The organism is Variovorax sp. EL159 (assembly GCF_900100965.1).
GTDB lineage: Bacteria > Pseudomonadota > Gammaproteobacteria > Burkholderiales > Burkholderiaceae_C > Variovorax.
Map to the genome: position 1 here is coordinate 1 of NZ_FMUJ01000008.1, position 346,201 is coordinate 346,201.

At 66.8% G+C, this 346,201-nt stretch carries 306 protein-coding genes, 2 tRNA genes, 1 rRNA gene and 2 riboswitches; of the genes, 176 read left to right on the forward strand and 133 right to left on the reverse strand.

The annotated features are described in order from the left end of the window. Positions 1-159: 159 nt before the first annotated feature. Positions 160-272 (forward strand): 5S ribosomal RNA (rrf, locus tag BLQ28_RS27485). A gap of 205 nt (positions 273-477) precedes the next feature. Here the strand turns inward: rrf and BLQ28_RS27490 are convergent. The 5 genes from BLQ28_RS27490 to hppD form a co-directional block, all read right to left on the reverse strand. Continuing rightward, positions 478-1,410: an MBL fold metallo-hydrolase gene (locus BLQ28_RS27490; RefSeq protein WP_093246510.1), complete on the reverse strand. Its 933-nt coding sequence runs from the start codon at positions 1,408-1,410 to the stop codon at positions 478-480. Further along, the gene (locus BLQ28_RS27495; RefSeq protein WP_093246511.1) at positions 1,411-3,102 is read right to left on the reverse strand and encodes an AMP-binding protein; all 1,692 of its coding nucleotides are present in this window, start codon (positions 3,100-3,102) and stop codon (positions 1,411-1,413) included. A 128-nt stretch (positions 3,103-3,230) separates the two neighbouring features. After that, positions 3,231-4,106, reverse strand: coding sequence for a phenylalanine 4-monooxygenase (phhA, locus tag BLQ28_RS27500; RefSeq protein ID WP_093246512.1), 876 nt, complete (start codon positions 4,104-4,106; stop codon positions 3,231-3,233). A gap of 15 nt (positions 4,107-4,121) precedes the next feature. After that, positions 4,122-4,922 (reverse strand): transporter substrate-binding domain-containing protein, encoded by an 801-nt coding sequence (locus BLQ28_RS27505; RefSeq protein WP_093246513.1) that lies wholly within the window; start codon positions 4,920-4,922, stop codon positions 4,122-4,124. A 29-nt stretch (positions 4,923-4,951) separates the two neighbouring features. Further along, the gene (gene hppD, locus BLQ28_RS27510; protein WP_093246514.1) at positions 4,952-6,079 is read right to left on the reverse strand and encodes a 4-hydroxyphenylpyruvate dioxygenase; all 1,128 of its coding nucleotides are present in this window, start codon (positions 6,077-6,079) and stop codon (positions 4,952-4,954) included. Between the two features lie 147 nt (positions 6,080-6,226). Here hppD and BLQ28_RS27515 point away from each other — a divergent pair, with 147 nt between their 5' ends. From BLQ28_RS27515 to lnt, 4 genes are all read left to right on the forward strand, one after another. Continuing rightward, positions 6,227-6,700, forward strand: a complete 474-nt coding sequence (locus tag BLQ28_RS27515; RefSeq protein ID WP_093246515.1) for an Lrp/AsnC family transcriptional regulator — start codon at positions 6,227-6,229, stop codon at positions 6,698-6,700. A 109-nt stretch (positions 6,701-6,809) separates the two neighbouring features. Beyond that, the gene (locus BLQ28_RS27520) at positions 6,810-7,538 is read left to right on the forward strand and encodes a GNAT family N-acetyltransferase (RefSeq protein WP_093246516.1); all 729 of its coding nucleotides are present in this window, start codon (positions 6,810-6,812) and stop codon (positions 7,536-7,538) included. Positions 7,539-7,725: 187 nt separating this feature from the next. Next, positions 7,726-8,604 carry an HlyC/CorC family transporter gene (locus BLQ28_RS27525; RefSeq protein WP_093246517.1) on the forward strand — a complete coding sequence of 293 codons (879 nt, stop codon included), beginning with the start codon at positions 7,726-7,728 and terminating at the stop codon, positions 8,602-8,604. 104 nt (positions 8,605-8,708) lie between these two features. Then, on the forward strand, positions 8,709-10,190 hold the full coding sequence (lnt, locus tag BLQ28_RS27530; protein ID WP_256327484.1) for an apolipoprotein N-acyltransferase: 1,482 nt from the start codon (positions 8,709-8,711) through the stop codon (positions 10,188-10,190). Between the two features lie 24 nt (positions 10,191-10,214). Here the strand turns inward: lnt and BLQ28_RS27535 are convergent, their stop codons facing one another. The 7 genes from BLQ28_RS27535 to BLQ28_RS27565 form a co-directional block, all read right to left on the reverse strand. Beyond that, positions 10,215-11,588, reverse strand: a complete 1,374-nt coding sequence (locus BLQ28_RS27535; RefSeq protein WP_093246518.1) for an FAD-binding oxidoreductase — start codon at positions 11,586-11,588, stop codon at positions 10,215-10,217. An 8-nt stretch (positions 11,589-11,596) separates the two neighbouring features. Further along, positions 11,597-12,400 (reverse strand): ABC transporter permease, encoded by an 804-nt coding sequence (locus tag BLQ28_RS27540; RefSeq protein ID WP_093246519.1) that lies wholly within the window; start codon positions 12,398-12,400, stop codon positions 11,597-11,599. After that, complete coding sequence (locus tag BLQ28_RS27545) at positions 12,397-13,236, reverse strand: ABC transporter ATP-binding protein (RefSeq protein WP_093246520.1); 840 nt, start codon at positions 13,234-13,236, stop codon at positions 12,397-12,399. Before BLQ28_RS27545 ends, BLQ28_RS27540 begins: the two co-directional genes overlap by 4 nt. Before the next feature lie 61 nt (positions 13,237-13,297). After that, the gene (locus BLQ28_RS27550) at positions 13,298-14,284 is read right to left on the reverse strand and encodes an ABC transporter substrate-binding protein (RefSeq protein ID WP_093246521.1); all 987 of its coding nucleotides are present in this window, start codon (positions 14,282-14,284) and stop codon (positions 13,298-13,300) included. A gap of 78 nt (positions 14,285-14,362) precedes the next feature. After that, the gene (locus BLQ28_RS27555; protein ID WP_093246522.1) at positions 14,363-15,226 is read right to left on the reverse strand and encodes a creatininase family protein; all 864 of its coding nucleotides are present in this window, start codon (positions 15,224-15,226) and stop codon (positions 14,363-14,365) included. Positions 15,227-15,270: 44 nt separating this feature from the next. Next, entirely contained in the window at positions 15,271-16,572 is a 1,302-nt protein-coding gene (locus BLQ28_RS27560; RefSeq protein ID WP_093246523.1) for an amidohydrolase family protein, read from the reverse strand. A 61-nt stretch (positions 16,573-16,633) separates the two neighbouring features. After that, positions 16,634-17,221: an NAD(P)H-dependent oxidoreductase gene (locus tag BLQ28_RS27565; protein WP_093246524.1), complete on the reverse strand. Its 588-nt coding sequence runs from the start codon at positions 17,219-17,221 to the stop codon at positions 16,634-16,636. Positions 17,222-17,460: 239 nt separating this feature from the next. Between BLQ28_RS27565 and BLQ28_RS27570 the strand changes: the two genes are divergently transcribed. From BLQ28_RS27570 to BLQ28_RS27590, 6 genes are all read left to right on the forward strand, one after another. Then, positions 17,461-18,093, forward strand: coding sequence for a hypothetical protein (locus BLQ28_RS27570; protein ID WP_093246525.1), 633 nt, complete (start codon positions 17,461-17,463; stop codon positions 18,091-18,093). A gap of 68 nt (positions 18,094-18,161) precedes the next feature. Further along, positions 18,162-18,791, forward strand: coding sequence for a hypothetical protein (locus tag BLQ28_RS27575; RefSeq protein ID WP_143012585.1), 630 nt, complete (start codon positions 18,162-18,164; stop codon positions 18,789-18,791). Continuing rightward, positions 18,788-19,258, forward strand: a complete 471-nt coding sequence (locus BLQ28_RS27580) for a hypothetical protein (protein WP_093246527.1) — start codon at positions 18,788-18,790, stop codon at positions 19,256-19,258. The genes BLQ28_RS27575 and BLQ28_RS27580 overlap by 4 nt, the downstream gene beginning before the upstream one ends. Continuing rightward, the gene (locus BLQ28_RS33095) at positions 19,255-20,088 is read left to right on the forward strand and encodes a COG1470 family protein (protein WP_176801241.1); all 834 of its coding nucleotides are present in this window, start codon (positions 19,255-19,257) and stop codon (positions 20,086-20,088) included. The genes BLQ28_RS27580 and BLQ28_RS33095 overlap by 4 nt, the downstream gene beginning before the upstream one ends. Continuing rightward, a complete protein-coding gene (locus BLQ28_RS27585; RefSeq protein WP_176801242.1) occupies positions 20,085-22,202 on the forward strand; it encodes an SdrD B-like domain-containing protein in 2,118 nt (705 codons plus the stop codon). Before BLQ28_RS33095 ends, BLQ28_RS27585 begins: the two co-directional genes overlap by 4 nt. A gap of 116 nt (positions 22,203-22,318) precedes the next feature. Beyond that, on the forward strand, positions 22,319-22,654 hold the full coding sequence (locus tag BLQ28_RS27590; protein WP_143012586.1) for a hypothetical protein: 336 nt from the start codon (positions 22,319-22,321) through the stop codon (positions 22,652-22,654). Between the two features lie 37 nt (positions 22,655-22,691). Here BLQ28_RS27590 and BLQ28_RS27595 read toward each other — a convergent pair whose 3' ends face one another. Beyond that, a complete protein-coding gene (locus tag BLQ28_RS27595) occupies positions 22,692-23,369 on the reverse strand; it encodes a TetR/AcrR family transcriptional regulator (RefSeq protein ID WP_176801243.1) in 678 nt (225 codons plus the stop codon). Between the two features lie 193 nt (positions 23,370-23,562). Between BLQ28_RS27595 and BLQ28_RS27600 the strand changes: the two genes are divergently transcribed. After that, positions 23,563-24,633, forward strand: coding sequence for an asparaginase (locus tag BLQ28_RS27600; RefSeq protein ID WP_093246531.1), 1,071 nt, complete (start codon positions 23,563-23,565; stop codon positions 24,631-24,633). 88 nt (positions 24,634-24,721) lie between these two features. Here BLQ28_RS27600 and BLQ28_RS27605 read toward each other — a convergent pair whose 3' ends face one another. Beyond that, positions 24,722-25,534, reverse strand: coding sequence for a phosphatase PAP2 family protein (locus BLQ28_RS27605; RefSeq protein WP_093246532.1), 813 nt, complete (start codon positions 25,532-25,534; stop codon positions 24,722-24,724). Between the two features lie 170 nt (positions 25,535-25,704). On the opposite strand from BLQ28_RS27605, the gene glyQ reads away from it, so the two are divergent. The 6 genes from glyQ (at position 25,705) to BLQ28_RS27635 (ending at position 31,823) form a co-directional block, all read left to right on the forward strand. Then, positions 25,705-26,628, forward strand: coding sequence for a glycine--tRNA ligase subunit alpha (gene glyQ, locus BLQ28_RS27610; protein ID WP_093246533.1), 924 nt, complete (start codon positions 25,705-25,707; stop codon positions 26,626-26,628). Between the two features lie 22 nt (positions 26,629-26,650). Beyond that, a complete protein-coding gene (locus BLQ28_RS27615) occupies positions 26,651-27,202 on the forward strand; it encodes a metal-dependent hydrolase (RefSeq protein ID WP_093246534.1) in 552 nt (183 codons plus the stop codon). 98 nt (positions 27,203-27,300) lie between these two features. After that, the gene (glyS, locus tag BLQ28_RS27620) at positions 27,301-29,433 is read left to right on the forward strand and encodes a glycine--tRNA ligase subunit beta (RefSeq protein WP_093246535.1); all 2,133 of its coding nucleotides are present in this window, start codon (positions 27,301-27,303) and stop codon (positions 29,431-29,433) included. A gap of 25 nt (positions 29,434-29,458) precedes the next feature. Then, positions 29,459-30,052: a D-glycero-beta-D-manno-heptose 1,7-bisphosphate 7-phosphatase gene (gene gmhB, locus BLQ28_RS27625; RefSeq protein ID WP_093246536.1), complete on the forward strand. Its 594-nt coding sequence runs from the start codon at positions 29,459-29,461 to the stop codon at positions 30,050-30,052. Then, positions 30,052-30,837, forward strand: coding sequence for a lysophospholipid acyltransferase family protein (locus tag BLQ28_RS27630; protein WP_093246537.1), 786 nt, complete (start codon positions 30,052-30,054; stop codon positions 30,835-30,837). Before gmhB ends, BLQ28_RS27630 begins: the two co-directional genes overlap by 1 nt. Before the next feature lie 14 nt (positions 30,838-30,851). After that, positions 30,852-31,823: a M48 family metallopeptidase gene (locus tag BLQ28_RS27635; protein ID WP_256327485.1), complete on the forward strand. Its 972-nt coding sequence runs from the start codon at positions 30,852-30,854 to the stop codon at positions 31,821-31,823. 16 nt (positions 31,824-31,839) lie between these two features. On the opposite strand, the gene BLQ28_RS27640 is transcribed toward BLQ28_RS27635, so the two are convergent. The 4 genes from BLQ28_RS27640 to BLQ28_RS27655 all read right to left on the reverse strand — a co-directional run bounded on the left by BLQ28_RS27640 (position 31,840) and on the right by BLQ28_RS27655 (position 36,003). Continuing rightward, complete coding sequence (locus BLQ28_RS27640) at positions 31,840-32,610, reverse strand: SDR family oxidoreductase (RefSeq protein WP_093246538.1); 771 nt, start codon at positions 32,608-32,610, stop codon at positions 31,840-31,842. 73 nt (positions 32,611-32,683) lie between these two features. After that, positions 32,684-33,595, reverse strand: coding sequence for a pseudouridine synthase (locus BLQ28_RS27645; RefSeq protein WP_093246539.1), 912 nt, complete (start codon positions 33,593-33,595; stop codon positions 32,684-32,686). After that, positions 33,592-34,902, reverse strand: a complete 1,311-nt coding sequence (locus BLQ28_RS27650; RefSeq protein ID WP_093246540.1) for a leucine-rich repeat-containing protein kinase family protein — start codon at positions 34,900-34,902, stop codon at positions 33,592-33,594. Before BLQ28_RS27650 ends, BLQ28_RS27645 begins: the two co-directional genes overlap by 4 nt. A 30-nt stretch (positions 34,903-34,932) precedes the next feature. Further along, entirely contained in the window at positions 34,933-36,003 is a 1,071-nt protein-coding gene (locus BLQ28_RS27655; protein WP_093246541.1) for an MBL fold metallo-hydrolase, read from the reverse strand. Between the two features lie 118 nt (positions 36,004-36,121). Here BLQ28_RS27655 and BLQ28_RS27660 point away from each other — a divergent pair, with 118 nt between their 5' ends. The 8 genes from BLQ28_RS27660 (at position 36,122) to iaaH (ending at position 46,233) form a co-directional block, all read left to right on the forward strand. After that, positions 36,122-36,520 carry a MerR family transcriptional regulator gene (locus BLQ28_RS27660; RefSeq protein ID WP_093246542.1) on the forward strand — a complete coding sequence of 133 codons (399 nt, stop codon included), beginning with the start codon at positions 36,122-36,124 and terminating at the stop codon, positions 36,518-36,520. Between the two features lie 40 nt (positions 36,521-36,560). Next, positions 36,561-37,289 (forward strand): carbonate dehydratase, encoded by a 729-nt coding sequence (can, locus tag BLQ28_RS27665; protein WP_093246543.1) that lies wholly within the window; start codon positions 36,561-36,563, stop codon positions 37,287-37,289. Positions 37,290-37,293: 4 nt separating this feature from the next. Then, positions 37,294-39,114 (forward strand): bifunctional isocitrate dehydrogenase kinase/phosphatase, encoded by a 1,821-nt coding sequence (gene aceK / locus BLQ28_RS27670; protein WP_093246544.1) that lies wholly within the window; start codon positions 37,294-37,296, stop codon positions 39,112-39,114. An 80-nt stretch (positions 39,115-39,194) separates the two neighbouring features. Beyond that, positions 39,195-40,379 carry an acetyl-CoA C-acyltransferase gene (locus BLQ28_RS27675; protein ID WP_093246545.1) on the forward strand — a complete coding sequence of 395 codons (1,185 nt, stop codon included), beginning with the start codon at positions 39,195-39,197 and terminating at the stop codon, positions 40,377-40,379. A gap of 90 nt (positions 40,380-40,469) precedes the next feature. Continuing rightward, a complete protein-coding gene (locus tag BLQ28_RS27680; protein WP_093246546.1) occupies positions 40,470-41,720 on the forward strand; it encodes a glutamate carboxypeptidase in 1,251 nt (416 codons plus the stop codon). Positions 41,721-41,753: 33 nt separating this feature from the next. After that, positions 41,754-42,884: an acyl-CoA dehydrogenase family protein gene (locus BLQ28_RS27685; RefSeq protein WP_093246547.1), complete on the forward strand. Its 1,131-nt coding sequence runs from the start codon at positions 41,754-41,756 to the stop codon at positions 42,882-42,884. Between the two features lie 94 nt (positions 42,885-42,978). Further along, positions 42,979-44,640, forward strand: a complete 1,662-nt coding sequence (gene treF / locus BLQ28_RS27690; RefSeq protein ID WP_093246548.1) for an alpha,alpha-trehalase TreF — start codon at positions 42,979-42,981, stop codon at positions 44,638-44,640. A 90-nt stretch (positions 44,641-44,730) separates the two neighbouring features. Next, positions 44,731-46,233, forward strand: a complete 1,503-nt coding sequence (gene iaaH / locus BLQ28_RS27695) for an indoleacetamide hydrolase (RefSeq protein WP_093246778.1) — start codon at positions 44,731-44,733, stop codon at positions 46,231-46,233. 7 nt (positions 46,234-46,240) lie between these two features. On the opposite strand, the gene BLQ28_RS27700 is transcribed toward iaaH, so the two are convergent. After that, the gene (locus tag BLQ28_RS27700) at positions 46,241-46,996 is read right to left on the reverse strand and encodes a helix-turn-helix transcriptional regulator (protein ID WP_093246549.1); all 756 of its coding nucleotides are present in this window, start codon (positions 46,994-46,996) and stop codon (positions 46,241-46,243) included. Positions 46,997-47,139: 143 nt separating this feature from the next. Between BLQ28_RS27700 and BLQ28_RS27705 the strand changes: the two genes are divergently transcribed. The 9 genes from BLQ28_RS27705 to BLQ28_RS27745 all read left to right on the forward strand — a co-directional run bounded on the left by BLQ28_RS27705 (position 47,140) and on the right by BLQ28_RS27745 (position 56,324). Further along, a complete protein-coding gene (locus BLQ28_RS27705) occupies positions 47,140-48,960 on the forward strand; it encodes a hybrid sensor histidine kinase/response regulator (protein WP_176801244.1) in 1,821 nt (606 codons plus the stop codon). Positions 48,961-49,015: 55 nt separating this feature from the next. Continuing rightward, positions 49,016-49,450: a YchJ family protein gene (locus BLQ28_RS27710; RefSeq protein ID WP_093246551.1), complete on the forward strand. Its 435-nt coding sequence runs from the start codon at positions 49,016-49,018 to the stop codon at positions 49,448-49,450. A 26-nt stretch (positions 49,451-49,476) separates the two neighbouring features. Then, a riboswitch (TPP riboswitch) is annotated at positions 49,477-49,582 on the forward strand. Positions 49,583-49,672: 90 nt separating this feature from the next. Beyond that, positions 49,673-51,559, forward strand: a complete 1,887-nt coding sequence (thiC, locus tag BLQ28_RS27715) for a phosphomethylpyrimidine synthase ThiC (protein ID WP_093246552.1) — start codon at positions 49,673-49,675, stop codon at positions 51,557-51,559. A 108-nt stretch (positions 51,560-51,667) separates the two neighbouring features. Continuing rightward, positions 51,668-52,360, forward strand: a complete 693-nt coding sequence (locus tag BLQ28_RS27720) for an HAD family hydrolase (RefSeq protein WP_093246553.1) — start codon at positions 51,668-51,670, stop codon at positions 52,358-52,360. 65 nt (positions 52,361-52,425) lie between these two features. Further along, on the forward strand, positions 52,426-52,752 hold the full coding sequence (locus BLQ28_RS27725) for a thioredoxin family protein (protein WP_093246554.1): 327 nt from the start codon (positions 52,426-52,428) through the stop codon (positions 52,750-52,752). Positions 52,753-52,856: 104 nt separating this feature from the next. Continuing rightward, positions 52,857-53,852, forward strand: coding sequence for a D-2-hydroxyacid dehydrogenase family protein (locus BLQ28_RS27730; protein ID WP_093246779.1), 996 nt, complete (start codon positions 52,857-52,859; stop codon positions 53,850-53,852). Then, positions 53,849-54,307 carry a putative immunity protein gene (locus tag BLQ28_RS27735; RefSeq protein ID WP_093246555.1) on the forward strand — a complete coding sequence of 153 codons (459 nt, stop codon included), beginning with the start codon at positions 53,849-53,851 and terminating at the stop codon, positions 54,305-54,307. The genes BLQ28_RS27730 and BLQ28_RS27735 overlap by 4 nt, the downstream gene beginning before the upstream one ends. A 69-nt stretch (positions 54,308-54,376) precedes the next feature. Next, the gene (locus tag BLQ28_RS27740; RefSeq protein WP_093246556.1) at positions 54,377-55,183 is read left to right on the forward strand and encodes a helix-turn-helix transcriptional regulator; all 807 of its coding nucleotides are present in this window, start codon (positions 54,377-54,379) and stop codon (positions 55,181-55,183) included. Positions 55,184-55,298: 115 nt separating this feature from the next. Next, the gene (locus tag BLQ28_RS27745) at positions 55,299-56,324 is read left to right on the forward strand and encodes an aromatic ring-hydroxylating oxygenase subunit alpha (protein WP_093246557.1); all 1,026 of its coding nucleotides are present in this window, start codon (positions 55,299-55,301) and stop codon (positions 56,322-56,324) included. Between the two features lie 36 nt (positions 56,325-56,360). On the opposite strand, the gene BLQ28_RS27750 is transcribed toward BLQ28_RS27745, so the two are convergent. Further along, positions 56,361-57,389 (reverse strand): AraC family transcriptional regulator, encoded by a 1,029-nt coding sequence (locus BLQ28_RS27750; RefSeq protein WP_093246558.1) that lies wholly within the window; start codon positions 57,387-57,389, stop codon positions 56,361-56,363. A gap of 140 nt (positions 57,390-57,529) precedes the next feature. On the opposite strand from BLQ28_RS27750, the gene BLQ28_RS27755 reads away from it, so the two are divergent. The 10 genes from BLQ28_RS27755 to yfcF all read left to right on the forward strand — a co-directional run bounded on the left by BLQ28_RS27755 (position 57,530) and on the right by yfcF (position 68,762). Then, positions 57,530-58,702, forward strand: coding sequence for an isovaleryl-CoA dehydrogenase (locus BLQ28_RS27755; protein WP_093246559.1), 1,173 nt, complete (start codon positions 57,530-57,532; stop codon positions 58,700-58,702). A 144-nt stretch (positions 58,703-58,846) separates the two neighbouring features. Next, entirely contained in the window at positions 58,847-60,529 is a 1,683-nt protein-coding gene (locus BLQ28_RS27760; protein WP_093246560.1) for an AMP-binding protein, read from the forward strand. Further along, positions 60,526-62,154: a carboxyl transferase domain-containing protein gene (locus tag BLQ28_RS27765; protein ID WP_093246561.1), complete on the forward strand. Its 1,629-nt coding sequence runs from the start codon at positions 60,526-60,528 to the stop codon at positions 62,152-62,154. The genes BLQ28_RS27760 and BLQ28_RS27765 overlap by 4 nt, the downstream gene beginning before the upstream one ends. A 21-nt stretch (positions 62,155-62,175) precedes the next feature. Then, positions 62,176-63,042: an alpha/beta hydrolase family protein gene (locus BLQ28_RS27770; RefSeq protein ID WP_093246562.1), complete on the forward strand. Its 867-nt coding sequence runs from the start codon at positions 62,176-62,178 to the stop codon at positions 63,040-63,042. A gap of 16 nt (positions 63,043-63,058) precedes the next feature. Next, positions 63,059-63,859 (forward strand): enoyl-CoA hydratase/isomerase family protein, encoded by an 801-nt coding sequence (locus BLQ28_RS27775; RefSeq protein WP_093246563.1) that lies wholly within the window; start codon positions 63,059-63,061, stop codon positions 63,857-63,859. Between the two features lie 4 nt (positions 63,860-63,863). Continuing rightward, positions 63,864-64,367: an SMI1/KNR4 family protein gene (locus BLQ28_RS27780; RefSeq protein WP_093246564.1), complete on the forward strand. Its 504-nt coding sequence runs from the start codon at positions 63,864-63,866 to the stop codon at positions 64,365-64,367. A gap of 13 nt (positions 64,368-64,380) precedes the next feature. Continuing rightward, positions 64,381-65,055: a DUF4126 domain-containing protein gene (locus BLQ28_RS27785; RefSeq protein ID WP_093246565.1), complete on the forward strand. Its 675-nt coding sequence runs from the start codon at positions 64,381-64,383 to the stop codon at positions 65,053-65,055. After that, positions 65,048-67,051 carry an acetyl-CoA carboxylase biotin carboxylase subunit gene (locus BLQ28_RS27790; RefSeq protein ID WP_093246566.1) on the forward strand — a complete coding sequence of 668 codons (2,004 nt, stop codon included), beginning with the start codon at positions 65,048-65,050 and terminating at the stop codon, positions 67,049-67,051. The genes BLQ28_RS27785 and BLQ28_RS27790 overlap by 8 nt, the downstream gene beginning before the upstream one ends. A 212-nt stretch (positions 67,052-67,263) precedes the next feature. Then, positions 67,264-68,091, forward strand: coding sequence for a DUF4349 domain-containing protein (locus BLQ28_RS27795; RefSeq protein ID WP_256327486.1), 828 nt, complete (start codon positions 67,264-67,266; stop codon positions 68,089-68,091). Between the two features lie 44 nt (positions 68,092-68,135). Next, positions 68,136-68,762, forward strand: a complete 627-nt coding sequence (yfcF, locus tag BLQ28_RS27800) for a glutathione transferase (protein WP_093246568.1) — start codon at positions 68,136-68,138, stop codon at positions 68,760-68,762. A gap of 7 nt (positions 68,763-68,769) precedes the next feature. Here the strand turns inward: yfcF and BLQ28_RS27805 are convergent, their stop codons facing one another. Next, positions 68,770-69,084: an EthD family reductase gene (locus BLQ28_RS27805; RefSeq protein ID WP_093246569.1), complete on the reverse strand. Its 315-nt coding sequence runs from the start codon at positions 69,082-69,084 to the stop codon at positions 68,770-68,772. 101 nt (positions 69,085-69,185) lie between these two features. On the opposite strand from BLQ28_RS27805, the gene BLQ28_RS27810 reads away from it, so the two are divergent. From BLQ28_RS27810 to BLQ28_RS33100, 13 genes are all read left to right on the forward strand, one after another. After that, a complete protein-coding gene (locus BLQ28_RS27810) occupies positions 69,186-70,106 on the forward strand; it encodes a 2-hydroxyacid dehydrogenase (protein WP_093246570.1) in 921 nt (306 codons plus the stop codon). Between the two features lie 410 nt (positions 70,107-70,516). Further along, positions 70,517-71,266, forward strand: coding sequence for an IclR family transcriptional regulator (locus BLQ28_RS27815; protein WP_093246571.1), 750 nt, complete (start codon positions 70,517-70,519; stop codon positions 71,264-71,266). Further along, positions 71,263-71,658 carry a cupin domain-containing protein gene (locus tag BLQ28_RS27820; RefSeq protein ID WP_093246572.1) on the forward strand — a complete coding sequence of 132 codons (396 nt, stop codon included), beginning with the start codon at positions 71,263-71,265 and terminating at the stop codon, positions 71,656-71,658. The genes BLQ28_RS27815 and BLQ28_RS27820 overlap by 4 nt, the downstream gene beginning before the upstream one ends. A gap of 31 nt (positions 71,659-71,689) precedes the next feature. Then, the gene (locus tag BLQ28_RS27825; RefSeq protein ID WP_093246573.1) at positions 71,690-72,709 is read left to right on the forward strand and encodes a Bug family tripartite tricarboxylate transporter substrate binding protein; all 1,020 of its coding nucleotides are present in this window, start codon (positions 71,690-71,692) and stop codon (positions 72,707-72,709) included. Between the two features lie 148 nt (positions 72,710-72,857). Then, a complete protein-coding gene (locus BLQ28_RS27830; protein WP_093246574.1) occupies positions 72,858-74,084 on the forward strand; it encodes a CaiB/BaiF CoA transferase family protein in 1,227 nt (408 codons plus the stop codon). Beyond that, positions 74,081-75,250, forward strand: a complete 1,170-nt coding sequence (locus BLQ28_RS27835; RefSeq protein ID WP_093246575.1) for an acyl-CoA dehydrogenase family protein — start codon at positions 74,081-74,083, stop codon at positions 75,248-75,250. The genes BLQ28_RS27830 and BLQ28_RS27835 overlap by 4 nt, the downstream gene beginning before the upstream one ends. A 166-nt stretch (positions 75,251-75,416) precedes the next feature. Next, complete coding sequence (locus BLQ28_RS27840; protein ID WP_093246576.1) at positions 75,417-76,337, forward strand: hydroxymethylglutaryl-CoA lyase; 921 nt, start codon at positions 75,417-75,419, stop codon at positions 76,335-76,337. Between the two features lie 32 nt (positions 76,338-76,369). Beyond that, positions 76,370-77,017 carry a homoserine/homoserine lactone efflux protein gene (rhtB, locus tag BLQ28_RS27845; protein ID WP_093246577.1) on the forward strand — a complete coding sequence of 216 codons (648 nt, stop codon included), beginning with the start codon at positions 76,370-76,372 and terminating at the stop codon, positions 77,015-77,017. Positions 77,018-77,050: 33 nt separating this feature from the next. Then, a complete protein-coding gene (locus BLQ28_RS27850; RefSeq protein ID WP_093246578.1) occupies positions 77,051-77,539 on the forward strand; it encodes a YbaK/EbsC family protein in 489 nt (162 codons plus the stop codon). Beyond that, entirely contained in the window at positions 77,536-77,802 is a 267-nt protein-coding gene (locus BLQ28_RS27855; protein WP_093246579.1) for a DUF1289 domain-containing protein, read from the forward strand. Before BLQ28_RS27850 ends, BLQ28_RS27855 begins: the two co-directional genes overlap by 4 nt. After that, positions 77,799-78,446, forward strand: a complete 648-nt coding sequence (locus tag BLQ28_RS27860) for a 2-hydroxychromene-2-carboxylate isomerase (RefSeq protein ID WP_093246580.1) — start codon at positions 77,799-77,801, stop codon at positions 78,444-78,446. Before BLQ28_RS27855 ends, BLQ28_RS27860 begins: the two co-directional genes overlap by 4 nt. Before the next feature lie 190 nt (positions 78,447-78,636). After that, entirely contained in the window at positions 78,637-80,331 is a 1,695-nt protein-coding gene (locus tag BLQ28_RS27865) for an MFS transporter (RefSeq protein WP_093246581.1), read from the forward strand. A gap of 126 nt (positions 80,332-80,457) precedes the next feature. Next, positions 80,458-80,607, forward strand: coding sequence for a hypothetical protein (locus BLQ28_RS33100; RefSeq protein WP_176801245.1), 150 nt, complete (start codon positions 80,458-80,460; stop codon positions 80,605-80,607). 111 nt (positions 80,608-80,718) lie between these two features. On the opposite strand, the gene BLQ28_RS27870 is transcribed toward BLQ28_RS33100, so the two are convergent. Together BLQ28_RS27870 and BLQ28_RS27875 are read right to left on the reverse strand one after the other, a co-directional pair. Next, positions 80,719-81,831 carry an ABC transporter substrate-binding protein gene (locus tag BLQ28_RS27870; RefSeq protein ID WP_093246582.1) on the reverse strand — a complete coding sequence of 371 codons (1,113 nt, stop codon included), beginning with the start codon at positions 81,829-81,831 and terminating at the stop codon, positions 80,719-80,721. A 190-nt stretch (positions 81,832-82,021) separates the two neighbouring features. Continuing rightward, a complete protein-coding gene (locus BLQ28_RS27875) occupies positions 82,022-83,134 on the reverse strand; it encodes an ABC transporter substrate-binding protein (protein WP_093246583.1) in 1,113 nt (370 codons plus the stop codon). Between the two features lie 186 nt (positions 83,135-83,320). On the opposite strand from BLQ28_RS27875, the gene uvrA reads away from it, so the two are divergent. After that, complete coding sequence (gene uvrA, locus BLQ28_RS27880) at positions 83,321-89,269, forward strand: excinuclease ABC subunit UvrA (RefSeq protein WP_093246584.1); 5,949 nt, start codon at positions 83,321-83,323, stop codon at positions 89,267-89,269. A gap of 33 nt (positions 89,270-89,302) precedes the next feature. Here the strand turns inward: uvrA and BLQ28_RS27885 are convergent, their stop codons facing one another. After that, entirely contained in the window at positions 89,303-90,259 is a 957-nt protein-coding gene (locus BLQ28_RS27885; protein ID WP_093246585.1) for a LysR family transcriptional regulator, read from the reverse strand. Positions 90,260-90,364: 105 nt separating this feature from the next. Between BLQ28_RS27885 and BLQ28_RS27890 the strand changes: the two genes are divergently transcribed. The 5 genes from BLQ28_RS27890 (at position 90,365) to BLQ28_RS27910 (ending at position 95,969) form a co-directional block, all read left to right on the forward strand. Next, positions 90,365-91,360 (forward strand): Bug family tripartite tricarboxylate transporter substrate binding protein, encoded by a 996-nt coding sequence (locus tag BLQ28_RS27890; RefSeq protein ID WP_093246586.1) that lies wholly within the window; start codon positions 90,365-90,367, stop codon positions 91,358-91,360. Positions 91,361-91,368: 8 nt separating this feature from the next. Beyond that, positions 91,369-92,580 carry an amidohydrolase gene (locus BLQ28_RS27895; protein ID WP_256327487.1) on the forward strand — a complete coding sequence of 404 codons (1,212 nt, stop codon included), beginning with the start codon at positions 91,369-91,371 and terminating at the stop codon, positions 92,578-92,580. Positions 92,581-92,724: 144 nt separating this feature from the next. Continuing rightward, entirely contained in the window at positions 92,725-93,774 is a 1,050-nt protein-coding gene (locus BLQ28_RS27900; protein WP_093246588.1) for an ornithine cyclodeaminase, read from the forward strand. Positions 93,775-93,807: 33 nt separating this feature from the next. Then, positions 93,808-94,848: a histone deacetylase family protein gene (locus tag BLQ28_RS27905; protein ID WP_093246589.1), complete on the forward strand. Its 1,041-nt coding sequence runs from the start codon at positions 93,808-93,810 to the stop codon at positions 94,846-94,848. Between the two features lie 140 nt (positions 94,849-94,988). Then, positions 94,989-95,969 carry a Bug family tripartite tricarboxylate transporter substrate binding protein gene (locus tag BLQ28_RS27910; RefSeq protein ID WP_093246590.1) on the forward strand — a complete coding sequence of 327 codons (981 nt, stop codon included), beginning with the start codon at positions 94,989-94,991 and terminating at the stop codon, positions 95,967-95,969. On the opposite strand, the gene BLQ28_RS27915 is transcribed toward BLQ28_RS27910, so the two are convergent. Continuing rightward, positions 95,956-96,525 (reverse strand): TetR/AcrR family transcriptional regulator, encoded by a 570-nt coding sequence (locus tag BLQ28_RS27915; RefSeq protein ID WP_093246591.1) that lies wholly within the window; start codon positions 96,523-96,525, stop codon positions 95,956-95,958. The two genes, BLQ28_RS27910 and BLQ28_RS27915, sit on opposite strands and share 14 nt — an antisense overlap. 88 nt (positions 96,526-96,613) lie before the next feature. Between BLQ28_RS27915 and BLQ28_RS27920 the strand changes: the two genes are divergently transcribed. After that, positions 96,614-97,873: an MFS transporter gene (locus tag BLQ28_RS27920; protein WP_093246592.1), complete on the forward strand. Its 1,260-nt coding sequence runs from the start codon at positions 96,614-96,616 to the stop codon at positions 97,871-97,873. Here the strand turns inward: BLQ28_RS27920 and BLQ28_RS27925 are convergent. Further along, positions 97,863-98,699, reverse strand: coding sequence for an HAD-IIB family hydrolase (locus BLQ28_RS27925; protein ID WP_093246593.1), 837 nt, complete (start codon positions 98,697-98,699; stop codon positions 97,863-97,865). The genes BLQ28_RS27920 and BLQ28_RS27925 overlap by 11 nt on opposite strands. A gap of 117 nt (positions 98,700-98,816) precedes the next feature. Here BLQ28_RS27925 and BLQ28_RS27930 point away from each other — a divergent pair, with 117 nt between their 5' ends. The 3 genes from BLQ28_RS27930 to BLQ28_RS27940 all read left to right on the forward strand — a co-directional run bounded on the left by BLQ28_RS27930 (position 98,817) and on the right by BLQ28_RS27940 (position 101,588). Further along, a complete protein-coding gene (locus tag BLQ28_RS27930) occupies positions 98,817-99,812 on the forward strand; it encodes an ABC transporter ATP-binding protein (RefSeq protein WP_093246594.1) in 996 nt (331 codons plus the stop codon). Positions 99,813-99,915: 103 nt separating this feature from the next. Continuing rightward, positions 99,916-100,698 carry an ABC transporter permease gene (locus tag BLQ28_RS27935; protein ID WP_093246780.1) on the forward strand — a complete coding sequence of 261 codons (783 nt, stop codon included), beginning with the start codon at positions 99,916-99,918 and terminating at the stop codon, positions 100,696-100,698. Between the two features lie 86 nt (positions 100,699-100,784). After that, complete coding sequence (locus BLQ28_RS27940; RefSeq protein WP_093246595.1) at positions 100,785-101,588, forward strand: ABC transporter permease; 804 nt, start codon at positions 100,785-100,787, stop codon at positions 101,586-101,588. A gap of 33 nt (positions 101,589-101,621) precedes the next feature. Here the strand turns inward: BLQ28_RS27940 and BLQ28_RS27945 are convergent, their stop codons facing one another. The 9 genes from BLQ28_RS27945 to BLQ28_RS27985 form a co-directional block, all read right to left on the reverse strand. After that, complete coding sequence (locus tag BLQ28_RS27945) at positions 101,622-102,278, reverse strand: SIMPL domain-containing protein (protein WP_093246596.1); 657 nt, start codon at positions 102,276-102,278, stop codon at positions 101,622-101,624. A gap of 18 nt (positions 102,279-102,296) precedes the next feature. Next, positions 102,297-103,925: a peptide chain release factor 3 gene (locus BLQ28_RS27950; RefSeq protein ID WP_093246781.1), complete on the reverse strand. Its 1,629-nt coding sequence runs from the start codon at positions 103,923-103,925 to the stop codon at positions 102,297-102,299. Positions 103,926-103,992: 67 nt separating this feature from the next. Continuing rightward, the gene (locus BLQ28_RS27955; RefSeq protein WP_093246597.1) at positions 103,993-104,601 is read right to left on the reverse strand and encodes a GNAT family N-acetyltransferase; all 609 of its coding nucleotides are present in this window, start codon (positions 104,599-104,601) and stop codon (positions 103,993-103,995) included. Continuing rightward, positions 104,598-105,668, reverse strand: coding sequence for an alpha/beta fold hydrolase (locus tag BLQ28_RS27960; RefSeq protein ID WP_093246598.1), 1,071 nt, complete (start codon positions 105,666-105,668; stop codon positions 104,598-104,600). The genes BLQ28_RS27955 and BLQ28_RS27960 overlap by 4 nt, the downstream gene beginning before the upstream one ends. Next, positions 105,665-106,099, reverse strand: coding sequence for a hypothetical protein (locus tag BLQ28_RS27965; protein ID WP_093246599.1), 435 nt, complete (start codon positions 106,097-106,099; stop codon positions 105,665-105,667). Before BLQ28_RS27965 ends, BLQ28_RS27960 begins: the two co-directional genes overlap by 4 nt. Positions 106,100-106,116: 17 nt before the next feature. Continuing rightward, entirely contained in the window at positions 106,117-107,037 is a 921-nt protein-coding gene (locus tag BLQ28_RS27970) for an alpha/beta fold hydrolase (protein WP_093246600.1), read from the reverse strand. A gap of 20 nt (positions 107,038-107,057) precedes the next feature. Beyond that, positions 107,058-107,558 (reverse strand): TIGR01841 family phasin, encoded by a 501-nt coding sequence (phaP, locus tag BLQ28_RS27975; protein ID WP_093246601.1) that lies wholly within the window; start codon positions 107,556-107,558, stop codon positions 107,058-107,060. A 145-nt stretch (positions 107,559-107,703) separates the two neighbouring features. Further along, on the reverse strand, positions 107,704-108,345 hold the full coding sequence (locus tag BLQ28_RS27980) for a hypothetical protein (protein ID WP_093246602.1): 642 nt from the start codon (positions 108,343-108,345) through the stop codon (positions 107,704-107,706). 159 nt (positions 108,346-108,504) lie between these two features. Beyond that, on the reverse strand, positions 108,505-110,595 hold the full coding sequence (locus BLQ28_RS27985; protein ID WP_143012587.1) for a hypothetical protein: 2,091 nt from the start codon (positions 110,593-110,595) through the stop codon (positions 108,505-108,507). Between the two features lie 164 nt (positions 110,596-110,759). Next, positions 110,760-110,828: riboswitch (S-adenosyl-L-homocysteine riboswitch) on the forward strand. A 63-nt stretch (positions 110,829-110,891) separates the two neighbouring features. Here BLQ28_RS27985 and ahcY point away from each other — a divergent pair. The 4 genes from ahcY to BLQ28_RS28005 all read left to right on the forward strand — a co-directional run bounded on the left by ahcY (position 110,892) and on the right by BLQ28_RS28005 (position 114,655). Then, positions 110,892-112,331 (forward strand): adenosylhomocysteinase, encoded by a 1,440-nt coding sequence (ahcY, locus tag BLQ28_RS27990; protein ID WP_093246604.1) that lies wholly within the window; start codon positions 110,892-110,894, stop codon positions 112,329-112,331. Positions 112,332-112,339: 8 nt separating this feature from the next. Continuing rightward, entirely contained in the window at positions 112,340-113,125 is a 786-nt protein-coding gene (locus BLQ28_RS27995) for a TlyA family RNA methyltransferase (protein WP_093246605.1), read from the forward strand. A 10-nt stretch (positions 113,126-113,135) separates the two neighbouring features. After that, complete coding sequence (gene metF, locus BLQ28_RS28000) at positions 113,136-113,960, forward strand: methylenetetrahydrofolate reductase [NAD(P)H] (protein WP_093246606.1); 825 nt, start codon at positions 113,136-113,138, stop codon at positions 113,958-113,960. 89 nt (positions 113,961-114,049) lie between these two features. Beyond that, the gene (locus tag BLQ28_RS28005) at positions 114,050-114,655 is read left to right on the forward strand and encodes a septal ring lytic transglycosylase RlpA family protein (protein WP_093246782.1); all 606 of its coding nucleotides are present in this window, start codon (positions 114,050-114,052) and stop codon (positions 114,653-114,655) included. A gap of 23 nt (positions 114,656-114,678) precedes the next feature. Here BLQ28_RS28005 and BLQ28_RS28010 read toward each other — a convergent pair whose 3' ends face one another. Beyond that, complete coding sequence (locus tag BLQ28_RS28010; RefSeq protein ID WP_093246607.1) at positions 114,679-115,629, reverse strand: 23S rRNA (adenine(2030)-N(6))-methyltransferase RlmJ; 951 nt, start codon at positions 115,627-115,629, stop codon at positions 114,679-114,681. Positions 115,630-115,847: 218 nt separating this feature from the next. Here BLQ28_RS28010 and rplM point away from each other — a divergent pair, with 218 nt between their 5' ends. The 4 genes from rplM (at position 115,848) to mdtD (ending at position 118,761) form a co-directional block, all read left to right on the forward strand. After that, positions 115,848-116,279: a 50S ribosomal protein L13 gene (gene rplM / locus BLQ28_RS28015; protein ID WP_007827946.1), complete on the forward strand. Its 432-nt coding sequence runs from the start codon at positions 115,848-115,850 to the stop codon at positions 116,277-116,279. A gap of 12 nt (positions 116,280-116,291) precedes the next feature. Continuing rightward, the gene (gene rpsI / locus BLQ28_RS28020; RefSeq protein ID WP_093246608.1) at positions 116,292-116,684 is read left to right on the forward strand and encodes a 30S ribosomal protein S9; all 393 of its coding nucleotides are present in this window, start codon (positions 116,292-116,294) and stop codon (positions 116,682-116,684) included. Between the two features lie 184 nt (positions 116,685-116,868). After that, on the forward strand, positions 116,869-117,234 hold the full coding sequence (gene erpA / locus BLQ28_RS28025) for an iron-sulfur cluster insertion protein ErpA (protein ID WP_007827949.1): 366 nt from the start codon (positions 116,869-116,871) through the stop codon (positions 117,232-117,234). Between the two features lie 93 nt (positions 117,235-117,327). After that, positions 117,328-118,761 carry a multidrug transporter subunit MdtD gene (gene mdtD, locus BLQ28_RS28030; protein ID WP_093246609.1) on the forward strand — a complete coding sequence of 478 codons (1,434 nt, stop codon included), beginning with the start codon at positions 117,328-117,330 and terminating at the stop codon, positions 118,759-118,761. 19 nt (positions 118,762-118,780) lie between these two features. Here the strand turns inward: mdtD and BLQ28_RS28035 are convergent, their stop codons facing one another. Both BLQ28_RS28035 and BLQ28_RS28040 read right to left on the reverse strand, forming a co-directional pair. After that, positions 118,781-119,905: an anhydro-N-acetylmuramic acid kinase gene (locus BLQ28_RS28035; protein ID WP_093246610.1), complete on the reverse strand. Its 1,125-nt coding sequence runs from the start codon at positions 119,903-119,905 to the stop codon at positions 118,781-118,783. A gap of 43 nt (positions 119,906-119,948) precedes the next feature. Continuing rightward, a complete protein-coding gene (locus tag BLQ28_RS28040; protein ID WP_093246611.1) occupies positions 119,949-121,295 on the reverse strand; it encodes a peptidoglycan DD-metalloendopeptidase family protein in 1,347 nt (448 codons plus the stop codon). A 183-nt stretch (positions 121,296-121,478) separates the two neighbouring features. Between BLQ28_RS28040 and tyrS the strand changes: the two genes are divergently transcribed. Next, complete coding sequence (gene tyrS, locus BLQ28_RS28045) at positions 121,479-122,687, forward strand: tyrosine--tRNA ligase (RefSeq protein ID WP_093246612.1); 1,209 nt, start codon at positions 121,479-121,481, stop codon at positions 122,685-122,687. A gap of 34 nt (positions 122,688-122,721) precedes the next feature. Here tyrS and BLQ28_RS28050 read toward each other — a convergent pair whose 3' ends face one another. Both BLQ28_RS28050 and BLQ28_RS28055 read right to left on the reverse strand, forming a co-directional pair. After that, positions 122,722-123,342 (reverse strand): OmpA family protein, encoded by a 621-nt coding sequence (locus BLQ28_RS28050; RefSeq protein ID WP_256327488.1) that lies wholly within the window; start codon positions 123,340-123,342, stop codon positions 122,722-122,724. Further along, the gene (locus BLQ28_RS28055; RefSeq protein ID WP_093246614.1) at positions 123,339-123,896 is read right to left on the reverse strand and encodes a FecR family protein; all 558 of its coding nucleotides are present in this window, start codon (positions 123,894-123,896) and stop codon (positions 123,339-123,341) included. The genes BLQ28_RS28050 and BLQ28_RS28055 overlap by 4 nt, the downstream gene beginning before the upstream one ends. Positions 123,897-124,050: 154 nt before the next feature. Here BLQ28_RS28055 and BLQ28_RS28060 point away from each other — a divergent pair, with 154 nt between their 5' ends. Together BLQ28_RS28060 and dtd are read left to right on the forward strand one after the other, a co-directional pair. Then, positions 124,051-124,965 carry a cation diffusion facilitator family transporter gene (locus BLQ28_RS28060; protein WP_093246615.1) on the forward strand — a complete coding sequence of 305 codons (915 nt, stop codon included), beginning with the start codon at positions 124,051-124,053 and terminating at the stop codon, positions 124,963-124,965. Further along, positions 124,962-125,417: a D-aminoacyl-tRNA deacylase gene (gene dtd, locus BLQ28_RS28065; protein ID WP_093246616.1), complete on the forward strand. Its 456-nt coding sequence runs from the start codon at positions 124,962-124,964 to the stop codon at positions 125,415-125,417. The genes BLQ28_RS28060 and dtd overlap by 4 nt, the downstream gene beginning before the upstream one ends. Here the strand turns inward: dtd and BLQ28_RS28070 are convergent. From BLQ28_RS28070 to BLQ28_RS28080, 3 genes are read right to left on the reverse strand one after another with little or no spacing between them, the layout of a single operon-like run. Beyond that, positions 125,411-126,034 carry a class I SAM-dependent methyltransferase gene (locus BLQ28_RS28070; protein WP_093246617.1) on the reverse strand — a complete coding sequence of 208 codons (624 nt, stop codon included), beginning with the start codon at positions 126,032-126,034 and terminating at the stop codon, positions 125,411-125,413. The two genes, dtd and BLQ28_RS28070, sit on opposite strands and share 7 nt — an antisense overlap. Then, a complete protein-coding gene (gene ybeY / locus BLQ28_RS28075) occupies positions 126,034-126,492 on the reverse strand; it encodes an rRNA maturation RNase YbeY (RefSeq protein ID WP_093246618.1) in 459 nt (152 codons plus the stop codon). The genes BLQ28_RS28070 and ybeY overlap by 1 nt, the downstream gene beginning before the upstream one ends. 1 nt (position 126,493) lies before the next feature. Next, positions 126,494-127,450 (reverse strand): PhoH family protein, encoded by a 957-nt coding sequence (locus BLQ28_RS28080; protein ID WP_176801247.1) that lies wholly within the window; start codon positions 127,448-127,450, stop codon positions 126,494-126,496. Between the two features lie 20 nt (positions 127,451-127,470). Between BLQ28_RS28080 and ruvA the strand changes: the two genes are divergently transcribed. Next, entirely contained in the window at positions 127,471-128,043 is a 573-nt protein-coding gene (gene ruvA / locus BLQ28_RS28085) for a Holliday junction branch migration protein RuvA (protein ID WP_093246619.1), read from the forward strand. 40 nt (positions 128,044-128,083) lie between these two features. Here ruvA and BLQ28_RS28090 read toward each other — a convergent pair whose 3' ends face one another. From BLQ28_RS28090 to BLQ28_RS28120, 7 genes are all read right to left on the reverse strand, one after another. Further along, positions 128,084-129,079, reverse strand: coding sequence for a Bug family tripartite tricarboxylate transporter substrate binding protein (locus BLQ28_RS28090; protein ID WP_093246620.1), 996 nt, complete (start codon positions 129,077-129,079; stop codon positions 128,084-128,086). Positions 129,080-129,104: 25 nt separating this feature from the next. After that, the gene (locus BLQ28_RS28095) at positions 129,105-130,364 is read right to left on the reverse strand and encodes an alkyl sulfatase dimerization domain-containing protein (protein ID WP_093246621.1); all 1,260 of its coding nucleotides are present in this window, start codon (positions 130,362-130,364) and stop codon (positions 129,105-129,107) included. Then, entirely contained in the window at positions 130,361-131,701 is a 1,341-nt protein-coding gene (locus tag BLQ28_RS28100; protein ID WP_093246622.1) for a DUF1254 domain-containing protein, read from the reverse strand. Before BLQ28_RS28100 ends, BLQ28_RS28095 begins: the two co-directional genes overlap by 4 nt. 3 nt (positions 131,702-131,704) lie before the next feature. After that, entirely contained in the window at positions 131,705-133,120 is a 1,416-nt protein-coding gene (locus BLQ28_RS28105) for a DUF1254 domain-containing protein (protein WP_371126713.1), read from the reverse strand. Positions 133,121-133,141: 21 nt separating this feature from the next. Continuing rightward, positions 133,142-134,104: a Bug family tripartite tricarboxylate transporter substrate binding protein gene (locus BLQ28_RS28110; protein WP_093246785.1), complete on the reverse strand. Its 963-nt coding sequence runs from the start codon at positions 134,102-134,104 to the stop codon at positions 133,142-133,144. A gap of 74 nt (positions 134,105-134,178) precedes the next feature. After that, positions 134,179-136,290 (reverse strand): acetate--CoA ligase family protein, encoded by a 2,112-nt coding sequence (locus tag BLQ28_RS28115; RefSeq protein ID WP_093246623.1) that lies wholly within the window; start codon positions 136,288-136,290, stop codon positions 134,179-134,181. 22 nt (positions 136,291-136,312) lie between these two features. After that, a complete protein-coding gene (locus BLQ28_RS28120; RefSeq protein WP_093246624.1) occupies positions 136,313-137,374 on the reverse strand; it encodes a porin in 1,062 nt (353 codons plus the stop codon). Positions 137,375-137,586: 212 nt separating this feature from the next. Here BLQ28_RS28120 and BLQ28_RS28125 point away from each other — a divergent pair, with 212 nt between their 5' ends. Beyond that, positions 137,587-138,270: a Crp/Fnr family transcriptional regulator gene (locus tag BLQ28_RS28125; RefSeq protein ID WP_256327489.1), complete on the forward strand. Its 684-nt coding sequence runs from the start codon at positions 137,587-137,589 to the stop codon at positions 138,268-138,270. Positions 138,271-138,276: 6 nt separating this feature from the next. Here BLQ28_RS28125 and BLQ28_RS28130 read toward each other — a convergent pair whose 3' ends face one another. From BLQ28_RS28130 to BLQ28_RS28160, 7 genes are all read right to left on the reverse strand, one after another. After that, positions 138,277-138,942, reverse strand: coding sequence for a YdeI/OmpD-associated family protein (locus tag BLQ28_RS28130; protein WP_371126714.1), 666 nt, complete (start codon positions 138,940-138,942; stop codon positions 138,277-138,279). Continuing rightward, positions 138,930-139,886, reverse strand: coding sequence for a phosphatidate cytidylyltransferase (locus tag BLQ28_RS28135; protein WP_093246626.1), 957 nt, complete (start codon positions 139,884-139,886; stop codon positions 138,930-138,932). Before BLQ28_RS28135 ends, BLQ28_RS28130 begins: the two co-directional genes overlap by 13 nt. Continuing rightward, a complete protein-coding gene (locus tag BLQ28_RS28140; protein ID WP_093246787.1) occupies positions 139,883-140,557 on the reverse strand; it encodes a lysophospholipid acyltransferase family protein in 675 nt (224 codons plus the stop codon). Before BLQ28_RS28140 ends, BLQ28_RS28135 begins: the two co-directional genes overlap by 4 nt. Before the next feature lie 83 nt (positions 140,558-140,640). Next, positions 140,641-141,087: a hypothetical protein gene (locus tag BLQ28_RS28145; protein WP_093246627.1), complete on the reverse strand. Its 447-nt coding sequence runs from the start codon at positions 141,085-141,087 to the stop codon at positions 140,641-140,643. Further along, the gene (locus BLQ28_RS28150) at positions 141,077-142,435 is read right to left on the reverse strand and encodes a phosphatase PAP2/dual specificity phosphatase family protein (protein ID WP_093246628.1); all 1,359 of its coding nucleotides are present in this window, start codon (positions 142,433-142,435) and stop codon (positions 141,077-141,079) included. The genes BLQ28_RS28145 and BLQ28_RS28150 overlap by 11 nt, the downstream gene beginning before the upstream one ends. Before the next feature lie 61 nt (positions 142,436-142,496). Beyond that, positions 142,497-144,263: a bifunctional alpha/beta hydrolase/class I SAM-dependent methyltransferase gene (locus BLQ28_RS28155; protein ID WP_093246629.1), complete on the reverse strand. Its 1,767-nt coding sequence runs from the start codon at positions 144,261-144,263 to the stop codon at positions 142,497-142,499. A 37-nt stretch (positions 144,264-144,300) separates the two neighbouring features. Further along, on the reverse strand, positions 144,301-144,942 hold the full coding sequence (locus tag BLQ28_RS28160) for a CDP-alcohol phosphatidyltransferase family protein (RefSeq protein ID WP_093246630.1): 642 nt from the start codon (positions 144,940-144,942) through the stop codon (positions 144,301-144,303). A 168-nt stretch (positions 144,943-145,110) separates the two neighbouring features. Between BLQ28_RS28160 and ruvB the strand changes: the two genes are divergently transcribed. Next, positions 145,111-146,175, forward strand: a complete 1,065-nt coding sequence (gene ruvB, locus BLQ28_RS28165) for a Holliday junction branch migration DNA helicase RuvB (RefSeq protein ID WP_093246631.1) — start codon at positions 145,111-145,113, stop codon at positions 146,173-146,175. Positions 146,176-146,326: 151 nt separating this feature from the next. On the opposite strand, the gene BLQ28_RS28170 is transcribed toward ruvB, so the two are convergent. After that, complete coding sequence (locus BLQ28_RS28170) at positions 146,327-148,060, reverse strand: lysoplasmalogenase family protein (RefSeq protein WP_093246632.1); 1,734 nt, start codon at positions 148,058-148,060, stop codon at positions 146,327-146,329. A gap of 94 nt (positions 148,061-148,154) precedes the next feature. On the opposite strand from BLQ28_RS28170, the gene BLQ28_RS28175 reads away from it, so the two are divergent. The 7 genes from BLQ28_RS28175 (at position 148,155) to BLQ28_RS28205 (ending at position 156,826) form a co-directional block, all read left to right on the forward strand. Next, positions 148,155-149,024, forward strand: a complete 870-nt coding sequence (locus BLQ28_RS28175; protein WP_093246633.1) for a UDP-2,3-diacylglucosamine diphosphatase — start codon at positions 148,155-148,157, stop codon at positions 149,022-149,024. A gap of 106 nt (positions 149,025-149,130) precedes the next feature. After that, positions 149,131-150,360 carry an aminoglycoside phosphotransferase family protein gene (locus BLQ28_RS28180; protein ID WP_093246634.1) on the forward strand — a complete coding sequence of 410 codons (1,230 nt, stop codon included), beginning with the start codon at positions 149,131-149,133 and terminating at the stop codon, positions 150,358-150,360. 84 nt (positions 150,361-150,444) lie between these two features. Next, positions 150,445-151,641 (forward strand): acyl-CoA dehydrogenase family protein, encoded by a 1,197-nt coding sequence (locus BLQ28_RS28185; RefSeq protein ID WP_093246788.1) that lies wholly within the window; start codon positions 150,445-150,447, stop codon positions 151,639-151,641. Positions 151,642-151,651: 10 nt separating this feature from the next. Further along, the gene (locus BLQ28_RS28190) at positions 151,652-152,821 is read left to right on the forward strand and encodes an acyl-CoA dehydrogenase family protein (protein WP_093246635.1); all 1,170 of its coding nucleotides are present in this window, start codon (positions 151,652-151,654) and stop codon (positions 152,819-152,821) included. An 89-nt stretch (positions 152,822-152,910) separates the two neighbouring features. Then, a complete protein-coding gene (locus tag BLQ28_RS28195) occupies positions 152,911-154,023 on the forward strand; it encodes a CaiB/BaiF CoA transferase family protein (protein ID WP_093246636.1) in 1,113 nt (370 codons plus the stop codon). A gap of 41 nt (positions 154,024-154,064) precedes the next feature. Then, positions 154,065-155,624 (forward strand): long-chain-fatty-acid--CoA ligase, encoded by a 1,560-nt coding sequence (locus tag BLQ28_RS28200; protein ID WP_093246637.1) that lies wholly within the window; start codon positions 154,065-154,067, stop codon positions 155,622-155,624. Positions 155,625-155,674: 50 nt separating this feature from the next. Further along, on the forward strand, positions 155,675-156,826 hold the full coding sequence (locus tag BLQ28_RS28205; protein ID WP_093246638.1) for an acyl-CoA dehydrogenase family protein: 1,152 nt from the start codon (positions 155,675-155,677) through the stop codon (positions 156,824-156,826). A gap of 49 nt (positions 156,827-156,875) precedes the next feature. Here the strand turns inward: BLQ28_RS28205 and BLQ28_RS28210 are convergent, their stop codons facing one another. The 4 genes from BLQ28_RS28210 to BLQ28_RS28225 form a co-directional block, all read right to left on the reverse strand. After that, on the reverse strand, positions 156,876-157,253 hold the full coding sequence (locus BLQ28_RS28210) for a hypothetical protein (protein ID WP_093246639.1): 378 nt from the start codon (positions 157,251-157,253) through the stop codon (positions 156,876-156,878). A gap of 97 nt (positions 157,254-157,350) precedes the next feature. Beyond that, a complete protein-coding gene (locus tag BLQ28_RS28215) occupies positions 157,351-158,187 on the reverse strand; it encodes an AP2 domain-containing protein (RefSeq protein ID WP_256327490.1) in 837 nt (278 codons plus the stop codon). A gap of 209 nt (positions 158,188-158,396) precedes the next feature. Next, positions 158,397-159,200, reverse strand: coding sequence for an AP2 domain-containing protein (locus tag BLQ28_RS28220; protein ID WP_256327491.1), 804 nt, complete (start codon positions 159,198-159,200; stop codon positions 158,397-158,399). A gap of 209 nt (positions 159,201-159,409) precedes the next feature. Continuing rightward, on the reverse strand, positions 159,410-162,100 hold the full coding sequence (locus BLQ28_RS28225; protein WP_093246641.1) for a winged helix-turn-helix domain-containing protein: 2,691 nt from the start codon (positions 162,098-162,100) through the stop codon (positions 159,410-159,412). A 148-nt stretch (positions 162,101-162,248) separates the two neighbouring features. Here BLQ28_RS28225 and BLQ28_RS28230 point away from each other — a divergent pair, with 148 nt between their 5' ends. From BLQ28_RS28230 to BLQ28_RS28245, 4 genes are all read left to right on the forward strand, one after another. Beyond that, positions 162,249-163,031, forward strand: a complete 783-nt coding sequence (locus BLQ28_RS28230; RefSeq protein WP_093246642.1) for an SDR family NAD(P)-dependent oxidoreductase — start codon at positions 162,249-162,251, stop codon at positions 163,029-163,031. A 230-nt stretch (positions 163,032-163,261) separates the two neighbouring features. Continuing rightward, positions 163,262-164,527 carry a hypothetical protein gene (locus BLQ28_RS28235; protein ID WP_176801248.1) on the forward strand — a complete coding sequence of 422 codons (1,266 nt, stop codon included), beginning with the start codon at positions 163,262-163,264 and terminating at the stop codon, positions 164,525-164,527. Positions 164,528-164,647: 120 nt separating this feature from the next. Further along, positions 164,648-165,826, forward strand: a complete 1,179-nt coding sequence (locus BLQ28_RS28240; protein WP_093246644.1) for an acetyl-CoA C-acetyltransferase — start codon at positions 164,648-164,650, stop codon at positions 165,824-165,826. A 34-nt stretch (positions 165,827-165,860) separates the two neighbouring features. Then, on the forward strand, positions 165,861-166,886 hold the full coding sequence (locus BLQ28_RS28245) for a DUF2272 domain-containing protein (protein WP_093246645.1): 1,026 nt from the start codon (positions 165,861-165,863) through the stop codon (positions 166,884-166,886). Between the two features lie 34 nt (positions 166,887-166,920). Here BLQ28_RS28245 and BLQ28_RS28250 read toward each other — a convergent pair whose 3' ends face one another. The 5 genes from BLQ28_RS28250 to BLQ28_RS28270 form a co-directional block, all read right to left on the reverse strand. Next, a complete protein-coding gene (locus BLQ28_RS28250; RefSeq protein ID WP_093246646.1) occupies positions 166,921-167,169 on the reverse strand; it encodes a DUF3297 family protein in 249 nt (82 codons plus the stop codon). Positions 167,170-167,220: 51 nt separating this feature from the next. Then, positions 167,221-167,673, reverse strand: coding sequence for a ribonuclease HI family protein (locus BLQ28_RS28255; protein ID WP_093246647.1), 453 nt, complete (start codon positions 167,671-167,673; stop codon positions 167,221-167,223). Between the two features lie 41 nt (positions 167,674-167,714). Continuing rightward, on the reverse strand, positions 167,715-168,173 hold the full coding sequence (locus BLQ28_RS28260) for a DUF4124 domain-containing protein (protein ID WP_093246648.1): 459 nt from the start codon (positions 168,171-168,173) through the stop codon (positions 167,715-167,717). Between the two features lie 170 nt (positions 168,174-168,343). Then, positions 168,344-169,138, reverse strand: coding sequence for a phosphodiesterase (locus BLQ28_RS28265; protein ID WP_093246649.1), 795 nt, complete (start codon positions 169,136-169,138; stop codon positions 168,344-168,346). 85 nt (positions 169,139-169,223) lie between these two features. Continuing rightward, positions 169,224-169,895, reverse strand: a complete 672-nt coding sequence (locus tag BLQ28_RS28270) for a nitroreductase (protein ID WP_093246650.1) — start codon at positions 169,893-169,895, stop codon at positions 169,224-169,226. 155 nt (positions 169,896-170,050) lie between these two features. Between BLQ28_RS28270 and BLQ28_RS28275 the strand changes: the two genes are divergently transcribed. From BLQ28_RS28275 to BLQ28_RS28305, 7 genes are all read left to right on the forward strand, one after another. Further along, positions 170,051-171,691, forward strand: a complete 1,641-nt coding sequence (locus BLQ28_RS28275; RefSeq protein ID WP_093246651.1) for a 3-(methylthio)propionyl-CoA ligase — start codon at positions 170,051-170,053, stop codon at positions 171,689-171,691. A 622-nt stretch (positions 171,692-172,313) separates the two neighbouring features. Further along, the gene (locus BLQ28_RS28280) at positions 172,314-172,868 is read left to right on the forward strand and encodes a GspH/FimT family pseudopilin (RefSeq protein ID WP_093246652.1); all 555 of its coding nucleotides are present in this window, start codon (positions 172,314-172,316) and stop codon (positions 172,866-172,868) included. Beyond that, positions 172,865-173,419 (forward strand): type IV pilus modification protein PilV, encoded by a 555-nt coding sequence (gene pilV / locus BLQ28_RS28285; RefSeq protein ID WP_093246653.1) that lies wholly within the window; start codon positions 172,865-172,867, stop codon positions 173,417-173,419. The genes BLQ28_RS28280 and pilV overlap by 4 nt, the downstream gene beginning before the upstream one ends. Beyond that, entirely contained in the window at positions 173,416-174,165 is a 750-nt protein-coding gene (locus tag BLQ28_RS28290) for a PilW family protein (protein WP_093246654.1), read from the forward strand. The genes pilV and BLQ28_RS28290 overlap by 4 nt, the downstream gene beginning before the upstream one ends. Then, on the forward strand, positions 174,162-174,743 hold the full coding sequence (locus BLQ28_RS28295) for a pilus assembly PilX family protein (RefSeq protein ID WP_371126715.1): 582 nt from the start codon (positions 174,162-174,164) through the stop codon (positions 174,741-174,743). Before BLQ28_RS28290 ends, BLQ28_RS28295 begins: the two co-directional genes overlap by 4 nt. 12 nt (positions 174,744-174,755) lie before the next feature. Then, complete coding sequence (locus BLQ28_RS28300; RefSeq protein ID WP_093246655.1) at positions 174,756-178,178, forward strand: pilus assembly protein; 3,423 nt, start codon at positions 174,756-174,758, stop codon at positions 178,176-178,178. A 5-nt stretch (positions 178,179-178,183) separates the two neighbouring features. Further along, the gene (locus tag BLQ28_RS28305; RefSeq protein WP_305367556.1) at positions 178,184-178,645 is read left to right on the forward strand and encodes a type IV pilin protein; all 462 of its coding nucleotides are present in this window, start codon (positions 178,184-178,186) and stop codon (positions 178,643-178,645) included. A 33-nt stretch (positions 178,646-178,678) separates the two neighbouring features. Here BLQ28_RS28305 and BLQ28_RS28310 read toward each other — a convergent pair whose 3' ends face one another. The 4 genes from BLQ28_RS28310 to BLQ28_RS28325 form a co-directional block, all read right to left on the reverse strand. Next, entirely contained in the window at positions 178,679-179,161 is a 483-nt protein-coding gene (locus BLQ28_RS28310) for a copper chaperone PCu(A)C (RefSeq protein ID WP_093246657.1), read from the reverse strand. 44 nt (positions 179,162-179,205) lie between these two features. Continuing rightward, on the reverse strand, positions 179,206-179,862 hold the full coding sequence (locus BLQ28_RS28315; protein ID WP_093246658.1) for an SCO family protein: 657 nt from the start codon (positions 179,860-179,862) through the stop codon (positions 179,206-179,208). Positions 179,863-179,984: 122 nt separating this feature from the next. Continuing rightward, the gene (locus tag BLQ28_RS28320) at positions 179,985-180,338 is read right to left on the reverse strand and encodes a DUF2946 family protein (RefSeq protein WP_093246659.1); all 354 of its coding nucleotides are present in this window, start codon (positions 180,336-180,338) and stop codon (positions 179,985-179,987) included. Positions 180,339-180,495: 157 nt separating this feature from the next. Continuing rightward, positions 180,496-181,980, reverse strand: coding sequence for a Crp/Fnr family transcriptional regulator (locus tag BLQ28_RS28325; RefSeq protein WP_176801249.1), 1,485 nt, complete (start codon positions 181,978-181,980; stop codon positions 180,496-180,498). A gap of 543 nt (positions 181,981-182,523) precedes the next feature. Here BLQ28_RS28325 and BLQ28_RS28330 point away from each other — a divergent pair. Next, positions 182,524-187,737: a YadA-like family protein gene (locus BLQ28_RS28330; RefSeq protein ID WP_093246790.1), complete on the forward strand. Its 5,214-nt coding sequence runs from the start codon at positions 182,524-182,526 to the stop codon at positions 187,735-187,737. A gap of 333 nt (positions 187,738-188,070) precedes the next feature. Then, positions 188,071-189,051 (forward strand): winged helix-turn-helix transcriptional regulator, encoded by a 981-nt coding sequence (locus tag BLQ28_RS28335; RefSeq protein ID WP_093246661.1) that lies wholly within the window; start codon positions 188,071-188,073, stop codon positions 189,049-189,051. 97 nt (positions 189,052-189,148) lie between these two features. On the opposite strand, the gene BLQ28_RS33105 is transcribed toward BLQ28_RS28335, so the two are convergent. Both BLQ28_RS33105 and BLQ28_RS28340 read right to left on the reverse strand, forming a co-directional pair. Beyond that, the gene (locus tag BLQ28_RS33105) at positions 189,149-189,313 is read right to left on the reverse strand and encodes a hypothetical protein (protein ID WP_176801250.1); all 165 of its coding nucleotides are present in this window, start codon (positions 189,311-189,313) and stop codon (positions 189,149-189,151) included. A gap of 14 nt (positions 189,314-189,327) precedes the next feature. Continuing rightward, positions 189,328-189,404, reverse strand: a tRNA-Met gene (locus tag BLQ28_RS28340). A gap of 222 nt (positions 189,405-189,626) precedes the next feature. On the opposite strand from BLQ28_RS28340, the gene BLQ28_RS28345 reads away from it, so the two are divergent. The 3 genes from BLQ28_RS28345 (at position 189,627) to BLQ28_RS33405 (ending at position 191,696) form a co-directional block, all read left to right on the forward strand. Then, the gene (locus BLQ28_RS28345; protein WP_093246662.1) at positions 189,627-190,292 is read left to right on the forward strand and encodes a sigma-70 family RNA polymerase sigma factor; all 666 of its coding nucleotides are present in this window, start codon (positions 189,627-189,629) and stop codon (positions 190,290-190,292) included. Then, a complete protein-coding gene (locus BLQ28_RS33110; protein WP_256327492.1) occupies positions 190,289-191,458 on the forward strand; it encodes a hypothetical protein in 1,170 nt (389 codons plus the stop codon). The genes BLQ28_RS28345 and BLQ28_RS33110 overlap by 4 nt, the downstream gene beginning before the upstream one ends. A gap of 88 nt (positions 191,459-191,546) precedes the next feature. Continuing rightward, on the forward strand, positions 191,547-191,696 hold the full coding sequence (locus tag BLQ28_RS33405; protein WP_256327493.1) for a hypothetical protein: 150 nt from the start codon (positions 191,547-191,549) through the stop codon (positions 191,694-191,696). 54 nt (positions 191,697-191,750) lie between these two features. Here the strand turns inward: BLQ28_RS33405 and BLQ28_RS28355 are convergent, their stop codons facing one another. Beyond that, the gene (locus tag BLQ28_RS28355; RefSeq protein WP_093246663.1) at positions 191,751-192,530 is read right to left on the reverse strand and encodes an enoyl-CoA hydratase; all 780 of its coding nucleotides are present in this window, start codon (positions 192,528-192,530) and stop codon (positions 191,751-191,753) included. Between the two features lie 178 nt (positions 192,531-192,708). Here BLQ28_RS28355 and BLQ28_RS28360 point away from each other — a divergent pair, with 178 nt between their 5' ends. Together BLQ28_RS28360 and BLQ28_RS28365 are read left to right on the forward strand one after the other, a co-directional pair. Further along, positions 192,709-193,044 carry an SMR family transporter gene (locus tag BLQ28_RS28360; RefSeq protein WP_093246664.1) on the forward strand — a complete coding sequence of 112 codons (336 nt, stop codon included), beginning with the start codon at positions 192,709-192,711 and terminating at the stop codon, positions 193,042-193,044. Positions 193,045-193,109: 65 nt separating this feature from the next. Then, the gene (locus BLQ28_RS28365; protein ID WP_093246791.1) at positions 193,110-193,700 is read left to right on the forward strand and encodes a DUF2325 domain-containing protein; all 591 of its coding nucleotides are present in this window, start codon (positions 193,110-193,112) and stop codon (positions 193,698-193,700) included. 111 nt (positions 193,701-193,811) lie between these two features. On the opposite strand, the gene BLQ28_RS28370 is transcribed toward BLQ28_RS28365, so the two are convergent. From BLQ28_RS28370 to BLQ28_RS28380, 3 genes are read right to left on the reverse strand one after another with little or no spacing between them, the layout of a single operon-like run. After that, positions 193,812-195,674 (reverse strand): M61 family metallopeptidase, encoded by a 1,863-nt coding sequence (locus tag BLQ28_RS28370; protein WP_093246665.1) that lies wholly within the window; start codon positions 195,672-195,674, stop codon positions 193,812-193,814. Next, entirely contained in the window at positions 195,674-196,396 is a 723-nt protein-coding gene (locus BLQ28_RS28375; RefSeq protein ID WP_093246666.1) for a DsbC family protein, read from the reverse strand. The genes BLQ28_RS28370 and BLQ28_RS28375 overlap by 1 nt, the downstream gene beginning before the upstream one ends. A 26-nt stretch (positions 196,397-196,422) precedes the next feature. Then, positions 196,423-197,550, reverse strand: coding sequence for an FAD-dependent monooxygenase (locus tag BLQ28_RS28380; RefSeq protein WP_093246667.1), 1,128 nt, complete (start codon positions 197,548-197,550; stop codon positions 196,423-196,425). 186 nt (positions 197,551-197,736) lie between these two features. Between BLQ28_RS28380 and BLQ28_RS28385 the strand changes: the two genes are divergently transcribed. Beyond that, complete coding sequence (locus tag BLQ28_RS28385; RefSeq protein ID WP_093246668.1) at positions 197,737-198,618, forward strand: MOSC domain-containing protein; 882 nt, start codon at positions 197,737-197,739, stop codon at positions 198,616-198,618. 34 nt (positions 198,619-198,652) lie between these two features. On the opposite strand, the gene rbsD is transcribed toward BLQ28_RS28385, so the two are convergent. The 6 genes from rbsD to BLQ28_RS28415 all read right to left on the reverse strand — a co-directional run bounded on the left by rbsD (position 198,653) and on the right by BLQ28_RS28415 (position 204,842). Continuing rightward, entirely contained in the window at positions 198,653-199,045 is a 393-nt protein-coding gene (gene rbsD, locus BLQ28_RS28390) for a D-ribose pyranase (RefSeq protein ID WP_093246669.1), read from the reverse strand. After that, positions 199,042-200,025, reverse strand: a complete 984-nt coding sequence (gene rbsK / locus BLQ28_RS28395) for a ribokinase (protein ID WP_256327494.1) — start codon at positions 200,023-200,025, stop codon at positions 199,042-199,044. The genes rbsD and rbsK overlap by 4 nt, the downstream gene beginning before the upstream one ends. Next, complete coding sequence (locus BLQ28_RS28400) at positions 200,022-201,134, reverse strand: LacI family DNA-binding transcriptional regulator (RefSeq protein ID WP_093246670.1); 1,113 nt, start codon at positions 201,132-201,134, stop codon at positions 200,022-200,024. Before BLQ28_RS28400 ends, rbsK begins: the two co-directional genes overlap by 4 nt. A gap of 31 nt (positions 201,135-201,165) precedes the next feature. Further along, positions 201,166-202,149 carry an ABC transporter permease gene (locus tag BLQ28_RS28405; protein ID WP_093246671.1) on the reverse strand — a complete coding sequence of 328 codons (984 nt, stop codon included), beginning with the start codon at positions 202,147-202,149 and terminating at the stop codon, positions 201,166-201,168. After that, the gene (locus BLQ28_RS28410; RefSeq protein ID WP_093246672.1) at positions 202,146-203,765 is read right to left on the reverse strand and encodes a sugar ABC transporter ATP-binding protein; all 1,620 of its coding nucleotides are present in this window, start codon (positions 203,763-203,765) and stop codon (positions 202,146-202,148) included. The genes BLQ28_RS28405 and BLQ28_RS28410 overlap by 4 nt, the downstream gene beginning before the upstream one ends. A 123-nt stretch (positions 203,766-203,888) precedes the next feature. Continuing rightward, positions 203,889-204,842 carry a sugar ABC transporter substrate-binding protein gene (locus BLQ28_RS28415; protein WP_093246673.1) on the reverse strand — a complete coding sequence of 318 codons (954 nt, stop codon included), beginning with the start codon at positions 204,840-204,842 and terminating at the stop codon, positions 203,889-203,891. A gap of 203 nt (positions 204,843-205,045) precedes the next feature. Between BLQ28_RS28415 and ychF the strand changes: the two genes are divergently transcribed. Next, positions 205,046-206,137 (forward strand): redox-regulated ATPase YchF, encoded by a 1,092-nt coding sequence (gene ychF, locus BLQ28_RS28420; protein ID WP_093246674.1) that lies wholly within the window; start codon positions 205,046-205,048, stop codon positions 206,135-206,137. Positions 206,138-206,154: 17 nt separating this feature from the next. Here the strand turns inward: ychF and BLQ28_RS28425 are convergent, their stop codons facing one another. Then, on the reverse strand, positions 206,155-207,138 hold the full coding sequence (locus BLQ28_RS28425) for a trypsin-like peptidase domain-containing protein (protein WP_093246675.1): 984 nt from the start codon (positions 207,136-207,138) through the stop codon (positions 206,155-206,157). 129 nt (positions 207,139-207,267) lie between these two features. Between BLQ28_RS28425 and BLQ28_RS28430 the strand changes: the two genes are divergently transcribed. Then, positions 207,268-207,942 carry a glutathione S-transferase gene (locus tag BLQ28_RS28430; protein ID WP_093246676.1) on the forward strand — a complete coding sequence of 225 codons (675 nt, stop codon included), beginning with the start codon at positions 207,268-207,270 and terminating at the stop codon, positions 207,940-207,942. Between the two features lie 21 nt (positions 207,943-207,963). Here BLQ28_RS28430 and BLQ28_RS28435 read toward each other — a convergent pair whose 3' ends face one another. After that, positions 207,964-208,434: a YqaA family protein gene (locus BLQ28_RS28435; protein WP_093246677.1), complete on the reverse strand. Its 471-nt coding sequence runs from the start codon at positions 208,432-208,434 to the stop codon at positions 207,964-207,966. Between the two features lie 174 nt (positions 208,435-208,608). Between BLQ28_RS28435 and dusB the strand changes: the two genes are divergently transcribed. The 3 genes from dusB to purH are packed head-to-tail and all read left to right on the forward strand — an operon-like array spanning position 208,609 to position 211,551. Then, positions 208,609-209,673, forward strand: coding sequence for a tRNA dihydrouridine synthase DusB (gene dusB / locus BLQ28_RS28440; RefSeq protein WP_093246678.1), 1,065 nt, complete (start codon positions 208,609-208,611; stop codon positions 209,671-209,673). Between the two features lie 17 nt (positions 209,674-209,690). Then, positions 209,691-209,927 (forward strand): Fis family transcriptional regulator, encoded by a 237-nt coding sequence (locus tag BLQ28_RS28445; RefSeq protein WP_007838304.1) that lies wholly within the window; start codon positions 209,691-209,693, stop codon positions 209,925-209,927. A gap of 16 nt (positions 209,928-209,943) precedes the next feature. Continuing rightward, the gene (gene purH, locus BLQ28_RS28450) at positions 209,944-211,551 is read left to right on the forward strand and encodes a bifunctional phosphoribosylaminoimidazolecarboxamide formyltransferase/IMP cyclohydrolase (protein ID WP_093246679.1); all 1,608 of its coding nucleotides are present in this window, start codon (positions 209,944-209,946) and stop codon (positions 211,549-211,551) included. A 112-nt stretch (positions 211,552-211,663) separates the two neighbouring features. On the opposite strand, the gene BLQ28_RS28455 is transcribed toward purH, so the two are convergent. From BLQ28_RS28455 to BLQ28_RS28465, 3 genes are read right to left on the reverse strand one after another with little or no spacing between them, the layout of a single operon-like run. Then, the gene (locus BLQ28_RS28455) at positions 211,664-212,149 is read right to left on the reverse strand and encodes a hypothetical protein (protein WP_093246680.1); all 486 of its coding nucleotides are present in this window, start codon (positions 212,147-212,149) and stop codon (positions 211,664-211,666) included. A gap of 6 nt (positions 212,150-212,155) precedes the next feature. Then, on the reverse strand, positions 212,156-213,436 hold the full coding sequence (gene hemL / locus BLQ28_RS28460) for a glutamate-1-semialdehyde 2,1-aminomutase (protein ID WP_093246681.1): 1,281 nt from the start codon (positions 213,434-213,436) through the stop codon (positions 212,156-212,158). Further along, positions 213,436-214,398 carry a bifunctional hydroxymethylpyrimidine kinase/phosphomethylpyrimidine kinase gene (locus BLQ28_RS28465; protein WP_093246682.1) on the reverse strand — a complete coding sequence of 321 codons (963 nt, stop codon included), beginning with the start codon at positions 214,396-214,398 and terminating at the stop codon, positions 213,436-213,438. Before BLQ28_RS28465 ends, hemL begins: the two co-directional genes overlap by 1 nt. Positions 214,399-214,509: 111 nt before the next feature. On the opposite strand from BLQ28_RS28465, the gene BLQ28_RS28470 reads away from it, so the two are divergent. The 6 genes from BLQ28_RS28470 to BLQ28_RS28495 all read left to right on the forward strand — a co-directional run bounded on the left by BLQ28_RS28470 (position 214,510) and on the right by BLQ28_RS28495 (position 224,614). Beyond that, a complete protein-coding gene (locus BLQ28_RS28470; RefSeq protein WP_007838397.1) occupies positions 214,510-214,680 on the forward strand; it encodes a rubredoxin in 171 nt (56 codons plus the stop codon). An 84-nt stretch (positions 214,681-214,764) separates the two neighbouring features. Then, positions 214,765-215,163, forward strand: a complete 399-nt coding sequence (locus BLQ28_RS28475; protein ID WP_093246683.1) for a response regulator — start codon at positions 214,765-214,767, stop codon at positions 215,161-215,163. Further along, complete coding sequence (locus tag BLQ28_RS28480) at positions 215,163-215,528, forward strand: response regulator (RefSeq protein WP_093246684.1); 366 nt, start codon at positions 215,163-215,165, stop codon at positions 215,526-215,528. Before BLQ28_RS28475 ends, BLQ28_RS28480 begins: the two co-directional genes overlap by 1 nt. A gap of 19 nt (positions 215,529-215,547) precedes the next feature. Continuing rightward, positions 215,548-216,093 (forward strand): chemotaxis protein CheW, encoded by a 546-nt coding sequence (locus tag BLQ28_RS28485; RefSeq protein ID WP_093246685.1) that lies wholly within the window; start codon positions 215,548-215,550, stop codon positions 216,091-216,093. A gap of 42 nt (positions 216,094-216,135) precedes the next feature. Beyond that, entirely contained in the window at positions 216,136-218,463 is a 2,328-nt protein-coding gene (locus BLQ28_RS28490; RefSeq protein ID WP_093246686.1) for a methyl-accepting chemotaxis protein, read from the forward strand. A gap of 28 nt (positions 218,464-218,491) precedes the next feature. Next, positions 218,492-224,614 carry a hybrid sensor histidine kinase/response regulator gene (locus BLQ28_RS28495; RefSeq protein WP_093246687.1) on the forward strand — a complete coding sequence of 2,041 codons (6,123 nt, stop codon included), beginning with the start codon at positions 218,492-218,494 and terminating at the stop codon, positions 224,612-224,614. Positions 224,615-224,662: 48 nt separating this feature from the next. On the opposite strand, the gene BLQ28_RS28500 is transcribed toward BLQ28_RS28495, so the two are convergent. Further along, entirely contained in the window at positions 224,663-226,165 is a 1,503-nt protein-coding gene (locus tag BLQ28_RS28500) for a cryptochrome/photolyase family protein (RefSeq protein WP_093246688.1), read from the reverse strand. Here BLQ28_RS28500 and BLQ28_RS28505 point away from each other — a divergent pair, their 5' ends adjacent. From BLQ28_RS28505 to BLQ28_RS28530, 6 genes are all read left to right on the forward strand, one after another. After that, positions 226,166-226,765, forward strand: a complete 600-nt coding sequence (locus tag BLQ28_RS28505) for a YqgE/AlgH family protein (protein ID WP_093246689.1) — start codon at positions 226,166-226,168, stop codon at positions 226,763-226,765. 118 nt (positions 226,766-226,883) lie between these two features. After that, positions 226,884-227,315: a Holliday junction resolvase RuvX gene (gene ruvX, locus BLQ28_RS28510; protein ID WP_093246690.1), complete on the forward strand. Its 432-nt coding sequence runs from the start codon at positions 226,884-226,886 to the stop codon at positions 227,313-227,315. Between the two features lie 5 nt (positions 227,316-227,320). Continuing rightward, a complete protein-coding gene (pyrR, locus tag BLQ28_RS28515; protein ID WP_093246691.1) occupies positions 227,321-227,818 on the forward strand; it encodes a bifunctional pyr operon transcriptional regulator/uracil phosphoribosyltransferase PyrR in 498 nt (165 codons plus the stop codon). Continuing rightward, entirely contained in the window at positions 227,818-228,780 is a 963-nt protein-coding gene (locus BLQ28_RS28520; RefSeq protein ID WP_093246692.1) for an aspartate carbamoyltransferase catalytic subunit, read from the forward strand. The genes pyrR and BLQ28_RS28520 overlap by 1 nt, the downstream gene beginning before the upstream one ends. Further along, positions 228,777-230,063 carry a dihydroorotase gene (locus BLQ28_RS28525; protein WP_093246693.1) on the forward strand — a complete coding sequence of 429 codons (1,287 nt, stop codon included), beginning with the start codon at positions 228,777-228,779 and terminating at the stop codon, positions 230,061-230,063. The genes BLQ28_RS28520 and BLQ28_RS28525 overlap by 4 nt, the downstream gene beginning before the upstream one ends. A gap of 44 nt (positions 230,064-230,107) precedes the next feature. After that, positions 230,108-230,854: a lysophospholipid acyltransferase family protein gene (locus BLQ28_RS28530; protein WP_093246694.1), complete on the forward strand. Its 747-nt coding sequence runs from the start codon at positions 230,108-230,110 to the stop codon at positions 230,852-230,854. A 274-nt stretch (positions 230,855-231,128) separates the two neighbouring features. On the opposite strand, the gene BLQ28_RS28535 is transcribed toward BLQ28_RS28530, so the two are convergent. Beyond that, the gene (locus BLQ28_RS28535; protein ID WP_093246695.1) at positions 231,129-231,926 is read right to left on the reverse strand and encodes an IclR family transcriptional regulator; all 798 of its coding nucleotides are present in this window, start codon (positions 231,924-231,926) and stop codon (positions 231,129-231,131) included. 185 nt (positions 231,927-232,111) lie between these two features. Between BLQ28_RS28535 and BLQ28_RS28540 the strand changes: the two genes are divergently transcribed. The 10 genes from BLQ28_RS28540 (at position 232,112) to BLQ28_RS28585 (ending at position 243,516) form a co-directional block, all read left to right on the forward strand. Continuing rightward, positions 232,112-233,872, forward strand: coding sequence for an FAD-dependent oxidoreductase (locus BLQ28_RS28540; protein WP_093246696.1), 1,761 nt, complete (start codon positions 232,112-232,114; stop codon positions 233,870-233,872). Positions 233,873-233,927: 55 nt separating this feature from the next. Beyond that, a complete protein-coding gene (locus tag BLQ28_RS28545; protein ID WP_093246697.1) occupies positions 233,928-234,704 on the forward strand; it encodes an SDR family NAD(P)-dependent oxidoreductase in 777 nt (258 codons plus the stop codon). A gap of 63 nt (positions 234,705-234,767) precedes the next feature. Further along, positions 234,768-235,967, forward strand: a complete 1,200-nt coding sequence (locus tag BLQ28_RS28550) for an ABC transporter substrate-binding protein (protein WP_093246698.1) — start codon at positions 234,768-234,770, stop codon at positions 235,965-235,967. A 72-nt stretch (positions 235,968-236,039) separates the two neighbouring features. Then, positions 236,040-236,963, forward strand: coding sequence for a branched-chain amino acid ABC transporter permease (locus BLQ28_RS28555; protein ID WP_093246699.1), 924 nt, complete (start codon positions 236,040-236,042; stop codon positions 236,961-236,963). Then, positions 236,960-238,750: a branched-chain amino acid ABC transporter ATP-binding protein/permease gene (locus BLQ28_RS28560; RefSeq protein ID WP_093246700.1), complete on the forward strand. Its 1,791-nt coding sequence runs from the start codon at positions 236,960-236,962 to the stop codon at positions 238,748-238,750. Before BLQ28_RS28555 ends, BLQ28_RS28560 begins: the two co-directional genes overlap by 4 nt. A 20-nt stretch (positions 238,751-238,770) precedes the next feature. Continuing rightward, positions 238,771-239,481 carry an ABC transporter ATP-binding protein gene (locus BLQ28_RS28565; protein WP_093246701.1) on the forward strand — a complete coding sequence of 237 codons (711 nt, stop codon included), beginning with the start codon at positions 238,771-238,773 and terminating at the stop codon, positions 239,479-239,481. A gap of 57 nt (positions 239,482-239,538) precedes the next feature. After that, on the forward strand, positions 239,539-240,513 hold the full coding sequence (locus tag BLQ28_RS28570; RefSeq protein ID WP_093246702.1) for an MBL fold metallo-hydrolase: 975 nt from the start codon (positions 239,539-239,541) through the stop codon (positions 240,511-240,513). A 164-nt stretch (positions 240,514-240,677) separates the two neighbouring features. Beyond that, on the forward strand, positions 240,678-241,598 hold the full coding sequence (locus tag BLQ28_RS28575) for a DMT family transporter (RefSeq protein WP_256327496.1): 921 nt from the start codon (positions 240,678-240,680) through the stop codon (positions 241,596-241,598). Positions 241,599-241,621: 23 nt separating this feature from the next. Then, a complete protein-coding gene (locus BLQ28_RS28580) occupies positions 241,622-242,806 on the forward strand; it encodes an NADH:flavin oxidoreductase/NADH oxidase (protein ID WP_093246703.1) in 1,185 nt (394 codons plus the stop codon). Further along, positions 242,803-243,516 (forward strand): EthD family reductase, encoded by a 714-nt coding sequence (locus tag BLQ28_RS28585; RefSeq protein WP_093246704.1) that lies wholly within the window; start codon positions 242,803-242,805, stop codon positions 243,514-243,516. Before BLQ28_RS28580 ends, BLQ28_RS28585 begins: the two co-directional genes overlap by 4 nt. A 31-nt stretch (positions 243,517-243,547) precedes the next feature. Here BLQ28_RS28585 and BLQ28_RS28590 read toward each other — a convergent pair whose 3' ends face one another. Beyond that, positions 243,548-245,086, reverse strand: a complete 1,539-nt coding sequence (locus tag BLQ28_RS28590; protein WP_093246705.1) for a hypothetical protein — start codon at positions 245,084-245,086, stop codon at positions 243,548-243,550. A 241-nt stretch (positions 245,087-245,327) separates the two neighbouring features. On the opposite strand from BLQ28_RS28590, the gene BLQ28_RS33115 reads away from it, so the two are divergent. Then, positions 245,328-245,492, forward strand: a complete 165-nt coding sequence (locus tag BLQ28_RS33115; RefSeq protein WP_176801252.1) for a hypothetical protein — start codon at positions 245,328-245,330, stop codon at positions 245,490-245,492. A gap of 199 nt (positions 245,493-245,691) precedes the next feature. Here the strand turns inward: BLQ28_RS33115 and BLQ28_RS28595 are convergent, their stop codons facing one another. The 9 genes from BLQ28_RS28595 to BLQ28_RS28635 all read right to left on the reverse strand — a co-directional run bounded on the left by BLQ28_RS28595 (position 245,692) and on the right by BLQ28_RS28635 (position 257,854). Continuing rightward, the gene (locus BLQ28_RS28595) at positions 245,692-247,353 is read right to left on the reverse strand and encodes a methyl-accepting chemotaxis protein (RefSeq protein ID WP_256327497.1); all 1,662 of its coding nucleotides are present in this window, start codon (positions 247,351-247,353) and stop codon (positions 245,692-245,694) included. Between the two features lie 164 nt (positions 247,354-247,517). Further along, positions 247,518-248,672 carry an acyltransferase family protein gene (locus tag BLQ28_RS28600; RefSeq protein WP_093246706.1) on the reverse strand — a complete coding sequence of 385 codons (1,155 nt, stop codon included), beginning with the start codon at positions 248,670-248,672 and terminating at the stop codon, positions 247,518-247,520. Positions 248,673-248,682: 10 nt separating this feature from the next. Beyond that, a tRNA-Arg gene (locus tag BLQ28_RS28605) sits at positions 248,683-248,757 on the reverse strand. A 35-nt stretch (positions 248,758-248,792) separates the two neighbouring features. Continuing rightward, positions 248,793-252,878 (reverse strand): translocation/assembly module TamB domain-containing protein, encoded by a 4,086-nt coding sequence (locus BLQ28_RS28610; protein ID WP_093246707.1) that lies wholly within the window; start codon positions 252,876-252,878, stop codon positions 248,793-248,795. Positions 252,879-252,893: 15 nt separating this feature from the next. Next, positions 252,894-254,843, reverse strand: a complete 1,950-nt coding sequence (locus BLQ28_RS28615) for an autotransporter assembly complex protein TamA (protein ID WP_093246708.1) — start codon at positions 254,841-254,843, stop codon at positions 252,894-252,896. Positions 254,844-254,913: 70 nt separating this feature from the next. Next, positions 254,914-256,101 (reverse strand): vWA domain-containing protein, encoded by a 1,188-nt coding sequence (locus BLQ28_RS28620; RefSeq protein WP_081268833.1) that lies wholly within the window; start codon positions 256,099-256,101, stop codon positions 254,914-254,916. Positions 256,102-256,124: 23 nt separating this feature from the next. Beyond that, positions 256,125-256,712, reverse strand: a complete 588-nt coding sequence (locus tag BLQ28_RS28625; protein ID WP_093246709.1) for a GNAT family N-acetyltransferase — start codon at positions 256,710-256,712, stop codon at positions 256,125-256,127. A 37-nt stretch (positions 256,713-256,749) separates the two neighbouring features. Further along, on the reverse strand, positions 256,750-256,995 hold the full coding sequence (locus BLQ28_RS28630; protein ID WP_093246710.1) for a hypothetical protein: 246 nt from the start codon (positions 256,993-256,995) through the stop codon (positions 256,750-256,752). 4 nt (positions 256,996-256,999) lie between these two features. Beyond that, positions 257,000-257,854 carry an AAA family ATPase gene (locus tag BLQ28_RS28635; RefSeq protein ID WP_093246711.1) on the reverse strand — a complete coding sequence of 285 codons (855 nt, stop codon included), beginning with the start codon at positions 257,852-257,854 and terminating at the stop codon, positions 257,000-257,002. Positions 257,855-258,006: 152 nt separating this feature from the next. Between BLQ28_RS28635 and BLQ28_RS28640 the strand changes: the two genes are divergently transcribed. Beyond that, positions 258,007-258,699, forward strand: a complete 693-nt coding sequence (locus tag BLQ28_RS28640) for a c-type cytochrome (protein WP_093246712.1) — start codon at positions 258,007-258,009, stop codon at positions 258,697-258,699. A 91-nt stretch (positions 258,700-258,790) separates the two neighbouring features. On the opposite strand, the gene BLQ28_RS28645 is transcribed toward BLQ28_RS28640, so the two are convergent. The 3 genes from BLQ28_RS28645 to pcaH form a co-directional block, all read right to left on the reverse strand. Next, positions 258,791-260,161 (reverse strand): MFS transporter, encoded by a 1,371-nt coding sequence (locus BLQ28_RS28645; RefSeq protein ID WP_093246713.1) that lies wholly within the window; start codon positions 260,159-260,161, stop codon positions 258,791-258,793. A gap of 131 nt (positions 260,162-260,292) precedes the next feature. Continuing rightward, positions 260,293-260,901 carry a protocatechuate 3,4-dioxygenase subunit alpha gene (gene pcaG / locus BLQ28_RS28650; protein WP_093246714.1) on the reverse strand — a complete coding sequence of 203 codons (609 nt, stop codon included), beginning with the start codon at positions 260,899-260,901 and terminating at the stop codon, positions 260,293-260,295. Positions 260,902-260,920: 19 nt separating this feature from the next. Beyond that, positions 260,921-261,655, reverse strand: a complete 735-nt coding sequence (pcaH, locus tag BLQ28_RS28655; protein ID WP_093246715.1) for a protocatechuate 3,4-dioxygenase subunit beta — start codon at positions 261,653-261,655, stop codon at positions 260,921-260,923. A gap of 104 nt (positions 261,656-261,759) precedes the next feature. Between pcaH and BLQ28_RS28660 the strand changes: the two genes are divergently transcribed. Continuing rightward, entirely contained in the window at positions 261,760-262,761 is a 1,002-nt protein-coding gene (locus BLQ28_RS28660) for a LysR substrate-binding domain-containing protein (RefSeq protein ID WP_093246716.1), read from the forward strand. On the opposite strand, the gene BLQ28_RS28665 is transcribed toward BLQ28_RS28660, so the two are convergent. Continuing rightward, a complete protein-coding gene (locus tag BLQ28_RS28665) occupies positions 262,758-263,192 on the reverse strand; it encodes a DUF1841 family protein (RefSeq protein WP_007838777.1) in 435 nt (144 codons plus the stop codon). The genes BLQ28_RS28660 and BLQ28_RS28665 overlap by 4 nt on opposite strands. A gap of 289 nt (positions 263,193-263,481) precedes the next feature. Here BLQ28_RS28665 and BLQ28_RS28675 point away from each other — a divergent pair, with 289 nt between their 5' ends. From BLQ28_RS28675 to BLQ28_RS28705, 7 genes are all read left to right on the forward strand, one after another. Next, positions 263,482-268,218, forward strand: a complete 4,737-nt coding sequence (locus BLQ28_RS28675; protein WP_256327498.1) for a hypothetical protein — start codon at positions 263,482-263,484, stop codon at positions 268,216-268,218. An 85-nt stretch (positions 268,219-268,303) separates the two neighbouring features. Continuing rightward, positions 268,304-268,807, forward strand: a complete 504-nt coding sequence (pal, locus tag BLQ28_RS28680; RefSeq protein WP_093246718.1) for a peptidoglycan-associated lipoprotein Pal — start codon at positions 268,304-268,306, stop codon at positions 268,805-268,807. A gap of 106 nt (positions 268,808-268,913) precedes the next feature. Further along, the gene (locus tag BLQ28_RS28685; RefSeq protein WP_093246719.1) at positions 268,914-272,003 is read left to right on the forward strand and encodes a glutamate ligase domain-containing protein; all 3,090 of its coding nucleotides are present in this window, start codon (positions 268,914-268,916) and stop codon (positions 272,001-272,003) included. After that, the gene (locus BLQ28_RS28690; protein WP_256327500.1) at positions 272,000-272,296 is read left to right on the forward strand and encodes a hypothetical protein; all 297 of its coding nucleotides are present in this window, start codon (positions 272,000-272,002) and stop codon (positions 272,294-272,296) included. Before BLQ28_RS28685 ends, BLQ28_RS28690 begins: the two co-directional genes overlap by 4 nt. Positions 272,297-272,387: 91 nt before the next feature. After that, complete coding sequence (locus BLQ28_RS28695) at positions 272,388-274,208, forward strand: peptidase domain-containing ABC transporter (protein WP_093246720.1); 1,821 nt, start codon at positions 272,388-272,390, stop codon at positions 274,206-274,208. 154 nt (positions 274,209-274,362) lie between these two features. Continuing rightward, positions 274,363-275,679: an HlyD family type I secretion periplasmic adaptor subunit gene (locus BLQ28_RS28700; RefSeq protein ID WP_093246721.1), complete on the forward strand. Its 1,317-nt coding sequence runs from the start codon at positions 274,363-274,365 to the stop codon at positions 275,677-275,679. Beyond that, positions 275,676-277,250: a TolC family protein gene (locus BLQ28_RS28705; protein WP_093246722.1), complete on the forward strand. Its 1,575-nt coding sequence runs from the start codon at positions 275,676-275,678 to the stop codon at positions 277,248-277,250. The genes BLQ28_RS28700 and BLQ28_RS28705 overlap by 4 nt, the downstream gene beginning before the upstream one ends. Positions 277,251-277,394: 144 nt before the next feature. Here the strand turns inward: BLQ28_RS28705 and BLQ28_RS28710 are convergent, their stop codons facing one another. From BLQ28_RS28710 to BLQ28_RS28785, 16 genes are all read right to left on the reverse strand, one after another. Beyond that, positions 277,395-278,816 carry a sigma 54-interacting transcriptional regulator gene (locus tag BLQ28_RS28710; protein WP_093246723.1) on the reverse strand — a complete coding sequence of 474 codons (1,422 nt, stop codon included), beginning with the start codon at positions 278,814-278,816 and terminating at the stop codon, positions 277,395-277,397. Positions 278,817-278,832: 16 nt separating this feature from the next. Next, complete coding sequence (locus BLQ28_RS28715; RefSeq protein WP_176801253.1) at positions 278,833-280,851, reverse strand: TadG family pilus assembly protein; 2,019 nt, start codon at positions 280,849-280,851, stop codon at positions 278,833-278,835. An 11-nt stretch (positions 280,852-280,862) separates the two neighbouring features. Then, positions 280,863-281,339, reverse strand: a complete 477-nt coding sequence (locus BLQ28_RS28720) for a TadE/TadG family type IV pilus assembly protein (RefSeq protein WP_093246725.1) — start codon at positions 281,337-281,339, stop codon at positions 280,863-280,865. Continuing rightward, positions 281,336-281,818 carry a TadE/TadG family type IV pilus assembly protein gene (locus BLQ28_RS28725; protein ID WP_093246726.1) on the reverse strand — a complete coding sequence of 161 codons (483 nt, stop codon included), beginning with the start codon at positions 281,816-281,818 and terminating at the stop codon, positions 281,336-281,338. Before BLQ28_RS28725 ends, BLQ28_RS28720 begins: the two co-directional genes overlap by 4 nt. Before the next feature lie 43 nt (positions 281,819-281,861). Further along, entirely contained in the window at positions 281,862-282,278 is a 417-nt protein-coding gene (locus tag BLQ28_RS28730) for a DUF3613 domain-containing protein (protein ID WP_093246727.1), read from the reverse strand. Further along, positions 282,275-283,240, reverse strand: a complete 966-nt coding sequence (locus BLQ28_RS28735) for a tetratricopeptide repeat protein (protein WP_093246728.1) — start codon at positions 283,238-283,240, stop codon at positions 282,275-282,277. The genes BLQ28_RS28730 and BLQ28_RS28735 overlap by 4 nt, the downstream gene beginning before the upstream one ends. After that, positions 283,237-284,196, reverse strand: coding sequence for a type II secretion system F family protein (locus BLQ28_RS28740; protein WP_093246729.1), 960 nt, complete (start codon positions 284,194-284,196; stop codon positions 283,237-283,239). The genes BLQ28_RS28735 and BLQ28_RS28740 overlap by 4 nt, the downstream gene beginning before the upstream one ends. Then, positions 284,193-285,173 carry a type II secretion system F family protein gene (locus BLQ28_RS28745; RefSeq protein ID WP_093246730.1) on the reverse strand — a complete coding sequence of 327 codons (981 nt, stop codon included), beginning with the start codon at positions 285,171-285,173 and terminating at the stop codon, positions 284,193-284,195. The genes BLQ28_RS28740 and BLQ28_RS28745 overlap by 4 nt, the downstream gene beginning before the upstream one ends. Then, positions 285,166-286,479 carry a TadA family conjugal transfer-associated ATPase gene (locus BLQ28_RS28750; protein ID WP_093246731.1) on the reverse strand — a complete coding sequence of 438 codons (1,314 nt, stop codon included), beginning with the start codon at positions 286,477-286,479 and terminating at the stop codon, positions 285,166-285,168. Before BLQ28_RS28750 ends, BLQ28_RS28745 begins: the two co-directional genes overlap by 8 nt. 3 nt (positions 286,480-286,482) lie before the next feature. Continuing rightward, positions 286,483-287,766: a CpaE/TadZ family protein gene (locus BLQ28_RS28755; RefSeq protein WP_093246732.1), complete on the reverse strand. Its 1,284-nt coding sequence runs from the start codon at positions 287,764-287,766 to the stop codon at positions 286,483-286,485. Between the two features lie 31 nt (positions 287,767-287,797). Then, positions 287,798-289,099 (reverse strand): type II and III secretion system protein family protein, encoded by a 1,302-nt coding sequence (locus BLQ28_RS28760; RefSeq protein ID WP_371126717.1) that lies wholly within the window; start codon positions 289,097-289,099, stop codon positions 287,798-287,800. A 135-nt stretch (positions 289,100-289,234) separates the two neighbouring features. Beyond that, positions 289,235-290,236: a Flp pilus assembly protein CpaB gene (gene cpaB / locus BLQ28_RS28765; RefSeq protein WP_093246734.1), complete on the reverse strand. Its 1,002-nt coding sequence runs from the start codon at positions 290,234-290,236 to the stop codon at positions 289,235-289,237. Between the two features lie 77 nt (positions 290,237-290,313). Next, complete coding sequence (locus BLQ28_RS28770) at positions 290,314-290,823, reverse strand: A24 family peptidase (RefSeq protein WP_093246735.1); 510 nt, start codon at positions 290,821-290,823, stop codon at positions 290,314-290,316. Between the two features lie 17 nt (positions 290,824-290,840). Next, positions 290,841-291,026 (reverse strand): Flp family type IVb pilin, encoded by a 186-nt coding sequence (locus BLQ28_RS28775; RefSeq protein WP_093246736.1) that lies wholly within the window; start codon positions 291,024-291,026, stop codon positions 290,841-290,843. 412 nt (positions 291,027-291,438) lie between these two features. Continuing rightward, a complete protein-coding gene (locus BLQ28_RS28780; RefSeq protein ID WP_093246737.1) occupies positions 291,439-292,965 on the reverse strand; it encodes a L,D-transpeptidase family protein in 1,527 nt (508 codons plus the stop codon). Continuing rightward, positions 292,932-294,026, reverse strand: coding sequence for a nuclear transport factor 2 family protein (locus BLQ28_RS28785; protein WP_093246738.1), 1,095 nt, complete (start codon positions 294,024-294,026; stop codon positions 292,932-292,934). Before BLQ28_RS28785 ends, BLQ28_RS28780 begins: the two co-directional genes overlap by 34 nt. A gap of 188 nt (positions 294,027-294,214) precedes the next feature. Here BLQ28_RS28785 and BLQ28_RS28790 point away from each other — a divergent pair, with 188 nt between their 5' ends. The 10 genes from BLQ28_RS28790 to BLQ28_RS28835 all read left to right on the forward strand — a co-directional run bounded on the left by BLQ28_RS28790 (position 294,215) and on the right by BLQ28_RS28835 (position 304,480). Beyond that, positions 294,215-295,177 (forward strand): LysR family transcriptional regulator, encoded by a 963-nt coding sequence (locus tag BLQ28_RS28790; RefSeq protein ID WP_093246739.1) that lies wholly within the window; start codon positions 294,215-294,217, stop codon positions 295,175-295,177. Between the two features lie 120 nt (positions 295,178-295,297). Beyond that, positions 295,298-295,819 (forward strand): cupin domain-containing protein, encoded by a 522-nt coding sequence (locus BLQ28_RS28795; protein ID WP_093246740.1) that lies wholly within the window; start codon positions 295,298-295,300, stop codon positions 295,817-295,819. Between the two features lie 38 nt (positions 295,820-295,857). Continuing rightward, a complete protein-coding gene (locus BLQ28_RS28800) occupies positions 295,858-296,865 on the forward strand; it encodes a hydroxyquinol 1,2-dioxygenase (protein WP_093246741.1) in 1,008 nt (335 codons plus the stop codon). Between the two features lie 128 nt (positions 296,866-296,993). Further along, positions 296,994-298,457, forward strand: a complete 1,464-nt coding sequence (locus tag BLQ28_RS28805) for an aldehyde dehydrogenase family protein (protein ID WP_093246796.1) — start codon at positions 296,994-296,996, stop codon at positions 298,455-298,457. A gap of 44 nt (positions 298,458-298,501) precedes the next feature. Continuing rightward, a complete protein-coding gene (locus BLQ28_RS28810) occupies positions 298,502-299,755 on the forward strand; it encodes an ABC transporter substrate-binding protein (protein WP_093246742.1) in 1,254 nt (417 codons plus the stop codon). A gap of 1 nt (position 299,756) precedes the next feature. Then, entirely contained in the window at positions 299,757-300,476 is a 720-nt protein-coding gene (locus tag BLQ28_RS28815; protein WP_093246743.1) for an ABC transporter ATP-binding protein, read from the forward strand. Between the two features lie 145 nt (positions 300,477-300,621). Further along, on the forward strand, positions 300,622-301,341 hold the full coding sequence (locus tag BLQ28_RS28820) for an ABC transporter ATP-binding protein (protein WP_093246744.1): 720 nt from the start codon (positions 300,622-300,624) through the stop codon (positions 301,339-301,341). Next, positions 301,334-302,212: a branched-chain amino acid ABC transporter permease gene (locus BLQ28_RS28825; RefSeq protein WP_093246745.1), complete on the forward strand. Its 879-nt coding sequence runs from the start codon at positions 301,334-301,336 to the stop codon at positions 302,210-302,212. Before BLQ28_RS28820 ends, BLQ28_RS28825 begins: the two co-directional genes overlap by 8 nt. An 8-nt stretch (positions 302,213-302,220) precedes the next feature. Further along, on the forward strand, positions 302,221-303,252 hold the full coding sequence (locus BLQ28_RS28830; RefSeq protein WP_093246746.1) for a branched-chain amino acid ABC transporter permease: 1,032 nt from the start codon (positions 302,221-302,223) through the stop codon (positions 303,250-303,252). Between the two features lie 226 nt (positions 303,253-303,478). Further along, entirely contained in the window at positions 303,479-304,480 is a 1,002-nt protein-coding gene (locus tag BLQ28_RS28835; RefSeq protein ID WP_093246747.1) for a Bug family tripartite tricarboxylate transporter substrate binding protein, read from the forward strand. 9 nt (positions 304,481-304,489) lie between these two features. Here BLQ28_RS28835 and BLQ28_RS28840 read toward each other — a convergent pair whose 3' ends face one another. Next, the gene (locus BLQ28_RS28840; RefSeq protein ID WP_093246748.1) at positions 304,490-305,275 is read right to left on the reverse strand and encodes an IclR family transcriptional regulator domain-containing protein; all 786 of its coding nucleotides are present in this window, start codon (positions 305,273-305,275) and stop codon (positions 304,490-304,492) included. A gap of 177 nt (positions 305,276-305,452) precedes the next feature. Here BLQ28_RS28840 and BLQ28_RS28845 point away from each other — a divergent pair, with 177 nt between their 5' ends. From BLQ28_RS28845 to BLQ28_RS28865, 5 genes are all read left to right on the forward strand, one after another. After that, a complete protein-coding gene (locus BLQ28_RS28845; RefSeq protein ID WP_093246749.1) occupies positions 305,453-306,154 on the forward strand; it encodes a 3-oxoacid CoA-transferase subunit A in 702 nt (233 codons plus the stop codon). Further along, positions 306,151-306,798 (forward strand): 3-oxoacid CoA-transferase subunit B, encoded by a 648-nt coding sequence (locus BLQ28_RS28850; RefSeq protein WP_093246750.1) that lies wholly within the window; start codon positions 306,151-306,153, stop codon positions 306,796-306,798. The genes BLQ28_RS28845 and BLQ28_RS28850 overlap by 4 nt, the downstream gene beginning before the upstream one ends. A 31-nt stretch (positions 306,799-306,829) precedes the next feature. Then, on the forward strand, positions 306,830-308,035 hold the full coding sequence (gene pcaF / locus BLQ28_RS28855) for a 3-oxoadipyl-CoA thiolase (protein WP_093246751.1): 1,206 nt from the start codon (positions 306,830-306,832) through the stop codon (positions 308,033-308,035). Positions 308,036-308,155: 120 nt separating this feature from the next. Continuing rightward, entirely contained in the window at positions 308,156-309,154 is a 999-nt protein-coding gene (locus BLQ28_RS28860; protein WP_093246752.1) for a Bug family tripartite tricarboxylate transporter substrate binding protein, read from the forward strand. Positions 309,155-309,837: 683 nt separating this feature from the next. Beyond that, positions 309,838-311,097, forward strand: a complete 1,260-nt coding sequence (locus tag BLQ28_RS28865; protein WP_093246753.1) for an ImmA/IrrE family metallo-endopeptidase — start codon at positions 309,838-309,840, stop codon at positions 311,095-311,097. Between the two features lie 134 nt (positions 311,098-311,231). On the opposite strand, the gene BLQ28_RS28870 is transcribed toward BLQ28_RS28865, so the two are convergent. Together BLQ28_RS28870 and BLQ28_RS28875 are read right to left on the reverse strand one after the other, a co-directional pair. Beyond that, positions 311,232-311,660, reverse strand: a complete 429-nt coding sequence (locus tag BLQ28_RS28870) for a ribbon-helix-helix domain-containing protein (protein WP_093246754.1) — start codon at positions 311,658-311,660, stop codon at positions 311,232-311,234. 75 nt (positions 311,661-311,735) lie between these two features. Next, positions 311,736-312,314 (reverse strand): DJ-1/PfpI family protein, encoded by a 579-nt coding sequence (locus tag BLQ28_RS28875; RefSeq protein ID WP_093246755.1) that lies wholly within the window; start codon positions 312,312-312,314, stop codon positions 311,736-311,738. A 296-nt stretch (positions 312,315-312,610) separates the two neighbouring features. Between BLQ28_RS28875 and BLQ28_RS28880 the strand changes: the two genes are divergently transcribed. The 3 genes from BLQ28_RS28880 (at position 312,611) to BLQ28_RS28890 (ending at position 314,548) form a co-directional block, all read left to right on the forward strand. Then, positions 312,611-313,063: a carboxymuconolactone decarboxylase family protein gene (locus BLQ28_RS28880; RefSeq protein WP_093246756.1), complete on the forward strand. Its 453-nt coding sequence runs from the start codon at positions 312,611-312,613 to the stop codon at positions 313,061-313,063. A gap of 211 nt (positions 313,064-313,274) precedes the next feature. Beyond that, the gene (locus BLQ28_RS28885; RefSeq protein ID WP_093246757.1) at positions 313,275-313,700 is read left to right on the forward strand and encodes a hypothetical protein; all 426 of its coding nucleotides are present in this window, start codon (positions 313,275-313,277) and stop codon (positions 313,698-313,700) included. A 119-nt stretch (positions 313,701-313,819) separates the two neighbouring features. Beyond that, the gene (locus tag BLQ28_RS28890) at positions 313,820-314,548 is read left to right on the forward strand and encodes a class I SAM-dependent methyltransferase (protein ID WP_093246758.1); all 729 of its coding nucleotides are present in this window, start codon (positions 313,820-313,822) and stop codon (positions 314,546-314,548) included. A gap of 46 nt (positions 314,549-314,594) precedes the next feature. Here the strand turns inward: BLQ28_RS28890 and BLQ28_RS28895 are convergent, their stop codons facing one another. The 6 genes from BLQ28_RS28895 to rtcR all read right to left on the reverse strand — a co-directional run bounded on the left by BLQ28_RS28895 (position 314,595) and on the right by rtcR (position 320,041). Continuing rightward, positions 314,595-314,867: a hypothetical protein gene (locus tag BLQ28_RS28895; protein WP_093246759.1), complete on the reverse strand. Its 273-nt coding sequence runs from the start codon at positions 314,865-314,867 to the stop codon at positions 314,595-314,597. Between the two features lie 270 nt (positions 314,868-315,137). Beyond that, positions 315,138-316,091 carry a bifunctional Delta(1)-pyrroline-2-carboxylate/Delta(1)-piperideine-2-carboxylate reductase gene (locus BLQ28_RS28900; RefSeq protein WP_093246760.1) on the reverse strand — a complete coding sequence of 318 codons (954 nt, stop codon included), beginning with the start codon at positions 316,089-316,091 and terminating at the stop codon, positions 315,138-315,140. Between the two features lie 14 nt (positions 316,092-316,105). Next, positions 316,106-316,969 (reverse strand): alpha/beta hydrolase, encoded by an 864-nt coding sequence (locus BLQ28_RS28905; protein ID WP_093246761.1) that lies wholly within the window; start codon positions 316,967-316,969, stop codon positions 316,106-316,108. After that, positions 316,966-317,535, reverse strand: coding sequence for a 3'-5' exonuclease family protein (locus BLQ28_RS28910; RefSeq protein ID WP_093246762.1), 570 nt, complete (start codon positions 317,533-317,535; stop codon positions 316,966-316,968). Before BLQ28_RS28910 ends, BLQ28_RS28905 begins: the two co-directional genes overlap by 4 nt. A gap of 15 nt (positions 317,536-317,550) precedes the next feature. Further along, positions 317,551-318,411, reverse strand: coding sequence for a 2'-5' RNA ligase family protein (locus BLQ28_RS33550; RefSeq protein WP_371126716.1), 861 nt, complete (start codon positions 318,409-318,411; stop codon positions 317,551-317,553). Between the two features lie 16 nt (positions 318,412-318,427). Further along, positions 318,428-320,041 (reverse strand): RNA repair transcriptional activator RtcR, encoded by a 1,614-nt coding sequence (rtcR, locus tag BLQ28_RS28925; protein ID WP_093246763.1) that lies wholly within the window; start codon positions 320,039-320,041, stop codon positions 318,428-318,430. 216 nt (positions 320,042-320,257) lie between these two features. On the opposite strand from rtcR, the gene BLQ28_RS28930 reads away from it, so the two are divergent. From BLQ28_RS28930 to BLQ28_RS28970, 9 genes are all read left to right on the forward strand, one after another. Further along, positions 320,258-321,811, forward strand: a complete 1,554-nt coding sequence (locus tag BLQ28_RS28930; RefSeq protein ID WP_093246764.1) for a vWA domain-containing protein — start codon at positions 320,258-320,260, stop codon at positions 321,809-321,811. A 686-nt stretch (positions 321,812-322,497) separates the two neighbouring features. Next, positions 322,498-323,016, forward strand: coding sequence for a hypothetical protein (locus BLQ28_RS28935; RefSeq protein WP_093246765.1), 519 nt, complete (start codon positions 322,498-322,500; stop codon positions 323,014-323,016). Between the two features lie 39 nt (positions 323,017-323,055). Continuing rightward, positions 323,056-324,276: an RtcB family protein gene (locus tag BLQ28_RS28940; protein WP_093246766.1), complete on the forward strand. Its 1,221-nt coding sequence runs from the start codon at positions 323,056-323,058 to the stop codon at positions 324,274-324,276. Between the two features lie 4 nt (positions 324,277-324,280). After that, positions 324,281-324,568: a hypothetical protein gene (locus tag BLQ28_RS28945; protein WP_093246767.1), complete on the forward strand. Its 288-nt coding sequence runs from the start codon at positions 324,281-324,283 to the stop codon at positions 324,566-324,568. A 64-nt stretch (positions 324,569-324,632) separates the two neighbouring features. Beyond that, positions 324,633-325,268 (forward strand): zinc-ribbon domain containing protein, encoded by a 636-nt coding sequence (locus BLQ28_RS28950; RefSeq protein WP_093246768.1) that lies wholly within the window; start codon positions 324,633-324,635, stop codon positions 325,266-325,268. 11 nt (positions 325,269-325,279) lie between these two features. After that, positions 325,280-326,233, forward strand: a complete 954-nt coding sequence (locus tag BLQ28_RS28955) for a ribonuclease Z (protein ID WP_256327503.1) — start codon at positions 325,280-325,282, stop codon at positions 326,231-326,233. 56 nt (positions 326,234-326,289) lie between these two features. Next, the gene (locus tag BLQ28_RS28960) at positions 326,290-327,144 is read left to right on the forward strand and encodes a nucleotidyltransferase domain-containing protein (protein WP_093246769.1); all 855 of its coding nucleotides are present in this window, start codon (positions 326,290-326,292) and stop codon (positions 327,142-327,144) included. Beyond that, a complete protein-coding gene (gene rtcA / locus BLQ28_RS28965; protein WP_093246770.1) occupies positions 327,141-328,178 on the forward strand; it encodes an RNA 3'-terminal phosphate cyclase in 1,038 nt (345 codons plus the stop codon). The genes BLQ28_RS28960 and rtcA overlap by 4 nt, the downstream gene beginning before the upstream one ends. A 123-nt stretch (positions 328,179-328,301) precedes the next feature. Beyond that, complete coding sequence (locus BLQ28_RS28970; protein ID WP_093246771.1) at positions 328,302-329,363, forward strand: maleylacetate reductase; 1,062 nt, start codon at positions 328,302-328,304, stop codon at positions 329,361-329,363. Between the two features lie 134 nt (positions 329,364-329,497). On the opposite strand, the gene BLQ28_RS28975 is transcribed toward BLQ28_RS28970, so the two are convergent. Further along, positions 329,498-329,884, reverse strand: coding sequence for a helicase SNF2 (locus BLQ28_RS28975; protein ID WP_093246799.1), 387 nt, complete (start codon positions 329,882-329,884; stop codon positions 329,498-329,500). Between the two features lie 113 nt (positions 329,885-329,997). After that, complete coding sequence (locus tag BLQ28_RS28980) at positions 329,998-331,662, reverse strand: adenylate/guanylate cyclase domain-containing protein (RefSeq protein WP_093246772.1); 1,665 nt, start codon at positions 331,660-331,662, stop codon at positions 329,998-330,000. A 29-nt stretch (positions 331,663-331,691) separates the two neighbouring features. Between BLQ28_RS28980 and BLQ28_RS28985 the strand changes: the two genes are divergently transcribed. Continuing rightward, entirely contained in the window at positions 331,692-332,435 is a 744-nt protein-coding gene (locus BLQ28_RS28985) for a Crp/Fnr family transcriptional regulator (RefSeq protein ID WP_176801254.1), read from the forward strand. Between the two features lie 15 nt (positions 332,436-332,450). Here the strand turns inward: BLQ28_RS28985 and BLQ28_RS28990 are convergent, their stop codons facing one another. Further along, positions 332,451-332,924: a DoxX family protein gene (locus BLQ28_RS28990; RefSeq protein WP_093246774.1), complete on the reverse strand. Its 474-nt coding sequence runs from the start codon at positions 332,922-332,924 to the stop codon at positions 332,451-332,453. Between the two features lie 139 nt (positions 332,925-333,063). Continuing rightward, positions 333,064-333,993, reverse strand: a complete 930-nt coding sequence (locus BLQ28_RS28995) for a LysR family transcriptional regulator (protein WP_093246775.1) — start codon at positions 333,991-333,993, stop codon at positions 333,064-333,066. Between the two features lie 391 nt (positions 333,994-334,384). Here BLQ28_RS28995 and BLQ28_RS29000 point away from each other — a divergent pair, with 391 nt between their 5' ends. The 3 genes from BLQ28_RS29000 to BLQ28_RS29005 form a co-directional block, all read left to right on the forward strand. Continuing rightward, positions 334,385-344,425 (forward strand): two-partner secretion domain-containing protein, encoded by a 10,041-nt coding sequence (locus tag BLQ28_RS29000; RefSeq protein ID WP_093246776.1) that lies wholly within the window; start codon positions 334,385-334,387, stop codon positions 344,423-344,425. Continuing rightward, positions 344,416-344,826: a hypothetical protein gene (locus tag BLQ28_RS32840; RefSeq protein ID WP_143012594.1), complete on the forward strand. Its 411-nt coding sequence runs from the start codon at positions 344,416-344,418 to the stop codon at positions 344,824-344,826. Before BLQ28_RS29000 ends, BLQ28_RS32840 begins: the two co-directional genes overlap by 10 nt. A gap of 417 nt (positions 344,827-345,243) precedes the next feature. Continuing rightward, positions 345,244-346,201 (forward strand): ShlB/FhaC/HecB family hemolysin secretion/activation protein (locus tag BLQ28_RS29005; protein WP_143012595.1); only part of this gene is annotated, 958 nt, incomplete at its 3' end.

The window sequence follows — 346,201 nt, forward strand, 5'->3', positions numbered from 1 at the left end:
CTGATACTAATTGCTCGTGCGGCTTGACCCTATAACTTTGATCAATCCGATCAAGGTGTTATGCCAAGTTGACGCATTCAAAATAATTCGCCAAAAGCTGATTCCAAACTCTATGAATTCGTTGTGCTGATCATGTGATCAGCGCGACAACCCTTTATGCCTGATGACCATAGCGAGTTGGTACCACTCCTTCCCATCCCGAACAGGACAGTGAAACGACTCAGCGCCGATGATAGTGCGGGTTCCCGTGTGAAAGTAGGTCATCGTCAGGCTCTTACAGCCCAGAAAACCCCAGTCAGCAATGACTGGGGTTTTTTGCTTTGCGTGCGCGAAAAGCAGAGGCAAAGGACAAATCAATGCGGCCAGAGCAATGCTCGGCTCCAATAGCACAAGCAGGGGGCGAGCCAGAAAAGAAAAGGCGCCCTTCAGTCAGTTGTTGGCACCAAACAGGCGGAGCGAGAGCAAAGACTTGTCAAATCAGAGATTTCGAATAACCCCTGAGTCGAACTCGGCAGCCCTCACAGCAATAAGCTCACCGAGGATGTCATCGGTCAATTGCTCCAATTCGGCATCGCCAAAGAATCGCGAACAAATCACGCTGAGGTATGGCGTGCTTCGCAGCCAGAAAGCCCAGTCCTCGGCTGTGATCGACTGCACCTCCAGCAGCTTGAACTTCATCAGCACCTTGATGGCGTGACGTGCATGCTTCACCGGGTCGCGTTGCAGGCCATCCAGGCGACGCCGAGCGGTAGCCAGCGCCTTGTCGACATCATCAAAAACAGCGCCGTGCCCCGGAATCACTCGCAGCGGCTTCAACGCTTCAATCAGATCAAGTGTCGCTGCCACATCCTCGAACCCGGGCTCTCCAGCCAATTCGGGAAACGTGATCCCGAAGCCGTTCTCCCACAGCGCATCCGCAGAAATCATCGTCCGTGATGCCGCATCGAACAAGATGATCGAGTGAGGATCGTGACCAGGTGCCGCATGCACCTGCCACGGCGCACCGCCGAGCATGAGCTCCGTCCCAGGCCGCAACAGTCCGGTGAACTGAAACCGCGGACAGCTCTGACCTGTCGCAAGAAAACTCAGTCCCTGCTCGTCCCATCGCGCCACCAAATCCGCTTCGCCAGGCGGAATATCCGTTTGAACGGCTGGGTAACGCGCTTGCAGCGCGGCATTGCCACCGCAGTGATCACTGTGCAGATGCGTATTCAGGATGCGGTCGAGCGGCCGCACACCCAGTACCGCTTCAGCCAGCGCCAGCGTCTGGTCCGCATGCGTGGCATACCCGGTATCGACCATCGCCGTCTCGCCGTCGCCGACAAACAGGACGTTGTTGGACGACAGCCACCCGCGCTCGAACACGACGACATTCGCCGGCAGCCCGGCGCTCGCCGATGCGTGGCTCATTCAAGCGCTCGCGCTGGAGCGAAGTTCGCGTCGAAGGATCTTCCCGACATTGGTCTTCGGCAGCGATTCCCTGAATTCGATGTGCTTCGGCCGCTTGTAACCCGTGAGCTGCGCATGGCAGTACTGGAGCACCGCTTCTTCCGTCAGCGCCGGGTCTTTGCGGACCACGAAAACCTTGATGGCTTCGCCCTGCTTTTCATCTGCCACGCCGATGGCTGCGCATTCGACAACCCCGGGACACAGCGAGATCACGTTCTCCAACTCGTTCGGGAACACATTGAAGCCGCTCACAAGAATCATGTCTTTCTTGCGGTCGACGATGCAGCTGTAGCCGTCCTCTTGCATGACCGCGATGTCGCCGGTTCGCATGAATCCGTCGGGTGTGAACGCGGCCGCGGTCTCGGCCGGCTGGTTGTAGTAGCCCCTCATCACATTGGGCCCCTTGATGCAAAGCTCTCCGCGTTCGCCGATCGGCAGTGAATTGCCTTCATCGTCCTTGATCGCGATCTCAATGCTCGGCAATGGCAGGCCGATGGTGCCGGTGAACTCGGTGTTCGACACCGGGTTGTTGGTGCCGATCGCGCAGGTCTCGCTCATGCCCCAGCCTTCGATCATCGGGCAGCCTGTGGCCTCGAACCACCTGCGCGCCGTGCCTTCCGAGGCGGCCATGCCACCTGCTTGCGAGACGAAGAGCGTCGAAAAATCGATCGACTTGAAGTCCGGATGCATCAGCAGCGCATTGAAGAGCGTGTTCACTGCCGGCAGCATGTGGAAGGGCCGCTTCTTCAGCACTGCAATGAACTTGTTGAAGTCTCGCGGGTTCGGGATCAGCGTCATGTGCGAGCCCTGGCGGATCACCAGCAGGCAGAGCGTGAGCGCGAAGATGTGATACAGCGGCAGCGCAGCGATGCTGTTGACTTTCGCCAGATCGCCAGCGCGCGCCAGTGCCGGCGTGAACCAGGCTTCGGCCTGCAGCGTCGCAGCCACGATGTTGCGATGGGTCAGCACCGCCCCTTTCGACAGGCCCGTCGTGCCGCCCGTGTACTGCAGGAATGCGATCGAATCGAGCGTGCTCCGGTCGGGCCCGAGCGTGCGCCCGCGCCCTTGGGCAATGACCTGGGTGAACGGCGTGACCGTGCGGCCATCGTTCAATGGCAGCTTGTAGGCCGGCACGATCTTGGCCAGGTGGCGCACGGCCAGCGTGATCCAGGCGCCATACAGGCCACCCAGCAGGTCGCCCATCGAGGTCATGACCACATGCTTCACGGGCGTGCGCTCGATGACCTGCTCCAGCGTTGCCGCGAAGTTCTCGAGGATGACGATGGCCGTTGCGCCCGAGTCCTTGAGCTGGTGCTCCAGCTCGCGCGCCGTGTAGAGCGGGTTGACGTTGACGCAGGTGTAGCCCGCGCGCAGCACGCCACACATGGTGACCGCGAACTGCGGAATGTTCGGCAGCATGATCGCCACGCGCGCGCCGGGCTCGAGCCCGAGCGACTGCAGCCACGCGCCCAGGGCTTTCGACAGCGTGTCGAGCTCGCCGTAAGACATCCAGCGTTCCATGCATACCGAGAAGGGCCGGTCCTTGTAGCGGCCGAAGGCCTCCTCGAACATGTGAGGCAGGGACCGGTACTGCTCGGGATGAATCTCGTGCGGTACGCCGGCCGGATAGTTCTGTCGCGCGGATGTCTGCATGCAAGCTCCTTTGGCGCGGATTGTGGGAGGCAGAGTGCCTCCGCCGCCAGCGGGCTTGTCCTAGGGGGCGGGCATGCGCTGTCGCGCGGGCGATAGCCGCGCGGCGCGATCCATCGAAGCGAAAGGGCTCAGACCTTGCCGGTCTCGCCCGGCAGCAACACCCCTGCCTCGATGTCGTTCGCGACCTTCAGCGACTCGTACAGCGGGGTGAAATCGGGCGCCGTGAGATCGAAGAGCTGCGCAAAGCTGTCGATCACGAAGTAGTTGCTCTGGTAGGTGTCGATCTTGTAGCGCGTGCGCATGGCGCGCAGCAGGTCCAGCGGCAGCCGGCGCGGCTCGTCGCTGAGCACGGCATGCTTCAGCTCGCCCACCGAGCTCAGGATGCCGGCGCCATAGGCGCGCAGGCCGTCCGGCTGGCGAATCAGGCCGAACTCGACCGTGTACCAGTACAGCCGCGACAGCTTCTCGCCGGCACCCAGTTCATGCGCCTTGATGCCGCCGGCGCCATAGCGCTGCACATAGTCGGCGAAGGTCGGGTCGAACAGCATCGGCACATGGCCGAACAGGTCGTGGAACACATCCGGCTCGACGATGTAGTCGAACTCTTCCGGCTTGCGGATCCAATCCGTCACCGGAAACTTGCGATTCGCCAGCAGCGTGAAGAAAGGCAATTCCGGAATCAGCCCCGGCACCGCAACGATCTCCCAGCCCGTCGCGCGATGCAGCCGGTCGTTGATCTCGTCGAAGCGCGGGATGCGGTCCTTCACGCCCAGGGACGGCAGCGCCCTGATGAAGGCGTCGCAGGCCAAGCCCGACAACTGCGCGGCCTGGCGTTCGTAGAGCCGCTTGTAGGTGTCGTGGTCGGCCGCCGTGTAGCTGGCCCAGTCCTGCGGGCAGGTGTAGTCGGCCAGCACCGTGCCGCCGCGCGAGTAATCGCCGCGGGGCGGGCGGTCCGAAGCGCCGTAGACGGCGGGGGTGACAACAGCGGCGGCAGGGGTGTCCATGGGGAATTTCTCGGGTTATTTGAGCCAGCGGTCCATCACGCGCTGGAAGTCGCCGCCGGCTTGCTGCAGGTGCAGCCATTGGTCGACGTACGACTTGAAGGCCACGTCGTCGCGCGGCAGCATCCAGGCCATTTCGCCGTACTGCAGCGGCTTGTCGGGGTTGATCGCGCACAGGCCCGGCTTGAGCTTCTGCTGCGTGATGGCCTCGGCCGCCTCGGTCACGAACACGTCGGCGCGATTGGCAAGGATCTCGTCGAAGATCGTCACGTTCTCGCCGTGCAGCGTGAGCTTGGCCTGTTTGAAATTGGTGCGCGCAAAGCGCTCGTTGCTGCCGCCCGGATTGAAGATCACGCGGGTCGAAGGCTTGTCGATGGCGGCCACGCTCTGGTACTTGGCCACGTCGGCGCAGCGCGCAATGGGCGTCTTGCCGTTGACCATGTAGGGGGCGCTGAAGAAGGCGCGTTTTTGCCGGTCGGTGGTGACCGACACGCCACCCACCGCGATGTCGCACTTGCCGGCGGCAAGGTCGGGCAGCAGGTTGGCCCAGGTGGTCTTGATCCACTCCGACTTGGCGCCAAGGCTGGCGCTGAAGCCGGTCATGAGGTCGACGTCGATGCCCTCGAAGGACGCGTCGGTCTTCTGGAAGCTGAAGGGCTTGTAGTCGCCCGGCGTGCAGATGCGCAGCACCGCGGCCTTCTGCACCGTGTCCAGGTGCGAACCGGCCACCGGCGTTGCCGCAGGGGCCATGGCGCAACCTGAAAGAACGGCGGCAGCCGCCGCGATGAAGGTCAGTCCGATCGAAGACGTGCTGCGCATGCCGGGCTCCTGGGGCAGTGAAGAAGCCCTTATTTTGCGGCGCTCAACACGCCACGGCGCATCTGGTCGAGCTCGATGCTCTCGAACAGCGCCTTGAAGTTGCCGTTGCCAAAGCCGTCGTCGCCCTTGCGCTGAATGAACTCGAAGAAGATCGGACCCAGCTGGTTCTCGCTGAAGATCTGCAGCAGAAGGGCGTCCTTCTTGCCGTCGATCAGGATCTTGCGCTTCTGCAATTCGGCAACGCTCTCGCCGTGCTCCGGAATGCGCTTGTCCACCAGTTCGTAATACGTGTCGATGGTGTCGAGCAGCGTCACGCCGTTGGTGCGCAGCGCGTCGACCGTCTTGTACAGGTCGTCCGAGCCCATGGCGATGTGCTGGATGCCCTCGCCCTTGTACATGTCCAGGTACTCCTGGATCTGGCCGGCCTGTTCCTTGCCTTCTTCGTTGATCGGGATGCGGATCTTGCCGCAGGGGCTGGTCATGGCCTTGCTCTTCACGCCCGTCACCTGGCCTTCGATGTCGAAGTACTTGATCTCGCGGAAGTTGAAGAGCTTCTCGTAGAAGCCGGCCCACACGTTCATGCGGCCGCGGTACACGTTGTGCGTCAGGTGGTCGATGTAGGTCAGGCCATTGCCGAACGGCGACAGCGCCTGCTCCGGTGCAACGCCGGGCAGGGCCTCGAAGTCGACGTCGTAGAAGCCGATGTTGCCGATGTCGCCGGGCTTCGCCCCGTTCTTGCCGGGCCAGCGGTCCACCAGATAGATCAGGCTGTCGCCGATGCCCTTGATGGCGGGAATGTTCAGTTCGCCAGGGCCGGCCTTGTCGGCAAAGCCCCAGGCGCCGAGCGACGTGGCGCGCTCGTAGGCCTGCTTGGCGTCCTGCACGCGGAAGGCGATGGCGCACACGCTCGGGCCGTGCTCGCGCGCGAATTTCTGCGCGAAGGAGTCGGGCTCGGCATTCAGGATGAAGTTGATGGTGCCCTGGCGGTACAGCAGCACGTTCTTGTGGCGGTGCTTGGCCACGGCCTTGAAGCCCATGCGCTCGAACACCTTGCCCATGGCGACCGGGTCCGGTGCCGCGTATTCGATGAATTCGAAGCCATCGGTACCCATGGGGTTCTCCCAGGGCGTGAAGGCGGGGGCGTCGGCGTGGCTCATGTGCGGTCTCCGGAAAGGGTGGGGAATTTCAATGAATAGGGCGCGAAATCGGCCGGTGCTGCAATGTAGGGTGGATGGCTCTCAGGTTTTCAGCGTTTCTGGGCGCTGGCAGTGGCTCTTGCGCAGTAAAACTGCAAAAATAGAGGAATGGAAGCACTGGACAAGATTGATAGGCTCATTCTGCGCACGCTGCAAGCAGATGGACGCGCCACCTACGACCAGCTCGCCGAACAGGTCAGCCTGTCGCCCAGTGCCGTGCTGCGGCGGGTCAAGCGGCTCGAAGAAAGCCGGGTGATCGACCGCTACGTCGCCCTGGTCCAGCCCGAAGCCATCGGCCTGGGGCTGACCGCCTATCTCAACGTGCGGCTCGAAAAGCACACCGAGAGCCACAAGCGCAACCCGATGGACCTGTTCCGCGCCAGCGTGCAGACCTGGCCCGAGGTGGTCGAATGCGCCGCGCTCACCGGCGACATGGACTACCTGCTGCGCGTCGTGGTGGCCGACATGGCCCACTACAGCCGCTTCATCATGGACACCCTGCTCAAGCACCCCAGCGTGGAAGACTGCAAGACCAGCTTCGTGCTGGACCGTGTCAAAGCCACAACAGCTGTGCCCGTTTAGCCACAAACGGGTTGCGCGGGCGCCACGGGCTCTGGTAATGGGTCACGAATGTGTCTTGGAAGTGTCCCTGCTGGGTTGTTGATTAAGGGAAAACCCTTACATTTGAGCCATGCTTACCGCCAAGACCCTTCTCAAGGCGTCTCTCGGCCTTGGCTCTTTCCTGAAAGCGCCGATGGTTGAGACCCAACCACGCGCTACGCCTGCGCCCCAGCCCGTCATGGTGCCGATCCGCTCGATCGGCCCCCGTGAACGCGACCGCATCGCCGCCCACCTGCTGGCGCTGACCCCGCACGACCGCTACCTGCGCTTCGGCTATGCGGCGGCCGACGAGCAGATCCAGCGCTACGTCGACGGCCTCGACTTCGACCGCGACGAACTGTTCGGCATCTACAACCGTCGCCTCGACCTGATCGCGATGGCGCACCTGGCCTTTGCGCCCAGCGACCAGCACAGCGATTGCGCCGAATTCGGCGTTTCGGTCTCGGCGCATGCCCGTGGCCGCGGCTACGGCGCCCGCCTGTTCGAGCGCGCCGTGGTCGTCGCCCGCAACGAAGGCGTCGGCATGCTCTTCATCCATGCGCTGAGCGAAAACGCCGCCATGCTGAAGATCGCCCGCAATGCCGGCGCCACCGTGGTGCGCAGCGGCTCCGAAGCCGAAGCACACCTCGAGCTGCCCAGCGCCACCTTCGACAGCCGCATGAGTGAGATCGCGCTGGAGCACTACGCCGCGGTCGACTTCGCGCTCAAGAGCCGCGCCAAGCAGTTCTGGGCCTTCCTGGCGAGCCTGCAGGAAGTGCGCAGCGGCATGCGCGACGCCCGGAAAAAATCCGCCTCCTGACCGTTGGCCTCCAGGCTTTTCACTTCGCTTCGCTGCCTGTAACTCGCCACCCTCCGAGGGGGAGGCGCGGCTCGCCTTGGGGCGGCCCGGCGTTGGCCGCCGGTGTTCTTTCCCCTGGAAAAGCCGTGGTGGAGCCTGTCACACGCAATCCGGTATCCTTGCCCTTCCTCAACTCCGCCCTCCCGCAGTGGCCGACCCTCACCCTGAACGCGCACCCGTAGAACGGGAAGACAAGCGCGGCTTTCTCCAGAAGCTCGCCGAATTCATTCACCCCGGTCCTGACTCGCGCGACGAGCTGATCGAAACCCTGGCGGATGCCGAGGACAACGAGGTGATCGGCGCCGAGTCGCGCGTGATGCTCGAAGGCGTGCTGCGCATGGCCGACATGACGGCCGGCGACGTGATGGTCGCGGCGCCGCGCATGGACGTCATCAACATCGACGCGCCGTTCGATGCGCTGCTTCACCTCATCATCGACACCGCGCACTCGCGCTTTCCGGTGTACGAGGGCGAAAAAGAAAACATCATCGGCATCCTGCTCGCGAAGGACCTGCTCAAGCTGCAGCGCGCGCCGGGCCTGAACATCCGTGCGCTGCTGCGGCCCGCGACCTTCGTGCCCGAGAGCAAGGGCCTGAACGACCTGCTGCGCGAGTTCCGTGGCAACCGCAACCACCTGGCCATCGTCATCGACGAGTTCGGCCGCGTGGCCGGCCTCATCACCATCGAGGACGTGCTCGAGCAGATCGTCGGCGAGATCGAAGACGAGTTCGACATCGCCGAAGACGAAGGCGACATCTTCGGTCTGGCCGACCACACCTACCGCGTCTCGGGCGACACGCCCATCGAGCGCGTGGCCGAAGCCTTCGGCATCGTCTTCGACGAAGAGCAGCTGAGCGAAGACTTCGACACCATCGGCGGCCTGATCGCCCACGAGATGGGCCACGTGCCCAAGCGCGGCGAGCACCATGCGATGGGCGGCTTCGACTTCGTGGTGCTGCACACCAAGGGCGGCGCGGTGCGCTGGTTCAAGGTGTCGCCGGCACGCGGCGGCGACGCGGCCGATTGATGCCGCTGCCCGCAGCGGCGACGCAACGCGTTTAGCCTTTCTCTTCCGCCAATCTGCTTCGCCTGCTGGGCTTCGGCGTTGCCGGCCTGGCGCAGGCAGTTTCCATGGCGTCGCCTGTGAGCGGCAAGCCCTTGTGGTGGCTTCAGTTGCTGTCGCTCGGTGCGCTCGTCTGGCTGCTCGACAGCCTGCGCGTCCAAGGCGCGGGCTGGCGCCGCGCCGGGCTGCATGGCTGGCTCTTCTCGACCGCCTGGCTTACCGGCAGCTTCTGGTGGCTCTTCATTTCGATGCACACCTACGGCGGGCTGCCTGCGCCGCTGGCCGCCATCGCCGTGCTGGCGCTGGCCGCGGCGCTCGGGCTGTACTACGCGGCCGCCAGTGCGTGGTTCGTCGTGCGCGGCCCGAAGGGCAGGGTGACGGGCGCGCTCGTCTTCGCAGCACTCTGGACGCTGGCCGAACTCGTGCGCGGCAGCTGGTTCACAGGCTTCCCGTGGGGCGCCGGTGGCTACGCGCATGTCGAAGGTCCGCTGGCTGCGCTCGCGCCGTGGGTTGGCGTCTATGGCATCGGCGCCGCCGCCGCGCTGGTCGTTGCGCTGGTCGCATTGCACCGGCCCATTCGTACCGGCGAGATCGCACTGGCAGCGGTCCTGATCGCGCTGGTGTTCGGCGCGCCGCAGCTTGTTGCGCCACTTCGCGCCGACGTGCAAGGCGCCAAGGGGTCGACCGGCAACCTGCAGATCGCGCTGCTGCAAGGCAACATTCCGCAGGACGAGAAGTTCGTGCCCGGCGGTGGTATCGAAACCGCATTGCGCTGGTACGGCGAGCAGCTGCGCGATGCCAAGGCCTCGCTCGTGGTGACACCCGAAACCGCGCTGCCCCTGCTGCCGCAGCAGTTGCCGGCGGGTTACCTCGAAGCGATCCAGGCGCGCTACAGCCAGGGCACGCAGGCCGCCATCGTCGGCCTGCCGATGGGAAACCAGGGCACGTACAGCAACTCGGTGCTCGGCTTCCAGCCCGGCGCATCGCGGGTCTACCAGTACAGCAAGCACCACCTGGTGCCTTTCGGCGAATTCATCCCCACGGGCTTTCGCTGGTTCATCCAGATGATGAACATCCCGCTCGGCGACTTCGAGCGCGGCGGGCTCGCGCAGGCGCCCTTCCTCTGGCAGGGCCAGCGCATCGCACCGAACATCTGCTACGAAGACTTGTTCGGCGACGAGATCGGCGCGAACTTCCGCGACGAGGCGACGGCGCCGACCGTCCTGCTCAACGTGAGCAACATCGCGTGGTTCGGCGACTCGGTCGCCATCGACGAGCACCTGTCGATCTCGCGCATGCGCGCGCTCGAATTCGCCCGGCCGATGGTGCGCTCCACCAACACCGGCGCGACCGTCGTCATCGATGCCGAGGGCCGCGTGACGCACGAACTGCCGCGCCTTACACGCGGCGTGCTCGAAGCGAGCGTCGAAGGCCGTCGCGGCCTCACGCCCTACGCGCGCTGGGTCGCGCCCTTCGGCTTGTGGCCGCTGTGGATCGGGGCGCTCGCTATCGTCGCAGCCGCGTTCCTGCTGCGCCGTCGCCAAGGCTGAAGCCGCACGCAGCGGCTGTCGTCGTCAAGCGGTTGCCGGCTCGGCCTTCACGGGCCAGTCGCGCAACTTGCCCGGGTTCAGCAGCCCCAGCGGATCGAATCGCTTCTTGACCTCGATGACCTCCGGCGGCAGCGGCCCGCCGGCCTTGCCGTCTTCGACGATGTTCACGTGCGGGTTGTTGATGTGCACCTGGTGCGCACGGTGGATGTCGATGATCTCGGCGAGCCGCTCTTCCGTGCTGAAGCGCACCAGCTGAAGCCCGCTGCAGGTCATCAGGCCCGCCACGTTGCGGATGAACTCGATGTGCATCATCACCTCGCCGCCGAGCAGCTGTTCCATCTCGATGATCTGCTCCACATGCTTGCCGGGGATGAAGCCGCTTTGCAGGTAGGTCAGCGAAGGGTCGATCTTCAGCGCATGCAGCGTCGTGTGGTTCCAGGTGAACTCCATCAGCGTGCGGTTGCTCTTCTGCACTTCGGCCGCCGTCTTGCGGTAGCCCACCGTGCCGCCATGCGCCTCGACCAGCTGCAGCAGCGCCGGCTCGCACGATTCGGCCACCAGCGACAGCACCGTGTGGCAGCCCTTGGGCAGGTGCGCGGCCAACTGCGCCAGATGGTCCGCGATGGGCGCGGCAAAGAACGAGATCTCGCGCTTCACGATGCCCGGCGCGTTCGCGAGCTTGTCCGCGAAGTGCAGCGCATCGGTGAAGCTGTCGAAGGTCACCAGCGTTTCGAGCCACGGGTGCGCGGGCGCCAACGCAATCTCGAGCTCCAGCACGAGGCCGTTGGTGCCCCACAGGTGATGCATGCGCATCGCCTCGGCACCGCGCAGCTCGATCACCTGGGGTTCGGCCTCGATGGTCATCGCGCGGATGCCGAGCACATTGCCCGGCGCGCCGAGCGGCCCGTAGTTGATCGAGCCCACGCCGCCGAAGCCGCCGCCGAACAGGCCGCCCAGCGTGGCGCTGCGGTAGGTGGAGGGCACGCAGCGCATTTCCTGCCCCGTGGGTTTCGTCTGCTTTTCGAGTTCGCCCAGGCGAATGCCGGCCTGCGCGCGCGCCACGCCGGGCTGCACCCACAGGAAGGCGTTGTAGCCCGTCATGTCGAGCACCACGCCGCCGGCCAGCGGCGTGGTCTGGCCGTAGTTGCCGGTGCCGCTGCCGCGGATCGTGATCGGCACGTTGCGGCGCGCGCAGGCGCCGACCACCGCGCGTATCTCGTCTTCGGTGCGCGGGCGCACGACCACGTCGGCGCGCTTGTCCTTCAACTGGCGGTTGAGCACGGGGCTGAACCACGAGAAGTCTTGCGACAGCCGCGTCACGCGGCCTTCGTCGGTGATCCAGTCGAGGTCGGGCAATTCGAGCAGCAACTGCTCGATGGAAGAAACGGGAGCGTTCATGGTCAAGTTCAATCCTGGGAAAGTTCGCTCGCATGCCACGAGCCGAGCGCCACCTTGGTCAGCCACGCCATCAGCACGAAGAGCGCAACACCGGTCAATGAAATCAGCAGCAGCGCGGCGAACATGCGCGGAATGTTCAGCTGGAAGCCCGCTTGCAGGATCTGGTAGGCCAGACCCGCGCCTGAGCCGCCCGTGCCCGCGACGAACTCCGCCACCACCGCGCCGATCAGCGCAAGGCCGCTGGAGATGCGCAGTCCGCCGAAGAAGTAAGGCAGCGCGCTCGGAATGCGCAGCCGCACCAGCTGCTGCCAGCGCGTTGCGCGGTTCAGCTTGAAGTAGCTCTGCAGGTCGGGGTCGATGCTGCGCAGGCCCAGCGTGGTGTTGCTGATGATCGGGAACAGCGCCACCAGCGCGGCGCACACCGTCATCGCGGCCACCGGGTTTTTCACCCAGATGATGATGAGCGGCGCCACCGCCACGATGGGCGTCACCTGCAGCAGCACGGCATACGGAAAGAGCGCGGTCTCGATGCGCTTGCTCTGCACGAACAGGAACGAGATCAGCACGCCCGCCACCGTGGCGAGCGCAAACGACAACACCGTGATCTTGAGCGTGACCAGCAGCGCGCTGCCCAGCGGCGCCCAGTCGGTCACCAGCGTCTGCATCATGAGGAAGGGCGAGGGCACCAGGTACGGCGGCAGCTCCATCGCCACCACCAGCCATTGCCACAGCGCGACCAACACCACGCCGATCAGCACCGGGTACAGCACGCGCTGCACGCGCGGCTGGTTGAGCAAGGGCGTGCGTTTCATCGCGTGGCCTCCTCGTCGGCATGGCTGCTGGCGCGCAGCAGGCTGTCTTGCAGCCGCTTGGCATGGCGAGCGAACTCGGGTGTCACCATGAAGTCGGCACTGCGTGGATAGGGCTCGTCGATGTGGAACTGCTCGACCACGCGGCCCGGCCGTGCGGCCATCATCACCACGCGGCTCGACAGGAACACCGCCTCGTGGATCGAGTGCGTCACGAAGATCACCGTGAGCTTCTTCTTGCGCCACAGCTCCAGCAGATCGGCGTCGAGCTTGTGGCGCGTGATCTCGTCGAGTGCGCCGAAGGGCTCATCCATCAGCAGCAGGTCGGGCTGCGTGACGAGCCCGCGCGCGATCGACACGCGCATCTGCATGCCACCTGACAGCGCACGCGGCAGCGCGTCCGCGAACTTTTCAAGGCCCACCAGCGCGAGCGATTCCATCACGCGCGCGTCGGCCTCCTTGCGCGGCACGCCGCCCAGGTCGAGCGGCAGCCGCACGTTGGTCTGCACGCTGGCCCAGGGCATCAGCGTGGGCGACTGGAACACGAAGGACAGCTTGTGCGGGCAGTCGTGCAACTGCGCCACCGGCTTGCGCCACACCAGCAGCCGGCCGTCGCTCGGCTCCAGCATGCCGGCCACCATCTTGAGCAGCGTGCTCTTGCCGCAGCCCGACGGGCCCAACAGCGTGACGAACTCGCCTTCTGCAATCGACAGGTCCACCGGCAGAAGCGCCTGCGTGCCGTTGGTATAAGTCTTCTCGGCCGAGAGCACTTCGACGGCGGGTACCGAAGGCGCAAGCTCGGGCGGTGGGGCCAGGGTGTGGGGTTCGATGCGATTCATGCGTGATGCCTTTCGAGAACAGCCGCAACACGCGGCCGCCTGGTTTCAGGGCGCAGGGGTGTCAAGGCAAGACCTTGGCGTCTTTCACGAACTCGGTCGTGTAGGTCTTTGCGAGCTCCACCTTCGACGGGTCGAGCAGCTTCGCGCTCACGAGGAAGTCGTAGCTCGCCTTGGAGCGCGCGTCGGTCATCACGCCGATACCCAGCTTGGCCGCGTCGCCGCCGGTGACCATGCCCATCTCCTTGAGCTTGGCCACGCTGTAGGCCAACTGGTCGTCGGTCATGTTGGGGTTGTCTTTCTTGATCAGCGCATTGGCGGGCGCCGGGTCGGCCAGGTAGCTCTTCCAGCCTTCGGCCGAGGCCTTCACGAAAGCGGCCACCTGCTTGCTGCGGTCCTTGAGCGTCTTCTCCATGCACGACACCGTGGTCGCATACGCCGGGAAGCCGTGGTCGCTGAACATCAGCACCGTGCTCTTCACGCCGGCCTTTTGAATGGCGTAGGGCTCCGAGGTCAGGTAGCCCTGCTGCGCGGTGTTCTTGTCCGCCACGAAGGGCTGGATGTTGAAGGTGTAGGGCCGCGTCTGCTCATCGGTGAAGCCGAACTTGGCCTTGAGCCACGGCCAGTAGCCGCGGTTGGCCTGCGCGCCGATCAGCAGCGTCTTGCCCTTCAGGTCCTCGAACTTCTTCACGTCGTCGTGCGCGATCAGCACCTGCGGGTCTTTCTGGAAGAAGGCCGCCACGTTGACCACCGGCACACCGCCTTCGCGCACCTGCATCATCTGGATGTCGCTCGAACCCATGATGCAGTCGGCCTGGCCGGCGGCCATCATCTGCGTGATGTTGACCTGCGGGCCACCCATCTTGATGGTCACGTCCAGCCCGTACTTCTTGTAGATGCCTTGCGCCACGGCCTGGTAGAAGCCGCCGTGTTCGGCCTGCGCGTACCAGTTGGTCATGTAGGTGAACTTGTCCTCAGCCTGCGCGGGCGCGGCAGCGGTGAGGAAGGCAATGGCGGCGGCGCCGACCATGGACAGGGCGAAAGAGCGCATGGGGTGGACCTCTCGAAGGGCTGGATTGAAAAAGGAAAGGGGTGAGCGATTCGATGCAAGGAGCGGGCCGAACCCTCTTCAAGCGGGCACGAACGATGGCTGGATGAAGCCCTGCTGGTGCCCACGCTCCCAGGTGGCTTCCTCGCGAACGACCCAGCGCAGCGCATGCAGCTCGGTCAGCGCCTGCACCCAGCTGTCGGACAGCGTGTCGAGGATCTCGTCGCCCTGTTCGCGCGTCGCGCTGGTGGGGTCGCCGATCACGCCGCTGGGGCCGAAGTCGCGCGCGGTCCAGGCGCAAGCCGGGCGGCCGTCGGCCGACAGCAGCTTGATGGGGAAGGGCGGCGGAAAGTTGGCCGCCGCGCGCTCCATGTGCACCGTGTCGGGCGCGAGTGCGAGCATCAGCGCGGTTTCGGAATGGCCAGCGTGCATCGACAGGCGCTTCTCCTGTTCGCCGATCTGCTTGCTCGACGCGTTCGGCAGGCGCGACACGCCATGCGGCACCACCACGAAATCGCCGTGCCGCAGCCGCAGTTCGCGCGCGGCCATCTCCAGCACCTGCGGCTGTCCGCCGTGGCCATTGGCGAACAGCAGCTTGCGAAAGCCCGCGCGGTAGACCGACTCGCCGATCTCGGTCACGGTCGACAGCAGCGTGGTGCCGGTGAGCGTCATCGTGCCGGGGAAGTGCAGGTGCTCTTCCGACTTGCCATAGGTGATGGTCGGCAGCGCGAAGGCGCGCACCTCGGGTGGCAGCTTCTCGAGCGCCTTGCCCATCACGCCCGAGGCGATCACGCTGTCGACCGAGCAGGGCAGGTGCGGCCCGTGCTGCTCGATGGCGCCGCAGGGCAGCACGATGACCGTGTTCTCGCGGTCGGGCAGCGCAGCGATTTCGGTCCAGCTCAGGTAGGGCAGGAAGCGGTGGGGGGGGATGTAGCCGTGGAGCATGGGCGTCCTTGTCGGTTGTCGGTGGTGGTGGTGCGTTGCGTGGATCACGAAAGAGAGGGCACGTCTTCGGTGCGCCGCAGCCAGGCCGAGGGCACGGCACCGCGTGTGATGCGGCCTTCGCGCAGCACCACGCGGGCGGCTGTGCGCGAAGGCCAGCCGTGACGGTCGGCCTCGGTGAAGAGCACGAGATCGGCAGGGCCGCCGACCAGCGTGGGCGTGGCGGGGGCCGGAGCGCGCTGCAGCCAGTCGCCACGGCACAGCGCCTCTGACCAGTTGTCGAAGGGTTCGTCGAGTTGCGCCACCAGCGCGGCCGTGCCCAGCGCCTCGACCGGATCGAAACTGCCGAGCCGGCAGAAGGGGTCTTGCACGTTGTCGCTCGCGAACAGCAGCGGAATGCCGCGCTCGCGCGCTTCCTTCACCAGCGTGATGCCGCGCAGGCGCGGCGTGCGGCCGGTGACGGCGTCCTGCAGCAGCAGGTTGGTGGCTGGCAGCGACACCACGGTGATCGGCGCGCGCGCCACCGCATCGAGCGTGGCGAAGGCCTGTGCCTCGGGCTGGGCCGCGAGCGCGCAGATGTGGCCGCAGACCACGCGGCCTTCGTAGCCGATCTCGCACAGGATGCGGGCCGTGGTCTGCAGGCCGACCGCCGAGGCGTTGAGTTCTTCATCGACGTGCAGGTCGATATCGAGGTCACAGGCCTGTGCCGACAGCAGCAGGTTGCGCAGTGCGTTCTCGCTCCAGTTGGTGGAGTGCACGAAGCCGCCGAGCAGCGCATGCGGCCCCGTGGCCTTCACCTGCTTTGCAAGGCGCATCGCTTGCGCCGCGTCTTCGAACAGCGGCAGCTTGATCAGGCTGACCTGCTCCAGCTTCACCTTGCCGGCCCATTCCTGCGCCAGCTCGGCCATCACTGGCCAGGCCAGCGGCACCGCGTCGGGCTCCCACCAGTCGACGTGCGTGCGCACATGCGCGGTGCCGCATTCCCAGGCCCACTGCAGGCCGCGCGACGCGCGCTCGTGCACGTCGGCGGAGCTCCAGTGCACGCGGTCGTTCAGCATCGCGTCGATGGCGCCGAGCAGGCCGGGCTGCACCTGCTTCATGCGCGGCAGCGTGAAGGCCTTGTCGAGGTGCGTGTGCGCATCGACGAAGCCGGGCAGCACCAGCGTGCCGGCCAAGTCCCAACCGGCGGTGGGGCGTTCAGCGTGATCGGATGCAGGGCGCACCGATGCCACGCGGCCGGCTTCGACGGCGATGCATGCCAACACCGGCACGCCATCGCGTTGTGGCCAGTCGCTCGGCAGCAGCCAGCGCGGCAAACGCGCGTTGTCGAGCAACGCAGGCGCGCTCATTGGCGTGCCTTCGTGCTGCGCACCGCGGCGCGAGCTTGCCTGGGGTGGCCCGGCGCGGCGCTCATGCGAAGCGCGCCATTGCTTGCCCGACCCGCGCCATGAAGTGCTTGAGCTGGGGCTCGGTCGCCACGTTCATGTGGTAGTGGGCGTGATAGTCCACCCGGGCGCGCTGGCCGGTGAGGCGCTTCATGTAGCGCGTGACGATCTTGCGCGGCGGATCGCCCATGTACCAGGCCATCCAGCGCGGCCGGCCATAGGTGACCACGGCGCTGATGCGCTGGATGTGCGTGAGCATCGGCTTCACATTCGCCGGGTCGCTGATGTCGAAGGCCACGCCCGGCATGAAGAGCCGGTCGAAGTAGCCCTTGAGCATTGCCGGCAGGCCGAAGCACCACGTCGGAAAGCAGAACACGATGCCTTCGGCCCACTGCAGCCGCTCCACGTAAGGCTTCAGCGGCAGCTGATTGGCCGGTACCTCGTGGTAGCCCAGCCGCTCCTCGCGCGACAGCACCGGGTTGAAGCCCTCGGCGTAGAGGTCGCAGTCGTCCACCTCGTGCCCTGCGGCGCGCAGGTTCTTCAGCACCTCCTGGTGCAGGGCGGCATGGAAGCTGGTTTCGACCGGATGGCAGTAGACGACGAGCACGCGCATGGTGTGTTTGACCGCTTAATCAGAGCAAGTGGTCAGGTTATGCAAGCGACGTGCCAGTCTTGATGCACCGGATTGGAGGCAGTCGTGCAGGCACAACATGCATGCATGCCTTTACATAACCAATTCGTTACATAAAGGTACGTTTCTAAAGACTGTTGACTAAAATTAACATTTCCAAAGTTTGTGTACTTTGGATCTACTTTGGCCCGTCAACTCATCCGAAACACCGAGAGTTCCTCTTGAAAAAACTACTTTTGATTGCAGCCATCGCAGGCGCCCTCCCTTTCGCTGCGCAAGCAGAGTCCAATTTCACGAGCGCGGCCTCGGGACAGTTGAGCGCCACCGCGCGCCTCAACTTCACGGTGACCATCCCGCGCGTGATGTACCTCCAGGTCGGCACCGGCACCAACTTCAGCACCGTCGGCACGGTCGACGCCCTGGCCTTCACGGTGCCGGGTGCATCGGTCGGCGCGGGCGGCACCATCGCCGGTACGGGCGGTGACCTGACCGGTGGCGCAGTCACGGTCCGCGTGCTGGGCAACGCCGGCAACCTGTCGCTCAATTCCGGCGTGACCGGCCAGCTGAGCAACGGCACCAACACCATTCCCTGGAGCGCCATCACCGTGACGGCGGCGCCGCTCACCACGGGCACGACCGCAGGCTTCACCAACGCGGCCATCACCCATCCGGCCTTCAGCACCACCACCGGCGCGGGCCCGACCGCCACGGCCTTCACCGCCGTGAACACGGTCGTGCGCCAGGAAAGCAAGTGGACCTTCGCGTACGACAACACCGGCGTCTACGCGCCAGGTACCTACGGCTCGACGGTGGCCAACAACGGTGTCGTGACCTACACGCTCACCTCGCCCTGACCCTGCGCCATCGCCTAGGAAAGAAGGCGGCCCGGCGCCGCCTTTTTTCCGCCGTGGGAGAAGCCCCCTTGAAATCGCGTCGTCCATCGTTCGAACAGCTGCGCCCTGTGGCGTGCCTCGCGGCCGCCCTGTGCGCGCTCGTGCCCGCGCACGCGTACACCGTCAGCATCAGCTCCGCATCGCGTTCGCTGTACCTGCAGGTCGGCGTCGGCAACATGACGACCGGCAACGTCAACACCGCCGGCAACAACGCGACGCAAAACAACGTGACCGTGACGGTGCCCGCTGCGGCGCTGTTCACCGGCGGCGCGCAGACGATGAGCACCGACAGCAACGTCACGGCCAGCCCGATCGACGGCGCGGCCTACTGCACGCCCGCGGGGAAGGTCTATATCGGCAGCTTCTTCCGCTCCACCGGTGCCGCCGGCAGCGCCACGCTGACCGTGAGCACGCCGGTGTCGCTGTCCAGTGCCAACGCGACCATTCCGTTCAGCACCATCGCGTGGACCAGCCCCGGTACCGCGCCGTACAACTCGGAGATCGCGGCCGGCTCGTTCAGCAGCACCTTGCTCACGCTGGCCACCGTCGCCCGCAACACCTGGTCGGAAAGCTGCCTGCTGTTCACCTACTCCAATCCGGGCATCGTGCCCGCCGGCACCTTCACCGGCACGGCCACCTACACGCTGACGGCCCCATGACAAAAAACGCTTGCCGCGCGTTCGCCGCCGCCGCACTGCTGGCCCTGCTCGCGGCGCAGGCGAATGCGGCCACCTACCGCGTGGACGACACCGGCACCGTGGTCGGCCAGCCGGTCACGCCGATGCGCTGGCGCCAGCCCGTGCCCGGCCGCGTCGCGGACAACACCGTCGACGGGCAGGTCTCGGTGGCGCTGCGCCTGAACCTGTCGCAGTGGGTGATGCGCCAGGCCCGCATCTACATGCTGCTGGCCCCGACCGAGAACGAGCGGCTGGTTGCCACCTGGCGCACCCAGGGCCGGCTGCTGCCGGGGACCATGCGCGGCGGCGACCGCGTGCTGGTCTACGAGGGCGTGGTGCGCGAACCCTTCCTGCAGGAAACCATCCTGCTGAACCTCACTGCCGACGGCCGCGCGCTCGAGCGCGCCCAGTCGCTGCAATTCAACTTCGAGATCGAGATGACGCCATGACGCGCGCGATCGGACTTCTTCTTTCTTCCCGCCTTCTGCGCGCACTGGCGCTGATGGCTATTCCCGCATGGGCGGCCCTCGCGGGCACCAGCGCACAGGCTCAGTTCGCGCTGGCCGTCTCGCCCCCGCGGCTGGAACTGACCGGCAAGCCCGGCGAGCGCGTGCGCGACGTGATCGAACTCACCCACTCGGACGCGCGCCAGGGCGAGTACACCTTCAAGACCGCCGACTGGACGCTCAAGCCCGATGGTTCGGTCGACTTCAGCGACGAGCTGGTGCCGGGCAGCTGCCGGCCCTGGGTGGCCATCGAGCGCCGCGAGCTCAGCATCGCCGCCGGCAAGCCCTACCGCTACCGCTTCGAGGTGACGCCTCCGCCCGGCACGCCGCCGATGGAGTGCCGCTTTGCCGTGCTGATCGAGGGCAAGGAGCACACCACCGCGCCCGGCACCCCGATGGCGATGGCCGCGCGCATCGGCGTCATCGCCTATGTGGCGATCGGCGACGTGCAGCCTGTGCTCGACATTGCCGGCACCACCGTGAAGACGGTGAACGGCCAGGCCCAGCCGGTGCTGCGCATCCGCAATACCGGCACGGCGCACGGCCGGCTCGCGGGCTTCCTGAGCGGCACCGATGCCAGCGGCGCGCGGCTCGAGTTCCAGCCCGCCACCACGCCCATCATGGCGGGCGAGACGCGCGACATCGCGCTCACGGCGACCAAGCCCGGCGACACGGACACGGCCGTCGCGGTGCGCTTTCCGGTCACGGTGACCGGCTCGCTCGAATGGGGCAAGAGCGGCTCCTTCAAAGTCAACGAACGCTTCGCTCAATGAAGAAGCGGGCCCTGCGTACCGCGCTCGGACTCTGCAGCGCAGGCACGGCCCTGGCCGGCGCCTGGGCCCAGGTGCCGGCGCCAGCAGGCGCCGCGCCGGCCGCGACCGCCGCCTACGTCGACCGCGTGCTCGAAGAGGGCCCCGTGGTGCCCGAAGCCCCCGCGCAGACCGAAGAGCCCAGCACCGGCTGGCCGCGTGGCTGGAGCACCGAGCTGCAGGCCAGCCAGCAGCGCAGCGGCAGCGTCAAGACGCAGAGCCAGACGCTGAATTTCTCGGGCTTTCTCGACACGCCCAACTACGGCGCCTTCTCCGCCAACCTCAACCTGAACCGCAACCCCGCGCCGGTGTACGGCTACGGCGTGTTCGGCAGCAGCGGCTCGTCCTACAGCGTCCTGCCCTTCACCGCGAGCAACAACAGCACCTGGCGCATCGACCAGCGCGCGATGCCCTTCGACGGTGGCTGGTTCGGCAACAGCGCCATCGGCAACATCAACATGGCCAACACGCCGCTCGCGCGGGGCGTCGGCCGGGTGTTCCTGCCCAGCCTGCCGATCGAAGGCGCGTCGGTGAGCATCGAGCAGCCGGGCCGCACGCAGTTCAATGCCTCGGCCGGCCGCCTGGGCTACTTCGACGGGCTCGCCTTCCAGGGTTTTTCGGCTGGCCGTGGCACGGCGGCCAGCGTCGGCGCGCAGACGCAGATCGCCGGCGGCGACGGCCCCCTGGCGCTGGGCCGCACCGATGCCGCGGTGCAGTTCGTCGAGGCGCGCAACGTCAGCACCAACGGCGTGACCGGCTACGCGCGCGACACCCGCACGCTGTGGGGCGCCGTCTCGTGGCAGGGGCTCGCGCCCTGGGCCGATGCGCTCGGCAGCGGCACCGGCGGTATCGGCGACCGCGTCGGCGGCATGCGCGTGCAGGCCAACCTCGTGCACAGCGCGGGGCGGCCATCGGACGCGACCTCGCAAGCAGCCTCCGACTCGGCCACCGGCGGCTGGGTCGATGCCGCATGGCGCACCGACTGGCTGCAGCAGAACGCCTCTGTGTTCTATTTCCAGCCTTCGCTGCGCTGGGGCTCGGACACGCTGCCCAACAACCTGCGCGGCGCTTCGTGGCGCGGCGACATCTCGACCCGGCAATGGCAACTGGGTGGCAGCGTCGAGCTGAGCGACAGCGTGAGCGGGGCCTCGCAGCGCTCGCTCTATGCCAACGCCTTCGGCCGCTACCGCTTCGATTCGCGCGACGCGATCTCGGGCAATGTGGCCGCGCGCAGCGGCAGCTACGCCGCGCAATCGGCCCAGGTGACGTGGGAGCACCAGTCCGACTGGGGCTACACGCAGTGGCGCACCGAGGTGGCTCATGGCGTCGACCTGCGCGTGCTGCGCACCGGCGTCGACCACGCCTGGCGCGTCGGCGAAGCGCAGACGCTCTCGACCTCGCTGGCCATCGAGCAGTCGAGCCGTTCGGGCACGAGCCTGCGCGCCGTGTACTGGGGCCTGCTCGGCACCACGCCGCTTGTGGCCGGTGCGCGGCTCGACCTGAGCCTGCGCGGCAGCAATGGCATCGGCGGCAATGGCACGCGCTTTCTCAGTGCCAATGCACGGCTGGCGTGGCCGCTGGGCAGCGGCTGGTCGTTCATCACGCAGATCACCGCCTCGCGCGGGCAGGAGGCGCTCGACCCGACGGTGGTGTCGGCCCTTACGACCGCCACGCTGCAGCCGACGCTGGTCGTGCCATCGACGCGCTCGTTCATGCTGGTGCTGCGCTACGAAGGCCGCGCGGGTTCTGCCAGTGCCCCCATCGGCGGCGCGCCGGGCGTGGGCGATGGCCGGCTCGAAGGCCATGTGTTCTTCGACCAGAACAACAACGGCCGGCGCGAGGCGAACGAGGGCGGCGTCGCCGGCGTCACGGTGCGCATCGACCGCCGCTACGTCACCCAGACCGATGCCCAGGGCTTCTACAGCTTTCCGTCGGTGGCCGGCGGCAGCCACGAGGTCGAGCTGGTCCAGGACAACCTGCCCTTGCCGTGGAGCAGCCCCGGCTCGCCCACCCAGCGCGTCGATATTCGCGTGCGCGGCACGGCCGTGGCCGACTTCCCGGTCCAGAAAGACCGCTGAAGCGGGCGCTGGCCCTCGGAGGTCCGGCGCCCTACACTTTTCCGCCTCGCTGCCGATATCCGGAGATCGGGCGCCCATGCCGCGCCTGAACCTCATGTTCTTACGGATCGGGCCTTATGACGGGAACTTGGCTTCAACCGGGCCGCGGCGCGCACCGTCGCGGTTTGCGGGGCTTTGCGGTCGCGCTGTGCCTGGCGCCGATGCTGTGCGTTGCCGAGTCCATGCACGGCGCCAGCTCCGCGACCAGCCAGTTGCGCATCACGGTGATCGTGCCGCCCGTGTTCCGCGTGCTGCAGGTCACGCCGACCAGCGAGGGCTATGACTACCGTGTGTGGACCAACATGCGGTCGGTCGTCTTCGGCGGGCGCGAATACCGGTTCGACCGGATCGGCGAGACCACGCTGCGCCTGCGGACATCGCCCGACCAGGTGTGGATGGTTCACGGGCTGTAGCCGCCGTTGTCCTTCGCAAGAAAGAAAGACCGACCGATCAGGCCTTGATCCCGCACCCGTTCAACACGAACGCCACCAGCTCGCGCGCGATGGGTTCGCGCTCGATCGGTGCATCGCGCGGCAGGCCGAGCATCACGCGCGTCTGGATCGCGTAGTCGGCATAGCTCTGGGTCATGGCCCAGATGTGCATCAGCAGGATGCGGGCGTCGAGCGGACGCATCAGGCCGCGTGCGATCCAGCCGTTGATGACGTCCACCTTCTTCTGCGTCCATGCCCTGGCGTTGGGCCAGTAGCGGTCGAGGTTGCGGCCGCCGTCGAGCACCTCGCGCGTGAAGATGCGCGAGATCTCGGGGTTGTCGAAGGCGTGGTCCAGCTTCTTGCGGATGTAGTCGCCGAGCACCGTGGCCGGATCGCTGGCGTCCTCGAACGAGAACACCACCTTCCAGTCGTGCAGTACCTGCATCAGCAGCTCTTCGTACAGCTCTTCCTTGCCCGCGATGTAGTAATGAAGCTGGGGCTTGGTGAGCCCGGCGCGCGCCGCGATGGCCTGGGTCGAGGTGCCCTTCAGGCCGTGCAGGCTGAACTCGGTCACCGCCGCGGTGCGGATCGCGGCCATGATGCGTTCGCGTCCCGGGCGCGCGCGCGACAGAGGACCGTCGGGGGCGGGCATTTCCTGGGCTGTCGAGGGGGTGAGGGTGGCGGGATCGACGTTCATGGCGGTGGGGCGGGTGCGCCCGGCTGATGGTAATCCCTAGGTGAATCGGCCTTCGATGCGGCCCGTTTGCAGGCCGGTTCACCCCGGCGCATGACCGCATGCCTTGCCCGCATGGCGATGCCGTGCATGCGGGCACGGTTCATGTATCTTCCTCGCCGCCTCGAAAAATTATCCTCAAACCAAGGAGCCTTTCATGTACCTTTCTCCCCGTTTCCGTGCCTTCGCGGCCGGTGCCGCACTGCTCGCGGCCAGCGCTCTGGCGCAGGCCCAGCAGGCGCTGCCCAATGTGGTGATTCTTGCCACCGGCGGCACCATCGCCGGCGCTGGCGCCTCGGCCGTCAACAGCGCGACCTACGCGGCCGCCAAGGTCGGTGTCGAGAAGCTGATCGCTGGCCTGCCGGAGCTTTCCAAGGTTGCCAACGTGCGCGGCGAGCAGGTGTTCCAGGTCGCATCCGAAAGCCTCACCAACGACAACCTGCTGACGCTGGCCAAGCGCGTCTCGGCGCTGTCCAAGCAGTCGGACGTGGATGGCATCGTCATCACGCACGGCACCGACACGCTGGAAGAAACCGCCTACTTCCTCACGCTGACCGTGCACACCAACAAGCCGATCGTGGTGGTCGGCTCGATGCGTCCGGGCACGGCGCTGTCGGCCGACGGCGCGCTCAACCTGTATGACGCCGTGAACGTGGCGGGCAGCAAGGACGCGATGGGCAAGGGCGTGCTGGTGACGATGAACGACAACATCGACAGCGGCCGCGACGTGAGCAAGAACGTCAACATCAAGACCAACGCCTTCTCCAGCCAGTGGGGCCCGCTCGGCATGATCGTCGAGGGCAAGAACTACTGGTTCCGCGCACCGGTCAAGCGCCACACCATGAACTCGGAGTTCGACATCGACAGCATCACCGCGCTGCCGCCGGTCGAGATCGCCATGGGCTACGAAGGCGTGTCGTCCATCGCCATCGACGCGATCGCCAAGAGCGGTGCCAAGGCGTTGATCCATGGCGGCACGGGCAATGGCTCGGTGGCCGACCGCATCGTTCCGAACCTGCAGAAGGCGCGCGCCGACGGCGTGATCGTCATTCGCAGCTCGCGCGTGCCCGATGGCTTCGTGATCCGCAATGCCGAGCAGCCCGACGACAAGTACGACTGGGTGGTGGCACACGACCTGCGCCCGCAGAAGGCACGCATCCTGGCCATGGTCGCATTGACGAAGACCAGCAACACCAAGGAACTGCAGCGCATCTTCTGGGAGTACTGATCGATCCGCCGGTCGATTGATTCCAGTGACCTGAACCGGGCCGCGGGGGCATCAGCCTCCGCGGCCTTTTTGCCGGGCGAAGGCCCGGCTACCGCGTCCCGCGATGGTGCCGCGCGTACTCGATGCTCGCGATGCAGATCGCCAGCCACGCCCCGCCCGAGCACAGCCCCGCGAGCACGTCGGTCGGGAAGTGCGCCCGAACGAAGATGCGGCTGCAGGCCACGGTGATGACCACGGCCGTGGCCGCCATCACCGACGCCACGCGCCAGCGCGGCGGCAGCATGCGCAGCCCCAGGTAGCCCAGCATGCCGTAGAGCACCATCGAGCCGGAGCTGTGGCCGCTCGGAAAGCTGAAGCCCGAGACCAGCGCGAAGCCTTCCTCGTGAATCGGCCGTGCACGCTCGAAGATGTGCTTGAGCACGTGGTTCAGCACCGCGTTGCCGATACTGGCCGCCAGCCACCCGGCGGCAAAGCCGCGATGCCCGCGCAGCCACAGCAAGGCCGCCACCAGCACGCAGAGCGACCCCATGAACCACGGGTCGCCCAGGTGGGTGAGCCACATGAACATGTCCCGCACGGCCACCGGCGTGTGGGCGCCGACGGCGTTGCTGATCGACTCGTCCAGCAGCCCCATCGGCCGGCCGTTGCCCAGCCCTTCGGCCACCTCGGCGAACGCATGCGCCAGCCCGAGCACCGCGACAAGGCCGACGGCCAGCCCACCGAACAGCAGGCGCGCCCCCGGTTCGGGCTGCGCAGCATGCCGGCGCCGAAGGTGCTCGAAGCCCCAGGCCGCGAGGCCGGCACCGGCGGTCAGCACGGCCAGCAACACCAGGAAGCCGGGCCAGGCCTGGGCGCCGATGCGCTCGCCCAGGGCGGTCAATGCGGTGTGATCAACGGGCATGGTCGGAGGGCGCGGACGGCGAGGGCAGGCGAATCACGATGTATGGCGTCGGTTCCAAAAGGGGGAGATCGAGCATAGCCGCCCGCTCCCGACCGCCCGCTGCCTCGTAAAATAGCCGGTTCGTTGCGCCGCGGGGTTCTCCCACCGGGCGGCCGCCTTCACGCAGAGCCATGCTGACCTTCCAACAAATCATTCTCAAACTGCAGTCGTACTGGGCCGACCAAGGCTGTGCGCTGCTGCAACCGTACGACATGGAAGTGGGCGCGGGCACCTCGCACACCGCCACCTTCCTGCGCGCCCTCGGCCCGGAACCCTGGAAGGCCGCCTACGTGCAGCCCAGCCGCCGCCCCAAGGACGGCCGCTATGGCGAGAACCCGAACCGCGGCCAGCACTACTACCAGTACCAGGTCGTGCTGAAGCCCGCGCCGTCGAACATCCTCGAGCTGTACCTCGGCAGCCTCGAAGCACTGGGCTTCGACCTGAAGAAGAACGACATCCGCTTTGTGGAAGACGACTGGGAGAACCCCACGCTCGGCGCCTGGGGCTTGGGCTGGGAGGTCTGGCTCAATGGCATGGAAGTGACGCAGTTCACCTACTTCCAGCAGGTCGGCGGCCTCGACTGCAAGCCCATCACCGGCGAGATCACCTACGGCCTCGAACGGCTGGCCATGTACCTGCAGGGCGTGGAGAACATGTACGACCTGGTGTGGACCGAAGGCCATGGCGGCAACAAGCTCACCTATGGCGACGTGTTCAAGCAGAACGAGGTCGAACAGTCGGCCTACAACTTCGAGCACAGCGACGCCGAGTTCCTTTTCACCGCCTTCGCCGCGCACGAGAAGCAGGCCAAGCACCTCATGACCGAGCAGCTCGCGCTGCCGGCCTACGAGCAGGTGCTGAAAGCCGCGCACAGCTTCAACCTGCTCGACGCGCGCGGCGCGATCAGCGTGACCGAACGCGCGGCCTACATCGGCCGCATCCGCAACCTGGCGCGCAGCGTGGCGCAGAGCTACTACGACAGCCGCGAGCGGCTGGGCTTCCCGATGGCGCCGCGCGAATGGGTCGCGCAGATGCCGCCGAAGAAACCCGCCTGACCCCACCGCCCATCAACCCGCCATGCCAACGATCTTCACCCACGTCGCCGTCCCCGTCTGCGCAGCCATTGCGCTGGGCAAGCGGCGCGTGCCGGTGGCGGCGTTGCTCGTGGGCATGCTCGCGGCCATCGTGCCGGACTTCGACGGCCTCGCCTTCAAGCTCGGCATCGCCTATGGCGGCATGGGCGGCCACCGCGGCTTCACGCACACCCTGCTGTTCGCGCTGGTGTTCGGCCTCGTCGGCTGGTGGCTCGCGCCGCGCTGGGGCATGCGCCGCGCGACGGGCTGGGCGTGGATCGCGCTGTGCACCGTGTCGCATCCGCTGCTGGACATGCTGACCAACGGCGGCATCGGCATCGCCTTCTTCTGGCCGTTCAGCGACGTGCGCTACTTCAGCCCGTGGCGGCCCATCGAGGTGTCGCCGATCGCGCTCAAGCGTTTCTTCTCGCCGCGCGGCGCGCAGGTGCTGCTCAATGAGATGTTCACCGTCTGGGCACCGCTGCTGGTGGTGGCGGTGCTTGCGCTCGTGGCGCGCCGCAGCGTGGAGCGGCGCGACGGCGCCGTCGCCGCATGAACCGTTTCTCTTTCTCTTTCCCTTCCACGGTGCCGCATTGCTGCGTGCCCGTGACCGGCGCCGCTTGCGGCGCAGTTTTCGTCCTATCCCTCTGAGCCATGTCGTCTGCCAGCCTTCTTGTCGAACTGTTTGTCGAGGAATTGCCACCCAAGGCGTTGAAGAAGCTCGGTGACGCCTTTGCCGGCGTGCTGCGCGACCAGCTGGTGGCGCAGGGGCTTGCCGAAGCGGGTGCGGTGCTGACCGCCTACGCCTCGCCGCGCCGCCTGGCCGCGCACATCACGCACGTGGCCGAGCGCGCCGCCGACAAGGCCGTGTCGCAAAAGCTCATGCCCGTGGCCGTGGGCCTCGATGCATCGGGCCAGCCCACGCCGGCGCTGCTCAAGCGCCTGGGTGCGCTCGGCGCCGACGCCTCGGCCGTGCCCGGCCTCAAGCGCGCGATGGACGGCAAGGCCGAAGCACTGTTCTACGAAAGCACCGCCAAGGGCGCGACGCTGGCCGAGGGCCTGCAGAAGGCGCTGGCCGAAGCCATTGCCAAGCTGCCGATTCCGAAGGTCATGAGCTACCAGCTCGAAAGCGGCTGTGAGCTGCCGGGCTGGACCAGCGTGAGCTTCGTGCGTCCCGCGCACGGCCTCGTCGCGCTGCATGGCGATGCCGTCGTGCCCGTCGAGGCGCTGGGCCTCCAGGCCGGCCGCGAAACGCACGGCCACCGCTTCGAGGCGGCGGTCGATCCGGTCGTGCTGCGCGATGCCAACGGCTATGCACTGCAACTGCAGGAAGACGGCGCGGTCATCGCGAGCTTCGAGGCGCGCCGCGCCGAAATCGCACGCCAGCTGGCAGCCGCCGCGGTGAAGGTCGGCGGAGGCTCGGTGCCCATCCACGACGACGCGCTGCTCGATGAAGTGACCGCGCTGGTCGAACGCCCCAACGTGCTGGTCTGCAGCTTCGAGCGCGAGTTCCTCGAAGTGCCGCAGGAATGCCTGATCCTCACGATGAAGGCCAACCAGAAGTACTTTCCGTTGCTCGACGCGTCGAACAAGCTCACGAACCAGTTCCTGGTGGTCAGCAACATCAGCCCCGACGATGCGAGCGCGGTGATCGGCGGCAACGAGCGCGTGGTGCGCCCGCGCTTGGCCGATGCCAAGTTCTTCTTCGACCAGGACCGCAAGAAGTCGCTGGCCTCGCGCGTCGAGTCGCTGGGCAAGGTGGTCTATCACAACAAGCTCGGCACGCAGGGCGAGCGCGTGCAGCGCGTGATGCACATCGCGCGCGGCATTGCCGAAAAGATCGGTGACACCACGCTCGCCGCGCTGGCAACACAAGCCGCCCAACTCGCCAAGGCCGACCTCGTAACAGACATGGTCGGAGAGTTTCCCGAGCTGCAAGGCACCATGGGGCGCTACTACGCGCTGCATGATGGGCTTGATATCTTGGTGGCCAATGCAATCGAGGACCACTACAAGCCGCGATTCTCCGGAGACGACTTGCCTCGCAACGAAGTAGGTGCAGTTGTAGCCTTGGCCGACAAGCTCGAAACCTTGGTCGGTATGTTTGGCATTGGTAACTTGCCAACCGGCGATAAAGATCCGTTTGCGTTGCGCCGCCACGCCCTCGGCGTGATTCGTATCTTGGCTGATGAAGAGTCCCCTCTTTTTCCAGCGCCCTCACTGGACGTCCTGCTGAAGCTGGCTATTCCGGTTTTCGGGGAGCGCATTTCGGACCCCTTGGCAGAGCTGCTCGACTTTTTCTACGAGCGTATCGCCAGTAGTTATCGTGGTTCGATTTTCAGTACGCAGCAGGTCGATGCAGTTTTGGCGTTGCGGCCGAGCCGACTTGGCGAAATTGACCAGAGACTCTTGGCCGTCCGCTCTTTCGCTGCGCTGCCTGAGGCGCCTGCGCTGGCCGCTGCCAACAAGCGCATCGGCAACATCCTCAAGAAGGCACCCGAGGCCGACGCACACGTGAGCGAGCTGCTGCTGCAGGAGCCCGCCGAGAAAGCGCTGCACGCGGCCATGGCGCAGGTCGTGCCCGCCGCCAACGCGCAGTTCGACGCCGGCGACTACACCGCCTCATTGCAGACGCTGGCCGCGCTGCGCGAGCCGGTCGATGCCTTCTTCGACGGCGTGATGGTCAACGCCGAGCAGGCTGACCTGCGCCTGAACCGCCTGGGCCTGCTGATGTCGCTGCACGCCGCGATGAACCGCGTGGCGCAGCTCGAGCGGCTGGCCGTCTGAGTCCGATTTTCCAGGCAACCTCACCATGGGTGGCACCGCCATGAAACTCGTCATCCTCGACCGCAACGGCACGATCAACGTGCACCGCGAAGATTTCGTCAAGAGCGACATCGAGTGGACGCCGTTGCCCGGCGCGCTGGAGGCGGTGGCGCGGCTCAACCATGCGGGCTGGCACGTGGTGATCGCGTCCAACCAGTCGGGCCTGGGGCGCGGCCTGTTCGACATGGCTTCACTCAATGCCATGCACGCCAAGATGCACAAGATGCTCGCGGCGGTGGGCGGCAAGGTCGATGCGGTGTTCTATTGCCCGCACAGCCCCGACGAAGACTGCGAGTGCCGCAAGCCGAAGCCGGGCCTGTTCCTGCAGATCGGCGACCGCTACGGCATCGATCTGAAGGGCGTGCCGACGGCCGGCGACAGCCTGCGCGATTTGCAAGCCGGCGCCGCCGCCGGCTGCGAGCCGCACCTGCTGCTCACGGGCATGGGCGCGGCCTGCATCGGCGTCGATCCGCTGCCGCCCGAATATCCGGCGAACACGATGGTTCACGAGAGCCTCGCCGCCTTTGTCGACTTTCTGCTTGTGCGCGAAGCACAGGCTGCACTGCAGGTAGCTGTCTGATGGCGTTTTTCCGTTCCGTTCTCCACGCCCTGTGGATGCTCGTCACCGTCGTGCCCTGGGGCATCATCATGTGCGTCAGCTCGCTCTGGAAGCGCGGGATTCCGCTCTACTGGATGGCGGCGCGGTGGCTCGGGTGGGCCATCGGCGGCGCACGGGTGCTGCTGGGCATCAAGACGCGCGTGAGCGGCATGGAGAACCTGCCGACCGACAAGCTCGCGGGCGCGGTGCTGCTGGTCAAGCACCAGTCCACGCTCGAAACCTTCCTCATGCCCACGCTGATGCCGCACCCGCTGGCCTACGTGTTCAAGAAAGAGCTGATCTACGTGCCGTTCTTCGGCTGGGCGATGGCGCGGCTGGACATGATCCACATCGATCGCAGCCAGCGCGCGCAGGCCTTCAACAAGGTGGTCAACCAGGGCCGCAAGCTGCTGGCGCAGGGCATCTGGATCATCATGTTCCCCGAAGGCACGCGCATTCCGCGCGGCCAGAAAGGCACCTACAAGAGCGGCGGCACGCGGCTGGCCTGCGAGACGGGCGTGCCGGTGATCCCGATTGCCGTCACCTCGGCCAAGGTCTGGCCGCGCAAGGCCTTCATCAAGCGTCCGGGCGTGGTCGATGTGTCCATCGGCCCAGCGATCCCGAGCGTGGGCCGCAAGCCCGACGAACTGATGCGCGAGGTCGAAGCCTGGATCGAGGCCGAGATGCGCCGCCTCGACCCCGAGGCCTACGTCGACAGCCCGCAGCAGCCGCAACCCCTGCCGTCGTCGCCATCGGACGCACGCTGAACAAGGCATCCGATATGCGGGGGCTGCTGCAGTTCACGATGGACCTGTTCGAGGGGCTGGGGAGCGAGTTCGCGCCGCAGCCGCCCGCGCCGCCCAAGCGGGCAAAGAAGCCCAAGCCGCCGATGCTGCCGCCCGCTGCCGTGGCCCCGTCGACGCCACCGTCACCCCTGACGCAGGAAGACCGGGACGCACCGCCCGCGGTTCCGTTGTCGGACACGCTGACCCTTGCGAACTTCGTGCACCCGCAGGCCACGCGTGAAGTGGTGCTGGGCTCGGCGCGCGTGGCGTATGAGTTCAAGCGCGGCAAGCGCAAGACCATCGGCTTCCTGGTGGGCGCCGAAGGCCTGTCGGTGCGCGCGCCGCGCTGGGTGGCATTGCGCGATGTCGATGCCGCGATCCGCGAGAAGGCCGACTGGATCCTGCGCAAGCTCACCGAGACGCAGCAGCGCCATGCGCGGGTCGAGGCCACGCGCATCGACTGGAAAGACGGCGCCGAATTTCCCTTCATGGGCGAGCCGGTGGTGATCCAGCTCGACCCGAAGCACGGCTTTGCGAGCGTCGGAGGCACGCTCGACGCGGCCGAGGGCGACGGCCCCCGCACGTTGCGGCTGGCGGTGGCGCAGAACGCCGAGCCCTCGCAGATCCGCGATGCGGCGCAGGCCTGGCTCATGCGGCAGGCGCGGCGCCTGTTCATCGAGCGGCTCGATCACTTCGCGCCCCGGCTCGGGGTGAGCTGGCAGAAGCTGTCGCTGTCGAATGCGGCAACGCGTTGGGGCAGCGCGAGCGCAGACGGATCGATCCGCCTCAACTGGCGGTTGATCCATTTCGGGCTGCCGGTGATCGACTACGTGGTCGCGCACGAGCTGGCCCACCTGCGGGTGATGGACCACTCGCACCGCTTTTGGGAAACGGTCGAGAGCGTGGTACCCGACTACGACGTCCTGCGGCAGAAGCTGAAGGACGAAGCCGTCCCTCGCTGGTCGTAGAAGAAAAAAGAAAGCCTCAGCGGGCGTGCGTGACGCCGCCGTCGACCACCAGCGTCGAGCCCATCACGTAGTCGCCGGCGCGCGACGCCAGGTAGATGGCGGCGCCGGCCATGTCTTCGGGCACGCCGATGCGCCCGGCCGGAATGCGTTCCTTGACCTCGTCCGCGTGGTCGCGCGCCACCTTGTTCATGTCCGACGCAAACGCACCGGGTGCGATCGCGCTCACCACGATGCGGTCTTGCGCAAGGCGCAGCGCCATGCGCCGCGTGAGCTGGATCAGACCGGCCTTGCTGGCCGCGTAGGAGTACGTTTCCTGCGGGTTGATCGAGATGCCGTCGATCGACGCGATGTTGATGACCTTGGCCAGATGATCGGTCGCGGCCTTCTTGAGCATCGGCGTCAGCGCCTTCGTGAGGAAGAAGGGGGTCTTCAGGTTCAGGTCGACCACCTTGTCCCAGCCGCTTTCCGGAAACTCCTCGTACGGCGCGCCCCAGGCGGCACCGGCGTTGTTGACGAGGATGTCGAGCGAGCCTTCATGTTTGGCGTAGGCATCGACCAGCGCCTGCGCGCCTTCCACCGTCGACACGTCGGCTGGCAGCGACACGCAGTGGCCGAAAGCCGACAGCTCCTTCGCGGTCTGGTCGCAGGCCGCCGCCTTGCGCGCCGAGATGTACACACGCGCGCCCTGCGCCAGGAAGCCTTCGGCGATCATGCGGCCGATGCCGCGCGAGCCGCCGGTGATCAAGGCGCTGCGGCCCTTCAGCGAGAAGAGTTGGGTGGTGTCCATGGTGCAGGTGTCTCCTGAATGAGAAAGAGGGGTTTCAGGAAACGAGCTTAGTGCGCGGCGCGTCCGCGCCGCGTCACCTTGGTGCCAGCGACAGGCTGCGGGGGCTCGTGAAACTGCGCAGGTCGCCGGTGACCGGGTCGAGAAAGGCCACCGACTTGGCCAGCAACTGCAGGGGCTTGTCGAAGTCGTCGGTGTTCTCGGGCAGCAGCGTGGGGTAGATCGGGTCGTTCACGATCGGCATGCCCAGCGCCATGCAGTGCACGCGCAACTGGTGCTTGCGGCCCGTGACCGGCGAGAGCTTCAGCCGTGCCTGGCCGTTGCGCGCCTCTTGCAGCACGATGCGGGTCTCGGAGTTGGGCTCGCCCGGTTCTTCTTTCACACGCATGAAGTGTTCGTCGTCGACCAGCCGGCTGCGGTAGACCTCGGGCACCGACGACACGCCGTCGTGCCACGGCACCACCGCCTCATAGTGCTTGGCGATGCGGCGCTCGGGAAACATCGCCTGGTAGGCGCCGCGCGTTTCGGGGCGCACCGAGAACAGCACCAGCCCCGAAGTGCTGCGGTCGATGCGGTGCAGCGGCACGAGGTCGTCGATCTTCAGCTTGCGCTTGAGCCGCACCAGCAGGCTTTGCTGCAGGTACTTGCCGGTGGGCGTGACGGGCAGGAAAGGGGGCTTGTCCGCGACCACGAGCTGGTCGTCCTGGAACAGCACCTGCTCCTCGAACGGGATGGTCACCTCGCCATCGAGCGTGCGGTAGTAGTAAACGCGCAGCGGCGATTGATAGCGGCGCTCGGTGGTCACCGGCACATGGTGTTCGTCGATCACGTCGCCGGCCGCAATGCGTTCGAGCCAGGCCTCGCGCGTGATGGCGGGAAAGCGCTCGATCAGGAATTCGGCGATGGTGGGCCAGGGGCCGTGCGGCAAGCCTACGCAGCTCGGGCCGACGCCGTCGCGCGTGGGCAGCGGCAGCCGGCGGTTCGTCATTGCGCGAGTTCTCGCTGCACCACCGACAGGGCTTCAGCGAACGAGGGGCGCGCTGCCACGTCGGGGTGCATGCAGCGGTCTTTCAACGCCACCACGGCTTGCGGTGGCGCATCGCTGCAGCGTTCGAGCAGTTCTTCCAGCAGGCAGCCGAAGGCGCGCATCTCCAGGCGTTGCAATGCCAGAGCCTGTTCGACATCGAGCGAGCGGGTCATCCAGGCCGCGCCGAAGTCGCCGAGCCGGCCGCCGCCTTGTGCGTTCCACAGGATGTTGTGTGCGTAGAGGTCGCCGTGCAGGATGCCTTGCGCATGCAGGTGCTGCATGGCCGAGGCGATGTCGTGTGCGATGCGCAGCGCCACGTCGGAAGACCAGCGCGCATCGCCTGCATAGACATCGCGCGTGCACGACGCCAGGCTCGGCGGTCCCGCGAGCGTGATGAACGACGGGTCCACCAGCGCCATCACCAGGCCTTGGGTGCCATCGGGATGGCCGTCGATGCGGCTCTGCGCCGCAATCAGCGTGGGGTGCTCGCCGGCCGCGATGCAGGCGGCCATTTCGCTGTGCGGCCAGCCGTCGCTGGTGACCGCGCCCTTGAACAGCTTGACCGCCACCGGCTGTTGGGCCGCACCCAGCGTCGCCTGATGGATCACGCCCGAGGCGCCTTCGCCGAGCTTCTTGCCAAGCGTCAGTTCGCGCCAGTCGACGTGCGGCACCGACTGCGCGGTGATCGCCGCGTCTTCCGCCTGCGTGTCGAAGGGGTTGCCCGCCGCAGCGAGCCACGACAGGCGCGGCAGCGAGAGCAGCCAGTCGGGCAGCGCCTCGAAACGGTTGGCCGAAATGCGCAGCAGTTCGAGCTGCCGGCAGGCGGCCACCGATTCCGGCAGTGCGCGCAGGCGGTTGCCCGCCAGCATCAGCTTCTGCATCCGCGTGCACTGGCCGAGCGTGTCGGGCAGTTCCTCGATCTGGTTGTCGGTGAGGATCAGCCAGCGCAGCGAAGCCGGCAGTGCTTCGGCCGGCACGCTGCGGATGCGGTTGGCCTTGAAGCCGACGATGTCGAGTTCGCGGCACTGGCCTATGGATGCAGGCAGCTCGGTGAAGCGGTTGTCCGAGCAGAACAGCACGCGCAGCCGGTGCAGCCGGCCCAGGTCGTCGGGCAGCGCGCTCAGCGCATTGCCCGAGAGGTTCAGTGTTTCGAGTGAATCGGAAAGGTCGAAAAGCTCGCGCGGGAACTCGGTGAGCCCGCACGAGAGATCGATTCGTTTTGCGCCTGCCAGCCGGCCCGCGCGCAGCTGAGCCAGCGTGTCGTCCATCCGGCGAGTCTAAATCGCCAGGGCCTCACCCTAGGCTGTGGTGCTTTGGGCGCCGAAGCGGTAGATGCCGTCTTTCCCCAGCTCGCGCTTGACCTGGCCCGAGAACCACAGCAGGTGCAGGTGGGCCACCGTCTCGCCCATGGCGAAGGTCATCTGGTGCAGGTCGAGTTCGCGCTTGAACAGGATCGGCAGGCCCTCGGCGGCGGTCAGCGGGCGTGCGGTGCAGGCTTCGAGCAGTTCGGCCAACCGGTCGCGGTGGTGTTCCTGCAGCTGGTCGACGCGGCGGTGGATGCCGGTGAACGGCTTGCCGTGCGAGGGCAGGCCGAGCGTGTCGGCCGGCAGCGCCTTGAACTTGTCGATGCTGTCGAGAAAGAGCCGCAGCGAGTTGGCCTCGGGCTCGCCCGCATGCACGCTCACGTTGGTGGAGATGCGCGGCAGCATCATGTCGCCGCCCAGCAGCAGCTTCAGTTCGTCGCAGTACAGCGAGATGTGCTCCGGCGCGTGGCCGTAGCCGCTGATGCAGCGCCAGGCGTGGCCGCCGATCATGACGGTGTCGCCATCGAGCATGCGCGTGAAGTTGTCGGGCACCGAAGGCACCATGCCCGCGTAGTAATTGGTGCGCGCGCGGATCTTGGCGACGGCCTCGGGGTCGGTCAGGCCATGCGAGGCGAAGAACTTCGCGGCGTGCTCGCCGCCCGCCGCGCTGTCGCCGGCGGTGGTCAGCACGCGCGCCACGTGGTAGTCGGTCGAGCTGATCCACAGCGGCGCGTTCCAGCGCGTGCACAGCCAGTCGGCCAGACCGATGTGGTCGGGGTGCATGTGGGTGACGATCACGCGCAGGATCGGCATGCCCTGCAGTTGCGTCTCGAACACCTGTTCCCACTGCGCGCGCGCTTCGTCGCGTGCGATGCAGCAGTCGACCACCGTCCAGCCCTCGACGCCGTCGAGGGTGTCGCGCAGCAGCCAGAGGTTGATGTGGTCCAGCGCAAAGGGCAGCCGCATGCGGATCCAGCGTACGCCGGGTGCCACCTCCAGTGCGGTGCCGGGCTCGGGCAGGGTGTCGCCCATCGGGTAGTGGAGTTCGCGTTCGAGGAGGTTCATGTAAGATTGACGTTTACGTAAACGTCATGTGTGGATGGCATCATTGTAGGGAGCGCGGCAAGAAGCTGCTGTCGCCCTCGTAACGTCCCTCCTGGCGCTTTCGAAACGCACCGCCTCCATGCCCGCGCAAACCTTCACCATCAGCCAGCTCGCGAAGGAGTTCGACCTCACGACGCGGGCCATCCGCTTCTACGAGGACATGGGCCTGCTCATGCCCGAGCGGGCCGGCCTGCAGCGCATCTACAGCGCGCGCGACCGGGCCCGGCTCACGCTCACGCTGCGCGCCAAGCGCCTCGGCCTGAGCCTGACGGAGGCCAAGGACATCCTCGACATGTACGACAGCCCGCAAGATACGGTGCCGCAGCTGCAGAAGTTCCTGGGCGTGCTGGGCGCGCACCGGGCGCAGCTCGAAGCGCAACTGGCAGAGCTGCAGGCCAATATCGCGGAAGTGCGTGCTCACGAAAAAAAGGGCCGGGCCACGCTGGCACGCGCGCAGAAGGCAGCCAGGGCGGCCTGACATCCCGGCCGGAAACACGACTCACCGACAATAGGTTCCTATGTCCGACAACCTCGACGACCTCTTTGCCCACAACCGTGCCTGGTCAGCACAGATGGAACGCGACAGGCCCGGCTTCTTCACCGGCCTGGTGGAGCAGCAGACGCCACGCTACATGTGGATCGGCTGTTCCGACAGCCGCGTGCCCGCCAACCAGATCACCGGCCTGGAACCAGGCGAGGTGTTCGTTCACCGCAACGTCGCCAACATCGTGGTCCATTCCGACCTGAATGCGCTGTCGGCGATCCAGTTCGCGGTCGAACACCTGAAGGTCGAGCACATCATGGTGGTTGGCCACTACGGCTGTGCCGGCGTCAAGGCGGCCCTCAGCGGCAAGCGCATTGGCCTGGCCGACAACTGGATCCGCCACATCCAGGACGTGCGCGACCGTCACGCCGTGATGCTCGAAACCCTGCCCGAAGACGTGCGCGCCGATGCCCTGTGCGAGCTCAACGTGGCCGAGCAGGTGGTCAACGTGGCCGTCAGTACCGTCATGGTCGATGGCTGGGCGCGTGGCCAGAAGGTCCGCATCCACGGCTGGACCTTCGGCGTGCACGACGGCCTGCTGCAAGACCTGGGCTTGAGCGTCGACGGCGACAAGCCACTCGACGCCATCTACAAGGCCGCGGTGCAGCGCATCCGCTACAAGTGGAGCAAGCCGCAGGGCCTGTCGCCCAGCGCACTGGCCGGGGCCGACGGAACCGAAGGCAGCGAAGACAAGACCGGTTGAGTCCATGTTCCCGCAGCGTCTCGATTCGCCGCTGGCCTACGACATCGCCAAGGCGATGATCGACGGATTCAATCGGCACTACCGGTTGTTTCGCGCCGAATCGGCGCGCGCCAAGCACCGTTTCGAGACCGCCGACTGGCATGGCCAGCAGCGCGCGCAGCGCGAGCGCATCGAGTTCTACGACCTGCGCGTGAACGAGGCCGTGGCCCGGCTCGAAAAAGAGTTCAAGGCCGGCGACCAGCCGATGGAGGTGTGGCACCAGGTCAAGCTGCACTTCATCGGCTTGCTGGTGGACCACCACCAGCCCGAGCTGGCCGAGAGTTTCTTCAACTCGGTCACCACCAAGATCCTGCACCGCGCGTACTTTCAGAACGACTTCATCTTCGTTCGGCCGGCCATCAGCACCGAGTACATCGAGCCGCGCGGCGCGCCCACCTACCGCCCGTACTACCCCGCGCACGACACGCTGGCCGACACCATCGAGCAGATGCTCGACGACTTCGCGCTGCAGGGCAGCTATGCCAACAAGCGGCGCGATGCCGAGCGCGTGGCGCACGTCATCCTGAACCGCTTCCACCAGGTCAAGCTGCGCGCCAACTTCCAGCTGCAGGTGCTCTCGGGCCTGTTCTTTCGCAACAAGGGCGCCTATGTGGTCGGCCGCATCCTGAACGGCTTCACCGAGATCCCGTTTTCGCTGCCGATCCTGCACGACAGCCGCGGCAAGTTCTACATCGACGCCGCGCTGTTCGGCGAAGACGACCTGCAGATGCTGTTCAGCTTTGCGCGCGCCTACTTCATGGTCGACATGGAAGTGCCCTCGGCCTGCGTGCAGTTTTTGCGCTCGCTCATGCCGCGCAAGCCGCGCGCCGAGATCTACAACGCGCTGGGCCTGGCCAAGCAGGGCAAGACGCTCTTCTACCGCGACTTTCTGTCGCACCTGAACTACTCGAGCGACCGCTTTCGCATCGCGCCCGGCATCAAGGGCATGGTCATGCTGGTGTTCGACCTGCCGTCGTTCCCGTTCGTGTTCAAGGTCATCAAGGACTTCTATCCGCCGCAGAAGGACACCACGCGCGAGCAGATCAAGGGCAAGTACATGCTCGTGAAGCAGCACGACCGCGTGGGCCGCATGGCCGACACGCTGGAGTACAGCGACGTGGGTTTTCCGCTCGACCGCTTCGAGCCCGAGCTGATCGAGGAGATCCGCAAGTTCGCGCCCAGCCAGCTCGAGATCGGCGACCGCGACGGCAACGGGGAGATGGAGCTGGTGGTCAAGCACGTCTACATCGAGCGCCGCATGATCCCGCTCAACATCTACCTGCAGGAAGCCTTCGACACACTGGCGCACCCCGAGAGCCCGGCCCAGGCCAGGCGCGCGAAAGACCAGCTCGAGCATGCGGTGATCGAGTACGGCAACGCCATCAAGGACATGGTGGCCGCCAACATCTTTCCGGGCGACATGCTGTGGAAGAACTTCGGCGTCACGCGCGGCGGCAAGGTCGTGTTCTATGACTACGACGAGATCGAATACGTCACCGACTGCAAGTTCCGCAAGGTGCCCACGCCGCGCAACGAAGAAGACGAGATGAGCGGCGAGGTCTGGTATTCGGTCGGCCCGAAGGACGTGTTCCCCGAGACCTTCGAGCCCTTCCTGCTGGGCAACAAGGACGTGCGCGAAGCCTTCATGGCGCACCACGCCGACCTGCTCGACGCCGCCTTCTGGCAGCACCACAAGGAACGCATCCAGGCCGGCCAGATGCTCGATGTGTTCCCGTACGAAGAGTCGCAGCGCTTCCAGCACGAGGGGCACGCGACGCATTTCTGACACCACTGGCCGCGCCGCGCGCCGCGGCCGACTGCTTCAACGTCCGCTTTTTGCTTTCACATTCCAGAAGGAGACCTCCCATGTCCGAATCCATCGTCATCGTCGGCGCCGCCCGCACCCCCATGGGGGGCTTCCAGGGCGACTTTTCTTCCCTCTCCGCGCACGACCTCGGCGGTGCCGCCATCAAGGCCGCCGTCGAGCGCGCGGGCATCGCGCCCGAGAGCGTGGGCGAAGTGCTGTTCGGCAACTGCCTGATGGCCGGCCAGGGCCAGGCGCCTGCACGCCAGGCGGCCTACAAGGGCGGCCTGCCCGACAGCGCCGGCGCTGTCACGCTCAGCAAGATGTGCGGCTCGGCCATGAAGGCCGCGATGCTCGCGCACGACCTGCTGCTGGCCGGCACGCACGACGTGATCGTGGCGGGCGGCATGGAAAGCATGACCAACGCGCCTTACCTCATGCTCAAGGGCCGCGGCGGCTACCGCATGGGCCACGACCGCATCTTCGACCACATGATGCTGGACGGCCTCGAAGACGCCTACCAACCGGGCCGCTCCATGGGCACCTTCGGCGAAGACTGCGCGGCCAAGTACAACTTCACCCGCGAGCAGCAGGACGCCTTTGCCATCGCCAGCGTGCAGCGCGCCAAGGCCGCGACCGAATCGGGTGCTTTCAAGGAAGAGATCGTGCCCGTCACCGTGAAGGGCCGCAGCGGCGACACCGTGATCTCGGTCGACGAAGGCCCGGGCAAGGTCAAACTCGACAAGATCCCGACGCTCAAGCCCGCGTTCAAGAAAGAAAACGGCACCATCACCGCCGCATCGAGCTCGTCGATCAACGACGGCGCGGCCGCGCTGGTCATGATGACCGAGTCGCATGCGAAGAAGATCGGCGCCAAGCCCATCGCCCGCATCGTCGGCCATGCCACGCACGCACAGCAGCCCGAGTGGTTCTCCACCGCGCCCGTCGGCGCCGTCGCCAAGCTGTTCAAGAAGACCGGCTGGACCGTGAAGGACGTCGACCTGTGGGAGGTGAACGAAGCCTTCGCCGTGGTGCCGATGGCGCTCATGCACGAACTCGACGTGTCGCACGACATCGTCAACGTGAACGGCGGCGCCTGCGCGCTGGGCCATCCGATCGGCGCGAGTGGCGCGCGCATCATGGTCACGCTCATTCATGCGCTGAAGGCGCGCGGCAAGAAGCGCGGCGTGGCCACGCTGTGCATCGGCGGCGGCGAAGGCACCGCCGTGGCACTCGAATTGCTATAAGAGCAGGGCTGGAGGTGCCCACGCAAGGGCGCCTGCCGGCTTTTTCATCCAGACATCCAATTCCAATAAATGCGTAGAGCAGGAGATTTCATGCGCCCATCCATCCACCGTACCGCCCTTGCCGCCTTGCTGGCCACCGCCTTCCTGGCACCCGCCGCCAGCTGGGCCCAGAAGCGCGACAACGTGCTGTTCCAGGCCGCCACCGACGAGCAGCCCGCGGTGATCAAGACGCTCGAGAAGCTCGTCAACATCGAAACCGGCACCGGTGACGCCGAAGGCATCGCCGCCGCCGGCAACTACCTCGAGGGCGAGCTCAAGAACCTGGGCTTCACCGTCACGCGCAGCAAGTCGGCCGGCATCGTGGTGGGCGACAACATCGTGGGCAAGATCAAGGGCCGCGGCGGCAAGAACCTGCTGCTGCTCTCGCACATGGACACCGTGTACCTGAAGGGCATCCTGGCCAAGGCGCCGTTCCGCGTCGAAGGCGACAAGGCCTACGGCCCCGGCATCGCCGACGACAAGGGCGGCAATGCCGTCATCCTGCACACGCTCAAGCTGCTCAAGGACTACGGCGTGCGCGACTACGGCACCATCACCGTGCTGTTCAACACCGACGAAGAGAAGGGCTCCTTCGGCTCGCGCGACCTGATCCAGGAAGAAGCCAAGCTGGCCGACTACGTACTCTCGTTCGAGCCCACCAGCGCAGGCGACGAAAAGCTCTCGCTCGGCACTTCGGGCATTGCCTACGTGCAGGTCAACATCACCGGCAAGGCCTCGCATGCGGGCGCTGCGCCCGAACTGGGCGTGAACGCGCTGGTCGAGGCCTCCGACCTCGTGCTGCGCACCATGAACATCGACGACAAGTCGAAGAACCTGCGCTTCAACTGGACCATCGCCAAGGCCGGCAATGTGTCGAACATCATCCCCGCCAGCGCCACGCTGAATGCCGACGTGCGCTATGCGCGCAACGAAGACTTCGACGCCGCCATGAAGACGCTGGAAGAGCGCGCGCAGCAAAAGAAGCTGCCCGAGGCCGACGTCAAGGTGATCGTCACGCGCGGGCGCCCGGCGTTCAATGCCGGCGAAGGCGGCAAGAAGCTGGTCGACAAGGCCGTGGGCTACTACAGGGAAGCGGGCGGCAACCTCGGCGTGGAAGAACGCACCGGCGGCGGCACCGACGCGGCCTACGCGGCGCTCTCGGGCAAGCCCGTGATCGAAAGCCTCGGCCTGCCGGGCTTCGGCTACCACAGCGACAAGGCCGAGTATGTGGACATCAGCGCCATTCCGCGTCGCCTGTACATGGCCGCTCGCCTGATCATGGACCTGGGCTCAGGCAAGTAAGCCCGCACAAGAAGAAAAGACAGGAGACACGCCATGCTGCTCAGCGCCGACCAGGAAGCCATCCGCGACGCGGTGCGCGATTTCTCGCAAGCCGAACTCTGGCCCAACGCCCCGAAGTGGGACCGTGAGCACAGCTTTCCGAAGGAGGCCCATCAAGGCCTCGCGGCGCTGGGTGCCTATGGCATCTGCGTGCCGGAGGAGCATGGCGGCGCGGGCCTGGACTACCTCACGCTGGCGCTGGTGCTCGAAGAAATCGCGGCCGGCGACGGCGGCACCAGCACCGCGATCAGCGTGACCAACTGCCCGGTCAACGCGATCCTCATGCGTTACGGCAATGCGCAGCAGAAAAAGAAGTGGCTCGAGCCGCTGGCGCAGGGCCAGATGCTCGGCGCCTTCTGCCTCACCGAGCCGCAGGCCGGCAGCGATGCATCGAGCCTGCGCACCACCGCGCGCAAGGATGGCGATGCCTACGTGATCGACGGTGTGAAGCAGTTCATCACCAGCGGCAAGAACGGGCAGGTGGCCATCGTCATCGCGGTCACCGACAAGGGCGCGGGCAAGCGCGGCATGAGCGCGTTCATCGTGCCGACCGATGCACCGGGCTACCACGTGGCGCGCCTCGAAGACAAGCTGGGCCAGCACAGCAGCGACACCGCACAAATCAACTTCGACGGCTGCCGCATCCCGGTGGAAAACCTTATCGGCGCCGAAGGCGAGGGCTACAAGATCGCGCTCGGCGCGCTCGAAGGGGGCCGCATCGGCATTGCGGCGCAGAGCGTCGGCATGGCGCGCAGCGCCTTCGACGTGGCGCTGGCCTATGCCAAGGAGCGGCAGGCTTTCGGCGGCGCGATCTTCGACCAGCAGGCCGTGGGCTTTCGCCTGGCCGAATGCGCGACGCAGCTCGAAGCCGCACGCCAGTTGATCTGGCACGCAGCGAGCCTGCGCGATGCCGGCCGGCCCTGCCTGAAGGAAGCGGCCATGGCCAAGCTCTTCGCGAGCGAGATGGCCGAGCGCGTGTGCAGCGCCGCCATCCAGACGCTGGGCGGCTATGGCTACGTGAACGACTTTCCGCTGGAGCGCATCTACCGCGACGTGCGCGTGTGCCAGATCTACGAAGGCACGTCGGACATCCAGAAGTTGCTGATCCAACGCGCCCTGGCCTGACGTCCTGAAGCCCCGCCGCACGGCAGGGTGACGCAGGAGGCCGGATGCCATCGGCCGTGTAGAGTCTCCGCGAACCGATCAAGGGGAGACCGACATGACCCAGGCATCCACGACGGCGACGCTGCACCGTCGCTCGAGATTTCCGATGGTTGGGGCCGCCACAGTGGCGGCCGGCATGCTGTTCGGTGCGTTCAACGCGCCTGTGCATGCGGAAGTACTCGTTGCCACCAGGCCCGCAGTCGCCTACCCGGCACCGCCTTCCGAGCTGTACCCGGAGCTGTTTGCCGCAGTCCAACTGGGGCAGGTGTTCAAGGACGGCAAGACCTTCGTCGACGCCGTACCCCGGACTTCGCCCGCCACCATCGCCGCGCAGTACAGGCGCGAGAAAGACCGCCCCGGTTTCGATCTCTCCGGCTTCGTGCAGCGGCACTTCGAACTGCCACGGGACAGCGCCGACACCTACGTCAGCGACCGTTCGCAGTCGCTCGCGCAGCACATCGCAAGCCTCTGGCCGCGCCTGACGCAGCAACCGCAGAAGCAAGGCGCGGGCTCCTCGCTGCTGCCGCTGCCGGGCCCCTACGTGGTGCCGGGTGGGCGCTTTCGCGAGGTGTACTACTGGGACTCGTACTTCACCATGCTGGGCCTGTTGCAGAACGGCAAGCCCGATTCGCTGCGCGACATGGTCGGCAACTTCGCGAGCCTGATCGACCGCTACGGCCACATCCCGAACGGCAATCGCAGCTACTACCTGAGCCGTTCGCAGCCGCCGTTCTATTTCAAGATGGTGGGCCTGCTGTCCACCCAGGACGAAGCCGCCGCCTACGCGCGCTACCTGCCGCAGCTGCGGCGCGAATACGCGTTCTGGATGGAAGGCGCGGACAAGCTCAAGCCCGGCACCGCGCACCGCCGCGTGGTGGCGTTGGCCGACGGCAGCGTGCTGAACCGCTATTACGACGACCGCGCCGTGCCGCGCGACGAGTCGTATGCGGAAGACGTGGCGCTGGCGAAGAAGAGCGGTCGGCCCGCAGCTGAGGTCTATCGCGACCTGCGCGCGGCCGCGGAGAGCGGATGGGACTTCAGCAGCCGCTGGTTCGCCGACGGCAAGACGCTCGCCACCATCGAGACCACCGCCATCGTGCCCGTGGACCTGAACAGCCTGCTGTACGGGCTGGAAAGCGCGATCCGCCTGGGCTGCGAGCGCGTGCAGGACGTGGCCTGCAGCAGCGACTTCACGCAACGCGCCGAACGTCGCCGCGCGGCGGTGCAGAAGTACCTGTGGAACGAAGCCGGTGGCCACTACGTGGACTACCAGTGGATCAAGCGGCAGCCGACCGGCCGCCCTGGCGCTGCCACGCTGTACCCGCTGTTCGTCGGCATCGCGGAGCCGGCGCAGGCAGCGCGCGTGGCCGACTGGACGGGCAGGCAACTGCTGAAGCCCTATGGCGTGGTGACCACGCCCGTCGCAACCGACCAGCAATGGGATGCGCCCAACGGCTGGGCCCCATTGCAATGGATCGCGGTCGATGGCCTCCGGCGCTATGGGCAGCATGCGCTCGCACGCGACATCGCAACGCGATGGATGGGCAAGGTGCAGCAGGTCTACGGCAGCAGCGGCAAGCTGGTCGAGAAGTACAACGTGATCGACAACAGCGGCGAGGCCGGCGGCGGCGAGTACGTCTTGCAGGACGGCTTCGGCTGGACCAACGGCGTGGCCGTGCAGCTGATGACGATCTATCCGGAACTCAAGCGCCCCTGATCGCATGTTCTGCCATGTCATCGGTTTCGATGACAGACAGGACCTCACTCGCGGCGCAGCATGGCGATCTCTTTGTCGGAGGTCTTCGCCATGTCCATTTCCAAACCCGTTTCATTCGCCGTGGCCTTGCTGTGCATCGGCGCATCCGCGCAAGCGCAACCCGCCGCACCGGACATCGCCACGCTGACCGCGAGCCAGGCCGTGCAGCAGCTTTGCGCCGGCACGGTGACGAGCGAGCAACTGGTGACGGCCTACCTCGCGCAAGCCAAGGCCAAGGCGAATCTCAATGCCTTCGTCACGCTCGATGAAGCGGGCGCGCTGAAGGCGGCGCGCGCGGCCGACGCGCAGCGCAAGCGCGGCGGCGCCTGCAAGCCCTTGGCGGGGCTGCCGGTGGCCATCAAGGACAACATCCAGGTGCAGGGCCTGCCCGCCACGGCCGGCACGCCCGCGCTCAAGGGCTTCGTGCCCGCGGCCGATGCGCCGGTGGTCGCGAAGCTGCGCGCGGCCGGCGCCGTCATCCTCGGCAAGACGAACATGCATGAGCTGGCCTTCGGCGTCACGGGCTACAACCCCGCGTTCCAGACGGGGCCCGAGGTCGGCGTGCGCAACGCCTACGACGCGAGCCGCATCGCGGGCGGATCGTCGTCGGGCAACGGTTCGGCGCTCGGTGCGCGCATGGCGCCGGCGGCGCTCGGCACCGACACGGGCGGCTCGGTGCGCATCCCCTGTGCCTTCAACGGCTGCGCGTCGCTGCGGCCCAGCATGGGCCGCTATTCGCAGCAGGGCATCGCACCGATCTCGCACACGCGCGACACGGCGGGGCCGATGGCGCAGTCGATGGCCGACGTGGCGCTGCTCGATCGCGTGATCGCCGGTGGCACGCCGCTCAAGTCCGCCAACCTGAAGCGCGTGCGGCTTGGCGTGGTGCCGGCCTTCTACGCGAACCTCGACGCGGACACGCGCGCCGCCACCGACGCCGCGCTCGCGAAGCTGCGCGCGGCGGGTGTCACGCTGGTGGATGTGGAAATGCCGAAGCTGATGGAACTGAACAGCGCCATCGGCTTTCCGCTCGCGCTCTACGAGGCGAACGACGACATGGCGGCGTACCTCGCGAAGTACCGCACCGGCATCGACATCGCGCAGCTGGCGGCCGGCATCGCCAGCCCCGACGTCAAGGGCACCTTCGACACCTTCGTGATCCCTCGCAAGCTGCCCGCGCCGAATGGCGTGGTCGATGCGAAGCCGGTTTACGAGCACGCGATGCGCGTCGCCCGGCCGGCCCTGCAGAAGCTCTACCGCGACACCTTCACGAAGAACAGGCTCGACGCGCTGGTGTTCCCCACGGTGCCGCGCGTGGCGCTGGCGGCTGGGCCCGAAGCCAGCAGCCCCGAGAACTTCGGCGCGCTGATCCAGAACACCGACCCCGGCAGCAACGCCGGCATTCCCGGCGTGCAGTTGCCCTCGGGCCTGGGCGCGACCAGCGGCCTGCCCGTGGGGCTGGAGCTGGACGGCCCCGCGGGCAGCGACCGCCGGCTGCTGGCCGTGGGCCTTGCCGTCGAAGGCGTGCTCGGCCGTCTGCCGGCCCCGAAGTGATGCCCGGTCAGCGCGCCGGCATGCCCCAGCCGGCCAGCGCCGAACGGCGCTCGATGCCGAGCTTGTCGAAGATGCGCCGCAGGTAGGTGCGTACGGTGGGCACGCCCACCGCCATGCGCCGCGCGATCTCCTTGTCGGTCAGCCCTTCGCGCACGCAGCGGGCCACCTCCTGCTCGCGCGCGCTCAGCAAGGTCCAGGCGGTTTCGTCGTTGCCTGCACGCGGGGCGGGCGATGCAAGCGCCGCCACGCGCTGCGCACGCTGAAGTGCCCCTGCAAAGGCCGGCTCGATCAGGTCGAGCAGCGCCTTCTCGTGATCGCCGAAATCGCCGCGTCCCTTGCGGCGCCAGATGCGCAGGTCGCCCAGCGCGCGGTCGCCCTCGAAGGCATGCAGGTTCATGCCCCAGTGCAGCCCGTCGCGCGAGAGGAAGTCGGTAAAGAACGGGGTGCGCATCAGCGCGCGCTGCGGCATCACGTCGGTCACGCGCGTGGCGCGGCGGTGCGACTGCAGCACGAAGGTGATCGGGTCGTGGTGCTGGTGCCACTGCGCATAGCGGTCGAGGTTGGCCGGGTCCATGTTGAGCGCCACGCGCGCGCCGAAGCTGCCGCTGTCCGCGTCCCACACGAAAGAGGCGAACTGGTCGGCGTGCAGCAGGTCGAGCAGCGCCCAGCCCAGGCGCTCGCGAATCTCGCGTTCGTCGCGGTCTTGCGCCAGCAGCGTGAAAACGCCGCGCAGCGCGTGCTGTTCAGGGCCTGTCAGGTACATCGCCGCCTCGCTCTTTCGCTAGCCCTCGTCGTGGGCAGAAGTAAGGCTAACGTTTAGCAAGCACCGCGCCAATGGTGGATGTCCGGGGAGGTATCGCGGCGCGGCGCAATACGCGCAAAATCACGGGCCGGCTTCTGCTGCTCATGCGCCCATCTCCTTCCAGCCCCGTCCGCAAGCCCTTCCCGGGGTTGGTGCTGCGGCGCATACGCGACTACTGGGTGGAGTCGCCCAATGCCAATCCGTTGGTCGACCAGAGCCTGGCGCGGGCCTTCGTGGTCGATACCTTCGACACGCCGCTGATGGCCGCCACCGTCGCCGCCATCTTCTGGATCACTTTTCTCGTACTCACCGGCAACCCGGGAACGATCGTGTGGGGCGTGCTGGTGCACACCTCGCAGTGGCATCGGCACCGCCACCTGCGCCGCGTGGACCCGGCCAGCATCGACGTCGCCACGGCCGTGCAGACGCGCCGGCGGCTGGAGCTGCGCATGCTGGTGCCGGGGTTGATCTGGGCACTGGCGCCGTGGCTTTTCTTTCCGCACGACAACCTCGCGCTGATCCTGCTGATGTACTTCTTCATCAGCGGTGTTTCGAGTGTCGTCATCGCGGCGCTGGCGCAGTGGTGGCTGGCGGCCGTGTGCTTCAGCGTGCCGATGTTCATGGGCATGGCGCTGCGGCTGGTGGTCGAGCCGGGCAGCGTGCAGCTCATCATGGGCTGCCTGGTGGTCTCGCAGATGTTCGCGGCGCTCTACTACGCGCGCAAGCAGAACCGGCTGATCGTGGGCGCCATCGAGGCGGGCTTTGAAAAGGCGCGGCTGGCCGATGCGCTCGCGCGCCAGCTCGACCATGTCGCGCAGCTGGCGGCGCAGCGCGCGCGCATCTTCGCGGCGGCCAACCACGACCTGCGCCAGCCCATGCATGCATTGGCGATCTTTGTCGACGCGCTCAACACCCGCACCGCGCCCAGCGCCGACAACCTGCGCTTCATGCGCGACAGCGTCGATGCGCTGCGTGGCTCCATCGACGCGCTGCTCGACATTGCGCAGCTCGACGGCGGTGTCGCGCCGGTGCGGCTGGAGCCGCTGTATCTGGACACTATCTTCGAGTCGCTGCAAGGGCGTTTCGGGGCTCTGGCAGACGCCAAGGGGCTGGCCCTGCGCGTGCGCCCCACCGAGGCCGTGGTGCGGGCCGATGCCCGCATGCTCGCGCGCGTGCTGGGCAACCTGATCGACAACGCGATCAAGTACACCCCGGCGGGCACGGTCTTCGTCTTCGCGCGGCGGCTGCAGCGGCCGCGCAATGGCGTGCCGGCCTGGCGCATCGAGGTGCGCGACTCGGGCGTGGGCATCGAGGCGCAGCACCAGGAGCAGGTGTTCGAGGAGTTCTTCCAGGTCGACAACCCGGGGCGCGACCGCAGCCAGGGCCTCGGGCTGGGCCTGTCGCTGGTGGCGAGCATGGCGCAGGTCATGGGCTCGCGCATCGAGGTGCGCACCGCGCCGGGCCGTGGCAGCACCTTCTCGCTGGTGCTCGAAGAAGCGCCCGCACCGCCAGAGGAACCGGACGCCGCAAGCGGCGTGCCCGCCGAGCCCGCGGCAGACGTGCCGCTGCCCCCCGTGCGCATCCTCGTGCTCGACGACGAGCAGCCCGTGCGCGAAGCGATGCGTTCGCTGCTGTGCGGCTGGGGCCACGAAGTGGCGCTGGCCGCCAACCCGCGCGAAGCCCTGCAGCACGGCGGCGTGTTCGACCTCATGCTGAGCGACCTGCGACTGGGCAGCGGCCTGTCGGGGCTGGCCGCCGCGCAGGCCCTGCAGGCGGTCGGCAAGGTGCGCAGCGTGGTCATCCTCACCGGCGAAACCGCCCACGCGACGCGGGCCGAAGTCGAGCGCGCCGGCTACGCGCTGATCTACAAGCCGGCGCAGGCCCAGGCCCTGCAGGAAGCCATTGCCGGCAGCCGTCCGGCATAGGGGCGGGCTTGCCCCATCGGCGCCCGGGCCGCGAGGTGTTCCAATAGCGGTCTTCATGAGCGCCATCGATCCCACCACCGGACCTTGTCCCTGCGGCCGCACCGACCGCCGCGACAAGCCCATCGGCTACGCCCTGTGCTGTGGCCGCTATCTCGACGACTTCGAGAACACACCCGCCCCCGACGCCGAATCGCTGATGCGTTCGCGCTATTCGGCTTTCGTGCTGGAGCGGGCCGAATACCTGCTCGCCACCTGGCATGCGTCGAAACGGCCGGCCTCGATCGAGTTCGAGCCGGGCGTCAAGTGGCTGGGCCTCGACATCCGGTCGCGCTCCGTGCTCGACGCCGACCATGCCGAGGTCGAGTTCGTCGCGCGCCAGCGCAGCGCGGCCACCGGTGCCGCCACGCGCCTGCACGAGCGCAGCCGCTTCGTGCGCGAAGACGAGCGCTGGTACTACCTCGAAGGTGATCTGCAGCAGCCCCTGGGTTGACGCACCGGCCCGAGGCTCGCACAATCGGCCTCGCTCCGGGGTGCACACATGTGGTGTGCTGAGATGGCAAAGCTGCCGACCCGCGAACTTGATCCGGGTCATACCGGCGTAAGAAGAGCTGCACTCCCTGACTTCGGTCCGTCCGTCACCCACCTTCCGTGACGGCCCGAAGGCCCACCGAGCGATTGCGGAGCACCCTTTCCCTCAACAAGGAGTGCCCCGATGAATGCCCCCGACAAGTTCACCTCTTTGCTCTCGCTCACGCGCGAGCCCTTTCCCGCGTCCCACAAGTGCCTGATCCCGGGCAGCCGGCCCGACCTGAACGTGCCGGTGCGCGACGTGCTGCTCACCAACGGCGAAACGGTGTCGCTCTACGACACCTCGGGCCCCTACACCGACGCCAAGGTCGACATCGACGTGCGCCGTGGCCTGCCCGACGTGCGCGGCGCCTGGGTGCTCGAGCGCAATGACACCGAAAGTTACGAAGGCCGCTCGCACCAGGCGCTGGACGAAGGCCTGAAGCACGCCCACGACCATGACGCCCAGCGCCTGGCCGAACTGCGCGCCGGTGCAGCGGCCCTGCAGCGCACGCCGCGCCGCGCCAAGTCGGGCGCCAACGTCACGCAGATGCACTACGCACGCCGCGGCATCGTCACACCCGAAATGGAATACGTGGCGCTGCGCGAAAACGGCAAGCGCGAGTGGATGGCCGAGTACCTGGCCAACGAGGAGCGCGCCAGGCGCGTGGCCGGCAACCCGATGGGCGCCAGCATTCCGCGCATCATCACGCCCGAGTTCGTGCGCGATGAAGTGGCACGCGGCCGCGCGATCATTCCGGCCAACATCAACCACCCCGAAGTCGAGCCGATGGCCATCGGCCGCAACTTCAAGGTGAAGATCAACGCCAACATCGGTAACTCGGCCGTTACTTCCAGCATCGAGGAAGAGGTCGAAAAGCTCGTGTGGGCGATCCGCTGGGGCGCCGACAACGTGATGGACCTGTCGACCGGCAAGAACATCCACACCACGCGCGACTGGATCGTGCGCAACTCGCCCGTGCCCATCGGCACCGTGCCCATCTACCAGGCGCTCGAAAAGGTGGGCGGCGTGGCCGAAGACCTGACCTGGGAAATCTTCCGCGACACGCTGATCGAGCAGGCCGAGCAGGGCATCGACTACTTCACCATCCACGCCGGCGTGCGCCTGCCGTTCATTCACCTGACGGCCGACCGCATGACGGGCATCGTCTCGCGCGGCGGCTCGATCATGGCCAAGTGGTGCATCGCACACCACAAGGAGAGCTTTCTCTACGAACGCTTCGAAGACATCTGCGACATCATGAAGGCGTACGACGTGAGCTTCTCGCTCGGCGACGGCCTGCGCCCCGGCTCGGGCGCCGACGCCAACGACGAAGCGCAGTTCGCCGAACTGCGCACGCTGGGCGAGCTGACCCAGATCGCGTGGAAGCACGACGTGCAGACCATGATCGAAGGCCCGGGCCACGTGCCGATGCACATGATCCAGGCCAACATGGACGAGCAGATCAAGCACTGCCACGAGGCGCCGTTCTACACGCTCGGGCCGCTGACCATCGACATCGCGCCGGGCTACGACCACATCTCCAGCGCCATCGGCGCCGCGATGATCGGCTGGGCCGGCACCGCGATGCTGTGCTACGTGACGCCCAAGGAACACCTGGGCCTGCCCGATCGCGACGACGTGAAGCAGGGGATCATTGCCTACAAGATCGCCGCGCACGCGGCCGACGTGGCCAAGGGGCACCCGGGTGCGCGCTCGCGTGACGACGCCTTGAGTAAGGCGCGCTTCGAGTTCCGCTGGCAGGACCAGTTCAACCTGGGCCTCGACCCCGACACCGCGCGTGAATTCCACGACGAGACGCTGCCCAAGGATTCGAGCAAGGTGGCGCACTTCTGTTCGATGTGCGGCCCCAAGTTCTGCTCCATGAAGATCACGCAGGAAGTGCGCGAGTACGCGGCCCAGAAGGGCGTGGCCGAGGCCGCGGCCGTGGCGGCGGGCATGGAAGAAAAGTCGAAGGAATTCATGGCCGGCGGCGGCGAGATGTACATCCCGATCCGTTCGGTTTCCTGAGCGGCGCTCCGGCGCTCTCCCAGGGGCCGGGTTCGTTCCCGGCCCCTTCGAAGCCCCACCCCGGGGTCATTGCTACCATGGGCGACTCCTTCGAACCCTCTCCGTGCAATGACCCCATTTCCTTTCGCCGCAGTCCTGTTCGACTGCGACGGCGTCCTCGTCGATTCCGAACCCATCACCAACCGCGTCCTGGCCGAGATGCTGGGCGAGCTGGGCTGGCACATCACCACCGAAGAGTCGATGAACACCTTCACCGGCAAGGCCGTGAAGGACGAGGCCGCGCTCATCGAATCGAAGACCGGTTTCGCCATCACGCCCGAGTGGCTCAAGACGTTCCGCGCGCGCCGCAACGAAGCCCTGGAGCGCGACCTCGTCGCCATTCCCCACGCGCCCGCCGCCATCCGCGAGATCCACGCGAAGCTCAAGGGCCGCATTGCCTGCGCATCGGGCGCCGACCGCCACAAGGTCGAGCTGCAGCTGGCCAAGATCGGCCTGCTCGACTGCTTCCAGGGCCGTATCTTCAGCGGCCATGAAATGCCCCGCTCCAAGCCGCACCCCGATGTGTACCTGGCCGCCGCCGAAGCCCTCGGCGTGGACCCGCGCCGTTGCGCCATCGTCGAAGACACGGTGACCGGCGCCATGGCCGGCGTGGCAGCGGGTGCCACGGTGTTCGGCTACAGCACCGGCGATTCCGGCCACAGCGGCCCCGGGCCGCTGCTGGCCGCGGGCGCGGTGCAGGTCTTCAGCGACATGGCCGAATTGCCGGCGCTGCTTTCGGGCTACCGCCTGCAGGCGGCCTGAGTTTCTGGTGCAATGGCGCGACCGACGGCCGCGCCGACGACAGACCCGAACCAGGAGCCCGCCCCATGACGTCCGAATACAAGACCGAGCAACCCGACCGCAGCGAGATCGACGCCCTCAAGGGCCCCGCCGTCGTGGAGTTCGGCACCAACTGGTGCGGCATCTGCAAGGCGGCGCAGCCGAACATTGCCGAGGCCTTTGCCAAGTACCCGGACATCCCGCGCATCAAGGTCGAAGACGGCAGCGGGCGCCCGCTGGGCCGTTCGTTCAACGTGCGGTTGTGGCCCACGCTGGTGTTCATGCGCGATGGCCAGCAGGTTGCGAAGCTGGTGCGTCCTGAAGACAGCCAGTCCATCGCCGACGCGCTCGCGTCGATCGCGCAGCCGGCCTGACGCATTGCTCATTGCAGCGCCTGCTTTCATGAAAATCTGGAAGCAATTGCTCAGATAAATTCATTTCTCGCGGGCGCCCGACGCGTCCAGAATCCGCGTTCATGATGAACATCGCGGTACTGGACGACTACTTCGACACCCTGCGCACCCTGCCTTGCTTTCGCAAGCTGGACGGCCACAAGGTCACGGTCTGGAACGACCACGTCGATGACCTCGACGTGCTCGCGCGCAGGCTCGCCGATGCCGACGCTGTGGTGCTGATCCGCGAGCGCACCGCGCTCAGGGCCGCACTGCTGGAGCGCCTGCCCCGATTGCGGCTGATCAGCCAGCGCAGCGTGTACCCCCACATCGACATCGACGCCTGCACGCGGCTCGGCATCGTGGTGTCGTCGGACCAGCATCCGGGCACCCCGTCGTATGCGGCGGCCGAGCTGACCTGGGCCCTGCTGCTGTCCGTCGCCCGGCAGCTTCCCCAGCAGATGGCGTCGCTGCAGCGGGGCAATTGGCAGACCGGCGTGGGCTCCACGCTGCGTGGCAAGACGCTGGGCATCTACGGCTACGGACGCATCGGCGCCACCGTCGCGGGCTATGGCGAAGCCTTCGGCATGAAGGTGCTGGTGTGGGCGCGGCCGGATTCGCTGCAGCGCGCCCTGGCCGACGGGCGCCAGCCGGCACCGGACCGCGACACTTTCTTCCGCGAATGCGATGCCATCTCGCTGCACATGCGGCTGGTGCCCGCTACGCGAGGCATCGTGCGACGCGAAGACCTGGCGCTCATGAAGCCTGGCGCGATCCTCGTGAACACCAGCCGTGCGGGGCTGATCGAGCCCGGTGCACTGGTCCAGGCCCTGCAGGCGGGGCGCCCCGGCATGGCGGCCGTGGATGTCTACGAAACCGAACCCCTCACCGATCCGGCCGATCCGTTGATCTCCCTGCCCAACGTGGTGTGCACGCCTCACATCGGCTACGTGACGCGCGAGGAATACGACCTGCAGTTCTCCGATGTCTTCGACCAGATCACGGCCTTCGCCGAAGGCCAGCCGATCAACGTGGTCAACCCGGACGTGCTGGGCCACATGCGGAGCGTCGCGGGGTCATGAACACTGCGCTGCAGCGGCTCGCGGCGGAGGTCGATCTCCAGTCGGAGCGCCAGATGCCCTTGCGCCTGCGTTTCGGCTTTGCGTGCGTGCGGCGCGTGCGGCACCTGCTGGAAGCACCGGAAGCCGTCGATGCACTGGACACCCTCGGCGCTTTCCTCGAAGGCCGGTGCGATGCACCGACGCTCGCGCGTGTGCAGGAACGCATGGCAACCGTCGCGCGCAGCCACCCGGGCTCGGGCTCCATCGATGCGTCGGCGCATGCGGCCGTGTCCGCGACCTATGCCGTGTTCCATGCTGTGACGGGGCACGCGCTCGAGGCAGCTGAGTACGCCGCATACGCCACGGTCTATGCGTATGGCGCCTATGCCCTGGCGGACCCCGATGCGTTCGCGGAAGAGTTCGCTTGGCAGGTCTCGCAACTGCGCGAGATGGCGATGGCCGAGGCGAAGGCCTGAGGCCTCGGCCCGGGTTAATCCCGACCCGTCCGCGCTGCGCGCGGCCTTCCGCGGGAGGACAATTTCCGCATGCAAGCCATGTGGCGCGTTCCCGCCGTCGCCAGCCAGCAGGTGCTCGATCTGCAGGCGGTGTCGCTGCTGCTCGATGTGCCGCGCGACGTAGCGCCGGCGCGCGCCATGCTGCACTTTCTCAATGCGCTGCTGCCGGTGGCGTACATCTCGCTGGTGCGCCACGCGCCCGAGGCGCCGATGCAGCTCGAGGGCCATGCCTACGGCTGCGGCGTGCGCAACGTCACGCACGACTGCTTTGCGCAGTACCGGCGCCACTTCTACAGCTTCGACGACGCCACGCACATCGCCGCGCACATGGGCGCCGCACCCGGCGACAGCAATGAGCTGATGGCGCTACAGCTCCACGCGGACGATATCCCCGACCCCGGCTGGCGCCACCAGATCTACCAGCGCGAACACCTGAGCGACCGGCTCGCGCTGCTCTACACGCCCATGCCGCGCGGGAGCGCGTTCTCGATCAACCTCTACCGCAGCGAGTCGATGGGGCGCTTCGGCCCGCAGGAGATCGAACGCGTGCTCGCCGTGGCGCCGCTGCTGCGGCAGGTGCACCGCCATGCGCTGGGCACCGGGGCGGGCGGCCTGGACATGGACACGCGCATCGCGCTGGCGCGGGCCCGGCTCGATGCCGCGCCGCTGAGCGGCCGCGAGCGCGACGTCTGCGCGCGCATCGCCTGCGGCATCACCGCGGACGGCATTGCGGCCGATCTCGGCATTGCGCCGTCGAGCGTTCACACGCTGCGCAAGCGCGCCTACGCGAAGCTCGCCATCAACGACCGCGCGGCGCTGGTGCGCCTGGCCGGCTGAACGGGCACAGGCACGGGTACGGAGACGCGGCCCCTTGTCCCCTCCACGGGGGACAGGCATTGCGACGCCATGGCCGCACCATCGGCATCCGAGAACCGATGGAGACGAGCGCGTCATGTTCATCCGCAACTGCTGGTATGTGGTCGCCTGGGACCACGAGATTCCCGCCGAGGGCCTGTTCAACCGCACGGTGATCGGCGAGCCGCTGTTGCTGTTTCGCCCTTCCGGCGGCGGGATCGTGGCGCTCGAAGACCGGTGCTGCCACAGGCTCGCGCCGCTCTCCAAGGGCCGGCGCGAAGGCGACTGCGTGCGCTGCGGCTACCACGGCCTCAAGTTCGACGCACAGGGCGTCTGCGTCGAGGCACCGGGCATGGACACCGTGCCGGCCAAGGCGCGCGTGCGCAGCTACCCGGTCGTCGTGCGCAACCGCTGGGTGTTCGTGTGGATGGGCGAGCCGGTGCAGGCCGACACGGCGCTGCTGCCCGACAACCACTCCTGCGACGACCCGCAATGGCTGAACATTCCGGGCTATCTGCACTACGACACGCCCTACCTGCTGATCTGCGACAACCTGCTCGACTTCTCCCACCTGAGCTATGTGCACGAGAAGACGCTCGGCGGCTCCACCGCCATCGCGCAGGCGCGGCCCGTCATCGAGAAGATCGAGCGCGGCCTGCGCGTGACGCGCAAGGTCGGCAATGTGCCCCCGCCCGCCCACTGGGCCGGTGCGCGCGACTTCGGCGACAACCCGCGCTTCGACCGCTGGTTCATCTACGACTTCGTGTTGCCGGGCACCTTGCTCATGCAGTCGGGTGGCCGCCCGGTGGGCGATGCCGAGGGCGACATGCGCCGCGCGGTCGAGCTTCACAGCTGCCAGACGCTGACGCCCGAAACCGAGACCACCACGCACTACTTCTTTCAGCAGTCGCACCGTCCCGAGCTTGGCGGCGAGCGGCTCACGCGCACCATCCACGACAGCCTGATCGTTGCCTTCAATGAAGACCGCGACATGATCACCGCGCAGGCGCGCAACATCGAACGCGACCCTGCCGCGCCGATGCTGCCGCTGGCGATGGACTCGGCGCTGATCCAGTTCCGGCGGCTGGTGGCGCAGGCCGTGGCGGCCGAGCAGCAGGCCTGAAACCGCATCCCGCCGCACTCCGTCACATCCCGCGCGCTACAGCCCCTGCTGCCGGAAGTCGCGCGGCGCGTGCCCCGTCCACTGCAGGAACGCGCGCGAAAAGCTCTTCTCGTTGCGAAACCCCACCGCCAGCGCCACCTGCTTGATCGGCCGGGTGGTGCGCCGCAGCTGTTCCACCGCCAGCTCGTGGCGCACTTCGTTCTTCAGCGTCTGCAGCGAAGTGCCTTCCTCGTGCAGCTGCCGGTGCAGCGTGCGGCCCGACACGTTGAGCAGCCCCGCCAGCGCCTCGGCCGTGGTCGCCTCGCTCGCGCGCGATCGCAGCAGCTCGCGCACGCGCTGCCCCAGCAGGCGGTCGCGCCGGTACTGCAGGATGGTCAGCGGCAGCGCGCGCTTGAGCATGGTGCGCAATGCGCGTTCGTCGCGCTGCAGCGGCAGGGCGAGGTAGCGCTCGTCGAAGCTGATGCTGGCCTGCGGCGCATCGAAGCGCACCTCGGGCGTGAACATCGGCGCATAGGCGTCGCTGTGCAGCGGCGTTGCGAACGGGAAGGTCGCGTGGCGCAGCGAGATGCGCGAGTCGATGGCCCAGCACATGTAGCCGTGCATGAAGCGCAGGCTGGTCACCAGGCAGAACTCGCGGAAGGCGTCGTCCAGCGCGCGGTTCTCGGTGATGCGCAGGGTGGCCACGCCGCCCGCCACTTCGAGCGCCAGGCCGATGTCTTCGGTCAGCAGGCGGTGGTGGCGGCACCAGCGCTTGATGGCCACGCCCAGGTCGGGCGAGGTCAGCGAGGCGCGGCACAGCATGCCGTAGCTGCCCCAGGGCAGCCGCCGCGAGAACCAGCCGAGGGCTTCGTCGTCCAGCTCCTGCATGGCGTGTTCCGACAGCGCCTCGAACTGCGCGGCCGTGACCCGCGCGCCCGGCCGGGCCAGCTCGCGCGGCGCGATCTGTGCCGCCTGCAGGGCCTCGGCCGGATCGATTCCGTAGCGCGCATAGCCCTGCACGATGGCTCGCACGAAGGCCATCGGCGTGACGGCGCGGGCAGGCCGCAGGAACGATGGGGAAGACATGGCTGGGTGATTCAGGCGTGGCGCAATTTGCAACCATTGTGGCGCCAATTGCGGCGCCACGAGGCGTAAGCTGCGATCTTTCTAGCGCCATCCAGCGCGGGTAGCACTGCGCGCCGACCCCTTCAGAGGAGACAACCCCCATGCACGATCCCGGCCTGAACTTCGACCTGGGCGACACCATCGACTCGCTGCGCAGCGCGATCCAGGACTTCGCCGCGAACGAGATCGCCCCCCGCGCGGCCGACATCGATCGCGACAACCTGTTCCCGCACGACCTCTGGCAAAAGCTGGGCGAACTCGGCCTGCACGGCATGACGGTGAAGGAAGAGTTCGGCGGCACCGAGCTGGGTTACCTGGCGCACATCGTGGCCATGGAAGAAGTCTCGCGCGCCTCGGCCTCGGTGGGCCTGTCGTACGGCGCGCACTCCAACCTGTGCGTGAACCAGATCCATCGCAACGGCAGCGATGCGCAAAAGAAGAAGTACCTGCCCAAGCTGGTGAGCGGCGAACACGTCGGCGCGCTGGCCATGAGCGAGCCCAACGCCGGCTCCGACGTGGTGAGCATGAAGCTCAAGGCCGAGAAGAAGAACGGCTACTACGTGCTCAACGGCAGCAAGATGTGGATCACCAACGGCGGCGACGCCGACACGCTGGTCATCTACGCCAAGACCGAACCCGAGATGGGCGCGCGCGGCATGACCGCCTTCATCGTCGAGAAGAACTTCAAGGGCTTCTCCGCCGGCACCAAGCTCGACAAGCTCGGCATGCGCGGCTCCAACACCTTCCCGCTGTTCTTCGACAACTGCGAAGTGCCCGAAGAGAACGTGCTCGGCGGCGAAGGCATGGGCGCCAAGGTGCTGATGAGCGGCCTCGACTACGAACGCGCGGTGCTCTCGGGCGGCCCGCTGGGCATCATGGCCGCGTGCATGGACGCGGTGCTGCCCTTCATCCACGAGCGCAAGCAGTTCGGCCAGAGCATCGGAGAGTTCCAGCTCATGCAGGGCAAGCTGGCGGACATGTATTCGACCTGGCAGGCCACGCGCGCTTATGTGTACGCCGTGGGCAAGGCCTGCGACCGCAACGACCATGCGCGCACCTTCCGCAAGGACGCGGCCGGCGCGATTCTGTATTCGGCCGAGAAGGCGACGTGGATGGCCGGCGAAGCCATCCAGGCGCTGGGCGGCGTGGGCTACACGAAGGAGTTCCCGGTCGAGCGGCTGTGGCGCGACGCCAAGCTGTACGAGATCGGCGCGGGCACGAGCGAGATCCGGCGAATGCTGATCGGTCGCGAGCTTTTCGCTGAAACGGCCTAAGCTGTTTTTCTCCCTTCCCCGCTGGGGGAGGGCAGGGGTGGGGGCTCGCGGCGTTCGATGAGGCATTGCACCAGACAGACGCCGCTTGCCCCCATCCCAACCTTCCCCCGGAAGGGGAAGGAGCAAGACAAGGAGACAAGGAACATGAGCATGACTGCTGCACTGACCGAGAGCTACGGCAAGGGCGCCACCGACGTCCCCCTCATCGAGCAACCCATCGGCGACTTCTTCGACGACATGGTTGCCAGGCAACCCGACCGCGAAGCGCTCATCAGCCGCCACGAAGGCCAGCGCTTCACCTACCGCGAACTGCAGGCCGAATCCAACAAGCTCGCCAGCGCGCTGCTGAACCTCGGTCTCGTGCCCGGCGACCGCGTCGGCATCTGGTCGCACAACAACGTGCCGTGGGTGCTGATGCAGATCGCCACCGCCAAGGTCGGCCTGATCCTCGTCAACATCAACCCCGCCTACCGCACCTCCGAGCTGGAGTACGCGCTCAACAAGGTCGGCTGCAAGGCGCTGGTGACGATGGCGCAGTTCAAGACCAGCGACTACCTCGGCATGCTGCGCGAACTGGGCCCCAAGCGCCTGCCGCTGCTGCAGCACACCTTCTGGATCGACGGCAAGGCGGCCGCGGATGTGCAGGAGCCGGGCATGCAGCGTTTCAGCCAGCTGCTCGCGAGCGGCGATGCGGGCGACGCGCGCATCGCGCAGATCCAGAAGACGCTGAAGGCCACCGACCCGATCAACATCCAGTTCACCAGCGGCACCACGGGCTTTCCCAAGGGCGCGACGCTCACGCACCGCAACATCCTGAACAACGGCTTCTTCATCGGCGAATGCATGAAGCTGTCGCCCATCGACAAGCTGTGCATTCCGGTGCCGCTGTACCACTGCTTCGGCATGGTGCTGGGCAACCTGGCGTGCCTCACGCACGGCTCGGCCATCGTGTACCCGAACGACGGGTTCGATCCGCTCACCGTGCTTGAGACGGTGCAGGCCGAGAAATGCACGGGCCTGCATGGCGTGCCCACGATGTTCATCGCCGAGCTCGACCATCCGCGCTTCAAGGAGTTCGACCTCTCGACCTTGCGCACCGGCATCATGGCCGGCTCGCCGTGCCCCATCGAAGTGATGAAGCGCGTGGTCAGCGAGATGCACCTGAGCGAGATCACCATTGCCTACGGCATGACCGAGACCAGCCCCGTGAGCTGCCAGAGCAGCACCGACACGCCGCTGGACCGCCGCGTGTCGACCGTGGGCACCGTGCAGCCGCACCTGGAGGTGAAGATCATCGACCCCGAGACCGGCGCGATCATGCCGCCCGGCCAGTCGGGCGAGCTCTGCACGCGCGGCTATTCGGTGATGCACGGCTACTGGGACGACGAGCCGCGCACGCGCGAAGCCATCGACACCGAGCACTGGATGCACACCGGCGACCTGGCCACCATGGACGCCGAGGGCTACGTCAACATCGTGGGCCGCATCAAGGACCTGGTGATCCGCGGCGGCGAGAACATCTACCCGCGCGAGATCGAAGAATTCCTGTACCGCCACCCGAAGGTGCAGGACGTGCAGGTGGTCGGCCTGCCCGACAAGAAGTACGGTGAAGAGCTGTGCGCCTGGATCATCGTCAAGCCCGGCCAGAGCGCGACCGACACCGAGATCCGCGACTTCTGCAAGGGCCAGATCGCGCACTACAAGGTGCCGAAGTACATCCAGTTCGTCACCGAATTCCCGATGACCGTGACCGGCAAGATCCAGAAATTCAAGATCCGCGATGCCATGACCGAGCAACTCGGCCTCAAGCAAGAAAAGACAGCATGAGCAAAATCGAAACGAAATTGAATGCCCGCTCGGCGGACTTCCAGGCCAATGCGGCAGCCATGCGCGCGCTGGTTGACGACCTGCACAGGCAGTTCGCGAAAGTGGAGCAGGGCGGCGGCGAGGCTGCGCGCGCCAAGCACACCGCGCGCGGCAAACTGCTGCCGCGCGACCGCGTGGCCGAGCTGCTCGACCCGGGCACGCCGTTCCTCGAGATCGCGCCGCTGGCCGCGCATGCGATGTACCTTGACGGCAAGGGCGTGGAGTCGGCGCCGGGCGCCGGCATCATCACCGGCATCGGCCGCGTGAACGGTGTCGATTGCATGATCGTCTGCAACGACGCGACGGTGAAGGGCGGCACCTACTACCCGCTGACCGTCAAGAAGCACCTGCGCGCACAAGAGATCGCCGAGCAGAACCGCCTGCCCTGCATCTACCTCGTGGACTCGGGCGGCGCCAACCTGCCGAACCAGGACGAGGTGTTCCCTGATCGCGACCACTTCGGCCGCATCTTCTACAACCAGGCCAACATGAGCGCCCAGGGCATCCCGCAGATCGCGGTGGTCATGGGCTCGTGCACGGCGGGCGGTGCGTATGTGCCGGCGATGAGTGATGAATCGATCATCGTGAAGAACCAGGGCACCATCTTCCTGGGCGGGCCGCCGCTCGTGAAGGCGGCCACCGGCGAAGTGGTGACGGCCGAAGACCTGGGCGGTGGCGATGTGCACACGCGCCTGTCGGGCGTGGTCGATCACCTGGCGCAGAACGACCTGCACGCACTGGCGCTCGCGCGCACGGCGGTGGCGAACCTCAATGCCAAGGCGGCATCGAACGAGCCCGCCGCGGCCTCGACGGCGCGCGCGCCCGAGTTCCCGCGCGAAGAGCTGTACGGCGTGATCCCGACCGACACGCGCAAGCCCTTCGACGTGCGCGAGATCATCGCGCGCATCGTCGACGGCAGCGAGTTCCACGAGTTCAAGGCCCGCTTTGGCGCCACGCTGGTCTGCGGCTTCGCCGAGATCGAAGGCATGCCGGTGGGCATCATCGCCAACAACGGCATCCTGTTCAGCGAGTCGGCGCAGAAGGGCGCGCACTTCATCGAGCTGTGCTGCCATCGCAAGATCCCGCTGGTGTTCTTGCAGAACATCACTGGCTTCATGGTGGGCCGCAAGTACGAGAACGAAGGCATCGCGCGCCATGGCGCGAAGATGGTGACGGCCGTGGCCACCGCCAACGTGCCCAAGTTCACCGTCATCATCGGCGGCAGCTTCGGCGCCGGCAATTACGGAATGTGCGGCCGTGCGTACAGCCCGCGCTTTCTCTGGATGTGGCCCAACGCGCGCATCAGCGTCATGGGCGGCGAGCAGGCCGCGAGCGTGCTGGCTACCGTCAAGCGCGACGGCATCGAGCTGAAGGGCGGCAGCTGGAGCAAGGAAGAGGAAGAAGCCTTCAAGGCCCCCATCCGCCAGCAGTACGAAGACCAGGGCCACCCCTACTACGCCACTGCGCGGCTGTGGGACGACGGCATCATCGATCCGGCCGACACGCGCCGCGTGCTGGCGCTGGGCCTGGCGGCCGCGCGCAATGCGCCGGTGCCCGAGCCGAAGTTCGGCATCTTCCGGATGTAGGACGCATCGAAGGAGTCCTTCATGACGTTGCGCAAGCTCACGTTCATTGCCGCCGCACTGCTGTGCTGCGCGATCGGCGCGCAGGCCCAGAGCCTGGCGCGCCGCGACATCGAGATTCCGATGGCGGTCAAGGGCTTCTTCGGCGAATCGCACGTGAAGCTCGCGGCCACCGAATACAAGCCTGAGGGCGACGGGCCGTTCCCGGTGCTGGTGATCAACCACGGCACGCCGCGTTCGCCTTCCGACTTCGCGAAGATGCAGGACCGCTATGCGCGGCAGGCCGAGCTGTTCGCGCGTCACGGCTTCCTGGTCATCAACCCGCTGCGCCGCGGCTACGGCAAGTCCGACGGGCCGTGGGCCGAGAACTACTTCAGCTGCAGCAAGCCCGACTACGTGCAGGCCGGCCTCGAAAGCGCCAAGGACATCGGCGCCGCGCTCGACTACGCCCGCGCGCTGCCTTATGCCGACGCGCAGCACATCGTGCTGCTGGGCAAGTCGGCCGGCGGCTTCGGCGTGCTGGCGCTGTCGAGCCTGAACCCGGCCGGCGTGATCGGCACCATCAATTTCGCGGGCGGACGCGGCTCGCGCGGACCCGACGACGTGTGCAACGAAGCCAGCCTCGTCGATGCCTTCGGCCGCTATGCCTCGACCACGAAGGTGCCGATGCTGTGGGTCTATTCGGAGAACGACCATTTCTTCGGCCCCGCATTGGCCGGCCGATTGCTGGCGGCCTACAAGGCCAAGGGCGTGGACGTGCGCTTCGAGGGCGTACCGCCCTATGGCAACGATGGCCACGGCTTCTTCGAAGGGCGCGACAACGCGGCGATCTGGGTGCCGATGGTCGATGAGTTCATCGCGAAGCTGGGGCTGCCACAGCGCCTTCAATGACGACAAGACAACACACATGAGCGACCCCTACACCACGCTGCAACTGACGATCGAAGGCGCCATCGCCCGCATCTGGCTCGACCAGCCCGACGCACGCAACGCCTTCGACGACATCGTGATCGCCGAGCTGACACGCGCCTTCACCGAAGCCGGTGCCGCGCCGCAGGTGAAAGCCATCGTGCTCGGCGCGAACGGCCCGGCCTTCTGCGCTGGCGCCAACCTCAACTGGATGCGCCGCATGGCCGACTACACGCGCGACGAGAACATCGCCGACGCGGGCAAGCTGGCCGAGATGCTCCGCGTCATCGCCGAGTGCCCCAAGCCGACCATCGCGCGCGTGCAGGGCGATGTGTACGCCGGTGGCATGGGCCTCGTGGCCGCATGCGACATGGCCGTGAGCGTCGACACCGCCTGGTACTGCCTGAGCGAAGTCAAGATCGGCCTCGTGCCCGCGACCATCAGCCCGTATGTGCTGCGCGCGATGGGCACGCGGGCCTCGCAGCGCTACTTCCTCACGGCAGAGCGCTTCACCGCCGCCGAGGCGCACCGCATCGGCTTCGTGCATGAAGTGGTGGCGGCCGACGCGCTCGATGCCAAGGTCGGCGAACTGCTGAAGGCGTTGACCGGCGCGAGCCCGGCCGCCGTGCGCACCTGCAAGCAACTGATCGCCGACGTGGCCGGCCGCGAGATCGACAGCGCGCTGATCGCCAGGACCGTCGAAGGCATCGCCGACATCCGTTCGAGCGAAGAGGGCCGCGAGGGCGTGCAGGCCTTTTTGCAGAAGCGCAAGCCATCGTGGCTGGAAGCGAAGGCCTGACGCCATGCCGCACCGCCCGCTGATCGAACGCATGGATGCCTGGCTGGCCGCGAACCGCGCCGACTATCGCGCCGCGCTTCAACCGGGCGTGAGCGACAGCGAGCTCGATGCCTTCGAGGCGAAGTTCTCGCTGAAGCTGCCCGAGGCCTTTCGCGCGCTCTACCGCTGGCGCAACGGCCAGCCGGACAGCAGCTTCGACAGCTTCCAGGACAACCGCATGTTCTCGTCGCTCGAAGACATCGCCGACACCAAGGAGATGCTCGACGGCATGATCGGCTTCGACTTCGAAGACCCCGCCACCTGGCGGCGCGGCTGGGTGCCATTCTTGTCGAACGGCGGCGGCAGCTACCTGTGCGTCGATATCGATGCAGAGGGCGGTGGCCAGCCGGGCCAGTTGATCGCCTTCTGGAAGGCTGACGAAGACCGGCCGGTCGAGCACGCCTCGGTGCAGGCCTGGCTCGCGGACCTCGTGGCTTCCATGGAAGCCGGAACGCTCGAGATTTCCTGAGGGCTCATCACTCATGAACACCAGCCTCGACATGCCCCAGCTCATCGCACTGGCCGCCGCCATCGGCTGGGCCAGCGGCGTGCGCCTTTACCTGGTCGTGCTGCTGACTGGCATCGTCGGCTACTTCGGCTGGGTGCCGCTGCCCAGCGGGCTGCAGTTGCTGGCGCATCCGGTGGTGATCGCGGCGAGCGGCTTCATGGTGTTCATCGAATTCTTCGCCGACAAGATCCCCGGCCTCGATTCGCTGTGGGACGTGGTGCACACGGCGATCCGCATCCCGGCCGGCGCCGCGCTGGCGGCCAGCGTCTTCGGCGCCGACCATGGCGTGATGGCCATCGTGGCGGCGCTGGTGGGCGGCGGCTTCGCGGCCACGGCGCATGCCGCCAAGGCCACCACGCGCGCGGCCATCAACACCTCGCCCGAGCCTTTCTCCAACGTGGGCGCTTCGCTGGTCGAAGACACGATGGTGCCCGCGGGGCTGTGGCTCGCGGTGGCGCACCCCTTCGTCTTTCTCGTGCTGTTCGTGCTGGTGCTTGTGGCGAGCGTGTGGCTCATCCGCAAGAGCTGGCGTTTCCTCAAGGCGCTGTTCGGCCGCGTGGCCCGCATCTTCAGCGGCCGACCCGATCCGGGCGTGGTGCCCGCGTTTCAACTGAAAAAGAATCCTCCGGGAGACACTCCGAATGTTTAAGAAGATCCTGATCGCCAATCGCGGTGAAATCGCTTGCCGTGTCGCTGCAACCGCGCGACGCATGGCAATCCGCACGGTGGCCGTGTACTCCGATGCCGACGCGCATGCCAACCACGTGCGGGCTTGCGACGAGTCGGTGCACATCGGCGGCAGCGCGCCCAAGGACAGCTACCTGCGCTGGGAAAAGATCCTCGAAGCCGCCAAGGCCACGGGCGCGGAAGCGGTGCACCCGGGCTACGGCTTTCTGAGCGAGAACGAAGAGTTCGCCCAGGCCTGCGCGCAGGCGGGCCTCGTCTTCATCGGCCCGCCGCCTTCGGCCATCAAGGCCATGGGCCTGAAGGCCGAGTCGAAGCAGCTGATGGAAAAGGCCGGCGTGCCGCTGGTGCCCGGCTACCACGGCCACGACCAGGACCCGGCACTGCTGCAGCGCGAGGCCGACCGCATCGGCTATCCGGTGCTCATCAAGGCCAGCGCCGGCGGTGGCGGCAAGGGCATGCGCGCGGTCGACAAGGCCGAAGACTTCGCTGCCGCGCTCGCCTCGTGCAAGCGCGAAGCCATCAACAGCTTCGGCGACGACGCGGTCCTGATCGAAAAATACGTGCAACGCCCGCGCCACATCGAGATCCAGGTGTTCGGCGACACGCAAGGCAACTACGTCTATCTGTTCGAGCGCGACTGCTCGGTGCAGCGGCGCCATCAGAAGGTGCTCGAAGAAGCGCCCGCGCCCGGCATGACCGAAGCCATGCGCAAGCAGATGGGCGATGCCGCCGTGGCCGCGGCACGCGCCGTGAACTACGTGGGCGCGGGCACGGTCGAGTTCATCGTCGAGCAGCGCGAAGGCGGCGAGATGAACTTCTTCTTCATGGAGATGAACACGCGCCTGCAGGTGGAACACCCGGTGACCGAAGCCATCACGGGCCTCGACCTTGTCGAATGGCAACTGCGCGTGGCCTCGGGCGAGCCGCTGCCTACCAAGCAGGCCGACCTGAAAATCCACGGCCACGCCATCGAAGCACGCATCTGCGCCGAGAACCCCGACAACAACTTTCTGCCCGCCACCGGCACGCTGCGCGTGTACCGCAAGCCGCAGGCGACGGCCTTCCAGCGCAGCCGTGTGCGCATCGACGACGGCGTGCGCGAGGGCGGCGAGATCTCGCCCTTCTACGATTCGATGATCGCCAAGCTGATCGTGCACGGCAGCACGCGCGAAGAAGCGCTGGCCCGTCTCGACGCCGCGTTGGCGCAGGTGCAGATCGTGGGCGTGTCGACCAACGTTCAATTCTTGCGCGGCATTCTCGCGACGGCGTCGTTCTCGAAGGCCAACCTCGACACCGCCCTCATCGAGCGCGAGCGTGCCGTGCTGTTCGACCGCGACACGCTGGGTCTGCCGCTGGCGGCGGCGGCGGCCATCGCGCGCACGCTGATCACCGAATGGCCCGCGAAGATGCCCGACCCCTTTGCGCGCCGCGACGGCTGGCGTTCGCTCGGCGAGTACCTGCGCCGTTTCGACTTCGAGTTTCGCGGCGCCGAGCAGATCGCCCTGCTGACCTACAAGCGCGACGGCAGCCTCTGGCTCGAAGCGGGTGGCGCGGAAGGCCCGCTGGTCATCGGCCAGTTCCCCTCGGGCGAGTTCGAGGTCGAGTTCGCGGGCAACCGCCAGACGCTCGACGTGCACCTGGACGGCGCCATGGCCCATGTGTTCGCATCGAAGGGCGCGACGAAGATCACCGCCATCGACCGCCTCGCCCACGCGGGCGACACGCATGCCGAAGGCGGGCGGCTCACGGCGCCGATGCCGGGCAAGGTCGTGTCGTTTGCGGTCAAGGCCGGCGACAAGGTCAGCCGCGGCCAGCCGCTGGCGGTGATGGAGGCGATGAAAATGGAGCACACCATCGCAGCGCCCGCAGACGGCACCGTGGAAGAACTCATGTTCGCTCCTGGCGAGCAGGTGGCCGAAGGCGACGAATTGTTGCGAATGGCCGCGGCAACGGCTTAACCCCGTTGCGGGTCCTGGCCCGTATCAGCTGCGGTAGTCATTCTTTCAAAGGGATTTTCATGCCGCATCGCAAGCCTCTCGTTTCGTCCCGATTCGCCCGTCACCGCACGGGCATCGTCCTGCTGGCCCTGGCGGCCGCGCTCTCCATGGCCGGCTGCGGCCAGAAGAGGGATGCCGGGTCATCCTCCGAGGCGCCTCCGCCGCCGGCCCCCATGCAGGCGACTGCGAACTACGGCGGCGGCATGGCGATGAAGGAGAGCCGTGCGCGAGCCGCGTCGCCGCAGGCCGAATCCGCGCGCGCACCCGCACCCGTGGCTGCGAGTGCCGACCAGGCGCAGCAGACGCCGTTCCAGCGCTACCTTGCCGTCCGGCAGGAGCTGAACGTCGAGGTGCCGTCGGAGCAACTGCCCGACGCATGGGGCAAGGTGCGCGACCTGTGCGACACGCTGAAGTGCGAGCTGCTGTCGTCGTCCCTCTTGCGCGAGACCCCGCAGCAGGTCGGCAAGGCCATGCTCGAAATGCGCGTGGAGCCGGCCGACGTCGACAAGCTGCTCAACGGCCTGGCCGGCGTGGCCAAGGTGGTGTCGCAGAACACCACCAGCGAAGACAAGACCTCGGAGGTGATCGACGTCGAGGCGCGCATCAAGAACCGCACCGAGTTTCGCGACAGCCTGCGCCTGATGCTGCGCGACAAGACGACCAAGCGCGACATGTCCGACCTTCTCGAAATACAGCGCACGCTGGCCGACACGCAGGCCGAACTGGACAGCAGCGCGACGCAGCGCAAGGTGCTGGAGCAGCAGACCAGCAAGCAGCACATCCAGATCCAGTTCACGACCACCCGCGTGCTGGCGCAGGGTGGCCAGAGCTACAACCCGATGATGCGTGCGCTGCGCCAGGCGGGTTCGGTGCTGGCCGAGAGCGTGGGCGCGCTCATCACCTTCCTGGCGGCGGTGTTGCCGTGGCTGTTGCTGGTGGTGCTGCCGTTCGGCTGGCTGGTGCGGGTGCTGTGGCGCCGTCGCCGTTCCAAGATCGCCTGAGGATCGCAACCGGGTCCGTCACTACCTTGCAGGAGATTGTCTTGATGGACCCGCTTCGCCTTTATGTGGACGCCCAGTTCGCGAGCCCCTATGCCATGTCGGTGTTCGTGGCGCTGCATGAAAAGGGGTTGCCGTTCGAGATGTCGACCGTCGATCTCGGGGCGCTCGAACACCGGGCGGCCGGATTCTCAGACCTGTCGCTGACGCAGCGCGTGCCGACGTTGCTGCATGGCGACTTCGCGCTGTCGGAGTCGTCCGCGATCGCCGAGTACATCGATGAAGTCTTTCCGGGCACGGCCCTGTATCCGTCGGAGCCGCGAAGCAGGGCAAGGGCGCGCCAGCTGCAGGCCTGGCTTCGCAGCGACCTGATGCCGATCCGGCAGGAGCGTGCGACCGAGGTGGTGTTCTACCGGCCTTCGAGCGCGCCGCTGTCCGCTGCTGCGCAGGCATCGGCGAAGACGCTCTTCGACTTTGCGGAGGCCCTGCTCCCCGCCGATGCGGAGAACCTGTTCGGCGCATGGTCCATCGCGGATGTGGACCTGGCGCTGATGCTCAGCCGGCTGGTGCTGAACGGCGATGCCGTGCCGCCAAGGCTGGCGTCGTACGCGGGCCGGCAGTGGCAGCGGCCCTCCGTTCAGCGATGGGTGCGGCAAGTGCGGCCGCCGCTCTGACCTGGCGTCAGCCCACCATCACTTCACTGATCTGCACCACCGGCACGATGTCGGTGTAGTTCTTCACGTCGGCCCTGATCTCTTCCCTGTGCGGCCCGAACGCCTTCTGGAAGGCGTCGAGGGATTCGCTGAACACGTGGCACATGGCGATGTAGGCGGGTGGGGTGCCCGGCGCGCCGCCGCCCAGGCCCTTGTCGATGGTGTACGAGAGGCAGGCGTCGCCCATGAGCGCCTTGATCAGCGGCATGTGCTTGTCGCGGTAGTAATCGTGGTCGAAGCGGGCGTCGGCAGCGTAGGGATACATCACGCTGAACTTGATCATGGTTGTCGGACTCCTGGGGTACGGGGTTGGATGATGGCTGGCGTTCGAGCATAGGAGATGGCTTGCGGCGCAACAAGCCGGCGCCGCCTAAGATTCGGGCCATGCGAATTTCCGTCTACCTCACCGACAACCGCCCAGACCCCTGGATCGAAGGCCTGCAGGCCGAACTCCCCGATGCCGTCATCGAAGCCTGGAAGCCCGGTGCGGCCCAGGCCGACCATGGCGTGGTCTGGGCGCCGCCGCAGCAATTCCTCGACGAGCAGCCGAAGCTGCGCGGCCTCTTCAACATCGGCGCGGGCGTCGATGCGTTGCTCAAGCTGAAGGTGCCGGCGCACACGCGCATCGTGCGGCTCGACGATGCCGGCATGTCGGTGCAGATGGCCGAATATGTCTGCCACACGCTGATCCGCCATTTCCGCGAGTTCGATGCCTACGAGGCCGACGCGCGCGAGGGCCGCTGGAGTTATCGCAAGCCGAAGCTGCGGCGCGATTTTCCCGTCGGCATCATGGGCCTGGGCGTGCTCGGCGAGCGCGTGGCCAAGGCGGTGGCGCAGTTCGAGTTTTCGGTGCTGGGCTGGAGCCGGTCGGCCAAGGCGATCGATGGCGTTCAGGTGTTCAGCGGCGAGGCGCAGTTCGACGAGTTCCTGTCGTCCACGCGCGTGCTGGTCAACCTGCTGCCGCTGACCGAAGCAACGCGCGGCATCCTGAACCGCAAGACGCTGGGCAAACTCAAGCCCGAGGGGTATCTCATCAGCATTGCGCGTGGCGGCCATCTGGTGGAAGAGGAACTGATCCCGATGCTGGACGCAGGCGAACTCGCGGGCGCGACGCTTGATGTGTTCCAGGTCGAGCCGCTGCCGGCCGAGCATGCCTTCTGGCGGCATCCGAAGATTACGGTGACGCCGCACGGCTCGGCGCGCACGCTGCGCGAGGAGTCCATCACGCAGATCGCCGGGAAGATCCGCGCGATGGAGCAGGGGCTGCCTGTGAGCGGCGTGGTCGATCCGGAGCGCGGGTACTGACGCGTATTGCGTTACTGGCCGCCGTTGGGGCGGTTGCTTGGTGTTTGCCTTGCGAGGGGGCGCTGCTGTTCAGGGCAGCGCTCACGTCGACGGCGTACTCCCCTCCGCGAATGTCCCCCGGGGCTGCGCCCCTCCTCCTTTATTTCGCTGCGGGGAGTACGCCGTCGGCGTGAGCGTTTTCAGAGCAGTCGTTGATCGGCGATACACCCGCAGCGTGTCCTCGTGCGAATGGCACCGGGTGCTCCCCGCAGCGAAATAAAGGAGGAGCAAAGCGGGGGACATTCGCGGAGGGGAGCACCCGGTGTCATTCGCACGCGCCCCCGAAGCAACAGCAGCAGCACCTCGAACAAAAACCAAAGGGCAGGGCAAACCCTGAAGCTTTTGTTTTTCGCAAACATGAAAATAAATTCATGGTTGTGAAAACAGCGTTTCGCGTTATCGAGATTGTCGAACTCTTCGCCAAGGAGAAGCAGCCCCTGGCGCTGTCTGAAATGGCGCGCCTGCTCGACATGCCCGTGTCGAGCTGCCTCGGCCTCATCCGTACGCTCGAAGAGCAGGGCTACATGTACGAAACCGGCCGCCGCCAGGGCTACTACCCGACCGGCAGGCTGCTCGCGATGGCGCAGGTCATCGCCGCGCACGACCCGGTGCTCGACCGCGTCAAGGCCACGCTCGAAGAACTGCGCGATGCGGCGCGCGAGACCGTGGTGTTCGGAAAATTCCGCGACGCAGGCCAGGTGGTCTACCTGGAGGTGTTGAACGCACCGCAGGCCATCCGCTATTCCGCCGAGTCGGGCGAGACGCGTCCGGCCTATGCCAACTCGCTGGGCCGCGCGCTGCTGTCCACCCTCGCACCCGATGCGCGCCGCAAGCTGCTCGATGGCATGACGCTGGCGCCGCTGACCGACGCCACGCTCACCACCGCCGACGCCATCGAGGCCGAACTGCAGCGCGGTGCGGCACGCGGCTGGTACGGCAACCTCGGCGAAAGCATTCCCGACCTGATCGGCCTGGCATGGCCGCTGCGCATCGGCGGCGAGGCCTATGCGATTTCGGTCGCCGGCCCGCGCTACCGCATGGAAGCGCGCATCGAAGACATTGCCGCGATGCTGCGCTCCGCCTGCCTCGCGATCGAACCCAAGACAGAGAACCCCCGATGACCACCACCGCCACAACGCCCCGCTACTTCGTTCGAGAAGCCGACATCGCCGGCTACCACCCGGCCAACCACACCGGCACGCTGAACAAGCGGCTGATCGGCCCCGAGACCGTGGGCGCGAAGCAGCTCGAAGTGCTGGTGGGCCACATCCAGAAGGGCAAGGGCGCGCTGCCGCATGCGCACCCGGGCATCGAGCAGGTCTGCTACATGCTCGAAGGCCGCGCCGTCGCCGAAGTGGGCGGGCAGCGGCAGGAGCTGCACCCTGGCGACAGCTGCTTTTTTCCGGCCGACGCCATGCACACCTTCACGGTGGTGAGCGACGAGCCGGTGCGCGTGCTGGTGATCTACAGCCCGCCGTACGAGGAATCGCCGGAGCGCGTGATCCGACCCTGAACGACGACAACAACCCCCGGAGACAAAAACCATGCAGACAACGAAGAACGCGACCGAGCCATCGGTCGCGGTGGCAAGCCGCCGCCGTTTCATTTCCATCGGTGCCGCCACGGGCCTCGTCAGTGCGGCGCCCTGGGCCTTTGCGCAGGACAGCGGCTACCCCAAGCAACCGATCCGCATCGTCGTGCCCTTCGCGGCCGGCAGCGGCACCGATGCGGTGGCGCGCATCACCGGGCAGATGCTGGGCGAGGCGCTGAAGGGCTCGGTCATCGTCGACAACAAGGCGGGCGCCAACGGCGTGATCGGCGCGGAGGCGGTGGCCAAGGCACCGCCCGATGGCTACACGCTCTTCATGACGACCAACACCACGCACTCGGCCAACCCGAGTTTGATGAAGTCGCTGCCCTACGACCCGGTGAAAGACTTCGCGCCCGTCAGCCGCATGGGCAACCTGCCGTTCATGCTGGTGGTCAACAACGACCTGCCCGTGAAGAGCGTGGCCGAGCTGCTGGCCTGGGGCCGCGCGCACCCCGGCAAGCTGACCTACGCGAGCGGCAACAGCACCGGCATCGTGTGCGGCGCGACGCTCTCGCGCATGAGCGGCGTGCCGATGCTGCACGTGCCGTACAAGAGCACGCCACCCGCGATTGCCGACCTGATCGGCGGGCAGGTGTCGATGATGGTGGTCGACCTGGCCGCCGGGCTGGCCACGGTGAAGGCCGGCAAGATGCGCGCGATTGCCGTCACCACGCAGGAGCGCACCAAGCTCTTTCCCGAACTGCCGCCGCTGGCCGACACGCCGGAGCTGAAGGGCTTCGACATCACGTCGTGGAACGGCGTGTTCGCACCGGCCGGGACGCCGCGCGACATCGTGCTGAAGCTCAACAAGGCGCTCTCGGGCATGGCGAACGGCGCGGCGTTTCGCGAGCGCGTGGCAAAGCTGGGCTTCGATGCCTTCGGCAGCACGCCGGAAGAGCTGGGGGCGTTCACGGTGTCGGAGCTGGCGAAGTGGAAGAAGCTGATTCAGGCGGCGGGCATTCAACCCGAATGAGCGCGTTGCCGAATTTGAATTCGCATTTGAATTTCTCCCTCCCCCGTTGGGGGAGGGCAGGGGTGGGGGCAAGCGGCGTACCTATCGAACGCCCTGCCTGCCCCCATCCCAACCTTCCCCCAAAGGGGGAAGGAGCGAAGACCAAGACATGAACACCTCCGGACCTCTCCAAGGTATCCGCATCCTCGACCTCACCGCCGTGGTGATGGGCCCTTACGCCACGCAGACACTCGGCGATCTCGGCGCCGACATCGTCAAGGTCGAGCCGCCCGCCGGCGACAACCTGCGCGCGGTCGGGCCGATGCGCCACCCCGGCATGGGTGCGATGGCGATGCACCTGAACCGCAACAAGCGCTCGATCGTGCTCGACCTCAAGCAGCCCGAGGGCCTCGAGGCCTGCCTGCGGCTGGCAGCCGGGTGCGATGCGCTCATCTACAACACGCGCCCGCAGGCGATGGCGCGGCTCGGGCTTGGCTACGAGGCCGTGGCCGCGGTGAACCCGAAGATCGTCTACCTCGGTGCCTTCGGCTACGGCGAAGAAGGCCCCTACGCCGGCAAGCCCGCGTACGACGACCTGATCCAGGGCGCCGCCGGTGTCGCCTCGCTGTTCGCGCAGCAAAGCGGCGGTGCGCCGCGCTATGCGCCCGTCACGCTGGCCGACCGCGCCGTGGGGCTGCAGGCGGCCATCGCGTTGCTGGCTGCCGTGCTGCATGCGCAGCGCACCGGGCAGGGCCAGTCGGTCGAAGTGCCGATGTTCGAGGCGCTCTCGCAGTTCGTGATGGGCGACCACCTCGGCGGCCACAGCTTCGAGCCGCCGCTCGGCCCCACCGGCTATGCGCGCCTGCTGGCGGAACACCGCAAGCCCTACGCCACGGCCGACGGCTACCTGGGCGTGCTCATCTACAACGACAAGCACTGGCAGGCCTTCTTCGACGTGATCGGCCGGCCCGAGCTGCGCAGCTCGTCGATGTTCGGCACGCACACGGCGCGCGCCGCCAACATCGCCGCGGTCTATGCCTTCGTGGCCGAAGTGATGGCCACGCGCAGCAGCGATGAATGGATGGCCGCGCTGGAGGCCGCCGACATTCCGGTCGCGCGCCTGCACACCACCGAAAGCCTGCTCGACGATCCGCACCTGCGCGCCGTCGATTTCTACCCCGAGTTCGATCACCCGACCGAAGGCCGCATCCGCACCCTCGCGCCGGTCGGCCGCTACAGCGCCACCCCTGCCGCCATCCGTCGCCCCACGCCGCGCATCGGCGAGCAGAGCGTCGAGCTGTTGCGCGAAGCGGGCTACGCGAACGACGAGATCGACCGGATGCTTGCACGCGGCATCACCGCGCAGCCGAACCCACCCAAGGACAACAGCGAATGAATTTCTCCCTCGACGAAGACCAGCGCTCGCTGGTCGCAGCCATCGAACGGCTGTGCGAAGACTTCCCCGCCGACTACTGGCGCGACCATGACGACCGCGTCGTGTTCCCGCACGAGTTCCACCGCGCCGTGGCCGCAAGCGGCTGGCTCGGCATCGCGATGCCCGAGGCACAAGGCGGCGCGGGGCTCGGCATCACCGAGGCGGCGCTGATGATGCGCGCCATCAGCGCGTCGGGTGCGGGCATGTCGGGTGCGTCGTCGGTGCACATGAACATCTTCGGACTCAACCCGGTGGTGGTGTTCGGCACCGAAGAACAACGCCAGCGCTTCCTGCCGCCGTTGATCGCCGGCACCGAGAAGGCCTGCTTTGCCGTGACCGAGCCCGATGCGGGGCTCGACACCACCAGCCTCAAGACGCAGGCGGTGCGCCAGCCGCATGGCGGCTACCTGCTGCACGGCCGCAAGATCTGGATATCGACCGCACAGGTGGCCGACCGCATGCTGATCCTCACGCGCACCACGCCGCTCGACCAGGTGAAGAAGCCCACGCAGGGCCTCACGCTGTTCTACACGCCGCTGGACCGCAGCAAGGTCGAGGTGCGCGAGATCCACAAGCTCGGGCGTGCGGCGGTGGACTCCAACATGCTCTTCATCGACGGCCTCGAAGTGCCGGAAGAAGACCGCATCGGCGAAGAAGGGCGCGGCTTTGAGTACATCCTGCACGGCCTCAACCCCGAGCGCATATTGATCGCCGCCGAGGCCATCGGCATCGGCCGCGCCGCGTTGCGCATCGCCTCGCAGTACGCACAGGAGCGCATTGTGTTCGGCCGGCCCATCGGCCAGAACCAGGGCGTGGCGCATCCGCTGGCGCGCGCCTGGGCCAACCTGGAAGCGGCCGACCTGATGGTCTTCAAGGCGGCCACGCTGTACGACGCGGGCGAGCCCTGCGGCATCGAGGCCAACGCCGCCAAGTACCTCGCGGCCGAGGCGGCGCACGACGCCTGCCAGAACGCGATCCTCACGCTCGGCGGCATGGGCTACGCGAAGGAATACCACGTCGAACGCCTGCTGCGCGAGAGCTACATCCCGCGCATCGCACCGGTCAGCCCGCAGATGATCCTGAACTTCATCGCCGAGAAGGCGCTGGGGTTGCCGAAGTCGTACTGATCCCTTGCCACAGCCGCTGCGCACCCGCCGGCGCGCGGCTGGCACCATTTGCAACCACACAGGCGCGCATTGCTACCTTCCGTGAGTTGTGTACCAAGCAGGGCATTTCCATGTGTCGGACAATGGGCGGCGGTTTCTCATCCTCCCGCGACACAAGAGACATCCCATGAAACTCCCCAGCCAAGTCAAGCTTGTCGACGTCGGCCCGCGCGACGGCCTGCAGAACGAAAAGCAGCCCGTTTCCGCCGACATCAAGATCGGCCTCGTGCACCGCCTGCAGGACGCCGGGCTCATGGAGATCGAGGTCACCAGCTTCGTCTCGCCCAAGTGGGTGCCGCAGATGGCCGACAACGCCGAGGTGATGCACGGCATCGTGCGCAAGCCCGGCGTGCGCTACTCGGTGCTCACGCCCAACATGAAGGGCTTCGAGGCCGCCATCGCCGCGCCGCGCGAAGAGTGGCCCGACGAGATCGTGGTGTTCGGCGCCGCGAGCGAAGCCTTCAGCCAGAAGAACATCAACTGCTCGATTGCCGAAAGCATCGAGCGCTTTGCGCCCGTGGTGGCCGCGGCACTCGAGAAGGGCATCCGCGTGCGTGGCGCGATGTCGTGCACGGTGGGTTGCCCCTATGAAGGCGAGATCGCGCCGGCCAAGGTCGGCTACCTCGCGCAGCTGATGAAGGGCATTGGCGTGCAGCGCGTGGACGTGGCCGACACCATCGGCGTGGGCACGCCGCGCAAGGTGCAGGCGGCGATGGAGGCCACGCTGGCGCACTTCGATGTCGACGCCATCTCGGGCCACTTTCATGACACCTACGGGCAGGCGCTGGTCAACACGCTGGCGGCGCTCGAGCTGGGCGTGTGGAACTTCCAGTCGTCATCGGCCGGCCTCGGCGGCTGCCCCTATGCCAAGGGCGCGACGGGCAACGTGGCGACCGAAGACGTGGTCTACATGCTGCATGGCATGGGCATCGCGACCGGCATCGACCTCGACAAGCTGATCGACGCGGGCGTGTACATCAGCGAGGCGCTGGGCCGCGAGCCGAACTCGCGCGCGTCGAAGGCCATCCGCACCAAGCGGGCCGGCTGAGCCCGCAACAACACACACGCACAGGAGTTTTCGTGGACCTGCATGTCTGGCTTGCGTTTCTGGTGGCCAGTTGCGTCATCGCGGTGTCGCCCGGTTCGGGCGCGGTGCTCAGCATGAGCCACGGGCTCAGCTATGGCGTGCGGCGCACCACCGCGACCATCGTCGGCCTGCAGTTGGGGCTGGCGGTGATCCTGCTTGTGGCGGGGCTTGGCGTGGGCGCGGTGCTTACCGCTTCGGCCACCGCGTTCACGGTCATCAAGGTGGTCGGCGCGTGCTACCTGCTGTGGCTGGGCTGGCGCCAATGGCGCGCGCCGGTCGCGGCCGTGGCGACAGCAGATGGCGATGCGGCCGAATCGGCGCGCGAGCCCGACCTCACGGCGCCGCAGCGCGTGCTGCGCGGCTTCCTGACCAACGTGACGAACCCGAAGGGCATCGTCTTCATGGCCGCCGTGCTGCCGCAGTTCATCCAGCCCACGCGCCCGCTGTGGCTTCAACTGCTGGTGCTGCTGGCCACGACGGTGATGGTCGACGTGACCGTGATGCACGGCTACGCCTGGCTGGCCGCGCGGCTGCAGGGCATGCTGCGCAGCGTGCGCGCCCGGCGCGCACAGAACCGTGTCTTCGGCGGCGTGCTGATGGCGATGGGCGCGTTCCTGTTCATGTTCAAGCGCAGCGCCTGACGGCGGTGGCGCACGCTGATAGATTCACAACCCATGTGCGGCTCTGAACTCCACTCCCTCCCCGAAGGCGTCCAGCGCGTCTCCCGCGTGCTGCAGGACGCCGGCCATCCCCATTCGCCACGCATGCTCGACGACGCCTGCCGCACCGCGCAGCAGGCGGCCGATGCGCTCGGCATTTCCGTTGGGCAGATCGCCAAGAGCATCATCTTCCGCCGCAAGAGCGACGAGGTGGCGGTGCTGGTCATCACCTCGGGCGACAAGCGTGTCGATGAGAAAAAAGTAGATGCGCTGGTCGGCAAGACCGGCCGCGCCGATGCCGACTTCGTGAAGGCGCGCACCGGCTTCACCATCGGCGGCGTGTCGCCGGTGGGGCATGTGACCAAGCCCGTGGTGCTGATCGACCGCGAGCTGTTCCGCTTCGAAGAAATCTGGGCTGCTGCAGGCCATCCGCACGCGGTGTTCCAGCTGAAGCCGCAAGACCTCGAAACGCTCACCGGCGCACCGGTGGCGGACGTGGTGTGAATTTCGCGGAAGCCGAGACGCTGGCCGATCGCGCGGTGGCCGTGCGCGACCTGCCCGAAGACGTGCCTTCGCCTTGCTCTTCGGTCTGCCGCATGGACCGCCTGAGCGGCTTGTGCGAAGGGTGCTTGCGCACCATTCCCGAGATCGCGGGCTGGAGCAAGATGGACGACGATGCGCGGCGCCATGTATGGCGCGCGATAGAGTTGCGGGCCCGGGCCGGCATCTGGCGCATCCCCGAAGAATCCGGAGACACCCACGCATGAAGCACATCGATTTCTATCTCGACTTCATCTCTCCTTACGCGCACCTCGCGTTCGAGCACCTGCCCGAGGCGCTCGAAGGGCTGAGCTACAGCGTGGCCTACAAGCCGGTGCTGCTCGGCGCACTGCTCAAGCAGCATGGCCAGCTCGGCCCGGCGGAGATTCCTTCGAAGCGCAGCTGGACCTACCGCCACGTGCTGTGGCTGGGTCAGGCCCACGGCATTCCCATCGAGATGCCGGCCACGCACCCTTACAACCCGCTGCCGCACCTGCGCCTTGCGGTGTCGACCGGCGACGACGGCAGCATCAACCGCCTCGTGGCCGAGACCATCCTGCGCAACGTGTGGCGCGGCGGCGAAGAAGCCGGCGATGCCGCGCGGCTTGCCGCACTGGCCGCACAACTGAACCCGAAGCGCGACGCGGGCAGCGACGAGAGCAAGGCGCTGCTCAAGCGCAACACCGACGAAGCGCTGGCGCTCGGCGTGTTCGGCACGCCCAGTTATGTGGTCGACGGCCGCCTGTTCTGGGGCTTCGACGGCCTCGCGATGCTGCGTGCCTACCTCGCCGGCGATGCGTGGTTTGACGGCCCGCAATGGACGGCCGCGGACCAGCGTCCGTCCGTGCTGCGCAGCAGCAAACAGGGCTGAGTAGAAACCCGGGCAAGCCCCGGGAACAGCCTGATTTCTTACAGGCTGAAACGCGCCGCACGGGTTTCACCCTAATCCGTAAGCGCCGATTCAGTTTCGCGAAAGGCTCGGGTCAGTCGCGGCTCCAAGAATGCGTCACGGTCTCCGGAATCGGGGAACCGCATGAACGCATACAACCAGGAGACGACCAATGGCAGCCACACTAGATTCGAGGGGAGTGCCGCATCCGGCCCCCCGGCCCATGTCCTCGGAGGAGAAGAAGGTCATCTTCGCCTCCTCGCTCGGCACCGTGTTCGAGTGGTACGACTTCTACCTCTACGGCTCGCTGGCCGCGATCATCGCCAAGCAGTTCTTCAGTGGCCTGGATGCGGGCGCCGCCTTCATCTTTGCGCTGCTGGCCTTTGCGGCGGGCTTCCTGGTGCGTCCGTTCGGCGCCATCGTGTTCGGCCGGCTGGGCGACATGATCGGTCGCAAGTACACCTTCCTGGTGACGATCCTGATCATGGGCCTGTCGACCTTCATCGTCGGCCTGCTGCCCAGCTACGCGACCATCGGCGTCGCGGCGCCGGTGATCCTGATCGCGCTGCGCATGCTGCAGGGCCTGGCGCTCGGCGGCGAGTACGGCGGTGCCGCCACCTACGTGGCCGAGCACTCGCCGCACGGCAAGCGCGGTGCGTACACCTCGTGGATCCAGACGACGGCCACGCTCGGCCTGTTCCTGAGCCTGCTGGTCATCTTGGGCGTGCGCGAAGGCCTGGGCGAAGCGGTGTTCAACGACTGGGGCTGGCGCGTGCCGTTCCTGGTGTCGATCCTGCTGCTGGGCATCTCGGTGTGGATTCGCCTGACGCTGTCGGAGTCGCCGGCCTTCCAGAAGATGAAGGCCGAGGGCAAGACCTCGAAGGCACCGCTGTCCGAGTCCTTCGGCGAGTGGAAGAACCTGAAGATCGTCATTCTTGCGCTGGTCGGCCTCACGGCGGGCCAGGCGGTGGTCTGGTACTCGGGCCAGTTCTACGCGCTGTTCTTCCTCACGGCACAGCTGAAGGTCGATGCGACCACGGCCAACCTGATGATTGCCGCCGCGCTGCTGTTGGGCACGCCCTTCTTCGTGGTGTTCGGCACGCTGTCCGACAAGATCGGCCGCAAGCCGATCATCATGGCCGGCTGCCTGCTGGCGGTGGTCACGTACTTCCCGGTCTTCAAGATGCTGACCGAAGCCGCCAACCCCGACTTGGCGCGCGCGCAGGCCACGGCCGGCGTCACGGTCACGGCCGACCCGGCGACCTGTTCGTTCCAGGGCAACCCGGTGGCCCGCGAGATCGACTTCAAGAGCTCGTGCGACATCGCCAAGCGCTACCTCGTGCAGAACTCGGTGAGCTATGAAAACGTGGCCGGCGCGCCGGGCTCGAAGGCGGTCGTGAAGATCGGCGACAAGAGCGTCGAGGCACCCATCGGCAACGTCGTCAACCTCAAGTTCGACGAGAACTCCGCCAAGGAAATCGCCGCCTTCAAGAAGGGCGTGGCCGAAGACCTGAAGGTCGCGGGCTATCCGTCGAAGGCCGACCCCGCGAAGATGAACAAGGTCATGACGGTGCTGCTGCTGTTCTGGCTGGTGCTGCTGGTGACGATGGTCTACGGCCCGATCGCCGCGATGCTGGTCGAGCTGTTCCCCACGCGCATCCGCTACACCTCGATGAGCCTGCCGTACCACATCGGCAACGGCTGGTTCGGTGGCCTGCTGCCGACCACCGCCTTCGCCATCGTGGCCTCGACCGGCAACATGTACAACGGCCTCTGGTACCCGATCATCATCGCGGCCATCACGCTGGTGGTGGGCACGCTGTTCATCCGCGAGACGAAGGACGTGGACATCTACGCCAACGACTGATCTCCGGCCGACCGGGAGGAGGGCTCCTACAGCCCTCCGTTCGACAAAGAGGCTTCATGCCGCACAGGGCATGAGGCCTTTTTCTTGAACGCATCAGCATCATCAGCAACCCAGGAGACAACCCCCATGTGGAAGATTGCAGTCGGCTTCGTCATCTTTGCCGCCATCGCCTTGTTCGTGATCTCGAAGGCCGGTGACAAGGTCGACATGTCGGGCGAGAAGCACGGCGGCGACACCACCACGCACGAGCCCGCGCCGGCAGCGGCGCCGAAGTAAGCCTGGAGTTTCATGCGCGAACACCGCGGAACCGGCTTTGCCGGGCCGCAGGTGTTGCCCCCGGTAGGGGGTTGGAGAAGCGACACGAAGTGCGCGTAGCCTGGGGGCGAGCTACCTTTTGAAGCGGCCGTCACTCACGATGGAGAGGTCGACGTAGTCGATGCCCGTGTGATCGGTCGGCGAATAGCTCACGTCAAGCCCGCCGCCCACGTCGTACTGGAAGTTGTTGAGCGTGGCGATCAGCTTCGCGCGCGTGGGCTTGGGGCCCGTGCGGCGCAGCGCCTCGACCAGCACCTTGGTGGCGACGAAGCCTTCCAGCAGTGCGGGCGACAGGTCGTTCTGGCCCTTGGCCTTGGCGAGCGCCAGCGCCTCCTTGATGAGCGGATGGCCGAACGAACGCTCGTAGGGCAGCACCTGCGTGATGATCACGCCCGCGCTGGCCGAGCCCAGTTCCTTGATGAAGCCCGAGGCCGCGTTGTTCGACAGCGTGATGATCTGCGCCGCCGAGCCCGTGGCCCGCAGCGCCTTGATGCCTTCGGTCACCGCGGTGCCCGAGCCGATCCACAGCACCGCCTGCGCGTTGGCCTTGGTCAGCTGCGGAATGATCGCGCTGTAGTCGGGCTTGTTGCGGTCGGCCAGCGCCACCACGGCGGGCTTCAGGTTCGCCTTCTCGAAGCCCTTGTTGGCGCCTTCCATCGCGTCCTTGCCGAAGGAGTCGTCGGCCTGCACCACGGCAATGCGCTGGATGCCGGTGGTCTGCAGGTGCTGCACGGCCTTCTCGGCTTCGCGCTGGTAGGTCGAGCGCACGTTGAAGATGTTCTTCTGCAGCGGCTTGTGCAGCGCCATCGCGCCGGTCGACGGGCCGACCAGCGCCACGCCGTACTTGTCGAGCAGCGGAATGATCGCGAGCGTGTTGGGCGTGCCCCGGTTCAGCAGCAGCGCCACGACCTTCTTGTCCTCGATGAGCACGCGCGAGTTTTCGAGCGAGCGCTTGGCGTCGAGCCCGTCGTCCATGCGGATCATCTCGATCTGCTCGCCATGGATGCCGCCCTGGGCGTTCACCTGGTCGATGACCAGCTGCGAGCCCATGATCGTCTCCTTCACGCTGGCCGCCACCGGGCCCGACAGGTCGGCCGACTGGCCGATCAGGATCTGGGCCGATGCGCCTGGAACCACCGCCGCCAGGAGAAGCGCAACGGCGCAGGACGTGAACGTCTTCTTCATCGAGCAAAGCCTTTCCGAGAGGCGAGGGCCTCTGTCAGCAGGTGTGTAATGTGTTGCTGGAAGTGACATTCACTAGCTCGCGGAAACCCTGTCAAACCATTGTTTCCAGCGCCCGGATTGGGTGCTCCAAAAGCAACGGCCCGCCGAGTGACCGGCGGGCCGTGTGCAGGGTGCGGAGGCGGAGCGGAACTCAGCGCTTGAAGCGCCCGTCGCTGATGATGGCCAGGTCCGCGAAGTCGATCCCGCTGTGGTCCGTGGGCGAATAGCTCACCTCCAGCCCGCCGCCCAGGTCGTAGCCCCGGATGCTTTCGAGCGCGGCCACCACCTTGGCGCGCGTGGGCTTGGGGCCCGCGCGGCGCAGCGCCTCGACCAGCACCTTGGCAGAGGCGAAGCCTTCGAGCGCAGCCGGCGACAGTTCCTTCTGGCCCTTGGCCTGCGCAAGGGTGAGCGCCTCCTTCACCATCGGCTGGCCGAGCGAGCGTTCGCTCGGGAACACCTGCGTCACGATCACGCCCTTGCTCGCATCACCAAGCTGCTTGATGAAGCCCGACGACGCGTTGTTCGACAGCGTGACCACCTGCGCCGCCGAGCCTGAGGCGCGCAGCGCCTTGATGCCGTCGACCACCGCGACGCCCGAACCGATCCACAGCACGGCCTGTGCGTTGGCTTCCTTGATGGCCGGCACGATGGTCTTGTAGTCGGGCTTGTCGCGGTCGGCCGGCACCGTGGCGATGGGCTTGGCCTTGCCCTTGGTGAAGCCGGTCATCGCGCCTTCGAGCGCGTCCTGCCCGAACGAGTCGGTCACGTAGACCACGGCGATGCGCGTGAGGCCGATGGTCAGCAGGTGCTGCACCGCCTTCTCGGCCTCGCGCTGGTAGGTGGCGCGCACGTTGAACACATGCTTTTGCAGCGGCTTGTGCAGCACCATCGCGCCGGTCGACGGGCCGATGAGCGCCACGTCGTACTTGTCGAGCCACGGAATGATGGCCTGCGAATGCGGCGTGCCCCGGCTCATGAAGAGCGCCAGCACTTTCTTGTCCTCGATCAGCATGCGTGCGTTCTCGCTGGCGCGCTTGACGTCGAAGCCGTCGTCCATGCGCAGCACCTCGATCTTCTCGCCGTGAATACCGCCCTGGGCATTGGCCGCGTCGATCACCAGCTGCGCGCCGCCGATGGTTTCGTTCACGCTCGCGGCCACCGAACCGGTCATGCCGGCGGTCTGGCCGATCAGGAGCTGGGCCGATGCGCCCATGGCCATCAAGGCCAGCAGGGCGGCGGCGCAAAGCGTGCGCGTCTTCGTCATGGAAACCTTTCAGGAAGGGCCGCAGGAGGCGGCGCAAACATGTGCAAACAAACGTCGTATTTGTTTCTGAAAGTGTCCAAAATGCCATCCAGACAAACCCCTGCGCAGCCACCGACCATGTGACGGAGTGCACGAAGACGTCACCGACCACTCCCTAGAATGTTTGCCCCACCCCCCAAGGCATTCATGACACAGGGCTCCATCCGGATTCGCGGCGCGCGCCAGCACAACCTCCAGAACCTCGACCTCGACATCCGCACCGGCGAGATGACCGTGGTGACCGGGCCCAGCGGCTCGGGCAAATCGAGTCTCGTGTTCGACACCCTCTATGCCGAAGGCCAGCGGCGCTATGTGGAGACCTTCTCCGCCTATGCGCGCCAGTTCCTGGACCGCATGGACAAGCCGGCCGTCGACAAGGTCGAAGGCGTGCCGCCTGCCATCGCCATCGACCAGACCAACCCGGTGCGCTCCTCGCGCTCCACGGTCGGCACGATGACCGAGCTGAACGACCACCTGAAGCTGCTCTTTGCGCGCGCGGCCAACCTGTTCGACCGCGAGACCGCGCTGCCGGTGCGCCACGATTCGCCCGACAGCATCTATGCGCAGATCGTCGAGCGCGCGGCCGCGGCGGGCGATCCGCGGCTGGTGGTCACCTTTCCGGTCGAGCTGCCGGCCAGCACCACGGCCGATGAAGTCACGCAATGGCTGTCGGCCAGCGGCTTCACGCGCGTGCAGTCCGAGCGCGAGGTGGCCACGCCCACCGGGCCGCGCAAGGTGCTCGACGTGGTGGCCGACCGTTTCCGCGCGTCGAGCGGCGAGCGGGCCCGCGTGGTCGAGGCCATCGAGGTGGCGCTCAAGCGCGGCAGCGGCCGAGTCACGGTGCACGCACTAGCGGCCGACGAGGCGACGCCGCCCGATGTGTGGAAGTTCTCCACCGGGCTGCATTGCCCAGAGAGCGACATCCGCTACACCGACCCGATCCCGTCGATGTTCTCGTTCAACTCGGCCGTCGGCGCCTGCGACACCTGCCGCGGCTTTGGCCGCGTGATCGGCGTCGACCTGGGCCTCGTGATTCCGAACGACAAGCTCACGCTGCGCGCCGGCGCGATCAAGACCATCCAGACGCCCGCCTGGAAAGAAGCGCAGGACGACCTGATGCGCCACGCCGAAGCGGCTGGCGTTCCGCGCGACACGCCCTGGAACAAGCTCACCGAAGAACAGAAGCACTGGGTGATCGAGGGCACGCCCAACTACAAGGAAGGCAACTGGAACAAGCAGTGGTACGGCGTGCGCCGCTTCTTCGCGTACCTGGAAAGCAAGGCCTACAAGATGCACATCCGCGTGCTCTTGTCGAAGTACCGCAGCTACACGCAGTGCCCGACCTGCAGCGGCGCGCGCCTGAAGCTCGACAGCCTGATCTGGCGCATCGGCAGCAAGGAAGACGCGGATGCGGTGCTGCCGCCCGAGAAGCGCTTCATGCCGACGGGCGTGAAGTGGACGCGCGCGCAGCTCGAGGCGCTGCCGGGGTTGTGCCTGCACGACCTGATGCTGTTGCCGATCGAGCGGCTGCGAAAGTTCTTCGACCGCATGGGCCAGGGCATGGCTCCCTCCCCCGCTGGGGGAGGGCAGGGGTGGGGGCAGGCGGCGCTTGCAAGCCCGGCCGCTTCTGCCGAGGCCGAGAGCCCCCATCCCCACCTTCCCCCAGAGGGGGAAGGTGCAAGACAGGGCGAAGCGCAGGCGCTCAAGCTGCTGTTCGAAGAAATCACCACCCGCCTGCGCTACCTGCACGACGTCGGCATCGGCTACCTCACGCTCGACCGCCAGAGCCGCACGCTCTCGGGCGGCGAAGTGCAGCGCATCAACCTCACGACCGCGCTCGGCACCTCGCTCGTCAACACGCTGTTCGTGCTCGACGAGCCCAGCATCGGCCTGCACCCGCGCGACATGAACCGCATCACCGAGGCCATGCTGCGCCTGCGCGATGCGGGCAACACGCTGGTGGTGGTCGAGCACGACCCGGCCGTGATGCTCGCGGCCGACCGCGTGATCGACATGGGCCCCGGCCCCGGCATTCGCGGCGGACAGATCGTGTTCGACGGCACCACCGACCTGCTGCGCGATGCCGACACGCTCACCGGCCAGTACCTGGGCGGGCGCAAGAAGATCGGCATGGGCTTCAAGCGGCTGGTGAGCGAGAACACGCACCGGCTCATCCTGGAAGGCGTGCGCGAGCACAACCTGCGGAACATCACCGTCGAGTTTCCGCTCGCGCGCCTCGTGTGCGTGACCGGCGTGAGCGGCTCGGGCAAGTCCACGCTCATTCAGGACGTGCTGGCCCCCGCGCTCATGCGCCACTTCGGCAAGGCGACCGAAACGCCGGGCGCGCACGACCGCCTGCTCGGCGCCGATCACCTGGGCGACGTGGTCTTCGTCGACCAGTCGCCCATCGGCAAGACCGCGCGCTCCAACCCCGCGAGCTACGTGGGCGCGTGGGACGCCATCCGCGAAATCTTCGCCACCGCCGCACTGTCGCGCCAGCGCGGCTACACCGCGAGCAAGTTCAGCTTCAACTCCGGCGACGGGCGCTGCCCGACCTGCGGCGGCTCGGGCTTCGAGCACGTCGAGATGCAGTTCCTGTCCGACGTGTACCTGCGCTGCCCCGATTGCGACGGCAAGCGCTACCGCCCCGAGATCCTCGAAGTGCACGTGGAGCGCAAGGGCAAGAGCTACAACGTGGCCGACGTGCTCGACCTCACCGTGGCCGAAGCGGCCGCCGTGTTCGAGGCCGACCGCGACGTGCTGCGCGTGCTGCAACCCATCTCCGACGTGGGCCTGGACTACGTCAAGCTCGGTCAGCCTGTGCCCACGCTCTCGGGCGGCGAGGCGCAGCGCCTGAAGCTCGCGGGCTTTCTGGCCGAAGCGGCCAAGGGTGCGACCGCGAGCAAGCAGTCGGTGGCGCGCAAGGGCACGCTGTTCCTGTTCGACGAGCCGACCACCGGTCTGCACTTCGACGACATCGCGCGCCTGATGCGTGCGCTGCGCAAGCTGCTCGACGCCGGCCATTCGCTGGTGGTGATCGAGCACAACCTCGACGTGATCCGCGCCAGCGACTGGTGCATCGACCTCGGCCCCGAAGGCGGCGAGGGCGGTGGCCTGGTGGTGGCCGAGGGCACGCCCGAGCAACTGCGCGAGAACCGCGCGTCGCTCACCGGCGCCGCGCTGGCCGACTACGAACTCGCCATCGGCCCCGAGGCCTACAAGGTGGCCGAGCGCGCGGCACGGCGCTACGTGGCCAACGCCAAGACCGCGCCGGGCGGCACCGCGATCGAGATCGTGAATGCGCGCGAGCACAACCTGAAGAACCTCAGCGTCGACATTCCACGCGGCAAGTTCAGCGTGGTCACGGGCGTGAGCGGCTCGGGCAAGTCGACGCTCGCGTTCGACATTCTTTTCAACGAAGGCCAGCGCCGGTACCTCGAATCGCTCAACGCCTATGCGCGCAGCATCGTGCAGCCGGCGGGGCGGCCCGAGGTCGATGCGGTCTACGGCATTCCGCCGACCGTGGCCATCGAGCAGCGCCTGTCGCGCGGTGGCCGCAAGAGCACGGTGGGCACCACCACCGAGGTGTGGCACTTCCTGCGCCTGCTGTACGTGAAGCTGGGCATCCAGCATTGCATCCACGACGGCGCGGCCGTGCAGCCGCAGACACCCGACAGCATCGCGGCGCAGCTCATGCGCAACTTCAAGGGCCAGCACATCGGCCTGCTCGCGCCGCTGGTGAGCAACCGCAAGGGCGTGTACACCGAGCTGGCCGACTGGGCGCGGCCGCGCGGCTTCACGCACCTGCGCGTCGATGGCGACTTCCTGCCGACCACGGGCTTTCCGCGCATCGACCGCTTCAAGGAACACAGCATCGAGCTGCCGGTGGCCAGCCTCGACGTGCTGCCCTCGAAGGAGACCGAGCTGCGCGAGGCGCTGACCCGGGCGCTCGAACACGGCAAGGGCGTGGTGCATGTGCTGAGCGATCTCGACGGCCTGCGCGCCGCGATGATGGCCGGCGTGTCGGCCGCGGGCATCGGCCGCGTGCAGGTGTTCTCGACGCTGCGCGCCTGCCCGGTGTGCAGCACCAGCTATGCCGAGCTCGATCCGCGCCTGTTCAGCTACAACAGCAAGCACGGCTGGTGCCCCGACTGCGTGGGCACTGGCGTCAAGCTCAGCAAGGACCAGCGCAAGGTCTTTGACGACTCCATCCGCGACGACGACAACAAGGGCCGCGAACAGACGTTTGCCGAACCCGAGGTCGAGGACCTGGCCGACGTGGTGTGCCCGACCTGCGAAGGCACGCGGCTCAATGCCACGGCACGCGCGGTGAGCTTCGGCGCTTCGCCGGCGGACGGCAGCGGCGGCATCGGCATCACCGAGCTGGCGCGCATGAGCGTGACCGAGGTGCGGCAGTGGTTCGAGGGGCTGGACCTCAAGGGCCGCGAAGCGGAGATCGCGCGCGACCTGGTGCCCGAGATCAAGAGCCGCCTCGAATTTCTCGAAGAGGTGGGCCTGGGCTACCTCACGCTCGACCGTGGCGCGCCCACGCTGAGCGGCGGCGAGGCCCAGCGCATCCGCCTGGCGGCGCAACTCGGCAGCAACCTGCAGGGCGTGTGCTACGTGCTCGACGAGCCGACCATCGGCCTGCATGCGCGCGACAACCAGATCCTGCTGAACGCGCTGCACAAGCTGGGTGACAAGGGCAACACGCTGGTGGTGGTGGAGCACGACGAAGACACCATTCGCCGCGCCGATCACATCATCGACATCGGTCCGAGCGCGGGCAAGCGCGGCGGGCGGCTGGTGGCTGAAGGCTCGGTGGCGGACATCGAGAAGGCGGGCGATTCGCAGACGGGGCGGTATCTGCGCGATGCGATCAGGCATCCGTTGCAGACGCGGCGTCTGGTTTCTCTGGAGGGCCGGGGAGGGGGCGCGACGGCCTCCAAGAAGGCTGCCGGACGTGCGAACGCCGCGAGCCCCCACCCCAACCCTCCCCCAGCGGGGGAGGGAGCAAGTCAGGAGGCAAACGCCAACGCATGGCTCACCGTGCACGGCGCCGACCTGCACAACCTGCAGGACATCACCGCCACGCTGCCGTTGCACCGCCTCGTGGTGGTCACCGGCGTCAGCGGCTCGGGCAAGTCCACGCTCGCGCGCGACGTGCTGCTGGCCAACGTGCAGGGCATCGTCGTGCAGCGCATGACCAAGGCGGGCCGCGATGCGGATGCCGCCGGCAAGCGACCGGCCTGGGCGGGCTGCAGCGGCGTCGATGGTTACGAGGTCATCGACCGCGTGCTCGAAGTCGACCAGACCCCCATCGGCAAGACGCCGCGCAGTTGCCCCGCGACCTACATCGGCTTCTGGGACACCATCCGCAAGCTGTTCGCCGACACGCTCGAAGCCAAGGCGCGCGGCTACGGCCCGGCGCGCTTCAGCTTCAACACCGGCGAGGGCCGTTGCCCGGGTTGCGAAGGCGCCGGCGTTCGCACCATCGAGATGAGCTTTTTGCCCGACGTGAAGGTGCCTTGCGAGGTCTGCCACGGTGCACGCTTCAACCCCGAGACGCTGGCCGTGAGCTGGCGCGGCAAGAGCATCGGCGACGTGCTGAAGATGGAAGTCGACGAAGCCGTCGAGTTCTTCGCGAGCATGCCCAACATCAGCCATCCGCTGCAGCTGCTGAAGGACGTGGGGCTGGGCTACCTCACGCTCGGCCAGCCCTCGCCCACGCTCTCGGGCGGCGAGGCGCAGCGCATCAAGCTGGTGACCGAACTGAGCAAGGTGCGCGACGACATCACGCGCCGTGGCCAGAAGGCGCCGCACACGCTCTACGTGCTCGACGAGCCGACCGTGGGCCTGCACATGGCCGACGTCGAGAAGCTCATCCACGTGCTGCACCGGCTGGTGAACGGCGGCCACAGCGTGGTCGTGATCGAGCACGACCTCGACGTGATCGCAGAGGCCGACTGGATCATCGACCTCGGGCCCGAAGGCGGCAACGCCGGCGGGCGCATCGTGGCGGCGGCACCGCCCGAAGAGGTGGTGCGGCTGGGCACGCACACCGGCGTGGCACTGGCGCCTGTGCTCGCGCGCTGACCTGCTGTTGGCCCTGAAGGCCGGGCACGCGGTTCAGGCGACGGGCGCCTGGACCGCTTCGTGCAGCGCTTCGAGGCAGGCCGCCACGGCGGGGCTGTCGCTCTGCGGGCCCTGCAGCACGCCGATGCCCTCGAACTCGCTGTGCAGCTCGAAGGCGACGCGCGCGATCAACCCCCACTGCACGAAGGGCTCGATCAGGCTGCGCGGTATCAATGACAGCACGCGCTCGCGGCGCAGGATCTCCAGCACCAGCGGCAGCGAGGTGGTCGAGATCGGATGCAGCGCGGGTGCCGGCGCGCCGGGAGCGAACAGCGCATCGAACACATCGCGCACGCCCAGTCCCTGAATCGGCAGCGTCCAGCGCGCGGCGCGCAGGTCGTCGAGCGTGGGCCGTGGCTTGCGCACCAGCGGATGGCGCCGGCCCGCGACGATCCACGGCACGTCGGGTGCGAGCGGCGCGAACGCGAAGGGGGCCACGGGCGTTTCAGCGGGACGCCGGCACAGCGCCAGGTCGACGCGGCCCGACATCACGTCCGCCTGCAACTGCTCGCCGGGCGCCTCCAGCACTTCGATGCGCAGGTCCGGATGGCGCGCGCCGAACGCGGGCAGCATGCGGCACAGCAGGCCCGACGCGGCGGCGGGAATGGCACCCACGCGCAGCACGCCGCTCGCGCCCGCCTGCAGCGCGTGCACGGTGTCGGCGGAGGCGCGCAGTGCGCTCAGCGTGTTGCGGGCCATGGGAACCACCGCGCGGCCGGCGGAGGTGAGCCGCATGCCGCGCACATGGCGCTCGAAGAGCGGCGTGCCAAGCAGTTCCTCGATGTCGCCGAGCGCCTGCGTTGCCGCCGGCTGGCTCATGCCGATCTGCTCGGCCGCGCGCCGGACGCCGCCCGAGTCTGCGATCGATACCAGCAACTGCAGGTGCCGCAGCCGTCCCTTGGCGAGCAGGCGGGCGTAGAGAACGGACGAAGCGGGCGTGACCGTGGGCATCGAGAGGTATTGGTTCTGCTTATGGATTTGGCAATGAATCTATTGGATGCCTATCGATGCCGTCAACATAATCCGACCCACTTTTCGCTCCCACAGAGAAACGCCATGCAGTTTTCGCGACGTCGGCTTGCGGCCTTTTCATCCCTCCTGGGGCTTCTCGCGTTCTCGGCCGGTGCGCCGGTCTTCGCGCAGGACAGCTATCCGCAGCGCCCCATCAAGCTGGTCGTTCCGTTCGCGCCCGGCGGCTCCACCGACCTGGTGGCCCGCCTCGTGGCCGACAGGATGCAGGCCACGCTGGGGCAGCCGGTGATCGTGGACAACCGGGCCGGTGGCGGCGGCATGATCGGCTCCGAGGCCGTGAGCCGGGCCGATGCCGACGGCTACACCATCGGCATCGGCACCGTGAGCACGCTGACGGTGAACCCGGTCATGCTCAAGGCGAACCGCGTCGATCCGCTCAAGGACCTGGCGCCGATCACCGTGCTGGCCACCGTGCCGGCCGTGTTCATGGTGCATCCGTCGTTTCCGGGGCGCAGCTTCCAACAGGTCGTGGCCGAGGTGCGTGCCAAGCCCGACAACTACAACATGGGCTCGTCGGGTCCGGGCTCGATCAGCCACCTGCTGATCGAGGCGATGAACACCGATCTCAAGTTCAAGCTGCGCCACATTCCCTACCGCGGCATGGGGCCCGCGCTGACGGCGGCGCTCGCGGGCGAGACGCAGGTCTCCAGCGACCAATACCCCTCGTCGGCCTCGTACATCAAGAGCGGCAAGCTGCTGCCCTTCGCCGTGGGTGCCCAGCGGCGGCTGGATGCATTGCCTTCGGTGCCTACGCTCAAGGAGCTGGGCCAGCCCGACCTCAACGAACTCGCCATGACGTGGTTCGGCCTCGTGGCACCCGCGAAGACGCCGCCCGCCATCCAGAAGAAGCTGCACGACGCGGCTGTGGCGGCGCTGCGCGACCCGGCGCTGCTGGCGCGCATGAAGGAACTGGGCGTGGAGGCCGTCGGCAGTTCGCCCGAGGCGTTCCGTGCGCAGATCGAAAGCGGGCTGGCGCGCAACCGCCGCATCGTGCAAGCCGCCGGCATCAGCCCCGAATGAGTAACGCCATGACCGCAACCCAAGAAACCGATATGTCCCACGCCGGCGTCGCCGAAATCATCGATGCGCAATCGCAGCGCCAGCACGCCGAGGTCGTCGCATGGCGGCGCCACCTGCATCGGCATCCGGAGCTGTCGTTCAAGGAGGTGGACACCGCCGATTTCCTCGAACGCGAACTCGCGGCCATCGAAGGGCTCGAGGTCACGCGCCCCACATCGACAAGCCTCGTGGCGCGCCTGGCCGGCGGCCGGGCAGGGCGCACGCTGGCCATGCGCGCGGACATCGACGCGCTGCCACTGCAGGACCAGAAAAGCTGCGACTACGCCTCGCGCAATGCCAACGTCATGCACGCCTGCGGCCACGATGGCCACGCGGCGATGCTGCTGGGCGCCGCCCGCCTGCTGGCCGGCCTGCGCGCGCAGGTGCCGGGCGAGGTTCGCTTCTTCTTCCAGCACGCTGAAGAACAGCACCCCGGCGGTGCCCAGGAAATGGTGAACGCGGGCGTGATGCAGGGCGTCGACCAGATCATCTCGGCCCATGTGATGTCGACGCTCGACACCGGCCACATCGCCGTGCTCGACGGCCCGGCGCTGGCCAGCTCCGACCGCTTCGTGCTGCGCCTGCGCGGCCGTGGCGGCCATGCGGCCAACCCCGACCGCTGCATCGATCCGATCATGATCGGCGCGCAGATCGTCGGCAACCTGCAGTCGATCGTCTCGCGCAACACCGATCCGCACGAGGCGCTGATTCTCTCGGTCACGCGTTTCGACGGTGGCAGCGCCTTCAACGTGATTCCCGATGCGGTCGAGCTCTGGGGCTCGGTGCGTTGCTTCAGCGAGCAGGTGCGCGAACAGGTGCCCGCGCTGGTCGAGCGCATCGCCAATGGCGTGGCGGCGGCGCACGGCGCGCAGTGCACGCTCGAATACATCCGGGGCTACAGCCCGGTGGTCAACGATGCGGCGGTGGCCGGGCGCATGCGCGAGGTGGTGCAGCAGGGCATTGCCACGGCGGCGCTCCATGCGATCAAGCCGTTGCCGAACAGCGAAGACTTCAGCGCCTTCCTCAAGCATGCGCCGGGCGCCTATGTCTTCGTGGGCGCGCGCAGCAGTGCCAAGGGCATCGTGCATCCGCATCACCACCCGCATTTCGACTTCGACGAAGACGCGCTGCTGCACGGCGTGCAGCTCTTCGCCAACGCGCCTTTTCACCTGAACGCATAGGCCTTTCGAGGGGCTCGCCAAGGTTGTGGAAACCGGCGCACAATGGCTCCAACCCTTGGCGCAGGCGCATCCTGAATCAGCCATGGTGGAGTGAACATGCGATGGGATGAAGCGCCGCGTCGGGGCTACGCAAGGAGCCATGCCATGACCCGCTTCATCGATGTTCACAGCCTGGTCCGCCTGGTGGACGAGACCGGCGTTCCCCAATTCCTGGAAGCCCTGGCCGACGCATTGCGCGACGACTTCATGCGCTGGCGAGAGTTCGACAAGAAGGCGCGCGTGGCCAGCCATTCGCACCTGGGCGTGATCGAGCTGATGCCGGTGGCCGACGATGGCGCCTACGCCTTCAAGTACGTCAACGGGCACCCGCACAACACCCAGGTCGGGCTGCCGACCGTCATGGCCTTCGGCGTGCTGGCCGAGGTCGATACCGGCTACCCCGTGCTGCTGTCGGAGCTCACGCTCACCACCGCCTTGCGCACCGCGGCCACCTCGGCCATGGCGGCGCAGGCGCTGGCCCGGCCCGATTCGCGCAGCCTGGCGCTGATCGGCAACGGCTCGCAGAGCGAGTTCCAGGCACTGGCCTTCCATGCGTTGCTGGGCATCGAGGAAGTGCGCGTGTTCGACACCGACCCGCACGCCACCGACAAGCTGGTGCGCCACCTGTCGGCCTGCACGCCGCTGGAGATCGTGCGCGCGCGCTCCGTGGCCGAGGCGGTGCGCGGGGCCGACATCGTCACCACCATCACCGCCTACCAGGGCCGCGCGACCGTGCTCACACCCGACATGATCGAGCCGGGCATGCACATCAACGCCGTGGGCGGCGACTCGCCGGACAAGACCGAGCTGCATCCCGATGTGCTGCGCCGGGCGCGCGTGTTCGTCGAGTACGAGCCGCAGACCCGCGTCGAAGGCGAGATCCAGCAGCTGCCGGCCGACTTCCCGGTGCACGAGCTGTGGCGCGTGCTGCTCGGCGAGGTGCCGGGCCGCGAGAGCGCGGGGCAGGTCACGTTGTTCGACTCGGTCGGCTTCGCGCTCGAGGACTACACCGCGCTGCGCTACATCCAGCGCATTGCCAGCGAACGTGGCATCGGCCAGCAGATCGCGCTGGTGCCCGAGCTGGACGACCCGAAGGACCTGTTCGGCCTCACGGCCTCGGGCCGGCGCCGGGCGGTGCTGCGGCGTGCGGCATGATCTGCGGCATCGTCGATCACGCCTTTCTTCTTCATGCTCACCATCTACAACGACCGGCATTCGCTTCACCAGGGCAAAGTCGAAATGTTCCGCGGCGAACTCGTGCCGTGCTTCGAGGTGCCCGCGCGCGTCGACCACGTGAGGCAGGAGCTGGAGCGCCGCAAGCTCGGCGTGCTGCAGGCGCCCGATGCCTTCGATGACGCGCTGCTCGCCAAGGTGCATGCGCCGCGCTACTTGGACTTTGTCGCGCACGCCTGGGAGGAATGGGTGGCGCTCGATCCGGCCAACGTGTCGCGCGATGCCTTGCCCTCGTACTGGCCCACGCGCGGCATGCGCAGCGACGTGTTGCCGAAGAGCTTTCCGGCGCGCCTGGGGTTGTTCTCTTTCGATGCGGGCACGCCGTTGATGGCCGGCAGCTGGGCGGCCGCGCGCCACGGTGCGGCCTGTGCGTGGACGGCGGCGCAACGCGTCATCGGCGGCGAACGCGCGGCCTTTGCGCTCACGCGGCCGCCGGGCCACCATGCGGGCGCCGACTTTTTCGGCGGCTACTGCTTCGTCAACAACGCGGCCGTCGCAGCGCAGGCGCTGCGCGATGCGGGCGTGGCGCGCGTGGCCGTGCTCGACGTGGACTACCACCACGGCAATGGCACACAGGCTATCTTCTACGACCGCAGCGACGTGCACTTCGCCAGCCTGCACGGCGATCCGCTGACCGACTACCCGTACTACCTCGGCCATGCCGACGAGCGCGGTGCCGGAAAAGGCGAAGGCTTCAACCACAACCTGCCGCTGCCGCGCGGCACCGATTTCACGGCCTGGCGCGTCGCGCTGAAGACCGCGCTCGACCGCATCGCCGAGGTGAAGGCGGGCGCGCTCGTGGTCTCGCTCGGCGTCGACACCTTCGAGGGCGACCCGATCTCCGGCTTCAAACTCAAGAGCGACGACTACCTGCGCATGGGCGAAGACCTGGCGCGCGCCGGCCTGCCGACGGTGTTCGTCTTCGAGGGCGGCTACGCGGTGGAAGAGGTCGGCATCAACGCGGGCAACGTGCTCCAGGGGTTCGAGCAGGCGTAGCCACGGTTCGCGCTGACGCAAGCGCGACGCCGGCGGCCCGAATGGCCCTGATTTCCCCAGGAAATCAGGGGAGCCCCGATTGCCTTCGCCCACCGGGCGGGGCCCAATCGGCGCTTCCCAAAGTCAGGATCCAGTCAGCCATGCTCCGCCGCTCATCATTCCTTCGTGCCGCCACGCTCGCCGCGTGCGGTTTCGCTTCTTCAATGGCGGCATTCGCGCAGGGCTTTCCTGCCAAGCCCATCAAGTTGGTCATCGCCTTCCCGGCGGGCGGCCCGACCGACATCACGATGCGCCAGCTTGCCGACAACGCAAGCAAGATCCTCGGCCAGCCGGTCATCATCGACAACAAGCCCGGCGCCGGCGGCACGCTGCCCGCACAGGCGCTGCAGACCTCGCAGCCCGACGGCTACACCGTCGCGCAGATCCCGCTCGGCGTGTTCCGCCTGGGCTACACCACCAAGATCAACTGGGACCCGCTCAAGGACATCACCTACGTGCTGAACGTGACGGGCTACGCCTTCGGCATCGTGGTGCCGGCCAACAGCCCGTTCAAGACCTGGGCCGACTTCGTCGCCTACGCCAAGGCCAACCCCGGCAAGCTCACCTACGGCTCCACCGGCACGCTGACCAGCCCGCACCTGACGACCGAGATCGTGGCGCAGAAGGCCGGCATCGAACTGCAGCACGTGCCCTACAAGGGCAGCGCCGACCTGATGCTCGCGGTGGTCAGCGGCCAGTTGATGGCCGCGGCCGACAGCACCGGCTTCGCGCCGCAGGTCGAGGCCGGCAAGCTGCGCGTGCTGAACACCTGGGGCGACAAGCGCCTGGCCAAGTTCCCCGATGCGCCCACGTTGAAGGAACTGGGCTACGACGTGGTGCAGAACTCGCCCTTCGGCATCGGCGCACCCAAGGGCACGCCGCCCGAGGTGGTGAAGAAGCTGCACGACGCCTTCAAGCAGGCGATGGAAGAGCCGAGCTACGTGGCCTCGCTGGGCCGCTACGACATGCTGCCGAACTACATGAGCTCGGCGACGTACACCAAGTTCGCGCAGGACACGGTGGTGCGCGAGAAGGCCGTGATCGAGACGCTCGGGCTGGCGAAGGAAGTCAAGACGAACTGATCGCGAACAGTTCGTCCACCAGCCGCCTCGCCAGCGCCGGCTTCACCGGATCGCCGCCGAACACCAGACGAAAAACGATGGGCGCGATCAGGTGGTCGATCACCTGCTCAGGCGCTGGCGCGCGTTCTCCGCGAGCACGCGCCTGTTCGACCAGCGCGAGCGCCTCCTTGCGGCGGTTGCGCAGGCAGTCGGTGTCCGAGCCGCCGTTGGCCAGCGCGGCCGCGGCTTTCAGCAGCGAGGTGTTGCACGGGTGCGAGAGGTGCGTGATGAGTTCTCGTGCCCAGGTCTCGAGGTCTTTGCGCAGCGCGCCGGTGTCGGGCAGCGGCCGGTTCGGGTCCAGCTTGTGCGTGGCCGTTTCGGCCAGCAGCCCCGCCAGATCGCCCCAACGACGGTAGATGCTGGACGCGCTCACACCCGCGCGCTCGGCCACGGCCGGCACGGTGACGCGCTCGCGCCCCTGTTCGGCCACCAGCTCCTCGAGGGCGGTGCGCACCAGCGTCTGAACCTGCGCACTGCGGCCGCCAGGGCGCTTGTTGGGAAGGGCAACGTCGTTCATGTTCGGACTTTAACGCAAAGATATTTGCTTTAGAAGGGATGCAGGTCTAGAATCGCAAAAGCCAAAAAAGTTGCGTTAAGGATCTGTGATGTCATCCAATTGCCCTGAACTGGCTGTTGCCACCGCTGCGGCTGCCGCCCGCGCCAAGCCCCGGCGCCTGCCGGCGGGCGTGGCCTTTCCGTTGCTGGCCGCGGTGCTCTTCGCGTTCTTCTTCGCGGCCGCCGCGCCGTCGCCGTTGTTCGTGGTGTTCCAGCATGCCTGGGGCTTTTCGTCGTCGATGCTCACGGTGGCCTTTGCGGTCTACGCGATTGCGCTGCTGATCTCGCTTTTGGTGGCGGGCTCGCTGTCGGACCACATCGGCCGGCGGCCCGTGGTGCTGGCCGCGCTGGTGCTGCAGGCGGTCGCGATGGGGCTCTTTCTGTGGGCGCACGACATCGGCGGGCTGATCGTTGCGCGCGTCGTGCAGGGCATTGCCACGGGCGTGGCGAGCGGCGCGTTGAGCGCGGCCGTGGTCGAGGCCGCGCCGGCCTCGCGCAAGCGTTTGGGCGCGCTGATCACCAGCGTCTCGCCGCTGGCCGGGCTCGCGGTCGGCGCCTTGCTGACGGGCATGGCTGTCAAGTTCACGGGCCTGCCGGTGGTGCTGGTGTTCGGCGTGCTGGTGGCCGTGTTTGCGGCCGGCGCAGTGGTGGTGTCGTGGATGCCCGAGACCGTCACGCCGCGTGCCGGCGCGCTGGCTTCGCTGGTGCCGCGCGTGTCGATTCCTGTGAAGGCGCGTGCCGAGTTCGCGCGCGGGTTGCCGGTGTTCGTGGTGGTGTGGGCGCTGGGCGGGCTGTTTCTGTCGCTCGCGCCTTCGCTGATGCTGCACGTGTTCGATATCGACAACGGCGTGGTCAACGGCCTCACTGTGGCGGTGCTCTCGGGCGTGGGCGCGATCGCGCCCACGCTGCTCGGCCGCCTTGCGGCACCCCGGCCGGCCATCGTCGGCATGGCGAGCATCGCGCTGGGCATTGCGCTGCTGCTGGTGTCGCTGGCCACGCGTTCGCTCGCGCTGTTCTTCGTCGGCACCGCGGTGGCGGGCATCGGCTTCGGCGGTGCGTTCTCGGCGCTGGTGCAAACGCTCGCGCCCCTGGCGCAATCGCACGAGCGCGGCGAGCTGTTCGCGGCGATCTTCGTGGTGAGCTATCTCGCGTTCAGCCTGCCGGCGATGCTGGCGGGCTTCCTGGTCAAGCCGCTCGGCCTGCTGGCGACGGTGGAAGGCTATGCGGCCGTGCTGATCGTGATTGCCGTCGTGGGTGCGTGGGGCCAGTGGGCCGTGCTGCGGCGCAATCGCCTGCCGGTCAACGGCTAGGGCGGGCCGAGAGGATCGCGCGCGCCACTTCGGCAAAGCCTGCGCCGCGCTCGCCCGCCGTCACGTAGCGCGGCAGGTGTTCCAGGTGCGGCACGAAGCGCGCGACGTTCGCCACGCCGATGCTGCTGGCGAAGCTGCGGAACATCAGTTGGTCATTGGTGGAGTCGCCCACGTAGGCCCAGCGGTCCATCTCGTCGTCGAGCGTGCGGCCCCAGAGCTCGCGCACGATCCAGCGCGCGCCTTCGAGCTTGTCGTTGTCGCCGTACCAGCCGTTGATGTGGATGCTGCTCACGGTGGCGTGCATGCCTTCGCTGCGCATCAGCGCCACGACCTGCGCGATGGTTTCTTCACTGAGCTGCACGAACTCGCTGTGGTCGATGGCGATGTCGGTCTCGCGGCCGGGCGAGTCGGTGGCGCGCGCGGCGGCGGGAACCTCATGCTCGATGCGCGCCAGCACGGCCTGCATGCGCGCGAAATTGGTGGCGCGGGTGGCGGCGTCTTGCTGGTAGCGCTTCTCGACCTGTCCGCCGGCCGTGGGTAGCAGCGCGACCGCGCCGTTTTCGGCCACGATGGCATCGACTGGCCAGGTGTTCACGAACGGCAGGCTCCAGCCGACCGGCCTGCCCGTGATGGCCACCACGGCCAGGCCCGTCGTTTTCAGATCGGCCAGCGCCTGCAGCGCATCGGGCGTGATCGCGCCGTCGGTGGTCAGCGTGTCGTCGATGTCGGTGAACACGCCGATGAGCGCACTGCGTGCCGGCGCGGCCCATCGGGTCAGCGGCAGCAGGTGGTTCGGCGAGGAAGGCAAGGGGGACGACGCGGGCATGGCAAGGAATCTCTGAAGGGGCCGTGATCGTACCGGGCGGCTTTTGTCGTTTCGTGTAGCATCCCGCCCCCGCCGCGCATTCCACATTCATTCAAGAAGGCCGGCGCGGCGCACGCCATGCCTCACATCCTCGTCGACCAACTCCGCAAGACCTACCGCATCTCCGAGCGCGACCCCGGCGTGATGGGCGCGCTGCGCGGGCTCGTGCAGCGCCGCCATCGCACGGTGGAGGCGCTGTCGGGCGTGTCTTTTTCGCTCGAACGCGGCGAACTGCTGGGCTTTATCGGGCCGAACGGCGCGGGCAAGTCCACCACCATCAAGATCCTTTCGGGCATCCTGCGGCCCGATGGCGGCCGCGTGGAGATCGACGGCCACGACCCCTTCAAGGACCGGGAGCGGCACGTCGGGCGCATCGGCGTGGTGTTCGGCCAGCGCACGCAACTGTGGTGGGACCTGCCCGTGGGCGACGGCTTCGACCTGCTGCGCGACATCTACCGCGTCGACCCGCAACGCTACCGCCGCACGCGCGACGAACTGGTCGCGCTGCTGAACCTGGAGCGCGTGCTCGACCAGCCGGTGCGGCAGCTGTCGCTGGGCCAGCGCATGCGCGCAGAAATCGCGGCCGCGCTGCTGCACGAGCCCGACATTCTTTTTCTCGACGAGCCGACCATCGGCCTTGATGCGCCCTCGAAGCTGGCGGTGCGCGACTTCGTGCGGCGCGCCAACCGCGAGCGCGGCACCACCGTGCTGCTGACCACGCACGACATGCACGACATCGAGGCGCTCGCGCGGCGCGTGATCGTCATCGGCCACGGCCGCGTGCTGGCCGACAGCCCGGTCGAGGCGCTGCGCGCGCAAGTGATGGCCGAGCGCCGGCTGGTGGTCGATTTTGCGCCGGGCGCCACGCTGCCCGCGCAGGTGCCGGGGGCCACCGTGCAATCGCGAGACGGCCAGACATTGGTGCTCGACTTCGACCCCGCCGTGACCACGGCACCGGCCCTGATCGCACGCATTGCGGTCGAGCATCCGGTGGAAGACCTTCGCCTCGAAGGCATGGCCATCGAGGCCGTGATCGCGCGCTTCTACGCCATGCACGGAGCGGCCGAGGCATGAGCGCGGCGCATACGCAGGCGCGAAGCATGGAGGCCATGCGGTGAGCCACTCGCGCGACGTGGCGCGCCCCTACATCGCGGCCTTTGCCTCGCGCTTCCTGCAGATGCTGCAGTACCGCACGGCCGCGCTCGCGGGCTTCGCCACGCAGTGCTGGTGGGGCGGCATCAAGGTGATGGTGTTCGCCGCGTTCTATGGCGGGACCGCCATCGCGGGCGCCGGTTCGCAGATGTCGCTTGCGCAGGCCATCACCTACACCTGGCTCGCGCAAGGCCTGCTGGTGCTGCTGCCATGGCTCGGCGATCCGGAAGTGGGGCAGGCCGTGCGCACCGGCGCGGTCGCTTATGACCGCCTGCGACCCGTGGACGCCTACGCGCTGTGGTTCGCGCGCAGTGCCGGCTGGATCGCCGCGCGGTTGCTGCCGCGCGTGGCGCTCATGGCCGCCTTTGCCGCGGTTGTGTTGCCGCTGATGGGCCTGGGCGACTGGGCCTGGCAACTGCCGGCGAGCGCGGGGGCCGGCGTTGCCTTCCTGCTCTCGATGGTGCTGGCGCTGCTGCTCTCGACGGCGATGGTGATGCTGCTCAACGTGGCCGCCACCGCGGCGCTCAACGAGCGCGGCATCAGTGCGGTGGCGACGCCCGTGGTCATCGTGTTCTCGGGCAACCTGCTGCCGCTCGCGCTGCTGCCGGACGGCTGGCAGACCGCGCTGTTGATCCAGCCGTTGGCCGGCCTGATGGACATTCCGGCGCGGCTGTACTTCGGGCAGCTGAGCGGCTGGCATGCGGTGGGCGGGCTGGGGCTGCAGTGCTTCTGGATCGTCGTGCTGGTCGCGCTGGGCCGTTTCACGATGGGCCGCACGATGCGCAGTCTTCAGATCCAGGGAGGCTAGGGTGGACGCCTGCATTTCTCTTTCTGCTCCCTGCGCTTTTCGAGCGGGGCCGGGCGCGCGGCACCCCACAAGGCGGAGCCGCTGACATGGGCGCGTTGCCTCTTTTCTTCCGGCTCGTGGGGGCTTCCGTTGGCGGCCAGGCGCGCTATCCCGCCTCCGCGCTGCTGCTGACCCTCGGCCAGTTCCTGGGCTCCGGCATCGAGGTGGTCGCCGTCTGGGCGCTGTTCCATCGCTTCGGCGAGGTGCAGGGCTGGGGCATCGGCGAGGTGGCGCTTTTCTACGGGCTGGTGAACTGCATGTTCGCCATCGCCGATGCATTGGGGCGCGGCTTCGACGTGCTCGGCACCGAATTCCTGCGCACCGGCGCCTTCGACCGCCTGCTGCTGCGCCCGCGGCCGCTCGCGCTGCAACTGATGGGGCACGACTTTCGCATCAGCCGCATGGGCCGGCTGCTGCAGGGCGTGGGCGTGCTGGTGTTTGCCACGTTCCAGGCGCACATCGCGTGGACGCCGGCCACGGTGGCGGTGGCGCTGTTCGCGCTGGCCGGTGGCATCGCGCTCTTCCTCGGCATCCTGGTGCTGCAGGGCACGCTGGCGTTCTGGACCGTCGAGAGCCTGGAGATTGCCAACGTGCTGACTTATGGCGGCGTGCAGGCGGCGCAGTACCCGCTGGCGCTGTACGCGAACTGGTTCCGCCGCGTGCTGACTTTCGTGGTGCCGCTGGCCTGCGTCGCCTATTACCCCGCGCTGGCCATCCTCGGCAAGACCGATCCGCTCGGCGCGCCGGAGTGGGTGGGCGTGGTGTCGCCGCTCGCGGGCTTCGTGTTTCTGGCAGCCGCCTTCGGTGTGTGGCGGCTGGGGCTGCGGCGCTATGCGTCGACGGGCAGCTGAGCTGCTCCCGTCTTCCTTCCATCGATCTGTTGATCAGCCGATCAGGAAGCGAACCCGGTAGCGCAGCGTGCGCTTGCGCGTGGCGCCACTCAGTTCCTCGAAATCGTCGGCACCGCCGCCTGCCGACATCGGTGCCGCGGCGGCCAGTGCCCAGGTGTGGTCGCCATAGGCGCCGGAGTTTTCGGCCTGCGATCCGAGTTCTTCGATCTGTGCGACCGCGCCCAGCGTGACGCCGGCTTCACGGGCGATGGCTTCGGCCTTGTGCCGCGCCTGCTGCATGGCCGCCACCTGCGCCGCCGCTTCCGCACCTTCCGGTGCCTCGAAGCGCGGCCGCTGCATGTTGACTTCGAGCGTGTGGCGGGCGTTGTCGAACAGCGACTGGAGCGCATCGAGCGCCAGATAGAGGCGGCGCGTTTCGCGGCAGGCGATCAGCACGCGGTGCGAGGCTTCCTGCCCCGTGTTGCGCTTGCGGTACCACGGCTGCCATGCTTCGCGCCCGCCCTCGCTGATCTCTTCGGGTTTCAAACCTGCATCCTTCAGCGTGCGGATCGTGGCATTGCGCAGGCTGGTCGCCTCCGACAGCGCCACCTCGGCCTTCGATGCCTTGACGGTGAGCGTCAGCGCCGCCCGGTGTTCGAAGACCGTCTCGACCAACTGGCTTTCGCCAGACACCTGGATGTAGGTTTCCATGGCTTGATGATTGCCTGGTTATCCCGCGCTCTGCAGAGCCAACCCGGCATGCTCGCGCAGCGGATGAAAGTGGATCTTCGGAAAGCGCTCCTGCGCCAGCCGCACGTCGTACGGCGAGGTGCACAGGAAGGCCAGCGTGTCGGCCGCATCCTTGGCCATGCGCACCGGATACGCGTTGACGAACTCGCGCAGCTCGGCCGGGGTATCGGCCGTGATCCAGCGCGCGCCCGTGTACTGGCAGCCTTCGAGCCGCACGTCGGCGTCGTACTCGGCTTTCAGGCGGTGCTGCACCACTTCGAACTGCAGCTGGCCGACCGCGCCCAACAGCATCGGCCCACCGACTTCGGGGCGGAACACCTGGATCGCGCCTTCCTCGCCCAATTGGGCCAGGCCCTGCTGCAGCTGCTTGGTGCGCAGCGGGTTCTTCAAAATCACCGTCATGAACAGCTCGGGCGCGAAGAACGGCAGTCCGGTGAACTGCAGGCTCGCGCCGTCGGTGATGGTGTCGCCCAGCTGCACACCGCCGTGGGTGGTAAAGCCCACGATGTCGCCCGCATAGGCCTCTTCGACGGCTTCGCGGCGCTGGCTCATGAAGGTCACGACGCTGGTGGGGCGCAGTTCTTTCGATGTGCGCTGCACCTTCAGCTTCATGCCCGGCGTGTACTTGCCCGAGGCCATGCGCACGAAGGCGATGCGGTCCCGGTGGTTGGCGTCCATGTTGGCCTGCACCTTGAAGACCACGCCCGCGAAGTCCTTGTCCTCGGGCTGGATCTCCTTGACCACCGGCTGGCGGTTGACCAGCGTGGTGCTGGTGCGCGACTGCGGCGAGGGCGCCAGGTCGACCAGCGCATCGAGCACTTCCATCACACCGAAGTTGTTCACGCCCGAGCCGAAGAACACCGGCGTCTGCTTGCCGGCGAGGAAGGCTTCGCGGTCCCAGGTGGGCGATGCGCCGGTGGCGAGTTCCATGCTGTCCATGGCGGTCTCGAAGTCGGCGCCGAAGCGCTTGACCAGCGTTTCGCGGTCCGACAGCGGAATGGTCTCGAAGTCTTGAGGCAGTCGCTCGCTGCCCGACTCGAACACCGTCATCGTCTGCGTGCGCAGGTTCATGATCCCGCGGAAAGTCTTGCCCTGGCCCACGGGCCAGGTCATCGGCACGCAGGGCATGCCGAGTTCGCGCTCCACTTCGTCGAGGATGTCGAGCGGCTCGCGCACCTCGCGGTCCATCTTGTTGACGAAAGTGATGATGGGCGTGTCGCGCTGGCGGCAGACCTCGATGAGGCGCCGCGTCTGCGCTTCCACGCCGTTCGCGGCATCGATCACCATCAGGGCCGAGTCGACGGCGGTGAGCACGCGGTAGGTGTCTTCCGAGAAGTCCTTGTGGCCAGGCGTGTCGAGCAGGTTGATGACGTGGTCGCGGTACAGCATCTGCATGACCGACGAGGCCACCGAGATGCCGCGCTGCTTTTCGATTTCCATCCAGTCGGACGTGGCATGGCGCGAGGCCTTGCGCGCCTTGACCGAGCCGGCGATCTGGATCGCGCCGGAGAAAAGCAGCAGCTTTTCGGTCAGCGTGGTCTTGCCGGCGTCAGGGTGGGAAATGATCGCGAAGGTGCGACGGCGGCGGGTTTCTGCAACAAAAGACAAGATGGGCAATCTGGCGGGGGAATGCCGCGATTTTAGAAGGCCGCCCGGAACCGGCCCGCCCGAAGGCCTAAAACGCCTCCGTCATCCCATACGCCCGCATCTGCGCCTCGAACCGAGCCACGTCGTGGCTCAGCACCACGAGGTCGTGCGTCACGCCCTGCCGGTCTTTCACGTGCTTGCTCAACAGCGCCTCGGGGCGAAAGCCCAGGGCCTGGAAGACGGCGATGGCGCTGCGTTGGTCGACGGTCATGCGCGCGACGAGTTTTTCGGCGCCGCGTTCGATGGCCAGCGCGCAGACTTCCCGCGCGAGCCGGTGGCCCATGCCGCTGCCGCGCAACTCGGGCGCGGCCAGCACGCGCAGCTCGGCCACGTGGCTGGACCACGAGTGCGGATCGCGGATCACCGCCGCACAGGCGAGCACCGCATCGCCGCGCACGGCCAGCAGGCTGTCGATGTCGCCGCGTTCGACGGCACGCACCCAGGCGTTCATCACCTTGGGCTGCGTGATGTCGCGCGGCAGGAAGAGCAGGTCGTGCGCGGGCAGGGCCTGCGCAAAGGCCAGCACGGCGGGCGCGTCGTCGGCGGCCATCAGGCGCAGGACGATGTTGCCTTCGCTGGTCACCACGCTGCGCGGATAGGTGCGCGAGAAAGTGTCGGAAACGGCGGTGATGGTCATGTCGATCGCACTCCAAGCCATTCGTCGAGTTTGGGCCACAGCCGGCGCACGGCGTTGGTGCCCGCGGCCAGGCTGACGTGGCCGCCCTTGAGCACCACCTCTTCCTTGTCGGCCGAGCCGATGTTGGCAATGAGCGGCTGGCCGGCCTCGTACGGCACGATGTGGTCGTGCTGCGCGAGCGCATGCAGCACGGGCACCTTGATGTTCTTCAGCAGCACCTTGCGGCCGCCCAGTACCAGTTCGTTCTTGTAGAGCTTGTTGTCCCACATCAGCTCTTTCACGGTCTGGCGGAAGTACTCGCCGGCCAGCGGCAGCATTTCGGTGCCCCAGCGGTCGAACATGCGGTACGACTTGACGAACTCGTCGTTGGCCATGTTGTCCCAGAGCTGCACCACGCCCGCGCTGCGGCCCGCAGGGCGCAGCATGTCGAAGGAGGCGAACAGCATCTCGGGCGGCACGTTGCCCACGGTGTCGATCAGGCGGTCGACGTCGAAGTAACGCCGGTCGGACCACGCGTGAAAGAGCTTCATGCGGCTGAAGTCGATGGGCGTGGTGAAGAGCGCAAGGTTCTTCATCGGGCCGCCGGGGTGCAGCGCCGCATACAGGGTCGAGAGCACGCCGCCCATGCAATAGCCGGCGATGGTCACGTCTTCCTCGCCCGAGTCTTCCTGCACGCGGCGAATGGAATCGGGAATGAAGTCGAGCACGTAGTCTTCGATGCGCAGGCGCTTCTCGTCGGGGCGCGGCGCGTTCCAGTCCATCACGTAGACGTCGTAGCCCTTGAGAAGCAGGTACTCGACCATGCTCTGGCCCGGTGCGAGGTCGAAGATATAGGCGCGGTTGGTGGTGGCCATCACCATCAGCACCGGCACGCGGTAGATCTCGTCGACCAGCGGGCGGTAGTGGTACAGGCTCAGGGTGCCGCGGCGATGGATTTCATCTTTCGGCGTCTGGCCGACGGCCGGTGCGGTGGACGTGAGGAAGTCGAGGCCCTTGATGTTGCGCTGGATCGCACGCTCGATTTCTGCGCCGATGTCGGGCAGGGCGAGATCGGCGAGGGAGCTCATCGCGTGCGCTTTCCGGCGGGGCGCTTCCGGGCTGGCGCTTTCGCCGCCGCAGTGGGCTGTGGCGGGGCCGGCGGCTGTTTCGTGCGGCGCGGTTTGATGGGCGGCGCGGTGGCCGTTGCACTGGCTGCCGGGCTGCGGCCGCCTTCCATCGCGCGGCGGATGTCCGCCAGGTGATCGTCGATGCGCTGCAACTGCTCGCCCAGCGCCTGGATGTCGGCGCGCGTCGGCAGGTTCAGCAGCGTGAGGTAGCGCGCCATCAGCTCACCCAGCGTCTTCTGCGCCGTCAGCGAGGCGTTCATGCCGCCATGCATGCCCTGCCGGAACGGGTCCGAGGCCATGGTTTCGTTGGCGAACTCGTTGGTGTTTTTCTCCCACTGGGCCGTGAGCTCGCGCCAGATGGCCATGGGGTCGAGGGACGAGAACTGGGTCATGGCTGAAAGCCCCGTCGTCAGTGATCGCGGCGCTGCGCCGTGTGCGCGGCGATGGCGTCGATGATCTGTGGCCACATCGAGATCGGCAGCGCGTGGCCCATGCGCGGAATGCGCAGCAGCCGCGCGCCGGAAATGGCATCGGCCACGTCGACGCCGCATTCCACCGGCACCAGCGGATCGGCGTCGCCGTGGATCACCAGCGTGGGCACGCGCACGTCGCGCAGCGCCGGCTTGCGGTTGCCCGACGCGAAGATCGCCGCCAGCTGGCGCGCCACGCCGGCCGGGTTGAGCCCGCGCAGGAAGGTGAGCTGCGCGCGTTCGGCATCGCGTGCCTCGTCGAGCGGAAAGGCGCCGGGGCCGCGCAGCACGCGCCACACCTTGGCGTAATGCGGCAGGTAGGCCTCGAAGGTGGTGGGCGAGGGCGTGAACAGCACCGCCATCGCCTCGGGTGTGGGCGGCGGCAGGCCCGGGCTGCCGGTGGTCGACATGATGCTGGTGAACGAATGCATCCGGTGCGGATGATGGATCGCCAGCTCCTGCCCGATGGCACCGCCCATCGAGGCGCCGACGATGTGCGCGCGCTCGATCTTCAGCGCGTCGAGCAGGCCGACGCAGTCGTTGGCCATGTCGCGCAGCGTGTAGGGCGCCTGCAGCGGCTTGCCCGCCATGGCCTGCAGCATCAGCGCCTGGATGTCGGGCACGCCGAGGTGCGAAAGGTGCGTCGAGTGGCCGATGTCGCGGTTGTCGAAGCGGATCACCCGGTGCCCGCCCGCCTGCGCGAGGCGGGTGCAGAACGCGTCGTCCCACGCAACCATCTGGGCGCCGAGGCCCATGATGAGGACCAGCGGTGGCGCGCCAGGGTCGCCGAAGCTGTCCCACGCGAGCGAAACGCCGTTGACGGGCGTGCGGTGTTCGATGTTGTGCGGGACGGCGGTCATGGCGCTGCCGGCTTGCTTGCTTATTTGCGCTGCAGCAGCTTGGTCACTTCGTCCACGTTGGATTGGATGCGCTGGCGCACCACGTCGAAGGCATCGGCCTGCGACTTGGCGGCAAGGTTGGCCAGCTCCTTGATGTCGTCGATGGCGCGCTGGAACGACTGGCGGCCGAGTTCGTCGAGCTTGGCGAGATTGGCCTTGGCGTCCTTGCCGGGCATTTCCTTGGCCGCTGCCTGCCATTCGGTGATGGCGCTCTTGATCATTTCCGTCTGCCGCTGCACCACGGTCTGCAGGCCCTGATAGGACTTCTCGTTGGCCTGCATCAGTGCCTGCAGGTCCTTGCGGCCGCTTTCGAGCAGCTTGCCCGCACCGCCGGTCAGGTTGAGTTCCTGCAGGCGGTCGGTCATGCCCTTGAGGTTCTTCAGCGGGTTGAGCATGTCGGCGGCGCTGGGGGCTGCCGCCTTGCTGCTGCCACTGCTGCTGGCAGTGGTCTTCTTGGCGGCGGCTTTCTTGGCAGTGGCCATGGTGCGGTATCTCCTGTGCGGGTGAACGGGTGGATGGCAAGGACCAGCCGGACGGCAAAAGTCCCTCGCCACGATACGCCGCACCGGCACGGCCAAGCTCACCGCAGCGAAAAAAATGCCTGCGGGATTTCCCTTGGATGGCCGATCACATCGGCGGCGCGAAGCCGTTGCGGCCGGCCGTCACGCGCAGTGCCGTGGGCGTGCCGTTCTTTTCCTGTGCGTTCACCAGCACCTTGGCACCGGGCACCAGCAGGGCCTCGGTGCCGGGGCGGAAGGTGACCACGGGCACGTCGGGCGGCACGATCACTGTCTTCTCGCCGCCCTTGTAGGTCAGCCGCAGTTGCTGTCCGCCGCGCACCGATTTCGGCGCGGCGGCAAGGTCGGCCACGGTGGCGTTGGTCATGGTGCTCTGCGGCAGCAGGTCCCATGGGCGATGGCCTTCGCCGGTGCCGCGCGCGGCCTCGGGGAACACCACCACTTCGAGCGCCTTCTGTGTGCCATCGGCCTGCGGCATGGCGGCGGTGCCGATGAAGCTGCCGCGCTTGATGTCGGACAGCTTGATGCGATAGACCTCCGACACCGCCATGTCGGCCGGGCGTGCCAGCGAGACGACTTCGCCGCCGCGATCCTGCACGACGAGCGTGCTGGCATCGACGCGCACGAGGGTGCCGCGGATGCGGACGGTTTCAGCGTTCTGGGCCGACGCGGCGAGCGGCAAGATGGCGGCGCTCAGGCCGAGGGCGGTGGCGAGCAGGGCTCTGGATGCAAGGGGCTGAAAAGGCAGCATGGTGGCTTTCGGACGATGGGGGAGGCCAATGTACGTCCCGCTTGCGAAACGTGCAGGCCGCAGACTTAGCCCTGAATGAGGAAGAAAAAAGGCTGCATGCCGCGCGATGCGGCATGCAGCCTGCGGCCCTTTCCGCGAAGGGCTCGGCGCGTCGGTCGGTCAGTCGATCAGGCCGATCTCGAGCGCGCCTGCGGTGGCCGGGTTGCGTGAACCGACCATCGCGAAGAGCTTGTTGCTCTGGCTGGCGAAGTGGTAAGCGGGTCCGCTGAACGTTGCCGCGCGCAGGTTGATCGGGCCGATGGCGCCCATCGAGCCCAGCGTCGCGTTGAGCGTGGCCGTGGTGCCATCGGGGAGCGCTTGGGTGCGCGCGTAGCTGGTGGCGTCGATGGCGGTGCTGCCCCAGCTGCCGTTGGTTGCACCGCCGCGCGTGACGATGGTGGGCCAGGTCGTGCGCTCGGGCAGGCCGATGCGAAACTGCGAGATCGTGGGTGTCGAGGCGCTGACGCCGGCCGCCAGAAACACGTTCTCGCCGCCGACGCGCGCGATCCCGAAGTTGCCGCTGTCCGACGGATTGGCAACGTTCACGATGTGCCAGGTGTCCACGGTCGGGCCGGCGGATACGGTGTACGTCCGCACGGAAGCCGCAGGGCAGTTGTCGATACGGTAGATCACGTTGTCGTTGCACAGGTAGAGCACGGTGCCGCCGTTGGCGACCTGGATCTGCGTGATCGACGAATCTCCGGTGGTGGCCGTCAGGTTGATGCCCAGGCGGTTGTAGACACCATCGAGATCGGCCTGTGTCTTCACCAGAGCGCGCGAAGCCACAAAGGGCTGCACGGCATAGCTCACCGGACTGACCTGCGCGGCTGCGAAGGGGAACGACCCGACCACCGTGTCTGTCGCGAAGCGGAAGCGCGCCGTATTCACCGGGCTGGTGATACGGTTGCTGTCGAAGGTGAAGCTGCCGGCCGCTGCCGTGTCTTCGGCGAAGCTGCCCGAGGCGACGGTGCCGGCGGCATCGGTCATCTCATAGCGCTTGCTGTCGAGGTTGAGCGCCAGCGTCTGCCGCGAGCCGTTGGTCGCGTAGACCTTGTAGCGGCCGTTGCGTGCGTCGGGTGCGGTGCCGGTGTCGATCAGGTTGATCTGGATGTATCCCTTCGTCTCGGGATTACGCATGCCGACGATCACCGAGAGCTGACCGTTCTGCATCCCGTAGTACTTGCGCGTCCCGTTGCCGTTGATGCTGCGAATGCCTTCCGGCATCTGCGAGAAGATGCCGCCCACTGGCAGGCTCAGGCTGCCGTAGGTGCCATCGGCGCTGGTGCTGGTGCGCACCGCGTTGGCGGTGTCGATGAGGTTGCTGCCCCAACTGCCTTCCGTCGACGCGCCGACACCGCGGGTGGCAGGCCAGTTCGAAGAGTTGGCCAGGGCGATCCTTAGGAGCAGGGTGGTTGGCGTCGTCGCGCTGGGGCCCGCCGCCAGGTAGACGTTCTGGCCGCCGATGCGCGCCATCCGGAACCTCACGATGTCGGTGGCATCGGCGATGTTGGTGGCAATCCAGGCGCTGTCGGTGTCCGCGGCGATCGTGAAGGTTCGCTTCGACGTGGCGGGGCAAAGGGCGATCCGGTAGATCACGTTGTCGAGACAGACTTCGAGTGCCGTGCCGCCGCCCGAAACGCGCAGGGCCAGCATCTGCGACTCGGAGCTGCCGGGGCCGTTGTGCGAGATGCCCAGGCGGTTGTAGTCGCTGTCGAGCAGCGCGGGGTCGACCACGAAGTTGCGCGCGGCAATGAAGGGTTGCACCGCGTAAGCGAGCGGGTTCGAAAAAGTTACCGAAAAAGGGAAGGCCCCGACGATGGCGTCGGTCGTCACTCGAAAGCGCGCCGTGTTCACCACCGCCGTAACGCGGCTGCTGGCAAAGACGTAAGTGCCCGGTTCGGTGAAGTCCTCGCTGAAAGTGCCCGATTCCGCCGCGCCGAGGTTGTCTGTCATCGTGTAGCTGCCGGCGTCGAAGTCGACCGACAGCGTCTGCTGCGTGCCGTTGGCCGCATACACGCGGTACGTGCCGCTGCGCGCGTCGGCGCTGTCCAGTGTCTTGGTGGTTGCGGCTGCAACCGCGACCTTGGCTTCCGGCTGGACGGCGCCGTTGGCCAGCGGCAACCCGCCGCCCGCTGCGCCGCCACCACCGCCTCCGCAGGCCGCCAGCAAGGCGGCCAGTCCACAACCCGCGAGATATCTCGTCATCCTCATGTTGAGCCCTCTTCTTGTCGTCTGATGGGCTCGGCAGCGAGCCGGCTGGCTCCTGAACCGAACCGGGGGAAATCGTAAAAAGAGGTGTCTTCAACGCTGAGGCTGACAAATGCCGGCCCAAATCCCCCGGATTGGCTCAGCCTTGCGCCCCGTCTACAATCCGCCGTTCCGAGGAGCGTTGCAGCGCCATCAGGCGTGAGGCTCGGACCACATCGCAACCACGCTCACCCGCTGTTCTCGCGGTGAGTCTTTTCCCCGTACGCAGTGGCATCTTTCAAACCAGTTTTGGAGTTCTCATGAGCGCTGTTCTCAAGCCGACCCCCGTTTCGACCGCCGACCAGGCGATCGCCGACCTGTCCCTTGCCGCCTGGGGGCGCAAGGAAATCCGCATTGCGGAAACCGAAATGCCCGGCCTGATGGCCATCCGCGAAGAGTTCTCGAAGGCGCAGCCGCTGAAGGGCGCGCGCATCACGGGCTCGCTGCACATGACCATTCAGACGGCCGTGCTGATCGAGACGCTGCAAGCCCTGGGCGCCACCGTGCGCTGGGCCTCGTGCAACATCTTCTCGACGCAGGACCACGCCGCCGCGGCCATTGCCGCTTCGGGCACGCCGGTGTTCGCGATCAAGGGCGAGTCGCTCGAAGACTACTGGGGCTACACCCACAGCATCTTCGACTTCGGCCCCAAGGGCTCGAAGGGCGAAGGCCCGAACATGATCCTGGACGACGGCGGCGACGCCACGCTGCTGATGCACCTGGGCCAACGCGCCGAGAAGGACCAGAGCGTGCTGGCCAACCCGACCAGCGAAGAAGAACGCATCCTGTACGCAGCGATCAAGGCCAAGCTGGCTGTCGACAGCACCTGGTACACCCGCAAGTCCGCCGAGATCATCGGCGTGACCGAAGAAACCACCACCGGCGTGCACCGCCTGAACGAGATGAGCGCCAAGGGCACGCTGCTGTTCCGCGCCATCAACGTGAACGACTCGGTCACCAAGAGCAAGTTCGACAACCTGTATGGCTGCCGTGAATCGCTGGTCGACGGCATCAAGCGCGCAACCGACGTGATGATCGCCGGCAAGGTGGCTTGCGTGGCCGGCTACGGCGACGTGGGCAAGGGCTCGGCACAGGCACTGCGTGCACTGTCGGCCCAAGTGTGGGTCACCGAGATCGACCCCATCAACGCCCTGCAGGCCGCGATGGAAGGCTACAAGGTCGTGACGATGGAATACGCCGCCGACAAGGCCGACATCTTCGTGACGACCACCGGCAACAAGGACGTCATCACGCACGACACGATGGCCAAGATGAAGGACCAGGCCATCGTCTGCAACATCGGCCACTTCGACAACGAGATCGACGTCGCTTCGATCGAGAAGTACGAGTGGGAAGAAATCAAGCCGCAGGTTGACCACATCACCTTCCCGGACGGCAAGAAGATCATCCTGCTGGCCAAGGGCCGCCTCGTGAATCTGGGCTGCGGCACGGGCCACCCGAGCTTCGTGATGTCGTCGTCGTTCGCGAACCAGACCATCGCCCAGATCGAGCTGTTCACCAAGCCCGACGCCTACCAGGCCGGCAAGGTCTACGTGCTGCCCAAGCACCTGGACGAAAAGGTCGCGCGCCTGCACCTGAAGAAGGTCGGCGCCATGCTGACCGAGCTGACCGACGCACAGGCTGCCTACATCGGCGTGAGCAAGAACGGCCCCTACAAGCCGGACACGTACCGCTACTGATCGGCTGCATGCGCGCTGATCAATTGTTGGTGGAGCGCGGCCTTGCCGCGTCGCGTTCGCAGGCCGTGCGGCTCATTGCCGGCGGCATGCGGTGGCGCGATGCGGGCACGAGCGACGCGTGGCGCTCGGTCGTCAAGAACAAGGACGAAGTGCCCGAGTCGGCCGAGCTCGAACTCGACGATGCAGCCGAGGCGCGCTATGTCTCGCGTGGCGGGCTCAAGCTCGAAGGTGCGCTCGCCGTCAGCGGGGTCGATCCTGCCGGCAAGCTGTGCCTCGACGTGGGCCAGTCGACCGGCGGCTTCACCGACTGCCTGCTGCAGCGCGGTGCCGCGAAAGTGGTGGGCGTCGATGTCGGCCACGGGCAGTTGCACGCGAAGTTGCGCGAGGACGTGCGCGTGGTGCCGATCGAAGGCGTCAATGCGCGGGCGCTCTCGCAGGGCGACCTGGAAGAAGAGGGCTCAGAAGGCGAGCTGCGCTTCGACCTGATCGTGGGCGACCTTTCGTTCATCTCGCTCACGCTGGTGCTGCCGGCCGTGGTCGAGTTCCTGACCGATGACGGCCGCCTGCTCATGCTGGTCAAGCCGCAGTTCGAACTGCAGCCCGGCCAGGTGGGCAAAGGCGGTATCGTGCGCGACGAGTCGATGTATGCGGTGGTCGAAAAGCGGCTGCGCGACGCCTGCGAGGCGCTCGACCTGCGCGTGTTGCAGTGGTTCGACAGCCCGATCGCCGGCGGCGACGGCAACCGCGAGTTTTTCATTCACGCCGTTCGCGCGGATTCTGCGAACGGCTCTTAAGGAGACGCAGGTGCGCCTTCCGCTGAGCTTCGAATTCTTTCCGACCAAGACGCCCGAAGGCGCGGTCAAGCTGCGCGCCGCGCGCCAGCAGCTGTATGTGCGCAAGCCGCAGTTCTGCTCGGTCACCTACGGCGCGGGCGGCTCCACGCACCAGGGCACTTTTGGCGCGGTGCAGGAGATCCTGTCCGAAGGCGTCGACGCCGCGAGCCACTTCTCGTGCATCGGTGCCACGCGCGCCACGGTGCGCGAGCAGCTCGCCGAGCTGAAGGCCATGGGCGTCAAGCGCCTGGTGGCATTGCGCGGCGACCTGCCGAGCGGCTACGGCATGGGGGGCGAGTTTCTCTATGCGAGCGACCTCGTGGCCTTCATCCGCGAAGAGACCGGCCGCGACTTCCATATCGAGGTGGCCTGCTACCCCGAGATCCATCCGCAGGCGCGCTCGCCCGAAGCCGATCTGCAGGCCTTCGCCGCGAAGGTGAAGGCGGGGGCCGATTCGGCCATCACGCAGTACTTTTTCAGCCCCGAGGCCTACTTCCGCTTCGTCGACGACGTGCGCAAGCTGGGGCTCGACACGCCGATCGTGCCGGGCATCATGCCGATCACCAGCTCGACGCAGCTGATGCGTTTTTCGGATGCCTGCGGCGCCGAGATCCCGCGCTGGATTCGCCTGCGGCTGCAGGCCTTCGGCGACGACACGGAATCGATCAAGTCCTTTGGCCTCGACGTGGTCACCGACCTGTGCGCGCGCCTGCGCGACGGTGGCGCACCGGCGCTGCACTTCTACACGATGAACCAGTCGGCGGCGACGCTGGCTTTGCTGGAGCGCCTCGATTGAAGGGGCGCGCGGCCGGAGCGGCGGGAGCGCTGCGCACGGGGCTTCGGGTGGCCTTCGTCGCAGCGACCTGCGTTCTCGCGGGCTGCGCCATGCCGCCAGCCACCGAGGCGACGGCCGACGGCCAGTTGAAGCCCCTGGCACGCGCACTCGCCGTGCCGCCGGGCGTGCCGGCGCGCTCCGACGTGCCTTCGGTGCGCTACGACCTGGCCGTGTCGGGCACCGGTGAACTGACGCCCGACGATGGCGTGCCGGGCGACGACGGCCCGCGCGACATCTTCGAGCGCGGCGGTGCTTCCTGGTACGGCATCCAGTTTCACCAGCGCAAGACCGCCAGCGGCGAGCGCTTCGACATGACCGCTATGACGGCGGCACACAAGACCCTGCCTTTCAACACGCGCGTGTGCGTGCGCAGCCTCGTGAACGGCAGCGAAGTGCTGGTGCGCATCAACGACCGCGGCCCTTACGCGCTGGGCCGCGTGATCGACCTGAGCCGCGCGGCTGCAGACCGTATCGGTTTGACGGGGCTTGGCATCAAGCAGGTCGCACTGACCGTCGTCGACCGGGAGGGCATGCGCTGCGGCGGCTTGCCGGTGGAGCCTGGCGATGCACAGGCACCCGCCGCGGTGGCTGAACGCGCCAAGGCGCCGGTACCTGCGCGGCGCAAGGTGGCCGTGCCGCCTCGCCGCCGGCGCTGAGAAGAAAGAAAAGAAGCCCGGCCTCAGCCGCCCGAATCAAGCGAGAAGGTGGCGTGCCGGTCTTGCGCCAGGCGCTCCGCCAGTTGCGGCAGCGCGGCCGCAAGCAGCGGCTTCAGCGTGTACGGTGGATTGATCAGGAACATGCCGCTGGCCGGCAGGCCCGGCCGGTGCGTTTCGCCCGAGGCGTCCGTCGTGATCTTGCTGGACTTGACCGTCAGCGTGGCGTGCAGCCACGGCTTGCCGGCCTTGGTCGCCATCGTCTTCAGGCGGCGCGGCAGGTCGTGCGCCTCGGGGCGCGGAATGATCGGATACCAGACGGCATAGGTGCCGGTAGCAAAGCGCTTGAGCGCCTCGGCTGCGAAGTCGAGCACGCGGCCGTAGTCGCTCTTGATCTCGTAGCTCGGGTCCATCAGCACCAGCGCGCGGCGCGAGGGCGGCGGCAAAAACTTGGTGGCGCTGCCGAAGCCGTCGTCGCGCAACACGGCGATCTGGCGGCCGGCTTCGAGCTGGGCGATGTTGGCGTCGAGCGTGCGCGCGTCGGTCGGATGCAGCTCGAACAGCTTGAGCTTGTCGTGGTCGCGCAGGAGGTGCTGCACGATGAATGGCGAGCCCGGGTAGATGCGTGCGCCGCCCTTGGGGTTGAAGTCGTGGATCACGCTGAGGTAGCGCGCAATTGCGTCGGCCAGCGGCGCTTCGGCCTCGGGTGCTACCTTTTTGGTAGCGGGCTTTGCTGCGGGAGCAGGCGTGGCGGGCTCTTTCTTGCCGGAAAGCAGGCGCAGGATGCCGTCGGCCGCCTCGCCGCTCGTGCCGGCGTAGTCGCCGTCGAGCCGGTACAGGCCGGCACCCGCGTGGGTGTCGACGACGGTCAGCGCTGCCTCTTTTTCAAGCAGATGGTCGAGCGTGGCAATCAGCACCGTGTGCTTGAGCACGTCGGCGTGGTTGCCGGCATGGAAGGCGTGGCGGTAACTGAACATAGGGGGAGGATGGTAACGGTGTTGGGCCGTGCATATGCAAATTTGCCAGCACAAGGCCATTCTTTATATAATCGCGGGCTTCGCAGCGTTTTTGTGGCCCCGCGGCGAAGAGCATTTACCCGTTCTGCGGGCATGCAAAACCCACCTAAGAGATTCCCATCAGAGGAACGCCGACCGTGGAAAAGGGCCCGACAAACCCTCTTCAAAGAGAAAAACTCATGACCAAAACGTTCAGCGCCAAGCCCGCTGACGTGACGCACGAGTGGTTTGTGATTGACGCGACCGACAAGGTCCTCGGACGAGTAGCCAGCGAAGTTGCTCTCCGTTTGCGCGGCAAACACAAGGCCATTTACACGCCTCACGTCGATACCGGTGACTTCATCGTCATCATCAACGCCGCGCAACTGCGCGTCACCGGCGCCAAGTCGATCGACAAGGTGTACTACCGTCATTCGGGCTATCCCGGCGGTATCACGGCGACCAACTTCCGCGACATGCAGAACAAGCACCCGGGCCGCGCCCTGGAAAAGGCTGTCAAGGGCATGCTGCCCAAGGGCCCGCTTGGTTACGCGATGATCAAGAAACTCAAGGTGTACGGTGGTGCCGAGCACCCGCATACCGCCCAACAGCCCAAAGTGCTGGAACTGTAAGGAGCCTTGAGAATGATTGGTGAATGGAACAATGGCACCGGCCGTCGCAAATCGAGCGTCGCCCGCGTGTTTCTGAAAAAAGGCACCGGCAAGATCACGGTCAACGGCAAGGACATCCAAGAGTTCTTCGGCCGCGAAACCTCGATCATGATTGCCAAGCAGCCCCTCGTGCTGACCAACAACCTCGAAGCTTTCGACGTGATGGTCAACGTGAACGGTGGCGGCGAATCGGGTCAAGCCGGCGCCACGCGCCACGGCATCACCCGTGCCCTGATCGACTACGACGCAGCGCTCAAGCCCGTCCTGAGCCAAGCCGGCTTCGTGACGCGTGACGCACGTGAAGTCGAACGTAAGAAGGTCGGTCTGCACTCCGCCCGTCGTCGCAAGCAGTTCAGCAAGCGCTGATCCTGTTCCTTGCGAACACAAAAGCCGCCTTCGGGCGGCTTTTTCGTTGCCAGCACTTGGTGCGCGAGGCATCCGACCCCACTTGCATCGGGGTGCACACCGCAGTGCCCCTGCCGAAATTGCGGCATTGCAGTAGCATTCGTTCCATTGGCCGCATGTCCGGCCCCCCAGGAGTAACCACCCCATGAGCGCCGTAGCAGAAAACATCCAGACCCAGATGCCCGAGCCGATTGTCTTTACCGACAGCGCGGCAGCCAAGGTGGCTGACCTGATCGCCGAAGAAGGCAATCCCGACCTGAAGCTGCGCGTGTTCGTGCAGGGTGGCGGCTGCTCCGGCTTCCAGTACGGCTTCACCTTCGACGAGATCACCAACGAAGACGACACCACCATGACCAAGAATGGCGTGTCGCTGCTGATCGATGCCATGAGCTACCAGTACCTGGTCGGCGCCGAGATCGACTACAAGGAAGACCTACAAGGCGCCCAGTTCGTGATCAAGAACCCGAACGCCACCAGCACCTGCGGCTGCGGATCGAGCTTCTCGGCCTGATGCCTGGATGCCGCTGATCCAGCCTTCTCAAGAAGCCGCCTCCGGGCGGCTTTTTGCTGCCCGTCGTCTTTTCACTTCTTCTCTTCTTTCCTCATGACCTCCGAGGCAGCCGCTCCCGTCGATCCCGCCCGCAAGAGCCTGCTGTGGCTCGTGGCCGTCGGCTTCTTCATGCAGACGCTCGACGCCACCATCATCAATACGGCGCTGCCGGCCATGGCTGCGAGCCTCGGCGAAAGCCCGCTGCGCATGCAGTCGGTGGTGGTGTCCTATGCGCTTACGATGGCGATGCTGATCCCTGCCTCGGGCTGGATCGCCGACCGCTTCGGCACGCGGCGCATCTTTTTCTCGGCGATCGTGCTGTTCGCGCTCGGCTCGGTGCTTTGCGCGCTGTCGCACAGCCTGGGGCAACTGGTGGCGGCGCGCGTGGTGCAGGGGCTTGGCGGGGCGCTGCTGCTGCCCGTGGGGCGGCTGTCGCTGCTGCGCACGGTGCCGCGTGGGGAGTTCCTCCAGGCGATGAGTTTTGTGGCCATCCCGGGGCTCATAGGGCCCTTGCTGGGGCCTACGCTAGGCGGGTGGCTGGTCCAGTACGCGTCCTGGCACTGGATCTTCCTGATCAATGTGCCAGTGGGGCTGGCGGGCTGCATCGCCACGCTCAAGTACATGCCCGACCTGCGCGGCGTCGTGCAGAAGCGCTTCGACAGCGTCGGCTACGCGATGCTGGCCTTCGGCATGGTGGCGATTTCGCTCGCGCTCGATGGCGTTTCCGAGCTGGGCTTGCGGCAGGGCGGCGTGATGGTCGTGCTGATCTTCGGCTTCGCGAGCGTGGTGGCCTATTGGCTGCGCGCGGCGCGCACACCCGAACCGTTGTTCGCGCCGTCCCTCTTCGGCGTGCCGACGCTCAGCATCGGGCTGATCGGCAATCTGTTCTCGCGCCTGGGCAGCAGTTGCATGCCCTTTCTGGTGCCGTTGTTGCTGCAGGTGTCGATGGGCTACTCGCCGGTGCGCGCCGGGCTGATGATGCTGCCGATCGCGCTGGCCGGCATGGCCATGAAGCGCTTTGCCACGCCGCTGATCACGCGCCACGGCTACCGCAAGGTGCTGGTGGTCAATACCGTGCTGGTGGGGCTCACGATGGCCAGCTTCGGCCTGACGGCACCGGGCCAGCCGATGGCGCTGCACGTGCTGCAGCTGCTGGCTTTCGGTGCGGTCAATTCGCTGCAGTTCACTGCCATGAACACCATCACCCTGAAGGACCTGGACGGCAGCATGGCGAGCAGCGGCAACAGCCTGCTGTCGATGGTGCAGATGCTGGCGATGAGCCTGGGCGTGGCGGCGGCTGGCGCCGTACTGGCGGGCTACAACGGCATTTTCGGCACCGAAACCGCGGCGCACACGCTCGACGCCTTTCAGGCCACTTTTGCGAGTATGGGGCTCATCACGATCGCTTCCGCAATGATCTTCTGGCATCTGCCGGGTGAAGTGCGCGCCGCGCATCCGGCGCAGCCGGAGGTTTCCGGCCAGGGCTGAGGCCGCAGCCAGCGGGCGTTCAGGCCGGGTAGATCGCGCCCAGCACCCGGGCGCCGCGCGCGCCGGTCACGCTCGCCAGGTTGCCGGGCTCGCGCCGCACGGTGGCGCGGGCCAGCCAGGCGAAGGCGGCCGCTTCGACCTGCTGGGGCGGCAGGCCATGATCGTTCGAGGCGGCCACTTCGACGCCGGGCAGCAGCGCGCGCAGGCGTTCGAGCAAGTGGTCGTTCAGCGCGCCACCACCGCAGACGATCAACAATTTGCTATCTTTTCCGTAGCGGTGCACGTCCGCCGCACAAGCGTGAGCGGTCAGTTCGGTCAGCGTGGCCTGCACGTCGGCCGGCGCCATCGTCGCGGTGCCGAGCTGCGCGGCCAGCCAGGTCGGATTGAACAGGTCGCGCCCCGTGCTCTTGGGCGGCGCCTTGGCGAAGTAGGGATCGGCCAGCAGCCGCGCGAGCAGATCGGGCAGCACCTGCCCGCTGGCCGCCCATTGGCCGCCGCGATCGAAGGGCTGGCCGAGGTAGGTCTGACACCAGTGGTCCATCAGCGCGTTGCCGGGGCCGCAGTCGAAGCCGCGCACGATGGCGCCGTCCGGTGCGTTGGTGGCCGGCAGCAGGCTCAGGTTGGAGATGCCGCCGATGTTCAGCACCGCGACGGTCTCGTCGGCGCGCGCGAACAGGGCGCGGTGAAAGGCCGGCACCAGCGGCGCGCCCTGGCCGCCGGCGGCCAGGTCGCGGCTCCGGAAGTCGCCGACCACGTCGATGTCCGTCAGTTCGGCCAGCAGCGAGGGGTTGTTGATCTGCAGCGTGTAGCCGACCTCGTCGAATTCGATCGGCCGGTGGCGCACCGTTTGCCCGTGGGCGCCGATGGCGGTGACGGCCTCGGCGGCCGTGCCGCTGTCCGCCAGGAGCTGATGCACCACGCCGGCATAAGCCCGGGCCAGGCCGTTGCCGGCCAGCGCCGCGCGATGCAGCTCGTTGTCGCCCGGTGTGTTCAGCGCCAGCAGTTCGGCCCGCAGCGACACGGGAAACTGCGCCGTCGCGTAAGCCTGCACCGCGATGCGGCCGTTGGAAAAATCGGCCAGCACGCCATCGACGCCGTCGAGCGACGTGCCCGACATCAGGCCGATGAAAAGCTCGGCGGCCATGGTGTTTCTAGGGAGGGCTCGGAAAGCCGCGCGGCGGCGAGGTTCAGTCCGCGCTGGCCTGGATGACCGAGAACGCAGCCGCCAGCTCGGTGCGGGCGCCAATGGCGATCCGCTCGAAGGCCGGGCGCAGCGCCGCGGTGATCGGCGCGCCGCCTTCTTGCGCGATGGAGGCCGGGTCTTGATAGACGCCGCCCACGCGGAATTCGAAGTGCAGGTGCGGGCCGGTGGCCCAGCCCGTCGAGCCCACCGCGCCGATGGCCTGGCCCTGTGTCACGCTCTGGCCGGCCTTGACGTCGATGCGGCTCAGGTGCGCATACGCCGTCTGCTGGTTGTTGCGGTGGTTGATGATGATGATGTTGCCGTAGCCGTTCTGCGTGCCCGCGAAATCGACCGTGCCGTCGCCCACGGTGCGCACCGAGGTGCCCGTGGGCGCCGCGTAGTCGATGCCGTTGTGCTGGCGCCAGCTGTTCAGGATCGGGTGCATGCGCATCGCGAAGCCGCTCGACACGCGCGAGAACTCGACCGGCGTGGCCAGGTAGGCCTTGCGCAGGCTGTCGCCGTTCGGGCGGTAGTAGCTGCCCTTCTGGTTGGCGCCCGGGGGCTGGAACCAGACGGCCTGGTGCACCTTGCCGTTGTTCTCGAACTCGGCCGACAGCACGCGACCGCTGCGCAGCGCCTGCCCATCGGCCTCGAGGGTTTCGTAGACCACGGCGAAGCGGTCGCCCTTGCGCAGCGCGCGCACGTCGACGTCGCCCGCGAAGATGTCTGCCAGCTGGCTCGCCACCGCATCGGGAATGCGCGAATCGTCGGTGGCTGCGAACAGCGAGGTGCGGATGGTGCCGCTGGCCAGGCGCGTGCCCGGTGTCAGCACGTCGCGCTCGGTGACGCCGGCAAAGCCGGTCGGCGTGCGCTCGATGACGAAGCGCTTGAAGCCGCCGTCGCCGTCGGGAATCCAGCGGGCGCTGAGCTTCTGGAGCTGGTTTTCCTGGGTGGCTTCGGCCGTCACGGTGCGGCCGGCGCGCGCGAACAGCGCGTTGCGGGCTTCGGGGCTGCTGCGCACGAACGCGGTGGCCGCGGGGTCCGAAATGCCCAGGCGCTTCAGCAGGGCCTCGGCCGTGTCGCTGGAGCGCGTGACGTCGGTGCGAAACAGCGTGAAGCTGAAGTTTTCGAGCGACGCGGTCTGGTCCGCGAAAGACACGGGGGCCGTCGCTTCGAGGATCTGGTGGACGGGAAGGTCGGAAGCGTCAGGACCGAGCGAGGCCACCGCGAGGGTGCCGGCGCTCAGCAGGGCCGCCGCGATGACCGCGGTGATCTGCTTGGGGTAGGTCCGGAACGTATAGGCCACGCGAGAAGCGAGAAGCTCCTCGGCGGCAAGAATGCCGTTGATCAAACTTTGAATTCCAGCTCAGGTTCTGCAAATCCGTGCTGCAAGGCCCAGTACGTTCAGGGCGGCAGCAGACGGTGCGGAAAAAGCGCCGCTTAGAATTCGGCGCTTGAAAAGTCGGGCCGAGTATAGCTTCGGCACCCCAAAAGTCAGCTAAAAAAGCCTGTAAAGGCCGAATCTGTTACATCCATGGCCCTCTCAAATAGTGTAGGACGCGCGCTCGAAATATCCCTCCGTGGGGCTGACGAGCTTCTCCCCCAGGATGAGTGGGTGCGCAAGCTCCAGCGCTCCGAGGCCACCGGAACCCCCCTGCGCATCAAGCTCGGGCTCGATCCGACCGCTCCGGACATCCACATCGGCCACACCGTGGTGCTGAACAAGATGCGCCAGCTCCAGGACCTGGGCCACCGGGTGATCTTCCTGATCGGCGACTTCACCAGCACCATCGGCGACCCCTCGGGGCGCAACAACACCCGGCCGCCGCTCACCCGCGAGCAGATCGAGGCCAACGCCCAGACTTACTACAAGCAGGCCAGCCTGGTGCTGGACCCTGAAAAGACCGAGATTCGCTACAACTCCGAATGGAGCGACCCGCTGGGCGCCCGCGGCATGATCCAGCTCGCGGCCAAGTACACGGTCGCCCGGATGATGGAGCGCGACGACTTCAACAAGCGCTTCAAGGCCGGCCAGTCGATCTCGGTGCACGAATTCCTCTACCCGCTGATGCAGGGCTACGACTCGGTCGCGCTCAAGAGCGACCTCGAACTGGGTGGCACCGACCAGAAGTTCAACCTGCTCGTCGGCCGGCATCTCCAGCAGGAATACGGGCAAGAGCCGCAGTGCATCCTCACTATGCCGCTGCTGGAAGGGCTCGATGGCGTCGAGAAGATGTCCAAGAGCAAGAACAACTACATCGGCATCAGCGAAGACGCCAACACCATGTTTGCCAAGGTGCTGTCGATTTCCGACGACCTGATGTGGCGCTGGTACACGCTGCTGAGCTTCCAGTCGCTGGAACAGATCGCGGCGCTGAAGGCCGAGATCGCGGGCGGCCGCAACCCCAAGGACGCGAAGGTCGCGCTGGCCAAGGAAATCACCACGCGCTTCCACAGCGCGGCCGCCGCCGAGACGGCCGAGCAGGATTTCATCAACCGCAGCAAGGGCGGCGTGCCGGACGAGATCCCCGAGGTGTCGCTGACGGGCGCCCCGCTGGGCATCGGGCAGTTGCTCAAGCAGGCGAACCTGGCGACTTCGGCCGGGGAAGGCAACCGCCTGATCGACGGTGGCGGTGTGCGGGTCGACTCGGCGGTCGTCAGCGACAAGGGGCTGAAGCTGCCCGCGGGCAGCTACGTGGTGCAGGTCGGCAAGCGCAAGTTCGCGCGCGTGACCCTGAGCTGACGATGGATGAAGGCCCCTTTCTCGGGGCCGGCCATCAGCGCACTTCGATGGTGACGCGCCGGTTGCGCGGCTCGTCCACGTCGTCGGCTGTGGGCACCGCCAGTTCGCGCTCGCCGCGGCCCACCGCCTCGATGCGGTTCGCCGGGAACTGGCGCTCCACGAACAGCTGAGCCACTTCCTGCGCCCGGCGGCGCGAGAGCTCGTCGTTCTGCTCGACGGTGCCCTTGGTGTCGGTGTGGCCCGTCACGACGATGTCGCCGCCGCTGCGCGACAGCGCCGCGGCCAGTGCCTCGGTCATGATCTGCTGCGAAGCGGGCGTGAGCGTGGTGCCGCCCAGCTCGAAGTACACCGTGTAGCGCTGCGGCAAAGGCGGGCGCATGTCGAACAGCGGCTTGTTTTCTGCCTGCACCTTGGCCGCGTCAGCCTGGTCGACCACCGGCGCGCCCTTGGCGCCCACCGCTGCCGTGGCGCGCTGGTAGGGCTGCGAAAGAACCTCTTCCCCGTCCTTGGCACGCACCACCACGGCGGAGGGTTTGCCGTCGGCCTGGGGCAGCAGCACCACGCGCGTGCCCGGCGTCGAGCAGGCCGCGAGCAGCAGGGCCACCAGGGCCGTGGCCAGGAAGGAGGCGTAGCGCGGTGCAGCGGTCATCTTCATGGCTGGCCGTCCGCCTGCACGATGAAGTCGGTGCCGCGAATGCCGATGGTGGCGGTCTGTGTCTCGACCCGCACCGCATCAGGGTTCGTCTTGCCGATCAGGCCGGTGATCATCCGCATCGAACCGCGCAGCAGCGAGACCAGCATGCCGCCCTCGTGCGTGGTGCCATCGAAATGGAATTCCTTCAGGTCCAGCCGCGACGAGGGCCCGACCACCAGGGTCGTGTCGTCGCGCAGCACCACGGCGGCGGAGGAGTCGGGGCCGGTCACGACCCGGTCCACCGCGCCCAGCGCATCGCCCGGTTTGGCCGGACGGGCGGTGCCGGTCGCGCCGAGCAACTGCACATTGCCGCGCACGGACTTCACGAAGCCCGCGTGGAGATCGGCAGCGGCAGCAGGCGCAGCGGCGGGTGCGGCAACAGCAGGCACGGCGGCAGGTGCGGCGACCGCAGGCGCCGCGGGCGCAACGGGTGCGGGTGGCGGTGTCTGCGCGTGAACCAGTGCGGCCGAGCCCACAATGGCAAGACCGCCCAGGGCGATCAAGAGGTTTTTCATCGTCTGGCTCTCTGCAATTGAAATATTTTCGCGAAAGTTTCAAATGTTAATGCGAAGGCGTTACATATCGACACGCGGTCGATAATTCAGTCGATTCCTGCGGCCTTTTACCGCTTTTCGTGTGTCCTTTTACCGATATTTCGACCAAATTTGCATGACGTTGACCCCTAAAACGCTGCTTCGTGTGTCAGTTGCCGTGGCCTTGATCACCATCGTGCTCAAGGGACTGGCCGGCTACATGACGAATTCCATGGGTCTGATCTCGGACGCGATGGAGTCCTTCGTCAACCTCGCCAGCGCCATGTTCGCGCTGGCCATGGTGACCATCGCCGAGCGCCCGGCCGACGACGACCACCCCTACGGCCACCACAAGGCCGAATATTTCTCCTCGGGCTTCGAAGGCATCCTGATCGTGGGTGCCGCCATCGCGATCCTGTGGGTTTCCGTCCAGCGGTTGCTGTCTCCCCAGCCTCTTGAGCAACTGGGCTGGGGCCTGGCGCTGTCGGTCATCAGCTCGGGCTTCAATGCGGCGCTGGCCTTCGTGCTCTTCCGCGCGGCGCGCACGCACCGTTCGATCGCGCTGGAGGCCGACGGCCGCCACCTGATGACCGACGTCTGGACCTCGGCCGCCGTGGTGGTCGGCATCATCGGCGTGCAGCTCAGCGGCTGGCTCTGGCTCGACCCGGTGCTCGCCATCGGGGTTGCGCTCAACATCGTGCGCGAGGGTTTCAAGCTCGTGTGGCGTTCGTCGCAAGGGCTGATGGACGAAGCCCTCGACCCCGAGACGATCGCCACCGTGCGCGCCACGCTCGACGCATTCGCCGCGCGCCAGCCCGAGGGCGACCGGCTGCGCTTCGACGACATGGTGACGCGCGGCGCCGCCCAGCGCCGCTTTGCCGACCTGCACATGCACGTGCCCGGCGACTGGACCCTGCAGCGCGCCGCGAACATGCGCGACGAACTGGAACAGGCCCTCATGGACGCCGTGCCCGGCCTGCGCGTGACCATCCAGCTGCTGCCGCTGACCATGGAAGCGCGCGCCACCCAACTCGAGGAACACCACCCATGAAAGCCGTGCTCCAGCGCGTGGCCCACGCCCGTGTCGACATCGCGGGCCGCACCGTCGGCGCCATCGACGCCGGCCTGCTCGTGCTGCTGTGCGCCGAGCGCGGCGACAACGATGCGCTGGCCGACCGCATGCTCGCGAAGATCCTCAAGCTGCGCATCTTTTCCGACGACGCCGGCAAGATGAACCGCAGCGTGCAGGACATCGGCGGCGGCCTCCTGGTCGTGAGCCAGTTCACGCTGGCGGCCGACGTGAGCGGCGGCAACCGCCCCAGCTTCACCCAGGCCGCGGCCCCTGATGAAGGCCGCAGGCTCTACGACCACTTCGTGGCGCTGGCACGCGCTGCGCATCCGGTGGTGGCGACCGGCGAGTTCGGCGGCGACATGCAGGTGCACCTGCTCAACGACGGACCGGTCACGATCCCGTTGCAGATGAGTGCTCAGACTGCTCAGTAAGGCAGCGGCCGGGGCTCCAGCACCACTTCCCACGCCACCTTCGGGTGCTCGTAGCGGTCGATCGTCACTTCCTCGAGATGGCGCATGTGCCAGCCATCGGCAAACAGCCGCTCCACCGCCGCACGGTCGAAGAAGCGCTTGGGGAAGCCGTCGAACAGGTAGAAGCAGTCTTCATCGCGGCCCGTCACCGACAACGGGCCGCGCCCACCGTAGTGCAGGTCGTTGACCGAATTCAGGCGGCACAGCAGTACGCCGTTCGGGCGCAGCACGCGATGGATGCGCCGCACCAGCTCCAGCGTTGCGTCCCATTCGAAGTAATGCAGCGACAGGCTGGCCAGCACCACGCCCACAGTCGCATCGGCCGGCAGCGGAAAGGGATCGCGAAAATCCTGGCAGTGAAACTGCGCACCGGCCGGCACCCGCACACGCGCCTGCGCAACCGCGTCCGGCGACAGCTCGATCGCCACGACATGCAGCCCCGCATCGACCAGCGTGGCGGTGTCGCGGCCCGCCGCGCAGCCCAGCTCGAGCACCGGGTCTTTGCCTGCCCGCTCCGCCAGCAGGGGCAGCCACCGCGCCAGCCAGGGATCGCCATGCGCGCCGGCCGCCACCGTCATCACTTGCCGTAGGGATTGCGAATGCCCAGGCCCGCAAGAATCTCGATTTCGTACGCTTCCATTTCGTCGGCGTCGGCTTCGCTCGTCTCGTGGTCCCAGCCCTGCGCGTGCAGCGTGCCGTGCACCAGCAGGTGCGCGTAGTGATCGGCCAGCGTCTTGCGGTTTTCTTTTGCTTCGCGCGCGACCACCGGCGCGCACAGCACCAGGTCGGCCATCACCAGCGGGTTGTTCGCATAGTCGAAGGTCAGCACGTTGGTGGCGTAGTCCTTGCCGCGAAACTCGCGGTTCAGGCGCTGGCCTTCGTCGGCATCGACGATGCGCACGGTGATCTCGCCATCGATGTCGAGCGCATGGCGAATCCAGCGCGTCACGCTGTGGCGCGGCAATGCGGCGCGGTGCCGCTCGACGCCCTTGAAGCGGCCGAACTGCAACGACAGGGACAGAGCAGGAAGCGCCATCTCAGTGCGCTCCCGTGCGCTTGCGCTGTCCGTCGTAGGCGTCCACGATCTTGGCCACCAGCGGGTGCCGCACCACGTCCGCGCTCGTGAAGTGCGTGGTGGCGATGCCGCTCACGCGCTTGAGCACGCGCTCCGCATCGATCAGGCCGCTCAGTTGCTGCTTGGGCAGGTCGATCTGGCTCACGTCGCCTGTCACCACGGCCTTGGCGCCGAAGCCGATGCGCGTAAGGAACATCTTCATCTGCTCGACCGTCGTGTTCTGCGCTTCGTCGAGGATCACGAAGGCGTTGTTCAGCGTGCGCCCGCGCATGAAGGCCAGCGGCGCAATCTCGAGCGCGTTGCGCTCGAAGGCCTTCTGCACCTTCTCGTAGCCCATCAGGTCGTACAGCGCGTCATACAGCGGACGCAGGTACGGGTCGACCTTCTGCGTCAGGTCGCCCGGCAGAAAGCCGAGCCGCTCGCCCGCTTCCACGGCCGGCCGCGTGAGCACGATGCGCTGCACCGCCGCACGCTCCAGCGCATCGACCGCGCAGGCCACCGCCAGGTAGGTCTTGCCGGTGCCGGCCGGGCCGATGCCGAAGGTGATGTCGTGCTTGGCGATGTTGTCCAGGTACAGCGCCTGCGTGGGCGTGCGCGCGCGCAGGTCGGTGCGGCGGGTGACGAGCATGGCCGCGTCGTCGTCCCCGTCGATCATCGAGCCGTCGCCGGCCAGCGTGAGCTGCACCACGGCCGGATCGATCGTGCGCTGGGCGATCTCGTAGAGCGCCTGCAGCACGTCCATGGCGCGCTGCGCGCTGGCCTTCGGGCCGTCGACCTTGAACTGCTCGTGGCGGTGCGCGATCTTCACCCCCAGGGCTTCCTCGATGCGGCGCAGATGTGCGTCCAGAGGGCCGCACAGGTGACCGAGGCGCGAATTGTTCAGTGGGGTAAAGGTGTGTCGCAGAATCACGCCGGACATTTCAAGGAAAAAGGGCACCCATGATAGGCAAACTCACCGGCACGCTGGCCGAACGCAATCCACCGCAGGTGGTGGTGGACTGCAATGGCGTCGGTTACGAGGTCGATGTGCCAATGAGCACGTTCTACAACCTGCCGAACGTCGGCGCGAAGGTGTCGCTGCTCACGCACTTCGTCGTGCGCGAGGACGCGCAGATTCTCTACGGCTTCGGCACCGCCGAGGAGCGCGGGGCTTTCCGCCAGCTCATCAAGATCACCGGCGTGGGCCCGCGCACCGCGCTCGGCCTGCTCTCGGGCATGAGCGTGGGCGAGCTGGCGCAGGCGATCACCACGCAGGAGCTGGGCCGGCTCGTGAAGATTCCCGGCATCGGCAAGAAGACCGCCGAGCGGCTGCTGCTGGAGCTCAAAGGCAAGCTGGGCGCCGACATCGGCATGCCCGCGCACGCGGCCTCCGACGCGCAGACCGACATCCTGCAGGCGCTGATCGCACTGGGCTACAGCGACAAGGAGGCCGCGCTCGCCCTCAAGGCGCTGCCGAAGGAAGCGACGGTGAGCGAAGGCATCAAGCTCGCGCTGAAGGCTTTGGCCAAGTAAGCCTGCGCGAGCCCGGCGCGCGGCCCGGCCGCCTATTCGCCTATTCGAGCGTCAGCCCGATCTCCTTGATCAGCACGCTCCAGTCGTGCAGGTCTTTCTGCATCGTCGCAGCGAACTGCTCGGGCGTGTTCTGCGGCAGGTCGGTGAAGTTCAGCTCGCGCAGGCGCTGCACCACGGCCGGTTCTTTCAGCACCTGGTTCACCGCCACGTTGAGCTTCTTCACGATGGCCGGCGGCGTCTTCGCGGGGGCCAGCAGGCCGTACCACGAGTAGTTCGTGAAGGGGTAGCCGGCCTCGGTCATCGTCGGCACGTCGGGCAGCATCGGAATGCGCGAGGGGCCGCTGTTGGCCAGCGCCTTCAGGCGCCCTGCGCGCACCAGCTCCACCGTGGACGACATGTCGGCAAAGGCCGCATCGACCTGGCCGCCCATCAGGTCCTGCACGCAAGGGCCGCTGCCCTTGTAGGGCACGTGCATCAACGCCAGCCCGGCCTGCTTCTTGAGGCTTTCCATCGCGAGGTGGCCGCCGGAGCCGTTGCCCCACGAGCAGTAGCTGAGCTTGTCGGGCCGCGCCTTGGCATAGGCGACGAATTCCTTGAGCGTCTTCACCGGCAGGTCCTGGCGCACCAGCAGCAGGTTGCCGCCGCGCCCGATCTGCGCCACCGGCGCGAAGTCTTTCAGCGGGTCGTAGGGCAGCTTCTTGTAGAGGCTGGGGTTCACCACCATCGCCGCGGCGTAGGTGAACAGCAACCGGTAGCCGTCGGGTGCGCCGCGCGCCACGAGGTCGGTGCCCAGGATGCCGTTGGCACCGGGCCGGTTGTCGATGATGAAGGTCTGCTTCATCGTCTTGCCGAGCGCGTCCGCGATCAGCCGCGCGATGGTGTCGGTGCCGCCGGCCGCCGACGTGGGAACGACCAGCGTCACCGGCTTGTCGGGGTAGGCATCGGCGCCCTGCGCGTGGCCGGCTGTCGCCATCCATGCGGCGAGCGCGAAGCAGGCCAGCGTGCGCAGACGGAGTCGGAGGAATGTGGTTGTCATGTTTTGTTGTCTCCTGGGATGAGCGTCAGTGAATGCCGAAGCGCGCCTGCGTTCCCTGCTCGATCATGTCCGCGCCGACGCGGTACAGGTTGCGCGACACGTAACTGGGCACCTGCCGCGCACGCTCGCGCAGCCATTCGGCCTTGAGCGAGCGCGCTTCCACGATCTCGGGCGCGTCGCTCTCGGCGGTGGCCAGCAGGTCGATCACGTGGAGCGCGAGCTGCCAGTTGCCGCCTTGTGCCAAGGCGAGTGCGTGCGCGATCACGCCGAGCTTGTCGGTGATGGCGTCGGCCACGGCCCGGCCGATGGCTTCGGGCGCCTCGGGGTGCAGCGATGTCGGGTTGCGGTCCCACCAGCCGTTCTCCGAACGGTAGATGTCGCGCACGATGTAGCCGGGGTCGCCGTAGGTGGGCTTCATCCACTCGACGCCGAACAGTTCATCGGGAAAGCGGATGCGCGCCAGGATGCCGCGCTCGTTGAGCCCTTCGTTCATCAGCCGCACGACCTCGGCACGCAGCCAGCGCAGCGCGCGGGCGGTGTGCGTGAGCACGTGCCGCACCTGCTCTTCGCCTTCGAGCGTGGCGCCGAACTCGCGCACCGCCTTGCGGGCGCCGAACGCGGCCAGCGCATCGAGCGTGTCGGCCCAGCGCACCGTGTCGCGCATGGTGCGAAAGGGCGTGCCGATGTTGGGAATCGAATCGATCAGCGCCGCGCCGCCGTAGAGCACGCGCTGCGACGGGCTCCACAGCGCAATCGCGTCGTCGGTTTCCGACGGTGCCCAGCGCAGCTCGACGCTGCGCTCGCCGTGGCCGATCTGCAGGCGGTCGTCGAAGGTTTCGGTCGGCGCGTGCATGGTGAGCCGATGGTCGAAGAAGCCTGCCGGCCGGTTGAACTGGATCTCGGCCATGCGGTGCTGCAGCGCCTGGGTCTCGCGATAGCGCGCATAGCGCCGCGGCACGTTGCGGTGCGCGATGACGCGCGGTGGCGCATCGCCCCGCTGCGCGGCATGCGCCAGCCACATCGGTACGCCCGAGTTGTAGCCCACGTGCCCGTGGCTGTAGCACAGCGCGTGCAGCGGCGCATTGCTGAGCTGGCGCACCGCATCGATCATTCCCTGCGTCACCGGGCCGCCGGGGCCGGCGTCGATCACCACGAGGCCGAGGTCGGTCTCGGCCACGAACGACTGCCCCTGTCCGCGCAGGATGTGCAGGCCCGGGGCCACCGTCTCGGTGCCTGTGCCGACGATGAGGAAGGGCTTTTCTTGCTCCGCAGTGTTCGTGCTCATGCGGCCTCCCCGATGCGGACCAGCGCTGGCAGCGCATAGCGGCCATCCAGCATTTCGGCGCGCGGTACATAGGCGCGCAGGCACAGGTAGAAATCGCCTTCGGGCGCGGGCAGCCAGTTCGCCCGCGCGGCTTCGCCATCGGGCCGCGCATGCTGGATGTGCAGCGTGAGCCCGCCGTCGGCATCGCGGCGCAGCGCGGGCGTGCGGTCGCCGATGGCGTAGCGGTCGATGGGGTTGTCGACCAGCATGTAGTCGCGGCTGTTGTACATCGTGAGCGACCAGAAGGCTTCGACCGGCGGCAGCGCATCGGGCGCGAACCGCAGCGTGTAGCGGCCGCTTCCGTGCAGCTTGCGGCCCGAGGCGTCGTGCCATGCCAGCGGGTAGGTCGCTTCGCGGCTTTCGAGCATGCCGATGTACTTGAGCGCCACCAGCGCACGCGCCAGGTGGTCGTCGCCGAAGCTGCCTTCGACCAGCGGCATCTGCACCCAGCCGGTCGAAGACGTGGCGCCGGACTGCGCGTTGCGCAGCCGTGGCAGCACGGCATCGAGCGCGTCTTGCAGCACGGCGCGCTGCGCTTCGTCGAGCGCGCCGGCATCGGGCCCGAGGCCGAGCGCGGCGAAGCGGGCGAGCAAGCCGGCATCGCGCGCGGGTGGCGGGTTCTCGCGCAACGCGCGGTTCACCTGCGTCGCGAAGTGCTCGGCGGTCAACGGCGCTTTCGGATCGCAGGCCGGATCGAATGGCTTCGGCTTTGACGGCTTGCCGGCCTGCCAGTCGCCGAGCGTGCGAACAAGAAAATCATCCTGCAGCGCATTGACCGCAGGCACGTCCTGCGGCCCGTCGACCAGGATGCGACCGATGATCCACAGCCAGCGCGTGGGCGCCTCGATGTGCGCGCCGGGCTCGCGGAATGCGGCAGGCAGTTCGCCGCGCCAGCCCGGCGGCGTGACGAGGAACGAGCGCGCGCCCGTGCCCGTGAGCCGCTGGCCGATGTGCGCGAAGGGGTTCGTGTAGAAGTCGAGCAGGCCCAGCACGTAGTAGCGCCCGGCCGTGTCGGGCACGTCGATCACGAGCGGCCCATCGCCCAGGTCGAGCCATGCGTTGGTGTAGAGCGTGTCGTTGTTCGGCGTCACCACGCGGCTCTTGCCCGCGCCCAGCAACTGACGTGCGTGCGTGAACACGTTGCACCAGCGCTGGGGCTTGGGCGCCTCGCCGGCGATGTCGGTGCGCTGCGGCGAGGTGGCCGCGCGCATGCGGCTCATCTCGTAGAGCGGAAAGGCATAGACGACGGCTTCTTCGGCCAGCGTGTGCAGGGGGCCGGTATCGGTGTTCGCTTGCATGGCTCAGCCCTGTTGTGCCTGCAGCGCAGGAACGCGCCAGCTCTGCACGCCTTCGCGCGGGTAGTACATGCGCAGGATCAGGTAGAAGCGGCCGGCCGGCGCGGGCAGCCAGTTGGCGGTATCGCTCGGGCGCGCGTGGCTCAGGGTGATCTCCAGGCTGCCGTCCGCGCCGTGCTTCAGGCCCGGCGTACGGTCGCCGATGGCGTGGCGCCTGATCTCATTGGGGTAGAGAAAACGATCAGCGTCGTAGAGCGTCACCGACCAGAAGGCATCCGCCGGCGGCAGGTCGTCGGCTTCGAAGCGCATCGCATAGCTGCGCTGGCCGTCCAGCGGCTCCTGCTTCGCGTCGTGGTGCGCCGCGGCGTACACCGCCTCGCTGGTGGCCAGCGCGCCCAGGCCCAGGTAGGCGGTGCGGGCGCGGCCGAGGAACTCGTGGCCATAGCGTCCGGTGGAAGGCGTCATCGACCATGGCTTGGGGCGGCGGTTGCGGCCTGCGGCACCGACCAGTTGCACGCCTTCGGCAAAACCTTCGATCAGGCCCTCGCGCGCCGGTTCGTCCAGCGTGTCCCATGAGAACGCGGCGTCCGGCCGCAGGCCGACCTGGCCGAACCACGCCACCAGTGCGCGGTCTTCCACACGGCCCGGTGCCTCGACGAGTTCCCGGCACATGTTGGTGAAGAAGCGCGGCGCCACCTGCGCGGCCGGTTCGTCGTGCTCGAAGGCGGCGGCCATGGCGTCCACGGGCGGGCCGGCCCAGTGCTCGACGGCGGCCGGGCGTCCCTGCAGCATCGTGCCGGGGGCGGGCGCCAGCTTGATCTCGGACTGCAGCGCGCGCGCGGCCGGCCAGTCGCTCTCATCACCGACCAGGATGCGGCCGATCAGCCAGACGAGATCGGTCGGGCAGCGCACCACGCGGTGGCCGGCGAGCGATTGCGGCACCGTGCCACCGGGGCCGACGAGCACCACGGTCTCGCCCTCGGGGTTGCAGTTGCGCGGCCCCAGGTTCTCGAAGTTCTCGGTGTAGGCGTCGTACAGCGGCAGCACGAAGTAGCGCCCCGGATGGCGCGCCGACGCGGGCACCGTCAGCAGCATCGGCCCGTGGGCCAGGTGCACCCACGCGATGGTGTAGAGCAGGTCGTTGGCGGGCGTCACCACGTCGCGGTCTTCGTCGGTGGAAGGGCGCGGCGCGTGGTGCAGCGTGTTCAGCGGCGCGCGCACGTCCGAGCCGTGCGAGGCCCCGGCACGGCGCTCGCCCTGCGGCGCGGTCTGCATCGCGCAGGTGCGGTAGGTCTCGGTGAGCGGGTAGCCGTAGACGAAGGCGGCCAGGCCGATCGAGCGGGCGAGTGCCTTGCGCGCGAGGGCGACGGCGAGTTGGGGTTCGGGAGCGTTCATGTCGAAGGTCTCTTTGCTGGAGTTCATGGGAATGCGGAGGGATGGCGTTCAGTCGAGCTTCACGCCCGTGGCCTGCGTGAGCCGCAGCGTCACGGGAAGAAAGGCCTTGTAGGCAGCGGTGGCCTCGGCCGGCAGGTTGCCGACCGGCTCGGCGCCCAGTTCTTCGATGCGCCGGCTGACCTCGGGCTGGCGGATCACCGCGCTGACTTCGCGTCCGAGCCGTTCGACCACCGCGTCGGGCGTCTTCGCCGGCGCCATCAGCGAGGTCGGTCCGGTGAGCGCATAGACCTCGTCGGTGTAGCCCTGCTCGGCGAAGGTCGGCACCTCGGGCAGCGCCTTGGCGCGGCGCGGGCCGACCACTGCCAGCGCGCGCAGCTTGCCGGCCGCGATGTACGGCTGCAGCGTGGTGATCGAGCCCACGGTCATGTTGATGACGCCGCCGATCAGGTCGACCGCCATCGGGCTCTCGCCCTTGTAGGGCACGTGCAGCGTCTGCAGGCCGTAGGTCTTGTCCATGTAGACCTGGATCTGGTGCGGCTGCGTGCCCGGCCCCCACGAGCCCATCGTGTACTTGCCGGGCGCGGCCTTCACCGTGGCGATCAGGCTCTTGAAGTCCTTGGCCGGCACCGAAGGGTGCACCGCCAGCACGGTGCGCGTGGTGGCGATGTCCGAGACCATGCGCAGGTCGGTGCGCGGGTCGTACGGCAGCTTGCTGTAGAGCACCATGTTCGCGGTGACGGGGCCGGGCACCGTCAGCAGCAGCGTGTAGCCGTCGGGCGCGCTCTTGGCGACGTAGTCGGTGCCGATGATCCCGCCCGCGCCGCTGCGGTTCTCGACCACCACCGGCTGGCCCAGCCGCTTCGACAGGCCTTCCGCCACGATGCGCGCAAGGATGTCGGTGGAGCCGCCCGCCTGGTACTGCACGATGATGCGCAGCGGCTTCGACGGAAAGGCGCTCTCCGCCAGGGCGCTGCCCGCGGCAAGGGCCATCGCGGCGCCGATGCCGAGCATGCGCACAAGTGTGGCGGCCGTCGAGCGTTGCTTCTTCGATGTCGTCATGCGATCTGTCTCCGGTGGTTGTTCGTTCATGTACCGCGCCCGACGACCAGCGCATCGACCGCCACGCAGCCGCCATCGGCCAGCGGCCGTGCGATCAGCGGGTTGATCTCGGCGCTGTCGAGCGAGTCGCCGGCGCGCAGCGCGAAGTCGGCCAGCGCGCACAGCGCATCGGCAATCGAGCCGAGGTCGACCGGCGAACGGCCGCGTGCGCCGTCGAGGATCGCGAAGGCACGCAGCCCGCGCACCATCGCCAGTGCGTCGTCGCGCGTGATCGGCAGTGCGCGCAGCGACACGTCGCGCAGCGTCTCGACGTGGATGCCGCCCAGGCCGAACATCAGCACCGGGCCGAACACCGGGTCGCGGTGCACACCCGCGATGCATTCGACACCGCCGCTCAGCATGCGCGCCACCAGCGCACCGTCGAGCCGCGCATCGGGCCGCGCGGTGAGGGCATGGTCGCGTGTGCGCTCGAAGGCCGAGCGTGCCTGCGCCGCGCCGTGCAGGCCGAGCGCCACGCCACCGACGTCCGACTTGTGCGGGATGTCCGCGCTGACGATCTTCACCACCACCGCATCGCCGATGGCTTCGGCGGCCGCTGCGGCCTCGTCGGCGCTGTGCACCACGCGGTGGGCGACCACGGGCACGCCGGCTTCGGCAAGCAGCGCCAGTGCGTCGGGTTCGGACATCGTGCCGGGTGCGAGCTTGAGCGGATTCGATGGAGGTGCCGAAGCCGACGAAGGCGCCGCGCCTGTCTTCAGCCCTGCCAGCGCGGCAATCGTGCGGATGCCGTCCGACGGATCGGCGAACACCAGGCAGCGCATCGCCTCCAGTTCGGCGCGGCGTTCCGGCGCCAGCAGCGTGCTGATCGCGAGCAGCGTGTCGGGATAGGCCTCGCGCAGCGAATTCACAAGCCCGCGCAGCACGGGCCAGAATGCATCCGATGCGCCCGCCGCAGCCAGGAAGCCCATCCACGATGCGAAGCCACGGTCGTCGAGCATCACGCGGGCGCTGCGCTCCAGCAGGCTCATGTCGTTGGTGACCTGCCCGGTGATGTCGACCGGGTTGCGCGGCGCCGCGAAGGGAACCCAACTGCGCAGCGTGTCCTGCGCGGCGTCGCTCAGCGGCTGCACGTCGAGGCCCTGTGCCGAGGCTTCGTCGGCCATCAGCGCGCCCACGCCGCCCGACAGCGTGAACAGGCCGATCGAGCGGTCGCGCGGGCGACCGGCCACGGCCGCGCTGTGCGCCAGGTCGAAGAACTCGGTGAGGTTGCGCGCGCGCAGCACGCCGTACTGGCGGAAAACCGCGTCGTACACCGCGTCGTCGCCCGCCAGTGCGGCCGTGTGCGAGGCCGCCGCCTGCGCGCCCAGCGCCGTGCTGCCGACCTTGACCATCACCACCGGCTTGCCATGCGCCTGCGCGAGCGCCAGTGCCGCGCGCAGCCGGGGGCCGTCGCGGCAGCCCTCCATGTAGCCCATGATCACGTCGGTGGCCGGGTCTTGCGCGAGCCAGGCCAGGCAATCGGCGAACTGCACGTCGGCCTCGTTGCCGGTGGTGGCCCACAACGACAGGCCGACGCCGCGCGCCCGCGCCATCGAATACGCATACGCGCCGAACGCGCCCGACTGGCTTACCAGCCCGATGCGCCCCGCCGCCACGCGGCCCACGCCGGGTGCGGGCGAGAAGGTCGCGTAGACGTTGCGCGCGATGTTCATGAAGCCCAGGCAGTTGGGCCCGATGAGGCGCACGCCGGCCGCGCGGGCCTTGTCGCCGAGCCGTGCCTGCGCGGCCGTGCCTTCGGCGCCGATCTCGGCAAAGCCCGATGAGAACAGCACCACGCCTTTCACCTTCGCGGCGATGGCGTCGTCGAGCGCGCCGTCGACCAGCGCGGCGGGCACGGCGAGGATGGCCAGGTCCACCGGCTGGCCGATGGCGCGCAGGCTGGGCCAGGCCTGCATGTCCTGGATGCGGTCGGCGTTGGGGTTGACGGGGTAGAGCGCGCCGTCGAAGCCGAAGCGGCGCTGGTAGTCGACCGGAATGCCGCCGATCTTCTGCGGGTTGGACGAGGCGCCGACCACCGCAATGGCGCGCGGTGCGAACAGGGCCGACAGCGATTCGGCCTGGGAAGTGAAGAAGTCCATGGAGCGGGTCGAAGAGGGCGTTTCAGAAGTTGTGGCGGATGCCGGCGGCAAGCACGCGCACGCCGTTGCCGCTGTTGGGGGCGACCGCGATGGTCGCGAGCGAGGCCGAGGCGCCGTGCCGGTTGAGCAGGCGCAGCCAGCGCGCATAGAGCACCGTGCGCTTGCTCAGGTAGTAGTCGTAGCCCAGCGTCCAGGCCAACTGCGAGCGGTCGGTGCCGGCCACCTTGCGCTGCATGGCCTCGAACATCAGGTTCGACGAAGGCGTCACGTTGTAGGTGGTGCCCAGGCTCGCCAGCTTGGCCGCGCCGACGCCGGGCAGGCTCGAGGTGTTGCGCACGTAGTTGGCATACAACTGCAGCCCGATGGCCGGCAGCTCGTACGCGCCGCTCAAGGACTGGTAAGTGGTGGTGGCCGGCGAGGCCACGGGCGCCGCGGCCGAGCCGGAACGCGCGCGCTGGAACGCATAGGCGATGTAGTACGGCTTGCTCGCCCAGCCCACGCTGCCGCCGTAGAAGTTGCCGCTCTGGTGGCTCGGCGCGCTCGATTCGCCGGGTGCGTAGGCGATGTCCGCGAAGAAGTCGCTGCTGGCCGGCGTGCGGTAGCGCACCATGTTGCTGGCGCGCGCGGCGAAGGGCGTGAGTCCTGGCTGCGCGTCGGTGGCGGCCACCAGGTTGATCGGCGAGAACACCGAGTTGATGCCGTACGGGTCGGCCTTGAACAGCGCGTAGAACATCGGCGTGTACATGCGGCCCGCGTCGATCTGCCCCCACGGCGCCGACAAACCCACGAAGGATTGGCGGCTGAACGAAATGGCCGGCCCGGGCAGCGTGCCGGCGCCTGTGTCGGGCGCAAAGCCGCCTTCGAGCGTGAAGTGCACGCCCAGCCCGCCGCCGAGGTCTTCGGTGCCGCGAAAGCCGATGCGCGACGCCGTCTGGCCGCCGTCTTCGAGCCGCACCGACGAGGCGTTCCCCGACTTGGCCTGTGCCATGTAGAGGTCGACGGTGCCGTAGACCGTCACGCTGCTCTGCGCCAGTGCGAGCGAGGAGGCCGCCAGCGCAAGGCCGGCGGTGCTTGTCTTCTTCATGTGGTGTTGTCTCCGGTGTGGCTTGCCGTTGCGGATGCATGCCGGTGCCGCTTGTGTGCTTGTCGATGCCCGGTGCTTACGATAGAAACGACAGCGCCCCGAATCTGTCAACGCTTTGACAGATTCGTGAACATCACGGCAGGGAGAACCCGCTGGCCCGATCGACCAAGCCCCCCTCATCCATCGCGAGAGACGCCGAAGAAAACGCGGCGTTGCTGGAGCGCGCGCTGCGCTGGAACGAGCTGTTCTCGCGCTGGCCCGATGCGCGCCGCGCCGACCTGATGAAGTCGGCGCGCCTGGAGCGCTACAGCCGGCGCACGCAGGTGCTGGCGCACGACCGCCACCGGCGCGAGCTGCTGGTGGTGGTGTCGGGTTGCCTGGAGATCAGCAGCATGAGCACCCATGGGCGCAAGTACGTCAACGCCCTGCTCGGCCCCGGGCAGGTGGCGCCGCTGGTGCGCCTTCTCGACGACGTGCCGCTGGCCTACGACTACCACGCGCACGAAGATTCGGTGATCGTCCATCTGCCTTGCGACGCCGTGATCGCGGTGCTCGATGCCGAGCCGATCCTCTGGCGCGACGTGGCCAAGCTGGGCCTGCAGCGCCAGCGGCTGAGCATCGTGCTGCTGCAGAACCAGATGCTGAATTCCATCCGCGGGCGCGTGGCCGCGACGCTGATGAGCCTGATCCACTTCTACAGCGGACAGGGGGATGGCGATGCGACGCCGCTCGTGCGCCTCTCGCAGAACGACCTGGCGGCGATGCTCGGGCTGTCGCGTCAGACCATCAACAAGGAGCTGGGCCGGCTGGTGGAAGAGGGCGCGATCGACATGAGCTACAAGCGCATCCGGATCGTGGATGCCGAGCGGCTTGCGCGCATTGCCGCGGGCACCTGAGCGAACTCAGGGGTGGATCTTCTCGCCCTTGGCGAGCATCTCGACGAACTGCGCGATACGGCGGGCCCGCGTCTCGGGCTTCTTCGCGCCCTGTGTCCTGAACAGGATCGCGAAGCGGTTGCGCGCATCCAGCTTGGCGAAGAACGCGGCGGCCTTCTTGTTGGCGTCCAGCGCCGCCTGCAGGTCGGGCGGTACGGTGGCGGTGCTCGATGCCTCGTAGGCAGCCTCCCAGCGCCCGTCGGCCTTGGCACGTTCCACTTCGGCCAGGCCGGCCGGTTGCATGCGGCCCTCTTCGATGAGCCTGAGTGCCTTGGCGCGGTTGATCTGCGACCAGATGCTGCGTTTGGTGCGCGGGGTGAAGCGCTGCAGAAAGTAATGCGCGTCGTCGCTCTTGCGCTGGCCGTCGATCCAGCCGTGGCACAGCGCGACTTCGAGCACCTCGACGTAGGCCACGGTCGGAAAGCCGCTGCCCTTCTTCGCCATGCGCAGCCACACGCCGGCGGCGGTCGCGTGGTGGCGCTTGAGCCAGCGCTCCCAGCCGGCCACCGTGGGGCAGTCGACCGGCGTGTCGTGCACCACCCGCTCGGGCGCGGCCGCTGCTGCGGCCTTCACTGCCTTGGCGGGTGTCGTGCTCTTTGTGCTCTTCGTGCCCGTCGTGCTCATGGCACCCACCAGTAGCGCAGCGCGTGGAAGTAGATCGGCGCGGCGAAGATCACCGAGTCGAGCCGGTCGAGCATGCCGCCGTGGCCTTCGATCATCGAACCCCAGTCCTTCACGCCACGGTCGCGCTTGATGGCCGACATGACCAGCCCGCCGAAGAAGCCCATGAGGCAGATGGTGAGCGCCATCAGTGCGGCCTGCCACGGGTTGAACGGCGTGGCCCAGTAGAGTGCGGCGCCCAGCGCGGTGGCGCTTGCCACGCCGCCGATCAGGCCTTCCCAGGTCTTGGAAGGCGACAGCTCGGGCGCCACCTTGCGCTTGCCGAACAGCTTGCCCCACACGTACTGCAGCACGTCGCTGCCCTGCACCACGATCACGAGGAAGGCGATCAGCAGCAGGTTGCGGCCCTCGAAGCCCGGAATCTGCAGCGTGAGCAGCGCGGGCACGTGGCTGATGCAGAACACGCACACCATCAGGCCCCACTGGATCTTGGTGGTGCGCTCCAGGAAGCGCTGCGTGTCGCCGCCCAGCGCCGCCAGGATGGGCAGGAGCAGGAAGGCGTAGACCGGGATGTAGATCGAATAGAGCCCGTACCAGTCGATCCAGATCAGGAAGTACTGGCCCGGCAGCGCCACGAAGAACGCCAGCGCGATCGCGCCGTGGTCGCCGCGCCGCGTGTAGGCCAGGCTGATGAACTCGCGCAGCGCATAGAACGAGATCAGGTAGAACAGCACGATCACGCCGCCCTTGCCGAAGGCGAAGGCCAGGCCGATCACCGCCACCATCACCCACCACGCATTGACGCGCGAGTTGAGGTTGTCGATCACCGAATGCGGCTGGCCATGCGCCACGCGCCACTTGAGCAGCGCGCCGATGGCCGAGGCCAGCACCAGCACGCCGAAGACGCCGCCGAAGAGCTTGAGCGTGGTCCAGGCGAAGGGAGAAAGCTCGATCACGATGCGGCTCCTGCGTTGTTGCCGTTCTGTTCCACCCGGTCGTATTCGGGCCGCAGGTCGAGCATGGCCTGGCGCGCGCGGGCCAGGAAAGACACCTTGTCTTCGCCTTCGGCCAGCACGATCGGTGTGCCGAAGCGCACCGTGCAGGCCAGCGGAATCGGCACCAGCGTGCCCTTGGGCAGCACGCGCTTGAGGTTCTCGATCCACACCGGCACCAGCCGCACGTTGGGGCAGGCGCGCGCCAGGTGGAAGAGCCCGCTTTTCAGCGGCAGCAGGATGTCGTCGCCCGTGTTGCGCGTGCCCTCGGGGAACATGATGAGCGAGTCGCCGCCTTCCAGCGCCTCCTTCATCTGGTCGACCGGGTTGCCGCCCTGGCCCGAGCCGTCGCGCCGGATCATCAGCGCATTGAACACGTCCTTGCCGATGAAGTTGCGCAGCTTCGAGGCCTCCCAGTAGTCCTGCCCGGCCACGGGCCGCGTGAGCGCGCGCAGGTCGGGTGGCAGCGTGGCCCAGAGCAGCACGAAGTCGCCGTGGCTCGTGTGGTTGGCGAAGTACAGCGTCTGCTCGGCCTTGGGCGTGGTTCCCGACCAGATCGCGCGCACGCCGGTCAGCAGGCCGGCCACGCCGATGATCAGCTTGCCCGCGACGATGGCCAGGCCGCGCCGCAGCACGGTGCTTTCGGCCGCCTTGTCGGGCGCCTTCTCGGGTGCCTTTTCGGGCGCGGCGTCGTTCTTTTTGTTGTTGTCTTCTTCGTTCAAGAGAGGTCCTGTGTCATCAAGGCAAGGAGGAACATCGCGCTCTGGCAGGCGATCACGATGGCGTGGCGCTGCATGAGCTGCCGCGTGCCGCGCACGCGGTCGTCCAGCGGGCGCGCGGCGTGTGGCGATGGCGGTGGCTCGCGCAGCCCGAGGGCCGAGAGCGCCTTGTCGAGTGCGTCGAGCGAGGCGACGGTGTTGCGCGCGAGGCCGTCGAACAGCGCCTCGTCGAAGCGCAGCCGGAACGCGAAGTAGCGCTCCAGCGCGCCGAGGATCACGACCGCGCCGAAGCCCATGGTGGCCGTGGTCGAGAGCGAGCGCATCGTCAGCGCGAGCACCAGCGCCGAGATGCAGGTGAGCGCGAAGCCCCAGAGGGCCAGCAGCGCGGTGGCGCGCAGCAGGCCCGCCAGCGCGGCGCAGGTGGTGCGTTCGGTGTCATCGGTCATGGGGCGGTACCTCCGGCAAAGGCTTGAACGGCTCCAGCGACACCCGCCACGCGCCCCGCAGCACGATCTGCGGCCGAGCGCGGCACACCGTGTCTTCGGCCTCGGCGGGGCCGGCGGCCGGCCCGTAGCGGCCCAGCCAGGCGATCACCGCCGCGGCGCTGCGCGAGAAGCCGAGCGCGCAGCAGACCCACACTGTCGCACCGTCCGCGTTCCGGCGCTGGCCTTCGATGACCGCCGCCGCGCGTTGCAGCCGCACCGTCGGCGGCACCACGAGGTCGAGCAGGGGCACGCAGCGCGCATGCGGCACGCCGGCCGGCATCTGCAGCTCGGCGCACAGGCTCACCAGCCGGGGCTGGCCAGCAGCGAGCCATTCGGCATGCGTCGGTCGGCGGCCCAGGCGCAGGCCCGGCACCACCTCGACCGAGGCCGGCAGCTTGCGCGTCCAGAGCCACGCATTGAGCGCCGCGCCCAGCCGGTAGGGCGCGAACAGCCAGCGCGCGGCCCAGCCCATGCGGCCTTGTCCGTTCATCTGGAAGCCGCGCGCGCCCAGGCCGATGTAGTTGAGTGCCACGAGGGCCAGCGATGCCGCCGGCCATGCGAGCCACAACCACACACCGCCGCCATGCAACGCGGCGGCAAGAAAGACCACCGCACCCACGGCATAGAAACCGGCGAGCTTCCAGCGCTGCGCATCGCGCGCGACCTGCCATGCGCGCGGCATCGACATCACGCGCTCCAGCGGCCACAGCCACACGCACACCAGCCCGAGCAGTGCGCCGGTTGGAATGTCGATGAAGTGGTGCTGCCACGTCGTGAGCACCGATGCACAAATCGCGAAGGCCCACACATGCAGCACCACGCGCGCCCAGCGCAGGCGCGGCGCGCGCAGGAACTGCCGGTACCAGTCCCACAGGATCACCGCCAGCGCGATGTGCAGCGACGGCGCCTGGTTGAAGGGCTGGTCGAAGCCGCGTAGCGCGTTGAACAGAAAGGCCGGCGCACCCTCTACCGGCGGCTGCCCGAAGCTGAAGTGCAGCGGCCACACGATGAAGCAGGTACAGGCGATCAGCGTCGCGGTGACGAGCCGCAGCGCATGCCGGTCCAGCGTGTGTTTGCTGCGCGCGAGGAACAGCGACAGCGCATAGAAGACGTTGATCGTCCAGTACGGAAAGATCGTCCAGGGCCAGAACGGCACGTGCCGCTCCCAGTCGAAGGCCATCGACGGCACGTTCGCGCGCGTGGTCGCCCACCAGTTGGCGAAGCCGTAGGTCGCATAGAACAGCGGCCCCAAAAACACCAGCCATGCGGCTGCGCGCTTCCACGGACGCTGTGCCAGCCAGGCGGTCATCGGAAAGCCTCCGTGCTGCGCACTGCGGCGCGAGCTTGCTTGGGGCGGCCCGGCGCGGCGCTCATCTGCCGGTACGCACCGCCAGCGACACAGTGAAGATGCCCCACTCATCGACCCGCTGGTCGATCTTGCGGAAGCCCGCTTCCTCGACCAGCTGATCCATCTCGACCTGCGTGCGGCGGCGCATCACCCAGGCCTCGCCCTGGCGGTGGCTGGTGAGTGCGCGGGCGATCATCTCGAGCTGCGGATGCCATGGCTGGCCGGTGTAGACGAGGTAGCCGCGGTCTTCCACCGCGTCGCCCACGCCCGCGAGCGAGCGCTTGACCATCTCGTTGTCGGGGAACAGCTCGTACAGGCCTGACACCACGGCCAGCGTGGGGCGCGGCGTGACGCTCGCAAGGCTCATGCGGTCGAAGGCATCGGCCTGCACGAACTGCGCGACGTCTTCCAGGCCCTTCTCGGCGATGAGCGCGCGGCCGTCGCGCACGTTGATGTCGCTGTAGTCGCGCAGCAGGATCGACGCCGCCTTGACGGGGCTTGCCTGCACCGCGTCGAGCACGTAGCGGCCATGGCCGGCCGCGATGTCCATCACGCGCACCTCGCGGTGCATTTCGGCCAGCCGCTCCATCGCGATGCGCAGCAGCTCCTCGACGTGGATCTTGCGCTGGCGGATGCCGCGCCAGCCGATGGAGTTCAGATAGGTGTTGTCGATGGAACGGCCCAGCGCGCCCTTGCCTTCGGGGTGGTTGCGGTAGACGTAGTCGAGCGTGCTGCCCGAGTCGAAGCCGGTCGCGTGGCCGAGCGCGATGCCGCTGGACAGCGCGCCGCCGATGCGCAGGCCGCTGCGCGTCATGGCCCAGTAGAGGCCGCGCGGAGACAGCGGTGCGAGCGGTTCGGCCAGCGCGCGCGATTCGTCGGCCGTCTCGCCGCTCAGGTGCGCCTCGCGGCGGTCGACCGGCTCGGCCGGTTCGTCGAAGCGCTGCAGGATGAATTCGCGGATCTGTGCCACGGCGGGCGCACGGTCTTTTTCGCCCAGCGTGTCGTGGAAGAAGCCCGGCAGTTCGGTCTTGGTCTTGACCGCGCTGCCCAGCCGCTCGAAGAACTGGTGCTGCGGCTTGTGGTGCACCACCCAGTCGGCGCCCGAGATCAGCAGCTGCACCGGCAGCGTGATCGCGTTGGCATCGGCCACCACGCGGTCGGCCGCTTCGTACAGGTCCAGCAGGATGTTGACCGCGATGGGCCGCGAGATCAGCGGGTCGCTTTCGTAGCTGGCGATGCGCGCGGGGTCGTGCGTGAGGAACTTCGCCTTCACGTAGCTGTTGACGAAGAACAGGCCGCGCAGCTTGTGCATCAGCGCCAGGCCGGGCCGCGCGAACGGCACGTAGAGCTTGACCTTGAAGGCCGGCGAGGCCAGCGTGAGGCCGCGCACCTTGGGCGCGTAGTCGTGGGCCCAGGTGGCGATCAGCACCGCGCCCACGCTCTGCGCGACGACGTGGATGTCCTGCTCGGGCACGCCGTGCGCGCTGCCGATGTGCTGCACGAAGGTCTGCACGTCGCGCACCGAGGTGCCGAAGCTTGGGCTGTAGCCGCGCTGGCCGGGCGAGCGGCCGTGGCCGCGCGCGTCCCAGGCGAAGAAGTCGAAGTCGGGCAGGTCGAGCTCGTCGACCAGGTGCGCCATGCGCGCGCCGTGCTCGTGGCCGCGATGGAACAGCACGATGGCACCGCGCCGCGTGGCGCCCGTGGCGGGCCAGTGGCGGTAGAACAGCGATTCGCCGTCGTGCGTCTGGAAATGAAGTTCGTTCGGAACGCGTGGGGTCGTTGCAGTCATTGAGTCCCTGTGAGTCTTTCTTGTCTTGTTTTGTTGTTCAGTTGCGGCCGGCCGGGCTTGCTGGGCCTGCTGCGGCGGCATCGGCTTCGGCCAGCGCGCGGCGGATGCGGTTGACGGTGGTCCAGGCCACGAGCGCGGCCACCAGCGGCATCAGCCATGCCGTCCATCCCGGCAGCGGCCAGCCCAGCGCCACGTAGAGGCCGAGCGCGCCGAACACGAAGGCCCGGTCGCTCTTGCCCAGCGGGCCGTCGTAGCGGCGCGAGGCGCCCACCGTGGGGCCCAGCGCGCCGGCGAATTCGCTCAGCCCGGCCAGCACGATCACCGTGCCGACCCAGAACGGGCTGAACGGCAGCACCAGCGCGAAGGGAAGGTAGAGCGCGGCATCGGAGACCACGTCGGTCAGTTCGTTGAGGAAGGCGCCCAGCCTGCTTTGCTGGTTGTGCTCGCGCGCCAGCATGCCGTCGATGGCGTTGAAGGCCATGCGCAGGAACATCCATGCGGGGATGAGCCCGAAGGCCGCCAGCGAGGGTGCCGCGAAGAAGAGCCAGAGCCCGAGCACCACCGATACGACGCATGCCGCCAGCGTGACCTGGTTGGCGGTGACACCCATCGCATGCAGGCGGACCACCAGCGGCCGCAGCAGGGCCTGGAAACGCGGCTTCAGTTCGTAGATCGACACGTGCTGGCTTCCCCTCGTTAGTTATATGGCCGAAGCATTCTGCCAGTGAAGAATGGCCCCCACGCTCGGCACTTCGTGTCCTCGCTGCCCCCCGAGGGGGCCGCTCGCTTGCTTGGGGCGGCCCGGCGCGGCGCTCGGCACTAAACTCGCAGCCGAAGAACCCCGCCCATGACGATCCAGACCGACGATTTCGCACCCGCCCCCCAACGCGTGGTGTCCGCAGCCCCCGCTTCGCCCAACGAAGAGGCCATCGAGCGGGCCTTGCGCCCCAAGCTGCTCGACGAATACGTCGGCCAGGCCAAAGTGCGCGAGCAGCTTGAAATCTTCATCGGCGCCGCGCGCAAGCGCAAGGAAGCGCTCGACCACGTGCTGCTGTTTGGCCCGCCGGGCCTGGGCAAGACCACGCTGTCGCACATCATCGCGGCCGAGCTGGGCGTCAACCTGCGCCAGACCTCGGGCCCCGTGCTCGAGAAGCCCAAGGACCTGGCGGCGCTCTTGACCAACCTCGAGCCCAACGACGTGCTCTTCATCGACGAGATCCACCGCCTGAGCCCGGTCGTCGAAGAAATTTTGTACCCCGCGCTGGAGGACTACCAGATCGACATCATGATCGGCGAGGGCCCCGCGGCGCGCAGCATCAAGCTCGACCTGCAGCCCTTCACGCTGGTGGGTGCCACCACCCGCGCCGGCATGCTGACCAACCCGCTGCGCGACCGCTTCGGCATCGTCGCGCGGCTGGAGTTCTACACGCCCGAAGAGCTGGCGCTGATCGTGACCCGCAGCGCGGGGCTGCTCAAGGTCGAGACCGACGCCGCCGGCGGCTTCGAGATCGCTCGCCGCTCGCGCGGCACGCCCCGCATTGCCAACCGGCTGCTGCGCCGCGTGCGCGACTACGCCGAAGTGAAGGGCAACGGCCGCATCACCGAAGACATCGCGCACAGGGCGCTGGCCATGCTCGACGTCGATCCGCAGGGCTTCGACCTGATGGACAGGAAGCTGCTCGAAGCCGTGATCCACCGTTTCGACGGCGGCCCGGTCGGGCTGGACAACGTGGCGGCCAGCATCGGCGAAGAGCGCGACACCATCGAGGACGTGATCGAGCCTTACCTCATCCAGCAGGGCTACCTGCAGCGCACGCCGCGCGGGCGCATCGCCACGCTGGCGGCCTACCGCCACCTCGGCGTGGCCCCGCCTTCCGGCCGCGCGGACGGCCAGGACCTTTTCGGAGCCTGAGACTGGAAAGTCCGCCGCGCGGACTGGGTTTAAGGTCTTGCCCCTTCCCCCTCTGGGGGAAGGTTGGGATGGGGGCGGGCAGAGCGCCAAGTGGGTACGCCGCTTGCCCCCACCCCGGCCCTCCCCCAGCGGGGGAGGGAGAAAGTCAAAGTCAGGCAGCAGGCCTTGCGTGCCGCACGATCAACACCTGCGCCACGTAATACGTCGCCAGCACCCACAGCGACGCCAGCGGCAGCGGCACCACGAACCGGTTCGTCGCCAGCAGCGAATCGCTCAGCATGAAGAAGCATGCGCCCACCGCCACCCACCGCGCCGACGGATCGGTGTCGTGCAGCACCGCGGCCCGGCCGATGGCCTGCGCGGCCATGCAGGCGATCACCATCACATAGACGCCGACCGGGATGCGCAAGGCCGGTGGCAATCCGCCGTGCCAGAGAAACGTATACATCGCCGCACCGATCAGCAGCGTCGCCGCCAGCACGCCGCGGCGCGGGAACATGCCGACGCCGATGCGAAAGAGCGCGATGTACGCCAGGTGCGCGAGCAGAAAGCCCACGAGGCCGGGCACGAACAGGCTGGCCGGCCCCATCAGCAGCACGTCGCCCGCCAGCGAGCCGACCAGGCCCGCGAGCAGCAGCGCGTCGAAGCGACCCACCCCACCCGCCTTCATCGCCCGCCGCGCCGCGAAGAAGATGGCGATCGACAGCGCCAGCGGCTTGAAGATGTAGTGCAGCCACGCGATGTCCAGCGCCGCGCTGGCGGTGGCGAAGGCGGCGGCTTCCACCAGCAGCACCTCGGTGATCGACAGGCGCCCCTGCAGCACGCCGCCGATGGCCCACAGGCTCGCTGTCAGCGCGGCCAGCCAGACGGCCGACTGCTGCAACGGCATCTCGTCGGAAAACCAGAGGAAGACCGCCACGCCCACCAGCAACAGCAGGAACTGCAGGCCGGCAAACCATTTCACGCCGAGGCTCACCGGCGGTTCGTAGCGCGTCACCTTAGTGATGTCGAAGGCCGGCTTGGGAAAGCGCGCGGCCACGTCGGCCGGCCGCCAGCCCGGTGGCTTGAGCCACACGCGCAGCTTGTCGGCCCAGCTCTTCGCATGCCATGAATCCTTGGCCAGCGCCCAGTACACCTCGGCGTTGGCCCACAGCGGGTCCCAGCTGCGCAGCTCGCCGCGCGTGCCGTAGACGCAGCGTTCGTCTTCCTCGCGGAAGGTGCCGAACATGCGGTCCCACACGATCAGGATGCCGCCGTAGTTGCGGTCCAGGTAGTTGTCGTTCACGGCGTGGTGCACGCGGTGGTTCGACGGCGAGCAGAACCAGCGGTCGAACCAGCCGAGCTTGCCGACCTGCTCGGTGTGCACCCAGAACTGGTAGAGCAGGTCGATGAGCGACACGATGGCGAACACCACCGGCGGCACGCCCGCCACCGCCATCGGCATATAGAAGATCCAGCCGAGCAATGCGCCGCTCGATGTCTGCCGCAGCGCGGTCGACAGGTTGTAGTGCTGGCTCTGGTGATGCACCACGTGCGCCGCCCACAGCACGGCCGACTCGTGGCCCATGCGGTGCAGCCAGTAGTAGCAGAAGTCGTAGAACACCAGCGCCAGCAGCCAGCCGTACCAGGTGGTCCAGAAATCGCTGTCGGGGAACAGCGCCACCGCCGAATACACGGCGGTGTAGATGCCGATGCGCAAGAGGCCGGTGAGCACCGCGCTGATCTGGCTCAGCATGCCCAGCCCGATGCTGTTGACCGCGTCGGCCAGGCGGTAGGTGTCGTGCCCCGTGCCACGGCGTGCACGCACGCGGCCGACCGCGAACTCGATCGCGATCAGGAGGAAGAAAACGGGGGTCGCGAAAACGATGATCTGGCCAGGGCGCATCGCGCGATTGTGGCGTTGCCGCCGGGCCACACGTCACCGGGATGTCACGGGGGCGCCATCGTCCGGTCACGTGGCAGTGGGAGCCTACCCGTCCATGCAACGCGACGACGCTTTCCTTCGCGCATGGCGCGACACCGCGACCCGGGCCCCCGACCCGGAGGACGAAGACCGCGTACGCCCGCCGCTGCACTTTCGCACGCTGTGGATCTCCGACCTGCACCTGGGCACGCCCGGCTGCCAGGCCCGCGCGCTGCTCGACTTCCTCAAGCACACCGAGTGCGAGACGCTGTTCCTGGTCGGCGACATCATCGACGGCTGGCAGCTCAAGCGCCACTGGTACTGGCCGCAGGCACACAACGACGTGATCCAGAAGCTGCTGCGCAAGGCGCGCAAGGGCACGCGCGTGATCTTCATTCCGGGCAACCACGACGAGTTCGCGCGCAAGTACCTGCACCACAACTTCGGCGGCATCGACGTGGCCGAGGAATGGATCCACGAGACGGCCGACGGCCGCAAGCTGTGGATCATTCACGGCGACCTGTTCGACGGCGTGATCCAGTGCGCCAAGTGGCTCGCCTATGTGGGCGATTCGCTCTACGAATTCACGCTCAAGCTCAACCGCCACCTGAACTCGCTGCGCGCGCGCATGGGGCTGCCGTACTGGTCGCTGTCCAAATACCTCAAGGGCAAGGTCAAGCGCGCCGTGAGCTACGTGGGCGACTTCGAGAACGCCGTGGCGCGCGAGGCCCGCAAGCGCGGCGCGCAGGGCGTGGTCTGCGGTCACATCCACCATGCCGAGATGCGCGACATCGACGGCATCCTCTACTGCAACGACGGCGACTGGGTCGAAAGCCTCACCGCGCTGGCCGAGCATGCGGACGGCACGCTGGAGATCATCGACTGGGCGCAGCACATGCCGGTGCCGTCGAAGGTGCCGGCGCCGCGCGAAGCGGTCGCGGCCTGACAAGGCAAGGCTCCACCACGGCCTCTTCGGAGGCTGACCATAATCTGCCGAGGCCGCGCAGATCGATACGTTGTTTGGCGCCAGGCCTTCCCCCACAAGGCCTTGCATGACATCCGTTGTCCCCCTTCCCACGCCGAAGCCACGAACGGCGCGGCTCGTCCTGGTGACGCCCGACGGCGCTGTGGTCGGCAGCCTGCCGCCGGTCACCGTCTCGACCCCTTGGTGGCAAGAGGCCGAGCCGGTCGTCAGCGCGGTTCGCGAACGGCACGGCATCGAAGTCACGATCCTGCGGCTGCTGGCGGCGCAGGGCGAGCGGCCCCATGGCGGGCCGGTGACCTATCTCGCCGAAGTCGCGCAGCCGGTGCCCGCCGAGCCGTGGCACGGAACGCTCGACGAACAACCGCTGCGGCACCCCTACGCACGGCCCGGTGGCCCGGCCGCCGACCTGGCATGGGCGCTGAAGGTGCTGGCCGGGCACGGCATGCATCCCGTGGGCGCGCCGGTCCAGATCCGGACCTGGAATCTCTCCAGCCTCTGGCGCATTCCGGTCGAGGGCCAGCAGGTGTGGCTGAAGGTCGTGCCGCCTTTCTTCGCGCACGAAGGGCGGCTGCTGGCGCGGCTGGCGGACCAGCCCGTGCCGCGTTTGCTCGGGCACGACGGCGGCCGCATTCTCCTGGCCGAAATCCCGGGGGAAGACCTGCACGGGGCCGAGCTGCCCGTGCTGCTGGACATGGTGACGCTGCTGGTCGGCCTGCAGCACGCGTGGCTGGGGCGGGGCGATGAACTGCTTGCGCTCGGGTTGCCGGACTGGCGCGCTCCCGCGCTCACGGCGGCGATCACTTCGGTGGTCGATCGCACGGCGAGTGCGCTCTCTGCGCAGGACCGCTCGGTGCTTGCCGATTTTCTGGGCGACTTGCCCCGCCGCTTCGCCGAGGTCGCCACCTGCGGCCTTGGCGACACGCTGGTGCACGGCGACTTTCACCCCGGCAATGTGCGCGGTACGCCGCAGGCGATCACCTTGCTCGACTGGGGCGACAGCGGTGTCGGGCATCCGCTGCTCGACCAGCCGGCCTTTCTGAGCCGCGTGGCGGGCGATGCCCTCGGCACCGTGCGCGCGCACTGGCTGCAGCAGTGGCGGCAGGCTGTTCCGGGCAGCGACCCCGAGCGCGCCGCGGCCTTGCTCGCGCCGGTCGCCGCAGCCCGGCAAGCGGTGATCTACCAGCGTTTCCTCGACCGCATCGAGCCGGCGGAGTGGCCGTATCACAGCGTCGACCCTGTCGAATGGCTGCAAGAGACGGCCATGCTGCTCCGCAGCGAGGCCCAGTCCAGCGCTTGAGCAGGCGCTTCTTCGTCCGATCCGACGATGCCGCGCGCGGGTTCCGGGCGCACACTGTCCGGTGCATTCCAACGGGACGACACCATGGCCTGGACCCTCAGCGCGGCGGAGACCGCATTCCGAGACGAGGTGCGCGACTTTCTCGCGCGCGAACTGACGCCCGAGCTGCGTGCGGCGGGCCGCCGATGCTCCGGCATCTTCACCGACTACGAATACGGCAACCGCTGGCACCGCATCCTGGCCAGGCGCGGCTGGAGCGTGCCGCACTGGCCCGTCGAACACGGCGGCACCGGCTGGACGCCGATGCAGCACTACCTCTTCGCCAGCGAGCTGGCGGCAGCCGACGCACCGCCGCGCGCGCCCATGGGCCCTGGCATGGTCGCGCCGGTCATCATCGCCTTCGGCACCGAGGCGCAAAAGCGCGCATGGCTGCCCGGCATCCGCTCGGGCGAGGACTACTGGTGCCAGGGCTACTCGGAGCCGCAATCGGGCTCCGACCTCGCCTCGCTGCAATGCAAGGCCGTGCGCGATGGCGACCACTACGTCATCAACGGCACCAAGATCTGGACCACGCACGCGCAGTACGCCAACCGCATGTTCTGCCTGGTGCGCACCACCTCGGGCGGCAAGCCGCAGCAGGGCATCAGCTTCCTGTGCTTCGACATTCCCGCGCCGGGCATCACCATCCGGCCGATCATCAGCATCTCGGGCGACCACGAACTCAACCAGGTGTTCTTCGACGACGTGCGCGTGCCCGCCGAAGGGCTGATCGGCGAAGAGAACCAGGGCTGGACCATCGCCAAATACCTGCTGCAGCACGAACGCGGCGGTGCGTGGGCGCCCATGCTGCGCGCACGCCTGCGCCGCCTCAGCGCGGCGGCCGATGCGGCGTTCGCGACTTCCGGCCGCGACGGTGACGAGGCCGATGACATGGCCCTGCGCCTGGCCGAGATGGACTGCGCCATCGACGCCCTCGAAGCGACCGAGCTGCAGTCGCTGCGCGCGCAGGCACGCGGTGAGCCGCACGGCATCCGCCCGTCGATGGGCAAGGTGCTCGGCTCAGAGCTGCGCCAGCGGCTGACCGAGCTCGGCGTCGAAATCGCTGGCCACTACGCCGCCGCCAACCTGCCGCTGGACGACGGACTGCAAGGCGAGCTGCCGATTCCCGAAGAGGCCGTGTTCTCGATGTCGGCCTACCTCAACGACCGCGCCGCCTCCATCTATGCCGGCTCCAACGAGGTGCAGCGCAACATCGTCGCCGCCCACCTGCTCGCCCGCTGATGCCATCGCCATGAACACAACAAGCACCGAACAGGACGACACCCTCGCGATGCTGCGCGACAGCCTCGCGCGCTACCTCGACAACCACCACGGCTTCGAGCAGCGCCTGCATGCACTGGCCCGCGCCGACGATGCACCGCCGCCGTTCTGGCAAGGCCTGTCGCGCGAGCTGGACCTGCTGGGCGCGGCCTTGCCTGAATCGCACGGCGGCATGGGTTTCGGCATGGCCGCGCACCTCGCGTTGATGGAAACGCTGGGCGGCGCGCTTGCGGCCGAGCCGTACCTGTCGACCGTTGTGATCGGCGCGGGCCTGCTGCAGCGTTATCCCGGCGCGCAGGCCGATGCATTGCTCGCGCGCGTCGTCGCGGGGCAGGCCGTGCTGGCCTTTGCGCACGGCGAGCCGCAAAGCCGCCATGACCGTGCCGATGTGCAGGCGCGCCTTGTGCGCGAAGGCGATGGTTTCCGGCTCGACGGCCACAAGGCGGTCGTGCAGGTCGCGCCGTGGGCCAGCCACCTGATCGTCACGGCGCGCAGCAAAGGCGGCCCCCGCGATGCGGATGGCCTTTCGCTGGTCGTCGTGCCGAAGGACGCGCCGGGCCTGCGCATGCGCGCCTACCCGACACGCGATGGCGGTCGTGCCGCGGACATCGCCTTCGACAACGTGCGCTTGCCCGCCGATGCCTTGCTCGGCATTGAAGGCGCGGCGCTGCCGCAGATCGAGCAGGCGCTCGACGAAGCCACGCTCGCCATCTGCGCCGAATCCATCGGCGTCATGCGCAGGCTGATGCGCGACACGCTCGACTACGTGCGCCAGCGCAAGCAGTTCGGCGTGCCGATCTCCAGCTTCCAGGTGCTGCAGCACCGCATTGCCGACATGCACATGGCGCTGGAGCAGGCGGCCGCGCTCACCGCGAGCGTGGGTGAAACCATCGACACCGCGGCGGCACACGAGCGCGCCCGCGCCGTGTCGTCCGCCAAGGTGGCCGTCGCCAAGGCATGCAAGGCCGTGGGCCAGGGCGCGGTGCAACTGCACGGCGGCATGGGCATGACCGAAGAGCTGGCGGTCGGCCACTATGTGCGCCGCGCCATCCTCATCGAAGGCCAGTTCGGCCCGGCTTCGTGGCACCTGCGCCGCGTGGCGCGGCTTCGCGCCACGAACGACATGAACGACGCGCGGTAGCCACAACCCGCGCGCCGCATTCGTCGCTTTCGACGATGCAGCGCCATCGCCCCCGCGCCAAGATCGCTCCACGCAACAGGAGACAAACCATGGCAGGTCCATTGCAGGGACTTCGGGTGATCGAGATGGCGGGCATCGGCCCCGGGCCGTTCTGCGCGATGCTGTTCGCCGACATGGGCGCGGAGGTGATCCGCATCGAGCGCCCCGGCACGCGCACCGCGCCGCACGACATCCTCGCGCGCGGGCGCAGCACGCTGCAGGTCGACCTGCGTGCGGAGGGCGCGGCGCAATCGGTGCTCGACGCCATCGCCAAGGCCGATGTGCTCATCGAAGGCTTTCGCCCCGGCGTCATGGAGCGGCTGGGCCTGGGCCCTGCCGAGTGCCATGCGCGCAACCCGCGCCTCGTGTACGGCCGCATGACCGGCTGGGGCCAGCACGGGCCGCTGGCGCATGCGGCGGGCCACGACATCAACTACATCGCCATCAGCGGCGCGCTGCATGCCATCGGCCGCTCCGGCGAGCCGCCCGTGCCGCCGCTCAACTACGTGGGCGACTTCGGCGGCGGCGCGATGCTGCTGGCTTTCGGCATCCTGGCCGCGCTGCACGAGGCCAAGGGCTCGGGGCAGGGCCAGGTGGTCGATGCCGCCATGACCGACGGCGCGGCGCTGCTGTCTTCGATGATGTACGGCTTCAAGTCGGCCGGCCAGTGGAGCAACCAGCGCGGCGAGAACATGCTCGACGGCGGCGCGCACTTCTACGACACCTATGCCTGCGCCGACGGCAAGTACGTGGCCGTGGGCGCCATCGAGCCGCAGTTCTACGCGCTCATGCGCGAGCGCTGCGGCATCGCCGACGACCCGGCCTTCGACGCGCAGATGGACGCCGCGCGCTGGCCGCTGCTCAAGCTGCGCATGGCCGACGTGTTCCGCACCCGCACGCGCGACGAATGGTGCGTGCTGCTCGAAGGCAGCGACGCCTGCTTCGCCCCCGTGCTCGATTGGGACGAAGCGCCCGAGCATCCGCACAACGTGGCGCGCGGCACCTTCGCCAACGTGGGCGGCGTGGTGCAGCCCGCGCCCGCGCCGCGCTTCAGCCGCACCGCGCCGGTGGTGCCGCCGGCCCGCGCGCACGACGACGGCCCGGCCCTGCTGCGCCGCTGGGGCGTGGCGGCCGACGCCATCGCGCCCCTGGGCGCTGCCTGAACGAACAAGCTGAACGAACGAGAAGAGCGGAGGCAAACCCCATGTTCCTCACCCAACCCGTGCACAAGGGCCGCCGCGAAAAGGGCAAGGCCACCGCCGTGGTCTGCGGCAAGCAGCGGCTGAGCTATGGCGAGTTTGCCGACCGCGTGGCGCGGCTCGGTGCCGTGCTCAGGCAGCTCGGCATGCAGCCGGGCGACCGCGTCGGCATGATGAGCCTCAACTCGCACCGCTTCGTCGAATACTTCTTCGGCACCTGGTGGGGCGGCGGTGTCATCAACCCCGTCAACATCCGCTGGAACCCGAAAGAGGTCGCCTACTCGCTGGACGACTGCGACACCCGCATCCTGCTGGTGGACGACGTCTTCGCGCCGATGGCCGGCGAGCTGCGCAGGCTCTCGGCCTCGCTGCGCACCGTGGTCTATTGCGGCGATGGCACCGTGCCCGAAGGCATGGTCGGCTACGAGGCGCTGCTGGCCGATGCCGTGCCCGTCGACGACGCACCGCACAGCAGCGACGAGCTGGCGGCCGTGATGTACACCGGCGGCACCACCGGCCAGCCCAAGGGCGTGATGCTCTCGCACGGCAGCCTGTGCATCAACGCGCTGGGCACGGTGGCCGCATTGCCGCGCGACACGCAGGACGCGGTGGCCATCGTTGCCGCGCCCATGTTCCATGTGGCCGGTTGCGGCATCGCGCTGCAGAGCCTGCTGCGTCTGGTGCCCGTGCACGTGGTGCCGATGTTCGACGAGCTGGCGGTGCTGCAGACGCTGCAGTCGGCGCGCGTCACCGAAATGTTTTTGGTGCCGACCATGATCAAGCGCGTGATCGAGCATCCGCGCTTCGCGGAGTTCGACCTGTCGGCGCTGCGCCTGCTGTCGTATGGCGCGGCGCCCATCGACGCAGCGCTGCTCGACCAGGCCATGCGCGCCTTTCCGGGTACCGCGTTCGCGCAGGTCTACGGCATGACGGAGCTGTCGCCCGTAGTCACTGCGCTGCCGCCGTACTGCCACCAGCCCGGCCCGAACCGCGAGCGTTTGCTGCGCTCGGCCGGCATGCCCATCACCATCGCCGAAGTCCGCATCGTCGATGGCGAAGACAACGAGCTGCCCTTCGGCCAGGTCGGCGAGATCGTCGCGCGCGGGCCGATGGTCATGAAGGGCTACTGGAACAAGCCGAAGGAAACCGAAGCCGCATTGCGCGGCGGCTGGATGCACACCGGCGACGGCGGCTACATGGACGAAGAAGGCTACGTCTTCGTGGTCGACCGCATGAAGGACATGATCGTGAGCGGCGGCGAGAACGTGTATTCGGCCGAAGTCGAGAACGCCATCGCCCAGCTGCCGCAGGTGCTGATGTCCGCCGTGATCGGCGTGCCCGACGACAAGTGGGGCGAGCGCGTGCATGCGGTGATCGTGCGGCGCGAAGGCATGGCGCTCGATGCCGAGGCCGTCATCGCGCACTGCCGCGACCAGATCGCGAGCTACAAATGCCCGCGCAGCGTGGAGTTTCGCGATGCGCTGCCGCTGTCGGCGGCCGGCAAGCTGCAGAAATTTCAATTGCGCGAACCCTTCTGGGCCGGCAAGGCACGCCGCGTCGGCTGACGCGCCGACACACCGGCACCGGAACAAGAACACAACCCAAGGAAACCACCATGCCCATCGACTTCCGCCGCTCCTGGAGCGACGAAGACCTGGATCTGTACCGCGACAACGTGGCGCGCTTCGTCGAAACCGAAGTGCTGCCGCATGACGAAGAAGCGCGCAAGCGCGGCCACGTGGGCCACGAGGTCTGGCGCAAGGCCGGCGCGCTCGGTCTGCTGTGCGCCGACATTCCCGAAGAGTACGGCGGCGCCGGCGGCGATTTCCGCCACGAGGCCGTGGTGTACGAGGAGATGTCGCGCCGCGCCCTCAGCGGCATGGCGACGTCGGTGCACGCCATCGTGGCGCACTACTTTTTGAACCACGGCACCGAGGCGCAGAAGCGCCACTACCTGCTGCGCATGGCGCGCGGCGAACTGGTCGGCGCCATCGCCATGACCGAGCCCGGCGCGGGCTCCGACCTGCAGGGCGTGCGCACGCGCGCCGAGAAAACACCCGATGGCGGCTACCTCATCAACGGCTCGAAGACCTTCATCACCAACGGCTTCCTGGCCGGCGTGGTGCTGGTGGTGGCCAAGACCGACCCGGCGCAGGGCGCCAAGGGCACGTCGATCCTCATCGTCGAGACCGAGGGCTGCAAGGGCTTTCGCGTGGGCCGCGTGCTCGACAAGATCGGCATGAAGGCGCAGGACACCTCCGAGCTTTTCTTCGACGACGTGCGCGTGCCGGCCGATGCGCTGCTGGGCGGGCAAGAGGGGCAGGGCTTCTTCCAGCTCATGAGCGACCTGCCGTACGAGCGCACCATCATCGGCGTGAGCGCGCTCGCGGCCATGGAAGGCGCCTACCAGGCCACGCTCGACTACGTGCGCGACCGCAAGGCCTTCGGCAAGCCGATCGCCGAGTTCCAGAACACCAAGTTCAAGCTGGCCGAGATCGCCACGCAGATCAAGGTGGGCCGCGCCTTCATCGACCGCTGCGTCGAAGACCTGGTGGCCGGCACGCTCGACACCGCCACCGCATCGATGGCCAAGCTCTGGGGCTCCGAGACGCAGGGCCGCGTGATCGACGAATGCCTGCAGCTCTTCGGCGGCTACGGCTTCATGAACGAATACATGGTCGCGCGCATGTACGCCGACGCGCGCGTGCAGCGCATCTACGGCGGCACCAACGAGATCATGAAAGAGGTGATCTCGCGGGCGCTGTGAAGCAGCAGTAACGAAGGCGCGGCGCAGGCCGCGCCCGTCGCCGGCTCGTTCAGGACAGCCGGCGCAGCTCCGCCCGCGCGATCTCGCGGTGCGGGTACGAGGGCGAGAGGCCGATGAAGGTCGAGTACTTCTCGCGCGCCGCCGCCGTGTTGCCGGCGTCTTCCAGCTCCAGCGCCTCGATGGTGAACTGGGTGAAGAGCCGGTTGGCGTCCTCTTCCCTTGGCGACGCGGCCAGCGACTTCGGCTGCAGCTCGGGCTGCAGGGCGTAGATGCGCCGCTGCACTTCGATCAGCTCGATCAGCGCGCGGCCGATGCCTTCGATGTTGTCCGAAACCGGTGGCAGGTCCGCCGTGCGGACATCCGCCGCCGCCTGGTCCAGAAGATGCGAAGCGACCCGCAGCAGGTGGTGGAGTTGCTTGAGTTTCATGGGCGGATCGCGGGTTGTCGGGTGGCAGCCGTGGCGGGTGCGCGTGGGCTGTCGGGCTTCGCTGCGTTGCCTGCGAAGCCGGGTTCGTGTCGATCCATCAGTTGTCCTGTGTTGCGCCAGAGGCCATGCGGCCGCGCTTTTTCTCTTGTCGAGGTGTGGGTTGCTGTTGATGTTGCTGCTGCTGGCCGGCGGTGGCGGCGGGCGATGCCTCGCCGCCCATCTTTTCCGCGAGCTGCTTGGCGCGCTCGGCGATCGCCAGGCCCTTGGCCGTCTCGGGGCCGTGCACCTTCACCGCGAACGCCTTGCTCACGGTGCCCTTGCCCGCCGTGTACGTGATGGCCAGCCAGTAGCCCGGATGCGCCGCGTGCGGCGTCTTGAAATGAACGCCGCTCACGCCGCTGGTGTTGTTGCGCCGGGTGATCTCGGACTTGGAGCGCTTGGGCGCGCGCGGGCCGTGCGCGTGCGCCGACAGCCCCATGCGGATCGCTTCCTCGGCCGGGTGCGGCCGCGCCAGCCCGGTCATGTGCTTGAGCTGCCGCTCGCGTTCCCTGACGGCCAGCGCGTACGCCGCGTCGCCCAGGCCATCGACCGGAAAGTCGGTGCGAAGAATCTCGCCGGGCGCGATGTAGGTCTTGGCCATCCAGCCGCGCACCTTGCCGTTGGGCGCCAGGTGATGAAAAACGCCTGGCATGCCGGTGGTGTTGTTGACCCTGGGCTTTTCGGCCCGTGCGCGCCGCGCGACCGGCGGCACGCTCCTGACGATGAAATCGCGCCAGTCCTGCGCATGGAGCAGTGCCTGTTCGAGGCTGCCGTAGCTGGCCTTGCCGAACAACTTGTGGTGACGAACACCGTTGCGAACCAGTGAAACCTCGAAGCCCCAGGACCTGGGGTAAATGCCATACATGGCGGCCGGATTGGGAATTCCTTTAGGCATTCTCGACGCGTTGAACTTTTCAACCTTGCTGCTTCTCATGAGCTCCCCGGACCGCGTGGCGCTCATGGGCGCGCGTGTTTCGCCGGTATTTTGGCTGAAGCGGGATGACAGTTCGGCGGCGCGATGTCCCGTGTGGAACAAACCGGAAATGTGGCGGAGGTCCGCGCGGCTGCCCGTGCACAAGGGGGTGGCTGCGCGGCCCGGAAGCTTCACGGGGTCTGCCTTGCTTTCGAGGCGCCCGTGCGCCGCCGGTGGGTTTCCTGCCGGGGCGAAGGCGTGGGTGCGCCGGTGGCGCTCAGCTTCTGTTCGAGCTGCCGTTCGCGCTCCTCGATGGCCAGACGCTTGGCCTCGTCGGCACCGTGTTCCTTGATCGAGAACGCCTTGCTCACGCTGCCCTTGCCCGCCGTGTAGGTGATGGCGAGCCAGTAGCCGGGGTGCCCGATGTTGGGCGACTTGAAATGCACCCCGCTCACGCCGCTGGAGTTGGTGCAGCGCCTGATTTCCGACTTCGAGCGCTTGGGCAAGCGTGGCTCGGCGGAGTGCACCGCGGGGCCGGTGCGGATCGCCTCCTCGGCCGGGTGCAGCCTGGACAGGCCCGCCATGCGCTCCAGCTGCCGCGCCCGTTCCTCGATGGCCAGCGTCTGCGCCGCCTGGCCCGCTGCGCCGACGGGAAAGTCGGTGCGAAGTATTTCGTCTTGCCCGAGGTAGGTCTTGGCCACCCATGCCCGGACCTTGCCACCGGCGCTTACCTGGCAGAAGACGCCCGACACGCCGGTCGTGTTGTTGGCGCGGAGCTTTTCGGCCCGCGTGCGGCGCGGCAGCGGCGGCACGCTGCGCACGACTTCGTCGCGCCAGTCCTGCGCCTGGAGCAGCGCCTGCTCGACGCTGCCGTAGCTGGCCCGCCCGAACTGCTTGTAGTAGCGCGTGCCGTTGCGCACGATCGACACCTCGAAACCCCAGGCGCGCGGAGAGATGCCGTACATGGCGGCCGGGTTGGGGATTCCTCTGGGCATGGTGGCTTCGGGCCTTGCTGCGCTCTCGACGTGGACAACTGACCGGAGCGATGTCCGGGTTCACGGCCGAACCCTTCCCTTGCCGCGCGGGAATGCCGTTGCGGAGGAAAGGGGTGGGCCTTCCGGGGAATGCTAGGGATTGCGCAGGGGCGGCGGTATCACCGGAATCCGTAGTCGTGAAGGGCGGACGGCCCTTGGCCAGCCGCCAGCTAGCGGATCACGCCCAGCTTTCGCGCGATCGCCACCGCCTGCGTCCGGCTCTTCGCGTCCAGCTTCATGTTGATGTTGCGCAGGTGCGTGCGCACCGTGCTGTCGGACACGAACAGCTTTTCGGCCATCGCGTTGTTCGAGTACCCCTCGGCCAGCAGCTGCAGCACGCGGATCTCCTTGCGCGTGAGCGGCTCCTTCATGGCGTCGCCGGCCGGTGTTTCGGCATCGGCCGGCGCGGGCAGCGGCCCGATGAGTTGCAGCAGCCGTTGCAGGTAGTCCGCCAGGATCGGGTCGGTGTTGGGGCCGCCGCGCGATGCGGGCGCTTCCTGCATCGCGATGGCGTAGCGATGGATCAACGTGCCCACGGCCGAGCCCTCATCGAGGATCAGCCGCACGAATCCTTCCTGGCTTGCCGTCTGCAGCACCTCGCCGATTTCTTCGATGGCGGCGGCCATGTCGCCGGCGCGCTGCAGCGCCATCGCGCGCAGCACCTTGAGCTTGAGTGCGCGGCGGTTGTGCGCCGAGGCGCGCGCGGCATGGATCTCGGCGTCGAGCACGGCCAGCGCCGCGCGCGGGTCGCCGAACGCGATGTCCCAGCGCGCGGTGGCCAGCGCCAGGTAGTCGAGGTCATGCGCGGGCAGGCGCTGGCGGCGTTCGCGCTGCCACAGCGCAGGGTCGTCGGCGCGCAGCAGTTCGTCGCGCGACGCGGGGCCGTTGCCCTGCAAGAGCAGCATGCGCGAGCGCTCCAGCTTGGCACTGGCCACCACGCGCGGCAGTTGCCGGTGGTGGCCCAGGTATTCGAGTTCGGTCAGCGCCTGGAAGGCCGCGTCGATGTCACCGGCATGGAACGCGATGCGCGAGCGCATCACGTGGCTCAGGATCATGTGGTCGGGCAGGCCCACGTCGCGTGCCAGCGGCAGGTACACGTTCAGCAGGTGCTCGGCCTGCACGAGCTGGTGGGTCTCGTACACGGCGCCCGCATACAGCACGCCGGCCCAGGCGTTGCCGTGGCTGTGGTTGTACGACACCGCATGGGTCGAATCGACGGCCATGCGCAGGCGCGCGGTGGCCTGCCGCAGCCGGCCTTCCTGCAGGTCGAACAGGCCGGCCAGCGACTCGGTGTACATGCGGTTGAAGGTGCTGTTGCCCTGCTCGCGCGCGGCTTCGAGCATGCGCCGCGCCTCGTGCTGGTCGCCGCGCACGGCCAGGATGTGGGCCATGGCATTGAGCAGCACGCTGTCGGCAAAGGCCAGGCCGGTGGGCAGGCGCGCCAGGCTCTGGCGGCCGATGTCGTAGGCCTCGTCGTGCCGGTCCTGCATGGCCAGCAGCAGCGGCACGAGCGTGTGCGCGCTCGCCCGCACTTCGGGAATGGGGCTGTCGAGGCAGCCCGATTGTTCGAGCATGCGCATCGCGTCCCACGGGCCGTGCGTGAAGCAGGTGGCCCACAGCGCGATGGGCTGCAGGAAGGGGTGCTCGCGCAGCTGGTGTTCGGGAATGGCCGAGAACCAGCGCGCGAGCATGCGCATGCGGCCCTGTTCGAGGAACTGCGCCGCATAGCTGTCGAGCAGGGTCAGCGCATACGGATGGTCGCCACCTTCGATGGCATGGTCGATGGCGGGCACCGGGCGGTCGTGCGATTCGTACCAGCCCGAGGCCGCAAGGTGCAGCCGCTCGATCTCGTCGGGCTGCTCGCGCGCCAGTTGCGCGCGCAGGAAGTCGGCGAACAGGCTGTGATAGCGCCACGCAAGGGCGTCGCCATCGCCACCCACGGGCGTGAGAAAAAGGTTGGACGCCGCGAGCTGCTCGAGGATGGCGGCGCAGTCCATGCGCGGGTTCAGCGCCTGGCACACCGAGGCATCGAGCTGGCGCAGGATGCTGGTGCGCAGCAGAAAGTCGCGGATCTCTTTCGGCTGGTGCGCGAGCACGTCTTCGGCCAGGTACTCGGCCACCGCGCGGTCGGAGCCCGAGAAGCGCTCGACAAAACCGGTCTCGGTGCCGTGCCGCTCCAGCGCCATCGATGCGAGCCAGATGGCGGCCACCCAGCCTTCGGTCTTGCGGTGCAGTTGCGACAGCATGTCGGCGGGCAGCGCCTGCATGGCCGGGGCCGTGCGCAGGCCGAAGAAGGCGCTGGTTTCTTCCAGGCTGAAGCGCAGGCGGTCGGTGTCGATCTCGATGAGCTGCCCGCGCGCACGCAGCCGCCCCATGCCCAGGTCGGGCAGGCCGCGCGAGCCGATCACGATCTGGCCGCGGCGCGGCAGGTGCTCGACGATCTCGCGCACGAGGCCCAGCACCGCGGGCTCCTGCACCACCTCGAAGTCGTCCAGAAAGAGGGTGAACGGCGCGTCGTGCGCGGCCAGCGCCGCCACCGCGTCGAAGGGGCCGTTGGGGTGCGGCTCTTCCACGCCCAGGCGCAGCGCGGCTTCGGCCAGGCAGTTCAGGAAGCGCGAGACGTCGTTGTCGGCGCGGTCGAGCGTGAGCCATGCGGTGGCGATGCCCTGCGCCTCCATGCGCTCGCGGATCTGCGCCATCGCCGTGGTCTTGCCGAAGCCGGCCGGCGCGCGCACCAGCACCAGCTTGACGGTGGCCGCCGCGGCGATCTCCTCGCGGATCGCGGTGCGCGGCACCTGCGTGGCGGTGGAGGCCGGCGGGTTGAGCTTGGTTTCGAGAATCCTGGCGGTGGAAGGCGACATCGCGAACGGAAAAGAACAGGGGCGGCGCAGGGGCCGAAGCGACCCGGATTTCCGTCGTTTCCGACGATGCCGCCGCCGATTCTGCTTCCTAAACTGGCTGGCGACAAACGATCGCTTCACTGCCAACCTCACCCCGCAAGGACCCCTGATGCAACTCGATTCCAGCATTGCCGCCGTCGTCACGGGCGGCGCTTCGGGCCTGGGCGCCGCCACCGCGCGCCGCCTGGCCAGCCACGGCGTGAAGGTCGCGCTGTTCGACCTCAACGCGGAACAGGGCGAAGCGCTGGCCAAGGAACTCGGCGGCGTGTTCTGCAAGGTCGACGTGACCTCCGAAGAGCAGGTCGATGCGGCCTTTGCCAAGGCCCGCGCCGCGCATGGGCAAGAGCGCGTGCTGGTCAACTGCGCCGGCACCGGCAACGCGGTGAAGACCGCGAGCCGCGACAAGGCCACGGGCGAGATCAAGCACTTTCCGCTCGCCAACTTCGACCGCATCATCCAGATCAACCTGGTCGGCACCTTCCGTTGCATCGCCAAGTCGGCGGCCGGCATGTTGACGCTCGACATGCTGCAGGACGGCGAGCGCGGCGCCATCGTCAACACCGCCTCGGTGGCGGCGCAGGACGGGCAGATGGGCCAGGCCGCCTACACCGCGTCGAAGGCCGGCATCGTCGGCATGACGCTGCCGATTGCGCGCGACCTGATGGGCGAGGGCATCCGCGTCAACACCATCCTGCCGGGCATCTTCGACACGCCGCTGCTGCAGGGCGCGCCCGACAACGTGAAGGCGGCGCTGGCCGCGTCGGTGCCGTTCCCCAAGCGGCTGGGCAATCCGGCGGAGTACGCGACGCTGGCCGAGCTGATGATCACCAACGGCTATTTCAACGGCGAGAGCGTGCGGCTCGACGGCGCGATCCGCATGGCGCCGAGATAAGCGAGTGCCGCGTGCGGGCGCGCATAGCCCGCGAAACGACAGACGGCGTCCCTTGAATATGGGATGCCTCGGCTTCCTGGCTGTTACTACGATCGCCCAGCGATCGGGGGATCGCAGCTTCAAGGAATGCCATGAGAACAACAAGCGGTGGGGGTTCCGTGTGGGCGCGCTGCGTGCCGGCCGTCTTCGTGGCTGCGGCGTTGGGAGGGTGTTCGTCGCTGAAGGCACCCGTGCCCGAGCCGACCTTTGCGCAGGTCTCGATGGAAGACAAGACGGTTCTTGCGCGTGCCGTGGACGACTTCTACGTCCGGTACAAGGCCAGTGCCGACGCCACCACGGCCAGCCCGCAGAACGCCCAGGCCTTGCTCAATGCGGGGCGCGTCCTGATCGAGCTTCGCTGCGAGGAATACCTGGACGCCATTGGCCAGAGCACCCAGGCTGCGGGCAACCTGCGCCAGCAGACCAACCTTGTCGGCGGACTGTCGTCGGCGTTGATGGGCGTCACCGGCAGTTCCGCCAAGGAGATTGCGGGCGTGGCGTCGGCCTTCAGCTTCGCGGGCGCGAGCATGGATGCGTACTCGACGGCCTATCTGTTCGCCGATGCGGGAACCTCGATCATCAAGCTCGTTCATTCCTCGCAAGAACTCTTCATGAACGAGGTCGACAAGAGCCTGCAGGGCGCGGCGCTCAACCATACGAATGCCGTGCACATCCTGCTGGGCTATCAGTCGATCTGCCGGCCGGCCAAGATCCGTGCGCTCGTCAACGACGCCATCAGCAAGGCCCAGGTCGTGGCGGAAATCGTGCCCAACAACGGGGCCGACCTGGAAGTCATGGGTGTGCTCGCGCAACTGTCGCGCGCGTTGGGCGAGCCCATTTCAGAGAGCGATGCACTCGTGCTCTACGCACGTGTCCTGAAGCCGGCGGATGGAAGCCTGAAGCTCGCGAGTGGAACGGAACTGAACAAGGTCCAGATCGCAAGCCTTTCCAACATATTCCTTCCCCTGGGATTGAAGAGTTCCAAGGTGGGAGAGCGGTGGAGAGCGGTACTGAATGGCGCAACGCCTCCGGTGAACACGCCGCCGCAGCAGCAGGAGCTGACCAGCTCTGCCAACGCCGCGATCAAGGCGACAGAAGCCAAAAGCGATGCAGCGAAAGCGGCGGGCGCAATCGAGGTTGCGGGGCAGACCTCGGTGGTCACGCAGAAATTGCAGCAGGCAATCAACGAGGTGTTGAAGGGGGGCGATCTGGAGAAGGCCAAGGGCTTGGCCGACGAGGCGAAGGGCCTGGCCGATGCCGCGGTGGTCTCCGCGGAGAAGAACAAGGCGGACCCAAAGATCGCCAGTCCGGCAAGCGCTGCCGCGGGTGACGCCGTGTCGACTACCGCCGTCGTGAAAGAGGCAGTTTCCGGTGCCATAGCGCGCAGGGACAGTGCCAAAGGACTGCAGCCCCGGATGAGCCAGCTGTCGCTGCCGATCATCGGCATTGCCCGCTGACGCATCGGGAGCGCCTTCCCCTCGGGCGGGGCGCTCCCCAAAATCGTCCGTTCCGACGACGCTGTGCATTGGCGCGGCGCCAACAATTCTCCGAACCCCTTGAAGTCACGGAGAAAACCCATGCCCGAAGCCTATATCGTCGCCGCCGCGCGCACCGCCGGCGGCCGCCGCAACGGCCGCCTTGCCGGATGGCACCCGGCCGACCTCGCCGCGCAGGTGCTCAATGCCCTGGTGGAGCGCACCGACGCCGACCCTGCGCTGATCGAAGACGTCATCATGGGCTGCGTCGGCCAGGCCGGCGAGCAGGCGTCCAACATCGCGCGCAATGCGGTGCTGGCCTCGCGCCTGCCCGAGTCGGTGCCGGCCACCTCGGTCGACCGGCAATGCGGCTCGTCGCAGCAGGCGCTGCACTTCGCGGCGCAGGCCGTGATGTCGGGCAGCATGGACATCGTGATCGCCGCCGGCGTCGAAAGCATGACCCGCGTGCCGATGGGCCTGCCCACCACCTTGCCGCTGAAGAACGGCCTGGGCTTCTACGTGAGCCCGCTCATGCAGAAGCGCTACCCCGACATCCAGTTCAGCCAGTTCACCGGCGCCGAGATGATCGCGAAGAACTACGGCATCGAGAAGGCGGAACTCGACGCCTATGCGCTGCACAGCCACCGCCTCGCCATCGAGGCCACCAAGGCCGGGCGCTTCGAGCGCGAGGTCGTGCCGGTGTCGGTGCGCATGGCCGACGGCACCGAGCCGGGCGAGATGCACACCACCGATGAAGGCATCCGCTACGACGCCACGCTGGAGAGCATCGCCGCCGTCAAGCTGATCGCCGAAGGCGGGCGCTGCACGGCGGCCACGGCCAGCCAGATCTGCGACGGCGCGAGCGGCCTGATGGTGGTCAACGAGCGCGGCCTGAAAACGCTGGGCGTGAAGCCGCTGGCGCGCATCCATCACATGAGCGTGATGGGGCACGACCCGGTCATCATGCTGGAGGCACCCATTCCCGCCACGCAGCGCGCCCTGCAAAAGGCCGGCATGAAGATCGACGACATCGACCTGTACGAAGTCAACGAAGCCTTCGCGCCGGTGCCGCTGGCCTGGCTGCGGACGCTGGGCGCCGACCCGGCGCGGCTGAACGTGAACGGCGGCGCGATCGCGCTGGGCCATCCGCTGGGCGCCTCGGGCACCAAGCTGATGACCACGCTGGTCCATGCGCTCGGCCAGCGCGGCAAGCGCTACGGCCTGCAGACCATGTGTGAAGGCGGCGGCATGGCCAACGTGACCATCGTCGAGCGGCTCTGAACGGGCGCGTGGCGCGGGCTATGCTCGCGGCCACATGCCGTCGTCCATCGATCTTTCTTTTTCTTCGTTGCCGGCAGCGGGCGTTCTTGCGCTCGTGCTGGCCTTTGCCGGCCCTGCATCCGCCATGTCGGGCTGCCTCGACACCGCCGTGCAGGTGCCGTCGCCGCCGCGTGCGCTGGCCATGGCCGACGCGGCGCTGCTGGAGCACCAGGCCTTCGGCGGCCAGACCATGGATGCCGAGGGGCGCCTGACCGAAGTGGGCGACTACGAGGCCGAAGACACGCGCCGCACAGCGAATGCGATGCCACCCTGGCAGCGCGTGCTCGGCTACTGGCGAGCCATCGATCCGCAGGACAGCAGGCTGCCGTCGATCGTGCGCTTCGGCGGCGCGCGCCCGGCGGACCGGCGGCTGCTGACGCAGGCGTTGAGCCAGTCGGCCGCCGCTTCCGCGCAGAACCTTGGCACCGGACCCGACCAGGGGCTCGATGCCACTGGCCTGCACGCCGCCGAAGTTGCGGTGAACCGGGTGGCGGTGATCGACTCGCCCTGGTCTGCCGCGTTCATCAGCTGGCTTGCGCGCCGTGCCGGGCTCAGCGACGAGGAGTTCGTTTTTTCGGAAGCGCATGTCGACTATGCCGGCGCCGCGTGGCAGGCCGGCGTGGCCGAATCGCTGGGACAGCCCACACGCTCGGCAATGCGCGCCTGCGACCTGATGCGCACGCCGCCGCGCGTGGGCGACCTGGTTTGCCAGGCGCGGGGCGATGGTGCCGGGCTCGACACCTTCGAGAAGATCGGCGAGGTGCTGGCGACCCGGCCCACCGGCGGCGATGCCCTGCCGATGCACTGCGATGTGGTCGTGGCCGTCGATGCCACGGGCTTCGACACCGTGGGCGGCAACGTGGCCCAGTCGGTCACCCTGCGCCGCCTCGACTTTGCGCGCGGCACGAACCTGCTGGACCCGAGCTACCTGCCCGAAGGGTGCGCGGTGAGCAGCGCGGCCAGCTGTATCGACCGGCACATGAGCCGCCAGCCCTGGACGCTGCTGCTGCAGTGGCGCTGAACGGCCACTGCGTTGCCGCGAAGGCTGTCTCTGTCTATCGGTAGAACGCTTCGACCTTGCCCTTCAGCTTGAGCAGCAACGGGTAGCCCTTGCGGTCCACGGTCTTGCCCGCGGGGACTTTGATCCAGCCTTCGCTGATGCAGTATTCCTCGACGTCGAGGCGTTCCTTGCCGTTGAACCGGATGCCGATATCGTGTTCGAAGACGGCCGCGACGTGGAACGGGCTGCGCGCGTCGGAGGACAGGTGGTCGGGAAGGGGTGGGAGGGGAGTGGCTGCTGTCATGGCGCCCGATGATAGGACCTGGCGGCCGGCCGCCTTGGCCGCCCCGCCGCGTCATCGCCGTTTCTTCTTTTTCGTGGCCTTGGCGGCCGGCTTGGGCGCAAAGCCCAGCGCGGCACGTGCCAGTGCGTCGGCCTCGCCGTTGCGATGGCGCGGAATCCAGCGGATGCTGGCCTGGTCGAAGGAATCGAGCAGCGCGCGGGCATCGTCGAACAGCGCGGCCATGCGTGCGATCGGCCGGGCCTGCGTCGCGCCGAGCTGTTCGACCAGGATGCTGTTGTCGCTGTACGCAAGCACCGCCGTGGCGCCCTGGGCGCGCAGTTCCTGCAAGGCCAGCGTGAGCGCCCGCAATTCGGCTTCGTTGTTGCAGCCCGTGGTGTGCGTGGCCTGCGACAGCGTGCGGCGGCTGCCGTCAGGCGCGGTGATGACCGCACCGATGCCCATGCGGCCCGGGTTCGGCATGGCGCTGCCGTCGCAGTAGACGACCCACGGAAGGCTCTCGCTCATTCGTTCGTTTGCTGGTTCGCTCGCTTTACCCGCCTGCCTGTTCAGCAGTTGTTGCGCTTGATGCCCGCGAGGTTGCAGGGCCGCTGGCCCGGCGGCGGCCCGGGGTCGTGCGCATGCGGTGGCGGCCGCCGCCGCGGGGGACGCCAGCCGTCGTAGTACGGGTCCGGGCCCAGGATGACGACACCGGGGTCTTGCGCGGGTTCCTGCGTGGGGCGGGCATCGGGGTTGCGCGGGATGATGGCCGGGCCCGAAGGCGTGGTCTGTGCCAGTGGCGATGGCGGTGTGTAGTCCGGCCGGCGCCACTCCTCGGATGGCGCGCGCGGCGCCGGCGGTGGCGATTCGAGGATCGGCACCTGCCGCGACTGCCGGTTGCCCGCCGGACAGGCACCGTCGGTGTACGAGACGGCGCCGTTGGCGTCGGTGCAACGAACCACGTCCGCATGCGCGCTCGACGCCATCGCGAGGATGGAGAGAAGGAGCGAGAGGGCCGGGGTGTGCATGGGGAGAGGTTAGCGGGGATGCGGGGCGGGGGCAATCGGTGTGAGGGGCATCGCGCGTCTTGCGGTTCACTGCGCCCGACGGAATGCGGTTGCTGGAAGGACGTGCTTTTTCATGTGCCCCGTAGTGATTTTTCAGTCGCACTCTGCCCATCCATATCGCCGCACTGCCATCACGCAAACGGGTACGGCCCCTCCATCGCCCCGATGTGGCTCACATGGCTCACCATGCCATGCCCCTCGTCCCACAGGTGCAGCATGCAGCCCGGCCGGCCCAGGTACGAGGCCGGTGCCGCGTCGGCGGCCAGACGCAGCGCGATCTCCGTCGTGCTGCTCGGACACGCACACACCACCGTGCCTGCCCAGCGCCTGAACATCGTGCGGTGCACGTGGCCACACAGCACGCGCTCGATGTTGTCGAATGCGCGAACGATGGCTTCGAGCGGCGCAGTGTCCATGCAGCGGTACGCATCCATGTACGGAATGCCGCTCATGAATGGCGGGTGATGCAGCATCAGCAGCGTGGGCTTCTGGCGGTCGGCCTCCAGCGTGCGCTGCAGCCACGCAAGGCCTTCCGCATCGACGCCGCCGTGATGCAGGCCCGGAATGCAGACGTCGAGCGCGACGATGCGCACCGGATGGTCGTCGATGCAATAGTGCAGCGCGCCGGTGCGTGGCAGGTAGGCGTGGTCCGCGAAGGCGGTGCGGAAGTTCTCGCGGTGGTCGTGGTTGCCGGGGATGACGAGGCATGGCATCTCCAGCCTCGCGAGCCGGGTACGCACTTCGGCGTATTCCTCCGGCCGGCCTTCATCGACGAGGTCGCCTGTCAGCAACACGAGGTCGGGCCGGCGGTCCAGCCCGTGCAAGTGGTCGATGGCCTCGTCGAACATGCGGTTCGAGTCGACAACACCCTGGTAGAGCTGCCCGGCGGGTCGGACGTGGGGATCGGAAATCTGCGCGATGAGCATGGGGCGAGGCCTCGTGGTTTCCTCGTCGTCAAGCAGGTTCCGTTCCTTCTTTCTTTGTTTCTTTCTCCTTGGCGCGCAGCTTTGTTCAGATGCCGACGAACTCCGCCACTTCGGCCAGCGGCGCGCGCTCGGTCACCAGTGCATCCAGCGGCCTGCTGCGGTCGGCGTAGCCGATGGCCATGCCGGTGAACAGCATGCGCTCGGGCGGCAGCGAGATGAACTGGCCGATGGTCTGCGGGTAGATCGCCCAGCATTCCTGCGGGCAGCTGTCGAGGCTTTCGGCGCGCAGCAGCAGCATGACGTTCTGCAGCATCATTCCCAGGTCGGACCACTGCGGCGGCCCCATGCGGCGGTCGACGCTGCAGAACAGCGCGAGCGGCGCGCCGAAGAACTGGTAGTTGCGCGCAAACCATTCGCGGCGCGCGGCCTTGTCTTCGCGCGGAATGCCCAGGCGCGCGTACATGGCCTCGCCGACGGCGAAGCGGCGGTCGCGATACGGCGCGACCAACTCGCGCGGGTAGATGTCGTATTCGCTGCCTTCGCCGGCCGGGGCTTCCTGCACGCGGCTGCGCATGATCGCCTTGAGCTCGGCCAGCCGCTCGCCGCCCACCACGTGCAGGTGCCAGGGCTGCAGGTTGCCGCCCGAAGGCGCGCGCAAGGCCTGTTCGATCACGCGGCGGATGACGTCGCCCGGCACCGGCGTGTCTAGAAAATCTCGCACCGAGCGGCGGGTGGCCACGGCGTCCTGAACGTTCATGAAAAAAGGTCCTGGTGATGCCTCGGAGCAGGGGGCTCGTCCGGCATGGCGCAGCCATGTTAGGGGCAACCCTCGGGTGCCCTCAATCGTCCGTTCCGACGATGGGGCGCGGGGTGGTGGCTGCCTACCATTCCTCGCGCACAGGAGACATACACATGCTCGGATTGATGCAAGACCGCCCGCTGCTGATCTCGTCGCTGATCGACCACGCAGCCACCTTCCATCCGCACGCGGAGATCGTCGGACGCACCGTGGAGGGGCCGGTGCACCGCACCAACTACGCGGAGCTGCAGCGCCGCTCCAAGCAGGTGGCCAATGCGATGGCGGCGCTCGGCATCGAACCTGGCGACCGCGTCGGCACGCTGGCATGGAACACCTATCGCCACCTGGCGCTGTACTTCGGCGTCTCGGGCGCGGGCGCCGTGCTGCACACGGTGAACCCGCGGCTCTTTCCGGAGCAGATCGACTACATCGTCAACCATGCCGAAGACAAGGTGCTGTTCTTCGACGCCAACTTCGCGCCGCTGGTCGAGAAGCTCGCGCCCGGCCTGAAGTCGGTGCGCGCCTTCATCGCCATGACCGACCGCGCGCACATGCCCACCATCGACGTGCCCAACCTGCTGTGCTACGACGAGCTGATCGGCGCACAGAGCGAGGACTACACCTGGCCCGAGTTCGACGAGCGCACCGCCTCGTCGCTTTGCTACACCTCGGGCACCACCGGCAACCCCAAGGGCGTGCTGTATTCGCACCGCTCCACCGTGCTGCATTCGCTGATGGAATGCGCACCCGACACCTTCGGCGTCAACTCGCAGATGACCTTGCTGCTCGCCGTGCCCATGTTCCACGCCAACGCCTGGGGCATGCCCTACGCGGCCGCCATGACCGGCATGAAGCTCGTGATGCCCGGCCCGCACGTGGACGGCCAGAGCCTGTACGAGCTGATGCGCGATGAAAAGGTCGGCTTCTCGCAGGCCGTGCCGACCATCTGGCTGATGCTGTTCCAGTACTTCGATGCGCACCCCGAGATCGACACGCGCGCCCTTGGCCTCAAGCGCATCGGCGTCGGCGGTGCCGCCACGCCGCGCACCATGATCGAACGCTTCGAGCGCGACTTCGGCGCCGACTTCGTGCAGGGCTGGGGCATGACCGAGACCAGCCCCATCGGCGTGATCGGCAACCTGCTGCCCAAGCACTACGCGATGCCGAAAGAAGAGCAGATGCGCGTGAAGATGCGGCAGGGCCGCGGCGTGTGGGGTGTGGAGCTGAAGATCGTCGGCGAAGACGGCCAACGTTTGCCGCACGACGGAAAAGCCTTCGGTCACCTGCACGTGCGCGGTCCGTGGATCGCGAGCGGTTACTTCAAGAGCGAAGGCGGGCCGGTGCTCGACGCCGAGGGCTTCTTTCCGACGGGCGACGTTGCCAACATCGACGAAGACGGCTATGTGCAGCTGGTCGACCGCGCCAAGGACGTCATCAAGTCGGGCGGCGAATGGATTTCGTCCATCGACCTGGAGAACGCCGCGAGCGCGCACCCGGCCGTGGCCGAGGCGGCGGTGATCGGCATCGCCCACCCGAAGTGGCAAGAGCGCCCGCTGCTCATCGTGGTCAAGCGCCCCGGTGCGCAGGTCACCGGCGAGGAACTGCTCACTTTCCTTTCGGAGCGTGTCGTGAAGTGGTGGTTGCCCGACGACGTGGCTTTCGTCGACAGCCTGCCGCATACAGCCACCGGCAAGCTGCTCAAGACCAAGCTGCGCGAACAGTTCAAGGGATATGTCGCGGCGAAGTCAGTTTGATGACTTGTTCGATTTTTCTGTGGACAACTCTGTGGGTTCCCGGGGGAGGCAAAGCGGCAGAGCGAGGATTGACGGGGGTTCCCACCACGTTGCCTGTTGAATAGGCAGGGCTGCCAGTTGGGGAAAAAAGAGCTTTGCCTGCCCTGAAGGTATTCAGGAAAGCGTGATAGAGGATGGAGGAGGTCGCGCGGGTGCCGGTGTGCGGCCCGCAGCGCCATCGCCATCAAGTTCGCGAAATTTTCCTTCGCTCATTTCGTCCCTGGCGTTTCGACATGGGCGTCGAGTGTGAGATGACGATGGATGTTCGCCTCGATTCTCCGCGTGGACCAACGCGCACATGCGCTGCATGAACGCGCCGGACAAACGGCGCTGAATATTCCCTTTGCGTGCCCACTCGTTGCCGCCGACGCCATCGCGCATCGACACGCGGCGCGTGCAACGGAAAACCCGCGCCATCGGCGTTGACAACAACCGCTCAACCAGCCGGCACAACCGCTCGTCGGCGAAGGGCTCGATTCAGTCAGTAACTGGTCAGTACACATTTTTAACAATTGTTACGCCTGAATCCCGCCTCCGTGCACCGCCCGCCGTGGTGTCCGAGGCTCCATGCAAGCGAAAGCCCATGACCTTGTCGCATCGTCGCCAGACCGCGTTCTCGCTCGTCGAGCTGATGGTCGTTGTCGCACTTGTCGCGATTCTTGTTGCGGTCGCCACGCCATCGCTTGTCGGGTTGATCCAGAGCAATCGCGTGACCGCGGAGGTCAACTCGTTCGTCGGCGATTTGCAGTACGCGCGTTCCGAAGCCATCAAGCAGGGGGTGCCGGTCAGTGTGTGCGCCTCTTCCGACGGACTCACCTGTCTGGGGACCAACACATGGCAAAGCGGCTGGATCGTCTTTGTCGACCTGGACGGCTCGGGGACGGTCAATGCCGGTGACACGGTGCTGCGCAAACGCCCCGCCTGGGTCGGCGGCGACACCTTTGCTGCAGCGCCTTCGATCTCGGCCGTCACCTACAGCCGGGACGGGTTCGCCAACCTGCCAGTCGCCGCCACGGGTGCATCGATCGTGCTCGCGTTGCACACGGCACCGGTGAATGCCAGCGCCACGCGCTGCGTTTCGATCAACAGGGTCGGGCATCAGACCGTGGTGCCAGGTGGCACGGGAGCCTGTGCATGAAGGCCCCGGCCCAACGCCGCGTCCAGGGGTTCTTCCTGCTGGAGATGCTGGTGGCAGTGCTGATCGTTTCGCTGGGGCTGTTCGGCCTGTCCAAGATGCAGGCCGCGGCGTTGTCGAACACGCAGACCTCGCGCGTGCGGGCGCTGATCGCGCTGCAGGCCGCCAGCCTGGCCGAGGCCATGCATGGCAACCGGGGCTTCTGGGCCGCGGGTGGCACGGCGCCATCCAGCGTGACCGTGACCGGAACCACGGTGACCGATGCCTCGGGGGTGCTGAGCACCGCGGCGGATTGCAGCGGCGCAACCTGCACGTCCGCGCAACTGGCGGCCTACGACCTGCAGACATGGGCGGGCCGCATGAACACCCGCTTCCCCTTGTACACGGCGGCCATTCAATGCACCACCGTGGTCGGCCAGCCGATCAGTTGCGTGATCAGCCTGGGCTGGGCCGAGAAGTACGTCGCGATCAATCGCGGCACGGCCGCTGCCGCCGGTGCGACACAGACCGCGTCCGCATCTTCGATGCAATACAGCCTTTACGTCGAACCATGAACCGCACAGCACGCAGTCTGCCCAGAGGTCAGTGCCGCCAGCGTGGCCTGGGGCTGGTCGAGCTGATGGTCGCGCTCATCATCGGCCTGTTCCTGCTGCTGGTCATGGGCTCGGTGTTCCTGAACATGAAGCAGGCCTTTACCTCGCAGGATCAACTGGCACAGCTGCAGGACAGCGAGCGGCTGGCGCTCACGGTGTTGACCACCACGGTGCAGGCGTCGGGCTACTTCCCTGATCCGCTGGTGAACACGGCGGCCACTGACCTGCCGGCCGCGACCGGCGCAGGCTATGGCAGCTTCCTCGCGGGGCAGGGGGTGGTGGGGCTGAGCGGGACCGCGGGCGCGAGCGACACTATCACATCGCGCTACATGACCGCGAGCGGCGACGGCATCATGGACTGCTTGGGCAATGTGAACCCGATCACCTCGGGCGCGAACAAACTGGTGATGAACACCTTCACGGTGAGCGCGGCCCACGAACTGCTGTGCTCCACAGATGGCGGAACGACGACCACGCCACTGGTGAGCGGCGTCACGTCGCTGAAGGTCCTTTACGCCACCGACACCGCCGGTGATGGCAAGGCTCTGCAATACCTGGATGCGGCGACGGTGACGAGCCATGCGTGGTGGCCACAGGTGCACACGGCGCAGATCACCATCACCATGGCCAATCCCTTTGCGAGTCAGGCGGGACAACCGGCCGGCATCGACTGGACCCAGATCGTCAACCTGATGAACAAGTCATGAGCATGCGCGCGCGCCTGTCACCAAGTCCTGCCCGGTTGCGAGAGCGTGGCTTCGCGCTGATCGTCGGCATGTTGTTCCTTGTCATCCTGACGGTGCTGTCCGTCGGCATGTTCCGCAGCTTCAACCTGCAGGAGCGGATTGCCGGCAACACACGCGAGAAGGAGCGCGCACTCGAGGCCGCGGAAAGCGCATTGCAGTACGGTGAATGGTGGCTGAGCCAGGGCAACGGCAGCACCGGCAACGTGTGCGCGGGGCAGCTCGATGCCAACACGCTGTCGCAGATGCAGGTGTGCTCCAACATGATCGCGAAGCCGACGGCCCTGCCCTGGGCCAACCGTGCCGACTACCTGCCTCCCAGCATGAAAGTGGCCACGGGTGGTGGCATCGCGGCCAGCGGAGACATCAACTACAACGCCAAGCCGGGTCTGAGCATCGGCTACTTGGGGCTGTCGCCCGACGGCAAATCGCTGCTGTACCAGGTGTCGGCCTTCGGCTATGGCGGCAGCACGACGGCGGCTGCCGTGGTGCAGAGCACCTACCAGGTCACGGGTGGCAACAAGCCGCTCGACCAACCTTGAAGGAAGACCCGAATGAATCGCTTGCGGATACTCCTCGCCTGCCTGATTGGCATGGTGGCCGGCGTGCCCTGGTTGGCCCACGCACAACTGATCATCAGCGACACGTTGACGGGAGCCTCGTCCTCCTATGACTGGACCGCACTCAACGGCGCGTGCCTGACGGCAGGGAACGACACGGGCAGCATCCCGGCGTGCATTGGGAAGCGGTTGACCTATTACACCGACAAGAATTCGCTGCTCGTGGGTGGGACCACTGGCCGTCTGCCTGACGCCGTGGGCTCCGGCGCGCTTCGCTTGACCAATGGCGACACGCAGAACGGTGGATCGAATGGCGACAACCAGACTGGCGCCGTGGTGTCGAACAATCCTTTCTACACCAACCAGGGGCTGCAGGTGACGTTCACCACCGTCACCTATGGTGGCGATGGAAACAACGGTACCGGTGCCGACGGCATCAGTTTCTTTCTGGCGGACTATGCGCAGGGGCCTTCGGTCGGCGGCCTGGGTGGCAGCCTGGGGTACAGCTGCTCGAATGTGAACGACCGGTACGAAGGCGTCGTGGGCGGATACCTTGGCATCGGCATCGACGAGTACGGCAACTTCTCGAACCCGGGCGATAACACGGCCACCGGTCCCGGCTTCAAGGCCGGCCGCATCAGCGTGCGAGGCGCTGGCAACATCAACTGGGCCGCGCTGAACGCGCTCGACCCGGTTCACTATCCGTCGTCGCTCTCGCCGACTCAGCAGACCGCCGCAGTCAAGGCCACTTGCAAGAGCGGCAAGGTGATGGACTACAGCATCACGACCACGACGACCTGCAAGAACAGCAAGTGCACCACGACCACCACGGGACCGACCGGCAACGCCACCGCAACCTCGTTGTTGGACTACCCCCTGCTTCTCAATGGCACCGCCTACAGCGACCTGCCTTCGGGCGTTTCGATCTCCAACCAGCAAGGTGTGAACATGCCGTTGCGTGGCAACGCCACGCCTATCACCTACGGGTTGCAGATCACCCAGGATGGCCTGCTGAGCCTGTCGTACAGCGTCAATGGCGGCGCGGCGCAGACGGTGATCAACAATCAGTCGATTACGGCAACGAATGGCCCGCTGCCGGACAGGTTCCGCTTCGGCTTCTCGGCCGGCACCGGCGGGTCGAGCAACGTGCATGAGATCACTTGCTTCAAAGCCGCGCCGGTCAACCAGTCGAGCAGCTCTGCCGGCACCAACGTGCAGCAGTCGGGGCGCGTCGAGGCCGGCACGCAGGTATACCTGTCCTACTTCCACTCGACCAACAGGTGGGGCGAACTGACGGCTCAGGATCTGGTGAGCGACCCCACCACCGGCATCGTCTCGATCAACCCGGTGGCCAACTGGGACGCCAGTTGTGTGCTGACAGGCGGCGCTTGCCAGGCCACGAACGGACGCAACACCGCACAGGCATCAGGCAGCCGCAGCATGCTGAGCTGGAACGGGACCGCGGGCATTCCGTTCCAGTGGAGCCAGCTCACCACCGCGCAAAAGACCGCACTCACCGTGGGCGACGCCAGCCAGACCGACATCCGCCTGCGCTACCTGCGCGGCGACAGGAGTAACGAGGTGGCCAACCCGGGTGGAACCTTGCGCACGCGAACCGGCGTGCTGGGCGACATCGTCGATTCGAGTCCTACCTGGGTCGGCGGGCCGTCGCTACCGTACAAGGGACCATGGATAGATGCGCTGCATCCGACCAGCAAGGCGCCCGAAGTGACAGGCAGCTATGCCGCCTTCGCTGGAACCACTGGCGCCACGGCGCAGGGCGGTCGCCAGAACGTGGTCTACATCGGCGCCAACGACGGCTTTCTGCATGGCTTTCGCAGCGGCACCTATGACGCGAGCGGCGCGTTCGTCAACACGACGAACGACGGCACCGAAGTACTGGCGTACATCCCTGCGGCGCTCCTGAATATCATCCACTCCACCACGCCCGCGCTGGATTTCAGTTCGACGCAGTATTCGCACAACCTCTATGCCGACGCCACGCCGGCTACAGGCGACCTGTATTACAACGGCGCTTGGCACACGTGGCTGGTGAGCGGCGTCGGCCCCGGAGGCAATGCAACCGGCCCGATCGGCGACAAGACCAGTGTCGCGAACGGAGTTATCTACGCGCTGGACATCACCGACCCGACGCAGTTCTCCGAAGCGAACGCCAGTTCGCTGGTGCGCGGCGAATGGACCTCGGGAACGGGGACGAGCGCCATCACCTGCATCGGAAACACCAACTGCGGCAACAACCTGGGCAGTACCTACGGCACACCCATCATCCGTCGCCTGCACAACGGGCAATGGGCGGCGCTGTTCGGTAACGGCTTGAACAGCAGCACCGGTACGGCAGGGCTGTTCATCATGCTGGTCGATCCCGCCACGGGAGCCATCACCTTCCGCTTCATCGACACCGGAGCCGGCCCGACCATGAGCGGGACGACCATCACCGCCCGCAACGGCATGGCCTACGTAGCCTCGGCCGATCTGGACGGTGACCACGTCACTGACTACGTCTATGGCGGCGATGCATTGGGCAACCTCTGGCGTTTCGACCTGACCGACGTCGATCCGGCCAAGTGGGCCGTGTCTGCCAAGCCCATTTTCAAGACCGCCGCCGGTCAACCGATCACGACCCGCGTGACGGTTTCCTCGGTGCAGGGCATTGGCCCTGCCGGTCAATCGGGCGTGGTTCTGAGCTTCGGTACCGGTCAGCAGTTTCCGCAGACGCAGATCAATGGCACTACCTATGCGTCGGCTGCGCAGGCCCTGTACGGCGTGTGGGACTGGGACATGAGCAAATGGAACGCCATCGGCGGTGCGTCGGCCCAGTACGCCTCGCTCGTTGCACCGCAGGCAGTCGACACCACCACCTTGCGCGCGCAGAGCATCACGGCGACTGCACCCGGCAGCGGCACGATCTCCGGCTATCGCACGCTTAGCGCCAACAAGGTCTGCTGGAAGGGTTCGAGCAGCTGCAGCGGCGGTGCCAGCGCCAACACGCAGTTCGGATGGACGCTGCCGCTGCCAAGCACCGGCAACGAACAGGTGATCTACAACCCGACCACGGCGTATGGCATGTTCCTCGTCAACACGACCATCCCTGCGGTATCGCAGGCATTGACCTGCAACACGCAGCCGGCGGCGGGCTACACGATGGCAGTGTCGCTCGATACCGGCGGCGCGCCCAACGCGTCGTTCTTCGGTGACCAGAATGGCAACTTCGTGGCCTACAACGGCGGCATTGTGAGTGGCATTGGCCTCAGCGCGACCGGCACGCCATCCATCGTCACTGCGAACAAGTGGCCTTACCTGGTGCAGCAGACCACCGGTGGCACGGGTGTCGTTACCAAGATCAACCCCGCGGCCAACGGCAAAGGTGGCCGCTTGACGTGGATCAAACTGCGCTGACCCTCATGAAGACGCTTCAACGCCCCATGGACAACCGGCGCAACGGCGCGGGCTTCACCCTGATCGAGATGATGATCGTGGTGGCCGTCGTGGCCATCCTCGCCGCCATTGCCTATCCGGCGTACCTGAGCCATGTGCAGAAGGCGCGCCGCACCGATGCCAAGACGGCGTTGCTGGACCTGGCAACGCGGCAGGAGCGCTTCTTCAGCATCAACAACACCTATGCCGGCACGGCCGCGCAATTGGGGTACCCCGGCACCTTTCCGATCGACGTACAAACCAGCGGCACGGTCTTCTATCAACTCTCGGTCACGGCCTCCACGCCAGCGGCGTTGGCCACGGGCTTCGCCGCGACTGCCACGCCGGTGAACCTGCAGGCCAACGACACGCTGTGTGGCACCTACTCCATCGACCAGCTCGGCACCCAGGGCAGCACCGGAACCCTGGGCCCGACCGGCTGCTGGTAGCGGCCTGCTCGCGATGCGGGGCGGTGCGTTCGATCAGTGCTTGTGACCCCCATGCGTCGCAGCACCGGCAGGCTGCGCCGACGCATTCAACGCCCGCACCGGTGCCTTCACCTCGATCGATTCACGCTTGCCGTCCTTGTCCTCGAACACCAGCGTGAGCGGCACGGTGTCGCCTTCTTTCACTTGCTGCTTGAGGTCGAGCAGCATCACGTGGTAGCCGCCGGGCTTGAGTTCAACCGTCTTGCCGGCGGGCAGGTCGAGGGCCGGAATCTGCCGCATGCGCATCACGTTGTCCTGCATCGCCATCTCGTGGACTTCGACGACCGGCGTGACGGGCGAGCTGGCCGAGACCAGCTTCGTGTCTTTTGCGGCGCTGAGCTGCATGAAGGCGCCGGTGGCCTTCTGCTGCGGCACGGTGGCGCGGACCCAGGCCTCCTTGACGGTGACTTGCGCATGCGCGGTGGCCACGAGGAACGAGGCGGCCGAGAGGGCGAGGATGCGTGCAATGGGTGTCATGAAAAATCTCCTTGAATGTGTATGCGTGTCGGGGTTGTTGAAGCTCAGGCGGATGTCTTGAGGATCTGCCGCAGGTCTTGCGCGCACTCTTCGGCGCTCTGTTCGTGGCGAAGCACCAGCCGGATCTTTCCCTTCGGATCGAACACGTAGCTGAAGGCCGAGTGGTCCATCGTGTAGGAGGAGCCGGTGGGCACTTTCTTGTAGAAGACCTTGAAGTCCTTCGCGGTCTCGCTGGTCTTCTGCAGGTCGCCATAGAGGCCGATGAAGCTCGGGTCGAAGGCCTGCGTGTAGGCCTTGAGCACCACGGGCGAATCGCGTTCCGGATCGACGGTGACGAAGATCACCTGCAGGCGCTCGCCATCGGTGCCCAGCAGCCTGCGGATTTCCGCGGCGCGCACCAGTGCGGTGGGGCAGACGTCGGGGCACTGCGTGAAGCCGAAGAAGATCATCACGGCCTTGCCCTTGTAGTCGGCCAGTGTGCGCTCGCGGCCATCGGGGTCGGTCAGGCGAAAGTCCTGCGCGTAGTTGGCGCCGGTGATGTCGACGCCGTTGAAGCTGGTGGGCAGCGCCTTGTCGCAGCCCACGAGCAACAGCGCCGCGAGGTTGCCGCCGGCCAGCAACAGGGCGCGGCGGTGCAAGGGCGCACGCGCCGATGGCGATGCCGCACGCGATGCGGGCGGCGGATGGTTGGTCTGGTTCATGAAAAAACTCTCTCTGTCTCTCCGATGCCCTGTGCGGGCATTGGCTCATTGCGGGACGCGGCGCGACGCGACATCTGCCGAAGTGGCAGTCGTGTGCTACGTGCGGGCGTGCGAAAGAAGAGTCAGGAGAGCGCGGGAGGCCCGCGCGCCGGCATCGGTGCGGCGGTGGCCTTGGCGACGTGCGCGGACGGCATCGGCCGGCCCGCATGCGCCAGCGGCACGAGCACGGGGAGAGACAGCGCCGGCGGCACGGCGGGCGGTGCGCCCGACAGCACGCACAGCGGGCAGTCCATGTGGCCGGCGCCCAGCTCCTGCACACCGTCGTCGGTGTGCACGATCGCCTTGACCGAACCGGCACTTGCACAGACGAGTTCCACGGTCTGCGGATGCACGACCGGCGAAGCCACGGCCACGCCGATGGAGAGCACAAACCACAGCAGCACCCAGCGGACAAGGCCCACGCCCGGACGACGCATGCCCGTGCGTGCAACGGGCTTGAATCGTGGGAAGAGGGCGGAGGAGGGCATCGGCGCGAATTATCGGCCACCAAGCGGCTGGCGCACCACCGATGCGATGACTGCTACTTCTTGCAGTCGAGCGTGAAGCCGGCTCCGGCCACGCTCGCCGCAAATCTCACTGCGGCGAGGCTGCAATAAGCCCCAATGCTTTCGCATCCAGCACCGTCATGGCGTTGTACTCAAGGCCAAGCACACCAGAGGCCGCCAGCGCCTTGAGTTCCTTGTTCACCGCTTGCCGATTGGCCTGCAGCATCATCGCGAGGCTCGCTTGCGACACCTGCAGGCGCACGACGTCTTCGCCATTCGCATGCGTTCCGTGAAGCGCAGCGAGCCGCTGCACAGTGGACGCCACGCGTTGCTGCAGCGAGCCCGCGACCTGGCCGTGCACCGTGTGGGTGTAAGACACGTGCTGGCGTTCGGACATCAGCAGCGCTTCTTTCCACAGCATCGGTTCGCTGTCGAGAATCTCCAGCAGCAGGGCCATGGGCATGTGGATCGCGACGACATCGGTGGTCGCGACGAAGTCGTAGTGCCCATGGTTGAGCGTGGGCAATGCCTCTTCGAGCACTGGCTTGAGGTATGAGAAATCACCCGGCCCCCAAAGCAGCAGGGAGAAGCGATCGCCCTCGGGCGACACGCGGCCGATCGATATGTGGCCCGAGATGAAGAGCACGTATTCGGAAACGCCGCTCAGTTCGGTCCAAACCACAGACCCGCGCGGATGCCGGCCCACGCGCGACGAAAGCAGGAGCCGCGTCATGGCCGTGAAAGACCAGGGCATGAAGGCCTGTTTGACACGCAATTCTCTTTCCATGAACGCGTTGTCCGCCAGCGAGTTCTTGCCCCAGCTCACGCGGGCAACCGCATTGGGTGCGTGCGATGCCAGGGCAGGACGGGCAATGTTCTGCAATGCAACCGGATCGAGGATTGCGACGGCGTTGTACTTCAGCTTGATCACGCCGGAGGCCGCCAGGGCCGCCAGTTCCTTGTGCGCGGATTGACGGCTGACGCGCAGCATGGAGGCCATGTCGTGCTGGGCGAGTCGCAGGTGAACAGCGCCGTCTTCGCTGCCGCGGGTGCCGTAGTACTCGGCCAGCTTTTCAATGGTCTCGGCCACCCGCCGTGAGAGTTTGCCGGCCATCTGGCTGGTCGTCAGTTGGCCCTGCTCCACGTCTTGCGATATGAGCATGTGGCCTATGTCGGCCCATCGCGCGGGCTCGCTGTCGAGCAGCGCAAAGAGTTGATGGCCGGGGATGTGGATGGCCACGGCGTCGTCGCTGGCGATGTATTCGAAGGGGCGTTCTTCGAGTTCGAGCATGTGCGCAAAGCCAAGAAGAACGCCCGGGCCGAGAAGCGTCCAGGTCAAACCGGCGTTGCTGTCGGAGGGCCTTGTATGCAGCACGCTCCCACTCACGAGCGTGAGCATTTCAGGCTCCGTGGCCTCGTCGGACAGCAGCTTTCCCCGTGTGTGCCATTGCAGCCTGGAGAACGCCAAAAGCCGGCTCATGGCCACGGACGGCCATGCGGCAAAGGCTGGCATTTCGCGCAGCGTGCGCTCCATCAGTTCCTTGTCGCTCAGGCGGGGCTCGGTATCGGTCATTGATTTCTTTCTGATCGCCAGGAAGGCGTGCGGGCGGCGCATTTTTTCCTGGCTTGCGACCTCTTGAACCCCGGCAAAAAACCGTTCTCCGATTTTTCGCAACTGAAAAGGCGTGCTGGAATTTTTCTGTGAGGCGGGCGGTATTTCAACTCACGAATAAATCACAAGTACTGCTTTCTGATGCCTGTCCACGAATGCAGTTCCAAAAATCGTTCACGTTTGAAGAGACTCGATCTTTGTGAAAGTCGTTTTATAGACATTCGCAAAAAACTTTTCAAGCGCCCAAATTTAGATTTGCCCGCTTCGATCGCTTCCACGGCTCCCGTGGTTTTCATCAGCAGGTCGAGTGGTTGAAGCAGGCCTTGGTCTCGCATCCGTTGCGGGCACTCCCTCCGAAACAGAGCCATGCATGCGCTTTCTTGAGCGCCTGCGCGGCCAAACGGCTGGCTCCGTTTGCGCTCTTGGCAATCACTCTTCTTGATGACTGCGATCGATGCAGCCGCGGCGCATGCCGTTTGTCTTTTGGATTGATTTTCGATTTTTATGAACAAGACTTTTCAAACGGTATGGAACGACGCGCTCGGCGCATGGGTCGCCGCTTCCGAGGTAGCCGCGGTACGAGGAAAACGCAACAGCTCGTGCGTTGCCGCCCGACCCGATGGCGGAACTCACCGGGAACGGCGCGGGCGCCCAACGCTCGTCTTCACTGCCGTGGCGGCGGCTGTGTTTGTGTTCGCATTCTCTGCATCACCCGACGCAAATGCAGCGGCAGTGAACATCCCGGCGGACATTTGCGTTGGCGGCGCGAATAGCGTTGTGTATAGAACCAATCCCGGCACCACCTTGAATGCAAATCCAACTTCTGGACTGGCGCCCACTGCCAACAACGCAGTTGGAACATATGGTTGGGTCTCGGGCTGCATGGCGAGCGGGGGCGGCTTGGGTTATACGGTGTTGGGGTCCTTTGCCAATGGGGGCGGTTTCATTGGTGTGACTGCGATTGGCAACCAAGCGAATGCTGCCGCCAACTTTGCCACTGCGGTGGGCACGGAGTCGACCGCCATCGGCGTGGCGAGTTCGGCATTCGGCACGGGGAGCATCGCGTCCGGCAGTAGCTCCGTCTCCATAGGGGGCGGGGGCGCTTCAACGCTCAGCGCGGCAAATTCAACCACTGCATCCGGGAACGGCGCCATTGCAATCGGCGTCAACGACACCAAAGGAGCACAAGCTGCGGCGGCCGATGGCATCGCCATTGGCGGCCAGTCTTCCGTGGCTGCGGCGGCCACCTCCGGCGTAGCCATCGGCCGCGGCGCAGTCTCGAGCACTGCGCGCAGCGTGGCGCTGGGTGATGGGGCTTCTACCGCAGCAGCAATCAACGTCTCCAGCGCCACGGTAGGAGGCATTACCTACGGCGGTTTCGCAGGCGCCGCACCTGTAGGCGTTGTCAGCATGGGCACGGCAGGTGCCGAGCGTCAAGTCACCAATGTGGCTGCGGGCCGAGTGGCGGTCGATTCGACCGATGTGATCAATGGCAGCCAGCTTTTTTCCACGCTGAGTACGACGACTAGCAGCATCGGCCGTCTGTCGACCTCGACGTCTACCGGGCTAAGCACCACGAACAGCAATATGAGTAGCCTGTCGACGTCGACGTCGACGTCGACCGGTCTGAGCACTGCCACGAGCAGCATCAGCAGCCTGTCGACCTCGGCCTCTACTGGGATCAGCAGCCTGTCGACCTCAACGTCGACGGGCTTGAGCACGACGAACAGCAGCGTTGCCAGCCTGTCGAGTTCGACATCTATCGGTCTGAGCACCACCAACAGCACCATCAGCAGTCTTTCGACGGGCTTGAGCACGTCGGCGAGCGGCATCGGCAGCCTGTCCACGGGTTTGAGCACGACGAACAGCAGCTTGACGAACCTTTCGACCTCGACGTCTACTGGGTTGAGTACCGCGACCAGCAGCCTCTCAAGCTTGTCGGCTTCGACATCGACGGGCCTGAGTACTGCGACCAGTGGCATTGGCAGCCTTTCGACTGGCCTGAGCACAACCAATAGCGTCGTTGCCAGCTTGTCGGCCTCGACATCCACCGGGATCGGCAGCTTGTCGACGTCAACCTCGACGGGGTTGAGCACGGCGACCAGCAGTGTTGCCAGCCTGTCGACGTCGACTTCAACTGGCCTGAGCACTGCGACGAGCGGCATCGGCAGCCTTTCCACCGGGCTGAGCACGACCAACAGCAACGTCGCCAGTTTGTCGGCGTCGACCTCAACCGGTCTGAGCACCGCGACGAGCAGCATCAGCAGTTTGTCGACCTCCGCTTCCACAGGGATCAGCAGCCTGTCGACGTCGACGTCCACTGGCCTGAGCACGACGAGCAGCAGCGTCGCCAGTTTGTCGGCGTCGACCTCGACTGGTCTGAGCACGGCCACGAGCAGCATCGGTAGCTTGTCGACAGGCCTGAGCACGACGAATAGCAATGTCGCCAGCTTGTCGACATCGACCTCGACCGGTCTGAGCACTGCAGCCAGCAGTATCAGCAGTCTGTCGAGCTCGGCCTCTACCGGGATCAGCAGCCTGTCGACTTCGACATCTACTGGCCTGAGCACGACGAACAGCAATGTCGCCAGCTTGTCGACGTCGGCCTCGACGGGTCTGAGTACCGCAGCCAGCAGCATCAGCAGTCTGTCGACCTCCGCCTCCACCGGGATCAACAGCTTGTCGACAGGCCTGAGTACGGCGAACAGCAGCATCGGTAGCTTGTCGACCGGACTTGCCAACGCGGTGCAGTACGACGACGCAACCCACAAGCAAGTGACCTTGGGCGGTGTCGGCGCGAAAGAGCCGGTGGTCCTCACCAATGTGGCTGCAGGCGTGAATCCGACCGATGCGGTGAACTTCAGTCAGCTGACCTCGCTGTCGACCACGGTCTCCAGTGGGATCGCGAGCCTGTCCACTGGGCTGAGCACGACGAACAGCAACGTGGGAAGTCTGTCGACTTCGACCTCGACGGGGCTGAGCACCGCGACGAGCAGCATCGAAAGCCTGTCGACCTCGACCTCCACCGGGATCAGCAGTCTGTCGACTTCAACGTCGACGGGATTGAGCACGGCGACGAGCAGCATCCAAAGCCTGTCGACCTCGGCTTCTACTGGGATCAGTAGCCTATCGACATCAACGTCGACAGGTTTGAGTACCGCGACCAGCAGCATCGGAAGTTTGTCGACTTCGACTTCCACGGGGATCAGCAGCTTGTCCACGTCAACCTCGACCGGCCTGAGCACGGCGACGAGCAACATCGAGAGCCTGTCGACCTCGACGTCTACCGGGATTAGCAGCTTGTCGACTTCAACGTCAACTGGCTTGAGCACGGCAGCGAGCAGCATCCAAAGCCTATCGACCTCGACTTCCACGGGGATCAGCAGCCTGTCGACTTCAACTTCGACGGGGCTGAGTACGGCAACGAGCGGTATTCAAAGCCTGTCGACCTCGGCCTCCACGGGGATCAGTAGTCTGTCGACGTCAACCTCGACCGGCCTCAGCACGGCGACGAGCAGCATTCAAAGCTTGTCGACTTCGGCCTCCACTGGGATCAGCAGTTTGTCGACCTCGACGTCGACGGGTTTGAGCACGGCAACGAGCGGTATCCAAAGCCTGTCGACTTCGACGTCTACCGGACTAAGCACTGCTACAAGCAGCATCGAAAGCCTTTCGACTTCGACCTCGACCGGGATCAGCAGTCTTTCAACCTCAACGTCGACGGGTTTGAGCACGGCGACCAGCGGCATCAGCAGTTTGTCGACGTCGACGTCCACTGGCCTGAGTACCACGAACAGCAATCTGGGCAGCCTGTCGGCGTCGACCTCGACGGGCCTGAGCACTGCGACCAGCAGCATCGGAAGCCTGTCGACTTCGACCTCGACCGGGATCAGCAGTCTTTCGACCTCAACATCGACGGGTTTGAGCACGGCGACGAGCAGCATCGAAAGCCTATCGACTTCAACCTCGACGGGTCTGAGCACGGCAACGAGCGGTATTCAAAGCCTGTCGACCTCGGCTTCGACTGGGATTGGCAGTCTGTCAACGTCAACATCCACTGGCTTGAGCACGGCGGCGAGCAGCATCGAAAGCTTGTCGACTTCGACCTCCACTGGAATCAGCAGCCTGTCGACGTCAACGTCGACGGGATTGAGCACGGCAACGAGCAGTATTCAAAGCCTGTCGACATCGACCTCCACGGGGATCAGCAGCCTGTCGACTTCGACCTCGACGGGTTTGAGCACCGCGACAAGCAGCATCCAAAGCCTGTCAACTTCAACGTCCACCGGGATCAGCAGTCTGTCGACGTCAACGTCGACGGGCCTGAGCACGGCGGCGAGCAGCATCGAAAGCCTGTCGACATCGACCTCCACGGGGATCAGCAGCCTGTCGACTTCGACCTCGACGGGTTTGAGCACCGCGACAAGCAGCATCCAAAGCCTGTCAACTTCAACGTCCACCGGGATCAGCAGTCTGTCGACGTCAACGTCGACGGGCCTGAGCACGGCGGCGAGCAGCATCGAAAGCCTATCGACCTCGACTTCCACTGGGATCAGTAGTCTGTCGACGTCAACTTCGACGGGTCTGAGCACGGCGACGAGCAGCATCGGCAGCCTGTCCACCGGCCTGAGCACGGCCACCAGCAACGTCAGCAGCCTGAGCACGGCGGTCAACGACATCAACACCAAGGGCGCGAAGTACTTCCACGCCAGCTCGACAGCCGATGATTCCGTGGCCAGCGGTCAGCATTCGGTGGCGATCGGTCCGCAATCGGTGGCCAGCGGCGACCACTCCTTTGCTGCCGGCGACGGCGCGAAGGCCACGGCCAACGGCGCGGTGGCGATCGGTTTCGGTGCACAGGCCACAGGGGTCAACGCTATCGCGATCGGCACGGGTGCTCTTGCCGCCGGCTCGCAGGCCATTGGCGAAAACTCCCGCGCCGGTGACGGTGGTGTGGCGCTGGGCAACAACGCCGATGCCGGCGGTACGGCGCTGAGCCAGGCGCAGAACGTGTCCAGGGGCACGGCCATCGGCTTCGGTGCGGTGGTCCAGCAAAGCGGTGGCGTGGCGCTGGGCTCTGGCTCGGTGGCTTCCAGGGCTGCGGGCGTGGCCGGCTACGTGCCTGTTGGCGCCAACGCGCAGCAGGAGGCTGCCATCAAGGCAACCACCAGCACGCAAGCCGCAGTGTCGGTGGGCGACGCCGCCAATGGCCAACTGCGCCAGATCACGGGTGTGGCAGCGGGTTCGGCCGACAGCGACGCGACCAACGTGGCGCAATTGAGGGCCGCATCGAGCGCATCGGCGGCCAGCAGCGTGCAGTACGCGACGAACCCGGATGGGTCGATCGACTACAGCCAGATCACGCTGGGCAATGGCCAGGCGCCGGGTGGTACGCGCATCGGCAATGTGGCACCGGGCATCCTGCCGACCGACGCGGTCAATGTCGGGCAGCTCAACCAGGTTCGCAGCCAGGTGGCCGATGTCGCGCGCATCGCCTATTCGGGCATTGCGATGGCCACGGCAATGAGCAGCCTGCCGCAGGCGATGACACCTGGAAAGAGCCTGGTCTCCATCGGGACCGGGAACTACGCGGGCTACGCAGCGGTTGCCTTCGGCTATTCGGCACGCTCCGAAGACGGGAAGTGGATCTACAAGGTCAACGGCGCCTATGCGGGCCAGAGGTTGAATATTGGCGTCGGAGTGGGCTATGAGTGGTGACGCACTGAGCGCCGAGTCGACGGCGAAACCGTAACCGCGTCTACGCAGCGAGCCTCATGTCGAGGCTCGCTGCGTTGAAGCGTGCCAATTCAAAACTCGTTCACATTTAAAGAGGGTTCCTCTCCAAAAAAAGTCGCTTTTTCGACATTTCAAAAAATGCTTTCGAGAGTGGAAAAGTACATTCATTTCCCATCGGTCAACAAAAAAAGCATTGCGTAAACCAACGCTCAAACAGTTGATCGACCTCTTGGGGAATGGAGAGATTTCTTTCCGAACCTTTGCCCGTTGCACGCCGCAACTCAAAGCGCGTGCACCTTTCTTGAAGTAAATGAAATGTTCCATCGCAATACCGGAGATGACTCGCGCGACACGTGGGTGAAGGCATCCGAAATTACCGTGACCCTGGAAAAACGGGACGGCGATGAAGGGGCCGGATTTGCCGCACGGCCCGATGCAGGCGTGAACCCCTCTGCGCCCCCGCCCCGCCTTGCGCCCAGGCCGCAGAGCTATGCGCAAGTTGGTGGAGCCGCTTCAGTGAATGCGCTGCATCAGTCTGCGCAGTCGCAGTACGCCAAACAAGAAGAGCCGTTTCTCATGGCACTGGTCGATGGCGATGCGGCCCGGCGCAATGGTTTGCGCCAGCGGCTCGATGCCTTGGGTCATGCCTCTCTGGCTTTCGATTCACCGAAAGACCTGCTCGCTGCGCTGCGAGCGGGCCGGCAGTTTGGCTGTGTGATGGTTGCATTGCAGGACGATGCACTTCTTTCGCAACTCGAAACCGTCTTGAACGTGTCTCGCGCTCCTTTGCTGCTTGTCTCGCTCGACGAAAACCTTGCAGCGCTCTCCGATATCGGCAGGTTGCTCCTGGGCTCCGGCAGCGTCGACGTGGTGCCGTTGTCTTGTGGCGACCGTGAAATGGAATGGCGCCTGCAATTGCTGATGCAGCGAAAACCGGCAGGCCAGATGACAGGCGATGAACTGACGTGGGGCCCCTATCGCTTTGAAACAAGAAGGCGGATTGCGTGGTTCAACGAGCGAAGGGTGTCGCTGAAACCGCTGGAATTCAAGCTCGCGGTGGAACTCTTCAAGCACATGAATTTCATGGTGACGCGGGAGAGGCTCTATGCGGTGTTGTGGGGTGACGCGCCCAATGCCCCGAAATCCAGAAAGCTCGACGTCTGTGTTTCCAATGTCCGCAGGAAACTCGAGCTGGGACCCGATGGCAGCTTTCTCTTGAGGTCGATCTACAGGCGCGGCTACGAACTCAATGCGCTTGCACCGCATGCACAGGGCAGTGCGCAAGCACGGCTTTGAATCGAGTCCGCTTTTCTGTGCGCGGAGGCGGAGCCCCGTTGACCATCTCGCCGCAACGTTCAAGCGCAGCGCGTTGCCGCACTTTGTTTGAAAAACTCTACGCGGCTGTCGTTCCTGCGATGCGCAGCCGCCAGGCCTCAGCCAGTTTCATGGGGGCATGCGACGGCAGACATAAGCAGGCGAGCGCATGGAAATTCATGAAGAGGTCAGGCCCGCAGCGCCACGCGGCAATGAAAAAGCCTTGCAAGTCGTTGACCTGCAAGGCTTTTTGATTCTTGGTGGCTCTTCACGGATTCGAACCGCGGACCTGTGGATTATGATTCCATCGCTCTAACCGACTGAGCTAAAGAGCCGTTCGGGGCAGTTTTGCACCGAGCCCAAAATTATAGCCCAGGCTGCGGGCATGGTTCAACTACCCGCAAAAAATCGGCCCAATCTTTCCGTCGCCCCCGTGCTTGCGGCATCTGGGCAGTGCAGAGGCAACACCGTGAACCGGCTGTGCGCCGCGCTATTTTTTGCTGGCATCAACCCCGATGCCTCCCGTCGCCCGTACAAGCTGAGGTGAAAATCCTTCGATGTCCGCGCTTCCCCGCGACTCTTCCGCCAAGAACGCTCCCGAGCGAGACGCCATGCCCGATGACCAGTTGATGCTGGCCTACGCGCACGGCGATGCCGCCGCGTTCGACGTGCTCTATGCGCGCCACGAGGGCGGGCTGTTCCGCTTCGTCAAGCGCTTGCTGGGTGCGCGGCTCGTGGCGCAAGCCGACGAGGTGTTCCAGGACACCTGGGTGCGGATCATCTCGGCGCGCGAGAGCTTTTCTCCGCAAGGGGCGACCTGGCGGACCTGGGCATTCACCATCGCCCACAACCTTGCGATGGACCGGCTGCGCGTGAGCGGGCGCGAAGTGGCGCTCGATGCGCACGCGGACGACGACAGCGACGCGCTGCCCACGCTCGACCGAGGCGTTCATGGCGCGGTCGATGCCGCCGCGCACCCTTCGGCCGAGGAACTGGCGTTCTGGCGCGCCGCCGGCCGTCGCTTGCTCACCTGCCTTGACGAACTGCCGGCCGAACAGCGCGCGGCCTTCTTGCTGCACCACGAAGACGGCCTGACCGTCGAAGCGCTGGCAACGAGCCTGGAGATCGGTTTCGAAACCGTGAAGAGTCGTCTTCGCTACGGCCTGCAGAAGCTGCGCGGCTGCATGGAGCGCTATTTGTCGGTGCTGGAGCAGCGCGCATGAGCGGCAACGGCACCACCACCACCGGCTTCAACGGCGACGACGATCTGCGCGACCCCGCGCTGCGCCGCGCGCTCGACCATGCGCCCGACAGCGAGGCGACGCCCGACCCTCGCACGCGCGACGCCATTCGGAAGATGGCTCACAACCTTGCCGCGGCGTCCGTGTCGACAGCCGCCTCTGCTGCCGCCAACAGCGCGAGCGCCGCGCCATGGTGGCGTCGCCTGCTCGGCGGTGGTGAGCCGCGTTCGCGCATGCCGTGGAATGCCGCTTTTGCGACGGTGCTCGTTGCCACTTTCGTGACCGTGCTGTGGCATCGCGAGCCGATTCCGGATGCGCAGCTCGACGGCGAAGCGCGGGTCACCGCAGGCACGCCGGCGCCTGCTCAGGCACCGATTCAACAACCACCTGCCGAAGCCGCGCCGCAACTCGATCAGGCCGCAACTGCGGCAGCGCCCGAACCGGCGCCACCTTCACTCGCCACGCAGCCAGCGGCGGCAGCACCGGCGGCGCCAGCACGCGATGAGGCGCAGCGCGACAACGCGCGCTTGAAAGAGGCGGCCAATGCCAATGCGGCGGATGTAGTCCGTGGGGCGGGCTCAGCGCAGTCGTACGCCAAGCAGGCCCCTCGCGCCGCATCCGAGAGTGACAAGAAGTCGGTCGAGGCCCCAGCAGTGGCCGCCGCGCCGATGCAAGCTGCACCTGCACCTGCACCTGCACCTGCACCTGTCGCGGCTGCGCCGTCTCCCTTGAGCGCTGCCGAGCAAGCGACTCCGATGCGCGACGAGCGGCTCGAAAGGGATGTCGACAGCGAGCGCCGCCGTGCGTACGGTGGCAGCTCCAGCAGCTCCAGCAGCTCCAGCAGCTCCAGCAGCTCCAGCAGCATCCGTCGCCCCACTGCCAACCTTCGAACTCCAAAGGAGCCCATTGCCATCGCCAGCGGCCGCGCCTCCGGCAATCACAGCGCGCAGGGAAACGCAGGACAGCAATGCATCGTCGGCCGGCGGCCGCGCAGATGCGGAAGCTTCCGGCGCGTTGCGCCAGGGTGCACAGCGCGCTGCATCCAAGATCGCAAAACCGTCGGGCAGCCCGTCCTTCGCGGCGCTCGACCAGTGGACTTCATTCGACTTCGCGCGTTCAGGTCCCGCTGTGCGTCACACGCGGGGTGACATCGAAGGACTGGCCGCGCTAGTGAACACCGTGGCCCGTTCGGCTGTGTCCCCCGACGAACCGTTGACTGCGCCAGTCGACTTACGATTGACGCTCCACCGAGGCGATGCGCTCATCGCCGTGCTGGAGATCGCCGGCGATCAAGTGCGCTGGACGCCGCAGCCCGGCGGCACCGCGACGGTCGGAACGCCGCCGGCCCAGGCGCTCGCCGCGTTGCGTTCCCTGCTGACGCGCTGACGGCCGAGAGCGGCCGCCGCGCATCGCAGCATCACATCGCGTTGCCGCCCGCGATCAGGCGTTCTTGAAATCCGGCTGGCGCTTGTTGAGGAAGGCGTCCATGCCTTCCTTCTGGTCGACCGTGGCGAACAGCGCGTGGAACAGCCGGCGCTCGAACATCACCCCGTCGCTCAGGCCGCTCTCGAAGGCGCGGTTGACCGATTCCTTGGCCGCCATCACCGCGATCTGCGAGTAGCCCGCGATGATCAGCGCGGCGCCGAGTGCTTCGTCGGCCAGCTTTTCAAAGGGCACCACGCGGCTCACGAGGCCCGCGCGCTCGGCTTCGGCGGCGTCCATCATGCGGGCGGTGAGCGCCATGTCCATCGCCTTGCTCTTGCCCACCGCGCGCGGCAGGCGCTGCGTGCCGCCGGCACCGGGGATCACGCCGATCTTGATTTCGGGCTGGCCGAACTTCGCGTTGTCGGCCGCGATGATGAAGTCGCACATCATCGCCAGCTCGCAGCCGCCGCCCAGTGCGAAGCCGCTCACCGCAGCGATCACCGGCTTGCGGATCGAGCGGATGGTTTCCCAGTTGCGCGTGATGTAGTCGCCCTTGTAGGTGTCGATGAAGCTGTACTTGGCCATCGCGGCGATGTCGGCGCCGGCAGCGAAGGCGCGCTCGCTGCCCGTGAGGATGATGCAGCCGATGGCATCGTCGGCGTCGAAGGCCTTGAGGGCCTGGCCCAGTTCGGTCATCAGCGCGTCGTTCAACGCATTGAGCGCCTTCGGGCGGTTGAGGGTGATGATGCCGACCTTGCCTGCTTCGGTCCGCACTTCGATGTTTTCGTAGCTCATGGTGTCTCCGGGGAAGGGGATAAAACGCGCTTCACTATACCCAGCATGGCCACGGACCGCAGGCTTTGCGCACAGGCCTTCCGTGCCGTCAAATTTGCGGGCGATGGACCGAGGCCGATGCAGGGACTCCGGCTGTACGGGTGGCATGGGGCGGCGAGTTTCCATAGAGTGGGCGTCAATGACCTCCAACTACGCCTACCTGTTCGTTGCCATCGTTGCCGAGGTGATTGCCACCAGCTTCCTCAAGGGCTCCGACGGCTTCACCAGACTTTGGCCCACCGCAGCGTCGGTGGTCGGCTATGTGATCGCCTTCTTCTTCCTGTCGCTGACCTTGCGGACCATTCCGACCGGCATCGCGTATGCGATCTGGTCGGGTGTCGGCATCGTGCTGATTTCGCTGGTCAGCTGGTTGTGGTTCGGGCAAAAGCTCGACGGGCCGGCGATCGCGGGCCTCGGGCTGATCATTGCGGGCGTGGTGGTGGTGAACGTTTTCTCGAAGTCCGTCGCCCACTGAGCGCCAGCAAAACGCGCTTCAGTTGAGAATTATTCTCAACTAGAATGCCCGCCATGGAGTTCCCGATGCAAGAACATGCCGTGTTGCTGCGGGCCTATGCCCGCGTGCAGGAGCGCTGCTCGCGCCTGCTGGTCGAGCAGGCCGCGCTCGTCGAAAGGCTCGAAGCGCAGATCGTGCGCCTGCGCGGCGCGCTGGTGGCCCGCGACTCGGCGATTGCCATCGTGCGTGAAGAGCTTGCGGCCCGCGCCGCCGCCGGTGGTCCGTTGCCGAAGCGGCTGCATGCGTTGCTGTCGCCGGGCAGCCGCCGCCATGTCATGCCGCCGGTGCAAGAGGTGCCCGCCGATCTTCGAGAGAAAGCCGTGCTCTGCATCGGCCGCGAAGAAGAAGCGCCGCTGCTCGCGCGGCAGCTGGTCGAGATCGCGGGTGGCCGCTATCTGCACCATGACGGCGGTGACGACGCCGACGACCCCGCGCTCGAAGCCGGCCTGCGTGCCGCCGACCTCGTGATCTGCCAGACCGGCTGCGTGAGCCACGGTGCCTACTGGCGCGTGCAGGACCATTGCCGCCGCACCGGCAAGCCGTGTGTGCTCGTGGGCGAGCCGCAGCCGATGATGTTCGTGCGAAGCCCGGCTGCGACGACAGAAGCCGCGAGCTGAGTTAGCTTCTTCATGGAGCACCGCAGATCCGGCGTCGCCGGACCGCGGGTATTGCCATCAGCGAGTGCGCGCAGCAACAGATGCGAAGTGCGCGAAGCCGCAGGAGTAAACCTAGCCGGCCAGCCAGCCCGTCACCTTCGCCGCATCGTGCGAGAACAGCCGCCAGGTGGTCACGCCAGTCGGCAACACCAGCGGCAGCCTGATCAGCTTGCGATCGCGCGCGACGATGGCCGTGCACTTCGTCGCATCGCCCAGGTACAGCGCCAGGTCGTCGAGCTTGGTGATGCGCCAGGCCTGCGCCGCGCGCTGCTGGCCCTTCTTGCCAGAGGCAGGCAGCTCGATGCCGATCCATTCGTCATTCGCGGAAAAGCCCGCCTTCTCGGCCGCCCCGCCGCGCAGCACCACTTTTACCTGCACGCTGCCATTGGCTTCGGCCACGCGCAGGCCGAGCGCCTGTGCCTGTTGCGAAGGGTCTTCCAGCGTGGCCACGCCGTGCGCGCGCAGCAGTTGCGCCAGTGGCAACTCTTCGGTCGAGTGCACCCAGCGGGCGAGTTCCGCCGCATACGAACGGCCGCTCACGGCCTCGAGCGCCGCGGCCACATCTGCTTCGCTGATCGGCCCGCCGCCGCTGTGCGTCCACAGGTGGCGCATCACGTCATCGAGCGTGCCCTTGCCTTCGTGGCGCAGCGTGAGGTCGAAGCACAGCGCCACCAGCGCGCCCTTGGTGTAGTAGCTCACCGTGCTGTTGGGCGTCTGCTCGTCCTGGCGGTAGTACTTGACCCAGGCATCGAAGCTCGCATCGGCCACCGGCTGCACGAGGCGGCCCGGCGTCTGCATGACCTGGTTGATGGTCTTGTTCAGCAGGCGCAGGTAGGCCGCATCGTCGATGCGGCCGGCGCGGCGCAGCAGCAGGTCGTCGTAGTAGCTGGTGAAGCCCTCGAAGAACCACAGCAGTTGCGTGTAGTTCTCGCGGCTGTAGTTGTAGTGCGCGAACTCCGCCGGCCGCATCCGCTTGACGTTCCAGGTGTGGAAGTACTCGTGGCTGATGAGGCCCTGCAGCGTGGTGTAGCCCTCGGGCTGCTTCTTCTTTTCGCCGCGCTGCGGCAGGTCGCGGCGGTTGCAGATCAGCGCCGTGGAATGGCGATGCTCCAGCCCGCCGTAGCCGTCATCGACCGCGTTGAGCATGAAGACATAGCGGTCGATCGGCGGCTTCGGCCCGCCGCGCTTGCCGACCTTGTCGCCATGCCAGAAGCGCATCTCGGCCTCGCAGATGGCCTTGGTGTCGGCGATCAGCCGCTCGCCGTCGAACGATGCCGCGGCACCCGCGATCACGAAGCGGTGCGGCACGCCGCAGGCTTCGAATTCGGCGCTCCAGAAGGCACCCATCTCGACCGGGCTGTCGGCCAGCTCGTCATAGCCCGAGGCCTGATAGCTGCCGAAGCCGTGCTTGTCGATCTTCGAGGGGACGAGGGCGGTGGCGCACGACCAGCGCGCGCCTTCTTCTTTTTCGGACAGTGCTGGTGCAACGATGTCGATCGCATGCGGCGCATCGGTCTGGCCTTCGACCCGCAGGCACACGCTCGTGCCGTTGAAGAAGCCGCGCTCGGCATCGAGCCATGCGGTGCGCACCGAGTTGTCGTATGCGCAGACCTGGTACTGCAGCATCAGCGGCTGGTCTGGCGTGCATTCGACCAGCCAGCTGCACTTGTCGAGCTGCGTCAGCACCGTCTTGCGGCGGCCCTGCGTGGCGCGCAGGCCCTGCAGGTTCTTGGCGAACTCGCGCACCAGGTAGCTGCCCGGAATCCACACCGGCAGCGTCAGGCGTTGCTGCGCGGCAGGTGCGTCGATGGTCAGCGTGACGGCAAAAAGATGCGCATGCGGGTCCGCGCATTCGACGCGGTAGCGCACGCCCGCCACGGGCGCGAGGTGTTGTCGGGCATGGGCGGTGCGCCGCGCGTGGGTCTTCGTCGCCATCAGCTGGACGACGCGGCGAGTTGCTTCTCGACCTGCTCCGCGGGAATGGCACCCGGCGTGCGCGTGCCGTCGCTGAAGATCAGCGTGGGCGTGCCGGTGATGTTGTACTTGCGGCCGAACTCGACGTTGCGTTGCAGTGCCGTCACGTCGCAGCTGCTGGGCGCGGTGGCGGGCTTGGCGCTGGTTTCCATCCAGTCGCCCCAGGCCTTGCCCTTGTCCTTGCTGCACCAGATGTCACGCGACTTGACGGTCGAATCGGGTCCGAGCACCGGGTAGAGGAACAGGTAGACGGTGACGTTGTCGACCGTCTTCATGTCTTTCTCGAAGCGCTTGCAGTAGCCGCAGTTCGGGTCTTCGAACACCGCAAGCTTGCGCTTGCCGTTGCCGCGCACGATCTTGATCGAGTCCTTCAGCGGCAGCTGGTCGAAGGCAACCGCGGTGAGCTTGTCCACGCGCTCTTCGGTCAGGTTCCTGCGGGTCTTCACGTCGATCAGGTTGCCCTGCAGCAGGTAGTTGCCCTGCTCGTCGGTGTAGAAGATCTGCGAGCCGTTCACGCGCACCTCGTAGAGGCCCGGCAGCGGCGACTTCGAGACTTCGTCGATGGCCGGGAACTGCGGAATGCGCGCGGGCAGGTTCTTGCGGATCTCGGCTTCGCCGGCGGTGGCGGTCACGACCGCGCCCAGTGTGCAGGCGGCAAGAAGAAGGTTGCGTACGAGTGTCATCGGGAGATCCGTTGAAGGGTTGGGCGTCATGCCTTCAGGCCCATGGCCTGGGTGGCGATCCAGTGCTTGATGAGGCGCGTGCGGTCGAAACCGCGCATGCCCCAGTTGCGCAATGCAGGGAGTGGACCCACGTTGTGCGAGAAAAGTTGCTGCAACCCGTCGGTCGCAAGGCTCATCTGCAGCACGTCGGCGCGGCGGGCGCGTTCGTAGCGGCGCAGCAGGCGGGCATCGCCCACGCTGCGCCAGTAGTCGCGGTTGCGGATCACGTCGGCCAGTTCGGCCGCATCGGCCAGGCCGAGGTTCAGGCCCTGGCCCGCGAGCGGGTGCACCGTGTGCGCAGCATCGCCCGCAAGCGCCCACGACCGCGTCGGTTGCCCCGGCATCGCGCCGGTCCAGCGGTCGGCGATCGCGCGTTGCAGCGGCCAGGCCGCGCGCTCACTCGTGAGCCGCAGCGCGCCGAGGGCGCCATGGCTGGCCTCGCTCACGGCGGTGTTGAATTCGTCATTGCCTTGCGCCAACAGGGCGGGCGCGCGCAACTGGTCGACCGACCACACCAGCGCGAGCGACTTGCCGTGCGTGCCGCCGAGCGGCAGCAGCGCGAGCACTTCGCCCTTGTCGTTGAACCACTGGCGGGCGATGCCGTCATGCGATTGATCGGCGTCGAGGCGGGCCGCCACCGCATGTTGCGGATAGCGCGTGACCTCGTAGCTCACACCGAGCGCCGCGCGGGTGGCGCTGGCCTTGCCTTCGCACACGACCGTCAGCGGCGCGGGCACGGGCTCGGCCACGACCTCGATCAGCGGCTGGAAGCGCACCGCGTCGGCCAGTTGCTGTTCGAGCGCGGGCACGTCGACGATCCAGGCGAGCGCATCGACCTTCTGGCGCGCGGCGCTGAACTGCACGCGGCCGCCCTCGTCGCCATGCACCAGCATCTCGCGCACCGGCGTGGCATGGGCCGCATCGGGCCAGGCGCGCAGCGATTCGAGCAGCGTGCGCGAGGCAGCGTTGAGCGCATAGGCGCGGATGTCTTCCTTGCCCTGCGCGGCCGGCGGCACCACCAGTGCGACGCGCACACGCTCGCGCGCGAGCAGCAGGGCCAGCGTGCGGCCGACGATGCCGGCGCCGCGAATGCAAACTTCTGGGGGGAGGGCCATTTCTCAATTGTAAGAACATGGCCGCCCCAGGCTTTACGCACTTCGTGTCGCTTCGCCACTCCCTTCGAGGGGGTAATGCCAGCGGCCCGGCAAAGCCGGTCCCGCGGTATCCGCCCGTGGGGCTGGCCACGGAGGTTTCAGGGCCGATGCGGGACAATCGCAGCCGATTTCCAAGGAACCCCCACCGTGTCCCAGCCCGCTTTCGACCTCGAAGCCACCATTGCGCGCCTGTTCATCTACCCGGTCAAGTCCTGCGCCGGCGTCGAGCTGCCCGAAATGCTGTTGACCGAGACCGGCCTCGAATTCGACCGCGCCTGGATGGTGGTCGACGCCCAGGGCGAGTTCGTCACGCAACGCCAGTTGCCGCGCATGGCGCTGATCCGGCCGCAGATGAAGCACATGGAAGTGGTGCTGCGCGCACCCGGCATGCTGGCGCTGCACCTGGCCTTCGACCGCGTCGAAAAGCCGGTGCGCGTGCGCGTATGGAACGACGACGTGGCGGCCTACGACATGGGCGACATCGCCGCCCAGTGGTTCAGCGACTTTCTCTCCGAGCCGGGCAAGCCGCAGACCCTGCGCCTCGTGCGCTTCGACCCGGAGCAAAAGCGCCTGTCGAGCATGAAGTGGACCGATGGCGTCGAGGCGCAGAACCAGTTCGCCGACGGTTATCCGGTGCTGGTGGCCAGCGAAGGCTCGCTGGCCGAGCTGAACGAGCGGCTCGCGGCGCAAGGCCATGGCGCCGTGGGCATCGAGCGCTTTCGGCCCAACATCGTGCTGGCCGGCATCGAGTCGCATGACGAAGACCGGGTCGACGCGCTGCACGTCACCACCGGCGAAGGCGAGGCCGAGCTGCGCCCCGTCAAGCCCTGCACGCGCTGCCCGATCCCCGACATCGACCCGGCCACGGCCCTGAGCAGCCCCGAGGTCGGCGACACGTTGCGCACCTACCGCGCGGATGCGCGTGTCGATGGCGGCATCACCTTCGGCATGAACTGCATCGTCATCCAGGGCGTGGAACACATGCTCAAGGTGGGGCAGGCCGTGGGCGCGAACTACCGGTTCGAATAAATAAGGAGGAAGGCGCCCGCCGCGCGCCCCGGCCTCAGAAACTCACGCCGGCGACCAGGATGATGTTGGCGTAGGGCGTGCATTCGCCCGTGCGCACCATCGCGCGCGCCTTGGCCGTGCGGCGCTTGAACTCTTCATGCGACACGGTCTGCGGCGCGATGCCGAGCGACTGCGGGTACCAGTCCGGCAGCTTTTTCGCATCGCCCAGCGCCTCGTCCGCGACCACGATGCCTTCCACCTGCATCTCGGACAGCACGGCCTTCAGCACGTCGGTGACCAGCGGCACGCCGCGCATGAGCGCAAGGTCGATGCGCCGTGGCCCATCGGGGATCGGCAGACCCGCGTCGCCGATCACGAGCATGTCGCCATGGCCCATGGCGGCGATCACCTGGGAGAGTTCGGCGTGCAGCAGCGGGGAGCGTTTCACAGCATGATCCAGTCGGGTGGCATGGGGCTGCGCAGCACGGCGTCGCGCTGCGGAATGGAGGGTTGGGCACCGGGCTGCTGGATGCACAGCGCGGCGGCGCGGATGCCCAGGCGCACGGCCTCGTCGAAGGACTGGCCCTCGCCCAGCGCCACGGCCAGCGCGCCCAGGAAGGTGTCGCCGGCGGCGGTGGTGTCGACCGCCTGCACCTTCGGCGCGGGATGGTGGCGCGCGCCGTCGGCATCGACCGCCACGGCGCCGCGCGCACCGAGCGTGACGACCACGCGCGCGATGCCCTTGGCGCGCAGCGCCTGGCCGGCGACGGCTGCTTCCTGCGGGCTGTCGGCCGACTGGCCGCACAGCGTCTGGGCCTCGATCTCGTTCACCACCAGCGTGTCGATCTGCGGCCACAGCGGCTCGGCGATGGCCTGCACCGGCGACGGGTTGAGCAGCACCTTGCAGCCCGCGCCATGTGCCACGGCGATGGCGCGCGCCGTCTGATCCATCGGCGTCTCGAACTGCATCACGAGGAAGGCCGCGCCCTGCACCTGCCGGCGAAGCGCGGCCTCGTCGATCTCGACCTTCGCGTTGGCGCCGGGAATCATCACGATGCGGTTCTGCCCGCTGTCCTCGACCAGGATCAGCGCCGTGCCGGTGGGCTCACCAGCCACGGTGCGCAGCGCGGCGGTGTCGATGCCGTCACGCTCGAGCGCATCGCGCAGCGCGGCACCGTGCGCGTCGTCGCCGACGCAGCCGATCATTTGCACCTGCCCGCCTTCGCGCGCGCAGCTCACGGCCTGGTTGGCGCCCTTGCCGCCGGGGATGTTGGCGATCGAATGGCCCAGCAGGGTTTCACCCGCGGCCGGTGCGTGCGGCACGCGCAGCACCAGGTCCATGTTGAGGCTGCCCAGCACCACGATGCGTGGTGGCTGGCTGCCCGTGGTGGCGTTGCTGCTGCGGCTGGAAGAAGACTGCGGACTCACGGGGTGCGGGACTTTCGGGTTTCCGTTGAAGGCGTGGCGGCCGAGGGCGCCGCAGAAGAAGCAGGTGCGGCCGCTTCGCGAAAACTGGCGTGCCGTGCCGTCGAGGCACGCACGCGCAGCTCGGGCTGCAGCACCACCTTGCGCGCATCGCGGCGCTTGCCGCCCACGCGCTCCAGCAGCATGTCGACCGCCAGCGCGCCGATGCGCTCCTTGGGCTGTGCCACGGTGGTCAGCGGCGGGCTGGTGTAGGCCGACAGTTCGATGTCGTCGAAGCCGACGATGGAAAGTTCGTCGGGCACGTGCACGCCGCTTTCATGCGCAGCGCGCAGCGCGCCGATGGCCATCAGGTCGTTGCAGACGAACACGGCCGACGGCTTTTCTTCGGTGCGCAGAATGGCGTGCATGGCCTCGTAGCCGCCCTGGCTGGTGAAGCCGCCGCGCCACAGCAACGCGTCGGCGTTCGCGATATCGGGTGTCGCGCCGGTTTCGGCCAGCGCCATGCGCCAGCCTTCGATGCGTTGTTCGCTCGGCATCACGCCCACCGGTCCGCCGATGCAGGCGATGCGCTTGTGGCCCAGCGACAGCAGGTGCCGCACAGCGAGCAGGCCGCCCTGCATGTGCGCGGTTTCCACCAGGTCGCAGGCCGGGTCGGCGATCTCGCGGTCGACCAGCACGGTCGGCACGCGCAGGCCGTGCAGTTGCTTGGCCAGCGAGTCGCTGTGGTCGGTGCCGGCACCGGTCGACACCACGATCAGCCCGTCGATGCGGCGCTCGGCCAGCACCTGCAGGTACACGCTCTGGCGATGCGGCTCGTCGTCGGTGTTGCACAGCACCAGCGTATAGCCGGCGCCGAAGCAGCGGTCTTCCACGATGCGCACGATCTCGGCGAAGTAGGGGTTGGAGCTGTTCGGAATCAGCATGCCCAGCGTCGACGTGGTGTTGCTCTTCAGGCTGCGCGCCATCGCGTTGGGCACGTAGCCCAGCTCGCGGATGGCAAGCTCCACGCGCTCGCGCACCTTGGCGCTCACGTGGCGCGTGTCGTTGACCACGTGCGACACGGTGGTGACGGAAACGTCCGCCTTGAGTGCGACGTCCTTGATGGTGGCCATGGTGCTTGTCCGTTCCTGATGCGGTGGGGTGTCAGGCCAGGCGACGGTCGGCCCGGCGCTGGCGCAGGGTGTCGATGATGACGGCCACCACGATCACGGCGCCGGTGATGATGCGTTTGCTCGGCTCGCTCGCGCCCACCTGGGCCAGCCCGGCTTCGAGCACCGCGATGATGAGCACACCGAAGAAGGTGTTGACCACCGAGCCGCGTCCGCCCATGAGGCTGGTGCCGCCGATGACCACGGCCGCGATCACCTGCAGCTCGATGCCGACGCCGGCATTCGGGTCGGCTGCTTCGAGCCGTGCCGACTGCATCAGCCCCGCAAGGCCCGCCAGCAGGCCGGTGACGGCGAACACGATGATGCGGATGGGGCGTGGGTCCACGCCCGCCAGGCGCATGGCTTCCTCATTGGTGCCGATGCCCACGACATGCCGGCCGAACACCGTGCGCGTGAGCACCATCTGCCCCACGACCACCAGCACCACGGCCAGCACGAAGGCGGCCGAGATGCCGCCGATCCACGGCGCGGCCAGCCCCGAGATGGCGTCGCCCACATACTGCGTGCGCGAGTCGGTGACAAGGTAGGCGCCGCCGCGTACCGCTTCGAGCATGCCCAGCGAGACGATGAAGCTCGGCAGCCGCCATGCGACCGACACCGCGCCCGTCACCGTGCCGCACACCAGGCCGGTGGCCAGGCCGAGCGCGGCAGCCAGCGGCACCGAGAGCTTCCATTCGAGAATCGCGGCCGCCGTCACGGCGGCGCTGAGCGCAAGCACGGAGCCGACCGACAGGTCGATGCCCGCGATGATCAGTACGAAGGTCATGCCGACCGCCATCACGGCCAGCGCGGGGATTTCATTGGCGATCGAGACGAAGGTCTCGCGCGTCAGGAAGTATTCGCTCATCGAGCCGAAGAGCGCGATCATGCCGACCAGCACGACGGTCAGGCCGAGGTAGGTGCCCAGCTGGCCCTTGAGCGCGGACGGCGCGGTGGATGTCGAAGCGGGTGCGGTCATGGTGTGTCTGCGGTGGCCGGGGTCGAATCGGGGGCGGTGGAGGCTGGGCGTGGCGAGGTTGGCGAGGTGGTTGCGGTATGCCCTGTCGCGTCGCTGAAAGCGGCGGCCAGCAGCGATTGTTCGCTCCATTCGCCGCGCTCGAACACCGCCACCAGCCGGCCGGCGCTCATGACGCCGATGCGGTCGCACATGGCCATCAGCTCGCGCAGGTCGCTCGACACCATCAAGAGCGCCTTGCCGGCGTCGGTCATGCGGTCGAGTTCTGCGTACAGGTCGGCGCGCGCGCCGACGTCCACGCCGCGCGTGGGCTCGTCGAGCAGCAGGACCTTGCATTCGCGGTGCAGCCAGCGTGCGAACACCACCTTCTGCTGGTTGCCGCCGCTCAGGGTGGCAACCGGTTGCTCGATGCTGCGCGAGCGGATGCGCAGCAGTTCCACCAGCCGCTGCGCGATGCCGCGCTCCTTGGCGCGCAGCAGCCAGCCGGCATGCGAGATCGCGCCCAGGTCGCTCAGCGTCGCGTTGACACGGATCGACTGGGTGAGCAAGAGGCCTTGCGACTTGCGGTCTTCGGTGACCAGCCCGATGCCGGCGCGGATGGCCTGCATCGGCGAGCGCCAGCCCTTGCGCACGCGCTGCACGGGCTCTGCACCGGTCTTCGCGTCATAGAGGGAAATTTCACCGCGATCGGCGCGATCGGCACCGAACAGCAGCCGCACCAGCTCGGTCCGGCCCGAGCCGACCAGCCCGGCCAGGCCCATGACCTCGCCGGCACGCAAGTCGATGTCGACATCGCGCACCACCTGTGCCCGGCCCAGGCCGCGCGCGCTCAGCAGCACCGGCCCGGCGACGCGGCGGTCGCGGCCTTCGTGCTCGTGCACCGCGCGGCCCACCATGCGCTGCACCAGCTCGGATTCGCGCACGCCGGCCATCGCGCGCACGTCGACCAGCTTGCCGTCGCGCAGCACCGCCACGCGGTCGGCGATGCGCTGCAGCTCTTCGAGGCGGTGCGACACATAGACGATGGCCACGCCGCGCGCCTTCAGCAGTTCGATCTGCTCGAACAGGTGCGAGGTCTCGCGCGGCGTGAGCATGGCGGTGGGCTCGTCGAGCATCAGCACGCGCGTGTCGTCCTGCAGGTTGCGCGCGATCTCGACCATCTGCTGCTGGCCGATGCCCAGCCGCGCCACGGGCGTGGCCGGGTCGATGTTTTCCATGCCGATCTTGGCGAGCTGGCGCGCGGCCAGCTCATGCAGCCTGGCCTTGCGTATCCAGCCGGTCTTGTTGGGCAGGCGGTCGAGCAGCAGGTTCTCGGCCACCGACAGCGTGGTGACCAGCCCCAGCTCCTGCATGACCATGCGCACGCCCTGACGCTCGGCGTCGCGGCGCGAGCCAGGATGGAACGGCTTGCCGTCGAGCAGCATCTGGCCGCGCGTGGGTTGCACCAGGCCGCAGACGATCTTCGACAGCGTGCTCTTGCCGGCGCCGTTCTCGCCCGTGAGCGCAAGCACTTCACCGGCGTTGAGCACGAGCGAGACGTCGTCCAGCACCGGCGCCGCGTAGTCCTTGCCGAGCGCACTCAGCGAGAGCACGGGCGCGCTGCGATCGTTATCAGCCATCGATGGGCAACCTCATTCATTCCAGAAACACCACGGAACCGGCTTCGCCGGGCCGTTGATGTTGCCCCCGGTAGGGGTTGGCGAAGCGACACGAAGTGCGCGAAGCCTGGGGGCGAGCAACATTTACTTCGACGACTTGGTGACCAGCACCACGTCGGTCTTCACTTCGGCGGGCATCTCCGATTGCTTCTTCTTGTCGGCGATGGCCTTCAGCGCGGTCTCGATGCCGAACACGGCCTGCTTGGCCGCGAACTGGTCGGCCGTGGCGAGCACGCGGCCATCGGCCAGCATCGGCTTGATGGCGCCGATGTTGTCGTAGCCCACCACCAGCACCTTGCCGGTCTTGCCGGCGGCCTTGACCGCGGCGACCGCGCCCAGTGCCATGCTGTCGTTGCCGGCCAGCAGCGCCTTGAGGTCGGGGTGCTCGCGCAGCATGCCGGCGGCCACGGTGTTGCCCTTGTCGATTTCCCACTGGCCCGACTGCACGCCCACCACCGTCACGCCGGCGGCCTTCATCGCGTCTTGATAGCCCAGCGTGCGCTGCTGCGCATTGAAGGTGGTCGACACGCCTTCGATGATGCCGACCTTGTCGCCGGCCTTCAGCTCCTTGGCGAGCGCGTCGCCCACCAGCTTGGCGCCGGCACGGTTGTCTGGGCCGACGAAGGGCACCTGGATGCCCTTTTCCTTGAGGGCGGCGGCGTCGAACTGGTTGTCGATGTTGACGACGAGGATGCCCTTGTCGATGGCCGCCTTGATTACCGGCACCAGCGCCTTCGAATCGGCGGGCGCGATGACCAGCGCGTTGATCTTCTGCGCCATCATCTGCTCGACCATCTTGATCTGGGCGGAGGTGTCGGTCTCGTCCTTGATGCCGTTGGCCACCAGCGTGTACTGCGAGGCGTTGGCCTTCTGGTGCGCCTTGGCGCCGTCTTCCATGGTGCGGAAGAATTCATTGGCCAGCGACTTCATGACCAGCGCGACCTTCGGCTTGTCCTGGGCGAAGGCGGGCGATGCGGCGATGGCGCCCAGCAGCGTCAGTGCGGCAGCGCTTTGCAGGGTACGGCGGGTGAACTTCATGGTGTGTGTCTCCTGAGGTGGTTGAGCGGTACGCCGGTCTCTGGCCGGGGCTCCGATGTTAACCACCGGAAACGTTTGCGCAAACGTTTGCTAATCGGGGCTAACCCTGAGATTCCAGGGCCCTGAAAAGCGGCCCGAAGACCTGCCGGGCGGGCCTGAAACCTTGCTCGCCTAAAATCGCCGGTTACCCAAGAGGACCCCCCATGAGTTTGCAATGCGGCATCGTCGGCCTGCCCAACGTCGGTAAATCCACCCTTTTCAATGCGTTGACCAAGGCCGGCATCGCGGCGGAAAACTATCCGTTCTGCACCATCGAGCCCAACGTGGGCGTGGTGGAAGTGCCCGACCCCCGGCTCGCGCAACTGAGCGAGATCGTCAACCCCGAGCGCGTGGTGCCCGCCATCGTCGAATTTGTCGACATCGCCGGCCTCGTGGCCGGTGCCAGCACCGGCGAAGGCCTGGGCAACAAGTTCCTGGCCCACATCCGCGAGACCGACGCCACCGTCAACGTGGTGCGCTGCTTCGACGACGAGAACGTGATCCACGTGGCCGGCAAGGTCGACCCGATCTCCGACATCGAAGTGATCCAGACCGAGCTTTGCCTGGCCGACCTCGCCACGGTCGAGAAGGCGCTGCACCGCCACACCAAGGTGGCCCGCTCGGGCGACAAGGACGCGCAAAAGCTGGTCGGCCTGCTCGAGCGCTGCCAGGCCGCGCTGAACGAAAACACGCCGGTGCGCGCGCTCGAGTTCACGAAGGAAGAGCTGCCGCTGGTCAAGTCGTTCACGCTCATCACCGCCAAGCCCGCGATGTTCGTCGGCAACGTGGCCGAGGACGGTTTTGAAAACAACCCGTACCTCGATCGCCTGCGCGAGTACGCCGCCAAGCAGGGCGCGCCCGTGGTCGCCATCTGCGCCAAGATCGAAGCCGACCTGGCCGAGATGGACGAAGAAGACAAGAAGATGTTCCTGGCCGAAATCGGCCAGGAAGAGCCGGGCCTGAACCGCCTGATCCGCGCGGCCTTCAAGCTGCTGGGCCTGCAGACGTATTTCACCGCCGGCGTGAAGGAAGTGCGCGCCTGGACCATCCACATCGGCGACACCGGCCCGCAAGCGGCCGGCGTGATCCACGGCGACTTCGAGAAGGGCTACATCCGCGCCCAGACCATCGCCTTCGAAGACTACATCGCGTTCAAGGGCGAGCAGGGCGCGAAGGACGCGGGGAAGATGCGTTCGGAAGGCAAGGAATACGTCGTGAAGGATGGCGACGTGATGAACTTCCTGTTCAGTTCCTGAGTTGATTCGCAGCGCGGCTACTTGGCCGCCTGCTGCTTGCCCCACACCACCGTGTTGTCCACCGCATAGGCGGCACACACCACCTTGCGTTCCGCGCAGCCCTTGAGGTGCTCGGTCAGCGCGGCCGAGTTGGTGGCGGTGCCGAACTTGTTGTCGCTGGTGATCAGGAACGCGCGCGGCCGTGCCTGCAGCAGGAACTGGCGGTACGCGATGCGTATCTGCGCGGGGTCTGCACCAACGGCCGGCAGGCCGGCTTCATCGGCCAGATCGGCATGGCCCGAAGGCGTGGGCTCTCCGTTGGCATCGAGCACCACGCCGACGTTCTTCAGCAGGTCGCGCCACTTCGCCATCTCCGCGATCACGCGCGGCGGCAGTTCCATCACCCACTGCGCCGGATAGGCAAAGCCGAGGTTCGCGCCGCCGGGCGCCACGCTGTCGGTGACGCCGACCAGACGGCCTTCTTCATCGAAGAGCCCGCCGCCGCTCGAACCCGAAGACACCGGCGCGGAGGTCTGGATGATCGGCAACTGGCCCTGTGCCCGCGGCCGCAAGGCGGAGATGAGGCCTTCGGTCAATGTGAGCTCGAGCCCGTGCGGGCTGCCGATGGCGAACACGCGCTGGCCGACACGCAGGCCTTCGGCCGGTGCGATCTGCACGGCCGGCAATTGCAGCGGTGTCTCGGTCAACAGCACGCACAGGTCGCGCGATGGATCGGGGTCGCGCAGGACGCTCTTGATCTTGATGGTCGTCTGGCCCTGGGTCACGGTGGCCGACACCGCCTCGTTCACCACATGGCAGGCCGTGACCAGTGCCGCAGGCGTCACGGCCACCGCGCTGCCGATGCTGGTCTTGTCGGTGCCCTGGTCGCCCTTGACGGTCCAGACCGCGGGCGACGCCTTGCGAAAAACATCCTCGGGCGAGAGCGCCCACGCATGACAGGCGAGGGCGCCGAGCCAGAGGCCGGCTGCCAGGGGTTTGCAGTGCCGGATGGATTTTTTCATTCGCGTGAGTGTAGGAAGCAGGTGCGCGGGTTCCCCGTAGGCGGGGGCGCTGTGTCACTGGGTGTCAAAGCCCCGTGGGCCTGTTGTTAGACTGCGCGCGCTCCGATTTCTCCACAAGGCCTGCCACCCATGCTCACCGTCCACCATCTGAACAACTCGCGCTCGCAGCGTGTGCTCTGGCTGCTTGAAGAACTCGAGTTGCCCTACGAGATCGTTCACTACCAGCGCGATCCGCAGACCATGTTGGCACCCGCTTCTCTGCGGGCCGTGCATCCGTTGGGCAAGTCACCGGTGGTTACGACAGATGACGGCATCACGCTCGCGGAATCGGGTGCGATCGTCGAGACGCTGATCGAGCGCTACGGCAACGGCCGCCTGGCGCCCGCGGCCGGCACGCCGGAAGCGATCCGCTACCGCTACTGGCTGCACTTCGCCGAAGGCACGGCCATGTCGCCGCTGCTGCTGAAGCTGGTGTTCGACCGCATCGAAACGAGCAAGATGCCGTTCTTCGCGAAGCCTGTGGCCAAGGCGATCGCGGCGAAGGCCAAGTCGGCGTTCATCCTCCCGAACATCGCGAGCCATCTGAACTTCATGGAAGCAGAGCTTGGCAAGAGCGAGTGGTTTGCGGGCGATGCCTTCACCGGCGCGGACATCCAGATGAGCTTTCCGGTCGAGGCCTCGCAGGCGCGTGGCGGGCTCGATTCGAAGCGGCCGAAGCTGATGGCGTACCTGGAGCGCATCCACGCGCGTCCTGCCTACAAGCGCGCGCTGGAACGCGGCGGCCCTTACGGCCTGTTGAGCTGACGCTTCGGCGCGTGTCTCATCTCAAGACGGAAAGATGTAGAGCAACCCGACCGTCATGGTCACATAGCGCAGGAATTTTCCGATCGCCATGTAGGCCACGCAGGGCCAGAACGGCAGCTTGAGCCAGCCCGCCACCGCGCACAGCGGATCGCCCACGATGGGCAGCCAGCTCAGCAGGCAGGCCTTCGGCCCCAGGCGTTCGAGCCAGCCGAGCACGCGCACGTGGTGCTTCGAGTGCGCGTACTTGTCGGCCACCTTGTGGGCGGCGTAGCCCATCCACCAGTCGACCGCACCCCCCAGCGTGTTGCCCACGGTCGCCACCACGATGGCTTGCCAGAACAGGTCGGGGTTGAGCTTGAGCAGGCCGAACAGAATGGGTTCGGAGCCCACCGGCACCAATGTCGCGGAGACGAATGCGGCGACGAACAGGGTCGAGAGACCGTACTGCGGCAGCGCCAGCAGCGCCATGAGGGAATTGAGCCAGGCTTCCATAAGGTCGGCGGAGTATAGGCAGCGCTCACGTCGCGGCCACGTGGGAGAAGTCCCCGCGAAGCAACGGTGTTTACGCCTGTGCCGAAGGCGCAAATCGTTTCAGTCGCTGAAATGCCACGTGGCTACAATCGTGCCTCATTTTTCAGCAGCCGAACTCGCACAGCTCCCTTCCAAATGACCCTGCAGATCGGCACCCACACGCTGGAAAACCGCCTGTTCGTCGCGCCCATGGCCGGCGTGACGGACCGGCCCTTCCGCATGCTGTGCCGTGCACTCGGCGCGGGTTATGCGGTCAGCGAGATGGTCACCTCGCGCAAGGAACTGTGGGGCACGCTCAAGACCTCGCGCCGCGCCAACCACGATGGCGAGCCTGGCCCCATCGCGGTGCAGATCGCCGGCACCGACGCGGCCATGATGGCCGAGGCCACGGTCTACAACATCGAGCGTGGCGCGCAGATCATCGACATCAACATGGGTTGCCCTGCCAAGAAGGTCTGCAACAAGTGGGCCGGTTCGGCGCTGATGCGCGACGAGCCGCTGGCGCTTGAAATCGTGCAGGCCGTGGTCGACGCCGCGCAGCCGTACAACGTGCCGGTCACGCTCAAGATGCGCACCGGCTGGAGCGAAGAACACCGTAACGCAGTGAAGCTCGCGCGCGATTTCGAATCGGCCGGCGTGCAGATGCTCACCGTGCACGGCCGCACGCGCGAGCAAGGCTACAAGGGCTTCGCCGAGTACGACACCATTGCCGCCGTCAAGGCCGCCGTGCGCGTGCCGGTGGTGGCCAACGGCGACATCCGCTCGCCCGAGAAGGCGCGCGACGTGCTCGCGGCCACCGGCGCCGACGCGGTGATGGTCGGCCGCGCCGCGCAAGGCCGGCCCTGGATCTTTCGCGAGATCGCCCACTTCCTGGAAACCGGCGAGCACCGCGCGCCGCCACTGGTGGCGGAAGTGCGCCGCTTGCTGCTCGACCATCTGGTGGAGCACTATGCGCTGTACGGCGACTACAGCGGCGTGCGCACCGCGCGCAAGCACATCGGCTGGTACGTGCGTACGCTGCCCGACGGCGAAGCGTTCCGCGCGTGCATGAATCTCATCGAGGACTGTGCCGAGCAACTGCGTGCGGTCGGCGACTATTTCGACGGGCTGGCGGACCGCATGGATCGCATGCCCGTGCAGCACCTGGTGGACGAAGAGGCGTTGCCAGGTGAAGAGGAGACGGCCTGCGCCGTCGGTTGAAAAAAAGAGAAGAAGCAATGAGCAAGAAACACATCGAGGACTGCGTGCGCACCAGTCTTGACAGCTACTTTCGCGATCTGCGCGGCACCGAACCCGACGGCATGTACGAGATGCTCGTGCGCGTGGTCGAGAAACCTCTGCTCGACGTCGTCATGACGCGCGCGGAGGGCAACCAATCCAAAGCCGCGCAATGGTTGGGCCTGAATCGCAACACCCTTCGCAAGAAGCTGGTCGAGCACAAACTTTTGAAATAACTCCACGGCATATCCCATGGCCCAGACTGCACTCATCTCCGTCTCCGACAAAACCGGCATCCTTGAATTCGCCCAGGCGCTGCACGCGCTGGGCATCAAGCTGCTGTCCACCGGCGGCACCGCCAAGCTGCTGGCCGACGCCGGTCTGCCCGTGACCGAAGTCGCCGACCACACCGGCTTTCCTGAAATGCTCGATGGCCGCGTGAAGACGCTGCACCCGAAGATCCACGGCGGCCTGCTCGCGCGCCGCGACCTGCCCGCGCACGTGGCAGCCATCAAGGAACATGGCATCGACACCATCGACCTGCTGATCGTCAATCTCTATCCGTTCGAAGCGACCGTGGCCAAGCCCGGCTGCACGCTCGAAGACGCGATCGAGAACATCGACATCGGCGGCCCGGCCATGGTGCGCAGCGCGGCCAAGAACTGGAAAGACGTGGGCGTGCTGACCGACGCCTCGCAATACGCCGTGGCGCTCGCCGAGCTGAAGGCCGACGGCAAGCTCAGCGACAAGACCAAGTTCGCGTTCTCGGTGGCCGCGTTCAACCGCATCGCCGACTACGACGGCGCCATCAGCGACTACCTCTCGGCCATCGACTTCGACGCCAGCATCGGCCAGCCCGCGCCCAAGCGCTCGCTGTTCCCCGCGCAAAGCAACGGCCGCTTCGTGAAGGTGCAGGACCTGCGCTACGGCGAGAACCCGCACCAGCAGGCCGCGTTCTATCGCGACCTGCATCCGGCCCCCGGCTCGCTGGTGTCGGCCAAGCAGCTGCAGGGCAAGGAGCTGAGCTACAACAACATCGCCGATGCCGATGCGGCATGGGAATGCGTGAAGAGCTTCGATGTGCCGGCCTGCGTGATCGTGAAGCACGCCAACCCCTGCGGCGTGGCCATCGGCAAGGATGCGGCCGAAGCCTACGGCAAGGCCTTCAAGACCGACCCGACCTCGGCCTTCGGCGGCATCATCGCCTTCAACCGCCCGGTCGACGGCGCGACCGCGCAAGAGATCGCCAAGCAGTTCGTCGAAGTGCTGATGGCACCGGGCTACACGCCCGAAGCGCTCGAAGTGTTCCAGGCCACCAAGGCCAAGCTCAATGTGCGCGTGCTCGAGATCTCACTGCCCAAGGGCGGTACGACCGACTGGGACAACGGCCGCAATGCGATGGACGTCAAGCGCGTCGGCTCCGGCCTGCTGATCCAGACCGCCGACAACCACGAGCTCGCGGCCAGCGACCTCAAGGTGGTCAGCAAGAAGCAACCCACGCCGCAACAGCTGCAAGACCTGCTGTTCGCATGGAAGGTCGCGAAGTACGTGAAGAGCAACGCCATCGTGTTCTGCGCCGATGGCATGACGATGGGCGTGGGCGCGGGCCAGATGAGCCGCCTCGATTCGGCGCGCATTGCGAGCATCAAGGCAGAGCACGCGGGCCTGTCGCTGAAGAACACCGCGGTGGCGAGCGACGCCTTCTTCCCGTTCCGCGACGGCCTTGATGTGGTGGTCGATGCGGGCGCGAGCTGTGTCATCCAGCCGGGTGGCTCGATGCGCGATCAGGAAGTGATCGATGCAGCCGACGAGCGCGGCGTGGTGATGGTGCTGTCGGGCGTGCGCCACTTCCGGCACTGAGATTGCCCCTTGGGGCTTCGCGCACTTCGTGTCGCGCGGCTCCTTCCCCCTGTCGGGGGCAACACCAGCGGTCCGGCAAAGCCGGTTCCGCGGTGTTCCTGGCGCTGCCTGCCTACTCGTGGTTGCCGAACCGGTACTTCACCTGGAAGGTGAGCGCGCCGTAGAGGCGGTTCTTGATCGTCGGCACGTACGCGATGTTCAGGCCCCAGTTCTTGCCTTCGATGGCCGCCGTCGGAATGATGGCGGGGAACCAGTTGCCGTTGCGGTAGTTCGGGTAGCCGTCGAAGCCGCCCACCACCGCGCCGAACTTCACGCCGTAGAACTCGAAGGGCAGCACATACAAGCCGACGTACTTCGATTGCCGGCGGTCGCTGTTGTGGAAGGTGCCGGCCGTGATGCGGTAGGTGTCGCTCAGCGGGTACTCGAAGCCCAGCCCCGGGTTGACGTTTTCCAGGCCCTTGCCGCTGTCGAAGTGCGCCGAATAGAAGCCCGGATTGACCCAGATGTTCTTCGGGTCGAAGGACTGCGCAACTGCCAGGCCGGGTAAGAGAAGAGCAAGGAGAGCACTCGACACCGGCAGCATGCGCAGGGGATTCATGGTGGGCTAAGGCGTTCTGAAGATCTGTCTTGCAGCTTCGATGGTGGCAGCGATGTCTTCGTCGCTGTGGGCGGCGCTCACGAAGCCTGCTTCGTAAAGCGCGGGGGCAATATACACGCCGCGATCGAGCAAACCATGGAACAACGCATTGAATTTTGCGTTGTCGGTTGTCATCACGGTGGCATAGTTTTGCGGCAGGTCTTTCATGAGGAAGAAGCCGAACATGCCGCCTTCGCTGTCGCCGTTGAAGGGCTGTCCTTCCGCCGCCGCGGCGGCCTTCAGGCCTTCGACCAGCGAGCGGGTTTTCTTGCCCAGTGCTTCGTAGAAACCGGGCTTGGCAATTTCCTTCAGCGTGGCAAGGCCGCAGGCAGTGGCCACCGGGTTGCCCGAGAGCGTGCCGGCCTGATAGACCGGACCGAGCGGCGCGAGCTGTTCCATGATGGCGCGCGGGCCGCCGAATGCCGCCAGCGGCATGCCGCCGCCGATGACCTTGCCGAGCACCGTAAGGTCGGGCTTGATGCCCAGCACGCCTTGCGCGCCATGCAGGCCGACGCGAAAGCCGGTCATCACCTCGTCGAAGATCAGGAGCGCGCCGTGCTTCGTGCACAGCTCGCGGCAGCGCTTCGCGAACTCGGGCGTGGCGCGCACGAAGTTCATGTTGCCGGCGATGGCTTCGATCATCAGGCAGGCGATGTCGTTGCCGTGCAGCGCGAAGGCTTCGTCGAGCTGCTGCAGGTTGTTGTACTCGAGCACGATCGTGTGCTGCACCACCTCGGGCGGCACACCGGCCGAGGTCGGGTTGCCGAAGGTGGCAAGGCCGGAGCCGGCCTTCACCAGCAGCGCATCGGCGTGGCCGTGGTAGCAACCCTCGAACTTGATGATGCTCTTGCGGCCGGTGGCGCCGCGCGCCAGGCGCAATGCGCTCATGGCGGCTTCGGTGCCGGAGCTCACGAGCCGCACCATCTCCATCGATGGCACGAGCGCGAGGATGGCTTCGGCCAGTTCGATCTCGCGCTCGGTGGGCGCGCCGTACGAGAAGCCTTCGAGCACGGCCTTCTGTACCGCCTCGACCACGGCAGGGTGGCCGTGGCCCAGGATCATCGGACCCCAGGAGCCGATGTAGTCGATGTAGCGCTTGTCGTTGGCGTCCCAGAAGTAGGCGCCCTGCGCGCGCTGGATGAAGCGGGGCGTGCCGCCGACGGCCTTGAAGGCGCGCACGGGCGAGTTCACGCCGCCGGGAATCACGGCGCGGGCGCGTTCGAAAAGAATGTCGTTGCGATCAGTCATCAGTGTCGGGTGTCGTGAGGGGGGAGGGCGAAGTCGGGCGCGGCGTCCGGGTCTTCATCGTCTTCGTCGTCCTCGGGCTCGGCCCAGAACAGGCGGTCGGGCAGCACGTGGCCCATGCCGGGGCGAAAGCCCGCATCGAGGCAACGGTCCATGTAGGCCAGGGCTTCGGTGGTCGCGGCCACGAGGTCGGTGCCGCTCGCGAGCAGCGCGGCCAGGGCGGCCGACAGGGTGTCGCCGGCACCGGCGAACACGGCTTCGAGCCGCTCGTACTTCTCGCTGGTGAGCACCGACTGCGGCGAGGCCAGCACGTTGTCGATGAACTGGTCGGGCAGCACCATGCCGGTCACCAGCGTGTAGGGCACGCCGAACTCGCCGGCGGCCTTGGCGATGTCGCGCGCGCCGGGCGGGCGCTCGCCGCTCCAGTCGGGAAGCAGCCAGCGCCACAGGGTGCTGTGGTTGCCAACCAACACCGTCGTCTGAGGCAGGACCAGTTCGCGGAAGGCGTCGAGGTAGCCCTCGATCAGGTTTTCGTCCCACCACGACAGGTTGGGCATGTAGGCCACCAGCGGCACCTCGGGGTAGTCGGAGGCGGTCTCGGCGATGGTGCTCAGGGCTTCGGGGGTACCCACAAAGCCCACCTTGATCAACTGGACTTCGACGTCTTCCAGGATGGAGCGCGCCTGCTCGGCGATGGCCTCCTCGTCGAAGGCGAAATGATCGAACACCTCGGCGGTGTCGCGGGCATAGGCCCCCGTGACCACGGGCAGAACGTGTGCGCCCACCGACGCCATGGCCAGGGCGTCGGCACCCAGGCCCCCGGCCCCGCTCGGGTCGCTGGCATTGAACACCAGCACGCAGGGGGGATTCAGGTCGCGCTCGGCCACCTCCTCGTCGTCTGGCGAGGGGTCGTTAAGATCGCCCGGTTTGCGAGCGTTACCTGCTGGAAGTAAGTAGATGGTCATACGCCGGGCGGAATCCCCTGGATGGTGGCATAGGCGCGACGTTTACGGTCGGCCAGTGAGATACGCATAGATACACTCGTTGCATTTAATGAACAAGGACTTTAAGCTCCGATGAATACGAAAACTTGGATGTGCCTGATTTGTGGGTGGATCTATGACGAAGCGGTTGGTGTACCGGAAGACGGCATCGCGGCAGGCACGGCCTGGGCCGATGTGCCGATGAACTGGACCTGTCCTGAGTGCGGTGCGCGCAAGGAAGACTTCGAAATGGTTGAAATCTGAAAGCATGGCATAGATAGAGCTACGCGGTCTGCGTCGGTGTTCGGCGCGGCGGGCTTCCAAGTCTCATGAGCAGGAGCGTTTGCAATGGGCCCGAATGGATCAGGTTACAAGGTGCTCGTCATCGACGACAGCAACACCATCCGGCGCAGTGCCGAGATTTTTCTGAAGCAGGGTGGGCACGAGGTTCTTCTGGCGGAAGACGGCTTCGACGCACTTTCCAAGGTTAACGACCACAAGCCGCATCTGATTTTCTGCGACATCCTGATGCCGCGTCTCGACGGCTATCAGACCTGCGCCATCATCAAGCGCAATGCCCATTTTTCCAACGTTCCGGTCGTCATGCTGTCGTCGAAAGACGGTGTATTCGACAAGGCGCGCGGCCGCATGGTCGGCTCCCAGGACTACCTGACCAAGCCTTTCACCAAAGACCAACTGCTTCAGGCCGTGGAGCAGTTTGGCATCGTTCAACAGGAAGTGCAGTAATGCCTATTCGAAAAATCCTCGTCGTCGACGACTCCAAGACTGAATTGGTGTTCTTGACCGACCTCCTCCAGAAAAACGGCTTTGCCGTCAAGACCGCCGAAAACGCCGACGACGCGATGCGCCGCCTCGAGGAAGAGCATCCCGACCTGATCCTCATGGACGTCGTGATGCCCGGCCAGAACGGCTTCCAGCTCACGCGCGCCATCGCCCGCGACCCGAAGTACGCGGCGATCCCGATCATCCTGTGCACCAGCAAGAACCAGGAAACCGATCGCGTCTGGGGCATGCGCCAGGGGGCGCGCGACTACATCGTCAAGCCGGTCAACGCCGCGGACCTGATGTCCAAGATCAGCGCGCTGGCCTGAGCGAGAGCCTGCCGAGTCCATGGCGAATCGCGATGCTCTGAGAGCCTTCCAGTCCCGGCTGGCGAGCCGCCTGCAGGCTGCTCGCACGACCGGCGTGGCCGCGACCTGGCTGGCGGTCGAGGCGGGCGAGGGCAAGTACCTCTTTCCGCTGGGGCATGCCGGCGAAATCTTTCCCTGGACGCCGCCACAGCCCGTGCCCTACACGGAGCCCTGGTTCCTCGGCGTTGCCAACCTGCGCGGCGGCCTCTATGGCGTGGTGCAGCTGTCGGCGTTCGCCGCGGGTGCCGCAGGTGCTTCGGGCGGCGCAGCGGCCGCCACCGAGGCGGCGCGCATCCAGTCGCGGCTCGTTGCCTTCAACGAGCTGCTCGAAGTCAACTGCGCATTGCTGGTCGATCGACTGGCGGGGTTGCGGGGCGCGGAGGCCTTCACGGCTTCCGAGGCTCCGGGCGCAGAAGCACCTGCCTGGCACGGGCATCTGTACACCGACGCGGCAGGGGAGCGCTGGCAGGAAGTCAACCTGCAGGCGCTTTCGCAGCAACCCCAGTTTTTGAGTATTGGTGCGTAGTGCTCCGGCACGCCGTACCGGCAACCACCTGAAGGACCGACCGTGAGCTCGATCGCCGACAAGTTCAAGAAATTACTGCCCGTGAGCAACGGGAACGACAAGGCCCGCGTCGACGGCTCCGGTTCGATATCGCTCGACGATGTCGATACGGTTCAGGTTCCGGACGAAAAAACCGTGCGGCTGGCCAAGAAGGGCGCAAGCGCTTCCGCCGCCACGTCGCTCGACACCGGCTTCGGCGATGCAGCCCTGCCCGGCGGTGGCGATGCCGCCAACGAGCCGGGCGCCATGGCGCCCGACGCCGCGCCTCAAGACGCCGGGGGCGGCCGCATCGGCGCGAACCCCGCGCGGCAGCAGCGCATCCTGGCGATCATGCTGGCCGTCGTGGTGTTGCTGCTGCTGCTGGTGGCCGGTTCCGCCATTCTTCGCGCGGAACGCCTCGCGCAACAGGTGGCAGCCACCGGCCAGTCGCTGATGCAGTCGCAGCGTCTGGCCAAGTCGATCTCGCAGGCCCTCGTCGGCAGCGCCTCGGCGTTCGTCGAAGTGAAGGACAGCGCCGACGACCTCTCGCGCCGCGTGTCGGGCCTCACCAACGGCGACGATGCCTTGCGCCTCGAACGCGTGGGCAACCAGTACGACGAGGAGATGAACAAGATCAATCCTCTCGTCGCACGCGCCGACGCCAGCGCCAAGGCCGTGCTGGCCCAGCGCCAGATCCTGACCCAGGTGGGTGCCGCCTTGCGCGACATCAACCAGCAGTCGTCCACGCTGCTCGAAATGACGGAAACCGTCGCGTCGCTGAAGATGCAGCAGAACGCCACGCTGCCTGAAATTTCCGCCGCCGGCCAGCTCGTGATGCTGACGCAGCGTATCGGCAAGTCGACCAACGAGTTCTTCACGGTCGAGGGTGTGAACCCCGACGCCGTGTTCCTGCTCGGCAAGGACTTGAACACCTTCCAGGAAACCACCCGTGGCCTGCTCGACGGCAATGCGCAGCAGCGCTTCCCCGGTTCGAAAGACCCGCAGACCCGCCAGCAGCTCGAAGCCATCCTGAAGACCTACGAGCAGATGCGCACGCAGGCTTCCGCCATTCTGGGCAACCTGCAAGGTCTGGTGGCCGCGCGCGAAGCGCAGGCTTCCATCCTGACCGACAGCGAGCCGCTGCGTAAGTCGCTGGGCGACCTGCAAGACAAGCTCTCGGCACGCACCGGCCTGGGCGCCGGCACCATCGTGCTGCTGTTCGTGCTGTCGCTGGCTGCCCTGGCACTGGCCGGCGCCATCGGTTTCGTGCAGGTGCGCGAAGGCCGCGAGCGTGCCGCCAACGCCGAACGCGAACGTCTGGCTGCCGAGCAGTCTTCCGAAGAAGCGGGCCGCATCAACAACGCCAACCAGGCCGCCATTCTTCGGCTGATGAACGAACTGCAGACAGTGGCCGAAGGCGACCTGACGCAAGAAGCGACCGTGACCGAAGACATCACCGGCGCCATCGCCGACTCGGTGAACTACACGGTGGAAGAACTGCGACTGCTGGTGGGCAACGTGCAGAACACGGCAACGCGCGTGGCGCAGACGACGTCGCAGGTGGAAAGCACCTCGACCGAACTGCTCGCCGCCTCGACCGAACAGCTGCGCGAAATTCGCGAAACCGGCCAGTCGGTGCTGACCATGGCCGAGCGAATCAACGGGGTGTCCTCGCAAGCGCAAGAGTCCGCCACGGTGGCGCGCCAGTCGCTGCAAGCCGCATCGTCGGGTCTGCAGGCCGTGCAGAACGCCATCGGCGGTATGAACTCCATCCGCGACCAGATCCAGGAAACCTCCAAGCGGATCAAGCGCCTGGGCGAATCGTCGCAAGAGATTGGCGAAATCACCGAGCTGATCTCGGACATTACCGAACAGACGAACGTGCTGGCTCTTAACGCCGCCATTCAGGCAGCATCCGCCGGTGAAGCCGGCCGAGGCTTCTCGGTGGTGGCGGAAGAAGTGCAGCGCCTTGCTGAACGCTCCGCAGACGCCACGCGCCAGATTTCGGCGCTGGTGAAGGCCATTCAGACCGACACGCAAGACGCGGTGGGCGCCATGGAGCGTTCCACGCAGGGTGTGGTCGAAGGGGCCAAGCTGTCCGACAACGCAGGTACTGCGCTGACCGAGATTGACCGCGTGTCGCGCCGACTCGCTGACCTCATCGAGCAGATTTCGCAGTCCGCCTCCCGCGAAGCCGATTCGGCCAACGTGGTGGCCGCGAACATCCAGCACATTTTTGCGGTGACGGAGCAGACCGGAGAAGGTACGCGCACCACCGCCCAGCAGGTGCGCGAACTGTCGCAGATGGCCGAGGAACTGCGCCGCTCGGTCGCCCGTTTCAAGATTGCCTGACAAAAGATAAGAACGGCGAGCAACCAACGTGTCGATTCAAACCCCTGCCACGGCCCCCCTCGCCGGCAATGTGCCGGCCACCGAAGACCTCGGGCCGCTGGCCTGGGTGCTGGGAGAAATCCAGAAATCCCTCGACGGTGTGGGCAAGTCGTTGCGGCGCTTCGTGCGCGACGTGGGCTCGGCGGCGGAGCCCGAAAGCGGCCCGCTGCAGATGGCCCGCCAGCAACTGCACCAGGCCGTCGGTGCGCTGCAGATGGTGGGGCATACCTCGCCGGCGCTGGTGCTCGGTGCCATCGAGTTCGCGGTGCAGGGCTTCATTGCCGATCCGCAGCGCTGCACCGACAGCGCAGTCCACAAGATCGAGCGTGCCGGCTTTGCCGTCACCGATTTCCTCAACGCCCTGCTGGCCGGCAAGCCCGTGTCGTCGGTGGCGCTGTTTCCGCAGTACCGCGACGTGCTGGAACTGGTCGGCAACGAGCGCGTGCACCCGGCCGACCTCTGGAGCACCACCTGGCGCTGGGTCGAGATCAAGCCGGCCCTCACGCAGGCGGCCGTGGCCTACGACCCGGCCGTGCGTTCGCGGCTCGACCGCGAAGTGCTGCAACTGATCAAGAGCGGCGACGCGCAGGCCGCACGACGGCTGCATGCGCTGTGCCTGGGGCTCGGACGCGGTGCGCTGCTGCCCCGCGTGGCCAGCTTCTGGACCCTGGCCGCGGGCTTCTTCGAAGCCCTCGCGCTGAACCGCATTCCGGCTGACGCCTACGTCAAGCGCGCCGCCACGCGCGTGCTGCTGCAGTACGCCACGCTGGCGCGCGGCGACAGCGTGGTGTCCGACCGGCTCGGGCAAGACCTGCTGTTCTTCTGCGCGCAGGCCGTGCCCGCCGCGCAAGACGACGCCGCCACGCTGCGCACGGTGCGCAGCGCCTGGGGCATCGCCGGCGAGCAGTACATCGACTACACCGTCGAGCAGTTCGGCCGCTTCGATCCGCTGGTGCTCGCGCAGGCGCGCAAGCGCATCGAGACCGCCAAGGAAATGTGGTCGGCGCTCTCGGGCGGCGACATCACCCGCACGCGCCAGGTGGCCGACACCTTCGCGCAGCTGGGCGAGTCGCTGCAGAAGCTGCATCCGCCGAGCCTGCCGATGGTGCAGGCGCTGACCCATGCGGTCGAAGCGTCCGTGCGTTCCGGCCACGCGCCCGACACCGAGCTCGCGATGGAAGTCGCCACCTCGGTGCTGTATCTGGAAGCCGCGCTCGAAGACCTCGACCCGAGCGATCCGCAGCTCACCGCCCGCACCCTGCAGCTGGCCGGCCGCATCGAACGCGTGCGCGCGGGCGGCCATTCCGAGCCGCTCGAGCCGTGGATGGAAGACCTGTATCGCCGCGTGAGCGATCGCCAGACCATGGGCACCGTGGTCGACGAGCTGCGCAGCCACCTGAGCGAACTTGAAAAGTCGCTCGACCAGTACTTCCGCCGCCCCGCCGAAAAGGGCCTGCTGCGCACCGTGCCGACGCAACTGATGCAAATGCGCGGCGTGTTCTCCGTGCTCGGGCTCGACCAGGCCGCGCACACCGTGCAGCGCATGCGCGACGACGTCGAGGCCATGCTGGTCAGCACCTCGCCCGCCGAGGAAATGGCCGGCTTCGATGCGCTGGGCAACAACCTGGGCGCGCTCGGCTTCCTGATCGACATGCTGGGCTACCAGCCCGCGCTGGCCAAGCGCCTGTTCGTGTTCGACGCCGAAGCCGGCGAACTGAAGCCGCTCATGGGCCGCCAGGCCGTCGACAGCGGCGCCGCCGATGGCGCCACGCCGAGCCCGGCGCCGGCGGCCGAGGTCGTGCTCAGCATCGAGGAAGTCGATGCGCAGATCGCCTCGAAGCTCGCCGCGCTTGCCACGCCCAACCGCAAGGCCAAGCTGTCGCCGATCGAGGAGTTCAGCCGCAAGACCGAAAGCTGGACCTCGAAGATCACCGGCCCGGGCGCGCTGCACGACACCGAGGTGACCGAGCTCGAAGAAGACGACCTGCAGAACATCTTCCTGGACGAAGCCCGCGAAGTGGTGCACAACGGCCTGGCCGCCATCACCGAGCTCGGCAGCCATCCCGACGACACCGAAGAACTCACCATCCTGCGCCGCGCGTTCCACACGCTCAAGGGCAGCTCGCGCATGGTCGGCCTGACCGATTTCGGCGATGCGGCCTGGTCGCTCGAACAGGTGCTCAACACATGGCTGGCCGACCAGCGCAACGCCACGCCCGAACTGCTGTCCGGCACCGAAAGAACGCTGCGCGAATTCGGCCAGTGGGTCGAGGCCATCGCGTCGGGCGAGCCGCACTCGTGGCACGCCGCGCCGTTCAGCCGCGTGGCCCATGCACTGCTGGCCGGCGAGCCGGTGCCCGCGCCGGTGCGCCTGTCCGACCCGGAGGCCCTGGCAGTCGCCGCGCGCCACATCGCTGCCGAAGTGCCCGCACCCGTCGCCGCGCCAGTGCCGCCGTCGGAACTGCCGGACCTGCCCGACCTGTCGTTCCTCGAAGCGCCCGCCCCGGCGGCCGCTGCACCCGCAGCCGCCATCGAAACGCTGGCATGGCAGGAGCCCGAGAAGCAGGCCGCGCCAGAGACCGACGACGATTTCGCATCGACCGACTTCATCGACTTCGAGGCCAAGCAGGTCACCGAGCCCGGTGCCTTGCAGGCGCTGCCCAGCGGCGACGAGTTCGACTTCCTGGCGCCGCCGAAGACGGCTGCGCGTGCAGAGCCCGTCGTTGCCCAGCCGGAGCCCGAATCCATTCCGGAACCCGAGCCCGCCATCGAAGCCTCGGTGCCGACCGCCACCGGCCTGCCCGATCTGGAATGGGTGCCCGAGCCGCTGCCCGTCGAGGCTGGCGAGCCCGAAGTCATCGAAGCTGCACAGCCGCCGCATGAAGAGCTGGTTGCTGAACCGGTGCCGGAACTGCAACTGGCGTCCGAGCCGGAACCGGCGGCCGTGCAAGAACCCGTGCCGGCTGTCGCCGAAGCGGTTGCACCGGTCGAAGTGCATGAGGCGCCAGTCCATGCACATGCCGAGCCGCTCGCTGCCCTGGTTACCCCTGCTGCGCCCGTCGCCACCGAAGAAGCCCCGGAAACGGCGGCACAGCACGCGGAAGCCGCAGCCGTAGCGGCAGCCGCCGAAGAAGCCGCCGCCGTAGCCAGCGCCGAAGACCAGGTCAAGGTGATCGGCCCGCTGCGCATCGGCATCGCGCTCTACAACGTCTACCTCAACGAAGCCGACGAGTGGTCCCGCCAGCTGGCGACCGACGTCGGCGAGTGGGCGCTCGAATCGCACGAACGCCTGCCCGATTCCACCATCGCGCTGGCCCATTCGCTGGCCGGCAGCTCGGCCACCGTCGGCTTCCACAGCCTGTCGGGGATGGCCCGCCTGCTCGAAGCAGCGCTGCAGCATCTGCAGATGCAGGGCAGCGGCTCGCGCGAGCAGGGCATGGTGCTGGTGGCCGCGGCCGACGAACTGCGTCGCCTGCTGCACCAGTTCGCCGTCGGCTTCCTGCGCGACCCCGCCGAAGGCACGCTGCAGGCGCTGCGCGACATCGCCGCGGCGCCGATGCCCACCGAAGTGGCCATGCGCGCCGAAGCCGCGCGTCCGCTGCAACAGGTCGTGGTCGGCAACAACCTGGCCGACGTGGCGCTGGACGATTCCGAAGACGCCATCGACCTGGCCGATGCGGTCGACGTCGACCTGTTCCCGATCTTCGAGGAAGAGGCCGCCGAGTTGCTGCCGCAACTGGGCGAGGCACTGCGCCAGTGGGCGCACCACCCCGACGACAGCGCGCCGCGCGCCTCGGTGCTGCGCACGCTGCACACGCTCAAGGGCAGCGCGCGGCTGGCCGGCGCCATGCGCCTGGGCGAGCGCGCGCACCGCATGGAGTCCGAGATCGAAGTCCTGGGCTCCCAAGGCGCCGAGCGCTCCGACATCGAGAAGCTGCTCACGCGCCTGGACACGCTGCAAGCCACCTTCGACGCCCTGCGCGCCGCGGACGATGCCACGCAGGTCGAGATGGCCCAACTGGTCGCGGCCGCCACGGCTTCCGCACCGGTCGCCGCTTCGCTGCTGCAGGTCACGGCACCGGATGCCGGCGTGCCGGCGAACGACGCCAAGGCCGCGCCGGTGACCAGCGATGAAGACCTGTCCGAAGCCGACGAGCCGTCTACGGCCATGCTGCAACCGCGCCCGGCGCCTGCGCTGCTCGCGCCGCTGCGTGCCGCATCGGGCCAGGCGGTGCGCATCCGCACCCAGCTGCTCGACCGCCTGGTCGCGCAGACCGGCGAGGTCATCATCACGCGCTCGCGGCTCGAAGCCGAACTGGGCCAACTGCGTGGTTCGCTCTCCGACCTCACGGGCAACCTGGACCGCTTGCGCCAGCAGCTGCGCGACATCGAAGTGCAGGCCGAAAGCCAGATGCAGTCGCGACTGGCGCAAGCCAAGGATTCGCAGCAGAGCTTCGACCCGCTCGAGTTCGACCGCTTCACCCGCGTGCAGGAACTGACGCGCATGATGGCCGAGTCGGTCAACGACGTGGCCACCGTGCAGCGCACGCTGCAAAAGACGGTGCAGGCCACGGAAGACGACCTGAGCGTGCAGGCACGCCAGACGCGCGAACTGCAGCGCGGCCTGCTGCGCACGCGCATGGTGGAGTTCGAAGGCATCTCCGACCGCCTCTACCGCGTGGTGCGCCAGGCCTCGAAGGACACCGGCAAGCAGGTGCGCTTGGACATCGTCGGCGGCTCCATCGAAATGGACCGTGGCGTGCTCGACCGCATGACGCCCGCCTTCGAGCATCTGCTGCGCAATTGCGTGGCGCACGGCATCGAAGACTCGGCCGTGCGCGAGAAGGCCGGCAAGGACGCCAGCGGCCTGATCGTCATCGACCTGCACCACGAAGGCAACGACGTCTCGGTGAGCTTCCGCGATGACGGCGCCGGCCTCGACCACAAGCGTATCGCCGAGCGCGCCCGCGCACTCGGCCTGCTCGGGCACGACCAGCAACTGTCGGCCGATGAAGCCACCGAGCTGATCTTCAAGCCCGGCTTCTCGACGGCCGGGCAGGTCTCCGAGCTGGCCGGCCGCGGCATCGGCATGGACGTGGTGCGCGCGCAGATCGCGGCGCTCGGCGGCCGCATCGAAACGCACAGCGCGTCCGGCCAGGGCACGACCTTCAAGCTGGTGCTGCCGCTGACCACCGCCGTGACGCACGTGGTGATGCTGCGCGCGGGCGAGGTGTCGATCGGCGTGCCGTCGAACCTGGTGGAACTGGTGCAGCGCGTGAGCGGGACCGACCTCGAAGCGGCCTACCTGCACAGCAGCCATCCCTTCGGCAGCGAGCAGGTGCCGTTCTACTGGGCCGGCGCGCTGCTGCAGGCCTCGACCCGCAGCGAACACGCGACGGCCAAGAACAACACCATCGTGATCGTGCGAAGCGCGGCACAGCGCGTTGCGCTGCACGTGGACGAAGTGCTGGGCAACCAGGAAGTCGTGGTGAAGAACCTCGGCCCGCAACTGGCGCGGCTGCCCGGCCTGGCCGGCATCTCGGTGCTGGCTTCGGGCGCGGTGGCGCTGATCTACAACCCGGTGGCGCTGGCCTCGGTGCATGGCGAGCAGGCGCGCGAGCGCCAGGCTGCCGCGCTGGCGGTGTCGGCGCATGCCGCCGCTGCCGTGGCCGACCATGGCGCGCCGCAGGAGCCGTTGCCGGTGCTGGCCCCGGTTGCACCGCAAGTGCCGCTGGTGCTGGTGGTCGACGACTCCATCACCGTGCGCCGCGTCACGCAGCGCCTGCTGCAGCGCGAAGGCTATCGCGTGTCGCTCGCGGCCGACGGCCTGCAGGCGCTCGAACGCCTGCAACAAGAGCGCCCGGCCGTGGTGCTGTCGGACATCGAGATGCCGCGCATGGACGGTTTCGACCTGGCGCGCAACATCCGCGCCGACGCCGCGCTGGCCGAGCTGCCGATCATCATGATCACCTCGCGCATCGCCGAGAAGCACCGCGACTACGCGCGCACGCTGGGCGTGAACCACTACCTGGGCAAGCCGTACTCGGAAGAGGAACTGCTGCGCTTGGTGCGTGCGTACACGAGCGAGCCGGCTTTGGCGGCAGCGGCCTGAAGTTCAGCAGGCGTGCGTTGAAAAACAAAAGGGGCCTTCGGGCCCTTTTTATTTTTGCGCCACTGCCTTGGCCCGCGCCACGCCATAACGCTGCAGCGTTTTCTCGCGCGCTTCGGCATGGTCCACCACCGGCAGCGGGTAGGTCTCGCCGAGCTTGATGCCCGCCGCCTCCAGCTCCACCGGCGATGCCGTCCACGGCGCATGGATCGCGGCGTTCGACAGCCCCGCCAGTTGCGGCAGGTAGCGGCGAATGAACTTGCCCTCGGGGTCGAAGCGCTCGCTTTGCGTCACCGGATTGAAGATGCGGAAGTAGGGCTGGGCGTCGCAGCCGCTGGAGCTGGCCCACTGCCAGCCGCCGTTGTTGGAGGCCAGCTCGAAGTCGTTCAGGTGCAGCGCGAAGTAGCGCTCGCCGCGCCGCCAGTCCAGGCCCAGGTCCTTGCAAAGAAAGCTGGCCACCACCATGCGCAGGCGGTTGTGCATGTAGCCGCTCTGGTTGATTTGCAGCATGGCGGCATCGACCAGCGGGTAGCCCGTGCGGCCCTCGCACCAGGCGCTGAAGAGCTGGTCGGCATGCTTGCCGTGGTGCCACTGGATCTTGTCGTACTCGGGCCGGAAGCTCTTCGACTCGCCGTTGGCGTGCACGTGCGGAAAGTGCGCCAGGATCTGGAAGTAGAAGTCGCGCCAGATCAGCTCGCTCAGCCAGGTCGAGGCGCCGGCATTGCCCTGCAGCGACAGCTGGTGCGCCACACCGGCCATCTGCCGGATCGACACCGTGCCGAAGCGCAGGTGCACGCCCATGTAGCTGGGGCCGCGCACGGCCGGGAAGTTGCGCGCGGCGTCGTAGCGGTCGATGCGCTCGAAGAAGTCTTCGAACAGCGCGCCGGCACCGCGCGTGCCGGTGGGGATCTCCAGCGCCCCGAGGTTGCTTTTGGCAAAGCCGATGTCCGCCAGCGACGGAACCGGTGCCCGCAAGGCCTCGGGCAGTGGCGCCAGCGCGTCGGCATGGCCGCGCACCGGGTACGACTTGAGGAAGAAGGCGTCGACCTTGGCCAGCCAGGCCCGCTTGTAGGGCGTGAACACCGTGTAGGGCTGGCCGGCCTGGGTCATGACCTCGTCGCGGTCGAAGACGGTCGAGTCCTTGTAGGTGTGGAAGGTGACGCCCGCATTGGCTAGCGCGCCGAACACCTTGGCGTCGCGCGCCAGCGCATCGGGCTCGTCGTCGCGGTTGGCAAAGACGGCCTGCACGCCCAGCTCGCGTGCCAGCGCGGGAATCTCCTGGACCGCCATGGCATGCCGCACGATCAGCCCGCCGCCCAGCGCGCGCAGCTCGGCTTCGAGCTCGACCAGCGATTCCCGGATGAATTCCACCCGCCGGTCGACGGTGGGCAGCGTGTCCAGGATGGCCTTGTCGAACACGAAAACGCAGACCACCTGCCGGCAGGCCCGCAACGCCCGGTAGAGGGCCGCGTTGTCGTCCACGCGAAGGTCGCGGCGGAACCACATGAGCCCTTTGGGATAGGTCTTGTCGACGGCCAGTAAAATCGGGGGCATATGGCCGCCGATTCTGCCCCGATGAACCTCACGCATCACTTTTTGATAGCGATGCCCGGGATGGAAGACAAAACTTTCAACCGCAGCGTCGTGTACCTCTGCGAACACAGCGAGCGCGGTGCGCTCGGCCTGGTGATCAACAAACCCAGCGACATCAACCTCAAGGTGCTTTTCGAGAAGATCGAGCTGCACCTGGCCCGCCCCGAACTGGGCGAGGCCCCCGTTTTCCAGGGCGGCCCGGTTCAGACCGAGCGCGGCTTCGTGCTGCACGAGCCGGTCTTCACCCATGCCGAGAAGCCCGAGGAATCGGTCTACGCCTCGACCATGACCATCCCCGGCGGGCTCGAAATGACCACCTCGAAAGACGTGCTGGAGGCCCTGGCCACCGGTGCCGGTCCGCGCAAGGTGCTGGTCTCGCTGGGCTATTCGGCCTGGGGCGAGGGCCAGCTCGAGTCCGAACTGGCCGAGAACAGCTGGCTCACCGTCGGCGCCGACCCGGCCGTGATCTTCGATACGCCGGTCGAGCAGCGCTACGACAAGGCGCTGATGCTGCTGGGGCTCGAAGCCTGGAAGCTCTCCCCCGAAGCAGGACACGCTTGATGACCTTGGCTCGCCCCCAGTCTTCGCGCACTTCGTGTCGCTTCGCCAACCCCCTGCCGGGGGCGGGCCGGCCGCTTCGGGCGGCCGGGCGCGGCGGCCCCCTGTGATTGAACCGACGATGTCCGACAGTGCTCCGTCTTCCTCTGCTCCCGTCGTCGTTCCTGCCCATTTCCAGACTTTCCTGGCCTTCGATTTCGGCCTGAAGCGCACCGGCGTCGCCAGCGGCAACCGCCTGCTGGCCACCGCCACCCCGCAGCCCACCATCAAGGCTGAGGGCGACGCCCGCTTCGCGCAGGTCGAGGCGCGCATCAAGGAATGGCAGCCCGACGCACTGGTGATCGGCGTGCCGTACCACCCCGATGGCGCTCCGCACGAGAACACCCGCCGCGCGCAGAAGTTCGCGCGCCAGTTGCGCGGGCGTTTCAACCTTCAGGTGTTCGAGGTCGATGAGCGCTACAGCACCACCGAGGCCCTGTCGTCGGGCGCGCGCGACGCCGATGCCGCGTCGGCCTGCATCATCCTGGAGCAATTCCTGAGGAGCCTTTCGTGAGTCCAGTGAACTCCATCCCCGACGCCGAAGCGCTCTACACGAAGCTGCTGGCCGGCGTGAAGACGCTGATGCGCCCCGAGACCCGGTTGGTCGGCATCACCTCCGGCGGTGCCTGGCTGGTGGAGCGGCTGCAGAAAGACCTGGGCCTGCCCGGTACGCCCGGCATCATTTCGTCGGCCATGCACCGCGACGACTTCGCGCGCCGTGGCCTGTCGGCCAGCGCGCAGACCGCGCTGCCCTTCGACGTCAACGGCACCGACGTGCTGCTGCTCGACGACGTGCTCTACACCGGCCGCACCATCCGCGCGGTGCTCAACGAGCTGTTCGACTTCGGCCGTCCGGCCTGCGTGCGGCTCGCCGTGCTGGTCGATCGCGGCGGGCGCGAGCTGCCGGTCGCGGCCGACTTCGCGGCCACCACGCTCACGCTGCCCGACACGCAGTTGCTGGCCCTTGCACGCGCTGCCGACGGCGCGTTCAGCCTCAAGGTGGAGGAAAGCAAGTAATGCTCTACAAGCGAAACCCCCAGCTCAACAAGAACGGCGAGCTGATCCACCTGTTGTCGATCGAGGGCCTGCCCAAGGCCATCCTCACGCACATCCTCGATACCGCCGCCAACTTCACGAGCGTGAGCGACCGCGAGGTGAAGAAGGTGCCGCTGCTGCGCGGCAAGAGCGTGTTCAACCTGTTCTTCGAGAACAGCACGCGCACGCGCACCACCTTCGAGATCGCGGCCAAGCGCCTGAGCGCCGACGTCATCAACCTCGACATCGCGCGTTCTTCGGCCACCAAGGGCGAGTCGCTGCTCGACACCATCGCCAACCTGAGCGCGATGGCAGCCGACCTGTTCGTGGTGCGACACAGCGAGTCGGGCGCGCCGTACCTGATCGCGCAGCACGTCGCGCCGCACGTGCACGTGGTGAACGCCGGCGACGGCCGCCATGCGCACCCGACGCAGGGGCTGCTCGACATGTACACGATCCGTCACTACAAGAAAGACTTCGCGAACCTCACGGTCGCGATCGTCGGCGACGTGCTGCATTCGCGCGTGGCGCGCTCCGACATCCATGCGCTGACCACGCTCGGCTGCGCCGAAGTGCGCGTGGTCGGCCCGAAGACGCTCGTGCCCGGCGACATGGCCGGCATGGGCGTGCGCGTGTGCCACACGCTCGAAGAAGGCATCAAGGACTGCGACGTCATCATCATGCTGCGGCTGCAGAACGAGCGCATGAGCGGCGCGCTGCTGCCTTCGTCGCAGGAGTTCTTCAAGACCTACGGCCTCACGCCCGAGAAGCTGCAGCTGGCCAAGCCCGATGCCATCGTGATGCACCCGGGGCCGATCAATCGCGGCGTGGAGATCGACTCCGCCGTGGTCGACGGAAGGCAGAGCGTGATCCTTCCGCAGGTCACTTTCGGCATCGCGGTTCGCATGGCCGTCATGAGCATCGTCGCGGGCAACGAAGCATGAAAACGACACTGATCACCCACGGCCGCGTCATCGACCCCGCATCGGGCATCGACAAGAAGATCGACATCGCCATCGCCGACGGCAAGATCGTTGCCATCGGCAACACGCCCGTCGGCTTCAAGCCCGACCGCACCATCGACGCGACGGATTGCGTGGTCGCGCCGGGCCTCGTCGACCTGGCCGCGCGCCTGCGTGAACCGGGCTACGAACACGAAGGCATGCTCGAGAGCGAAATGGCCGCGGCCATTGCCGGTGGCGTCACCAGCCTCGTGTGCCCGCCCGACACCGACCCGGTGCTCGACGAGCCCGGCCTGGTCGAGATGCTCAAGTTCCGTGCCGAGAAGCTGCAGTGCGCGCGCCTGTTCCCGCTCGGCGCGCTCACGCGCAACCTCGCCGGCGGCGTGCTGACCGAGATGGCCGAACTCACCGAGGCCGGCTGCATCGGCTTCAGCCAGGCCGATGTGCCGCTGGCCGACACGCAGGTGCTGCAACGCGCGCTGCTGTACGCCAGCACCTTCGGCTACACCGTGTGGCTGCGTCCGCAAGACCGCGACCTCGGCAAGGGCGTCGCGGCCAGCGGCCCGCTCGCCACGCGGCTCGGCCTTGCGGGCGTGCCCGTGTCGGCCGAGACGATCGCCATCTTCACCATCGTCGAACTGATGAAGAGCACCGGCGCGCGCGTGCACCTGTGCCGCATCTCCAGCGCACGCGGCGTGGCGCTGGTGCGCGAGGCCAAGGCGCAGGGCCTGCCGCTCACGTGCGACGTCAGCATCAACTCGCTGCACCTGGCCGATGTCGACATCGGTTACTTCGACAGCCGCGCGCGCCTGAACCCGCCGCTGCGCCAGCAGGGCGACCGCGAGGCGCTGTCGGCTGCGCTGGCCGACGGCACCATCGACGCGCTGGTGTCCGACCACACGCCGGTCGAAGCCGACGCCAAGACGCTGCCCTTCGCGGAAGCCGAGCCGGGCGCCACCGGGCTCGAACTGCTGCTGCCGCTCGCGCTGCAGTGGGGCGAGCGCAGCGGCGTGGGCATGGCGCGCGCCATCGAAGTCGTCACCTCGGCGCCGGCGCGCCTGCTGGCCGCCGCCGATGCGGACACCGGCATCGGCCGCCTCATTGAAGGCGGCGTGGCCGACCTGTGCATCTTCGAGCCGTCGCTCGAATGGCAGGTGAAGCCCGACGCGCTCAAGAGCCAGGGCAAGCACACGCCGTTCTCGGGCTACCCGCTCGTGGGCCGCGCACGCCACACGCTGGTGGCCGGCCGCGTCGTGCACGGCTGACACGCCGCGGCAACAGGACAAAGAAAAAGAGGACCCCCGTCCAGATGCTCCATTCTCTGAAGGCCTGCTGGCGCCTGCTGCATGCGGTGGGGCATGCGCTGGTCGGCTGGTGGACGATCCGCTTCACCTTTCCGAGCCTGTCGCAGGCCGAGCGCAATGCGCGCGTGCAGGCCTGGTCCAGGCGCATGCTCGAGATCATGGGCATCACGCTCAGGGTGCAGGGCACGCCGCCCGCCGAAGGGCCGGTGCTGCTGATCAGCAACCACCTCTCGTGGCTCGACATCACCACCATCCATGCGGCGCGCCACGTGCGCTTCGTGTCGAAGTCGGGCGTGAAGCACTGGCCGCTGATCGGCCGGCTGTCGACCGGCGCGGGCTCGCTCTACATCGAGCGCGAACGCCGCCGCGACGCGCTGCGCGTGGTGCACCACATGACCGAGGCACTGCGCAACGGCGACCTGATCGGCGTGTTCCCCGAAGGCACCACGAGCGACGGGCGCGGGCTGCTGCCGTTCCATGCCAACCTGCTGCAGGCGGCCATATCGTCGGGCGCGCCGGTGCTGCCCGTGGCCCTGCGCTTTGCCGATGCGGCCACCGGCGAGACCAGCCAGGCCCCGCGCTACATCGACGACGACAACCTCGTGGCGTCGCTCTGGAACACGTTGCGCGCGCCGCCGCTGCTGGCCATCGTGCGCTTCGGCGAGCCGCAGGATTCGCACGGCCGCGAGCGCCGTGCCTGGGCGCAGTCGCTGCACGAAGACGTGCAGCAGTTGCGCCGCGAGACCTACTGAGCCGCCAAAAAAAAGAGCGCCCGTGCAAGGGGCGCTGAACGGCGCGGACGCGCCGCAGGGGGAAGCCGGGTTCGTGGCGCTCGCGTTCAGAGAATGCCGAAGACCTTCAGGCCGATGATTACGATGAGCGGCACGCCGCAGAGCCAAAGGATGATGCTTTTCATGAGCGGGGTCTCCGGGAGGTAAGTAGGCCTCTACAGTGCCGGCGCCCCTGCGCGCCACTTGCGGGAGAAAGCTAGTCACGCGCGTGAGCGCGTGCCTACACCCCGGCGCTTCAGGCTTGCTCGTCCGCGGGCACGAAGCCCAGGCGGCGCGAAATTTCCAGCGCGCAGGCCCTCAGCGGCACCGCGACGCGGCCTTCCCAGTCGCGGTCGAAGGTGGCCTCGGGGCCCATCGCCGTGATGCCCAGCACCAGGTTGTTGGTCGAGTCGAACACCGGCGCGCAGAAGGCGTCGATGCCCGGGATCGGCTGGCCCAGCGTGCGCGACATGCCGTGCAGCCGCGTCTCGACCAGCAGGGCCTCGATCTGCGCCCGCGAGAGTTCGGTCGTGGCGCCGCGCCCGTCCGCCGGGCGCGTGCGCGCCAGGTCTTCCAGCATCATCTTCTCGACCACCTTGGGCGGCAGGTAGGCCGCGAACAGCCGGCCCGTGGCCGTGTAGGCCAGCGACATCACGGTGCCGGTGCGCAGGTTCACGTGCAGCGGATGGATGGGCTCTTCGAGCCGCACGACGGTGGGCCCGAAGTTGCCCCACACGGCCACCGCGATGCTTTGCTCGGTCTCGGACGCGAGCGCCTCGATCAGCGGCGAGGCCTCCTTGATCGGGTCCAGCCGCTGCAGCTTGGCCAGGCCCAGCTGCAGGGCCAGCGGGCCCAGCTCGTAACGGCCCGCGCTGTCCTGCACGACGAAGCCGACCTTCAGAAAACTGACGAGGTAAGGGTGCGCCTTGCCGACAGGAACGCCCGCCGACTTGCCGAGATCGCGCAGCGCCATGGGCGCGACATGCCGGCCGAGCGCGACCAGCAGCTGCGTTCCGATTTCGACTGACTGAATGCCACGTCTTGGCTTTTCCATGGGGCGCCCGGCGTGGGGGTTGAGAGTGGGGGCGAGTATAGCCATCAGGGTTTTCACTGATATTGTCATGATCAATCGACAATGATTGATCATCTGATAGTAACTAAACGACTTGACCATATCAATGTCGCTGCCTAAACTCCGCCGCAACTTAAGTCGTACACACAGAGGCAAGACAGGCAGAGATGGAACAGAACACTTTTGAATGCGATGTGCTGGTCGTCGGCAGCGGCGCCTCGGGCATGTCCACCGCCATCACGGCGGCTTCGCAGGGGTTGAAGGTGCTGGTGGTCGACAAGGAGCCGCGCTTTGGCGGCACCACCGCGCGCTCGGGCGGCTGGCTGTGGATTCCGGGCACGCGCCTGGCCACCGAGCAGGGCATCCACGAACCCAAAGGCGCCGCGCTCGCCTACATGCGGCACGAGACCACCACCCACTTCGACGCGGCGCGCGTCGGTGCTTTCCTGGACATGGGCCCCAAGGCCATCGACTTCTTCACGCGCAAGACCTGCGTGCAGTTCGACATGCCGGCGGTGTTTCCCGACTACCACGCCGAAGCGCCCGGCGGCCAGCAGGGCGGCCGCTCGATGGTCACGCGGCCGTTCGATGGCCGCGAACTCGGCAAGCGCGTGAAGCTGCTGGCGCCGCCGCTGCCCGAACTCACCGTGTTCGGGATGATGTTGGGCTCGGGCCCCGAGATCAAACACTTCATGCGGGCCTTCAAGTCGCCGACCTCGTTCTGGTACGTGACCAAGCGGCTGACCCGTCACTTCCTCGACGTGCTGGGCCATGGGCGCGGCATGACGCTGACCAACGGCAACGCACTGGCCGGCCGCCTCGCCAAGGCCGCGATGGACCTGGACATTCCCGTGTGGCTGTCGTCGCCCGTGAAGAAGCTCGTGGTCGAGTACGACGGCGTTTCGGGCGCGGTCGTGCAGCACGAAGGCAAGAGCGTGCGCGTGGTGGCCAAGCGCGGCGTGGTGCTGGCCTGCGGTGGTTTTCCCTTTGATGTCGAGCGCCGCAAGCAGCTGTTTCCGCATGCGCCCACCGGCAAGGAGCACTACTCGCCATCGCCTTCCACCAACACCGGCGACGGCCTGCGCCTGGCCGAAGCCGTGGGCGGCCGCGTGGACGGCACCATTCCGCATGCGGCGGCCTGGGTGCCCGCATCGGTCACCACGCGCCCCGACGGCACCAAGGGCGTGATGCCCCACTTCATCGACCGCGCCAAGCCCGGCGTGATCGCGGTCACGCCCAAGGGCAAGCGCTTTGCCAACGAAGGCAACTCGTACCACGACTTCGTGCAGGCGATGGTCAAGGCCTGTGAAGGCGAGCCCGAGGTCTCGGCCTGGCTGCTGTGCGACCACAAGGCACTGCGCAACTACGGCCTGGGTTGCGTCGCACCGTCGCCGCTGCCCATCGGCCGTCACCTGAAGAGCGGCTACCTCAAGCGCGGCGCGAGCATCGGCGAGCTGGCGAAAGAAATCGGCATTGCGCCGGCCACGCTCGAGGCCACCGTGCAGGAGTTCAACAAGGGCGCGCGCACCGGCGACGACCCCGCCTTCGGCAAGGGCAGCAAGGCCTACAACCGCTACCAGGGCGACGCCAACGTCACGCCCAACCCCTGCGTCGCGCCGCTGGAAAACGGCCCGTACTACGCCATCCGCCTGGTGATCGGCGACATCGGCACCTTCGCCGGCCTCGTCACCGACGAGAAGACCCGCGTGCTCGACGCCAACCGCCAACCCATCAAGGGGCTCTATGCGGTCGGCAACGACGCGGCCAGCGTGATGGGCGGCAACTACCCCGGCGCGGGCATCACGCTCGGCCCGGCACTGACATTCGGCTACGTGGCGGGCCTGCAGCTCGCGCAGGCCGAGGCCACCGCGGCCGTGCCGCTGAAGGTCGAGCAGCGCGAAGCCGTGCCCGTGAGCCGCAAGGCCTGAGCTTTTCTTTCCAGTCAACGCATCCGCATTCCGTTCATAGAAGAAGGAGACACCGATGGCCTTTCCCTCCAACGTCGCCCCGCGCCTGCTCGAAGGCCGCCTGGCCTTCATCACCGGCGCGGGCCAGGGCAACGGCCGCGCGCTCGCACTCGGCCTGGCGCAAGCCGGTGCCCGCGTGATCGTGACCGACATGAACGACGCCACCGTGCGCGAGACCGCGCAGCTGGTGCGCGACGAAGGCGGGCAGGCGTGGTCCTTCGTGCTCGACGTCACGTCGCCCGAGGCCTGCAACGCGCTGGCTGCGAAGGTCGGTGAAGAGGTCGGCACGATCGACCTGCTGGTCAACAACGCCGGCATCATCATTCGCGAAACCACCGCCAGCCCCCACGCAGCGGCCAACTGGAAGAAGACCATCGACGTGAACGTGCACGGCACCTTCAACACGACGCTGGCCTTCATTCCCGCGATCAAGCAGACCAAGGGCTCGATCATCAACATCGCCTCGATCGCCGCGTATGCGGGGCAGGGCGCGAGCCTGGGCTACTCGCCTTCCAAGGGCGCCATCAAGATGCTCACGCAGTCGCTGGCGCAGGAGCTGGCACCGGCCGGCGTGCGCGTGAATGCGCTCGCACCGGGCGTGATCGAAACGCCGATGACCGCCGCCACGCGCGACAACCCGGGCCGCCTCGAATCGTTCATGACGCGCATCCCCATGGGCCGCGTCGGCCAGACCGAAGACCTCGTGGGCCCGGTGATCTTCCTGGCCAGCGACATGTCGCGCTACGTCACCGGCATCACGCTGCCGGTGGACGGCGGCTTCCTCGCCGTCTGAGCCGTTCCCGCTTCCGCTTTTCCTTTCCGCTTCCTCGTCCGTCACATCCATCAGGAGACAAAAATGAAAACCATCCGTCTGTACAAGACCTTGCTCGCGACCGCCGCGTTCGCGGCCTTCGCCGCCACCGCATCGGCGCAGGACATCAAGCTCGGCTACAACGGCGACCTCTCGGCCTCGCCCTCGGCGCAGAGCGGACAGGCCGCGGTGCTCGGCATGGAGGCGGCCATTGCCGACATCAACGCCGCCGGTGGCGTGCTCGGCAAGAAGCTCGCGCTGGTCACGCGCGATGACGTGTCGGCACCGCCCAAGTCGATCCAGAACATGAGCGACCTGATCGACAACGAGAAGGTCGTCGCGGTGTTCGGCCCCACCAACTCGGGCAACGCGATGGCGTGGAAGCACATCGCCAACCAGAAGAAGATCCCCGTGCTGGGCAACGTGGGCTCGGGCACCGACATCACCAAGCCGATGAGCCCCGGCGCCGACAACTACATGTTCCGCGTCTCGATGGTCGACCGCGAGCAGGTGGCCGCGCTCATGGCCTACGTGAAGAAAAACACCGCCGGCTCCAAGGTCGTGGGCCTGATGGCCGAGACCACCGGCTACGGCCAGGGCGGCCTGAAGGACATGGAAGAAATCGCCAAGCTGCAGGACATCAAGATCGCGGCCACCGAGCGCTTCGGCGTCGGCGACACCGACATGACCTCGCAGCTGAGCAAGATGAAGGCCGCGAACGTCGACACCGTGGTGGTGTGGGCGCAGGGCACGCCCATCGCGCAGCTTGTGCGCAGCATGGAGAAGATCAACTACTTCCCGCTGACGCTCACCTCGTGGGCCGCCGACAACATCACCTTCTACGACGCGGCCGGCAAGGCGCTGGCCGAGAAGCCGATCTTCATGCGCACAGTGAGCGAAACCCGCACACCCGCGCAGCAGAAGCTGTTCGACCGCATCGGCACCAAGCTGAAGGCACCGGGCTCGTTCTCGTTCGCGCTGCATGGCTATGACTCGATGCAACTGCTGGCGCAGGCGATGAAGCAGGCCAACAGCACCGACGGCGCCGCCGTGCGTGCCGCGCTCGAAGACCTGAAGACGCCGGTGCAGGGCGTGCTCAAGACCTACGACAAGCCCTTCAGCAAGACCAACCACGAAGCCCTGACCGCCAAGGACCTGGTCTGGATCCGCTGGAAGGACGGCAAGCTGCTGCCCTACAGCGACGCGCTGATCGGCACGCTCAAGCCGGCCGACTTCAAGCAGTAAGAAAAGAAAAAGGAGACAGGGCAGGGCTGCCTTCGCGCGGCCCCGCCCCGTCCCGCAACGGAGATACACACCATGGTTGAAGCCCTCCTGCAGGCGCTCATCAGCGGGCTCGCCGTCGGCGGCGCCTATGCGCTGGTGGCACTCGGATTCAGCATCACGTTCACCACCACCAAGACGCTGAACTTCTCGCACGGCGAGTTCGTCTCGGCCGGTGCCTTCATCGGCATGAGCGCGCTGTTCCTGGTGCTGGGCAAGCCTTTCGATTCCACGACCTTCGGCGACGCCATTCCCGGCGCGGGTGCGCAGCTCTTCGCGCTCGTGGCCGCGCTCGGCGTGATGGGGTTGCTGGGCTGGCTGCTCTATGTGCTGGGCGTGCGTCCGTTCGCGGGCCGCCCCGGCATGGCCTGGGTGATGAGCACGCTGGGCTTCGGCGTGATCCTGCAGAGCGTGGGGCTGGCCATCTGGGGCCCGAAGCCGGTGGTGGTGCCCGCACCCGTGGGCGACACCGTGATCCGCATGTTCGGCGTGGGCGTGCGCCCGCAGGAACTGCTGACGCTGGGCGTGGCCGTGGTCGTGATGTTCGGCTTCGACCGCGTGATGAACCGCACCATGGTCGGCAAGGCCATGCGCGCGGTGGCGCAGAACGGCAACGTGGCGAGCCTCATGGGCATCAACACCAACGCCATGATGATCGGCGCCTTCGTCGTCAGCTCGGCGCTGGCCGGGCTCTCGGGCTTTCTGCTCGCGCCCATCGCGCAGGCCTCGCTCTTTATGGGGCTGACCGTGGGGCTCAAGGGTTTTTCGGGCGCGATGATCGGTGGCCTGAGCAATCCGCGCGGCTGCGTGATCGGCGGCTTCCTGCTCGGCGTGCTGGAGTCGATGGTCAATCTCTGGCAGGCGCAGTGGCGCGAGGTGGCGGTGTTCGCGCTCGTGATCCTGGTGCTGGCCTTCCGGCCCACCGGCCTGTTCGGCCGCAAGACGGTGGAGAAGGTATGAAGCGCTTCGCCCATCCCGCCGGCGTGGTGCTGGCGGCGGCCGTCCTGATCGGCATCGTCTCGATGCTCGGCAACGACTACTACCTGCGCATCGCTTTCATGATGTGCGTCTACTACCTGTGCGCGGCCGGCATGAATGTGCTGGTCGGCTACGCGGGGCAGAAATCGCTCGGGCAGGCCGGGCTGTTCGCGGCCGGTGCCTATGGCGTCGCGCTGCTGACCTCGCGCACCGACATGGACCCGTGGCTCGCGCTCGCGCTGGCCGCCGTCATCTCGGGCCTGTGCGGCGTGCTCATCGCGCTGCCGTCGCTGCGCGTGAAGGGCCCGTACCTGGCGATGGTCACGCTGGCCTTCGGCATCGTGGTCGAGAAGCTCGTGGGCGAATGGACCGACGTGTTCGGTGGCGCGCAAGGCATCTACGGCATTCGCCCGCTCACCTGGAAGGGCGCGCCGTTGGACACCACGCAGTGGGTGATTCTCGGCATCGTGCTGTGCGCCGCATTGCACCTGCTGCTGCGCAACCTGTTGAACGGGCGCTTCGGCCGCGCGCTGCTGTCGCTGCAGGCGGACGAGATCGCATCGTCTTCCGTGGGCGTGCGTGTGTACCGCGCGAAGGTCATGGCCTTCGTGGTCGCGGCCGTCACCTGCGGCATCGCGGGTGCACTGGTCGCGCAGCAGAACCAGTACATCAACTCCGACTTCATCACCTTCCACCTGTCGATCTTCATCCTGCTGCTGGTGCTGTTCGGCGGCGCGGGCTCGATGTACGGCCCGCTGGTGGGTGCGGTGCTGCTCACGCTGACCGACGCGCTGCTGGCGCGCTGGCCCTCGGCGCAGCACTTCCTGTACGGCTTCCTGCTGCTGTTCGCGCTGTACGTCATGCCGGGCGGCGTGGTGGGCCTGTTCAACAAGTGGTTCATGAAGCCGCGCCATCGTGGCGAAGGCACGGGCGACAGCGGCGTGCCCGGGCAGATCGGCCCCGGCGGCGAAGGCGAACTGCTGGTGGTGCAGGGCGTGACCAAGTCGTATGGCGGCGTGAAGCCCGCGCAGGACGTGTCGTTCCGCCTGCAGCGCGGCCACATCCATGCGCTGATCGGGCCGAACGGCGCGGGCAAGAGCACCATGATCAACATGCTCACCGGCGTGATCGAGCCCGATGCCGGATCGATCCGCTTCCTGGGCCAGAACATCGTGGGCCAGCCGGCGCACACCATCTGCTGCCTGGGCATGGGCCGCACCTTCCAGAACCTGCGGCTGTTCGCGGACCTCTCGGTGCTCGACAACGTGATGCTGGGCCGGCACAGCCGCATGAGCAACGGCTTCCTGTCGTCGCTGGTCGCATGGCCGGCAGCCGGCAAGCAGGAGCAGGCGACGCGCGACCGCGCATTGCAATTGCTCGACCTGGTGGACCTGGGCCACCTCGCGCACTGGCCCGCGGGCAGCCTGCCTTATGGCCTGCAGCGCCGCGTGGAATTGGCGCGCGCGCTGGCCACCGAGCCGCAACTGCTGTTGCTCGACGAGCCCGCCGCCGGCCTCAACCCGCAGGAGACGGCCGAGCTCGGCGAGCTGCTGCTGCGCATCGGCAAGTGCGGCGTGTCGATCCTCATGGTGGAGCACCACATGGACCTGGTGATGTCGATCTCGGACCACGTGATCGTGCTCGACTACGGCATCAAGATCGCCGAGGGCAAGCCCGCCGAGGTGCAGGCCAACCCGCGCGTGGTCGAGGCCTACCTGGGCGTCGACGACGAAGAAGAAGCGGCACTGGCCACGGCCATGCCCGCCTGAGCAGAAGGACCGGACCCATCATGTTGAAAATCGAATCGGTGAAGGTCTCGTACGGCGCCATCGAAGCCGTCAAGGGCGTGAGCCTGGAAGTGCGCGCGGGCGAGGTGGTCACCATCATCGGCGCCAACGGCGCGGGCAAGAGCACGCTGCTGAAGAGCATCGTCGGGCTGGAACCCGTGGCCGAGGGCCGCGTGCTGATCGACGGCAATGACTGCACGCACGTGCCCGCGCACAAGCGCGTCGGCCTGGGCGTGGCACTGTCGCCCGAAGGCCGCGGCGTGTTCCCCGACCAGACGGTGCGCGAGAACCTGCTGCTGGGCGCCTACTCGCGGCGCAACGACAAGGCCTTCATCGAGGCCGCCCTGGCACGCGAGTTCGCGCGCTTCCCGCGCCTGAAGGAGCGGCAGGACCAGCCCTCGGGCACGCTCTCCGGCGGCGAGCAGCAGATGCTGGCCATTGCGCGCGCGCTGATGAGCGAGCCGCGCCTGCTGCTGCTGGACGAGCCCTCGCTGGGCCTGGCGCCGCTCATCATCAAGGACATCTTCGATGCCATCCGCCAGCTGCGCAGCTCGGGCCTGACGATCCTGCTGGTCGAGCAGATGGCCAAGCAGGCGCTGGGCGTGGCCGACCGTGCCTATGTGCTGGAAACCGGCTGCATCACGCTCGAAGGGTCCGGGCGCGAGCTGCTCGACAACCCCAAGGTGAAGTCGGCGTACCTCGGCTCGCACTGAGCGCACTGGCCTCTTCACTCCCATGCATTCATCACTGAAACAGACGAAGGAATCCTCATGACCGCACCCACCAAAGTCTTCGCCAGCCAGGCCGACCTCGAAGAAAAGAAGGTCTCGTTCACCCGCCTCTCGGAGAACGCCTACGCCTACACCGCCGAAGGCGACCCGAACACCGGCATCTTCATCGGCGACGAAGCCGTGATGGTGGTCGACACGCAGGCCACGCCCGCGATGGCACAGGACGTGATCCGTCGCATCCGCGAAGTCACGCCGCTGCCCATCAAGTACGTGCTGCTGAGCCACTACCACGCGGTGCGCGTGCTGGGCGCGTCGGCGTACTTCAAGGAAGGCGCCGAGCAGATCATTGCCAGCCGCGACACCTACGACCTGATCGTCGAGCGCGGCGAGCAGGACAAGGCCAGCGAGATCGGCCGCTTTCCGCGCCTGTTCCGCAACGTCGAGTCGGTGCCGCCGGGCCTGACCTGGCCCACCATGACCTTCGACGGCACCATGAGCGTGTGGCTGGGCAAGAAGCTCGAAGTGAAGATCGCGCAAGTGGGCCGCGGCCACACCAAGGGCGACACCATCGCCTACCTCGAAGACCAGAAGATCTGCTTTGCCGGCGACCTCGTCGAGTACCAGAGCACCGCCTACGCGGGCGACTGCTACTTCCGCGACTGGCCCACCACGCTGGACCGCCTCGCGGGCTTCGGCTTCGAGAAGCTGGTGCCCGGCCGTGGCGCCGCGCTGGAGAACGGGGCCGACGTGCGCAAGGCCATCGCCTCCACGCGCGCCTTCATCTCCGACGTGTACACGCTGGTCAACAACGGCGTGGCGCTGGGCAAGTCGCTCAACGTCATCTACAAGGAAACCGTGGCTGCGCTGCGCCCGACCTATGGCCACTGGGTGATCTTCGACCACTGCATGCCCTTCGACGTGACTCGCGCCTACGACGAGGCCACCGGATACGTGCACCCGCGCATCTGGACGGCGGAGCGCGACATCGAAATGTGGAACGCCCTCGAAGGCTAGGATGAAGCTCTCCCCCAGGCTCCGCGCACTTCGTGTCGCTTCTCCAACCCCCTCGCCGGGGGCAACACCAGCGGCCCGGCAAAGCCGGTTCCGCGGTGTTCCTGGCCTTGGCCGCGCCAGTTTCATGCATCGCGGGCCGTGCGAAGCGCGGTGGAGAACCTGAGATGAAGACGGCCGCGCCCGCATCGGTGCAAGGCTGGATGCTGCTGGCCATGCTGTTGTGGGGCGTGAACGTGTCCGCCGTGAAGGCGCTCACCACGTCCTTCGAGTCGCTGCCGCTCGCGGCACTGCGCATGGTGATGGCCTGCGTGGCGCTCACGGCCATCGTGCTGTGGCGGCGCGGTGGGCTGCCCGTGCTGGGCGCCAGGCAGCTCGCGGGCATGACGGGCTGCGCGTTCCTCATGGTCTATGCCAACCAGATCCTGTTCGCGCAGGGGCTGCTGCGTTCCACCGCCACCAACGGCGCGCTCATCATGGCGCTGAGCCCGCTGGTCTCGGCGCTGACGGCCGCGCTGGTGTTCAGCGAGCGCTTCACGCCACGGCGCATGCTCGGCGTGGCACTGGGCTTTGCCGGTGTGGCCGCGGTGGTGCTGAGCCACCCCGGCGCGGGGCTTTCGAGCGCCGGCATCGGCGACCTGATGCTCGCGCTGGCCGTGGTGAGTTTCGCGGTCGGCGGCGCGGGCGTACAGCGCCTCGCGCGGCAGATCGATCCGCTGTCGATCAGCTGGGTCATCTACATGATCGGCACCGGCATGCTGGTCGTGCACACCGTGCTCGGTCCGTCGCGGCCGGGCGCTGCCCAGTTGTTCCCGGGCGTGTGGCCTTGGATGCTGGTGCTGTTCTCCGGCGTGGCGGCCACTGCGGCCGGCAACCTGATCTGGAACCGCGCCATCTCGATCATCGGCATGGCGCGCACGGCCGTCTTTCTCTATTGGGTGCCGGTGTTCGGCGTTGCGTTTGCGGCGCTGTTGCTCGGCGAGGTGCTCACCTGGTGGCACCTGATTGGCTTTGCCGCGGTGATGGGCGGAACGTATCTCGGCACGCGGCCCGCTGTCGCGGTGGTGCCGCCTCCTCGTGCGCTCTGAGCGCCTTTTCTTTGCTGTTGTCCATGTCCGATTCTTCTCCCTTGCTGTTCCAGCCGCTGAAGCTGCGTGACCTCACGCTGGCCAACCGCGTCGTCATTTCGCCGATGTGCCAGCATGCGGCCGACCGCGGCCATGCCACGCCCTGGCACATGGTGCACCTGGGCAAGTTCGCGCTCGGCGGTGCGGGCCTGATCCTGACCGAAAGCACGGCGGTCGATCCGCGCGGGCGCATCGGCACCGCCGACCTCGGCTTGTGGAAAGACAGCCAGATCGCGCCGCTGAAAGCGGTGGTCGATTTCGTGCACGCGCAAGGCAGCGCCATCGGCGTGCAGCTCGCGCATGCGGGGCGCAAGGCCGGCAGCGAGCCGCTGTGGGAAGGCGGCGCGGCGCTGAGTGCCGAACGCATGGCCGCCGACGAAGAGCCATGGGAGCGCCTCGGCCCGAGCGCGCTCGCGGCGGGCCCCGGTTGGTCGGCGCCGCGTGCGCTCGATGCGAACGGCGTCGCCTCGGTCGTGAAGCATTTTGTCGATGCGACGGTGCGGGCCGACAAGGCCGGTTTCGATGTGGTCGAGCTGCACTTCGGCCATGGCTATCTGGTGGCGAGTTTTCTGTCGCCCAATGCCAACCATCGCGGCGATGCGCTCGGCGGCAGCCGCGAGAACCGCATGTGGCTCGCGCTGGAGATCGCCCAGCGCGTGCGCGCGGTGTGGCCCGCGGGCAAGCCGCTGTTCTGCCGGCTCTCGGCAGTCGACGGCACGCTCGATGGCTGGAACCTTGATGACTCGGTGGTCCTGGCGCGCGAACTCAAGCGCTGCGGCGTCGACGTGATCGATTGCTCATCGGGCGGCTTGACCGAAGAGACACGCGCCTTGCCCGTGCCGCGCGGCCTGGGCTTCCAGGTGCCGTTCTCCGAGCGCATCCGGCGCGATGCGCAAGTCGTGACGCAGGCGGTCGGCATGATCGTCGATGCGCAGCAGGCCGAGGCGGTGCTCGCCGCCGGTGAAGCCGACCTGATCGCGCTCGGCCGCGAGGCGCTGTTCGATCCTTACTGGCCGCATCACGCGGCCGCCACGCTGGGCGCCGACCCGGGCTACCAACGCTGGCCCGTGCGCCACGGCGTGTGGCTCGCCAAGCGCGCACCGGGCCTGGCGCGTGCGCGCGCCGAAGCGGCGGCGGCATCCGACAACCAGGAGACAAGCACGCAATGACCGAACCGTCGACGAACACCACCACCCTGCGCATGGGCCTGATCCGCAAGAAGCCGGATTGGACCGACGAAGCCTTCCGCACCCACTGGCGCGACAAGCACGGCCCACTGGTGGCGCAACTGCCCGCGTTGCGCGCCTATCGGCAGAACCTCGTGGTCGATCGGCTGCAACGCGGCATCGACTTTGCGCGCGGGCCTTGGGACTTCGACGGTTTTTCGCAGCTGCGCTTCGATGAAGCGGAGCGGGCGAATGAGGCCTTCATGCACGGCGATCTCGCTTCGGCCATCCGCGCGGACGAACGGCACTTTCTTGGCGGGCTGCACATCGTGACCGTCGCGCAGACTGAAGTCATCGCGTTGCCGCCGAAGCCCGAGGGCCTGCTCAAGCGCATCTCGCTGCTGCGCCGGCCAGCCGCGCAGTCCGAAGAAGACTTTCGCCGCGAATGGCGAGTGCACGCCGACCACGTGCGCCGCATGCCCGGCGTGAGCGGCTACCGCCAGAACGTGGTGACCGCGCGCGAGTTCGTGAAGGGCACGCCCTGCGGCTACCCCGAGCTGCCGATCGACGGCATCGTCGAGTTGTGGTTCGAGAACACCGACACGCTGAACGCCGCCTTCGCATCGCCGCAAGGGCAGGTGACGATGGCGCATGCGCTCACCTTCCTGGCGGAGATCACGGCCTTCGTGGTGGAAGAGCATCGGGTGGTGTGAGTGCTCTGGGCGCACTCGCATCGCGTCGCGCTCAGAAGTTCTTCAAGGTGTCGATCTGCAGCTGTGTCAGGCCGCGCTGGTACAGCACGTCGGTGCGGAAGTTCGCGGCGATCGCTGCGGCCTGCGTGTCCACCTCTGTGGCGCGCGCAGCAGTGCTCGTGGCACCGATCCAGGTGTTCGTGCCCGTCAGGATCAGGAAATTCACCAGCGTGACCGTGCCGCCGGCCGGCACCGTGATGTCGAAGTCCATCGTCACGATGTTGTTGCCGTCCGATGCGTTGAGCGCTGAAGTGGAGGTGTAGGAGACGTGGTCCGCCGCGCCGAAGACGAAGCCCGTGTCGCGGCCCTTGCCCAGGCCGTCCCACACCGTCAGCGCCTTCTGCGGTGCGCCCACCGGTGCGTAGATCACGCCCGCGCCGTAGGAGCCGAGGATGCTGGTGTAGGTCACCTTCGCCGTGATGGACGATGCCGTGGGGTTGTGGAAGGTGTCGGTCATGCGTCCCCACGACTGGTTGGGTTGCGCGTAGAAGGTGCGCTGCACGTCGAGGTCGTTCAGCGTCCTGGTGGCGGAGCGGATGTTCTGGACGCCCCGTGTCTGCGACACGGTCCAGCCCGACAGGCCTGCGCTGAAGTCGCCGTTGACGATGAAGCTCTGGGAGCGGGGCGCGCTGTCGTCCACCGACACCATCTCGATCGACGTGCCCTGGCCGCGATTGCACTGCTCGAACGACAGCACGACCACCTGGCCGACATAGGCCGTGAGCCACGCGAACCCCCACGTGCCCGACGGGCCGCTGCTGTCGGTCTTGTAGAGCGTATTGAGCAGTCTGCCGCTGGTGTCGCGCAGCACCACCTGCATGAAGGCCGGCTCGTCATTGAAGTTGCCGCGCAGCACGCCGGGCTTGCCGCTCCATCCGAGGTTCACGCGGCCGACGGCCTTCCTCAGGTCCAGGGTCTGCTGCAGCCGCGCATCGGGCACCGGATGCAGGAACGCGGCAGTGCCGTTCGACTGGAACTGCGGGTCGGTCGTGATCGACACGACTTTCATGCCGTCGGCTGCCGTCATCTCGGGGCCCAGCGGCGTCAGATCCTTGAAGGTCTGATCGCTGTCGAAGCCTTTCGAGCGGTTGCCCACTTTCACGCTCAATGCGAGCGCGCCCGAACCTATGCCCACACCCGAACCCGCGAACTGGTCGTTCCACCCGTTTCCGATGGAAAAGTCGGGCGTCAAGTCCCAGAAGTTCGCCTGGCCGGGGCCGACGCTGGGGTAGAGGTCGTTGTCGTGGTTGACGATGCTCTGCGCAAGGATCGTCGATGCAGGCAGCAAGGTCGGCGTTGCAAGCTCGGGGCTGGCAGGCGGTGCCGGTGGATTGGGTGCGGGCGGTGCCGGCGGTACGGGCGGTACAGGCGGTTGCGGCGCCGGTGGCATCGGCGCAGGAGGCTCGCCCGGGGCGGGTGCCGGCGGCACGCCGACCGGTGGAAAGGCGAACCCACCACCGCCCCCGCCACCACCGCACCCGCTCAACACCGCGATGCCCACCGCGCTGAGCGCAAACCTTCTCCGGTCCATGATCGATCTCCTCGTGATTCTTCTGAAGACAGTTCCAAAGCGGCGCGCCGATGGCGGCCGTGAGGCGCCGATTGAAGCGGCTTCGATGTCTTCGGGCCATCACCGAAACTGGGTAGAAAGGCGCGTGGCGTGTAGTCCGTTTGCGCGATTGACGCTGCCGTCGCGCGACGCCGCCGTGGCGGTACTCGTGGCCGCAAGCGCAAAAGTAAGATCGGCCCTCGGCAATACCGGAGCAGCAGGCATGACGCGCATCTTCTTCGTGGGCATCGTCATGGCCACCGTCGCGTGCACGGCACTCGCGCAGGCGCGCAAGCCGTTGCCGCCCGGCGTGGTCGGCGTGCTGCACATCGACGCCGGCACCGACTATGTGTTTCTCGACCGGCCCACCACCGTGGGCGGCGCGTGAAAGGGATGGAAGGCGGTGTCGATCCAGGCCCCGGGCCCGGCGGGCTCGGGCATGACCCGCATCATCTGCTGGAAGGAATTGAACGGCCAGTTGCTGACCGCAACCGAGGCCAAGGTCTCATCGGAAGTTGTGCCGATGGACCTGATTCGCTGAGGCGAACCGAACGGCGGGCGAACGGCGCGCGAACGACGGGCCGCGCTCAGGCCGGCAGCAGGCGATCTTTCGGCGCCGCAGCCAGCCGCACCGGCTGGGCCGGCGTCCACTCCACGTCCTGTGGCGCCGCTTCGCCATCGCCCGGCAGCACGAACTGGCTGATGAGCGCATCGAGATGACGTGCCTGGTCGCGCAGGCCTTCCGATGCCGCGGCCGACTCTTCCACCAGTGCGGAGTTCTGCTGCGTCATGCGGTCCAGATGCGAGACGGCGGTGTTGATCTGCCCGATGTCTTGCGTCTGCGCATGCGTTGCGGCGGTGATCGCGCTCACGGTGTCGGCCACCTGGCGGATCGAATCCATGATGCGGCCCATGGTCTGCCCCGCGCTGTCGGCCAGCGTCGTGCCGGCCTCGATGCGGTGCACCGAGTTTTCGATCAGGCCCTTGATCTCGCGCGCGGCCGCGGCCGATCGCGTGGCGAGTTGCCGCACTTCCGCCGCGACCACCGCGAAGCCCCGGCCCGACTCACCGGCGCGCGCCGCTTCGACGGCGGCATTGAGCGCGAGGATGTTGGTCTGGAAGGCGATGCCGTCGATCACGCCGATGATGTCGGCCATCTTGTGCGAGGCGCGATGAATGTCCTGCATGGTGCCGACCACCTGCGACACCACCTCGCCGCCCTGCGCCGCCACCGCGGCTGCGCCGCCGGCCATCTGCTCGGCCTTGCCCGCGGCTTCGCTCGACTGCTGCACGTTGCGCATCACCTGCTCGAGCGCCGCAGCCGTCTGCTGCAGGCTGGATGCGGCGTTCTCGGTGCGCGTCGACAGGTCCGAATTGCCATGGGCGATTTCTCCGGCCGCCACATGTACGCTTTGCACCGACTCTCGCACGCGCAGCACCAGTTCGCGCAGCGCGCCCTGCATCGCACCCAACGCCAGCAGCATCTGGCCGGCTTCATCGCGCGCATGGCCTTCGATGTCCTGGCGCAGGTCGAGGCTGGCCACGCGCCCGGCCGTTTCGCCCGCCACGCGGATCGGCCGGCTGATGCTGCGCACCAGCCACTGCGCGAGCACGATGCCCAACAGCAGCGCTGTTGCACTGAATAGCACCAATGCCATCCGGGCCGATGCGCTCAGGTCTTCGATGCGAACACCGGCCGCATCGATGGCCTCGCGTTGCGATTGCGCGAGCTTGCCGAGGGACTCCAGCAGCGCGGCGGCGCCGGGCTGGAAGCGCTGCGCGTAGACGTTGCGGATGCGCTCGGTCAGGCCCGAGTCGCGCGCGGCGATCAGCTCCTTCACGGCCTTCTTGAAGTCTTCGCCAGTGGCTTGTGTTTGCGCCAGCAATGCGCGGTCGGATGCTGTGTGAAGTCGCTCCGACACCTGCTGCAGCAACTCGCTGTACCGGCTTTCGGTCGCCTGGATGTCCGCGGCCAGGATCTCGCCCACTTCAGGCTCGGAGCTCAACGCCATCGCCTTGTAGCGCTCGGCATTGATGGCCTGGTGGCGGTAGGCGTCCACCACCAGGCGCTCCGACACGCCGTGCTGCTGGATGGCTTCGTGCGTGGCCTCGTTCACCTTCGCAAGCGACCAGATGCCGATGCCCGAACCCGCAAGGGTCAGCAGCAGCACGACGCTGAAGGTGGCCAGGAGGCGTCGGCCAAGAACGTTGGTGGTGCGAGGGCCGGGAGCGCGCAGGTCGGTGGTCACGGGCAGGTGCCCGTGCCGGGATCGGCGCGGGACGATGAGGGCAGGGGAGGTTTCCCGCGCTGGATTAGACCGGCGCCTTGTTACCGCTCATTGACTGTTTCGACAGAGATGATTGCGCTGCCCGCGCCGGGTACGCATGCAGAGGTTCGACAGATGACCGACCCTCAGGCCCCGGCCTTCATTCCATCGGTTGCCATCGGGCGTGCAGGCGTGGATGCCGGTCGCCTCAATCGCTTGCCCAGCGCCACCGTGGGCAATTCCACGGTGCGGTGGATCAGGTAGGCCACCGCGATGGCGACGCCGAGCGCGAGCAGCGCCGCCGGCACGAAGCCCGCGCCGTTCGCCATCAGCACGCGCATGCACGCATACCCGATGAGCGAATGCACGATGTACAGCGGGTAGCTGATGTCGGCGAAGAAATCGAGGAAGCGGTTCGCCCGGAACCGGCCCCGGAACGCATAGCAGATCGCGAAGAGCGCGAGCGCATAGCTGTAGTTCGCGGCGGCACTGGCGGACTGCGCGTACCAGGGCGTCTTCTTCCACATCGACAGGAAGATGGCCAGCACCACCAGCGCCGAGCCGACGAGCACCTTCGGCGAAATCTTCTTCGTCAGCTCGAGATGGAAAAGGGTGCCGATGAAAAGGAACGGAAGAAACAGCAGCTCGGTGTTGGTCGAGGTGAGGCCGACCTGAAGGGTTCCCATCGCCACGATGTTCCAGCCCCTGGGGATGCAGCTCATGTACGCCAGCAGCGCCAGCGAGAAACTCACGATGGTCAGCACCGGCCGACGCCGGATCAACGGCCACAGCAGCATCGCGACGAGGTAGAACTTGACCTCGACCGCGAGCGTCCAGTTGACGAGATCGGTCGATAGCTGGCCCGTCTGGATCTGGACCAGCAGCATGTTCGCGATCAGCCGGCCTGTTTCGATGTGGAATGCCTGCCCCCAGTATTTGCTGGAGAGCCACGCGACGAAGATCACGGCGGCACTGGCAGCCCAATACGTCGGGTAGATGCGCAACAGGCGCGCCGCAAGAAATCGCGCGGCGCCCAATTTCTCCAGCGAGAACGGAATCACGAAGCCGCTGATGAGAAAGAAGATGGCAACGCCGAACGGACCGTAGTTGACGGTGGGCGGCGTGATGAACCGGCTCACCATCGATGCGGGCCCCTCGATCGGTGGCGCGAAGATGAACAGCGAAACGAGCTCGCGCGCGTTCCAGTAGGTTCCGGCGTAGTGGCTGACGATGACCAGCAGAACGGCCAGTCCGCGCAGCTGGTTGGCGAAGGCGATCTTGCCTTGTGCGGGGAGTGTCATCGTGGGTTGTTGGTGCCCTCGACAGGAATCGAACCTGTATCTGAGTCTTAGGAGGACCCCGTTCTATCCATTGAACTACGAGGACCGAAGGCAGGGCGAGACTTTACCAGTTCGGTTCTGTCAGTCGTACTTCACCGTGTAGATCAGGTCCAGCCCGCTGGTTTGCCCCGCCTGCCCGCGCAGCGTGAGCTTCGTCGTCAGGTCGTAGAAGATGAAGATGGTGCCGAAGGTGCCGCCCAGGCTGCGTTCGTAGGTGACGTAGAAGTCCTTCGACAGCCGCTTGCCCAGGGTCACGGCCGACTCGCGCAGGTCGCCGCCGCTGCCGGGGCCCTTGAAGCCGAGTTCGTCCAGGCCGAAGCGGCTGGCGAGGCTGCCGCCGGAGCCGCTGCCGCCGATCTTGCCCAGCAGCGACAGCGCGGCCTGCTGCAGCAGGGCCGACTCGCCGCCGCTGGTGGCCGAGGCGCGGCCCAGGATCACCCAGGACAGGGTTTCGGCGTCGGACAGCGCGGGCTCTGAATACAGCTTGACGCGCGGTGACTGCGCGCTGCCGCTGATCTGCACGCCGGCGCGCTGCGAGATGTTGGGCCGGATCGCGAGGATGTCGAGCGCCGGGTTGTCGTAGGGGCCGTTGAAGCGGGCCACGCCGGTTTCCACGTCGAGCTGCTGGCCATAGGCGCGGTACTGGCCCTTCACGGTCTTGACTTCGCCGGTGATGCGCGGCGGCGCATTCAGCTTGGTGCTGCGGATCTCCAGGTCGCCTTCGAGCCGCGTGGTGATGCCGCGGCCCTGCACAGCGAAGTCGTCGCCCAGGTCGAAGTTGACGACGATGTCCGGGGGCTTGGCGGTCTGCGGCTTGGCGGCCTGGGCGTCGGCGCGGGCGGACTCGCGCTTGGCTTCTTCCGCGGCCTCGCGGTCCTTGGCGGCCGAGCGCACGACCACGTCGCTGCCCAGGCTGGGCGCGGTCTCGTCGGGCAGGATGATGACGGCGCGGTCGGTCTTGAGCTTGCCGCGCACGGTGAACTGGCCGCCGTCGAGCTTGGCCTGCAGGTCGCCCGAGAGCGTGACCTGCCGGTCGGTGCGCACCAGCACGCGCAGTGCGCGCAACTGGCCTTGCAGCGCCATGCGGATGCCCGAGGCGGCGCCGCTCGTGGGGCCCCAGCTCAGCTCGCCGCTGGCCGAAAGCGAGCCGCCATCGGTGCGGGCCTCGCTGGCCGCGGTGCTGCGGTTGCCGCTCTGGCCGCCGATGCGCGCCGAACTGCCGGCGCCGCCCTTGAGGGTGAACTCGGTGATCTCGATGCGTTCGCCGGTCAGCGTGGCGCGCAGGCGTCCGTCGCGCAGGTCGAGCCCTTCGACCGGCGCGCGCAGCGCGAGCTTGTCGGCGCCGAGGGTGCCGTTCCAGCGCGGCGCCGTGCGGCTGCCCGAGAGCGCGGCGCTGGCGTCGAGCGTGCCGGCGATGCGCCAGCCCGGCGGCGCGAGCATCGACCACACGCCGAGGTTTGGTAGCGTCGCCTTGATGGTGCCGCCCAGTGGCGCGTCGACGGCCCATTGCCAGCCGCCCGCGCGCTGCTGCACGCGGGTGTTGATGTCGGCATTGATCTGGCCGGCGCGTTCGCTGTCCCAGGCGAGGGTGGCGTGCACCGCGTCGCCCTGTGCGTCGAGCTGCAGCTCGGCCTTGCGCAGGCCTGCGGGGGTGCTGGGTGCTTCAGCGCCGTTGGGGGCCGTGGCGGAATTCATCGTGCGTTCGCTCGCGGTGCCCGTGCCGGTGCTCGTGATGCGGGTGACCAGCGCGGCCTCGCCGGCCTGCACGCGGATGTCGCCGCTCTGGCGTGCGAGCCTTGCCTTGGCGCGCAGCGTGTCGCCGGCGTCGATGTCCCAGTCGCCGTCGAACATCAGGTCGCCGCTGATGCCCAGGTCGCTCAGTGTCGAGCTGGCGCCCAGTGCGCCGGCCCAGGCCATCGGCAGGCCTTGCATCTGGCCCTTGGACTGCAGGCGGAACACACGGTTGGGTGCCGCGCCGCTCTGACTGAAGCGCAGCGGCTGCCAGTCGATGCGCACGGTGCCCGGTATCGGGCCGCGCAGCGTGGCGGCCGCGGCGGAGGCTTCGACGTCGAGGCGGCCCGCGTTCGAGCCGCTGCCGGTGCGGATGGTGGCAGTGACTTCGTGGCTCAGCTCGACCACCCACGGATTGCCGGGGCGGGCGCTGTCTTGCGCCTGCAGGCGCAGGCTGGCCAGCGCCGCGCGCCACTGGTCGTTGCCGGCGATGCCGCCGCTGGCGCGTGTGTCGATGGTGAACTTCTGCGTGCCGGTGGTGGCCTCGCCCTGCAGCGTGAGCGCGGCTTGCGCCAGGCTGCCCGCGAGGTCGGCGCGCAACTCGCGCAGTTGCACCGTGGTGGCGGTGCCACCGGGCGCCGTGGCAGGCAGGTGCAGTTCGAGGCGGGGCACGCCGAGCGCGGCCTTGAGCGTGGGTTCGGTGATGCCGCGCTGTGCCGGTGCGTTCGCGTTCTGCAGCCGGCGCTGGATGGTCTGCCAGCCGCCTTGCCAGCTGGCATCGAGCTTCGCGGAGCCCTTGGCACTGGCGTTGGCGAACACGCCTGAAAGCCCCGGCAGGCCTTGCACCCAGCGCTGCAGGGTGTCTGCATCGTCGATGCTGGCCTTGATCTCGCCGCCGCCCGTGGTCGGCGCGATGCGGCCTTCGAGCTGCGCGCCGCCACCCGGCAGCGTGAGGTTCAGCTTGCCGCTGCCGGCCTGCTCGGCCACGCGCACCTGCAGCTTGCCGTCGAGGCTGGCGCGCTGGGCTTCGATGCGCAGCGTGCGCAGGTCGAGCACCTGGTCTTTCCACTGGCCCTGGGCCAGCGCACGGTCGAGCGCGAAGCCCGGCAATGCCTTGCTGCCGGCACCGCCGCCTTCGGCGCGCAGGGCGGCGTCGAAGGTGATGGTGTCTTCGCCCCGTTCACCTTGTTCAGCCTTGAGCTGGCCGCTGACGGGCGCGCCCGAGAGTTCGCTGTACAGCGCGGCGGGCCGCACGCCGCGCACCGTGGCCTGTGCCTTCCAGGGCGCGGGCGCCGGGCTCCAGCTGCCCGCGGCATCGATGCGGCCGCCACCGGCGCGCACGGTGGCTTCGGGAATGGTCCAGTTCGTGCCGTCGAAGCCGACGCGCGCCTGCACTTGTTCGACCGGCAACTTCTCCTGGTCCCACGGGCCGGACACGGCGTTGCGGATGTCGGCCGATGCCTTCCACGCGGCCGGGCCGGTGTCTGCATCGGGTTCGAGCGCGACGGTGCCGGTCAGCCGCGTTTCCGGCGCGCCGGGCCACAGGCTGGAGGCATCGACGTTGCGCAGGTCGGCCTTGGCATCGATCACCGGTTGCGGCAGCCAGGGCGCGATCTGCGCCTGCAGCCTGGCTTCCATCGGCGCATCGGCGTTTTCTTCGGCGGGCTTGAGTTCGGCCGCAACCTGCAGGCGCGCGGCCTTGCCGGACAGCGTGCCCTTGACCGTGGCTTCGGCCAGCACCTCGATGCTCTGGTCTTCGGCCAGCGGCGCTTTTACGCGGCCGTCGAGCGCGGCATCGATCGTCATCGGCGCGGGGCCCTGGAGCTTGACGCGCGCGCTGTAGTGGCCGTCGGCAATGTCCACGCCCTTGACTTCGAGCGCGTGCTCGGCGGCCTTGTAGCTGTAGCTGCCCGCAAGGTTGGTGGCCTGCAGCGCGGGCGGGCCGGCCCAGCGCAGCGTGTCGATGCGAAAGGGCAGTTCCACCTCGACGGGCAGCGTGATCTGTTCGAGCGGCTCGGTGGGCTTGTCGCTCGGCGGGCCGCGGCGCTCGATCAGCACCTGCTTCGCGTGCACCTCGCCCAGTTGCACCTTGCGCTTGAGGAGCGGCGCGAGCTGCCAGCCGATGGTGGCGTCATCGACCTCGACGGCGATGCTTTCGCTCTGGTACTTGAGCCAGCCGATGTGCCCGCCGGTGCGCAGCGAGCCGGTCACGTCGCGGCTTTCGAGCGATTGGCCGGCAGGCAGCCGTTGCGCGGCCTGCGCCAGCGCGAAGGCCAGCGACTGGTTCGAGCCCAGCCACCACCACGCGCCTGCCACCAGCAACAGCAGCGCCACGAACAGGCCGAGCACAGTCCAGGCCAGCCCGCGCAGCACCCGGCGCGTGCGCGAGCGCCTGGCGACGGACGGCGTGGCGGAAGGATCGGATTCGGTCGTCATCGCAAAGGCGCCGGGTCAGAAGGTGAAGCCGAGGCGCAGGTGCAGGCGGAACTTCTTCGAGTCCACGCCGTAGGCCAGGTCGGCCTGCACCGGCCCGACCGGGCTGCGCCATCGCGCGCCGACGCCCACGCCCACCTTGGGCTTGAGATCGCCGGGCTTGTCGGCCACGGCGCCGGCATCGACGAACACGACGCTCTCCCAATCGGTGAGCTTGTCCTTGTAGACGAAGGGGCGCTGCCATTCGGCACTGAGCACGCCCAGGTAGCGGCCGGCGACGGTCTGGCCATCGGAGCGCACGGTGCCGATCTGCTTGTAGCTATAGCCGCGCACCGTGGTGTCGCCGCCGGTCAGGAACATCAGCGTCGAAGGGATCTGCGCGCTGTCTTTCGCCGACACGGCGCCGGCCTCGGCGCGCAGTTGCAGGCGGCTGCGGCGGGCGCGCGTTTCCTTGTCGTCGGCCGAGCCCAGCGGCAGCACGCCGAGCCAGCGCACGTAGGTGCGCGTGAAGGGCGTGCGCTGGCCGGTCAGCGTGTAGCCCGCGGCCAGTTCCAGCGCCAGGCCGTAGCCGCGCGAGGGCGCCGAGTTGCTGTCGAAATAGCGCCCGGTCCAGCCCCAGTTGGCGGTCACGGCCGAGGCCGAGGGCGGCGCGTTGGTGCCGCGGTTCTGGGCGTAGTCGTACTGCAGGAAGTAGCTGCGGTCGATGTGGTCGCTCGACTTGTTGCGCCCGCCGCGCAGCCGGCCGCTGTCGACGATGTAGCTGCCCGATTCTTCGCGCTTGATCTCGCTGCCGGCGAACCAGCGCCAGCCGTCGTCGTTGGGGATCGCGTTCCACTCGGTGCCGAGCGACTTGATGTCGCGGTCGACCGACAGCCGCGAGACGGCGCGCCAGCCGAGCCACGGGATCTGGTTGTGGATGTGGTCGATCGACAGGCGCGGGCCGTTGTCGGTGGTGAAGCCGGCGCCCAGCACCACCTTCTGCAGCGGCGCCTCGCGCAATTGCGCGATGACGGGCGCGAACTGCGGGTTGCCGCTTTCGGTGTCGAGCGTGAGGAACACCGAGTCGTAGTAGCCGCTGCTGGCCAGCCGCTGCTGCGCGTCGAGCAGCTTCTGCTGGTCGTAGTCGGCGCCGGTGGGCAGGCGGGCGATGCGGCGCGCGCCGTCGGGGTCGTAGCGCTGCAGGCCGCGCAGCACCAGCGGGCCGAACTTGTAGGCGGGCCCCGACTGGTAGGTGACGTTCAGGCGGGCTTCATGGCGGTCGGCATCGACCTCGGCGCGGCTGATCTCGATGTTGCCCGTGGGGAAGCGCTTGGCCGTGAGACTGCGCAGCGCGGTGGTCTTGGCCTCGTCCCAGGCCTGCTGGGTGAAGGGCTGTCCGGCGCGCAACGCCCAGCCGGTGCGGATCGAGTCGCGCTGGGACTCGGCGGCGGCATCGTCGGCAATCGCGCCGGCGTAGCTGATCTGCACGTTGCTCACCTTGGTGATCTCGCCGGGCGCGACCGTGATGACGATCTCGCGTGGGGCCTTGGTGCTGTCGGGCGTCTCGTTGAGTTCCAGCGTCAGCGTGGGCGTGAAGTAGCCGAGGGTGCCGAGCAGCTCGCGGGCGTTGGCTTCGGCGGCCACCATGAGGCGCGAGATTTCGGTGGCGCCCAGGTCGTCGAGTTCGCGGTAGCGCTGGATTTCCAGGTGCAGCGCGAGGTAGTCGCGCACGTCCTGCGGGCCGCGCACATCGACGGTGAAGGCATCGCGGCGCTCGGCCTTGGCCTTGTCGTCGTCCTTGCCGTCTTTGTTGCCCTTGCCATCCTTGGCCGTGTTGTCGGCATCGCCGGCGCGCACGAGTCCGGCCACGGGCTTGCCTTCGGTGTCGTCTTTTTTCGGCAGCAAGCTGCAGCCTTGCAAAAGCAGGACGCCTGAAAAAAGCAAAGCCGGCAACCACGCCGGCGCAAAAACGGAAACCACCCTGACCATGGGCGGATTCTGACAGCAAGCCCGGCCGCTTCCTGAAGGCCCGGGCCGCATCGCCGGCTTCGCCCCCGTCCTACTTGGACAGCATGCGCATCGCTTCTTCAAGACCCCGCAGGGTCAGGGGGTACATGCGGTTGGACATCAGCTGCTGCATCACCGCGATGCTCTGGCGGTATTGCCACACGCCCTGGGGCTCGGGGTTGATCCACGCGAACTTGGGGAAGGTGTGCGTGAGCCGCTGGATCCACTCGGCGCCGGCCTCTTCGTTGTTGTACTCGACGCTGCCGCCGGGCTGAAGGATCTCGTAGGGGCTCATGGTCGCGTCGCCGACGAAGATGAGCTTGTAGTCCTTGTTGTACTTGCGCAGGATGTCCCAGGTCGCGAACTTCTCGGAGAAGCGGCGCTTGTTGTTCTTCCACATGAAGTCGTACACGCAGTTGTGGAAGTAGAAGAACTCCAGGTGCTTGAACTCGGTCTTGACGGCCGAGAACAGTTCTTCGACGCGCTGGATGTGCTCGTCCATCGTGCCGCCCACGTCCATCAGCAGCAGCACCTTGACGTTGTTGTGGCGCTCGGGCCGCATCTTGATGTCGAGGAAGCCGGCGTTGGCGGCGGTCGAGTGGATGGTGTCGTCCAGGTCCAGCTCTTCGTCGTGGCCTTCGCGCGCGAACTTGCGCAGCCGGCGCAGCGCGACCTTGATGTTGCGCGTGCCCAGCTCCTGCGTATCGTCGTAGTCCTTGTAGGCGCGCTGGTCCCACACCTTCACGGCGCTCTTGTTCTTGCCCGCGCCGCCGATGCGGATGCCCTGCGGGTTGTAGCCGCCGTTGCCGAAGGGCGAGGTGCCGCCGGTGCCGATCCACTTGCTGCCGCCCTCGTGGCGTTCCTTCTGCTCCTCGAAGCGCTTCTTGAGCGTTTCCATGAGCTCGTCCCAGCCCATCTTCTCGATCTTGGCTTTTTCTTCGGCGGTGAATTCGCGCTCGAGCGTCTTCTTGAGCCAGTCGAGCGGCACTTCTTTCGTGAAGTCGGTGAGCATCTCGACGCCCTTGAAGTAGGCGGCGAAGGCGCGGTCGAACTTGTCGTAGTGCTTCTCGTCCTTCACCAGCGCGGTGCGCGAGAGGTAGTAGAAGTCGTCGATGCCGTAGGCGCCGTCGGAGTTGGGGCCCACCACGTCGGCCTGCAGGGCCTCGAGCAGCGTGAGGTATTCCTTGACCGACACCGGCAGCTTGGCCGAACGCAGGGTGTAGAAGAAGTCGATGAGCATGCGTTGCGCTCCTTGTGTTTGCGTCAGCCGCGCGGCTTGTCGAGCAGGTACAGCAGCTGTGCCTTCACTTCGGGCCATTCGCCCGCGCGCAGGCTGTACATGACGGTGTCGCGGATGGTGCCGTCGCGGCGCATGACGTTCCCGCGGATCACGCCGTCTTTCTTGGCGCCCAGGCGCTCGATGGCGCGCTGCGAGGTGAAGTTGAAGTTGTCGGTGCGCCAGCCCACCACGTTGCAGCCGAGCGTGTCGAAGGCGTGGCTGAGCATCAGCAGCTTGCAGGTGGTGTTGACGTGCGTGCGATGGCAGTGCGCGGCGTACCACGTGTAGCCGATCTCCACGCGCTTCACGGCCGGCAGGATGTCGTGGAAGCTGGTGCTGCCGAGCACGGTGCCCGTGGCTGCATTGGTGACGGCGAAGGCGAAGCGGTCGGCGGTATTCTGCGCGGTCTCGATGTAGGTGCGGGTGTTCTCCGGCTCGGGCACCGAGGTGACGCGCAGCTTCCACAGCTCGCCATCGGCGGCCGCGGCGCGCAGGCCTTCTTCATGGTCGAGCGACAGCGGCACCAGCGCGATGTCGCGGGCCTTCAGCGTGACGGGTTCGACGAACGCCATTTTTTCTCCGACTCTCTTCGAGCTTGTGGTGTGGGCTTCAGCCGCGCGGGTCGCCGTACTTGTGCACGTACCAGGCGCGCGCCGCCTGTGCTCCGGCGCCACCACCCAGGCCGACCAGCGCGATGCCGAAGATCTCGCGCTTGCCGTATTCGCTGCCGCCGAACGCGTCGAGGCCCAGCAGCAGCCCGAGCCCGCGGCCGAGCATCGCGCCCACCACGAACAGAACGGCCTGGGCAATGCCCAGCTTCATGAGCTGCTTGGTGGAGTGGGGTTGCCGGCTCATGGACTCAGCGGTTGTTGCGTTGCATGAAGACGAGCTTCTCGAAGAGCGTCACGTCTTGTTCGTTCTTCAGGAGCGCGCCCACCAGCGGCGGCACGGCGACCTTGTCGTCCTTGCTCTGCAGCGCCTCGAGCGGAATGTCTTCGGCCACCAGCAGCTTGAGCCAGTCGAGCAGCTCGGAGGTCGAGGGCTTCTTCTTCAGGCCCGGCAGGTTGCGCACGTCGTAGAAGGTCTTCATCGCGGCCGTGAGCAGCTCCTGCTTGAGGCCGGGGAAGTGCACGGCAACGATGTGCTTCATCGTCTCGGCATCGGGGAACTTGATGTAGTGGAAGAAGCAGCGGCGCAGGAAGGCGTCGGGCAGTTCCTTCTCGTTGTTGGAGGTGATGAAAACCACCGGCCGGTGCTTGGCGCGGATGAGCTCGCGCGTCTCGTAGCAGTAGAACTCCATGCGGTCGATTTCGCGCAGCAGGTCGTTCGGGAATTCGATGTCGGCCTTGTCGATCTCGTCGATCAGCAGCGCCACCGGCTGGTCGGCCGTGAAGGCCTGCCAGAGCACGCCCTTGACGATGTAGTTGTTGATGTCGCTGACGCGCTCGCCGCCGTCCAGGTCCTTGAGCTGCGAGTCGCGCAGGCGGCTCACGGCGTCGTATTCATACAGGCCCTGCTGCGCCTTGGTGGTCGACTTGATGTGCCACTGCAGCAGCGGCAGCCCGAGCGATTGCGCCACTTCCTCGGCCAGCATGGTCTTGCCGGTGCCGGGCTCGCCCTTGACGAGCAGCGGGCGCTTGAGGGTGATCGCGGCATTGACCGCGAGCATCAGGTCCTGTGTGGCGACGTAGTTGTCTGAGCCCTGGAATTTCATGAATGAGACGGAGGCTGGGGGTGGAGAAAAGAACACACTCGACACGCGTTGTGCAGCCTCAGGGTTGGCCTGCACAGGGATCTGGAAGACCCCTGCATATAATCGAATGTTGATTCGAAAAACTGTACTCTCCACGAGATTGTGCGCGCAAAATGAACAAGTTGTTGACCACGATGTTTGCCCTTGCTGTCGCTTGCGTGACGCTCTCGGCACAGGCCCAGCAAGTCACTGGCAAGGCCCAGGACGGCGCCAAGAAGGTTGCGATGTGCGTGGGCTGCCACGGCATCATCGGCTACCAGGCCAGCTTCCCAGAGATCCACAAGGTGCCCAAGATCGCGGGGCAGAGCGCGGCGTACATCACGTCGGCCCTCACGGCCTACAAGGGCGGTGACCGCAAGCACCCCACCATGCGCGCCATCGCCGACACGCTCACCGAGCAGGACATCGCTGATCTCGCCGCCTACTACAGCCAGCTCGGCCTGAAGGAAGGCGACGCACCGCCGGCCGCCCTCGCCCAGGCCACGCCCGACAACATCCTGGCCCTGGTCACGAAGGACAAGGACAACAGCTGCACCAAGTGCCACGGCGCCAACTTCAACACGCCGAACGACGGCACCGTGCCCAAGCTGGCCGGCCAGCATGCCGACTACCTCTTCGTCGCGCTCAAGTCGTACCGCGTCAAGAACAACCCGCACCTGGGCCGCTCCAACGCGGTGATGGGCCAGCAGGTCGAGCCGAAGAAGTTCACCAATGCAGAACTCAAGACGCTCGCCACCTACATCAGCTCGCTGCCCGGCGAACTGAAGACGGTGCCGGAGTCCCGCATTCACCACGGCGCTGAATAAAGCAAGCCCTGCATACCCTTAAAGAAAAAGCCCGCGCATGCGGGCTTTTTCTTTGGCGCAGCCGATCGAACGACCGACTGACTGGCCGGCCTCAGTGGCTCGTCACCCCGCCGCGAACCACGGCCTGCCCGCTGTGCGGATGCACCATCTGCTTGACCACCAGCGCCACCGCCGCAATGAGCGCCGGCACCGCCAGCACCGCGAAGATCTGGCCGAAGCCCAGGTGCCGGGTCGCCAGCTCGGCAACGAGGTAAGAACCCGCGATGCCGCCGAAGCGGCCCAGGCCGAGCATCCAGGCGATGCCGGTCGCGCGGCCTTGCGTCGGGTAGAAGGCCGCGGCCAGCGCGGGCATCGACGACTGGGCCGTGTTCATCAGCGTGCCGCCCAGGAACACCGTGACCACCAGCGCGCCCACGTTGCCCAGCGACTGGCCGATGAAATACACGGTGACGGCCGTCAGCGCGTAGCCGGTCGCGATGATCTTGTTGGCGTTGTAGCGGTCCATGAGCCAGCCGAAGGCGATGGCGCCCACGCCGCCCAGCGAGAACAGGGCCGAGATGACGGTGGCCGTCTGCGGCGGCACGTTGGCCTCGCGGAACAGGATCGGCATCCAGTTGATCATCGCGTAGAAGATCACCAGCCCCATGAAGTAGGCGATCCACAGCATCAGCGAGCCCACGATGTACGCGGGCGACAGCACCACGCCGATGCCGCTGGTGGCCAGCGGCGCGGGGCCTGCCTGGTTCTTCTCGGTCATGGTGAACGCGGTGGCCCGCGATGCGCCGTCGGCGATGCGGACCAGCACCGCGCGGATGCGCTCGGGGCTGAATTTCTTCGCGACCATGTAGCGCACCGACTCCGGCAGCAGCCACAGCATGAGCGCCACCAGCACCAGCGGGGCGACGCCGCCCAGCACCAGCACGCTGCGCCAGCCCAGGTGCGGGATCATCCAGGCGGCGAGGAAGCCGCCGCAGGCCGCGCCCAGCGGGAAGCCGCAGAACATGGTGTTGGTGATGGTCGCGCGGCGATGCTCGGGGCAGTACTCGCTGGTCAGCGTCACGGCGTTGGGCATGGCCGCGCCCAGGCCGAGGCCGGTCACGAAGCGCAGGCCCACCAGCTCCGACAGGCTGCCCGAGAAGGCCGAGGCCAGGCAGCCCAGGCCGAACACCAGTACCGCGCCCACCAGCACGCGCTTGCGGCCCAGCCGGTCGGCCAGCGGACCGGCCGCCAGCGCGCCGAACGCAAGGCCGAACAGCGCCGCGCTCAGCACCGGCGCGAGCGCCATCTTGCTGGCGCCCCATTCGCCGGCCAGCGACGGTGCGATGTAGCCGATGGCCGAGGTGTCGAAGCCGTCGAGCAGCACCACGAGAAAGGTCAGCGCGAAGATGCGCCACTGGAAAGCCGAGAAAGGGTGCCGGTCCAGGAAGGCCTGGACATCCAGCGAGCTGGTTGTCTGTTGCATGCGTTGCTCCGATGTAGGAATGGTTTTTTGAGTGGCGCGATGAAGAAAAAGCGCGGCAGCCCCCTGGCTGCCGCGCTTCGCGGAAAGAGAAAGAAAAAAGAGTCCGGCGATCGGGCCGCTCTACATGGCGGTCAGATGTCGAAGAAGGCCGTCTCGTCCGCACCCTGCATGCGGATGTCGAAGCGGTAGGTCACCGCGCCGCCGTGTTCCACGCGCTCTGCGATCAGCGTGTGGCGGCGGTCCGCGGGCACGCTGCCAAGCACCGTGTCCTTCGCGTTGGCCTCGGCCTCGTCGCTGAAGTACACGCGCGTGAACGCATGCAGCAGCAGGCCGCGCATCAGCACGATCACGTTGATGTGCGGTGCCTCGCCGGGTGCTTCGGCGCCGGGCTTCACGGTGTGGAACACGAAGCGGTTGCCCTCGGCGGTGCCGGTGCCGACGCGGCCGAAGGCCCGGAAGCCCATGGCGCGTGCCTCGTCGGGCGTCTGCGGATAGCGGCCTTCGCCGTCGGGCTGGCTGATCTCGACCAGTGCGTCGTTGATCGGGTTGCCGTCGCCGTCGATCACGCGGCCTTCGAGGCGGATGCGTTCACCGGTGGCGTTGTCCAGCGCCACGACGGCATCGAAGGGCTGGTTGAAGTAGTAGCCGTACTGCGTGGCGGTGAGGCCATAGGCGAAGTAGGGACCCACGGTCTGGGAAGGGGTCTGGCCGAAGTCGGCTTCCTGTGCGCTCATCAACATGGTGTGTGTCTCCTTCGGTTCAGCGGTTCTCGAACGGCGTTTCATCGGCGCCGCGCAGCACCATGTCGAACTGGTAGCCCAGTGCGTAGCCTTCTTCGGTGATGTCGAGGCTGAAGTCGGCAACCAGCCGGTTGCGATAGCGCTCGGGCGTGCCGGTGACCATCGGGTCGTACTGCAGCAGCGGGTCGCCGGGGAAGTACATCTGCGTGACCAGTCGGCTGGCAAAGCTCTGGCCGAACAGCGACAGGTGGATGTGCTGCGGACGCCATGCGTTCGGGTGATTGCCCCAGGGGTAGGCGCCCGGCTTGATGGTGAGGAAGCGGTAGCGGCCTTCGCTGTCGGTCAGGCAGCGGCCCGCGCCGAGGAAGTTGGGGTCGAGCGGCGCGTCGTGCTGGTCGACCTTGTGCACGTAGCGGCCCGAGGCGTTGGCCTGCCACAGCTCGACCAGCGTGTTGGCCACCGGGCGGCGGTGTTCGTCGAGCACCTGGCCGGTAAGGATCATGCGTTCGCCCAGCGGCTCGCCGTTCTTGCGCGCGTTGCGCGTGAGGTCGTGGTCGAGCTCGCCGATGCTGTCGTGGCCGTACACCGGCTGCTGCAGCTCGCCGAGCGAGGCCTTCAACGGAATCAGCGGCTTCAGCGGGCCGCGCTTGGCGGTGGACTTGTAGCCGGGGTAGACGTAGCTGGGGTGGGCTTCCCAGTCGCGCGGGGTGAGGGTGGCGTGCGGGCCCTGCGGGGCCTTGGTCTTGGTCAACATGTGCGTTGTCTCCTGTCGTGGGACGAATCCGGAAGCCCAGACTTTAGAAGTGCCATTCGATGATGTAAATTGAAGATTGATCAAGTTTCAATAAACAGAAGGCATTGAAAAACCCTACCGAACTTCGCCAGGATTTCTTGCGCAACGTGCAGTTGCGCCATCTGCGCTGCCTCGTCGCCGTGGCGCAGGAGCGCCACCTGGCGCGCGCGGCCGGGCGGCTGGCACTGAGCCAGCCCGCGGTGTCGAAGACGCTCTCGGAGCTGGAGTCGATCGTGGGCACGCGCCTGGTCGAACGCAGCAAGGCCGGCCGCCGTGGCGTGCAGGGGCTGACCCCCGCCGGCGAGCAGTTGCTCACGCATGCGCTGCGCGTGCTCGAGGCGCTCGATGCCAGCGCGCAGGCGGTGGCGCCGGCGTCGGGTGAGCGCGTCGAGCGCCTGCGCATCGGCGCGCTGCCGAGCGTCGCGCCGGCCCTGCTGCCGGCGGCACTGGCGCGGCTGCGCGACGGCTGGCCGTCCGTGCAGATCACGGTCAAGAGCGCCGCCAACGCCGTGCTGCTCGACGAGCTGCGCGCCGGCGAGCTCGACCTCGTGGTGGGCCGGATGAGCGATCCGCGCCTGATGGGCGGCCTGAGCTTCGAGTTGCTGCACACCGAGCCGCTGGTATTTGCCATGCGCGCTGGCCATCCGCTCGCGCTGGCCGCGCTGAAGGCGGCGACGGTACAGGCGGTGCTGGCCTACCCGCTCGTGGTGTACGGCGAGGGCACGATCCCGCGCCACAACACCGAAAGCTTTCTGTCGGCGCGCGGCCTCGTGTTGCCGACCAACGCGCTGCAGACGCTCGACGTGGCCGTGGCGCGCGCGTTGGTGGCGGTGTCCGATGCGGTGTGGATCACGCCGCTCGGTGCCGCGCGCGGCGAACTGTCGGACGGCCGGCTGGTGCGGCTGCGCATCGACACGGCCGGCACCGAAGAGCCGGTCGGCCTGCTGCAGCGCAGCGATGCCGAGCCGTCGGCCTTGCGCGGCGCCATGGCCGCGCTGCTGCGCGAGGCCGCGAAGCAGCAGGGCGCGCTGCCGCCGCCCAAAAGAAAAACCCGAAGCCGTCCCTAGTCTTTGGTTGCCCGGCGCTGCACGCAGGCCACGTAGCCTTCGCCGTCCGGCGGGCGGCCCGCGCGCTGGCTCTCCCACATCATCTGGCCCAGGCAATCCATCGCCTCGTGATGCGCATGCAGCAGCGAGCCGCGGCGCGCGGCCAGCAACTCCACCGCCTGGCGAATGCCGCGCGGCTGGTCGATCGAGCATTGCTCGCTGATCGACAGGTGCATCGACAGATGCAGGAACGGGTTCTCGCGGCCGTTCGATCCGTCATAGACCCGCGCGACCGCGGCATCCGCATCGGCCAGGTCCTCGTGGTATTCGGGGTGTTCGTCGATCCAGCCGGCGGCAATGGTTTCGAGCGCTTCCATCGGCAGGCCCTGCCGGTGCTTGGCGTACACGTCGCAGAAGAAGCGGCGCACATCTTCCTGGGAGGGATTGAACATATATAGATAGAGGGCAGAAAAAGAGATGGGAAAGATGAGGAGAAAAGGCCGCTTCTTAGGGGGGTGGATGTGCCCGGCGTTCCGGGTACATCGCGTTACCTCGTAACGTAACGAATCGCGAAATGACCTTCTTACGAGCTGTTTCTACACGCCGTCGGTAAGTCGATTTTGAGAAAAATATTCATACGAATCAACAGGTTGCATGGCCTGCAACCCATCTGGCACGGAGCGCGGAAAAAGCGGCACGCAAGTTGCCCCTGTAGAGGCATCTTTTGTCACAGAGGCTGCCATGACCGCTCAACAAGCATCGACCAATTCGACCGAAGGACTTGCCGCCGCCGGCGCTGCTCCAGTGGTCATCGCCCAGGCCACCGTCACTCCGCTCGGCGCTCCCGCCGCGATGAGTTCGGCGGCACCCGCTGCCGCAGCTGGCCCCGCCAGCATCGGCACATTATCGAATGCGACGCCCGGCGTCGCGGTGATGCGCGACGGTGTCCGCATTCCCGTCGATGGCAATCAGACGCTGGTTGCCGGTGACCGCGTGATCGTTCCGCAGGACGGCCACGCCAACGTGCTCTTCCCCGGCTCGGCCACCAACAAGGCGCCGCTGGCCGGCGTCTTCACCGGCGGCACCGATGCGACCATCGGCTCGACCAAGCTGCCGGGCGGCCTCGAACAAGTGAATGTGGATGTCGCCTCGGGCGACCTGCAAGTGACCCCGCCCGACAGCGATGCCGACGCAGCCGCCTTGGCCGTGACCAAGAAGCTCGCAGCCGGCAGCGGCATCGGCCTGGGTGAATTCGCACTGGGCGCGCTGGGTGCCGCGGCACTGGGCGCAGCGCTCAGCGGTGGTGGCGGTGGCGGCGATACCGGCATTCCACTCCTCGTGTCCTCGGGCAACCCCACGACACCGACCAACCCCAATGGCTCCGACGCGGATGCCGATGCGGACGCCGATGCGGACGCGGATGCTGATGGAGATGCTGATGCTGATGCTGATGCTGATGCTGATGCGGACGCAGATGCGGACGCGGATGCGGATGCGGATGCAGATGCCGATGCCGATGCCGATGCCGACGCTGACGCTGACGCGGATGCCGATGCCGATGCCGACGCTGACGCTGACGCCGACGCTGACGCCGACGCCGACGCCGACGCCGACGCCGACGCCGATTCAGACGCAGACGCCGATGCTGATGCCGACTCTGACGCCGACGCCGATGCGGACTCCGACGCGGATGCCGACGCAGACTCCGACGCCGATGGCGACCACCTCCTCGATCCGGGCGATAGCCTCGTTCATCACGTGGTCGATGGCCTGAGCGGCGCACTCGGACTCGGTACTGCGCTCACCCCGGTCACCCATGTGGTCGACGGTGTCACCGGCGTGGTCGACAACGTGCTGGCCCCGCTGCTCGGCTCCACCTTCACGCCGAACAACCCGAACGAGTTCGATCCGGTCGACAACACCGTCGGCCAGGTGACCCACCTGCTGGGTGGCTCGCTGAGCCCCGCGCTCGACGGCCTGCTGGGCGCCGGCGCCACCAACGCGATCCTCGGCACGGTGGTGGGCCAGGTCGACTACCTGACCGATGCGGTGCACAACGGCCTGCAGAACCTGATCGGCGACCACGGCATCCTGAGTGGCGTGACCGGCGCGCTCGGCCTCGGTGGCGTCACCGACCAGCTCCTGGGCACCCACGGCGTGGTCGGCAACGTGCTGGGCACCGTGCTCGGCCCGAACAGCCTCGTGAGCGGCCTGCTGAGCGACCACGGTCTGGTCGGCGGCCTGCTCGGCAGCGATGGCCTCGTGGGTGGCCTGCTGGGCGAAGACGGCGCGGTCGGCGGCCTGCTGGGCAACGTGCTCGGCCATGACGGCCTGATCGGTGGCCTGCTCGGCAGCAATGGCGCGGTGGGCGGCCTGACCGGCGGCCTCCTGGGTGAACACGGCCTGCTCGGTGGCCTGCTCGGCGAAGGCAGCGCCCTCGGTGGCCTGCTCGGCGACGACGGCGTGGTCGGCGGCCTGCTCGGCTTCAACGGCGGCCTGTCGGACCTGCTCGGCGTCGGCGGCCTCACCGACGGACTGCTGGGCCACGGTGGCCTGGTCGACAGCCTGCTCGGCGAGCACGGCGTGGTCTCCGGCCTGATCACCGACAGCCCGCTGGGCGGCCTGCTCGGCGATCACGGTCTGGTCGGCGGCCTTGTGGGCGGCACGCTCGGTGGCCTGCTCGGCAACGACGGCCTGGTTGGCGGCCTGCTGGGTGACCACGGCCTGCTGGGCGGCCTGGTCAGCAACGACGGCCTGCTTGGCGGTCTGCTGGGCGACAACGGCATCGTCGGCGGCCTGCTGGGTGGCGACGGCCTGCTCGGCGGTGTGCTGGGCAACGACGGCCTGGTGGGTGGCCTGCTGGGCAACGATGGCCTGGTCGGTGGCCTGCTGGGTGACCACGGCCTGGTCGGCGGCCTGCTCGGCAGCGACGGCCTGGTGGGTGGCCTGCTCGGCGACCATGGCCTCGTCGGCGGCCTCCTGGGCAGCGACGGCCTGCTGGGCGGCGTGACCGGCATCGGCGGCGGCCTGCTCGGACCGAACGGCGTCGTGGGCGGCCTGCTGGGCGACCATGGCCTGGTCGGCGGCCTCCTGGGCAACGACGGCCTGCTGGGTGGTGTGCTCGGCGGTGTGCTGGGCGGCATCGGCGGCGGGGGCACGGGCGCACCCGGCACGGCGCTGCTCGACCCGGTCGACAGCATCGTCAGCGGCGTGGCCAACGGCCTGAACCACGGTGTGCTCGGAGGCCTCGGCCTGGGCAACGTGCTGACCCCGGTGGTCGGCCTCACCGACAGCGTGACCCACACGGTCGACGGCCTGCTGGGCCCGATCCTCGGCACCACCTTCACGCCGAACAGCCCCAACATCCTCGACCCGGTCGACAGCGTGGTGAAGAACGTGACGGACGGCGTGAGCGGCCTGCTGAGCCCGCTGACCGATCAACTGCTGGGCACCGGCACGACGCACGCCCTGCTGAACGCAGTCGACACGCAAGTCGACTTCCTCACCGACGGCGTGGCGCACGTGTTGAACGGCGGCCTGCTGGGTGGCGCGCTCGGGGGCGTGCTGGGTGGCGGTACCTCTGGCGGTCTGCTCGACGGCGTGCTGGGCGATCACGGTCTGGTCGGTGGCCTGCTTGGCAGCGACGGCCTCGTGGGCGGCTTGCTCGGCGGCGTGACTGGCGGTACCACGGGTGGCCTGCTCGATGGCGTGCTGGGAGATCACGGTCTGGTCGGCGGCCTGCTCGGTAGCGACGGCCTCGTGGGTGGCTTGCTTGGCGGCGTGACTGGCGGCGCCACCGGCGGCCTGCTGGATGGCGTGCTCGGTGAGCATGGTCTGCTTGGTGGCGTGCTCGGCGGTGTGACTGGTGGCACCACCGGCGGCCTGCTGGATGGCGTGCTCGGTGAGCATGGTCTGCTTGGTGGCGTGCTCGGCGGTGTGACCGGTGGCACCACCGGCGGCCTGCTCGATGGCGTGCTCGGTGAGCACGGCCTGGTTGGCGGTCTGCTCGGCGGCGTGACGGGTGGTACCACCGGTGGCCTGCTCGACGGCGTGCTGGGCGACCATGGCCTGGTCGGCGGCCTGCTCGGTAGCGATGGCCTTGTGGGCGGCTTGCTTGGCGGCGTGACTGGCGGCACCACTGGCGGCCTGCTCGATGGCGTGCTCGGCGAACACGGCCTCGTTGGCGGCTTGCTCGGCGGCGTGACTGGCGGCACCACCGGCGGCCTGCTCGATGGCGTGCTCGGCGAGCACGGTCTGGTTGGCGGCTTGCTCGGCGGCGTGACTGGCGGCACCACTGGTGGCCTGCTGGATGGCGTGCTCGGTGAGCACGGCCTGGTTGGCGGTCTGCTCGGCGGCGTGACTGGCGGCACCACCGGCGGCATCCTCGACGGCGTGCTTGGCGACCATGGTCTGGTCGGCGGCCTGCTCGGCAGCGACGGCCTCGTGGGTGGCTTGCTCGGCGGCGTGACGGGCGGCACCACCGGCGGCATCCTCGACGGTGTGCTGGGCGACCACGGTCTGGTCGGCGGCCTGCTCGGCAGCGATGGCCTCGTGGGTGGCTTGCTCGGCGGCGTGACTGGCGGCACCACTGGCGGCATCCTCGACGGCGTGCTGGGCGACCACGGTCTGGTCGGCGGCCTGCTCGGTAGCGACGGCCTTGTGGGCGGCCTGCTTGGCGGCGTGACCGGCGGCACCACGGGCGGCCTGCTCGACGGCGTGCTGGGCGATCACGGTCTGGTCGGTGGCCTGCTCGGCAGCGACGGCCTCGTGGGCGGCTTGCTCGGCGGTGTGACCGGTGGCACCACAGGCGGTACCGCCGGCGGCATCCTCAATGGCGTGCTCGGCGACCATGGTCTGGTCGGTGGCCTGCTCGGCAGCGATGGCCTCGTCGGCGGCTTGCTCGGCGGCGTGACCGGCGGTACCACGGGTGGCACCACCGGCGGCATCCTCGACGGCGTGCTGGGCGACCACGGCCTGGTCGGCGGCCTGCTCGGCAGCGACGGCCTCGTGGGTGGCTTGCTCGGTGGCGTGACTGGCGGCACCACAGGTGGCACCGCCGGCGGCATCCTCAACGGCGTGCTGGGCGATCACGGCCTGGTCGGCGGCCTGCTCGGCAACGACGGTCTGGTGGGTGGCCTGCTCGGCGGCTTGCTGGGTGGCAGCGGCCCGGCCGCCAACATCCTGCAGCCGGTGACCGACGTGGTGAGCCACGCGACGAGCGCAGTGGCCCCGGTGGTCTCCACCGTGACCAGCGCGGCATCGAGCGCCACGGCGCCGGTGACCGACATCCTGGCCGGCGCGGGCCACGCCACGGCACCGGTGACCGATGCGGTCAGCAGCGTGGTGAACGGTGTCGAGCATGCGGTCACCCCGCTGGTGAACGACGTGCTGACCCCGATCACCAGCCTGGTCGAGCACTCGCCTGCCGGCACCGCGCTGTCTCCCGTGACGAACATCCTGCACGGCCTGCTGGGTTGAACAAGAACAACGCAAGGAGAGGGTGAGGGAGCTGCTGCAGCACCAGGGACAGGCCACCACCGGCCTGTCCCTCGAAAGGATCGATATGAAAAAGAATTTCCGGATACTCGCCTTCGTCGCGCTCAGCGCAAGCCTTGCGGCCTGCGTCCCACCCAAGACCGGCCGCGACGATGCGACCTACTACTACTCGAACAAGGGCGCGAGCGCCGTGGCGAAGGTGGAACCGCCACCGCCGCCGCCGGTGCAGAACGGCCCGGCGGGCGTGTCGAAGATCGTCTACTTCGACTTCGACAAATACAACATCCGGCCCGGCGACCGCAACATCGTCGAGGCCCATGCGAGCTTCATGCGCAACCGGCCGTCGAGCCGGGTCGTGATCGAAGGCAACACCGACCAGCGCGGCGGCCGCGAATACAACCTGGCACTGGGCCAGCGCCGCGCCGACGCCGCGCAACGCGCGCTCACGCAACTGGGCGTGCCGGCCGAACGCATCGAAGCCATCAGCTGGGGCACGGAGAAGCCCGCGTCTCTCGAAACCACAGAGGAGGGCTATCAGCTCAATCGCCGAGCCGAATTCAGCTACCGCTGAAGCCGGATCACCGCGATGACTTCGACGGCAGTCTCCGGTCAACGTTCACATCGAGGCGAAAGCTGATGACGGACGCGACCGGTCTCCCGCATTCGATCGGGGCCGAATGATGTCCTTCCCAGACCAACTCCACGCCTGCCACGAACGCCTGGTGTCGGTGTGCGCGGCGTTGCCTGCCCCCTATCCGGCCTTCACGCTGTTCTTCTCGGTCAGCGACGGTTCGCAGCGCGCGCACGTCGTGCATGCGCGGGCCGCCGACTTCGAGACGGCATGGCGCGAAGGCGCCGGCATCGTCGAGCGCTGGGTGCGCGAGCGCGGCATCGTCTCGCCGTGGCTGCGCATTGACTGGGTCGAGGGCGCGAGCCCGATGGACTGGGTGCAGTTCAAGACGCAGCTCACGGCCGTCAAGCGCAACTACTTCCGCCTTGGCCTGGCTTTCGACCAGGACTTCGAGATCGCCTTCACCGAGCAGGAGCTGAACGCCAACGCGATGCTCTGCGGCGATTCGACCATCGCGCACTCGGTGGTGAACCAGCGCAACTTCGAGGTCTATGCGCAGGCCCGCTTCGAACGCACGCCATCGCTGGACATGCCGACCGACCAGCCGGTGTACCTGCTGGCCATGGTGGGCGTGTTCTGCCAGCCCGACGGCGTGGTGCACAAGCTCGTCGGCACGGGGCTCGATGCGGGCCGTCGGCAGATGCCGGCGCTGAACCCGCAGTCGGTGCTGGAGCTGGTGCGCAGCGGCTCGTCTTACCTGGCGCGGCAGGTGCAGGCCGACGGGCTCTTCGTCTACGGCTACTTCCCGTGCTTCGATCGCCGCATCCCGACCTACGACGCCATGCGCCATGCGAGCGCGGTCTACGCCATGCTCGAAGCATGGGAGCTCACACGCGACGAAACCCTGCGCTCGGCCATCGACCGCGCGCTCGACCACCTCACCACCTGGCTGATCCGCGACTACACGCTGCCCGACGGGCGCGAGGTCGCGTTCCTGGTCGACACCGGCGGTGAGATCAAGCTCGGCGGCAACGCGGCCTGCGTGCTCGCGCTGGTGAAGTACTGCGAGCTGATGGACACGCGCCGCTGGCTGCCGCTGCTGGAGAAGCTCGCACTGGGCATCGTGTCGCTGCAGGACCCGGCCAGCGGCCGCTTCAACCACGTGCTGCATGCGACCGACCTCACGCTCAAGCAGGCCTCGCGCATCATTTACTACGACGGCGAAGCGGCCTACGGCCTCATGCGCCTGTATGGCCTGACGCGCGATCCGCAGTGGCTGGCTGTGGTCGAGAAGGCCTTCGACCATTTCATCGCCAGCCAGCACTGGCAGGCGCACGACCACTGGCTGAGCTGCTGCGTGAACGAGCTCACGCACTGGAGCCCGCAGGAGAAGTACTTTCGCTTCGGGCTGCAGAACGTGGCGGGCTATCTGGACTTCGTGCTCGACCGCAAGACCACCTTTCCGACGCTGCTCGAACTCATGCTGGCCGCGCAGCAGATGCTGCAGCGGCTCGAAGGCATGCCCGCGATGCGGCACCTGCTCGACGAGCTGGACACCGAGAAGTTCTACCGCGCGCTCGACTACCGCGCGCACTACTTGCTCAACGGCTTCTTCTGGCCCGAGATGGCGATGTACTTCCGGCGGCCTTCGACCGTCGTCGGTTCGTTCTTCATCCGCCATCACTCGTTCCGCGTGCGCATCGACGACGTCGAGCAGTACGTGTCGGGCTTTGCCGCCTACCACCGCTACCTGCTGGAACGCCGTGCCCTGTCCGCTGCCGGTGGCGGCTCGGGCGGCACCGCGCCGAGGGACGACGGCCCCGCGTGGACCGCGAGCGAAATGGCCCGCGTGACCGGCGGCGAATGGGTCGTCAAGCCCGAAGACGGCTGGCGCGCCAGCGGCGTGACGCAGCGCTCTTTCATGCGCAAGGGCCGCGTCGTGTTCGATCACCAGACGCGGCCGTCGAAGACGCCGCTCGCGGCCGTCACGCTCAAGGGCGTGCTGCAGCCGGCCGCCGCCGTGCTGTGCACCGACCCCAAGCCGCACCTGGACAAGCGCGTGCCCGTGCTCCAGGTGCAGAACGTGCTGCAGGCCGTGCTGCAACTGGGCGACCATGCGCGCACCGAATTCACGGGCCGCGTATGCGGCGTGCTCGGCAGCGGCGCGGGTAGCAGCACGGTGGCCGCGATGCTGGCCGGCGCGCTGACCGTGTGGGGCGAGGTCGGCCAGCCCGAAGGCAACATCAGCCTGCCCTCGGGCATCGCCTGGAACATGACCTGCATGCCGCGCCACGCGGCCTACTGGGTGATGGAGATGGGCAGCTCGCACATGCCGGCCTCGGCGCAGCTCGTGCGGCCTTCGCTGGTGGTGGTGACGGGGCTCTCGGCCGCATCGCAGAAACACCGTGGCCCTTCGGAAGCCGCCGCGCGGCTCGACAGCCGCATGTTCCAGGGCATGGCGCCCGGCGACAGCGTGGTGCTGAACCGCGACATGCCCGAGTTCGCGACCTTCGCCGAAGCCGCGATGGCGCAGCAACTGCAGATCGTGACCTGCGGCGAGCACAAGGACGCCGACGTGCGCCTGCTCGCCTTCGACCACGGCGAGGTGCAGGCGATGGTGGCGGGCGAGCCCTTCCAGCTGCGCCTGAATGCACCGGGCCGCCACATGGGCGCGAGCGCCATCGCCGCGCTCGCGGCGCTGCAGGCGCTGCGCCTGCCGCTGGCCGCGGCGGTCGAACCCTTCGCGCACTTCGAGCCGCCGGGCGGACGCGGTGCGCTGCACACCATTCACATCGGCGGCGGAAGCTTCAAGCTGATCGATGAAACCTATGACGCCAACCCCAGCTCGATGCGGGCGGCGCTCGAATTGCTGTCACAGGCCCCCTGCGAACCCGCGCGGCGCGTCGCCATTCTTGGCGATATGCAGGAACTGGGGCCCGCCGCCCAGCGGCACCACCTCGATCTCGAGGCGGAGCTGCTGGCCTCTCAACCGGATCGCGTGCTGTTGTGCGGTCCGCTGATGCGCGCCTTGCATGCGCGCATTCGTACAAAGGTTCGCTCGCATTGGTTCGTCGATGTGTCGGACCTGTCGACCGCGCTGGGCGGATTGCTGCAACCAGGTGACTGGGTGCTGGCAAAAAGTTCAGCGGGCGTCGGCCTGTCCCGGCTGGCCCGGGTTTTGAAAGCACTGCCATGACCATGAGATGGAACGCCCTCCTGCACTCGCCCTTCGAACGCGAGGCACCGCCGCCGCAACGACGCTGGTGGCTGGGCTGGCTTCAGCTGCTGTGCGCGTGGGTGCTGTGCATGCTGCTGTGCGCCAACATCGCATTGGTACTCGCACAGGGTTTGCCCCAAGAGGCAAAGGAAATGACCGTGGGAAAACCGGTCGGCTGCATGGTCGAAGGAACGGCCACGCGGTCCGGCACGGGGGCTTCGATTCATGACGCGCAAGCCGATCCGATGAAGAGGCGAATGCTTCCGTGCTGACCTGCACGGAGAGTGAATTTTTGCCTTGTAACAGCCGGGTAACAGTTGATAATGACACAGGCGTCATTGCACGACGGATCGGCTTTTCTCCATGATCAAGTTCCTCTTGCCCAGTCAGTTGGTTGCCGACACGACAGACGAGCCGGGTGCCAGTCCTTTTGCGGGGGCGATGCATGAAGCCTTCCGCGAGGCCTATCCGCTGGTCAAGGGCGCGGCGTGGCGCTCGCTGCCCATCAGCCTGTTCGGGCTGCTGCCTTCCATCTTCCTGCTGCAGGTGTACGACCGCGTGCTGTCGCGCAGCGGCACATCGACGCTCGCCGCACTCGTAAGCGGCATCTTCTTCTTTCTCTGCATCGAGTTCTGGTTGCGCACGCGGCGCTCGCGCCTCTTGCGCAATGCGGGCGCGATCATCGACCACGGCGTGTCGGGGGCCTTGCTCAACTCGATGCTGGCGCGCCCGTTGCGCGCGCTCGAAGCGCGGCCCGCGTCGTCGTGGCAGCTGTACTTTCGCGACGTCGGTTCGGTGCGCGGCACCGTCACCGGCGGGCTCGCGCAATCGGTCTTCGATCTGCCGATGGCGGTCTTCGCACTCGTGGTCATCGGCATCGTCGCGTTGCCCGTGCTGCCGGTGGTGGCGCTCTTTCTCGCGATCATGTCTTTCCTTGCGTGGTGGTGGGCCGACGAAGTGCGCGCAGGGCGCGTGGAGGAAGTGCAGCGCGGCCGCGGGCTGGACCGCATCACCTCCGAGATCTGCCATGCGCGTGAGACCCTGAAGACGCAGGCCAACGACGGCCCCACCATCGAGATGTGGCGCCAGACCTACAACGCCTGGCTCACCGAAAGCTTCACCAAGAACGGCCAGATCGAAACCGCGCGCGACGGCACCACGGTGCTGCTCACCGTGTTCTCGGTCATCGTCGTCACCGTCGGCGCCATCTCGGTGATGGAGCAATGGATGACGGTCGGCGGCCTCGTCGCCTCGAACATGCTCGCGCTGAAGGCGCTGCAGCCGGTGGCCGGGCTGGTGTCGAACTGGCGCTCGCTGGCCACCGCGAAGGAAGCGGCCAAGCGGCTCGAGACCGTGCTGCGCGAACCGGTCGAAAAGCCCTCCACCGGCATGACGCTGCCGCAGCCGCTGGGCCGCGTCACGCTGAAGGACGTGAGCTTCAGCTTCACCGAATCCGCGCAGAAGCCGGTGCTGGAAAACGTCGACCTCGACATCGGCCCCGGCGGTCTGCACGTGATCGTCGGGCGCAACGGCGCGGGCAAGTCCACGCTGGTCAAGCTCATCTCGGGCCTGTACACGCCCACGCGTGGCACCGTCAACATCGGCGAGTACGACCTCTCGCAATTCGGCCGCGAAGAACTCTCGCGCTGGATCAGCTACCTGTCGCAAGAGGTCTACTGGTTCGGCGGTGCGCTGGTCGACGTGATGCGGCGCGGCGCCCCGGGCCAGAGCGACGAGCAGATCGTCGCGGCCTGCAGGCTCTCGGGCGCGCACGACTTCATCTCGCGCCTGCCCGATGGCTACCGCACCGTGGTCGGCGAAGGCGGCACGGGCTTTTCGGTGGGCGAGCGGCGCAAGCTCGCGCTGGCCATGAGCTTCCTGCGCAAGCCCTCGGTGCTGGTGCTCGACGAGCCCAGCAACGACCTCGATTTCCAGAGCGAGCGCAACCTGCTCGCCACCATGCTCGCGGTCGCCAAGGTGCGCACCGTGGTGGTGGTCACGCATTCGCTGCGCATCGTCTCGGCGGCCAGCGTGGTCTACCACGTGACCGGGCAGGGCAACGTCGAGCAGGGCACCGCCGCGGTGATGGTGCCGAAGCTGTTCGGCGTCAGGACGCCGCTGGTGGCCGTCGGCAACGCGGAAGACAACGGCGCGGGGGCCGAGGCCTCCCGCTCCATGGCCTAAGAACCGAACTGATGAGCTATTCACGAATCACGCAATCGAAGGTGTCAAGTCGAGGAACGTCGCGGAACCGGCTTTGCCGGGCCGCTGGCGTTGCCCCCGGTGAGGGGGGTGGAGAAGCGACACGAAGTGCGCGAAGCCTGGGGGAGAGCTCATCTTGAAATCTGATCTGCCGCAGGTATTGCAGGATGAGAACGACAGGCGGGCGGCGCAGACCTCGCCGGAAGGGCGACGGCGACAGTGGATCATCGGTGGTGCCGTTGCGGTGCTGGCGCTGATCGGCCTCGGATTTCCGATGGAAACCGTCGTCGTGGCACCCGGCCGCGTGATCCCCTCCGACCGCGTGAAGTCGATCCAGCATCTGGAAGGCGGCATCGTCAGCGCCGTGCTGGTGAAGGAAGGCGACAAGGTCAAGCAGGGCCAGTCGCTGGTCGAGATCGACCTGGGCGGCAGCGGCCTCAACCTCGAAGAACTCACGGCCCGCTATGCGGCCACGCAGGCCACCCGCGTGCGGCTCATGGCCGAGAGCCGTGGCCAGCCGCTCAAGCGCGAATCCTTTGCGGCCGACATCGATGAAGGCGTGTTCGAGGGTGAGACCGGTGCCTACCAGGCGCGCGCGCTCGAACAGCGCGGCGTGATGGCCGGCGCCGTGTCGGGCCTGGAGCAGGCGCGCAGCAAGAAGCTGGAGCAGCAGGCCAAGGTCAAGGGCCTGAGCGATCGGCTCGAGTTGATGCAGAAAGAGCTCGAGATTTCCGAGCAATTGCTCAGCGAGAAACTGGTCGGGCAGGTCGAGGTGCTCGAAAAGCGCCGACAGGCCGAAAGCGTGCGCAGCGAACTCGCGGTGGCACGCCAGGGCGTGATCTCCGCCGATGCCGCCATCACCGAGGCGCAGGCCAAGATGGCCCAGGCCGAAGGGAGCTTTCGCCGCCGCGCATCGGACGAGCTGGCCACCGTCGAGCGCCAGTTCGCGAGCCTGAGCGAAGACCTCGCGCGCGCCCGCACGCAGCGCTCGCGCACGGTGGTGAAGGCGCCATCGGAAGGCATCGTGAAGGGCCTGCGCAACTCCAGTCCCGGCTGGGTCGTGAAGCCCGGCGAAGCCATCATGGAAATCGTGCCCGACCAGGACGAGATCATGGTCGAGGCGCGGCTCAACCCCAATGACCGCGGCTTCATCGAAGTGGGGCAGACCGCGCGCGTGAAGATCACCGCGTACGACTACCTGCGCTACGGCGCCGTCGACGGCAAGGTGAAGCTGGTTGCGGCCGATGCCGACCGCGATCCGGCCATCTCCAACGGCGCGCCGTACTACCGGCTGCTCATCAGCATGTCGCAGTCGCACGTGGGGCGCGACGAGAACCGCATCACCGCCGGCATGGAGTCCGAAGTGGACCTGCGTGTCGGCACCGACCCGTTCATCTGGTACATCCTCCGACCTGTGCTCAAGCTGCGGCGCGAAGCCTTCCGCGAACCATGATGGACAGAACTTCGGCTGGCCGGCGCCGCATGGGCCCCGGTGTTGTCTGCGCAGCGCTGTGCGTGAGCTTCACGCTGCCGCCGGTGGCCCTTGCGCAGGAGGCGCCGCAACCCGAGGGGCAGGAAGCGATCCCGGGGTTGCTGCTCGCGCGCCGGCTTTCCGCGCCGTCGCTCGGTGCCGCGAACTACACGCAGCAGGTCAAGCAGGCCCTGATCGCGCTGTCGCAGGAGTACCCCGAGGTGCAGACGGCCCAGGCCGCCGCCAACACCAGCAGCTACGGCGTGGATGCCGCCAAGCAGGCGCGCTATCCGCGCCTGAACTTCAGCACATCGTCCGGCAGCTACAACAGCGGCGTGGCCAAGGCCAAGACGCAGAACTACACGGTGCTCAGCGCCCAGGTGCGCATGAGCCTGCTCGACGGCGGTGCGATGAGCGCCGCGCAACGCGCCGCCGAGGCGGCCAACCTGGCCGACGACGAGGCCGTCGTCACCACCTCGCAGAAGGTGGTGCTGGACGCGCTCACCGCCTACCTGCAGGTGCAGCGCTTCGACCTCAAGAAGCAGATCGCGCACCGGGCCACCGAGGTGGTGGCCGAACTCTCGAAGGCCGAGGCCCGCCGCGTGGCGCTCGGCGTCACCGGCGACAACGACCTCAACATGGCGGCGTCGCGCCGGGCCCTGGTGGCCGCGCGCGAATCCGACTTCGAAGCCCAGCGCGACGAAGCGCTTGCCAAGTTTCGCAACTACTTCAAGTTCTCGCCCAACACCGATTCGCTGCCCGTGCTCGCCGCGCCGCTGCAGTGGCGCATCGGCTCGCAGGAAGAGGCGCTGCGCCGTGCCGAGGCGCGAAGCACCGAGATCGCCGAAGCCCAGGGCCGCATCGATCGTGCCAAGGCGCTGGCCGACCAGCAGGACGCGAGCCTCTACCCGACGATCGATGCCGTCGTCGTCAAGACCAAGGACCCGAACGACGTGACGCAGAACCCGACGCGCGCGGGCCTGGAACTCAACTGGAACTTCGGCAACGGCTTCGACCGGCAACTGCGCCTGAAGTCGGCGCTTGCCGAAGTCGCCAACCAGGAGGCCAAGCTCGAAGGCGTGCGGCTCAACCTGTTCGAGCTCACCTCCGCGTCATGGGCCCGCACCGTCTCGGGACGCGAGCGCGAGAAGCAATTGATGGAAGCCGTCAGCACTTCCGGCCAGGCCTTCCGCGGCCGCCGCCGCCTGATGGAGTTCGGCCGCGAGACCTTGCCCAAGGTGCTCGATGCGCAGCTCGACTACTACACGCTGCTGTTCGACTACATCGACGGCGTGTTCGACCTGCGCATTTCCGAACTGCGCCTTGCGCGCACCACGGGCGAACTGCGCATCGACCCGACCATGCCCAACACGTGGATCGACAGCCTCTTCGGCGCACCCGGCCGCCCCGTTCTGACTGAAGACGGCTTGCTCGGCGCGCTGTGCATTTCGAGCAATACAGCCTGCGCGAGTGAACCGGTCGTGGAGCGCACCGCAGGTGCGGCAGGCGCCAACCCGTCGCTGCGCAAAGCCCCCCGACTCTCAACCCCTTGAAGAAGAAAAAGAGGGGCGAGCGAAGCAAAGCCCCGTGAGTTCGGGAAACACCGAGGAACCGGCTTCGCCGGGCCTCAGGTGTTGCCCCCGGTAGGGGGTAGGAGCAGCGACACGAAGTGTGCGAAGCCTGGGGGCGAGCCTTATTCAGGCATCTTCCGGAATGCCGGGCTCGCCATCGAGGATCTGGTACTTGCGCATCTTCTCCCACAGCACCTTGCGGCTGATGCCCAGGTGCTGCGCCGTGTCCTGGCGCTTCCAGTCGTTGATCTCCAGCGCCGCGATGATGCGGTTGCGCTCGCTGCTGTTCCAGCCCTTGCGGTCGCCATTGCTGTCGAGCGCCACGCCACCGCCGTTTCCGCCATTGCGGTCGGCCGACATCGCCGGTGCCGGCGTGCCGCGCGTGAGTGCGATCGCGCGCTGGATCAGGTTCTGGTCCCAGCCGTGCAACTGCCGCGCGATCACGCCCACGCGCTCCGCGAGGTTGCGCAACTGCCGCACGTTGCCGGGAAAATAGGTTTCGGCCACCGCATCGCTCAGCCAGTGCGGCGTTTCGCCGAGTGCTTCCAGCTCGTCGCCCAGCACATTGCTCAACAGCGCCTTGAAGATCGCGATCTTGTCGACCTCGCCACGTTCTTCGAGACTGGGCACGTGCAGCTCGATCACCGCGAGCCGGTAGAACAGGTCGGCGCGAAATTCGCCGCTTGCCACCATCTCGCGCAGGTTGCGGTTCGTCGCCGCCACCAGGCGAAAGTCGACCCGCACCGGCGACGTTGCACCCAGCCGCGTGACCGTGTTGTCTTCGAGCACCCGCAGCAACTTGACTTGCTGGTAGCGCGGCAGGTCACCGATTTCATCGAGGAACAGCGTGCCGCCCGTGGCCTGCTCGAAGTAGCCGCGATGCGCATGCACCGCGCCCGTGAACGAACCCTTGGTGTGGCCGAAGAACAGCGACTCGAACAGCCCGTCGGGAATTGCGCCGCAGTTCACCGCCACGAAGGCGCCCTTGCCGTACGTCTGGTGCCCCAGGTGCAGCTGCTGCGCGATGCGCTCCTTGCCGACACCCGTCTCGCCGCGCACCAGCACGCTGTGGTTGCAATCGGCGAATGCGCCTACCTCGGCCAGCAGCGCCTTCATCGCTTCCGAATGCGCCACCAGCACATCGGGCGCCTGCGGCGCCACGTCGCGCGCACGCAGCTGCCGCACCAGCTTCGCGACCATCGTGCGCAACTCGGCGCAGGTGAAGTCGTAGGGCAGCACGTGCAGGTACTCGGGTGGATACGTGCGCGAATCGCGCTCGCGCGAACCCGCGGCAACCCAGATCACCGGCATGCCCTGCAGCAGCTCGGTGGCGTGTGCCAGGCCGCCACTGTCGATGACGGTGACGCTGATGATCGCGACGGAAGGACGCAGCGCTGCGCCGCGGTCCGACTGCGGAGGCGGCAGGCCATCGGCCCGGATCACTTCCACGTCGAAGCTCGCCATGCACCGCGCGATGCGGTCGAGGATGTCGGCTTTGCCTTCCCAGACAAAGAGGTCGAGTTCGTCGAAGTTGGAGGGGGAACTCATGTAGGCAATGCGGAAATCAATAAACGAGCACGGCACCGCTCGCGCAGGTCAGCCGGCCACCCACTTCCGTCTGGGCGACGTTCGCGCCGAGCACGTTGCTCAGCAAGGTGTTGAGCAAGGGGTCGATCAGCGGCGACAGCACGCCCTTGATGATCCCGATCAGGAGGTTGATGACGGCACTCAGCGTGTTGGTCAGGCCCGTGAGGACATTGGACAGGCCGCCACCCGGCGCTGTAGGAGGAATCGCAATCAGAAGATTGAGAGCATTCAGCGTGTTTGTCAGGCTGTTGACGATGTTTTGTGTCGCAATGGCGAGGTAGGCAGGTTGTTGATCCAGGGTGGGGGGATTCGCGAAGAATTGCGACTGCGTGGTCGCCCCCACGGGAACATCGGCCTGCAGACCGAGGCCCCCGCCGTAATAGGCCTGTCGTGTGCTGGGGTCACAACTCGTTGAGATCCCGAGCAATACAACATGGCAGGTTTGGGATCCGATGTCGATGATAGGAACAGGACTGACGGTTGGCGGTGCGCTCGAAGAAAACGCATTCGCCTTCGCGATGGCCGCAGTGGCGCCCAGGCTTCCAATGCGCAGCGTTGCCGCTGAAGTCGTCGTTTGCGCGGTGAGAGAGGTCGCATTCGCGGCGCAGCTGTAGTCTGTGACGCGCGATGCACCGCCACCTGCGTCCAAACTGATGTCCAGCCGTACGGGCGCAGGAAGTATCCGGATGTCGGTGACGTTGCGCGTGCATGCGAAGAGGCAGTCCAAGAGGTTTTTCACACTCGCGGCGAGATTCAGGCTCAAGAGATTGTTCAGCAGATCCGTGACGGGCGAGAGGGCTGTCGTCAACGCGTTGAGAAGGTCGGTGATGCCATTCAGCGCCGGGAGGTCGATTGAAATCAACGCGCGGACTTGTGCGGTGCGCACGTAGATCTGGTCGGGACCGGTAGGGTTGAGCTTGGCCAATATGGGGTTGCCCGTGGCCGACACCTGCGGCGGCTCGATGACCTTCACGTTCGTCGTGACCGTGGCCAAGCCCGGGAGCGGAAGCGCGACGGTCGCCACCACGCCGCTCTTGCCATTTGCAGCCTGCACCAAGCCCTGGAGCAATTGAAGAAGCTGCACGTCAGTTTGCAGTCCAGCGGCATCGGTGCCGGTCTGTATGCCGAGCAGGTCGCCGAGCTTCAGCAGCGGTTGCGCCGCCGCCGCGTTGGCGGTGAGCTTGATCAGGTTGAGCGCATCGAGCACGATCTGCGCCGTGTTGCCGCTCTGCTGCAAGGCATCGATCATGGCCTGAATCAAGGTGCCGACGGACACGCTGGTGCTCAGCACCTGGTCGTACTTGCCAACGCCGATGCCCAGGTTGATTCCCAACTGGTCGATATAGGTCAGCAACTGCAGCTTCGTATTGAGGAGGCCATTCCAGCCCGCGAGGCTGACGTTGAGGCTGCCTCCCAGCAGGCCACCGAACACCGCATTGAGCAATGGCGACTGTGTCGAGTCGATGGTCACCAGCGTGGAGCGAATGGTCAGATTCGCGCGAGGGTATTGCTGGGCCGCCAAGGCGCCCACGGTGATCGTTCTTGGCTGGTTTCCGAAAATCCCGGGCATCAGAACCGCGGGAGTTCGGCTGATGGTGACCCGTACCGCATTGAACTTCTGGCCAGCGCCGGGCGCGCCGAAGTGCGGAGCGGTAGGCCACGCTGCCGGGTCCCATCGGCCGCATACGATGTTGTTGGCCGCCAGGGGCGCGATTCCGGCTGGCATGTTCTGCGCCGCGTTGGTGATCGCTGCGCTTGTTGCCGTCGCGCAGTTGTTCACTCCCAGTCCCTGGGCACCCGCCAGGGCGGCCAAGTCCGCGGTTTTCTGCAACTCCCGCTTCACATAGAACAAGTAGCCCAGTTCGGTGCCGATCAACGTGATGACGATCAGGCTCATCGCGATGGCAACGTTGACGAGGATCGAACCTGCGGTCCTTCTGCGTCGCGTCGAGGTGGCGAGAGCTTGGAGGCGTTGGCTGTTTGCGCTTGTGTTCATGCCGAGCCCTTTCATGTGGGCTGAATCGCTGCGGTGGAGCGACCGCTCAACCGGTCCGGCATCCAGAGGCTTGTGTTCAGCAGGGGCAGCGAAGGCAGCAGTCGATTGGCGCTGTACGGATAGGTCACCGTCACCACCGTGTTTATGTTGGGGTTGGTGCCCGTGGTCGTAACGACCACGGTGACTTGTGCCGCGATCCAGCTGCGTCGAGTCGCCAGGCTGGTGTTCGATGCAGCGGGAACAATCAGCGAGCTGGCCAGCGAGTCGTAGACGACGTTCTGGATTCGCGAGTCGTTGGCTGTGGGCACCGAATTCAGCAATGCCACGGCCCGAGCACCATCTTCCGCGGACCGAGAAATTGCCTGTTGTGCGTACAGGACAGCACCGAAAGTGGCTATTCCGTAGATCACCAGGAAGAGCACCGTAAAGACCAACGCGAATTCGATCGCGGCCACACCCTTCTGATGACGGCGGCTGGTGGCGGTCATGGTGTCCTCGTGTCGAGCAGCATGCTGGCTTGCCCCGTCAACTGGGTTGGCGTCGCGAAACTCGGCAAGGGAGGGAGTAGCCGCCCCATGTTGCTGGCCGTGACGGTGACGACCATCTGGCAGCGCGTGGCCCATGTGATGCCGCAGGCGCTGATGACGGCCGCAGTGCAGTTGTTGGTGGCGACCTGGCACACCGTCGCGGTCGCGTTGAGTGTCACTGCAGCGGGCAACCAGCTGGCGCTCGCCGTGGCGACTGTCTGGGCTTGTGCGGCGCGGGTGGGGAGGTCGATCTGATAGCGCAGCGCGGCACGTGCGCCATCTTCGGCCGCGTTCTGCAGGCCGAAGCGGAGCGTGAAAATGAGGCCGTAGCAGATCGCGGCATAAATGAGCACGAAGAAGATGAGGAACACCATCGCGAACTCGATCGCGTATACACCGCGCTGACCACGCGCGGTGGACCGAGGGCGAGGTGCGTTCATGAGATGTGCCACAAGAAGAGAGCAGGTCGCTGGATGGCCGCGGCTACTTGGTCACGCTGCTGTTGCTGTTGCTGTTGCTGGACTTCACGGTCGAAGTCATCCGCTCGGGAATGGGGAACTCGAAACTTTTCAGGTAGCGCTCATAGCTCCTGTTCGCCACGTCACCGGGAATGGGGCGCGGCGTGGTGGACGCAAGCTCGCCGCTGCGCTGCCATGCGAACAGGCTCTGTGTTGCATCGCCCACCTGCAGCCGCACGGGCTCATATTCGGCCGGCGGAGCGGTTTGGGGCCGCGGTTCATTCTGCGCGGGCGTCGTTTCGACCGGTATTGCGCGCGCGGCGGGTGCGGCGGGATTGGAGGCTGTTTCTTGCGCCGTCGCCGCGTGCGCGGCCGAAGCCAGAAGGAACGCGAGTCCCAGTGTGGACAAGGCCATGATGCGATGCGTGTGTGTGTGCTTCATTGCGTGCCTCGTGAAGTCGGGTTGGATGACTGAAGCGTCGTGGAGTCGGCCAAGGATGGTGTGAGTTGCGCCCGTGCCCCGCCCATGGCAGTCCAGCGTGAAGCTTTGAGCGCCAGGGGAACGGCCGCTGCATCGTCTGCCGGCGGGAGGCCGACAGCGCTCATCGGAGCCTTCGGCGTCGCGTCGCCGGCGGAGGGGGGCAAGGCCGCCAGGGGCTGGTCCGTGCGCAGCTGGCGCGCGGCTTCGCGAATGCTTGCACGGGTGGCTTCGGGCATGCGGTGGGCGTCCATCAATGCGGTCGCCTGCTCGCGTTGTCCGTCGGCTTCGAGGTAGAGCGCCAGGTTGGCCAGCACCTGCTGGCTGTCGGGCTTGAGTTGCATCGCCTGCATCAAGGGGAGGCGGGCGTCGGTGATCAATCCTGCGCGCAGGCTGGCATAGCCCAGGTCGCTCAGCAGCAGCGCATCGGTCGGTGTGCGGGACTGGGCCATCCTGAACATCCGGATGGCTTCTGGAAAGTTGCCGCGCGCGCCGGCCAGCAAGCCCAGGCCGCGGTACCCGGCGCCTTCGCTGGGGGTTCCCATGAGACGCTTATAGGCGTCTTCGCTCAGCGCCGCCTGGCCGGTCTGCCGCAATGCATCGCCGCGCATGCGTGTGGATTCCGGCGAGACACCCCAGCGCTGCTCCAGCGCATCGATGTGCGCCAGCGATGCGAACCACAGGCCCTCCTGCTGCATCTGCTCGACCACCTTGAGATAGGTCGCCTGTGTGTCGATGGTGGTTCCGGCCTTGGCGTCGGCCGCGGCTTCGAAGGCCTGACGCTGCTGCGCGTCGGAGTTGGCCGCGTACTGGCCCTTCAGGCTGGAGCAGCCAACGACTGCGAATGCCAGCAAGGTCGCGGCGACGCAGGTTGCGAGCCGGCTGGGCTTGGTGACAAGAAATGGAGTCAGGCGGGTGGTGCTCATTTGCTCATGCTCCCCAACGAGTGGAAGACCGATATGAAGCCAGGTCCCGCGGTCACGATGATCAGGGCCGGCAGCAAGGTGGTGACCATGATCCCGGTCATCTTCACGGTGATCTTCCCGATGCGCTCTTTCATCTCCGAACGGCGGCGTTCGCGCAACCGGTCACTGAAGATGCGCAACGGCTCCTGCACCGCACCGCCATGGCGGTCGACCTGCACGAGCAGCGAGACAAGCCCGTTGAGGTTCTCGTTCTTGTGCAGGGTTGCAAGACGCTGGAGCGAGTGTTCCCGGGTGCGCCCCTGGCTGTACTGGCGGTTCGCGAAGGCCAGTTCGTAGCCGAGCACGCGAAGCACATGCGAGAAGTCGCTTGCCATGATCTGCAGGCTTTGGTCCAGGCTCAGGCCCACACCCTGCAGCAGGCGCAGCAGGTCGATGAAGAGAGGCAGCTCCTGCGCCACCTGTTCACGCCGACCTGCGGCAAAACGCCCGAGCACCCATTTCGGCGTCATGAAACCCAGCACGAAGGCGGCAGCCAGGCCGGAGATCACCGTGCGCTGCGTGTGTCCTTCACCCCAGAAGACATAGGCCAGCAGCGGCAAGAGCAGTGCCAAGGAGATGCGCGTGACCAGGAAGACCAGTTGGGCTCGCTGCGACGGAAGGCCGCATTGGTCGATGAGCCGTCGGTCTTCGTCAGCCACCAGCGCGCGGCCGAGGCGTGTATCGAGCCAGTGGAAGGGCAAGTCGATGTCGGTGCGCGGTGGCTCGTCGATGGCAGGCTTGGCTGTCGCCGCCTGTTCGACCTGGGCTTCCGCGCCACGGCGGATGGCACGGCCGATGGCCTGGCCACTGCGCGCACGACGCAGCTCGGCTGCGATCAATGCGCTGGCCGCGAGAACCAGGCCCAGGGCCAGAAGCGCCAGGCTGGCGATGACCAGATTTTGGGATGTGAGTGTCATGCGAATCTGGCCAACCGATACAGCAGCGCGGCACCCACCAGCTGCAGACCGAGTGAAGAGAAGATCAGCATGCGACCGGTGCTGTCGCCCCACATGCCCACGAAGTAGGTGGGGTTCATCACGACGAGAAAGGCGCCCACGCCCAGTGGAAGCAATCCAAGGATCCAGGCCGACATGCGCGTCTCGGCAGACATCGCCATCAGTTCGTGCTCGGCCTGATCCCGGTCCCGCATGAAGTTGGCGACCCGCTCCAGCAACAGGTCGGCCCGGCCGCCATACCGCACGCCCAGCCCCAGGATCGAGGCCAGCAGGTACATCTCTTCGACGCGCACGCTGTTCGCCGTCTGGTGCAGGGCGCGGTCGAGGTCCACACCGGCACGTACCAGGCTGGCCGCGCGCTCCAGATAACCGCGAAGCGGCGCCTGGCAACTCGCGATGGCGAGTTGAAAGGCCGCTTGCGTGGAGTTGCCGATCGTGATCAGGCGCACCATGGCGTCGATGTACGCAGGCAACTGGCCGACCAGCTCGCGGCGAAAACGCTGAAGGCGCAGCCACAGTGCAAAGCACGCCGCCAACGCCAGAAGGAACAGGACAGCTGCTGCCGCAAGCCATCCCGCGAAAGCACCCGTCAGCGCGGAAATCAGCAGGATGAAGGCGATGACAAGGGCGGCAGTACGCACCTTGATGACACCATCCAGCCAACTCGGCAGAAGGGCGTCGAGACGGTTCTTGTGGGGAAGGCCGGCGGTATCGGCACCTGTTTCGAGCCAGGGGTCGGAGGTGAGCCCTGCCGGCGGGGCGTCCCGCAACGGCATCAGGACCGGCACTTCCGGCACGAGGCTGGCCTGGATGCGCTGCGCCAGGTGGCGCTCGGTGGCTTGACGTCCTTGCCGTCCCTTGGCCCATTGCCACAGCATCAATCCCGCGGCGGCCATCAGCAGCGCGACACAGGCGATGACGAGCAGCCCTTCACGCACGGCGATCTCCCGAAGGACGTGCAAGGGTCTGACGGAAGCGCGTGATCTTCGGCGAGTGCGGCGCAATGCCGAGCGACACCCAGCGATCGCGTTCCTCGCCGTCGGGCGACACCACGGGTTCGTAGCGGTACAGCTCCTGCATGGCGACCACGTTGTCGTTGACGCCCGTGACTTCGCTCAGAGACAGAATGCGCCGCTGTCCGCCCGACAGGCGGCCGATCTGCACGATGAAGTCGATCGCGTTCGCGATCTGCCGGCGCAGGCTGGTCTCGCTGCCCTGGTAGCCCGCGAAACCCGCCAGCATCTCAAGGCGATACAGGCACTCGCGCGGCGAGCTTGCGTGGATGGTGCCCATGGAGCCTTCATGGCCCGTGTTCATGGCCTGCATCATCTCGATGACCTCGGCACCGCGCACTTCGCCGACGATGATGCGGTCGGGCCGCATGCGCAGGCTGTTGCGCAGCAGGTCGCGGATCGACACCACCCCCTGGCCGTCGAAGCCGCCGGGCCGGCTTTCCAGTCGCACCACGTGCGTGTGGCCGAGCGACAGTTCGGCGGTGTCTTCGATGGTGATCACGCGCTCGGCATGCGGAATGAAGCTGGCGAGCGCGTTGAGCAGCGATGTCTTGCCCGAGCTCGTACCGCCGCTGACCAGGATGTTGCAGCGCGCGCGCACGGCGATCTCGAGCAGCTGAGCCATGCCCGCGTCGAAAGTGCCGAGCTTGACCAGGTCGGCCGGCGTGAGCGGCTCCTTGCGAAACTTTCGAATCGACACCGAGAGGCCGTCGATGGCCAGCGGTTCGATGATGACGTTGATGCGGCCGCCATCGGGCAGGCGTGCATCGACCATCGGATTGGCTTCGTCGAGCCGGCGACCCAGCGGCGCGAGGATGCGCCGCACGATGCGCATCACGTGCTCGGTGTCGGCGAAGCGCAGGGTCTCGCGCTCCAGGATGCCGTTGCGCGACACGTACACGTTCGTGTGGCCGTTGATCAGGATGTCTTCGACGGCCGGGTCGTTGAGCAGGTCTTCGAGCGGCCCGAAGCCCGCAAGCTCCTTGGTCAGCGCATCGGCGATGAGCTGCATCTCACGGTCGTTGATCGGCACGCGGCGAAGGCGCACGAAGCTGTCGACTTCGAGTTCGACGAACTGCTGGATGGACGCGCGCGACCAGCGGCCGAACTCCGCACCGAGTTCTTCGATACGGCTGAGCAGGTGATCGTGCGTCCAGCTCTTGATGTCCTGGAACTGCTGCGAGTTGATGAATGCCTGGTCGTCGTCGGCAAATTCGATATCAGTGGACATGGGTCAGCTTTCGTTCGAACTTTTCCAGAGTCCGGTCACTTGCGACATGAGCGCAACCCACCGTGCGTCCTTGGCCGGCGGCTGGCCCGAGGCGGTCATGTATTCCTGGTGCAGGCTGCGGGCCAGGCCTGTGACTGCCTGCGAGTAGGGGTCGTTGCGCGCGGTGCGCACCAGCATTTCGCCGCGGCTCGCGGCGGCCAGCAGCGGTGCGCTGCGCGCGGGCAGCACATGGTGCAACGGCAGTTCCAGGCGTTCGGCGATATCCCTGGCCGAAAGGCCCACGTGGTTATCGAACTTGTTGACCACCAGCGCGAGCCGCTCGATCTCGACGCCGCGTGTACGCAGTTCCTTGAGCAGGTTGGCGGTGGAGACGATGGCGCCGATGCTCTGGTCGCACACGACCCATGTGTGCTGGGCCTCGCGCACCGTCTGCGCGATGAAGTCGACCGTCGAGAAGCCACCCAGGTCGGCGATCTGGAAGTCGAAGAAATCAGTCAGGCGCTTGATGAGCGCCACCGAGTCGGCATGCGAGATTTCGCGTACCTGCGTGAGGCTGGCGGGCAGCGGCAGCACGGCAACGCCGCTGGTGTGATGCGCCAATGCGGTGTGCAACAAGGTCTGGTCGAGCCGCCGCAGATTGCGCACGCCGTCGACGAAGCTGAAGCCGCTCTGCGTGTCGAGGTACAGCAGGCCGTCGCGCGCCGGCAGGCCCAGGTCGAGCAGCGCCACACCGTGCCGTGCCGTGCGGCTCTGCGGTCGCGCGGGTGCCTGCGCCAGCTGATCGTTCAGCGTCAGGGCGAGGCTGGCGGCGAGCGTGGTCACGCCGAGCCCGGCGCGCGCACCGAGCAGTGCGAGGGTGGTGCCGCGTGTGCCCCCTTGCAGGGTGCTTCGCCGTTCGAGCAAGGTGCGCAGCGTATTGACAGCGTCCGTGGCCGGCGCGGCCATGTCGATGAAATCGTCGACACCGGCACGCAGCGCGGCGAGCATGGCCCTGGGCTCTGCGGATACACCCGTCGCGAGCACGGGGAGGGCAGGCCAGTCGCGCTTGAGGCGCTGGTGCAACTGGGTGGCGCTGTCGCTCTGGTCGGGCGAGAAATCGAGAAAGACCGCCACGGGGCCGAGAAGGGCGATGCGCTCGTCGATCGACTTGGTGTCGGGCGCGAGCACCACGACGGAACCCAGCCGGCCGAGCGCATCGGTCAGCCACGTGATGTGGCCGCCGTTGCTCGAAGCGAACAGGTAGGTTTCTGCGCCTGTTTCGGGAATGCTGTCGCGGGGAGCGTTCATGGGGACGACCTGCCGTTGGGCTGCATGGCCATCAGCGCGAAAAGCCGGGGACCGTCGTGCCGGACGCGGCCCCCAGGAAATTGGCACGCCAGACAGGCCCATCGCGTTGCTCGGCGCCGCCGGGCAGGTAGGGCGCCAGGTCGGTGTTGCGCGCAATCGGCTTCACCAGGTGCGGCGTGACCACGATCACGAGTTCCTTCTCGTTCATCTGGTACTGGTTCTGCTTGAAGAACGCGCCGAGGATGGGCAGGTCGCCGAGAAGGGGCACCTTGTTGGCGTTGGATGTCGTGGTGCGGCTCACAAGGCCGCCGATGATGAAGCTCTCGCCGTCGCCGAGCTCGACCGTGGTGTCGGCGCGTCGCGTGGTGATCGCCGGAACGGCGACGCCATCGATGTTCACCGCGTTGGTGTAGTCCAGGTCGCTGGCTTCAGGCGCGACCTTCAGCACGATGCGCTCGTTCGACAGCACCGTGGGCGTCAGGGTAAGGCCGATGCCGAAGGGCTTGTATTCGATGCTGACGGTGCCCAGGCCTTGCGGCACCGGAATCGGCAACTCGCCGCCGGCGAGGAAACTGGCACTCTGGCCCGACATGGCCACCAATGTCGGTTCTGCCAGGACGCGGGCCATGCCGTTGCCTTCCAGAAAACCGACATTCAGGCCGATGCCGGCCTTGCCGAAGTTCATGAGCAGGCTGAAGGCTTGCGTGAGGGGATTGTTGTACTGGCCGCTGATGCCGCCGTTCGAAGCAAACGTAGACGAAGAGAGTGAGGACGGAGAGAAGACGCCGAAGCCGAATCCGCTGGAGTTGGGGCGGGTGCTGAAGATGTTGAGGCCGGCTTGCTTGAGCACATTGCGGTTGAACTCGACCACCTTCACTTCAACCTGCACCGTGTTGCTGCGCACGTTCACGATCGAACGGTCGATCAGCACGCCCTTTTCGGGAACGCTGGACAGGGCAGCGTCCCGCGCCTGCTGATGCGCGTTCATGCTGTCCAGGGTGCCGGAGAGCCTGGTGGCGTTCCGCCGCACTTCCAGGGAGTAGGTCGTTGCGGTCGAGCGCCCCTTTTCCCAGACCATGAGCGTCGTTCGGCCCGCTGCCTTGCCCGTGATGATCAGCCGCGCCGCCGGGGCGCCTGGCGATTTGCGGGTCAGGGTCACGCCTGCCACGGTCTCGTCGGCAAGGGCCATGCGGTCGATGCCCTTCTCGATCAACAGTTCCCGCTGCGTGCCGACGCCGACAGTCAACGGGATCTGCGACGCCTGTTCCGGTGCAGCAGCATCGGCGGCTGAAGAGGCCAACGGCCAGATACCTGGCGCCAGAAGACACAGCATCAACAGGGACGGGCGAAGCAGACGAGCGTGCGCACCTGCGGCATGGCGGATGGCGCTGATCTGCTTCGTTCGGAGCGTGTGCGGCATGTGTTTCTTTCTGAGAGGCAAAAGGCGCTAGTCGGCTGGGGTGAACGATCAGTACTGCAGGGTTTCGCTTTTCTCACCGCGGATCACTTCGACCTGCAGGCCGCCGCTGCGACCCGCGACGCGAGGCCCCGGAACAGTGGGCCGCACCCCCGTTGCAGGACGGTTGGGGACAGACTGGCCGCCTGTGGAGAGATCTATCGCTGTGAGGCCGGCCTGTGCGCGGTCCAGCCCTTCGAGGGGCACGCGGAGCACGTCACCCGGTTTGGCGGAGCGCACGGGCTGGAGTGCTGTCGGCAGTTCCGCGAAGAGCTTCGGATCGGGTTGCGATGTGTCGCCCGGGTTGCGCAGCGCCAGCAAGAGCCGGCCGCTCGAATCCGCGAGCGTCAACCGGTTGACGTCCTCCACTGGAATGGCAAGCACGGCGGTGCGTGCGGGATCGTTGCGCTGGAATTGCTGCGGATTCGAACCCGCCTTGTCGCCTGCCTTCGAGGCCAGGCCGTCAACGGAGGCGCTGCCGAAGGCCAGAACGCGCTTGCGGGAGAGCAGCAGCCGCGCCTGTGTGCGGTCGATGTCCTTGTTGTCCGACTTGAGCATGACGAAGACATCCACGAAGTCACCGGGCTGGATCTTGTTGCCTACGCCCATGACCTCGTCGGCCTTGATCGCGACGGCACGTTCGCCCTCGAGGACCTTGAGTGCCAGGCCCGATGCCATCTGGCCTTCGAGCAGCGGCGTGCCTTCGCCGAGATCGAGCACCGGCACGCGACCCGCCACGACGGCCGTGTCCTGGAACGCGCCCGCGGGGTTGATGGTCAGGCGTTCGACGCGCAACGCGTCGGCGGGAATGGCCTCGCCTGCGGGCAACGTCCTGGCAGCCACCACCACCGGGTACGTGACAGCTTCCTGGGCTTTTGCGGGCGCGGCATTCGGTGCGGCACCTGTGGCGACAGGGGGCGGCGATGTTTGACGGCCGAGCATCCAGGCGTAGCCTCCGAGCGCGATGGCCAGGAGGACGAGGATGGCGGCGATGATTTTCGTAAGGTTGATCATGTGCGGTGTGCAGAGGGAGAGGGGCAAGCGATCAAGGGTTTCGACGATGAACAGCCCGTGGAAACAGGGGCAGTGCGCTACCCCTGTCGCCCCCAAACCATCCACACCGCGGTCGCCAATGCGAGGTAGGCCGCATAGGGAATGAAGCGCGCCTTCTGGCGCGAGTCGCCGCCGTCGCTGGCGACGGGTCGCTGTCCGGCGGACAGCAATTGCGCGAGCCGCGGAAACCACGGCCAGCGTCGAAGGATGAGCCAAAGCACTGCGTGGGTTCCAGCCAGAAGGCTTGCGATGACCCAGATGGCAGCCAGCGATTGCAGGCCTACCCACAGTCCCAGTGCGCCGGCGAATTTCACGTCACCTGCTCCCATGAGTCCGGTGGCATAGAACAGCAGCAGAAATCCGAAGCCGACGGTTGCACCCACCAGCGCTGTCGCCCATCCGATCCCGAAAGGCTGCGACCCGAAGGCGAGGGCTGCCAGGGCCAGTACGGCGCCAGAAAGCACGAGCCAATTGGGGACGCGGCGCTCTCGGAGGTCATAGACGAGGACGAAAAGCAGCCAGATCAGCAGTGCGAATTCTGATTTCAACTCGAAGCGAGTGTTCTTCAGGCCCCTGCGCCATTCAGTGCTGTAACGATTCGACCAAATAAATTGGTAATTGCGGTGGACAGTGTCCCAGTTGGGCTGAATACGGCGACCAGAACCGCCGCCATCATCCCCGCAATAATTCCATATTCAATTGCGGTTGCGCCTTCTTCGTCGCGCAGAAAACGAGTAATTGAGCTAAGCATGATTTACCCTTTCAGGAAGTGTTAACAAAAGCTGGCGAGGTGGATGTTATACAGCGTAACTCCGTGTATCAACAAGAGAAACCCGCAAGACTTCAGCCCTAGGTGTGCTAGCCGAAAGGTGTAAAGCAGGATGGCGGCCAGCTTCCCGTCAGCCTGGCCGGATAGAGGTCGGCGGGCTCGTTAACATTTTGGAAACCTATTTTTCCCTCTGTGAACGCCATGCCGCCTCCCATGAAGAGGGGATGGGACGTTACGGCGCCGGGAACGCGCGGAATGGGGGTGTTACGGGAACAAAGGCGTTACGCGTTACGTAGCACGGGGCCCCAAAGGGGCAGATGTAACACTGAAAATAGCCTAAACGCGTGAGCAAAAAGTCACGAGTTGTGGGGGTGACCCCGCCGCCGACAGGGCCTCAGCCCAGGATTTCTTCGTGGAAGAGCTTCCACTCGCTGCCTTGGCGCAGCCAGTATTGGCGCCGGGTGCGCCCGCTCTTCTCGCCTTCGAACACTTCGCCGAAGGTGGCGACCATGGTGTCGTCGCCGTCGCGCCAGTGCAGGTACGACATGTCCTTGAACTGGACACGCTTGCCCTGGGCGTATTCCACCTCGTCGTGGAGGGCGGAAATTCCCTCGGTGGTCTTTTTATTGTTGCGCTGGAAGTCCGGCAAATAGAATTTCTTCAATTGCGCTTCATTGCCGCTGGCCCTTGCATCTTTCCAGGCCGTAATTGCGCTGGTAAATGATTGAGCCTCTTTTTCAGCCTGCGGCGGCGAAATCCATTGCAGGCTGCGCGCGGTGACCACCGGGGTGGCGCCAATTTGCACTTTTCGCAAAAGCTGCTTCAGGTCGGGGTTGGCCATGACCACGCAGCCGTCGCTTGCCAGCGGGGCCCGCGCGAACTGCTGGGGCGGGGTGCCGTGCAGCCAGATGCCGCCACCGGTCTTGCCGCGCCGCACGTCGTACGGGTTGGGGTAGTTGATGGGCAGGGCGCCGGCGCCGTAGAAGTCCTTGAGCGATTTCGGGTCGAGGCTGCTGGTGATGTAGTACACGCCCAGCGGGGTGCGGGCGTCGCCCTCGGTGGCCTTGTCGGTGCCCGACTTGCCGACCGAGATGTAGTAGTCGGCCGCAAGCTTCAGGCCCTTGTCGGAGTTCTCGAACAGGTACAGGCGCGAGCGCGAGGCATCGACGGCAATGGCGTAGCGGCTGCGGGTCGAGAGCGTCAGGAACTGCGAGGGCACGGTGCCCGCGGGCGGTCTTTCACGCAGGGCCTGCAGGCGCCGGCGCGATTCCTCGTGCAGGTCGGCCATGGCCGGGTTGCCGCGCATCTTCGCGATGCTGGCGGTGTCGGGCAGTGCATTCGACGGAGGTACCTGCGCCGCGAGCAGGTCGCCGTAGACGAGCTGCGCGAGCTGGAAGTTCGGATAGTCGCGCACGAGGTCGCGTGCCTTGGCCAGCGCAGGGCGGGCCTGTCCGCGGCCGAACATCTCATAGACCGCGATCAGCCGGGCTTCGGCGTTGCTGGCCTCCTGGATGGAGGCGGCTGCAGGCGCGGACCGGCGCGCAGGCTTGGCGGCCGAGGCGGTCCGGGCTTCCGAGGCGGCGGTTTTTCTGTTTTCCGCGACAGAGGTTTTCTTGCCTTTGGCCTGCGCCTTGCCGCCCTTGGTTTCCCGGGCTTCTCTTGCGGAAACGCGGGTGCCGGCGCCATGCGCGGCGGAGCGGCTGCTGCTGCCGCTTGCGGCCTTGGCGTTGCTGCTCTTGGTGGTGCCCGGCTTGTTGTTCGATGCCAGCGCGGCACCGGGTGCCGCGAGCATCAGTGCCGATGCGGTCATCAGTGCTGCGAGCAGGTTCCCGCTGCGCAAACGGAACGGAGGATTCTGAAGCCGGCCGTGCCGGACGATGTCTGCCACTAGCCGCCGACGCTTTCCTTGCGAATGTGCCACTGATTGCCGGCGCGCTGCATTTCCAGCGTTTTCCGGCTCGAGACGTTGAGGTTGTCGGCGCGATAGATCTGCCGGAACTTGGCGGTCGCGGACGCGCCGTCGACCTTGATGACGAGGTTCTCGATGTTCACGCTGATGCGCGACTTGCCGACGATGCGGGCGCGGCGGTCTTCTTCCCAGGCCTTGCGGCCCTGTCCGCCGGCGGGAGTGAAGTCGCTGCCGTAGGCCGCGAGGTAGCGGTCCATGTCCTGGCTGGCCCATGCCGAAGCCCAGGCGCGCACGGCCGATTCCACTTCGGCGTTGGACGCGGAGGCTGCTGCCGGTGCGGGTGCCGGGGCTGGCGCAGCCTCGGGAGCCTTGGCCGGCGCAGCCACGGGCGCGGGGGCCGCCGCAACCTTCGCCGGTGCGGCGGGTGCAGGGGCCGGCGCGGCGACGGGCGCGGGCGCCGGTGCCTTGGCGGCAGGAGCCGGTGCGGGCGATGCCGCCGCGACCACCGTCGGCTTGCCGCCCGGTGGCGTCGGCGTGAAGAGCGTGCGGATCACCGCCAGCTTGGGCTGCACGGCGGTGTTGTTCTGGTCGAGCTGCAGGGCCTTGCTGTAGGCCTGGCTGGCCAGCCGTGCATACACGTCGCCGAGGTTTTCCTGGGCCGTGGCATAGCTGGGGTTGGTGCGGATCGCGCTTTCGAGCGCGCTGCGTGCCTTGTCGAACTGGTTCTGGCCCGCGTAGATCACGGCCAGGTTGTTGTAGGGCTCGGGCAGCTCGGGGGAGTCTTGTGTCAGCTGCGTGAAGGCGGCGATGGCCTCGGCGCGCTTGCCGGTGTCGAGCTGGATCACCCCTTTGAGAAAGCGCATCTGCGGGTCGCGCGGCTTGTCCTTGAGGAAGGCATCGGCCTTGGTCATGGCTTCGTCGAGCTTGCCGGCCTGCATGAGCTTGTCGACCTCTTCATGCTCGATGGCGGCCAGTGCGGGAAGCGCCACGCCACAGGCCGCAGCGGCCAGGAACAGGGCACGCACGGTGGGGGAGAAGCTGAAACGGGTGCGCGGCTGGCGGCTCTTGGGCATTGCGGACAAGACCTCGTGTGGGGGTGGGTGATGCGGCAGGGATTGTAAGTGGGGCTGGTAACCCCCCGATACAGGGATGACGGTCTTTCGTCTTGCCCGCAACGCAAGGGCCCCGGGCTTTCCCGCATCGGGCGTGGGGCCCGTGCCGGCGGGGCGCGCAAAACGAGCCTGCGCAGTACAGTGCCGCCGTGGACCGCCTCCAGAGCATTGAAACTTTCGTTCGTGTCGCGCAGACCCAGAGCTTCGCGGAGGCCGCGCGCCAGTTGCGCGTGGCCAATTCGGTGGTCACCACGCGCGTCAAGCAGCTCGAGGAGTTTCTTGGCGCGCCGCTGTTCCATCGCAGCACGCGCGTGGTACGGCTCAGCGACATGGGCCAGGCCTTCCTGCGCGACTGCACCGAGCTGGTCGTGCGCGCCGACAGCATCGTTGACCAGATGCGCGATGCGCGCGGCACGCCTTCCGGCACCTTGCGCGTGCACGCGCTGACGGGCATGGTGCTGGGCCGCTTCGCCTCGCTGCTGCGCGAGTTCCAGACCACCTACCCCGACATCCACCTCGAACTGATCGTGAGCGACGCGGTGGCCGATCCGGTCAAGGCCGGTGTCGATTGCGCGCTGCAGATCTTCCCCGCCGCGTCGCAGGAGCTCGTGTCGCGTCCGCTCTTCCCGGTGCGGCGGCTGCTGTGCGCCACGCCGGCCTACCTGGAGGCGCATGGCACGCCGGCCGCGCCGCGCGACCTGCACCGCCACAAGCTCGGCCTGTACTCGGGCTACCCCACGCGCGACCGCTGGACCTTTCATCACAACGGCGAGCAGACCACCATCTATCTGTCTGCCGCGCTGCTGACCAACAGCGTGCACCTGCTGCGCGAATACGCGCTGGAGCACGCGGGCATCGTCTGCCTGCCCACACTGGTGGCGGGCGATGCCATTGCGCGCGGCGACCTGCGCGTGGTGCTGGCCGAGCACCAGCTGTCGTCGTTCTCGCTGAGCGCGGTGTATGCGGGCACCTCGCGCAACGCGCTCAAGCTGCGCCTGTTCATCGAGCACATCGCCACGCGCTTCACCCGCGTGCCGCCCTGGGACGCCACGCTGATCGAGCGCGGAATGATCCCTGCGGAACTCATCGAGTTCAGTCGTTCGAGCGGGTAGCGCCCGAACCGGGGTAAACCCCTGCGATTGTTCGGAGTCTCCGAATAATCCTCTTCCAATCTGGTCCCTACCGCGCGTGGCGGTTGACTCCTAGAGTTCGCTCATCCAAGGAGACAAGCCATGACAGCCACCACTTCGACCGCCTACCAGACCCGCTTCGGTTCCCTCAAGCACTTCGAGAAGGGCCACGTCGAGCCGATCGACGACGACGTTCGCCATTACGCGTTTTCCAACTGCTTCGAAATCGCGAGCATCAGCCAACCCTACGAGAAGGTGGTGTTCGGCCAGAACCAGATCTACGTGCTGGAGACGCTGCGCGCCGAAGGCACCTCGCCTTGGTACACCTGCGCGCACGACGAGTTCGCGCTGGTGATGGACGGCGATGTCGAAGTGCACCTCGTGCAGCTCGACGCCGCGCAGACCGTGGCCGACAAGGAGAAGAACGGTGCCGTGCTCGTCAAGGGCGAACCCCAGGGCAAGAAGATGGGCTGGATGAAGCTCTCGCGCGGCCACCAGGGCCTGCTGCCCAAGAACACCGCCTACCAGTTCCGCACCGCCGGCGAGCCGGGTGTGATCGTCCTGCAGAGCTGCAAGGGCGATCTCTCGGTCGAAAAGTGGGCCGACATCTGCCAGTCCCATTGATTGCACCGATTGCATCGAACACCCAGGAGCCACACACCATGAACGCACCCGCAGAACTCGCCAAGGTGATCGCGTCGCAGCCCGACGCCACGCTCGGCTACAAGAACTTTTCGCTCGGCAGCTTCAGCTTCCGCCGCGACGAATACTTCGTTCACATCGGCTGGAAGACCCGCGACGGCCGCCCCATGAGCCACACCATGGACGCCGGCAGCTACCTGCGCGCGCTGATGCGCGACGTGGCCTGGGGCTTCTTCTACGGCTGGGTCAACTTCGACGACGTGTTCGGCACCGTCAACCACTACGAGTCGGTCGACCTCTACGCCGGCAGCTTCAACGGCACCATGAAAGACGCCGGTATCGATCTGCTCGAGAACTTCCCGACCGCGCAGATCCGCGCCACCTTCGAGGCCATGCTCGACGACTGGACCAACGAGGCCTTCGACCCCTTCGCCGCGCCGCAGGAAACCGGCTCGCCCTACGGCCGCAAGAAGGGCAACAACACCGCCAAGATCACGAGGGCGCGCGAACTCGCCAAGCGCTGCGTGGGCCTGAAGGGCGACCTCGACCTGCGCAGCGACGAACGCGGTGCGCCGGTCAACCGCGCCTTCGCCGACGTGCCGCAGGGCCAGCCCGAGCTGCACCCCGAGCCCGGTTTCGAGAACGATGTGCACGCCTTCAATATCTTAGGCTTCCTCAGCCGCTCGCAGGTGACGTGGAACCCGAGCTTCACCTCGGTGGTGAAGCACAGCTACATGTGCCCGACGACCGAAGAGCACATCCTGCCGATCATCCACGGCAACGACCGCGTCGAATGGTTCTTCCAGATGACCGACGAGATCCACTGGGACTGCGGCGACAAGAACACCGGCAGGCCCATGGCCCGCGTGATCATGAAGGCAGGCGACATGGCTGCCATGCCTGCCTACTGCCGGCACCAGGGCTTCAGCCCCAAGCGCTCGATGCTGCTGGTGTGGGAGAACGGCTCGCCGAGCCTGGTCTACGAGATCCAGAAGGGCGAGTCGCCCGAGATCCCCGTGCAGTTCTGATGCATTGCTCCCTCCCCCTCCGGGGGAGGGCAGGGGTGGGGGCTCTCCAAGCCCGCGCCCTCCTTGAAGAAGCCCCACCGCAACCCGCCCCCAACGGGGAAGGGAGAGGAACGACCATGTCTCTGTCCATCCGCCACCAACTCTTCATCGACGGCCGCTTCGTCGACGCCGAATCCGGCGAGACCCTCGCCACGCTGAACCCGCACGACAACACGCCCATCGTCAATGTCGCGCTCGCTGGCAAGGCCGACGTCGACAAGGCCGTGGCCGCCGCCAAGCGCGCGTTCCCGAAGTGGAGCCGCATGGCCGCCGCCGACCGCGGCCGCATCCTGCTCAAGCTCGCCGACCTGATCGAAGCCAACGGCGAAGAACTCGCGCGCCTCGAATCGCTCGACACCGGCCACCCTATCCGCGATTCGCGCCGGCTCGACGTGCCGCGCACCGCCGCGTGCTTTCGCTACTTCGGCGGCATGGCTGACAAGTTCCAGGGCGAGACCATTCCGGTCGAAGAAGGATTTCTCAACTACACGCTGCGCGAGCCCGTCGGCATCGTCGGGCAGGTCGTGCCGTGGAACTTCCCGCTGATGTTCACGAGCTGGAAGATGGCGCCCGCGCTCGCGGCCGGCAATTGCATCGTGATGAAGCCGGCCGAGATCACACCGCTGTCGTCGCTGCGCATCGCCGAGCTGATGGCCGAGGCGGGCTTGCCGCCCGGCGTGGTCAACATGCTGCCGGGCCTGGGCAGCGTGGCGGGCCAGTACATCGCCGAGCATCCGGAGATCGCGAAGATCGCCTTCACCGGCAGCACTGCCACGGGCCGGCGCATCGTGCAGGCCAGCGCGGGCAACCTGAAGAAGGTGCAGCTCGAACTCGGCGGCAAGGGGCCGAACATCGTGTTCGAAGACGCGAACCTGCAGGCCGCCGTCAACGGCAGTGCGTGGGCCATCTTCCACAACCAGGGCCAGGCCTGTATTGCGGGCTCGCGGCTGATGCTGCACGAGAAGATCGCCGATGCGTTCCTCGAACAGTTCATTCCGTTGGCGCAATCGATCCGCTTGGGCAACCCGCTCGACGAGAACACCGAGATGGGCCCGCTCACCAGCGCGCAGCATCGCGAACGTGTGCTGAGCTATGTCGATGTGGCGCAAGGCGAGGGCGGTGAACTGCTCGCGGGTGGCAAGTCGCCCGGCGGCGACCTGGCCAAGGGCTGCTATGTCGAGCCCACCGTGATGCGGGCGAAGTCCTACAAGGACCGCGTTGCGCAGGAAGAAGTGTTCGGCCCCTTCGTCACCGTGCTCACCTTCAAGAACGACGAAGAGGCGATGCAGATCGCCAACGGCACCGACTACGGCCTGGGCAGCGGCCTGTGGACCAACAACCTGCAGCGCGCCCACAAGGTGGCGCGCGACCTGCACGCCGGCATGGTCTGGATCAACAGCTACAAGCGCGTGAACCCCGGCTCGCCCTTCGGCGGCGTCGGCCAGAGTGGCTACGGCCGCGAGATGGGTTTCGACGCGATGCGCGAATACACGCAGGTCAAAAGCGTGTGGGTGAACGTCGACGCGCAGATACCGCCGCACTTCGCGCGCTGACCCCGGCCACCGCGGCAAAGCAAACATAAAAGACGGAGACAACCATGACATTCAATCGCAGACAGTTCACGCAGGCCACGGCCGCACTCGTGGCCTCGGGCGCGGCACCGCTGGTGTTCGCGGCCGACACGCTCAAGATCGGCTACGTGTCGCCACAGACCGGCCCGCTCGCGCCCTTCGGCGAGGCCGACAAATGGGTGATCGAGCAGATGAAGGCGGCCTTCAAGGACGGCATCAGCGTCGGCGGCAAGAAGTACGCGGTGCAGATCGTTCTGAAGGACAGCCAGTCGAACCCCAACCGCGCGGGCGAGGTGGCGAACGACCTGATCCTGAAGGACAAGGTCGCGCTGGTGCTCACTGCGGGCACACCCGAAACCGCGAACCCGGTGAGCGATGCGTGCGAGCTCAACGAGGTGCCCTGCGTCTCCAGCGTGGTGCCGTGGCAGCCGTGGTTCTTCGGCCGCAAGGGCGATCCGGCGAAAGGCTTCAACTGGACGTACCACCTGTTCTGGGGCCTCGAGGACGTCATCGCCAATTTCACCAACGGCTGGAAGACGGTGGCCACCAACAAGAAGGTCGGCGGGCTGTTCCCGAACGACGGCGACGGCAACGCATGGGGCGACAAGGAGCTGGGCTTTCCCAAGCCGCTCGCGCAGATGGGCTTCACGCTCACCGACCCCGGCCGCTTCCAGAACGGCACGCAGGACTTCAGCGCGCAGATCGCGGCCTTCAAGAGCGCGGGCGTGGAGATCGTCACCGGCGTGGTGATCCCGCCCGATGCCAAGACCTTCCTCACGCAGGCGCGGCAGCAGGGCTTCAAGCCCAAGGTCATCACGCTGGGCAAGGCGCTGTTGTTCCCCGGCGCGATCGAGGCGCTGGGTGATCTGGGCGATGGCCTGTCGACCGAGGTGTGGTGGAGCCCTTCGCATCCGTTCACGTCGAGCCTCACGCAGCAGAGCGCGAAGGCACTGGCCGATGCCTACGAAGCCGGTGCGAAGAAGCAATGGACGCAGCCCATCGGGTTTGCGCATGCGCTGTTCGAAGTGGCGGCGAATGCACTGTCGCGTTCCAGGTCGCTGAAGGCGGGCGACGTGCGCGACGCCGTCGCATCGACCTCGATCAACTCGGTGGTCGGCCCCGTGAAGTGGGGCGGGCAGGGCCCGTTCAAGAACGTCAGCAAGACGCCGCTGGTGCTCGGCCAATGGGGCAAGGGCAAGAAGTACAAGGTCGAGCTGACCATCGTGAACAACGAGGCGGCCAAGAGCATTCCGACCGGCGGCACGCTGCGGCTGCTCTGACATGGCACTGCTGGCACTGCATGCCGTGAGCAAGTCCTACGGCGCGCTCAAGGTCACCGACGACATCACGCTGTCGGTGGCCGAGGGCGAGACGCTGGGCATCCTCGGGCCGAATGGCGCGGGGAAGACCACGCTGTTCAACCTCATTTCGGGCGACGTGCGCGTGGATGCGGGTCGCGTCGAATACGCGGGCCGCGACGTGACGCGGCTGCGCCCGCACCAGCGCTGTCATGCGGGCATCGGTCGCAGCTACCAGGTGCCACAGCCCTTCGGCAACATGAGCGTGTTCGAGAACCTCGTGACCGCCGCCTGCTTCGGAGGCCAGCAGACCGAGCGCGAGGCATGGCAGACCGCGCACGAGGTGCTGGCGCAGACGGGGCTGATGCCGCATGCGAACAAGCCGGCCGGTGGCCTCACGCTGCTCGACCGCAAGCGGCTCGAACTGGCGCGCGCGTTGGCGACGAAACCGCAACTGCTGCTGCTCGACGAGATCGCCGGCGGGTTGACGGAGCCCGAGGCCGCGGTGCTGGTCGGTGAACTCAAGCGCATCAAGGCGCGCGGCGTGACGATGATCTGGATCGAGCATGTGGTGCATGCGCTGCTTTCGTTGGCGGACCGGTTGTTCGTCATCAATTTCGGGCAGAAGCTGGCGGAAGGAGAGCCGCGGGTGGTGATGAATGATGCGGAGGTGCGGCGGGTGTACATGGGGATGGAAGCATGAGCGCGCCAAGTCTGCGCATTGCTCCTTCCCCCTTTGGGGGAAGGTTGGGATGGGGGCACGACGGGACTGGTTTCGTCGGGGTGCTCTATCGAACGCCGCTTGCCCCCACCCCAGCCCTCCCCCGGAAGGGGAGGGAGAAAAACCTATGACCGCTCTGCTCGAAACCCAAGGCCTCAAGGCCTTCTACGGCGACGCCCAGGCCCTCTTCGGCATCGACTTCTCCCTTGCCCAAGGCGAACTCGTCGCCATCATCGGCGCCAACGGCGCAGGCAAATCGACATTCCTCAAAAGTCTCACCGGCCTCGTCCGCGCCCCACGCGAAGCGATCCATTTCAAGGGCGAGCCCATCGGCGGGCTGCCACCCGGCGAGATCGTGCGGCGCGGCCTTGCGATGGTCCCCGAAGGCCGCCGCCTCTTCCCCAGCCTCAGCGTCGAAGAGAACCTGCTGATGGGCGCCACCGCCGGCCGCAAGGGCCCCTGGGACCTGCAGCGCTTGTACGCGCTGTTCCCCATCCTTGCCGAGAAGCGCCAGCAGCCCGGCACCTCGCTCTCGGGCGGCCAGCAGCAGATTGTGGCGCTGGGCCGCGCGCTCATGAGCAACCCCGAGCTGCTGCTGTGCGATGAACTCTCGCTGGGCCTGGCGCCCATCGTCATCCGCGAGATCTATGCCGCCATGCCCACCATCACCGGCGAGGGCATGACCGTCGTCATCGTCGAGCAGGACGTGACGATGGCGCGCCAGGTGTCGCAGCGCATCTACTGCCTGCAGGAAGGCCGCGTGTCGCTCGAAGGAAGGTCGTGCGACCTCACGCGCGAGCAGATCTCGCAGGCCTACTTCGGCATCGGGGAGGCGGCTCATGCTTGAGACGATTGTTCAAGGCGTGCTGCTCGGCGGCCTCTACACGCTGTTCGCGCTCGGCCAGTCGCTGATGTTCGGCGTGATGCGGCTCACCAACACGGCGCAGGGCGACTTCATCATCCTCGGCGCGTTCGCGGTCATCGCGGGCGTTTCGGTGTCCGGTGGCGATGCAGCCGCGCCCTGGCTGGTGGCGGTGATCGCGCTCGCGGTGCTGCCCGTGGCCTTCACCTTCGGCTATGCGCTGCAGCGCTACGTGCTCAACGGCACGCTGGGCAAAGACCCGCTGCCTTCGCTGGTCGTCACCTTCGGCCTGTCGATCGTCATCCAGAACCTGTTGCTCGAACTGTTCTCGGCCGATCCGCGTTCCATCGAAACCGGCGGGCTCAACACGCAGGGCGTGGCGTTGGGCGATTCGCTGTCGCTCGGCGTGCTGCCGCTGGTCGTGCTGGCCCTGGCGGTCGCGGCGACCGGCGCACTGCAATGGCTGTTCGCGCGCACAGCGCTGGGCCGCTCGTTCCGTGCCGTGTCGGACGACCGCGAGATCGCCGAGCTGATGGGGCTGAACGCGAAGAAGGTCTATGCCTTCGCAACCGCCATCGCCTTCGTGCTGATCGCCATCGCGGGCGCGCTGCAAGGCATGCGCACGACGGTGTCGCCATCGGATGGGCCATTGCTGCTGCTCTTCGCTTTCGAGGCCGTCATCATCGGCGGCATGGGTTCCTTCTGGGGCACGCTGGCCGGCGCAATGATCCTGGGCATCACGCAGCAGATCGGCTTTCGGCTCGACCCGGGCTGGGGCATCTGGGCCGGGCACATCGTGTTCCTGGTCGTACTGGTGCTGCGGCCGCAGGGGCTCTTTCCCAAGACACGCGGATGAACAGAACCATGCCTTCCGAACAAGCCTTTGCCGTCGAGCGTGCAACCGCTGCGAGCCGCATCGCACTCGTCGTTGCCATCGCCCTCGTGCTGCTCGCGGCGAGCCTGCCGTTCTGGGGCGAGTCGAGCTGGATGCGCGAGTTCGTCGAGATCGCCTGCTACTTCATCTTCGCGATGATGTGGAACCTGCTCGCCGGCTACGGCGGCATGGTGAGCATTGGGCAGCAGGCCTTCTTCGGCTTCGGTGGCTACGCGATGCTGATGCTGGGCAACTTCGCGGGCATCAACCCCTTCGTGGCGATACCGCTGGGCGCGCTGGCCGCGGGGCTCGTTGCCATCCCGGTGTCTTTCGTTGCGTTCCGCCTGTCGGGCGGCTACTTCGCCATCGGCACCTGGGTCATCGCCGAGGTGTTCCGCCTGAGCTTCGCGAATGTGTCGGCGGTCGGTGGCGGCTCGGGCACCACGCTGACGGCGCTGCGCGGCATCGAGAAGGCCACGCGCGAAAGCACCACCTATTGGATGGCGCTGGCCTGCGTGGTCGCGGCGATCGCGCTGGTCTACCTGTTCCTGCGCAGCAAGCGCGGCCTGGCGCTGCTGGCCATTCGCGACAACGAAGTGGCGGCCGAGTCGCAGGGCATTCCGGTGGCGCGCATGAAGCTCGCGGTGTATGTGGTCGCGGCCTTCGGTGCGGGGCTGGCGGGCGCGCTGTACTTCGTGGGCAACCTGCGCATCAGCCCCGATGCGGCCTTCAGCGTCAACTGGACCGCCTTCGCGATCTTCATGGTGGTGATCGGCGGCATCGGGCGCATCGAAGGGCCGCTGGTGGGCGCGCTCATCTTCTGGGCGCTCAACAAGTTCCTGAGCGACTACGGCACGTGGTACCTGCTGGGCCTTGGGCTGCTCGCGATCCTGGTCACGCTGTTCTTCAAGCAGGGGCTGTGGGGTTATGCGCAGCAGCGCTGGGGCTGGTCGCTGTTTCCCACGCAGCGCAAGCTGTTGCACGCGCAGGCCGGGGCTGCTGCGGCTTCTTCACGAGGCTGAGCCGTACGCGATCTTCGTGCGGTCCTCGAGGTAGAAACCGCGCCCGTCGGCGCACGCTTTCCCTTGGGAGCGGGATGGAGGCATCGGGATCGATGCGCCTTCGCGGCGCATGCCAAAGCCCTTGCACGGCGGCCCTTCGTGCTTGCCTGATACAGCGTCCTCCTGTAACGTTGTGTAAGCTATGGGTAAGCGATTTCCCTAGTTCTTCATCCTCCCTGGAGTCATCTTGACGATCACCAAACGCCGCTTGCTCGAAGGCGGCGCGGCAGCCGTTGCCGCTTCGCTGTTTGCAAAGGCCTCATGGGCGCAGCGCACCGGTGGCGACGCCGCATGGCCGACCAAGCCCGTTCGCATCCTGGTGGGCTTTCCCGCCGGGGCATCGCCCGACCTCGCGGCCCGCGCCATCGCCGAGCCGCTCTCGAAGATCCTGCGGCAGCCGGTGACGGTCGAGAACAAGCCCGGTGCCAGCGGCAACCTCGTGGCCGACCAGGTCGCCAAGGCCACCGACGACCACACCATCGGCGCGCTGATCAACGGCAACCTCACGATTGCCAAGCTGCTCAACCCCGCCATTCCCTTCGACCCCGAAAAAGACTTCGCGCCGGTCGGCCTCATCGGCACCGCGCCGCTGGTGCTCGCGGTGGCGGGCAACGCTGAAGGCAAGAGTGCGGCCGACCTGCTGCTGTGGGTGCGCAACCTCGGCAGCGGTGCCAGGTACGGCACGCCGGGCGTGGGCACGGTGGGTCACCTGGGCATGGAGCTCATCAAGAGCCGCGCGGCCATCACCGCGCAGCACAAGCCCTACACGGGCAACCCGCAGGTGATCGCGGGCCTCCTGGCGGGTGAGATCCAGCTCGCGCTGCTGCCGCCCGGCCTGGCGCTGCCGCACCTCAAGTCGGGCAAGCTCAAGGCCATCGGCGTGACCTCGCCCGAGCGCAGCCCGCTGGCCGGCGAACTGGCCACCATCCGCGACGCCGACGTGCGCGGTGCCGACCTCGAGATATGGACCGCATTGGCCGCGCCCGCAAGCATGAAGCCGGCCGCGGTGGCGCGGCTCAATGGCGCACTGGTCGAGGTGATCAGTTCACCGGAAGTGGCCGAGGCCCTGCTGAAGACCGGCTGGCAGGCACAGCCGGGATCGCCCGACGCGCTCGCCAGGCGCATGCGCGCCGACACGACGCGCCTGGGTGGCGTGATCATCATGAAGGGCATTCACTCGGAGGCCTGACAAGATGGTTTAAAGCAGCCGCGACACCTGCCTGGCCGCATCGATCAGCGCCGGCAGCATCGTCTCCTGCATCACCTTCGCATTCGTGCGATTGGCCTGCCCGCTGATGTTGAGCGCGGCCACCATGCGCCCCTGGCCATTGACGATCGGCGCGGCCACCGAGATCAGCCCCTCTTCGAGTTCCTGGTTCACCAGGCACCACTGCTGCTTGCGCGCCTGGGCCACCTTGGCCATCAACGCATCGATGTCGGTCACCGTGTGCTTGGTCAGCGCCTCGATGTTCGAGGCTTCGAGCCGCGCGCGCACTTCGTCGTCTTCCAGGTCGGCCAGCAGCAGTCGCCCGAGCGAGGTGCAGTAGGCCGGCAGGCGCGAGCCCACGCCCAGGCTGATGCGCATGATCTTCTGCGTCGGCACGCGCAGCACGTAGACGATGTCGGTCGCGTCGAGCACGGCCGCCGAGCACGACTCCTGCACCTGCTGCACCAGCGCTTCCATCACGGGCTCGGCGCGGTTCCAGATGGGCATCGACGACAGGTAGGCAAAGCCCAGGTCGAGGATGCGCGGCGTGAGCGTGAAGAGCTTGCCGTCGGTCACCACGTAGCCCAGCGTCTGCAGCGTGAGCAGGATGCGCCGCGCGCCCGCCCGCGTGAGCCCGCTGCCGGCCGCCACTTCGCTCAACGTCTGGCGCGGCGCGTTCGCGCTGAACGAACGGATCACCTGCAACCCCCGTGCAAAGGACTGCACGTAGCTGTCGCCGGGGGCGGGTGCGTCGGGTGATGTCGTCTGGGTTGCCATGGTGAGCGATCCTCTTTAAAATTCATTATACGAACAAATGTTCTTTAGACGAACAATTTGGCGATTCGCAGAATCGACCCGATGGCTCGGACAGACAGACCGTTTGCTCACGCGTGCCACAGGCAATCGGGTGGCTCGACAGTTCGGTTTCTTTCTTCACTTCCGGAGACAAGCTTCATGATCAACAAGATCGCGCGCTCGGTCGCCGATGCCCTCGCAGGCATCCAGGACGGCGCCACGGTTCTCATCGGCGGTTTCGGCACCGCCGGCATTCCCGGCGAACTCATCGACGGCCTCGTCGAGCAGGGCGCCAAAGACCTCACTGTCGTCAACAACAACGCGGGCAACGGCGAGACCGGCCTTGCGGCGCTGCTCAAGGCCGGCCGCGTGCGCAAGATCATCTGCAGCTTTCCGCGCCAGGCCGACAGCCAGGTGTTCGACGGGCTCTATCGCAGCGGCAAGATCGAACTCGAACTCGTGCCCCAGGGCAACCTGGCAGAACGCATCCGCGCCGCCGGCGCCGGCATCGGTGCCTTCTTCTGCCCCACGGGCTACGGCACGCAGCTCGCGGGCAACCGCGAAACCCGCGAGATCGACGGCAAGCAGTACGTGCTCGAGTACCCCATCCACGGCGACGTGGCGCTCATCAAGGCCGAGCGCGGCGACCGCTGGGGCAACCTGGTCTACCGCAAGGCCGCGCGCAACTTCGGCCCGGTGATGGCCATGGCCGCGAAGAAGACCGTCGCCACCGTGCACGACATCGCCGAACTCGGCACCCTCGACCCCGAGACCATCGTGACCCCGGGCATCTTCGTGCACCAGGTGGTGCGCATCGAACGCGTGGCGACGCAAGCCGGCGGTTTCAAGAAGGCAGCATGACCATGGCATACACACGTCGCACCAAGGACCAATTGGCCGCCCGCGTGGCGCAGGACATCTTCGACGGCGCTGTCGTCAACCTCGGCATCGGCCAGCCCACGCTGGTGGCCAACCACCTGCCGCAGGGCCGCGAGGTCATCCTGCAAAGCGAGAACGGCATTCTCGGCATGGGCCCCGCGCCCGAGGCCGGCGAAGAAGACTACGACCTCATCAACGCCGGCAAGCAGCCCGTCACGCTGCTGCCGGGCGGCGCGTTCTTTCACCACGCCGACAGCTTCGCGATGATGCGCGGCGGCCACCTCGACATCTGCGTGCTCGGCGCCTTCCAGGTGTCGGCCACCGGCGACCTCGCCAACTGGCACACCGGCGAGAAAGACGCCATTCCCGCCGTCGGCGGTGCGATGGACCTGGCCATCGGCGCCAAGCAGACCTGGGTGATGATGGATCTGCTGACCAAGCAGGGCGCCAGCAAGCTGGTGCAGGAATGTACCTATCCGCTGACCGGCATCGGCTGCGTCAAGCGCGTGTACTCCGACCTCGCCACGCTCGAATGCACGCCGCAGGGCCTGAAGCTGGTCGACCTCGTCGAGGGCCTGACCCGCGAAGAACTCGAAAAGCTCGTCGGCCTGCCCATCGCCGCCTGATTCCATCCAAACCACCAAGAAGAGACACACCATGACCAAGCAAGCCTTCATCTGCGACGCCGTTCGCACTCCCTTCGGCCGCTACGGCGGTTCGCTCAGCAGCGTGCGCACCGACGACCTCGGCGCCGTGCCCCTGCGCGCGCTGATGGAACGCAACAAGAACGTCGACTGGCAGGCCGTGGGCGACGTGCTCTACGGCTGCGCCAACCAGGCCGGCGAAGACAACCGCAACGTCGCGCGCATGTCGGCGCTGCTGGCGGGCCTGCCGATCGAGCTCGGCGGCGCCACCATCAACCGCCTGTGCGGCTCGGGCCTCGACGCGGTCGGCACGGCGGCACGCGCGATTCGCGCCGGTGAAGCGGGCCTGATGATCGCCGGCGGTGTCGAGAGCATGAGCCGCGCACCCTTCGTCATGCCCAAGGCCGAGAGCGCCTTCAGCCGCAACAACGCGGTGTACGACACCACCATCGGCTGGCGCTTCGTCAACAAGCTCATGAAGGCGCAGTACGGCGTCGACTCCATGCCCGAGACGGCCGAGAACGTCGCCACCGACTACAAGATCGAGCGCGAAGCGCAAGACCTGATGGCACTGAACTCGCAACTGCGCGCCGTGGCCTCGCAGAAGTCGGGCTTCTTCGACGCCGAGATCGTGCCCGTGAGCGTGCCGCAGAAGAAGGGCGACGCGATCATCGTCAACAAGGACGAGCATCCGCGCGAGACGAGCATGGAGTCGCTCGCCAAGCTCAAGGGCGTGGTGCGCCCCGACGGCACCGTGACGGCCGGCAATGCCAGCGGCGTGAACGACGGCGCCTGCGCGCTGCTCTTGGCCGACGAAGCCAGTGCCGCCAAGCATGGCCTCACGCCGCGCGCCCGCGTGGTCGGCATGGCCACCGCCGGCGTTGCGCCGCGCATCATGGGCATCGGCCCCGCGCCCGCCACGCAGAAGGTGCTGGCGCTCACCGGCCTCACCATCGACCAGATCGACGTCATCGAACTCAACGAAGCCTTCGCGGCGCAAGGCCTTGCCGTGCTGCGCCTGCTGGGCCTGAAGGACAACGACGCGCGCGTGAACATCAACGGCGGCGCCATCGCGCTGGGCCACCCGCTCGGCGCCAGCGGTGCCCGCCTGGCCACCACGGCCGTCAACCAGCTGCACAAGGGTGGCGGCCGCTATGCGCTGTGCACCATGTGCATCGGCGTGGGCCAAGGCATCGCGGTGATTCTCGAACGCGTCTGACGCCGCAGCACCCACACACAACAACAAAAAGAAGCCAGTAAACAAGCCATCGGAAGCCGCGCATACAGCGGCCCGATGGCTTTTTTTCAAACAAGAGGATCGAAAGAAGAGGATCAGAGAATGAAGAAGACCAAGACAACGCGCCGCGGTGTCGGCCTGGCCGCGCTGGCGCTTGCCGCCGCTGCGCTGGTGCCTGCCACCGCATCGGCGCAACAAGCCTTTCCTACCAAGCCGGTGCGCATCATCACGCCGTTCCCGGTGGGTGGCGGCCCTGATGGCGTGGCCCGCCTCGTGGCCGACAAGCTCTCGCGCGCGTGGGGCCAGCCCGTGGTGGTCGAGAACCGCCCGGGTGGCAACGGCTTCATCGCCATCGATGCCTTCAAGCGCGGCGCGAAAGACGGCCACGACATCATCGTGCTCGACAACGTGCACCTGGCCGCCTACCCCGCGCTGTTCAAGAAGCTGCCCTACGACACCGGCAAGGACTTCGACGCGCTGCTGCCGCTCTTCAAGACCTACTTCTTCTTCACCGTTGCCACGAACAGCAAGTACAAGACCATCGGCGACCTGATCGCCGATGCCAAGGCCAACCCGGGCAAGCTTGACTACGGCTCATGGTCGGTCGGCAACCCGGTGCACCTGGGCTCGGAGCTTTTCGAGTCGGCCACCGGCACGCAGATGGAACACATCGTCTACAAGGAAACCACGCAGCTCTACACCTCGGTCGCAACCGGCGAGCTGGCCTTTGCACTGGGCACCAGCGCCACGGCCGGCCCGCTGCAGCGCGCGAACAAGCTGCGCTTCCTGGCAGCCGCGGCACCGCAGCGCGTGGCCGCATTCCCCGACGTGCCGACCGTCGGCGAATCGGGTGGCCCGAAGGGCTTCGAGGTGATCGGCTGGAACGCCATCGCCGTGCCGAACGGCCTGCCCGCATCGGTCACCGAGAAGATCAAGCGCGACATCGAGAAGGGCCTGGCGGAGCCCGACGTGCTGGAGAAGTTCAAGAGCTTTGGCTACGAACCGTTCCCGACCACGCGCCCGCAGTTCGACCAGTTCGTGGCGAGCGAGACGACGCGGTTCACGGATGTGATCCGCAAGGCGAACGTTTCGCTGGATTGATTGCATGCAATTGCGGCGTTGCGGCTACGCACGCTGCAGCTTGCAAACATCGCGCCTACAAGGCAAATACGGCACCCGGGAGGGTGCCATTTTTTTGCGGAGGACGCCAATGTGGGCGTTAAGCAAAAAGAAGAACGAACCGCGGAGGGACAAGCTCACCGCCCTCGCGCTGCTCGCTCTCACCCCTGACGAAGTTATGGGGCTGAACCGGTACCGGTGTGCTTCGCCTATTGCGTGCGGCCGAACAACGCACACGACTCCGGCGGGGTTTTCACCGGCGGCAACGAGAGTCGGCAGCATCTCGACGACAACCCACCGTAGATCTGCCCGATGGATTCATTCTTGAAGATGAACCCGACGCTGAGTGGGATCACCGACAAGGTCATGCGCAGACTAAATAGGTGTCGAAACCTACGGGATGCACTTTCGGTGTCGGGACGATTGTGACCATTTCAGCGCGTTCAAGAGCTCCGTAGACCCGCCTCCAAAAGCAGGGCGCCCATTGTCTACGCGTCATGGGATATCGATTTCTTTGCGTATGCTCATGGATGAAGGAATCCGAATTTCAACTGAGAGGCTTCTGAAATGAGTACTACAAAGGTCGGTGATCTGCTTGAGGATGCGATCTACAAGTTGCTCAAGTCTGAGATAGCGGGTGGACGATTTTTCGTCAAGAAATCGAATTGCAAGATATACCAAAAAAAGGCTACTTCTCTAAGGACCGAGGTTCAGAGATCGTGTTTGATGTTTCGATTGAGATATTCATGCCGGGAGCAACGGAGTACTCCATGCTCTTTCTTGTCGAATGCAAGAACTACACGCACGCAGTCCCGGTGGATGACACGGAGGAGTTCTTTAGTAAGGTTCAGCAGGTGGCGGCTGCCAACGTGAAAGCGGTGATCGCCAGTACCGCCTCCTATCAGAGAGGCGCCAGAGCGTTTGCGAAATCCAAGGGAATGGGACTTCTCCGGTACTTTGATCCGTCAAATTTCAAGTGGGAACTCATGCGTTCGCCGTCGGCCTCAATTTTTGAGTCAAGCCTGCAGGATGCAATCGAGTTGGATGCCGGGCTTTCAAAGGAGAGCTTCGTCAGTACGGCCTTTGACCTGTATTTGCAGTCGCCCGTAAGAGATACAAATTCCCTCTGGAGCTTTGTGGAGGATTTTGTAGTCCAAATTCCGATGAGCCTGAGTGAGCGAAGGAAGCTGGTCAATCCCAAAAGTAATCTTGGTCAGAAGGTGCCATTTCAAAGCAAAGATCGAATCGAAGAGCATGCCGCTGGCATCCTCAAAAAGATCGGACATGAGAGGGGGCTGGTGTCACTTGATGATCTTTGCGCCCTTGAGAGGGAGCGCTGCAATCTCAGTGTTCAACTTGATGTTGAACCAGCAGAGGGCGATGATTTTCGCGGCTCGATCCTCGGGCGCATCTCATTCGATCCCCTGGAAATCAAAGTATTTGCACATGCTCGACCCAACAAGGGGCGAGAGCGATTTACCCTTGCGCATGAACTCGCTCATCATCTTCTTGGGCACTCCAGATTCATGGCCGGCGAAGCATGCGAGGAGGTTGATTTCCTGTTGTTTCGAAAGGAAGCAATTGAAGCGCCAGAAATTTCACGTATGGAATTTCAAGCGGACTACTTTGCGGCGAGCCTACTGATGCCAAGAGTCAGCTTTGAGGAGGACTTTCGCCGGATCCTTCACGGCATGAATCTGCCGGATCGCGGTCATGGACTGCTCTATGTTGATGATCAACCGTGCAACCGTCAAAACTATGAGTTCGTCACGAATCATTTGATGGCTCGCTACGGGGTGTCGAGATCCGCTACAGCGATACGTCTTGAGGGACTTGGCCTGTTTCGTGATGCACGCAGCGGAGCGAGTTTTCGAACGGTAGGGAGTCTGCTGAGTGGCTCCCTTGGGAGAGGAGTGCACGGATAAATCACGAGCCGACGCGCTGTCGAGCACATTCGAGAACTGGTCGTCTCTAAGTGAGCTAGCCGCTCACGAATCCGGATCAATGCATTTGTGGCACGCAAAGCGAATTGATCCGGACGCTTGTCTTTCAGAGCGCCTTATGCGTGCCGTCGTGCGGCGACGTGGAGTGTGCGCACCCGCGTCTCGCTTGATGGCTGTTGCCGCTCGTGTGTTGACCGCCCCCACCCCTGCGGCAATTCATGCAGCACCGCCTTCGCATCCAGCGAGCGGATCGCCACCGACGTATCGGCCGGAATCCGCCCCTGCGCCACCATCGCCTCGTAGCGCAAGGCGCAGACCCGCAGGAACGACGCGAAGTTGCCGACCTCGCCGCGCGCCGCGACCAGCTCGTCGTAGAGCCGCTCGATGAGCTGCACCACGACCATGCCGTCGCGCTGCGCGATTTCTTCCAGCACCTGCCAGAACAGGTTCTCGAGCCGGATGCTGGTGACCACGCCGTGCAGCCGCACCGAGCGCGTGCGCGCGTCGTAGCTTTGCGGATCGGCACTGATGAAGACTTCGCACATGGGCGGCCTCCTTCTTTCGGGGTGAGATGGGCGACGCACGCACTGTAGCGCCGCCCGTCGAGCCGTGGGACTCGGTCAGTGCTCGATGCGCGTGCCCAGCACCACCAGGAACTGCGCGAGCCACGCCGGATGCGCAGGCCATGCCGGCGCGGTGACGAGGTTGCGATCGGTCACGGCCTGGTCGACCGGAATGCCCATGTACTCGGCACCCGCCAACTCGACCTCGACCTGGCAGGCCGGATATGCAGAGACCTTGCGGCCCTTGAGCAGCCCCGTGGCCGCAAGCAGTTGCGCGCCATGGCAGACCGCCGCCACCGGCTTGTCGGCCGAGAGAAAGTGCCGCGTGATCTCGACCACGCGGCTGTGCATGCGCAGGTACTCGGGTGCACGTCCGCCGGGAATGACGAGCGCGTCATAAGCCTCGGGGCGCACGTCGGCGAAGTTGGCGTTCAGCGTGAAGCGGTGGCCCGGCTTCTCGCTGTAGGTCTGCGCACCTTCGAAGTCGTGGATGGCGGTGTGCACCCAGTCGCCGGCCTTCTTGTCGGGTGCCACGGCGTGCACCGTGTGGCCCACGGCGAGCAGGGTTTGAAAGGGCACCATGGTTTCGTAGTCTTCGCCATAGTCGCCGCAGAGCATCAGGATCTTGCGAGCCATTTCGTTTGTCTCCTTCGGTGTGAAGTTGAAAGCCGGTTCGTGCGCGATTGAGGGTGCGTCGAGGCATGCGCCGACCGTGTTTGCATTATTCGAAGCGCGGTCATGCAGTGGGTAGCAGCCGGCTGTGACTGTGGGCTGTTGAGTACCGGTACACCGTTGGCCCGCTGTTCACCGGGGAAATTGGAAGAACATGGCCCAGAGCAAAACAACGATCTTGGCTCTTCCGAACGGAGCCACGATCCCGCACGATGAGGTCCTTTCCAATCGGCACGCTCCACGTAGAAAAAGGATTTTTCATGAGCCATCGCATCGACTACACCCAGGCGTCTCCCGAGGTCTACAAGGCTTTCGGCGGGGTGTACGTCGCCCTCCAGAAAAGCGGCCTTCCCAAGCAGCTGGTCGATCTCGTATACCTGCGGGTTTCGCAGATCAATGGCTGCGCCTATTGCATCGACATGCATTCGCGCGATCTGCTCAAGGCCGGCCTCGCGGTGGACAAGCTCGTGCTGGTGCCCGTGTGGCGCGAGGCTGGCGAAGTCTTCAACCGCCGCGAACGCGCCGCGCTTGCCTGGGCCGAAACCGTCACCCGTGTGGCGGAAACGGGCGTTCCCGACGCCGACTACGCGGCGGCCACCGCCGAGTTCGGCGACAAGGAGCTTGCCGATCTCACCTATGCCATCGGCCTGATGAATGCCTTCAACCGGTTCGGGATCTCGTTTCGCGTGACCCCGGCCGCGGCCAAGGCCTGAGCCCCGGAGCCGCGCGCGCGGACTTTTGAGAGACGGGAGAGACGGGCGCCTGGTCGCCCTAACAGAAGCGGATGCGGGGCGTTGATACATGCAGCGGCAGCCCAGTGCCGCCGAGGGCCGTCACAGAACTGCCTTTTGCGGTCACTAACCTCGCTAAGGGTTTTCCCGCATTCTCGGACGAACCCTCCAGACAACTCTCAAAGACACGAACATGAAGACCTCCAAGCTCGCCCTCGCCGCCGCATTCGCCGTTCTGGCCGTCGCTTCCGCCCAGGCCCAGCAGTCCGTCGGCCGCACCCGCGAAGCCGTCCAGGCCGAAGCCGTTGCCGCTGCCCACGCACCGAACCAGAACGTCACCCGCGGCTCGCGCGGTGCCGATCCGTTCACCTCCACGGCCGATCCGGAAGCCGTCTACAAGCAGGCCGTGGAAACGGCGCACGCACCCAACCAGAACGTGACGCGCGGCTCGCGCGGTGCCGATCCGTTCACGTCCAGCCGCGATCCGGCACAGGTCTACCAGGAAGCCGTGGCCACCGCCGCCGCACCCGACCAGAACGTGACCAGCGGCTCGCGCGTGAACAGCAAGGTGATCTCGACCATGCAGAACCCGGCGCTGACCGCCGCCCAAGGCAAGTAAGCAAGCAAATCAACACCGAGGCATGAGCGGCCGTGCAGGTCGCTCTCCCGGTGCTGAGAAGGGCGCGTCGTCGCCCGGGCCAGGGAAATAATGGAGCTGCTGCACAGCAAGGACTCCCCATGGCCCAGAACATCTACGACACGCCCGCTTTCTTCGAGGGCTACCAGCAACTGCCGCGTTCGGTGCACGGGCTCGACGGCGCGCCCGAATGGCCTGCGCTGCGTGCGCTGGTGCCGCGCCTGCAAGGCCTGCGGGTGGTCGACCTGGGCTGTGGCCTCGGCTGGTTCTGCCGATGGGCGCGCACGCAAGGGGCGGCCTCGGTGCTCGGGCTCGACGTGTCGCAGCGCATGCTCGAAAAAGCCCAGGCCTTCGGCGCGGACAGCGCCATTTCCTATGTGCGTGCAGATCTCGATGCGTTGGCGCTGCCACCGCAGTCGATCGACTTCGCCTACAGCTCGCTCGCCTTTCACTACATCGAAGACCTCGGCACATTGCTGGACACGGTGCATGCCGCGCTGGTGCCCGGAAGCCGGCTGGTGTTTTCGATCGAGCACCCGATCTTCATGGCACCCCGCAACCCGGGCTGGCACACCGACGCCCAGGGGCGCAAGTCATGGCCGCTCGACAGCTACCAGATGGAAGGGCCACGCACCACGAACTGGCTGGCCGAAGGCGTCATCAAGCAGCACCGCACCATGGGCACCTTGCTGAACACGCTGTTGCGCGCGGGCTTTCACATCGATCACGTGCAGGAGTGGGGCCCGACCGACGCGCAGGTTGCGGCGGTGCCGTCGCTGGCCGAAGAGCGCGAGCGGCCGATGATGCTGCTGGTGAGCGCGAGCCGGTAGCGCCGAGCCCACTCGCCGCCGAAGGGCGGCCACGGCAAAGCAGGGCTCAGGCGGCGTAGGCCTGGGACGAAAGCCGCTGCAGCATGGCGGTTTGTCGTACTTCCTCGGCGTCTCGCAGGCTCTTGGCGGCGCGGGTCGCGACGTAGGCCACGTACAGGGTCTCGATGGCCTTGGCCCAGTCATGCGCCTTCTGGGAAATGCCCTCGGGTTTCACGGAAGAGCCGATGACGGCATTGGTCGAGAGATCGTCGTCCGGACGGGCCGGTACGTCGAATCCCACCTTGCTGAGGATGCTGGCTTTTTGAAGGATGGTGAGCATGCGGCTGGCCCTCGGTATTCATCGCGTTTGCAGGTTACTGGCAGTCGGGGGAGCAGCGCTATCCGCCGTATGACGTATGCGCCCCTTGCCTGAAGTCGGTTCCTGGTTCGTGGCTTTCAAGTTCCGTGCCATGAACAAACCAGGGCCGCTCTTCGGTGGCGGGCGCCATGCGTCGAGTTTCCCCTGTGCATGGTCCGTAAATCGGGCTGCCTAGGTGAAACAACGATTGGGACTAACCCTCAAGAAGTGCACAGGCGGCACCGGCCACGCTCAGGTCGGGCCCGCGTTTTTCCACACCAGCGTGGCGGCCGTCAGGTCTTCGAGCGCGCTGCCCACCGCCTTGAACACGGTGCGTTCTTCATCGTCCGCGCGGCCTGCGCGTTGGCCGCGGCACAGCTCGGCCAGCGTGCCCTGGACGTCTTGCGCGTGCAGCGTGCCGGCTGCCATCGCGTCGAGCAGGTCGCCCGATTTCTGCAGGGCCTCGTTCGTGTCGACATAGGTGCGTGCGCCAACGAAGCACTGCGCATCGGCTTCGCGCATCGCGGGCGTGAAGCTGCCGATCAGGTCGAGGTGCGAGCCCGGCGCGAGCCATTCGCCGCGCACCAAAGGCGCGGTGGCCAGCGTGGCGCAGCTCACGATGTCGGCGTGCTCGCGCACAGCTGCTTCGAGATTCGGAGCAGCCCGCGCATTCCAGCCTTCGGCGCGCCATTGCGCGGCCAGCGCCTCGGCGCCTTCGGTGCGGTGGTTCCACACCCACACCTCGTCGATGGGCCGCACGCTCGCATGCGCGGCGGGCAACATGCGCGCGATGCGGCCGGTGCCCAGCACCAGCAGGCGGCGCGCATCCTGGCGTGCAAGAAACGACGCGCCGAGCGCCGATGCGGCCGCCGTGCGGCGCGCGGTGATCTCGTTGCCGTCCATCATCGCCAGCGGCACACCGGTGCGCGCGTCGTACAGCACATAGGTCGCATGCAGCCCAGGCAGGCCGCGCGCGCTGTTGCCGGGAAAGATGTTGATGGTCTTGATACCGAGAAAGCCCGCGTCGCTCCACGCCGGCATGATGAGCACGGTGCCCTTGCCGCCCGGGTCGGCGCCCGCCGTCTCGATGCTGTGCACGTGGCGTGGCGGCACCTGTGCCTCGGCCGCGAAGGCCTCGCGCAATGCGGGCACCAGCCGCCTGAAGTCCAGCGGTGCGCGGGTCGCGGCTTCATCGAAGTGCTTCATCGGCGTCGTTGCCGTCATTGTTGCGAGGCCGGCTGCATCGAGGCCTCGAAGAAATCGGTCAGTGCTTGTCGGTAGGTGTGGCCGAACCTCAGTGCCGTCATCGGTTCGAGGTGGCCGGCGCCCGGCACTTCGATCAGGCGCCTGGGCTCGCGCGCATCGGCCAGCAGGCGCTGCGAATGCGCGGACGGAATCACATGGTCCGCCGTGCCGTGGATCAGCAGCAGCGGAATCGGCGAGATCGCCGCGACGAACTTCGACGCCGCGTAGGTGTCGCTGACCAGCAGGCCCGCGCCCGACAGCTTGTCGTTGGCAATCGCCGAATACGAATAGAAGGTCGACTCGATGGCCACGGCCTTCACGCCCGCGCGGTTGCCCGAGCCCACCACCGCGATCGCGTTGGTGCCGCCCAGGCTTTGCCCGAAGACGAACAGCCGCTCGGGGTCGACATCGCTGCGCGAGCGCACGTAGTTCAGCGCGGCATTGGAATCTTCGAACACGCCCTTGGGCTCCGGCTTGCCCGCCGATTCGCCGTAGCCGCGGTAGTCGAAAACGAAGACGTTGTAGTCCTGCTTCGGCAGCCAGGCCACGAAGCGCCAGTGCGTGCTCATGTTCTGCGCGTTGCCGTGGAAGTGAACCACCGTGCCCTTGGCCTCCTTCGGGCTCTTGCGATCCGCCGCCGGAAGAAACCAGCCGCTCAGGCGGGTGCCGTCGGCGCTGTTGAATTGCACGGGCTCGTAGCGCAGGCCCAGCACATCGGGCGTTTCGTAGCGCACGCTGTCGGGGTAATAAAACATCGACTGCACGCAGCCGGCCAGCATGAACGGCACCGCGCACAGCGCGAGCCTGTACCAGCGGCGAACGGCGTGGCCGATGCTCATGGCTGCTGCGCCTTCGCCGCGTGGTTTTCCGCGAGCATGTTGCAAAAGAGCGCACCTTGCTCGATGGCGTCGTCGAGCGCCACATGCGTGTGCGGCAGCTTGTCGAACCAGCGCCGCGGCATCGCGCGCTTGGTGCTGTCGCGGTAGCCGATCTTCAGCATCGCCATCGCGAACGTCTTCATGTCGAGCGCCGAATGGCTGAACGGGCTCTCGCCCGCGAAGCGGATGAGGTACCAGTAGACGAACATGAAGTCGAAGCCCGCAGGGTAGGCCACGAACACCGGCCGGCCGGGCAGGCCCTTGAGCCAGCTCACGTAGTTCTTCATGGCGTGCGCCGGGTCTTGCAGGTCCGAGCGGCAGGCGGCCCATGCCTCGGGTTGCGTCTTCCACCATGCGGCGGTTCTGGGGTCGGCTTCGGCGCCGGGCAAGGTGTGCAGGTTGGCGCTGAACGTGGAAAGGAGTTGCTTGTCCGCCGTGTAGGCGGCCGAGCCGAAGCTCAGCATCGAGTGCGGCCCGGGGATCGGGCCGTCGGATTCGACGTCTGTGCTGATGTAGGTTTCTGTCATGTGTTGTTGATGTTGTCAGTCGATTCCAAGAATCGATGGCACCGAGCGTTCGAGTTCCTCGATCAGCGCCGGGTCCATGTATTTGTATTCGTCGGGTATGTCGAGCACGTGGATCGGCTTGTGTTCCAGTGTCCGTTTGAACTCGGCCACCAGCCGCGACTTGTGCTTTTCTTCCATCACGAGGATCAGGTCGGCCCATTCGATGTCGTCGATGGACACGCGGTGCCGCGCATTCGGGCTGGTGCCGGCCGAGCGGGCCGAGATCAGCGGATGCCGGCGCCAGAGCTGCTCGGCCGTCGGGCTGCGCCACTGGTTGCGGCTGCAGATGAAGAGAACGTTGCGCATCGCTCGGGCTCCCGCAGGAGGAAGCTGGAAGACGTGCAGGTCTTGCCAGCGGCCGGAAGAGTTTTCGATCAGCGTGACCTCTGTGCACGTCGCATGCACAGGGCCCGACGCAAGAAGCCTTGCATTCAATTCGATGGCCGCCGCATCCGCATCGAGCGCGTTGCCATGCGCCACGGACAAATGCGGGATCACGCCTTCGAACGCACCTTCGTAAGGCGGGAAACCGGGGAAGGCATCTGCCAGCGCCAAGGTCATCGCGACGAACGGTTCGGCCGGCTTCGGTGCAAGGTAGGCCGTTTCCGGAAAGCGGCCGACTTCGCTCAATGAAAACGCGAACGAAGGCGTGCGGTTCAGCACACGCTGTGCGAGCGCCAGCACGTCCGGTGTGATCTGCCCCGGGTCCATGAACGGAACGAGCACGGTGATGTGTGCCGGCACGCCGAGCGCCACGGTGGCGTCGTACCTGCGGCGCAGGTCTCCCACGAGCGCTTCGGCCGCCGGGACCTTGACTGCGAATGCGGAGATGGCCATCGGCGCGGAGGATAGCTCAGGCGTCGGCGATGCGGCTCCACTCGACGCCGAACTTCGCCAGGTACTTGCGAAGGCGGTCCGCATCGTTCACCACGCTGCGCTGCGCACGTGAGGCCTGGAAGAGTTGCCGGCCCGCATCCGACAGGCTGCGTGATTGCCGGCACACGCGCACCACGGCTTCGAGTTGCAGCCTGTCGAAGAGATCGAGCGCAGCCGAGCGCTCGTCGCCCAGCAAGGCGTCGAGGTCGATGATGTCGCCATGGCTCGCGGCCACCGCCGGCCCCGCGTGCTTCCACAGCCACCGCAGCCGCGCGATCTCCGCATCGACCAGCGCCACCGGAATGCGCCCGCCATCCGCCAGCGTGGCCAGCCGCGTCACGCTGGCCGAGAGGTCGCGGAAGTTGCCGCTCCAGACCGCTTCGCTGCTTTGCGCAAAGCGCAGGTAGGCCGCGCGCGCCTCGGCGTTGAAGCGCACCACGCGGTGGTTCTCGGTGGCGTGAATGGCCAGCAGGTGGTCGATGTTGGGCTCGATGTCTTCGGGCCGCTGTGCGAGGCCGGGCAGGTCATAGGTCCAGAGGTTGATGCGCGCGAACAGGTCTTCGCGAAAGCGGCCTTGCGCCACATCGCTGCGCAGATCGCGGTTGGTGCCGGCGATGAGCTGGAAGTCGCTTTCCACTTCCCTGTCCGCGCCCACGGGGAAGAAGCGCTTTTCTTCGATGGCCTTGAGCAGCATGGCCTGCTCGTCGAGACCCAGCTCGCCGATTTCGTCGAGGAACAGCGCGCCCTGGTGCGCGGTGCGAAGCAGCCCGGGTCGGTCGCTCGCCGCGCCGGTGAAAGAGCCCTTCTTGTGCCCGAACAGCGTGGACGCGGCGCCGTCACCGCGCAGCGTGGCGCAGTTCACCTCGACGAACGGCCCGGTCATCTGGTGCCGCGCCTGCTTCAGCTCGAACATGCGCCGCGCCAGGAACGACTTGCCCGCACCCGTCGGCCCGACCAGCAGGATCGGCGCACGCGAGCGCACGGCCACGCGTTCGATCTCGTCGATCAGCGCGTTGAAGCGCGCGTTGCGCGTGGCGATGCCGCTCTTGAGGAAGGCGACCGCATCGCGCTGCTCGGCACCGAAGCGCCGCGCGATCACGTCGTAGCGCGACAGGTCGAGGTCGATCAGCGTGCACTTGCCGGCCTCGCCTTCGCGCTGCCGCTTGGGCGGCGAGGTCTGCGCCAGCACGCCGGGCACCACACGCGATTCGGACAACAGGAACATGCAGATCTGCGCGACGTGCGTGCCGGTGGTGATGTGCGTCCAGTACTGCTCGCGCTCGGTGTCGAAGGTGTAGGCACGCGCCCAGTCGTACAGGCGCGTGTAGACCTCGCCGAAATCCCACGGGTCGGCAAGGTCGAGCGGCACGAGGTTGACGGTGGTCTCGGGCGAGACGGAAACGATGTCGGCCTTGACCACTTCGGCCAGCGCCTTGTGCCGCAAGGTGTAGAGCAGCTCCATGCGCGAGACGACCATGTCCTCGTGCTGGGCCAGCGAAACCGTGGGACGCCACTTGTTCCAGCGGCCCGCGCCCTGGCCGGCATCGAGCTGGGTGCCGAGGAAGCCGATGACGACGATGGGTTTCTTCATATCTCTAGATAAATAGATATCCAAAATTATAAGAAATCTGGATAAATCTCAAGATGAAGAACGAGTCAAAAGTTTCTTTGAAGAAGAAAACTCAATCAAATCAATGAGTTATTAGTTGGTCGATCAGCGCGATGGAAACCTGGCACACCCGTTGCAATAAGGATCACACATTCAAGAAATTAGACACAAGAAAACAACCCACAAGGAGAAGTCACGATGGCCAACCTTCAACTCTTTCAAACCCTGCGCGGTGTCCTGATGCCCGCGACGGATGCCCGCAACGAAGCGGGTGGCGCGGCCTATGCCCTGTCGCCGAAGCACCAACTGGCGCAACTCGCCGCGACCGGTTGCCTGAACAACACGTTCTACGCACAAGCGCAGGACCAGCTCGATGCCGTGATGGCCCTGGCCCATGAAGTCGATCCGCTGTTCGTTGCCAAGACGGCCGTGTACGCACGCCGCGCCGGCCACATGAAGGACATGCCGGCGCTGCTGGCCGCGACGCTCGCCAAGCGCGACGTGGCGCTGCTCGCCCAGGTGTTCGGCCGCGTGATCGACAACGGCAAGATGCTGCGCAACTTCGTGCAGATGCTGCGTTCGGGTGCCGTGGGCCGCAAGTCGCTCGGTACGCGTCCGAAGAAGCTCGTGCAGCAATGGCTGCTCGAAGCGACCGAAGCGCAACTGCTGAACGCCTCGGTGGGCAACACGCCTTCGCTGGCCGACGTGGTGAAGATGGTTCACCCGAAGCCTGCCGAAGCATGGCGCGCCGCGTGGTTCGCATGGCTGATCGGTCGTCCGTATGCGCTGGAGGCACTGCCTCCGCTGACGCAGGCGTTCGAACGCTTCAAGCAGGACCGTTCGCTCGAAGTGCCCGATGTGCCGTTCCAGATGCTGACCGCGCTGGAGCTGGATACGCGGGCCTGGGCGCAGATCGCGCAGCGTGGTTCGTGGCAGATGGTGCGTCAGAACCTGAACACCTTTGCGCGCCATGGCGTGTTCGCACTGCCGGGCCTTGCGCATGCGGTGGCCGCCAAGCTGCGTGACCCGCAGGCCGTGGCCAAGGCCCGTGTGCTGCCGTACCAAGTGATGGCGGCCTACACCGCAACCGGCGCCGACGTGCCGCACGTGGTGAAGGAAGCGCTGCAGGACGCGATGGAACTCGCGCTGGCCAATGTGCCGCAGTTCGAGGGCCGCGTGGTGGTGTGCCCCGACGTGTCGGGCTCGATGAGCTCGCCCGTGACGGGTCACCGCGGTACGGCAACTACTGCGGTGCGTTGCATCGACGTGGCTGCGCTGGTGGCTGCTGCCGTGCTGCGCCGCAATGCGGATGCGCGTGTGTTGCCCTTCGAGACGAAGGTGGTGCCGTTGAAGCTGAATCCGCGTGATTCGGTGATGACCAACGCGGCCAAGCTGGCGGCGGTGGGCGGTGGCGGTACCTCGTGCAACGCGCCGCTGGCATTGCTGAACCATGAGAAGGCGCAAGCCGATCTTGTGGTGCTGGTGTCGGACAACGAATCGTGGGCCGACCGTGCCCGTGGCCGTGGTACCGCGACCATGCAAGAGTGGGAGGCGTTCAAGAAGCGCAACCCGAAGGCGCGGCTGGTGTGCATCGACATCCAGCCCTATGCGACCACCCAGGCGCAGGAGCGTGACGATGTGCTGAACATCGGCGGCTTCAGCGACGAAGTGTTCAAGCTGCTGGCGGTGTATGCCGCGGGTGGCCTGGGCGCCGACCACTGGGTGGGTGTGATCGAAGAGACTTCGATCTGAGAGAAAAGAGAGAGGGTGCCGTGGGCCTTGGCCCGCGGTGCCCGATCCGAAGAATTTGAACGTCGTCGTTCGGCGAATGCAGGTGTGACTACATCACCAATCTGAAGTCACACCGACCGTTTGTCGCTGAACGGGGATGAAGGTTTTTGTGCGAATGCAGGCAGGACTACATCTTGGTTTGACCAGGGTTCGAATCCCGGCGCCGGTTCTCCGGCGTGGTCTACGTCTTGTCATCCTTGTCGCACTGTTTTTTGCAGCGAATGCTGGCGGAACTACAGCCTCCAACGCTCGGGGTCGCGGGTTCGAATCCCGCCGGTCGAAAGACCGTAGCTCAGTGGTTAGAGCACGACTGTTTCGTCGATTTTTGTCGCCGCTTTTTTGTTTCGGGCACGCAGGCACAGAAGGGAGCGCCACTGCCAAAAATGTTTGAAATTGCCGGCAGCCTGGGTAAGACCAGGTACGGCGGGAAAGTCGGTTGACGAGCAAGGTTGAGGATGCAGGTGCTGGCTCCGATGACGGGTCTGTCACTGGCGCGCGTTTCCAATCGTCGACTGGGCCATCGGACTCAAGAACCATGGTCGCCGTATTGATGCGGGTTCGAATCCCGCCGTGTCCACCATCTGCGAATGAATGAATCAATCAATCAATGAACGAACGTTGTTGTCGTTGAACGGAAGAAAGAAGATATGTTGGAAGAAGATCGAGCCCACGAACGGATCGCCTACGTACTGAGCGGTACCGGCTGGGCCACGCTGAGCTTTCGCGCCGATGCCGGGCCGATGGACTTTGCCGTGTCGTACCTGCACGATTCGCTGGGTGACCTGGCGCGCATGGGGCTCGATCTGGTGAAGGGTGCACAGCAAGCCTCGGCGGTCTTCATGGACGAGCCCGGAGAAGTTCACCTCGTGGTGACGGGCGACAAGGAAGACCTGGCTTTCGAGCTGCGCCGCTACCGCGATTGGGCAAGCTGGGGCATCACCGCCATGGACGACTTCGAGGTTTTGGACCACGGCACCATCCGGCGCGTGGACCTGGTGCGCAACATCCACGCGATCCTGGAGCGCATCTATGTGGACGTGGGGCTCGCGAAGTACCGCGAGCTTTGGGTGGAGCACGATTTTCCGCTCCGTACGTACGAAGGACTCATCGCGGCATTCAAGAAGTGGCCCTGGGCCTCCTGGGCCTCTTGGGCCTCTTGCAAGTAAGCAGAGATTGAACAGAGAGACAGAGAGAAGGAAAGAAAAATGACGAACTACAAGCTCCATGAAGTGGCCAACGGCGTCCCCGTGAAGATGTGGACGAACGGCGTGCCCGTCGAAGACGAAGCGCAGAAGCAGCTCGAGAACGCTGCGCGCCTGCCCATCGTGTTCAAGCACATCGCGGCCATGCCCGACGTGCACTACGGCATCGGTGCGACCGTGGGTTCGGTGATCCCGACCTTCAAGGCGATCATTCCCGCTGCGGTGGGCGTGGACATCGGCTGCGGAATGATGGCGTGCAAGACCACGCTCAACGCGCGCGACCTGCCCGATAACCTGGGCCCGCTGCGTTCCGCGATCGAAAAGGCCGTGCCGCACGGAAGCAACCCCAAGCGCATGGGCCGCGACAAGGGTTCGTGGGAAACGCCGCCGAACGAAACCGACGTGGCCTGGTCCGCGCTGGTGGATGAATTCGATGCGATCTGCGAGGACTACCCGCGCCTGAAGAACACGAACAACCACAAGCACCTGGGAACGCTGGGTACGGGCAACCACTTCATCGAAGTGTGCCTCGACGAAGCGGGCGCCGTGTGGTTCATGCTGCACTCGGGTTCGCGTGGCGTGGGCAATGCCATCGGTACGCACTTCATCGAACTCGCGAAGAAAGACGCCGAGCTGCACCAGCGCAACCTGCCCGATCAGGACCTGGCGTACTTCGAAGAAGGCGCCAAGTACTTCGGCGACTACGTGCGTGCGGTGGGCTGGGCCCAGAAGTTCGCGCGTGCCAACCGCGAAGTGATGATGCAGCGCGTGGTCGCGGCCGCGCGCAAGGTCATCACCAAGCCTTTCGAGGCGCATGTGGAAGCGGTGAACTGCCACCACAACTACGTGAGCCGCGAGACGCACTTCGGCGAAGACGTGCTCGTGACCCGCAAGGGCGCGGTGAGCGCCAAAGCCGGCGAGCTGGGGATCATCCCCGGCAGCATGGGGGCCAAGAGCTACATCGTGCGCGGAAAGGGCAACCCCGAGAGCTTCATGAGCTGCAGCCACGGCGCCGGTCGAAAGATGAGCCGTACCAAGGCGAAGAAGCTGTTCACCATCGCCGACCAGATCGCGGCGACCGAAGGCGTCGAATGCCGAAAAGACGCCGACGTGATCGACGAGATCCCGATGGCCTACAAGGACATCGACGCGGTGATGGATGCGCAGAAGGACCTGGTGGAAGTGGTCTACACGCTCAAGCAGGTTGTCTGTGTGAAGGGTTGACGCGATGGGCGTCGAGTACCGCGTCAAGGTCGCCTTGCCGTCGCGCGATGTCGCGCAAGGCATCTGCAGGAAGGCCGGCATCGGCGGCCATCTGAACGTCCAGGGCGAGCGTGCGGATTTCTATCCGGCGCCGCCATCGACGCCTTCGGAATGGGCGCAGGCCTCGGTCAGCATCGATGCCGATGGCTTTGTGGTCTGCCTGCTTGCGAACAGCAGCTTTGCGCGACAGGTGCTTGGCAGCATCGTTCAACTCGCCGCGAGCGAAGGTGTCGTGACAGTGGAAGAGCTATAGCTATAGAAGGCCATCGGAAGATCCGGCCCGCCTTCGTAGCAACGCATTACGAAGGTTGAAAAAAATGAAGAGCAACAAGCAACGCCGTGCCGAGATCAAGGCACATCGCCTGGCGCGCGCAGCGCGTGTCGAGGCGCAACCGCGCGTGTCCAACCGGCAATCCGGCGTGTGCCTGAGCGTGCTTGGTATCGAGCGGGCCGACCTGGACGTGCTGGGCCGCTACAACAACACCTGCGTGCCGCCGCCCGAGTTCTACTTCGCTCGGCCGTTCACATGCCGCGACTGCGGCGCGGAAGAGATCTGGACCGCCAAGCAGCAGAAGTGGTGGTACGAAGTTGCTCACGGCCATATCGATAGCAGGGCCGTGCGTTGCCTGGCATGCCGTCGGGCGCGTCGGGAGCGGTTGCGGTCGGTCGGGCCGGGCGCGAACCTTCTGGGTGAGCAAACGAACCGTCTTCGGGCGCTGGGTCGAGCCAGGCCGAACGAGAAGGCCGTGGCCGAAGTCGAGGCCGCGTTGCAAAGCAAATGGTGGAGCCTGCGCGTGGTCGCGATCCAGACGATGGCCCGTTGGGGTGACGCTGAACAGGTCGAAAGACTCAAGGCGATGGTGGCGGCGCGCCCGGCGGATGGGCGTCGATACTGGAGCTGGGAGCGCGTTGCTGCCGATGCCGCGATGTGCGCGTTGATCCGCAGGGAGTGATCGAAGTGATGATGAAACTGACTTTTCTGGGAACCTCTTCAGGCACCCCCACGCGCCAGCGCAACGTCTCCGGCCTCGCCGTGCAGACGGTGCTCAACGCCGACTGGTTCCTGGTCGACTGCGGCGAAGGCACGCAGCATCGCCTGCTGCAGACGCCGCTGTCGCTGCACGCCTTGGCCGCCGTCTGCATCACGCATGTGCACGGTGACCATTGCTATGGGCTGCCCGGCCTGCTCGCGAGCGCGGGCATGGGCAAGCGCACGAAGCCGCTGAAGCTGGTCGCGCCGCTGCCGGTGTGGGAATGGTTCCAGGCCACGCGCCAGTTGACCGACTTGCACCTGCCCTACGAGGTCGAGCACGTGGATGTCGAAACGCAGCCGCTGGTGTACGAGGCACCGGGCCTGCGCATCGAGCGCCATGTGCTGCGCCATCGCGTGCCCAGCCATGCCTATCGCGTGCAGGTGCAAACCCGGCGCACGCGGCTCAAGACCGAGGCACTCAAGGCCACCGGCCTGCCGCCCGGTCCGGCATGGCGCGCGCTGCAGACCGGCGAAGACGTGCCCTTCAACGGCGCGGTGCTGCGCAGTGCCGATTTCGCGGAAACGCAGATCGACACGGCGAGTGCGGTGATGGGCGGTGACAACGCCGAGCCCGCGCTGCTGCGCGACGCCTGCCAGGGTGCGCAGTTGCTGGTGCACGAAGCCACCTACACGCAGGATGTGCTCGACAAGGTCGGCCCCGGCCCGATGCACAGCTCGGCGCGCCTGCTGGCCGAGTTCGCGCAGTCCGTGGAAATACCCAACCTTGTGTTGACGCACTTCAGCGCGCGCCACCAGAACGAAGAAGGCATGGCGCAACTGATGGCCGAGACCCAGGCTCACTACCGCGGCAACGCCTTCCTGGCCAATGACCTCGACGTGTTCGAGCTCGACAGTGCAGGCCATGTGACCGTCACCCGCGCCTGATCGCATGAAAGAAGAAGATCAGGCGGTAGAAAAACAATGAGGAAGAAGAGATTTTCATGAGCACCCAGGAACTCCTGCGCTCCGCCCATCCCATCGAGCCCGCCATGCGCGCGCAGATCATGGAGGCCCTGCGCGACATCGAAGCAACGCACGACGTGACCGTGCTGTTCGCCTGCGAATCCGGCAGCCGCGGCTGGGGCTTTGCCTCGCCCGACAGCGACTACGACGTGCGCTTCGTCTACGTGAACCGCCTGCCGTGGTACCTCACGGTCGCGCCGCGCCGCGACGTGATCGAGCTGCCGATCAGCGGCGACCTCGACGTCAACGGCTGGGACCTGCGCAAGGCACTCGGCCTGATGCGCGAGTCGAACCCGACGCTGCTCGAATGGCTGCGCTCGCCCATCGTGTACCGCGACGATGCCGTGGCCATGCCGCGTTTTCGTGCGCTGTCGGAGGCGGTGTTCTCCAACGCGCGCGCGTGGCATCACTACACCTCGATGGCAAAGAAGAACTTCCGCGAGCACCTGCAGGCCGACGAGGTGCGCTACAAGAAGTACCTCTACGTGCTGCGCCCGCTGCTGGCCGCGCGCTGGATCCGCACGCAGCCTGGCGTGCCGCCGATGCGCTTCGCCAGCCTGGCGCAGCACACGCTCGATGCCGTGCGCGACGTGGCGCTCATCGAAGAGATCAACGCGCTGCTCGAAGTGAAGATGCGTGCCGGCGAAGCCGCGACCAGCCCGCGCTGGCCCGGCATCCACGCATTCATCGAAGCCGAGCTGGCGGCCAACGCGGCCGATCCGATCACGCCGCTGCCGCAAACCGAAGGCGCGGAGCTCGATGCCTTTCTTTGCGAGACGGTGCTGCGCTTCGACGCGGGGGCATCGCACGCCCAGGAAGGAGGCCACGCATGATCGAACTCGACGGCTCGCAAGGCGAGGGCGGCGGCCAGATCCTGCGCACCAGCCTTGCGCTGTCGGTGGTCACGGGCCAGCCCCTGTCCATCGAGAAGATTCGCGCGGGCCGGGCCAAGCCGGGCCTGATGCGCCAGCACCTGGCGTGCGTGAAGGCGGCCACGGAGATCAGCGGTGCGCAGGTCGACGGTGCCGAACTGGGCTCGCAATCGCTGCGCTTCGCGCCGGGGCCTGTGCGCTCGGGCGACTACCGCCTCGCGATTGCCGGTGCGGGCAGCTGCATGCTGGTGCTGCAGACCGTGCTGCCGCCGCTGCTGCTGGCCGGTGCGCAGAGCCGCGTGCATCTGAGCGGCGGCACGCACAACCCGATGGCGCCGCCTTTCCATTTCCTGGAGCGGGCGTTCGTGCCGCTCGTGCACCGGCTGGGCGCCGACCTGCAACTGTCGCTGCGCCGATGCGGCTTCTACCCGGCCGGCGGTGGTGAGGTCGAAGCGACCATCGTCCCGGCGGTGGGCGCGCTGCAGACCTTCGACCTGATGGCGCGGGGCGCGCAGCAGTCGGCCTATGCGGAGTGTCTGGCACCGGGCCTGCCGCGCCACGTGCCGACGCGCGAACTCGAAACGCTCGGCGGGGCGATGGGCTGGTCGGGCGAGCAGCTTCGCTTGGGGGCCGTGCGCCAGAACGAAGGCCCGGGCAATGCGCTGCTTGCCACGCTGGCGTATGAGCACGTCACCGAGGTCTTCACGGCCTTCGGCGAGAAGTCGCTCAGCGCCGAGCAGGTGGCGCACGGCTTGGTGAAGGAGGTGCGGGAGTTCCAGAAGAGCGAGGCCGCCGTCGGCCCGCATCTGGCCGATCAGCTCGCGTTGCTGCTGGCGCTCGCGGCGTGGCAAGGCAAGAAGGCCGGTGCCTTCACCTGCAGCGAAGTGACGGAGCACACGCGCACCAACTGCGCGGTGATCGAGCGTTTTCTGCCGGTGCGCTTCACGATCGCCGAAAGCCGCCAGGCCTCGACGGTGCGGGTCGCTCCGGCCTGACAGCGGAAAACTCCTTTCCGCTGGTGTTGTTGAACGGCCGGCGGGCCGCTGGGACACTCGCGCCCGTCGTATCCTGCGGCGCAGGCGTTCCCTGGCTGCGAGTCCCTGAGGAAAGATCAAGCGATGTCCGTCCAACCCTTCGTCTACAGCAGCGTGCCCCAGCGGGTGGTTTTCGGTGCGGGTTCGCTGCAGCACCTGGCGCGCGAGATCGATGCGCTGGGCGCCAGGCGTGCGCTGGTGCTGTCCACGCCCGAGCAGCGGCCACAGGCCGAGCGCATCGCCGACATGCTGGGCGCGCACGCGGCCGGTGTGTTCGACCGGGCCGTGATGCACGTGCCGATCGAGACCGCACGCGAAGCGCGCGAGGTGGCGCAACGCCTGGGCGCCGATTGCGCCGTGGCCATCGGCGGTGGCTCGACCACCGGGCTGGGCAAGGCCATCGCGCTCGACTCGGGCCTGCCGATCCTTGCGATTCCGACCACCTACGCGGGCTCCGAGATGACGCCGATCTACGGCATCACCGAAGCCGGCATGAAGAAGACAGGCAAAGACTTCAGGGTGCTGCCGCGCACCGTGATCTACGACCCCGAGCTGTCGGCCAGCCTGCCCGTGGGCATGAGCGTGACCAGCGGCATCAACGCCATCGCGCATGCGGCCGAAGGGCTCTATGCCACCGACGCGAATCCGATCATGGACCTGATGGCGCAAGAGGGCATTGCCGCGCTGGGCCGCGCCCTGCCGGCGATCCGTGCATCGGCCAAGGACCCGGGCGCGCGCAGCGATGCGCTCTATGGCGCCTGGCTCTGCGGCACCGTGCTCGGCAATGTCGGCATGGCGCTGCACCACAAGCTGTGCCACACGCTGGGCGGCAGCTTCAACCTGCCGCATGCCGAGACCCACACCATCGTGCTGCCGCACGCGCTGGCCTACAACGCAGCCGCCGCGCCCGAGGCGATGGCGCGCATCGCGAAGGCGCTGGGCGCGGGCAACGCGGCGCAGGCGGTGTTCGACCTGGCGCGCGACAACGGCGCACCGGTCGCGTTGCGCGACATCGGCATGAAAGAGTCGGACCTCGACCTGGCCTGCGCGCATGCGCTCACGAACCAGTACCCCAATCCGCGTCCACTGGCGCGCGATGCGATTCGTGCCTTGCTGCAGAACGCCTGGGAGGGCGTGCGGCCCTGAGCCGCTGCTTCCCGGTGCCCGGCCGGCGGGCGAAGGCCACTGCCCGGCGCGCGCAAAAAAAAGCCGGCCCCGCTTTCACAAGGGCCGGCTTCGGTGTGCGGACCCGCCGAAGCGGGATGGGCGCCGCGAACCGATTACAGCGGCAGTGCGTCGCCACGGGCGGCAGCGCGGGCGGCGGCACGCACCGTGGCGCGGTCGATGGTGCTGGCCACCACGGGCGCGACGCCCGACGAAGCGGCTTCGGCGTAGGGGTTGTCGCTGTGCGCGGCGGCCACAGCTTCGGCGCGGACCGCGGCGCGGCTCGTGGACGAAACGAGGGTCGGGGCCGGGCCGGCGTTGGCGCCCTCTGCATAGGGGTTGTCGCTGCGTGCGGCCGCCACGGCCTGGGCGCGCACGTCGGCGCGGCTGGCCTGCGAGGTGATCGATTGCACGCCTTCGTAGGTTTCGGCGTGTGCGGCACCTGCTGCGCCCAGCATGGCGAATGCGGCTGCGGACAGGGCGATGAGTTGCTTGGTGTTCATGATGAAAGTCCCTTCGAATGACGGTGTGGTCGGCGGACATTCGTCGTTGCCACGCATGCAGTGTGAAACCGCAGCGCAATCGGCGATGTGCGTTTGCGCACCGCTTTCGTCGATTACGCGGGAAGGGTCGCAGGCTGCGGATACAGCACTTGCAGGGGCTCGGAACGTCCGCGCACGGTGAGTGTCTCGGCGTGGCCCATCGTGTCCGCCATGCCCGCCTGTTCGGCCGCGAACAGCGAGACCACAAGGCGCGACGCGGCCGTCTTCGAATGGTCCTGCAGGCGGCTCGCGGTGTTGACCACTTCGCCGATGGCGGTGAAGGTGGTGGTCTCCATGTAGCCCACTTCGCCCACTGCCGCGCGGCCTGCATGCAGGCCCATGCCGAAGTCCAGTCGCTGGCCGAACTGGGCCTCGAAGCCTTCGCTCCATGCGTCCATGCGCCGGGCGATGAGCGTGGTGGCGTGCAATGCCTGCTTGCATGCGGTGGGGAGGTCGGTTTCCAGTCCGAAGATCGCCATCACGCTATCGCCGATGAACTGGTTCGGCACGCCGCCACTCTCGCGCACGGCCGCGCCGACCGTGGCGAAGTAGCGGTCGAGCACATAGGCCAGGTCGAAGGGCCACTGCCGCTCAGAGAGGCCCGACCAGCGGCGCAGGTCGACGAACAGAATCGCCACGTCGCGCTCGCGCCCGAAGCTGCCGACCGGTGCGGGCCGGCCTTCGTTGGGCAGCGGCGCGAACAGCGGCGTGACCTCGATGTCGCCGCGCGGGCGCAGCTGGCAGGCCAGCCGCACGTCGTCCGGTGCGCGCACGCGTTCGAGCGTGCGCTGCTCGTCGCGGCCCGGCATGCCGATGTGATCCGCGGGGCCGACCACGCGCACGCGGCAGGTCGAGCAGCGCGCCCGTCCGCCGCAGATCGACACATGGTCGATGCCATGCGATCGGCTTGCTTCCAGCACGCTCCAGCCGAGCGGCACGTGCACCGTGCGGTCCGGGTAGCGCAGGGCCACCGAGGGTTGGCGCGACAGGCGCGCAAACCAGTTCCGGCCCCATCGGGCCGTCAGCAGGGTGAACAGCGCCAGCCCGTAGAACCACTTGATGCCGTCTTCCACCGCGCCGAGCGACTTGCCTTGCGCGGCTGTCGGCACGGTCACCTGCGGCACGCCGGTCCACTGGAACTCGCGGCCCATCGAAACGAAGCCCATCGCGGCCGTCACCGGCAGCAGCACGGCCACGGCCAGCAGCACATAAGAAAAGCGCCGGTAGGCCGGCTGTGCGCGCAGCGCGAAGTGCAGGCCCAGGCAGCCATGCGTCCAGGCCGCGAGCATCATCCCCAATTGCGCCGTGGCGCCCGGCCAGTCCCACAGGCCCCAGACGACGCGCACATACGAGCCGTCGATGCCGTAGGCCAGGTACGCGCCGCGCATGGCCGTCAGGTGCTTGGCCAGCAGCAGCGGCAACGCAAAGCCCAGCAGCACGCGCAGTGCCTCCAGCGGCGGCATGCGCAGGGTGCGGCGTTCCCACAGCGCGATCACGGCCAGGGCGAGGTGCGTGGCCGCGGCGCCGTACAGCAGCAGGGTGCCCGGCAGGCTGTGCCAGAACATCTGCACGCCCCGCAGCACGGTTTCGGCCGCGGCAAAGGAATAGATGCCGAGCGAATGGTTCAGCAGGTGGGCCGTCACATAGGCCATGAGCACCAGCCCGCTCGCCCAGCGCAGGTTGCGCCGTGTCGGCGCTCTCAGCGGAAAAGAAGGCGGAAGGGGGGAACGTCTGTCCATGAACGGGTTCGAAACGGCACCCGAGCATAATGCGCGCGCCCCTACCGACCGGCATGGCCCCACCTCCAGACTCTCCCCGCTCCAGCCTCGCGCTGCGCCAGATCGCGCTGCTCGAAGGCCTCTCCGACCAGCGCCTCGACCTGTTGGCCCGGCAATGCCTGTGGCACAGCGTGGAGGCCGGCAAGCCGCTGCTGCTGCGCGCCGAGCAGCAGGGCGAGGTGTTCCTGCTGGTCTCGGGCCGCGTGCGGGTGACGACCTATTCGGCCAACGGCCGGCAGGTCACCTTCCGCGATTCCGAAGCTGGCGAGCATTTCGGCGACATCGCTGCCATCGACGGCGGCCCGCGTTCCGCCGACGTGGTCACGCTTGAATCCAGCGTGGTCGCCAGCCTCGACCGGCCCGCCTTCATGGCGCTGCTGCGCGACGAACCGCTGGTGGCCGAGCGCGTGATGCAGCGCCTGGCATCGCTGGTGCGGCAGCTCTCCGAGCGCGTGATCGACCTCAGCACCCTGGGCGTGCAGAACCGGCTGCATGCCGAACTGCTGCGCTTGGCGCGCACCGCCGGCGGCGAAGGCAACCAGGCCCGGCTGGAGCCGGCGCCCAAGCATGCGGCGCTGGCCAGCCAGATCAGCACCAACCGCGAGCAGGTCACGCGCGAGCTGAATGTGCTGGTGCGCAGCGGCGTGCTGCGCAAGGACGGCAAGGCCCTGCTGGTGGCCGACGTCGGCCGCCTGGAGCGGATGGTCTCGCAGGTGCGGGGCGACGCCGGCTGAGCCGGAAGGCCGGGATCAGTTCCAGCGGCCGTTGCGCCCGCCGATGCTGAAGCGGCCAGCGCCCAGCAGCACCACCGTCAACGCGCCGAACAGGTACAGGCCCTGCAGTTCGAGCGCCCAGCCGCCTTGCTTGGTCAGCGCGAACAGGTCGGCCATGTGCACGAGGCCCAGGGCCACGATCATGTTGATGACCACCACGCCGGCGGCCGCGCGGGTGAACAGGCCCGCCATCATCAGCAGCGGGGCGATGATCTCGCCGACGAACACCAGGTAGGCCAGCCCGCTCGGAAGCCCCGCCTTGGCCAGCATGCCGCCGATGAAGCCCACGCCGGCCGACAGCTTGAAGACGCCGTGCAGCAGCACCAGGAAGCCGACGCTCACGCGAAGCAGCAGCTTGCCCGCGTCGTCGGTGTTGGCCGGGGAGAGGGTGGACAGCGGCGAGGCGATCGGCGCACGCGCGGTGTTGGCGGCTACGGCCTGGGTGTTCATGGCAGATCCTTGGAAACTTGATTGACAACACTGGGCCGCCGCGAAATGCAGCGGTTGCGGTTCCAGTGTGCGGAGCTGCCGAAATCCGGGATGTGCGTTTACGCACCTTTTTCAGCGAAAGGCCCGGTCGGCCTGTCGGTCAGTGCGTGCCGAAGTGGCCGGTCCACTTGCGCTCGTAGTCCATCTTCTGGAAATGCGCCGCCATGAAGTCGATGAAGCTGCGCACCTTGGCCGACAGGTGCTTGCGGCTCGGGTAGGCCAGGTTGATCGTCAGGTGCGGCAGGTCCCAGTCGTCCAGCGTGGGCACCAGCCGGCCGGCCACGATGTCTTCATAGACGATGTAGGTCGGCTGCACCAGGATGCCCATGCCGTCGAGCGCGGCGGCGCGCAGCACCTGGCCGTCGTTCGATTCGAGCAGGCCGCTGACCGACACCGTGTGGGTCTCGCCCTTGCGGCTGAAGCGCAGCTCGTTCGGGTTGTTGGCGTGGGTGTAGATCAGCAGCTTGTGTTGCTTCAGCTCGTCGAGCGTCTTCGGAAAGCCGTGCTGCGCGAAGTAGCGCGGCGAGGCCGCGAGAATGCGCCGCGTCTCGCCCAGCCGGCGGATCGTGACGTTTGAATCGGGCTCGAACTCGCGCGTGCGGATCGCCACGTCGATGTTGTTGTCGATCAGGTCGAAGTAGCGGTTGGCCGCCTCCACGTGCACCGTCACGCCCGGGTAGCGCTGCGTGTACTCGCGCAGCAGCGGCGCGATGTGGTGGATCGAGAACGACAGCGACGCCGTGATGCGCAGCGTGCCCGTGGGGTTGAGCGCGGTCGCGTTCACCGTCGATTCGGCATCGGACAGGTCGGCCAGGATGGTGCGCGCGCGGCCGCAGAACTCGCGGCCGGTGTCGGTCAGGTACAGGCGGCGCGTGTTGCGCTCGACCAGCCGCGCGCCCAGTCGGGCTTCGAGCGCGCTCAGGTGGCGGCTCGCGGCCGCGTTCGACAGCCCCAGCGCCTCGGCCGCACGGCTCAGGCTGCCGGCATCGGCGATCTGCACCAGCAGTGCGATTTCGGTCCAGCGGTCCATGGTGATGTCTCCGGGGCTTTTCTTCTGTCGTGCCGACGTTGGGGTGAACCGCCGCACCCCGACGTTCGCGGGCGCTTGATTTTATGGGGCGGGTCGTTGGCGATGCGTTTGCGCATGAGCCCGTCGAGAGTCGATGCCTCGATGACCCGATGCTCTTTCTCGGGCAGGGCAAGCTTCGATCGCGGGACTTGAGGCTGATCGAACTCCAGTACCAAAGCATTAATGAGGGAGTTAATAACTTTTGCCGCTGCCGCATATTTGTGACCTTGTGCGCAGGCTGACATCAGGCACCCCTTAATTCAGACGCCACGTTCCCTGACAATCTTGACCCCGACGCGTTTTGATACAGAACCGTCGCACGTAGTAAAAAAATTCTCAGGGAGTTCAGGGCATGAATCGCCATTTGCATCGCATCGTCTTCAATGCCGCCAGAGGCATGCGCATGGTGGTTCAGGAAACGGCCACGAGCACGGGCAAAGGGGCGAACAGGGCGACGACGACGGCGGTGGGTGGTGCGCTGCTGGCCGGCGCCGCGGCGCTGGCGCCCATGCTGGCGGGGGCGGTACTGGCCGGAATGCTGACGCCGACATCGGTGCATGCGCAGATCGTCGGAGCGCCCAACGTATCGCCCGGCCTGCGTCCCACCGTGCTGGTGGCGCCCAACGGTGTGCCGCTGATCAACATCGCGACGCCGAGCGCGGCGGGTGTCTCGCGCAACGTCTACAACCAGTTCAACGTCGCGCCCAACGGAGCGATCCTCAACAACAGCCGCGCGAACGTCCAGACGCAACTGGGCGGGTATGTGCAGGGCAATCCGTTCCTGGCCACGGGCCCGGCCCGGATCATCCTGAACGAGGTCAATGGCGGCTCGCCGAGCCAGCTTCGCGGCTACATCGAGGTGGGTGGGCAGCGCGCGGAAGTGATCATCGCGAATCCGGCCGGCATCAGCGTGGACGGCGGCGGCTTCATCAATGCCTCGCGCGCTACGCTGACCACAGGCACGCCGCAGTTCAATGCGATCGGGGGGCTCGACAGCTTCCTGGTGCGCGGCGGCACCGTCACCATCGACGGCGCGGGCCTCGATGCCCGCACGACCGATTACGCGGCCATCCTGGCGCGGGCCGTGCAGGCCAATGCCGGCATCTGGGCGAGTGAGCTCAAGGTGGTGACCGGTGCGAACCAGATCAGCGCCGACCACGGCCAGATCACGCCCACATCGGGCACCGGTGCCGCGCCGACCTTTGCGCTCGACGTCGCCGCGTTGGGCGGCATGTATGCGAACAAGATCAACTTGATCGGCACGGAGGCCGGCCTGGGCGTACGCAACGCCGGCAACATCGGCGCCGGTGTCGGTGGGCTTGTGGTCACGGCCGCCGGTCGTCTCGAGAACATCGGCACCCTGGAGGGCCAGCGCGTCGAGTTGACCACCCCCGGAGACATCGACAACCGCGGCGGCACGATTCGTCAGACCAGCACGGCCGGCCTGACCATCACCGCGCCGGTCTTGAGCAATACCCAAGGCGGCGTGATCGGTGCCGAACCTGCGAGCGCCGCGACAGGCAGCTCGGGCACTGGCGGCAGCAGTGGTGCGACGAACCCGGGAGGCACGACGCCAACCAGCGGTGGCGGCACGACGACGCCATCTGCCACGGACGGCAGCAGCGCCGGTACGGGCGGCACATTCACGCCCGCCACGTACACCCCACCCGCGCCCGGCGTCATCACCGCGGGGGGCACCCTCTCCAACGACGGTGGACGCATCTACGCAGGCGGCCCCATCACGCTGAACACGCCGCAGGTTAACAACGCAGGCGGCACGCTGTCGGTGGCAAGCATGGCCGTCTCGGGTCCGGGCTTCAGCAACGCGGGCGGGACCTTGAGCGCCAGCAACAGCTTCAGCGCCAATGTGGGCCAGTTGGACAACAGCGGCGGCAAGCTGAATGCAGGCAACCTGAACATCGTCACGAGTGGCGACCTGATCAATGTCGACGGCACGCTGACCAGCGGCACCGATGCGAACCTCACGGTCGGCGGCAAGGCCGACAACACGCGCGGCGTGATCTCGGCCACGGGTGCGCTGACCGCGAGCGTTGCGGGGGCGGTGAACAACACGTCGGGCACCCTGATCGCCAACAACAATGTCGCGCTCACGGCCGCATCGCTGGACAACAGCAAGGGCAGCATCCAGTCGGCACAGGCCGGCGTGCAGGTTGCGACGAGCGGCCCGTTGATCAATGGCAGCGGTGGCAGCATCGGTGCGGCCACGGACCTGAATGTCCAGGCCGGCTCGCTGAGCAACAGCGGCACCATTCGCGGCACCAACGATACGACGCTCAACGTCTCCGGTGCGCTCGCCAACAGCAGCAGCATCACCGCCGGCCGAAACACGACGGTCACGACAGGCAGCCTGCAAGGCAGCAGCACCGGCGTGCTCGGTGCTGGCGTGCAGGGCGACGGCAAGCTCGGTGGCGTGGGCGATCTGCGCGTCACGGCTTCCGGCGCGCTGACTGCCAACGGGGCGAACCTCGCAGCCGGCAACGCCACGTTGCAAGGCGCGAGCGTCGATCTTTCGGCCGGCCAGACCAGCGCAGCCAACATCGCGATCACCGCGACCCAGGGCAACGTGGTCACCGGCAGCAAGGCCACGGTCGTGACACCCGGCACATTGAGCGTCACGGCCAACGCCCAGCCCGGCCAGACTTTGGTGAACGACGCCGGTCAGCTCAATGCCGGGCAACTGAAGCTGAGCGCTTCGAACATCGCCAACACGAATGGCGGCGAGATCGTGCAGACCGGCACTGGTGCGACCACCATTGCCACTTCTGGCACCTTGAACAACGACGGCGGACGCATTGCCAGCAATGGGCAAGACCTGGCGCTTCAGGCGAATGCGATCACGAATTCGGCGGGCAAGGTTGAGCATGCTGGGGCGGGCACGTTGAGCATTGCGGGTGGTAGCTACAGCGGTGCTAACGGCCGGATCATCGGCAATGGTGTACTCAACGTTGCGATGTCAGGCGGCTTCGTCCAGGATGGTGGCGTCATCGACGTCGAGCAGATCACCATCGCCGCCGCGTCCTTGAGCAACAACGGCGGCCAGATTCTTCAGACTGGCACCAATGCCACCGCCCTCACTGTCGCGGGGGCACTTGAGAACAACGGCGGTGGGATCGTCAGCAACGGCGCCATCACCGTCGCCGCAGGCAGCCTGGCGAACCAGAACGGCGTACTGCGCACGGCCAACAAGGCAGACTTGTCGGTGACTGCAACGGCGGCTTTGGACAACGGCGCCAAGGGCGTGATCACCGCTGGCGGCAATGGAGTCGTGAAGGCCGGGGCCCTCACCAACGATGCAGGAAGCATTACGGCCGTCGGAGACCTTGCGGTGACCGTCGCCGGCGCCGCCACCAACGCGAGGGGCTCCATCGCCGCCAATGGCAGTAGCACGCTCACGGCGGAAAGTCTGGACAACACCCAAGGCACGATTGCCTCGGTGAAGGCGAACCTTGCCATCACGACCTTCGGCACGAGCGTCAATGCCAAGGGCTTGATGACGGCGGGCGGCAATACCACGCTGATCAATGGCGGCCTGACAAACACTGGCGGCACCGTCTCGGGCACGGCCCTGTCGGTGAACACCAACGGCCAGCAGCTCGTGAACAACACCGGCGTGCTGGCTGCAACGACCACCGCCAACCTGCAAGCCGGCGCATTGTCCAATGACGCAGGCCTGATTCAGAGCGGTGGTGCGATGACCATCGACACCCACGGCCAGGCACTCATCAACTCGAACGCGGCCGGCTTCGCGACGGGCTTGGGCGGCATCACCAGTGCGGACACACTGACGCTCACCGCAGGCGCGGTGAACAATGGGAGCGGCTACATCGGCGCCAAGAACGCGCTGAATGCGAGCACGCAGGCATTCACGAACACGGGCAATGGCGTCGTTCTCGGCCAATCCACGGTCACCCTCAATGCCAACGGCGCCAACTATGACAACAGCGGCGGTGGCCAAACCCAGGCCGTGGGCGATCTCACCATCGCGACGGGCGGCGGCACCGTCGACAACACCGGCGCCCTGATCCGTTCGCTTGGCACGACCACCCTGAACGCCGCCTCGGTCACTAACGCAAACACCCAAGCCCAGGATCAAGGCATCGAGGGCAAGAATGTCGGCCTCAATGTCGGCGGCCTGAACAACAGCAAGGGCTCCATTCGAGGTGACCAGGATGTCACCATCACGAGCGGCGGCACGGCGGACAACACCAACGGATTTGTCTCGGCCATGGGTACGCTGCGCATTGTTGATCCCAATGCAGCAAGTCCAGCGACAGCCCCCAGGACGCTCAATCTCCTGAACACTGGCGGCACGCTGGTCGCCAACAAGGGCGTCGAACTGCGGCTGGACCAGGGCACCCTGGGCGGCAAGATTCAGTCGGGCGCCGACCTCACCATCAACGCCAGCAAGAACATCACTGTCGCTCAGGACGGCGCCCTGGCGGCCATCGGCAACCTGACCCTGACCAGTAGCGGAAACATCTCCAACGCCGGCAAGATCACCTCTGGTAAGTCGACCTGGGTGGAGGCCAACAACCTGGACATCGCCGCCACCGGGCAGATCACCTCGCTGGGCACCACCACCGCGATTGCTCACGACACACTGACCAACCGCGGCCTCATCGACGGAACCACAACGCTCGTGATGGGCAGCAACACCGTCACCAACATCGGAACTGGCCGCATCTACGGCGACCAGTTGTCGATCCAGGCCGGCACCCTCAACAACATCGCCGAGACGGCCGACGGTACTACCACTGCGGCCACCATCGCAGCTCGCAAGCGTCTGGATCTGGGCGTCGGCACGCTGAACAACAGCGATGGTGCCCTGATCTTGAGCCTGGGCGATGTGAACATCGCCGGCACCTTGGACGCAAACAGCCAAGCCAGCGGCCGGGCAAGCGCCATCAACAACCACGCCGCGACCATCCAGGCTCAGGGCCAGGTGAACATCAACACGAACACCTTGGCCAACACCAACGGTGGCGTGACCTACACAATGGTGGACAGCGGCACCAGCACGCACGTCGTGCAGTTCGCACTGCAGACTTCCCCGCTGCAACGCTATGACGCGGCAGATGTGTTCCTGGGCGTCGTCGACAACCCCTGTGCCGGGCTTGCGTTCTGCAACCAGAAAAACTCCTATGGACAGAACCCCGAGGTATGGCCGTCCTGGAAGGCTGTCTCGGGCAGTGAGTTGGGTTCGACCCCGTACCGCAACATCATCATCCCGAAATTGACGGGGTATCCCATCGACAAGTTCGGTGCCTACTACCTGAACCCACCCCGTCACAGTGCAGAGCGCGGCGGCGATCCGGGGTACTTTTACCCTGCCACCGATCCCATCTGGGCGGCGTTCGGTGTCGCGCCGCCGTCCGTCGAACTGCCTGCCTATCTGCATGGGCTCACACAGGACCAGGTCACGGTGGGCAACATGGAAAGCCACTTCCTGGCGGACGGGACCGTCAAGTTCGATCATCCGCTTACCCAGGCTGAATACGACGCCTTGCCCGGCTTCAATGCGGCGCACGAGGCCCTGGATGCCCAGACCTCGAAATTCATGGCCGCCATTGTCGGCAAGCCGCCGTCCATGAATATCCAGTACTCGCCCGGCCCCGGGGGGCTGACCAACGCCTACACCTACTGGGACTACACCGAGACCGGCAGCACTCCCGTGCTGCAAAGCTCCGCGCCGGGCAAGATCCTCTCGGGCGGCGCGATGAACCTCAATGTCGCCAGTGGCTTGAACGACATGAGCCAGATCGTGGCCGGTGGTGCGCTTAATGTGCACGGTGGCAACATCGTCAACCAAGGCTTGACCGCCGACGCTCAGTTGAAGCAGATCGGCACCACCGGCACGATGGTCGGCGCGGGTGACAACGCCCGGCCGGTGATCACGCCGTACAACCAGACCATCAACACCACAGTGGTGCTGGCCACAGGCGTGCAGCAGGGCAACACGGCGGTGGGCGCCAATGGCACGTCCATCGGGGGCCTGAACGCCGGTGGTAATTCCGGTGTCGTGGCTCAAGGCAGCGGTGCTCTCAACGCCAACACGCGCGTCTCGCCCATCGTGCAAGTGCCCCTGGCCGTGACAGGCTCGGGGAATGCCACGGGCACCCAAGCCAATGCCGCTGGCGCCGCCAATGGCGCCAGCGGCACAGGTACTGCCAGTGGAGCCACCCCCACCGTGGTGCGCACCACCACACCGAACCTCGGCGTGCCCAGCGCGAGCTTGTTTCGCACGCAACCCGATGCGGGCAGCCGCTACCTGATCGCCACCGATCCAGCCTTTGCGCAATACCGCTCCTGGCTCAGCAGCGACTACCTGTTGAACAACCTGGGGCAAGACCCGAACAACACGCTCAAGCGCCTGGGCGATGGCTTTTATGAGCAGCAACTGATCGACCAGCAGGTTGCCAAGCTCACTGGCTCGCGTTACCTCGATGGCTTCGGGGACGACCAGACCCAATACACGGCGCTGATGAACTCGGGCGCGACCTTCGCCCAGAAGTACAACCTGACGGTCGGCGTTGCCCTGACGGACGCGCAGATGGCGCAGTTGACCAGCGACATCGTCTGGCTGGTGAAGCAGACTGTCACGCTGCCTGACGGCAGCACGCAGCAAGTGCTCGTGCCCCAGGTCTACGTGCGTGCGCGCCCCGGCGACATCGATGGCTCGGGTGCCCTGCTCGCGGGCAAGAGCATCGACCTGAACATCAGCGGCGACCTGCTCAACATCAGCGGCACCATCGCCGGTCGCCAGGCCGTGAGCCTGAGCGCCGACAACATCGCCAATCTGGGCGGGCGCATCACCGGCGACAGCGTAAGCGCCAAGGCCAACACCGATCTGATGAACATCGGCGGCATGATCGATGGGCAAAGTGCCGTCGATCTGCAGGCCAAGCGCGACATCACCATTGCCAGCACCACCCGCACCAGCACCAACGCTGAAAGCGGCCGCAGCGACACCGTGCTCGACCGCGTGGCCGGCGTCTACGTTGGCAACGCAGGCCAGCCCGGCGCAAAGCTGTCGATCGATGCGGGGCGCGACCTTGTGCTTGCGGGCGCCATCGTCTCCAACCAAGGAACAAGCACGGGGGGCGAGAAAGCCGGTACCACCTTGCAGGCCGGTCGCGACATCTTGCTGGGCACCGTGACCACTGCCAGCAGTGAGAGCGTGCAGGTCGCCGGCTACAGCCGCAACGAGTCTCGCCAACAGCAGGTGGGTACGCAGATCACGGCCGTGGGCGACATCGGATTGCAGGCCGGGCGCGACCTGAGCGCGCAAGCCGTGCATATCTCCAGCAGCCAGGGCAACGTTGTTCTGGAGGCCAAGCGCGATCTCACCATCGTCTCGGGCAGCCAGCAGACCGCGTTCGACAACCAGTTGGGTGACGACAAGAGCCAGTACTACATCAAGAACCAGATCCAGATGGGCAATGCCCAGTCCAGTGTGGTGATGGGGGCAGGCGACGTCACGCTGCGCTCGGGCCGCGACTTGACCGTCGAGGGCGGTGTGCTTGCGGCCGGAGCAGACGCGAAGACACAGCAGGCCATCAACGACGCGACCCAGCCTGTGGACACCCGACGCAGCGGGACCGGCAGCGTCGTGGCCATGGGCGATGGAGGTACGCCGCGCCTGAACCACGACAACTCGAACATCGCCGGGCCTTCCATGCCGACGCGCGGCACGCTCACGCTGGATGCGGGCGGCGACATCAACCTGCTGGCCAGCCAAAACGAGCTGTCGGTCAACAACAAGAACGAGGACGGCAGCAGCCGCAATGCCAAGCGGGATGCGAGCGCGACCGTGTCGAACGGTACGCAGCTCAGCGGCGGCACCGTCAACATCCAGGCCAAGGGAGACATCAACAGCCAGGCGACCGAGGTCAATGCGAACACGCTGAACGTGACCACGCCGGGGCAGTTGAACCTGCTCACCGCCAAGGACAACGTGAGCGTGAGCCAGAGCGGCATCGACAACGATGCGTGGTTCGTGACGGGTGGGGACTCGGGGCAGAAGAATGACGTCACGCGCTACAACCAGTTCAATGCGAAGAACGTCAACCTGAGCGCTGGCAGCATCAATGCGCAGCTCGGCGGCCTCGATACCCCCGGTGCATTGGCGCAGCAGCCTGGCATGGCCTGGATCGGCCAGTTGCAGAACGATCCGAGCCTTGCAAGCAAGGTCGACTGGCAGCGCGTGAAAGAGGTTCACGAGCAGTGGGACAACACCTATGTGACGCTGGGACCGGCCTCCAAGGTGATCGTGGCCCTGGTCGTAACGGTCGCCACTGGTGGGACCGGGTTGACGGCGACCTCGGGGACCACTGGTACAGCCGTGGCCGGGACAGGCGCGGCCACCAGCAGTCTGGGGCAGGTTCTGGCGAATTCGCTGGGCATCTCTTCCATGGGCACTGTGATGGAGGCCGGTCTGGTGTCCATGATCAGCACGGCCAGTGTGTCCTTGGTGGAAAACGACGGCAACATCGGCAAGGTGCTCAAGGAGCTGGGATCGAGTGCATCGATCAAAAGTATCCTGTCAGGCATGCTGACAGCCGGCGCTATTCAAGGTGTCGGCACCCTCCTGCCTGAAGGCGTGGCTAACGCGAGCATTGCGGCAGGGTCATCTCCTACTCAGTTGTTGGGCCGCTATGTGAGCCAGGCCGTGGCTGGCGCAGTGGTGAATAACGCCGTCTATGGTGGGAGCCTGGGGGACAGCCTGGAGGCGGCGATCAAGACCGGCTTCATTAACACAGGGGCCGCCCTTGCAGCCGGCCAGATCGGGGCGTTGATGCCATCGTTGAGCGACAGTCCGACGCTCAATGCATTTGCAGCGAATGTTGCTCATGCGATTGCGGGTTGTGTCGCGGGCGCGGCCAGAGCGGGTGTTTCTGGCGGCAGCGGCAGCGACGGATGCAGTGCAGGGGCCCTGGGAGCGGTGGTTGGGCACCTCGTGGCGGGTGCGTTCAATCCGAACAACGATCAAAGCCTGGCGACGCAGACCATTGCCATCGCGAATCTGATGGGTGGAATCGCGGGAGCTGTGGTCGGTAACCCCGATGGCAGCGGCGCCAGCATCGGCGCCCAGGCGGGCGGAAACGCGGCCGAGAACAACTACCTGAGTCATCCGCAGGAAGATGCCTTCAAGAAGGCGCTGGCGGCTTGTGCACCAGGGGACACGACCTGTGTTCGGGCGGAGACCGCGAAATGGCAGGTGGTGGACCGCCAGCAAACGGCCGATGCGGAGAACTGCATCACCGGGAGAGTGTGTGCGACGGTCGCCAGGGAGGCGTGGACCGGTACCGGCTTCACGCAGAAGCAGACCGCCGATCTGTGTCAGGGAGAGCCCACCTGCATCACGTTCACACAGTCGCTTGCGCGGACGGACTCCAACGACGCGTTCACGGCGGGTGGGCGTGCGGCGTCTGTGCCCAGAGAAAAGGTGCTCCAGGATTTGGCTGCACGGGGCATGTCGCCGGAGTACGCGAAGATGTGGAGCGAAGTCCAGCCTGCGGATATTGCAGGTGCTGGCCTGCATCTGGCTGGTGCAGTGACTGGCTCGGGCGGTGGCAGCGGTCGGACGACTGCTCGTCCGACCGGGAGCGCAGGTTCAACCGGTGACGACCTTCCGCCGGGATTCAGTCGCGGCTCTGGGGGCAAGGGGCCAGTCATTGGTGATATCGACCCTGTCACGGGCGAGGTCGTGCCGAACGGTAGTGCTGGTTCGCTCGGGAGTGGCGCGACAGCCCCGCGTCTCCCGACACTGGGCCCAATCAAAACTCCAGGCGAAACGGAAAATTTTCCAACTATATTGCTGCCAGATCCGCCGATTGGAAGTGGCCCACGCCCACCAAATGGGTCAGGTATCGGCTTTGATGGCTATACGCCGCCAACAAGTTCAACGCCCAATGCCGTAGGTACGGTGCGTGCCGGCAACTCGTCCTTGGATATTCACTTAATAGATGAGGGCACAAATGCATACTCAGGGTCGGGGAAAAATCTCTATGGAACGCATGATCAAAGTGCGTTTAACATTGCACTGAATGTAAACGGGGGCATCGTCGTAAGTTCAACAAAAGTTGCAGGAACTGACGGAATATATGAAGTGCAATACCAATTGCCTGGCAAAAATGTTGCTACAAAAACAGTTTTTGATCCAGCGGTCTACTCTCCTGCTGATATGGCGAAAATGGCGCAATCTGCCAGCCAATCGGCGATTAATCAATATGTGACATCGGGTGCTGCTGGACAGGCTACCATTATTGTTCGCGTCGGAGGACTTCAATGGAGGGTGGGCGTTGGCCCCGGTTCCAGTGGAGTTCCAGATGTCAAAACCGCCTATCCAATAGGAGCCGCATCTTGGCCTTAAAAAATTTCAAATTTGCACAAACTAATGAAAAACTGGGTGCGTTGTTGAACTATGCATTGACGGGAATAGTTCAAAGCAATCTTGATAGATTAGATATGCCGGGGATGACATCAAGTCTTGATCTCCTGTACAAGCATCGAGGATTGGGGTATGAAGATGAGGTGGAGTTTTATTTTTTGCCCCATGCAAGTGGCATTGAAGGCGCACCTATTGATTTTGTGGTTATTAGTGACCTGCTTTTTAATCCCGGTGAGGCGGGGCTTTATGCGTATGGTGAATTTGCGCAAAATCTATACCTGGAACTTTTGAAGCAAAGCGAAGGCGATTCAATGCTGAGGGATAAAGCCTTGCGGTTAATTGAGAAATTTAACTTGCAAAAATTCGCAAATACTTGCGAATGATTTTGCTTTGTACGATCTTTTCAATCACGCCAAATAAGAGGCATTTACATCAACGAGGGCAGCACATATTTTCAGATTCTTTGCTGGACTGCGTGCCGTGCATTGAGGTAGCCGCGTACCCGTCGTATTCATCCCGTGATGATTCGAGCGTAGAGACGCTGAGCAGCGTTTCGGCGGATGCATCGTCGCTACTGGTTGAGCTTTAGTGGGTTGTGCGGCTATTCGCAGTAGGTTGTGCCGGGTTACGTGGTTGAGATAGGTGCCTTAGTGGCAGGATCGTCACCCTATTCGGACGGGAGACTGGGTCGGCATAGGAGGCTGCGAGCGCAGTTCGTTGACGGTGCAAGTTTTGACCGACGTCGTCGAAAAAAATAAAGAAGGGGGTCTGATTTGAAGCTCAACTTGCTGGCTGCTGTCATGGCAGTCGGCCCGCTACTGGCCGTGGCCCAGCAATCACCTACCACGCCGCAGCCCTTCGTCGAGCAGCAACGCCAGCAAGAGCGCGAACGCGCGTTGCGCGAGCAGAACGAGCGCACCGTCGACCAGCGTCCGCAGGCAGCGCCACCAGCGCCAAACCAGCGTATCCCTGAGGCCGAGTCGCCGTGTTTTCGTATCGACCGAGTGCTGCTGGTCGGTGAGAAATCCGAGTCCTTCCAATGGGCCGTCGCCGATCTCTCCGGCCCCGATGGGCACGATTCCCCCATCGGTCGCTGCCTCGGCACCGCCGGCGTCAACGTAGTCCTCGCCCGTGCCCAGCAAGCCGCCATCGCTCGCGGTTACGTCACGACCCGCGTTCTCGCTGCGCCGCAGGATCTGTCGACCGGCACCTTGACGCTGTCCCTCGTGCCAGGCCGCATCGCAGCCATCCGCACGACCGCAGACTCCTCATCGACCTTGCTCGGCAGCTCAGCCTTGCTTGCCACCGCCATCCCCGCCCGCCCCGGTGACCTGCTGAACCTGCGCGACATCGAACAGGGCCTGGAAAACCTCAAGCGTTCCCCCACCGCCGAAGCCGACATCCAGATCGAACCCTCGACAGCCGCAGACGCCAAGCCCGGCGACAGCGACCTTGTCGTCAAGTACGTCCAATCCAAGAAGTGGCGCGTCAACCTGAGCCTGGACGACAGCGGCACCAAGGCCACGGGCCGCTACCAATCCGGCGCCACCGTCTCGCTGGACAACCCCTTCGGCCTGAACGACCTGCTCTACGTCAGCGCCAACCACAGCATCAACGGTCACCTGTTCGGCGATCCGGGCAAGGGCACCGAAGGCCAGACCATTCACTACTCGCTGCCTTACGGCTACTGGCTCCTGGGCTTCACCGCCTCCAACAGCCAGTACCGCCAGAGCGTGGCCGGCTTGAACCAGGACTACG

Coding starts and splice junctions, on each gene's coding strand:
- BLQ28_RS27915 (WP_093246591.1), bottom strand. CDS start 96,525: ATGAACGACGTTGCCCTTCCCAACAAGCGCCCTGGCGGCCGCAGTGCG.
- BLQ28_RS28320 (WP_093246659.1), bottom strand. CDS start 180,338: ATGCGTCGTCCGGGCGTGGGCCTTGTCCGCTGGGTGCTGCTGTGGTTT.
- BLQ28_RS28485 (WP_093246685.1), top strand. CDS start 215,548: ATGGCGAATCGCGATGCTCTGAGAGCCTTCCAGTCCCGGCTGGCGAGC.
- erpA (WP_007827949.1), top strand. CDS start 116,869: ATGAGCGCCGTAGCAGAAAACATCCAGACCCAGATGCCCGAGCCGATT.
- aceK (WP_093246544.1), top strand. CDS start 37,294: ATGTTCCCGCAGCGTCTCGATTCGCCGCTGGCCTACGACATCGCCAAG.
- BLQ28_RS27710 (WP_093246551.1), top strand. CDS start 49,016: ATGAGCGCCATCGATCCCACCACCGGACCTTGTCCCTGCGGCCGCACC.
- BLQ28_RS27735 (WP_093246555.1), top strand. CDS start 53,849: ATGAACACTGCGCTGCAGCGGCTCGCGGCGGAGGTCGATCTCCAGTCG.
- BLQ28_RS28430 (WP_093246676.1), top strand. CDS start 207,268: ATGCTCACCGTCCACCATCTGAACAACTCGCGCTCGCAGCGTGTGCTC.
- phhA (WP_093246512.1), bottom strand. CDS start 4,106: ATGGACACCCCTGCCGCCGCTGTTGTCACCCCCGCCGTCTACGGCGCT.
- BLQ28_RS27600 (WP_093246531.1), top strand. CDS start 23,563: ATGTACCTTTCTCCCCGTTTCCGTGCCTTCGCGGCCGGTGCCGCACTG.
- BLQ28_RS28050 (WP_256327488.1), bottom strand. CDS start 123,342: ATGAAGATGACCGCTGCACCGCGCTACGCCTCCTTCCTGGCCACGGCC.
- rpsI (WP_093246608.1), top strand. CDS start 116,292: ATGATTGGTGAATGGAACAATGGCACCGGCCGTCGCAAATCGAGCGTC.
- BLQ28_RS28525 (WP_093246693.1), top strand. CDS start 228,777: ATGAAAACGACACTGATCACCCACGGCCGCGTCATCGACCCCGCATCG.
- BLQ28_RS27785 (WP_093246565.1), top strand. CDS start 64,381: ATGAACACCAGCCTCGACATGCCCCAGCTCATCGCACTGGCCGCCGCC.
- BLQ28_RS28355 (WP_093246663.1), bottom strand. CDS start 192,530: ATGAGCTACGAAAACATCGAAGTGCGGACCGAAGCAGGCAAGGTCGGC.
- BLQ28_RS28740 (WP_093246729.1), bottom strand. CDS start 284,196: ATGACACTCACATCCCAAAATCTGGTCATCGCCAGCCTGGCGCTTCTG.
- BLQ28_RS27700 (WP_093246549.1), bottom strand. CDS start 46,996: ATGTACCTGACAGGCCCTGAACAGCACGCGCTGCGCGGCGTTTTCACG.
- BLQ28_RS28455 (WP_093246680.1), bottom strand. CDS start 212,149: ATGAATCCCCTGCGCATGCTGCCGGTGTCGAGTGCTCTCCTTGCTCTT.
- BLQ28_RS27870 (WP_093246582.1), bottom strand. CDS start 81,831: ATGAAGAAGACGTTCACGTCCTGCGCCGTTGCGCTTCTCCTGGCGGCG.
- BLQ28_RS28930 (WP_093246764.1), top strand. CDS start 320,258: ATGGCCAACCTTCAACTCTTTCAAACCCTGCGCGGTGTCCTGATGCCC.
- BLQ28_RS33100 (WP_176801245.1), top strand. CDS start 80,458: ATGTGGAAGATTGCAGTCGGCTTCGTCATCTTTGCCGCCATCGCCTTG.
- rplM (WP_007827946.1), top strand. CDS start 115,848: ATGACCAAAACGTTCAGCGCCAAGCCCGCTGACGTGACGCACGAGTGG.
- BLQ28_RS28550 (WP_093246698.1), top strand. CDS start 234,768: ATGAAAACCATCCGTCTGTACAAGACCTTGCTCGCGACCGCCGCGTTC.
- BLQ28_RS27795 (WP_256327486.1), top strand. CDS start 67,264: ATGCAGGCGACTGCGAACTACGGCGGCGGCATGGCGATGAAGGAGAGC.
- BLQ28_RS28830 (WP_093246746.1), top strand. CDS start 302,221: ATGCCTTCCGAACAAGCCTTTGCCGTCGAGCGTGCAACCGCTGCGAGC.
- BLQ28_RS28410 (WP_093246672.1), bottom strand. CDS start 203,765: ATGGCTGATAACGATCGCAGCGCGCCCGTGCTCTCGCTGAGTGCGCTC.
- BLQ28_RS27840 (WP_093246576.1), top strand. CDS start 75,417: ATGAAACTCCCCAGCCAAGTCAAGCTTGTCGACGTCGGCCCGCGCGAC.
- BLQ28_RS28105 (WP_371126713.1), bottom strand. CDS start 133,120: ATGAACTCCAGCAAAGAGACCTTCGACATGAACGCTCCCGAACCCCAA.
- BLQ28_RS28335 (WP_093246661.1), top strand. CDS start 188,071: ATGTTCCATCGCAATACCGGAGATGACTCGCGCGACACGTGGGTGAAG.
- BLQ28_RS28215 (WP_256327490.1), bottom strand. CDS start 158,187: ATGCCTAAAGGAATTCCCAATCCGGCCGCCATGTATGGCATTTACCCC.
- BLQ28_RS28375 (WP_093246666.1), bottom strand. CDS start 196,396: ATGACACTCGTACGCAACCTTCTTCTTGCCGCCTGCACACTGGGCGCG.
- BLQ28_RS28035 (WP_093246610.1), bottom strand. CDS start 119,905: ATGGCCGCCGAGCTTTTCATCGGCCTGATGTCGGGCACGTCGCTCGAC.
- BLQ28_RS28675 (WP_256327498.1), top strand. CDS start 263,482: ATGACCGCTCAACAAGCATCGACCAATTCGACCGAAGGACTTGCCGCC.
- BLQ28_RS28475 (WP_093246683.1), top strand. CDS start 214,765: ATGGGCCCGAATGGATCAGGTTACAAGGTGCTCGTCATCGACGACAGC.
- BLQ28_RS27995 (WP_093246605.1), top strand. CDS start 112,340: ATGCGCGCTGATCAATTGTTGGTGGAGCGCGGCCTTGCCGCGTCGCGT.
- BLQ28_RS28970 (WP_093246771.1), top strand. CDS start 328,302: ATGTCCGTCCAACCCTTCGTCTACAGCAGCGTGCCCCAGCGGGTGGTT.
- BLQ28_RS28645 (WP_093246713.1), bottom strand. CDS start 260,161: ATGCAACAGACAACCAGCTCGCTGGATGTCCAGGCCTTCCTGGACCGG.
- BLQ28_RS28175 (WP_093246633.1), top strand. CDS start 148,155: ATGCAACGCGACGACGCTTTCCTTCGCGCATGGCGCGACACCGCGACC.
- pal (WP_093246718.1), top strand. CDS start 268,304: ATGAAAAAGAATTTCCGGATACTCGCCTTCGTCGCGCTCAGCGCAAGC.
- BLQ28_RS28960 (WP_093246769.1), top strand. CDS start 326,290: ATGAGCACCCAGGAACTCCTGCGCTCCGCCCATCCCATCGAGCCCGCC.
- BLQ28_RS27560 (WP_093246523.1), bottom strand. CDS start 16,572: ATGAGCGCGCCTGCGTTGCTCGACAACGCGCGTTTGCCGCGCTGGCTG.
- BLQ28_RS27865 (WP_093246581.1), top strand. CDS start 78,637: ATGGCAGCCACACTAGATTCGAGGGGAGTGCCGCATCCGGCCCCCCGG.
- BLQ28_RS28415 (WP_093246673.1), bottom strand. CDS start 204,842: ATGAAGTTCACCCGCCGTACCCTGCAAAGCGCTGCCGCACTGACGCTG.
- BLQ28_RS27775 (WP_093246563.1), top strand. CDS start 63,059: ATGAGCGACCCCTACACCACGCTGCAACTGACGATCGAAGGCGCCATC.
- rtcR (WP_093246763.1), bottom strand. CDS start 320,041: ATGAAGAAACCCATCGTCGTCATCGGCTTCCTCGGCACCCAGCTCGAT.
- BLQ28_RS28115 (WP_093246623.1), bottom strand. CDS start 136,290: ATGGACTTCTTCACTTCCCAGGCCGAATCGCTGTCGGCCCTGTTCGCA.
- BLQ28_RS27820 (WP_093246572.1), top strand. CDS start 71,263: ATGACCACCACCGCCACAACGCCCCGCTACTTCGTTCGAGAAGCCGAC.
- BLQ28_RS28360 (WP_093246664.1), top strand. CDS start 192,709: ATGACCTCCAACTACGCCTACCTGTTCGTTGCCATCGTTGCCGAGGTG.
- BLQ28_RS28975 (WP_093246799.1), bottom strand. CDS start 329,884: ATGAACACCAAGCAACTCATCGCCCTGTCCGCAGCCGCATTCGCCATG.
- BLQ28_RS27825 (WP_093246573.1), top strand. CDS start 71,690: ATGCAGACAACGAAGAACGCGACCGAGCCATCGGTCGCGGTGGCAAGC.
- BLQ28_RS27720 (WP_093246553.1), top strand. CDS start 51,668: ATGACCCCATTTCCTTTCGCCGCAGTCCTGTTCGACTGCGACGGCGTC.
- BLQ28_RS28845 (WP_093246749.1), top strand. CDS start 305,453: ATGATCAACAAGATCGCGCGCTCGGTCGCCGATGCCCTCGCAGGCATC.
- BLQ28_RS28240 (WP_093246644.1), top strand. CDS start 164,648: ATGCCCGAAGCCTATATCGTCGCCGCCGCGCGCACCGCCGGCGGCCGC.
- BLQ28_RS27595 (WP_176801243.1), bottom strand. CDS start 23,369: ATGAACGTCGATCCCGCCACCCTCACCCCCTCGACAGCCCAGGAAATG.
- uvrA (WP_093246584.1), top strand. CDS start 83,321: ATGACACAGGGCTCCATCCGGATTCGCGGCGCGCGCCAGCACAACCTC.
- BLQ28_RS28230 (WP_093246642.1), top strand. CDS start 162,249: ATGCAACTCGATTCCAGCATTGCCGCCGTCGTCACGGGCGGCGCTTCG.
- BLQ28_RS28825 (WP_093246745.1), top strand. CDS start 301,334: ATGCTTGAGACGATTGTTCAAGGCGTGCTGCTCGGCGGCCTCTACACG.
- BLQ28_RS28795 (WP_093246740.1), top strand. CDS start 295,298: ATGACAGCCACCACTTCGACCGCCTACCAGACCCGCTTCGGTTCCCTC.
- ruvX (WP_093246690.1), top strand. CDS start 226,884: ATGTCCGACAGTGCTCCGTCTTCCTCTGCTCCCGTCGTCGTTCCTGCC.
- BLQ28_RS28535 (WP_093246695.1), bottom strand. CDS start 231,926: ATGGAAAAGCCAAGACGTGGCATTCAGTCAGTCGAAATCGGAACGCAG.
- BLQ28_RS28150 (WP_093246628.1), bottom strand. CDS start 142,435: ATGACCGCCTGGCTGGCACAGCGTCCGTGGAAGCGCGCAGCCGCATGG.
- pcaH (WP_093246715.1), bottom strand. CDS start 261,655: ATGTTGACCAAGACCAAGGCCCCGCAGGGCCCGCACGCCACCCTCACC.
- BLQ28_RS28250 (WP_093246646.1), bottom strand. CDS start 167,169: ATGACAGCAGCCACTCCCCTCCCACCCCTTCCCGACCACCTGTCCTCC.
- pilV (WP_093246653.1), top strand. CDS start 172,865: ATGAAGGCCCCGGCCCAACGCCGCGTCCAGGGGTTCTTCCTGCTGGAG.
- BLQ28_RS28730 (WP_093246727.1), bottom strand. CDS start 282,278: ATGAAGCACACACACACGCATCGCATCATGGCCTTGTCCACACTGGGA.
- BLQ28_RS28380 (WP_093246667.1), bottom strand. CDS start 197,550: ATGGCCCTCCCCCCAGAAGTTTGCATTCGCGGCGCCGGCATCGTCGGC.
- BLQ28_RS27900 (WP_093246588.1), top strand. CDS start 92,725: ATGACCCGCTTCATCGATGTTCACAGCCTGGTCCGCCTGGTGGACGAG.
- BLQ28_RS28775 (WP_093246736.1), bottom strand. CDS start 291,026: ATGCTTAGCTCAATTACTCGTTTTCTGCGCGACGAAGAAGGCGCAACC.
- BLQ28_RS27860 (WP_093246580.1), top strand. CDS start 77,799: ATGAAGCACATCGATTTCTATCTCGACTTCATCTCTCCTTACGCGCAC.
- BLQ28_RS27790 (WP_093246566.1), top strand. CDS start 65,048: ATGTTTAAGAAGATCCTGATCGCCAATCGCGGTGAAATCGCTTGCCGT.
- BLQ28_RS28895 (WP_093246759.1), bottom strand. CDS start 314,867: ATGCTCACCATCCTTCAAAAAGCCAGCATCCTCAGCAAGGTGGGATTC.
- BLQ28_RS28280 (WP_093246652.1), top strand. CDS start 172,314: ATGACCTTGTCGCATCGTCGCCAGACCGCGTTCTCGCTCGTCGAGCTG.
- BLQ28_RS28110 (WP_093246785.1), bottom strand. CDS start 134,104: ATGCTCGGCATCGGCGCCGCGATGGCCCTTGCCGCGGGCAGCGCCCTG.
- BLQ28_RS27505 (WP_093246513.1), bottom strand. CDS start 4,922: ATGCGCAGCACGTCTTCGATCGGACTGACCTTCATCGCGGCGGCTGCC.
- tyrS (WP_093246612.1), top strand. CDS start 121,479: ATGGCCCTCTCAAATAGTGTAGGACGCGCGCTCGAAATATCCCTCCGT.
- BLQ28_RS28345 (WP_093246662.1), top strand. CDS start 189,627: ATGTCCGCGCTTCCCCGCGACTCTTCCGCCAAGAACGCTCCCGAGCGA.
- BLQ28_RS28850 (WP_093246750.1), top strand. CDS start 306,151: ATGACCATGGCATACACACGTCGCACCAAGGACCAATTGGCCGCCCGC.
- BLQ28_RS27965 (WP_093246599.1), bottom strand. CDS start 106,099: ATGACCCAGTTCTCGTCCCTCGACCCCATGGCCATCTGGCGCGAGCTC.
- BLQ28_RS27885 (WP_093246585.1), bottom strand. CDS start 90,259: ATGCCCACGGTCACGCCCGCTTCGTCCGTTCTCTACGCCCGCCTGCTC.
- BLQ28_RS27805 (WP_093246569.1), bottom strand. CDS start 69,084: ATGATCAAGTTCAGCGTGATGTATCCCTACGCTGCCGACGCCCGCTTC.
- BLQ28_RS27935 (WP_093246780.1), top strand. CDS start 99,916: ATGCTGCAGTACCGCACGGCCGCGCTCGCGGGCTTCGCCACGCAGTGC.
- BLQ28_RS28985 (WP_176801254.1), top strand. CDS start 331,692: ATGCGCGCGCCCCTACCGACCGGCATGGCCCCACCTCCAGACTCTCCC.
- BLQ28_RS27985 (WP_143012587.1), bottom strand. CDS start 110,595: ATGAGGATGACGAGATATCTCGCGGGTTGTGGACTGGCCGCCTTGCTG.
- BLQ28_RS28190 (WP_093246635.1), top strand. CDS start 151,652: ATGAACACAACAAGCACCGAACAGGACGACACCCTCGCGATGCTGCGC.
- BLQ28_RS28640 (WP_093246712.1), top strand. CDS start 258,007: ATGAACAAGTTGTTGACCACGATGTTTGCCCTTGCTGTCGCTTGCGTG.
- BLQ28_RS28545 (WP_093246697.1), top strand. CDS start 233,928: ATGGCCTTTCCCTCCAACGTCGCCCCGCGCCTGCTCGAAGGCCGCCTG.
- BLQ28_RS28715 (WP_176801253.1), bottom strand. CDS start 280,851: ATGAACACAAGCGCAAACAGCCAACGCCTCCAAGCTCTCGCCACCTCG.
- BLQ28_RS28305 (WP_305367556.1), top strand. CDS start 178,184: ATGAAGACGCTTCAACGCCCCATGGACAACCGGCGCAACGGCGCGGGC.
- dusB (WP_093246678.1), top strand. CDS start 208,609: ATGACCCTGCAGATCGGCACCCACACGCTGGAAAACCGCCTGTTCGTC.
- BLQ28_RS27515 (WP_093246515.1), top strand. CDS start 6,227: ATGGAAGCACTGGACAAGATTGATAGGCTCATTCTGCGCACGCTGCAA.
- ychF (WP_093246674.1), top strand. CDS start 205,046: ATGAGTTTGCAATGCGGCATCGTCGGCCTGCCCAACGTCGGTAAATCC.
- treF (WP_093246548.1), top strand. CDS start 42,979: ATGACCCAGGCATCCACGACGGCGACGCTGCACCGTCGCTCGAGATTT.
- BLQ28_RS27810 (WP_093246570.1), top strand. CDS start 69,186: ATGCGAATTTCCGTCTACCTCACCGACAACCGCCCAGACCCCTGGATC.
- BLQ28_RS28785 (WP_093246738.1), bottom strand. CDS start 294,026: ATGCCCAAGAGCCGCCAGCCGCGCACCCGTTTCAGCTTCTCCCCCACC.
- BLQ28_RS28180 (WP_093246634.1), top strand. CDS start 149,131: ATGACATCCGTTGTCCCCCTTCCCACGCCGAAGCCACGAACGGCGCGG.
- BLQ28_RS28800 (WP_093246741.1), top strand. CDS start 295,858: ATGAACGCACCCGCAGAACTCGCCAAGGTGATCGCGTCGCAGCCCGAC.
- BLQ28_RS28735 (WP_093246728.1), bottom strand. CDS start 283,240: ATGAGCACCACCCGCCTGACTCCATTTCTTGTCACCAAGCCCAGCCGG.
- BLQ28_RS28940 (WP_093246766.1), top strand. CDS start 323,056: ATGACGAACTACAAGCTCCATGAAGTGGCCAACGGCGTCCCCGTGAAG.
- hemL (WP_093246681.1), bottom strand. CDS start 213,436: ATGACTGATCGCAACGACATTCTTTTCGAACGCGCCCGCGCCGTGATT.
- BLQ28_RS28405 (WP_093246671.1), bottom strand. CDS start 202,149: ATGACCGCACCCGCTTCGACATCCACCGCGCCGTCCGCGCTCAAGGGC.
- BLQ28_RS28300 (WP_093246655.1), top strand. CDS start 174,756: ATGAATCGCTTGCGGATACTCCTCGCCTGCCTGATTGGCATGGTGGCC.
- BLQ28_RS28100 (WP_093246622.1), bottom strand. CDS start 131,701: ATGCAAGCGAACACCGATACCGGCCCCCTGCACACGCTGGCCGAAGAA.
- BLQ28_RS27955 (WP_093246597.1), bottom strand. CDS start 104,601: ATGACCATCACCGCCGTTTCCGACACTTTCTCGCGCACCTATCCGCGC.
- BLQ28_RS27540 (WP_093246519.1), bottom strand. CDS start 12,400: ATGAAACGCACGCCCTTGCTCAACCAGCCGCGCGTGCAGCGCGTGCTG.
- BLQ28_RS27930 (WP_093246594.1), top strand. CDS start 98,817: ATGCCTCACATCCTCGTCGACCAACTCCGCAAGACCTACCGCATCTCC.
- BLQ28_RS28620 (WP_081268833.1), bottom strand. CDS start 256,101: ATGCTCATCGACTTCTTCTACACCCTGCGTTCGGCCAAGCTGCCGGTG.
- BLQ28_RS27590 (WP_143012586.1), top strand. CDS start 22,319: ATGACGGGAACTTGGCTTCAACCGGGCCGCGGCGCGCACCGTCGCGGT.
- BLQ28_RS28425 (WP_093246675.1), bottom strand. CDS start 207,138: ATGAAAAAATCCATCCGGCACTGCAAACCCCTGGCAGCCGGCCTCTGG.
- BLQ28_RS27645 (WP_093246539.1), bottom strand. CDS start 33,595: ATGACGAACCGCCGGCTGCCGCTGCCCACGCGCGACGGCGTCGGCCCG.
- BLQ28_RS27890 (WP_093246586.1), top strand. CDS start 90,365: ATGCAGTTTTCGCGACGTCGGCTTGCGGCCTTTTCATCCCTCCTGGGG.
- BLQ28_RS28610 (WP_093246707.1), bottom strand. CDS start 252,878: ATGACGACCGAATCCGATCCTTCCGCCACGCCGTCCGTCGCCAGGCGC.
- BLQ28_RS28370 (WP_093246665.1), bottom strand. CDS start 195,674: ATGGCGACGAAGACCCACGCGCGGCGCACCGCCCATGCCCGACAACAC.
- BLQ28_RS27770 (WP_093246562.1), top strand. CDS start 62,176: ATGACGTTGCGCAAGCTCACGTTCATTGCCGCCGCACTGCTGTGCTGC.
- iaaH (WP_093246778.1), top strand. CDS start 44,731: ATGTCCATTTCCAAACCCGTTTCATTCGCCGTGGCCTTGCTGTGCATC.
- BLQ28_RS28840 (WP_093246748.1), bottom strand. CDS start 305,275: ATGGCAACCCAGACGACATCACCCGACGCACCCGCCCCCGGCGACAGC.
- BLQ28_RS28170 (WP_093246632.1), bottom strand. CDS start 148,060: ATGCGCCCTGGCCAGATCATCGTTTTCGCGACCCCCGTTTTCTTCCTC.
- BLQ28_RS27940 (WP_093246595.1), top strand. CDS start 100,785: ATGGGCGCGTTGCCTCTTTTCTTCCGGCTCGTGGGGGCTTCCGTTGGC.
- BLQ28_RS27705 (WP_176801244.1), top strand. CDS start 47,140: ATGCGCCCATCTCCTTCCAGCCCCGTCCGCAAGCCCTTCCCGGGGTTG.
- BLQ28_RS28665 (WP_007838777.1), bottom strand. CDS start 263,192: ATGTTCAATCCCTCCCAGGAAGATGTGCGCCGCTTCTTCTGCGACGTG.
- BLQ28_RS29000 (WP_093246776.1), top strand. CDS start 334,385: ATGAATCGCCATTTGCATCGCATCGTCTTCAATGCCGCCAGAGGCATG.
- BLQ28_RS28820 (WP_093246744.1), top strand. CDS start 300,622: ATGACCGCTCTGCTCGAAACCCAAGGCCTCAAGGCCTTCTACGGCGAC.
- BLQ28_RS28995 (WP_093246775.1), bottom strand. CDS start 333,993: ATGGACCGCTGGACCGAAATCGCACTGCTGGTGCAGATCGCCGATGCC.
- BLQ28_RS28070 (WP_093246617.1), bottom strand. CDS start 126,034: ATGACGGTGGCGGCCGGCGCGCATGGCGATCCCTGGCTGGCGCGGTGG.
- BLQ28_RS27605 (WP_093246532.1), bottom strand. CDS start 25,534: ATGCCCGTTGATCACACCGCATTGACCGCCCTGGGCGAGCGCATCGGC.
- BLQ28_RS28810 (WP_093246742.1), top strand. CDS start 298,502: ATGACATTCAATCGCAGACAGTTCACGCAGGCCACGGCCGCACTCGTG.
- BLQ28_RS28270 (WP_093246650.1), bottom strand. CDS start 169,895: ATGAACGTTCAGGACGCCGTGGCCACCCGCCGCTCGGTGCGAGATTTT.
- BLQ28_RS28090 (WP_093246620.1), bottom strand. CDS start 129,079: ATGACAACCACATTCCTCCGACTCCGTCTGCGCACGCTGGCCTGCTTC.
- BLQ28_RS27520 (WP_093246516.1), top strand. CDS start 6,810: ATGCTTACCGCCAAGACCCTTCTCAAGGCGTCTCTCGGCCTTGGCTCT.
- BLQ28_RS28615 (WP_093246708.1), bottom strand. CDS start 254,843: ATGGTCAGGGTGGTTTCCGTTTTTGCGCCGGCGTGGTTGCCGGCTTTG.
- BLQ28_RS28885 (WP_093246757.1), top strand. CDS start 313,275: ATGAAGACCTCCAAGCTCGCCCTCGCCGCCGCATTCGCCGTTCTGGCC.
- BLQ28_RS28890 (WP_093246758.1), top strand. CDS start 313,820: ATGGCCCAGAACATCTACGACACGCCCGCTTTCTTCGAGGGCTACCAG.
- BLQ28_RS28005 (WP_093246782.1), top strand. CDS start 114,050: ATGCCGCCAGCCACCGAGGCGACGGCCGACGGCCAGTTGAAGCCCCTG.
- BLQ28_RS27755 (WP_093246559.1), top strand. CDS start 57,530: ATGCACGATCCCGGCCTGAACTTCGACCTGGGCGACACCATCGACTCG.
- BLQ28_RS27650 (WP_093246540.1), bottom strand. CDS start 34,902: ATGGACGACACGCTGGCTCAGCTGCGCGCGGGCCGGCTGGCAGGCGCA.
- BLQ28_RS27835 (WP_093246575.1), top strand. CDS start 74,081: ATGAATTTCTCCCTCGACGAAGACCAGCGCTCGCTGGTCGCAGCCATC.
- purH (WP_093246679.1), top strand. CDS start 209,944: ATGGCCCAGACTGCACTCATCTCCGTCTCCGACAAAACCGGCATCCTT.
- gmhB (WP_093246536.1), top strand. CDS start 29,459: ATGGGTGGCACCGCCATGAAACTCGTCATCCTCGACCGCAACGGCACG.
- BLQ28_RS28690 (WP_256327500.1), top strand. CDS start 272,000: ATGACCATGAGATGGAACGCCCTCCTGCACTCGCCCTTCGAACGCGAG.
- BLQ28_RS28720 (WP_093246725.1), bottom strand. CDS start 281,339: ATGACCGCCACCAGCCGCCGTCATCAGAAGGGTGTGGCCGCGATCGAA.
- yfcF (WP_093246568.1), top strand. CDS start 68,136: ATGGACCCGCTTCGCCTTTATGTGGACGCCCAGTTCGCGAGCCCCTAT.
- BLQ28_RS28095 (WP_093246621.1), bottom strand. CDS start 130,364: ATGAGCACGAACACTGCGGAGCAAGAAAAGCCCTTCCTCATCGTCGGC.
- BLQ28_RS28325 (WP_176801249.1), bottom strand. CDS start 181,980: ATGACCGATACCGAGCCCCGCCTGAGCGACAAGGAACTGATGGAGCGC.
- BLQ28_RS27925 (WP_093246593.1), bottom strand. CDS start 98,699: ATGCCCGCGTCGTCCCCCTTGCCTTCCTCGCCGAACCACCTGCTGCCG.
- BLQ28_RS28530 (WP_093246694.1), top strand. CDS start 230,108: ATGCTCCATTCTCTGAAGGCCTGCTGGCGCCTGCTGCATGCGGTGGGG.
- BLQ28_RS28555 (WP_093246699.1), top strand. CDS start 236,040: ATGGTTGAAGCCCTCCTGCAGGCGCTCATCAGCGGGCTCGCCGTCGGC.
- BLQ28_RS27740 (WP_093246556.1), top strand. CDS start 54,377: ATGCAAGCCATGTGGCGCGTTCCCGCCGTCGCCAGCCAGCAGGTGCTC.
- BLQ28_RS28750 (WP_093246731.1), bottom strand. CDS start 286,479: ATGTCCACTGATATCGAATTTGCCGACGACGACCAGGCATTCATCAAC.
- BLQ28_RS28055 (WP_093246614.1), bottom strand. CDS start 123,896: ATGAAAAACCTCTTGATCGCCCTGGGCGGTCTTGCCATTGTGGGCTCG.
- BLQ28_RS27760 (WP_093246560.1), top strand. CDS start 58,847: ATGAGCATGACTGCTGCACTGACCGAGAGCTACGGCAAGGGCGCCACC.
- BLQ28_RS28480 (WP_093246684.1), top strand. CDS start 215,163: ATGCCTATTCGAAAAATCCTCGTCGTCGACGACTCCAAGACTGAATTG.
- BLQ28_RS28435 (WP_093246677.1), bottom strand. CDS start 208,434: ATGGAAGCCTGGCTCAATTCCCTCATGGCGCTGCTGGCGCTGCCGCAG.
- phaP (WP_093246601.1), bottom strand. CDS start 107,558: ATGGCCACTGCCAAGAAAGCCGCCGCCAAGAAGACCACTGCCAGCAGC.
- pcaF (WP_093246751.1), top strand. CDS start 306,830: ATGACCAAGCAAGCCTTCATCTGCGACGCCGTTCGCACTCCCTTCGGC.
- BLQ28_RS28010 (WP_093246607.1), bottom strand. CDS start 115,629: ATGTTCAGTTACCGCCACGCCTTCCATGCCGGCAACCACGCCGACGTG.
- BLQ28_RS27765 (WP_093246561.1), top strand. CDS start 60,526: ATGAGCAAAATCGAAACGAAATTGAATGCCCGCTCGGCGGACTTCCAG.
- BLQ28_RS27655 (WP_093246541.1), bottom strand. CDS start 36,003: ATGAACCTCCTCGAACGCGAACTCCACTACCCGATGGGCGACACCCTG.
- BLQ28_RS27580 (WP_093246527.1), top strand. CDS start 18,788: ATGACAAAAAACGCTTGCCGCGCGTTCGCCGCCGCCGCACTGCTGGCC.
- BLQ28_RS27630 (WP_093246537.1), top strand. CDS start 30,052: ATGGCGTTTTTCCGTTCCGTTCTCCACGCCCTGTGGATGCTCGTCACC.
- pcaG (WP_093246714.1), bottom strand. CDS start 260,901: ATGTTGATGAGCGCACAGGAAGCCGACTTCGGCCAGACCCCTTCCCAG.
- BLQ28_RS28705 (WP_093246722.1), top strand. CDS start 275,676: ATGATGGACAGAACTTCGGCTGGCCGGCGCCGCATGGGCCCCGGTGTT.
- BLQ28_RS28080 (WP_176801247.1), bottom strand. CDS start 127,450: ATGTCCGGCGTGATTCTGCGACACACCTTTACCCCACTGAACAATTCG.
- BLQ28_RS27675 (WP_093246545.1), top strand. CDS start 39,195: ATGTCCGAATCCATCGTCATCGTCGGCGCCGCCCGCACCCCCATGGGG.
- BLQ28_RS27615 (WP_093246534.1), top strand. CDS start 26,651: ATGCCAACGATCTTCACCCACGTCGCCGTCCCCGTCTGCGCAGCCATT.
- BLQ28_RS27905 (WP_093246589.1), top strand. CDS start 93,808: ATGCTCACCATCTACAACGACCGGCATTCGCTTCACCAGGGCAAAGTC.
- BLQ28_RS27850 (WP_093246578.1), top strand. CDS start 77,051: ATGTGCGGCTCTGAACTCCACTCCCTCCCCGAAGGCGTCCAGCGCGTC.
- BLQ28_RS27535 (WP_093246518.1), bottom strand. CDS start 11,588: ATGAACGCTCCCGTTTCTTCCATCGAGCAGTTGCTGCTCGAATTGCCC.
- BLQ28_RS28120 (WP_093246624.1), bottom strand. CDS start 137,374: ATGAAGAAGACAAGCACCGCCGGCCTTGCGCTGGCGGCCTCCTCGCTC.
- BLQ28_RS27680 (WP_093246546.1), top strand. CDS start 40,470: ATGCGCCCATCCATCCACCGTACCGCCCTTGCCGCCTTGCTGGCCACC.
- BLQ28_RS28560 (WP_093246700.1), top strand. CDS start 236,960: ATGAAGCGCTTCGCCCATCCCGCCGGCGTGGTGCTGGCGGCGGCCGTC.
- BLQ28_RS33115 (WP_176801252.1), top strand. CDS start 245,328: ATGACGCGCATCTTCTTCGTGGGCATCGTCATGGCCACCGTCGCGTGC.
- BLQ28_RS27550 (WP_093246521.1), bottom strand. CDS start 14,284: ATGCGCTCTTTCGCCCTGTCCATGGTCGGCGCCGCCGCCATTGCCTTC.
- BLQ28_RS28580 (WP_093246703.1), top strand. CDS start 241,622: ATGTCCGATTCTTCTCCCTTGCTGTTCCAGCCGCTGAAGCTGCGTGAC.
- BLQ28_RS27660 (WP_093246542.1), top strand. CDS start 36,122: ATGCCCGCGCAAACCTTCACCATCAGCCAGCTCGCGAAGGAGTTCGAC.
- cpaB (WP_093246734.1), bottom strand. CDS start 290,236: ATGATCAACCTTACGAAAATCATCGCCGCCATCCTCGTCCTCCTGGCC.
- glyS (WP_093246535.1), top strand. CDS start 27,301: ATGTCGTCTGCCAGCCTTCTTGTCGAACTGTTTGTCGAGGAATTGCCA.
- BLQ28_RS27640 (WP_093246538.1), bottom strand. CDS start 32,610: ATGGACACCACCCAACTCTTCTCGCTGAAGGGCCGCAGCGCCTTGATC.
- thiC (WP_093246552.1), top strand. CDS start 49,673: ATGAATGCCCCCGACAAGTTCACCTCTTTGCTCTCGCTCACGCGCGAG.
- BLQ28_RS28880 (WP_093246756.1), top strand. CDS start 312,611: ATGAGCCATCGCATCGACTACACCCAGGCGTCTCCCGAGGTCTACAAG.
- BLQ28_RS28695 (WP_093246720.1), top strand. CDS start 272,388: ATGATCAAGTTCCTCTTGCCCAGTCAGTTGGTTGCCGACACGACAGAC.
- BLQ28_RS27750 (WP_093246558.1), bottom strand. CDS start 57,389: ATGTCTTCCCCATCGTTCCTGCGGCCTGCCCGCGCCGTCACGCCGATG.
- BLQ28_RS33110 (WP_256327492.1), top strand. CDS start 190,289: ATGAGCGGCAACGGCACCACCACCACCGGCTTCAACGGCGACGACGAT.
- BLQ28_RS28710 (WP_093246723.1), bottom strand. CDS start 278,816: ATGAGTTCCCCCTCCAACTTCGACGAACTCGACCTCTTTGTCTGGGAA.
- BLQ28_RS28910 (WP_093246762.1), bottom strand. CDS start 317,535: ATGACAGAAACCTACATCAGCACAGACGTCGAATCCGACGGCCCGATC.
- BLQ28_RS28575 (WP_256327496.1), top strand. CDS start 240,678: ATGAAGACGGCCGCGCCCGCATCGGTGCAAGGCTGGATGCTGCTGGCC.
- BLQ28_RS28900 (WP_093246760.1), bottom strand. CDS start 316,091: ATGAAGCACTTCGATGAAGCCGCGACCCGCGCACCGCTGGACTTCAGG.
- BLQ28_RS27945 (WP_093246596.1), bottom strand. CDS start 102,278: ATGGAAACCTACATCCAGGTGTCTGGCGAAAGCCAGTTGGTCGAGACG.
- rtcA (WP_093246770.1), top strand. CDS start 327,141: ATGATCGAACTCGACGGCTCGCAAGGCGAGGGCGGCGGCCAGATCCTG.
- BLQ28_RS28500 (WP_093246688.1), bottom strand. CDS start 226,165: ATGCCCCCGATTTTACTGGCCGTCGACAAGACCTATCCCAAAGGGCTC.
- BLQ28_RS28210 (WP_093246639.1), bottom strand. CDS start 157,253: ATGAAACTCAAGCAACTCCACCACCTGCTGCGGGTCGCTTCGCATCTT.
- BLQ28_RS28630 (WP_093246710.1), bottom strand. CDS start 256,995: ATGAGCCGGCAACCCCACTCCACCAAGCAGCTCATGAAGCTGGGCATT.
- BLQ28_RS28290 (WP_093246654.1), top strand. CDS start 173,416: ATGAACCGCACAGCACGCAGTCTGCCCAGAGGTCAGTGCCGCCAGCGT.
- BLQ28_RS28315 (WP_093246658.1), bottom strand. CDS start 179,862: ATGAACCAGACCAACCATCCGCCGCCCGCATCGCGTGCGGCATCGCCA.
- BLQ28_RS28520 (WP_093246692.1), top strand. CDS start 227,818: ATGCTCTACAAGCGAAACCCCCAGCTCAACAAGAACGGCGAGCTGATC.
- BLQ28_RS27495 (WP_093246511.1), bottom strand. CDS start 3,102: ATGCAGACATCCGCGCGACAGAACTATCCGGCCGGCGTACCGCACGAG.
- mdtD (WP_093246609.1), top strand. CDS start 117,328: ATGACCTCCGAGGCAGCCGCTCCCGTCGATCCCGCCCGCAAGAGCCTG.
- can (WP_093246543.1), top strand. CDS start 36,561: ATGTCCGACAACCTCGACGACCTCTTTGCCCACAACCGTGCCTGGTCA.
- BLQ28_RS28760 (WP_371126717.1), bottom strand. CDS start 289,099: ATGCTGTGTCTTCTGGCGCCAGGTATCTGGCCGTTGGCCTCTTCAGCC.
- BLQ28_RS27980 (WP_093246602.1), bottom strand. CDS start 108,345: ATGCTGCCTTTTCAGCCCCTTGCATCCAGAGCCCTGCTCGCCACCGCC.
- BLQ28_RS28625 (WP_093246709.1), bottom strand. CDS start 256,712: ATGGCGTTCGTCGAACCCGTCACGCTGAAGGCCCGCGACATCGCGCTG.
- BLQ28_RS28540 (WP_093246696.1), top strand. CDS start 232,112: ATGGAACAGAACACTTTTGAATGCGATGTGCTGGTCGTCGGCAGCGGC.
- BLQ28_RS28365 (WP_093246791.1), top strand. CDS start 193,110: ATGCAAGAACATGCCGTGTTGCTGCGGGCCTATGCCCGCGTGCAGGAG.
- BLQ28_RS28945 (WP_093246767.1), top strand. CDS start 324,281: ATGGGCGTCGAGTACCGCGTCAAGGTCGCCTTGCCGTCGCGCGATGTC.
- ruvB (WP_093246631.1), top strand. CDS start 145,111: ATGACGATCCAGACCGACGATTTCGCACCCGCCCCCCAACGCGTGGTG.
- BLQ28_RS27970 (WP_093246600.1), bottom strand. CDS start 107,037: ATGACCGCCGTCCCGCACAACATCGAACACCGCACGCCCGTCAACGGC.
- BLQ28_RS27815 (WP_093246571.1), top strand. CDS start 70,517: ATGGTTGTGAAAACAGCGTTTCGCGTTATCGAGATTGTCGAACTCTTC.
- BLQ28_RS27490 (WP_093246510.1), bottom strand. CDS start 1,410: ATGAGCCACGCATCGGCGAGCGCCGGGCTGCCGGCGAATGTCGTCGTG.
- ybeY (WP_093246618.1), bottom strand. CDS start 126,492: ATGGCGCTTCCTGCTCTGTCCCTGTCGTTGCAGTTCGGCCGCTTCAAG.
- lnt (WP_256327484.1), top strand. CDS start 8,709: ATGGCGTCGCCTGTGAGCGGCAAGCCCTTGTGGTGGCTTCAGTTGCTG.
- BLQ28_RS28310 (WP_093246657.1), bottom strand. CDS start 179,161: ATGACACCCATTGCACGCATCCTCGCCCTCTCGGCCGCCTCGTTCCTC.
- BLQ28_RS28980 (WP_093246772.1), bottom strand. CDS start 331,662: ATGGACAGACGTTCCCCCCTTCCGCCTTCTTTTCCGCTGAGAGCGCCG.
- BLQ28_RS28445 (WP_007838304.1), top strand. CDS start 209,691: ATGAGCAAGAAACACATCGAGGACTGCGTGCGCACCAGTCTTGACAGC.
- BLQ28_RS28220 (WP_256327491.1), bottom strand. CDS start 159,200: ATGCCCAGAGGAATCCCCAACCCGGCCGCCATGTACGGCATCTCTCCG.
- BLQ28_RS27960 (WP_093246598.1), bottom strand. CDS start 105,668: ATGAGCTCCCTCGCCGATCTCGCCCTGCCCGACATCGGCGCAGAAATC.
- BLQ28_RS27725 (WP_093246554.1), top strand. CDS start 52,426: ATGACGTCCGAATACAAGACCGAGCAACCCGACCGCAGCGAGATCGAC.
- BLQ28_RS27730 (WP_093246779.1), top strand. CDS start 52,857: ATGAACATCGCGGTACTGGACGACTACTTCGACACCCTGCGCACCCTG.
- BLQ28_RS28295 (WP_371126715.1), top strand. CDS start 174,162: ATGAGCATGCGCGCGCGCCTGTCACCAAGTCCTGCCCGGTTGCGAGAG.
- BLQ28_RS28465 (WP_093246682.1), bottom strand. CDS start 214,398: ATGACCATCTACTTACTTCCAGCAGGTAACGCTCGCAAACCGGGCGAT.
- BLQ28_RS28815 (WP_093246743.1), top strand. CDS start 299,757: ATGGCACTGCTGGCACTGCATGCCGTGAGCAAGTCCTACGGCGCGCTC.
- BLQ28_RS28860 (WP_093246752.1), top strand. CDS start 308,156: ATGAAGAAGACCAAGACAACGCGCCGCGGTGTCGGCCTGGCCGCGCTG.
- BLQ28_RS27565 (WP_093246524.1), bottom strand. CDS start 17,221: ATGCGCGTGCTCGTCGTCTACTGCCATCCGGTCGAAACCAGCTTCCAT.
- BLQ28_RS28590 (WP_093246705.1), bottom strand. CDS start 245,086: ATGGACCGGAGAAGGTTTGCGCTCAGCGCGGTGGGCATCGCGGTGTTG.
- BLQ28_RS27585 (WP_176801242.1), top strand. CDS start 20,085: ATGAAGAAGCGGGCCCTGCGTACCGCGCTCGGACTCTGCAGCGCAGGC.
- BLQ28_RS27780 (WP_093246564.1), top strand. CDS start 63,864: ATGCCGCACCGCCCGCTGATCGAACGCATGGATGCCTGGCTGGCCGCG.
- ahcY (WP_093246604.1), top strand. CDS start 110,892: ATGAGCGCTGTTCTCAAGCCGACCCCCGTTTCGACCGCCGACCAGGCG.
- BLQ28_RS28755 (WP_093246732.1), bottom strand. CDS start 287,766: ATGAACGCTCCCCGCGACAGCATTCCCGAAACAGGCGCAGAAACCTAC.
- glyQ (WP_093246533.1), top strand. CDS start 25,705: ATGCTGACCTTCCAACAAATCATTCTCAAACTGCAGTCGTACTGGGCC.
- BLQ28_RS28330 (WP_093246790.1), top strand. CDS start 182,524: ATGAACAAGACTTTTCAAACGGTATGGAACGACGCGCTCGGCGCATGG.
- BLQ28_RS28570 (WP_093246702.1), top strand. CDS start 239,539: ATGACCGCACCCACCAAAGTCTTCGCCAGCCAGGCCGACCTCGAAGAA.
- BLQ28_RS28955 (WP_256327503.1), top strand. CDS start 325,280: ATGAAACTGACTTTTCTGGGAACCTCTTCAGGCACCCCCACGCGCCAG.
- BLQ28_RS28155 (WP_093246629.1), bottom strand. CDS start 144,263: ATGACTGCAACGACCCCACGCGTTCCGAACGAACTTCATTTCCAGACG.
- BLQ28_RS28145 (WP_093246627.1), bottom strand. CDS start 141,087: ATGACCGATGACACCGAACGCACCACCTGCGCCGCGCTGGCGGGCCTG.
- BLQ28_RS28990 (WP_093246774.1), bottom strand. CDS start 332,924: ATGAACACCCAGGCCGTAGCCGCCAACACCGCGCGTGCGCCGATCGCC.
- BLQ28_RS28565 (WP_093246701.1), top strand. CDS start 238,771: ATGTTGAAAATCGAATCGGTGAAGGTCTCGTACGGCGCCATCGAAGCC.
- BLQ28_RS28275 (WP_093246651.1), top strand. CDS start 170,051: ATGCTCGGATTGATGCAAGACCGCCCGCTGCTGATCTCGTCGCTGATC.
- BLQ28_RS28685 (WP_093246719.1), top strand. CDS start 268,914: ATGATGTCCTTCCCAGACCAACTCCACGCCTGCCACGAACGCCTGGTG.
- BLQ28_RS27685 (WP_093246547.1), top strand. CDS start 41,754: ATGCTGCTCAGCGCCGACCAGGAAGCCATCCGCGACGCGGTGCGCGAT.
- BLQ28_RS28245 (WP_093246645.1), top strand. CDS start 165,861: ATGCCGTCGTCCATCGATCTTTCTTTTTCTTCGTTGCCGGCAGCGGGC.
- BLQ28_RS28905 (WP_093246761.1), bottom strand. CDS start 316,969: ATGAGCATCGGCCACGCCGTTCGCCGCTGGTACAGGCTCGCGCTGTGC.
- BLQ28_RS28635 (WP_093246711.1), bottom strand. CDS start 257,854: ATGAAATTCCAGGGCTCAGACAACTACGTCGCCACACAGGACCTGATG.
- BLQ28_RS33095 (WP_176801241.1), top strand. CDS start 19,255: ATGACGCGCGCGATCGGACTTCTTCTTTCTTCCCGCCTTCTGCGCGCA.
- BLQ28_RS28185 (WP_093246788.1), top strand. CDS start 150,445: ATGGCCTGGACCCTCAGCGCGGCGGAGACCGCATTCCGAGACGAGGTG.
- BLQ28_RS28255 (WP_093246647.1), bottom strand. CDS start 167,673: ATGAGCGAGAGCCTTCCGTGGGTCGTCTACTGCGACGGCAGCGCCATG.
- BLQ28_RS28950 (WP_093246768.1), top strand. CDS start 324,633: ATGAAGAGCAACAAGCAACGCCGTGCCGAGATCAAGGCACATCGCCTG.
- BLQ28_RS27910 (WP_093246590.1), top strand. CDS start 94,989: ATGCTCCGCCGCTCATCATTCCTTCGTGCCGCCACGCTCGCCGCGTGC.
- BLQ28_RS28225 (WP_093246641.1), bottom strand. CDS start 162,100: ATGTCGCCTTCCACCGCCAGGATTCTCGAAACCAAGCTCAACCCGCCG.
- BLQ28_RS28400 (WP_093246670.1), bottom strand. CDS start 201,134: ATGGCCACCATCAAGGACGTCGCACTCAAGGCGGACGTTTCCGTCACC.
- BLQ28_RS28935 (WP_093246765.1), top strand. CDS start 322,498: ATGTTGGAAGAAGATCGAGCCCACGAACGGATCGCCTACGTACTGAGC.
- BLQ28_RS28260 (WP_093246648.1), bottom strand. CDS start 168,173: ATGCACACCCCGGCCCTCTCGCTCCTTCTCTCCATCCTCGCGATGGCG.
- BLQ28_RS28505 (WP_093246689.1), top strand. CDS start 226,166: ATGGCCGCCGATTCTGCCCCGATGAACCTCACGCATCACTTTTTGATA.
- BLQ28_RS27895 (WP_256327487.1), top strand. CDS start 91,369: ATGACCGCAACCCAAGAAACCGATATGTCCCACGCCGGCGTCGCCGAA.
- BLQ28_RS28870 (WP_093246754.1), bottom strand. CDS start 311,660: ATGTGCGAAGTCTTCATCAGTGCCGATCCGCAAAGCTACGACGCGCGC.
- BLQ28_RS27745 (WP_093246557.1), top strand. CDS start 55,299: ATGTTCATCCGCAACTGCTGGTATGTGGTCGCCTGGGACCACGAGATT.
- BLQ28_RS28725 (WP_093246726.1), bottom strand. CDS start 281,818: ATGAACGCACCTCGCCCTCGGTCCACCGCGCGTGGTCAGCGCGGTGTA.
- BLQ28_RS28195 (WP_093246636.1), top strand. CDS start 152,911: ATGGCAGGTCCATTGCAGGGACTTCGGGTGATCGAGATGGCGGGCATC.
- BLQ28_RS27875 (WP_093246583.1), bottom strand. CDS start 83,134: ATGACGAAGACGCGCACGCTTTGCGCCGCCGCCCTGCTGGCCTTGATG.
- BLQ28_RS28585 (WP_093246704.1), top strand. CDS start 242,803: ATGACCGAACCGTCGACGAACACCACCACCCTGCGCATGGGCCTGATC.
- BLQ28_RS28200 (WP_093246637.1), top strand. CDS start 154,065: ATGTTCCTCACCCAACCCGTGCACAAGGGCCGCCGCGAAAAGGGCAAG.
- dtd (WP_093246616.1), top strand. CDS start 124,962: ATGAAAGCCGTGCTCCAGCGCGTGGCCCACGCCCGTGTCGACATCGCG.
- BLQ28_RS28205 (WP_093246638.1), top strand. CDS start 155,675: ATGCCCATCGACTTCCGCCGCTCCTGGAGCGACGAAGACCTGGATCTG.
- BLQ28_RS28875 (WP_093246755.1), bottom strand. CDS start 312,314: ATGGCTCGCAAGATCCTGATGCTCTGCGGCGACTATGGCGAAGACTAC.
- BLQ28_RS28060 (WP_093246615.1), top strand. CDS start 124,051: ATGACGTTGACCCCTAAAACGCTGCTTCGTGTGTCAGTTGCCGTGGCC.
- BLQ28_RS27635 (WP_256327485.1), top strand. CDS start 30,852: ATGCGGGGGCTGCTGCAGTTCACGATGGACCTGTTCGAGGGGCTGGGG.
- BLQ28_RS27545 (WP_093246520.1), bottom strand. CDS start 13,236: ATGAATCGCATCGAACCCCACACCCTGGCCCCACCGCCCGAGCTTGCG.
- ruvA (WP_093246619.1), top strand. CDS start 127,471: ATGATAGGCAAACTCACCGGCACGCTGGCCGAACGCAATCCACCGCAG.
- BLQ28_RS28265 (WP_093246649.1), bottom strand. CDS start 169,138: ATGCTCATCGCGCAGATTTCCGATCCCCACGTCCGACCCGCCGGGCAG.
- BLQ28_RS27920 (WP_093246592.1), top strand. CDS start 96,614: ATGTCATCCAATTGCCCTGAACTGGCTGTTGCCACCGCTGCGGCTGCC.
- BLQ28_RS27830 (WP_093246574.1), top strand. CDS start 72,858: ATGAACACCTCCGGACCTCTCCAAGGTATCCGCATCCTCGACCTCACC.
- hppD (WP_093246514.1), bottom strand. CDS start 6,079: ATGAGCCACGCCGACGCCCCCGCCTTCACGCCCTGGGAGAACCCCATG.
- BLQ28_RS27555 (WP_093246522.1), bottom strand. CDS start 15,226: ATGCTCCACGGCTACATCCCCCCCCACCGCTTCCTGCCCTACCTGAGC.
- BLQ28_RS28470 (WP_007838397.1), top strand. CDS start 214,510: ATGAATACGAAAACTTGGATGTGCCTGATTTGTGGGTGGATCTATGAC.
- BLQ28_RS28600 (WP_093246706.1), bottom strand. CDS start 248,672: ATGACACTCCCCGCACAAGGCAAGATCGCCTTCGCCAACCAGCTGCGC.
- BLQ28_RS33550 (WP_371126716.1), bottom strand. CDS start 318,411: ATGGCCATCTCCGCATTCGCAGTCAAGGTCCCGGCGGCCGAAGCGCTC.